The following is a 461,373-nucleotide window of genomic DNA, read 5'->3' on the forward strand; positions in this document are numbered from 1 at the left end:
ACTGTCGCTTTGCTCGCAACGCTGCTGACCGGGGCCCTGCTGTTGTACGGTACCAAGGATTTTGCCCCCTGGGCGGATCCGCAGTCGCCGGCCAGCACCCACCTGTCGGCTTATTACGTTGAGAATGCAGTACAGGAAACCCATGTGCCCAACCTGGTGACCGCCGTTCTCGGCGACTACCGGGGTTACGACACCATGTTCGAGACGGTGGTTATTTACTGTGCCGGACTGGCGGTCGTCAGCGTGCTCCGGAGGCGCAAATCATGAAGACGCTGAAGCAGCGCTATGAGGCGCGGGGGTTGGGGCAGGATCTCATTATCCAGACCTCGGTGCGCTTGATGGTTCCCTTCATCCAGCTGTTCGGCCTTTACGTTATCGTTCATGGCCATTACAGCCCCGGCGGCGGCTTTCAGGGCGGCGTTCTGCTGGGAGCATCCTTTATTCTGCTGGCTCTGGCATTTGATATCAAAATGTCCATGCGGCATTTTTCCGAAAAAATCAACTTGGTTCTCGGCAATACCGGGGCTCTGATCTTCGTGGGTACGGGCGTGCTCTGTGCGCTGGTCGGCGGTTTGTTTCTGGATTACAGCGCTCTGGCGGCCCTCATTCCCATGGATCCCATCGAGTGGCGCTCCTTCGGCATTTTCATTGTCGAGGTCGGGGTCGGGCTGGCTGTCGCAAGTATCATGCTGTCGCTCTATTGGGATCTCAGTTCCAACGGCGACCTGGAAGAGGGGCTCTAGCATGGAAGCGTTTATGGCGGAAGTGGTGGCCAAGTACAACTATTGGCTCTATGTGGTGCTGATGATGATCGGTTTCTACGCCATGATCGGCAAGCGCAATCTGGTCAAGAAACTGCTCGGCATGAATATCTTCCAGACGGCGATCATCCTGTTCTTCGTCTCTACCGGGGTCAAGCGCGGCGCCGCCATCCCCATCGTCGACAAATATGCCGCCCTCAAGCAGGGGGTCGACGCCACCACCATCGTGAACCCTCTGCCCCACGTGCTCATGCTGACGGCCATCGTCGTCTCCGTGAGTGTGACCGGGGTGGCCCTGGCGGTGCTGCTGCGGATCTATCGTGAATACGGCACCCTGGAAGAGGATGAAATTCTGGAGAAGATCGGCCAATGACGAGCACCAACCTTCACCTCTATGTGCTGGCCGCCCCCCTGTTGACCGCTTTTGCCGTCAATCTGCTGGGGCGTGCTTCTCGCCGCTGGATTGCTCCCCTGGCTCTGGGGGCGCTGAGCTTTTCAGCCATTGGCGCCGTGCTGCTGCTGTTGCGGGTTCTGCGTGATGGCGGCTTTTCCTACACGGTGGGTAACTGGCGAGCGCCTTTCGGCATCGAATTACTCATTGATCCCCTCAGTGCGCTGATGCTGGTGCTGATCGCCGCGGTGGCCCTGCCGGCGACGGTGTCGGCGCTTAAAAGCGTGGAGCAGGAACTGCCCGGGCAGGAATATCTCTTCTTTACTCAATATCTCATCCTGATCGCCGGCCTCATGGGTTTGGTGGTCACGGCCGACGCCTTCAACCTGTACGTGCTGCTCGAGATCACCTCCATCACCACCTACGGTCTTATCGCCATGGGGAAGGGGCGGGCGCCGCTGGCCAGCTTCAACTACATCATCATGGGGAGCATCGGCGCCTGTTTTTATCTGCTGGGGGTGGGTTATCTCTACATTCTCACCGGCTCGCTGAACATGGCCGACATCGCCGGTATCCTTGGCTCCATGCAGGAGAGCCCGGCCCTGGCCACCGCCTTTGCCTTCATGCTGGTCGGTCTGTGGGTGAAGATGGCTTTCTTCCCGCTGCATGGCTGGCTGCCGCAAGCTTATTCCCTGGCGCCGACGGGGGCCGGTCTGCTCATTGCCCCCCTGATGACCAAGGTGACGGTTTACCTGATGATCCGGGTCATTCTTTCGGTATTTACCCCGGGATACGCCTTTTTCCAGCATGCGGTGGTGCAGTCGGGCATCGTCTGGGTGGCGGCCGCTGCTATCCTCTGTGCTTCGGCCCTGGCCCTGGCCCAGCGGGATATGCGCCGGATGCTGACCTATATCATCATTGCCGAGGTCGGCTATATGGTGGGGGGCGTCTGGCTGGCCAACGCCAATGGTCTGACGGGAGCGATTCTGCATATCGTTAACGATGCGCTGATGACGCTCTGTCTCTTTCTCGCCGCTGCCGCCATCATCTACCGCACCGGCAGTCTTGACTTTTCCAAGTTGCAGGGGCTCTATCGCAAGATGCCCATCACCATGGCGGCGTTTACGGTGGGTGCTTTCTCCATGATCGGTGTGCCGCCGACCTGCGGGTTTTTCAGCAAGTGGTATCTGATCCTCGGCGGCATCGATGCCGGCCAATGGGGGTTTGTGGCGGCCCTGGTCATCAGCAGTCTGGTCAACGCCATTCTCTTTTTCCGCATCATTGAAAAGGGCTTTTTCTTCGCGCCCGGCGAGGAGCATGGCCATGGCCACGTGGGACATGGCGAGGCGGTGGCGGAGGCGCCCAGTCAGATGCTGCAGCCCCTGGTTCTGGTCGCGGTCGCTCTTATCGTGGTGGGACTGAGTTCGGGAACCCTGGTTGAAAAGGTGATCCGGTTGGCCATCCCAGCCTCGTTCTGAGCCGGATTTTAATGTCTCCATGTCGCATGACGGAATGAAATAGGAGCCCATGGCATACTCATCTTCGATATGGCCGCTGCTGGCCGTCGGCATCTCCCTGGTGGGGACGATTCCCATCATGCTGTCGGGGCGCAAGCCCAACCTGCGTGAGAGCTGGACCCTGCTCATCGCCATCGGCAAATTTCTGCTGGTGTTGTCCATGCTGCCGACGGTGCTGGACGGCGGCACCTTCAGCCTGACGATCGCCGAGGTCTTTCCGGGGGTGCCCATCGCCCTGCGCGTCGACGCCATGGGGATGTTTTTCGCCCTGGTCGCCTCCTTCCTGTGGATCTGTACGTCGGTCTATTCCATCGGCTACATGCGGGCCCTCGAAGAACACGGCCAGACACGCTATTTCGCCTCCTTTGCCCTGGCCATCTCCGCCACCATCGGCGTCGCTTTTGCGGCCAACCTGTTTACCCTCTATCTCTTTTACGAGGTGCTCAGTCTTTCCACCTACCCCCTGGTCACCCATGAACAAAATGACGAGGCCCGTTTTTCCGGGCGCAAATACCTGACCTATATTCTCGGCACCTCCATTGGGCTGGCTCTGCCGGCCATGCTCATCACCTATGCACTGGCCGGGACGCTCGATTTCCGTCACGGCGGCATTCTGGCCGGCAGCGGCGCCTCGCCTTATCTGCTGGCCCTTATCCTGGTCTTTTTCCTCTTTGGTTTCGCCAAGGCTGGCCTCATGCCTTTCCACGGCTGGCTGCCGGCGGCCATGGTGGCGCCGACGCCGGTAAGCTCCTTTCTGCACGGCGTGGCCGTGGTCAAGGTCGGGGTCTTCTCCATCCTGCGGGTGGTGTTTCACATTGTCGGCCCCGATTTTCTGCAGGAGATCAACCTCGGCTTCATAATCACCACGGTCGCTTCAGTGACGCTGCTGGTGGCCTCCCTGGTGGCCCTGACCCAGGATAATCTCAAGCGCCGGCTGGCCTATTCCACCATCGGCCAGCTCTCCTACATGGTGCTGGGGGCCGGTATGCTCAGCGCCGCCGGCATGACGGGCGGCACCCTGCATATCGCCATGCACGCTTTTGGCAAGATCACCCTCTTCTTCTGTGCCGGCGCCATTTACGTGGCCGCGGGAAAAAAATACATCAGCCAGATGGATGGCCTCGGTCGGCGCATGCCGGTGACCTATATGGCCTTTCTGCTGGGTTCCTTGAGTATCATCGGTATGCCGCCGTTGGGGGGCTTCATCAGCAAGTGGTACCTGGTCATCGGCGCCGTAAACAGCGACCAGCTGATTCTGCTGCTGGTGCTGCTGGTCAGCTCCCTGCTTAATGCGGCTTATTTCCTGCCCATCGTGTACCGGGGCTTTTTTGCCAAAGCGCCCGAAGGGGAGGAAGAGGGAGGAATCCGGGAAGCGCCCATTTTCTGCCTGATTCCTCTGTCGGTCACCGCCTTGGCCTCCCTTGGCCTGTTTTTCTACCCGGACCTGTTCCTGCGGCTGGCCCGCATGGCTCTGTTTCCCTGAGGTACTGCATGAAAGCAGATCAAAAAGCAAAGAAGGAGTTCGATTGGTTCGATCACCCGCAGAATATCCGCAAGTTGCGGATCGGCTTCTACGCCGTGCTGGTTTTGCTGGTGGTCCCCGACTTGTTTCTGCACAAGCACACCCTCTTTTCCTCTGTGGAGGCCTGGCCCGGATTTTACGCCCTGTTCGGGTTCATTGCCTGTGTAGCGATCATCCTGATTTCCAAAGTGCTGGGCTTTGTGCTGAAGCGCCCCGAGGACTACTATGACCGCTAGCGTGCATCCTTCCCTCTTCTTCCTGGCCGCCGCGGTGCTACTCTGGGTGCTGCCACTGGCGGGACGTCGTCTGCTCATTCTGTTGGCACCGGCAGCAGCCTTCTTCGTGATCACCCAGCTCGAGCCGGGCCTCGCCTACGGCTACCAGCTCTTCGGCTTCGACCTGAATCTGCTGCGGGTGGACAAGCTGAGCAAGGCCTTCGGTTATGTCTTTACCATCAACGCCTTTGCCTGTTTCCTTTTCGCCTTTCATCTCAAAACCCGCTATGAACATGCCGCGGCGCTGGCCTATATCGGGGCCAGCGTCGGGGCGGTATTTGCCGGAGACCTGATCTCTCTCTACCTCTTCTGGGAGGTCATGGCCGTCACCTCGACCTTTCTGGTGCTGGCCCGCCAGACGGAGCGCGCCTACGGCGCCGCTTTCCGGTACGTCATGGTTCACATCTTCGGGGGACTCTGCCTGCTGGCCGGCATCCTGCTGCAGGCCAATGCTACCGGCTCCGTCGCTTTCGACGGCTTCAGCCTGCAGGGCCTGCCCACCTATCTGATCCTCATCGGTTTCCTGGTCAACGCCGCCGCCCCGCCCCTGAGTTCCTGGCTGTCCGATGCCTATCCTGAGGCCACGGTGACCGGCGGCGTCATCATGACGGCCTACACGACCAAAACGGCGGTCTATACCCTTATTCGCGGTTTCGCCGGCTGGGAAATCCTCATGGTGGTCGGCTGCTTCATGGCCCTGTACGGGATCATCTACGCCATTCTTGAAAACGATATGCGCCGCATTCTGGCTTATTCCATTATCAACCAGGTCGGCTTCATGATCTGCGGTATCGGCATCGGCACCGCCATGGCCCTCAGCGGCGCCGTGGCCCATGCTTTCGGCCACATTATCTACAAGGCGCTGCTGTGGATGAGCGCCGGGGCTGTCCTGTACATGACCGGCAAGAGCCGTTGCACCGACCTGGGCGGCCTCTACAAGACCATGCCCCTGACCATGATATTCGGGACGATCGGTGCCCTGGCCATCTCCAGCTTTCCTCTCTTCTCGGGCTATACGACCAAGCCGATGATTATCGAGGCCGGCGTGCACGAAGGATTCTTCTGGGTCTGGCTCATTCTGGAAATTGCCTCGGCCGGCGTCTTTCTCCATGCGGGCATCAAGTTTCCCTATTTCGTCTTTTTTGCCAAGGACAATGGACTGCGCCCCGGCGAGCCCCCCAAGCACATGCTGGCGGCCATGGCCTTTCTCTCCTTTATCTGCATCTTCCTGGGCGTCTATCCGCAGCCCCTTTACGATATTCTCCCCTTCCCGGTGGAATATCATGCCTACACGCTGGAGCACACCCTTAACCAGCTGCAGCTGCTCATGTTCTCGGCGCTGGCTTTTTTCCTGCTGCTGCCTCTGCTCAAGCGAACGAAGACGATCTCTCTCGATACGGATTGGTTCTACCGCAAGGGGGGGGAGTTCTTCTATGCGCTGGCCGCCCATGTCTTCAACGGCCTCAACGCCTGGGCGGACAGGATCTTTGTGCAGCGCCTGCCAGCGCGTCTGGCCAGCTTTTTTGCCGAACCGGGGGCGAATGTACAGAAATACGCCCTGCGATTGCTCACCGAGGCAGCCGGCGATGACGGGGAGTATGCCGAAGGGGCCCGGCAGATCGACAAGCGCAGTCGCGCCGGTGCCTACCCCGTGGGATTATGGGTTCTGCTGGCCGTTGTCTTTCTGGCCATCATGTCTGTGCTCTTTTTCGCGGTGTAGCTGAGGAACGGACCGGTCAGGCAGGCCGGCCCATCAGGGAGGTAACATGGTGAATCGATTCTTGCTGGCTCTTGATCCCTCACCCCATTCTCGTCAGGCCGCTGAATACCTCGCCGCCATTGCCGGTCAACTCAAGGGCAGCCAGGTTGTGCTGTTGAGTGTTCTGCCCACTTGGCCATCCGGCGTGAACAGTCCGGTCACCGATGAGCCCGTTATACTGACCGGGGAAGTTCATGGCGGGGAGGACGCCGGGGAACAGCTCGGCCAGGCCCAGGCCTTCCTGGCGGAGATCGTCGCGCTGTTTAAGCGTCGCGGCCTCGAGGCGGACCGGATTCAGCGTCTCATCGTTCCCCAGGACAAGGGCGTCGCCGAAGACATCGTCGCCGCGGCCGAGAAGCACGAATGCGACACGGTGGTGGTGGGGCGGCGGGATCTTTCGGCTGTGCAGTCCATCTTTCTCGGTAGTGTCTCGTCCGAACTCGTTAAAAACCTGGAGGGACGCACGGTCTGGGTGGTTGAATAGCAACTCGCCAAGCGTCCTCTCCGCACAGTTATGAAAGCCCTCTATCTCCACATCCCCTTCTGTCTGCGCAAGTGCCCTTACTGCGATTTTTTTTCGGTTACCCGAACATCCCCTCTCTTTCAGGAATTCCCCCGACTCCTGATTGCCCATCTGCGTCTGCAGGCTGAACGGGCGACGGCCGGTCCTTTTTCCACCGTCTTTTTCGGCGGCGGCACGCCCTCGCTGCTAAGCCCGTCATCCGTGGAGGCGATCCTGGCTGAGGTGGATCATCTGTTCGGGCTGGAGGGTGAGGCGGAGGTGACCCTCGAGGCCAACCCTGGCACCCTGAGTTTGGAAATCCTTTCCGGTTTCAGGGCGGCCGGAATCAATCGGCTCTCCCTGGGGCTGCAATCCCTCCAGGATGACAAACTCAAGACCCTGGGGCGTCTGCATACGGCGGCGGAAGGCCGGCAGGCCGTAGGGTGGGCCAGACGGGCGGGGTTTGACAACCTGTCCTGCGACCTCATGTTTGGCCTGCCAGCGCAGTCGCTGCCCCAGCTGATGGCTGATGTGGAAGCCGTCCTCTCCCTGCAGCCCGAACATCTCTCCTGTTATGGCCTGACCGTGGAAGAGGGCACTCCTTTTGAAGAACTGCAGCGCCAGGCGTTGCTGCACCCGGCCGCCGAAGACCTCGCCACCGAAATGTATGTGGCGCTGCATGAGCGCCTGGGCGACGCCGGCTACGGCCACTACGAGATTTCCAACTACGCCCGGCCGGGGCGCGCCTGCCGGCACAACCAGGTTTACTGGCGGCGCCAGGGTTATCTCGGTCTGGGGCCTGGCGCCGCCAGTTTCAGCGATCAGGGCTGGGGGGCGCGGTGGGAGATCCCCCCGGATATCGACCGATATGCCCGGGCCCTTAGGGAGGGGCGGGATCCGCGGACCCACCTCGAGACCTTTGACCGGCGCGGGGCCATGGCCGAAACCCTTTACCTCGGCCTGCGCGAGGCGGCGGGAGTCGACGAGGCGCGTTTCAGGGCGCGCTTTGGTCAGGGCGTAGCCGAGGCCTATCCCGCCGCGGTACACAAGGCGGCACCCCATCTGGTTTACGAAAACGGGCGTTGGTATTTCGCCCTGTCAGGCTGGCTTCTCTACGATCATCTCATTCAAAATTTCCTGTAAAAAGACGCGATTTTCTCCCGGGTTTTGCCCTTGACAAAGCCAGGGGCCGTTGTTATGTTGTTCTCCGTTAGCACTCATAGGGTTCGAGTGCTAACAGGAAATGGCAGGGCCGGGTCAGCCGGCTCCTGTTTTTTGTGGGACGGTGCGATATGGCAGAAGACCTGAACGAACGTGGTCGCCTGATACTGGAAGCCATCATCGAGGATTATATCGAGTCGGCTGAGCCGGTCGGTTCGCGTAGTGTGACCCGCCGCCATCAGATGGGGCTGTCGCCGGCGACGGTGCGCAACGTCATGGCCGACCTCGAAGATATGGGTTATCTCGTTTCGCCCCATACGTCAGCCGGACGGATTCCGACCGAAAAGGGCTATCGCTTTTACATCGATTCCCTTCTGCAGGTTCGGCAACTCAGCCTGCGGGAACGCCAGGATCTGGAGCGCCGCTACCATTTCAGGGGGCTGCGGGTTGAAGAGCTTTTGCAGGAGGCGGGCAAGGCGCTGTCGGCCATCTCCAACTACACGGGGATCGTCATGGCTCCCCGTCTGGGCTCCACCGTTTTTCGCCATATCGAATTCCTGCGGCTGTCGCAGGGCAAGATTCTGGTGGTCTTTGTCTCCCAGAGCGGTCTGGTGCAGAACAAAATCATCGAGGTGGAGGAGCCCATCCGCCAGGATGAACTGGAAAAGATCACCAACATGCTTAACCATACCCTGACCGGGAAGACCATCCAGGAGATCAAGGAAAAGATCCTGGATGAAATGTCCCGGGAGAAGGCCCTTTACAACCAGCTCCTGCAAAGAGCGCTGCTGCTTTCGGGCGAGGCTCTCAAGGACGAACTCGGCGGCCAGGTCTTTATCGAAGGGGCGTCCAACATCATGGAGCAGCCCGAATTCTCGGATCTGGAGCGGATGAAACGTTTGTTCCGGACCTTTGAGCAGAAGAGTATGCTGGTCGACCTGCTCGATAAGAGTCAGAAGGCGCAGGGTGTGCAGATTTTTATCGGAAGCGCGACGGAATACAGTGAGATCGAAGGGTGCAGCCTGGTGACTTCCTCGTATTCCGATCGCCAGGGAACCATCGGAACCCTTGGGGTTATCGGCCCGAGCCGCATGCCCTATTCCATGGTCATCCCCATAGTCGACTATACCGCCAAACTGGTAAGCCAGATTCTGGCTATCGAATCGGAGTAGGAGAGCAAGACAGTGTCAGAGACCAAAAAGGAAAATCAGGAGATGCCCGCTGTGGGTGAAAAAGAAGAGATGCCGGCCGCTGAGGAGATTCCCGTCGGGGAACCCGGTGCCGAGTCGACTTCGGAAGCGGCCCTGGCTGCCGCCAAGGAAGAGGCTGCCCGCCATTATGATCAATACGTGCGGGCCTGCGCCGACCTGGAAAACTATCGCAAGAGAGCGCAGCGGGAAAAAGAGGATCTGGCCCGCTTTGCCAATGAAAATCTCATTCGCGAAGTTCTGCCGGTCCTGGACAATTTGGAGCGCGCCGTCGAGCATGCCTCGACGGAAGAAGCGACCGCCAAGGGTCTGCTTGAAGGGGTGCGCATGACCATGGACCAGTTCCGGAAGGCCTTGGCTAAATTCGGCGTCGTTCCCATCGAAGCGCTGGGCAAGCCCTTTGATTCTGCTGTTCATGAGGCCATGGGGCAGATCGAAAGTGCCGACCAGCCCCCCAATACGGTAGCGCAGGAGCTGCAAAAGGGCTATCTGCTGAACGACCGGTTGTTACGTCCGGCTCTCGTCATGGTGACGCGCGCGGCGGCAAAGACATCCGAGACAGAGAATCCCTGAAAAATTCGACCAAGAGAACAAACAGCTTAACGTCTAAAGGAGGATATATATTATGGCTAAAGTAATCGGTATCGATCTGGGAACGACCAATTCCTGCGTGGCGATCATGGAAGGTGGCGAGCCCATTGTCATAGCGAATTCGGAAGGATCCCGCACAACCCCGTCCATGGTGGCTTTCACCGAAAGCGGCGAGCGGGTGGTTGGCCAGCAGGCCAAGCGCCAGGCGGTGACCAATCCGGAAAACACCCTGTTTGCCATCAAGCGGCTCATCGGGCGCAAGTTCGACACGGAAGCGGTGGCCAAGGATATCAAGATCAGCCCGTTCAAGATCACCAAGGCGGAAAACGGCGATGCCTGGGTGGAAGCCCGCGGCAAACAGTACAGCCCGCCGGAAATCTCCGCCATGGTTCTGCAGAAGATGAAGCAGACGGCGGAGGATTATCTGGGCGAAACGGTCACCGAGGCCGTCATCACCGTGCCCGCTTATTTTGACGATTCCCAGCGACAGGCCACCAAGGATGCCGGCAAGATCGCCGGTCTGAACGTGCTGCGCATCATCAACGAGCCGACGGCGGCGGCCCTGGCCTACGGCCTGGACAAGAAAAAAGAAGAGAAAATCGCCGTTTTCGACCTGGGTGGCGGCACCTTTGACATCTCCATCCTGGAGCTCGGCGACGGCGTCTTCGAGGTCAAGTCGACCAATGGCGACACTTTTCTCGGCGGTGAGGATTTCGACCAGCGCATCATCGACTACATCGCCGATGAGTTCAAAAAAGATCAGGGCATCGATCTGCGCGGAGACAAGATGGCTCTGCAGCGTCTGAAGGAAGCGGCAGAAAAAGCCAAGATCGAGCTGTCGTCCTCCATGGAGACCGATATTAATCTGCCCTTTATCACTGCGGACCAGAGTGGCCCCAAGCATCTTAACCTCAAGCTGACCCGGGCCAAGCTCGAGAGCATCTGTGCCGATCTGCTCGATAAACTGGTCAACCCCTGCAAGATCGCCCTTAAGGATGCCGGCCTGTCGGCTTCGGAGATCGACGAAGTCATCCTGGTCGGTGGCATGACCCGCATGCCGGCCGTGCAGAAGAAAGTACAGGACATCTTCGGCAAGACGCCCAGCAAAGGGGTGAATCCGGACGAGGTCGTGGCGATCGGGGCAGCTATTCAAGGCGGTGTCCTCAAAGGCGACGTCAAGGATGTGTTGCTGCTCGACGTTACCCCGCTCTCCCTGGGTATTGAAACCCTGGGTGGGGTCATGACCAAGCTGATCGAGAAGAACACCACCATCCCCTGCAAGAAGAGCCAGATCTTCTCCACGGCTGCCGACAATCAGCCCGCTGTCTCGGTGCATGTCCTGCAGGGTGAGCGCGAGATGGCCTCCGACAACAAGACCATCGGCCGTTTCGAGCTCGTCGGCATCCCGGCGGCTCCCCGTGGCGTTCCCCAGATCGAGGTGACCTTCGATCTGGATGCCAACGGCATTCTGCACGTATCGGCCAAGGATCTCGGCACCGGCAAGGAACAGTCCATCCGCATCACCGCCTCTTCCGGTCTGTCCGAGGAAGAAATCGAGAAGATGGTCAAGGATGCCGAGAGCCACGCTTCCGAGGACAAGAAGAAACGTGAGCTGATCGAGGCCCGCAATCAGGCGGACAGTCTGGTCTACACCACCGAGAAGTCCCTCAAGGAGCACGGCGACCAGGTGGACGCCGACACCCGCAAGAAGATCGAGGAAGGCCTCGAAGCGTTGAAAAAAGCCATGGAGGGCAGTGACGCCGACGAGATCAAGAAGAAGTCGGAAGAACTGGCTCAGGCCAGCCACAAGCTCGCCGAGGCCATGTATGCCAAGGCCCAGGCGGCGGAAGGGGCTGCTCCGGAAGAGGACGCCACCGGCCACAAGGACTCAGGTCCTGATGACGTGGTCGACGCCGAGTTCGAAGAAGTCGACGACTCCAAGAAATAACAGCATTCCACAGTTTATCTGCAGCCCGGTAGGGGCACGGCGCGCCGTGCCCCTACCACCATTTTGACCCCAGGAAAAAGGATCGACCCTTGGCCAACGGCAAACGTGATTATTACGAAGTACTGGAAGTCAACCGCAATGCCAGCGAAACGGAGATAAAAAAAGCTTATCGCCGCCTGGCCATCAAGTTTCATCCGGACAAAAACCCCGGTGACAAGGAAGCCGAAGACCGTTTCAAGGAACTCTCCGAGTCCTACGCGGTGCTTTCCGATCCCCAGAAACGCGCCACCTATGACCAGTACGGCCACGCCGGTCTCGGCGGCGGCGGTTTTTCCTCTGAAGGGTTCGGTTTCGGGGGGAGTCCCTTTGAAGATATTTTTGGCGACATTTTCGGCGATATCTTCGGTGGCGGCACACGACGCGGCCGGGGCAGACGGGGCGACGATCTGCGCTATAACCTGACCATCTCCTTCGAGGAAGCTGCTTTCGGGGTCGAAACCAAGATTCAGATCCCCAAGTATCAGAGCTGCGAGGCCTGCGACGGCTCCGGAGCCAAGAAAGGGACCAGCGCCAAAACCTGTCCCACCTGCCGTGGGGCCGGACAGGTACGATACCAGCAGGGTTTTTTCTCCCTGACGCGACCTTGTCCGGACTGTGCCGGTGAGGGAAAGATCATCGACAACCCCTGCCCGGAGTGCAAAGGGAGCGGACGCATCAAGGGGAAGAAAACGGTTTCCCTGAAAATTCCGGCCGGGGTGGAAACGGGCAACCGTCTCAAACTCAACGGCGAAGGGGAAGCCGGTTCCCAGGGCGGTCCCCCTGGCGATCTTTTCGTGGTGATCACCGTGAAGGACCATCCTCTCTTCCAGCGCGAGGGGCAGGATATCCTTTGTGAAACACCCATCTCCTTCGTGCAGGCCGCCTTGGGCTGTGAGTTTGAGGTGCCGACCCTGGAAAAGAAGGTCAAGATCAAGGTTCCCCCCGGTACGCAATCGGGAAAGGTTCTCCGGCTGCAGGGCCTGGGCTTCCCATCCCTGCAAGGGTATTCCAGAGGCGATCAGCTGGTGGTGCTGCGGGTGGAGACGCCCACCAAGCTGACGGCGCGGCAGCGGGAGCTGCTCGAAGAATTCGCCCGGGAAGAGGGTGAGGAATGCCATCCCATGGGAAAGAGTTTCTTCACCAAGGTCAAGGAACTGTTCGGCTAGTCAGAACGACCATGAAAAGAGCTTGACGTGGCCGTTTTGGAAGGGGGAGCGATGAAAGGCATGGTAATCGGGGTCCTGGCCCTGTGGTTCGGTCTGGCCGGCGTGCCATTGGCACTGGCCGTGGAACAAGAGGTGCAGGTGTTGCCGGTAGCGGCAGCGGCCGCACCGGACCAGCAGGCCTTCGAGACGGGCAAAACCTTGCTGTCTTTGGGTCAGCAGGAAGCCGCCCTGGTGGCACTGCGGACTTTTCTGGAGGATTATCCCGCTTCCGATTATGCGCCTCAGGCCCACCTGCTGTTGGCCAGGATCTTTCAGACCCGTGGAGAGACGGACCTGGTTTTTCTTCACCTGAACCGTGTCCCGGAAAGTGCCAAGGGACCGGAAGGCCGGATCGTTGAAGGAGCCGCCCTGGTTTCGGCCGGCCACCTTGAACGCGGCCTGGCTTTGTTGACGGGGGTCCAGTCGGTCACGCTGCCAGTTGAAATCCGGATGCTGCGCCTGAATGCGCTGGCTGAGGCATATGCCCTGCAGGACAGGCATCTTGAAGCGTTGGTGTTGATGCACCGGATGGGGGAGCTGAATGCGGCGGTGCTCGTTCGCGCCCAGCGCGCCATGCGTGAAGAATTACGTGATGATGAGTTGGCCGAGGCCGCCTTCATGTTTGCCGGCGGCCCCTTAGGCCTTGAAGCCGATTACGTGCTGGCCACTCGCGCTTTTGAGCGGGGAGACAGGCAAAGAGCCGGGCGTCTGCTGGAGCGCCTTGCCCAGGCGAAAAAAGATTTTCCCTCCCGGGCGGAAGCCCTGAATCTTCTGGACCGGATAACCGGTCGGCCCTGGCTGCAGCGAACCATTGGGGCGGTGTTGCCTTTGACTGGAAAGTTTGCCCCTTTTGGCGAACTGGTGCGTAAAGGCATGGCGCTGGCCGCTAACATCGAAGAGGAAGGCGGTTCGGAGGTTAACCTAGTTTTTCGTGATGGCGGAGGCGAAGCCGAGACCGCGGCCGCTGCCGTCAGAACGTTGGCCAGGGAAGACCGCGTCATGGCGGTAGCCGGTCCCCTGTCCGGCGTGGCCGCCGAAGCCGCTGCTGTGACCGCGCAGTCAGAGGCGGTGCCGCTCATGGCTCTCTCTCCGCGAGACGGTCTAGCTACGATCGGCTCCTACGTGTTCCGAAATTCCCTGACCAGCCGCTTGCAGGTGGAAGCATTGGCCCACTACGCCGTGGTTGAAAAAGGACTGCTCGGTTTCGCCGTTCTTTACCCGGAAAATCGACTGGGTCGGGAGATGGCGGAACTCTTCACCGCCGCCGTGGAGGCACGCGGCGGGGTCGTAGTGAAGACTCAAGGCTTTCCGACGGAAGGTACGGATTTTCGCCGCTCCATCAAATTGCTGCTGAACCAGGATCCTGATGCGCCGGAAGAAGAAGCGCCGGCGGAAGAAGAGGAGTCGGGCGAAGAAGCGGAGTCGGTCGAAGAAGAGACGTCTGTCTGCGCCACGCTGGATTTTGAGGCGCTCTTTATTCCGGATTACGCCGACCGCGTCGGCTTGCTGGTGCCCCAGCTGGCCTATTACGAGGTTGAGAATGTGCAGCTTCTCGGCATCAACGGCTGGAATTCACCGGAGTTGATTCGCGTGGCCGGTAATTATGTGGAAAAAGCTGTTTTTGTCGACGGATTCTTCCCTTACAGCCCTTATCCCTTCGTCCAGGATTTTGTCGCTCGCTATTTCGAGGTCTACGGAGAAGAGCCGTCTATCCTGGAGGCTCAGGGCTATGACGTCGCCACCATCCTGTTGTCGATTCTGTCGCGTCCGGAGATAAGGACGAGAGAAGACTTTCGGCAGGCGCTCATGCAGGTCGTCAACTATCCCGGTGTCACCGGGGCCACCTCTTTCAACACGGATGGCGAGGCGGAAAAGGTTCTTTTTCTGCTGCAGGTTCAGAACGGAAATATCGTGCAGATCAATTGATTATCACGAGGTCTCCCGCGGCATGGCCCTTTGGCGCCTCAGCTCTCTTCGCCAAGTTGCAGCAGGGCAAAGAGCAGGCGGGTTTTTGCCATATCGACATGCCTGGCTGACGCCAGGGACAGGGCTCTGCCGTAGATGGCGTCCAGCTCAAGGGGGCGCCCTTCCTGCCGATCGATCATCATGCTGGGGCGATAATCGCCCATCGTTTCGGTTACCTCCAAAAGACGGGGAACAACCTCGGCCGCCTCAATGGGGGAGCTGAGCCCCTGCGCGTTGGCGCCGGCGATGACTTCTCGCATGATGGCTTCCACCTCTTGTTGAATGGCGGTTGAGGCGAGCAGGTCTCCGGTGGGGCGCTGGGTCAGGGCGCAGAGTCCGTTGAACGGGATATTCCAGACCAGTTTTTCCCAGCGGGCTCTGGCGAGATCAGCGACCGCCTCGCAGGGGACGCCGGCCTGCCGGAAGAGTGCCGCGGTCTCTTCCGCCCGTGCCGAGGCGCCACCCCTGAATTCTCCCAGCCGTATGGCCCCCTGCCCCAGATGGTGGACAGTGCCGGGTTCCCCGCGATTGGAGCACAAAAACGCCACACCCCCCATGACACGATCCTCGCCAAAGGTAGCAGCCAGCCGTTCTTCGTTCCCCAGACCGTTTTGCAGGGTCAGAAGAACGGTATTTTCGCCCACCGCCGGTCGGCAGAGTTCGGGCAGCTGATCATTGTGAAAAGTTTTCAGGCCGACAATGACCAAGTCGGCATGATCCAGATCGGCGGCCGCCTTGACACCGCGGACCACGGGGAGGTGAAAGTCGCCAGTTACCGAGGTGACGGTCAGCCCCTTCTCGCGGATCGCCGTATAGTCCCGCCTCAACAGAAACTGAACGTCATGGCCGCTTCGCTGCAGCATGGCCCCGTAGTAAAGACCGAGAGCCCCAGCTCCGATAATGGCTATTTTCATGGTCCGAGCGTCCTTTCGTGAGCAGTGAATACCGGGTTGGCGCAGGGAGACAAAATAACACGAACAACCAGAAATAACAGGTCAAAATGCGATGGATCAGGGGAGGCACCGGAGCTCAAACCGTCTGCACCTGTTGACCAAAGTGGTTGACTGTGGTATATTTTCAAGGTTTCCGAAAGGGGAAAAAGCATGTTTAAAGTCGGTGATAAGGCAGTATACCCCGCACAAGGGGTAGGGGTGATCGAGGCGATTGAAGCCAAGGAGTTTGCCGGACAAAAGCATGAGTTTTATGTCCTTCGGATCGTTGACAGCGATATGCTTATCATGGTTCCGGTATCCAATGCAGGCAATGTGGGTTTGCGGGGTCTGATCGGCAAGGACCAGATTCCCTCTCTTTACGATGTGCTCGGCGACAAGCAGGCAGATGCCAGCGGCGGCGTCTCCTGGAGCAGAAGGCAGCGGGAATACAACGAAAAGATCAAGTCCGGCGATCTCTTTGAGGTGGCGGAAGTTCTTCGCGAGCTCTATCTCATCAAGGAAGGCAAGGAGCTTTCCTACGGGGAGAAAAAGGTTCTCGAGCTGGCCCGTAAGCTGCTGGTCAAAGAAATTGCGTTGGCGGAAGGCGCCGAGGAGAACCTAGTCGTCGAGCGCCTGGAAAACTGCTTCCTGAACTAGGAGTGCGCCAACCATTTCCATGAAACCGGACGCCTTGGCGTCTGGTTTTTCTTTTTCGACTTCATAGGGTCAACCGTTGTAGAGACGGGATTCACGACAGCCTTCAATCCCTGCTCCGCACGGTTGCGGGGATGCGGCTCGTCTTTTTCGGAGCAGCATGAGTGTCATCGTTCTGATCCCCGCCGCCGGCCTGGGGCGCCGTATGGGAGCCGCTGTCAACAAGCAGTACCTCCGTCTGGCGGGACGACCCATTCTGGCTCATACCCTCGCCTGTTTCGACCATCATCCCCTCGTTGATGCGATTTATGTCATCTCTCCCCCAGCGGAGATCTCCTTCTGCCAGAAGGAGGTGGTGCGCCGGTACGGTTTCGCCAAGGTGCGGGAGATCGTGGCAGGCGGCGCCGAGCGCCAGGATTCCGTGCGTCATGGCTTGCTGGCCTGCGGTGCGAACCCCGACGACATCATTCTGATTCATGACGGGGTGCGTCCCTTCTTCCCTGCCCATCGTCTGGCGGATCTCGTCGAGAGCGCCAAGCGTACTGGCGCCTGCCTGGCGGGGGTGCCAGTCAAAGATACCATTAAGGAAGTACGGCAAGGGATGGTGTCTGGCACCCCGGATCGCAGTTGCCTCTGGCAGGCGCAGACCCCCCAGGCCTTCCGTTTCGAGATTATCGCCAAGGCCCACCAGCAGGCGCTGGCGGATGGTTTTCTCGGCACGGATGACGCCAGTCTGGTGGAGCGACTGGGACTGCCCGTAGCCATGGTCGAGGGCGACTACCGCAACATCAAGATCACAACGCCGGAAGATCTGGTGGCCGCCGAGGCCATCTGGCGGGCCGGCCAGGAGGATTCCCCATGCTGAGAGTCGGTCATGGCTACGATGTCCACGGTCTGGTACCGGATCGGAAACTCATTCTTGGTGGCGTTGAGATTCCCTATGAACTCGGCCTGCTGGGCCACTCCGATGCGGACGTCCTCCTGCACGCCATCTGTGACGCGATCCTGGGGGCCTTGGCTCTCGGGGATATCGGCCGGCACTTTCCCGATACCGATCCGGCTTATCGGGGCATCTCCAGCCTGGTCCTGCTCAGACATGTCATGACACTGGCAGAAGAGAAGGGCTACGCCATCGGCAATATCGATGCGACCGTCATCGCTCAACGCCCCAAACTGGCCCCTTATATCGGGGAGATGGTCCGCCATATTGCCGAAGCCTGCACCACGGAGAGCACCAGAGTCAATGTGAAGGCGACCACGACGGAAAAACTGGGATTCGAGGGGCGGGGTGAGGGCATTTCGACCCACGCCGTTGTCCTCCTGCAGAAGATCAGGGACTAAAAGCACGGCTATTTGATGGCCTGAAGGGCCTTTTTTACAGAACACAGGGAAGGATTCCTTATGAGCACGCCAGACGCTGCACCGGTATCTCACTTTATCCGTAACATCATCAGTGCCGACCTCAAGGAACAGAGAGTGGTGGGGCCGGTGGTGACGCGATTTCCGCCGGAGCCCAATGGTTACCTGCACATCGGCCATGCCAAGTCCATCTGTCTGAATTTCGGCCTGGCGGCCGATTTCGGCGGGCGCTGCCATCTGCGTCTGGACGACACCAATCCGGAAAAGGAGAGCGTCGAGTATGTCGAGGCCATTAAGGATGCCGTGCGCTGGCTGGGTTTCGACTGGGGAGAGCACCTCTACTACGCCTCGGATTATTACGAGCAGCTCTACGATTTTGCCTGCCAGCTCATTGCGGCTGGCAAGGCCTATGTCGACAGCCTCAAGCCGGACGAGGTACGCGCCATGCGCGGCACCCTGACCGAGCCGGGGCAGGAGAGCCCCTACCGCAGCCGTACCGTCGAGGAGAATCTGGACCTCTTTCGCCGCATGCGGGCCGGCGAGTTCCCGGACGGCGCCCATACGCTGCGTGCCAAGATCGATATGACCTCGCCCAACATGAATCTGCGCGATCCGGTCATGTACCGCATCCAGCGGGCGAGCCATTACCGTACGGGCAATCAGTGGTGCATCTACCCGATGTACGACTTCGCCCACCCCTTGTCGGACGCCATTGAAGGGGTGACCCATTCCATCTGCACGCTGGAGTTCGAAGATCATCGACCCCTCTACGACTGGTTTATCGATAATCTGAGCCTGCCCAGCCGCCCCCGTCAGTATGAGTTTGCCCGTCTCAACCTTGAATACACCGTGATGAGCAAACGCAAGCTGCTGGAGCTGGTGCAGAAGAAGGACGTAGCGGGTTGGGATGACCCCCGCATGCCGACCATTGCCGGCCTGCGCCGACGCGGCTTCACCCCCACGGCTATCCGCACCTTCTGTGACCGGATCGGCGTCGGCAAGAGCGACAGCTGGATCGACATGAGCGTCCTCGAGGATTGCCTGCGCGAAGACCTCAATGAAACGGCGCCCCGGGTTATGGGCGTACTTCGCCCCCTCAAGCTGGTCATCGAGAATTACCCGGAAGACCAGGTGGAGGAATTCGAAGCAGCCAATCATCCCCAGCGCCCCGAAATGGGCAGCCGCCTCGTGCCCTTCTGCCGGGAAGTCTATATCGACCGCGAGGACTTCATGGAAGATCCGCCCAAAAAGTTTTTCCGGCTGGCGCCGGGGCAGGAGGTCCGCCTGCGCTATGGCTACATCATCAAATGCGAGCGCGTCATCAAGGACGAGCAGACGGGCGAGGTAGTTGAAGTGCGCTGCAGCTACGATCCCCAGACTCGGGGGGCGGCCCCGGCCGACGGCCGCAAGGTCAAGGGAACGATCCACTGGGTGTCGGCCCGGCATGCGGTCGAGGCCGAGGTGCGGCTTTACGACCGTCTCTTCAGCCAGGCCAACCCGTCCGGGGACAAGGACGGCACCGACTACCGGAGCCACCTCAATTCCGACTCCCTGGAAGTTCTGGTGAAATGCCCGGTCGAGCCTTCGCTGGCCCAGGCTGCGACCGGGCAGGTCTTCCAGTTTGAGCGCCAGGGCTATTTCTGTGTCGATGCACGGGATTCAGCGGCCGGAGCCCTGGTTTTCAATCGGGCGGCCACCCTCAGGGATTCCTGGGCCAAGGCGGGCAACTGACCCTCCCCAAGGGTCCGTTGATCCGAAACCCTTGGTCAAATGGGGTTTCCATGACGGGTATCCTGTGCTATTAAGGTGAGACCGTCGGCCCCGCGCTGGCGGCTCTCAATTCAAGGCCAGACAAGGAGAATCTTTTTTCATGACCTTGCGCGTTTTCAATACCCTCAGCGGCAACAAGGAAGAATTCGTACCGCTGCAGCCCGGTAAGGTGGGCATGTACGTCTGTGGCGTCACGGTCTACGACTACTGCCACATCGGCCATGCCCGGGCCAATATCGTCTTTGACATCGTCTACCGTTATCTGCGTTTTGCCGGTTACGACGTCACCTACGTGCGCAATTACACCGACGTCGACGACAAGATTATCAAGCGGGCCAATGAGCGGGGGATTTCCAGCAAGGAGCTCTCCGAAGAATTCATCCGGGCTTTTGACGAGGATATGGCCGCTCTGGGCCTGGAACAGCCGACCCACCAGCCCAAGGCGACCGAGTTCATTCCCCAGATCCAGGCCATTGTGCAGAGACTGATCGATAAAGGGATGGCCTACGAAGCGGAGGGGGACGTCTATTACGCCGTCGATAAATTTCCCGACTATCTCAAACTGAGCAAGCGCAACATGGACGAGATGCGGGCCGGCGCCCGTATCGCGCCCGGGGAACGCAAGCGCAACCCCATGGATTTTGCCCTGTGGAAGGCCGCCAAGCCGGGGGAGCCCGCCTGGGAGTCGCCCTGGGGACCGGGACGGCCGGGCTGGCACATCGAGTGCTCGGCCATGTCGGTGGAATTTCTCGGGGAGTCCTTCGATATTCATGGCGGCGGCAAAGATCTGGTCTTTCCCCACCATGAAAACGAAATAGCCCAGAGTGAAGGTGCTTTTGAGCAGCCCTTTGTCAAATACTGGCTGCACAACGGCTTCGTCAACGTGAACCAGGAGAAGATGAGCAAGTCCCTGGGCAATTTCTTTACCATCCGCGACATCCTGAAAAAATACGATCCCGAAGTGGTGCGCTTCTTCATCCTGTCGGCCCACTACCGTTCTCCCATCGATTTCTCTGACCAGAACCTGGAGGACGCCAAGGCCGGGCTGACCCGCTTTTACGAATCCCTCAAAGCGGCCCACGATATCCTCGAGAAGACGCCGATTCCCAGCCAGGTTCCCTGTGAAGTGGTCAAGGACGAGGAACGGGAGGTCTATGACCGCATCGAAGCCCTGGAAGACCGCTTCTGCGAGGCCATGGACGATGACTTCAACACCGCTCTGGCCATTGGCCATCTCTTCGAAGCGGTTCGCGGCATGAATCGCATCATGGGCGAAAAGCGTTTCGACGAATGCCCGCTGTCCCTGCTGGTTCTTAAAGACGGTCTGACCAAGGTCGAGAAGCTGGGGGGTGTCCTGGGACTCTTCCGTTCCGCACCGGCCGTCTGGCTGGCTAAAACCCAGGAAGAAGGTCTCGCCGACAGTGGCCTGAGTCCGGCCGTGATCGAAAACCTGATCGAGGAACGCAAGCAGGCCCGAAAAAACCGGGATTTCGCCCGGGCCGACGCCATCCGCGACGAGCTGGCCGCCAAGGGTGTTCTTTTGCTGGACTCGCCCGAGGGGACGACCTGGAAACTCAAGTAGTGGACGATGGATAAACAGCGGCAAAAAGGCAAGACTGGGGGCGAATGAGCCCCCTTTTGCGTTTGGGACGCCCGCCGGCGAAAGGGTGCAGCCATGGCACGGTTCGAACTGAAATCCGACTATCAGCCCCGCGGCGATCAGCCGCGCGCCATCAAGGAACTGGTGGAAGGAGTCCAACGCCAGGATCCCCATCAGGTCCTGCTGGGCGTGACGGGTTCCGGCAAGACCTTCACCATGGCCAACGTGGTCGCCGAAGTGCAGCGGCCCACACTGGTGCTGGCCCACAACAAGACGCTGGCCGCCCAGCTTTACGGGGAGTTCAAGGAGCTTTTCCCCAACAACGCCGTGGAGTATTTCGTCTCCTACTACGATTACTACCAGCCCGAAGCCTACGTTCCCTCCACCGACACCTTCATCGAGAAGGATTCCTCCATCAACGAAGAGATCGACAAGCTGCGCCACAGTGCCACGCGCAGCCTGCTCAGCCGGCGGGACGTCCTCATCGTGGCCTCCGTTTCCTGCATCTACGGTCTCGGTTCGCCAGAGGCCTATTACGGCATGCTGGTCGGGCTGGAAGAAGGGATGGAACTTCCCCGCGACGAATTGCTGCGCAAGCTGGTGGAGATCCAGTACAGCCGCAACGATGTCGACTTTCATCGCGGCACCTTCCGGGTGCGGGGGGACACCGTCGAGATCTTTCCGGCCTACGAAGAAGACCGGGCCCTGCGCGTCACCTATTTCGGCGATGAGATCGAATCGATCAGCGAGGTCGATCCCCTGCGTGGCCGGATCATCGACCGCCTGCCGAAGACGGCCATCTTCCCCGCCAGTCACTACGTGGCCACCAAACCGACCCTCGACCGCGCCATCGTCGAAATTCAGGACGAGCTTCGGGAACGCATCCAGTATTTCCGCGCCAACAACATGCTGCTGGAAGCGCAGCGCATCGAACAGCGCACCCTCTTCGATATCGAGATGATGGAAGAGATGGGCTACTGTCAGGGAATCGAAAACTATTCCCGCTTTCTCGATGGTCGCCAGCCCGGTAAGCCGCCGGCCACCCTCTTCGACTACTTCCCCGAAGATGCCCTGCTCTTCATCGACGAGAGCCATGCCACCGTGTCCCAGATCGGGGCCATGTACCGCGGCGACCGCTCGCGCAAGGAAACCCTCGTCAACTTCGGTTTCCGCCTGCCCTCGGCGCTTGACAACCGGCCGCTGACCTTCGAGGAGTTTGAGGCCAAGGGGATACAGACGGTGTACGTTTCGGCCACTCCCGCCGACTATGAACTCCAGAAGGCGCAAGGCGTGGTGGTGGAACAGATCGTGCGCCCGACGGGACTCGTCGATCCCCCCATCGAGGTGCGTCCGGCCGGTGAGCAGGTCGACGACCTCATTCACGAAATCCGGGCGACGGCAGCGGCCGGTGAGCGGGTGCTGGTGACGACCCTGACCAAGCGCATGGCCGAAGATCTCACCGCCTATCTTGAAGAGCTCCAGATCAAGGTGCGCTACCTCCATTCGGACATCCACACGGTGGAGCGCATGGAGATCATCCGTGATCTGCGCCAGGGGGTTTTCGATGTCCTTATCGGCATCAACCTGCTGCGGGAGGGGCTCGATATTCCGGAGGTCTCCCTGGTGGCCATTCTCGACGCCGACAAGGAGGGTTTCCTGCGCAGCGAGCGCTCGCTGATTCAGACCTGCGGGCGGGCGGCCCGCAACGTCAACGGCCACGTCATCATGTATGGCGACCGCATCACCCGCTCCATGCAGGCCTGCATCGACGAGACCCAACGCCGCCGCACCGCCCAGCTGGCCTACAACGAGGCCCATGGCATTACCCCGGAGACGGTCAAGAAGTCGCTGCGCACCATTCTGGAGGATATTGCCGAAAAGGATTATGTCGAGGTACCCCTGGCCGCGGAGGCGCCGGACAAATATCGCAGCGCCAAAGAGATCGAAAAGGAAATCAAGGAGCTGCGTCAGCAGATGCTGCAGGCGGCCGCCGAACTTGAATTTGAAAAGGCGGCCGAATACCGGGATCGCCTGCTGGCCTTGGAAAAGTATGATCTGGGGTTGAAGTAGAAAGCGTGCCGCCGAGCGCAATGGCCTCGAAGCAAGCCGGGGAAAACCTGTTAAGCTGTTAGGACGAATGGACAAACCCGCATGTGATGGAGGTTAACGATGAGCAAGCCGGGCATGGAAGAAAAACGCTCCCTGGAGGTGGCCGAAGCGGCCCGGGAGACGGAATGGCAGTTGCCAAGCTTTGTCGGCGAGATGTTCATGGGGCGGTTTCGTCCCGACCTGATTCATCCCTATCCGGAACAGGATCCGGAAGACCGGCGGGCCGGCGACCGCATACTGGAGAAGTTGAAACTGTTTCTGGCGGCGGAAGTTGACGCCGATCGCATCGACCGGGAGAAGGAGATCCCGCCGGAGGTGATTGACGGGCTGCGGGATATGGGCTTGTTCGGCATCAAACTGCCGACCGAATACGGCGGGCTCGGTCTGTCCCAGGTCAACTACAACCGTATCGTGCAGCTGGTGGCCAGCCACTGCGCCTCGACGGCGGTGCTGCTGTCGGCGCACCAGAGCATCGGGGTACCGCAACCGCTGAAGATGTTCGGCACCGATGAGCAGAAAGAAAAATATTTGCCACGCCTGGCCAAGGGGGAGATCAGCGCTTTTGCCCTGACCGAGCCCGGAGTCGGTTCCGATCCCTCCAAAATGACCACCACCGCGGTTCCCACCGCCGATGGCGAAGCCTACCTCATCAACGGGCATAAGCTGTGGATCAGTAATGGGCCGGTAGCGGACCTGCTCATCGTCATGGCCCGCACCAACGATCCGGCGGACGAGCGGCCGGAGATTACGGCTTTCGTGGTCGAAGGACAGTCGGACGGGCTGACCACCGAACACCGCTGCGATTTCATGGGTCTGAAGGGGATTCAGAACGGTCTGCTGCGTTTTGAGAATGTGCGGGTGCCGAAGGAAAATATCGTTCTTGGCCTCGGCAAGGGTCTGAAGCTGGCGCTGCAGACGCTGAACACCGGCCGGCTCACCCTGCCGGCGGCCTGCGGCGGGGCCATGAAACAGGCCCTGGCCATGGCCACGGAATGGGCTAACGAACGCAGGCAGTGGGGGGCTCCCGTGGGGCACCATGAGGCGGTGGCCGCCAAGCTGGCGACCATGGCGGGCGAGATCTTTGCCGTGGAAAGCCTGGCCTGGCTGACCTCGGCCATGGCCGACCGGGGGGAGATGGATATCCGCCTCGAAGCGGCCCTGGCCAAGCTCTATTGCAGCGAGGCCCTGTGGCGTACGGTGGATGCGGGGGTACAGATCCGCGGCGGCCGGGGGTACGAGACCGCTGAATCGCTGCAGGGAAGGGGCGAGGCGCCCATGCCCATGGAGCGCTTGCTGCGCGATGCCCGCATCAACCTCATCATCGAGGGGACGAGTGAAATCATGCGTCTGTTCATTGCCCGCGAGGCCCTGGATCCGCACATGCGCGTCGCGGGTGCCTCGGCAACCTCGTCCAAAATCGACGTGATGGGGGCCGGCAAGTTCTATGCACGCTGGTATCCCATGCTTTGGCTGCCGCGCTTCAAGGGCCCTGAGGGCTTTGAATTGCGGGGTTCCCTGGCCTCGCATCTGCGTTTTGCCGAGAGAGCCAGCCGCCGTCTGGCCAGGGATCTTTTCCACATGATGATGGTTCATCGGCAGGGTTTGCAGAAAAAGCAGATGATCCTCGGCCGCCTGGTCGATACGGGAGCCGAGCTGTTCGCCATGAGCGCGGTGCTGTCCCGCTGTGCCTCCCCGGGCTGTCCCGCCGGGGCCGAGGAGCTGGCCGATCTCTTCTGTCGCCAGGCCAGAAGGCGGATCAAGAGATTCCATCAGGAGGTCTATTGCAACGACGACACCCGTACCTACCGGGTGGCCCGCCAGGTGCTCAAAGGCTCTTTTCCCTGGCTGGAGGGCAACATCGTCAGCACCTGGAAGCAAAAGGCACCTAAGGACGAATGACTCGGGACGGGTCGGAGGGAGCCGGGCACGAAGTGCGTTCCCTCCCGACCTGTCGCCACAGAGCTGGATCAGGTGGGGAGGGGGCGTCTTTCCGCCAGGAAGACCCAGCCCTTGGCGATGCGGTAGATGAGCCAGATGGCGGCCCCCGTCAGAATGAAGTAGCCGATAACGACGATGAAGGTCAGTGCCCCCAGAAAAAGCCAGAGCAGGGTGAACCAGAAGGTGCGTATCTGCCAGCGGAAGTGGCTTTCCAGCCAGGTGCCGGCGACGTCCTCCTTTTTGATGTAGTTGACGATGACTGCGGCAAACAGAGAAATACCGAGGAAGAAGCTGGCGGCCTGCAGGGCGTAGACGGCATGGGTCATCTTCACCAGTGGGTCCAGGTTCCGGCCGGTTTCCGGTTCGATCTCCAACACGGGCGCTTCCGTCTGTTCGTTCATGCTTTCCTCCCTTTGATACCGTTTTATCTGCCGAGATTAAACCGCGGCCCGGCAAGATGCAAGGCCGCTGGAATCTCCTGTTGAAATCTCCCTGGCGGTTCGGTAAGATGCGCTATTTCAGCTTGTGTGAAAGGGCGTTACAAATCAATGGGTTATAAAAACCTTCGAGAGTGTGTCCGCGACCTGGAAGCCCGGGGAGAACTTGTTCGCATCGAATGCGAGATCGATCCGAACCTGGAGGCGGCCGCCATCCAGAGAAGGGTCTATCAGGCGGGGGGACCGGCCCTTTATTTTGCCCGCGTCAAGGGCAGCCGCTTTCCCATGGTCGGCAATCTCTTCGGCACCCTGGAGCGGACCCGCACGATCTTTCGGGATACTCTCGACACCCTGGCTTGCCTGGCCGCTCTCAAGATCAACCCGGCCTCCTTTCTGAAAAACCCCCTCAAATATGCCGGTGTGCCCCGCGGGGCTCTGCATTTGCTGCCCAAGCGGGTGAAGTCTGGCCCCATCCTGGCCGGGCGCACCAGCCTGAGTCAGCTCCCCCAGCTCAAGTCCTGGCCCGATGACGGCGGCGCTTTCATCACCCTGCCGCAGGTCTATTCGGAGAGCATCCGCAACCCCGGTTGGCGCCAGAGCAATCTGGGGATGTACCGGGTGCAGATATCCGGCGGGCATTACCGTCCCGAGGCGGAGGTGGGTCTTCACTACCAGATCCACCGGGGCATCGGGGTGCATCATGCCGAAGCCCTGGAACAGGGGGTGCCCTTTCGCGTCAATATCTTTGTGGGCGGGCCGCCGAGTCTTACGGTGGCGGCAGTCATGCCCCTGCCGGAGGGAATGCCCGAGCTCTCTTTTGCCGGAGTCCTGGGTGGGCACCGAATTTCGCTGGTGACACCACCGGGACAACTGCCCATGCCGGCCGAGGCGGATTTCGTCATCACCGGCACCGTCGATCCGCAGCGTACCCTGCCGGAAGGGCCCTTTGGCGACCACCTGGGCTATTACAGCCTTGCCCATGATTTTCCCGTGGTGCAGGTGGACCAGGTCTACCATCGTCACGGCGCCATCTGGCCCTTTACCAGCGTCGGGCGACCGCCGCAGGAAGATACGAGTTTTGGCGCTTTTATCCACGAACTGACAGGCGACCTCATCCCCACCGTGCTGCCGGGGGTGCATGCGGTGCACGCCGTCGACGCGGCCGGGGTACACCCGCTGCTGCTGGCTATCGGCAGCGAGCGTTATGTCCCCTATGCTCGGCAGCGGCGCCCCCAGGAACTGCTGACCATCGCCAATGCCATTCTCGGTCAGGGCCAGCTGTCTTTGGCCAAATATCTTCTGCTGACCGCCCGGGAGGATCAGCCCGATCTGGATGTGCACGATGTCCCCGGGTTTTTCCGTCACATTCTTGAGCGGGTCGACTGGCGCTGCGATCTGCACTTTCAGACCTGCACGACGGTGGATACCCTCGATTACTCCGGCAGCGCCCTCAACGCCGGCTCCAAAGTAGTGATCGCCGCCGCCGGGGAGGCGCGCCGCCGTCTGACCACCGACCTTCCCGCGGAACTGAGTCTGCCGGCCGGCTTCTCAAATCCCCGGGTGGCCATGCCCGGGGTGCTGCTGGTACAGGGGCCGTCCTGTTCGCGCCCAAGGCACACCACCGACCCGAGGATGGAGGCGTTCTGCCTTTCCTACGCACCGGAGAGCGCCATCAATCGCTTCCCGCTGATCGTGGTGGTCGATGACAGTACTTTTGTCGCTTCCAGCCTGAACAACTTTCTGTGGACCGCCTTTACCCGCTCCGATCCGGCCCTGGATCTTTACGGCATCGGCGCCTCAATTACCGGTAAGCATTGGGGGTGTGCGGGGGCGCTGGTCATGGACGCCCGCAGCAAACCCCATCATGCCCCCCCTCTCATGGATGACCCCGCCGTGGAAAAGCGGGTGGATGCCCTCGGCACTCCGGGCGGCCCTCTGCACGGGATCATCTGATTTTCGCCCTCTTCGGAAAGGACAACCATGTCCCTCAAATTTCTCGGACGTTACAAGGATTTCGGCTTGCTGCTGCTGCGCGTCGGCATCGGCGTCATGTTTCTCTTGCATGGGGCGCCCAAGCTCCTGGGCGGTCCGGATAAGTGGACCAGTCTGGGCAGCGCCATGCAGTATCTCGGGATCCACGCTTTTCCCATGTTCTGGGGTTTTTCAGCCGCCGTTACCGAATTTTTCGGCGGCGTTTTCCTCATTCTGGGGCTCTTTTTCCGGCCGGCCTGTTTTTTTCTGGCCGTGACCATGGCCGTGGCGGCCAGCATGCACGTCGGGCGGGGCGAGGGACTTATGGCGGCTTCCCATGCCATTGAAAACGGAATCTTTTTTCTTGGGCTGATCTTTATCGGACCGGGACGCTACAGTGTGGACAGGGGCTGAAGGGCCTCGGGGAAAGGACATATGAAGAAGCACGGTTTTGGTCTGATCCAGGCCATCGGGGAAACGCCCCTGGTGGAATTGACCCAGCTACAGCAGAATCCTCGGGTGCGACTTTTCGCCAAACTGGAGGGCAACAATCCTGGCGGCTCGGTGAAAGACCGCCCCGCTGCCTATATGATCCGCAAGGCCGAGGAAGCCGGGGCTCTTGACGCCGGCAAGGTGATTCTGGAGCCGACCTCCGGCAACACTGGCATCGCTCTGGCCATGATCGGCGCCTCCAAAGGATATCGGGTAAAGCTGGTGATGCCCGCCTGCGTGAGCCTGGAGCGACGGGCCATTCTGGAAGCTTACGGCGCCGAAGTCGTTCTCTCGCCGGCTGACGAGGCCACCGATGGGGCCATCCGGCTCGCCCACCGGATTCTGGAAGAAGAACCGGACCTCTATTATATGCCCAACCAGTATGGCAATCCGAACAACCCCCTGGCGCACTACGAGACGACGGGGCCGGAGATCTGGCGGCAGACGGGAGGGCGTCTTGACGCCTTCGTTGCCGGCATGGGTACCTCGGGCACCCTCATGGGGGTCGGCCGCTACCTGAAGGAGCAGAATACTAACATTCAGATTGTCGGGGTCGAGCCGCGTCTGGGGCACAAGGTGCAGGGCCTCAAAAACATGCAGGAAGCAATCGTCCCGGCCATCTACCATCGGGAGCAACTGGATGTGAAGTTGACCGTGGAGGACGAGGATGCCTTCGCTACGGCCCGGCACCTGGCCATGGACGAGGGAATTTTCGCCGGCATGTCGAGTGGGGCCGCCGTGGCGGGGGCCCTGCGCTTCGCCGAGACCCTGCAGGAGGGCATTGTCGTCACTCTCTTGCCTGACCGGGGCGACCGCTACCTGAGCACCACCCTCTTTCGTTCCGTCTGTGCCAACTGCCCGCCCTGATTTTTCCTCGCCTTACATCGTCGGCCAGAGCTTTTCAAGCTGGCTGGAAAAGCGGCTCACCGAGATCTTTCGGGAGCCGTTTTTATTTTTACGGCGGGGCAAAGGCCGAGTTGACAGGCACCAAACATCCGTTAGATTGAAAGGGTATGCCAACTCAACAGGAGGTGACGTCATGAAGCGAACCATAGCCATGGTGGTGGCCGGGGGAATCTGGCTGCTCCTAGCGGGCCTGCCGGTTCTGGCGGCTGAATTGCCCCTGGGCTTGCCGCCCGTGCCGATTCCTGAGGACAACCCCCGGACCTCGGAAAAAATTGCCTTGGGCCAGCAACTCTACGAGGACAAACGGTTCAGTGCCGACGGCACCGTGGCCTGTGCCAACTGCCATCTGCTGGAAAAAGCTTTCGTCGATGGTCTCCCGGTTTCTGAAGGGATTGGTCAGCAGAAAGGTACCCGAAACGCCCCCACGGTGATCAATGCGGTGTATTACAACGAACAGTTCTGGGACGGCCGTCGGCCCACCTTGGAGGAGCAGGCCAAAGATCCCTTCGTCAACCCGGTGGAACATGGTCTGGAAACCCACGACCCCATAGTGGAGATTGTACAGACCGATCCCGACTATGTGGCGCAATTCGAAAAGGTGTTCGGGCTGAAGGCGGCTGAGATCACCATCGATCACGTAGTCAAGGCCATCGCGAGCTTTGAGCGCACCATCATTTCGGGAAATTCGCCGTTTGATCGTTACCAGTACGGGGGAGACCAAACGGCCATGTCCGAGGCAGCCATTCGAGGGCTGAATATCTATCTCGACAAAGGGCGCTGCCAGAGTTGCCATACCATCGGTGAACAAGATGCCCTGTTCACCAACAACGATTACCATAATCTGGGCGTGGGGCTCGCCAAGATTGAACCACGCCTGAGGGAGATCGTCACCGCCTTTCGAAAAGCTCAGGCTGCCGGCGAAAATGTCGATGAAAAAGTGCTTACGGACGCCGACGTCTCGGAGCTGGGTCGCTTTGCCATCACCTTGCGTCCTGCGGATATCGGCAAGTTCAAGACGCCGGGGTTGCGCAATATCGCGGTGACCGCACCCTATATGCACGACGGCAGCCTCAACACTCTCGAAGAAGTGATCGACCTATACGACCGGGGCGGCGAGGCCAATCCCATGCTTGATGGCGGCATCCGGGTTCTTAACCTGACCGACCAGGAAAAGTCCGACCTTGTCGAGTTTCTGAAGCATCTGACCAGTCCGGAGTATGCTCATCTGGCAAACCAAAAGTGATCAAGGAGGCATCATGAGCACGAAGGTCAATCGAAGAATTTTTCTGAAGCAGTTGGGGGTGGCCGCGGCCATGACGGCAGTGCCCTTGAATCTGGTCGAAGTCGCCTGGGGCAAGGAGGAGGGAGAGAATTTCACCTTCGCCTACATTTCTGATCCTCATATTACCCACATCGGTGGCAGCAAGTTTGTGAACAATTTCGACAAGGGCCTTGAAAAAGCCATCGCCGAAGTCAACTTCATGTGGCCGCAGCCCGATTTCGTCGTCTTTGGCGGCGACCTGGCCCAGTTGGGCAAAAAGGAAGAGCTCGACCATGGCCTGGAAATGATGTCCAAGCTCTCAGTTCCGGTCAAATACGTCATCGGCGAACATGACTATTATCTCGACCTGGGACAGTACTGGGAAGAAAAGATCAGCAAGCTTTACTACAGCTTCGATCACAAGGGCGTGCACTTTGTCGTGCTTAACAGCATCCTCACCGATGATGACTGGACCCACAAGCGCTGGCCGACGGCCATGGAACGCATGCTGCAGATGGCCCGACTCGATAATCCCAACGGGTCGCCCTTCATGGTCAAGGAAGCGCAGCGCCAATGGCTTAAACAGGATCTCGCCAACGTGAATAAAAACACCCCCGTCGTGGTGATGTCCCATTCCCCGCTCTACAAGGTGTACAAGGGGTGGAACTTCTGGACGGAGGATGCCGAAGAGGTGCAGGCCCTTTTGAAGCCTTTCAAAAAGGTGACCGTTCTGCATGGGCATGTCCATCAGATCATGTACAACCAGATCGGCAATATTTCTTTCCACGCCATGATGTCCACCGGTTGGCCCTGGCCCTATCCCGTCAGTTACAGCCAGGCGGCAAACATGGTGCCCAAGATGACCGTATTCATGAACCGAGCCGATCCCTTCCATGAGCGGGATGCTACCGGCTGGTCGGCTATCAACCTCGAAAACGGACGGGTTGTCAACAACCTGGAACTCTGGCAGAACACCCCCCGTTCGGTTCGCTTTGACGACAAGGCCAAGCATCCGGTCGACAGCCAGTATCAGGATCCGTCGAACCGAATCCCGCCTCAGATTCATTATTGATTTAAAGACAAAGGAGGATCACCCATGGGAAAATCTCTGCTCCGTGGTGCTCTGGTCTTGGCGATGGTCTTCATGATGATGCCGGCAGCCATGGCTGATGAGTTCACTAAAGAAGATCTGGCCAAATGGGAAAAAGATTTTATGGCCGTTGTCGAGGAAGGGGACAAGCTTTTTCATAGCGCTTTGGGGAGTAATGCCGTTTCCTGTGACATGTGCCATCCCAACGCGACCAATACCCACCCCGAAACCTATCCAAAAGTTCAAAAGCAGCTGGGCAAGGTAGCCTCGCTAAGGGACATGATCAACTGGTGTATCAAAAATCCCCTCGAAGGTGAGGGGATGGAGCTGGCAGCCGATGACCCCAAAATGATCGCCCTGGAGGCGTATATTCATTACGAGCGCCGGGGTGTTCCCCTGGCTCCCGGTAAGCACTGATTCCTCCTGGAGAGGGGCAACTCGCTGGAGCTGCCCCTCTCTGAGAAACCGGCTTCACTCTCTTGCTGAGCGACCCGCCCATTCTGCTCTTTTCTTTTGCTGGTTCACGCCAAACCCCATAGTTCCTCTGAATTTTTCCAAAAATATCTGTTATTCTGAAAAAACCTGTTGAAAAATTTGCGATGAAGTGCGGAGACACCATGCTAAAAAAGCTCCTGTCTATTCTAATGCTGCTTATTTGTGTTCTACCGTCACAGGCGGAAGATTCCCCTCCTAAAGAGGATTCCACTGTCGTTTACCCCGGAGTGGCCGAGGTTGTTCCCTCTTTAGCCAGACTTCAGACACAGACAGCCAGTGCCCTTACGAAAACGCGTGAACTTGAAAATCTGACCGACACGAAGACTCAGATTGAGCAGCTTCGCGTCAGGCAGGAGGACCTCAGCCGTTGGATCAAAGAACAGGGCGATCCCACCGGTTGGAATTACGATCGACTGGCCGAGACAGTGTCCAAATTGACGGCACAGGAAGCCGAACTGGACAGGATAATGTCCGCCCTCATCGATAAAGTAGTGGAATTGGAGAAATTAAAAGAAGCATGGAAGGATCGTCAACTTTATTGGCGTAATTGGCAGGATTCACTGACTCCTTCGGAAACCAAAGTGGCGACGGAATCATTCAATAACGCCTCGGATCTCACGGTGGAAGTTCTTCAGGCCATTGAAAAGGCTATGCCAAGCCTGGTCGATCTGCAAAAACAGGTGACCGCCCTGCAAACGGCCAGCCTGGAAATGAGAACAGAAATCGAGTCCTACATGAAGGATTTTCGGCGGCAAATCTTCAGCAAAACAGGGCCCCCTTTTTATTCCCGCCAGTTTTATGAGGCCTTTAATGCCGACCTGTTTGATGCTGTGGTTGCTGGTGTGCACTCCGTAAAGGGGCAAGCCTCTGGTTTTTGGCAGCGGCAAGGCTGGGTTGCCCTCTTTCAGGCCATGCTGGCGCTGGGGTTGGCTGGCTTTATCAAGAGGTATAGGCGCTTGGCCGAGGTTACCCAGGAGTGGCACTTTATTCTTGACCACCCCTGGGCGACAGGAGTGTTCGTCGCTATCGTTTCCCTCGGATTTCTTTACACTGAGGTTCCGGGGCCTTACCGCCTGGGACTTTGGGCCTTGGCCGCCTTTTCCGCGGCGGTTCTAACGGCAGGCCTGCTTAAAAACCCCCGAAAAATTGCCATGGTTTACGCCGTGGCGATCCTTTCTGTCCTCTCAGTTGCCTTGCAGTTGATCGCCTTGCCCTCGCCGCTCTACCGGCTTTACCTGGCCACGATCGCCATGGTTGGCATTCCCTTCCTGCTGTTTATGGCCAAAGGCAATCAGAAGGTTCACAGCGGCCGGGTCAATGGCTTTACCTTGCTGCTTCGTCTGGGGGCGGGTGTCCTGCTGGTTTCTCTCGTCGCCCAGATTGGCGGGTTTAGTAATCTGGCTTCCCGTTTGATAGAGTCCAGCGTTGAGACTATTTTTCTCTATATTTTTACGACCATGAGCATTCGGCTGGGTCATGGTGGAGTCGATTTTCTCTTCAGTCGGCCCGCCTTCAGGACAAAACTTTTTTTCATCCAATTTGGCGTCGAGCTTCAAAACCGCCTCAAAGGGCTGGTAAGGGTCGCCTTCCTGGTCTTTGCCATCCTCTATTTGAGTCAGATTTGGGGCCTCTATGCGTCTGCCGGGCAGGCCGTGAATCAGATTCTGGGCTACAGTTTTACCCTCGGCGAAATCACGATTTCCGTCGAGATGATTTTGCTGGTGGCTTTCACTGTTTATGTCTCTATCGTAGTTTCCTGGTTTTTAAAAGCTGTACTTGAGGCGGAAATTTTCCCCAGAAAGCACTACGATCGAGGGGTACGGGATGCAATCAAAAAGTTGCTCCACTATTCCCTGGTTCTGCTTGGCTTTCTGTTGGCCCTTAGCATTGCGGGCATTGAACTGAAGAACCTGGCCGTTGTTCTTGGCGCCTTTGGTATCGGCATCGGTTTCGGATTACAGAATATTGTCAATAATTTCGTCAGTGGCCTGATCCTGCTTTTTGAGCGACCGGTCAAGGTGGGTGACACTCTTGTTGTCGATGACGAGTGGGGGCTGGTCAAAAAGATCGGGTTACGCTCGACCATTGTGGAGACCTATAACCGGGCCGAAATCATCGTTCCGAACTCGGACCTGATCTCCCAGAAGGTAACCAACTGGAGTCTCTCGACGCGGGTGGCGCGGGTGGTTCTCCCCGTGGGGGTAGCGTATGGAAGCCATGTTGAGAAAGTACTGAGCATTCTTGGGGAGGCGGCCAAGGCAAACCCGGATGTCCTGAGTGATCCTGAACCATCCCCCATTTTTACAGGATTCGGTGACAGCTCGCTTGACTTCGAACTCAGGGTCTGGGTCGAAGATGTCGGCCAGATGTTGGCGGTGAAAAGCTGGCTGGGCCAATATGTGGACAAACGTTTTCGAGAGGAAGGGGTGGAGATCCCCTTTCCGCAGAGAGATCTTCATGTACGATCCATCGACTCGCTGGTGCTGTCCAGCTTGAGAGAGAATACACCGAGCCGTCAGGACGAAAAAAAACCGCAAGAAACTCCTGCCTCCGGGCAGGAGTCCTTGCGGGAGTGAGTTCAAAAACCTTTCTGGCGGATAAAGGTTGTCAGTCCCAGTTTTTGGAAAGTTTCTTTTTTTGTTTTTCCAGGGACTTCTGGCCACTTTCGATGGCATCGACGAATTGACGGCGCCATTCCTCGGCGACCTCTTCTCCCTGGCTCAACATTTCGCTCGTTCGATCGTTGAGGTCTTCGACAAAATCCGCCAGCGAGTGGACCGTGTCCTGAATCCGGGCTTCCGCCTCGTTCCGAACTTTTTTGGAGTAGCGGACGATCTGTTTTCGCGTTTTTTTGCCCGACTGCGGGGCAAAGAGCAAGGCCAGGCCTGCTCCAATGACTCCTCCGGCGACCAACATCATGGCCCCCACGGTAGCGTTGTTTTCCCTCTCGCTCATGGCATCCTCCTTATTTTTTGGTGGCATTTTCATTTAATCATAAAATAGACCTCCCGCAAGAAGCTTCGCGGATAACAAATAATGGGCATCGACCTAACCAGGTGTTGAGGGGGGGAGAGAAACGTGCTAATTTGTCGCAGCCAATGGCAGGAAGGGGGTTGCGAATGAATAAGCGTCCTTGCATGGAAGTTCTCGGTACGGGAAGGGCGGTGCCCGAAAAAATTCTGACCAACCAGGATCTGGAGAAGATGGTAGACACTTCAGATGAATGGATTTTGGCGCGAACGGGCATTCGGCAACGGCATATCGCCGAACCGGGGGTGCCTCTCTCCTTCTTTGCCGCCCGGGCTGCCCGGGAAGCTCTTGCGGATGCCGGAGTCGCCGCGGAGGAAATAGATCTGATTATTCTCGGCACGGTGACTGGGGACAGCAAGTTCCCCGCCACCGCCTGTGTAGTTCAAGACCTGATCGGAGCCAGCAAGGCGGCCGCTTTTGATATTTCGGCGGCCTGTTCCGGCTTTCTCTACGGGTTGCAGTTGGCTGAAAGCATGATGGCCATTCAGGGGTATCGACGGATATTGTTGATCGGGGGCGAAATTCTTTCCTCTATGGTGAATTGGCAAGATCGCGATACTTGTGTCCTGTTCGGAGATGGCGTGGGCGCCGTCGTGCTCGGCCCGGGACAGGGGGCATGTGGAATTCTTAGTACCACGATCCATAGTGATGGCGCTTTTCGGGACCTTCTCTATAGCCCCGGTTGCGGCAGTCTGAATCCCCCCAGCCATGAAAACGTCGACAAGATGCTGCATACCATTCGTATGGAAGGTCGCGAAGTGTTCCGCCACGCGGTGACATCCATGGCCGATGCGCTCAATCAGGCTCTTGATATGGCCGGCGTTGTCGTGGAAGACCTGGACCTGCTGATCCCTCACCAAGCTAACCTTCGCATAATCGAGGCCGTCGGCAAACGCTTCCGGCTTTCTCCTGACAAAATATACGTCAACGTGGATCGTTTCGGCAACACCTCGGCTGCCTCCATTCCCATCGCGCTAGATGAGGCACGCAAAACCGGGCGCATTGCTTCAGGTTCCCTCGTCGGCATGGTGACGTTCGGTGCCGGATTTACCTGGGCGGCCGCCGTGGTCCGTTTCTGACTTTCTCTTTTTGCTTCTCCTGCTTGCCTTGACGCATTTTTGCGTTAAACTGAAAGCAAAAGGAAAGGAGGACTAAGGGAATCGAGACATCACAAACGGACATAGAAAAGTCGTCCCCGATGGGGGATATTCATCGTTCTGCCCCGCAGGACGAAGATGCCGGCAGAAAAAACCCGGCGGAAAAGTAAAAGGCCTCTCAACAGCATATTGAGAGGCCTTTTGACGTCAAAAGAGTTACTCACCCCGCAGTTTTCGAAGAACCTCCGGATTTTCTTCATTTTCAGCCAGAATGACATGACAGGTCATGCAGTCGCCGGAGATCGTCTGGCCATCCTCGCTTTCGTGCATGTCATCATGGCAGCGAAAGCAGCCGATATCGAAGCTTTCCCCATGCCCAATATGATTAATGTAGGTGTTCCAGGCAATATTCATGCTGGGCCAGACGTTTTGTCGGTAGGCTTCCTGGGTCCCGCGTATGGCTGTCTGCAGCCATTGGGGTTTAGAGGCCAGCAGGTCAGGATATCGTTCTTCGTACCATGCCGTCAGGCGCTCGGCGATGGCGGCCTCCGCTTCTTCCTGGCTGGTATAGCTGTCTGTGATGGCGATAAGAGCCTGTTCTTTGACGAAAGGCAATTGCCTGGGAATTTTCCCGGATAGGAGTTTTTCATCCAGGGCTGCCTCCGGACTGCGATAAATGTGCGTGGGACGATTGTGGCAATCGATACAATCCATTTCCCTTGTTTCCAGATGTTCAATTTCTTCTTGAGTGCTCGAGCGAAAAACGGTCTGGGTGCCGTCGGCCCGGGTCAGGGTGACGACGGGTATGGTCAGGCGTTTTTCGTCGGATTGATAGGTGATGGTGTTTTCAGGCGCGACATGCCAGTGGATGCCGTGGGCATTTTCCGCCAGATTTCCAGCCGATCCGATTTTCATCAGCATTACCGTCTGAACGTGGGTGTTTTTGTCGTCTGCCAAAAACTTGTCGTTGACGATGAGCTTTTCGCCGTGGAACTTTTCAGGCTGATGACATTCTTCACAGGTCTCACGGGCGGGGCGCAAGCCATGAACAGGCGTTTCAATGGGACGCGGATAGGTGTCGAGGGCGACGGCGAACAACTGCCTGGCCCCGGATATTTTTGATTTCACGAACCAGGTGGCACCTGAGCCGATGTGGCACTCGACACAGTTGACCCGCGAGTGGGGTGAATTTTGGTAGGCAGTATATTCCGGTTCCATGACCGTGTGGCAGAATTTGCCGCAAAAGGCATTGGATTCGAGGTAATGGTAGCCGCTGTATCCGAGCAGGGAAAAGATGAAAAGGTTGGCGCCGGTCAGAAAGATGCCGAGAAAAATAAGTTTGCGTACGCGGGCAAACCGCGTTTCGTCGGTAAAATGCTCTTTCAGATAATCGAGGGTAAAAAGACGGACTTCCTCTTTTCCCTTCAGGAAAAAAAGGCCCACAAAGACCATCGCCAGTCCACCCATGAAGGCGGGGCCGAGAATCATGTAAATGATGGCCCCCATGTAGGGATTGTCAATGTGCCACAGGGAATCGATTATCACCAATCCAAGCAGAAAGGGGAATACTGCCGTGGTGATAATGGCTCCGATCAGAGAAACTCTGCTGCGAGCTATGCCTTTAAAAAAGGCATCCAGAATGTTTTTCAGGTTTCCCATACCATTGCCTCCTGTTGTGGGGGTGGAAAGGTGTCAGGGCTCTGTGTTCCTGCGTCAGGTTAAAGTATAGCGGGTTTCAGTCAGGATAGCGCCCTGTCAGATCTTGGCAGACCTCATTGTAAAAAAAGGCTACAACCCTATACCGAGTTGCAGCCTTTAATGTCGACACCCTGAATGCATAGCTGGATAACGAATTTGACCAAAGAGAAAAAGGTCTCAAGGTGTTTTTGAACGCCTACAGGTTAAAATCCTGAAATGGCACTGAACCAGCCTTGGGCGAGGCCGACGGGACCTCCAGCGGCAATTGCCCCGCCAACAAGACAGGCGATTCCCCAGATGCCGATCAGGGCGGCGAAGGCCAGGGTCAGGATAAAGGAGACCCTGAAGGTAATTCTCATCAAAACCAGGCCCAGTTGCGAATGAACCTTTTCATGGACTTGAACAGCAGCCTGAACGTTGCTCATAGGGTTCTCCTTTCTGTAAAAAAATGCGGTTGATATGCCCACTTTTGTCTGTCGTTTGAAAAAAGAATAACAGCACACCGGCGAAGTGTCAACAAAAAAAGACAATAAAAACAAATGCTTAGCTGCCAATTCGAACTTTAATGAAAAGGCGAAAGACGCCCTGTCTCTTTTTGCCGAAATCGTAAATTGCAATATATTGGAAATTCTAGTTGTAAAGAGATTCACCTTGCCTGCCGTAGGACAAGCTTGGGCTGAATGGCTGGCGATTTTCCCCTCGCTCCAAGGCATCTACTGGTATATCCCGGTCGTTGCAGAGGTGTTGGGTGCCAGAGAATGCCGGAAATGATGGAATAAGGTGAAATTAAAATTTCCGCTTAAGCGGTAAAACCGCTTGCACACAAAACCTCCCTATGGTAATTAGTTAAAAAAAGGTTGGTCGGATTTGAAAACATTCCTCGAATGCTGGATTTCTGAGCGGGCATTTGAAAGCCTTTGGACAGAAAAGCTTTAGGAGAAGGCCATGAAGACAGCCTATCAGGTCAGGGCAGGCAAAGCGGTAACCAATTATCTTGCATCCGCTAGCATTATCGGACTTTCTATTGCAGTCGGACTGGCAGTTTCAAGTGCCTTGGTCGCGGCCCTTTGGGCTCCGATGACCGTAGTACTGAGTGGTTTATTCTAGTTTTTAAACAAAGCGACGACAACGATATTGATGCCTCACCGGGAGACCCTGGTGAGGTTTTTTTTTGGATAGTTGCTCTTTTCGGAGTCCTGGGTCTGAAAGTCCTGTGTCAACTCTGGCCCACAGGCGAAACCTGTACCTTTAAATCCTCAGGATTTGGGTAGTTTATTATTGCAATAATTCAAACACTGTGATAAAAACCGCTGCATCTGCAACACTCCTCACCGCCCATTAAAAGCTCTGCAAATTATATATGTCAATAAAAACAAATTATTAGGTGCGTTGCGCGGTGTCGTGCAACATGTTGGCGGTGCGCAACGTATGGCGAGTTAAAAACGCGCGGGGACCGAAAATTGGCTTAGGCAAGGAGTGGGGCTGTACGCCGGGTTTCCGTAAAGAATTTTCAGGTTGGTCAACAAATAGGTGGAAAGGGAAGGATGTTATGGATCAGACGCCAAAAACCCAGAGAATGACCTTGAATGAGATTGAAAGCATTGTCTCCGGACGACTGCTTTCCGGTGGTGCCGGATATTATTTCGGTGTCATCATTTCCGCGCTGCTGGTCGTGGCTGCGGTCGTTGCCGGTGTTCACTCCTTTATCGTCGGACATGAGCACACTTACGGGGTAACCAGAGAGGTGCCCTGGGGGATTCTCATTGCGACCTATGTCTTCTTTGTCGTCACCTCCACTGGACTCTGTCTCGTGTCTTCTATCGGGCACGTTTTTGGAGTCGAGTCGTACATGCCAATAGCCAAACGATCGGTCTTTCTCTCCATTGCGACTATCTTGGCTGGATTTTTTGTTATTGCCTTCGAAATTAAACTCCCTTGGCGGATGGCAATTTACAATGTCATTTCTCCCAACATCACCTCCAATATCTGGTGGATGGGTACTCTCTACGGGGTTTACCTTGTCTTGATGATATTTGAATTTCTCTTCCTCAATCTGAACAAGCACAAGTTGGCGGTGGCAATGGGTTTCGGTGGCGCTGTTGCTGGTATCGCCGCCCACAGTAACCTCGGCGCTGTTTTTGGCCTCCTTATGGGCCGGGAATTTTGGCACGGGCCCTACATGTCCATTTACTTTATCGCCTCGGCCATGATGACTGGTACCGCCGTTATTTTCCTTTTTCATTATCTCGCCTACAAGGTCAACGGCGAAGATCTGAGCCTTGATGGCCCGATGGTGGCTTCCCTTGACGTAGTTCGTCGTCTCGGGATCCTGCTCATCTGCGTCATCATCTTCTTTACTACCTGGAAAATGGTTGCTGGTGTTGCTGGCATGCCCGGCGGTAAGTACGAAGCGGTCATGGCTCTGGTTAAAGGGCCTTACGCCATTAACTTCTGGCTGTTCGAGGCCGGTTTCGGCCTGATATTCCCGCTGCTCCTTTTTATTATCTCCAAGGGTAAAAACCTGATGATGATGTTCGTTGGGTCCGCCATGATGATCATCGGTATTTTTGTCATGCGCTATGATCTGGTGATCGTCGGCCAGATTGTCCCGGTTTATCATGAACTCGGCGTCAATGAGTTCAGTCACCTCCTGTCCTATACCCCCTCCTTCCACGAGATCATTATCACTCTCGGTGGTTTTGGGGTGGCATTCTTTCTTTTCCTGGTGGGAGAGAAGCTTTTTGCCGGACACAAAGTCGAACATCATTGATGCGTTTCAGGTCTACTAGCGCTAAGCAATTGAAGGAGAATATAGCATGAAGAAAAATAAGGTCGAATTCGACGGCTTGCAGAATGAAGGAGTAGAGAATGCTCCCGTAGAGGATCGACGTCGTTTTCTAAAAATGGGCCTGGCCCTCACCGGCGTCTTTGCTGGCGGTACTCTTTACTCCGCCACCTCGGCAGTAAACAAGGTTTATGCTTCGGCCGGCGAATATGCCAAGAAATATCCGTACAAGCCCCATTACAGCATGATCATGCATCAGGATCGCTGTATTGACTGCGAGCGCTGCATGGTGGCTTGCGTTAAGACCAACGATGTGCCCGAATACGGTTACAGAACGACCATCCTCGAAAGGGAAGTCAAGGACGCCGTTGGCCAAAAACGAGAATTTATACCCGTCCTTTGCAATCACTGCAACCTTCCCCAGTGCACCAGGGTTTGCCCGACTCGCGCCACGTATAAAGATAAGACTACCGGCATCGTCATGATGAACGCTACTAAATGTATCGGGTGTTTGACCTGCCAGCAAGGGTGCCCCTACAATGCTCGCTATTTCAGCGAGGAAAAACATGCGGTTGACAAATGCAATTTCTGCATCGATACGCGCCTGTCCAAAGGCGAGACCCTGACGGCCTGCTCTGAAGCATGCCCGGCCGATGTCAGGGTGTTTGGTGATCTTTCGGATCCCAATAGCCGTATTTACCGCGAGGTTCATCAGATCGAGAAAACCGTCTGGGTTCTTCGGCCTGAGGCCGGTACACGCCCCAATGTTTTCTATACTCGCGGATAAAAACATGAGCCTGATTCGTAAAGGCTCTGACCCCATTTGTGAATAGCGGAGGTTTAATCATGAAGAAGTTCATGTTGCGCGCATCTGGCGCCATATTGTTGACGTTGTTGGCGACGGCGCCGGCCCTTTGGGCCGAGGAAGACGACTTTGGCGGTCCGGAGATCGCCTATGAGCAGCCGGTCAAAGGGGTATTTTTCAGTCATAAAACGCATGTGGGTGACTATGGCTTTTCTTGCGACAGTTGCCATGACGGGATCTTTGACATGATGGTCGGCGCCGCCTATGAAAATGGCGACTTTACGATGGACAGCCTGTATCAGGGCAAATACTGTGGTGCCTGCCACGACGGGTCTATGGCTTTTGCCGCCAATACCCAGTGTGCCACCTGTCATGTGCAGGATGGCGGCGATGTGATCTACACCGAGCCGGTCACGGGGGTTCTCTTCAGCCACGATGCCCACGGCCAAGCCGGTCTGGATTGTGCCAGTTGCCACGACGGGCTCTTCGAGATGCGTTCTCTCGCCGCCCAGGAAAATGCCAACTTCGTCATGGAGGCTCTTTACCAGGGCGAGTATTGCGGTGCCTGCCATGACGGCTCCATGGCTTTCGCTTCCGATACTCAATGCGCGACCTGCCATATCGGTGTCAAGGGGTATAGGCGGGCCACCGGTTCTGCAGCAAAAGAGCAATCCGGTCATTAAGTTAACAGGAAAGATAGGGGAGGGGCAGTCCACCTGCTCCTCCACCTTTTAAGGCCATGGCAGAGCCCAAAAAACTGGCACTAAAACTCATCCGGTTTGTGGGTATCATGATCGTCGTCTCTGTCATGACGGCGGCTGTGCTGATTCTTGCTGTGCCTGATCTGGGAAAGTGGCCCACGGTTATAAGCGCAGTGGGAATAGCCCTTCTCGTCGCCATGTATGATATGGGTCTCTTCAAGGGCGACTTTGAAATCTGATCTGCCACTTCAGTCTTGTCTGCCAAAATGCCCGGCTTTCGTTCCGAGATGTCGTGACCCTATTCCACCCTCAGCCCTGCTTCCTCTGTATTGATTATGCCCAAAGTAGACCACTGCAAACAGTTGACCGTCATATTGAACAGCGTCGCCGACGGTGTCTTCACTGTTGACGATCGTATGCGGATCACTCTTTTCAATAAGGCCGCAGAGGAAATTACGGGGTTTACCGAAGAAGAGGCCATGGGGCGCCATTGCCATGATATTTTCCGCACGGATGTCTGCTTTACGTCCTGCCCTGTCAAGGAAGCTCTGGAGTCTGGGCAACCGGTTATAAACCGCGAGGTTGATATTATCACCAAGGAGGGAAAGAAAGTCCCCATCTCGATCAGTGCATCGGTGCTGAAGGATGAAAATGGTAAGCCTTTGGGTGGTGTGGAGACCTTTCGGGACCAATCTCTGATTTACGCTCTCAAAAAAGAGATAGAAGAAAAATACACATTTCATGATCTGGTCAGTCGCAATCCCGCTATGCGACGCCTTTTTGATGTTTTGCCCGATATTGCCTCCAGCGAAGCGACCGTGTTGTTAAAAGGAGAAAGTGGGACGGGAAAAGAGCTTTTTGCGCAGGCCATTCATGACTTAAGTCCCAGACGGAAGGGGCCCTTAGTTATTGTCAACTGTGGTGCCCTGCCCGAGCCTCTTCTAGAGGCCGAAATATTCGGGGCCCGACGAGGTGCCTATACTGGGTCCATCGAGAATCGGCCCGGGCGCCTTGAAATGGCCGAGGGAGGCACGCTTTTTCTCGATGAAATTGGAGACTTGCCTCTCCCTTTGCAGGTAAAGCTGCTCCGCGTTCTGGAAAATCATGAATATCAGCCCTTAGGAGCGAGAAGCCCACAAAAGGCTGATGTCCGCTTTCTTACGGCCACAAACTGTGATCTCGAAGATATGGTCGAAAAAGGCACTTTCCGTCGGGACCTGTTTTTTCGAATCAATGTGGTGGCGTTGCAAATTCCTCCTCTGCGAGAGCGCCCGGAGGATGTTCCTTTGTTGATCGATGTTTTTCTGGACCGCTTTAATCGGACCTACGGTAAGAAGATCAGGGGCTTTTCCGGAGAGGCGCTTCAACTTCTCCTCAGTCATTCATATCCCGGCAATGTAAGAGAACTTCTGAACCTGGTCGAACAGACCGTTATCCTTTGTCGAAGCGGGGAGATAGGGGTCGAGCATCTTCCCGCCGGATTCCTCGAGGCCAGCGACCGCGATGAAGACGTCAGTTTCGGCCGACGAAGTCGCATTAATAAGGCCATTCTTCAAGATTTGCTTGCCCGTTACGAAGGAAACCGGACCAAGGTCGCCAAGGAATTGGGGGTGGATCGGACCACCTTGTGGCGTTGGATGAAAAAATTTGATTTAAGCAACTAACATTTAAGAGCGAATAGTATAACCCTAAGCGCGCCTTCCTATCCGGAAGGCGCGCTTTTTTTATTTTTAAAAGCAGAAAGACTCTTGTTGCAATAAGACGATGTTGCATATGGCAACATGTTGCAAATATGTTGCAACAATGGGACAGCCCGCCAAATCAGGCATTAGGACGTATTAAGCCTATTGCATTGTGCATCAGTGTTGCAGGCGCAACGTCTGGGCTGCGGCTTGTTTTTCTGAAAACCATGGGCGATCAGCCGTAACTAATTGAAATACTCCAGAAAAAACGGAAAAAATTAAAAAAATAGTTTTTGGCACAACTCTTGGAATATTAGAGATCAAACAACAACGGGCGTGGAGATAAGCCATGGGTAGTCAACATCTTAGAATGAAGTCGGGTCAAAAAATCGCGGTTCCCTACTATGGGGCCCTGGTGAGACCAAAATCGGGGTTTGAGAGTCTCTATCTTGTTGCAGATGTTGCAGGTGGAACTGCGGGTGCGTTGCAATTTGAGGTGTGTGTCTGGGATAAAAATAGAAGGCCCAAAATTGCTGACTGGTTGCAGGAAATTGGAGTGAAAGGTGTAATTTGCAGTGATGAGAAAGTAGAAATGGAAGAATTATTGGCCTGCGAAGGAATCTGGCTGGAAAAAGGGAGAATTGGAGATGCTTCGGACCTGGTAGCCATGTATGTCAACAGCATGAATGGCAACGGAAACATTAACTAACAGCAAAGGAAGGTGTCTTATGAGAGTTGAAAACAGCAAAAGTAAGCCGGTAAGTGACAAATATCTTCGCAATACCCTGATGGCCATGGGAGTGGTTGCACTGTCAGCCAGTCTTTATGTCGCATGGCCAGCCCTGGTGCATCTGGGCAGTAAAATGATTTAAGCGGTAACGCCAAAAAACCTTTAAAAAACGGAGGAATTTATGAGAACAGAAAATATTATCACCGATCCGATCAAGACCACCTATAAGTATGGCGTTTATAGTGCTATGGGATTTGTTGGCCTCTCTCTTGCGGCTTTTATCGCCTGGTCCTTTACCTGTGCAGGTGGTGCATTGGTCGAAGTGATTGGCAAAATGGTGTAGCAGATCGAATAAACTTACAGGATTGGAGGCAGCTATGAAAACCGAAAACATTATAACGGAACCCATCAAAACAACTTACAAGGTTGGTGTTTACAGTGCGGTGGCATTTGTTGGGATTTTCCTGGCAGCCTTCATATCCTGGTCTTTCTGCTGTGCAGGTGGCGCTATCATCGAAGGGTTGAGCAAACTGGTTTAAAAAGCAGGCAATAGGGCTAGAAGCAGGACAGAAAGGGGGTCGGTGATGATGTTGAGCGCAAGTAATAAGCCGATTGGTTTGGGTGCTGGTTTGGGCATGGTTGCCGCACTTGTCCTCATAGGTTTTATCACCTCCCTCTTTCTGTTGTGGTCCGTGTCCTGTCTGGGCGGGAGCGCTATCTTTGTCGTCGGAGGATTTTGCTAAAAATATGGGATGGCATTAGAGGGTAGTCACCAGGCGTTGCAAAGAGAATTCAGTGCATCAGGTGTTGCAATTAAATGAAACACTTAAGTGGTCAATATGGGGAAAGAATCGGCATGATGAGGGGTGAAAATGAAAAACAGCGTTGCAAGTGCAACGCTAGTGTTTTCGACTTTCCAGTGTAGTTTTCGAGCATATAGGTTAACTGCTTGAAATAATGGTTAAATAATAAATATTGCAAAGTCGTAATTATAGGCATGACTTTTGGATTAAATACAAGAGGTTTGGAAAGAGGGGGTCTATGAGAGCCGAAAATAGTGTAACCAAGCCCCTTTCAGGCGTATATCGGCACTTGTTGGAAAAAGACGAGTGCAATCGAATAGCTATTCCCTACTACGGCGCCATCATGAGGCCGGGAGTTGGTGTCGAAAAGCTTTATTTTATTGCAGATGTAGATAAGAAAAATTTTTCTCTAAAGAGAGTATTTCTGGAGGTCTGGAATTCGAAGATTTCACCAGAACTGCCAGGATGGCTACGTGACAAGGGTGTGAGTGGACTGGTCTGCCGTGATGGATGTCGGAGTTACCTTCAACCGATGGAGACAGCAGGAATTAAGGTTCTGTTGGATAAGACCCTTGATCTGGCCTGGATTGAAGGAATGGCGGCGACGTCGAGAAGATAAGTTTCCGTCTAGCTTGTAATGAAGCTTATTTCGTAAGAGGTGGAACGTGAGGATCGCCATTACAGCCAGAGGGTCCCACCCTTCCAGTGAGGTTGATGAATGTTTTGGGCGAGCGTATTGGTTTCTGATTTTTGAAACAAAAAACGGAGACTATATCGCCGTCGATAATTCTGAAATTAGAAATTCGCAGGAAAATGCTGGAGTCAAAGCAGCAGACCTGCTTGAGGATAAAAAAGTTGATGTGCTGTTGACGGGAGAGACCGGTCCGAAAGCTTTCAGGTCACTACTGGAAAAGGGGATAAAGGTGTGTCATGGAGCCTCTGGGGCAGTCGAAGATGCTCTAAACGCTTGGTTAAGAGGAGAGATGACTGAGGCTGAGCACGCCAATAGCCCAGGTAGTCCCTATTGCCTGGTCGTTCAATCAAAAACTACACAGGTCGATGCACCTAAGGTCCTACTCGATCTGCTGAAAACATAGATCGGTTTTCTGCTGTAATTCGAAAAGGCGGAGACCATGGAGGTTTGTATGAAAAAACATTATAAATTCTTTAAAGTTTTAAATTCATTTTACAGGATCGGTTTATACAACATTGTCGCTGCCATGGTTGTATGGTGTTCGATATTTGTTATCTGGTCCATTGTGAACTTTGTCGTGACGTCGAAGGTAGGATCGGGTGTTTTTATATAGTTCCGTGGATTAAAAAGGACTTTTTAAATGAAACCACCGTTCCCTCTTAGTATTGAAATTAGACACTTTTTTAAAATAAGCCTGTTCATTGTTATAACGATGATCGGTCTTGCCGTGTCTGCTTTCATTCTTTGGGCCGTATTTTGTATGGGGTCTGCCTGTGTTCAGGTTTTGTCCGCCGCACATTAACAGGCCGGGTATTTGGGGAAGAGAAAAAGGTCGAAAGCATTAATTTGGGCAATAATCAATAAAGAGACCTGGCTTCTCAATTCGACAAGTTGATCTCTAAATTTTTTGTGCTAAATGATGAAATGAACCACTTATCCGGACCTATGGATTTTTGGAAAACGGATTTATGGCCGACCAGTAAGCCAACGGAGAGGGTTCAAGGAAACAAATGCCCCTCTTGCGGAGCCACCAAAACCTATAAGCTGGGAGATGGCCGAAAAAAGTGCGGAATTTGCGCCAAAAAGTTCAGTCAGGGCCCCAGGAAAAGACGAATTTCAAAAATCCTGTTAAGGCAGGTAGTGCAACAGTTCATCGCCATGGTGCCGGCAAAGCAGGCCGCTGGAGTCGTCGGCATTAATCATAAAACGGCCCTTAAAGTTTACACGGACATACGGCTGGCTCTACTTCGAGAGAATCAGCAACTGGCCCTTCAATATATGAAGGAGTGCAATCCAGCGACAGATATTTCTACAGGTATCCCTGAAGAGAAGACGCTTCCGTTGTTCGCAGTGGTGACTCTGCACCGGAAAATTGTGTTGTTGCCCACTTTGTACAAAGGCCTGCGGGTTAAAGTCAATTTCCCTGCATCCGTAATTTATGCAGATCGAATCACTGCCATGACGCTTGATTATGAAAAGTTTGAGCAAAAAACCCTTGGGAGCCACGCTGCATCATGCTCGGCAAAACCGTGGTTTTTTTGGCCTTATGCCAAGGAGCAATTAAAGATGTATCACGGCGGAATGAAGGTCAATTTTTGGCTTTTCCTGCATGAAATGGCCTTCCGATTCAACATTTCCCTTTCTGGCGATCAAGAGGAGGACCTCATCGATAACCTTGTCGCCTGTTTATAGAATGATCGTTTGAAGCGGTCATGTGTTTTCACTTTTATTGGAGGAGCGATGAAATGAAGTTCTGCCGAATTTTCACTGTAGTCCTTGGTGTGTGGCTGCTGGGCACTGCTGCCCCTGCCCTGGCCAAAATGGCCCCCGATCCGAATGCCTGTCTTCAGTGTCATGAAGATGTGGTATCAGCCGCCGAATTTATGGATTCGGTCCACGGAAAAAATGCCTGTACAAGCTGCCATGTAGAAGTTACCGATCTGGATGAGCACTTAGCAGGGAATATTGAAATAAGCCCGGTAAATTGCGCCACCTGTCATTCCACTGAGGATAAAGCTCACGCTGACAGCGTGCATGCCGAAAGCGGTATTGGCTGCGTTGAGTGCCACTCGGACATTCATGGCCAGCAAAAAATGGATAATTCCAAAGTGGCCTTGGTGGAAAAATGCAGTGAGTGCCACGATGTCGAAAGCTATGTCCAGTCAAGCCATGGGATGGCAATTGCGGCCGGCAAAAATGATTCCGCTGCCTGTAACGATTGCCATGGTGTTCACAACATAGCCAGGGTTCCGGACCCGGATACGGCAGAAGGTGGCGCCTTCAAATCAGCACCCTGTATTGAATGTCACGCCGACGAAGAAAAAATGAAGCATGCCGGCGTCAATGCCCATGCGGTAGAAACCTACCTCGAAAGCTATCATGGTAAGAACTACCGCCTTGGCTTTCCTCAGCAGTCCGCTGGCTGTGCCGATTGCCACAGTGGTCATGGCGTTCTGCCGCCCAGTCATGCCGAGTCGACTATCGGCGAGGCGAAGATTGTCGAAACCTGTGCCACCTGCCATCCTAAAGCTACAGCTCAATTTACTAAATTTTATGCTCATGGCGATCATGGGGATCGGGAAAATTACCCGATCATGTATTACACCTTTATCAGTATGACGGGTCTTCTGGTCGGAACGTTTGCCGTATTCTGGATTCACACTCTCCTGTGGATGTTCCGCGGTTTTGTAGAAAACAGACAGAAGGCTGCCGCTCTGGCTGCAGGACACGAAGAACATCATATCTCAGAAGCACACAAACAATATCGACGGTTTGAAAAACGTCATATATTCCTGCATCTTACCGTAATAATCAGTTTCCTTGGGCTGTCCCTCACCGGTTTGCCTTTAAAGTTTGCTGATCAGCCTTGGGCTCAAACAATGATGTCGTTCTTTGGTGGCGTCCATTATGCAGGCCTTATTCACCGAGGGTGCGCGATCCTGACGTTCTACTATTTTGTCGGCGCCATCCTGATGAGCATCGACTTCCTGTTTATCCGCAAGGACATCAAGGCCCACCCGTTTGTGAGGCTGTTCGGCCCCGACTCTTTGATGCCTAACTTCCGGGATGTCCGCGATGTAACCGCGATGGTGCGCTGGTTCTTTTTCAAAGGGCCCAAGCCGACTTTTGAGCGGTGGACTTACTGGGAAAAATTTGATTTCCTCGCTGTCTTTTGGGGTATGTTTGCTATCGGCGGTTCCGGGCTGTTGCTGTGGTTCCCAGAAATCTTCGGAACCTTCCTGCCTGGCTGGATGTTCAATGTGGCGACGATTGTCCATTCCGACGAGGCGTTGCTGGCCACAGGGTTCATTTTTACCGTCCACTTTTTCAACACCCATGGACGTCCGGAAAAATTCCCTATGGATTTTGTTATCTTCAATGGCCAAATGTCCAAAGAAGAGTTTATTGAAGAGCGCGGCGATCAATGGAAGCGTTACGAAGAAGAGGGCACGACGGAGAATTACGTCGTCACTAAACCCAGTGGAGTGCTGTATGATTTCTTCTTCAAAGGGTTTGGTTTCCTTGCTTTCTTTACAGGAATCACCCTGGCTATCCTGATGTTGTACGCTTTCATCAGCGGATAGTCCTTATCCTCCGCACCACATAAAAAGGCCCCCGGTCATCCCGGGGGCCTCTAAGGAGCAGTGAATGATGGCGAAAAAACAGGGAATCGGTTTGGCCGTGGTTGCATTTGCCCTTTATATCATCGGTGGAGTCAGTACTTTCGGCGGACTCATCCTTATGGGTACGATGCGGGGCGAAAATGTGATGGGGTGGGGCGATGGTACCGGTATTGGCAGTCTTTTTCTCGCGGCAGGACTGTGCCTTTCCATTGTCGGCGTTCTGCTTATGCGACTTTTCCGCAACAGGGGCTTTGCCTGAAAACCTAGTATCCTTTGTGAAAAAGCCTTTTAAGGGCCGGTGTGACAACTTTTCTGAACCACAGCAGTAACCAGCCCAGTGGTGTACCCTTAAGACGCATTTCATCGAGCAGTATCTGTTTTTCCGATAGGGCATGCTGGTCATGGGGGTTGATGGCCAGCGCTTTATCGAGGCAGGATAGGGCCTCCTCCTCCCGGCGCAGACGGGACAGAGATACCCCCTTGTTCCGGATGGCATGGGTGTTTTCCGGCTCGATCTCTAAAACACGATCAAAACACTGAAGAGCCAAATCGTCCATCATCAACTTGGATAGGCAGACGCCCTTCTGACCTAAGGCCGTCACGTTTTTATCGTTCAGTTGCAGGGCCCTGTCCAGCATGGCCACGGATTCCCTGACGCGTCCCAGAATAGAGAGAACGACACCGTAATTGGCATACAGAAAATCCGCAGCCGGGGCTTTTTCAATGGCTTCCGCCAACAGTTTCTCTCCCTGCTTCAGGTCCCCCTCCAGGCAAAAGGCCTCTCCCTCGAAAAACAAGGCAAATCCCACATCGCCATTGCCCCGGGCTTCGCTGGCTATCTGCCGAGACAGCGCGATGGCGTCATCAGAACTGGTTTCTTCTAGGTCGGCAATCTTTTGAAATGCTTCAAAATATTTCTGAATGCCCTGAGCCATGGTATAGCCTTCCTTTCGGTGAGTTCGTTAGCAGCCTCGATTTTAGCAAATCAGATCCTGGGCTCATACCAAAAAAGGGTGCATCCCGAGGAATGCACCCTTTCTGTCGACCAAGTGAAACGAACTTTACTTCGCGAGAAGCTGCAGGACGTTTTCGGTGAAGGGGTTGGCGAAGAGGATGATCATTGCTACAACGAAAACGTAGATAGCAAGAGACTCGATCATCGCCAGACCGATCATCATGGTGGTCAGGATTTTTCCGCTAGCGCCGGGATTGCGAGCAACACCTTCAACAGCGCTCTTAATAGCGAGACCCTGGCCAAGGCCGGTTCCGAAAGAACCGATAGCCATACCGAAACCTGCAGCGATCATGCACCAAGCAAAAAATTCCATGTTACTTCTCCTTCTTTTCTGGGTTTATTGTTCCTATATAATATAGGACCTGGTGTGCAACAAATATTAAGAATTTAGTGAGCTTCCTCAAGCGCGCCGGCAATGTAGATCATTGCCAGTAGCGTGAAAACAAAGGCCTGGATAAAGGCGACCAGAACGCCCATCAGCATCATTGGTACGGGGAGGAGGAATGGCACCAGAGCAAGGAAGATCATAAGGACGATTTCATGCCCGTACATGTTTCCGAACAAACGCAAAGAGAGCGACAGCGGTCGAGCCAGATGGCCGATTATTTCAATGATGAAAATAAGAGGAGCCAGCACAAGAATGGGCCCCATGAAATGCTTCAAATAGCTGATTCCATGTTCTTTAAGACCAATGATATGGGTCATGGCGAAGACAGTTAAAGCCAGGGCGCCGTTGGTGTTGAGGTTGGCCGTAGGCGGATAGAAGCCGGGAATGAGGGCGATCAAATTGGAAACCAAAATGAACAGAGCAAAAGTCGCGATCAAGGGAAAGTAGGCTTTTCCCTTGGGTCCCATTGTCTCTTCAATAAGGTTTTCTACCCCGGAAACGACTACTTCCATGAAGTTCTGCATTCCTTTGGGCACTATTTGTACGCTGCGCGAAGCGAGAAAGGCGACCAGAATAAGCAGGATCATGACGAACCAGGTGTAGGTCACGTGTTCGCCGATGTGAACATGAAATTGCTGTTCAAGCCATTGCAAAAAGAGAAACGGATGAGTCATGACAGTTTATGCCTCCTCGCTCAGAAAGAACGTTTCAGGGTCGTCCACATAATGTTGATAACCACAACCGACAATCCCAGCGCCAGGCCGACAGGATGTACCTTCAATACGACAATCAGGACAACCAGAGATGCGGCCAAGGCTCCCAGCCGAATAAAATAGCTGAGTTTGAAGCCTCTGGCGGATTGTTGTTGTGGATCTCCTATAAGCTTTTTCAGTGAGAAGTGCAGCCAGTGATAACCCGTTATGGCTACAAGTCCTCCGGTTAGCACACCTAGAACAAACGGAAGTGATGTACTGAAACTGCTCAGGGCCACCAGGATTCCGAGAATGAGCCAGTTGCGGCGGGACAGGTCACGCAGCAACTGGGTATCGTCATTCATTTCCGCTGGAGTCCTGATTTTCCTTCTCCTGCCGTTTAAGCTCGCGATCGGTCAGTATGTAGATATTCCGAAAGCCTGAGATGATCCCCAGAAGAAGAAATATTAGGGTAAGCCAGGGTGAGGTATCAAGCCACCGGTCCAGGTAGTAGCCCATGGCCAGTCCGATAAAGGTGCTGGCAACCATGGATATCCCCACACTCGACAGGAATCCAACGGTCTTGATCAGTTGACGTCTATCTTCAGCCATGAACCCCTTTTGGGCCTACCACTCAGAGCACCCCATAAAAACCAGCCCTTATTAGCACAGGGACTATTTCATGTCAACCACGTTTATGGTGGTTAATCAGTTGGATCCCCGTTTTCGGCCCCTCCAGTCGCGAAGGCTCCAGGAGAGTTGGCTGCAGATACCCCTCAACAAAGCATGGTCGTCTTCGCTGAGTCCGGCTCGGTGGGCGAGTTGCCGGATTCGGTGCATAACCGCTTCAGGGCGAGATGGGTTGAGGAAGGCCGTACGGGTCAGAATTGTTTCAATTTGGCCAAACAGTTCCTCTAGATCTCCCTGGCTGAGATGAGGGGACGTGGCGGTCGAAGAGGTGGGTTTAGGGGTGCGGGCCATCTCGTATAGAAAGAGTATAACGGCTTGCGCGAGGTTGAGCGAGCCAAGTGTGGCGGAGGTCTCGATGGTGGCGGCATGGGAACAGAGGGAGACTTCTTCGCTGGTCAGACCCGAGTCTTCGCGGCCAAAGACCAGACCGAATCGACCCTGCGGGGGTAGATTTTCCTGCAATGCCGGAACTTCCGTGATGTCAAGGAGTTCCCCCCTGAGTCTGCCCGAGCGTCGTGTGGTGGCCACCGAAAGAGTCAGATCACTTACGGCGGCGGCGAGATTGGGGAAGAGGCGGGCCTCGCCGAGCAGGTGGTTGGCGGCCACCGCGAATTTTCTGGCCTCGGCGTGGAGGTGCTGGCAAGGGTTGACCAGGCGAAGATCCTCGCAGCCGAAATTGGCCATGGCGCGGCACACCATGCCGATGTTGCCAGGACTTTGCGGTTCTACCAAGATGATGCTGATATGGGCCAATGAAGGGATCATAACCGCTGTCGATCGAGCAAAATAAAAGGGCCACCTCTGGGGATTGTAATTACAGAGGTGGCGGGAGAGAAAATTTAAAGGTCGCGGAGAAACAGCGGGTTAAGCCTTAGTTTTAAGTTCTTTAAAGGAGGCGTGGGCCGCTTCAATAGTCTGGTCAAGGTCCTCCGTGGTGTGAGCCACGCTCATGAACCCAGCCTCGAACTGGCTAGGCGCCAGGTTGATACCTCTGTCGAGCATCGACCGAAAGAATCTGCCAAAGGATGCTGTGTCGCTCTTGGACGCATCGGCGAAAGAGTAAACGGGACCTTCGGTGAAGTAGGTGCAGAACATGCCACCGACGCGCTGCCAGCAGGTGGCAAAGGGTGCCGACTTGGCTGCTTCGACGAGGCCTTTTTCAAGATAAGCGCTTTTTTCCTCGATGCGCTGATAGAATCCTTCCTCTTTCAGGAGATTCAGGGTGGCGATGCCGGCGCTCATGGCCAAGGGGTTGCCCGAGAGCGTACCGGCCTGATAGACGCCTCCTTCAGGGGACAACTGTTCCATGATTTCCCGTTTGCCGCCAAAGGCGCCTACAGGAAGGCCGCCACCAATGATTTTGCCCAGGCAGACGAGGTCACCCCGGACACCGAAGCGTTCCTGGGCGCCGCCATAGGCCACGCGGAAGCCGGTCATGACTTCATCGACAACAAGGAGTATGCCCTCCCGATCACAGAGAGAGCGCAAGCCGGCTAGAAAATCTTCCCGGGGAGGTACGCACCCCATGTTGCCAGCGATCGGTTCGAGAATAATACAGGCCACCTCGCCCTTGTTGGCCTCGGCGAGGCGCGTGACGTCATCGAGGTCGTTATAGGTGGCGGTCAGGGTGTGTTTGGCAAAATCCGCCGGCACACCGGGGGATGTCGGAACGCCAAAGGTGGCCGCCCCGGAACCGGCTTTCACGAGCAGGGAGTCGGCATGACCATGGTAGCAGCCATCAAACTTGATGATCTTGTCCCGGCCGGTGAAGCCACGAGCCAGGCGGATGGCGCTCATGGTCGCTTCGGTTCCAGACGAAACCATGCGCACTTTTTCGATGTTGGGATAGGCTTCACAGACCATTTCGGCCAGGGTGATCTCTTTCTCGGTGGGGGCTCCGAACGAGGCGCCACTGTCGGCGGCCGACTTGATGGCTTCCACCACCTTGGGATGGCAGTGCCCCAGAATCATCGGTCCCCAGGAGCCGACGTAATCAATGTAGCTGTTGCCATCGACGTCGTAAAGCCGGGATCCCTGGGCGCGACTGATGAAAACAGGGTCACATCCAACCGACTTGAAGGCTCTGACGGGACTGTTGACCCCGCCAGGTATGCTTTTCTTCGCCTGGGTAAAGAGTGTGGTGGACTTCTCGTGGTTCATGGGGCCCCCTTTTTCGCCCGGAAGGCGTCTTGAGAATGATGAATGTGACTGTTTGTGTGAGTAAAGGACTTGCTTAACACAGGGGCCAAAACATGTCAAGAAGGTGAAAAATAACAGGAAGTTGTCGGCAGGTGCCGGAAGCCTTGATGAGGTGTGAAATTCGTGAAAGGCGACGCGGCGGCAGAGGACTCCAGTTTTTAATCTGGCTGTCCGGGCGCATAACAAGTTGACAATGTTACGGTCTTATCTTATAAAAACCGCTCAGACCAATCGGTATTTTTTGGGCTGTGTCCGCAGCCGCGCAGGGAGTATGCATGGCCGAGCTTTTACTGATTCTGGTCGGTGCCATTTTCGTCAATAACTTCGTTCTTGCACGATTTCTTGGCATCTGTCCTTTCCTCGGAGTTTCCAAAAAAGTCGAAACAGCCCTCGGCATGGGGATGGCGGTCACTTTCGTCATGACCATCGCCGCCGTGGTTACCTGGTTCATTCAATATTTCGTTCTCAATCCCTTTGGTCTCGAATACCTGCAGACCATTGCCTTTATTCTGGTCATTGCCTCTCTCGTCCAGTTGGTTGAGATGGTCATTCAGAAAGCCAGTCCCGTTCTCTATCAGTCGCTGGGCATTTTTCTTCCCCTTATAACGACCAACTGCGCGGTGCTGGGGCTGGCGGTGCTGAATATCCAAAAAGAGTACTCTTTTCTGGAGAGCGTTATTTTCGCCATCGGGGCGGCGCTGGGCTTCACGCTCGCCATGGTTCTTTTTGCTGGCTTGCGCGAGCGAGTCGATATGTGTCCTGTGCCACGGAGTTTTCAGGGGACGGCCATCGCTCTGGTGACCGCCGGATTATTGTCGCTGGCATTTATGGGTTTTGCCGGGCTGGTCAAAGGATAGCCCTCAGGCTGGAGGAAGACGAGTCGCATGTTGGAAGCTGTAATCAGCCTGGGTGGAATCGGATTTTTGGCTGCTGTGGCCCTGGGGGCTGCCGCCAAAAAGTTTGCCGTCGAGGTGGATCCCCGTGAAGCGGCCATTCTCGAGGTTTTGTCGGGCGCCAACTGTGGTGCCTGCGGATACCCTGGTTGCGGTGCCTACGCCAAGGCCGTGGCTGCCGGTGAGGCTGCTCCCACGCTCTGCCCCGCTGGCGGGACAGAGACCGTTCGAGAGATTTCCCATATTATGGGGGTTGAGGCGGTTGCTGCAGAACCCGAAACAGCTGTTGTACTGTGCCAGGGAGATAATGAGTCAGCGCAACTGAAATATCGTTATCTCGGTCTGGAGGATTGCCAGGCCGCTCAAAAGATTGCCAATGGTCCCAAGAGTTGCCCTGGCGGCTGTCTGGGGCTGGGAACCTGTGTCCGAGCCTGTCCCTTCGATGCCATAGAGATGACGGCTAAGGGCCTTGCCGTCATCGATCGGGAGAGATGCACGGGGTGCCGAAAATGTGTTTCCGTCTGTCCCCGCGCCGTTATCCGCATGACTCCGAGAGTCGCGATGACCCATGTATTGTGCAACAGTCAGGACAAAGGCGCCCTTGTACGGAAATATTGCCAGATCGGTTGCATCGGTTGTCAGATCTGCAAAAAAACAGCGCCGGAAGCCTATGCCATCGAAAACAACCTGGCCCGAGTCGAGTATGCGCATCATGAGGCCGCGGCGCTGGCTGTAGCCAAATGTCCGACCAAGTGCATCCTGGATTTTTCGCAGGCATATCCGCCGGGGAGCCACTGCACACCATCATCCCCGCAATCCAAAGAGGGCGTCCTTTAGCGGTTCTGTTTTTCTGGTAAGAGAAAGCGATCGGTGAATGAAGTTGACAGCTTTTTCGGGAGGAGTTCATCCTCCCGACAACAAAAAAGGGTCTGCCCACAAGCCTATCGAGGATTGTCCGCTGCCCGAGGAGCTGGTTATTCCTCTGTCGCAACACATCGGCGCTCCGGCCAAGTGTTGTGTGGCGCCGGGGGAGCATGTCCTTAAAGGCCAGATCGTGGGCGAGGCGCATGGATTTGTCTCCGTCCCCGTCCACGCCTCCACCTCCGGTGAAGTCATCGCGGTAGAATCCAGGCCTCACCCCTCGGGGAGCCTTCTCCCCGCCGTCGTTATTCGTCCTGACGGTGAGGACATTTGGGCTCCAGGCCTTTCCACCGCAGACCCTGACACTCTTTCCTGCCGTGAGATTGTCGACCGTATTCGTTCGGCCGGTATCGTCGGCATGGGCGGAGCGGCCTTTCCCACGCATGTCAAACTCAGTCCTCCGGATGAAAAGCCGATCAGCACTCTGGTTATCAATGGCGTCGAATGTGAGCCCTATCTGACGGCGGATCACCGCCTGATGCTTGAGGAGACAGTCAGGATTATCGACGGCATGCGGATTGTCCAGAAGGCCCTCGGGGCCGATCGGGTCATCGTTGGCATCGAGGCGAACAAGCCGGATGCGATACAGGTAATGATGGAAGCCTGTCGTCCTCATGGCATCGAGGTGGCGTGTCTGCCCGTGATGTACCCGCAGGGAGCTGAAAAACAGCTGATTGTGGCGCTGGTCGGTAAAGAAGTTCCCTCCGGCGGTCTACCCATGGATATCGGTGTTGTCGTCCAAAACGTGGGAACCTGTGCCGCCGTATCCGATGCGGTTCGTCTGGGTCGGCCGCTGATCGAAAGGGTGGCCACGGTTACCGGTGATGCGGTTGCCGAACCCAAGAACCTCCGCGTCCGCGTCGGAACTTCCCTGGCGCACATGGTGGCGTTTTCTGGCGGGAGTCAGGGGGAGGTCGGAAAAATTATCATGGGGGGCCCGATGATGGGGGCTGCCCAGTTGTCCCTGGATGTACCGGCAACGCGGGGGACATCCGGCGTTCTCCTCTTTAGTGAGGGGCTCGTCGATCCTCAGCCGGAAGGCCCCTGTATTCGTTGCGGACGCTGTGTTCAGGCCTGCCCATCCCGTATTCTGCCCACATCGATTGCCGCTTACGCTCGGGTTAATCTTATCGATGAGGCCGCCGGTCTCGGTGCCATGGACTGCATTGAATGCGGTTGTTGTGCCTATTCGTGCCCGGCCCGGATCCCTCTAGTGCAGGCGATCCGCTCTGCCAAAGGCGCCATCCTCGCCAAACGAAGGAAGCTTTAACGTGGAAAAACAGCTGTACCTTTCATCGTCTCCCCATATCCATGCCGGGGAAACCACCGAAAAGATCATGCGGGCTGTTATCTACAGCCTCCTGCCCGCCTGTGGCGTGGCGATCTATTTTTTCGGTTTCAGGGCCCTGCTGATTTTGCTCCTTTGCGTTGTTGGCTGCATGATTACCGAAGCGGTCTGTCAGAGGTTGATGCATAGGCCGGTCACCATCGCCGATGGCAGCGCCGCCCTCACGGGGATTCTGCTGGCGTTGAATCTGCCTCCGGCCAGTCCCTGGTGGCTGGCCCTTCTGGGCGCGGTCATCGCCATCGTGATTGGCAAGCAGGTCTATGGCGGGCTCGGCTACAATCCCTTCAATCCGGCTCTGGTGGCCCGTGTCGTCCTGCTGATTTCCTTTCCTGTGCAGATGACCGCCTGGACAAGTCCCGCGCCGCTGGGTTCAAACGTTGATGTTGTTACCGCCGCGACACCATTGGGGGAAATGAAAACCGCGGTGATGCTTACCGGCGAGTTGCCCCTTGCGGCTCAACAGGGGTTCTCGGATTATTTTATCGGCCACATGGCCGGATCTTTGGGTGAAATTTCCGCCTTGGCATTGCTTCTTGGCGGCCTGTATCTGTTGTGGCGACGCATTATTACCTGGCATGTGCCCGTATCCTTTATCGGCTCAGTCTTGGTTTTTTCCGGTATTTTCTGGCTCGTCGATTCCAGTCGCTATCCCAGCCCTCTTTTTCACTTGCTCACCGGCGGCCTGATGCTGGGGGCGCTTTATATGGCGACGGATATGGTGACCGGCCCCGTAACGTCGAAAGGCCTCATTGTTTTCGGGCTGGGTTGTGGAATCATCACGGTGTTGATACGGCTTTTCGGCGGCTACCCGGAGGGCGTCTCCTTTGCTATTTTGCTCATGAATGCTGCCACCCCTTTGATTGACCGCCTGACCCGCCCAAGAAAATTCGGCCTGGTTGAGACGAGGCGTTGAGGGGAGAATGTGATTATGAAAGAAATCGGACGCCTTGCTCTTGTATTGACCCTTATTGCCGCTGGTGCCGCCTTGATTCTCTCGCTGGTGGAGGCGGTGACCAGGGCACCCATCGCCGAAACCCGTCGTCAGGAAACCCTCAAGGCTATTCGGGCCGTCTTGCCCGCTGATATCAATAATTCTCCTGATGAAGATACGGTGACGCTGATTTCCGGCCAGGATAAAAAAGGGCGCGATGTGGTTCACACTTTTTATCGTGGGCGAACAGGGGGGCAGGTGGCTGGGGTGGCCTTTAAGGTGGTGGCGCCTGACGGCTACAGCGGCAACATCACCATTATGGTGGGCGTTCTGCCCGATGGTCGTGTCCATGGCGTGGAAATTCTGTCTCATGCCGAAACCCCCGGTCTGGGTGATGGTATAGAGTTGCCCTGGTTTAAGCAGCAGTTCAGCGGGAAAAGTCTTGAGAATTCTGATTGGCGGGTGAAAAAGGATGGTGGGCAGTTTGATCAGATCACCGGCGCCACCATTTCTCCCCGAGCCGTTGTGGGTGCCGTCAAGAAGGGGCTGGAGTTTTTTTCTTCCAACCGGACAGAGATACTGACTTCCGGGGAGGGCGTAAAATGAGGCTTGTCGCGGAGTTTTCCAAGGGGATATGGAAAGAGAATCCCGTATTTAAGCTCGTCCTTGGCATGTGCCCGGCCCTGGCCGTGACCACCAGCGCCGAAAATGGTTTGGGTATGGGTTTAGCCACCACCTTTGTCCTCGTGTGCTCCAATATCGTCGTTTCGCTCATGCGTCGCCTCATCCCCTCCAAGGTGCGTATTCCCTCCTTTATTGTCGTCGTGGCTTCCTTTGTTACCGTTGTGCAACTATGCATGGAGGCTTATTTATACGATTTGTATAAAGCGCTTGGCCTCTTTATTCCCCTCATCGTTGTTAACTGCCTAATTCTTGGGAGAGCGGAAGCTTTTGCCTCGAAAAATCCGTTGTCTGCATCGGTGATGGACGGGATCGGCATGGGGCTGGGCTTCACTCTGTCCTTGTTTCTTCTGGGGGCTGTGCGTGAAATCTTGGGTGCGGGGGCCTTGCTTGGCTACAGCGTTTTTGGGGCGACCTATAAACCTTTCCTCCTTATGATCCTGCCTCCGGGGGCCTTCATTGCTCTTGGCTTTCTCCTGGCTTTGATGAACCGTCTTGAATCCAGAAGATCCTAGGACCTGAAGTCCATCTGCTGCCGTCAGGTATTCTGTACCTGGCCAGTGGGGGAAACGACCAGAGGGTGCAAGCAAAATAATTGACTTAACCTGCTGTTAATACGCCGAAATGATAGAGATAATTGCATACAGTATACTGTATTTTTTCCTTGACAAAGGATTCCAATTATCCTAACTTGCAGTCGGCCAAGCCCGGCAGTGTGCCGGGGTTTTTCTTGGATTGAATGCTATAAAACACCGTTGGGAGGAGCCGTTTCATGTTAGACATTTATCTTCCGATACTTGTCCTCATCGCTGTTGCGCTGGCTTTTGCGTTGGGGTCGGTCCTGTTTTCCTGGTTGATCGGCCAGAAAAAGCCGAGTGCCATCAAGTTGGCCCCCTATGAATGTGGTATGCCCTTGATTGGGACTGCTCACGAGCGGTTTTCGATCAAGTTTTATCTGGTTGCAGTGGCCTTTATCGTTTTTGATATCGAGGTGGTATTCATGTATCCCTGGGCCGTTGTTTTTAAGCAGCTTGGTTGGTATGGCGCGGCGGTTATGGGGGTCTTTCTTTTTGTCCTCGTTATCGGTTTTGTTTATGACTGGAAAAAAGGAGCACTGGAATGGGAGTAGAGCAGACTCTTGGAAATAATGTCATAACCACAACGCTGGATAAGGTGGTCAACTGGTCCAGGGCCAAGTCCCTGTGGCCGATGACTTTTGGTCTTGCCTGTTGTGCGATCGAGATGATGGCTGCTGGTGCTGCTCGCTTTGACCTTGATCGCATGGGTATTCTCTTTCGCGCCTCCCCTCGTCAGGCGGATCTGATTATCATTGCCGGGACGGTTACCAAGAAAATGTTGCCCGTCATCAAGGTAGTTTACGAGCAGATGCCGGAGCCCAAGTATGTTATTGCGATGGGGGCCTGTGCCTGTTCCGGTGGTGTTTTTGATACCTATAGTGTCGTGCAGGGCATCGATGAGGCTCTGCCGGTCGATGTGTATGTTCCCGGGTGTCCTCCCCGCCCCGAGGGTTTGATGTTTGGACTGCAGAAGCTGCAGGAAAAGATCATGAAGGAGCAGAATTCCTTCGGTGCCGCTATTGGTGTGGGTGATAGGGTTCTTGAAGCATAGGCTGAACCGTGCAACTGGATCATTAAACTAGGGATAGAGATATGAGTGAAAATGCCGCCGTTGGCAAATTGAAGGCCAAGTACGCCAGCTCAGTTCTGGATGTTGCGGAGTTCAGGGGTGAGACAACTGTGACGGTAAAGAAAGAAGATATCGTCGCAATATGTACCTTTCTGAAAAAGGAAGTCGGTTATAACTTTCTGACAGACCTCTGTGGCGTTGACTATCTTGGAAAAACGCCCCGTTTCATGGTGGTTTATCACCTTTACAACATCGGCACCAAGGAGCGTCTGCGTTTAAAGGTGCCGGTCGAGGAGAGTGACGCCACGGTGGATACGGTGTCCGGAGTCTGGTCGACTGCCAACTGGCACGAGAGGGAGTGTTGGGATCTCATGGGGATCTCCTTCAATAACCACCCGGATCTGCGCCGGATCCTCATGGCGGAAGATTGGGAAGGGCATCCGTTGCGCAAGGACTATCCCGTGCAGGGGCCCGGCCGTCGTCCCTACCAGGGGCGGGTTTCCTGATCAATCTGTGAGAATTTCACTTATTTCCTATAGATGAGGCATGTGATGGCAATGACCGAAACAATGACCGTGAATATGGGTCCCCAGCACCCCTCGACCCACGGCGTACTGCAATTGATCCTCGAGCTGGACGGGGAAGTGGTTAAAAAAGCAACCCCGCATATCGGTTTTCTGCATCGTGGGGTGGAGAAGCTGTCCGAGTATCGCACCTATCACCAGACTTTACCCTTGACCGACCGTCTCGACTACCTGGCTCCCATGAGCAACAATCTCGCCTATGTTCTGGCCGTGGAGAAGCTGCTCGGCATTTCCGATGAGATTCCCGAGCGAGCCAAGGTTGTCCGGGTTCTGTTGGCCGAATTGACTCGTATCAAGAGCCATTTGGTGTGGTTGGCCACGCACGCGCTCGATATTGGGGCCATGACGGTCTTTCTCTATTGCTTCCGTGAGCGTGAGCGCATCATGGATATTTACGAGAAGATCTCTGGCGCTCGTATGACGACCAATTATTTCCGCGTGGGCGGACTTTCTGCCGATCTCCCGGATGGCATTGTGGAAGAGATCAGCCAGTTCGTGGATGAGATGCCGGGGCATGTTGACACCTATGAAGGGCTCATCACCGGGAATAAGATCTGGCAGAAGCGAATCATGGGGGTTGGCGTTATTTCTGCTGAAGATGCTATTGACGTTGGTCTGAGCGGGCCGGCTTTGCGCGCTTCTGGGGTTGACTGGGATCTCCGCCGCGATGATGCCTACAGCGGTTACGAAGACTACGACTTCAAGGTCTATACCAGCCAGGATTGCGACACCTGGGGGCGTTACCAGGTCCGTCTGCTTGAAATCCGTGAGTCCTGCAAGTTGGTGAAGCAGGCCATTGCCAAGCTCAAGCCCGGTCCCGTTATCGCCGATCTGCCTAAGGTCTGTCTGCCTCCCAAGCAGGATGTCGTCAATACGATTGAAGCTCTTATCCATCAGTTCAAGCTCATTTCGGAAGGGTTCAAGCCCGAGGTTGGCGAAGTTTACCAGGGGTGTGAAAACCCGAAGGGAGAGCTTGGCTTTTATTTGGTTTCCGATGGCTCGTCTCACCCCTATCGTATGAAAATACGCTCTCCTTCCTTCGTCAATCTGCAGGCGCTGCCGCAGATGGTCGTGGGCCGCATGATACCTGACGTTGTAGCCATTATTGGTACTCTCGATATCGTACTTGGCGAGATCGACCGTTAACTGATTGCTGGACAAAGGGGTTTAGGTTATGAGCAATGCCGCGGAAACTGTTCAGGAGCAGGAGATCGATCTGACCGCAGCCAATCAGGTCATCGACAAATATATTGATATGCATGGGGCTCTTATGCCCGTTCTGCAGGAGGTGCAAGAGGCCTACGGGTATATCCCTGAACCTTGTGTGCATCTGATCGCCGAGCGTCTCAATGTCTATACCAGCCAGATCTACGGTGTGTTGACCTTTTATGCGCAGTTCCATCTGGAGCCGCGAGGCAAATACATCGTCAGGGTATGCATGGGAACCGCCTGTCACGTAAAGGGGGCTGGTCGCATCGCCGATACACTCAAGGAGAGGCTGGGTATTGGCCATGCTGAAACGACGGAAGACCTCAAATTCACTGCTGAATACGTGGCCTGTATCGGCGCTTGTGGTATGGCGCCCGTTATCATGGTCAACGATGGCACCTACGGCAGTATGACGGTTCAGAAGATGGACGAGGTTATTGCCAAATATAAGGCAATGGACTGAAGATTTCTTTTACAAACCCAATCCTAAGGCGGGGATGAATCCATATGGCCGCAAATGCTGAAAACATAAAAGTCCTTATCTGTCAGGGCACCGGGGGTTTGGCTTCCGGAGCTAAGGCAGTAGCAGAGGCTTTTGAAGAGGAATTTGCCAAGAAGGGTGTAGAAGCCAAAATTGGCAAACGTTGTGAAGTTATCGGAACTGGCTGTCGAGGACTCTGTGCCAACGACGTTCTGGTCGATATTGTTATGCCTGGGCAGGATGGGGTCACCTACGATTTTGTAACCCCTGAAATCGTGCCCCAGATTGTCGAAGAACATGTTCTGGCCAACCAGCCTGTCGATAAAAAGAAGGCAGGTCCCTATTACGAAAAATTCCTCGAAAAGCAGCATCGCGTTGTTTTTTCGCGTTGCGGTACGGTTAATGCTGAAAGTATTGATGACTTCATGGCCCACCGGGGCTTTGAGGGCATTAAGAAGGCAGTTACCATGGCGCCGGCCGAGGTCATTGACGAAGTTAAGCGTGCTGGACTCAGAGGTCGTGGGGGCGGTGGTTTTCCTACCGGCGTTAAATGGTCCTTCTGCGCAGCCTCTCCTGGCAATGAAAAATATTTGATCTGCAATGCCGACGAAGGTGACCCCGGGGCCTTTATGGACCGGTCTATTCTTGAAGGCGATCCCTATGGCTTGATCGAAGGCATGATGATCGGTGCCTATGCTATCGGCTGCACCTTCGGGTATGTCTATTGCCGGGCTGAATATCCCCTTGCTATTAAGCGGTTACAGAAAGCCATCGATACCTGCTACGAAAAAGGTATTCTCGGCAAAAACTGCATGGGTCTCGGTTTTGACTTCGATATGCGCATCAAGGCTGGCGCCGGTGCGTTCGTCTGCGGTGAGGAAACCGCTCTGATGGCCTCCATCGAGGGGCAGCGCGGCATGTCCCGACCCCGTCCGCCCTTTCCCGCCGTGCGCGGTCTCTGGGGCAAGCCGACCAATATCAATAACGTTGAGACTTTCGCCAATGTCTCGTACATTTTTTATAATGGGGCCGACTGGTATTCCAGTATTGGCACCGAAGGCACCAAGGGAACCAAGATTTTCGCTCTCACCGGGAAGGTCAAGCACACCGGTCTTGTCGAGGTTCCTGCCGGCACCACCATGCGCGAAGTTATCTTTGATGTTTGCGGCGGAATTTTGAAAAACCGCAAGTTCAAGGCTGTGCAGGCCGGTGGCCCTTCGGGTGGTTGTCTGCCTGGCGACGCCCTGGATGCACAGGTTGATTATGACTCCCTTATCAAGGCTGGCGCCATGATGGGTTCCGGCGGGTTGGTCGTCATGGACGAAACGACCTGCATGGTTGATATTGCCCGCTTCTTTCTGAATTTTACCAGGGTGGAGTCCTGCGGGAAATGTATCCCCTGTCGCATTGGTCTCAAGATCATGCTGGAAATCCTTGAGCGCATCACCTCCGGCGAAGGTCGCGAAGGTGACATCGAGATGCTCGAGGATATGGCCTACGACATTAAGAAAAGCTCCCTGTGTGGCTTGGGACAGACGGCACCTAATCCGGTTCTGTCCACTATTCGTTATTTCCGTAATGAATACGAAACCCACATCAATAATAAATACTGTCCTTCCCATTCCTGTAAGCCGCTTCTCAAATTTGAAGTCATCAAAGAGGCCTGCAAAATGTGCGGCATGTGTTACAAGGTATGCCCTGTCGATGCCATCATTTGGGAAAAGAAGCAGGTTGCGGTCATCGATAAGGAAAAGTGCACCAAGTGTACCTCCTGTTATGATGCCTGCCCCTTTATGGCCATTGAATAGCCAGGTCCCTAGCTGATTTGATACGAGGTTAAGATGGTAAATCTTACTATTGACGGCAAGCAGATCACTGTAAAGAAGTCGGCTACAATTTATGAAGCCGCAAAAGAGGCCGGGATCGACATCCCGGTGCTCTGCTATGCTAAGAAGCTTCTGCCTTACGGGGCTTGCAGGGTTTGTCTCGTTGAAGTGGAACAGATGAAGGGGCGCCTGATCCCTTCTTGTACGACCCCCGTCACCGAGGGGATGGTCGTAACGACGACTTCACCTGAAATAACCAAGGTCCGAAAGACCGTACTGGAATTCTTGCTTGTCAACCATGTTGTCGAGTGTCCAGTCTGTGACAAGGCGGGCGAGTGTGATCTGCAGGATCTCACTTTTGAATACGAGGTCGTTAAGAACCGTTTTAGCGGTGAGAAATTTGATCTGCCGACGGACGAAGTCAATCCCCTTATCGAACGCAACATGAATCGTTGTGTCCTTTGTGGGAAGTGCGTCCGTGTTTGTGACGAAATCGTCGGGTACGGTTCTTACTCGTTCATTAACCGCGGTTTTGAAACCAAAATTGCCACGGCCTTCGATCGCGGACTCAACTGTGAATTTTGCGGGCAATGTGTTTCCATGTGTCCGGTCGGAGCCATACTGCCTCGTCCGTTTAAGTTCAAGGCGAGACCCTGGCAGCTTAATGAAGTAGATACGGTTTGCGGGTACTGCGGCAATGGCTGCACAGTTACCCTCGGTGTTCTGAATGATAAGGTCGAAACTATTCGCTTTAATGACAAAACTGGTGTCAATGATGGCAACCTGTGCATTCGTGGGCGCTTTGGGTACGGCTATATCCATCATGAAGACCGGATTCGCAAGCCCTTGATCCGCAAGGACGGACAACTCGTCGAAGCGGAATGGGAAGAAGCCATCGAGGCGGTCGTTCAAGGCTTCGATCGGGCCCGCAATGAAAAGGGGATCGGTGTATTGGCAGGAGCGCGGTTAACCAACGAGGAGTTCTTCCTGTTGAAAAACCTCGCTAAGACCCTTGGCACCGGCAATCTCGATCACTCCGGCGGCGAATGCTACAAAGGGGTCACTGAGGGTTTATTCGAAACTCTTGGGGTGAAGGCGTCTACCGGCACTTTTCCGCAGGTCGAGTCCTGCGACACGGTTTTGGCTATCCGCTCCGACTTCTATGAAACGCACCCGGTATTTGGGATGGTCGTCAACCAAGCGGTGAAACGGCACGATGCACAACTCTTCATCGTCTCTGACAAAAAGGGCAAGTTCTCCAAGCTGCCCCACGCCAAAACCCTTCTTGGCAAGCCTGGCACCGAAATTCAGATTCTCAACGCCATCGCCCGCGTTCTTCTTGATGAGGGCTTGGCCGTAACTGAAGGTGTAGAAGGGATCGAGGAACTCAAGATCGGTCTCGCCAAATTTGCGCCGAACGAAGTAGCCGACAGAACCGGTGTAAGCGCTGAGGCAATTGAAACCGCGGCCCGGGCTCTTTCCAGCGCCAAGAAAAGTGCGATTCTGTTGGCCTACGGTTTACCTTACACGGCCCAGAGCAAAGAACTCGCCATTGCTGCCGCGAACCTGGCTATCCTTACCGGCAACGCCGGTCGTGAAGGTTCTGGCCTTTATCTTTGTGGTGAAAAATCCAACAGTCAGGGCGCTATTGATCTCGGCATCCTGCCCGAGCAGGGGGCTCTGGGCGCCAAGGCTATGCTTGAGGCTGCCCAAAGCAGCAACCTTTCCGCTCTCTATGTGGTGGGTGAGGATTTGCTTACCTCCTATCCGGACCGCAGCCAGTTGGAAGCAGCGCTTAAAGCAGTTCCCTTTCTCGTCGTACAGGACATCTTTCTGTCGCCGACCGCCCAGCAGGCCAATGTGGTTCTCCCTGCCACCTCATTCGCCGAAAAAGACGGTACCTTCACCAACGCTGAGCGTCGTATCCAGCGTGTACGCCCTGGTGTGAGCAGCCCGGGTGAAGCGAAGACAGATTTTGAAATTTTCGAAATACTCTCTGCACGTTTTGGTCGCAACGTCTCTTACACGAGTGCTGCAGCTGTCTTTGCAGACATCGCGGCCAACATTCAGGAATACGCCGGCCTCCAGATGGAAGCCATAGGGGCTCAAGGTGTCGTGTGGGGCGGGGACATCCTTGCACCCAAGAAAAAGCGTGTCGTGGCCGTCGCTGCTGAGGACGTGGCAAACAGCGAATTCCTGCTCGTCACCGGCAGCTCGCTCTATCATAGCGGAACGATGTCTACGCGAGCCAAGGGGCCTCTCTCCGTAGTATCAGAGCCTTACCTTGAGTTTGGTCAGGAAGATGCTAAAAAGCTCAACGTTGTCGATGGGGACATGATTACCGTCAAGGCTGAAGGAGGCCAAATCAAACTGAAAGCCAAAGTTGATCGGCGTCTGCCCCAGGGTGTGGTGTTTGCGCCCTACCATTTTGCCTCGGCTGAAATCAATCGACTCTACAAAGGTGAGGCGGTTGTCCCGGTGCAGCTGAGCAAGTAAGGCTCTCAATCCAGCCGGAGGAGCTATGGAGTGCCCACAGTGTAAAACCAGTGTCTCCGCCAAGGCGAGGTACTGTGAACAGTGCGGCGTTAATCTGGAGCAAAATGCCGAATTTCTGCATGAGAAAGCACTTGAGCTCTACCACCGTGGACTGATCGATGAAGCCTTGCATCTTTGGGACCGCGCTGTAGGTCTCAAGGAAGATTTCGCCAAGGGTTACTATTATAAGGGTCTGGCGCTTTATGACCGCGGTGACTTGCAGGATGCGGTAGACGGTTTCAACAAGGCACTGAAAGGTAGTGAAAAGAGTTTTCGCGTCTACTTCAAACTCGGAATGGCCCAATACGGCCTGGGAGATCTCGACGCAAGCATTCAAAGCTATAACGAGGCGTTGAAGCTCAACCCCGGGAGCGCTGAAACCCATTATCGGCTCGGGTTGTCCTATCTGAGGAATTCGGACCTCGAAAAAGCCGAAAAAGCGCTGACTGAAGCCATAAAGATCAACCCCAAATATACTCGAGCCCTTTATATACTCGGTATCGTATTTTCACAAAAAGGGGACAACCAACAGGCCATTGAGCAATTTAAAACGGTCGTAGATATCAGCCCGTCCTATACTGCCGCTCGCTTCGATCTGGGGATGGCTTTCTACCGGGCGGGGCAATGGGATGAGGCGGCCGACCAGTTTCAGAAAACGACTGAAGCCAATGAACGTTTTGCCCCAGCTCACTATATGCTGGGTGAAGTTTACAGAAAAACAGGACAATTCGACTCGGCCATCAGCGCCTACAATCAAGCAGTAAGACTCAACGCCAAGGATGTTGAGACCTATATTCGTCTCGCTGAGTGCAATCTGCAGCTCGATCTGATGGATGCGGCCAGGGTCGCTATCAGCAAAGCTTTGGAGTACAATCCGCAACATCGCGAAGCATTGTATCTGCAAAAACACTTGAAAGAAATGACCACGCCTCATAAGCCTGGTTTCTAAGTTAGCAGTTTTATTGTAATAAAGAGCACATCTTAATCGATCAAGGAAGAGGATTGTCATTATGCCTGAATTGTTGAGCCTCTCAAACAATGTGCCGCTGTTTCTTGCAGCTATGCTTGTCAAGATCCTAGCAGTGTTCGTGGTGCTGATTCTTATCGTCGCCTATGCAACCTGGGTAGAGCGCAAGGTGATTGGTCACATGCAGACCCGACTCGGTCCCATGCAGACAGGTTGGCATGGTTTGCTGCAACCGATTGCAGACGGGCTGAAGTTGTTCTTTAAAGAAGATATTATTCCTGCGGAAGCATCCAAGGTTCCTTTTGTCCTGGCGCCAATGATGATCCTGGTGCCTGCCTTCATTACTGTCGCAGTTGTGCCCTTTGGTCCGGACATGGAGGTCTTTGGCTATCTGGTGCCCCTGCAGATTACCGACCTCAATGTGGGCATCCTGTATGTCCTGGCCATGGCTGGTCTGGGTGTTTATGGTATCGTCCTGGCGGGTTGGGCTTCCAATAGCAAATACTCGCTGCTTGGAGGAATTCGCTCTTCCGCCCAAATGGTATCCTACGAACTGGCCGCTGGGCTTTCTATTGTTGCTGTCTTTATGCTGGCTGAGACCCTGAGTCTGCGTGGTATCGTTGAGGCCCAGTCTGGCGCCCATCCCCTCTTCTCCTTCCTGCCGAACTGGTACATTCTGTCCCAGCCACTCGCTTTTGCCCTCTTTGTAGTAGGGTCTTTGGCTGAAATCAACCGGACGCCTTTCGACCTGCCAGAGGCCGAAACAGAGCTGGTCTCGGGTTTCTGCACGGAATATTCCTCCATGAAATACGCCCTGTTTTTCATGGCTGAATATGCCAACATGGTGGTGATCTCCGCTATTGCAGCTACCCTGTTTCTCGGTGGTTGGGCCGGTCCCTTCCCTGGGCCAATCAATCTGCTGCTCAAGGTTTTTGCCTTCATGTTTTTCTTCATTTGGCTGCGTGCCACTATGCCCCGGGTACGTTATGACCAATTGATGTTTATCGGCTGGAAGGTGTTCATCCCTCTGGCATTGGCAAACGTCGTCGTTACCGGCATCGTCGTTCTCATGATGCAGTAATTTAAAACCTGACACGAGGATAGGCCCATGTTTAAAGAGTTTATTAAAGGTCTCAGCATCACCTTCAAGCATATGCTGCCGGGAAATTCGACTACGGTTCAATATCCGAAGGAGAAGTTGCCCACTTCGGATCGTTTTCGCGGACTACATCGTCTGGTCCCGACGCATGAGCGGGAAAAGTGCGTGGCATGCTATCTCTGCCCGACTGTTTGCCCTGCAAAATGTATTACCGTCGAATCGGCTGAAAACGAAAAGGGAGAAAAATATCCCAAAGTTTACCAGATCGATCTTCTGCGCTGCATTTTCTGCGGCTACTGCGTAGAGGCTTGCCCCGTTGAGGCGCTGGAGATGACCGGTGAATATGAACTTGCCAACTACAAGCGCGAAAACTTCACCTTCACCAAAGAGCGACTTCTCAAGTAACTGGTATAGGAGCTGAATCCATGGAACTTCTCTTTTTCTCTCTGGTCGCCTTTGTCGCGGTCCTTTCCGGAGTGATGGTGGTGACTTGCAAGAGCCCTATCAATAGCGCTCTTTCGCTCGTCATGACCTTCGTGTGCCTTGCTACCTTCTACATCATGCTCAATGCTCCCTTTATGGCCGCGATTCAGATCATGGTCTATGCTGGCGCCATTATTGTGCTGATTATCTTTGTCATCATGCTTCTTAACCTTGGCACTGCTACCATGAAAAAGACCTCTCATAGTCTGGCCTGGTCAGGCCTGGTGGCCCTGCTTCTTTTTATTCAGGCTGCTGTCTTTCTCAATCGCAGCAATGTCACTGGGCAAGTCGGCGAGGTGACGGGAGAGCTCGTAAACCAGGTTGGACATACCGAACTTCTTGGTCTAAGCCTTTTCACCGAGTTTCTTCTTCCCTTTGAAATTGCATCGATCCTGCTCCTCGTTGCCATTGTCGGTGCGTTGGTGCTGGCCAAAAAAGAAGTATAGTCACCAAAAGGACAGGAGATAGATCATGATTACCGTTCACCATTATCTTGTTATAAGTGCAATCCTGTTTTCACTGGGCACTTTCGGAGTATTGACAAGGAAAAATGCCATTGTCGTCTTTATGTGCATCGAACTGATGCTCAATGGGGTAAATCTTTCCTTTATTGCCCTTTCTCATTTTCTTGGAAATATGGATGGCCAGGTCTTTGTCTTCTTTGTCATGGCTGTTGCGGCATCAGAGGCAGCAATAGGGCTCGCTCTTATGATTGCATTTTTCCGGAACAAAGAGTCCATTGAGGTAGAAGACTTTAACCTTCTTAAATGGTAATTGCTCCCTGTACTATGGGTTAATCCGCTTAGAGGAGAGATAGATGTACGACAAACTGTGGCTTATACCATTCTTTCCCTTGCTGGGGTCCATCATTAACGGACTTTTCGGCTCGAAGATCAAGAATGAGAAGGTGATTGGGACCATCGGTACCCTGGCGATTGCCTCCTCCTTTGTGGTCTCAACCAATTACTTCCTTCAGCTTCTCAAAGACCCTGTTAAAGTTCATGAGAATGTGATCGCCTCCTGGATGTCCGTCGGCAATCTGCAGGTGGACTGGGGTTTTCTCCTCGACCCTTTGTCCGCACTGATGATCATGGTAGTCACCGGGGTTGGATCTCTTATTCATCTGTACTCCATTGGTTACATGCACGGGGAAGAAGGGTTTTTCAGATACTTTTCTTATCTGAACCTTTTTGCCTTTTCCATGCTGATGCTGGTACTTGGTAACAATGCCCTTGTCATGTTCATTGGCTGGGAGGGGGTTGGCCTCTGTTCGTACCTCCTGATTGGTTACTATTACCATAAGAAGAGCGCCGGAGACGCTGCCAAGAAGGCTTTTGTGGTCAATCGTATCGGGGACTTCGGTTTTCTGGTCGCACTCTTCATCCTGTTTTGGACGCTGGGCAACGATCATGGAGTATGGACCGTTAACTTTGTCGAGATTGCCAAGCACGGCCATCTTCTCGGAACCGGCAGTGTAGTTGTTACTCTCGTCACACTGTGCTTCTTCCTGGGTGCAACTGGTAAGTCGGCCCAGATTCCCCTTTACACCTGGTTGCCTGACGCGATGGAGGGTCCTACCCCCGTTTCGGCACTGATCCACGCCGCAACGATGGTTACCGCAGGTGTCTATATGATCGGCCGGATGAATGGTCTGTTCGCCATGGCTCCCGACACCATGATGGTTATCGCCATTGTCGGTGCGGCAACCGCAATTTTCGCCGCGAGCATAGGCCTGGCCCAGAACGATATCAAACGCGTCCTGGCCTATTCTACCGTCTCTCAGTTGGGCTACATGTTCCTGGCCATGGGTGTTGGCGCCTTCACCGCTGGTGTTTTTCACCTCATGACCCACGCATTTTTCAAAGCCTGTCTCTTCCTTGGCTCCGGTTCCGTTATCCATGCGATGCATCATGCCTATCATCATGCTCATTTGCATGACGATGCGCAGGATATGCGCAATATGGGTGGACTGGCCAAAAAGATGCCTATCACCTATCTGACTTTTCTGGTCTCTACCATTGCTATTGCCGGTATTCCTGGCTTCTCAGGCTTCTTTTCGAAGGATGAGATTCTCTGGTGGGCTTTCGGCTCCACTCGCGGGCACTGGCTCCTTTGGCTGGTTGGCGCCATTGCGGCCGGTATGACGGCCTTCTACATGTTCCGCCTCGTTTTCATGACCTTTCACGGGAAACAGCGTACTCATGTCAAGGCCAAAGACCATATTCATGAATCGCCCTTGGTTATCACCATCCCCCTGATGGTTCTGGGTGTTCTCGCTGTTTTTGGCGGCTATGTGGGTGTACCCGCCGTCATTGGGGAGCTGTTTGGTCACATCCCCAACAAGCTTGAGCATTTTCTGGCCCCTGTCTTCGCAGCCACTCAGGAGGCCCACCATATTTCTGCTCACGGATCTCACGCTCTTGAGTTCGGGCTAATGGGGGTTTCCGTTGGTATTGCCCTCGTAGGTATTGTCGGGGCCTGGTTCTTCTATCTGGCCAAACCCGAACTGCCCGGCAAGTTCGTGGCCGCCTTCCAGGGGCTCCATCGTGCCGTATTCAACAAATGGTATGTTGACGAACTTTATGACGCTCTTTTTGTCAACGCAACCAAGAAGGCCGGTACCTTCTTCTGGAAGGGTTTCGACGTCATCGTTGTCGATGGCATTGTTAATGGTCTTGGCCGGATTGTTAACCTCTGCTCCAGAGGGCTGCGTCTTACTCAGACCGGCTTTGTTCACAATTATGCCCTGAGCATGGTTGTTGGTGTCGTCATCATTGTTGGCTATTACGTCTTCAAATAAGTGGCGCTTAGATCTGCGATAGAAGTGAAATAAGGAGCGAATTCCAATGACCGAACATCTTCTCAGCCTGATGACCTTCTTCCCACTCGTTGGGATGCTGGCTCTGCTGTTCATTCCTAAGGAAAACAGCGGTTTGCTTAAAGGTTTTACGCTGGTGGTGACACTAATCACCTTTTTCATCAGTTTGCCGCTTGCTTTTGACGACGTTTTCAAAACCTCGGCTGCCATGCACTACACTGAATTTGCGCGCTGGATTAGCGTCGGCGACTTTTTTCAGATGAACTACAATGTCGGTGTTGACGGAATTAGCCTGTGGCTGGTTCTTCTCACTACCTTCATTATGCCCATCGCGATTCTTTCAACCTGGCAGGCTGTTGAAAAGAATGTCAAAGGCTATATGGCGGTCATGCTTCTGCTTGAAACAGCCATGCTGGGTGCCTTTATCTCCCTGGACCTCTTCCTCTTCTACATTTTCTGGGAATTGATGCTCATCCCCATGTACTTTATGATCGGTATCTGGGGTGGAAAAAATCGCATTTATGCCGCTGTAAAGTTTTTCATATTCACTGCCGTTGGCTCGCTGCTCATGCTGGTGGCTATCATTTTCGTTTATTATCAGGCTACCACGGCCGGTTTGGCTGACAACGGCTTCGCTATTGCCGACTTCTACAAGCTCTCCCTTGATCCCGCATTGCAGAAATGGCTTTTCCTGGCTTTTGCCTTCAGTTTCGCCATCAAGGTTCCCATGTTTCCGGTCCACACCTGGTTGCCTGACGCCCACACCGAAGCGCCCACTGCCGGTTCGGTAATCCTGGCCGCAATCCTGCTTAAAATGGGAACGTATGGATACGTGCGCTTCGCCATGCCTCTCTTTCCTGAGGCAACTCACCAGTTTATTCCCTTTCTGTCGCTGCTGGCGGTCATTGGCATCATTTACGGCGCTTTGGTAGCGATGATGCAGGATGACGTTAAAAAGCTGGTCGCCTACTCTTCCGTATCCCACCTTGGCTTCGTCATGCTTGGCATCTTTGCTCTTAATATGCAGGGTGTGGCTGGCGGTATGCTGCAGATGATCAATCATGGCATCTCGACTGGTGCACTGTTCCTCATCGTCGGCTTTATTTATGAACGCCGACACACTCGGGCTATTGCCGAGTTTGGGGGCATTGCCAAGGTCATGCCGATTTTCGCCACAATTTTCATGATTGTGACGTTCTCTTCTGTCGGCCTGCCCGGAACTAATGGATTCGTCGGTGAATTCCTGATTCTTATGGGCTCCTTTGAAAGCAAGTTGAGATGGTACGGAGTATTTGCCACTACCGGCGTTATTTTCGCCGCGGTTTATATGCTCTGGATGTTTCAGCGGGTTATGTTCGGCGAAGTCAAGAATCCTGAAAACGCCAAGCTTAAAGACCTGTCCATGCGTGAAGTTGTTCTTATGCTTCCGCTCCTGCTCTTTGTCTTCTGGATCGGTGTATATCCCAACACATTTCTTGAGAAGATGAACCCTGCCATCGAGCAGTTTATTGATCAGGTCAATGGTAAGCAGCAGGTCGCTATTGTGGAGCAAATTCAGCCTCAATATTTCGGCGAGCAAAACTAGGTCTCATAGCATACTTCCGTATAAAAACGCTTCCGAAGGAGCATTTCCATGGAAAATCTGGTGCAACAAGCCATTCAGTCCGTTAATTTCGGGGCGATCATGCCATCACTGGTCTTGACCTGTTTTGGTATGGTGACCCTGCTTGTAAGTGTTTTTTCCCGTCGGGGGCAAACAACGCACGTCGCCTGGATATCTGTTCTGGGTATCATTGTCACCGGCTTCTATTCCCTGGCCGCATGGAATAATCCCCAGACCGGCTTTTACGACAGCGTTGTTCTGGATAATTTTGCCACTTTTTTTAACATTACCTTTCTGGTCGCGGCCGGATTGACCATCCTGATGTCGGATGACTATCTCAAGCGTGAAGGGTATCCTATTGGTGAATATTATCCTCTGATTCTGTTTACCACCGCCGGTGCCATGTGGATGGCTTCTGGAAACGATCTGATGACCGTCTTCCTCGGGCTTGAGGTTCTGTCCATTTCCCTTTACGCTCTGGCTGGTTTGTTCCGTGGCCAAATCCAATCCAACGAAGCCGGTCTTAAATACTTTCTTCTTGGAGCGTTTTCCACCGGCTTTCTCCTTTATGGTATTGCCCTTACCTACGGTGTAACCGGTTCGACCAAAATTCAAACCATTGCCGATTATTTTGCAGCCAATCCGCAGACCCTGACTAGCCCGATGGCCATTGCCGGCATGCTTCTCATCAGTGTTGGATTTCTTTTCAAGGTGGCAGCTGCTCCTTTTCATATGTGGACTCCTGATGTTTATCAGGGTGCCCCCACTCCCGTCACCGCCTTTATGAGCGCCGGCCCCAAGGCCGCTGCCTTTGCCGCTTTTATTCGGGTGCTCACTATCGGGATGGAAGGGATGGAGGCGGATTGGACCGCGCTTCTTTGGATTCTGGCCGTATTGACCATGATTGTGGGCAACTTTATCGCCATCTACCAGACCAACCTTAAACGCATGCTGGCCTATTCATCCATTGCCCATGCAGGCTACGCTCTGGTTGGTCTGGTGGCAGCCAATGAAATAGGTCTCTCTGGCATCCTTTTCTACATGCTGGCCTACACCTTTATGAATATTGGGGCCTTTGCTATCCTTGTTCTTGCTGGTAAAACGGGTGAGGAAAACCTTACTCTTCAAGGTTTTTCCGGACTCGGTTTTAAGCGGCCGATGCTGGGTGTAGCAATGACCATTTTCTTGATCTCCCTGATGGGCATTCCTCCTACAGCTGGATTCGCTGGCAAATTCTATATCTTTGCCGGTGCCGTCAAGGCTGGGTACGTCTGGCTTGCCGTTCTGGGTGTACTGAATTCAGCTGTTTCGCTTTATTACTACCTCCGGGTGATTGTTTATATGTACTTCAAGAATCCCGAAGAGGATTTCAGTTGGGTCAAGATTCATGCTGGAGCTGCTGTTTCAATCGTGATCGCCATCGTCGGCGTTCTTTACCTCGGTATTTTGCCCGGGTCAGTTATGGAACTTGCGAAGCTGGCAACTTTTTAGTAACCATCTTTTTGAAATCTCGAGCCCCGGCTAACGCCGGGGTTTTTTTTTGGGGCATGCATCGTCCTGGTTAACTCGTTAATCAGGTTTTGTTATTGTTATCGGATCGATCCGCAAACCTGATGACAACCCAATCCGAGGACCGCCATGGCTATAGATGATATCCGGTCGTTTTTGCAGATATTGGATCATGAAGGAGAGCTTCACCATATAACCGCTGAGGTCGATTGGGATCAGGAAATTGCCGCCATTACCGACCGTATCAGTAAACGCGATGACGGCGGTCCTGGTTTAGTCTTTCATCAGGTCAAAGGTTATCCCATTCCCGTAGGCACTAATTTGTTTGGTTCTTTTCGACGAATGCAGCTGGCGATGGGGGGTCACGATGCTGATATGCTCGGCAAACAGCTTGCTGCAGCGATTCGTTCTGAACTGGGGTCTACCAGTTTTCAGAAATTAAAAGTTTTTTTGGAACGGGAGGATTTCAGGCCCCTCTTGGTTGAAAAACCTCCTTGCCAGGCGCACATATTTGACAAAAGTCCGACGGTTGAAAAATACGTACCAGCGCTCAAAACCTGGCCAAAGGACGGCGGCCGTTATCTGACTCTTCCCTTGGTCATTACCAGAGATCCGGAGTCGGGTCAGCACAACTACGGCCTGTATCGTGTTCAATTAACAAGAAACAACCAGCTCGCCATTCATTGGGCTCCTTCCTCGGATGGCGCCAGGCATCATGAGCTTTACCGCCAGCGCATGCAAAAAACCCCGGTCGCTATTACCCTGGGTGGAGCGCCGGCTCTCATGTATGCCGCCTGCGCCCCCGTGCCGAAAGGGTGCGATGAAGCCGCCTTTGCGGCCTTCCTGAGGGGGGAGCCGGTACCCATGGCGACCAGTCTGATTCACGGGCTTCGTGTTCCCGCGGGGGCCGATTTCGTGCTGGAGGGCTATGTCGACAGGGATGAGACGGTGACTGAAGGTCCTTTCGGGAATCACACCGGCTTTTACGATATCCCGCAAAGGGCCGCTTTGTTTCGGGTGCATACGCTTACCGGCAGAGAGGACCCGGTATATACCTGCACCGTGGTGGGGCCGCCTCCCATGGAAGATTGCTATATGGCCAAATTTACCGAACGCCTTTTCCTGCCCCTAATACAAATGGATTATCCATGGATCGAGGATATCTATCAGCCAATGGAGGGAATTTTTCATCAGTGCACCTTTTTGTCCATCAAGAAAAATGGTCCGGGTGAGGGTGCAGAGAGAATCAGGCAATTATGGTCGGGATCCTGGTGGCCGAGAGCCCGTCTGCTGGCTGTCTTCGACGAGGGGACCAATCTGAGCGAAGGAAGTGGATTGTTGTGGCGCCTCATGAACTCGGTAAATCCTGGCACAGATATCCTGGTGAATGGGGATCAGGTCGGCATCGATGCTACGAGCAAAGTGGCAGGCGAGCCGGGTTTTGAGAGCGATCGAAACCCGATTAAGGAAAGCGCCGCCATCCAACAGTTGCTGGCCAGAAGGTGGGGTGATTATGGTTTATAAAAGTTACGCGTCCAAGGAGAACCGAGAAGCCTAAGGGTCAGGTCAGGAAATCCCTTGTCTGCCGGTTACGGGCAGGTGTAGAATTCGCTTTTTGTCCACAAGCCAAAAGAATATAAGGTGACAATAATTATGACGGAAGTGAGTTTTTGGGAGAGAGGGAAAACTCTCCTTGAGATGATCAAGTTTTCCCACACCGTATTCGCCTTCCCCTTCGCCCTGATGGGGGTTATTCTCGCCTCCCTGGCCAGTGCCGCGTTGCCCACCTTGATGCAGATTGTCTGGATTTGCCTGGCCATGGTCGGTGCCCGCTCCGGGGCCATGGGACTCAACCGCATTATTGATGCACGCATCGATGCCCAAAACCCACGCACGGCCCAGCGTCATATCCCGGCGGGTAAAGTTTCCCGGCGCGAGGCCTGGATTTTCGTGCTGGCATCTTTTGCTCTTCTGCTCTTTTCGGCCTGGATGCTCAACCCCCTTTGTCTCAAATTGTCCCCTCTGGCCTTGTTTTTTCTGGCCCTTTATTCCTTCTGTAAACGCTTTACCGCACTCGCCCACATTGTGCTGGGAATCTGTCTGGCCGCTGCGCCCATTGGTGCTTGGATCGCTTTGCGGGGGGATGTGAGCTGGCAGGTACTGGTCCTGGGCCTGGCGGTGCTTTTCTGGGTAGCCGGGTTCGACATCCTCTATGCCCTGCAGGACCTCGATTTTGATCGCGAGCAAAACCTGCACTCCATCCCGGCCCGTTTGGGTGTAGAAAGATCTCTTCTTCTTGCCCGGTCCTTTCACGCTGTGATGGTCTTTCTGCTGGCTCTCCTTCTGTCGATGCCGGGACTGGGGTGGATATACCTGCTTGGCGTCCTGGTGGTCACCGGACTTCTGTTCTATGAGCATCTGCTGGTCAAGGCAGACGACCTGTCGAGGCTAGATGCGGCCTTCTTCAATATGAACGGGTATATCAGTGTGACTATTTTTGTCTTTACGCTGGTGGACAGCCTGGTTTGAGCGCAGAAAAGGGGACCGTTTCATGAAGCATATAGCCGTGGCGATGACGGGAGCCTCCGGGGCCGTTTACGGGGTGCGCCTGGTCGAAGAACTGCTCAGGGCGAATTGCCGGGTATCTCTGGTGCTGACCCGGTCTGGTTTGGACGTGCTGCATCACGAAACTGGCCTGAACTGGTCTGGCAGTAAGGTCCAGAGGCAGGAAAAGATAGCCGCGCACTTTGGCGGCAACCAGAACCTCTGGGTTTACGAGGAGCAGGATATGTTTGCTCCCCTGGCCAGCGGTTCTGCCGTACCTCAGGCCATGGTGGTCATCCCCTGTTCCATGGGGACGGCGGCCCGCCTGGCCGCTGGAATCAGTGGGAACCTGGTGGAGCGAGCGGCGGATGTGGTGCTGAAGGAGCGCAAGGAGCTGATTCTGGTGCCTAGGGAAACGCCGCTAAATCAAATTCATCTGGAAAATCTACTCAAACTCAGTCGTGCCGGAGCTCACATCCTGCCCGCCATGCCGGGATTTTACCACCACCCCCAAACCATGGACGATCTGGTAAACCACGTTATTGGCAAAGTTTTGGATAGCCTAGATATAGAACACACCCTGTTCCCGCGTTGGGGGCAGCTGCAGGAGTAGCACAATGGAAGCACTCTATGAACAAATCAGAGATCGAATAGTGGGGGGGGGACGAATAACCGAGGCTGAAGCTCTGACCCTCTTCGAAGCCAAAGATCTGCTGGAAATCGGTGAGCTGGCCGCCCTGGCCAACGAGCAAAAAAACGGCAAGCGAGTCTATTTCAACGTCAATCGCCATATCAATTACTCAAACGTCTGCGTCAACCAGTGTACTTTCTGCGCCTTCTGCAAAACCGCCGAAGAGAAGGGCGGTTATACCCTGGCTCTGGAGGAGATTCTGGATAAAGCGAAAGAGGCCAGCAATGCCGGCGCCACGGAAATCCATGTCGTCGGCGGACTCCATCCAGAACTGCCCTATGGATTCTATCTTGAGATGCTCGCAAGCATCAAAAAGGCGTGCCCGCAGGTTCATCTCAAGGCCTTTACCGCCGTGGAAATCGATTATTTCAGCAAGCTCTCCGGTCGTTCCGTGGAGCAGGTTATTGAGGACCTGAAGGGCGCCGGCTTAGGCTCGATGCCGGGCGGCGGGGCCGAAATCTTCGCGCCGGCGGTACGTGAAAAGATCTGTCCCGAAAAGATCACGGGCGCCCGTTGGCTCGAAGTGGTCGAAAAGGTCCACCGGGCGGGACTTAAAACCAATGCCACCATGCTGTTCGGCCATCTGGAGTCCTACGCAGACCGGGTGGACCACCTGGCCAAGCTGCGCGCCCTGCAGGATCGCACCGGCGGTTTTCAGGCCTTCATTCCCCTGGCCTTTCAGCCCGACAACACGCGGGTACCCGGCGCCAAAGGCGTCGGCGGGGTTGATGCCCTCAAAACCCTGGCCATCAGCCGCATCTTTCTCGACAATTTCCAGCACATCAAGGCCTACTGGGTCATGCTCGGCCTGAAGATCGCCCAGGTCGCCCTGGCCTTTGGCGTGAACGATCTGGATGGCACCGTGGTGGAAGAAAAGATCGGGCATGACGCCGGAGCCGAGTCGCCTCAGATCCTGGCCAAGGAACACCTGGTGGACATGATCCGTAAGGCAGGCAAGATACCGGTGGAGCGCGATACCCTCTACCGGGAACTGGGAGAGGCGACATGAGCACAGAACTGTCCCAGGTAGTGGAAAAGGTGTGCCAGGGTAAAAACCTCGACCGGACCGAGGCCCTGACCCTGCTGGAGCAGGCGGATCTGCTGACGCTGGGGAAGCTGGCCGATGCATTGCGACGCCAGAAACATCCCCACGGCAGGGTGACTTTCGTGGTCGACCGCAACGTCAATTACACCAACGTCTGCCAGTCCCGCTGTCGCTTCTGCGCCTTTTATCGGGAGGCCGAAGCCAAGGATGCCTATCTGCTTTCCCAGGACGAGATTCTCGCCAAGGTGCAGGAGTTGGCCGACCATGGCGGCACCCAGCTTCTCATGCAGGGAGGGCTGCATCCCGATCTCAAGATATCCTGGTTTGAGACTCTCTTCCGCCGAATCAAGGCCGCTTTCCCGTCCATGCAGGTGCATTCTCTCTCTCCTGCCGAGGTTATCCATGTGGCCCGTCTTTCCGGCCTCAGTATGACGGCGTGCCTCTTGCGTCTGCAGGCCGCCGGTCTCGATTCGGTGCCGGGGGGCGGCGCCGAGGTGCTCGTCGACGAGGTGCGCCAGCAGATCTCCCCCAACAAAATCGGCTGGCAGCAGTGGGCAGAGGTCATGAAGGCTGCTCACGGCCTCGGGATGCGCACGACGGCAACCATGATGTTCGGCTCCAAGGAGGGGACGAGGGACATCGTCGAGCATCTCTTCCGCATTCGGGAAATCCAGCAGAAAACGGGTGGTTTTACCGCCTTCATTCCCTGGACCTTTCAGCCGGACAATACCGAACTGGGCGGTCAGGTGGCGACGGGGATCGAATACCTGAAGGTGCTGGCGCTGTCGCGCCTGGTGCTTGACAACATCGACAACATCCAGGCCAGCTGGGTGACCCAGGGGGACAAGATGGCCCAGGTGGCCCTCTTTTTCGGAGCCAACGACCTGGGGGGAACCATGCTCGAAGAAAATGTCGTGGCCGCCGCCGGGGTGACCTTCCGCCTGTCGCAGGACGAAATCATTACGCTGGCGCGCGAGGCCGGCTTCATTCCAGCCAAACGCAACACCCTCTATCAGATACTGCAGGAATATTGAACGGACAGAAAAGGACGACACCATGAGTTGCCTGCGACCCAATATCGCCCAGATGGCCGGCTATGTGCCGGGGTATCAGCCTCCGGACAGCGAGGCCTGGATCAAGCTCAACACCAATGAAAACCCCTATCCCCCCTCGCCGCAGGTGGTGGAAGCCATCCACCGGGAGCTGGGGGAAAAGGGCGACTCCCTGCGCATGTATCCGGATGCGGGCAGCCTTCGGGTGCGCCAGGAGGCAGCGGCGCTCTATGGTTTTGAGCCCAGCTGGGTGATTACCGCCAACGGTTCCGACGAGCTGCTCAACAACCTCATCCGCGCCTTTGTCGGAGAGGGCGAAGAGGTGGCCTATATCCATCCTTCCTACTCCTATTACGCGACCCTGGCCCAAATCCAGGGGGCGAAAATCACCACCTTCGGTCTGACGGCAGATTACCGCCTCGCCGACTTTCCGGCGCGCTATGAAGGCAAACTCTTTTTTCTCACCAGCCCCAACGCGCCCCTGGGCTTTGCCTTTCCCCTGGACTATATCGCCGAGATCGCTCGCCGCTGCGCCGGCATGCTGGTCATCGACGAGGCCTACGTCGACTTCGCCGAGATCAATGCGCTGGAGCTGGTCAAGCAGCACGACAATGTGGTGGTCACCCGGACCTTTTCCAAGAGCTATTCACTGGCGGGTATGCGCCTCGGACTCGCCCTGGCCCGGCCGGAGGTGATCCAGGCGCTGGACAAGATACGGGATCATTATCACCTCGATCGTCTCGCCCTCGCCGCCGCCGCCGCTGCCCTCAGCGATCAGGCCTATCTGGCCGAAACCGTGGGCAGGATACGTGACACCAGGGAGTGGTTTTCGGCCCAACTGCGCGATCTCGGTTACACGCTGGTCGCTTCACAAACGAACTTCATTTTTGCTTCTCCTCCGGACCGCAACGGCAAGAGGATTTACGAGGGGCTCTATTCCCGCAAGATCCTGGTGCGCTATTTTACCGACCCGCTGCTGACCCACGGGTTGCGCATGACCATAGGGAACCGGTCGGACATGGAGCAGACCCTGGCGGTTCTCAAGGAACTGGGGTGAGAGGAAAACCTTCGCCGGTCAGGGATGCCAGGGTGGAGGCCGACGTCTTCGCCCAGGCTCTGCTGGCCTGGTACGGCGATCAGGGCCGGGAACTTCCGTGGCGGCAGACCCGCGATCCCTACCGTATCTGGCTCTCCGAGGTTATGCTGCAACAGACGGGGGTTGCCGCCGTCATCCCCTATTATCAGCGTTTTCTCGAACGCTATCCTGCCGTCGAGGCGTTGGCCGCGGCGCCGATTGAAGAGGTGGTCGACCTTTGGGCCGGCCTCGGGTACTATTCCAGGGCCAGAAACCTGCATGCCGCCGCCCGCCAGATCGTGGCGTGTTTCCACGGGCACTTTCCCGCCACCGTGGCGGAACTTCAGTCCCTGCCCGGCGTGGGACGCTCCACGGCCGGGGCCATTGCCGCCCTCGCTTTTGAAAAACCCGCTCCCATTCTTGACGGCAACGTCCGCCGCATTCTGTGCCGACTCTTTGCCTGGCAGGAAGTCCCTACCACCGCCGGAGCCCAGCGGCAGCTGTGGGAATGGGCCGAGGCACTCACACCGGTGGTGAGAGTGCATGACTACACCCAGGCCATCATGGACCTGGGCGCTACCGTCTGCCTGCCCCGCAATCCCCGCTGTCCCGACTGCCCCGTCGCCGGCTTTTGCCTGGGGCATGCCCTGGGGTTGGAAAAGAGCCTGCCGCAGCGGCAACCCTCCAAAGTCGTGCCCACCGAAGTTCAGGTCGTTCTCGTCCTGGCCTGGGGAGGGCGCCTCCTCGTCCGCCGTCGGCCCCTCCAGGGTCTGCTGGGAGGGTTGTGGGAGTTTCCCGGTCGTCAGCCTGTAAGCGGACAAGCTCCGGAGCAGGCTGCCGCGGAGGAGCTGCGGGAGAGGGGGCTGTCGGGGCGATTGGAGGTCGTCGGCACAATCCGGCATGCCTACAGTCATTTTCGCGTACAGGTCGAGGTCTTTAAAGTCCAGATCCAAAAAATCGACGGTGTGGCCGAAGGGGGAGAGGGCGAACAGTGGCTGCCGGAAGAGGCGCTGTTGGAACTGCCCCTGCACGGCGCCCATAAAAAAGTCCTGGCCCTGCTTCATGAGAAGCTGAGCCGTTGATCAGGCAAGGAGAACACCATTGATAGTTGCAACCGACAGGATTGAGATCATAACGACCGCTCCGGCCCTGGCCGCCTTCGCGCAAAAACTAGCCGGGCAAAGCAGCATCGCTGTTGATCTCGAAGCGGATTCCATGCACTCCTACCGGGAAAAGGTCTGCCTGCTGCAATTCACCACGGAAGACGAGACGGTCCTTGTCGATCCCCTGGCCGTAACCGACTTGGCACCCTTGGGGCCGGTGCTGGCAAACCCGAAAATCCGCAAGATCTTTCACGCGGCCGACTATGACATCCGCTGTCTCTACCGCGATTTTTCCCTGGAGATCAACGGGCTCTTCGACACCATGATCGCTTGCCAATTTCTGGGGGAAGAGAAGGTCGGCCTGGCCGATGTCCTGCTCAAATATTTCGGTATCGAGCTGGACAAGCAGTACCAGCGGGCCGACTGGTCCAAAAGGCCCCTTTCACCGGAGATGATTCGCTATGCCGCCGAGGACACGGCCCATCTGCACCGGCTGGTGGTTATTCTGGAAGAGGCGTTGCAGGAAAAAGGTCGCCTGACCTGGGTGCAGGAAGAATGGAGGCTGTTGGAAAAGGTGCGCCACAGCGAGCCAGGGGGAGCCCTTTTTCTACGACTCAAGGGAGCCGGCGCGCTGCCGCGCCGGTCACTGGCCGTGCTGGAGGCCCTTCTGCAGTGGCGGGACCGTGAGGCGCAGCGCCGGGATTGCCCCCATTTCAAAGTGCTGGGCAACAAATCGCTCTTGCAGCTGGCGCGAACCATGCCCCATTCTCTGCAGGGGCTGGTAGGCATCGAGGGGATTTCGCCCCGGGTGGTGGATCGCTACGGCAAAAGTCTGCTGGCGGCGGTAGAGGTCGGCAAGGCCGTCCCCGAGGGGGAGCTGCCTTCTTTTCCCCGCACGGAGCGCCGTGTGCGCGACGAAAAGGTCGATCAGCGGCTGACCCACCTGAAGGCTTGGCGTGCCGAAAAAGCCGCCGAGTTGCAGATGGATCCGGGCATTGTCATCAACAACGCACTCCTGGAGGAGATCGCCTGGCGCGAGCCACACAACGAAGAGGCCCTGCGCCAGATCCCCGGCCTCAAAAACTGGCAGGGGGAGGTATTAGCAGAGGGCCTCTTGCGGACGCTGGCCGGGGCGTAAGTTTTTTCCCGTCAGCCCTTTTTGCCGGGAATGCCCGGGGCGGTCATCGGCTTCGGATCAAGCAGACGGTTTAATTCCGCCTCGTCGAGAACCTGCTCCTCCTGGGCCACTTCCCGTACGGTCCGGCCACTATCGTGGGCTTTTTTGGCGATCTGGGCGGCCCGATCGTAGCCGATGACGGGAGCCAGCGCCGTGACCATGGCCAGACTCTTTTCCACCATGGCTTCACAATGAGCCCGGTCAGCCTGCAGATCCTGCACGCAGCGCTGGCTGAACTGGGTAACGCCACTGGCCAGCAGAACAATGGATTCCAGCAGATTGTGGGCGAGGAGGGGCATCATCACGTTGAGCTCGAAGTTGCCCGATAATCCCCCCAGGGTGATGGCCGCATCGTTGCCGACCACCTGGGCACAGACCTGCATGAGGCTTTCGGCCATGACGGGGTTGACCTTGCCCGGCATGATCGAGCTGCCCGGCTGCACCGGCGGCAGGATCAGCTCTCCCAGACCGCAGCGTGGCCCGCTGCCGAGGAAGCGGATGTCATTGCTGATCTTGAACAGGGCGCTGGCGCAGGTCTTGAGGGCACCGCTGGCGTAGACCACCGCGTCCTTGCCGCCCTGGGCCTCGAAATGATTGGACGCTTCGCGCAAGGGGAGACCAGTCACCTCAGCCAGCCCGGCGATGACCCTGCCGGCGAATTGCGGGTGGGTGTTGATGCCCGTCCCCACGGCCGTACCGCCGAGGGGGAGTTCCATGAGTCCTTCCAGGGCCGTTTCCAAGCGACGGTTGGCCAGCGCCACCTGCCGGGCGTAGCCGGAAAATACCTGGCCCAGCCGGATCGGGGTGGCGTCCTGCAGGTGCGTGCGGCCGATCTTGATGATATCGGCAAAGGCTTCGGCTTTTTCCCCCAACGCCTCCTGCAGGGCGAAGAGGGCGGGAATGAGGCTGTGGCGGATCTCCACGGCGGCGGCTATGTGGATGGCAGAGGGAATGACGTCGTTGCTCGACTGCCCCAGATTGACGTGATCATTAGGGTGGATCGTTCGGTCCCCCTTCCAGTCTTCCAGTTGGGCGGCCCGATTGGCAATGACCTCATTGGCGTTCATGTTGGTGCTGGTGCCCGAGCCGGTCTGGAAGATATCAAGGACGAAATGGCGGTCGAGTTCGCCGCGGACGACCTCTTCGGCTGCCTCCATGATAGCCATGGCCCGTTCGCTGTCCAGCAGGCCCAGTTCCATGTTCACCCGTGCGGCTCTTTCCTTGATCATGCCTAAAGCGCGCAGGAAGGGGCGTGGAAAGCGGTATCCTGAAATGGGAAAGTTCTCCTGGGCTCTCGCCGTCTGGGCTCCGTAAAGGGCGTCGGCGGGTACGACCATTTCTCCCATGGAGTCTCTTTCGAGGCGTGTTTCGGACATGGTGTCTCTCCTTGTAAGTCGCGATAGGCTCTGAAAATTCTGTTCCGTGCCAGGGGTCTGACTTTTGAGAATAGCAATCTCCCCTATCCTGTCAACGGGTTCTGTCGCCGGAAACCTAAATTCTCCCTTTAACGGGACCCCTTATTGGCTTTGCCTGTCGCCGAGGCTTGGCGTATGATGTGCCCATGAGCACCATGGCCCTGCTTCTCATCCTGTTTTCCGCTTTCATGCACGCCTTGTGGAACCTGCTGGTCAAGCGCAGCCGAGACAAGACGGTCTTTATCTGGTGGATGTTCGTGGCCTCGGCCGGCTGCCTGCAGGTGGTCCTGCCTTTTTGGGCTGAGCCCTTTCCTCCCCTGAACCCGGCTGTGCTTTTGCTGGGGGTGGCCGGCGCCGCCTGTTTTGTCCTCTATCACCTCTTCAACGGCCGCGCGTATCGCGATGGCGACCTGTCCCTGACCTATCCTTTGGCCCAAACGTCCATGTTGTACGTTCCTCTTTGGGGGGTGTGCCTGCTGGGGGAGCGGATATCGATTCTGGGCATGGCTGGCATCCTCTTGATCCTCTGTGGCGCCTGGGCCGTGCAGTTACAGCGCTTTTCCCTGCGCGAAATTGCCCGGCCCGTGCGCAACCTGCGGAACCCGTCGGTGCAGGCCGCTCTTGCCGCCGGGTTTATCTACTCCCTGGGGGCGGTGGTCGACAAGGCGGGGGTGAGTCTCTATCCCCCCTTTTATTTTACCTATCTGCTGGTCATGTTCATGCTGCTCTTGATGACCCTTAACCTGCTGCGCAGCCCTTATCGCGGCCGCATTCTGAGCGAGTGGCGTCAAAGCAGGAACCTGGTGCTGCTGTCCGGACCGGTTATGATGGGGTCGTTTCTCTCTTTTCGTTACGGGCTGAGCCTGGCCCCGATGAGCTATGCGGTGCCGGTGCGCCAGGTCAGTCTGCTGATCGGGGTCCTCATCGGGGTCCTCTTTCTGGGCGAGACCTGCGGGCGCATCCGGTTTTCGGCCACTTTGCTCATTCTGGCCGGCGTGGTTCTGATCCGCCTCGGTTGAGTCTTGGCGGCACTTGAAAGGACAAACACAATGAAAAATCTGGCGAATTTCTTTTTTGAGGTCGGTATGCTCAAGCGCACCCCCCGCACGGGCTTTCAGTTCCTGGGCTCCGGGGCTGAATCCGTCGCCGAACATTCCTTCCGCACGGCTATCATTGGCTTTACCCTCGCCCATCTCGATGACGGGGTCGATACGGGCAAGGTGGTGCAGATGTGCCTCTTTCACGACATCCCCGAAGCCCGCACCGGCGACCTCAATTACGTGAATAAAAAGTATGTCAAAGCCGATGAGGAAAAGGCCGTGGAGGATCTGGCCCGCACGCTGCCCTTTGGTGACGAATACCGGGCACTGCTGGAGGAGTTCGGTCACAAGGAGAGCCGCGAGGCTCAAATCGCCCATGATGCCGATCAGCTCGAGATGATATTGGCGCTTAAAGAGCACAAGGATCTCGGCAACCGCAATGCCGACGAATGGTATCCGTTTGCGGTGCGCCGACTCAGAACCGACGGGGCCCGCCGCCTCGCCGAAACCATCTGGACCACAGATTCCAGCCGCTGGTGGTTCGATGACGACGGCGACTGGTGGGTGAACGGCAAGCGCTAACACAGGGCTGAGGCAAGCGGCTTGACTGCCTGAGGCGAAGGTGCTAGAAAGAAGGGCTTTTTAAAGCCATTATGGGGGTGCGTTCATGCTTGACATCAAATATCTGCGCGACAATCTGGATGAAGCCGAACGGCGTCTGGCCTCCCGAGGCGGGGCTCTCGACCTTTCGGCCTTTCGGGGTCTCGATCAGCGGCGGCGCGAGCTTCTGGGTGAATCCGAATCGCTCAAGGCTGAAAAGAACAAAGTCTCCGCCCTTATCGGACAGACCAAAGATAAAAGTCAGGTTCAGACCGAGATCGCCCGCATGAAGGCGGTCTCCGCCCGCATCAAAACCCTCGATGACGAGCTCAAGGCCGTCGAGGAGCAGCTGCAGGGCCTGCTGATGACCGTTCCCAATATCCCTCACGAGAAATGCCCGGTCGGCGCCTCGGAGGAAGACAACCGCGAAGTGCGCGTCTGGGGCTCCCGTCCCCAATTCGACTTTGCCCCCAAGCCGCACTGGGAAATCGGTGAGCAGCTCCGCATTCTCGATTTCGAGTGTGCCGGCAAGCTGACCGGGGCCCGTTTTGCCCTCTACCGGGGAGCCGGTGCCCGCCTGGAAAGAGCCCTGATCAACTTTATGCTCGACCTGCATACAACCCGCCATAAATATATTGAAATTTTGCCGCCCTTTATGGTAAATAGGGTCTCCATGACGGGGACAGGACAGCTCCCCAAGTTTGAAGACGATCTTTTTCATTTAGAAGACCCGGATTTTTTCCTCATCCCGACGGCCGAGGTTCCTGTAACCAATATCCATCGGGACGAGATTCTGGCGGCTGGTACGCTACCGGTCCTTTACACGGCTTATACCCCCTGCTTCCGCAAGGAAGCCGGATCCCATGGCAAGGATACGCGTGGCCTTATCCGCCAGCACCAGTTCAACAAAGTTGAGCTGGTCAAGTTTGTCCGGCCGGAGCAGTCCGACGCTGAACTGGAAAGCCTGCTGGATAATGCCGAGGAGGTGCTCCGGCAATTGGGGCTTCCCTACAGAGTCGTGGATCTCTGTACGGGGGACATCGGCTTCTCCGCTGCCCGCACCTTCGACATCGAAGTATGGCTGCCCGGACAGGATGCCTACAGGGAAATCTCCTCCTGCTCCAACTTCCGCGATTTCCAGGCTCGTCGGGCCGGCATTCGCTTCCGTCGAGAAGAAGGGGAACGGCCCGAATTCGTTCATACGCTGAATGGATCGGGACTGGCGGTAGGACGCACCCTGGTGGCGATTCTCGAAAACTACCAGCAGGCCGACGGGTCGGTGCTGATCCCGGAAGTCCTCCGGCCCTACATGGGCGGCTTGGAGCGCATCGAAGCCTGATAAAGTGACTGCGGAGGAGTGGCCGAGTGGTTTAAGGCGGCGGTCTTGAAAACCGTTGTACGAAAGTACCGTGGGTTCGAATCCTACCTCCTCCGCCAAACTTAAAGTATATAGACGCGTTTCATACATATCCATAGCAGTATCCGCAACGGAGAGGTGGCCGAGTTGGCTGAAGGCGCTCGCCTGCTAAGCGAGTGTACGGGGTAAACCCGTACCGAGGGTTCGAATCCCTCCCTCTCCGCCATTTTAAATCGACTAAATTCCGGGATTCGAAGCGTAGCGAGCGCTGCCAGTGGCAGAAAAGCGGACAGGATGTCCGCGTCAGCGAGCGCAGGGGAGCCGACGCCGGAGTCGCCGTGATGGCGGCGACAGAGTGGGCGAATCCCTCGCTCTCCGCCATTTTTTAAATCGATACAATTCTCTTCTTTCCTTTCGAGCATTCTCCTTCAAGCATTGCATCAAGAGGTGTCCATGTTTTTGGTCCCCCGCTGTGCCGTACTTCTTCTCGTTCTGCTGGCGACAGGCCTTTCGGGCTGCGATTCAAGACCTACAACCAAGGAGACGATGACCAGTGAGGTTGAAAAGCCAACCGGTACCGTCAAAGTCGTCGTGCCACCCGAGGTGGAAGGTCAGTGGAGAGCCGTCACAATCGTGGTTCAAGATAAACAGAACAACACCGAGAAGACCTATACCGTCGACATCGGTTCTTCTTTCAATCTCGATGACGGCAGTATATCTGTCCACACCAAGGCATTTTTGCCGGCCTTCATCATGGATGGAGTAGTGATGACCTCTGCTTCCAACGAAACGGAAAACCCGGGCGTACAGGTCTCCATCTTTGAAGGAAGACAGGAAATCTTTCACGGATGGCTCTTCAGTCATTACCCCGGCGCCCACGCTTTCAAGCATCCGCGATTTACTTTTACCCTAGTCGATTATCTGCCGGCAGAAAAAAGGGTTGACAATCAGTAAAAAATAAGCGATAAACCTTCTTCTTGATGCGCGCCACTAGCTCAGCTGGATAGAGCGTCTGACTACGGATCAGAAGGCCGGGAGTTCGAATCTCTCGTGGCGCGCCACTAAAAATAAAGCCCCAGCATTGAAAAGTGCTGGGGCTTTTTGCATCGGGCAAAGCATGAAAAACGCAGACGAATTCTTCATGCGGCAGGCTATGGATGAAGCGTTGGCCGCCGAAGCGATCGGCGAAGTGCCCGTTGGCGCCGTCCTGGCCAAGGATGGCCATATCATCGGTCGCGGCCACAACCGGCGCGAAACCAGCAATGATCCTACCACCCATGCCGAGATGATCGCCATTCGCCAAGCGGCCGCGCATATCGGGCACTGGCGCCTCCTTGACTGTACCCTCTATGTTACCCTCGAGCCCTGCGTCATGTGCATGGGGGCCATCATCCTCGCTCGCATTCCGCGCCTCGTCTTCGGCTGCCGTGACCCGCGCGTCGGGGCCGTGGGTTCCATCTATGATTTCTCTCAAGACCCTCGCTTCAACCACCGCGTTGAGGTAACCGAAGGAATCCTCGCCGAAGAATGCAGCAACCACCTCAGCGCTTTTTTCCAGAAGCTGCGGGCTCAAAAGAAGGCCGAAAAAGGCAAAGATTCCTCATCCCAGTAAAGTGGGCAACAAAACGCACTTGGCAAAAGGTCTCGTAATAAGGTAGGATGTCGCCCAATTCGCCAACACGCTTCCGGAGGGGTGTCCGAGAGGTCGAAGGTGACAGACTCGAAATCTGTTGTGCCGCAAGGCACCGTGGGTTCGAATCCCACCCCCTCCGCCATAATAAACACAAGGGCTTAGCTGAAAACAGCTAGGCCCTTTGTCTTTTTGAATTGTCTCAAAATCTTCGTTCATGGTACAGTTTCGGTACATTTCGAAACAATTACCAGCCACAAATGGCAACATTAGGAGAAAACCAATGGCTGTCATCCAGGAACGAAAAACCTCTAGTGGTAAAATCAAATACCGGGTTCTTATCCGCCTTCGAGGGTGCCCGCCCCAGTCGGCGACCTTTGATAGGAAGACTGACGCAAAGAAATGGGCGCAGGACACCGAATCTGCAATTCGTGATGGTCGGTTCTTCAAGACCATTGAAGCCAAGAAGCACACATTTAGCGAAATGGTCAACCGTTACGTTAAGCAAGTTTTACCGCTGAAGCCGAAGATGCAATCTCAGCAGAAATCACAGCTGGAGTGGTGGGAGAATAAACTCGGTCACTATCTGCTTTCGGACGTTACTCCTGCCATGATTGGGGAGTGCCGCGACCAGTTGTTAAATGAGGAAACCTCTAGAGGTGCCAGGCGGTCACCTGCCACGACAAATAGATATCTGGCGGCGCTTTCTCATTGCTACACCATGGCACTCAATGAATGGGGCTGGGTTGAGTTAAATCCTGTTAGCAGGGTTAAGAAACCAGTGGAACCACGAGGCCGAGTTCGTTTTTTGTCTGACGATGAGCGCATAGGTTTGCTTGAGGCTTGTGAGAAAAGCTATCTGCCTTCTCTGCACCCAATCGTCGTCCTTGCTTTGTCCACTGGAATGAGACAGGGGGAAATCCTTCGGCTAAAATGGTGCGACATTGATTTTGAGCGGCGCCAATTGGTGATCCATGAAACCAAGAATGGTGAACGTCGGGTTGTGCCTGTCGTGAGTCAGGCCTATGGTCTCCTGAGGGAGTATGGAAGGGTGAGACCAATTGGTAGTGAGTATGTTTTTCCAGCCGGTGCACGGAGTGGCATTCAGGCAATCCGAAAGGCTTGGGAGGCCGCCTTGAAAAAGGCAGGAATCAAGGATTTTCGTTTTCACGACCTTCGGCATAGCGCAGCCTCTTACCTAGCTATGAATGGCGCAACGCTGGCCGAGATCGCTGAAGTGCTAGGACACAAAACCTTAAGTATGGTAAAGCGGTATTCTCATCTTTCTGAAGCTCATACGGCCGGTGTCGTAGAGCGAATGAATGAAAGGATTTTTTCAAATGTCTAGCCCGCCTTTAGCTCTAGATCTAATTGAAAAAACCTTAAATTATCGATAAGTAAACTCAGCAATACCGCAGAATCATTTCATGCCACGCTGGAGCGAGCTAAGCAAGGCGTATACCACTACATAAGCCCTGAACATCTGCCGCTGTACACGGCCGAAGTCGCTTTCCACTGGAGCCAGCGCGAACCGGAGACACGGACCATCCGGAAAGGAAAGAACCAGGGGCAGAAAAGAACCTTCATGAAACGATTACCGATTCTGGACCGGTTAAAGACCTTGCTGAAGTTGGCTCCTTACTGTCAACTGCGGCGAACTAAAACCTGTGGCATCCGAATGGTTCCGATGCCGCTACCTTTGTTTGGGTTATAGGACCGATTATTTTTTCTGGCTTTTTTTGCTGCCGGCCCATCGAAAGAAGGCTGCTTCATCGATCAGGACGCGGCGCCCTACTCGTATAACGCAGGCCGAAAATCCATTGGACTCTGCGTTGAATATCAAATACCGCAACCCGCCTAGCGGGGGCCACGGATGGTAGTCATTCCATTTAGTTGCCGGTATAAATCTCGTTTTTCCGCTCGCATCGTACATTTTTACCTCCTTTTCCCTTAGTTGGCTGTCGATTTGCTGGTGTTTAGTCGAAAAAGCTGGTTTCAAGCAAAAATTGCCGAGGAATGTCGTCAATATAGAGCAGTGCGTATGTCCGGGTACGGTTGGGTCTACACTTCTCGCGAATACGCTTATGGGCGTTAGATATCGCGGCATCATGATTCTCAAAGTAGTACACATAAGGTTTTGAAAATAGCCCACGGGGACCGCCTTGTGTGTGTAGGCAGTATTTCTCTTGCGCCCAAAATATCTGGATGCGGTACCATGCCTTTCTTGGAGAATTTTCATCCTCAAGCACGAAAGCTGCCATTCTGATCGCCGAAATAAATTTTTCCATGGGTAGACTCCTTTTTGGGAAATATTGATAACACTGCGAAATTAAACGGTTCTCCCTTTTAATGAGTGGGGTCAAGTAGGTTTCTCGGTAGCCGCCAAAATCTTCCCCCTTACTATTCAAGGAGCACCCCTGTGGAACCGTTTTGGCCATCTTTTTAAATTATTTTTTTTTAATCATACGGATGACCGGGTAGTAAGTATTTAAAATTAAAGGATTGTTTTTCGGGGTTAGAATTTCGAGGGACTGGTCAAAAGAGAAAAGCGGATAGAGAAGAGGGCAAGAAGGTCCATGGCGAACAGTTCACGACATTGTTGAAACTGGCTTTTACCTGTCAACGGCGGTCCACTAAAACCCGTAGCATCCGAATGGGCGCTATGTTTTTGCGTCTGTTTGGGTTGAGGAGCGAGTAAGAATTGGTTGTGTCGGGAGAAGGGATAAGGGGGTGTGGGGGATTTTTTCTCTGAATCTGGATGTCAGTATGTTCGCCTTGGTCCCTGTTTTGATTCTGGGTTCCAGGGTAGTTCTTGGGTCTCGCTTTGTGGGGGGGGTGGATTAATGCCTCTGTCCGGGAAGTCGGAGGCATTTCCTTGGTGACAATCAAAAAAGGTTTCATGCAAGCTGTGAGTGGCCCGGCCAGACCAGACGAATGTGACCAAAAGGCGTCTTAAACGCGCACTATAAACAGGGAAGGTTATATCAAACTCTATGTGGCGTCTTAATACAATGCTGGTTTTGGCGGGGGGTGGGAGAAGTTTTTATGATATCTGAAAGGGCCTGACCGGGCCTCAGGCAGAGACCCTTGGTGGGATTGCTATGGTCGATTTTTTTGGTTGTGCCGCAAGAAAGTAGCTCGACCCTGGTTAGGGGCTGTGTCTGTTGTTGTTTGCTGAATCTAGGCCGTATTTTGTTCGTTTTGGGGCTATTTGGGGCTATGGGTGCTGGGTCGCTGGGTCGCGCCTTTTTGGGGTGGCTTGGGTTAATGATGCCAGTTGGGATGACGTGAGTTTGATGCCATACATTACAATGGCAGCGGCGAACCGTAGGAAATAGGTGAAATTCAACGCAAAGCTTCCCCAAGTGTACCGGGTTTGCTATATTTGCTGTCCTGGAAGGCTAATCCCGCCTGAAGAACCAAAGCCTAACTATCTTATGACGGATACCCCCCCCAACGGTAAGAGCATTTCCGCAGGATAACCTTGGCGAAGTCTTGGAGTACGTCAGTCCATCATGCAACCCGCAAACAGAAAGTCAACAGGTGATTGACTCACAGTTAGTGAGGCTCTGTTTCGCAGGACTTCGGCTTGCCCAGCATGAATTAAAAGGAAATTCACGGTGGGCAGCCGGGATCTTGAAAAAGTGAAAACCGAGACAGTCATTCACGAGGAAATGAGAAAAAACAGCAGCAATTTTAAATCATTATTTGTAGCACGGGTTTGTAGGTGTTTGATTTTGCGCGCAAACAAGAGGATTGGGGATCCTCTTGATATATTTAGTCGCAATCCTCCAAGATTTTTACTAATATGGAGAAGGACGGGAGTTCAATACATAAAGCCCTTTTGCACACTCTCTGATTGAATAGCCTAATTGATATGATATCGCATCACAGCCCCACTATTTTTTGTAGGTTGGTCAAATGACTGTTGCCGAAATTGAAGCGATCCTTAGGCAGATGTCACATGATTCGTGGGGTCTCTTAGAAGAAGAGATTCCAGAACTTAAACTTTTATCTAAAACCAAACAATCTTTTAAACATCACCCTGAAGGGGATGTGGCTACGCATACACGATTAGCGATAGCCGCTTGCGAAGAAGACTGCTCTCCAGACCTTCTGTGGGCAGCATTACTGCATGACATAGGCAAGCCAGCAACCACTGAAGAACGTGACGAAAAAATAACTGCTTATAAACACGAAAAAGTTGGAGCAGAAATAGCTGAAAAGATTTTAGGTAGGTTTCAAATAGACACAAAACGAATTCACAGAATTGTGTGGGCCATTAAGAATCACCTGTTTTATCTTTCATGGCAAATTGATAATTATGACCAAATCTCAAATAAGCAACTTAGATTTGTAAAAAATAAGGATTTTAAATTCTTACTTGAACTTGTCAGGGTCGATTCATTGGCCACATTCGGAAATGATAGCAAAGATTTTGCGTACACATTTTATAAAAAGTTATTGGACAATATGGCCAATTAAGTAATTTTATTTTTATATGGAGGGTATATGCCTAACCCCGTCTACTTGGAACCCCTGTTAACTGACACGGATTCTATCAAGACTGCTATTAGGTCTAGAAAAAAAGGAGTTATAGAAAAAACTATAACTGCATCAAATCCAGATCTTTTAAAAGAAAAGCTGGCATTAGAAGAGGCAGACGGGTGGAAGTTCCTGCGAAAAAACAAGACAAGCTATAGGGTTTGTAAAGACAAAAAGCTTGATGAAAAACTTGAAGATGAGGTTTTTTGTTTCCTTGCTGAGATGCAATTTAAAGAGTTAAGTGACGGACGTTTTTTCAAAATTAAAGCAAATGAAGAGAGTGAACCAAGGCAAATTGATGTTTTTGCAAAGGATGATGACGCGGTAATTTTTGTTGAGTGCACACAATGCGATGTCCCAAAGAAAAAGCAAATGGGCAAGCTCATAGAAAAAATTGAAAGTTTTAAGGACAAAATATCTAAATCAATAATTGCACATTATGGGAAAACGCCGAAGTTGAAACAAGGGTGGGTGATAGCTACACGCAATATAGAGTGGTCGCAAGCAGACCTAACTAAGGCGAAAGAAGCAAAAATAACCATTCTACAAGATGCACAACTAGATTATTATGTGAAATTCACACGTCTTTATAAATTGGCCGCTAAATATCAATTTTTATCTCACGTCTTTGCAAATCAATCCATCTTAGGGCTTGAGCTAGTTGTCCCCGCAACAAAAGGAAGTATGGGTGGAGTCAATTTCTACAACTTCCTAATAAAACCTGCAGATCTTTTAAAAATTGCACACGTAAGCCATAAGGCTTCTCGTGAGGTCGAAGATCTTGAAACATATCAGCGGATGTTAAAGCCTAAAAGGCTCGCAGACTTAGCTAAATACATTGATAATGGTGGGCAATTTCCGACTAACATTGTCGTCAATATTAGATCAAAGAAAAAACTTGTTTTTGAAAGAATTGGCGAAAAGGGGACGTCAGAGTTTGGAAACTTAAGGCTTCCTAATTGCTATGCATCTGCTATGGTGATTGACGGACAGCACCGTTTGTACGGGTATGCTCACAGTCAACGCGTTTTAAATGGACAAGACACTAAATCAACTGTACCAGTTTTGGCATATGAAAATTTGGAGCCAACCAAGGAAGCTAAGCTGTTTGTTGATATCAACTGCGAACAAGTCCGGGTTACCAGAAACCTGTTAAATGAAATCAATGCAACCCTTTACTGGGACAGTGATGATTTCGGTTTACGGATTGACGCACTATGTTCAAGAGTCGTAATGACGCTCAATGGGAACAAAATCTCACCTTTTCATGACCGCATTAAAATGACCACCAAAGATCAAACGACATTGCGTTGTCTGACTTTAACTAACTTTATTGATGGGCTTAAGGAAAATAAGTTTTTTGGTGAAATAAAAGGTGAAAACCCAGTTCCTGGGTTGTTGTCAGATACGCATTTTAACGATCTTGAGAAAACGCACCAGAGATCCACAGCTATACTTAAAGGGTACTTCAGCGTATTTGCCGAAAAAGCCAAAAAACATTGGGATCTTGGAAATAAGAATAAAGAAAAAGAAAATGTCATAGGATATTTAGCTACAAATGAAGGGATTCGCTCACTTCTCAAGGTTCTTAAAGAAATTCTATTACATATTAAACAAAAATCATCTTTAGAGATCGATTCCTGGAATTTAGAAGAGTTGGTTGGAGAGATTGCAAAATACGGTGAACCTATTGCTAATGTTTTTGCATCTGCCACCTATTCTAATATTAAAAATTTTCGTTCAAGGGGAGGTATTAAGGGTGTAACACATAACTCCATTGTGATGCAAAGTTTCATCCATAGGCAGTTCCCTGAATTTAACCCTCCTGGCTTATCTGATTATTTAGATACCGTTGACGAGGAAGGTACTAAAGATGCAAAAAATCTTGTAAGTGAAATTCAGTTAAAACTGCACGCCTTCGTGATTTATAAATTAAAAGAAAAATATCCAAATGATGAAGATTGGTGGTATGAGGGTGTCCGTGATTCCATAAGAACCCGTTGTAGCGAGGACTTCGAAAAAGGCAAGGGCGCAAAGAAGCGTGAACAATATATGAAGACACTCGATTATCAGCAAATCGCCGCTGATAATTGGAAAGATTGCTTTGATACGCCTTTTTCATTCCAAGAAAATGGCAATAAAGATCAAAAGCTCGCATGGTTACGGGAATTGAATACGGTCAGAAATATCACGCATCATGAAGAGAAATGGCCAGCTACAAAAGAGCAGGTCAGCTTTGTGAGAGAATTGCATCAAAGGGTAATGGAGAAACTGGTGATACCTGGATAACTCCTAATGCTATATAAGCCATCCCCAACTTCTCATATCGATATTTTATGATCAATAATTTGCACTATCATGCAACATATGTTGTAGAAATCGATGATTCACTATGTAAATAAATGTCTAATGTGTTAGTGAAGTCCTTGTCCATTGACTTTGCCTGAAAATCCTCACACCAAGAGGGAGAAATTTCTCTAAATTGTTGAAGGTGGGATTGGTATTGCCCTTTGGGTTGTATTGTATTCTTGACCGCAGAAGGTGTGCCTAGCACCTTCGGAGGGGGCATCCCAGGGCTTCACCAATCTGGTTTTTTTCCTCAAAATCTTAATTTATAATAAAATTTACGCCATGCGCTATTCTCCGTTTTGCTAATCACGTTCAGCAACTACTCCCCAACGATATTCTTTAAAGAGCCGAAATTTGGTTTGAAACAAAATGATGCATTGTGACCTCAAATCAAGATGCGAATTTTAAAAAACTGCCTACCCAACACCCTCGCACCATCCCAATCTTTGGTCGCAGCTGAGCATGTTCCTTCCTGCCATACTGTTTTCGCTAAGGGTTATTGATCTTTGGAGTACATTCGGAGTAGTATCGAAAATACTTATGGCTCAATAGGCGATCAATTCCACATGGCGTGCTGCGTCAGAAAAGTATAAAGGGTTGAAAATTGAGGATTTTACTAGTTGAGCCAGATTATCGAAGAGGCTCGCAAAGTTTTAGACAAAAAGTTGCTAATGGTAGAGGAAGGAAGAGAGATGATGAGACACTTTGGTATCCACCAATTGGCCTCATGAAAATCTCTACATTTCATAAAGGCAGAGGCGACCATGTCCAGTTTGTCATTGGCACTGACGCATCTGTCATACCTAAGGCAGACCTGTTCTCAGATGTTGAATTATGGGATAGGGTATATATCACAACACTTTTCACTTTCGGGTGGAACAAGATCATTGAGACAATTGAGTTCTATAAGCAAGCTGTGGGAGGTTCTGTAAGTAAGATTTTTGTTGGTGGGATAATGGCAAGTCTAATGCCAGAGGAAATTTTCACTGCCACAAACATATACCCGATTGTAGGAACTTTGGACTCACCACAAAAGATTCGGCTGGAGGGCAATGAAAATATTGACGAATTGCCCCTCGATTACGAACTACTACCAACAGAGGTTTACGCTATTAACGACACGTACTATGGGTATGCAACTCGTGGTTGTGAGAACAAATGTAGTTGGTGTGGTGTCCCGAAAATAGAGGGCGATTTAGTTGACTATATTGATATTAAGCCATCAATTTATTACTTGAGGAGAACGTATGGCGATAAATCTCGTTTGAAACTGATGGATAATAATGTTCTCGCTTCGCCAAACCTGAGAAAAATCGTCAACGATTTATTAGAATTAGGTTATGGAAGAGGTGAAACAACTGATTCACCTTCACCCAAAGCGAAAGTGGTTGATTTCAATCAAGGGTTGGATGCGACTCATTTCACAGAAGAATGCCTAGAAATAATTTCCAAGATCAACATTAAGCCAATGCGGATTGCATTTGACCGGCTTTCAGAGGAAAACGATTACAAAAATGCCATCCGTCTCGCGAGAAAATACGGTTTTAATGATTTTTCCAATTATATGCTCTACAACTGGAAAGATACGCCCCGAGACCTATATCGGCGACTAGAAATAAATTTTGAGCTGAACGAGGAGTACACTGGAGCCGGTGGTATTTACTCCTATCCTATGCGTTTTGCCCCAATTGCTGATATTGACGGAACCGGCGCCAATAAAAACCGAGATTTTTTTGTTGATCCCAAAAAGGATTGCGACGATTATTTTGAAAATGCGCAATGGAACCGTCGGTTTGTCCGCAACGTGGAAATCATCAAGGGTGCTGCAAACGGAGCCATTTCCCCGACAACAACCTTGGCACGTCGGGCAATTGGGTATGACTTTAAGCAATTCTTAGCTAACCTCTATATGCCTGAAGAGCTTCTGCGGAACAGGAATAAGTACGAGGCAACGATTAGAGATGGCGAGCCAAAAAGAACCCTAGGTGATGGGACTATTGAGAAATTCTATGAATTTATATACCGACTTTTAGAAACTCAAGACGAAAAATTTTTGTACTTCCATGATGCTGTAAGTCAAAACTCTGTAAAAGGCATAAAAGCAGCAATTGAAAATTGTAAATATAAAGAGGTAGAAAATTGGCTGAAGTGGTATTTAAAAAAATAGAAAAACATAAAACATTTGTTGTCGGGCGTCAAGTCCTCGACATTTTGACCTCTGGCATGTATGACAATCCCCTGATGGTCTATCGTGAATATATTCAAAATTCTGCGGATAGTATTGACAAGGCAGATAGGGAAGGGGTTTTTTTACGAAAAGATGGACAAATCAGAATAACTATCGATGGCTTGAATCGCTCCATAAGTATCTTTGACAATGGCCTTGGAGTTAGCAACAACGAAGTAGAAAAAGTACTGCTGAGTATTGGATGCAGCTCCAAAGAAAGTACCTCTGGTAGAGGTTTTAGGGGCATCGGACGCCTTGGTGGGCTCGCATATTGCCGCAAATTAAGATTTGAAACACGTTCAAATTTAGCTGAGCAAATCGCTATTGTAGAATGGGACCAAGGACAATTATCTAGTCTTCTTACGGGAGACCATCTCAAAACTCTCGACGAAGCCATCGATTTGCTTACTTCTGTTTCTTTTCGGAAAGCTGGCAATGATGAACCCGAGCATTTCTTTAAAGTTACATTGGAAGGAGTTGAGCGTTTTTACACCGACCAGTTGATGGACGTAGGTGCCGTAAAAAAATATCTCTCACAAGTAGCTCCAGTGTCTTACGACCGTGCAGCTTTCTCGTTTGCACAGAGTATTGAAGCATTCTTCTCGGATGTTGAAGGTGTGGATGTTTACGATATATCGTTAAATGGTGAGAGAATTTATCGTCCTTATGCCGATGATTTTGAAATCACAAAGGAGCGCTCTGAGAAGATATCTGGTATTGAATTTTTTCATTTCAAAAGCACTTCAGGAGAACCAATTGCCAAAGGCTGGTTTGCTAAAACGAGTTTCAAGTCATCCTTCCCTCCAAGCTGTTTAGCCAGAGGAATGAGGGTTCGGCAGGGAAACATCGAGGTGGGAGATGAATACTTTCTTTCGCAGTTTTATGCTGAAAGACGCTTCGCTACATGGCAAATAGGTGAAGTGCAAATATGCGGTAACGTACTAAAAACAAATGCCAGACGTGATGGCTTTGAACATACATCAAACTATCAAGTTTTCCTTGAACGAGCAGGTCTTCTCGGTAGCCACTTAAGCAAACTCTGCCGGGAAGCATCAAGGGAAAGATGTTCAAGGCAACTGGTGGAAGTCCTAATGTCAGAAGTAAAAGACCTTGTCGATGGAAGTTCTATTTTTATAAATGAAGAGCATTTTAAGGCCGCTGTCTCTTTGGCAGGCAAAAAACTACAAAAATTAAATTCTTTTTTCGATGGACGAATTGATTGCGATGAGTTAGCTACAAAGTATCATGTACTTTTGGATAAATTTGAGGCTATGGCCGATAATGGGCAGTTACTTAGTGACAAAATCAATGGGCAAGTATTAAACGGTAAAAAAGCTAAAAAGGTCATTGAGGAAATAATTGGTTCAATCAAAAAGCACTACGGTAAAGCAGGAAACGCTGATGAGCTGATAAACCATGTTTTGGCGCGGTATCTGAAAGATTCGGATGCCAAAATGAGCATTGCTAATATAGCAATTGACGTCTAGCCACGACCCTATGAAGATTCCCGACTTCCTCATAGAAATGGAACACGCCGTTACCACCCTCATGAGTGTTATACATGGCGAAATGGCACAGTTAGAGGCACTTCGCAACGATCTAAAAAAACTAACTGCAGAGACTGATGACTGTTATCGCCGTGTAGAATTCCTAGCAAAGAACCCCGACCTAGATGACGATTTCTTGAGTACAGCCATCTATCTTTTGGGACACTTGTTTTGGCGCCGACAAGGAACGCTATTACAAGAACATCGTGACAGAGTCTGCAAATCGGCGTGTCTCAGTGCATGAATTTTCTGTTTCAGCTCTCTCCGGAGTCTTGCTTCAATATGGAAGGCAAGGCATCTCCCTCCACTTTGGAAAGAACCGAACTGGCTGCCCTGATGGAAGAATCTTGGTTGGAATGCCGCTGCACGAAATCATCTGGCAGGCCCGCAATCAGGCGCTGCATTGGGAGGAAGGTCGGTACCGTCCTCCTGTTGTGGACTGCTTTGAATCTCTCGCCAGGGAAGATTCTGTCTTCGGGCAATACAATTGCCGCAGCTTGGCCTACGAAGTCGTACTGCTGCTGAAATGGAAGTAATTCAACGATTTTCGCAATGATATGATGCTCCTAAATGCTTAAGCATTCTAAGGCGTTGGACGAGCTGTGCCAACTGCCACATGCTCTCGGTCATCATCTCTTGCTTAAGCCGATGCCCTCTGTTCCCAATAGTAATTCAATTCAGAAAAAGAGCTTCTCAAGAAATGCCAAGTGCTCTCATTTGGCTGGAATTTTAAAAATATTCCTGGGGATAATGGTGCACTGGTGGTACACTACATTGCAAAAATTCCCCACTAACAGCGATAGACTACAGAAAACAAAAGAAATAAAATACCGATATTATTGTTGTATTCTGTGGCCTGTCGTTGTGGCTTTTCGTAAGGTTGGGACTCGAAATCTGTTGTACCGCAAGGTACCGTGGGTTCGAATCCCACCCCCTCCGCCATATACAACAAAGGGCTTAGCTGGAAACGGCTAGGCCCTTTGTTGTACGGACAATGTAGAATCAAGCCCACTCCACCGTGCCATCGGGATGGCGCACGCCTTCCACACGATAGCCTTTCCTGCACCAGCCAGTCGAAATACTCCCTGTCGCGCTCGTCAAAGGGCCAGTCCCGGTCCATGTAGCGCACCAGCGCGTACCAGAAGCGCAGGGCCTCTTCGGGCGTGAGCAAAAAAAGCCGGTAAAGGATTCGAGCTCTCCCGTTTCCGGGCCGGGCAGGGCGATGTTCAGCCGTGAACTCGAAGCCAACCCGGAAGTGGTGATCCCGGTGGTGGAGAAATGGAGGTCGTAGAAATCAACGACCCGGTGCGGCTCATTGCAGCGGTAGAGATACACCTTGCCCGTCGGGCGCTCGAAGATGTGGCAGGCGTAAAGAGTAAAAAGGGTGAAAAGGATAGTCGCAGGTATCATAAAATGGAGATAGGCTTGAACCTCTAGATTCATTAGAATGAGGACTAAGGCTACAACTGCGAATCCGCCTGCCATAATCATGGTAAAGCCCCAGACCCGCGACTTGCTGATGATCGTTTTGACTTAATAGCGGTCAGGGGTTGTTATTGCACAATGATATGCTAGTTCAACCACATCCCCACCGCCCGGCGCATCTCCTCGCACCTCGAAGGGCATGGGCGGGAAATAGGTGCGCTTCCTGCCGGCTTCGGACTGCTCGAAGAGCTCCAGGGTGCGCTGGTAGCGGGTGGCAATTTCAGGGGTCATGCGGCTGCTGGTTTTTTTCGGTTCGATCATGACAATAAGGCCTCGGGAAGCTGCACCACCGTCGGTTCGGGACCGGCGAGGGCGGGGTGTTCAATTTTAACGGGAAGGACCCGGTTATCGTTGCCGTAAAACTATACCGGTTCCTCCCAAATCCCTTGCGTGGCCAGTTCGCGCCTGCGCCGCTCCTCATCGCGCTCGCAGTAAGGGTCGAAAACCTCGCCGGGCGGCAGAGGTCGGGTTTTGTCCATGTACCAGCAGAAGAATGCCCAATCCTTAGCGTTGTCGTGTAATAAGCCGAATTCAATTGGCTGACCGTCGCTCGGGCGAAAGGCGGCAAGAACATGAAACTGAACGAAAGAGCCGATATTGCGGATCTTCTTGACCTTGAGATCCTTGAAGGCGACCACCTCATGCTCGCCCCAGAAGCGCGGCGGAAGTGTCACGGTGCCGTTTTCCCGATCCCAGATCAGCAAGCGCTCCTTAGGGCGCTTGAAGGGGTAGACGAAGGACAGCAGGATGGCGGGGATGGGAAAGAAAGTAACAAAAAAAACAAAAACTAATACCTGCCAATACATCCATGATGGCATGTTGATACTTGGCCCTGCAATACCTAGCAAATTGACCAAAAACCAACCGCCAGGCAATACCCCAGCAATCAAGCCGAACAACCCAATGCCGGACCACGCGGCACCATCAACATCCCCCGTAGTTTTATTAACAACATATTTCTTGTCGTCCAATTGTGGGGTGTCAGGCCAGTGCACGCTGGTATGATTGAGAACGGTCACCTCGCCGCCCTGATATTTGACCGGCAGCCATTCCTTGGTGCTGCGGATACGGTCAAAGACATTTATGTATTTGTGGATGAAATCGATAAAGGTCATCAGGTTGTTCTCCAGAATTCAGGGCGGGTCAGCTCCTGCATTGTCCCTATGCGCCGGGTGGTTTTCCGCATCATGCCGTTGCCGTGGTGACGTATGGCGAGATAACGGGGGCTGCCGTCCTCGCCGAGGACGGGCCGACAATCCTCGCGGTCAACTTGGGGTTTAATGCGGCAAAAGATGATGGCACTCCAGTACGGGCTTTGATTCCGCAGGTGCTCCTGCGGTATGGGGAATGTCACACCGATCCGGGAAATCATCTGGGTATCTTTGTCCGTGCGGAAATCCTCGACGGTCGGATGGATGACGGTCGGCGTCGGAGAAAAACAACCGCTGGGATAGTAGTGGCAGATGATCTCCGCCTGACTCAGCATGGGCACGAACCGTTGGAGGGTGCAGTTAGCAGAGAGGGCATCCACATACACCGGCGGAAAAGATCTTCTCTGTTGTCCGCGCTCGGCGCTTTCAACCCCAAAACCGAGCAAGTATTCATCCAGAAAGAGTCGCTCGATATCCGTCCAATGCGGCCACTCGGCGCTAAAACGTGCTTCAACCAAAGGCGCTTGGGCATGGGCACGGATTTTCTCCCAAATCGTGGCGCCTTGTTGTGGGGACAGGCGTAGCGGTCCGTTTTTGGCAAACCGCTCTACGGGATCGTCCTCCAGCCAGGTACCCGCAAGAGTCCCGCCTACAGCGACTAGGGTCAAGGGGATTGCCCAGGCCCAGGTAGTGGCACCAGCAAGTCCGAAAAAAGCTCCGGCGGAAATCATTTTGGCATAACCTGCATCATGGTCTGCGACCCTAAAGTCCCTTATTCCATCAAAAACACTGAAAATCCCCATGGCCGCATTGCCGAGGAAACGACCTCTAGCGGCCGTCCGCGTCAAACCTTCGCTTAAAGGTTTCTTACCCACCCGCAACCACAAATTCCCCGTCTCCGCCATCCCCTGGGCAACGCCACTCACCGCAGAGATCAACTGCAGTCCCCGAAGTCCTCCGTCGCCCAGCCCCTTGACCTCACCTGCGGCGATCTGGTGCAGAACGGTGCGCAGATTGAGCAGGTCCAGCGCCACAAAAAAGGGAGCGATGGCGACGGCACGAGGGATCGAGTCGTGATATCGAGTCGCGAGCCGGGCAGGAAGTGGTTTGAGATCTTTGCGCACGAGTTGGCGCGTGGTCACCTCCGTCACCTCGATGGTGGCGGGGAAAATTCCGACCCGGTTCTTTTGTACCACGGACATCATGCCGTCGGTGGTGGCCGCACGGGCACCGAGGGCCAGTGCCGCCTTGTAGGTGACTGCACGGCGGGCCAGGCTGGTGGCTTCCCCCTCGACGGGGTGATAACCTTCGGGGATTTTCGGTTCTGGTAGCGAGACGTCAACCAGGGTGTATTCACCGAATCCGGGTACTTTGAGGGTGTTGATGCGCTCTGAAACCCACTCCAGGGTCTGAAGATCGGCCTTGATACTGGAAAAGGCTTCGATCAGGGCGGTGCCGATGGCACCGGCCCGGGTAACGAGATCAACGCCTTGATCCTCCAGGATGGTTTTGAGTCGCAGGCTCTGCGACGCTGCGTCGTCTTGCAACAGGGCTACGGTGCGCGGTTTGGCGGCGGGACGAGAGGTGGATTCGGTGCGGATCTCCAGGTCTCCTGCCAGCAACAGCCCTGCCGGATTGCCGGCAGTCTTGAGCCTGTCCATGTAGGCTTGGGCCGCCTTCGAGGTCTGCCGATCGGCGGTCTTATGGGTGTCCGGCGGGTCAAGCCAGGCGTCGAGGAAGGTCGCCGGTTGTTCCAGAAAGCGCGCGGCATAGAGAACCACTCCCTTGCCGTTGAGCTGACGCTCTGGGGTGTTTTCGAGATAATCGCCCAGGGCCGTTTGATAGGCATGGCTTCCCAAATAAAAGACCAAGCTTTCTCTGGTGGCCATGATGGTTTGGCGCAGCGGCCTGCGTTCCTTGGTTCCGAGCAGCATATCGAGACATTCCCTGTTGAGATGACGCCCGTATTTGCGCTGTTTGTCTTCGGAAGCAAAACCGATCTGCTGCATCAGGAGCGCAACCTGAAACTGTGCGGCGACCTTCCGGCGCATGGCCTGCTCTGCTTCGCCGAAGGTATCGCCACGCCGCATATGAAGGGCGACTCTTTCCAGAGGAAGCCCGACGCGCAGGGCCTCGATGAAGCTCTCCATCTCGGCCCAAGCCGCTTCGTGGGTGTCGGCCAGGTTCATGGCTACCCCCAACGGATCATGCAGATAAACAACCGGGACCTTGCTCTGCCGGAACGCCGCCAGATCATAGCGCCGTGGCAGCTCGAACTGGTCCGCCGGGCCGATCGCTCCTTCATCTTGGTCGAAATCGGGATAGCTGGAGAGATCGATCTTCTGCATCCGGCGGCTACGTAATTGAGAGGCCTCTTCGGAATCGTCCCCGGCCATGCCGCCCATGGCGTCGATACGGGCCCAACTCCATTGCACCTCGGAGTAGGTCATCTCCAGCGCGACCGCTTTCCCCCGAATGGTGTAGGGTACCACCACGCGGCTGTCACTGGTTTGCACGGTGGCGGGCCGCACATCCTGCCCCTTTTCGTAGGTCAGATTGACGTCGCGGAAAAAGCCTTCCCGTTCGACTTTGAACTCTCGCCAGAGTCGGCCGTTCACAAAGACATAGAGCCAGCCCAGATCCTGGCTGCAGCGTGGGTATTGGGCTTTGGTACGGTCGGCGTCGGTCGTTGTGTAACAGCGGGGCAACAGGGGAACCAGGACCGTTTGCCACCTTGGTGAGGACTCCTCGCTGGAACAGGTGGAGAAGCCCTGCACCAGGGGGATATGGTAGGCACCGTGCTTTTCATCCGGCTGGTAAAGAAAAAGGTCATACTCACCTTCGGCGAGGTTTTCAAAAATCAGTTCGCGGCGATGGTCGTCGGTGCGGGCCGTGGAACCCAGGGGAACTTCATGGGTGCTGTCTCCGCTTCTGGCAATCAAGGTGCCCTTCATGTTCAGGCTTTGGGTGCCGGCAATCTCAAGGGCGAGCTTAAAGGGTGTGCCCGGTTTGTCCAGAGCGTCGACCGAGGCGAGGGCCTTGGCGGGTGCGGGCGAGGCCCTCGGTTGCACCAAGGGCATGGGGGCGGTGTTGCGGTTGTTGGAGACCATAAGATCTCCATTGCGCACGGCCGCTATCCCTTCAATGTACACATTGGGGGAGGCGGTGATAAATTCGGCCTTGCCCATGATGGTGCCGGAGTGAAGTCCCTGGCGATTGCCGGCTTCATCGCCGGTGCTTTTGGCGAAGCATGAGTTTTTGGTGCAGACGGGATGGCCGTTGATAAAAACCGTGGCAGCGGTATTGGCGGCGTCGCTAGATTTGGCGATATTGGTGTAGGGAATATTGACGACAGCGGGACCGATCTGCGTGCGACAGACATCTACCGTGGTCAGGGTACCGCAGCTGCCGGCATGCACGGTAGTGCGGCCGTTGATAAGGACGTTGCCGGAGTGTGAAACAGAATTTTTATGCGAGCCCTTGGCAGTTTGTATCTTGGTCTGATTTTCGGACATTGGTGAAGTCTTTAGTCTGGATAAATCCTGATCTATTTTTTGAAGCTGAGCCGATGTTATTTTCTCCAATGATTTTTCATTCCCCGCAACTTGCAAAGGTTCAAGGTCCGAAATTGACGGTTCATACTCCTGTGTCCCCTGTAATTTTTGTAAATAACGCCTGTACCGTGGGATGAGAGGTATAACTGCTTGGTCAGCTATTTGCAAACCACCATATTCTTCTTCCGGCCCATCGTGATGAAATTTATAAACCCATCTGTGAAGTTCAGAATCGGAAATGCCCCTACTCCGTGCCAGTGTGATGTTTTCTGAAGTGAAATCAACCAGCGCTCTCGCTTGAGCATCCATGTTCCACCGATTGTCATCCGAAAGACCGTAGGCGGAACCGGTTCGATTGATGAACTGTCCTAAACCACTTGCGCTGGTAGGTCCTGCCGCCGCATCCGGGTTAAACCCAGATTCGTGTCGTGCGATGGCAAGGGTCATCGCAATTAGGTCATCAGACATCCCTTTTGCGCGGCCAGCCGCTACAATAGCGTCAATAGCTTGTTGTTGTACATCAAGAGAGGCATCCCCGTGTCGGCGACTGAAACCTGAAGGGCGGCCTGGAGTGGAATCGATAGGAGAATGGTAGTGTGACCATTCAGCTACTTGACTCGAGGTGTAGGCTGCACCCCGCGACGAAAATATGTCATCAGTGTTCATTGAACGGCTCCAGGTGAGTCAATGGATTCCTGAGGAAAATAAGAAAAGAAAAAGTCTAATAATCTGCGCTATTCATTGGCGGTAATTTCATCGACTAGGCATTCAATCTTTGACTTCCATGACATGGGTTCATCACGACTTATCGGATATATCTTGGCCGCCAGGAAGCAATTTTTCTCATCGGTACGGTACAGTGGAGAAGCGACTGAAGTGAACCCACGCTTGATAATTTGTGGTTCATCCAGACGGAATAGCAAAATCTCCCAACAACAACGTGCGCCACCACTAAAAACCGATAAGGCAAAATACTCAACCCCTCGATGGCTCAGTAAAAACCATGGTTTTTCCTGCTCGGGATCAAGAATATAATTGGAGGATTCCCAGAGGAGTAATTCAAGCGCCTTATCGTCTCTCCACGTGACACAAAGCCTGCTATTTTCTTCTGAGGTCTCTGAACTCAAGACAATATGTCCCCCACTTAAGGGTGTAGGAATGTGAACGGCTTGAAGGTTGTTTACTTCACAAGAAGCTCTCATTTTTTGTGAAAGAGGATTTGTCAGAGAGTTTGCGGTTGAGGCACACCCAGAGAAAACTAATAAAGCAGAAAGGAACGAGAGAACTCGGGTACAGGCAATGCGGCGATAGGACTGAGCCACGGTATGAATCATTATGATCTCCCTTGATGTAATCTGCCAAAATGTGTAAATGGATTTCGATCTCTGTAGTAGGAATGTAATTCAAAAACTTTAAAGTTTTATAACGTTGCTGCCTGATTGACCATTGAAATTTCAAATTAAATTTTATGGGAAGGGGATCCTTCCCTGTCTTCACAGCGGAATAGTCACTATTTTGGATGATTTTCTGGACGTCGCCTCTTCGGGATACGGTGGTTTATGTAGCCACATCGCCCCACGGTGCGGGGTGTCGCCTGCTTCGCAGACCAATAGGCTGGTGATCGCTGTATAGGTGAAGTCTAGACGGGCACAGCCCAAGGCCACTGACAGCGGCAGGGTCGCTGCACCGATGTCGCCGAGAATATGGCAGGGGTAAAGTTCTTCTATGGGCTGCTGGGTGCTTGGCCACAGGTTCTGGCGCACTTGATGCCATTCGAGAGTGTGACAGGCGCTGGCGTCCAAGGGGAGGATGACCGCGGCCGGTTCGGGTGTGTTTTGGTCAACCTGTGTGCTTTTTCTGATGGCCTCGGCGAGTGCCGTCAGGCTCTTTTCATCGGCTCGACCGGGATAGGGTTCCACGGTGGCGGCGAGAGTGGTGATGTGGGAAAGGCCTGATGCAGTTGTGGTTTTTTGCAGGAACAGAAAGACGGCGGCTTCGCCGGGAAAGATCCCGCTGCTGCCTGCCGTCAGCAGGGCACGACTTTGCATCACCTCCAAACAGGTGGCGGTATCGATGAGGGTGTCAGCGCCGCCGAAGAGGACTGCATCCCACATCCCTTTTTTGAGTTGCTCACAGGCCTCAAGCAGAGCGGACACGGACCCATCCGCCGGGGTCAGGAGGCGGATTTCAACCTGTTCGGCTTCTGGCAAGGTGCTCCGCAGGAAGGCCTGTATTTGCTGGTGATCGACCTGGCTGCCTCTTATGGTGTCGATGGGAGGCAAAAGCAGCATAACCAGCAGGGAGCGGCCGATAGGCAGGGAAGGCTGTTTTTCCAGAAGGTTGTACAGGGCCTCTTCCAGAAGGGCGAGAAGACGATCCTGGGGTGACGTCAAGTCGTCAAACTCCGGTAGGGCGCCAGTGTGGATGGGCTGGAGCTGGTCGGGATTGTTTTCTGTCGGCAGCAGCAGGCCGGGATGCGGTCTTGCCGTGGATATATTGGTCGCCACGCCGCCAAAAAGAGCGGCCGTTTCGCTGCCAAAACGGCAGCAAAGACCGATATCCATTATTTGGACGACGGTCTGGGGTTTGGCCACCACAGGTCGTGAAGGATAGCTGGCGAGGGACGTTTTGCTTGGGCACATCAGGTTAACGCCTCGGCGGCGACTGGATTTTTTTCTGACAAAAGATTGCGCAGAATGAGTACGCCGAATTCTCTTTCGTGCAGATCGAGGACGACCCCGCAACGAAAGATCTGATGAATTTCCTGACGGTCCGTATCGATGACAAGAGTGTCACATACCGGGTCAAGGCGGCTGAGTTGTTCACCTGCGTGGCGAAAAACGGCGGGTTTCAATTCGGGCAGCCGGATGAGAACCTCGTGGGAAGCTTCCGCGAGCAGCCCGGTAACCTTAAGGACCATCTCCCCTTCAAAAGGGGCATCGAAGCGTTGATCCTGGGGAGCGACGTTGTGCATTGTCGCCAGGAGCGGCACCGCCCAGGGGCAAAGGCCCTGGGCGACGGATTCGGCATCGATTTCCCCGACTTCCCGACAGCGGGGATCCCAGAATGGCGGCAGTGGACCGAACCCCGCGGGCTGCACGCGGCTGGCCGGGCTGCTGATAAAGTTGGGTCCAATTTCGATAGCGGGCAGACCAAGGTTCTTGGTTCGCAGGCCGCGAAAGCTGTAGCCGACGCCAGCCGGGTTGGCGAGGCAGACTTGTTCAGGATGGGCAGGGTCGCTGCCGCCAAAGGCATTTTCGTAAATCAGGGGCACAGGGGCGGTGATGGAGGCAGGTTTCCCCGGCAAAGGAGTCAACATCCTGCGCTGCCAACTGCGGTTTCCGAAGACACGCAGCTCTTTGTGCCAGTAGCGGTTATTGTCCTGACACAGGCTCAGAGCTATCTGGATGACCTGGCTGCCGTACGGGTCAGGCTGCGCGCTGCCGAACAGGTAGAGTTCGGCCCCCTGTTTGAACGGAACTACTTCACTGCTGGCCACCAGGCTTGAGCACGTTGGTTCGCCCCGGTACTGGTCGGCTTCCACGATAGGGACTTGGGGCAAAGCGGTCAGGTTACCCTGACCGTCAAATTGATAACTGGCTTTAAAGACCAGCGTCCATTGTCGGTGGCCTTGGCGACACCAGCCGAGATAAAGACCGGCCGCCCAATCCGTCTGGTTCTCAAGCTGCATTAACGTACCTCCTGTCGGACTCTTTGCTGTGCTTCTTGGGCCAGATGATACTGACGTTTCACCTGCAGGGCGTTGGCACTGATACCGACCGGGGCCCCCTGCAGATAGGCAAGCAGGTCAAGCAGGTGATGGCTGAAACGCCCGGCCCAATTTAGACACAGCTGCCTGACCCAGGGAATATCCAACGGTCGACCCATAAGGAGGCGCTGACCGACGGCAAGCTGATCGCGATGCTTGTTCCACCAGCCTGTCGGGCCGTTTTGTCGATCCGCGCCCGTCTGCTCGGTTACCAGCTGCAGATGGGGAGAGACCTGGAGGTCTGTGCCGCTTACCCAGCGCCAGATCTGAGCCGAGAGGGCGGGGTCCTGCAGTTGTGGAGTCAGGCTCAGTAGGGCATCGATGGCCTCCCGGGTGCCATGAAGAGCCAGCAGTTCAGCTGCGAGTTCGGGGTGCTTGGCGCCATAGTGATGAATGACTTCGACGAGCTTCGGCTCGGCCGCCATCGCGCCCAGGCGCAACAGTTGATAAAAGGCTTCGGCCTCGCTTTCCGTCTCAATGCAGCGCCACAGGTGTTTAGTCGCCTTATCCCCATGCAGCACGGTTCCCCAGAGGGCTGCCGCCAAGATGAGGCCCGAGGTATTGGGGGGGCGACTGCCGCCCTGCCAACCCTGGAGGTAGGGGGCAAACAGGTCAAGGCCGCTGCCCGCCTGTCGGCTGGCGTAGTGTAAAGCCGCTACCTGCAGGTGCGAATCAAGACCGCGCAGTTCGGCCGCCGAGGTCAGCGCTGCAGGAACGGCGTAGGGCTGTTCCTGCCAGAGCTGAAAAAGCAAAGCGCGAAGATGGGGGGTCTCCCGGTAGAGCTCGAGCAATTGCTGGCCCTCTGCGGGAATGGAAACCAGGGCCAGGGCCTGAAAGGCCCCCTGCTGAACCGCGCCACCTTCGGCCAGGCAGGTCACAGCCTGTTCATATCCTGCCAGCCGGCGCTGCCTGTCACTGGACAGCAGTTGGCTGGCGAGGCAGACAAAGGTTTCCCCCTCATCGGTCGGATTTGCCGACGTCTGCGGGCGGTGAGCCAGGACATGCAGATGGATGAAAAGGCGCTGCTCCAGGCCTGCCAGCATGGAGGCATCGACCAGGGGCTGCTGTTGCAGGAAGGACCTTTGAACATAGAGGGCTTGGGCCGATTCCTCATGGGAAGCCAAAAAAGGGATGGTCATGGGGTCAATTGATCTCGATGGTCGTGCCCTGCAGCCGCATGCGGCCATGGGCGATACTGGTAATCTGCCTTCCGTTCAGGCGGATTGAGCCGTCTTTGTGGATTTCCAGACAACTGTCTCCCACCTGCAGGCGGATACCGGTGGCCGCTTCCAGGTTCAATTGACCGTTGTCTGTCTGCAGACGCGGGGCCGGTTCTTCTCCCTTGGCCCTGAGGCGGCCGCAGACAATCAGGCCTGTCTCTGTTGCCATCGTCATGACGGCATCCCCTTCTTTCAGATATTCGGTCTGATGCAGATGCCCGGCAACACAAAGTTTTTCACCGCCCTGTTCCACCATCAAGGCTTCGCCTGCCCGCACGGTGAGAACCGTGGCGAGCTGGACAGGGAGGCGGCTTGTTGGGTAGAGAGCTCTCAAATTGGAGTGCATGTTTTTCCTTTCATCATTGCGTCTTCGGGAATAGCCCGGTGGATCAGTTCCCGCTGATCTGGTTGCCTTTAAGATGAATGCTTTGACCGTTGATGGTGACCTTGCCGGCGCTGATGGTCAGGTCCCCTTCCGGGGAGATCTGGATAGTGCCGCTGCCCTGCCTGATCGTAATGGGACCGCCACCCTGTCCGAGGAGACTGATGTCTTTGGCCGCCTGAATGCTCAGACCTCCCCTTGCAATGGCGAGATCCATCTTGTCGCTGCGTACCTGCATAGACAGCGCTTGGCCGACATCGAGGATCAGGTTCTCGCCAGCGCTCAAGGCGATGTCATGCTTTTCGGCCTCGAATTGAATATTCTGGTCGGCCTTGAATTGGATATCGGTGGCGGCCTGCAGGGAAATATCCTTATTGCGGGTCATCAACTGCTGGGAGTTTTCCACCGTGACGATATGGTCACCACCGCTTTCGACGAACTGACTCTCTCCCGACTCCATCAGCAGAGTCTTGCCGGCGTGGATTTCCATGTCGCCTTCGCGGGTTTCCAGCCGCACCTTGTGGGATCCGGCCTGGGCATCGAGGGTCAGGATATTTTTCCGTTCGGCGGTGAACAGGTCGATGCGTTCCTTCTGGCGGCGGTCGTCCATGCAGAGCTCGTTGCCGCTGACGGTACGGATGATGTTCTGGCTGACATTTTCGGCGGTGACCACATTGGGGGTCTGGGGATTGGACAGGGCACCGAGCATAACGGGGCGGTCGAGGTCGCCGTTGAGGCAGGCGAGTACCACCTCCGTTCCCCCCTGCAAGGGAAAGTGCATGCCATGCTGCTCACCACCATACGGCTGCATCAGCCGCACGGGATGGCTGGCCTGGGCCAGGGGGGCCTCGCCGCGGTCAAAGTCGGTACGGATACGATAGCGCCCCTGTTCGTCGAGACAGGCATATTCCGTTCCGTCGCTTTCAACCCGGGCGGTAAACAGACCGAGCACTTGCCGATGTTCCGGGACGGGCGACCGAAAAGGAATCTGTGCCTTGATGAGCTGAAGACGGTTGACATAGGTGGGGCCCTTTACCTCTTCGCCCCGGGCCAAAGCAGCTTCCTGGTGGCCGCTTTGTTCCATGCTGACCACCAGATAGTCGCCATTGAGACTTTCTTCAGGGTGGTCGCTTATTTTAAGCCGGAAGCCGGGAGCGATGCCCCGACAGTCCGTCTCCGCCTCAAAGGTCTCCCGGCGGGCATCCAGGGCCTGTCGACGGATTTGGGCCATGTGCTCGCCCTCTTCCGCCGTTTTGAAATGATCGCCGTGGATCGCCTGTTCCCCAACGGCATTATCCGAGGTTGCATTGAGCCTGACATCCAGAGGGGTATCGGGGGTGCGATAATTGTAGTCCGTCAGACGAATGCCTCCTGGCAGCCACTGCGCCTGGGGAGAAAGTGCAAAGACCGTTTCGGCCGTGCGAACCGAACCGGTCTGGGGTCTGTATTTCAGCTGCTCAATGCACGGCAGCATCGGCCGACGGGTGCTGTCGTCACAGAAAACGACGCGGCATCCCTGCGCCCGGTTGTCGAAAGTGAAGAAGATCCCGTGGCGAGCCAGTTGGCGGCGGAGAAAGTCGAAATCGGATTCAGCGTACTGAACCACGAACTCCCGTTGAGGATAGTTTCCTGTTAATTCGAGACGGAATTCGTCTTTGCCATATCCAGCCCCGATCAGTACCTCTTCGATAAGCTGACCGATGTCGCGGCCCAGAAAGACCCGATTGCTGGTGTTCAGGCTCAGGGGGAAGAGGGGGGAGCTGAGAACGGCCCGGTAGGAGACGCCGTCTGGGGTGTTGCCGGTGCGCTCAAAGCGGGAGATGACCCCGTGCAGATAGACGGGTTGAGGGCCCCAGCTCAGCTCCAGGGTGGCGCTACGTCCGATGATGGTGCGTGGCAGCAGTTCGGCGTCCGAATGCAGACAAATCTCAAAGCGAAAGTCTTCCGACAGACCCTGAGCGGAGCCGCTAAAACGGGTCAGGGTGAAGGTGTCGTCCGGTACCGTCCGAATGCGCAGGAAAAACTGGCTGCAATTGGCGGCCGGAAAATGAGCGGCGGGAAAATTCATGAACCGTTCTCCTTGCTAACTGGCTGCGGCGAGGGCAGAGGAATCCGCGGCGTCTTCGACCAAATCACTGAACAGGCAGGAAAGGTCTCCCCGCTCATCCAGCTGCAGGGTCATGATCTGCGGCATATCGTCGGCCACCATGAACTGCAGCAGGCTGCGTGCTACCCCGGTCATCACCTGCTGATCGATAAGGGTATTGAGGGAGCGGGCGCCGAATTCAGGGGACTGACACCTGGCCGTCAGGTAATCGATGATCTCCGGGGCGCAGCGCAGGGTGATGCCATGACTATCGGCCAGCCGGCAGGCTATCTTGTCCAGCTTGAGGGCAGCGATCTGCTGCAGGGCCTGTTGGTCGAGGGGGCGCATGGGAACGACCTGCATCCGCGCCAGCAGGGCGGCGGGAAAGTGCCGGGCCAGATCCGGCTGGACGGCTTCGTGCAGTTCGGAGTACCCCGGCGTTTGGTCGGAGGTTTCCTCCTGCTCCAGGGCCGACTCGTTCAGCGCGATGATGGCTTCGGTTCCCAGATTGCTGGTCATGATGAGGACCGTATTTTTGAAATCCACTTCACGCCCTTCGCCGTCGCGCATGAAGCCGCGGTCGAAAACCTGGTAGAACATGTTGAGCACATCGGGATGGGCTTTTTCCACTTCGTCGAGCAGAATGACGGAATAGGGCCGCTGACGCACGGCCTCGGTCAGGACACCTCCTTCACCGTACCCCACATAGCCGGGAGGTGAGCCCTTGAGCTGCGATACCGAGTGGGCTTCCTGATATTCGCTCATGTTGATCGTGACCATGAAGCGTTCGCCGCCGTAAAGGACGTCGGCAATAGCGCGCGCCGTTTCCGTTTTGCCCACGCCGCTGGGTCCTGTGAGCAGAAAGACGCCGATAGGCGCGTCTGCGTCGCCCAGACCAACCCGGTTGCTGCGCAGGGCTTGTCCGATGGCGTGAATGGCCTCGGTTTGCCCAACGATGCGCTGACCGAGCAGCGTTTCGAAGTCGAGCAGGCTGGCAAGGTCGCTCTTGACCATGCGGCCGACGGGAATGCCGGTCCAGTCGGCCACGACCTGAGCGATGGTTTCGGCGTTGACCTCCGGCTGCACCAGGGGCGATTCCTGCTGAATCTCCTGCAGATGCTGCTGCAGTTCTTCCACCTTGGCACTGTCGCAGGGCTGTCGGCGCATCGCCTGAATCTGACGGACCAGCTCCAGTTCCGCCTGCCAGCGTCCCTGCAGGGTTTTGACCTGTGTGGCGGTCTCCTCGCGTTGCTGGTGCAAGCGGTTCTGCAGGGCTTCATCCACCGGCAGTCCCAGATCGGTCTCCTCTTGCAGGTGGCGCAGACGACGTTCAACAAAGGCGAGCTGCTCCTGGGCACTATCAAGCTCGGCTGGCGTGGCTGCCTGGCCCATACAGACGCGTGCCGCGGCGGTGTCGAGCAGATCAATGGCTTTGTCGGGGAGAAAGCGGCCATTGATGTAGCGGCTGGAGAGGCGAACGGCCGCCTCCACAGCCTGATCCGTAATCAGCGCCTTGTGGTGTTCCTGATAGTGGGATTTGAGACCATTGAGCATGACGATGGCTGTTTCTTCTGAGGGTTCGTCAATTTTGACCATCTGGAAACGGCGCTCCAGGGCGGCGTCCCGCTCGAAGTACTTCTTGTACTCAGACCAGGTAGTGGCGGCCAGAGTGCGCAGTTCACCTCGCGCCAAGGCCGGCTTGAGCAGGTTGGCGGCATCCCCCATACCTGCATCGCCGCCGGCGCCAATCAGGGTGTGGGCCTCATCGATAAAGAGAATAATGGGGACATCACTGGCGCGGATCTCTTCGAATACGGACTTGAGGCGCTTCTCGAACTCCCCCTTGACCCCCGCGCCCGCCTGCAAGAGGCCCAGATCGAGACAGACCAGCCGCACATTTTTCAGACTATCGGGGACGCTCCCGGCGACAATGCGCAAAGCTAGTCCTTCCACCACGGCCGATTTCCCCACACCGGGCTCGCCCACGAGAATGGGGTTGTTCTTGCGGCGCCGGGTAAGAATGTCGATCATTTGACGGATTTCGTCGTTGCGGCCGAGAACCGGATCGATCTCCCCCGTTCTGGCCTTGGCGGTAAAGTCGGTGGTATAGGCGTCGAGATGCGGCGTGGGGCCCGTCACCTGACCGGGAGACGCGGTATTAGCTGAAGGGGGCGCAGTCGGGGCTGGTTCCAGGGAGGGCTGACCTTCCACGGAGATAGCCAGAATCTGGGCCGCCTCCGCCTCGATCATTTCTCGAGAAAGGCCGTCCAGCAGCAGCCAGGCCTGCCCGGGGAGCAAGGGGGCGATTTCCAGCAAGGCTTCAAGCAGAGCCCGTGAACGGATTTGAGCCTGTGGGTCGTGCAGGGAGGTTAACGTCCAGGCCCGCTCCAACCATTCCAACAAATGATGGGAAAAGGCGGGCTTGTGATGATTGCCGCAACGCCAGCGGGCCAGGTCGTCAAGTAGCTTTTGCCAGAGCTGGTCGAGGTTGATGCCGTAGTGGCACAGCAGCAAGTCAAAATCCCCCTCGCCTCGTTCCAACAATTTGATAACGACATGCTCAAGGCCAATTTCGTAGTGGCCGCGCATGGCGGCAAAACTGGCGGCTGATTCCAGAGCATTAAGACAGTGCGGGTTCAGCTTTTCAAGCAGCCTTTTGATGTGAGTCGATCTCATGATTCCCCCGAAGAGTACGGATTAAAAAATGATCAAGCTGCCAGGTGAAGGCGACCTGGCCCTGATGTTGTGGTGGTTTGACGGCAGGCGGCCAGACTGGCGGAAGACAGGAGCACGCGCTGCCCTTGAGGCGCCGCCGTGCCCAGCCAGCAGCCCCAGCCCAGGATGAGGTGAGGGTAGCCGAGGCAAGCGGTCTGACCCGCCGCTGACTGGATATTCAGCTCCAGGTCGTAGTCGAGTCCCGGTTCCAGATAGTCCCCCAGCAGGCTGCCGATGGCCAGGGCCAGAGGTTCTCCCGGACGTAAAGCCAGCGCTTTTTCAAAAGACAGCGGACCGGCAAGAATGCGGACATGGCTGTTCACCGCCAAAAGGCGGTCGCCCAACAGGGCGTTGCTTCCCAGAAGGCACTTTTCACCCAATGTGGCGGGTTCATCTATGCCGATCCAGCGGGGAACGTTCTGCCGCAGACGAACAGGGGCGTCGAGAAAGTCGGCCAGCATGCCGCACAGGGCCTGGCTGCTTCGGATGCGGGTACCGAATACACCGGCGTAGTCGATTCGCCCTGTAGCGACCGACAATCCCGAGAAGGCGGCCAGATACCGACTGTAGAGACTTTTTGTGCCGCCGTGGTGGTTCAGTTTTTTCCAGGCCATGAACAGCAGGGTATACAGGCGCTGGCTGAACAGGTTCAAAAAAGCGCTCAGCTCGTCGCTGCCGTCCTTGTCCCGGGCCGTGATGTCGTTGAAATACTGAGGCAGCGGGGAGTCGACGCCGTAGAGCCCCATGAAGTTCAGTTCGAGACGATAGCGCTGATCCCGGTCGCGAAAGCAGCGGCGTATCTCACCGGCGGGATAGGAGAGCTCCCGGGCCGGAGTCGGGACGATGAAGCGATGCAGTTCTTGGTCCCCATCCCCGCCACGACAGCTCATTTCCATCAGATGAAGCGCCTGAAAAGCGGTGTAGGCTGACGGTCGGGCAAGCAGGTCTTCGATCAGATGAGAAAGTTTTCCCCGAGCAAAGGTTCCCATATCAATTCACTTTTAGACGGGCTCAGCTGTGAGCCGGTTTGCACAAAGGCGTTGATGGTGACGTACATGGTAAAAAAATGGTGCAAAATGGTGCCAAAGAGATAGACATCCGCCGGGGACAGGTAATCCCTTTCAGCCATCTTCAGCTGAATATCCACGCCGCGCAGCAGGGCCCCCCGGTGGATGCGATGCAGAGGTTTCAGCTGGATTTCGGTGACGCCTCGAATACGTCGCCGGTTCTGAGGCTGATCGCTCCAGTTATAGAGCATGAGGAGTTGTTGAAGGTTGTCCCGACTGGCCAGGCTGTTGTAGCCGACGCTCAGATGGGTCACCAGGGCCATGCGGTAGTCGTCGCGCTGGGGCGGCAGCCGCATGGGGGTGGGGCGCGTGATGTTGCAGGCCGTGACATTGGTCGGAAAGCCCTGTCCCGGCGATCGGATGTCGCCCGTCTGCAAATGGTCCCTGGGGACGTTTCCGTTAAAGACAGTGATGTCGCAGGAGAGAGTCTCGACCTCTTCGCCCAAGGCGCCTCCGGTCACGAGGTAGGTCAGGGGACGCAGGCCTTCGCGGTGGCGATGGCCGACTTGAAAATAGGTCTCCTGGTGGTCGCCGTGATCAAACTGAGGCAGGGAAGAATAGTTTTTTCGCAGCCCCGTTCGCGGTTGGGCGCCGGTCACGCGGTTGACGCTGTAGACCTGCAAGCTGGCCGGATTGTTGTTGTTGGCGATAACCGGGTATTCCCATTGGCGGTGATGGAGCTGGATCGGTTCGCTGCTGCTTTCAAACAGATTGATGGCCGGGGCGCAATGCAGGCGAAAGTTGTCTTTGCTCAGGCGCAGATCGTCGCCGAGAGACTCCCGCAAGTGGCAAAGGATCTCGAATTCACAGCAGTCGTCCGGCCAGGCCAGGCGATCCAGGTGATGTACGGCGACGAAGAGATACTTCTCCGGAAAGCAGAAGTATTCGTGCAGGAGGTGAAAACCGGGGAAATCGCGGCCGGATGAAGGAATCATGACCTGATCGGCGTCAAGATGGCAGGGCTTTACCGTTTCCTGTCCTCCCAGCCGGAACGGCGGGTGTGGGTGGCCCGGAAAGACGATTTCGACCTGAGCGATCTGTGCGGTGAAGCTGTGGTAGAGTTCCATGGCGGTGGAATGGTCGCCATGGAGATAGATTTTCAGACTTTTCAGATCGAGTTCATCGGGGGAAACGTCGTGATCCAACTGGAAGTGCAGGCGGGCCGTCTGGCGGCCGTGCACCGGGGCGTCGAGCTGAAAGTTTGCCAGACGTAGGGGCTGCAGTTCCACCTCGCTGGTCGTCCGGAAGCGGCAGTGAACCCGTTCGTCCAGGGCTCCTGGCCCTTGTCCCGGTACGTTGATGCTGCCGCTGGAGAGTTGGGTTCCCCGGGGCAGGGTCAGAGCCTGCGGCAGCTGTCCCGGACGGGGCGTGAACTGCATGATGCAGCAGGAGGGAAAGGGCCGCAGAAAACAGGGGCGCACATGGCTGAGCAGGGCCTCGGACAGCTCGGGGATGTCATCGTCGATGCGCTGCTTGACCTCGGCCGTCAGAAAAGCCATCCCCTCCAGCAGGCGTTCCACATAAGGGTCGCGATCCTTGACATCCAGCAGATTCAGCAGGCGTGCCTTTTCGGGAAAGGCCCGGGCGAACTCCTGGGCCGTTTCCTGCAAAAGGCGCATTTCGGCATCGAAGTAACTACCCATGGTAATAATCTCCTCCGGTCGAAACGGTAATGTGGCCGCTACGAAAGAGGGTCACCAGGTAGCGGACCCGCTGGTGCCCCGGCAGAGTCCCGCAGAGTTCGAAAGCAGTCCCCTCTTGGTTGCCCTCCAGAGCCAGGGCGCGCACTTGCGGATGCTGCAGTCGGGGCTCGTAGAGGGAGACGCTTTGACGCAGGCAGGCCATGATCTGGTCCCGGGAATAGGGGAGGGCTAGGTAGAGTGCCGCGATGTCCGGCATCCCGTAATCGGGGAGGTGGACCAGAGAGCCCCTGCGCGAATTGAACAGGCGCTGCAGATGGTCTCTGACGCACTGGCAGGCGGCGTCTCGGCCGCTGGTGCGTGAGTTCAACGGCGCGGCGTCAGGGAGCGTGAGTATGTCGAGAATGGTCTGGGTCATAAAATCCGAAGGCCATCAATAAGCCGTACAGGGATTGGCTCCCTGTACGGCGTGGTGGTTTAGCGTCCTTCCGTCCAGGAGTCGGAGAAGGAGATATTGCCGTCAGTGTAGGCCCAGGTGATCTTGGCATAGCGACAAGCGACCTGCTCCAGGTGGGGATACCGCTCCTTGTCCAGATCCTTGACGTTGTGCATCGTCGGCTTGACCGAGGTGATCTTGACGTTCTCCAGGGTGTGGGAGAAATATTCCTCCTCGGTGCCGGTGTCGTTGATGCGATACCATTTCAATTCGATCTTTTTCAGGGTCTGCCCGTTGCTGCAGGCCTTGTACAGATAAGGGGTGGCGTTGTCGAAGGCTTTCATGAAAATGAAAGGTTCGTGCTTGCGGGTGCCGGTCAGGCTGCCGGTATCGCTGTCGGTCGGGATGCGCAGCTCATGGTCGAAACCGAGAATCTCGATAGTTCCTTCGCGACCGGAAACCTTGACCGGACCCTCTACCTTGGACCCCTGATCGTCAAGGATGGTCATGTAGCCTGGAATTGCCATACTTTTCCTCCTCTTGGACATTAGTGGCGGTGCTCTGTGCACCGGTTATAAGTTGGATGCCCTGTGGCCGGTAATCAGTTGTTGTCGCGGGGCATCTGCGCAACAAGCTTGAGCTGTACATCCACCCCTTCGATCTGGAAGTGGGGCTGAACAAAGAGATCGACGCTGAAATAGCCCGGGTTCTCCGGGATCTCCTTGACCATAACCTTGCCGTCGCGCAGGGGGTGGATGGCGATGAGTTCGGGTTCCGGATCTTTCATTTTGGTGACCAGGGTTTGCAGCCAGCTGTTCAATTCGTTCTCCAGGACCTGGCGGCTCTTGGAAGAACCAATATTTTCCCGCTGCAGCACTTTGAGGTAGTGGGCCAGCCTGGAGACCAGAAAGATATAGGGCAGCCGCGAATTGATCATACTGTTGGCATTGGCGTTGGCATCGGCATATTCCGCCGGTCTCTGTACCGAATTGGCCGAGAAAAAACAGGCAAAGTCGCTGTTCTTGTAGTAGCTCAGGGGGATAAAGCCGAGGTTGGCCATTTCCAGTTCGCGCGTTTCGGAGATAAGCATTTCCGTCGGCATTTTCATCTGCATGCCCTTGCCCGTGTCGTGCATGTGGACTGGCAGGTTGGCGACCTTGCCGCCCGCTTCCGGACCACGGATGTTGACGGCCCAGCCATGCTGAGCGAAGCTCTGGGCGATGTTGCCGGCAAAGGCGAAGACCGGGTTGCCGAACAGGTAATTGCGATGATCCTGGCCACTGACGTCTTCTTCGTAGTTGAAGGTTCGCACGGGTGTGCTGTCCTGGCCGTAGGGAAGGCGAAGCAGGAAACGGGGCGTCAACAGGCCGATATAACGGGCGTCTTCGGTGGCCCGAAAACTTTTCCAGCGCGTATATTCGGCTTTTTCCATGTAATTGGTGAGATCGTTGATCTTGGCGATTTCGTCGACACTTTCCTTGCCGAAGAAGCGGGCGCCCACCGAAGCCAGAAATGGGCAGTGCGCACTGGCGGACACCTTGGAAATGTCGCGCAAAAGGGCGGTGTCCTGGGCCGAATTGTCGAATTCATAGTTGCCGATGATGGACGAAAAGGGCTCGCCACCGGGGGTGTCGTATTCATTGACGTAGACGTGACGATAGAGGCCGGTCTGAATAATTTCCGGGGCTTCCTCGAAGTCCTCCCGCAGATCCTCCTTGGTGCAATCCAGAATTTCGACCTTGGTGTTGCGCCGGAAGTCGCAGCGGTCCACCAAGAACTGGAGCCCTCGCCAGGAACTCTCGATTTGCTGGAAGCGGGGATGATGCAGGATGGCGTCGAGCTGCCCGCTGATGGTTTGATCAATCTGGGCGATATAGCGATCCAGCAGCACCTTGTCGATGCGCTCGATCTGGGCGCTGTTGCGGGCGGTCAGGTCAAGAAACACCTGGATTCCGGCGGTGAGGCGCTGCTGCAGAGAGATGTCCGCCATCTGCGATGCATCGGCGAAGCGGGTCAATTGAATGGATTCCCGCAGCGGATCGATATCAACCAGTTTGCACAGGCGTTCATAGGCGTTCTCGGCGTCGAGAACACGTTCTTCCGGGCTTGCGTTTAACTTGGCGGCGGCTTGCTGTGTGCTCATAGATGTGTTCTCCCAGAGGGTTAAATGCTGCGAATGTCCACGGCGGCGGTCTGTTCGGCCTGAACGAGCCACTTTTCCAGTTCTTTTTTCAGCCCTTCCAGCTGCGGTTGATTGCCGACGATCTTTTCCAGCTCCTTGCGGAACTTGGCGTTGTCCAGCAGGTTGGATTTGAGATCTTTCAACAGATTGCGCATGGCCATAAGACTGTGCAGTTCGGGAATCTGCTGGGCGACATGGTCGGGGCGAAAATCCTTCATCGACTTGAAGGAGAGCCCCACTGAAATTTCACTGCCGTCTTTGGCCAGCAGATTGGGCACATCCATCCGGGCCGAGGGAGCCAGATCGGCCATGACGGATTCAAAGTTGTCTTTGTTAATGATGATCCTTTCCCGGTCCGCCACTTTGCCCTTGGTCTGGCCGTTACTGAAGTCGCCCATAACCAGCATTTTCAGGGGGAGTTCCATCTTTTTTTTGTGGCCGCCGGATTCCACGTCCAGGGACAGGTTGATGCGGGCCTTGGGTATCTCTTTTTGATAACTGTCACTCATTCTTTGTCTCCTTCACTGCCGGGGTGCCCGGTGGGTTGTTTAATAAGTAAAAACGGATTTCAGACAAAGCCGGCCGCCGCCTCAACATCGATGCGGCAGGCCAGTTTCTGCAGATGTTCGATCTGTTCCGTCAGCCTGCTTTTGAGCTCCTTCTCGGCGCCCTTGAGCATGCCCTGCAACAGAGCCGTGTGTTGCCGCAGTACGTCGACGGTCAGTTCAGGCTCCCAGGTCGACAGCGGCTCCTCAAGCAGGCGCGACTTCATCTCTTCGAAGAGAACCTGGGCAATGGAAGCCTTGCCGGCGGCGAGGCAGAGTTGCGCTTCGGTCATCTTCTTGTGCAGCCGCTGTTTTTCGGTCCCCATGGGAAGGGATCGCAGGCATTGAAGGGCCTCGGCAAGTTTTTTGTTGCGGGCCAGGGGCAGGGCTTCAGCCAGAAGTTCTTTCCGGAGGGCTTCTTCGGTGTCGTTTTCGGCGGATGTTCGGGGCCTGGCCGGGGCTTCCTGCCAGGTCTGTATCCACGTTAGGCAAGCGGCTCCGGTAAAGGGTGTGCCGTCGGCAAAGCTCAGACCGGTCAGCTGTGGATGGCGTTCCAGCAGATCACGCAGGCTGTTACGGATGAAGAGAGATATATCCGCGCGGCCCATCTGGTCCGCCGCGCTGGCGGCCTGCCACTGGAGGTCGAAGTAAAGGTGGAAACCCGGTTCGAAAAAGAGTTTCTCGCAGCAGCACAGGGCCTCGGCGCATGAACCGGCTGACAGCTTCTGTTGCAGCTCGGCCCAGCCGCTGGGTCTGGGCGGTGGGATACGGGTCAGGCCGTTTTCGTCAGGGGGGACGCCCAGGTTGCCCCAGCGCAGGGCCCGTGAAAAACCGAGGGCCCGCAGCCATTCCCCGCCCTCCAGCAGTCGGGTGTGCAGCTGGCGTGTCACCGTGGTCAGGTCGTGCTCCGAGGCCAAGGACAGCGTCGCTGTGGTCGGCACGGAAGCTGGCCCTCCCGAAGGCTCTTCCGAGGCGGCGGGACGCGAGCCGGGGGCCGCGGCCGGTGCTTCAGGTGGCCGCTGTTTGAGGCGTTTGTCGAGCCAGCCAGCCAGGGAGCTCAGGCGAGGAACTTCGTCGCCCAAGTGTTCCGTCAACAGGTGGTTGATCGCGGCGGTTTCCTCCTGAAGGTTCTGCAACAGAGCCGTTTCGGCCTTTTCTTCGTGCAACTCGACAAAAGAGACCAGCCGGGGATTGTTCAGCAGTCCCAGGGCCGCCACGCGGGCATTTTCATGGTGGGGAAAACAGTCCGCCCACAGATTTTCGACTAGCCCCCGGTAACAGCGCAGGGCGTCCAGAAGGCCGGCCGGACCATCGACATAAGTCGTTGACAGCAGATGGTAGCCAGCCAGGCGCAGATCCTTGCTGGTCGCGCTGAGAAGCTTGCGGCAGAGTTTGGTCACTTCCGGATAGTTGGTGCCCTGGAGTTTGTCGAGCTCTTCCTTGATGAACAGGAATTCGTCCAGATAACGGGGATCGGTGCCTGCCGGCGAGTCACTTGTCAGAGGACGGCAGATGTCGGCCACCCAGGATTCAGGTGAATAGGTCATCCTAGCATCTCCCGGCGGCCGGTACGGTAAAGCACGTCCAGCATGCTGGCGTCATCCTTGTCCAGCAGATTTCTGAGGTCGATGCGGCTGGAAAAAGCAGACAGCTTTGACCATTCCCGGCCCAGATCGAAAACCGCGTTGTCGTCCAGCTCGTGATTGAGCAGTGGCAGCAGGTAGGATGGGAGCAGCGGCCGGAAAAAGAGGGTCAGACTGGGCTCGCTCTCTGCTGTTCCTTCACTCCAGAAGTAGTGAGCCCGCCAGAAGCGATCCTCGAGGATTGATTCGACCATTTGGACCCAAAAGACAACCGAAGCTGTTTGTTCCCGCGCGGGTAAGGGCAGGCGTATGCCCCAGTGGGTCCGGCTGGCCCCGCGCTGCAGCACGGTTTTCAAGACGTTGTAGAAAGTCTGCCAGAACTGTTCGCGATTCTCCTTGGCAATAGGTTGCCGCAGCCCGTTCCAGTAGTGTCCCATGGTCAGCTTGTCAAAGCCGCGTATCTGGCTTTCGAGCAGCTCGCGCTGTGTCAGGGCAGGGTTTTCAAAGTTTTCCTGATCCAGTTCGCCTAGCAGTCTGGTCAGCGTGACATTCTCTCGCTGCAGGTGCACCGGATTGTCGCCGTAGTCGAAACAGTGGTCGAAGACAAAAGGCGCCGTAGCCCGATGGCCGTGCATTAGGGGAGCGGGGGCCATCCATAGCAGGGCAAAAGGGTAGATGCGTCCGCTCTTGTCCTGACTGGAGCGCAGCGTACCGATCAGGTTGTGATCCTGTTCGCCACCGGTCAGGACAAAATGATGCCGGGCAAATTGACGGTATGCGGACGGCCAGCCTTTTGGATGTAGGCGCGTGATGGTGCCCACCCCTTCTTGCAGCCACTTTTCGAATGCGGTGGTCTCGCGGCAGCAGAGGTTGTGGCGAATGAAATCGCCGTGAAGGGGCAATTTGCCGAAGCAGGCCGTACGCAGCCGAGACGATGGGTTGATGTTTGCCCTCGTCTTTTCAAACAGTCCAAACATGGAGGAGCCCTGTCAAAAAATAGTGGCCGGCAGCCGGAAGTCGGAGAACAGGCCGCTGACGAAGATATTTCTGTCACGATCGGGGCGAAGTTTGAGCTGAACGGTCAGGGTGTGGCCCGGAGCCGATTCCAGATCCCAGGCCAGCATGTAGCCATCGGGGTCGTTGGTGATTCGCGCCTGTTTGAGCAGATGAAAGAGGCTCCAGTCGCCGGCGAAGTCGAGCTTGCCGAGCGCGCGATTGCCACTGGTTGTCCCGCCGACGACAGCAAGGGGCATCTGCTCATCGCCGGGCCACTTGAAGTGCCGCCATTCCTGAGGCTCGTTTTGGTAAATCATCTGCTGTCCACTGGCTTCAAAGCGCACCATGCGCAAGCCGCGGCTAGGAATGGGGTAGATGGAAAAATGTACGTCGGGATGGTTTTGCCCCTGCCGGAAGAGACCGGAACTGATCTGCGATGCCTGGGTCAGCGAGCGCAGCAGAGAGGGGTTGAGTTTGACGCCGATCCCAAGCCAGGACTTTTCTGCCCACTGATGACGTTTTTTCCGCAGAAAGGGTTTGAGCTGTTCGTCGGTGAAGCTCCAGATAATGCCATTGTCCGGACGAAAGAAGTCGGAAACGTCGTTAAGTGAGGCGTCAGAGCCAGTGAGGCTGAAGGGAAACCGGTCGACAATCTTGCGTTTGTAATGCAGGAAAACCGTGCCGTTCCATTGGTTCTGCAGATAGTTCCGGGTTTGCTCAATGGTCATCAGCCAGGCCTGCTGAATCGGATTGGTAAGAACCTGCTCGGCCACCTTGCGGGTGCGGGCTTCAATGCCGTTGAGAAGACTTTTGGTGGAAAGCCAGCATTTGTACAACTCCGAATCGTTGGCGCCGCTGCCGCCCAGAATGCCGGCCGCATAGTGAAAACAGTCCTGCTGAACATCAATGGTGGCGGCCAACTGCTCAATTTCCGCTTGGGCCGAAGCCAGGGCCAGCAGGTATTGATTGATCAACAGACTGGTGTTCATTTTATCGCCGGCATCTGCGAGTTTGCGCAGGTCATGCAGGGGCGCCTCCAGTTCCGGCACCAGGTTGCTTTCCCGGGAACCTGAGAAAACCTGACTCTCGTTGCCTTCCGAAAGGTTGATATTCCTGGACACAACCTGCATGAGCTCGGCGATGGGCCCATCGTTGCGCGCAAGGAGCAGCATCTTCTTGCTGGCATCGTCCAGGGAACGGAAAGGGTCCAACCGGGTTCCTTCCAACATTTTGAACCAGTGTTCCGCGTATTCAGTGAAATAGAGGCCGCGGATTTCCTGCTCTAACTGGCGGGAAAGTTCTTCATTCACATGGTTTGAATCGGTGTTGTCATCCGTTGTCTGCAGGTAGCCGGTCACCCAGTCGCCACGGCTCGCCAGGGCGACGAGATCCTGTATTTCTGCTCGGGTGAATTCGTGCCACCCCTTGGCGGTATACATAAAGGGAACCGCATGGGCACTGCTGAGAAGGCCACGCCCAGGCCCTTTAATCATGTCCTGCAGGGCGAGATCACGGGCCTGCAGCCTGCCCTTGTTGCGGATCTGCGCATACAGCCGTTTGGGATCCGGCAGGGCTTTCAGGTGGTACTGGGCCTCAACCACCAGCTCCTGATCCACCTGACGTGGCTCCACAAAGTCCGGATGATCCTGGGGAACCTGCATGTGTGAGAGGTAGGTTCGCAGCAGGACTTCGAGATCGCGATTGTTTTTTTCTTCAACGGGTTTGTCGGCGCTGGATTCCGGCAGCCTTTTTATCAGCCGCGACAGGAGGATTCTGGTCGCTTCATCAAGGTCAAGGCGGTCAGGACGGTTGAGCATCAGGTAGGCTTTGAGTCCATCATAGTAATCGTCGCGAATGGTGTCCTGTCGTTTGGCCGATGAGGCGGGCCACTGCTTGCCGTAGGTGGCCAGTTCGATCTCGAGGTCGTCCAGGGCCGGCTGAAAGAACAGGCGTTCGAAGGACCCAAGCAAGAGGGAGCGGATTGCCGGAAGTTGCCTGTCCCCTTCATAGACGCCCATTGCCAGAGAGAGGGGGAGTTTTTCCTCATACGCCTTGAGCTTCTGATAGTGTCGCAACACCTCGGTCAGGGCAGAAAAGCGCTCCGAGGGGGCAGGCTGTTTCGCTTCGACCACATCGGCAAGACGTTCGGCGGCCTCATCCCCTTTTTTCAGCAGCAGAGTGTTGGCGGTCAGAGTGGTGCTCAGCAACATGACACTGCCGGCAATAAGGCCGAGACAGCCGACGATACTGACTGTTTTCAGGGTGCGGTGTATGATTCCCGATTTTTTGGTGCGGCTGACATCCTGGGCATTGGGAAAGACGACGGACTGAAAGAAGTTTTTGACAAAGAAGCTGGTGGGTTCTGGAAGTTCCGTGGCTTCTCTGTCTTCGATAAAGCCGAAAGCCTGGCGCATTTTTCCCAGGATTTTTTGAATGGGTGTTCCCTCCTGGGTGGCACTCGTCAGGTAGATGCCGCAGAAGTTGGGCGTATCCTGGTAGGGATTTTCCTTGGTCAGGCGGGTGATGAAATCGACCAGCCGGTTTTGGGCGGCCTCGAATTGACCGGGAAAATCGAAGAGCTCGTTTTTGGCTTGAATTTTCCGTACGAGAGACAGCTTGTACAGGCGCATTTCGGTCAAGCGGCGGTGCAATTCCCCCATTTTGGTGCGGAAGAGGTCGCCAATGTTCTGGGGTGCCTCGTGGCCCAGCCAGCAGCCCCAGACCTGGTCCCGCTCTTTGTCATCGAGATCGGCGAAATAGGAGGTGAAGCCATGCAGGAGGTCGCATTTGGTAAATACGACATAAATGGGAAAAACGCAGCCAAGGCGGGAGGTCAGTTCATCAATGCGATCCCGGATGATTTTGACATGCCGCTCGATTTCCTGGTCGTCGGCAGTGAGCAAATCGGCCAGACTGATTGCCACAATGGCGCCGTTAAGCGGTTGGCGGCGACGGTGCTTGCGCAGCAGCGCCAAAAAAGCCAGCCATTCCGGGCGATCGTCCTGCTCGGTGGTGTAGCGTCCCGCCGTATCCAGCAGGACGGCTTCGTTGGAAAACCACCAGTCGCAGTTGCGTGTGCCCCCGAAACCGCGAATATCGATATCGTTGTCGTGAGCATAAGGGAAGTGGAGCCCCGAGTTACGAAGCAGCGAGGTTTTACCAGCGGCTGCCGGGCCGATGATCATAAACCAGGGCAGAGCGTACAGCGCGGCGTTGCCCCGGTGTTGTGAACCCAGTTCTGACGATTTGAGAGAGGCGATGGCCTGGTTCATCTTGCCGCGCAGCTCTTCTATCTCGGCCTGTCGGGACTGGTCCTGTTCAATGTGCGCATCGAGGTCTTTGCGAAACAGGTTGGAGCGATTCTTCACGACCATGCGACGGATCAGCCAGACGCCGACGAAAAAGACCAGAACACCAATGATCAGGTAGGCTCGGAGGGTCGTCTCCGTCAGGCCGACATAGGGGCCGGCCCACCATATCAGTGAGAGAATCAGCATGAGACCCAGGATGCGGGAGCCGAGGCGGCCGAAAAGATACGCCTGAATGATGAGCAATATGTTTTGCATGGAATTGTCCTGAAAGGTTGATGAAGGGGCTAATAGAGGGCGGAAGAGCGTTTAAAAACGGTTTTCTGCTGTTGTTGGATATGGTCGACGCTGGCCTGGGCCATGTTGCCGGATACCAGGGAGTAGCCGATGTAAGTAAAAAAAATGACGGAAATGGTCACTACAGCGATAACCCAGTAAGGAACCTGTCTTCGCATCCTGTTGATCAGGGCATGTCCGGGAAGGCCGACCGGAGCCAGCTGGCGTGGCGGCTGACCCCGGTACCCATCGATCTGGCTGCGCAGGTCCACCTGCAGGGCCATCAGCTTCTCAAGGCCTTTGACTTTATAGGCGCCTTCGAAACCAAGCTGCAGACAGTAGTAATAAAGTTCCAGCAGATGAAGATTTTCCTCCCCGCCCTGACGCAGGTTGGTCAGGCGTGTAAAGAACCCTTCGCCTGCCGTATGTTCCCCGAAAAAATCGAGCTGAAGAGGTTTGGCCATCCACTGCAGGCGGCCCGGCCAGGTTGAACTCAGGACCATTTCATCGATGAAGGCGGCCATGGCGTAGCGGGCATCTTTCTGCTCCACCATGCCGATCTGCAGATCAAAGGTCTTTTTCTCCATGGCGGCAAACTCCGCCAGAATGCGTTCACGAAAGCTGTCATCCAGAGTGGCGGCTTTCTGGTCATTTTTCAGGGGCGCCACCAGGGAAAACAAGACCTCACAGCATTGAAGAAGAGGGTTGTGGGGGGCGGTTCGGGATTGCGTTTGCATGTCAGTTATTCCTCAACCGTTACGAGTTTGACATCTGCCGTGCTGAACAGGTGGGGCAGATAGATCGCCAGGGTGCCCTCGGTTTTAATCTGGGCCCAAAAGTCACCCCGGGCTTCGAGTCGAAAATATTCATAGCCGCTGCGGGTGGATAGCTTTGCCGGCGGTCGCTGGGTGTGAATGAGTCGTACCCCGGGCAGGGCCGTGGCCACCACGGTTTCGATGACGCTGCGAGGCGTCACCTTGACCTGGCGGGCGAAGTCGGTAATCCAATTGGGGTCATCCGACTCGTAGAGCGCCTCCAGAAAGAAGGTGTGCTGACTGAAGACCGCTTCGGGAATTTCATGGCAGCACAGAAGGCTGCTGCTTTCCCTTTCAAGGTCGAGCGACGACGGTTTGCTGGTGCTTTTGATCTCCAGCAGACTCGTGAGCATACCCTCAAGTCGTTGGAATATTAGAGTCAGTTCTTCCTGGTTGTAAGGCGGGATGAAGTCGATGGTCAGTTCGCTGTGGTGGGTGCAAAACGCCCCGAGGCTCTGGCACAGAAGCCGGTACAGCTGTTCTGGGTGCAGGTCGGGGTTTTGGTGCAGATGTCGCAGCTGCGGGATCGCCATGTTGAGGTTGCGCAGCAGATTGTCGCTGCCGGGGTCGGCTTTGGCGAATTGGGCCGAGCCGCCGTCGCAGCCCGCCCGGGTCTGCTCAATCTGTTTCCGTTTGGCGTTCAGGGAGTCAACCATGCGGCCAAGGCGCTGCAGCAGTACCGGCGAGGCGGCTATCCGGCAGACGGGAGGAATGAACCCTTCCGTCAGTCGGTAGTGATGGTCGCCGTCGTGGATGACTTCGGCGATTTTAAGGCGCAGAAAGGGCTGCGTGGCCTGTTCGCCGGATAGCAGATGCAGATTGGGTTTGGCCAGCAGGATCTCCCGCTTGCGGCTGGCATCGAAACTGTCCTCCAGGTCGCGATAGTTCGCCAGCCAGCCACTGGCCTGGTTGCGTTGTGGGTAGCCGGAGATTCCGGCGACGTGCTGGTTGGAGGGAACCGCCAGATAAATGGCCAGAGGTTCGCCGGCCGGCGCTTTCAGCTCACAGGAGAGCGGCTCATCCACCGAAGAGTGATATTCGGCCAGCCGTCCATCCTGAAAAAGTATTCTGGCCTCAAGCAGTTGAAAACGCCCCAGGCTCAATGCTTCCTGGTCGATCGCCAGGGAGATGACCCCCCAACAGAAGGGGTTCAAAAGGGACTGCAGCATATGTTGTGCCCGTTCCCGCTGGCTATCCCATGCCTGAAAGTGCTGTTGGCTCAAAAAGAGGCCTTCGGCCCAAACGACTTTATTCATACAGCGCTTCCATGGCCGGCCCGGCTTTGTCTTTTGAAATCATCTTCCGTTGCATGGGTGCCCTCAGTTCACAAGGCGAAGACTGTTGTCTTGCAGCAAGGCTTCAAGATTGGTGGAAAGATCGATCCATAGAAAAGAACGGTCGGCCCGTTTGATGACCCGCCAGTTATTGTCCGCCTGATTGTGAAAGGCGGCCATGACGCCGACGAATTGGGCTTGGTCATGGCGTTCAATTTCCAGTTTCTGTTGGGAGGCCGGATCCAGGGTCAGAATTTCTTTACGCAGCAGTTGGTTGCCCAAAACAGAAGTTTCCGATTTCCACAACTCGTCAAACGTGGCGCTTTCAAATGCTTTGTTATCGCGAAGCTGGTAGATCCGTACCACGACCGGCAACGCCTCTTTGTGCTCGTTCATGTTGAGGGTGGCCGTGGAGGACAGGCTGACTTTCACCTTGGGGGCGGAACAGCCGCCCAGCAAGCAGGCGGTCAGTACAGCGAGAAGAAAGACGATCATGGAATGATTTTTGTTCATGGCGGCTCCTTGAAGGCTGATAGCTATTGGACCGGAAGGGGGGTGGCGAGTCGATTCCGGTACGCGATGTATTCTTTAACGAAACCACTGACGATCAGTTCCTGGTGGCGAAGATAGTCGTTTTCGCGGTAGTTGCGGTGCAGGCGGCTGTAGCTCAACCAGGCGAAGGGACGCCAGCCGAAGAGGCTGAAGGTACGGGAACGGATGCTGGCGGGAGACAGCTTCTCAAGCGATTCCTTGGCTACGCCGTCGAGGGCCCCATGCAGCGCCAGTTGATGGGCAATCAGGTCGTGCAGGACCCCTGAGAGGTTCTTTTGCCCTTCCTCCTTGTCGTTCAGCCAGCCCAGCAGCACCTGCTCAAATTCAGTTTGCCCAAGAGAAGCGGCCTCATGGCTGAAGACTCGGCTGTGAGGCAACCCGAATTCGACTGAGAAGCGCCGCTGTCCTTCGATTAATCTGGCCAGTCCGCCACAGACCGCCAGAAGAGCGCTTTCAGCCGATGACTTCACCTCGACGGGCCGATTTAAGGTTTTATGGCGACCAGAAATGGCACAGTTCAACATGGCAGTTCGTCCTTAATGTTGGCCGAGTAGTTTGCCTCGGCCACTGCTGGTTTGCGGTGTTGTCTCTTGATATTAAAAAGGTTAAATTTTAGCGCTTTTTTATAGTGCCATGGGGCTTTGGCTAAAAGACATGTGATTACAGGTAATTGTTGCAGATTAAAAATTAGAGAAAGCTTAAATACATTCTTTCGAATATTGTGTCAAGCATATAAAATAAGAATTGATTAATTTAATAGAATGAATTATAAGACGCCTTTAAATTTTCTTGCCCTGCCAAGGCCCGGCTTTAGCCGCTCCAGGGAGGCAGGAAGGGGGAGTTCATGGAGGCGATGGCACACCAGTCGCGATTGCAGGTCCGGGTTGGCTCGAAGATGTTCCCGGTGGTGGCGCTGGTCGGAAAAGAGACGTTCAGCGAACCTTTCGTATTTCGCCTGACCGTTGTGTTTGCGGAAGACGAGCGTCTGGCATCCCTGTTGGGTGATTCGGCAGAGCTGATGATGAAATCGACAGACGGGCTCGAGCGCCGCGTCAATGGGGTGGTCAGCGCCGCCAAACAGACAGCGGCTTCAGAAGACGGGCAGAGTATAGGTGAATTGACGCTTGCGTCCCGATTGGCGAGTCTGCAACGGCGTACCGATTGCCGCTTGATTGTGGGCCTCACCCTGCCGGAGATTGTCGAGCAGACCCTGTGCCGACATGGAATCCCTCAAAGCAGTCTCCATACCCATTGGAGTCGAAACTATCACGTCCGTTCCGCCACCTTGCAGGCGCAAGAGAGTGATTTCGACTTTTTAAGCCGCCTTTGCAGTCAGCAGGGGATCTTTTTCTGGAGTGAGTCCGTCGAAGGCGATGAGCTGATTCACCTGGCAGACCATGACCAGGATTTTACCTTCCTTTCCCGTCCCCCCCTGCGTTACCGGCAGGCGCCGACCCCGGTGACTGATGGTCTCGCGGCGGCCAGCGATGCCATTGTCTCCTTGAGTCTCAGCGCCAGTCTGACGCCGGAGCGTTTTATCGTTCATGATGTCTGCGAGAATCAGCCGGGTGAGTCCCTGGAAGGGCAGAGCCTGGCGCAAGCGGCCGAGCGAACGGGCCAAAAAACAGTGGATGTCCGTTTCGGGGTTGGAGCCCTTCATGTGGAGGAGGCGGAGCATGCAGCGCTGGTGCGGTCTCAGCAAGCGGTTCGGCAGGCGATGGAGCTGCGATTAAGCAGTCATGCCGCCGATCTGCAAATCGGTTGTCTGGTGCATATCGAGGCCGATGAATGCGGGGCTGGTATCAGCGGCGACTACCTCATCACCGCTATCGAACATCAGGCCAGTCAGGCCGCCGGACTGGGGCTTGGCGGTGAAAACGACTGCCCCTACACCAACACCGTAACACTTATTCCGCGGGGAACCCCTTGGCGACGCACCTGGCTCAGCCACCCTCATCTCCCCATGACCTTCTCCGCCCGCATCGAAAGCAGGCAGGAAACACCCCTGATCGATGAATCCGGACGCTATCGTTATCGCCAGGTGGCCAGCGGCGAAGTAGGATCCCCTGGTGAAAACTCCGCCTTTGTGCGGCGCCTGCAGCCCTATGTCAGCGGAGGAAGAAATGAGACAGCCGGCTGGCACACGCCTCTGCATGATCAGGCTGAAGTGTTGGTGAGTTGCCTCAACAACGATCCAGACCGCCCCATGATTGTGGGTAGCTTGCCCAATCCGGACACCCCCTCCGTTGTCAACGGCGAAGAGCCATGGCTCAATCGACTGCTGACTGCCGCAGACAACGAACTCTGCTTCAGTGATCGCCGTGACGCCAGTGCCATTACCCTGCGCACCTTCGCGGGACAAAATATGCTCCATCTCGATGCCGCTCTGGCCGAACACCGCCTCCGCCTGGCCAGTGAACAAGGGTTGGTTACGTTCTATGCCAAGAAAACCCAACATATCCACAGTGGGGACACTTTCACAGAGAAGGTCGGCCAGGACCGCGTGCAGACCGCAAAAAACAGTCATGCGACCAGAACGAAAAACGGCAAGATTCATTATCAGTCGGCCCGGGATGCCCACTTGCAGGCAGCCGCTGGCATCCAGTTGCAGGCAGGCAGCCATATAGAAGCCCGCTGCCGGGAAGATCTGGGTCTCGACATTGAGCAAAGCACTCGCATAAACGTCCAGCACGGCAACGCCGTCATCCGCGTGAATAGCGGCACTCTCACCGTACAGGCCGGTCAGGCTATCGACATCAAAGGCAACGGCGGCGGCCTCATCACCATCGGCCAGAACGGCGGCGGCATTGAAATGGCCCCCAACGGCGATGTCACCCTGTTTGGCAAGGCCATCAGCTTTAAAACCGGCGGTCGGGTCAGCCTGAATGGTCAGGTGAATATGGATGTGACCAGTCCGCCAACCATGGTATTGCCTTCGGCCAGGGAGCCAGGACATGTGGGAGCAATTCAGCGATTACATGCTTTGGAGAGTGCCAAGATTTTCAACCTGGCTTGGAGTCAGGCGCGGATTTCCGTTGCAGAGGAGGTAGGGGCCTGTTTCACTGTGAGGAATTTCGAAGGCGGTGAAAAAGTCAAGGTAACTGTTTTCGAAGCAAAACCTGGGGGTGAGTGGCAGGAGGTTGACCGTCTGTTTGGGACACTACCTGATGGCTCAGGATATTGCCAGCTTCCTTGGCAACGTGAGGAAAAAGAGGTGGCGCAAGATCTTATCATGGACGAAGTGGCGGGTGACCAACGTCCCCTGATATACGCATTTAAGGTAGCTATTAACGGCGTCATGTCAGAGATGTCACCGCAATTGAATCTGTGTGCAGATATTCAGTTTTCAGTCGAGGATGAAAGTGGCCATTCTCTGGAAGACGGTGCCGAGGTTCGCCTTACGGATGCTGAAGGCCAACAGCACTTTTCACAGGTAAAAAAGGGAATAGCTCTGTTTGAACGCGTTATTATCGGTCCTTGGCAGCTTCATCTGGACACCGACAACCTGATCATTGAAAGAGGAGGACAGCCATGAACGCAAGAGCCTTTGTTCCCACCGCCAGTCCCGTCTTTCGACCTGGCTGTTTCAAGAAAAGATATCAGTTTAAAGTCAGGCATTTGTTTCCTCCGGTGATTGTCAACCTGAGAGAAGATGCCAATCCTGCCCTTGATTCTAACGCCCGCGATCACCTCAGGCCGGAGGAAATCCGCTATTTTAAAGAGAATGGCAATAATGTCGTCATTTTTATTCACGGATTCAATGTTGAATACGGACAATATTCACATCATGTCGAGCTGTCCCAGTGGGGTTTTGATACAATTCGCAATCGCCCCATGGAGCCGAAGATAATTTATTCTTCGAGGCCCGCTAACACTTACCGTGATTTAGGAGTTCTCAAAAATCAATATGCCCATTGGCAGGTTGAGAATCCAAACCTATTTAACGATATTGCCATGGCGGACCTTAATGGCACAGGCGCCCATGCCTGGTATCTTCATATGGAAGACAACCTCAATCGCGCTACTGGCCAATTTGACAGGACCAACTATCAAAAATACTCTCGCATGATCCATCTGGCTTGGTCCGGCGATGTTTTTGCTCTCGACTACATGGCTGCTGAAACCACTGCCAATAAAGCGGGATTCGGATTGGTGCGTCTGGTCGATCAGCTAGTCTCAGAGGGCATTTCTGTTAACATCATTGCACACAGCCTCGGCAATCGTGTGCTGCTAGTAGCCATGAATATACTGGGGCAGATGCCCGGACGTCATGAGAGTATTGCCCACGCTTTTATGTGGCAGCCTGCCGTGCCTGATACGGCCCTGTCCAATGATCCTGAAAAGGATACGAGTGTGCTACGCAACTGGAATTTCGTACACGCCCATCGCGCCGCCAAGAAAATCGTGGTGCTTTATTCCAGTCAAGACAACATTCTTGGGCCCTACCAAGACAAGGATTCTCGCCGTGAAGACTGGGAGGCCGGCCAACACGGTGAGGCCAGAAGTGGACAAATCGGCGGTATTTATCGTATTGCAACCAGCGCGGGGGTTCCAGGAACACAACTATTTTATGCACCTTGGAGTGTCTCAGCGCTCTATGCACGAAATCTGTTGAAGGATAATCTGCCCAAAATCGAGCAAGCTCTTTATGAAGAAATCGCCAAAGATACCAATGGGCTTTTTAACGAAAGTCATATCCCCATTTGGCCGCCTAAAGTCTTACCGGCTTTGGGGGCGTTGATTTATTTGTGCCACATGAGCCGGGAATTGGCCGATGACGCTATGAAAACCTTTCGAGCACTGGCTAGGGCGGACTATGAGGTCAAGAAACCGCGACCTGCTATGGGGTATGGGGGGCCGGCGATGGAGGATCGGTTTATGAGAAGACTTTACAGTGACGGCAAGCTGATCCCGGTGGATCAAAGTCGCTGGTTGTTCGATCATTCGGGGATGAAGATTCCGAGTGATTTGCTGTTTGAGAAGGTTTACAAGGAAGAAATTGTTGAAAGAATGAAACGTTCAACAGGTTTCGGGAGCTTTTAATGTGCAGGCGGTTATTTTTCTGGTTTTTTGTTTTATTAGCTGTCTCGGCATGCAAACCCCATTCTCAAGAGGCTACGGCGCAGAGCGGCGGGCCCGCCGTCGTCGTGAGTGTCTCCAGTGATGGTCGCTTCGCTCTGAGCTCCCACCTGGATAATCGAATTGTGCTTTGGAATCTGGAGCGCAAAGAAAAATTTCTCGTGTCAGAGAATGCCAATATCTACAGTGCTTATTTTGTCCGTGGAGCCGAGCTATTTCTTTGGCAGGGTCTCAACGATGTGGTTCATGTCCAGGGGGTGAATAAAGAGGAGTTCGACTCATTTCCTCATTTTCCGACCTATGGGCACGTGTTGAGTGCCGATTTGAAGCATTATGTGAGTTGTGATGTGGACTGGAATCTTTTTTATGATTCAGGGGATGCCATGAAACACGTGAAGCAAGATGGGGACTCCCCAAGTTTTTTAGGACAAGGAAAGTTGCTTAATCTTACTCTCGCCGATGAGGGGAATTTGCTTCTATCGGCAGGGAGAGGCTTTGATGTCCCTGATAATCTTCCGATCACTGCTGAAGGAGCCGTTCGCCCCGAGCAGACGTACTCAGATTATGCAGGTGTTGTTCTGTGGGATATTTCATCAGGAAGACCGCTGTTTAAATTTCCTGGCAATTCTGCCAAAACAAACGCTACCTTGAGCCCCAATGGGCAATATGTAGTCAGTGGATGCGAGGGAGGTTCGTCGTTTGTATGGGAAGCTAGCTCTGGTGAACTTCTACATGAAGATGCAAGTCTTTACCATGGAATCCTAAACAAGAACGATTCGGATGATTACGAGAATTGGACCTTCGACGATACGGGGCTCATTCCCCCTCCAAACGATTTAAATGCAAGTGTTGGTGGCGCCACTCTCGCCATCAAATTCATCGACCCGCAACACTACCTTCGCTTCCTCACCTATTCCCCCTACGCCGTGCTTTACCACATCGACAACCCCCTGCCTTTGAAATACCTCTACCTGGGCCGCGATCCCCTGCCCGCCGTGCGTGACTACCATCGCAACGCCGCCATGGACACGGCGCCTGACGCGGGCATTCTGGTCATGGGCCAGCAGTACGGTGGCGGTATTATTGTCTATAGGTACGATTCCGAAACACAAGAACTCAACAAAGTGTGGGAGGGGGATCGGCAGTAAAGGCAAACTTTTTTACCTGGATACAACCGGTCAATCTACTTGATGGCCTTTTTTTAACTGACTTGAAGCATGGGAAGCTGTCGAAATCTTACGGAGAGTTTATGTTTTTTGAATTTATTCCAAGAGCTTATCGCATGGTATTGATTGTTTCAGCATTGGCACTGCTCGGTTTCTCAGCCATGAGTACTATTGGCAATCTGGCCCTTTTCACAATGGTGATGTGAGAACCCTTGTCTGTTCTGTTGCATGCAACGGCCAACGCATTCGGGGTGGTCTTGCTCAGTCTTGTTTCCTGTGTCTTTTTGGCTAAAAAGGCAAAAAAGCTAAAAAGTTCCAGCAGTTTAAGTGCCATCGCTTTGATTGCGCAGGTGATGAGCATTACTGGTTTTTTCCTCGCCATTCCTTGGCTGTATCACGCCATGACAGCTTCATATTCATGGCGGCAGCATACGCGTTATGGTCTTGATGCCCCTTTTGCCTTCTGGGTATACTTGCTGGCAGCGGGGATCATTCTTCACGAAATCTCGCAAATGCAGCCTTTCAAGGGCGAAATGAAAAGGATGGCAAAATCGAATAAGCCCGAAATAATAAGTCCCAATAGCCCGCAAGTAGGCGGCGACAAAGACACCCTCTTTCCGTAACGGAACGCAAAGCGGGGACGGGCTGGTTTTTTTCAGGAAAAGGCAGCCTGTCCCCGTTTTTGTCCTTGACCGACTTTGACGATCTATTTCACCTACTTAACTTCACCTGTTGTTTCCATTGAATTAGCTATAAATTCAGCAAATTTGCTAATATCTCCATGTGAGCTTGCCGCTTCCAATGCCTCCATGTATTCCCCTCTGGTCTCCAGGCGGATAACTGTCCATGGATAGCCGCCCGAAGCGAGCATGGTGTTCATTAGGAAGCGGCCAAGTCTCCCGTTGCCATCAAAGTATGGATGGATGTAAACAAACATAAAGTGCCCCAGTACCGCACGTACTGCCGCAAGCGTTTCCTTTTCTAGAAGATTGCATAACTCGGGTATCATATCGCGAACTGCCTCAGGCGAAGGTGGGACATGCAACGCGTTCCGAATAAATACTTGACCGGAGCGGTAGCCGGCAAGGTCCTGAAGTCTGAGGAAGCCCGCATCAACGTTGGGGGCAAAAAGACTTCTATACCATGTCCCGTGGGCCACACTGAATGCTTCGCCAGGGTTCGCGCCGTTTAAGATAGTTCTTATTGTGGCTTTAACGTCATTGTGCGCGAGCCAATAACCATGAGCAGTCATTGCATCCTTTGTTTGTCTATCTGAATCGTTGTCACCAGGGCTCCAGTTGCCCGTCGCCACCTTTCTGATAATCTCATCTGTAACCCGATACCCTTCTATTGACAGGGAATGATATGCATCCGTTTGATACCTCTCTTCAATGTCGGCCATGAAGCGCTCAACATCTTGAGGTAGGCCAGGTTCTTTTGGGAACTTACTGATGACACTCTCTCTCATGTCTTTCCACATCAAGCGCATGCGCAGAACATAAGGAGACTGTCGCCTTGAAAATTCCAGTTTTGGAGGCTCGACTGTGAAGGGGTTTTTTTCATTGACAACATAACCGGCAACTCGCATCGTTGCCAAAATTTCATCGGCGATCTTACGACGACCAACTGCTCTAAAGGCTCCAGCTAGCCTACCAGCAATACTGCTGTGGCCTCCCTCAAGCAAAAGGTGGTTAATTTCGGATGCATCGGAAAGTCGATGCAGCGCTATTTGCGCGTCTCGGGCATAACTTGAAAAAAAAGCATCGGGCACGCGGGCAAGGGCCACAGGGAGGGGAAGCGCTCGTATGCCGTCAATTAATTCAATCTGTTTTCCGGTTGCTAGCTGAGCAGATTGATAGTCGAGAATTGAGCACCCCTCTGGTAGGCTCAGCAGACCATTCTTGCCCTTTGGACCATAGACAACAATCTGCTTCGGGAGAACAGTGGCTCCAGCGTGTAGTAGCAATGAATATTCAGGAGATACATGCCAATCCTCCCCAAACCTTTCAGAGCAGTAGCCTCGGATAAAATCTTTCATGGATGCATGCCAGAGGGTACTGACACCTGAATGCTCCTCAGGCCGAGAGGGCATGTACCACCCTTTAACAACCAATTGAAGGAATCCGGCCCTTACGAGAGATTCGCGTTGAATTCTAGTCAGGTCAGACGATTTTATTACTGTTTTCCCTGAATCCTGCAGGTCCTTCATTGCCGATAGGGCATCTGCTAGTTTTCGTTGAGATGGTGGTATTGACATAACTATTCCCGCTTATTTGCTCGCATTTTCTCTGGTATCTAGGTTATCGTGTCTTACGATATCTAGATTATTGTGCATTGTCAATGCTAGACTATTCTGCCTTGAGACACAAAACGGGGACTACCCCTTGATCGTCCAATCGTGCTAAAGTTTGGCTTTACCCAAGAAAAGAGAGGTTTTTATGTCCAACACTCTTGCTCTTGAAGCTGACCTGCATGTGCACACGGTGGCTTCGGGCCATGCCTTCAGTACGATTGGTGAGATTACCCTGGCTGCGGCGGCCAAGGGGCTCAAGGCCGTGGGGATGACGGATCATGGGCCGGCTTTGCCGGGAGGACCGCATCCCTATCACTTTGCCGCCTTGCGCTTTATCCCTGAATATCTCAACGATGTCCGCGTATTGCGAGGTGTCGAATCCAATATCCTCGGCAAGAACAAGCTTGACCTGCCCGACCCTCTGCTGGATCGTCTGGACCTGGTGCTGGCTGGTTTTCACGAGGGTTGCGGTTTCGACAACAAGGGGGTCAAGGCCAATACCCGCGCTGTCCTCGCGCTCATGGAGAATCCGCGCGTCAACCTCATCTGCCACCCCGGCAACCCCAACTTTCCCCTCGACTATGCCGAGGTCGTGCGGCAGGCCGCCGCTACCCGCACGGCCCTGGAGATCAACAACGCCTCCTTCATTATCAGTCGTCGCGGCAGCGTCGGCAACTGCCGAACCATCGCCCGTCTCTGTGCCGAACACGATGCGCCCATTGCCGTGGGCAGTGACTCGCACATCGCCCAGGGTGTCGGCGAGTTTACCGAAGCGCTGGCCGTTCTGCAGGAAGAGGGCGTGCGCCTGGAGCAGATCGTCAACCGCACTTTGGCCTCGACCTTGTCCTTTCTCGGGCTTGACGCTTAAAATTCCCCCTCTCTTTTCCCCAACTTCCATAAAAAAACCCGGCTGCTGGCGCAGCCGGGTGCATTTCATTGCAACATGGTGTGTGGAGGCAGATTAAAACTTGTAACCCAGGGCGAGATAGCCACGAAAGACGTCGCCATCCTCGTTTCCATACACGTACATCTGATCGCTTTCAAAGATCTCATAGGTCGCCGAAGCGGTGGTGTAAAGACGATCGGTGAAAGCGTAGGTGCCGCCCAGGGTAAATTCATACTGGGTGTATTCCAGGTCGGAATAGCTGGTGATCAGGTTGTTCAGCTCCCAGTTGTCGTAGTTGACTGAAGCGTATTGGCCAGCAGCCTCAATACCGGTCTCGGAGAGAGGGGTTGAGGGATCATTTTCACCATAAAGCTGAGCTCTTTCGGTGAAACGCCAGTCCCAGCTGTCCTTGGCGAGGTTGAAAATGGCGCTGGCATTCATGCGCAGCTTTTCCGTGGCCTGATAGTCCATGTTGAGCGCAAGGGTGTTGACTTTCGAATCGTACTCGGAGGTGTTGCAGATCGAGCCAAACTGGCCCGACGAGACGTCGTTCGCTCAGCCATGGTACCAGCCGACACACATCTTGTTCTCGGTTTCCTGCTTGTTGAAGGTGTAGGCCAGGGTCAGGTTCATCTTGCCGTTGGGGGCGTACCAGAGGCTGACACCGGGAACATAGGTGGTCTGTTCGTAGCTCACCCGGTCATTTTCCTGATAGCGAACACGGGCGAAGGCGTTGGCGGCCAGGTTGTGGCGGGCGGCCCAGGTGACATTGACCTTGGCTTCGTGTACATCCTCAGGCAGGCTGGTGGACTCCAGCTGGCGGTTGGGGTAGACATCAGTCCAGTACCAAGTTTTTTCGGCATCCGTTGCTGAGAAATCTACTGTGTTGTAATACCAGAGGCCAGAACCGAGAGGATCCGCAATGGCGCCGCCAGCGAGGTCACCCTGGGCGATGCCGACGTGGGCACCGGCAAAGGGCTCGTCGATATTCTGGTACTCATAACTGGCGCGGCCGGAGAAAGCCTTGTTGAAGCGGGTTTTAATCGCTGCCTTCACCGTATGGGTCGTGGTCTCGCCCAGCTCTTCCTCGTCGCGCTCGACTTCTTCATACTCATAGCCGAGGCGCAGGGTCGTGGCTTTGCTCAGCCGATAGACTGCATCGAGACCCAATTCGCTGACGTCGCGAGCTTCGGCGGAATGCCAGGCGTCGGTATTGGTTCCGGGCCAGGCCGTTGCCGCCGCTGCGACATCGCGGGCAGGGTAGTAGATCGCATTATCCTTGACGTCGATCTGATAGAGCTGACCACGCAGGGACAGGCGGAGGTTTTTGCCGAATTTAGTCGACAGCTTGGCCCCGAAAGATTCGTATTCGCTTTCCAGTTTGCTGCTGCCGAGCAGATCGTACTCCGTCTCGGTTTCAGCTTTGGAGCTTTCGATGTCCGACTTCACGTAGCTGGAGCTGATGACGGTGTCGCCGCTCAGGTCCACGCGGGCCTTCAAGGCGTGGCTGTCTTTTTGCGAGTCAGGTGTGCGGGCAAAAGCGTAGTCGCCGTTTTCGTACAGCAGATTGTACGCTGTGGGATTGCCTGCATCTTCATAGTATTTGGTTGGCGCCGCACTGTCTTCTGTGAAGTTGCGGGTCAGATATTCGTAGTCGACGGTGAGCAGGCCGAACTTGCCGGTAGCGCCCAGGGTGTACTCTTCGGTGCGCTCGTCGATGTTCTTGCCGACGGCGGTGACGTGGCAGGAGTCGCACTTGGTGGTGGCGATGGCCTGCTCCAGTCCTTCCCGCGTCTCCATGCGCATGCCGGCATGGAAGGTGATGTTGGGCAGCATGGGCAGGGTCAGGCTGGCCTCGTTTTTAATCTCCCGACGGGTCACGATATAGTCGTTGCTGATTTCCTGCTCGTAGGCTTGGCGCGGATCATAGTTGAGGGTGCCGCCACCGACGGCGGTAACAGGCGTCGGCAGTTCAGCCAGTTCCGCCATGATCTTGTCGGTGGTGGTGCTGGGCTGGGAGCCCCCCACATCGTCACGGGCGGTGGCGCCAAATTGGTCCAGGGTTTCATGATCCTTCCAGTGCTCGAAGGACTCATACGAGCCATCGACCCGCAGCATGCGCTTGAAGTCGATTTCGTAGCCATGGGTCTGATCGCGATGTCCCTTGGTCTCGCTGTCGATCAGAAAGCGCAGGTTATCGCTCAGGTACTCCAGTTCGAGTTTCGGGGCGACATTGACCCCGTCATCCGACCGGTATCCGGTGTATTCTTGGGCACGTGCAGGGTTGTCCTTGACATCGACCACTGTGGCGCCGATCTCCACGCTGCCGCTGAAATGGTCGGAAGATTCTTCCGCCACCGCCAGCGTGGAGGTCGCCATCAGCGTCAGGGCGGACAACAATGCAAGCAGCCAGGTACGGCTTTGCTTCATGGGTTTGCCTCCTTAAACGTCTGTTAACGGGTCAGGCCGCCACCGCTAAGCGGTTGGGACGGGTAATCACTGCCATGGACCACTTTGTGGCAGGTGGTGCACTTGGTGCCGAAAGAGGTCTGAAACCCTTCATTGCCATGGACGTTGACGATGTCAGCAATGGCCTGAGCCTCAGGCGTCGTTGCCGTCTGTCCGGTGGCAGGTACGGGGACCGTATAATTGGATTCCCTCAGCATGTGGAAGTGGCCTTCATGGCACTGCATGCACAGGAAAGGCTCGTTCTGCACCAGCAGGTTGTTGGCCACGCTGCCGTGGGGGTTGTGGCAGATGGTGCAGTCGTCCTCAACGGGGGCATGACCAAAGACGAAGGGACCCTGATAACGGGTGTGGCAGTTGAGGCACAGGTCATTGGTGCGCTCATCGGTATTGAGTTCGCCGTGGGCATTGTGGCAGCTGGAGCAGTTCATCTTGCCCTCATCGAGGGGGTGATGAGAGGGGAATTTGGACTGGGCCATCTGCTCCTGGTGACAGCCGTAGCACAGCTCGGGATCGGCCTTCTTCAGGTAGGCCTTCAGGGACTTGTCCTGGGTGTGCATGGTGTGGCAGTCGGTGCAGCCGACATCGGCCAGGGCGTGCTGGCTGTGGGTCCAGTCCATGAGCTTGCCGCTGGTGTGGCAGAGGGCGCAGAGGGCGGCGGACTCGTCGGCCGTCAGCTTGGCGGGGTTGAGAATCTTCTCGGTGTCGCCGCCGCCGTCGACATGCAGGCTGCCGGCGCCGTGGCAGGACTCGCAGCCGTTCTGGCCACCCATCAGTTCAAAATCGGCCAGGCGGCCGTGCACATTACCGGCCATCGAGGCGGCCTTGTCGTCATGGCAGCCGGCACAGGTTTCCTGGCCAACGATGGTGGCGCCATCGATCTTCGGCAGGGTCAGCATCTTTTCCCTTATGGTCCCGGTAGCGCAGGCCCCCAGGATGAGCATAAGGGGAAGAAGCCGCACCAGCCATTTGGCTTTGGTTTGAAGCAACTTCCTTGACATGTGTTCTCCTTTCGTAACTTCTCCATTCGCTGTGTTGCTTGTGAATGCTCCGATTGGCATGAGATCAGAGTTTGATGATGTGCTATCTCCCTCCTTTCCGTGATACGTTGGCGATAAGGGTTTGTCTTGCGAGGCTTCTGCCGGGCAGGAAGGCAGACGCAATAACCCCATGTTTTACCGTGGAACCGCTTGTAAGATACGTTTCTGCGGTGTTATGGTAAAGCCAATGTTTCTAATGCTGGCATAAGAGAAAATTCTATTTTAAATCGATATATCAGGCATTTAGAATGTTTGGAATTTGAATATTCATACGTATAGATTCCAACATGCATGCTCGGTAAATCGCTGTCCGAAAGGGCTGGACAATGGAAACGCGTTATCTGAAAACCCTGCTGAAGGCCTGTGAGACGGGGAGTTTTTCGCGGGCGGCGGAAGAGCTGCACATCACCCAGTCGGCGGCGTCGCAGCGAGTCAAGTTTCTGGAGGAATCCTATGGCCAACAGCTGCTGGATCGCAGCGGGCCGGTGCTGGTGCCGACGGAGGCGGGAGCCCTGGTGCTGGCGGCGGCCCGAGAAATTCTTGCAAGAGAGAACGAGCTGGCCGAGGGCCTCAAGCGACTCAAGGTGGGCAAAAGGCTGTCCATCTGCTGCACGCCGACCTTTGGCATGGCCCATCTGCCGGGGGTGCTGAACGATTTCGTCATGCAGAATGCCGACGTGGCCGACCTCAAGTTCATTTTCAAGCAGCCGGCCGAAGCCATCAAGGGGGTGCAGGACAAGGAGTACGATCTGGCGGTGATCGAGCATTGCGATGCCCCCCTGCTCAAGAGCTTCGCCTGCCATGCCCTGCCGGATGACGAGCTGGTATTTATCAGCGCGCCCGGCCTGAAGCTGCCATCAGGTGAACTGGAGATCGGCCAGCTGCTGGAGCTGCGTCTTTACGCCCGGCGGGACGGTTGCAGCTCGAAAAACCTGCTGACCCGCAATCTGGCGGCCGTGGGGGTGGGGATCGACGACTTCCGCACGGTGGTCATCTCCGATGATCTGCGACTTTCCATCGAGTCCGTGCTCGCGGGCGGCGGAGTGTCCTTCGTCTCGCGCAGCCTCGTGCAACGCCACCTTGATGAAGGACGTCTGTGCGCCCACTATGTAAAAGGATTTCAGCATCACCGCGAACGTACCCTGTTTTACGATGCAGGTCGCACGGATGAACCCCTGCTGGCCAACTTTGTCGCCTGCGTTTTTGCCCTTTTTAAGGACAGAAAAGAGAACGGTTTTGTCCCTATTCAGGTGCGGCCCTGACGATATGGACTACGCTTGGCGTCTCGATCAGATTTTTCAGCGACTTTCCCGCCACTACGGCCCTTTGCACTGGTGGCCAGCGGAAACCCCTTTCGAGGTGGCCGTCGGGGCCATCCTGACGCAGAATACGACCTGGACTCAGGTGGAAAAGGCTATCGACAACCTGCGGCAGGCCGATCTGCTTTCCCCCGCCGCCGTGCGCCGGGTGGTGCTGTCTGATCTTGAACGGATGGTGCGTCCCGCCGGATTTTACCGCCAGAAAGCGCACCGCCTTAAACTGCTGGTGGAGCATCTCTTTGTCCATCATGACGGCCGTCTGGAGACTCTGCTTGACGGGCCGACAGATCAGGTGCGTCGTGAGTTGCTCTCCCTCAAAGGGGTGGGGCCGGAAACAGCCGATTCAATTCTGCTCTACGCCGGCGACCATCCCGTCTTTGTGGTGGATGCCTATACCCACCGCCTGTGCAGTCGGCTGGGTCTTTATACCGGCCGTGTCGACTACCATGCCCTGCAAGCTCTCTTTATGGATTATCTCCCCGCTGATGCCGCGCTTTTCAACGCCTATCATGCCCTCATCGTGCAGTTATGCAAGGACGCCTGCCGCAAGCGCAGCCCGCGCTGCCCGGCCTGTCCTCTCGCCGCCGATTGTCCCAGCGCCGATTCCCTCTGATCACGTTCTCACTTCCTATTCTTGAGGCCTGATGTGTTTGTGCCAGAAGCGGCCCAGGAGTGTGCGCATTTCTGTCTCACCTGAGGCCAATTGCGTCATTTTTACCCACCTTTTCATTAGGGAGACGCCGTTGGCGCTCAGGGCGCCATAGCTGGCAAGTATCTGTAATAAAACAAAATTCCAGAAAGTTGAAGCTGATGATCCGGTCTGGCAGTCTCTTTGCAAGGCGTATACGGCGATGGCTGAAACAGTTTGGTCAAGAATACTAAAACGCAAGTGCATAAGGAGTGTCGATTATGGGTAAGTCAGTAGCGAATCCGAAGAAAAACATTGTCTCCTGCCGGGTGAACGACCGGGAGATGCAGACTCTGCAGGTCATCGCCGAGAAGTCGGGCGTGAGCATTAGCATGCTGCTGCGCCAAAGCCTCGATCTGCTGCAGCAGAATCCCCATATGGGCGGGCGGCGGGCCGGGGTTTGAATGTGCCCCGGTTTCGCTGTGCCGGCCTGGGAACAGGGTAAGGGGCTTTGGCCCCTTTCCCCCTGCTTCCCGGACTGTCCAAAGCCGCAATAATCCCGGTTTTCCCTTGACTTATCTGGCTGTTTTGCTAAGTTACCTGCTTCGATTTTTATCCCCAAGGCCAGTTCGGGAGGACCCTCATGGATTACAAAGATACCCTCAATCTGCCCGTCACCGAATTCCCCATGCGGGGCAACCTGCCCCAGCGGGAGCCGGAAATCCTCAAAACCTGGGAAGAAACAGGGCTTTACCGCAAGATCGAAGAAGCGGGCAAGAATCGCCCCAACTTCACTCTGCATGATGGTCCCCCCTACGCCAACGGCCACACCCACATCGGCCACGCGCTCAACAAAATCCTCAAGGACATTGTGATCAAGAGCCGCCGCATGCAGGGCTTTTATGCCCCCTACGTGCCGGGCTGGGACTGCCACGGCCTGCCCATCGAGCTGATGGTGGACAAAAAGCTGGGATCCAAAAAGAAGGAGATGACCAAGGCGCAGATCCGCCGGGAATGCCGTGCCTATGCCACCGAGTGGGTCGATATTCAGAGCCGCGAGTTCCAGCGTCTCGGCGTGCTGGGGGAGTGGGAGCGCCCCTATCTGACCATGAATCCCGCCTACGAGGCGGCGACGGCTCGTGAATTGGCCCGTTTCGCCGAACGCGGCGGCCTCTATAAGGGCAAGAAACCCGTGCACTGGTGCTCTTCCTGCGTGACTGCACTGGCGGAAGCCGAGGTTGAATATGCCGACCACGATTCCCCTTCCATCTACGTCAAATTTCCCTATGTGGACGAACTGCCGGTCGAACTGGCGCCGCTGGCGGGCAAAAAACTCTCCTTCGTCATCTGGACCACCACCCCCTGGACCATTCCGGCCAACCTGGGTGTCTGCCTGAACCCCGACTATACCTATGTGGCGGTAGAGGTTGGCGACGATGTGCTGGTGCTGGCCGAAGGGCTTTACGAGAAGGTGTTGCGTGAGATCGGGGTGGAAGAATACCGGGTGCTGGCCACCTTCGCTGCCCCCATATTCGACAAGAAGAACTGCCGGCATCCTTTTTATGAGCGCGATTCCCTCATCATGCTGGGTGAGCACGTCACCCTGGAGGCGGGTACGGGTTGCGTTCACACCGCGCCGGGCCATGGCCAGGACGACTACATCATCGGCTTGCAGTACGGATTGGATGTCTACAATCCCGTTGACGACTACGGCCGTTATCGCGAGGATCTGGAGTTTTTCGGCGGTATGAAACTGGCCGACGCCAATGCTGCCGTCAACGGCAAGCTGGCCGAAGTCGGCGCCCTGCTCAAGCAGGGGAAGGTCTCGCACAGCTATCCGCACTGCTGGCGCTGCAAAAAACCCATCATCTTCCGGGCTACCGAGCAGTGGTTCATCTCCATGGAGTCGAACGACCTGCGGCAGAAGGCCCTCCAGCACATCAACGACGTCAGCTGGATCCCCCGTTGGGGGCGCGAGCGCATCTACGGCATGATTGAAAATCGTCCCGACTGGTGTGTCAGTCGGCAGCGGACCTGGGGTGTGCCCATCACCGTCTTCTACTGTGAAAAGTGCGGCGAGGCTCTGGCCGACGGCAAGACCATGCACCATGTCGCCGATCAGTTCACCGCTGAGGGCAGTGATGTCTGGTATGAGAAGGAGGCGGCCGAACTGCTGCCGGCGGGCACGACCTGCGCCGCCTGCGGTCATCAAGGCTTTACCAAGGAGATGGACATCCTCGATGTCTGGTTCGATTCGGGGGTTTCCCACGCCGCCGTGCTGGAAAACCGCGACTATCTCCAATCTCCGGCCGACCTTTACCTCGAAGGCAGCGACCAGCACCGCGGCTGGTTCCATTCGAGCCTGCTGGCCGCGGTGGGAACCCGCGGCATCGCCCCCTACAAGGCGGTGCTGACCCACGGTTTCGTGGTCGATGGGGCCGGCAAGAAGATGTCCAAAAGCCAGGGCAACGTAGTCGCGCCCGAAGAGGTCATCAAAAAGTTCGGCGCCGAGATTCTGCGCCTGTGGGTGGCGGCTCAGGACTATCGGGACGATATTCGCATCAGCCAGGAAATCCTGCAGCGCCTCTCCGACGCCTACCGGCGCATCCGCAACACGGCCCGCTACATCCTCGGCAACCTGGCCGGTTTCGATCCGACCACGGACCGGGTGGCTCCGGCCGAAATGCTCGAGCTTGACCGTTGGGCCCTGTCGCGTCTGGAGGGACTGGTCGGCCGTGTCGAACGCTCCTACGAAGACTACGAGTTTCATGTGCTCTATCATGCAGTGCACAATTTCTGTAGCGTCGACATGAGTGCCTTCTATCTGGATGTACTCAAGGATCGCCTCTACACGGCGCCGCCGAAATCCTTGCAGCGACGCAGTGCCCAGACCGCCATGTACGTCATCCTGGACGCCCTGACCCGTCTCATCGCTCCGGTCCTGTCCTTTACCGCCGAAGAGATCTGGCAGCATCTGCCGGGTGAGCGCGAAGAAAGCGTCCATCTGGCCCAGTTCCCCCGTTTCGAGACGAGTCTGCTCGACGCCGATCTCGAGGCCCGCTACGAGAAGATCCTGGCGCTGCGTTCCGATGTGTCCAAGGCTCTCGAACTGGCCCGCGCCGAAAAGCGCATCGGTCATTCCCTCGACGCCAGGGTGATCCTGGCGGTGCCAGCCGGAGAATGGCGGCAGCTGCTCGAACGCTATCAGGACGAACTGGCCACCCTCTTTATCGTCTCCCAGGCCGAACGGGTGGAAACACTTACGGACGGGATTGCCGGCGAGGAGGTGGAAGGGCTGCGTATCCGCATAGAAAAAGCCCAGGGCGACAAGTGTGAGCGCTGCTGGAACTACGCCGTCTCCGTCGGCAGCCGCCAGGATCATCCCACCATCTGCGATCGCTGCCACACGGCGCTGGGGGCATAGACGACTCATGCTGACTGCCCGTTATCGCCTGCTGCTGGCCATCACCACGGTCATCCTGCTGCTGGATCAGGCGACCAAGATTTTCATCGACAAGCGCTTCGCCCTTTACCAGTCGCTGACGGTGGTGGAGAACTTTTTCAATATCACCTACGTGCGCAATAAGGGGGCGGCCTTCGGCATCCTGGCCGACAGTGCCATCCGCATCCCCTTTTTCATCAGCGTATCGATCCTGGCCTCGGTGGGCATCCTCTGGTACCTGAGTCGGGTGCATGAAGAGCAGCGCCTGCTGCAGACCGCCCTCTCCCTTGTCTTTGCCGGTGCCGTTGGCAACCTGATCGACCGCATCCGCCTGGGGGAGGTTATCGATTTTCTCGATGTCCACTGGTATCAGTATCACTGGCCGGCTTTCAACGTGGCCGACTCGGCCATCACCGTCGGTGTCGGGCTGCTGCTTTGGGACCTGTGGAAAGAGGAGCGGGCGCGGAAACGCTGAAGCCCGTATTAGACTGGATGTTAAAAACCGGCCCTTCGAGGCCGGTTTTTTTATTTAGAGCCCGAGGTTGGCGTAGTCAGGTGGGTTCAAGCCGGCGCCGGACAGCAGCAGGCTGAAATCGGCGGGCAAAGGGGCCTGTAGGGTGAGGGGACGACCGGTGCGGGGATGGGTGATGACCAGCACCGCCGCATGCAGCATGTGGCGGGGGCAGGCGACGGGACCCTCCAGGGTTTCCAGGTGGGCCGGTCCCCCGTAGAGCGTGTCGCCCAGCAGGGGATGGCCGCAGCCGGCCAGGTGGGCGCGAATCTGATGCGTGCGCCCGGTGTGGGGACGGGCTGCAACCAGGGCGACGCCGTTATGGCAGGAGAGCGGGTTGACGGAGGTCCAGGCCGGCTGCCCGCCGCTGAGGACCTTCACCGTTTTGCCCCGAACGTTGGGACGAAGGTGGTCACGCACCTCAAAAGGTTTGGCCGGACAGCCCTGGACGAGGGCCAGATAGGTCTTCTCGACGCGGCGTTCGGAAAACTGTCGGCAGAGCGAACGGTTGCTGGCCCGATTGAGGGCGAAGAGAAGGACGCCGGTGGTGTCGGCGTCGAGGCGATGCAGCAGGATGGGGTCAAGGTCGCTGCCGATCAGCTGTCGTACCAGATCGAGAGCGTTGACGGCCCCGGCGACATTGGCATGGACGGGCAGGCCAGGGGGCTTGGCCACGGCCAGCACATCGTCGTCCCGATAAATAATGGGCAGGGAGAATTCCCTGGGGACGGGCGGGGCGATCTCCACGGTCAGGTCAATGCGTTCACCCCCCTGCAAGGGGCGGCCAGCCCGCTTTTCCACACAATCATTGAGGAAGACCGCCCCGCGGTCGAGGGCCCGCTTGATCTGTTTGCGGGATACCCCCGGCAGGGCATCGGTCAAAAACCGGTCCAAACGCTGTCCCTGGCAGGAACTGGCCACGGCCAGGCGGTGCCGGTGCTTGGTGGATTCTCGATTTTTCATAAACGGAGTAAAGAGTCCTTGGGACTTACTGTGCCGGTGCCTGCAGTGAAATTTCACCTTTTTCCTGCACCTGAAGCCGCGGGCGGAAGCGACCGATGTCGAGGGTGGCTTCAAGCTCATAGGAGAAAGTGTCCTGCGGCTGCTGCATCAGGGACGCGAACAGATTGATACTGCTGAGCAGGTCGGCCGAGGCGTTCAAGGTGACATCCCCCTCGCCGTAGGACCCGATCTCCGGCAGGTCGTTGGCTACCCCCATGAGGACCCGCTGTCCCTCCAGCTTTATCGTATAAACGATGCCCTCCAGCTTCAGGGACGTGCGATTGGGGTTGACGATATGCAGGCCGATTTCAAACTGGGGAGCCAGGCTGGGTGAGGGGATTACGCGGAAGGAGCGGATTCCCACCGTGGGTGATTCAAAGCCGGGATCCAGTACGGTGGCGCAGCCGCCCAGGTAAAAGACGGCGCCGAGGCAAAGCATTATTTTAACCAGCTTGTTCATGGTAGGAAGTCTCCTTTTCAAGCAGGGGGAGGAAAAAGGACACGGTGGTGCCCTGGCCGAGGGTGCTCTGTACCTCCATGCGGCCGCCATGCGCTTCCACGATCCCCTTGGCAATGCCCATTCCCAGGCCCATGCCAGGCACGGCGGTGTCCGAGCTGTCGGCCCGATAGAACTTATCGAAGATACGCGGAAGGTCTTTCGGCTCGATACCGATGCCCTCATCCTTTACGCTAATGGTGACCCCCTGCTCGGAGAAGCGGCCGCTGACCCGGATGGGGCTGTCGGGAGGTGAGAATTTCACCGCGTTGCTCAGCAGGTTTTCCATGACCTGGTCGATTTTGTAGGGATCAAACAGAACTTTTCCCGGCCCCTCGTCAGGCCAATCCAGCTCGATACGCCGCTGGCGGAATTCACTCTGATAGGCATGGACCGAGGAGGCTATCTGGTTCCGAATATCGCCAGGCTGTTTTTCGATGTGGATCATGCGTCCTGATTCGACCCGGCTGATATCGAGCAGGTCGTCGATAATGTGCTCCAAAACCTCAGATTTATCCACAATAATAGCCAGGTACTCGTCGCGCTGAGCCTCATCAAAACCCTTTTCTTCCAAGAGCAGCTCCGCAAAACCTTTGACGGAAGCCAGCGGCGTGCGCAGTTCATGGGCGGCGGTCGCAATGAACTCGCTCTTCATACGGTCGATCTCCCGCTCGCGGGTGATATCGTTGAAGACGACGATCTCTTTGTCTTCGATGGCGGCATAGTGTGCCAATACGTCGCGTACAGAGCCGTCTCTGCAGGTGATGGAAAGAGGCTGGGGGTCAATGGACTTGCCAGTCTGCCGGGCCAGGATCACGGCTTCATCAAATCGTTTTTGCACTTGCGTGCGGTAGGCGACATCGGGAAAGACCCTGAGGCGCCACTCGGCCAGCGTGGGAATTTCGTCAAGAGTGTAGCCGAAAAGATCGGTGACGGCGCGGTTGGCATAGGTGATCTCCTGGTGCTGTTCCAGGATGACAAGAGGAATGGGAGCCAATTCGAGGAGCAGCTGCAGGTATTGTTCTTTGGATTGGAGAATCGCTTCGGCCCGCCGCAGTTCGGTGACGTCGTGGCCAATGCAGTGCATCCCGATAAATTCATAGGAGGCGTCGTAGAGGGGCGTGTTCTTCCACTGGATGCGCACCCGTCTGCCGTCCTTGCACTGGTTTTCGTTCTCGTTCTCCAGGTAGGGATCAGGTGTCAGCAGAGAATTTTTCACCATCTCCTTCAGATTGCGGCCGGCCTGGTCAAACTCGGGAACAATAGTTCCCACCAGGGGGCGCCCCACCAGCTCCTCATAGGGGTAGCCGAAAAATTCCTGGCCATACTCGTTGATGAAGGTGACCTTCCCTTCCCGATCTATCTGCAGAATAATGACCCTGGACTGTTGGACCAGCTCCCGATATTGACGTTCACTGACGTCCAGAGCCAGTTTGCGGCGAATGTGCGCCTCCTGGGAGGCCAGGAGTTTGGCCAGCAGGACAGTGACCACGGGATAGAGAATCAGGGTCGGCACCGTGATGTTCCTGAGTACGGGAAGGGCCAGAGCGGCTGGCATGGTGAACATGAGCAGCAGCACGACCGTCTGCACGCCGAAACCGAAGGCATACCAGGCGATGGTGGACATCCGGTAAACGTGTTTGCGCCGATAATTTTTCAATGCCAAGCCAAGAAGCCCGGATACCAGAATGGTCAGAATTCCGGGAATCGTGCCGGGGCCGGACAGGTAGAGGCGGTACAGGGCGGAGATGCTGGTGGCGACGACGGTCGGGATGAAGCCGAAGAAAGCGGCGCCGACGCTGAGCAGGATGGAACGGCTGTCGAAGATCACCCCGGGAGCCAGCTGCCAGGGGTTGGCTATCAGGCCGACGGTGATCAGGCCGATGAAGAATCCGGTGGAGAGCTTTCGGCCCAGGGTGTCGGGATACTGTTGAATGGTTCCGTAGAGGGCGCCCAGAGCCAGCAACAGGATAGTGTTGTTCAGAAAGTCAATGATAATGGCAAGGCTGGGCACGTTGACTCCCTCTGGGGGCAATGGATATCACGTTCGTGGTAAAAGGACAAACGATGGCTGAGGCAGTCGCATCCTCTAGCAAGAGGGATGCCTCAAATTTTGCCGTAGAAGCCTGTGGCTGTCAACGCGCTCATCGGAAGGAAATGGTCGCCGGTGAAGTTTTTCAGGGGACTTGGATCGTGATGCAGAGCGCTTCGGCCTCGGCGTAGACCCTGTCTCCCAGGCAGATACGGCCCTGCACCTTGACCTTGCGTCCCTGCACGGAGACGATGTCGCTTTCAACGGTGACGACCTGCTCCAGGGGCAGCATGTTGCGAAAGCTCACATTGAGATTGCCGACGACCACCGAGTAGCCGGCCGTCCAGGCGGCCAGCCCCAAGACTTCGTCAAAAACGGCGGCCATGGCGCCGCCGTGGGAATGCCCGGGCGGTCCTTCGGTTTCGGGGCCGAACCAGACTCTGGCCCGCAACCGCTGCTGACCGTCCCGATAATAGCGCACGCGATAGCGGTTGCCGTCCGGTTCTCCAGAGACAAAACGCAGGGAGGCGCCAACCAGCGAAGGGGCGTCAAAGGGGGTCCATTCGGGTTCACCGCTGAGATCGATGGCAGGACAGGGGTTTGCTTTTTCATTGCGAGGGGCGACTTGTGACAAGGGAGTTCTCCTTCCAGTTCCGAGAGGGGGGTGTTGGTGTCTGGCCCGATAGTAAAAGGATCGATCCCCAAATGCAACGATTGTGAAGTCGGGCAGGGGCGTCACCGCCAATAATCCGGCCCCTTGCGGGGCCGGCAGTCAGGTTGTTTCTCGTGGATTCAAGAAGCGGTTGATCTTCATTAATGCCTGGTCGGTTCGTCCTTCATGTCTTTTTCGCTCGGCATCGTTTTCCCTTCTTTGTGCGGATGACCGTATCTTTCATCACAGGTTTCACAGGTGAAGGGGTTTTTGGTTTCCAATTCCGAAAACGCGTCTGTGAATCTGTCTTTCATCCCTTTCATGACCCTTCTCCTTTCTCTCTCTTTAGAGTTCGTTGACTTTGTGTTTACTTTATCATATATGACCGATCTTGTCATCTATTGGGCCGGCTTTTGTCGTAAAGAGGTGTCGGCAGGCCAGCGGGATAATGGTATAGTTTGGTGATGCCGGCCTAAGGGGCGGCGCATTAACTATAGGCACCAATTCCAGCGTGAAAAAGGAAAGGATTTTTTAGTGAAACGACTCGGCCGCATCATGTTTCAGGGGCTGGCCGCCATTCTGCCGGCGGCCTTGACCATCTATATTCTATTCTGGTCTGCCACCACCGCCGAACAGCTTCTGGGTGGGGTCATCCAGACGGTTGTACCCGAGGGCCTTTATGTGCCGGGCATGGGGCTGCTGACGGGTGTTTTTGTCGTTTTTCTGCTGGGGTTGGCCCTCAATGCCTTCCTGGTACGGCGGTTGTTCGATTTCAGCGAATCGCTGATGAACCGCATCCCTCTGGTCAAGACGCTCTACGGATCGGTGAAGGATTTCGTCGGCTTCTTCTCCCAGCAGAGAAACCGGGAGTTCAATCAGGTGGTGACCCTCGAATTGAATGTGGGGGGGATGCCCATGCGCTTCCTCGGATTTGTCACCCGTACCGATTTTCACGATCTCCCCAAGGGCATTGGCCATGAGGGCGAGGTGGCTGTATATCTTCCCCTGTCCTACCAGATTGGCGGCTATACGGTCATGGTGCCGCGCTCGGCAGTGAAGCCGGTGGATATCTCCATGCAGCGAGCCATGGGCTTTGCGGTGACCGCCGGTATGTTTACTGAAAAAGGCCGTCCCGCGCCTCCCCAGAAGCCCCTGAGTTCGCTCTAGGGAACACCGGGATCACCTGCAGGTCTCTGGAAGCCGGCCGCCGGCGTGGTATTCTTTGAAAAATCAAACGGATCTATCCTCATCCAGGAGATGAAGTCTGTTCTGCATTTTTTCGCGAAGGAGAATCATGGGTCTTTTCCAAGCGTCTTCAAAGCAGAGGGCTCTCTTTGTGTTTACCCTTATGGGTTGTCTTCTGCTGTGGCTGCCTGCCGTGGTCGCGGCTGATCCCGGTCGGCCAGCTGTTGTTGCCGTCAGGGTGGCGGTTCTGAGCAACTCCCCACCGCTGCAGTTTTATGACCCCGGTCAGAACAGGGCCGCCGGCTTTGCCATCGATGTTTTCGAAGAAGTGGCAAGGCGACAGGGTTTTAAACCCACCTACGTTTTTGGCGACACCTGGTCGGAGGTCATCGCGCTGGTCAGCAAAGGCCAGGCCGATGTGGCCGCCAGCCTGGCGGTCAGCGAAGAGCGACAGCAGCAGCTTGTCTTCAGCGAAGGGATCGACAGTACCCCCGTGTCCGTTTTTGTCCGGTCCCGCGACGCAGAAGTAGTGGGTCTGGAACCAGGTACGCGGGTAGGGACCACGGAAGGCAGCTTCATTCTTGCCCATCTCCAGAAGATTCCCGGCCTCGATATCCGCTCCTATAAAAGCGTGCCAGAAGGTCTCTTCGCTTTGCTCGCCGGCCGGGAGGATGCCTTTGTCGCCGGCGAGAATCTTTTTCTCAAGGAAGCCCGTGACGCCCAGCTGGAGGACCGCATCCGCATCCTTGGAAAGCCCCTGCTCAACAGCAAGCGGGCCATGGCTGTGGCTCCGAATAATCCCCACTTAGTGGAAAAACTCAATGAAGGCATTCGCGAGTTAGTCGCCTCGCCGCAATACCGGGAAATTTATATCCGCTGGTACGGAAAGCCTGCCCCCTACTGGACGGTGAAGCGCATTCTGGTGCTGATGTCGGCTTTGCTGGCAGGCACCATTGTCGGTTTGCTTTACTGGCGCTACCGAACTGTGAATCAGTTGCATGAGGCGTTGAGTGAGAGTGAAGCGCGCTTGCGTCAGGCCATGGATGCGACCAGCGACGGGTTGTGGGCTTGGGATCTGGCGAGCGGCCAGGTCTATTTCAACCCCAATTACTACCGGATGCTCGGCTATGAGCCAGGGGAGTTTCCTGCCGATATGGCCAGCTGGCAGGAACGTCTCCATCCCGATGATCGGCAGGATACGCTGGCGAACTTCGAAGCCTGCCGCGTCCATCGGGGGGAGCGCTTCGAGCGCGAGTTCCGTCTGCGGGACAAGGGCGGTGGCTGGGTCTGGGTGCTTGGACGCGGCGAAGCCATTCAGCGAGGCGAAGACGGACAGGCGCTGAAAATGATCGGCACTCATGTCAATATTACGGCGCTTAAAGAGGCGGAAGAGACGGTGCGGGATGCTCTGCGGGACGCGGAGGCTTCCCGGGACCGGGTCAATGCCATTCTTGAGTCGGTGCCCGATGCCCTGATCGTGGCGAATCAGGATAGGCGCCTGGTGCTGATGAACCAGGAAGCGGAAAAACTCTTTGGGAAAACAGAGCAGAATCTCAGAGGCCAACCACTGGATGACATATTTCGCGACCCGGCGCTCCTTGAGGTGGTTGGCGGTGAGGGAGCCCGACAGGAAAGCATCCGGGTAGCTTATGTGGACCTGCCCCATCCTGAACTTGGTGGCATTCACCACTATCAGGCCATTTCCTCGGCGGTCCAGGGGCGGGCGGGCAAGGGATCGGGCGTTGTCACCCTGCTGCGCGACATAACAAGAGAGCGGGAAGTCGATCGCATGAAAAGCGAATTCATCTCGATTGCGGCCCATGAACTGAAAACACCCCTGACGTCCATCATCGGTTATGCTGATCTGCTGCTGCGCGAGGATGACCTGGGGCCTTTCACCCAAGAGCAGCGTCAGGAATTTCTCGCCTATATTCAACAGAAAGGGGATGTCCTGGAACATCTGGTCGATGATCTGCTCAACCTCAGCCGTATCGAGGCCGGTCGTCCCATTGTGCTCGATACGCAGCCCTGCAATCTGACGGCCCTTGTTCGCGCCCTCATTCCTCACCATCAGCGCGAGACGGACCGTCACCACATTAAAGTTGACCTGCCTGCAGAACCGGTGATTCTGAATGTGGATCGCGGTAAAATCGAACAGATTTTCGATAACCTGCTCAGCAATGCGATAAAATACTCGCCGGACGGTGGCACCATACACATCTGCGGCGAACGCCTGGAAGCTGAGTTTGAGGTGAGAATCGAAGATGAAGGCATCGGCATGACGGCCGAGCAGGCGGAGAGAGTTTTCGAGAAGTTCTATCGAGCCAACTATCAGGACACGGCGGTGGGCGGCTTGGGTTTGGGCATGAGTATCGTCCGTTCTTTGGTCGAAGCCCATAACGGCAAGATCTGGGTAGAAAGCGAGCTGGGCCGTGGAACCCGTGTCTTTGTTCGGCTGCCGCTGGGCTCAGCCTGAAAAAAGGAGGAAGTCATGAAGCGTGGTTATCAGGTTCTACCGGTATTTTCCCTTGTCGTTGCTTTGCTGGCGCTGAACGCCTGCATGCCCGAGAGCCGGGCCGGCAAAACCTATAGCCGGGACCAGGCCCAGACCAGTCAATCCGTCTATTACGGGGTGGTACTGCGAGTCGAGGATGTGACGCTCGAGGGGACGCAGACCGGGGCAGGCACCGTCGGTGGCGCTGCCATGGGTGGTGTGCTCGGTTCGGCGGTCGGTAGCGGTGCCGGGCGCTCTATTGCCACGGTGGGCGGGGCCATTGTCGGGGCTCTGGCCGGTTCCGCCGCCGAAAAAGGGGTGACGACCAAAGACGCCCAGGAGATCGAGGTCAGCCTCGACAACGGCGAAATTCTGATCGTCGTGCAGGAAAAGGACGAAACCTTTGTGGTTGGCGATCGTGTCCGGGTCATTCGCGGACCCGACGGCACCACACGGGTAAGGCAGTAATCCAGCCGCCGCATTGACTTTGGCTGTTGGAAGGAATATCTTGCGGCGCTGTTCGGGGTCTGAGTGGCCAAGGTGTAAACGGTGCTATTGTTAGACGGAAAGGATGCAGGCATTGGGTTTCATGACGTGGATCTTGTTGCTGGCCGGTTTTGCCCTGCTGGTGGCCGGGGCTGAATACCTGGTACGCGGGGCGGCCTCTCTGGCCATGGATTTCGGAATTTCTCCTCTGGTGGTCGGCCTGACCGTGGTGGCCTTCGGTACCAGTTCGCCAGAACTGGCGGTCAGTGTCTTCTCCTCCCTCAAGGGGCAGGCCGGTCTCGCCCTTGGCAACGTGGTGGGCAGCAATATCTGCAACGTATTGGTGATTCTGGGCCTGTCGGCGCTGGTTGCCCCGCTGGTGGTCTCCCGCCAGGTGGTACGCCTTGAAGTGCCCATCATGATCGGGGTTTCCTTTCTGCTGGTCGGGATGGCGCTGGACGGTTCACTGGCACGCTGGGAAGGGATGCTCCTTTTCCTTGGCGCGATCGTTTACACCGGCTGGACGGTCAGACGCAGCCTGCGGGAGAATAAGCAGAAACCGGCAGAGGACGAGGTGGATAACGCTATCGTGCCGTCGTCCCGTCCCATGCAGATCGTGCAGATTGTTGGCGGTCTGGCCCTGCTGGGCCTCGGCTCCCGCTGGCTGGTGCAGGGCGCGGTGACTATTGCCCAGCACTTCGGGGTCAGCGATCTCGTTATCGGTCTTACCGTGGTCGCTATCGGCACCTCCCTGCCCGAACTGGCCACCTCGGTGCTGGCCAGCATCCGGGGTCAGCGCGACATTGCCGTCGGCAATGTGGTCGGCAGCAACATCTTCAATATCCTTGTCGTTCTTGGCCTCACCGCCGCTGTGGTGCCTGGCGGGGTGCCAGTGCCGCGTTCGGCGCTGACCTTCGATTTGCCCGTCATGCTGGCCGTCGCCGTGGCCTGCCTCCCCATCTTTCTCACCGGGCATCGCATCGCCCGTCGCGAAGGGGCGCTTTTCTTTGCCTATTACGGCATCTATGCGGCCTTTTTGATCATGACGGCCATGGAGCATGAGGCCAAGCCGCTTTTTGTGCAGGCCGTTCTCATCTTCGTCGTCCCGCTGACCCTGGTGACCCTCGGCATCTCCCTCTGGCGACATTTTCGTGTGGTTCCCTACGGTAAGGATTAATTTTTCGCCAAAAAGCCGAAATATGCTAAGGTGACAACCTTCGAGACCACTCTAGCCAAGGAAATACGCGCGATGATCAAAGCTCGCTTCGCCCTGCTGACCTTGTTTCTTGCCCTGCTCAGTCTGCCGGCCTTCGCCCAGGACGAGGGCTTCTATATCGCCGGCAGCTACGGTGCTCTGCTGGTCAACGAATCCGAGGGTGAAAAACCATCCGGGGATTTTGCCGTGGATTTCGATGCGGGCAACGCGCTGACCTTCGCCCTGGGCTACGACTTTGGCACCAAACATCCCGATATCGGGGTGGGACGGTTGGAACTGGAACTGGCCCTGCGCGAAATACCTTTAAAAGAAACGGACTTTACCGGCGCCCTGACCACCGCCGAAGGCGATCTGGAAGTCCGCAGCCTCATGCTCAACTCCTTCGGCGAATCACGGGACAATCTCCCTTGGATTCCCTATATCGGTCTGGGAGTCGGTGTGGCCGAAATGCGTCTTGAAAACGCCACCGTCGGCGGCGCGCCTTTTGTCGACGATACCGACGTCGTCTTTGCCTTCCAGGCCGGGGCCGGCGTCGGTTTCATGGTCAGCGACCCCCTGACCCTCGATTTCGGCTACCGCTTTCAGGGAACAACCAAGCCGGAACTTACCACGGCCAGCGGTGAAAAATTCGAACTGGAGCATTACAGCCATCTCTTGCTGGTGGGCGCGCGTGTTACCTTTTGACCCGGGCAAGGCCGGAACACAGGTGTTTCCCCTCGGGAAAACCTTCTTGCTTTTCCTCGGATTTCGTGGTAATTCTTTCGCCCGGTTTATCTAGGAAAAATGTCGGGGCGTAGCGCAGCCTGGTAGCGCACCTGCTTCGGGAGCAGGGGGTCGAAGGTTCAAATCCTTTCGCCCCGACCAATAATCATAAAAGGCACCTCCATCAGGGGGTGCCTTTTTGATTATTGAGCTGACCAAATTTTAGATAAGTTTCACACGATTAAGCCAACTTTTCCGAGGTTGGCTTTTGCTTTTCCATGCTGTCGTAGCGGTTGGCCTGGGGTTGGCAGTGAGGATGAGCAGTCGGTTACCCTTACCGTTCCCAAAAGCCAGAGTCAGAAACCCCCAAACGGAGCTCCCGCATCGAAACGGCGCTTCCACTCTGGGTAGTCGATGACGTAGTTATACCCGCAGACGGTCGAAATCTGACGCCCGTCAAGAAAGCTCCGAAGTTGGTTACTGCCTCCGATGGTCCTGTCGGCTGGACCGAAGGGATTAAGCTTCATGCCGTCCCCTGTGAGAAAGAAGTAATCGCAAATAAACAACGTCTCTTCGAATATGTAGAAAGTAAAACCGGGTGTGTGTCCATTGAGGTGGAATGCTTCAATGCCACGATAGCTGAAGTTACTGTCGAAAAGGTTGTCAAAGCTGAATGGGCGGCAGATTTCATGATTCGAGTCGGCCTGATGGATACCTACCTTGGCGGCAAAATATTCCCGATAGAGGTTGACGGCTCCAAGAAAGTGGTGATGTGTGAACAGGATCGTATCGACTCGCGGCAGGGAGGTGTCAAAGGAAGAAGGGCAGTCGATCCAGATGGCGCCTTGGTCGGTTTCGAGCCGATAGGCGGCATGCTCATACCCGAGGTCCGGTTGAGAGTTGAGCCGGGTCACCTTCTTGTTGACTGGGCTGGATATGACCTTGAACCGAGCCGAGCATTCCTTTGCCGTAATAAACTTTTTCTTTGGCGCTCCGCAAAAGGGACAATTCTCCGGATGAAAATTCACCATATTGAATCCGCAGACCAGGCAGACATATTGTTCCTGTTTCATGGCTCAACCTCACGGGCGGGGAATCGGGCTCGGGAGAAGGATTTCAGTGAGATCCTGACTGAAATATCGGCTGGCTCGTCGAATGCACGAGCCAGCCGATGAGGGTCCGAAGTTCAGGATGGCTTACTTGTCTTTCTTCGGATCGTAGCCATCGGAGAGGGTTTTCATGAAGGCAACCAGAGCGGCCTCCTCTGCCTCCGTCAGGCCCAGATTGCCAAGTTCGGCGACGTTCATATTTTCCAGAACCTCGGGAACTACGGCGCCGTTAGCTATCATGATGTCCCGTTCATCATAAAAATTTACGACTTCTTCCAACGATTTAAAAGCACCGTTGTGCATATAGGTCTTTACGAAACCCGGGCCGGGGCGTTTGTCGACATTGCGCAAAGTCGGCACTTTGTGTTTACCCATGTTTTCAGCAACGGCATCCGTTTTATTCAAGCCCCAAAGGGCAAAGGAAGCTTCGGGGAGAGTGCTCAAGAATCCGCCAAGACCGGGGTCAACCCAGGTCTCGCCATCTGCATTAATGGCGGTACCGTCATCGAGGAAAACCTCATCCATGTCGTAGAAGGGGTTGTCGGGATTTCTCGGTACACCCAGATTGTCGTAACTGAAATCGGTGAACAGGGGGGCGGGGTGACACAGGGCGCACATGCCCTTGCCGTCCGCCTGGAAGAGTTCCCAGCCCAATTGCTCCTGCTCGGTAAACACCGCCTCGCCAGCCTGGACGTAGTCGAACTTCGAGGTATAGGGGTTGACTTCTGGACTGTCCTCAAAAGCCGCAATGGACAAAGCGAAATTTTTATACGCGACCAGATGGCCATCAACGTCATAATTATCGCAATCAATAGGCTCACCCCAAACCTCCTCATAGAGGCTGGCATATTTGGAGGCAGCCACGATCATGCAGGCTTCCTGTTCACTGGAGAGATTCTGTTCGACCGGATTGAGAAAAGGCCCCATCGCCTGGTCCGCCAACGGGTCTCCCGTTACCCAGCCGGTAGCCCGACCGTCCCAAAACATGCCGCCGATGAAAAGGCCTTCCCCGGCGTCATAATCAAAAACGGGGCTCGCGCCGGCATAGGCCGATGTAGGGGGCTTGCGGTTCCCGGCGCGTTTATGCACAGCGCCAGGGTATATGGCATCCAGCAGATTAATACCAGGATTGGGTCCGGTGAAGCCGGCGATATCGGCGTGGCAGTCCGCGCAGGCCATGTTGCTGGGGTTTGAAAGGGATGTGTCGAAATACAGCGCCTTGCCAAGCTCTTCTTTGGGGGTTAATTCAGCGGCAGCAACAGCCGGCAGCGTCATAAGGATGGAAACAGCAGCGATAATGCAGAATGAGCCTACGATTCGTTTCATGATCTCTACCTCCACAAAAAAAGTCTGATTGCGATGTCAAGAATCGGCAAAATTCGTTCTTTGTCCTTACGCCAACGGATGACTAAGCTTTTAGATTTTCACCTCCTTTTCGCTCAGTCCGTAAATAGACCAAGGTGTATGTGATCCATCTAGTCCGGCTACGTACCAAGAACCCCCAAAAGAAAAACCGGGCCTGCCTGGAAATTTCTCCTGGGGCAGCCCGGCTATCTTCGCCCTTTTCGAAAAGGAAAAGACCCGTAACTTTCCGTCCCCTTCTCGCGAAGGGTTTGGCCTTTCATATATTGAGACAATGTATCAGCCGAAAACAAAGTAGCAATTGGGGAGTTTGCTACTTTGTTAGGTAGGAAGTTTCTCCCAAGCAAAAGAAAGAGGTCTGTTTATTTGAAAATACATGACTTTGCTCCTCTTCCTTGGAGATTTTTTCTACCCTGAATAGTAGCAGTTGTCTCATTGCCGACATCAGGTTGGTTGGTATTGTTGCATACATATAATATTAGCCGCTTATAGACTTCCAACCAGAATTCCTGGCAGTTGTCAACTTTTGGGTCACAAGCCCTTTCAGGGAAAAGGAGGCGAACATGAGATTTAAACTGTTGGTTTGCCGTCTGCTGCTGGCCGTCGGTACGATTGGCCTGCTTACGGCCTGTGAAAAGGAAGGACCAATGGAAAAGGCCGGGAAAAAAGTCGACGAGGTCGTGGACAAGATCGACGGAGAAGGTCCGGCCGAAGAGGCTGGCGAGCGTCTGGATGAAACGGCTGAAGAGGCCAAGGAAGAGATCCGCCAGTTAAAAGAGAAAGCGGAAGAATCCATGAATCATTAATCTTCCAGAAGTCCCCGTGCCGAACCCTTGCTTTTCCGGATGCCGGTCTTCTTACTGGTGTGATCCTGAAATTTTTAATTGATTCATGGCGGTGTATCTACTCCTGGTCGGACAGCACATATTTTTCAATCTTTTAGCCTGAGGGGAGAAAGGAGCTGAAATCATGTTGAGATGGGCGCTTATTTTTTTTCTGGTCGCCTTCGTTTCTGCCTTGTTAGGCTTTACCGATATTGCCGCTGCAGCCGCCGGCATAGCCAAAATCCTGTTTTTTATTTTCCTGATACTGTTTCTGGTGGCCCTGGTTGCCGGTGTTTTTAGGCGGCCACGGGTTTAGAGGTTGACTACACCCTGGAACGAAAGGAAGAAACCCATACGTCAGCTCAGTCGTACCCGATTTGATCCCTACGCTTTTTTAAGACAAGATTTCGATTTATGACCAGCCCGCAGGAGGAAAGACATGTTTTTCGCGAAAATCAAATCGGAAGGCCTGGCCCAACTGTCCTACATCGTCGGCGACGGCCAGAAAGCTGCTGTCATCGATCCGCGACTGGATTGTGAAGTCTATCGAGAAATAGCCGACCGTGAGGGCGCCCAAATCACGCATATCTTCGAGACACACCGCAACGAGGATTTCGTAGTCGGTTCCTGTACGCTGGCCGAAATGACCGGGGCCGCTATTTACCATGGTGCTGAACTGCTCTTCGCGTATGGTCGGACTGCCGACGAAGGGGACCGGTTTGAATTCGGTAATATCGCTCTGGAAATCATCAAGACGCCCGGTCATACCGACGAGAGTATTTCGCTGGTGTTGAGCGACCGGGAGTTCAGTGATCAGCCACTCGCCGTCTTTGCCGGGGATGCCCTTTTTATCGGCGATGTCGGCCGCACCGATTTCTTTCCCGAGCGGGCCGAGGAGGTTGCCGGCCTGCTTTACGACAGCATCTTCGACAAACTCCTGCCCCTTGGCGACCATGTTCTTCTCTACCCGGCCCATGGGGCCGGATCGGTCTGCGGCTCGGGCATGGCATCGCGGGAGTTTTCTTCCCTGGGCTATGAGCGGCAATTCAATCCCGCCCTTCAGATCGCCAACCGTGCAGAGTTCATCGATATGAAAGTGGCGGAGCAGCACTATTATCCGAACTATTTTCGACAGATGGAAAAGTTGAATCTGGGTGGACCGCCCCTGCCGGCCACTTTGCCACGTCCGCTGCCGACCAGTGCGAATGAGTTTGCCAAAAGCATGGACGGCGGTCTTCTAGCCCTCGATACCCGAAGCCCCGAAGCTTTTTCCGGCGCTTATATCCCCGGCAGCCTGGCTATTCCCCTGGACATGATCCCGGCGTATGCCGGCTGGTTCATAGCTTACGACTGCGACATCGGTCTGATCGTCCAGAATTATGCCGATGTGGAACCTGCTGTCCGCTACCTGGCCAGACTCGGTTATCGCAACATCGTCAGCTATCTTGATGAGGGTCTGCATGGCTGGGAAATCAGCGGTCGCGCTTACGATCAAATCCCGACAATTTATGCCGGCGACCTGAAACGCCGGATGGGTCAAGATGAGGATTTCGTCCTTCTGGATGTGCGCAAGGCGGAAGAGATCAAGACAGCCAGGCTACCGGGAACCACCGAAATCTTTCTCGGCGATGTTCCCGAGCGTCTTGACGAGATCCCCAGAGATAAGCCGATTATTACTTTCTGCGGCAGTGGCCGCCGGGCGATCATCGCCGCCTCAATTCTCAAGCGGAACGGTTTTGAACGCGTTGAGAACTGTCTGGGGTCAATGGCGGCCTGTCAGGCAGTCGGCTGCAGTATCGAATCCTGATCAAAAGTGCTTTTCTGCCGAAGGGATCTACCATCGTGCGACTTCCTGTTGTCTGCATTCCTTTTCTAGAAGAGGTAAAAAAGTTCGCTCATTGTGGTGTTAAAAATGCACGAGTTTCTTCTTGGTTACAACCAAGACAATAGGATCAAACTTTTTGTAGAGAAGCTTGGGGCAGGATGACAGCGGCAGGAGATTGGTAAGTATTTTTTTGATGAATTTTGGAATGCCAAGCGGAAAAGTCTATTGGGGGAAGTCATTCTGGTAACTGAGCGCACTGGGGAGTAAGGCGAAGCTGAGCGTACTCGTCCTGCTTCGGGAGCAGGGGGGAGAAGGCTCAAATCCTTTCGCCCCGACCATTTATACAAAGCAAAACGGCCACTCCAATGAAGTGGCCGTTTTGCTTTTGAACTTCAACACAATGTGGCGTGTTCGGCTTATCGGTCTTCTACGGAAGATAGGTGGCGAATTGTTTTTCGACCCCTTTGGAGTCCTTGGCCAGCATGGCGCTGACTTCTTTGGACATGGGATCGGGGAAAATGTACTCATCACCGGCTTCAACGCCGTTGCAGATGGCGAAGGCGACTTCCAGGGATGAGGCTTTGGGCATGTCCTGGCCGGCTGTCATGGCGGTATCGACCGGGCCCGGATAAATACCGATGACCTGGATATTCTGGGGGCGGAGTTCGGCCCGAATTCCCTGAATCATCGAATGCACGGCGGCTTTCGAGGCGCAGTAGGTGCCGTTGGCCGGCAGATTGACCAGCCCGATAATGGAGCAGACGTTGGCGATCAGGCCCCCTCCCCGCGCTCTGAGCAGGGGCGCGAAGGCTTGGCACATGGCCAGGGTGCCGAAGTAGTTGATGTCCATCTCCAGGCGGGCAGCCTGCAGAGCCGTCGGACTCATCAAGCTGGTGACCTGATTGCAGCCGGCATTGTTGAACAGCAGGTCGATATCGCGGCAGTGAGCGGCAGCTGCGGTAATACTGGCCTCGTCGGTAATATCGAGTTGAACCGGCACGATCTTGTTGATATCAAGCTGGGTCAGCGCCTTGGCCGATTCCAATTTACGGACAGCGGCATATATCCTGGCCGCGCCTCTTTTCAGAAGCTCTCTCACCAAGGCTTCCCCGATGCCGCCGTTGGCACCGCTGACCAAAGCCGTTTTTCCTTGAATTTGCATGATGGATTTCCTTTCTGTCGAAGAATAAGACTCACCATAGATTTATTCGAGCGGGGGGTCAACCCATGGCAGCCTGCTGTGCCTGGATCGGCGTCTGGTATATTTAGGGGAGTGACCAGCTGCTTTGAAAGGAGGCAGGGATGACCATTCTAAAGTTTCGCGTTGCTTTGATCCTTGGCATGTTTTTGTCGGTGGTATGCCTCTGCCCGGCTTCGGCAGAAACCGTTTCCAGCCAGAAACATCGCTTCCGGGTGGTGACGGTGGTAGAAGGGCTGGAACATCCCTGGGGCCTGGCATTTCTTCCGGATGGCGGCATGCTGGTCACCGAACGTCCGGGCCGGCTCCGTCTGGTCCGTCAGGGACGTCTGGATCCGCAGCCAGTGGAGGGTTTGCCAGCCATCGCGGCTAAAGGGCAGGGGGGATTGCTGGACGTGGCCTTGCACCCGGATTTCGCTCAAAACAGGCTGGTTTATATTTCCTTTGCAGCCGCCGGCGAAGGGGGAATCGGTACGGAGGTCGCCCGCGGTCGCCTGAATGGCCATCGGCTGGAGGGGGTGCAAACGATTTTCCGCCTGCAGCCCAAGTCCGACCGGGGTATCCATTTCGGTTCCCGCCTGGTGTTTGACCGGGCCGGCTATCTTTTCATTACGCTGGGTGATCGGGGTGAGATGGCGCGGGCTCAAAAATGGGATGACCATGCCGGTTCGGTGATCCGTCTGCATGATGATGGCCGGGTGCCCGCCGACAATCCCTATAAAAGCCATTCCGGCTGGAAACCGGAGATTTACTCCATCGGACATCGCAACGTGCAGGGGGCGGCTCTGCACCCGCAAACCGGCGAGTTATGGGCCCATGAACACGGGCCCCAGGGTGGGGACGAGATCAACATCATCCGGGCGGGAAACAACTACGGCTGGCCGGTTATCACCTATGGGGTCAATTATGGTCTGGGGACCCGCATCGGCATGGGAACGCACCGGCAGGGCATGATCCAGCCTCTGCACTATTGGGTGCCCACCTCCATCGCGCCGTCGGGGATGGCATTCTATGAGGGAGATCGCTTTGTGCACTGGCAGGGGGATCTCTTTGTCGGGGCGCTGCGCGAAGAGATGCTGGTGCGTCTGCGTTTTGAGGGTACCCGCGTGGTCGAAGAAGAGCATCTGCTTAAAGATGCCCTGGGCCGTATTCGTGATGTACGGTCGGGACCGGACGGCTATCTTTACCTGCTGACGGATCACCGTAAGGGGAAGCTGGTACGCCTGGAGCCGCTTGGGGAGAAAGAGAGATAATCCCTTGGCGCTTTGGTTTAAGGCTGGAGCTCTTTTTGCAATAAATTCGCAAGGCAGGCTTCACGCTGTTGAATTTGCCTTGTTTACCGAAAGGTCGTTACACAATTCTGGCTCAGATGTGTGCCGGCAGGCACGTTTTGCTCGGATCTGTGCGAGCGAGCTCCAGAGAGATGCTTTGATTTGACTTTTGCTATGTTGCCGGGGTGTGCGTGAACCCTAAAATTTTTGTATCTATGCTGCTCGTGGGCGCCGCCTATTATGTCGGGGCCTGGACCGGGGTTCATCAGACGATTACGCCAGAAGGTATTGCCGTATTGTGGCCGCCGAACGCCATTCTTTTGTCGGCGTTTCTTGTCCTGCCATATCGTCGCTGGCCTTTGATCGCTCTGGCGGCCATGGCCGCCGAAATTTTGGCTGATGTCCCCGTTTTTCCTCTGTGGGCGGCCGGCGCCTTTGGGATGGTCAATATTTTTGAGGCTTCGCTGGCAGCTGTCCTCATCCGTCGCTTCGTTCCTACCCCCTTCAACTTTGATCGTCTGCGCAGTGGTTGGTTCTTTCTGTTGTTCGGCCCGCTGCTCGTTTCGGGTTTTGCCGCTCTGCTCGGCGCGGGAGTCTACATTCTGCTGGGCCGGGCTGATACCCCTTATCCGGCACTGTGGCAAATCTGGTGGTTTGGCGATGCTCTGGGCCTGCTGCTGTTAACACCCCCCATTGTCGTGGTCTGGCGCTGGCTGGAAGCCGGGTGTCCTGGTTTACGCTGGCGGGCAGCAGTCGAGGCCGGTTTGCTGTGGCTGGTTATTGGCGCCTTGGGACTCAAAGCGTTCACAGCCAGTCCTCCCGCAACGACGGAGCTTTATTTCACACAATTCTGGTTTGTTCCGCTGGGGATTCTGGCGGCGCTGCGCCTGGGCGTACTCGGCGCGGCGGCCACCGTCACCCTTATCGCGGCCCTGGCCGTGGGAAACCTGGTGCGGGGTACGCATCCCTATATCTCAGTCGGTCCCCAGTATGCCGTCTGGCTGACCCAGGAATACCTCACCATCGTCGCCGTCGTCTCGGTTGGTTTGGCGTTGCTGCTCAAAGAAATTTCCGATCAACGGGAGGCCCTGAGCAAAAACAAGCGTGCCCTGCAGATATACAACGAGATTCTAGAGGCACGTGTGAATGAGCGCACCCTGGCGCTGGAAAAGTCGAATCAGGCCCTACAGGAAGCCAATCAACGCCTGGCGGCAATAGCCGCCATCGACGAATTGACGGGAATCCCGAATCGACGGCACTTCCGCGAAGAAGCTCAGCGCGAAATGAGTCGCCTGGGGAAGGATGGGGCCGAGGCAACCGTGATTATGGTCGACCTGGATCATTTCAAGAAGATCAATGACGAATACGGGCATGAAGCGGGCGACGTGGTGCTTCGCGCCATTACCGGTCCCTTGCGTCAATCCATCCGTCCTCGGGATCTCATGGGGCGCATGGGAGGCGAAGAGTTTGTCGTTCTGCTCTCAGGCCTGGAAAAAAAGGCGTCGGCGCGGGTAGCCGAACGCATTCGCGCGGCCATCGAAGCCCTGACCGTCGATTATCGCGATGCGCAGATTCGCCTGACGGCCAGCTTCGGAGTGGCCCAGTGGGATGGTCAGGGCACCCTGGACGACCTCGTCCGCCAGGCGGACGACGCCCTCTATCGGGCCAAGGCGAACGGCCGCAACCGGGTGGAGATTGTCGATCCTTCCACGCAGAGTGCTTGAGTTTCACGAGATTTAAAAGACGGTTCGCTGTGCGCACCGCTTCCTGCTTTGGTTAGTGCCGATGAGATAAAAGTGGCAACGGGGTGTGTCAATCCGGCCAATGGTCGGAGAAGTTAAAGGATACCTGGCGGTGATGGCGGATAGCGAGAAGAAAAAGCTCCCCCTTGCGGCAGGCGTAAAGCAGCAGGTAGTCCCCGCGGATCAATTCAAGCAGAAGAGTCCCTGGCCCCAGACGTTGGCGAAGGTTGTTTGCTCTTATCCGGGTTTCCCGGCATGTCGTCGGATGGCGAAAAAAATTGGCACCCATGTTGGGAAAGACTTCGAGGGCGGGCAAGACCTCGTCGAAAAGATCGTCGAGGAGTCCGCTAAAGGCCTCAGGCGCCTCGACCTCGCGCAGATACGCCTCGATTTCGTCGAGATTGCGGGAAAAGTTGCGGGTTATTCGCAAGGTGACGGCGCTCATTTGCCCCGGCTGTAACGGCTCTTGAGCTCGGCCACCGTCAGCAGGTTGCCCTCTTCCACGTCGTCCCATCCCCGCGCCGCCTCGTCCAGCAGCCCCAGGTGAATATTTTCCCGCTCCAGCCGGTGATAGTAATCGAGTCGACGGGCGTCAATCAAGGCCACATAGGCCTTGCCGTTGCGGGTAATGATTTTTTCTCGCCCCGCACAGGCCTCATCGGCCAGTTCCGTCAGCCGCGCCCGCATTTCCTTCAGGGGCACAATATCCTTGCTTGTAATGGGCATCTATTCCTTCTCTTCCAAAAGTTGACAATAAATATTAATCAATTCATGTAACTTTGACAAGGGGGCGGTCTTATTTCCCCACCTGACGCCGGGAAGTGACCGTTTCACCGGCGATCCCCCAGTTATCCGTGTCCACCTCGTCGATGACGACGACGGTCGTGGCCGGATTCTTTCCCAAGACATCTACCAGCAGTTGGGTGGCACCGGCGATCAGCTGAGCCTTCTGTTCGGCGGTAGCGCCTTCACGGGTGATTTTGATGTTGACGTAGGGCATGGTGTTCCTCCTTGGTGAGTGATCAGGGTTTCTGAAAAGAGCGGTCGATGGCAATGAAAAGGGCCCCGACCAGTACGGTGCCCGCCGCGAGCAGCAGGGGGAGGGCGAAACCGTGGCGCAGGTCGGCCAGCACGCCGGCAATGGGCGGCCCCAGGATCTGGCCGATGCCGAAGCAGGCGGTGAGGACGGCGGCAATACGCTGCTGGCTGCCGGGGGCGCGGCGCCCGCCTTCGGCCATGACCAGGGCAACGATGCCCAGGAAGGTGCCGCCGAAGGAGACGGCGGCAAAGAGCACGGTCGGCACGCTTTCGGCCCAGATGCAGACGAGGATGCCGGCGGCCTGCAGGCCGTAGGCCAGCAGCAGGGCGAGACGGGCGCCGAAACGGCGGGCCAGCCAGGGCCAGAAAAGGGTCGATGGGATGGCCGCCAGCCCGACCGCCACCCAGCTGTAGGGGGCGAAGAAGGCGAGACCGTCGGTTTCGGCAATGATGGAAACCAGGAAAGTGGCCGAGACAATGTAGCCCAGTCCTTCACAGAAGTAAGCGGCCGCCAGGGGCCAGAGGGTGCGATTGAGCCGACCGGCCGGGGGTGCCACCGCGTTGGCCCCTTCCGGCGGCGCGGTTTCGCGCCCGATGGCCATGCCGATCAGCGCCAGCAAGGCCGCTATCAGGCCGCTTCCTATCCAGGCCCCCTGCCAGCCCCAGCCCCAGTCAAACAGCGGGACAAGGCTGCCGCTCAGGGCGATGCCGAAACCGATGCCGCCATAGAGGGCGCCGATCCAGGGTAGGTGTCCCCGGCGGCCCAGGGCCTCGGCCACTTCGACGGAAATGATGATGAAGAGCAGGGCGCTGGCAATGCCGGCCGCCAGACGCAGCAGACCCCAGACCAGGCCTGTCTGCGTCATGGCCATCAGTGCTGTGCCGATGATGGTCACCAACAGGGCGCTGAGGCCGACGAGGCGGTTGCGCGCCAGCTGTGGCATGAAGGAGCAAAGCAGGGCGCCGATGAGATAGCCGAGATAGTTCAGGCCGGCCAGCCAGCCGGCCAGACCATGGGTCAGGCCGAGATCGCGCTGCATGAGGGGGATGATGGGGGTGAAGACAAAGCGCCCCAATCCCATGGCCACGGCCATGCCGAGCATGCCGCCCAGGAGCACTCTGAGGGAGGCCCTGGCCGGGTGCGGAACTGATTCTTGTTTTGCCGGTGTGGTCGCCATGTGTGACAGCTTAATGGAAGGCGACGGGACGTTGCAAACGATTCTTGCAGCTGATCCGGCGAGGTCATTCTTTTTGCCAGCCGGATTCTCTGGCCGCTGCCGATGGGTGGACCGGGTGAAATCCTGCGATACAATGAACGGGTCCTTTCGGCGCACCAGCCTTAAGGGGAAGGGGAGGAATGGTGCCCATGCTTATCTTTCTAAGGCGACCATCTCAGGGTGAATGATGATGAAATCTCACTGGCACAACCTTTCACGGGAACAGGTGGCGGAAAAGCTCGAAACGGACCTGCGTCAGGGCCTCAGTGAAACCGAGGCGGCGGCTCGCTTGGAGCGCCATGGGCTGAATCAGCTGGAAGAAGGCGGCCGGCGTCCGCTGTGGCGGATGTTTCTGGAGCAGTTCCGCGACTTCATGATTCTGGTCCTGCTGGGGGCGGCGGTGATATCGGGGCTGATCGGCGAGGCGGTGGATACCATCGCCATTCTGGTCATCGTCGGCCTCAACGCGGTCATCGGCGCCGTACAGGAATATCGGGCCGAAAAGGCCATGGCCGCTTTAAAGGCGATGGCAGCGCCGGCAGCGAGGGTGCGACGCGGTGGCCAGGTGATGGAGCTGCCGGCTGCGAAGCTGGTGCCCGGCGATGTGGTGTTGCTGCAGGCCGGGGCCGTGGTGCCGGCTGATCTGCGTCTGGTGGAGAGTGCCGACCTCGAAGCCAACGAGTCTATGTTGACGGGAGAATCGACAGGGGTTGCCAAACAGGTGGAATCCCTTGCCGAGCCGAAACTGGCCGTGGCCGAGCGTGTCAACATGGTTTTCAAGGGGAGTCAGGTCAACCGGGGCAGGGCAGTCGGCCTGGTAGTGGCCACGGGCATGGCCACTGAATTGGGCCAGATCGCCCGGCTGCTGCAGAAGACTGTCGACAGCAAGACGCCCCTGCAGAAACGTCTGGCGCTCTTCAGCAAAAAGCTGGCCCTGGTGGTGCTGGCGATCTGTGCGGTGATCTTCGTCGTCGGCCTGCTGCGGGGCGAGCCGGTCATGCTCATGCTCCTTACCGCCATCAGCCTGGCCGTGGCCGCCATCCCCGAAGCCCTGCCGGCGGTCATCAGCGTCGCTCTCGCCCTGGGAGCCGCGCGCATGAGCAAACGTCACGCCCTGCTGCGCAACCTGCCGGCGGTGGAGACCCTGGGCTCGGTCACCTATATCTGTACGGACAAAACGGGCACTCTGACCCAGAACCGCATGCACGCCGAAGGCTTTTACCTCGACGGTCAGATGCATGAGGCGATTCCCGGGGAGAGCCGGTTGTTCGGGGAGGCTTTGGCCCTGAACAACGATGTCGAAGGCACAGAGGGTAATCTCAAGGGCGATCCGACGGAAGTTGCCCTCTACGAGGCGGCGCAGAAGTACGGGTACCGCCGGCAGGAACTGGAGGAGCGCTTGCCGCGGGTGGCCGAATTCCCCTTCGATGCCGAGCGCAAACGCATGTCGACCCTGCATCGGCATGAGGACGGGATTGTCCTTTTCTGCAAGGGTGCTCCGGAGCGGCTGCTCCCCCTGTGCACGGGGGGAGAGGTGGATGGGCTGCTGGCGCAGGCGGAATCCCTGGCCGGAGAAGGGTACCGGGTGCTGGCGGTGGCCAGCCGGCAACTGCCGGAGTTGCCTGAAAAGCTGGAGATGGAAGAAGCTGAGCGCGACCTGACTTTTCTCGGTCTGGTGGCCCTGATCGACCCGCCGCGGGAGGAGGCACCGCAGGCGGTGCAGGACTGTCTCAGCGCCGGCATTGTCCCCGTCATGATCACCGGCGATCATCCGGCGACGGCGCTCGCCATTGCCAAACGCCTCGGCATGGCCGAGTCGGAGGAACAGCTGATCACGGGCCAGGAGCTGGCTGAGCTGGAGCCGGAAGAATTGAGACAGCGGGCGCGACAGCTTCGGGTCTATGCCCGCACCAGCCCGGAGCAGAAGATCCGCATCGTCGAGGCCCTGCAGGACTTGGGGGAATTCTGCGCCATGACCGGGGACGGCGTCAACGACGCGCCCGCCCTCAAAAAGGCCGACATCGGGGTGGCCATGGGCGACAACGGCACGGATGTGGCCCGGGAAGCTTCCGACATGGTGCTGCTGGACGACAACTTTGCCTCCATTACCGCTGCCGTACGGGAGGGGCGCCGCATCTTCGACAACATCCGCAAGTTCATCCGCTACACCATGACCAGCAATTCGGGGGAGATCTGGGTGCTCTTTCTGGCGCCTTTCATGGGGTTGCCCATTCCGCTCTTGCCCATCCATATTCTGTGGATCAATCTGGTGACCGACGGTCTGCCGGGGCTGGCCCTGACCGCTGAAAAAGCCGAGCCGGGGGTCATGCAGCGGCCGCCCCGCGCTCCCGACGAAAGCATTTTCGCCCACGGCATGTGGCAGCATATGGTCTGGGTCGGTCTGCTTATCGGTGGTCTTTCTCTGGCTGCCATGGGCTGGGCCTACGGAACCGGCCATGAAAACTGGCAGACTATCGTCTTTACGGTGCTTACTTTCTGTCAGCTCGCCCACGTTCTGGTTATCCGCTCGGAGACGGAATCCCTGTGGCGGCTTGGCCTGTTCAGCAACCGACCGCTGCTGGGGGCGGTTGCCCTGACCGTGCTGCTTCAGCTGGGGGTTATCTATCTACCGGCCATGAACGGCATTTTCAAGACCGCTCCCCTGACTTTGCCGGAACTGATGCTGTGCGGCGGTTTGCCGCTGCTGGTGCTGGTGGGTGTAGAGCTCGAAAAGTGGTGGCGCCGGCGACAGCTGTCGCGCCAGCAATAAGCCATAGCCGATGGGGCTGCTACGGTGACTGCTTGCCAAGAAGGTCGATTTCTGGGAAAATGGCGCGATTTTGATCCCCGGGGTATGGTCCGAAAGGTAAGTATGTCGAACGAAACACTGATATCCCTCCCTGCTGACAGGGTCCAGCGGCTGAAAACCGGCGCGGCCGACAGTCTTTTTCTGCTGCGTTCCCCGAGGGCCCTCCTTAGGGGCCTGCAAAGAAAGTGGCTGGTTCCCGTCCTGCTGCTCGCTTCGCTGGTCCTGGTGCCGCTGATGCTGCTGCCGGCCACCCATTTTCTGCTCGAAAAGATCTATCCCCCCGTCGAAAAAAAGCAACTCTTCGGCCTGCTGAAAACCTCCAAGGAAGATGAGCGTCTGGCCCGCCGCAAAGCTCAGTCCACCTTGGTGATCTGGAGTCTGGCCGGCCTGGGCGTGGCCACCGGACTGGTTCTCTACGCGCCGATTATCCGGCGCGCCGCTGAACAGGAAATCCTCCTTCAGCCGCCAAAACAGCTGACCAACGCCGGCCGGTCGCACCTGGAAGAGCGTTACCGCATCGACGCGGAGATTGGCTCCGGTACCATGGGCGTGGTTTACTCGGCCTTCGACCAAACGCTGGAGCGGCAGGTCGCCCTGAAGGAATTGCCCGCCGTCTTTGTGCGTGATCCTGAGCGAAGAGAGCGTTTCCGCCGCGAAGCGCTCACCCTGGCCCAGTTGACCCATCCCGGCATCGTGCAGATTTACGATCTCTTCGATGACGGCTCCCGCCTGATCCTGGTGATGGAACTGATTCGCGGCGGCACCCTGGAAGACCATATGGCCGGCCGGGCGCCCTTTGCCGAGGCCGAGGCGTTGGGCATGGTCGCGCAGATCGGCGATACCCTGTGCCATGTGCATGAGAAGGGGATCGTGCATCGTGATCTGAAGCCAGCCAACATCCTTCTCGACGAACAGCAGCGCCTGAAAGTGACCGACTTCGGCCTGGCTCGCCTGGTGCGGGAAAGCGGCCTGACCCTCGATGGCAGCCTCATGGGTACCCCCTATTACATGAGTCCCGAGCAGGCGTCAGGCAAACCCACCGATTTTCGGGCCGACATCTATTCCCTCGGCGTGATCTTTTACGAACTGCTGGCCGGCTCGCCCCCCTTTTCCGGCGAACCGGCAGCGGTGCTGCTGCAGCAGATAACCGACGAGCCGCCGCCCTTGCAGGAGCGGGTGGAAGGGCTACGCCAGGAGGTCGCGGATCTGGTCATGGCCATGCTGCGCAAAGACCCCGACGAACGCCTCTGCGACCATCGGGAAATTTCGCGGCGACTGCAGGAACTGCGGTCCTGATCCGTGCCAAGGAGGAAAGATGGCAAAAATCGTGGTGATGTTCAAGGGACAGGTTGTGAAAGAAGTGGCGATCGGTAGCGAAGGAATCCGCATCGGCCGTGACGCCGACAACGACATCCAGATCGACAACCTGGCCGTATCCCGCCATCATGCCGAAATCTACCGGCAGGGCATCCCTTTTTATCTGGAAGATCTCAAGAGCACCAACGGCACCTTTCTCAACGGCGCCCTGCTTAACTGGAAAAGGGGATTAAACCACCAGGACAAGATCACCATCGGCAAGCATACCCTCGTCTTTATGGAAGAGGCCAAGGATCAGCCGGGCAAATCCAGGCCTTCCGCCGCCAATGAGACCCTCTGCCTGACCCCCGAAGATCTGGAGCGCATGCGCCGCAACAGCTGAGCGGTCCTGCACGCCAGCCACCCCGCCTTGACGCCCCTCCACCCTCTTCTATACTTGTAGGTCTGAAGGGGATATGCCCCTTCCTTTGTGCGGCGGGACGAGGAGGACAGGGTGGCTGCGTGGTTTCGGGAACTGACGCTCCGTTTTCTGCTTTTGACCCTGGTGTGGTGGATTCTGACGGAAGGGGATTCCGCCGCCCTGGGTTTCGGCCTCCCCGTGATTCTGCTGGCGCTGGGGGCCGGTCACCTGCTGGCGGTCGACCGTCAGAAGACCTGGACGCTGGCCGGCCTGCTTTCCTTTCTGCCTTTCTTCTTTTATGCCTCCCTACGTGGCGGTCTCGACGTCGCCCGCCGCGTCTACGATCCCCGTCTGCCTATTTCCCCTGCCATCTGTGAATTCTCCCTTCATCTGCCACCCGGCCCGGCCCGGGTCTTTCTGGCCAACACCATCAGCCTGCTGCCCGGCACCTGCAGTGTTTCCCTGCAGGCGGAAGGCCGTTTGCTGGTGCATGCCCTCGACGACAGTCGGGCCCTGGAAGAGTCTCTTCGCCGGGTGGAGCGACGGGTGGCGGCCCTTTTCGGACTGACGCTGGCTAGCAAGGGCCGGGAGGAAGCGAATGCCTGACTTTTTTCTGGTCACGGCGATCTTTCTTCTTCTGACCATCGTGGTTGGCCTGGTGCGCGTCCTTAAAGGACCTACGCCAGCGGACCGCATGCTGGCCGCCCAGCTCTTCGGCACCACGGGAGTGGCGATCCTGCTGTTGCTGGCCGAAGCCATGGGCCTGCCGGCACTACGGGACGTGGCCCTGATCTTCATTCTGCTCGGAGCCCTGGCGACGGTGGCTTTTGTCAAAAGATTCTGGGTGATCCAGAAAAGGACCGGAAAGGATGACGATGATTGACTTTTTGTCCGTGCTGCTGACGCTGGCCGGAGCGGTCTTCTTTCTGGCGGGGACGCTGGGGATGCTGCGGCTGCCGGATGTCTATACCCGCCTTCACGCTTTGACCAAGGCTGACAACCTCGGTCTGGGGCTGACGGTGTCGGGTTTGCTGCTGCAGGCGGGATCGGTGCCGGTGGCGCTGAAGATGCTGCTCATCTGGCTGCTGGCCCTGGTGGCCAGCTCGGCCGCCTGTTATCTGGTGGCGAACAGCGCCTTTCGTGGCGGCCTGCAGCCACGCCAGGGGCGCTTCTGCGCGAAGGAGCGGTCATAATGTCTCTCGCTTTCGCCTTTGATCTGCTGCTGCTCGCTGCGCTGCTGGCCTTGGCCTGGCAGATTCTGTCAGCCCGCGATCTCTTCAAGGCGGTGGTGCTGTTCATGGCCTTCGGACTGCTCATGGCGCTGGCCTGGGTGCGGCTGCGGGCCCCCGATATCGCCCTGGCGGAAGCGGCCATCGGCGCCGGACTCACCGGAGCCCTTTTGCTGGACGCGGTCGGGCACCTGGATGTGGCACGGAATGGGGCCACGACCAGGGAACCTTCCTCCTCGTTAGCGGAGGAAGAATGAAGTTGGCGGAGAGGATTCCCAACGGGCTGGTCTCGCTGGTCCTGGCAGTCTTTGCAGCCGTCCTGGTCTGGACCGTGCTGTCCTTGCCGGCCGCGTCGGTCCGTCTGCAGCCGCTGGTAAACGCCCGCCTGGTGGACTCGGGAGTTCACTCGCCGGTGACCGCCGTTCTCCTCAATTTTCGGGGCTACGATACCTTGCTGGAGATCGGGGTCCTGCTGCTGGCGGCGATGGCCTGCATGGCGCTGCGGCAGGGGCAACCGCCTGGACCGCTGCTCATGATCGCCCCGCCCGGCCCGGTGCTGGCGGCCATGACGCGATTGGTCGTTCCCCTGATGGTGCTGACCTCAGGCTATCTTCTTTGGGCCGGCGAACATGCGCCGGGTGGGGCTTTTCAGGCCGGCGCCGTGTTGGCTGCTGCCGGGGTCCTGCTGCTTCTGGGAGGAAAGCTGAATGTCCGTCTGGGGGCTCCCTGGCGGGTGCGGGTGGCGCTGGCTTCCGGCTTCGCCTTTTTCCTGGGATTGGCGCTGGCCACCTTGGGGATGGGGGGGAAACTGCTCGAATATCCCCAGAACGGGGCGGGTCCCCTGATCGTCGCCCTGGAGTCTCTGCTGACCTTGTCCATTGCGGTAACMCTGGTGGCCCTGTTTGCCTCAAACCCGCCGGCCGGATCACCGATGGTGCCCCCGGAAGAGGAGGACGTGTGACCCAGGCCAATCTTTATATGGTGGGCGCCGTTTTGCTCTTCTGCCTGGGCCTGCGCGGACTGCTTTTTGATCGCCATCTGCTGCGCAAGATCCTGGCCCTGAATATCATGAGCAGCGGCGTTTTTCTGCTGCTGGTGGGCATAGCTTCCCGCGACCCGCAGCAGAACCCTGACCCGGTTCCCCTCGCCATGGTGCTGACAGGGATCGTCGTGGCGGTGAGTGCGACGGCCTTTGCTCTGGCGCTGGCGCGCCGGTACTATCAGCAGACCGGAAAGACCCGGCTGCCGGAGGGGGAATGAGAGCGCCGTGCTGGAAGGATGACCCGCCATGACGACTCTGCCCTGGGAAGTCTGCATCATCCTGGCGCCCTTTATCGGGGGGCTGCTGGCTTTTGTGGGCGGCCGGCGATCGGGCCGCTGGTTCTTCGGTGCCACCGTGCTGGTTGTTGGGGGCGGCTTGTTCGCCCTGACGCGGGAGCTGTGGCGGCAGGGTCCGCGGGCCTATGCGCTAGGCGACTGGGGCGCGCCCCTGGGCATCGAGCTGTATGCTGATGGACTGAGCCTGCTCATGCTGCTACTGACCGCCCTTGTGTTCATTCTGGTCAGCATATTCTCCCTGGGGCTGATCAAAGCCACGCCTGTGGAGGCGGAAGGCTGCGAAAACGCCCTGTTCTGGCCCCTCGTGCTCTTTTTCTGGGGTGCGTTGAATGCACTCTTTCTCTCGCGCGATGTCTTCAATCTCTATGTTACCCTCGAACTGCTGACCCTCTCCGCCGTGCCGCTCATCACCTTGTCCGGCACGGCTTCCTCCCTGGCGGCAGGGCTGCGCTACCTCTTGGTCGCTCTGCTCGGCTCTTTGGCTTACCTACTGGGGACGGCTCTTTTCTATGCGGTCAGCGGTTCCCTCACTCTTCACACCCTGGCGGAATCGCTTGACGGGGTCGGCAGTCTGTCGGTGGCTGCCGGCCTTATGATTGTGGGTCTTTTGCTGAAAACCGCCCTTTTTCCCCTTCACTTCTGGCTTCCCGCCGCCTATGCCGAGGCGCCGACTCCCGTCAGCGCCCTGCTGGCGGCCCTGGCCACCAAGGCTTCCTTTTATCTTCTGCTGCGCCTCTGGTTTGAGCTCTTCTCCTTCGGGCAGGAATTGGCCGCGGCACAGATTCTCGGGGGGCTCGGGATGCTGGCCATCCTCTGGGGTTCTCTATTGGCCTGGCGGCAGGGACGGGTGAAGAGATTGCTGGCCTATTCTAGCATCGCCCAAATCGGTTATCTCTTTCTGGTTTTTCCCCTCATGGCGGCCTGGATCCCTGCCGGGGACGGAGTGTCGCTGGAAGTGCCGGGAGCCTGGGGCGGGCTGGTTTTTCTGCTCCTCTCCCATGGTTTGGCCAAGTCGGCCATGTTCATGTCGGCGGGGTGTCTGGCTCAGGCCGCCGGCTCTGACCAGATCGCCGATCTGACCGGCATCGGCCGTCAATTTCCTGTCCCCCTCTTCGCCTTTGCTCTGGGGGGGATGACCCTGATGGGGTTGCCGCCCAGCGGGGGTTTTTCTTCAAAGTGGCTTTTTCTCAAGGCCTCGGTAGAAAGTCTGCAGTGGTGGTGGGTGCCGGGCATGCTCCTCGGCGGCGTGCTGGCGGCGGGCTATGTCTTTCGTGTGCTGCGTCAGGCCCTGGTGTGGGATGAGAATGTCGGGCCGTACCGTGCAGTCCCGCGCCGCATGCAGTGGGCGGCCATGGCCATGGCCCTGCTCTCCCTGGCGCTGGGCCTGTGCGGGTCCTGGCCCCTTGATCTGCTGGCCATCGGCTATCCGGGGGGACCATGAACTGGAGCAGTATTCTGCCCATCGCGACCTTGCTAAGTTCCCTGATCACCGGGCTGGTGATCTTCGGTCTGCAGGAGCGCCGGCACTGGCTGCGCACGACCCTGAACCTGCTGGGTGCCACCATTAAGCTGCTCTTCGTGGGGGTGATGCTCTGGGGGGTATTCCGTGGGGTGGAGTATGCCTTGTCGCTGCCGCTGCTGCCAGGGGTCGATTTTGTCCTGCGCGCCGACCCCCTGGCCATGCTCTTTGTTACCCTCTCTGCCGGACTCTGGTTTCTCACCACCATCTATGCCGTCGGCTACCTGGAGGGTTCGCCTCATCGCAGCCGTTTCTTCGGCTTTTTCAGTGTCTGCGTGACGGCGACGACGGGGATCGCCCTCGCCGGGAATCTGCTCACCTTCTTCATCTTCTATGAACTGCTGACTCTTTCCACCTACCCGCTGGTGGTGCATCGCGGCACCTCCGAGTCGCTCTATGCCGGCGACACCTACCTCGTCTATACCCTACTGGGCGGCGCCGCTCTGCTGACTGGAGCCGTATGGTTGCAGGCGCTGGTCGGCCCCGTCGAGTTTGTCGCCGGCGGGGTGTTTTCGGCTGTTGACCCGGACCATCGCGTGCAGCTGGTCGCCATCTTCTGCCTGATGGTGGGCGGGGTGGGGGTCAAAGCGGCCCTGGTCCCTCTGCATGGCTGGCTGCCTATTGCCATGGTGGCGCCGGCCCCGGTCTCGGCTCTGCTGCACGCGGTGGCCGTGGTCAAGGCGGGCGCTTTCGGCATCATCCGTATTGTCTACGATATCTACGGCGTGGAGCTGGCGGCGTCGCTCCACCTGCTGGGGCCCCTGGCCGCCGTGGCGGCCTTTACCATTCTTTATGGCTCTGTACGGGCCCTTTTTCAGGATGACCTCAAGCGGCGGCTGGCCTATTCCACCGTCAGTCAGGTCTCCTATATCGTTCTCGGCGTGACCATCGTCGGCCCACTGGCCACCATCGGCGGCGTCGTGCATCTGGTGCATCAGGGGATCATGAAAATCACGCTCTTCTTCTGCGCCGGCAACCTCGCCGAAACTCTCAACGTTCGCCGGGTGAGCGAAATGGCCGGAGTCGGTCGCCGGATGCCCTGGACCATGGCCGCTTTTACCCTGGCCGCTTTCGGTATGATTGGTATTCCCCCCCTGGCTGGCTTCGTCAGCAAGTGGTACCTGGGATTGGGCGGGATCGCCGCCGGAAACTCCTGGGTGGTTGGAGTCATGGTGCTGAGCAGTTTGCTCAATGCCGCGTACTTTCTGCCCATCGTCTATGCCGCCTGGTTCAAAGAGCCGGCCGCAGCCTGGTCTGAGCGCAAACCGGGTTCGCGCCTGGAGACGGACGGACTGCTGCTGGGGCCGACCCTGATCACCGCCGGCCTCTCCCTGTCGGCGGGTCTGCTGGCCGGCCTCTCCTTCAGCCCACGGGGGTGGGTGGCCATGATCGCCCGGGAGGCGTACCGCTTATGGATTCCCTAATGGGAGCACTCTATTCACAGGTCGTCTGGCTAGCCGTCCTGGCTTTCCCCCTGCTGCTGGCGGGGGGGTGCCTGAGCCGCTGGGGACGGTCTTGGGCGGTGGCGGCTGCCCCCTGGTCGGCCTTGCCGCCTATCGCTCTGGCCCTGTGGCCGCCGGAGGCCGGGAACTACCCCTGGCTGCTCCTTGGCAGCACCTTCGGCCTGGACCTGACGGGCCGCATCTTTCTGCTTTTTACCGCCCTGGCCTGGGGTGCCGCGGCCTTGTATGCCCGCGGCTACCTGGTCAACCAGGCACGTCTCCAGTCCTTTTTCTTCTTTTTTCTGCTGGCCATGACCGGCAATCTGGGTTTGATCATGGCTGCTGATATGGCCGGTTTCTACCTGTTTTTCGCCCTCATGACCTTCGCAGCCTACGGGCTGGTCGTTCATGAGCGTGATTCCGAGGCGCGACAGGCCGGCAAAGTCTATCTGGTCATGGCGGTACTGGGAGAGGTGCTTTTGATTGCCGGTCTCATGCTGATCGCCGCCGAAGGCACCATGCGTCTGTCCGAACTCGCGCCGCGGATTGCCGTTTCGCCCCATCGTCACCTGATTCTCGGCCTTATCCTGGTTGGTTTCGGCGTCAAGGCCGGTTGCTTCCCTCTGCACCTCTGGCTGCCCCTGGCCCACCCGGCCGCGCCCACCCCGGCCAGCGCCGTGCTGTCGGGGGCCATGATCAAAGCGGGTCTGCTGGCCTGGCTGCGTTTCCTCCCTCTGGGGGAGGGGGCATTCCCCGCCTGGGGGATGGTCTGCTTGGTCGCCGGACTTATCGCGGCTTTCGGCGGGGTGGCCCTGGGGCTGGCCCAGTCTCAGGCCAAAACGGTGCTGGCCTACTCGAGTATTAGCCAGATGGGTTTGATGACAGGGGCTGTGGGGCTGGGACTGCTCTTCCCCGCAGCCTGGCCCATGGTGTTGGCGGCTCTCTGCCTTTACGCCCTGCATCATGGCCTAGCCAAGACGGCCCTTTTTCTGGGGGTGGGCATGGCAGGCGCCGAAGGCGTGTGGGCCAGAGCGGCCTTTCTGGCGGGCTTGCTGTTGCCGGCGCTGTCTCTGGCCGGAGCGCCCCTGACCAGCGGTCTCGTGGCCAAAAAGCTTCTGGGGGATCTGGCGGCCTTCATTCCGGCCCCTTGGGCGGAAATCTTTGCCGGTCTGCTGGCCGGGTCGGCGGTGGCCACGACCATACTCATGGCGCACCTGCTGCTGTTGCCCTGGACGCAGAAGACCGGGAAGGGCAGCCCGCCGACCGGCCGACAGTGGCTGGCCTGGATTGTGGTGCAGTTGGGTGGGCTCATCATGGTGTGGATGATCGTGCCGGGCTGGTTGGCCCCCTGGGGAGTGAAGGCTCCTGGCTGGAGCGGAGAGGCGGCTGTTACCGTGCTGGTGGGGGGCGCTCTGGGGGGGCTGCTCTGGCGCGGGGCCAAAAAAAGCAGGAGCAGCCTGCTGCCGCCGTTGCCGGCGGGCGATGTGCTGCTCCTGCTCTATGCTTTAGGAAGAGGTGCCCGTCAAGCATGGGACCGCTATGGCGACCCCGTGGTGACGCATCTGGTCCGGGCCTACCTGACCTTTGTCTGGCAGGGTCCGATCGAGTTGTTCGGCCTGCACGCCCTGTTGGCCACCAGCGAAAAGGGGTTATTGCGCTGGCGTGTATCCGGGGGTCTCTTCCTGCTCCTTATATTAATCTTTACCGCCATTCTACTGTGCTGAGCGGCAAGGCCCGGTCAGTTGCGGCCGCTGGCCATGGCTTCCAGTTTGGCGACGCGGTCATCCATGGGCGGATGGGTGGAGAAGAGATTGGCCAGAGAGCGACCGGTCAGCGGGTTGACGATAAACAGGTGCGACGTCGCCGGTGTGGCCTCCTGCATGGGTACGGCCTGAGCGCCCATTTGCAGTTTGCGCAAGGCGCTGGCCAAGGCCTGGGGCTTGCCGCAGATGCGGGCGCCGGAGGCGTCAGCCAGATACTCCCGCGAGCGGGAGACCGCCATCTGGATCAGCATGGCCGCCATGGGGGCGATAATGGCCACGGCCAAGCTGCCGAGCATGCCGCCGCCTTCCTCGTCTTCGCCGCGGCCGGCACCGAAAATGGCGGCCCACTGCAGCATGTTGCCGAGCATGGCGATGGCGCCGGCGAAGGTGGCGGCTAGTGTGGAAATGAGCGTATCGCGGTTCTGAACATGGGCCAGCTCATGGGCCATGACCCCTTCAAGCTCGTCTTCCGTGAGCAGCCGCATGATGCCTTCGGTGGCGGCGACGGCGGCATTCTGCGGATTGCGCCCGGTGGCAAAGGCATTGGGGGCCTCCGAGGGGATGATGTAGACCTTGGGCATGGGCAGGCCGGCCTGCTGGCTGAGGCGGCGCACCATGCCGTAGAAGCCCGGATTGTCAGCTTCGGTGACTTCCCTGGCCTTGTACATCTTGAGCACGATCTTGTCCGAGTACCAGTAGGAGAAGAAGTTCATGCCCCCGGCGATGAGAAAGGCGATGATCATGCCCGACTGGCCGCCGATGGCGCTGCCCATAAAAACCAGGAGCAGGGTGAGACTGGTCAGCAGAAGCGTGGTTTTAATACGGTTCATGGTTTGTCCTCCGTACGCGCTGTTTGTGCGGCGGGTAATAAAAAAGACCTTTACCCGCGGCATGGTGAAATGCTGTGGATAAAGGTCTTGCAGATTGCGACGAAGCGTCGTAACCCCGCGTCCGGGAGGCGTGGCCTCCGTAATGACGAAACGCGGGTCGGTCATGTCTCCGACCGATTGCTACTCCCCTTTAACACAGTGATGTTATCTAAAGGCCCCCAGGTTTGTCAACAGGAATCAGTCCTGTCTGCCTCAGGCGCCGCCGTAGGAATGCAGGCCGGACAGCACGAGATTGACTCCCAAATAGCAGAAAATGGTGGCGGCAAAGCCGACGATGGACAGCCAGGCTGCCCTTTTTCCTACCCAGCCCCGAGTGAAACGGGCGTGCAGAAACGCGGCGTAGACAAACCAGACGATCAGGCTCCAGGTCTCTTTCGGATCCCAGCTCCAGTAGGTGCCCCAGGCATAGTTGGCCCAGGCCGCCCCCGTGATGATGCCCAGGGTCAGCATGGGGAAGCCGAACATGATCGCTTTGTAGTTGATGTCGTCCAGCACCCGAATGTCGGGAAAGAGGGCAAGGATGCCGTGTTTGTTGTCCTTGTCCTTTTGCGTATCAAGGATCAGGTACATGATGGAGGCGCCGCAGGCGATGGCGAAGCCGGCGTAGCCGAGAAAACAGGTGATGACGTGATAGGTCAGCCAGTTGCTCTGCAGTGCGGGCACCAGCGGAGCGATGGCGTCATCAAGGCCGAGCTGGGCCCAGGTCATGCCGATGAAGGCGAAGGGGATGACAAAGGCCCCGACGGCCCGTTGTTTGTACTTCAGATCCATCAGCAGGTAGACCAGCAGAATCGACCAGGCAAAGAAGACCACCGATTCATACAGGTTGGAGAGGGGAGCCTGGTTGTAACCCATGTCCACCGCTTCAAAGTAGCGCAGGGCAATACCGGCCGTGTTGGCGGCAAAACCGGCCCAGGCCACGGCCGTGGCGGCCAGGGCGAGCTTGGGGGAGCGGGCGATAAGATAGACGAGAAAAAGCACCATCGAGGCAAAATAGCCGATAGTGGTCAGGTTAAAGAGTTGCACGCTGTTCATAAAAAGATCTCCTTGGATGACAAGCGGGATCAACCCGCCAGATCCTTGCTCAGGTTTTTTTTCAGTTCATCAAAATAGAGCGCAAAGGCGGCCTGGTTGCGGTGGGCGGAGGCGCCCAGGTGAACGACACTGCCCTCGCCCTTGGGTTCGATGGTGATCCAAAGGCGGCGATGGGAAATCATGAAAGCGGCCATGGTGCCAAAAATCATCAGCAGGCAGCCGATCCATACCACCCAGACGCCGGGGTCCTTGTTGACCTGCAGGCCGGTATACTGGGGCTGCTTGTAGTCCAACAGGGCAAAGGCGAATTCCCCGCCGCGGCGGCTGTCGAAGTCAGGATAATTTTGCAGCACGATGAAGGGATTGCCGTGTCGCCCGTCCGGTGTGTTGACGTGCATCTGTACAGCCGGGCCCATGCCCTGGTAGGACTGAGCATAGCCGGTGACCGCAAAGGAATATCCGTTTGGCAGGGGCGTGTGGTCGCCTTCCCGGTTTGTGGCGACAAAGGGGGTTCCTCCTTTGGGCGTCACCCGCATGCGGATGGTGGCCGGGCCGGCAGGGCCGTAGCTTGACTGGTAAAAAGTGATCCCTTTGTAGTTTAGCGGCGTGTTGACGATGATCTTTCGATCGGAAATGACCTCCTGATCATCCTCGATGACATCCAGAACGCTGGCGTACTCTTTGGGGCGCATGCTGTTATCGTAGTAGGTGACGCTGAAGGAGTCGCAGCGCACCGTAAAGCCCAGGTCGATGGGGTCACCGCCGCCGCGGGGCCAGACCTGGTTGACCTGGTCACCCTCGACAATATTGACGAACGCCTTGTATCCCCAGATGTTGCCAATGATGGCGCCGATGAAGATGATGAGGATAGAGAGGTGGGTCACGTAGACGCCGAACCGGGCCCAGGCGGCTTTCTGGGCGAAGAGGTGCAGGCCGCCCTCGGTTCGGGTCAGCACCGGCCGCGCAAAACGGCTGCTCAGGCTTTCAGACAGAGCCTGGGCGGTTTCTTCGGCATTGTGCCTGCTGTCGAACTGGGTGTGGTTGGCCAGGGTTCGCAGGGTACCGAGTGCCATAATCAGGGATGGCTCCCGAACGGTCTTCCAGACGCCCGGCAGCCTCTTGATGGAGCAGGCGATGAGGTTCAGGCAGAAGAGGACCAGCAGGGCGAGAAACCACCAGGCACGGTACATGTCAAAGAATTGCAGGCGCTCAAAGAGGGTGTAGAGTCCCTCGCCGTATTGGCGGAGATACTCTTCGGGGGTGCGATTCTGCTGGATCACCGTGCCAATGATGGAGGTGAGGGCCAGCATGATTAGGGTGAAAATAGTCAGCTTAAGCGAACAGAAAAAGTTCCACACCGAGTGGAGCAGGTTGTATTTGGGCGTAGTCAAGGTTATTCCCCTTCAAATCAGGTCGACATCGGCACAGGCATGCGGCTCCGCTTCTTCAGTGAAGGGCAGCACGCCAGGCGACAACAGGCCGCGGATTGAAGCGGGGGAATCCTAACGTAGCAGAACGATGGTGCGAAGTTGGGCAAGAACCAGAGAAGGTGGCGGCTCGACCAGGCTGGCGGCGAGTGGATTCTGGCTGGTCGGATGCATAAAGAGCGGCGACAGCTGTGGTGGTGCCAGGGGCGGGGGAGCCAGGTTGCGCAGTGAGCGAGTCCGTGACTTCACTGCCGTTTCGGCGCGGAGGAGCTCCGTGCAAGAATCACAGGACTCCTGTGTCAGGACGCAGGGGCGCGGCTCCTGGCATGAAGCGGTGCAACAGGAGACGCTCTTTGCCCCATCCTTCAGGCATTCTTTTCCGTCGGCAAGGCACAGCACGGCGCCAACAGCACTGCCGAATCCGACCAGAAGGTAGAAGAGCAGGCTGAGACAGACCAGGGTGCGATGTAGTGTCCGTTTGATGGGCAAAGGCTCCTCCAGGGTTGCAACAACAGAGGGCATTTTAAAGCAGTCCCGGATTTTTTCGCAACAGGAATCGGGTGGACAGGCGTTAGACGAGGGAAACATCGGGCGGGAGATGGGCCGGCACGGGGAGTTTCCGTGCCGGCCCGGTCAGGTTCATTAGAAGGAAATATTCAGTTCAGTTGGGGCCTCGGTGGTGATGTTGACATCAAAAGTCTGATCGGCAGCAACCGGCTGGGATTCTGCGTCAAAAAGCGAGGCGACCAGCTGGTAAGTGCCGACGGGCAGATCGATAGAATAGGGACCATCTTCAATCTGCACGGTCGCTAGTTCCACCATGTCGCTGCAAGGGGCCGGCGCTATCTGCTGGACACTGAGTACGACATACTGTCCCTCTACCGGGGCGGCGACCGTCACCGTGCCGGACAGGGTGTTGTAGGCCGTAGCTGCCAGTTGAAAGTTGACCCCTGCGCGCTTCTCGTCGGCAGCAAGGCTGATGGTTTCGCAGGCCGGGGCATAGCCCTCTTTGTAAGCTAGGATTCGGTAGTCACTGGGTGTCAGGAAGAGGGCATAGTGTCCCGCTTCTTCTTCAATGGTATCCTCATTTTCGTCACAGCTCAGGGTTGCGGCCAGCGTCACAGCCGAATCAATGGCATGAGCGCTGACTCGGGTGCCGGGCAGGGGCACTTCCGTGTCTATCTCGACGACTCGCCCCTGCACCATGGCAGCACTGGCAACGACCTTGATGGTCGGTTTGAGCAGGTACTTGTAATTGTCCTTGCTGGGATTGCCAGCCAGAACGACGGAGCGGGCCGCGTCGAAATCGAGGATCAGTTGGGTTTCCTCATTGGAAGCGATGGTGAAGGTGTTCACCAGTTTGATGCCGCTCTGCAAACCGCTGGGGACTTTCAGCTCGTGAATCTCGTCACCCTGGGTAATGACATAGTTGCCCAACTCGCCGTGGGTTTGGCCCAGCAGATTTAGCCCGTCATCGGGCGTAGCCGCCAGAATCAGGCGCAGCTGAGTGTAGTTGCCAGGGGCCAGCTCCTCTTCTCCCAGCGTTTCCTGCACGCCGTTGATCAGCTCGAGCAGATTGTAGGTCTTCTGGGGGGTGGCCACGGTGGTCCAGTCGCCACCTTCAGGATGGACGTCGACCCGGTCAATGGTGACATAGATGGCCTTGAAGTCCGGGGTGGTGGCATCGACCATCTGCAGCGACAGGGTGCCAGGCGCCGCCGTGCCGCTCGAACTGGAGCCGCCGCAGGCGGCCAGCGCCAGTAAACCGATGGACAGGAAAATAGCGAGAAACAGCTTCACATTGTTCATTTTCATGTTCTCCTCCTTTGGGGTTGAAGTTGACGTGTCTTTGGGGGAAATTTAGCACTCTCTAATGTTAAGTCAAGTCCGCTTAACGATTATTTGCTACGAGATGCAGTCTTGTTTAAAATTGAAAAAAGGTCATTCCAGAGAGGAGGAAGCCATGGACGCTTTTCAACGCTTGACTCAGGTGGTGCGCAAGCAGCATGAAGAGGGCGAGTTGCCCGATTTTATTGTTCCGCTGCTCATGAAGGTGGCGCAGCATCCGGAAGATTTCGCCGGCCGTGAGGAGTTGGTGGCCAAACTGGCGGAACGGGTGGATCAATATGAGACCTACTCGGAGATGTGCTGTGAAAAGATAGGTTTCGGCCTGGAGGATATCCACCGGACGCTCGATGAGCTGCGGGTGCGTTATTGATATCCCCCGGGCGGCCGATTTGACCCTCGCGCCTGATTATGTTACCTTATGGGTTCTGTGGCGGCGCCGTTCCCCGGCGTTCCGACCCTAGACCCGCTCATGAGGTGGACCGTGCAGGCCCGTTCTGTACGGAACGAACCCTCTCTCTCTGGGGCAGCACTGGCTTGAAACGTTCCGTTTCAAGACCGGGTGCGGGTGGCCCCATCCTTCGCCAGAAATAATCTTCTTTACGCGTGTTGCGCGCGACCTGTCCTATTGCTGATCACTCTGTGAAGATGGTCGGTTCCTCCTGTCTGAAGCCTCCTGTTGATGCGGGTGGTTTTTCGGATTCTCCCTTTCCCTTGTGGTCGCAGTCGCGCCGGCACGAGTTATTCATCTGCCGGATGGCCCCTGCAGGCCTGATTTTGCCTGAGACCTTGGCCATCCCGACAACAGGAAAGGACGCTATGAAGAACCAGGCCATGAAACAGCAAGAGGACGAAGTGATCAACTGGCAGGACCAGATGAAGAATTTCGTCAATACCATCGACCGGGTGAAAGAATATGTGAACCTCACCCCGGAAGAAGAAGAGGTGCTGCGCAACAACAAAACAGTGTGGGGGGCGACGCCCCATTATGCTTCATTGATGGACCCGGACGATCCCGCCTGCCCCATCCGCCGCCAGATCATCCCCTCCCGACAGGAGCAGGAAAACCGCTTCGGCATGGATGATTACCTGATGTGGAAGGAGAATCGCGCCACTGACGAGGTGCGTCCCGACAGTATCGCCCGCCAGTACCAGAACCGTGTCGCCTTTACCGTCACCCAGACCTGCGGCATCTATTGCCGGCACTGCTTCCGTAAGGAACTGGTGGTGGACGGCTCCCTCTCCCTGGACTTCAATGTCGACGAGGGGCTGCAATGGATCGCCGAGCATCCCGAGGTGCGCGACGTGCTCATCACCGGCGGTGACCCCTTCCTGCTCTCCGACGAGCAGATCGACTATCTCATCCGCAAGCTGCGCGAGCTGCCCCACATCGAGATGATCCGTTTCGGTACGCGCACCCCCATTGTGCTGCCGCAGCGCATCACCCCCTCGCTCATGAAGGTGCTTGGCGGCTTTCACAAGGTACCCATCTGGATCAACACCCAGTGCAACCACCCCCGGGAACTCACCGAGGAGACGGCGCGGGCTGTCTACAACCTGCTGAGCTGCGGCGTCAATGTGGGTAACCAAGCCGTGCTGCTCAAAGGAATCAATGACGATGTGGAGACCTTCCGCGAGCTGCATGAGAAGCTGCTGGCCACCCGTATCCGCCCCTACTACGTCTTCTACTGCGAGGCGGCGCCGGGCATCGATCATTTCCGCACCCCGGTGGAGAAGGGCTCGCAGCTGATCCGGGACGCTCTGCGTGGCCACACCACCGGCCTGGCCCAGCCCATGCACGTCATCGCCACCAATATCGGCAAGATTCCCCTGATGCCTGATTATTACATCCAGGGGAAAAACGACAAGGAATACACCCTGCGAAACCATCGGGGCGATACGACGACGATTCCCAATGTGCCCGAATAAGGGAGGGTCTGTTTAATTATAGGTGAAAGGAGAGTTGCTTTTGGAAATCAAGGTCATTGACGGCAATCTGGTCAAAGCCATGAAAGTCATGAAGCGTAAACTTCAGCAGGAAGGCTTGTTCCGCGACATGAAGGCGCGGCGCTTTTATGAGAAACCCAGTGTCAAGCGCAAGCGCAAGCAGAAGGAAGCCCTGCGGCGCGAGCGCAAGCGCCTGAGCAAGTTGAAGCGTTTTTATTAAATCCGCACTTCCAAGGGAGCGCCGCTAGCCGCGGCGTTCCCTTTTTTTGTGGTCGGATTGTTGGCGGCCTGTCTGCTTTGGGTTAGAATGGGAGCAGTTTTGTACAGTCGCTTGCTCCCCTTTCCCCCGGCAGGAGATTTCCATGGGTTATGTCTACCTCAATGGCCGTTTTGTCGAGAGCGAACAGGCCACGGTTTCTGTCTTCGACCAGGGTTTCCTTTATGGTGACGGCATCTTCGAGAGCTTCCGTTCCGTCGGCGACCGGCTCTACCAGTTCGCCCAGCACTACCAGCGCCTGCTGCAGTCGGCTGAAGCCCTCTGCTATCCCCTGACGTTTTCTCAGACAGAACTGGAGGATATCCTGCTGGAGCTGCGGCGGAAGAATGGCTTGAACGATGCCTATTACCGTATCACCATCACCCGCGGCAAGGGGCAGATTGGCTTTCAGCGCGACATGAACAACGACCTGACCTGCCTGGTAGTGGGGACGGAATTCAAGGGCTTCGACCCCATCCACTACCGGCAGGGCATCCCCCTGCGGGTGGCCCATACCCGTCGCAACGCCCCCGAGGCGATCAGTCCCAAAATCAAATCGATCAGCAACCTCAACAGCCTGCTCGGCAAACTGGAAGCCCGGGCCGCCGGGGCCTTTGAGGTCATCATGCTCAACAACCGCGGCCATATCTGCGAAGGTGCTTCGTCGAACATCTTCTGGGCCAAAGATGACTGGATCTTCACCCCCGACGTCTCCACCGGTCTGCTGGAGGGAGTGACCCGCTCCACCATCATGCGTCTGTGCGAAGAGGTGCTCAACCTGCGGGTGATTACCGGCGAATTTCGCCTGCAGGACCTGAAGTTCTCCGACGAAGTCTTCATCACCTCCACTTCCCTGGAGGTCATGCCGGTGGTGCGGGTTGACGACTTCACCATCAAGCAGGGCCTTGCCGGCCCCATCGCCCACCGCCTGCGGCAGGAGCTGCACCGGGATATGGGCAAGGAGAGCTGACCTTCTTTTCCCTTTTCAACCAGCGGGCGATTTTTTCTGTCGATGCGATTGCGTCCGAGGGTAAAGTCTGCCATATTACCGGGTTAAATCCGTCAACGATGATGAAATGATTTCAGGAGATTCCGATGCCCCAACGCAACGATGTGAAGAAAGTTCTGATTATCGGTTCCGGCCCGATCGTGATCGGTCAGGCCTGTGAATTCGATTATTCCGGCACCCAGGCCTGCAAGGCTCTGCGCAAGCTCGGTTACCGGATCGTACTGGTCAATTCCAATCCGGCCACCATCATGACCGACCCGGGCATGGCCGATGCCACCTATATCGAACCGCTCAACGTCGAGCGCCTCACCGAGATCATCGAAAAAGAGCGCCCCGACGCCCTGCTCCCCAACCTCGGCGGCCAGACCGCTCTCAACCTTTCCAGCGAGCTGGCCCGGCGCGGCATTCTCGACCGGTGCGGGGTGCGGGTCATTGGCGTCAATTTGGATGCCATCAAGCGCGGCGAAGACCGGGAGACTTTCAAGGAAACCATGGCCGGCCTAGGTATTGAAACACCGCGCAGCGAGATTGCCACCACCCTGGAGCAGGCCCAGGAGATCATCGGCCGCATCGGTCTGCCGGTGGTCATCCGTCCCGCCTACACCATGGGCGGCACCGGCGGCGGCTTCGCCTACAACCTGGAAGAGTTCGAGACCATCGTCAGCCGCGGGCTGGCGGCCAGTCCGGTGAGCCAAGTGCTCATCGAAGAATCGATTCTCGGTTGGGAGGAGCTGGAGCTCGAGGTGGTGCGCGACGCCAAGAACCAGAAAATCACCGTCTGCTTCATCGAGAACGTCGATGCCGTCGGCGTGCACACCGGCGACTCCTTCTGCACCGCGCCGATGCTGACCATCGACGCCGACCTGCAGGCCCGTCTGCAGGACTACGCCTACCGCATCGTCGATGCCATCGAGGTCATCGGCGGGACCAACGTGCAGTTCGCCTACGATCCCAAGAGCGGGCGCGTGGTGGTCATCGAGATCAATCCCCGCACCTCGCGCTCGTCGGCCCTGGCCTCCAAGGCGACGGGCTTTCCCATCGCCCTGGTTTCGGCCCAGCTGGCCGCCGGCCTGACCCTCGACGAGATCCCCTACTGGCGCGACGGCACCCTGGAAAAATACACGCCTTCCGGCGACTACGTGGTGGTCAAGTTCGCCCGCTGGGCCTTCGAGAAGTTCAAGGGCGTGCACGACAAGCTCGGCACCCAGATGCGCGCCGTCGGCGAGGTCATGAGCATCGGCAAAAACTACAAGGAGGCCCTGCACAAGGCCATCCGTTCTCTGGAGAACGGCCGCTACGGCCTCGGCTTCGCCAAGAATTTCTATCAGAAATCCCTCGACGAGCTGCTGGAACTGTTGGCCGAACCTTCCAGCGAACGCCAGTTCATCCTCTACGAAGCCCTGCGCAAGGGCGCCGACATCGACCTGCTCTATGGCAAGACCTTCATCAAACCCTGGTTTCTGCAGCAGATGAAGGAACTGGTGGAGTTGGAGGAGGAAATCCTGCAGCACAAGGGGAGCCTGCCGCCCGACGCTCTGCTGATTCAGGCCAAGAAAGACGGCTTTGCCGACCGCTACCTGGCGCAGATCCTCGGGGTGCGCGAACAGGCGATCCGCGAGAAGCGCATCGCTCTTGGCATGGTCGAAGCCTGGGAGGCCGTACCCGTCAGCGGCGTCGAAAACGCCGCCTACTATTATTCCACCTACAATGCCCCCGACTCTGTGGCCGTCTCCGACCGCAAGAAGATCATGGTGCTGGGCGGCGGCCCCAACCGCATCGGCCAGGGGATCGAGTTCGACTACTGCTGCGTGCATACGGCCCTGGCCCTGCGCGAGGCGGGGTACGAGACCATCATGGTCAACTGCAATCCCGAGACGGTCTCCACCGACTACGACACCTCGGACAAACTCTACTTCGAACCGTTGACCGTCGAGGACGTGCTCTCCATCTACGAGAAAGAGAAGCCCGAAGGGGTGGTGGTGCAGTTTGGCGGTCAGACCCCGCTGAATATCGCCCGCGAGCTGGAAGCGGCGGGAGTGCCCATTCTCGGCACCAGCCCCGAGACCATCGACCAGGCCGAGGACCGCGACCTCTTCAACCAGACCATGATCAAGCTCGGCATTCCCCAACCCGAATCGGGCATGGCTGCTACCGAAGAGCAGGCGGTGCAGATTGCCGTCCGCATCGGCTATCCGCTCATCGTTCGTCCCTCCTTTGTCCTTGGGGGCCGGGCCATGGAGGTGGTGCATGACGAGGGGATGCTGCGCGAGTATCTGCAAAAAGCGGTGGAGATATCCCCCGAGCGCCCCATTCTCATCGACCGCTTTCTGCAGAACGCCATCGAGGCCGAAGCCGACGCCATCGCCGACGGCAAAGACGCCTTCGTGCCGGCAGTCATGGAGCACATCGAGCTGGCCGGCGTCCATTCCGGCGATTCGGCCTGTGTCATTCCGCCGGTCTCCATCCCGGCCAAACACATCGCCACCATCGAGGAATACACCCGGCGTATCGCCGTGGAGATGGGGGTGGTCGGGCTGATGAACATCCAGTACGCCATCGCCGACGACAAGGTGTACATCCTGGAAGCCAATCCCCGTGCCAGCCGCACCGTGCCGCTGGTCTCCAAGGTCTGCAACATCCCCATGCCGCGCCTCGCCGTGGCCGCCATGCTGGGACGAAAGCTCGCCGAGCAGGGGCTCGATCGGCGGCAGTTCGCTCATTTCGGGGTCAAGGAAGCGGTCTTCCCCTTTGGCATGTTCCCGGAAGTCGATCCTGTGCTGGGGCCGGAGATGCGTTCCACCGGTGAAGTGCTGGGTCTGGCTGGCAACTACGGCCTCGCCTATTTCAAGGCCCAGGAAGGAGCCAATGCGCCGCTGCCCCTGCAGGGGACGGTACTCATTACCGTGGCCGAGCATGACAAGGCCGAAGCCCTCAAGGCGGCGCGGCTCTTTGCCGAGCTGGGCTTTGCCATCCGCGCCACCGCCGGTACCCAGGCGTTTCTTTCCGCGCAGGGAATTGCGGCTGAGCGGATCAACAAGATGCACGAAGGGCGCCCCAATATTGCCGATGCCATCAAAAACGGCGAGATCCAGCTGGTGATCAATACTCCTGTCGGCAAACTCAGCGCCCATGACGACTCCTATATCCGCAAGGCTGCCATCCGCTACAAGGTGCCTTACATCACCACCACGGCCGCCGCCCTGGCCGCCGCCAAGGGGATTGCCGCCTGTCGGCAGGGCCAGGAGACGGTCCGCAGCCTGCAGGAGTACCACGCCGCCTTTCACTAAAAAGCGGTCTACACCCATTTGCGGAATGAAATGAAAGCGGGCAGGACTGACGAAGGTTCTGCCTGCTTTCGTTTTTACGGAGTCGTTCGACTTTTACCGAGGGCCATGCTAAAATTCGCCCGTTTATAACGACTATGATCCTGCTCCGGCGTGTGGCCCGGTTTGACGGATCCATCGAGGTTACCATGTTTCTCCTTCTCGTTTTTCTGCTAGTGGCCTACCTGATTGGCGCCATTCCCGGCGGCATCGTCCTGACCCGGTTGGTCGGCTCCGAGGATATCCGCCAGGCGGGCAGCGGCAATATCGGCGCTACCAACGTCTACCGGGTGGCCGGGCGCAAGCTGGGGGTGGCCACCCTGGTTCTCGACGCTCTTAAAGGGGTGCTGCCGGTAGGGGCTGCCTTGGCTGTTTTCCCCGAATCATTGGGGTCGGTCGCTCTGGTGGCGGCGGCGACCTTTCTGGGTCACCTCTATCCCATCTATATCGGCTTTAAAGGGGGCAAGGGAGTGGCTACCGCGTTGGGAATTTTTCTGGTGCTGTCGCCCAAAAGCGTCCTGGTGGCTCTCCTCCTCTTTGTGCTTCTGGTCTGGAAATGGCGCTACATCTCTCTCGGCTCCGTCTGCGCCGCCGCGGTCGCCCCCCTGCTGGTTTTCTATTTTGAGCGTTCAACGCCGCTCTTTCTGGTCACCCTCTTTATCGGCGGCATGGTGATCCTGCGCCATCGGGCCAATATCGAGCGCCTGATCGCCGGCACCGAAAATCGCTTTCGGGCCTGATTGAGGTATAGTTCACCATGTCGCGAAAAACGTCGCTGGCCCCGTTGGTCCTTATCCTGCTGCTGTTGCCTGCCGTCTATGGAGTCGTCGATTTTGCCCGCTTTATGCTACGGCCGGTGACGCCGGTGGCGCCGCAGGTAATTGCCGTCCGTCCCGGCAGTTCTTTCGCCCAGGTGGCCCTGATGCTGGAGGAAGGGGGCGTGGTGGACAGTGCCCTGCGCCTGCGCCTGCTGGCCCGCTGGCGGGGAGAGGCGGGCCGGGTCAAGGCTGGTGAATACCGCTTTGCGGAAGCGGCTTCGCCCGGTGAGGTTTTAAAACGCCTGGTGGCGGGGGACGTCATCCAGTATCGTTTCACGGTGCCGGAAGGGCTGACTTTGGAGGAAATCGCGCGAAAGCTGGCGGCAGAGGGCCGGGGCGATGGCGGTCACTTCCTGCAGCTGGCGCGGGATGCCGATTTTATCCATTCCGTCGGGGTGGAGGCGAAAACGCTGGAAGGATATCTCTATCCGGAGACCTATACCCTGGTGGCGACAACGGGGGAGAAGCCGCTGCTGCAGGCGATGGTGCGGCAGATGCAAGCCCGCCTGACGGAAGAGCTCCTGGCGGGGGCCAGGGCCAGGGGGCTGTCCGTCCACGAGCTGCTGACCCTGGCCTCCATCATCCAGAAGGAAGCGGGGAACGAGGCCGAAATGCCCATTATCGCCGGGGTCTTCCACAACCGGTTGCAGCGGGGCATGCGATTACAGTCGGACCCGACGGTGATTTACGGTGTGCAGGACTTTGACGGCAACCTCACCCGCCGGCACCTGGAGGAATGGACCCCTTACAATACCTACCGCATAGCCGGCCTGCCCCCCGGTCCTATTGCCAGCCCGGGTGAGCCGGCCCTGCGCGCGGCGGCCTTTCCGGCCGAAGTAAACTATCTCTACTTTGTGGGGAAGGGCGATGGCACCCACGTCTTTTCCAATACGCTGCGCGAACACAATGACGCGGTGCGGCGCTATCAGTTGAAGCGCTGAAGCAGGCCTGAAAAATATCGTCTGAATCGGGGAAGCCTATGGCCCAAAGAATCCTGATCGCCGAGGACAATGACCGCGTTGCCGCTTTTCTGGAGGCCTTGCTGCGGCATGAAGGCTATGCCACCGAGCGGACAGCCGATGGCATCGAGACGCTACAGCACATCGGCCGAGGTGCCCCCGATCTCCTCCTCCTCGACCTGCGTCTGCCCCGCCTGCACGGGGTCGATCTGCTCAAAAAATTGCGGAAAAGCACCGTAGGTCGCGATCTGCCGGTCATTGTTGCCACGGGGGTCTATCGCGGAGAGCGTTATGCCAGGGCCGCCCAGGGCCTGGGGGTGCGCCATTACCTGGAAAAACCCTTCTCCGCCGAAGCCCTTCTGCTGGCGGTCAAGGACATGCTTTCCTCCCGCCAGCAAGAGGCGGCGGCAGAAGAGAGTGAACCCTTCGACCACCACCTCTACCAGGCCTTCAGCACGGCATTCTCCGGAACCTGTCACTTTGAGGGAACGCGGGGGGCCATCCTCAGCTTTTTGGCGGGTACGCCCGTTTCTCTGCGGCCGGGTTTTGTTCATCGGGATTTCGGCGACTACCTCTTTCAGAACGGACGTATTTCCGCTGACGAATATGACTACTATCAGGCGGCAGGACGATTCCGCAGTGATGTTCTGGTGCAACTCGGCTGCCTGCGTTATCCCGAACTGCTGCAGGAAAAACTGGCCTATCTGAACGGCGAACTGATCGAAGCTTTCAGCGGGCCACCATTGAAGGTGGAGCAGCGACCCTTTCCTTTGTCGCCGGGCCTGCAGCTTTTCACCCTGAATATGCCTTCCCTCTTCTACCGTGGTTATTGGCGCAGCAGCGCTCCCGACACCGCCAATCCTTTCCCCGAAGATGTGTATGGGCAATTCGTTGCTCCTGCCGCGGCGTTTTACCGACACGTCAACTTTCTCGATCTCAATGAAGAGGAGCGCCGTTTTGTCGGCCAGCTCGACGGCAGCAGAACTATGGCAGAATGCCTGGAGGGCGCGAGCGGCCTCATGCCCCTGCTGCGTCTGCTCAAGACCTTCGGGATGCTGACCTTTGCCCGTGAACCGCTGTCTCCGGAACTCCCTGCCGGCATGCCATTGCGTACTCTGTTCAATATTCTGGAGGATGAGACCGGGGCGAGCAGCGACGATCCCCTCGAAAGTTTTTCCGATCTGGTAGCGGACGAGAGTCGTGATGACGAACCGCTCGTGCCTTCCCAGCCAGCCCCGCCGGTGCTGCCCGAGACCGTCGACCTGTCGCTGCGGGTGCGGCAGGTATTTGACGGCCTGCAGGGCAAGAATTACTATCAGGTTTTCGCTATGGAGCAGGGGAAATTTTCCTTTGATCAGCTCAAATCCCACTATTTCAGACTGACCCGCGAATTCGGCCCCGAGGCGATGATGCAGCTGGCCGGCGAGGAGGCCGGCATGGTGGAGGAGATCCTGGCCACGGTCACCACGGCCTACAATACCCTGTCTGATGTCATCAAGAAGGAGCGCTACGACGAGTTGCTCGGTTCGGATAAGGTGGGGCTGGGGCAGAAGGGGGACGATATCTTCCAGTCGCAGGTTCAGTTCCAGTCCGGTAAGGTGTTTCTGGACATGGAAGAGTGGGACAACGCCGAAAAAGCCCTGCAGGATGCCTGCAATATCGCCCCGAAAAACGGTGACTACCTGGCGCACCTGGCCTGGTCCATCTACCGAAACCCGCGAAACGGCAGCAGCCCCGCCATGCGGGAGAAGGTGCGCCAGATGCTGAATCGCGCCCTCAGTCTCGATCGCGTCCCTTCCGCCTATGCTTTCAAAGGTTGGATGCTATTGGACGGGGGGCAGGACTTGCTGGCCGAGGCCGAGTTCAGCAAAGCCCTCAAGCTCGATGCCCGCCATGCCCTGGCTCGCAAAGGGCTGCGGGAGATCACCGAAAAACGCGAGCAGGAAAAGAAGGGGCTCTTCCGGCGCATGTTCAGTTAGCCTTCGGAACGAGCCTGGCGGTCAAGGGCTTCGGCCAGCAACTCGATGGTGTGGACGGCCCGCACGGCATGTCCGCCCTTTTCCAGGCCGCCGCGAATCTGCAGCAGACAGCCGGGACAATCCATGGCGACGCTGGCGGCCCCGGATGCCAGAATATCCCGCACTTTGTCGGCCAAGATGCTTCGGGCGATGGCCGGGTGGCTGGTGAAGGAATAGGAGCCGCCGAAGCCGCAGCAGCGGTCGGCATGATTCATTTCCCGCAGTTCGGAGCCGCTGGCCTGCAGCAGGGCCCGCGGCTCCTGCCAGACGCCGGCCCCTCGCTTGAGGTGGCAGGAGTCGTGGTAGGTGACCGTTTCCCCGGCCGTTCCTGCCTGTTTTTCCACCCCCCCCAGCACTTTGACGATAAAACCCGACACATCCATCGTTATGGCTGCCAGCTTCTCCGCCTTCTGGGCCCAGGCCGGGTTGTCCCGCAGGTGTTCGACAAAGTCGCGGCACAGGGCCAGCGTGCAGGTGGGGCAGGTGGTCACCACGTAATCGGGGTCTCCGTCGAGCATGGCCTCCACGTTTTGGCGGGCCAGCTCCACCGCTGTTTCCCGATCCCCCGAATAGAGCGCTGGGATGCCGCAGCAGTTCTGCCTGGCGGGATAGCTGACCTGTACGTCGAAGTGGTTGAGGACCCGCACCAGATCTTGGCCCAGCCCCGGATAGAGGAAATCGTTGGCGCAGCCACCGAAGAAGGCCACCTGGTAGCGGGGGCTGTCGACCCGTTGCGGGAGGTCGGGCCACTGGTCGCGCAGGGGGGTGGCGGCGATGGCGGGAAGAGTGCGCCAGGCGGTGAGACCCGAAAAAAACAGAGGCAGATGGCGGATGGTATCCTCCCCGCGCGTGACGGGTTTCTGCAGCAGGCTGGCGGCCCGGATCAGAGTATGGAAGAGCTGACGGTTGCGCATGACCCGGCGGAAGACCAGGGCCTTGCCGGTGCCGATGCCTTCCTCTTCGCCAAGGGCCTGGCGCAGCTGCAGGATGATGTTCTCCAGGTCGATATGGCTGGGGCAGACGGCGACGCAGGACCGGCAGCCGATGCAGGCCCGCACCAGCTCGGCGGCCTGGTCGAGGCCGTGGAAGAAGGCGGTGAGAATGATGCCGATGGCGCTGATGTAGATGTGGCCGAAGACATGGCCGCCGACGGTCTGGTAGACGGGACAGACGTTGGCGCAGGCGCCGCATTTGATACAGCGCAGCGCGTCGCGGCAGTGGGGGGATGCGGCCAGGGCGCTGCGGCCGTTGTCGAGCAGGACGATGTGCAGCTCTTTGTCCATTTCCCCGCAGGGGACGGCGCCGCGGATCCAGGTTACGTAGCTGGTGAGGAGCTGCCCCGTGGCGTTCTTGGGCAGCACACGGATGATTTTGGCCGCATCCTCCAGCGTTGACACCAGTTTCTCCACCCCCACCAGGGCCACGTGGATGGGCGGCAGGGTGGTGGCCAGGCGGGCATTGCCCTCGTTGGTCACCAGGGCGATGCCTCCCGTTTCCGCCACGGCGATATTGGCGCCGCTGATCCCCATCCCGGCCTCGAAATAGCGCTGCCGCAGCTGCTGACGGGCGACCCCGACCAGATGCTCGATCTCGGCCGGCTCTTTCTCGCCGGTGACCTGGCTGAACAGCGCCGCCACTTCCTCCTTGAACATGTGGATGGCAGGCATGACCATGTGGCTCGGTCGCTGGCCAGCCAGTTGGATGATCCATTCGCCCAGGTCCGATTCGACGGCGGTGACGCCAGCCTGCTCCAGGGCCCGGTTGAGATGGATCTCTTCGCTGGCCATGCTCTTGCTCTTGATGGCCAGCTTGACTTGGCGCTCGCGGGCGAGTCGGGCGATGTAGTCGTTGGCTTCGGCCGCTGTGCGGGCGTAAAAGACGGTGGCGCCGGCGGCTTCGGCGTTGCGGGTGAATTCCTGCCGCAGAGCGTCGCGTTGCAGCAGGGCCTGATCCTTGATCGCGGCGATATCACGGCGCAGTTCCTCGAAGTCGTGGCCGGTAAAGGCGTTCTGACGGGAGAGCAGGTAGGCATCGGCAAATTTGTGCAGGGCCTCCTGCAGCTGGGGCGTGGCCAGGGCCTGATCGATGCGCTGTCGGTACTGCCGGTTCCGTTCTCGGTTCATCGTCCTCCCCCTCCTACATCTCCAGAAAATCGTCGGAAAGCCCGGCCAGCAGCAGGATGTGCAGGCGCCGCGGGCCGTGCACGCCGATGGTCAGTACCCGCTCGATATCGGCGGTGCGGCTGGGGCCGGTGATGTAGGCCAGATAGTTGCGCGACTGACGCTGATGCAACTGGCGCAGCCAGGGGACGGCCGCCAGTCCGTCGGCGACGATCTTGCGGCTATCGGCCAGCACGACATGACGCTCAGGCAGAGTGGAGGCCAGGCGGATGTCCTCGGCGGTACTCTCCAGCACCAGCGTGCCGGTATCGGCAATGGCGAAGTTGGCGCCGGTCAGGCCCAGGGCCGCGCCGGCCGCCGCCCCACGATCCCGGCCGTCAAGGACCTGGCAGCCGGCCGCCTTGAGCTGAGCGGCCAGGCCGAGACGCCGGGCACTGGCGAAGTCGGCGACATAGATGCCGCCGTCAGCCAGACGGCAAACCGTATCGCCGATTTCAGAGACCGAATCAAGATGGATGATCTCGGCGCCCACCTTGCCGGCGGCGGCCTCGAAAGTGGCAAGTAAAACGTCTTCTGACATGGCCTTTCCTCCCATGGGCTCACACACAGACAGATTCATCGTAGAAGCGCCACGGAAACGCTGTCAAGCAGCAAATGAGAAGAAGAGGCCGGAAGGTGGTTAAGTCCTTGAAGGCCGTTTAGCGCGCCAGGGCCTGGTCCACATCATCGGTTTTGCCGATCATAATAAGGACGTCGCTGTCTTTGATGCGGTGATCAGGCGGCGGTGCGGCGATGAACTGGTCGGTAAGGACATCCTTGATGGCGATGACCGTGACGTGGTGCTTCTTGCGCAGGTCAAGCTCGACCAGGGTCTTGCCGATGAAGTGCTTGGGCGGCTCGGTTTCAGAGAGGGCGTAATCCTCGGCCAGGGGAATGAACTCGAGGACATTGGGGCTCGACAGGCTGTGCGCCACCTTGCGGGCCATGTCCTTCTCGGGAAAGATCACCTCGGTGGCGCCGACCCGCTCAAGAATGCGGCCGTGATCTTCGCTGACCGCCTTGACGATGATGCGAGGAACCTTCAGCTCCCGTAAGTAGAGGGTGATCAGAGTCGCCAGATGGGAGCGGTCGCCGGTGGAGACCACGGCCGCGTTCATTTCAGCCACTCCCTGCGCTTCCAGAAAAGCCTTGTTGGCCGCATCCCCTAAAATGGCGTAGGAACAGAGATCCTTGACGGCCTGCACCTTGTCCTTGTCCGCGTCGATGGCGATCACTTCGTGGTTGTCGTCACTGAGGGTGGCGACGACGTGATACCCGAAGTTGCCCAGCCCGATTACACAAAATTTACTCTTCTTCATACCGAAAAACTCCTTGGATTCAGCCGATCATGATGTTTTCTTCCGCGTAGCGCGGCGCATGACGCCGGGTTCGACCGGCAATGGCGAAGGCGACGGTCAGCAGGCCGACGCGGCCGACAAACATGAGCAGGATGACAATCCCCTTCCCCCAGCCTCCCAGGCTGGCCGTCGCGCCGGTGGAAAGACCCACGGTGCCGAAGGCGGAGACAGCCTCGAAAGCGAAGTTGAGAAACTCCCGCGCGTCATCCCCGGGGGCGTTCGGGACATGCACGATCAACAGGCCGAAGAGCGCCAGACCGATGAGGATGACGGCGAGGATGACCAGCGACAGGGCTTTGGCGATGACATCATCGGGAATGGTGCGCCGGAAGATGCTGATGTGGGGCGACCCTTTGAGCCGACTGTAGAGCACGGCAAAGAAGAGGGCCAGGCTGGTGGTTTTGACCCCCCCTCCCGCCGAGCCGGGGGAGGCGCCGATGAACATCAGAAACATCATGAGAAAAAGGGTGGGAACCCGAAAGTGGGTGAGGTCTATGGTGTTGAAACCGGCGGTGCGGGTGGTCACCGATTGAAATAGGGACGTCCAGAAGCTCTCAAGATGCGACATGCCGGCCAAAGAGTGCCCGCTCTCCAGAAAAAAGATGCAGACCGTGCCGTAGCCAACGAGAAAGGCGGTGGTGCTGAGCACGATACGGCTGTGCAGGGAGAGCCGCGGCTTTTTCTGTGCTTTCGGGGTGGAGAGAATTTGCCGTAGTTCGCGGATGACCAGAAAACCGATACCCCCCAGGATGATGAGGGCCATAATGGTCAGGTTAACCAGGGGATCGTCGCGAAAGGCGACCAGGCTGTCGGGGTAAAGAGAAAAACCCGCATTGCAGAAAGCGGAGATGGCGTGAAAAAAGGCGCTGTAGACCCCTTCGACCAGGCCCAGTCGGGGCACGAAAGCCAAGGACAGCAGCACTGTCCCGATGGTCTCGATCACCAGGGTCATCAGAAAGATGCCCTTGATCAGCTCCCGCCAGGAACTGATGGGGGTGTGCATCAGGGTTTCATGGATGATCCAGCGTCCGCGGGCGCTGATGCCGACCCGCAGGTAGATGAAGAGGTAGACGGAGAAGGTCATGATGCCCAGGCCACCCACCTGGATGAGGAGCAGGATCACTCCCTGGCCGAAGAGACTGAAGCGGGTACCCGTATCGACCACGGCCAGACCGGTGACACACTGGGCCGAGGTGGCGGTGAAGAGGGCGTCGAGAAAAGAGAGGGGCTCACCGTTGACCGCCAGAGGCGTCCGCAGGAGCAGGGCGCCGATAAGAATGGCCAAGGCATAATAGCTAACGAGAGCCTGGGCTGGGGAGAGAGACTTGAGTCGGCCCAGCAGGGTGGATTTCATGAAGGAGGCCCATCCTTTCCGTCGTTTTAATCGGGCGAACGACGAAAAGGAATTCTAGCATCGAATAGTGCAGGGTGGCAGAAAAAAATTCCCGGGGCCAAAAAAGGAGGGAAGGGACTAAACCCGTTTGCTGCTGCGAAACTTTTTCAGCCAGCCCTGCAGCTCTTCTTCCTCGTGTTCCAGCTCAAAGGCGTTGATCAGCCCCCGGCGCAGGGCGACGGATACGGCCCGGTTCCGCAGGTTGAAGGCATCGCCGAACTTTTCACTGTGAAATTGCTCCTGATCGAGCCCCAGCTTGGTGTAGAGGGTGTTGAGGCGGCTCTGCACGCCTCGGCGGGACAGGTAGCGGCGCTGGGCGATGAGGTTATCGGTCAGACCGAGAGAAATGTCCACCAGGGCCTCGTATTCGATATCGGACAGAGCGGTTTGGCGGTGGCCGGCCCGGCCCTGTACTTTGCGCACCTCGGGGTCGATCCAGCACTGCTCGTCGATGAGTACGGTCTGCACCGCCGAGGCGATGCGCTCACGGGTATTGGATTTGAGCACGTAACCGTACACCGTTTCCGGCGGTACGATGCTGGTCAGGGCCCGCACGTACATTTCATCTTTGTACTGGCTCCAGAAGATGATGCGGGCCATGGGTTTCTGCTCCCAGAGGGCGCGGGCGAATTCAATGCCGTTGAGTTCGGGCATCTGGATGTCGCTGATCACCAGGGGCGTGTCCAGTCGCTGCGCCTTTTCCAGGGCGATTTTACCGTTGTGAGCCCGCTCGATCTGGCAGGGGACTTCCAGGCCCTGTACGAGCTGTTCGAGAAATTCAAAGTCCTTGGGATTGTCGTCAGCGATAAGAATGGTCAGGGGATCCATGGAGATCAGTCCTCCTGCGGATGGGATTTAAGGGGCATTATCAGTTCGAAGCGGGTGCCGGTGGAGAAGCGGGACGGTCCCCATTGAACGGTGGAGCCGATGACCTTGGCCCGTTCGCGGATATTATGCAGTCCACGCCCGGATCGCCCGTTCTGTGGCGGGGCGGTAAAGCCGACGCCGTTGTCTTCGACGGAGAGCACCAGTTCGCCGTTGCGGACATCGAGATTGACCTCATAGCGGCTGGCCTGGGCGTGGCGGATCACGTTGTGAATGGCCTCGATGGCGATGCGGTAAAGGTTAAGACGGTCCAGACGGGCCAGGGGCGCGCGGTCGGCCTCGGGGGATATGTACAGATGGTATTCGGGCAGATTTCCTTTGGAAAGGTGCCTTTCGAGATGGGATTCCAGCGCCGCCCCCAGACCGAGGATGTCGAGGGTCTGCGGGTGGAGATTATCCATAATCTCCCGCAGGTTGGCCATGGCCCGCTGCAGATCTTCCTCCAGCCGGAGCCCTTCGCCTCCTTCGGGATTCTTCGCCCGCATGTCCTGAATGCCGCGCAGCACCGAGGAGAGATCGGAGAGGGTCTGATCGTGTATATCCATGGCGATGCGACGCCGTTCCTCCTCCGCGCCCTCCAGCAGTTTTTCGGTGCCGATGACGCGGATCAACTGATCGGTCATGCGGTTGATGGACAGGGCCAGCTCGTCCAGCTCGTCGTCCACGCGCGTGGGCGGCGTCAGCGGGGTCAGATCCCCGCTGGCAATGCGACCGGCGCTGTCGGAGATGGACTGGATGCGTTTGAGAATCCGGCGTCCGAAAAACCGGGAGAGCAGAATGCCGAGCAGCAGCGCCGCTCCCAATACCACCAGGGAGACCAGGGCCGTGTGTTCCACCAGTTCGTCGATATCCTTGGTCTGGGTGTTGCGCAGCCGTTCGCGCCGATCCTGGGCCATCTCCACCAGAGAGACCAGTTGCGGACGCAACAGGGAGAGGGCGTCCAGGAGTTTTTTCGAGTTCAGTCCGTCTTCGGGATTGAGATCATCGACGGCCTGGGAGAGCAGGGCCCGGGTGCTTTCCGGCAGAATCAGCAGGTCTTTGACGCGGATGATGGCTTCGGCCAGATGCCGGTGCAACTGAATCATCTCTTCGAGCACCCGGATATCGACGAAATGCTCCCGGGCCAGCTGCAGAGAGATGCCCTGCATGCGCTGTGAGGCCAGATCCGCTTCCGCCAGGGCGATGAAGACCAGCCCCAGCCGTCGGGCTTCCTGCCGTTTGACGGACAGATCCCAGTAGGTGTACTGGAGAAAAGCCAGGGCCAGAGACATCAGCAGCAGGACGGTGGCCGGGGCGAGAATGMTTTGGTGTTTAAGGGCAAGGCGCATGGCGGAACGATAGCACAGCCCAGTGAGAAATACACTGTGCTTTTGCACAGATAGGATAGCCGATAAAGACGCCTGCCTGGCGGCTTATGGCCTTTGCGCCACGCCGTTTTGAACCTGTTGTGCGATAAACGCGTCCAATGCTTCGACAGGCAGGGGTGGCGCGCAGAGGTAACCCTGCATATCGGTACAGCCCTTTTCCAGAAGGTATTCAAGCTGTTCCGCTGTTTCCACGCCCTCGGCCAAAACCTGGAGGCCCAGGCTGCGGGCCAGAGCGATAACCGAGGCCGTGATGGCGGCATCGTCGCGATTTTCTGGAACCCCGCAGATGAAGGACTGGTCGATTTTGAGGCGGTCGATGGGAAAGTGTTTGAGATAGTTAAGGGACGAGTAGCCGGTACCGAAATCGTCGATGGACAGGCGAATGCCGAGGGAGCGCAGATCCCGGAGGGTCTCTATGGTGTCTTCAGCGTTATCCATCAGCATGCTTTCCGTCAGTTCCAATTCCAGCCGGCGGGGGTTCAGTCCGGTCTCCGCCAAGGTCTGCTTGACGGTCTGGACCAGATTCGGTTCCTTGAATTGCTTTGGCGACAGATTGATGGCCACGGTGATCGGACCGAACTTTTTCTCCCAGGCCAGGCTCTGTTCACAGGCGGTCTTGAGAACCCAGCGGCCGATGGGAAGTATCAGCCCCGTTTCTTCGGCCAGAGGAATAAAGCTGCCAGGGGGAATCTTCCCGTTTTCCGGGTGATCCCAGCGCAGCAGGGCTTCAAAGCCGAGCAGTCGGTTCTGCGCCATATCCATCTGGGGCTGGTATTCCAGAAACAATTCCCCGCGGTCCAGCGCCAGGCGCAGGTCATTGGTCAGCAGCAGTCGCTGCAGCGCCCTGGCATTCATCTCATCAGAGAAGAACTGGTAGGTATTTCGTCCTTTGTTCTTCGCCTGGTACATGGCGGCATCCGCATTTTTGAGCAGCGTGTCGGCGTCACGGCCACTTCTGGGAAAGGTCGCCAGTCCAAGACTCGGAGTGATGGTGATGTCCATATTGCTCAGCCGGAAGGGGGCGACAAATTGTTTCAGCACCTTGTCGGCGATGGTAGCGGCATCACTTTCAGTTCTCATGTCAGGGAGAAGAAAGGCGAATTCATCGCCGCCAAAGCGCGATACGGTATCACTTTCCCGCATCGCCGCGGCCAGCCGCTGGGCTACCTCTTTGAGGAGGAGGTCGCCCTGGACGTGGCCCAGTGAGTCGTTGATGGCCTTAAAGTGGTCCAGATCGAGGAAAGCTACAGCCACCATATGCTTGTAACGTCGGGCCCGGGCCAGTTCCTGTTCGAGGCGATCGTGAAAGAGGTCACGGTTGGGGAGGTTGGTGAGTGTATCGTAATAGGCCAGCCGTTCGATGCGGGCCTCCGCTTTTTTGCGTTCGGTAATGTCGCGGAAGATGCCGCGTGTGGCGACAGGCTGTCCATTTTCGAAACGGCAGTTCACGCTCCCCTCGATGAGCAGCTTTTCTCCCTGTTTGGTAACAAAGGTGGCTTCCAGCCGGGCCACCTTTTTGCCGGCCAGGAGTTCGCGCAGAGTCGTAAGACAATGATCGGCGCTGTCGGAATGAATAAACTGGGAGATATAAAGGTTCTGGGATTCTTCCAGAGAATAGCCCAAGGCTTCGCGCCAGGCGCGGTTGACATAGAGAATTTTTCCTTCGGGCGAGGTACTCTGTATCAAATCGTTGGCATTTTCCAGCAGATCGAGATAGCGGGCCTCGCTTTCCCGCAGGGCCTGTTCCATGCGGCGGCGTTCGGTGATATTGCGGATGCTGCCGCGAATGGCGATGCGCCCTTTGGCATTTTTGATGGGCCGACAGGTGTGTTCGATCCATTGCAGCTTGCCGTCGCGGGTGATGATCCGCAGTTCCCGGCAGGACTCGGCCAGCGCGCTGCTGGCATCCTCCAGCTGCTCCCGCCAGATGGGCAGGTCTTCGGGGTGGATGATTTTTTCCACCAGGCCGGGTTCTTCGTGGAACTCCTGGGGCGCATATCCGGAGACCATAAGACAGGCCGGGGAGAGATAGGAGAAGGTGCCATCGGGCCTTTTCAGATAGACACAGTCGGAAGCGAAGTCGGAAATCAGGCGAAAGCGAGTGGTGGCCCGCTGCAGGCGAATATGCCAGAGGCCCAGAAAAAGCCCGAAAAGGCCGCCGATCAACACGGGGACGACATAGGCTCGCGGATTGAGGGCAAGTGCCGCTCCGCCCAGGGACCATTTTTGCCCAGCCGACAAAAAAGCCATAAGGGCCATGCCGAGCAGGATGGCTCTGCTGAGGAAAAAAAAGAAAGCTTTTTGGGTCATGTTGTCTCGGTAGTCAAGTTTTTCCTGGGTTCTTCACGTTAGAAAAAGCGGCCATCGCCTCGTTCAGAAGCAGCTTCTCGTCGTGCAGATAGCGGGGTGAATGGTGAAAAACGCGAAGTTTTCCCACCTCTGCCTCTCTGGCGATCTCGCCAGCCAGTCGGGCGGTCAGGTGATTTCTTTTTATGGCCCGCTCGAGGTCGGCATGGGCAAAGACCGCTTCGATGACCAAAAGATGCGCCTGTGCGGCCAGGGCGGTGATGGCCCGGATGTTTGCCTCCGAAGGCGAGGCATCGGTAACATAGACGACCTTCATCCCTCGCTCGGTATGAGCGACAGTATGATGAAGCTGGGCTAAGGATACGTGCAAAACCCCGCCCTTGGCAAGAGGAACCTCCAGCCGGGTCTGCCGGTCGACCCCCTGCCGCAAGAGATCCTTGAAGCGGGTCAGCCAGGGGCCAGGTAAAAACCCCTCCCTTTCAAGGGCGTCCTTGTGAATGGCGATGTGCAGGGACTCTTCCAGGCTGAAGGCCAGCGAGGTGATGTCCCCATGCGCCAGTGGCAGGGCGCGCACCCGGTAGTGGGGGCTGCGGTGCAGGATCCCGCCCGAGCAGTCAAATTCTCCGAGGGGCTCTGGGGCAAAGGCCCTGGCGGCCTCGAACCGGACCTCCTGACAGGACCTTTCGCCCCATTCGCGCACGACCAGGGTGAAGGCCAGGTCGTCGAAGAGATTCCAGGTGTAGCCGGCCAACCGGTGGGTTATGCGGCTGATGATGCCGGGCGGGCCGTAGAGATAAAGGGTGTGGTCGCTGTAGAGAAAGCCGCGCAGCAGGCTGTCGAAGCCGATCAGGTGATCGATATGGGCATGGGAGATGAAAACCGCGCTGATGCGGCTGCGGCATCCCGGTGACAGTCGGTGAAGGTCACCGCAGTCGAAAAGCAGCGCCTCCCGGTGGTGCGCGTGGCGCACGTAAAGGGCCGGATCGCCGAAGGGGCCGTTGATCAGTTTCGGGTAGAAAACGGAACGCATGCCGCAGGCTCTCTCCCCCATGGGGTAAGGTGAAAATGACCGGCTCTTTCGCCGGTCCCCGGCATTCACTAAAATTTTACCGGGGGAATCTATTGACAGTTTTCGGCTTCAGGTTAATTTTACTTTAACATGAAAGGCCCCTGATCCGCCGGGGAATAGGCCGGCGCCCTAAAAGGAGAGATGCTGATGAAACAAGGTGTAAAAAAATGGCTGCTGGCGACCCTGGGAGTGCTCATTCTCCTGGGTGGCGGCACGGCCTCAGCCCAGACCGAGGTTTTCAACGTTGACAGGGAACTCTACCCCTATTATCCCTCACTCATCAAATGGAACAAGTCGGGCGCCGAATTCACCGAGCCCGAAACCTGCGGGGGCTGCCATCCCCGGCAGTATGAAGAGTGGACGGGGTCGGTGCATGCCCTGGCCTTTCAGGACCCGGTCTATCAGGGCGAGCTGGTCCTGGCGGTCAAGGCGGTGGGGCACAATATCTCGCGGCAGTGTGAAGGCTGCCACTCCCCCGCCGGCGTCGTCACCGGCGAAATCAAAGGACCGGGCCTCAAAGGTCTCAGCCCCATGGCGATGGCCGGGGTCTCCTGTGACATCTGCCACTCCGTCAGCGGCGTGACCCATTGGCAGACGCCTTCCCACGAACCGGAAAACGGCTCGATGATTTTAACCCCCGGCGTCGAAACGCTCGATGGCACCGTCTTGATCAAGAGAGGTCCGTCGGCGCCGGAAGATGGCTGCGGCGGCGGTTTCCATGAATGTGAACAGTCCGATCTGCATCAGCGGGCCGACCTGTGCGCCTCCTGCCACCAGGTCTATCACTACGCGGCGCATTACCCCCTGGAAGCGACCTATGTGGAATGGAAGCATGGCCCCTACGCTCAGAAGGGCATTCTCTGTCAAGACTGTCACATGGTGGATACGCCGACCTTCCTGCGCACCGCCGACACCTTTGAAAAGCCCTCACGGGGCGAGTATCATCACTATTTCAACGGCGCCAACTATCTTCTCTATCACCTGGCCCGAGCCGCGGCCGAGAAGAGCGCGGACGCGGAGCTTGTGAAGAATCTGGACCATAAATTCCAGATGTCCGTTGATCGGCTCAAGGCCGCAGCCGAGCTCGAAATCGCTCCCATCTATGGTGAAAACACCCTGCAGGAAGTGAGGGTGCGGGTCAAAAATGTGCGGGCCGGTCACAATCTGCCGACTTCTTTGACGAATATCCGGGAGATGTGGCTGGAGGTGACGGTGAAGGACGGCCAGGGCAAGATCCTTTACGCCAGCGGCGGTTTGGACGAGCAGGGCCGTCTGCAGGAAAATACCCGTGTTTTCAATTCGGAAGGGGCGGACGAAAATTTCCACTTCGTCGTCAATCCCTGGGAAATCACCTCGTTCTCCAAGCATGACACCATCCCCCCACGGGGATACAAGGATGTGCACTACGGGGTTGCTGGTCTGCCGAAAGAAGGGCGCCTCGAATTCGAGGCACGCCTGCGCTACCGTCAGGCGGATCAAAAGATTGCCGAAAAGTTATTGAGTTCGGTTCCTGCCGATATCAATCTCGAAGAAATCTACGGACTCAAGGCCGTGCCGCAGCTTCCTGTCGTCGACATGGCCACAGCCAAGGCCAGCATCGGGGCGCGGCCCTAGGGTGATGCGCTGATGTGCGGGTAAAAAAGGGGTCCCCGCTTTCCCGCGAGGACCCCTTTTGACTGGGGCGCTGGCCGATAAAAGCCTAGCGGACTTTGACCGGCGCGTAGAAAAAGCCTTCACCCCGCTGGACCAAAAGACGGATGACGTCGTCCTTTTTGGTCTTGGCCAGGATCTGCTTGAAGACGCTCACCTTGGGGGTGCTGGTCCCGTTCGCTTCGAGGATGAGATCCCCGGGCCGCAGGTTGGCTTCCGCCGCCGGGCCGTCGGGCGCCACGGCGGTGATGAGAACACCTTCGGTCTGCCCCAGCCCGAAGCGACGCGCATTATCGGCGGTAAGGTCAGCGAGCGAAAGGCCGATCTGGCCGGATTCGCCGCCGGATGCCACCTGCACGACACCTTCCTCCTCCAGCAGTCCGACGACGACCGCGAGTTTTTTCGTTTTGCCGTTGCGGAACACCTCTACGGGAACGCTCTTGTCCACGGGGGTCGAAGCGACCAGGCGAGGCAGGTCGCTGATGTTTTCGACCTGGTGGCCATCAAAGGAAAGAATGATATCCCCTCTGGCGATTCCGGCTTTTTCAGCCGGAGAATCTGCGGTGACGCTGGTCACCAGGGCCCCCTGGGCTTTATCCAGGTCAAAGGACGCCGCCAGTTCTTCGGAGACCGCCTGTACGGAGACGCCGAGCCAGCCGCGGGTGACGTGACCTTTTTCTTTGAGCTGGGGGATGATTCCTTTGGCCAGGTCAATGGGAATAGCGAAGCCGATACCTTGGCCGCCCGCGACGATGGCCGTGTTGATCCCGACCACCTCCCCTTGGGCATTAAACAGCGGCCCGCCCGAGTTGCCCGGGTTGATGGAGGCGTCCGTCTGGATGAAATCGTCATAGGGGCCCGCTCCGATCACCCGTCCTTTGGCGGAGACAATACCGGCGGTGACGGTCTGTTCGAGGCCGAAGGGATTGCCGATGGCCATGACCCATTCACCGACTTGCAGGCTGTCGCTGCTGCCCAGGGTGACGACCGGCAGGTCGACTCCGGCGTCGATTTTCAGCAGGGCCAGGTCGATCTTGGGGTCAAGGCCTTTGATCGTCGCGGAGAAGGTGCGGCCGTCACTGAGTTGTACCTTGATTTCGTCGGCTCCGTCCACGACATGGTCATTGGTGAGGATGTAGCCGTCATGCGAGATGATGAAGCCCGAACCGAGGGAGCGCTGCTTCTGGGGCATATTGGGGTGCCCCTGGAAAAAACGGTTGAAAAAATCGTTGAAAAAATCATCCTGGGGGGTGCCGGGGCCGGGCATGATCGGCATGCGTGGTTTAGTCGTCTTGGAGGTGTTGATGTTGACGACGGCGGGCTTGAGCTCTTGGGAGAGGGTAACGAAATCAGGGGGAGTAGCCGCGGCCGGCAAAGCGTAAAGCACAATGGCGGCTAGGGCCGGCCACAGGAAACGAAAGGCCATTTTTTTCATGAGTTCCTCCTCGGTGCGGAAAATGAGCCGCCGGGCCGGCGGTGAAAAAGCAGGATAGGTCCGGATGAAGGGCTGAATGGAGGTTATGTAATCACTGCCCCGGTGCTTGTCAATGGGGTGGTCTACCGCGGCATCCGTAGGAAGGGCTCAGAAAGGCTCACTTTTTGACGGCCTCCGGGCCAGCCAAGGGCAGAATGACGGTAAAGGTACTGCCTTTGCCGGGGGTAGAGCGGACCTCGATACGGCCGTGATGGACGTCGACGATCCACTTGACGATAGAGAGTCCCAGGCCGGTGCCGCCATCTTCCCGGTTGCGGGCTTCGTCAATGCGATAGAAGCGGTCAAAGATGTGGGGCAGGTGTTCGGCCGGGATGCCGACCCCGGTGTCGGTGATGGACAGGATGGCAAAACCGCGGTCCATGGTGACGGCAATGTCGATCCTGCCTCCCGACGGCGTGTATTTGATGGCATTGCCCAGCAGGTTGAGGAACATCTGCCGCAGTCGCAGTTCATCCCCCCGCAGCATGATTTCCTCCGCGACCTGCAGCTGGAGGTTCACGCCGATCTGCTTTGGCTCCGCCAGCGCTCGTCCTTGGAGATAGAGTTCCTGAATAAGGTCGCTAAAGCTGAATTCGGTGGGAATCAGCGGAAGATCCCCCGATTCGCTTTTGGCCAGGGTGAGCAGGTCCTCGATGATGCGCCCCATGCGGCTGATCTCTTCCATATTGGAGGCCAGCGCCTTGCGGAATTCCTCCGGCTCCTTGGCCCAGCGCAGGGCGACCTCGGTTTCCCCTCGCAGAATGGTCAGGGGGGTGCGCAGCTCGTGGGAAGCGTCGCCGGAAAACTGTTTGATGCGGCGAAAGGCATTTTCCAGATCATCGAGCATCTGGTTGAAGGTGGCGGTCAGCTCGGAAATTTCGTCCTGGTTGTTCGCAACCGGCAGGCGCTCGCTCAGATTCTCCGCATTGATCCGCCTAACGGCCCGGGTGACGCGGGCGACGGGTTTCAGGGCTTTGCCGGCCAACAGCCAGGCTCCCAATGAGGTGATGAGTAAAACAGCCGGCCCCAGCAGAAAGAAGGTGAGGCGCAGGTCGGCGATTTCGTGGTCGATGGAGGCCAGGCTGTAGCCGATCTGAACCATGGTGGAATTTCGGTTCCCCGGCTCGATAGGGTAGGTCAGCAGGCGAATGGGGTGGTGGTCCAGCTTTTCGAGAGTCTCGAAATGGGGGATGCCCCTCTCGGCGTGCTGCAGGGCCGTCTTGCTCAGGGGGAGGCTGAAGTCCAGCAGGTTGCTGGAAGAACAGGCGATGCTGCCCCGTTCATTGAGAATCTGCACGTACTCGCCCCAGTTGCGTTGACGCAGGTAGGCTTCAAGTCGTTCGCAGGGGGTGCTGGCCGTCAGGTTCTCGTGCAGGATGCTGCTGAAAGTGCTGACGTCGGCGGCAATGAGCAGCAGCCGTTCATCCACATGGCCGAGCTGGTTTCTCGACAGGTAGGCGTTCAGACCATAACCGCTGGCCGTCAGAATGACGGCCAGGGTCAGGGCATAAAGGCAGGTCAGGCGAAATCGGATGGAGCGGAGGAGCAACTATTCCTCCTTCAAAACGTATCCCACGCCGCGAACGGTATGGATCAGTTTGTTGTCGTAATCGCGATCCACCTTTTTGCGCAGATAATTGACATAGACATCGATGATGTTGGTGAAAGAATCAAAGGTGTAGTCCCAGACATGTTCGGCGATCATCGTCCTTGTCAGAATCTGGTTGGGGTTGCGCATGAAGTATTCGAGCAGCGCGTATTCCTTGGCGGTCAAATCGATCTCCTTGTTGCTGCGCCAGACCTTGTGAGCGACGGGGTCGAGACGCAGATCAGCAAAGAGAAGTTCGGCCCCGCGGTCCTTCTTGCCCCGACGCAGCAGGGCTTTGACCCGGGCCAGGAGTTCGGCGAAAGCGAAGGGCTTGGTGAGATAGTCGTCACTGCCGGAATCGAGGCCCGACACGATGTCCTGCACGGTGTCCTTGGCGGTCAGGCAGAGGACGGGATGGTTGACCTGCCTCTTGCGCAGCTCCTTGATGACGGTAAGGCCGTCCATCTTCGGCAGCATGATATCCATGATGACGAGGTCGTAGGGGTTGCTCTCGCCCATATAGAGGCCCTCTTCCCCATCATAGGCAATATCCACCTCGTAGTTTTCCTCTTCCAGACCCCGCTTGATGAAGCTGGCGACTTTTTTTTCGTCTTCTACGACAAGAATGCGCATCCTGTTCTCCTTTGGTTCCGCAGGGGAACGTTGACAAAGATGAATAAGCGATCCCGGCCACTTTTCATTGCCGGACAGCGGAAATAAAGCCCCTTACTTCAATTTTAACTTGACGAGAACTTCGTTGGCCGTTTCTTCCACGGCTTTTCCCGACACATCGATCACGACCCATCCCTGCCGCCGGAAAAAAGCCTTGGCGAAGGCCAATTCCTCTTCGATCTTTTCATAGTCGGCGTAGGCCGTGCGGGAGTCCTGACCGAGATTGCGCAGCCGGGCGGCCCGTAATTCCATCAGACGCTCGGGATCAATGACCAGGCCGGCAACTTTCTGGGGGTCGACATGGAAGATTTCTTCCGGCAGGTCAATCCCCTGCACCATCGGCACGTTGGCCACCTTCCAGCCCCGATGAGCCAGGTAGATGGACAGCGGGGTCTTGCTGGTGCGCGAGATGCCGACCAGGACGATATCCGCCTTGGTGAGGTGGCGGGTTTCCTGGCCGTCATCATGACGCACGGTGAACTCCACCGCGTCGATGCGACGAAAATAGTCCTCGTCGATGCGGTGCAGCAGCCCCGGCGTTTCCCCGGGTGAGCGGCCGAAGAATTCCGCCAGCTTCATCAGCAGGGGCGTGATAAGGTCCAGGCAGGAAAGGCCGAGGGCATCGCATTCGTCATGAACGAGCTGGGCCAGGTCGCGATTGACGATAGTGTAGACGACGATGGCGTTCTGCTTGAGCGCCTGATCCAGGGCCTCGTATACCTGGCTCTTGCTCCTGACGTTGGAGATCCGGTTGATTTTGACCTCTTTGTCGCGGAACTGGGTCAGGCCCGCCATGACGATCTTCTCGGCGGTTTCCCCGGTGGCGTCAGAGAGCAGATATACGAGCTGGGGAGCCCCCATAAAATTTCCTCATGAACTTTTCATTAGCAGTTTAGCATGGATGTCACCGCGGGCAATGGCGAGACAGTCCTGATTTTCTTCTCCACAGCCTTCTGCCGACGGCTGCTCTGAACCCCTATCACTTAGGGTAGGAGGCTCATTAAAACACCTCCTAATTAAATTTCATGCACGGCCAATTTGTCAAGGTTTTTATTGCATTTAGAGGGTGTCTTTGCTAAACAGGGCCGATGAAAAAGACGTGGCTTGAAATACGAATTCCAGTCCCCGCTGCCGGTATCGATCTGGTCTGCGGTGAACTGATGGAACTGGGTTGTGAGGGCATCACCGTGGAAGAGCGGCCCCTCGACACCTTCGTGCCACCCGATCCGGACGAAATTCTCGCCGAAGAGCAGGTCATCAAGGCCTATTTTCCTGCGGGCGAAGATACCTCGTCCCTTTGCCGCGCCATTCAGGAACGGCTCGAAGAGCTGCGGCCCTTTGTCCCTGGTCTTGTCGCTGCCCTGCCCGCAGCGTTTCCGGTTCGTACGGAAGATTGGGCGCAGAACTGGAAGCAGCACTTCCAGGCTGTTCGTATCGGCCGCCGCCTGGTTATCAAGCCGACCTGGGAAGACTTCAACCCCGAGCCCGATGATGTCATCGTGCAACTCGATCCGGGCATGGCCTTCGGGACCGGCACCCACGGCACCACGCGGCTGTGTCTGGAAGCGCTGGCGGCTCTTTTCGAAGGCGAGCATCCTCCTCGCCGGGTGCTTGATGTCGGCACCGGGTCGGGCATCCTCGCCATCGCCGCCGCCGCTCTCGGCGCCGATCGCGTTCTTGCCTGCGATATCGAAGAGGAGGCTTGCCGCACGGCACGCGCCAATGCCGAACTCAATGGCGTGGAGGAGCGAATCGAGGTGACGGGCGAGCCTCTCGAAGGTCTCGAAGGGGGATTTGACCTGGTTCTGGCCAATATCCTCGCTGAAGAGAATATCCGTCTGGCTTCCGAACTGATCTCCCGGCTCAACTCCGGCGGCGCTCTCATCCTTTCGGGCATTCTGCAGGAGAAGGAGCCCGCGGTCGTGGAGGCTTTCGCGGCCTATCCCCTGTCTTCGCCCCACATCACCCACCTGGAAGAATGGTCCTGCCTGCTGTACCACAAAGGGGTCTGAATGCTGCGCTTCTTTGTCTCCCCGGATCGACTTCAGGACGACGAGGTTAACCTGCCGGAGGAGGTTTTTCACCATCTTCACGTGGTGATGAGACGTTCAGCGGGAGAGGAGATCCTGCTGCTCGACGGACACGGCAGTGTGTGCCGGTGCCGGGTTGATGTCCTTAGCAAAAGAGGGGGAACCGCCAGAGTGCTGGAGCGCTGGCAGGAGGGGGAGACCGCCTTTCCTGTTCACCTGCTGCAGGGGCTACCCAAAGGCGACAAATTCGACCTGGTGCTGCAGAAGGGGACCGAATTGGGGATCGGGGTGTTTACGCCGGTGATTTCCGAACGCAGCGTACCCGTTCGCGGCGCCGAGCGCGAAGACAGGCGGCTGCAGCGCTGGCAGAGGATCATGCAGGAGGCCGCCAGGCAGTGCCGCCGTTCCCGCCTGCCCCGACTGGAGAGTGTGCAGTCACTGGAAGCCGCCCTGAGTTCCTGTCAGGCCGAGCTCAAGCTGATGCTTTGGGAGGAGGAGAGTCGACCGCTGGTCGAGGTTCTTTCCGGGCGAACTCCCCGTGAAGTGGCCGTTCTGGTGGGGCCGGAAGGTGGTTTTACCGCTGAAGAGGCTGCCTTGGCCCGCCACTTCGGCTTCATCCCGGTGCGCTGCGGACCTCGCATTCTGCGCAGCGAAACCGCCGGGTTTGCCATCGCTGCCGTTCTGCAGTATCTCTATGGCGATCTCGGCAGCGGGGGCGATCTGTAGATCGTCCTCGCCCCTGTCACATCATCAGGATCTTTTCCCGCAAAATCAGTATTTCAAAGGCCATGGCCGCTTTGGCCAGCAACCGCTGGATTTCGCCGATGTGGCTCGACAGGTTGCTGTCCCCTTCCTCTACGTACAGGATACACACCACCCGCCCACCGATCATCAGGGGCATCAGCAGCACTCTGTCCGAAACCTCTCCGCCTACGCCGCGAACCCAGCGTTCATCCAAGGGAGTGCGAGGAGTGGTGCCGAGGAAGAAGCTGCGACCTTCGGTGACGGTCTTCAGGGCCGAGGGACGGGTCAAGGGAATGCTGACGGTATTGAAGTGTTCCCTGGCAACGCCGTGGATGAGAGCCTTCCACCCGGAAACCGAGTTCCCGCGCACGACGAAGAGGGCGGCCTTACCGAATTTCCGTCCTAAAAAAGACACCAGGGCATTGGCGATATCTTCGCGATCCATGGCCCTGGCCAGCTCTGTGAGCACCTGGGGAGTGGTCGCTTGCTCTGCCGAAGCCGGCGGGGGTGCGACTGGGGCAGGCGTCTCCGGCGGGTGCACCGGTGCCAACACCTTTTTCTGCTGCAGCGCCGCAAGTTTTTCCCCAAGGGTCGCCGGCGGTCGGGCGGGGCGGCTTTTTTCGGGAACCCGGCTCTGAGATGTGTGGTCGGATCTTTCGGAATGACCGGAAGAAGCGGGTGCAGCCGGGTAGGGCTTGCCGGGAACCGCACGCAACTCACTCGGCGGCGAAGACGCCGTTTTTTCCTTCGTTGAGTCTTCGGTTTGGACCGTTTTGACCTGGTGCTGGGACATCCGATCGATGATCTGCTGATAGCGGTGATCGATCGGCTTGTTGTAATACTGGTTGAGCGCCTGCATCAGCCGTAGTTCAGGGCTGACCATCGGGTTGATGATGTAGCCGGTGATGAAGGCGATTTCGTCGATGGCCTTGAGGTCATTAGGGTCGGCCATGACCAGGTTCAGTCGTTTTTTGTCCAGGGATAGAGGAATGGCGGCATATTTAAGCGCCAGTTCCTGTGGGAGCAGCTGGATGGTTTCGGCGGGGATGTGCAGCAACTGCTGGGAAGCTACATAGGGCACGGACATTTGCCGGCTTAGAAAGCGGGCCAGTTCGTTTTCATCAATCAGACCCATCTCCAGCAGGCTGGTGCCGATTTTACCCCCAAAGAGAACCCGATTTTTGAGGGCTTCATCAAATTGTTCCCGGGTGATTTGACCGGCTTCTTCCAAGAGATCGAGCAGAGTCTGAGCCATCTTCATTTCACTCCCTGGTGTTGTTTAGACAGTTATCCGCCTTCGTCTGGATGGCTGCCGCCTGCTCGGACTAGGAATCGCCCAGACGAAGGCGGATGAAACTGGCCAGGTCCGGACACTGGAGATATGGATTGTGCTCCCGTTCATATTCCAGGGTGGACACCGGGATGGGGCCATAATCGTGGCCGGGAAAAATCCGGGTGTCGGGGGGGTAGCCGGCAAGGCGCCGCAGGCTGTGATAGAGCGCTTTGACATCGCTGCCGGCCAGGTCGGCGCGGCCGACCCGCGTCACGAACAGGGTATCGCCAGTCAGGAGAGCGTTGCCCGTATGGAGGCAGATCGAGCCCGGCGAGTGCCCCGGAGTGTGCAGCACAGTCAGGGTGCCGTCGCCCAACGAAAACATCTGGTTGTCGAATACGGGGATGTCCGCCTTCTCCACGTCAAGTGGGTGGGCGGCCAGCCGGGCCCCAGTCTCGGCCAGAATCACCCCATTGCCCGCCACGTGGTCCCGATGGCCGTGGGTGTTGAACAGGGTTTCAATAGTGACCCCTCTCTTCTTCGCTTCCGCCAGCAGGCGTTCCGGCTGAAAAGAGGGGTCCACCGCAGCCCCGACCTTGCGCCTCGGGCAGTAGAGCAGGTAGGAGAAGTTGGCCATGTCGCTGGCACTCACCTGCACGATGTCGAGGCTGGCGTTCGTCACCATAACGGTTTTTCTGGTTCCACGCGCCCCATGTGACAAATTTCGCCGTCAATAATCTTGAACTGGTCCCCGGTGGATTTTACCGTCCAGGCATCCCCTTCTTCGGGGGGAAGGGGAAATTCCCGGCTGCCGAGGTAGACGTCATCGCCGCCGATCATGCCCCACCAATCCAGGGAACCGGTTTGCCATATTTTCGTTTTCAGATTGAACGCCATCGCGGCATGTCCTCCTTGTGTGTGTTGAAGTGCGCCATGATACTGTGATGGCGCGGCACGGTCAACATGCCAGAGCTGTCAGCTCAACAATAGAATGGATCGCCTCAGGAGGTTCCCTTGTCCAAAACCGGCGGATTGAGCATCTCATCGTGCTCCTGCATCTGCCAAGGCAGGCTGCCGGGCGAGATGTGGAGAAAATGCAGATACTTTTCGAACTGGTCGAGAATGTCGTTGATGATCTGCTGCTGGTCATAGCCGTAGATGTCGTAGGATTGCCCGCCGCGGCGCAGAAAGACCTCCGCCCGATAGTAATGGGGCACATGTTCGTCGTCCCGATCCATTTCAGGGTAGGCGAAGTCGGGTCGGGCATATTCGCACAGGCGGATTTCGTAGATAAAATCAAGCTGGTCGGGCCGAATGACTTCCAGGTAGGCCCGATCATGGTCCTCATCGTAGATGACCTCGGCCGGCCAACCCTGCTCCGCCAGTTCCTTCTGTACATGCGTCATACTGCCTAAGACCTGCTTGCCGATAAAAGCGGACACTTCTTCACGTTCAGGAAAATCCACCAGGTCGGCCAGACGCTTTTTCCAGCGACCGGGGCCGGTGATGCCGGGCGCATGACGCACCCGCCGCATGTGACTCTGCAGGCTGGCTTCCGTGTGGCTTTCAATGATGAGCGCCCGCCACATGCCGAGGGCCGCGATCAGCATGATGACGGCGAAAGGCAGGGCGCTGGCGATGGTCATGGTCTGCAGGGCGTTGAGACCCCCGGCAATGAGCAGGGTCGAGGCGACGACACCTTCGGTAATGGCCCAGAAAGCCCGTTGCCAGGCCGGGGTGTGGGCGACGCCCCCCGAAGCCAGGGAGTCGATGACCAGGGAACCCGAGTCGGAGGAAGTGACAAAGAAGGTAATGATGAGGATCACCGTCACAAAGGAGACGATACTGGTAAAGGGCAGACGCTCATACAGTTTGAACAGGGCCAGGGCATGGTCGGCCTGCACTTCGCCGATAAGGGCCGTATAGCCATCGACCATAATGAGGTGCAGGGCCGTGTCGCCGAAGATGGAGAACCACAGGAAGGTAAAGAGCGAGGGGACCAGCATGACGCCGAAGACGAACTGGCGAATCGTGCGCCCGCGGCTGATCTTGGCGATAAAGAGGCCGACAAAGGGGGCCCAGGCGATGGTCCAGCCGAAGATGAACAGGGTCCAGTTGCCGATCCAGTCGCTGCGGGTATATGCCTGCAGGTTGAAGGTGCGCTCGATGATGTTGTTGAGATAGCTGCCCGTATTCTGCAGAAAAGTTTCCAGAATGAAGATGGTCGGGCCGGCGAAGAAGACGAACAGCATGAGCAGCACGGCTAGCCCCATGTTGAGGATGGAGAGGTTTTTAACCCCCTTGTCCAGGCCGGCGAGGACAGAAAAAAGGGCCAGGCCGGTGATGACGGAGATAGCGATGACCTGTACCGTCGTGCCCACGGGGATGGCCGGCCACAGGTAATTGATGCCGGCATTGATCTGGGCGACGGAGAGTCCGAGGGTGGTGGCGATGCCGAACATGGTGCCGAGAATGGCGAAGAGGTCTACCGTATGACCGATCGGTCCGTGAATGCGTTCGCCGATGATGGGAAAAAGAGCCGAACGCATGGACAGGGGCAGTCCGTGGCGGAAGGAAAAATAAGCCAGCACCAGCCCGACCAGGCCGTAAATGGCCCAGATATGAAAACCCCAGTGGAAAAAGGCGATCTGCATGGCCTGCTTGGCCGCATCCACCGTGGCCGGCGCCCCTGCCGGGGGCGAGGCATAATGCAGTACCGGCTCGGCCACCCCAAAGAAGAGCAGGGCGATGCCGTAGCCGGCGGAGAAGAGCATGGCGAACCAGGCGGGGAAACTGTACTGGGGGCCGGCGTGGTCCGGGCCGAGCTTGATCCTGCCCCAGCGAGAGAAAGCTACGCCGACGATGAAAACAAGGAAAATGGCCACGGCCAGCATGTAGAACCAGCCGAAGGTACGGGTGATAAAGGCCAGGGTGGCCGAGAAAACGGTCCCGGCCCGTTCGGGATTGCTGATAGTGCCGATGACCAGCAGCAGGGTGACCACAACCGCTGGCACGAAGACGGGGATCAGTATCGTGGAGCTTCTTTTGGACTCGGCCATGTGATTATGCCTCCCGCATGGAAAAAGTAGTGGAGTGCGGCTTGGTGAGGTGAAAATGGGAGCCAGGGCCCCAGTAAGGTCAGAGGGTAATAGGAAAAGGATAAAGGAAAAGGAGATAATTTCAAGAAACCCGATGATTTAGAGAAAATGCGGGTTGGTCGACGGCCTTTTTGGGCTTGGCGGAGAAATTCCCGTGTGCGGCTCCCTCAGATTCATCCTTGTGGGGGCGGACGGCATGGCCTATAATCACTTGGTCTATCAGTTTTGCCTGGAAAGGACGCGCCCATGAAATTTGCCAAGATGCACGGTGCCGGCAACGACTATGTCTATATTGACTGCTTCAGCCAGGTGGTGCCTGATCCGGAAAGGCTGGCTGTGGAGGTGAGTGACCGACATTTCGGCATCGGCTCTGACGGTTTGATTCTGATTGAGCCCTCCGCGGTCGCCGACGTCCGCATGCGCATGTTCAACGCCGATGGCAGCGAGGCCGAGATGTGCGGCAACGGGGTGCGCTGCGTGGCCAAGTACGCCTACGATCACGGGCTGGTCGATTCCCTCCGGATCAGTGTCGAAACGGGGGCCGGGGTGCTGCCTCTGCAGCTCTTTACCAATAGCCGCAATAAGGTCGACAGGGTGCGGGTGAACATGGGCAAGCCGCGGCTCAGCCGGGGGGAGATTCCCATGACCGGTTCTCCCGACGAACAGGCTGTCAACGTTGAAGTGACGGGGCTCGATCGCACCTTTCATGTCACCTGCGTCTCCATGGGTAATCCCCATGCCGTCATTTTCGTCGACAACGTCCACGAATTTCCGGTGGCCAAATACGGCCCCGCGCTGGAGACGCACCCCCTCTTCCCCAACCGCATCAACGTGGAATTCGTGGAGGTCGTTTCTCGCACCGAACTCAAGCAGCGCACCTGGGAGCGGGGCGCCGGCGAGACTCTGGCCTGCGGCACCGGCTCCAGTGCGGTCACTGTGGCGGCGGTGCTCAACGGGCACTGTGACCGGGTGCTGGTCAATCATCTGCTCGGCGGCGATCTGGAGATGGAGTGGACGGAAGACGGCCACATCTATATGACCGGCCCGGCCGTGCAGGTCTTTGAAGGAGACTACCAGCCCCAATGAACTGCCCCATGTGTACACGCTGGCAGGACGAGGCGTCGCTGCGTATCGCCGAAATGAAACACTGCCTGGTCATGCTCAACCGCGACCAGTTTTTTCCCGGCTATACCCTGGTCTTCACCCGGGAGCATGTGACCGAACTCTTTCATCTGGACAAGGCGGTCCGCCAGGAGGTCATGGAGGAGGTCAGCACCGTGGCGGCGGCGCTGCACCGGGTCTTTCAGCCGACCAAGATGAACTACGAGCTGCTGGGCAATATGGTGCCCCACATGCACTGGCATCTGGTGCCCCGCTTCAACGACGATCCCCTGTGGCCACGACCGATCTGGAGCGACCCGCACCAGGACAAGACCCTGAGCCCCCAGGAATACGTCGAGCGTATTTTGCTGATTAAAAACGCCCTGTAAGGAGGGGCGCCGTTCTCTATGGATGCCATTCTTTTTGATTTGGACAACACCCTTTATTCGCCTCAGCGGCAACTCTTTGCCCTCATCGACATCCGTATCAACCGTTACATGCGCGAGAGGGTGGGGATCCCCGACGCCGAGGTGGACGGTTTGCGCCGCCGCTACTGGGCCGATTACGGGGTCACCCTGCAGGGGCTGATCCGCCATCATGGGGTCGATCCCGAAGATTACCTCGAATACGTCCACGACGTGGATGTCAATTCGCGGCTGATTCCCGACGCGCCGCTGCGTGCGGCCCTGCAGAGCATTCCCCTGCGCCGCCTGGTCTTCACCAACGGCTCCCGGGGGCATGCCGAGCGCGTGTTGTCGTCGCTGGGGCTCACGGATCTCTTTGAAGAGATTTTCGATATCCGTGTTGCCTCCTATCTGCCCAAGCCTTTTCCCGAGCCCTACCGTGAGGTGCTGGGGCACATCGGTGTCGAGGCGCCACGCTGTCTCATGGTGGAGGATTCCGTCGAAAATTTGCGTACGGCCAAGGAACTGGGCATGGGGACTATCCTCGTCGGCGATGGCGAGAAGCCGGCCTGCGTCGACGTACAGATAGCGGCGGCGGTGCAGGTGCCTGCGGCCCTGGCCCACTGGTTCGCGACCGTCTGAGGGAAACCCTTATGTTGTGGCTCGGCGCCCATATGTCTATAGCTGGCGGGGTGGAAAAAGCTTTCGCCCGCGGGGAAGAGGCCGGCTGCACCGCCATGCAGATTTTCACCAAGAACGCCAGCCAGTGGCGAGCCAAGCCCCTGTCCCCTAAAGAGATCGAGGCCTTCGCCGCCGCCTGGAAGCAGAGTCCCATCGGGCCGGTGGTGGCCCACGACAGCTACCTGATCAATCTGGCCGCGCCGGCGGAGGACGCCTGGGAAAAGGCCATCGCCGCTTTTCTGGACGAGATGGCACGCTGCGCTGCCCTCGGCATTCCCGAAATGGTCATGCACCCGGGCGCCCACACGGGCTCCGGCGAAGAGGCCGGCCTGCGACGGATCGGTGAGGCCTTCCGGCGGATTTTCAGCGAAGGTCCGGTGAGCGTGCGGGTGCTGCTGGAGAATACGGCGGGGCAGGGAACCTATCTGGGCGGGAGTTTTGAGCATCTGGCCCAGATCATGGACGCGGTGCCGCAGGGGCGTTTCGGCCTCTGTTTCGACACCTGTCACGCCTTCGCCGCCGGCTATGATCTGTCCGGGGCCGAAGGCTACGGCCAGGTCATGGCGGAGGTGGAGCGCCTGCTCGGTCTGGACAGCATCCGCCTCTTTCATCTCAACGACGCCAAGAAGGGCCTGGGCAGCCGGGTGGATCGCCACGAACACATCGGGCAGGGGCAGATCGGCGAGGAAGGCTTCCGGCTGCTGATGCAAGATGGCCGCTTTGCCGCCGTTCCCAAGATTCTGGAAACCCCCAAGGGGGACGATGGCAGCGGGGATCGCCAGAACCTGGCACTGCTGCGCCGCCTCGCCGGGGAGGGCTAGAGGATGCGGGCCGTGTTACAGCGGGTTTCCGCCGCCCATGTCGAGGTGGATGGCCGCCGCGTCGGCGCCATCGACCGCGGCTTGCTGGTGTTGCTCGGTGTGGCCGCCGGGGACACGGAGGCCGATGCGACCGCTCTGGCGGACAAGATCTGCGGTCTGCGCATCTTCGAGGACGCAGAGGGCAAGATGAACCTCTCGGTGGCCGATATCGACGGAGAGATCCTGGCCGTCTCCCAGTTCACCCTGCTGGCCGACTGCCGCAAGGGACGACGCCCCGGTTTTTCCGGCGCGGCCCCGCCGGAGCGGGCCCGCGAACTCTACGACTATTTCGTCCGCCTGCTGCGCCAGCGGGGCTTTGCCGTGCCCACAGGCGTATTTCAGGCGGACATGGCGGTGCACCTGGTCAATGACGGCCCGGTCACCCTGCTGCTCGACAGCCGCAAGGAATTCTGATGCACGACGACGAACAGGACTATGCCGGGCCCAGTCGCTCGGCCAAGAAGAGGGCCGCCAAGGCCGTGGAAGAGCTGGCCCTGGAAATTTTGGAGCTTTCGCCGGCACAGCTGGAAAAGCTGCCGGTTCCCGATCAGATTCTCGGCGAGTTGCGCAAGGCCCGGCAGATCAAGGCCCATGGCGCCCGCAAGCGGCAGGCCAAGTTTCTGGCCGGCCTCCTGCGCCGTGACGAGGACGTGCTTGAAGCCCTGCGCCAGCATATGGAGGCGCTCAACCAGGTTCACTATCAGGATCAACAGGTGTTTCACGAGCTGGAAAGCCTGCGGGACCGCCTCTGTGATGCCGGTCAATACCGGGCCGCTTTGCAGGAAGTGAGCGACCGTTATCCGGCCCTGGATCAGGATCTGATCGCCCGCCTCGCCGTCCAGGCCCAGGCCGGCAAGGACAAGAGAGCCTACCGGGAGATCTTCAAGCGCCTGCGCCAGGCGCGGGAACAGGGAGAGTAGAAACGCAGAAGACCCGCCATCTGGCGGGTCTTCTGGTAAAAGCCGGAACTTCGTGTTTTGGTTTACAGGGCCTTTTTGATCAGGCTCTCGAGCTGGTTTTTGGGCACGGCGCCGACCACCTGATCGAGCACCTTGCCGTCCTTGAACAGGATGATGGTGGGGATGCCGCGCACCCCGTACTGGCCGGGAGTAGCCGGATTCTCGTCCACGTTGACCTTGGCGATCTTGACCTTGCCCTCATACTCGGCGGCCAGGCCGTCCACGACCGGGGCGATGGCTTTGCAGGGGGCGCACCAGGAGGCCCAGAAGTCCACGAGTACGGGGACGGAGGATTTCAGGACTTCACTTTCGAAGTTGTCATCGGTCAGTTGCAAAACCTTATCGCTTGCCATGATAAATTCTCCTTTGGATATATTTAAGAAAATCTCAGATACATCACACAATATAAAACACTGAGACTAAAAATCAAGACCGAAAGTTTCCCCCGCCGGGTCAGCCTTGACAGGCCGGGTGGCGGAGCCTATGATTCGGATTAATTTTTTTCGAGAGGCGAGGCATGCAGAGGCAGGAAAAAATTGCTCAGGCCGTGCAGGATCATGTGCGTGTCCTGGAAAACAGCTTTGAGCGGCAGAGCGATGAGATGACGGGGTTTGCCGAGCGGGTGGTGGAGACCTTCCATCAGGGCGGCCGCCTGTATGTGGCCGGCAGCGGGCCGCTGGCCGCTCTGGCCAACCTGCTGTCCAGCCTCTTTCTGAACCGTTTGAACCTGGAGCGTCCGTCACTGCCGGTGCTGTCCCTTTGCAACGACGCCACTCTGGCTCTTTCACTGGCCCGGGACGGGCAGTCCGCCCAGTTTCTGTCCCGCCAACTGCGGGCCCAGGCGGAGGAAGGCCACATCCTTCTGGTGTTGGCCGGCTTTGATCGGGATCCTCTTCTGGACGAGGTTCTCAAGACGGCCCGTCAGATGGAGTGTGTCATTGTGCTGGCCGCTCCCGAAGGCTCGGAACTGCTCAAGGATGCTGCCGACTTTTTTTTCCGCTTCGACTGTTCCTCCATCTCCCGTCTGATGGAAGCCTATCTGTTTTTTGGCGATCTGCTCTGTGAGTTGGTTGAGGGCGAGCTCTTCGGTTTCTGAGAAGCCGGCGTCGCCTTTTCCCTCGTCAAGGAGGCCTGTTGCCCGACTTCCCCGTTCTTCTCCAACTCGCCGGCCGTTATTGCGTCGTCGTCGGCGGCGGCTCGGTGGCTCTACGCAAAGGGGAGGCCCTGATCCAAGCCGGCGCCCGCGTGCGCCTGATAGCGCCTGAGATTCAAGCGGACAAGCCGCTGCCGCAGTCCGTCGAATGGCTTCGTCGCGCCTACCTCAAGGGCGATCTGGAAGGCGCGTATCTTGCAATCGCAGCTACGGACAATCGGCGGGTTAATGCTGAAATCCTAGAGGAAGCAAGAAGTTTTGGGGTTTTAATCAATGTGGCTGACGCCCCGGAAGATGGGGATTTCACGATGCCTGCCGTGGTCCGACGTGGCGATTTGACCCTCTGTGCCGCCACGTACGGCAGGAGCCCAGCGCTGGCGGCCATCGTACGGCAGCACCTGGAGGAAAGCTTTGGTCAAGAGTGGGGTTTGCTGCTGGAGATTGCGGCCGCCCTGCGGGGAAAGCGATTGACAGCCGCAGGACAAGATAAGTACAGTCAAGAGGTTTTGCGTCAACTCATCGAAGAGGGACTGCCCGCCCTGCTTGCCGCTGGCGCCACAGAGGCGGTCGACAGACGGCTGGAAGCGGTTCTCGGCAGGGGATTTTCCCTTACCGAGCTGGGCATCACGTTGCCGAAAGGAATGCCATGAGCGCCAATGTTCTGCTCTATAAAATAGCTCTGCTGTTTTACCTGGTTGCGACCATCCTGTTTTTTGTCGATGTTATTGGCCGCAAGGAAAACATCGGTAAGATCGGCCGCTGGGTTCTTTTTGGCGGCTTTGTTATCCACTGCGCGGCCCTGGTGGCCCGCTATGTGGAGGCTGGCTACACCCCCGTGGCCAATCTGCATGAATCCCTTTCCTTTTTCGTCTTGTCCATCGTCGGCATCTTTCTTCTGTTCGACCTGCGTTACCGCTTGACGGTTCTGGCGGCTTTTGTCTGCCCTCTGGCCCTGGTGTTGATGATTGTCGGCGGAGCAGTTCCCAAGGCGGTCAGGGAACTGAACCCCATGCTCGACAGCTGGTGGTTCCCGGTGCATGTCACCCTGGCCTTTCTGGGGAACGCCGTTTTTGCCGTCGCCTTCATGGCCGGCATCATGTACCTGCTGCAGGAGCGCATGCTTAAGAGCAAAAAGTTCTCCAGCCTTTATTTTCGGCTGCCCTCACTGGGTACGCTCGACGCCATCAACTACAAATGTCTAACCTTCGGCTTTCCCCTGATGACCATGGGGATCATATCCGGCGCCATGTGGGCCAATTCGGCCTGGGGAACCTACTGGAGCTGGGACCCCAAGGAAACCTGGGCCCTCATCACCTGGTTCCTGTACGCCGCGCTGCTGCATGGGCGACTGACCGTGGGCTGGCGAGGGCGCCGGGCGGCCATTTTCGCCATCATCGGCTTTTTGTGTCTGCTGTTCATGTTCCTCGGCGTCAATCTCTTTTTGTCGGACCTGCACAGTTTCCGTGCCTTGGAGGGCCGGTAGCCCTGGGGCGAACCGGAATGCATCATGAATATCCTAGTTGTCGGACTCAGTCACAAAACAGCCCCGGTTGAAATCCGTGAGAAGGTCGCTTTTGCGCCCACCGCCATGGAAACGCCTCTGCATGCCCTGCTGGCCCTGCCGGGTATCAACGAAGGGATTATCGTCTCTACCTGCAACCGGGTCGAGCTTTACGCTACCAGTCGGGATGCCGATGCCGGCATGGCGCAACTCAAGCGCTTTCTGGCCGAATTTCATCGCCTTTCCCTGGAAGAACTGGAGCCTCATCTCTACGATTATCGAGGGGAAGAGGCCATCCGCCACGTCTTTCGCGTCGCCGCCAGCCTCGACTCCATGGTGATCGGTGAACCGCAGATTCTCGGTCAGATCAAGACGGCCTACGGCTATGCCTCCGAATTCAAGACCGCCGGTCTCATCCTTAACCGCTTTCTGCACAAGGCCTTCTCCGTGGCCAAGCGGGTGCGCACCGAGACCAATATTGCCAGCAATGCCGTCTCCGTCTCTTTCGCCGCCGTGGAGCTGGCCCGGAAGATTTTCAGCTCCCTCAACGACAAAACGGTGCTGATTATCGGGGCCGGCGAAATGTGCGAGCTGGCCGCCCGTCACTTCGTCAATAACGGGGTGACGTCCGTCATGGTGACCAACCGCACCCTGGAGCGCGCCGAAAAGCTGGCGCAGGAATTCAACGGACGCGCCGTCGCCTTCAGCGAATTCCCCCACCACCTGCACCAGGTCGACATCATTCTCACCTCCACGGGCGCGCCCGACTTCATTCTCAGCCACAAGCAGGTGGAAGAGGTCATCCGCCTGCGCAAGAACAAGCCGATGTTCCTCATCGATATCGCCGTGCCACGGGACATCGATCCGCGTGTCAACGATATCGACAACATCTATCTTTACGATGTGGACGACCTGCAGGGGGTGGTGCAGGCCAATCTGAAGGAGCGCCAGAAGGAGGCCAAAAAAGCCGAAGCCATTATTCAGGAAGAAATCGGCCAGTTTTTCCAGTGGCTCTCCTGTCTCGATGTGGTACCGACCATTGTCTCCCTGCGACGGAAGATGGAAGAAATCCGCCAGAAAGAGATGGAGAAGACCTTTGCCAACCTTAAACACCTGGGTGCGGAGGAGCGTAAGGCCATCGAAGCCCTTACCGGCGCCATCATCAACAAGATCCTGCATCAGCCGACGGCCGTGCTGAAAAATGCCCAGAACGGCGAAGGCGACAGTTATGTCGATGCCGTCAGAACCCTTTTCGGGCTGGAGTGTCCCAACCCCGAAGGAGAGATGCTGCGGCTCGACAGCCAATCGAAAGAAGATTAGATTTAACCCTTTTCCGGCAGCGGTCTTCCGGCTGCCCCGGGTGGATGAACTCCCCCGGCCAAGGAGACTTTAGCGTATGGCCAAAAAAGTACTGCGTATCGGAACCCGCTCCAGCCAGCTGGCCTTGTGGCAGGCCAACTGGGTCAAATCGGAACTGGAAAATCGCTATCCGGGCCTTGAGGTCACCCTGACCAAGATCAAGACCCAGGGCGACAAGATTCTCGACGTTCCTCTGGCCATGGTGGGCGGTAAGGGCCTGTTCGTCAAAGAGATCGAAGAAGCCATGCTGCGCGGCGAAATCGATATCGCCGTTCATTCGATGAAGGACGTGCCGACGATCTTTCCCGAGGGACTGGCCCTGCGCTGCATTACCAAGCGGGAAGACCCCCGCGATATCTGCGTCATTCAGTCGGGCTGCTGTTCTTTCCGCGACCTGCCCCAGGGGGCTCGCATCGGGACCTCGTCGCTGCGACGCAAGGCGCAGCTGCTCCACCTGCGCCCCGACTTTCAGATGGTCGACATTCGCGGCAACGTGGAGACGCGTATCCGCAAATTGACCGATGATGACCTGCACGCGGTCATTTTGGCGGCGGCTGGCATGCACCGCCTCGGTTTTTCGGCCCAGATCAGCGAATATCTGCCCACGTCCGTGTCCGTGCCGGCCATCGGGCAGGGGGCGCTGGGTCTGGAAAGCCGCATGGACGATGCCGAGACCAATGAGATGATCGACTTCTTCAATCATCCGGACACGGCCGCCGCGGTCATCGCCGAGCGCGCCCTGCTGCGCCGCCTCGAAGGGGGCTGTCAGGTGCCTATCGCCGGCTATGGCGAGGTGCACGGCGACACCCTCACCTTCACCGGCCTGGTCTCCAGCGTCGACGGCTGCAAGTTTCTCAAAAAGACCGTCACCTGTGCCGTGGACGATGCCGAGAAAATTGGCATCTCCGTTGCCGATGACCTGCTGCTGCAGGGTGCCGACAAGATTCTCAACGAGGTCTACAATCACGAGACGTTCAATGTCGATCGGGAAGATGTCTGAATCCGGTTCTCCGCTGAATCTTCCAGGGGCGCAGCATGCTGCGCCCCTGCCTGTTTGCGAAGGGCTGTTCCGTTGAAGCCGGGCATCGTCTACCTCATCGGGGCCGGGCCCGGCGACCGCGGGCTGATTACCGTGCGCGGCCTCGAATGCCTGCGCCGGGCCGATGTGGTGGTCTACGACTATCTGGCCAATCCCGCCTTTCTCGACGAGGCGCCGGCCACGGCAGAGCACCATTACGTTGGCAAAACCCGCGGCCGGCATCAGGCGCCGCAGGAAGAGATCAACGCCCTGCTGGAGGCCAAGGCCCGCGAAGGCAAGACGGTGGCCCGGCTCAAGGGGGGGGACCCTTATGTGTTCGGCCGCGGTGGCGAAGAGGCGCTGCACCTGCACCGATGTGGCATCCCCTTTGAGATTGTCCCCGGCGTGACCGCCGGCTTTGCCGCCGCCGCCTACGCCGGCATCCCCCTGACCCACCGGGATTTCACCACCAGCCTGGCCCTGGTCACCGGTCATGAGGATCCGGACAAGAAGATGTCCAGCCTCGACTGGTCGAAACTGGCCACCGGGGTCGGCACCCTGGTCTTTTACATGGGGATGGCCAACCTTCCCCTGATTGTGCGGGAATTGATGGCCCATGGACGTCCCGCCTCGACCCCCGTCGCCGTTGTGCGCTGGGCCACCACTCCCCGCCAGCAGACGCTTACGGGCACCCTGGCCGATATCGTGGTGCAGGTGCGGGAGACGGGACTCAAGCCGCCGGCGGTGATCATTGTCGGCGAAGTGATCCGCCTGCGCGAAGAACTGCAGTGGTTTGAAAACAGGCCCCTCTTCGGCCGGCGCATTGTCGTCACCCGCACGGCCGAGCAGGCCGGCGATTTCAACCGTCTGCTCGAAGAGCAGGGCGCCCTGCCCATCGGCTGCCCCGTCATCGAGATCGTTCCCCCGCAGAACTGGCAGGAGGTGGATGCCGCCATCGCCGGTCTTTCGTCCACCGACTATCTGGTGCTGACCTCGGCCAACGGCGTCGACATTTTTTTCGGTCGACTGCGCCAGCTTGGGCTCGACCTGCGTGCCCTGGCCGGCGTCAAAGTCGTTGCCGTCGGGCCCAAGACGGCAGCCGCCATGGAAGTCTTTGGCCTTCTTCCCGACCTGGTGCCGGCCGAATACCGGGCCGAAGCGGTGGTTGAACTGCTGCAGCAGGAAGGTGTGGCGGGAAAGCGTATCTTTTACCCTCGTGCCGAAAAGGCCCGGGACGTGTTGCCCCGCGAGCTGGCCGCGGCGGGTGCCGAGGTGGTGGCGCCCGTGGCCTATCGTACCCTGGCGCCGGCTGGCGCCGGCGAGACCGTGCGTCACCTCCTGCAGGCGAAAGAGGTCGATGCCGTGACCTTCACCTCGTCGTCGACGGTGGAGAACTTTCTGGCCCTGCTGGGACCCGACGCGGTCGAACTGTTGCAGGACGTCACCATCGTCTCCATCGGCCCGCTGACCTCGGCCACCGCCCGTCGCCACGGACTGAACGTACAGGTCGAGCCGCCGGATTACACCCTGGAGGGGATGGTGGCGGCCCTGATTACCTATTATCACCCATCGTGAACCCCGCCGGGCGGGATTTGCATCCACTATTTAACCGGAACCACAGCAAGGGAGGTTTTCATGTTTTTTCCCGAATATCGTGCCCGCCGCCTGCGCCGCAACGCCAACCTGCGCCGGATGGTGCGGGAGACGCATCTGCGCGTCGACGACCTGATCTATCCCATGTTCAGCGCTTTCGGTAAAGGGATCAAAAAAGAGATCCCCTCCATGCCGGGCATCTATCAGCAGTCCATCGAACACATCGTTGCCGAGGCCAAGGAGGTTCATGAGCTCGGTATTCCGGCCGTCATCCTCTTCGGCATCCCCGAACACAAGGATCCCCTGGGGCAGGACGCCTATGCCGAGAAGGGCATCATTCAAGAGACCATCCGCGCCATCAAGAGCGCCGTTCCGGAACTCACCGTCATCACCGACGTGTGCCTGTGCGAATACACCGACCACGGCCACTGCGGGGTTATCAAGGACGGCGACGTGGACAACGACGAGACCCTGGAGCTGCTCGCCGCCGAGGCCCTCTCCCATGCCCGCGCCGGCGCCGACATCGTCGCCCCTTCCGATATGATGGACGGTCGCATCGCCGCGATCCGCGCCATCCTCGACGCCAACGGTTTCTCTCACATCCCGGTGATGAGTTACGCCGTCAAGTATGCCAGCGCCTACTACGGCCCCTTTCGCGACGCAGCCGAATCGACCCCCCAGTTCGGCGATCGCCGCAGCTATCAGATGGATCCGGCCAACCGACTGGAGGCCTTCCGTGAGGCGACCCTCGATGTCCAGGAATGCGCCGATTTTCTCATGGTCAAGCCGGCGCTGGCCTATCTCGACATCCTGCGTGATCTCAAAGAACGCTTCGATCTGCCTCTGGTGGCCTACAACGTTTCTGGAGAGTACTCCATGATCAAAGCTGCGGCCAAAATGGGCTGGGTCGACGAGGAGCGCCTCATTCTCGAAACCCTGCTCGGCATGAAACGGGCCGGTGCCGATCTCATCATCACCTACCATGCCAAGGAGGCTGCCCGTCTCCTGTAGGGGGTGGCCTGAGGACGCGACCAACGGTTAGCAGGCAGCCCCGCCCGGGGCTGCCTTTTTTCCTGGCTCATCGGCACGGGAGGATAAAAAGACTTGCTTCGTAACGGAAGGATTGCAGAGTAACTCATGGTGAATGTGAAGAACCAGACCGCCAGCGCCGAATATCACCTCAGCACCCTGGCCAATGGCCTGCGGGTCGTGACGGTGGAGATGCCCCATCTGCACAGCGCCGAAATGATGTGCTACGTCGGTGTCGGTAGTCGCAATGAAGAGGATCAGCTCGCGGGCATCTCCCACTTTCTGGAGCACATGATTTTCCGGGGGACGGCGGAATACCCTTCCAGCCTCCAGCTGGAGCAAGCCTTTGAGACCATCGGCGGCGCCGTCAATGCCTCCACCGACACCGAGGGGACCTGCTACCATTCCCGACTGCATCCCGATTGTATTGCCGAAGGAGCCAGACTCTTTGCCTCCATGCTGCTGCGGCCCAGCCTTAGCGACGTGGAGGTAGAGCGGCGCATCATTCTGGAAGAGGCTCTGGAAGATCTCAACGAGCGCGGGGAGATGATCGCTCCGGACAACCTGACGGCGCAGCTGCTCTGGCCCGGTCATCCCCTCAGCCGTCCGACCATCGGCTGCCGGGAGACCATCAGCGCCATTACCCCCGAAGATCTCCGCGCCTACCATCGCCGCTATTACCATCCCGCCAATACGGTTATCGCCGTGGCCGGGCGGGTGCGGCCCGGCGAGGTGCTGAGGGCGGTGGAGGAAGCCTTTGCCGCCTGGCCGAGCGCCGACCTCCATGCCTGCCTGCCAGCCCCGGCAGGAGGCGGGGAGACGCAGCCCGAGTCGATCTGGATCAAGGATTCCGACTCGCAGATCAACCTGCAGCTGGCCTTTCGCCTGCCCGGCCGCCATGCCCGTGAAGTGGCGGCCCTGCGGCTACTGCGGGCGGTACTCTCCTGGGGGGGCGCCTCCCGCCTGATGCTGCGCCTGCGGGAGATGAAGGGGCTAACCTACAACGTCGAGGCCAATCTGGCTCTGCTCGACGATTGCGGCTGCCTGACCGTCGACCTGGCCGTAGCTCCCGACAACCTGACGGCCGCCGTGGCGGAGCTTTTACTGATTTTCGAGGAGCTGTGTCAGGTGCCGGTGGGCGAAGAGGAGTTGCGGCGCGTGGTGCAGAGCTATCTCTTCGCCCTCGATTTCAGCCGCGACCACACGGACGATCTGGCCACGCGCTACGGCTGGGGGGAGCTGGTCGGCTGTGTACGCACCCTGGCGGAGGATCGCCGCGAGATGCAGTCTGTGGAGGCGTGCGAGCTCAGGCAGACGGCCGCCGCCTTCTTCACTCCCGGCGCTCTCAAGCTGGCCGTGGTCGGCCCCTTTCGCGCCCGCGACCGCCGGGAAGTGGAGAAGATGCTCAAGCGCTACCGTCAGGGGTGAAGCCGCCTCAGGCGATGCGAATGGTTTTGTACAGGAAGTTCTTGAATTTGTAGAAAACTTTCTGGTCCTCGTCCGTGCCGTTCTTGACGTCGCAGGCCTTGAGCAGGACGGCCAGCTTCGGCATGGTGGTGCCGCCCTGGGCGCGGGCGAGGTCGACCACTGCGGCCACCACATCCCGGGAAATGCGATTCTCCGAAAAGGGGGTGTGCACCGCGCTCCAGAAATCCCGCTCCCCGCGGGTGATCCCTTCCAGAATCTCCTGCGCCATCTGCTCCGTCAGCTTTTCGGCGACATCCTCCCTCTCCTGGGCCTCCATCGAGCTGAGCACCCGGCGAATATCCTCCTCGTTGATCACATGGCCCTTGCGGAAGAAAAGAGCCCGTAGCAGGATGCTGCGCAGCTCGCGGATGTTGCCGGTGTAGTGGTGCTGCACCAGTAGGTTCTGGGCGCTGCGGGTCAGGGTAGGGGCGTCGTCCTCCGTCTCCTCGGGTTTCTTGTAGACGCGAAAGAGCTTGCCGAGGAAGTGGGTGGCCAGGTCGGGGATATCCTCGTGGCGCTGGTTGAGGGATGGCACCTCGATGGTCAGCTCGGAGAGGCGGTGGTAGAGATCCTCGCGGAAATGGCCTTCGCGGATGAGCTGTCGCAGGTTTTTGTTGGTGGCGGCGATGAGCAGCACGCGGGCATAACGGGTGGTGTTCTCGCCCAGACGGACGAAACCGCCGTTGTCGAGAAAGCGCAGCAGCTGCACCTGGGTCTTGGGGTCGGCATCGCCGATTTCGTCAAGAAAGACCACGCCGCCGTGGGCCTCTTCCAGAATTCCCTTGCGGTCGGCGTGGGCGCCGGTGAAGGCGCCGCGTTTGTGGCCGAAGAGTTCCGAGTAGGTCAGCTCGCCGCTGTAGGCGGCGATGTTGGTCTTCTTCACCGGCAGCTCCCCCTGAGGCGCCAGCTTTTCCCGGTACATCTCGTTGAGGCGGGAGAAGATGTTGTTAAAGAGGAACTCCTTGCCGCTGCCGGTGCATCCAGTGATAAGGATGGAAGGGAGCCCCAGGGTGGCCTCCTGGATGTCGCGCTGGTGCCAGTAGGCGATGCGGTTGAAGATGGGCGGGGTGATGCGCTGGATGAAGTCGACCACCTCGTTGGCCTTGGTCGAGTTGCCGATGATGTTCCCCAGCTTGTAGGAAGAGATCTTGGGGTCCTTGTAGCCGACGTCCGTGCGCAGGCGGTTGACCTCGGTGGTAAGCTTCTCGATGCGCTGCAGGTCGGACAGGTAGCGACTGATCATGCGCTCGATGATGAGCAGCAGGCGCTTGTGTTCCTCGGTGAAGTAGTAGGGGCGCAGGCTGTCGAGACAGATGACGGCGATGACCTCGCCGTCGCTGATGACGGGGACGGCCAGCTCGCTCTTGATGGCCTCGGTGATCTCCCGGTAGAAGCCGCCCGCCAGTTTTTCCTCGGCCGTGTCCGAAACCAGGTAGGGGCGGCCCGTGTAGGCCACATGGCCGGTCAGGCTGCGTTCCCCCGGCGGCAGATTGGTGCTGCCGACGCGAATGGGGGGAATGTTCTTCTTGAGCCACTCCTTGCTCTTGGCGCCGATGAGGCGGCCGTCGGGTTCTTCCACTACCAGCCAGCGTTCGCCGTTCTCCTCCCGCACCAGGGCGATGCTGCCGGTGGAGGCGCCGATGAGCTCCGTCGCCATGGACAGGATGCGGTTGAGAAAGGGCTGCAGACCCTCGAACTTCTCCTTGAGCAGGTCGTTGATCTCCGAGAGGACCTTGACCTCCATGTGCTCGTCGCCGATCTCCTGGATGACCCGCTCGGCCATCTCGGCGTGGGCTTCGAGCAGGCCCGTCTCGAACTCGGAAAAACGGTAGTCCTCCTTTGTATAGTAGTTGACCAGGCAGATGACGCGGCGGGTGTAGGGGTCGTAGCGGGGGACGACGTAAAGGGATTTCAGCCCCAGTTCCTCGGTGAGGTAGCGCTTCTGCAGGGATTCGGTGGGCAGGCTGGGCAGAAAGAGAGGCTTGAGCAGGGTATCGTCGATGATAATGCCGGCGCTGTTGATATACTGGGAGAGCAGCGACTTGCCCGGTGCCAGGCTGATGAGCTTGTCATCCTCGTAAATGCGCTTGACGTCCTTTTCCTTGGAGAAGGTGGCCAGCACCTGCAGGCCCTCTTCGCCGGCATCGGGAGCCAGGGGAGAAGGAACGAGGACCGAGGCGAGGGCGAGGCGATCGAGCAGCTCGACCGCCGATTTCACCATGGCGAAGGCTGCCTCCTTTTTTTTGGCCTCGTCCACCCGCCGGGCCAGCACGATCTGCTGGTGGTACTTGCGGGCCTGGTCGATGCCGGGGACGACCTGCTGCAGAAAGGTCGCCAGGCTCTCCTGCTGGTCGTCCGAGGGGAGCTGCCCCTTGCGGCTGCTGTCGATGCAGAGGACGCCCACGGCCCGTCCCTGGTGGACAAGGGGGAGGTGGTAGGAGGACTGCACGGCGAAACGCTCCGCCAATTCGAGGGCGAAAGGGTTATCCAGAGTCGCCACGTCACTGACCCAGGCCGCTTCCTGGGTGGTGTAGACCCGGCTGACCAGGAATTCCTCAGAGTTGATGGGGAAGCCCTGCCGCCGGATGCTGCGGGCGTGGATGCCGTTGGCGGCGGCGCATTTGAGGCTGCCGCTGGTCAGGTCTTCCAGGTAGATGCGGCAACGATGGTGTGGCGCGACGAGACCAATGGCCTCCATCATGACGTGCAGGATGTCTTCGAGGTTTTCCTTGCCGTAACCGCCGATCTTGGCCGTCAGCTCGCGGACCTGCGGCGAGAGGTTGGGTGCCGTATTCATGGGTATCGTGTTCCTTCGTATGTAGGTAATGTACTCAGGCACTATACGCGCTGGCCGGGGTCTTTGTCAAAAGGTGGATTTCTCAGGGTTTTCGGCAGATGAGTCTTGCCCCGGCGGCTGATAGACATTAGACTGATAGTCCTTTTCACGAATCCCCCTGCGCCACTGGCCCGACGGGGATGACGATTCCAGGCATCCACGAGGATAGGCGATATGGCGTCCGGCAAAACCATCATCATCGGTCTAGGCAGCGTGGGCTTTCAGCTCCTGCGTCTGCTTTCGAAGGACTTTCAGCTGACCTGCATTGATACCCGCCCCGATATTCTGGAGGCGGCCCGGCAACTTAAGGGCAACAGTCTGGTCACCTTGGTTGGGGACGCCACCAGCCGCCTGGTGCTTGAAGACGCTGGCGCCGCCGAAGCGGATATGGTGGTGATCACCACCACCTCGGAGACGATCAATATTGAGGTGGCCCGTGTTCTCTACGAGCACTTCGACGTTCCCCGGGTGGTGGCCATCGGCATCACCCAGAAGGGGATCGAGCAGCTGGAAGCCTATGACGTGGAGGTCGAAGGGCTCTTTGCCGTCAGCGCCATCGGTCTGCGCAATCGCCTCGAGGCCAAGACCAAGACGGTGACGGGCATCGGCCTTGGCAAGAACGAGATCCTCGAAGTCGAGGTGCATCCCTACTCCCGTCTGGCCAACAAGCCCCTCTCGTCGCTCAATCCCAAAAGCTGGCGCATCGGCATTATCTATCGCGAGGGGAATATCGTCATTCCCCGCGGTGAGACCATTTTGCGCCCCAAGGACCGCATCATTCTGCTCGGCGACCCCAAGGTGCTCAAGACCGTGGCCGACATGCTCACCTTTCGTTTCACCCTCTTTCCCCTCGAATACGGCGATACCCTTGTCGCCTACATCGGTCCCGGCGATTCGACGGACTACCTGGAGGAAATCGCCTATCTCGCCAGCGTCTACCCTTTGGAACGGGCCCTGTTTCTCTGCTCCAACCGCAGCGAACAGCTGGACCAGAGCCTGCGGACCATTGCCGAAAAACACCGGCTGACCGAGATGGTCATTGAAGAGGTGCCCGGCCCCGTGCAGGAGAAGACCGTCACGGAACTTCTGCAGAAGCACGGGCGGCGCGCCGGCATCGTGGTGCTGTCGCACCAGGCGGCGATTGGCTCCTTCTTCCGGCGCTTCAGTCACGGGCGCAAGCAGTTTTTGCGTGAGCTCTCCACCCTGGTCGGCTGTCCCGTGCTCATCGCCGGCGGCAGCTTTCCCTATGCCGATGTGGCGGTGCCCTGCTACGAACCCAGCGGTCTGCAGTCGGCTCTCGAGACGACCCTGGAGATGACTTCGGCTATCGATTACCGCATCAACGCGCTCTTCGTGACCCTCTCGCCCTATATTTCCTCCGAGCAGGAGACCGACGTTTTCGATGAAATGACCAAGACCGTGGCCGACCTGGGCCTGGTGTACAAGGCGAGCATCAAGAACGTCATCCTTGACGGCAACCCCATCCGCTCCGTCGAGGAGGCGCTTGGCCGCTACAACCTGATGGTCAGCAGCATCGGCAGCTGGCGCGAAAACACTCTGCTGGGCGAACTCTTCCGTCCCGATGTGCCCTGGCGGATCGTGCTGACCTCCCCGGTGAGCGTCCTGCTCATCCCCCCCGTCGAGGCGCTGGCCTAGGAGAGACGATGCACGATCACCTTTTCTCCATGTTCCTGGTATTGGTCGGTGTCGCCATCATCCCCTTTCTGGCCCGGCGTTTCCGCGTGCCGTCGGCGGCTCTGGAAATCGTCTACGGGGCCCTGCTCTTCAACCTGCTGCTAGCCGGGCGGCCGGAGTGGTTCGCCCTGCTCGAGGAGCTGGGCTTTATTTTTCTCATGTTCATCGCCGGCATGGAGCTCGATCTGCACCGCATCCGCAAGAGCGGCAAGACCGGCTGGTATCTGCTCATTTCCTTTCTCTCTTTTACCATTACCCCCCTGTTGTTCTGGAGTGTGGGGCAGCCCTTTTTCCTCGGCGTCGCCGTCGCCATGATTTCCGCCGGCATCGCCATACCCGTGCTCAAGGAGCTCGGCCTTATCAAGAGCACCCTGGGGCAGGACATCATCGGCGTCGCCCTGACAGGAGAGCTGCTCTCCATCCTCGTGCTGACCCTTATCGACGCTTTTCACAACCACGGCGCCACCTGGGGAGCGGTCATGGAGATCGGCAAGCTCTCTCTTCTCTTCGCCCTCGCCCTACTGGCCCTCAAAGGGTTGTACCTGGTGGCCTGGTGGCATCCGGACCGGGTCGAAAAGGTGATGGAGAGCGAAGACCCCGTCGAGGAGGGCATCCGGGTGCTGGTGACCTTCGCTTTTGCCGGGGGCCTGCTGGCCTTGGCGGCGGGGGCCGAGCCGATCCTGGGCTCCTTCCTGCTCGGGGTGGTGTTCAGCTATGTCTTCAAGAGCCGTGGGCGCTTTGAAGAAAAGATCAATGCCCTCGGCTTCGGTTTTCTCATCCCCTTCTTCTTTATCGGCGTCGGCTCCCGCCTGTCTTTCTCTCATCTCGCCTCCCTGGAAACCGTGGGGATCGCCCTTGGGCTGACCCTCATGGTCCTGGTCAGCAACCTCTATCCCCTGCTCTTGGCCAGGCCGCTGCGGATCAGTCTGCGCGAGGCTTTCAGTATGTGCATCCTCCTCTCGGCCCCCCTCTCCATGATCGTCGTCGCCGGCACCCTGGGCGAGCGCATGGGCCTGGTCTCCCCCAAAGTACAGGGGGCGCTTATCCTCACGGCTCTGCTGGCCAGCGTCGTCTATCCTTCCCTTTTCCGCTTGCTGGCACGGCGGCAGGAATCTTCAGCCGATTGACCAAAAAAACTTCCCTTACAAACATCTAGGACATTCTTAACACCGACCTAACCTCCTGGCGCTGTAGTGTTCGTGACACGCAGAACTTACAGGGGGGGCACTATGTGCGGATGGTCTTTTCTACTGCTGGCGCCGATTCTGGCTTTTTACGGCTGGCTTTACGGACGGTTTACCTGTCTCGCCGCCGATCGCCTTGTCAAGGAGATCCTGACCGGGGCAGGGCCTAAAAAGGAAAGGTGAAGAGAAATGACGACGATGCTTGCTGAGAGTACGGGAGTAAGAACGGCCGCTGTTTCCGAGGAGACGAGGCCATCGAAAGGCCGTATTCTGGTGGTCGAGGATGAGCGGGAGCTGGCCGAAATTCTCGAATACAATCTGGACCGGCGGGGTTTTGATATTGTCACCGCCTACGACGGGCTCAGCGCCTGTAGGCTGGTGGGCAGTCACCAGCCCGACCTGGTTCTGCTCGATATCCTGTTGCCCGACCTCGACGGCTGGGAGATCTGTCGGCTCATTCGCGGCCACCAGAACGCTTTCGTCGCCCAGACCCCGATTCTGATGATGACGGCGCTCGGCACGCAAAATGACAAACTCAAGGGACTTCAGCTCGGAGCTGATGACTATGTGGCCAAACCATACAGCGTCCGAGAGATCTGCGCCAAGGCCGAAAGCATGATCGCTCGCCGCCGGCGGCATCTGCAGGTCAGTGAAGAGCTGCAGAAAGCCCGTCGTCGCGAGCTTCTCCAGGCCGACATCCAGTACCTGCTCCTGCACGAAATGCGCAATCAGTTGGTGATTATCGGTGGATTTTCCCAGATTCTGGAGCAAAGGGCGGAAGGGGAATCTCTGGGGCGTTATGCGCGTACCATCGATCGCAGTGCCCGTTATCTGCGTGACCTGTCCAACGACTTTCTGTTTATGCGCCAGGTAGAGGATCAGGGACTTCAGCTTCCCCAGGAGATCTGCCGTCTGGAAGAACTGTTTGCCGAAATGGTGATCCTCTTTGCCGAATCGGCCCAGGCCAGGGGGATCACCTTCAGCGGCAACTGGCCACAGGCCGAGGCTCTCTGCCTGGCCCATGCGCCGGCCTTGCGGGTGGTGCTGTCGAGTCTGCTGGACAACGCCATCAAGTACAGTGATCCCGATACCGTCGTGACCTTGAATTTGCGGGAGAGCGACGATGCGGTCTATATCGAAATAGACGATCAGGGACGGGGTATTGCCGACGAGGAGATGGAGCGGATCTTCGACCGGTTCTTCCGTGGAGACGGAACCGCCGATAAGGTCCCGGGCAGCGGCCTTGGCCTTTACATGGCCCGGGTGCTGGTGGAGGCCATGGGGGGATCAATCCGGGCCCGGCGAGGAAAAAGCGGCGGAACCTGCATGGAAATCCAACTGCTGGCCCCCGTTGGAGACAGGCCATGAGCCAAGCCTTGCGCCTCTCCCTCGTCACCGAGACCTACGTTCCCCAGATCAACGGGGTCTCACGTACGCTTGACCGTCTGGTGCGTTATCTCCATGAGGTCGGCGACCAGGTGCAGCTGCTGACACCCGCCTATGATGAGGCGAGCGAGGTACCGCCGGGCGTGGCGGTGGAAACCTTTGTCGGTCGGCGTTTTCCCCTGTACCCGGAGATCCTCCTGCCCTTCACCCGCACCGCCACCGTCGAGCAAAAATGGCGCGACTTCCGGCCCGATCTGGTCCATATCGCCACCGAAGGTCCCCTCGGGCTGGCGGCCCTGCGGGCGGCTCGGCGACTGGGGATTCCGGTGGTCAGTTCCTATCACACAAACTTTTCCTTCTACCTGGGCAAGTATCATCTTTCTTTGCTTGGCCCCCTGTGCTGGCGTTATCTCCGGTGGTTTCACAACGCCAGCGCCGCCACCTTCTGCCCCACCCCCTCCATCGGCCACATCCTGCAGGAACGAGGTTTTCGCTCGGTGCACATCTGGAGCCGGGGGGTCGATGCCCACCGCTTTCATCCCGGGCTGCGTGACGGCGACCTGCGCCGGCAGTTAGGCCTGGGCGAAGCCGAGAGGGTTTTGCTCTATGTTGGGCGCCTGGCGCCAGAAAAAAATCTGGAGACCCTGATGAGCGCCTGGCGCCACCTGCCGTCAGGGCATGACGCCCGCCTGGTCCTGGTGGGCGATGGCCCCTTGCGGGAGAGTCTGCAGCGGCAGAGTGATGACCGTGTCATTTTTTCCGGTTACCGGCAGGGAGAGGAGCTGGCTCGCCTGTATGCTCTGGCCGATCTGTTCGTCTTTCCCTCTCTGAGCGAGACCTTCGGTAATGTAATGCTTGAAGCCATGGCCAGCGGTGTGCCGACCCTGGGTTTTCGCGTCCCCGGCCCCCAGGATGTGGTGGAGCATGGCCGCACGGGAATTCTGGTCGATGAAGTTAGCCCGGCCGCCTTTGGTACCGCCCTGAGCGACCTGTTGCATCAGAAAGAAAATCTCCGCCGCCTCGGACGCGAGGCCAGAGACTATGCCTGCCAGCAGGACTGGCGGCAGATCAATGCCGGGGTCCGCCGGATTTACGGAGATATCCTGCAACAGGCCAGCCAGCGGCCATCCCCATGTCACCTGAACGAGGGCCGTCGGGCCCGAAAGGAGAAGTTATGGATCGACCCGTTGCTTTAAGCGGTGTCTCTGCTTTCTGTGCCACCCAGATTACCGCCAGGGAGGTGGCGCTCATGCAGCGCCTCTTCATCCTGCGCCGGCAGCCTCTGCTAACCTGGCTTTCCATTGCGGCGACCCGCTTGGGTGATGGCCCGCTGTGGGGGGTGGCAGGAGCAATATTTCTGGTCGGCGGCGATCAGCAGAGCCGTCTGGCGGTGGCTATCGCCGCCCTGGCCATCAGTCTGTCCATCCTGATTTTTACTCTGGTCAAGCACAGCCTGCAGCGTCCCCGTCCCTTCGAGAGTTGGCCGCAGCTCTCCTGTCTGTTGGCGGCGCCAGACAAGTTTTCCTTCCCTTCTGGTCACACGATGACCGCCTTTGCCGCCAGTACTGTTTTTGCCCTGCTTATCCCCGGCAGCGGGCTGTTTTTTTACCCGCTGGCGGGTCTCATCGGGTTTTCCCGGGTCTTTCTGGGGCTGCATTATCCCACGGATGTCCTGGTCGGTGCGCTGGTGGGTAGCGGAATTGCTGTCGGCCTGGTGCGGTTGGCGACTGTACTGGCGCTGCTTTAGTATTGTTTTTCAAACGAGATCCGCTTGTTGGCCCTGCCTGGAATGAGGTGGGGTATTTTTTTGTTCTTTTTTTGGCAAAAGGCGGCTGAGGGTGAAAACCTTTTAAACCTTAAACCGTCGGGTTCCGGCCCGACAGCCGGGTTCCTTTTCTTTGGGCGCAAAGAAAAGGAACCAAAAGAAACGCTTTTATTTCTTGTGCCTGGTGGCGGTGCTGCGTGGAGGCGGCGGCTCATTTGACACGTTGGGTACTCCGTGGCACCTGAAAGCGAAAGGCCCCATTGAGAAACTAGTTTCTCAAATGGGTTAACTTGGAGGCGCGGTTTGTTATAGGCAGGACATTGCGGGGATCAGGCTTTTTAAAACCGGATGTGATTGGACGCTCAGAGCCGTCATCGCAGGACCGGAACAATTTAACCCGTGTGAACGCAGTGAGCCGGGGCCTTTCGCTCTTCATCGAAACGGAGTTGAGTACGGTTTGGTTGGTAAAGCGCTTAAAAAGAGCGCCTGCCCTCGGCAAAAGCAATAAAAAAGCCGCTTTTTGCCTCCTTTTTGTCGGCAAACATAAAGGAGGTCGCCTGCCGGGGCGAGTCCCGGCGGTCTTAACCCAACAACAAAAAAAGCCGAACCCTTTACAGAGTCCGGCCCAATCCCCTCGAAAGATCGAAAGAGCAGAATGGATTAGAAAATCACCTGGGCCTGCAGACGAAACAGATTCTCATCGCTGTTCGCACTGCGGTCATCTTCGATCAGGCTGTAATCAGCCTGTACCTTGAGGTTGTGCTTGTCGAAGTAGTAGTTGACTCCCAGGGTGGTTTCGTTCTTGTCGAACGTGGTGTAAGCCGCCGAATCGGTCGACTCGATGGCCGAGTAGCGGGCGGCCACCTCAAGCTGTTTGGGCAAAATCTGGTAGCCGGCTTGAATGTAGTAGCCATCCGCATCCCAATCCGCCCCGACCTTGGGATCGGCGTTGAGGGTAAAGTACTCGCTGCCGAAGGTCAGGCCGCTGTACTTGGCGTGGAGGTTCAGGGTGTAGAGGGTCCAGTCGAGTTCCTCGCCGAAGGCGGTGGTGAAGGCGGTGTCGTCAATGCTGTCGATGTTCAGGGCCTTGTCGAGAGTGTCGTTGCTGCCGTCGATCTCGCCCATGTCGTTGCCGCTCATGGTTTCGGTGGCGAAAGAGGCGCCGAGGTTGACGAGCAGCTTCTTCTCGTTAAAGGAGGGCTCGTCCATCTTGAAGGCGCCGAAGGGGTTGATGTCGAGGCGGCCGACCAGCATATGATTGTCGTCGGGGTTGCTCTGATTGGGGCCGTTGCCGTTGAAGACGCCGAGGCGGTACTCAAGGCGTTTGTCCATGAACTGGCCGGAAGCCTGCAGCCCGAGGTCATAGCCGAGGTTGAAGGTTTCGTTGGCCAGAGAGCGGTCGACGAAGAGCTGGCTGCCGGAAGAGGTCAGCTCCTGACGGCCCTGGGCCGGCTTGAACTGGCCGACGGTGAGGCTGAAGGGATCGGCGACCTTGTAGGTGAAGTAAGCGTCTTCGAGAACGGAGTCGCCACCGCCGAAATTCTGCTGCCACTTGTAGGTGAGGTTTTTGGTAAAGACGTTGCCCTGCAGCCAGAACTTCATACGGCGGATGCGGAAGTTGCTCTCGGTGTCCTCGGCGCCGTCGTCGTCCAGGTTCTCGTAGCGGGCCTGCAGACGTCCCCCAACCTGGGCTTTGTAGCGGCCGTCCTCGGTCTGCACCGTGATACCCTTGCCGGGTTGGTAGGTGGTCAGGTCGCTGTGTTTGGTCGCCTCTTTGTAATCTTCCTCGGTGATGACACCTTTGTCCTTGAGGATCTCTTCAAGGGTTTTGGCCTGGACGTTACTGCAAAGGCCGAACATGGCCGTAGCCATAAGGGCGGTGGTCAGAAAGCGCTTCATTTTTTTCCTCCTGATGCTGTTTCATAGAGATGATGATCGTCGCCCCGGCGGGGCATGACAAATAGACATGGAAAAACGTTGAGAAGTTCCCCTCCTTTCTTCATGACAAATAGTGTGTCGAAGTTGCTTTGCCGCCAGATATCAGCGTGAACTGACGTCGACAGCAGGCGTATAGCAGAGAGCGCGGCTCTGTCGCAGCATCCGGGCCAAAAAGATGCCGCAGAGATCGTAGTCCTCGGTTTCACAGAGACGGCGGCGATCGCCATTGATGGGCAAGCCGTTAAAGGCAGCCAGGCAGCGGGCAGGTGCCGTGCCGAGGTGCGGGCAGGTGGATTCAAAAAAGGGCTGGGTTTTGTTTGGCATTGTGACAGGCTCCTGTGTCGTTGAACGATGTGAGGGAACCTTAAAGGGAGGATGTTGGCGTTTCGTTGGCAATCGATTAGAATTCTGTGAGACCGCCAGTTGTGAACGGAAGGATTGGCTCCGAGATTTTTCCTTGCCGCTCGCGGTTAAAAAGTGTACCCCTAGGGTCCTGAACGTCAACAGGAAGACCTAAACATCAAGGAGACCCCATGGGAATTTTGTCCAATACCGTCAGCGTCTGCCAATATCAGGTTCTTGGCGAGGTGCCGGCGGATAATTTTTTTGCCTGGTCCGGCGAATGTCTGGCCGCCAATGCCTTTCATCCCATCGAACAGACGAGCGAAGAGCTCTCCGTCGGCTGGGTGCATCTTGCTGACCCCAAGGAGCAGGATTTCTCCTCTGACCAGGTCTTTCGTCGCGACCATTATCTGATCTTCAGTTTGCGCCGCGATCAGCGTCGGGTGCCTGCCGCGCTCATGCGGGCTCACCTGGAGCAGGCCCAGAACGATTTTCTCGCGGCCCATCCTGGCCTGCAGCGGGTGGGCAAACAGAAGAAGGAAGAGCTGCGTGAAGCGGTGCGTGGAGCGCTCCTGGCCCGCACCCTGCCCATCCCCGCAGTCTACGATGCCGTCTGGGATACCCGCAGCAACCTGCTCACCTTCACCAGTCTCAGTCCCAAGGTGACGGAGCTTTTTGAAGGTTTGTTCAAGCAGACCTTCAAGGGTCTGCGCCTGGTTGCCCTGCATCCCATGGCGCGGGCGGCCCAGGTTATCCCCGAAGCTTTGCGGCCCGCCCTGCAGCAGGCCAATCGGGCCACCACCGAGGCCGTGCTGGAGCAGATCCAGCAGAACGCCTGGCTGGGGAGCGACTTTCTGCGCTGGCTGCTCTATCAGACCCTGGAAAGCCCTTCAACCTATCAGGTCAATCAGCCCGGGCCGGCCGCCGGGGGTGAACCCTTCGTCGCCACCCTCAACGACCGCCTGGTGCTTCTCGGCGGTGCGGAAGGCGGTCTGCAGAAGATTACCGTGGCCGGACCCCAGGATCATTTCGGCGAAGTGCGTGCCGCCCTGCAGCATGACAAGCAGATCATCGAAGCCAACCTCACCATGGAGAAACAGGAACACGCCTGGAAGATGACCTTCAAGGCTGGGCTCTTTCACTTTGCCGGTTACAAGGCGCCGGCGGTCAAGCTGGAAAAAGATGCCATTACCAATGCCGACAGCGAAAAAGAGGCGCTTTTCTATGAGCGCATGTTTGTGTTGGAAGAGGGCCTGCAACTCTTCGACAGCCTGCTGGCCACCTTTCTGGAACGGCGGCTGGGGGATTGGGCCGTAATTGAAAAAGATATCAGCGAGTGGCTGGAGCAAGCCTAGAAGGGCTGAACTGAGGTGAGTTGCTGGTCGAAGGGGGAGCTATGGGAGAGTACGAACCGGGAGGGAAGCTGGAAAGGCGCCGCAAACGAGACTTTGTCTGGCGAGCGGCCCGTTGGCTGGCCGTGGCGGGGTGGGCTGCCATGGTGGCGGCGGTGCTGTTGCTGGCGCAGGCCAAGCCGCCGACCGAGACTTTTTTCGACCGTTACTTCGGGGTTCCCCTGCGTTCCTGGTGGGATACCTCGTTGACCCCCTATATTTTGTACTTCATGATTCTTGGTCTGGCGGTCAGCCTGGCCGGACTGCTTTTCAATTTCCTGCGCAGCCGCCGTCGGGATGACGAATTCCTGGTGTCACTGGTCCTGCTGGCCGGTTTTTCGGTGCTGGGACTTATTCTCTATCTGCGTTATTTTTAAGCACTTACTGTCCGCCGAGCCCGAAGCGCTGCTGAACCTCGGGGGGGGCCTCCTCGAAGCGGGAGAACTCCATGGTGAAGGTGCCCCGGCCTTTGGTGGCGCTGCGCAGTTCCGTCATGTAGCCGAACATCTCGGCCAGGGGTACCTGGGCGTCCACCACTTCGACGTCGCCGCGGGAGCTCATGCCTTCGATGCGGCCCCGCTTCTGCTGCAGGGTACCGAAAACCTTGCCCGCATATTCGGAAGGGACGGTCAGTTCCAGGCCCATAAGGGGTTCCAGTAGCATGACGCCCGCCTCGCGACCGGCCAGCGCCAGCCCTTTCTGGGCGGCGGCCTGCAGACCCAGCGGCGTGGTCAGGTTAGGGATGTAGGGGGTTTCCACGACGACAATTTCCAGGTCGGTGAGGGGATAGCCCGTACGGAGACCGGCGGCACAGCTCTGTTTCAGGCTGTCCTGTAGCAGGTGGCGCAGTTCCCCCGGTAGAGGCCAGCTTTCCTCCGCCGGCAGCGTAAAGCGCAGCCCGGCGCCGCGTTCCAGCGGCTGTAGCCGCAGGTGAATCTCCCCCCGTTGCAGCTTGCCGTCCACTTCCCGTTCGAAGATTTCCCGCCGTTCTATGCCTTTCTTCAGCGTCTCCCGGTAGACCACCTGGGGGCGTCCGGTCTTGACCTGTACCCCGAAATCGCGCTTGAGCCGTTCCGTCAGCACCTCCAGGTGGAGTTCCCCCATGCCGGTGAGGATGGTTTGCCCGGTTTCGGCGTCCTCGCGCACACGGAAGGTGGGGTCTTCCCATTGCAGTTTGGCCAGGCTGGGGAAGAGCTTCTCCCGGTCCTCCAGCCCATGGGGTTCCACCGCCAGGGAGACGACCGGTTCGGGGATGGTCAGGCCGGCCAGCAACAGGGGATGGGCCGGGTCGCACAGGGTGTCGCCGGTGAGGGCGTCCTTCAGACCGGTGGCCGCGACGATATCTCCGGCCTGGGCGATGTCCAGGCGTTCGCGTTTGTGGGCGTGCATACGAAAGAGGCGGGCGATCTTCTCGGTGCTGTGACGACTGCTGTTGAACAGGGTGTCGCCCGGTTTCAGCGTGCCGGCGTAGAGTCGCAGATAGGTGAGTTTGCGTCCTTCATCGGCGAGAACCTTGAAAGCCAGCGCGCAGAGTGGGGCCTGGGGATCGCAGGCGACCATGCTGGAATCCTCGGGGTTTTCAGGATGATGCGCCAATGCCGGAGGGGCTTCGAGGGGGGAGGGGAGGAACTGCCCCACGGCGTCGAGCAGCGGCTGGATGCCTTTGTTGCGCAGGGCGCTGCCGAGAAAGACCGGAAAAAGGCGGCCGCTCAGGGTGCCCTGGCGCAGGGCGCTCGTGAGGCGCTCGGCCGTGATGGGCTGACCATCGAGAAAATCGGCCAGGATGGCATCGTCGAAATCGGCGGCAGCCTCGACGATCTTTTCCCGCGCCGCCGCCACCTCGGTGGTCAGCTCGGCGGGGACGGGCGCCTCCTCGACGGTGCGCCCCTGATCCTCCTCCGGGAAGGTCAAAAGCCGGTCGCTCAGAATATCGATGACCCCGTGAAATTTCGTTTCAAAACCAAGGGGGAGTTGCATCAGCACGGTCCTGGCGGCCAGCTGTTTCTCCATCTGCGCCAGCACCTGCCGGTAGTCGGCGCCGATGCGGTCCATCTTGTTGATAAGACAGATACGAGGGACGTTATAGCGGTTGGCCTGTCGCCACACCGATTCACTTTGGGGCTGCACCCCCTCGACGGCGCTGAAAATGGTCAGGGCGCCATCCAGCGCCCGCAGGGAACGCTCGACTTCGATGGTGAAGTCGATATGGCCGGGCGTGTCGATGAGGTTGATCCAGAGGTCTTTCCAGTGGCAGGTGGTGCTGGTGGCGGTGATGGTGATGCCGCGCTCCTGCTCCTGATCCATCCAGTCCATGCTGGCGGCGCCCTCATGGACTTCGCCCATCTTGTGGATTTCACCGGTGTAGAAGAGAATGCGTTCCGACACCGTGGTCTTGCCGGCGTCGATATGGGAGATGATGCCGAGGTTGCGTATTGAGGATAATTTCGGTGTGTTCATGATCCCCTCCCGTCGGCAGGCTCACCTCGATCAGCCGTTCAGGCCCTTGCGGATCTGATAGAGGTCCTCCATGTCCAGATTGTTCAGGTCGAAGTATTCCCGCTCCAATTCTTCCACATAGAAGCGGTCCAAGCCGCTGTTGTCGAGAAAATCCTCCCGCAGGGCCGCATCCCGGGTAGAGATGATGCCTGGCAGCAGGTTGTGCAGGTAGATAGCTTCTTTCTTGATGTTGACCACGACGTCCTGAAAAAGATCCCCCGGGATATCGTCCGTGATCAGTCCCTTGGCCTGCAGATCTTCGGCGATCTCGCCGCGCAGCGTTTCCTGCTCGGCCCGGGTGTTGTAGCGCGAGTAGAAGTTGCGGATGCGCTCCTTGACATGCGCCAGCAGGATGCCGTAAAGCCGCTCCTGGTCGGCGATGTCGGTCAGGCGTTGCTGCAGGGCTTTCACCGTCAGGCGCCCTTCCTCGATGGACGCCAGCCCTTCCTGCAGGCAGAGAATCTTTTTGCGCCCGAACTGCCCGAGATATTTGTTCTCCAGAATGCCCTTGAAGAAAAGCTCGGCGAACAGAGTCGAGTCCAACTCGGCGAAGGCCTTTTTGTCCCCCAGCAGGCTGCGGATGGCCGCTTCAGACAGGGTGACGTTCTCCATGAAGGAGAGTTCGTTGATGTTCGCCGAAGCGTTGTCGTAGCGGTCGAAGTAGGTGACGATATAGGAAAAGCTTTCGAGCAATGAGGTGTCCGCCCCGTCGCGGGTCTTTTCGTCGCAGGTCTTGCCCGTTTCCAGCAGAATCTGCTCGAAAGTGTGGTCGCGGTTTTCGCTGGCCTTTCTTTTGGCGTGCAGCAGGTTGATCATGTCCAGGGTGTCGATACTGGCGTCGATCTGCTGTTCCTGGAAAAAGATGCCCTCGAGAATCTGGCGGGTGGCGGAGATGTAGTCCTGTTCGTTGAGATCAACCAGCTTGTCGTGCTTGAGCATGCCGTCGAGGGTGTAGAAAAGGGCCTCGGGGATCTTGTTGCGGACCGACAGGGTTTTCAGCCGGGTCAGACGGGCATTCTCCAGGGTGCTGATGGTCCCCTTGCGATTGCAGTCGATGAGGATGTTGCGGTATTCGTCGACAATGCGCCGGTTGCCGGGGCTCTTGTACATGACGTCGATGCGGATGCGCTCCTGCTGGTAGCGGTCGATGCCCAGTTCGGCTGCCATCGCTTGCAGACGGTTGAATTCGGCATCGGGGATGGCACGATAGCGCTCATAGAGCGCCCGGAAGGCGTCATGGTAGATGCGGTGTTTCTTGTGAATCAGTTTGAGGAGGTAGAGGGTGCTGCGATGGCCGAGCAGGCCGAAAATTTCGTCGACGAGAAAGGCGTCATCCCCGGTGCCGACATGGTCGCTGCGTTTGAGCAGCTTGCCGAGCAGGCGCACGATGCCTTCCTGTTGCTCGCGCAGAGAACCGGAAACAGAGCCGCTGAGAAAAAAGAAATAATTGAGAACGGCATTGCCTTCAAAAAAGACGCGTTCGTAGCTCTGACTGCCTTCGGTGTGGCTGGTGAACTGGAGCAAACCATTCGCTTCGTTGGTGGCGCCGTAAAGGACCAGACGGTTGCGGATGTCGCCTTTGACCAGGTCGGCCATGGGCTGGTCGACGCCGAACATGTATTCGCAGAAAGAACCGCCGTTGCCCCGATGGGTGATGCGGGTGTCATCCAGTACAATCTCGTTCCCCGGCGAGAAAATGCGTAGAGCATCCGAGGTGTTCTCAAAGAAATAGGAGCGATAGGCCTGCCGGGAGGCGACCGTGGCAAAATATTCGATGCTGTCGTTGATGTGCCCGTGCAGCCGGATTTCCTGATGCATACCTGCCCCGATCCGAAAAGAATTCACATCATTAAAGCGCAATCAACGGGACGATGCAAGCCTGCTTCAGGGTAAAACGAGGTTGAGGCGCAGGCCGTCATAGGCGAATTCGGTTCCCGCCGGCAGTTGGACGCTGTCGCGGACGTGTTCGACATCGTGACTCAGGTGGGTGAGGAAGGTTCGCCTGGCGCCGAGATGTGCAGCAGCTTCAAGCGCCTGGGGAATATTGAAATGCGTGCCATGGGGACGAAAGCGAAGGGCGTCGATGACAAGGACTTCAATATCGGCCAGCAGTTCTTCCGTGGCCGCCGGTATGGCGTGGCAGTCGGTGAGGTAGGCCAGCGGGCCGAGGCGATAGCCCAGCGACTCACCTGAACCGTGGTGCAGCGGCAGTGGAGTGACGAGCTGGCCAAAGAGTTCAAAGGGGCCGTGTATTTCGCGGGGCAGCAACCGGGGCCGGTAGCCGGGCTCCGGATTGTCGTCAAAGATATAGCTGAAGGAGCGGTGCAGTCTTCCCAGGCAGGAAGGCGAACCATAGATGGGGATGGGTTCGCCGGACAGACTGTTAAAGGGACGCAGGTCGTCGATGCCGTTGACATGGTCAGCGTGCGTGTGGGTGAAGAGGACCGCATCGATCCGGCCGAGCCCTTCGCGCAGAACCTGCTGACGCAGGTCGGTGGCGGTGTCGATGAGGACATTCTTGTTGCCGTAGGAAAGCAGGGCGCTGCAGCGGGTACGCCTGTTGCGGGGGTCGTGGGACTGGCACACCTCACACCGACAGCCGGGAACGGGAACGCCGGAACTGGTTCCCGACCCGAGAATGGTGAAGGTGAGGTTGACCTGGCTCATGCCTTGAACTCACCCGTTTCGCTCTTAAGGTAGGCCATCTGCTCGGAGAGGGTTTCGACGACGGCATCCATTTCAGCCGTGCGGTCGGCGTTCTTTTCGGCAATGCGTCGGATATCGGCCACGGCTTCCACCACCTGCCGGCTGCGGCTGGTCTGCTCCCGCGTGGCCGCATCGATACGTTCGATCATGTCGCGGATGGTCTCCATGCCCGTGTTGATCTGCCGACTGCCCTTGGCCTGCTCCGAGGTGGCGTATTTGCCCTGCAGGGCGATTTCCTTCATGGCTTCGGAGGCCTTGACCAGCTGTTTGCTGCCGGTGGATTGCTGGTCGACGGCGGTGGCGATCTGGTGCAGCATGGACGAAATCTGATTGATCGAGTTGGTGATCTGATGGCTCCCTTTGGACTGCTCCTGGGTGGCCCGCACAATACCCCTGACCTGCTCCATGGCCTTGGAGGTACTGAGGCGGATTTTTTCCAGCGCTTCGCCGGTGGTACGGGAACGGCTCACTTCTTCGTGAACGCGCCGGCTGCCGGCCTGGATGGCTTGCACGGCCTCGGCTGTCCCCTGCTGCAGGCTGCTGATAATGCCGGCGATCTCCCGGGTGGAGACGGCGGTACGGTCGGCGAGTTCGCGGATCTCGTCCGCGACCACGGCAAAGCCTTTGCCATGCTCTCCAGCCTGGGCGGCGATGATGGCCGCGTTGAGGGCCAGCAGGCTGGTCTGGTCGGCAATCTCGTCGATGACCGTGAGAATGCGGCCGATAGCCTTGGACTGGCTTCCCAACTCTTCGATGGCTTCCCCGGCCCGGTCGACGGTCTGCCGTATGGCACCGATGCCATCGATGGTCGCGTCGACGGCTTCCTTGCCCCGCTGGGCGTCGAGGGTAGCCTCTTCGGCGAAGCGGCTGGTCTGCTCGGCGTTTTCGTCAATCTCCTTGATGGAGGCATCCAGCTGGGTGATGGACGATGCCGTTACTTCGGTGGAAGAAGACAGCATGTCGAGACTTTCGTTGATCTGCTGGTTGGAGACGGACATCTCATGGATGGACGAGGAGACCTCTTCCACGGTGGCAAAGAGGGTTTCCATCTGCGTGGCAATCTGCTCGATGGTCGCGCTCAGCTCCAGGGTAGCGGAAGAGCTGCCTTCGACGCCGTCCACCAGGCTGCCGGTACTTTCGGCGATGCCGGCGATGGAATCGTCGAAAGACTGGATGGCCCGGTGTGATTCGTCCAGGGCCTGTGCCTGGTTAGTGGCATCTTCGCGGACTTGCCGGCTGGACTGCTGGATCTTGAGCGTAGCGTCGGCCAGGCCGTTGGCCACCTCGCGGGTGCGGCGAACCATTTGGGCCAGCCGATCGACGAAATGGTTGAAGGATGTCGCCAGTTCGCCGACTTCGTCCTGACTGGTCACTTTCAGGTGGCGGGTGAGATCCCCTTCGCCTTCGGAAATCTCGCGCAGGCTCTTCACCAGGCGTCGCAAGGGACGGACGATATTGTTGGAAAGGCTTCTGCCGATGAGGGCGGCCAACAGGGCCGCTATGGCCAGAATGGAGAACAGAATGAAGTTGGTGCGAGACTTGGCCTCGAACATGGAAGAGCTGTCCAGCGCCATGATGACGCCCCGCTTGGCGCCGCCGAAGGTGTTGATGAAAAGGGCATGGGGGGTGCCGTCGATGGTGCGGTACCTGACCCTTTTAGGGATCACCTCCTGCTCGTCGAAGCGCTGCAGCTCCATTTCCGTCGGGGCAAAAATACGGGGATCGATCTCCTTGAGCCCGGTCAGGGTGGCGGAAAAAACGCCCCCTTCATCGAAAAAGGCCACTTCGGCGTCACTCAGGGAACTGATTTTGCGGGCGTAGTGGTCATCGAGAAAAACGACCCCGACCAGATGGCCGAGGGGCGCTCCCGCCAGCTGCACCGGGCCGGCTGCCACAATGGCCAGACGGTCGTCAAAGAGCTGAATGCCCGCCAGAGTCTCCCCTTCGAAGCTCCCCTTGATGACGGGGTGATCCTTGCGGTCGGCTGGCGCCTGGTCGACTTCGTTCCCCTGACGCAGGAGCAGCTGCCCCTCGGCGTCGAGCACTTCAACCAGGTCGAAGTCGAACCGCTCCAGGGACCCTTCCAGGGCAGTGACGAGCTGCTCCGTATTGCCGGAAAAACCGGCCGAATAGACGGCATTGACCATCAACGGGTTTTGCGCCAGCAGCCGGATGTAATTGGCTTTTTCTGCCTGGGAATAGGTCGTGCTGCGTTCCACGAAGCCAGAGACCACCTTGGCGCGGGATTGCATGTTCCTCTCAAGTTGCTGATTGTTGAGGCGGGCCGTAAAGGCCAGCGCCACCGCGACGGGAACAATGGCAAAAGCCAGCAGCGCCAGCAGAATTTTCCAGCGGAGATTCAGCGAAGAGAACATAGAGGCACCCCGGGCGAGGATTGGCAAGGCGGAAAAAACGACACCGGCAGTCGGTCAGACTGCCGGGTCATCTGAGGGTAGAAATTTAGCACTTTCGGGCTTGGCTGGCAACAATTAATCCAGCTAAGCTGTTGATTTGGCGCTGTAGTTGCGACCTGCAGGAGGTCGGGGCGACGACGGCCGAGTACCCCTTCCGATTTGTTGCATCGTTCAATTGGTGATAAGGACCTGCAGGACGACGGCATCGCCGCTGGGCAGAGCCATGGGGAAGCGCAGGCCGTAAGGTTCGGTCGGCGGCTCCTGCAGCTGACTGCCGGTCAGGATTTCGGGCGGATGGATATCCAGTGGCTGGCCCAACTGGGCCGCCTTGGCAGCGATATTGCCACAGACGATGTTGATGAATTCCATCACCGAATCGAGCAGAACCTCTGCGGGTTCGTTGTCGATCTCTTCTTCTTTGAGAATGGCCCGGGCCAGAATTTTCTGGACCTCTGTCGATACCGATAGGATATAGCGGCCGCTGGCGGCGCCGGAAAAGGCCATGGAAGCGACCACGTCGGCCTGGGGTATCTCGGTGTTTTCCAGACAGGCATCGGGACGCAGGGGGATATTGCCGACCCGCGAAAGCATCTTCAAGGAGAGGTCTGCCATGACCTCCAGCAGGGAGCGATGAGGCAGTGCGGCCGGGATGTCGACCGCATCGGCGGCGTAGGGCGCCTGATCTGCTTTGAAGGCCTCCAGATAGCCTTCCAGGTCTGTTTCTTTGAGGCCGCCGACACGGACCAGCGCCTCGCCCAGGTACAGATGGCCATTTTTCTGGCGGGTCAGGATCTGCTGCATCTGCTCGGGCGAAATCAGACCGAGTTTGAGCGCCATGTCGCCGAAACGCAGATCCTCCGCACGCTGGGCGTCATGAATCTTTTCCACCTGGGTTTCCGTGAGAAAACCCATGACCATGGCGATTTCACCGAATTTCAGATTGGTGGCTTCCTGCAGCTCGATGGCTTTAAGCAGGTTTTCGCGTGTAATGGCCCCTTTTTCCATGAGGAACTGGCCGAAAAATTTTACCGCCATTGTGAACTCCTTGGCTTGAGATGGCTATGTGGTGATGATCGACGTAGAGGATCAGAGGGCTTGCAGCACGCGCAGGACGCTCTCTTCGTCGAAAGGCTTGGATATGACCTCGCGTGCCCCCAGTTTAAGGGCCTCCTGGTATTTGTCGCCCACGCCACCCAGGGAGGTGACCATGACGACCTTATAGCCGCGGTTCATGGCCACCAGGGTTCGCAAAGCGGTGAGCCCATCCATGACGGGCATGTTCATATCCATGCAGATGATCTCGGGATTTTCGGTTTGACTCATGCGGATGGCTTCAGCACCGTTTTTGGCATGGCCGACCACCTGGAACGCACCCGAGCCGGTGATTATCTTTTCCAGCTGGCGGGCAACGGAAATGCTGTCATCCACAATCAAGACACGTTTCATTAGAAATACCTCCGTTGGCAGAGTATAGAAGAGGGATTGAAGAATAGTGGCAGAACCCTGAAAGCGCTAGATGCACAAATCGTGTAAATTTCCACCTTGAAAAACATAAAAAGAGATTAAGTAAAGAAGCAGTTGAAATCAAGCCCATTAAGCGGAAGGGCAGGTTTTCGTGTGAAAGATCGCGAAGGGAGCGTTGCCATGCGGGTGTGTCATGTTAAAAGTATAAGATACGTTCCTGTTTAATGGAGTGGCCCGCTAATGAATGAACATCTCCGTCGGGTACTTCTGGTCTACGGTCTGGCACTGCTGCTGGTACTCATTTATGTGCCCTGGTGCGGACCGTCACCTGTCGACGGTGAGGGAAAAGTCTGGCTGCAGTACCGTTTTCTGTGGGATCCTCCCCAGAGATCTGGCTGGCCGCTGAGGCTGGACGTCGGGCGAATGTTTCTGGAGTTTGTTTCCCTGACCGCCGTTATGGCCATCGGTGTGGTCTGGTTATGGGGGGATGAATAAAAAAAGGCAGGTCGATTCGACCTGCCTTTCCATATGGGCCGCGCCAAAAATCAACAGCAGCCGCTGCCGTTTTCGGGGAGTATGGTGAATCCTTCTCCCATGGCGTTTTTGACGTAGTCAACGGTGTGGCGCCGAGAAAGACTGCTGACTGATTCATCCATCAACACGTCGAGACCGTTGATCTTGCTGACTTCTTCATTGTCTTTAAGCTCATCCAGAGCCAGGCCCAGGCTGGGCCCGCCTCAGCCAAAGCCTTGAATGACGACCCGCAGCATCTTGCCGGGGTTCTCCTGGAGCACCTTCTCCAGAACTTCCTTAGCCGAATCGGTGATGTTAATCATCTCTTGCTCCTTGATGTTGGGGTTGCTACCGCCCCATGACTAATATGTCGCTCCTCTAATGTCAAATATGAATTATTTAATATTGGCCAGCTATCAGGCGCAGGGCTCTGTTCCGTAAAGTGCTCTGACCACGAAACCCTTGCCGGTGCGGTTGTTGATATAGTCGATGACCTGGGTCTCGGCAAAAGGTCTGGCCTCTTCATCCATCAACACATCCAGTCCGCCAACCTGGCTGACTTCTTCATTGTCTTTAAGCTCGTCCAGAGCCAAACCCAGGCGGGCTCCGCCTCAGCCAAAACCTTCGAAGGTCACGCGAAGATACTTGCCCGGATTGTTGTGCAGAATATCCACCAGCTGGGTTTGCGCCTTCTCGGTAATGGTCATGGATAACCTCCGCGAAGAGTTGTAAAGAAATATATATGGAAAAATATATAAAGAAAAAGGTGTTTGTCAAGAAAAAATATCGATAAAGCGGGAAGTTAGCTCGAAATATCCAGACGAATGAGCAAAGGGCTGCCGATAGAATTTCTCTGTGATTCAGCGGATGGCCGGAAGGTCAGGTCAGGAGGTCTGTTCCACTCGCAGTCCGGCTTCGATCTCCCGAGGGCCGGTGGTGTAGAGCGCATCGACGAAGGCGGTAAAGAAGCTGCCCGGTCCGCTGGTCGTGCGGGCGGCCAGGTCGCCGCAGAGACCGTAAAAAGCCGTGGCGGCGGCACTGGCCAGGAGCCGGTCGTCCTCTTCCACGGCACAGAAGGCGGCGGTGACCGCCGACAGACCACAGCCCAGGCCGGTGACCCGGGTCATGATAGGCTGGCCGTTGCTGACGCGAAAGGTGCGTTCGCCGTCGGTGATCAAATCCTTTTCGCCAGAGATGGAGAGGAGGCAGCCGGTTTGTCGGGCCAGGGTGCGGGCGGCTTCGGCCACTTCCGGTGAGAGGGCGAGGGAGGAATCGACCCCTTTGGTGCGCACCTCGGCGTCGGCGAGGGCAAAGATCTCGGAGGCGTTGCCGCGCAGGACGCTGACGGTGGCGTGATTGAGAATCCTTTTGACCGTATCGCTGCGCAGGGTGGTGGCGCCGGCGCCCACCGGGTCGAGGATGATCGGCAGGTGATGACGGTTGGCGGTTTCGGCGGCCAGCAGCATGGACTCGACCCAGGCATCATCCAGAGTGCCGATGTTGAGCACCAGGGCGCCGGCCAGGGCGGTCATCTCCTTGATCTCCTGGGGGCAATGGGCCATGACGGGCGAGGCCCCGAGAGCCAGCAGGATATTCGCCGACGAATTCATCACCACGAAGTTGGTGATGTTGTGAATAAGGGGGGCGTTTTTTTTCACCCGGTCGAGCCGGTCGATGGTGTATGCTTTCAGGTCCATGGTCTCGGGACTCCCTGCTGTTGTTCCCAATCGTAATGACGTGCCGACAGAAATTTACCATAAAACCACCGGAAAGATGAGGATGAATTGTACCCCCCTTGACACACTGCGCAACGTCTTCGGCTACAGCGCCTTTCGCCCTTACCAGCAGCCCATCATCGACGCCCTGATTGCCGGGGAGGATGCCTTCGTGCTCATGCCCACCGGCGGCGGCAAGTCCCTGTGTTATCAGATTCCAGCCCTGCATCGACCCGGCGTGGCCATCGTGGTGTCGCCACTGATTTCCCTGATGAAGGATCAGGTCGACGCCCTGCGGGCCAACGGGGTCAGGACGGCCTTCTACAACTCCTCTCTCGGCGCGCCCGAAGCCAGGCAGGTGCTGGCTCAGCTCCATGCCGGCGACCTCGATCTCCTCTATGTCGCCCCGGAACGCCTGATGAGCGATGGCTTCATCGAACGCCTGCAGGGGGTTGAACTGGCCCTCTTCGCCATCGACGAGGCCCACTGTGTGTCCCAATGGGGGCACGATTTTCGCCCTGAGTATGTGCAGCTCGGCCGTCTGCGCCAGCTTTTTCCCCAGGTCCCTCTCATTGCCCTGACCGCCACTGCCGACCCCCAGACCCGCACGGATATCCTGGCGCGCCTCGGGCTGCAGCGGGCGACCTGCTATGCCGCCGGCTTCGACCGGCCCAATATCCGCTATACCGTGGTGGAAAAATCCCGTCCCGCCCAGCAACTGCTGGCCTTCCTGCAGGGGCATGAGGGGGAATCAGGCATCGTCTACGCCCTCTCCCGCAAGCGGGTGGAAGAGGTGGCGGCCCGCCTGTGCGAAGCCGGCTTTCGGGCCGGGGCCTACCACGCCGGTCTGCCCGACGGCGAACGCCAGCGGGTGCAGGAGGCTTTTTTGCGCGATGACCTGCAGATTGTGGTCGCTACCGTCGCTTTCGGTATGGGCATCGACAAACCGAACGTGCGCTTCGTCGTCCACTACGACCTGCCCAAAAATATCGAGAGTTACTACCAGGAGACCGGCCGCGCCGGTCGCGATGGCCTGCCGGCCGAAGCCCTGCTGCTGTTCGGCTACGGCGATATCGCCATTTCCCGCGGTCTTATTGAAAAGGGCGGCAACGAGGAGCAGAACCGCATCGAGTTGCACAAGCTTAACGCCATGGTCGGTTTCGCCGAACCCCTGACCTGCCGACGGCGGGTGCTGCTCGGCTACTTTGGCGAAAAGCTGGAAGAGGATTGCGGCAACTGCGACATCTGCCTCAATCCCCCCCAGCGTTACGACGCTACCGTCGACGCCCAGAAAGTCCTCTCCTGCGTCTACCGGGTGGGGCAGCGCTTCGGCATGGGTCATGTGGTCGACGTGCTGCGCGGCTCCGGCAACCAGCGCATCCAGACCCTCGGCCATGACCGCCTTTCCACTTACGGTATCGGCAGCGACAAAAGCCAGGAGTCCTGGGGGAGTCTCATCCGCCAGCTCGTTCACCTGGGCTATCTGAAGCAGGACGTGGGCAACTATTCGGTACTCAAGCTGACCGAAGCCGCCCGCCCCCTGCTGCGTGGGGACGAGACGCTGATTCTGCCGCTGCCCCGCGTGAAGGCCAAGGCGGCGAAGAAGCGCCTCTCCCGCCAGGTGACGGACCTCGATTACGATGAGGGGCTGTTCGAAGCTCTGCGGGCGCTGCGCAAACGCCTGGCCGATGAGGAGGGGGTGCCGCCCTTCGTGGTCTTCGGTGACCAGAGTCTGGCCGAGATGGCGGCCTTCCGGCCAAAGGACGAGGAGGCGCTGCTGGCCATCAACGGGGTCGGCCGTCACAAGCTGCAGCGCTACGGCGGTGCTTTTCTGGCCGTTATCGCCGGGGAAGCGGTTGAGGATGCCGTCCCAAGACTGCGTTAGTCCTCCCGGATGAAATCGTAGGGACCGATTCCCTGCACGAGCAGATATTCGGCCTCGCCGTCGCCGCTGTTGCAGACGCGGTGGACCAGGCCGACCGGGGTCCGGGTCGTTTCACCGGGCCCCAGAGTCACCGCCGTTTTACCGCGCATCTCCACGCGGATCTTGCCCTTGAGTCCCACGAAGAAGTCGTCGACCACGCTGTGGTGGTGCCAATCCGTCGCGCTCCCCGGTTCCAGTCGCATGACCCGCACCGAAACATCGGCTGTTTTGACGATGATGTTTGTGTCCACATGTCCTCCCGGTATCGATTTCCGCCGATCGATTCAGTTTAATGGTCTTGCCGGGCCCTTTCAAGGCCCGGCTGAAAACTCCGCCGGCGCCCTGGCGAAGATCGTACAGGACCGCTGAATTTGTCTTGCCAAAGACGCCGACCGGTTCTACATTGCTGACCGCCTTCGCCGTCTGTGGGGGCGCCATGAATGATTTCTTCGCGCCGGCGGCCGCCGGCTGGGATAGCCTCCTTGAAAAAGTTTAAAAAGATCTACATCGAGATCACCAACCACTGCAATCTCGCCTGCAGTTTCTGCCATCGCAGCCAGCGTCCCCAGGCCTTCATGTCGCCATCGACCTTCGCAGCGGTCATCCGGCAGCTGGAGGGGTTCACCGAGCATCTCTATCTGCATGTGCTGGGCGAACCCCTGCTCCATCCCGACCTCGCAGCTCTTCTGGACCTCTGCCACCATCAGGGGCTGCGGGTCAATCTGACCACCAACGGCACCCTGCTGGAGCGCTGCCAAGCAGTACTTCTGGGCAGCGCCGCCTTGCGGCAGGTCAATATCTCCCTGCATAGTTTCGAAGAGATGGCCGGGGAGGGGCTGAATTCCTACCTGGATGAGATTCTGAATTTTGTCCATCTGGCTCGGGCTTCTACACCCCTGCTCATCAACCTGCGCCTCTGGAAGCTGCCGCCGCACCCAGGCAGCGCAGAGGTGGAGGCGCATTATCGCATCATCCTCCGCCTGGAGACGTGCTTCCCTCAGGCGGCCCCGATTCGGGTCGAACGCGCGGCAGGGCAGGGGATTACCCTGGCGCCCGGCGTCTTTCTCAGCCAGGCCCCGCAATTTACCTGGCCGCATGCCTCACGGCAGGATTTCGGCGAGCGCGGCGCCTGCCGTGGTCTCAAGGATCATCTCGCCATTCTCGTGGACGGCACCGTGGTCCCCTGCTGCCTCGATGCCGAGGCCGATATCCCGCTGGGAAATATCCTGCAGACGCCTTTGGCTCACATCCTCTCCTCGCCCCGCGCCACGGCCTTGTCTCAAGGGTTTTCCCAGCGTCGGCTGGTTGAGTCCCTCTGCCGCCGCTGTTCTTTTCGGCAGCGATTCTGAGCGCAAAACCGTCGCTGCCTTTTGTCCGGGCAAAGTGATGCTAGAATGAATCGGTAGATTCTTTATCAGCATGAAAGCGAGAAAGGACACCCCATGACAGAAGATAAAATCCGGCTGGGCATCAGTTCCTGTCTGCTCGGCGAGAAGGTGCGTTTTGACGGGGGGCACAAGCGGGACCCCTTTCTGACCGATTCTCTCGGTGCCTATGTCGAGTATGTGCCGGTCTGTCCCGAGGTTGAGGTGGGATTGCCGATCCCGCGGGAGACCCTGCGCCTGGTGGGGGAGGTCGACGCGCCGCGGCTGGTCTTTTCGAAAAGCGGCGAGGATATTACCGAGCGCATGCAGACCTGGGCGGCCAAAAAAGTGCGGGCGCTGGAGGCGGAGGGGCTGTGCGGTTTTATCTTCAAATCCAAGTCGCCGAGCAGCGGCATGGAGCGGGTCAAGGTCTATGATGGCAACGGCGTGCCCAGCTTGAAAGGGGTGGGGATTTTCGCCCGCGCCTTCATGGATCATTTTCCGCTGCTGCCGGTGGAAGAGGAAGGTCGGCTGCACGATCCGGTGCTGAGGGAGAATTTTATCGAGGCGATCTTTACGTTCAAACGCTGGCGGCAGCTGCTCGCCGCCGGTGGCAGCGCCGGGCGGCTGGTGGCTTTCCACACCGCCCACAAGCTGCAGATCATGAGCCACAGCGTTGAAATCTATCGGGAGATCGGCAAGCTGGTGGCGACGGCAGGCCGCCTGAGTGAGCAGGAGCTTTTCGATGGCTATCTGCTGCTGCTGGCCAAGGCCATGCGCCAGAAGCCGACGCTGGCCAAGCATACCAACGTGCTGCAGCACATCCTCGGCTATTTCAAGAAGCAGCTCAGTGCCGACGAGAAGCAGGAGGTGCTGGAGATCATCAATCGCTACCGGCGGGGAGAAATCCCCCTGATCGTACCTGTCACCCTGCTCAACCATTTCGTGCGCAAATACGATCAGCCCTACCTGCGGGACCAGGTCTATCTCAACCCCCACCCGCTGGAGCTGCGGCTGCGCAACCACGCCTGAAGAAGGGAGGACTCCTTCAGGTCAGGCTGGCCAGCTGCCCCTGATGGCGGTAGACGATGCGGTTGCGGCCCTGCTCCTTGGCCTGGTAGAGCAGACGGTCAGCTTCGCCCACCAGGTCGCTGGCAGCCCTCTCCCGGTCGGGGGTGACGGTCGCCAAACCGACGCTGATCGTCAGGGTCGGTTGCGTAGGCGCCTTCTCATTGGGGATTCCCAGGGCGCGGACCGCGTCCATAGCCTTGGCGACCAGGGGCAGAGCCTGCTTCTGGTCGGTGTTGCCGAACACCAGGACGAACTCTTCCCCGCCGTAGCGGGCGCACAGATCTTCGGGACGCTGGCTGAACTGGTTTAGCACCCTGGCGACCTGGATCAGACAGTCGTCGCCGGCCTGGTGGCCATAGGTGTCGTTGAACATTTTGAAGTGGTCGATATCGAACATGGCCAGAGTGACAGGCTGTTCATGGCGGACCGCCCGCCGCCATTCCCCCTGCAGAAATTCATCCAAGTGACGACGGTTGGCGATCCCCGTCAGACCGTCGAGGCGGGTCCTTTTGCGCACTTCCTCCTCGGCCAGCTTTCGTTCCGTGATGTTCTGATGAGAGATGACGTACAGGGACGTTTCGCGGAGGTGCAGGGGGGTGACGCGCATCATGAACCAGCGCAGCTGGCTGGGGCTGTGGCAAGGATACTCCAGGTAAAACAGCTCCTTTTTTCCGTCGATGACCTTCTTGATCCCCTCCAGCGCCTGCAGACCAAAATCCTCGCCCGCCTCCGTCGCCTGCCGGCAGACGTCCAGGTAGTTGACCTCCGCCCAAGAAGTCAGCTCGGGGCCCTCGTTCTGGCAGCAGAAATCCACCCAGGGTCGGTTGACAAAGACAATACCGCCGTCGTTGCGGATAACCACGATGTGTTCGGTGAGGGAATCGATCACCTGTTTAAGGAAGGCGGGGCTGTCGACCGGGGAGCAATCCGTTGTCATGAGGCCTATCCTTGGAGGAATAGATGGATGGAAAAAGTTTCCCTTTAGTCCGGAAGCGTCGAGAGGCGTAAAAAACGCACCTCCTCGGTGCTGTCAACCGCTACGGGGATGAGGAGAAAGGCCAGCCCCGCTACCGAGGTCTGCTGGCGCGCCTTGCCCTGGCCAGCGGTGTCAAGGCCCAGCTCGATCACTTGCCGGTAAGCGCCGAGCAGAGGCTCGCCCGGTTTCAGACCAGCCATGCCCGCCTGCGTTCCGAGCAGCAGGAGGCCGTCCTCAATCTCGAAGTCTTTTCCTTCGATATAACGACCGGACTTGATCATCTGGCGCCCCTGGTGGGCCGTCACTTCCACCACATCAGCCGCTGTCTGAATCACCGTGATGGTGTCGATCTCCGCATGATTCAAGGACGCGTCGTCCGGCCAGAGCAGGGCGGAGAGGTAGACCGGCCGATACCGTTCATCCCCTTCGCCCCTGTTTTGGTAGACCCCGCCGATTTCCCGCAGGCTGCTGACGGACGCAAAGGGGCGATTGTCCGCAGGTGTTGCGGTAGTGGAGGCGCAGGCTCCGAGGAAAAGGAGGGCGCTCAGAAGGATAGCGATGGGCGGTTTCATGCAGAAAGCATACACGATTCCAAGTCGCTGGTCTTCGCAGCGCCATTTTTTCTGTCAGCTAAGCTTTCTTGACAAATTCGGATTTGAGCTGCATGGCGCCGAAACCGTCGATCCGGCAGTCGATATTGTGATCCCCGTCGATGAGGCGGATGCTCTTCACGCGGGTGCCGACCTTGAGCGCCGATGAGGCTCCCTTGACTTTGAGGTCTTTGATGATGGTGACGGCGTCGCCGTCCTGGAGTTCGTTGCCGAAGGCGTCGCGGACGACGGGCTTCTCTTCCGTCGTCTCGGACCCCGCGTCCTGCGGCCATTCGTGGGCGCATTCGGGACAGACGTAGAGGGGGCCGTCTTCATAGGTGTAGGTGCCGTGGCATTGGGGGCATTCGGGGAGTGTGCTCATGGAAAACTCTTTCGGTTGGTTGACTATAAGATCGATGGATGAACGGAGCATACCCTGTTTGCCCGCTGAACGGAACCCGCAAAGTGTCGTGGGGAATTCTGTCGGGCTCCACCCCCTTTTCTCAGCATTGCTCGAACAGCTTGTTTTTGCGTGGAAAACGGGACTATAATTCGGCCTGAATTGGACTCTTGAATCCCTTGGAGGGAGTTAGGCATGAAAAGACGTTTCGGGGTGTGGCGGACCCTTTTATTGATGGGCTTGCTGGCGGCGGGATCCTTGGCGGATGGAGCCTGGCAGGAGGTTTCCGCCGAGGCCATAAGCCCCGCTGCGCTGGCGCAACTGGATGAACTGAGCCGCGAGGGGCAGTGGCTGGCACTCTTGGCCGCGGCCGACGAAGATATGCGGCGGTCGCCGGGCGCGGTTGAACCCGTGGTCTACAAGATGCGGGCTCTGCGCATGCTGGGGCACCTGGAGCCGGCTCGAAGCCTGGCCCGAGAAAAGCTGAAGTTGTTTGGTGAGCGGGCGGAGTTCTGGCTGGAAAAAGCCTGGGTCGAGGTGCTGGCGGGAGATTACCAGACAGGTCTCGCCGACGCCGACCGGGCTGCAGCCCGCAGGCCGGATCTGGCCGACGCGGTCTTGCTGCAAGGCGTCATCCACCGGGAACAGGAGAATTGGCGCGCCGCCGATACGGCTTTTGCCCGGGCCGAAGCGCTACGCCCCAACGATTCTCTCGTTCTACTCAACCGAGGACGTATCGCCGTCGAACAGGGCCGCTGGGAGGCGGCCATCGACCTGTTGAGCCGCAGCCTGGCTCTCCGGGCGGCCAGCGCCGAGACGTCCTTTCATCGCGGCCGGGCCTATGCGGCCAAAGGGGATCTGGCGGCGGCCAGTCACGACCTCACCCAGGCCATCCTGCAGCGTCCCGAGGTCGCGGCGCCCTATGTCGCCCGCGCGGAAGTTCTGGCCCGGGCGGGGATGTGGGCGCGGGCTGCGGACGATGCCGACACGGCCCTTGCCCTCGGTGCTCAAAGTCTGAGCGCCCATCTGGTCACCTGCCGCGCGGCCGAGGCCCTGGAGGCCTGGCCCGGCCTGGAACCGCGGGCCCAGGCCATGATCGCCGCATTTCCGGCTGAGGCTCAGGGCTATCGCTTTTACTCCCAGGCGTTGAATAATCTGGGAAGAACGGCCGCAGCGCTGCAGGCCTGCGATGAGGCGGTGCGCCTGGCGCCCGATGACGATCTGTTGCGGCTTGAACGGGCCACCCTGCAGATCGCCATGCAGCAGTATGCGGCGGCCGTAGACGATTGCACCGCCGTGCTGCGCCGGGAGCCGCTGGCCCTCGGCTATGCCCTGCGCGGTCTGGCCTGGCTGCGCCAGCACGATCTGGACCGGGCCGAAGAAAACGCTGCCAATGCTCTGACCCTCGATTCCGCTGTCGCTACGGCCCATCTGGTGCTGGCCGAGGTGCAACTGGCCCGCAGTCAGAGCACCCAGGCCCTGGCCTCGGCCCGACGTGCCCTGTACCTGGCGCCGCAGCTTTCCTGGGCCCAGGTGGTTCATGGCCAGGCCCTGCTGGCGATGGGACAGACGGCTGAGGCGCTGGAGGCGGCGAGTCAGACTATTGCCCAATCACCGGAGAGCGCCCAGGCCTATGCTCTGCGGGTGCGCTGCTATGTTGCCCTGGGCCAGAAACAGGCTGCCCGTAAAGACCTGGCCGAACTGGTTCGCCTCGATCCCGCCCTTGGCCAGCAGGTGCGGGACGAATTCCTTCCCTAACGAGAGGCCGTTGCCATGAAATGTAAAACCATCGCGATCGCACTGGCGGGTATCCTCGGCTGTGGGGGATTTTTCAGCAGTTCGGGGTGGGCCGGGGCCATTCCCGAAGCGACCTATCAGATTGACTGCCGCGGCACCATCGACTCCTGGATCATGAGCGGCGTGGTCAAAAGGGGGGATTGTTATTGTCCGTCTTCGACCTCGGAACCGGTCTGCAGCTTCAGCTCCAGCAGCAGTTCTTCATCCAGTTCCCGACCCGCCTCTCGTCCGCCGTCCCGACCGAAGAACAATCCCAACGCGGAGCTGTCGGCCTATGTCACCGGCATGGTCATGCAGCAACTGATTTCCCTGGTCTTCGCGCCGCCGTCCACTTCGACGGCGGAAGCCGAGAAGGCGCGGGCCCAGGCCGAATGGGAACAACAGCAGCAGATCCTGCAGGCCCGCCAAGAGCGGGCTCAGCGAGCGAGCCGCCTGCGTACGGCCTGGGATCAGCGGGATAAGGAGTCGTCCGAGGCTTTGAGCGATTTTTTCAGTGTGCCCGGAAGTGCCTATAACGGGGGGGATGCCGTGGCCCTCGACGGCAGCGGCATCGGTGGCGTGGTTCCGATCCTCGGGACGGGGGCGCCCGATGCTCCCCTGCCGTCCATGGCCAGCCGGATGCCGGCTTTGACCACCACCACCTCCGCCCTGCAGGAAGACATCCTCAAGGGGGCCGAGTCCGCCCACGAGGCCGCCTGGTCCTCTGTCAAGGACGCCATTTTTGAGGCGCTGCCCGACCGCTGGGAAAACGCTCGCCAGGCCGTGGAGCATATCGGTGAGGTGCGGGACTGGACTGGGGAACTCCTTGCCGCCATGGAGCCGGAAACCCTGACAGCCGCCGCCGCTTCCGCCCGGTCGGAGAAGTCCTGGCGCGTGCTTGATTCTCTCGACAGTGTCAGTCGCAAAGCGCCGGAAGCCAAGCTGGCGGAGGAAATGGAGGTCGGCGTCCGGCTTCTGCGTGGGGAAGAGCTGGCCGCCGACCAGGCCAAGACCTATGCCTTCGGCTTTTTAAAAGGTTTTCTGGTCGAAAAAGGTACCGACAGTATGCTGTCCGGTGGATTCTAGGCCTTTTAGCGCCTGAGGGCGATCTCCTGCTGCAGGGCGCCAAGGATCGGCCGCAGCACATCGAGGCGCTGACGGCAGAGGATGGCCAGCTCGCGATCCGGTGCCGGATCGCCTTCCCCCTTTTCCACCATGGCCTGGGCGCGGTCTTTGGCGCGCTCGGACTGCTCGTTGAGCTCCAGCGCCGCCCGCTCGATGCGGGTTACCAGTTCGAGCAGATCGTCCCGGTTACCCTCTCGCAGCGTTTTCGGCAGGGAGCGGTTCTTCGCCTCCAACAGCATGTTGTTGCTCCAGCGCAACAGCTCGGCGGCGCCCTTCCCCGACAACTCTGGCGTGTCGATGAAATCCTCCACCGGCGGTTCGCTGACGGGACTCAGGATGACCCGGGCCGGCTCGCCATTCTCCAGCAGCACTTTGGCCGAGGTCAGTGACCTGGCACTGCGCAGGTAGCCGGTCACCGGCTTCCAGCCGCCGTCCCCCTCACGTTTGGCCACCACAATACTTTCCTGGGGCGTCGATTTCCACGTCGGCCGGGTCGGAAAGATGAACAGCTTGGCGACCTGGGCCGAGTCACCGGCCGTGGCCGGGTTCGCTGTAGTTGCGGCCGCAGGTTGGCGTCGGGCTGTTTTCAGATCCTGTTCTGTCGGGGTGATCGGCACCTCAAAACCGAGAAAGGTCCACACCGGGCTGCCATCGAGGGTGTTCTGCTGGAGGCGCGCCGCTCGGTCCCGCACGGCCTGCTGTAACTGGGTCTGATCGGCCTGCCGGAGGGTCTGCACGATCGCCTCGACAGTCGCCTTCTGCTGTAGCTCCGAGGAGGATTCATATAATGTCGCAGCCCCTATGCCTGTAGAGCGCACATCAGCGGGGCCCGGTACCGGCAAAAGGGCGATAGGGGTGATCAGGGTGGCCCATTCGGCCTTTTTGGTGCGGAAGGTTACCGGGTCCAATGGCTGTTCCCCTTCTTTGGTGACCAGTGAAGGCGATACGTCGGTGTCGGTTGTGGTGGTAAAATATCCCGGCACGGCGAAGAGGGTGAAGGCAAGAAGATAGTTGAGAGGATTGTCAGGGCTGTGGCTTTTGCTGCTGATTCCAGGCTGCACCGGGATAGCTGTCATGTCATCGGAAAAAATGAGTGGATAGATTTTTTGCGCCTGGGCCTGCCAGGTTGCATCCACCAGGTGAATCTTGACGCCATCCAGACTGGCGCTGGTCGTGTTTTCCCCTGGTTTGAGGCTGGTGACGGTTCTAACGGACATGCAGCCGGAAACCAGGCAGACGGTGGCCAAAAGGGCCGGTATTCTGTGATGTAAAAGCCGCATAAGACAACCTCCTGAAACAAATGGAATGTTAACGACCACGCCGGACGATTTCCTGCTGCAGGGCGGCAAGAATCGGCCGCAGCACATCGAGGCGCTGGCGGCAGAGGATGGCCAGCTCGCGATCCGGCGCCGGATCGCCTTCTCCTTTTTCCACCATGGCCTGAGCCCGGTCCTTGGCGCGCTCGGCCTGCTCGTTGAGCTCCAGGGCCGCCTTTTCGATGCGGGTCACCAGGGCCAGCAGGTCTTCCCGGGGTTTCTCCTGCAGCATCCTCGGCAGCGACCGGTTCTTGGCCTCGAGGAGAATCCCGTTGCTCCAGCGCAGGTGCGCGGCGTTCATCTCTGCCGGCTCGATGAAGTCCTCCAGGGGCGGTTCGCTCACCGGGCGCACCAGGATGCGGCCCGGCCGGCCATCCTCCAGCAGGGCGCTGACAGCGGTCAACTCCCGGGCGCTGTGCAGGTAGCCCGAGTCGGGCTGCCACCCCCCCCTCTCGTTACGTCGGGCCACGATGATCTCCTGCAGCGGAGCGCTTTTTTCCCGTGCTTTTTCATCATAAACGCGCACGCTGTAGGCGGAGGCCGCCCACTGGGTCGTCATCCCCTCGGGAACGTAAGGGGCGAGTACCAGCCAGTGCGGTTTGCCTTCGATGTAGATCTCCTGCTGGGTCGAGGCGTCGCGATCCCGGTAGGCCCCTCGCAGGCGGGCGGGATCGGCCTGGCGCAGCGCCTGAACCGTCGCTTCAATGAGCGAGTCCCGGCTGAACTCGACGGGCTTGCTGGTATTGTAGGCGTCCTTGGACAGGGGGATGAAAAGGAAGATGCCATCTCGCGGCAGGTCCGACGGCCCCCCGATGGGAATGGCGCCGAGCGGTCCAATGAGGCTCATCCAGTAAACATCCTCGCGTTGCACGGGAATCGCGGTCGGGTGGAGGGCTTTATCGCCATCCCCCTGCACGGTCACGGCAAAATCCATCCTATCGTGGTTGGGAAAGGGGATGAGCCCCAGGGTAAGGGCGGTGAGCACGGAACCCTTGACGCCGATTTCGGGATCGGCGTTGACGGTCACCTTGATGGGCAGCGCCGAGGTGTCGTTGGAGAAGATGGCGGGGTAAAGTTGTATGGCCCGTTCGGCAAAAGGACCGGTCTCGGCCAAGGGCTTCAAGCGGTATGACACCCCGGCATCGCTGGTGTCGTAGGGCATGGACAAGGCCACGATTCGGAAGCGGCTGTCTTCTATCGTCTGTGCCGGATCACCTGAATACTTAAGTGATGAGGTGTAGCGTACCGACCCGCAACCGCTGAGCAGCAACGCCGCACCGATTAGAAAAATCCACCGCGTTTGAAATCCCATCATTGGTTTTCCCTCCCCCAGGAAAAAATGGCAGAAAATGCAGACCTCCTCAATAGGCCAGGACCAGACAAACGCCCATCTTTAAACGCTTTTGCCCGTCACAAGCCAACAGGTTGAGAATAATTTCTTTTTTGGAAAAATGCCACGAATCTCTTTGCTGGAGACTGAAACAGGGAAGCTCTAGCGGTCAACGGGAGAGAAAGGCGTCAGCCCTTGGCAGCGGCCGCCCGAGCCAGGCGGGTGAGGGTACGATCGAGGGTGGCGGCAAAGCGTTTGCGATCGTTGGGACCGAAGGGGGCCGGGCCCCCGGAGACGACACCGTCGTTGCGCAGGTCGGCGAGCAGGTCGCGCAGGGAGAGGCGTTCGCCGACGTTGTTTTGGTCGAGCAGATCGCCGCGCGGATCGATGACCTCGCCGCCGGCGGCGACGACACGGGCGGCCAGGGGGATGTCGGCGCTGATCACCAGGTCACCGGGGGCGACGGACTCGGCGATGTGGTCGTCGGCGGCGTCAAACCCGTCGTGCACATGCACCGAGGTGATGAGCGGCGAGTGATGCCGGCTCATCGGCTGGTTGGCGACCAGACAGACGGGGATCTGCAGGCGCTGCGCCGCCTTGAAGACGAGTTCGCGGGCCTGACGCGGACAGGCATCGGCATCGATCCAAATGGTCATCATCGCTCCCCCTGAATGAGGTGCAGCGGGGCCTCCAGGGTTTCACCGCCGCGGGTCAGGTAAAGCGTCCCCTCGGTGACAGTGAGGGACCAGTTGATGGCTCGCTCCAGGCTGGCGGCCAGGCGGCCGATAAATTCGGCGTCGAGGGCGAGAATGGTCAGGTTGGGCACGGAGGCCAGTTTGGCCTGATGCTGCTCCAGCCAGCGCCGCAGGCCGCTGCCGCTGGCGACCAGCACCACCCGCCCGGCGTGGCGACTCGCCTTGCGCAGGCGGTCAGCGTCGGGCAGGCCGACCTCGATCCACTCCAGCACCCGGCCGTCCGCCTCCCGGCTCCACAGATCCGGCTCGTCCCCGGCGCATATCCCCTTGGTGAAGCCCAGTTCCTCATGATAGCAGAGGGCGTAGGCCAGCAGGCGGGTCACCAGCCGCTCCGCCGTTTCGGAGGGGTGACGGGCTGCCGTCGTTTCAAGGCGGGCGTAACAGCCGCGGTCAAGATCGGCAAGATCGATGACGACGCGATAGATCGTGGCCGGCAGGGCCATGGGCGGATCCTTTGATGAGGGGGGATGAACGAAGGGCGAGTATGAGCAATGTCGCCGCCACTGTCAACTGGCCTGGCGGGGCGTGGCACTTTCGGAAGGTGGATGACACATTCCTGTGCACTCGCACACCGCTATTCTTTATGCAGGATGTAGTGTGCGGCCAGATCTCCGGTAATACGTCGTCCCCGGCGATCGAGCAGAAAGAGCCGGTTTTCACCGACCTGATAGTGCGTGGTGCCGTCATTTAGCTGAATGATGTTACCGCCTTCCAGCCAGGTGAAGGTCCCCTGTTCTACAAATATATGGTCTTCTTGGCCGAGATGGCGGGTTTCGAGGAGGTAGCTTGAATCCTCTCTGATGGTGAGGGTCGTTTTCAGCCCGGCGCAATCGGCGCAGGGCAACACGCCGGCGTAGGTGCCGGCCCAGTCGAGGGCGTTGCGGCTGTTATGTTCGTCTATGACCGGATAGTCTGCCGAAATTGAGGCACGATATGTGCAATTTGTCGACATCAGGGCCAACGCCACCAGGAGCACTCTGATCAGCTTTCTTGTCATGGACGTCCCTCCCCGCAGCCCGAAAAGAGCCGGCGGATCACCTCCTGCCGGTAGCTGAAAATATGCTCGAGCTGCCGGCGCACCCAAAGACGGTGCACCATGTCGCCCAAAAGGGAATAACCGATAGCGTAGTGAACCGTATCGACAATTTCAACGCCGTCCTTGACGGGGATGAACTGGTGCTGGTGGTACCAGAGCTTGTAGGGGCCAAGTCGCTGCTCATCGACAAAAGAGGACAGGAGCACCACATGCTTGATTTCGGTCAGCCACCGGACCCGGATGAAGGGCAGGATACGGATGCTGTAGCGGATGATCTGCCCCGCGTAGGTGGACGGCTCCTCGTCGCTCAGAATGCGAAAATGCATCGACGGCGGGGTGATGCGGTTGAGGTTGCCCGGCCGCGAAAAAAAGTCCCAGACTTCTTCGAGGCTGGCTGGCACGGTCTGGCGCGTGGTCAGAGTGTGAATCATGGTGTGGCGGAACCCTTTTGTGGAAAATTTTTAAGGTCATGGTGTTGCTGGCCCATGGAACCAGACGGCCAGGTACTCCCTTTGCCAGGTCAGCCACCACAGAGTTTTATAAGCATACCAGATTGCCATGGCGATGGCGCCGGTGGCGTCCGAGCATGGTCAATAAGAAGTTTTCACCGGCCACGGGTCGCCCTGGCGCAAAGGTTCACGGATGCCGATTAATTCGTTACGATACCGTTTTGCCCTGATTATATCCCTGGTGGCCGGTCTGCTGCTGACCCTGGTAATCTGGCTGAGCATCAGCATGTCCCACCGGGTGTCCCATAGCCAGCTGGAAACCAAGGAAGAAGTCTTCAGTGCCTTTCTGTTGGATATGACCCGCGGCGCTCTGCTGCAGGGTGAGTACGAGGTACTGCAGCTCTATCTGGAAAAGCTGAAGGCGGACCCGGAAATCATTGAGATTCGAGTGGCCGATTCCCGAGGGGTCATTGTCTCCAGCACCGTTCCCGCCGAATTGGGATCACGCCTGCCTTCACAGGTTAACGATGAGTTCAATCAGGTAACCCGGCGAGCCATTCGCAATGAGACCGGTCTGATCGGTACGGTCGAAACCACTTTTTCCCATGCGGAGATTGAAACTCAGCATCGACGGGTGTTAAAGGCCAGCGTGCTTATCGCCCTGGCGGGTATCGGTCTGGTCGTCGGCATCAGCCTGGCTCTCGGCTTTCTGTTGACCCGGCGCCTGGTACACCTGACGGAAGCCGCCACCCAACTGGCCCAGGGCGATCTGTCGGTGCAGGTTGACCTGGGGGGCAGTTCCGGTGATGAAATCGGGATATTGGGGGATGCCTTCAACACCATGGCCCGCCGGATGGAGACGATGGTCAAGGAGCTGCGTAACGTCAATGCCACCCTGGAAGAGCGGGTGCAGGAGCGCACCAACCTGCTGGAATCGGCCAACCATGAACTGGAAAAAGCGCGGGATGCGGCACAGATCGCCAACGTGGCCAAGGGGAGTTTTCTGGCCAACATGTCGCACGAAATCCGCACGCCGATGAATGCCATTCTCGGCATGACCCACCTGGCGCTCAAGACCGAGCTTTCCCCCCGCCAGCGCGAATACCTGCGCAAGGTCAACTCTTCCGCCGAGTCACTGCTGGGAATCATCAACGACATACTTGATTTTTCCAAAATCGAGGCCGGCCGCCTCGAGATGGAAAACCAGGAGTTTCTGCTGGAAGAGATGCTGGACAAGGTCGCCATGCTGGTGTCCGGCAAGATGCTCGAGAAGAGACTCGAATTTCTGGTGGAACTCGATCCGGACATTCCTTTCTCCCTCAAGGGGGACTCCCTGCGGTTGGGGCAGGTGCTGGTCAATCTGTGCAATAACGCGGCAAAGTTCACCGAACAGGGTGAAATTGTGCTGCGGGCCCGGATGCTGCGACAAAGTGGCGACCAGGTGCGCCTGCGCTTTTCCGTGCGCGATACGGGCATCGGCATGAGCCAGGATATGCTGGCACGGCTCTTCAGACCCTTCACGCAGGCCGACGCCTCCACCACGCGCAAATACGGCGGTACCGGCTTGGGGCTGGCGATCTGCAAGCAACTGGTGGAGATGATGGATGGGGAGTTTTCTGTCAGCAGTGTGCCCGGTCAGGGGAGTGAATTCAGTTTTACCGCCTGCCTTGGCCTTGGCCGTCTGGCGCCGCGTCCATTGGCGGCCTCGGCCTCCGGTCTGCGGGGGCGACGTATCCTGGTGGTGGATGACAACCCCACCGCCCGCGATATCTTCGAAAGTCAGCTTGTCGCCCTCGATTTTATAGTGGCCAGTGTGGACAGCGCCGACGCGGCCATGGCGGCCCTGCAGGAGGCCGAGCTGTGCGGCCAACCCTACCACCTGGTCATCATGGACTGGCTTATGCCGGCGATGGATGGTTTCGAAGCCGCCCGTCGCATCCGCCGCAGTCACACTCTCCGTCAGCGACCCCGTATCATCATGGCCACGGCCTATGGCTGCGAAGACACCATTCGCCGGGCGGCCGCCGAAGGGCTCGATGGCTACATCACCAAGCCGACCAGCCCGTCGGTTCTGCTCGACAGCATCATGGCCGCCTTGAGCCGGGAGAATGGCGAGCATGCCGCTCTGTCTGTCGCCACCAGCCAGGCCGGAGAAAAGGAAGCGCCCGCCCTGGCCGCTCTGCACGGGGGGCGGGTCCTGCTGGTTGAAGACAACGACTTCAACCGACAGGTGGCCATGGAGCTGCTGGCCTCTTTCGGCCTGCAGGTAACGACCGCCGAGAACGGCGCCGAGGCTGTCAGTCTTCTGGGTGGGCTCAAGCCTGACCTCGTCTTCATGGATATCCAGATGCCGGTCATGGATGGTTTTGAAGCGACCCGGCGGCTTCGACTTCTGCCGGAAGGAAGCCATGTCCCCATCGTCGCCATGACGGCCCACGCCATGGCCTCCGATCGGGAGAGCTGTCTGCAGGCCGGTATGGACGACTATCTGTCCAAGCCCATTGATCCCGAACAACTGAAGGCGGTGTTGCTCAAATGGATTCAGCCCGCCGCGCCACCCCTTGACACGGGTGCCGAGCCTGTTTCCGTGGCGGCCGTCCGCCTGCCGGAGAGCCTGACCGGAATCGATCTGGCCAAGGGCTTGCGCTACAGCAACAACAAGCCCGACTTTTATCTCGAACTGCTGCGTAACTTTGCCCGCGCCCGGCGACAGGCTGACGAAGAGATTCGGCAGGCTCTTGACAAGGGCGAGCACGAGGTCGCTCGCCGCTATGCCCATAGTCTCAAGTCAATCTGCGGCATCATCGGCGCCGAAGGTTTGGCTCAGGCTGCCGGGCGCCTGGAAACTGCCTTAAAAGATTCGCAGAACGATCCCGCCGGCGCCCTAGACGAGTTTTCCGGACAATTATCCGTGCTGATACAGGCGCTGGACAGTTGCCCGGAACTTACTCCCGGTCGGGTTACGGACGACGGGGAATCGGCGGATGCAGGTCTGTGTCTGCTGGCCGCCCGCGAAATCGACATGTTGCTGGACAGCGATCTGCCCGGGGCCATGAGGCACATCGACGCTCTGGAAAAATGGCTGGCGGGTGGGAGCCTCCGCCAAGAATTGACGGAACTGAAAGACTGTCTGGATGTCTTTGATATCGACCAGGCCCATGATATTCTGGCGCGGCTGATCGATGGACTGCGGCAGGAAGGAATCGAGTTGCGACATGCGCGATAATTTACGGCGACACAAGGTGCTGATTGTCGACGATACGCCCGAGTACATTCAGGTGCTCCTGAATCTGCTGCAGGATGTATATGCCATCGTCGTAGCCAACAACGGGGAACGCGCCTTGAAGCTGGCCTCGACGGAGCCCCTTCCCGACATCATTCTGCTCGATGTGCTGATGCCCGGCCTCGACGGGTACGAAGTCTGTCGTCGTCTCAAGGCCGATCCCCGCACCGCCGCCATTCCCGTCATCTTTCTGACCGGGCTGTCCGATCATCTCGATGAGCAGCGGGGTCTCGATCTCGGTGCCGTCGACTACATCCACAAGCCCTTCGCTCCTTCCCTGGTCAAGGCACGCCTGCGCAATCACCTCGAGCTCAAGACTCACCGCGACCACCTGGAAGAAATGGTGTCCGATCGCACCCGCGAACTGCTGTTGACCCAGGATGCCGCCATCTTCGGCTTGGGGATTTTGGCGGAGTATCGCGATATCGAGACGGGCGAGCACATTCGCCGCACCCAGGAGTATGTCCGGCTTATTGCCGAGGGCCTGAAGGATCACCCGCGCTTCAAGGGGTATTTTGACCGCAACACCCTGCGCCTGCTGCTCAACTCGGCGCCGCTGCACGATATCGGCAAGGTGGGGGTGGCGGATATCGTTCTGCAGAAACCCGGGCCTTTGACTCCGGCCGAAATGGATAGCATGAAACAGCACACCCTCTTCGGGCGGGAGATCATCAGCCGCATCGAAGCGGGGATGCACAACCAGCCGGCCTCTTCTTTCCTGCGTATTGCCGGGGAGATCGCCTACACCCATCATGAAAACTGGGACGGTAGCGGCTATCACGGTCTGAAGGGCGAAGAAATCCCTATTTCCGGCCGCCTGATGGCCCTGGCCGACGTTTACGACGCCCTGACCAGCGAAAGGGTCTACAAGCAGGCTTATAGCCACGAAGAAGCGGTTCGGCTGATAAGTGAGGGAGACGGCCGCACCTGCCCGGAACACTTTGACCCCTATGTCCTGCAGGCGTTTCTGGATCGGGCTGAAGAAGTCCGCATGGTTTGCCTGTTCTGTCGGGAGGATTCCCTCGATGCGGCTGTGGCGCCCTAGAGCCTACGGCGCTTGGCTTGAAATAAAAGCAGGTGAGGAGATACGCATGTCCTTAAATCGCTGGTACCGTCTGCCGGTTGCCCTGTTTGTTGTGCTTTTACTACAGGTTCCCGCCCAGGCTCTGGAGACTCCGGAGCAGCCACAGGAGTATGTTCTGGGTGTTTTTCCCTTTTTGCCTGTCGCCAACCTGGAAAGAATCTTCGCGCCCATCGCCGCTGACCTTTCCAAACAGTTGGGCCGGCCGATCAAGCTTCGCCTGAGCAGCTCCTACGAGAAGTTCATCGCCGAGCTCAAGAGAGAAAGCTTTGATATCGTCCATATTCACCCCTTCGATTATGTCCGGTTCGGGAAAAAACAGGGATATGAACCACTGGTCGCCCGATCGGAAAATCTGTTCGCGCTCTTCTCGGTCAAAATCGATTCGCCGATCAACGCCATTGGCGAGCTGCAGGGAAGAGTGGTCGGCACTCCACCTGTTACTGGCTCGGTGACCTATCTGGCCCTGGCTGAACTGCGGAATAACGGTCTGGTGCCCGACCAGGATGTCACGATTGAGAACTTCTCCAACCACCTGGCCTGTCTGCAACAGCTGCAAATCGGCAATATCGACGCCTGCGCCACCAGCTCCTCCACGTTGAAAACCTTTGAGTCCCAATTCGGGCTGTCCCTCAAACGTATCGGGCAATCGGGAGAAATTTCCCACACCCTGTTTGCAGCCCACGGGCGTTTGCCGGCCGCTGAACGGGCCGTCATTAAAAAATTCCTGCTCTCCTGTCAGCTCTCCTATATTGACGAGAATCTTCGGGAACTCTTCATTGAATCGTCCGATGCGAAAAGCGGCCGCTATTTCAAGGCGGTAAGCGATGCGGACTACGATCAGGCCCGCCAGATTCTAGAACGATTGTCTGCCCCTTGAGGGGGTTTCTGCAGGATGGGTCGGGTAAAAACTTTGCCGCCTTCGTCAAGAAATGACGGACAGGATATGAGGGATTGTGGGCCTTGAAAAACGAACGAACGATTCTCACAAGGCCGAAAGGGGGCACCTGTTGTCGGTGCGATCGGGTTTTCTGAAAAAGACGGTATGGGGGTTTTGGCTGGCGATGCTGGTGTCCCTCTGTCTGGGCGCCGCGGCCCAGGCCACAGAGACCCTGACCCTGGGCGTCTTCGCCTATCGCCCCAAACCCCTTCTCCAGCAGGCCTACCAGCCCCTGGCCGATTATCTGACTTCCCAGCTCAAAGACGCCACGGTCGAGCTGCGTGTGCTCGCCATGGAAGAGTTCGAGCCGGCCCTGGACGCCGGCGAGATCGATCTGCTCTTCACCAACCCCAGTCATTATACGGTATTGCGCAACCGCAATTCTCTCACCGGTGCTCTGGCCACCCTGATCAGCATTCAGGACGGCGTGCCCACCAGCAATCTGGGTGGTGTGATCATTACCCGTTGGGAGCGGTCCGATGTGGTCTCGCTGACCGATCTGCGTCGGCACCGCCTCGCGGTTCCCGGCACCAAGTTTCTGGGCGGATATCAGACTCAGGCTTTCGAGGTGCTCCAGGCCGGTCTCAAGCTTCCAGAAGAGGCTACGGTCCTTGTGGCCCAAAGTCATGACGCCGTTGTGCAAAAAGTGTTGTCCGGCGAGGTTGACGCTGGTTTTATCCGCACCGGCATCATTGAGCAATTGACCGCTGAGGGCACGCTCGACCCAAGCCGTCTGCGCGTACTTCATCCGCAGAAACATCCCGGCTTCCCCTACCGGATCTCTACCCGACTCTATCCCGAATGGCCGTTTGTCGCTCTGCCTCATGTGGACAGCGCGCAGGTGAGAAAAGTCGCTGCCGCCCTGCTGGCTCTCGAGGCCTCGCATCCTGTCGCCATCGCCGCCGGCATTGGCGGGTTCGCGCCGCCGGCCGATTATACGCCGGTTGACGAGTTGGCCCGCGCCCTGCGCCTGCCGCCCTACGACCAGGCGCCAGCCTTCACCTGGGCCGACATCTGGGCGAAATACGAGATACTCATTGTGATTGTCGTGACCTTCCTGGGGGTGACGACGCTGCTGCTGATCTTGATCATACGCAGCAACCGGGCTCTCGAACTGGCCTGTCGCGAGCAGCAGCTTGAGCGCCAAACGGCACAGAACTATCTGGACACGGTGCAGACCCTGATGCTGGCCCTGGACAAACAGGGGCGCATCACCATGATCAACCGCTTCGGCTGTGCCCTGCTGGGCTATGAGGAAAAGGATCTCCTCGGCCGCAACTGGTTTGCAGCCTGTCTGCCCCAACCCGAGGGGATGGAGAAAATTTATCCTTTTTTCCAAAGGGTGGTTGACGGCGCCATCGAACCGGACCGGGCACAAGGCTATGAAAATCCGGTGCAGTGCCGCGATGGCAGTCGGCGTCTGCTGACCTGGCAGGTGGCTCTGCTGCGGGATGAAGACGGACGTGTTCTCGGCTCTCTGAACTCGGGGCAGGACATTACCGAAAAGCGGACAGCCCAGGAGGCGCTGCAGGAGGAAAGGCAGCGTCTGGCCAATATTCTGTGGGGGACCGGCACCGGCACCTGGGAGTGGAACGTGCAAACGGGCGAGACCCGCTTCAATGAACGCTGGGCCCAGATGATCGGCTACTCTCTGGAAGAAATCGGTCCTATAAGCATCGCCACCTGGGAAAGATTCACCCATCCCGACGACCTGGCCCGCTCCGAGCAGGCTCTGCAGCGCCATTTCACTGGCGAAGTCGAGAACTACGAATGCGAGGCGCGTATGAGGCACCGGGACGGTCACTGGATCTGGGTTCTCGACCGGGGCCGCATTATCTCCCGGGACGCCGAGGGCCGACCCCTGTGGATGGCAGGTACCCATTTGGAGATCACCGCGCGCAAAAGGGCCGAAATGGCCTTGCGGCAGAGCGAGGAATATCACCGTTCAGTTGTCGAGGTGTTGGCGGAAGGGATCGTTGTCCAGGATATCGAAGGCCGCATCGTCGAGTGCAATCCCTCGGCGATACGCCTTTTGGGGCTACCGCGCGAAAAGATCTGCGGCCGCATGCTGCTGGAACTGGGCACCAGGATCCTGCGATCCGACGGCAGTCCCTATCCCCCCGACGAGTCTCCTGTCGTACGCTGCTTGCGGGATGAACAGCCGATTTACAACGAAGTGGTAGGTATCGGCAGGTCCTCCGGCGACATCCTCTGGCTCAGCCTCAACACCCAGCCGGTCTACGACACCAAGGAGAGCAGCGCCGCTGTTCCCGCCATTGTCTCCTCCTTCGTGGACATTACCACGCACCGGCAGCAGCAAAAGCAGCTTGAATACCTGGCGCACTATGACGCCCTGACCCACCTGCCCAACCGCGTCCTGCTGGTCGACCGTTTAAAGCAGGCCATGGCGCAGGTCAAGCGCCGCAGCCAGCATTTGGCCGTCGTGTACATCGATCTCGATGGTTTCAAAGAGGTGAATGATCACTACGGCCATGACGAGGGGGATGAGCTGCTTAAAGCCCTGGCGGGCCGCATGCAAGAGGTGCTGCGTGAGGTGGATACCGTGTCCCGCATAGGCGGTGACGAATTCATTGCCGTTCTGAGCGACCTGCCGGAGAGGGATGCCGTGCTGCCGCTCGTCGAACGTCTGCTCGACTGCTGCTCGCGCCCCTTTGACATCCAGGGCAGCCAGGTTCAGGTATCCGGCTCTCTCGGCGTCACCTTCTATCCGCAGCCCGGCCCCGTCGAAGCCACCCAGTTGATGGCTCAGGCCGATCAAGCCATGTACCAGGCCAAGCAGGCCGGCAAGAACCGCTATCGTCTGTTTGCTGGTGCGGAAGGATAAGCCTGGCGGCAAAGTTGGCGGGGCATTTAGGGATGATTCACAAAGATCAGGTTCTCGACGTCAAAACCTCGCGCGGCCGCTGAGGCGATAAACCGCTTCTGCACTTCCTCGTCGACCTGAGGGGTTCGGGCCAGCAGCCACAGATACGAGGTGTCGGGGCCGCAGACGAAGGCGTACTGGTAATTTTCGCGGTCAAGCTCAAAAATCACGTACGAGCCGTAAAAGGGGCCGAAAAACGATACCTTCAGATAACCCTCGCTCGGCTCGCGCACGAAATAAGCCTTGCCTTCCGCCTCCTTCCAGCGATTTTCCGTTGGCGAAAACCCCCGGTTTATGACCCGGACCCCGCCATCCCCGCGCCGGCTGTATTCGGCCGATACCCGTTCCAGTCCCCGCTCGAAGGAGTGATCCAGTCGGGCGATTTCGTACCAGGTTCCCAGATAGCGGTCAAGGTCAAACCCCTGTACAGGGCGAACCTGTTCCGGCATACCCAGGCAGCCGCCGAAACAGAGGGCGACGAAGGCGACAAGCCAGGTTCTCAGCCTCCTTTTCGGGGACAACGGATGGCCGTCTCGGTGCATGCTCCTGTCTCCCTTCCGGCTAGCGGTCAAAAGCCTGCCCCTTTTTCATCAGAAAATAGCCGGAGGTCAGGGCCAGAATAATGGCGGCGATGCCCAGCATGACCCAGCTGTCTGCCTCTTGAAGGTCCAGAATGATGACTTTGCGGGCGATGGCGATGATGGCGACGGAGAGCACGACCTCATAATGGGGCTGCCCCTGGGTCTGGAAGGTTTTGATGATGGTTTCGAGCAGTTCGATGCCGATGAGGACCAGCAGAAAGAGACCGAATATTTCCAGGAGTTGTTCGATGCTCAGCAGAAAGAGGGGAGGTTCAAGGATGTCCTTGATAATGAGCCAGCCCAGGTCAAGCGTGGCAAGACCCAGCACAATGGCCATCATGATCATGAGAGCCTTGATCATGAGCCGCTCGTATTGCTTCAGGATGGTAAACATGGTGGCCTCTTAGCGACTCTATTGCAGGGACCGCTCCATATAGCGCGCTGTCGGGTCCGGGTTGAAGCAGTAAGGTTCAATATCCGCAAAACCGAGACTTTTGTAAAGACTTATCGCCGGGGTCATGCGGGCCAGGGTATCCAGCCGCATGTGCTGAAAGCCCAGGACTCTGGCCTCGTCGAGAAGTTTTTCGCACAGGCGTCGTCCTATGCCCAGGCCTTTGAAGCGCTCGTGGACAAAGAGCCGCTTCATCTCGCAGATTTCCGTCGACAGCCGCCGCAGCCCCACACCGCCGGCCAGTTCTCCAGCCTGCCAGGCCAGCAGGAAGACCCCGGCGGGCGGGCCGTACATGGCCGAAAAGCGCGACAGCTCGAGCTCTTCTTCGACGTTCTGAAAGGACAGATCCATATCCAACCACTGCAAATAGGCCCTGGTCAGTCCGATGGCGGCGCTGAAATCCTCCCCTGTCAGACACCGGGCGAGGCGTATCCCGTCGCCCTGAGGCCGGCATGTGTAGGTCTGCTTGTGGCCTTTTTCTTCATAGCCTGCGACCACCCTTTGCGCCCCCTGGCGTGAAAGCCCCGCGGCCACGGTAAAGGTGTTGCCGTTGTCGTCCAGCCGGACAACGCACCAGTCGTCGTCCCTGGCAGCTTCCTGTTGTTTGCTCTGCCCTTTGTCCATTGCCATTACCATTAACCTGACAGCTGTCATCAAAAAAACCGAGCCCTTCGGCTGAAGGGCTCGGGGCGTTGCGTCGGTTGTAATCAGGATATCAGAGAAAAGCGCTCTTTGGGCACGTTGCAGACCTCGCAGCGGTCGGGCGCCTCGTCGTAGACCGTGTTGCCACAGATCTCACAGACATAGACCGCCCGCTCGGGCAGGTCGCCGCCACCTTTCACGGCTGCCAGGGCTGCCGAGTACAGATCGTAATGCACCTCTTCCACGGCCAGGGCGTTGCGGAAGCTGACTTCGGCTGCCTTGTCCCCTGCGCGCTTGGCTTCTTCCAAGTAAGGAGGGTACATTTTCTGAAACTCGAAGCCTTCGCCGTCGATGGCTTCCTGCAGATTCTCAAGGGTCTTCTTGATGCCGCCCATGGCGCGCAGATGGGCATGGGCATGGATCGTCTCCGCGTGGGCCGCTGCCCGGAAGAGCTTGGCGACCTGGGGGTAGCCATCGGCCTCGGCCTGTTTGGCGAAGGCCAGATATTTGCGGTTGGCTTGACTTTCTCCGGCAAAAGCTTCAGCAAGATTCTCTTTGGTAGACATTCTGTTCTCTCTCCTTTTTGTGGTGATAGGGCGACCGCAAGGTCACCGTCGAAAATGATCAGTTGTTGTGGCAATCGGGACAGAGCCCGAAAAAATCGAGCCGGAACCCGGCGATATGGAAGCCGGTGGCGCTGGCGGCTTCCTGTTGCAGGAAATCCAGCGGCGGTGCGTCAAAATCCATGACCTTCAGGCAGCGATTGCAGATGACATGAGGGTGTGGCGCCGGATTGCGGCCGTCATAACGCGTTGTTCCATCCTTCATGGGCAGTTCGGTCAGCTCTCCCATGTCCCGTAGCAGGGCCGCCGTTTTGTAGACCGTCGCCAGGCTGAGGGTCGGAAACTGTTGGCGCAGCTGTTCGTAGACCTCCCCTGGCCCTGGGTGCGCCTTGCTGGTGCAAAGAAGCTTCAGCACCGCATAACGTTGTGGCGTGACACGAAAATCCCGTTGACGCAAGGAATCGATGATGAGGTTAAGACGCGTGTCCATACAGGGGGTTGCCTTTGTTTGGGATAAGCTTTAGTTGTGGATAATAATTATCCATAAAGGGGAAATTGTCAAGACTAAAAGAAGCTGGCGCTTTGGGGAGCGGTTAGAAGGTGGTAAACAAAGATGTCGTTCACGGGGGGCAGGGTGTTTTACTGGCCTGAAAAATACAGAACAGCCATGCCGAGGCCGGTGATGCCGATGGCCAAAACAATGGCCAGCACGAACTGTTTAAGGCGGCTTTCGTGCTGTTTCTTGGCATCAGCAACAAAAGGGTCGTTCAGGGTGAGGCAGCCGTCATAGGCGTTCCAGAAGCAGGTGAGGTTCTTGCCCATGCCGGTGATGTTCCGGTTGAAAAAATCCGGGTGATTCTTTTTGAGATAGAACCACAGCTGAAAATGGACCGTGATGAACCGGAAAAAACTGCCAAGCAGCAAAACGGCCACAATCCAGAAAATGGCGAAGACGCTAACCAAGGATCAATCCTTTCGACCGGGCTAAGGAAATAACGGGTTGTGGATGGGTGGGGGCACAGAAGGGGGATACCTTCTGTGCCCCCGATAAGAACATGGGACTGACCTGACAATATCCTCAGGCCAGGTCGAAGCGATCCAGGTTCATGACTTTGTTCCAGGCCGCAACAAAGTCGTTGACGAACTTTTCCCGGGCGTCGGCGCAGGCGTAGACTTCGGCGAGGGCCCGCAGTTCCGAGTTGGAGCCGAAGATAAGGTCGATGCGGGTGCCGGTCCATTTAAGGTCGCCGCTCTGGCGATCGCGCCCCTCGAACACCTCCTGATCCTCTGCCGTGGGTTTCCAGACCGTGCCCATGTCGAGCAGGTTCACAAAGAAGTCGTTGGTCAGTGTCTCGGGCTGTTGGGTGAAAACGCCACGGGGGGATTGCCCATAATTGGCGTTAAGCACCCGCAGGCCGCCGATGAGCACCGCCATTTCGGGGGCGGTCAGGGTCAGCAGCTGGGCGCGATCCACCAGCAGTTCCTCGGCGTTGACGCTGTACTTCCTCTTCTGGTAGTTGCGGAAGCCGTCCGCCTTTGGTTCGAGGACGGCAAAAGCCTCGATGTCGGTCTGCTCCTGGGAGGCATCGGTGCGGCCTGGCGCGAAGGGCACGCTTACCTCGACCCCGGCCTTTTTGGCGGCCTGCTCGACGGCCGCACAGCCGCCCAGAACGATGAGGTCGGCCAGGGAGACCTTCTTGCCGCCGGCCTGGGCGCCGTTGAACTCCCGCTGAACGCCTTCAAGGGCTTTGAGCACTTTGGCCAGTTGCGCCGGCTGGTTGACTTCCCAATCCTTCTGCGGGGCGAGGCGGATGCGCGCCCCGTTGGCGCCGCCACGCTTGTCAGAGCCGCGGAAGGTCGAGGCCGAGGCCCAGGCGGTGGTTACCAGCTCCGCCACCGAAAGTCCCGTCGCCAGAATTTTGCTCTTGAGGGCGGTGATGTCCGCTGCCTCGATCAGCTTGTGGTCGACGGCAGGTACCGGGTCCTGCCAGAGGAGATCTTCCTGCGGCACTTCCGGGCCGAGATACCGTGCCTTGGGGCCCATGTCGCGATGGGTCAGCTTGAACCAGGCGCGGGCGAAGGCGTCGGCGAATTCTTCGGGGTTGGCCAGATAGCGCCGCGCAATGGGTTCGTAAATGGGATCATAGCGCAGGGAAAGATCCGCCGTGGTCATCATGGGCCGCAGCTTTTTGGTGGGGTCGAAGGCGTCCACCACCATGTCCTCTTCCGCCACGTCCTTGGCCAGCCATTGCCAGGCTCCCGCCGGGCTTTTGACTTTTTCCCACTCGTACTTGAACAGCACCTTGAGGTAGCCCATGTCCCAGGTGGTCGGCTTGGGTTTCCAGGCGCCCTCGATGCCGCTGCCGATGGTGTCGGGCCCCTTGCCGCTCTTAAAGCTGCTCTTCCAGCCAAGGCCCATCTCTTCAATGGGGGCGGCTTCGGGTTCGGGCCCTACATGGGTGGCCGGTCCGGCCCCGTGGCACTTGCCGAAGGTGTGCCCGCCGGCGACGAGGGCGACCGTCTCTTCGTCGTTCATGGCCATGCGCGCGAAGGTTTCCCGCACGTCTTTCCCCGAGGCGACCGGGTCGGGATTGCCGTCCGGTCCCTCCGGGTTGACGTAGATCAGCCCCATCTGCACGGCGGCCAGGGGGTTTTCGAGATCCCGCTCGCCACTGTAGCGGCTCTTGGGTTTGTCGCTGGTGGCCAGCCACTCCTCTTCGGCGCCCCAGTAGATATCCTCTTCCGGCTCCCACACATCTTCGCGGCCGCCGGCAAAGCCGAAGGTTTTAAAGCCCATGGATTCCAGCGCGCAGTTGCCGGCCAGAATCATCAGGTCGGCCCAGGAGATCTTCCGGCCGTATTTCTGCTTGATGGGCCACAGCAACCGACGTGCCTTGTCAAGATTGACATTGTCCGGCCAGCTGTTGAGGGGGGCCAGGCGCTGCGAGCCACTGCCGGCCCCGCCGCGGCCGTCTCCCAGGCGGTAGGTGCCGGCGCTGTGCCAGGCCATGCGGATCATGAGCCCGCCGTAGTGGCCGTAATCGGCCGGCCACCAGTCCTGGGAGTCGGTCATCAGGGCACAGAGATCCTTTTTGACGGCCTTGAGGTCAAGGCTCTTGAAGGCTTCGGCGTAATTGAAATCCTCACCCATGGGGTTGGAGAGGTTGGAATGCTGGCGCAGGATGTTCAGGTTCAGCCGGTTCGGCCACCAGTCCCGGTTCGAGGTGCCACCACCGGCAACCTGCTGACTCGATTTGCCCGTCACCGGGCACTTGCTTTCTCCGCTCATGAAGATCCTCCTTCTGCTGATAAGTTTTTCGTCGCCGGATCATCAGACCCGTTAGAATCAATTTATTTCTAACAGGCCTTATGGGTTTGTCAATATCTGTAGAGAATGATTTTCGATAAGAGGTGCTGCGGACGGCTACTTTTTCTGACAGGCGGGGCAGAGGCCGAAAAGTTCAACCTGATGGGAAGTGATCTGGTAGCCAGTGGCTTTGGCCACCTCGGACGTCAGCTGGTCCAGCAGGCTGATGTCGGGATCGATGATGCGGTGACAGCGGGTGCAGATCAGGTGCGGGTGGGGATAGGGTTTGTTGCCGTCGTAATGGCTGCGGCCGTCGGCAAAACCGATCTCAAGGATCTCGCCAATTTCTTTAAGCAGCGTGACGGTTTTGTAGACCGTAGCCAGGCTGGTGGTCGGAAATTGCGTTCTGACCTGATTGTAGACCTGCTCGACGCTCGGGTGCTGGTCGGTATGGAGAAAAACCTGCAAAATGGCGAGACGCTGCGGGGTAATCCGACAGTCCCGCTTCCGGAGTTTTTCGAGAATGTCGTCCAGTCGTTGTTGCGACTTATCCACGGAGGCACCAGGGGGACAGGGGAAAAAGAAGATCAGCTAAAGACTGATACTGAATCATCGCGAATGTGTCGGGATTTGTCAATCGGGGGATGGTTCCGGTCGGCCGCCCCAGGATTAAGCCTCAGAAGAAAACAGATAAAAAGGGGGAGGAGGGACCTAGGCCTCTCCTCCCGTTCTCATCAGCACTTCAGATAAAGGCAGAACAGGGTGAGAATATTTGTCTGGGTAGTAAGACTGGCATCCACGATCATCTGCAGATTGTCGCTCTGAATAATCTGCGTCGCCAGAATGCGGTCGGCCATGGTGCCGATGTTGTCCGCCATCAGCAGAATCTTGTCCGCCATTTCAAGAATACGGTTCGCCATGGTGCCAATATCATCGGAAAGGCGCAGCATGGTCATCAACGACGATTCCAATACCGACAGCGAGGTGACAGGCGCCACCAGGGCGATCGCCTCCGAAAGGGCGAGCAGCTGTGTCGTCAGCGAGGCGCTGAGGGTGGCCAAATTCTGCAGGGCTATCAGCGATTCGCTGGCCAGGGTTATGGTGGTCGTGTTGTTGGCCATGGTGTCATACAGAGTCATGACACTGTCCTGATAGCTGTTGACCGAGGTCTCCAGGGCGGTGAGCTGGCTGAGCATGGTAAAAGGAGTCAGGGTGATCTGCGACATGCTGGTCAGCAGGGTATTGCCGGACAAAACTAGATTGTTAAGGGACGAGGTGTAGAGGTCAGACGCCTGCACCTGGGCGGGCTGGACCGCCGCAATGCTGAGAAAAAAAAGGGCGGATAAAGCGACTCGAAAAAAAACTTTGCACATGGGAGGCCTCCTGCCGGAAAAAGAGATTGAAAGATGCAACCTTGGTAAATCTTAATGCCCCAAGGGAACCTGTCAATGCCATTGCCGGGGAAGCTTGCGTGAAGAGTGTCTTGCCGCTGCTTAATCAGGGCGCACCTTACAGATGCCCCTGATTAAGCGACGACAAGCAGCGATGATTTTATTTGAATCGCGAAGAAGCTGATTTCAGTGCTTCACCAAGGGAGTCCCAGGCACTTTCAATGCCCGTCTTGAGATCTTCCCAAGCATCGTCCCCAGCATTCTTGAGTTCGGTAAGCTTGGCATTAGCCGATTTCCGCATAGACTCTAGTTTCTCGATTTGTTGGTGATATTCGATTTGGGCATCCGCTCCCGCCTTGTCAGCCTTGGCCTTGAGCTTTTTGATTTCAGCATCCCACTCGTCCAGTTGGGCCTGGAGTTTTTTTTCATAGGCTTCTTTTTTGCTCATAGCTTTCTCCTGTAAACATAGAAGGCTAAAAGATGTTTTGCTTGGCGAAAGTGGCAATTTTTCAGGGTAAAGCAATTCGTTAGGAGTTCTGGTTTTAATTCTTTTTTAGTCTTTCTATTTCTTCTTCAACTTCTTCTGCACCCTCTGCATAGAATGTTTCTTCATCGGGGGCTAATTCTTTCAATAAGCGTAAGAACTCTCCCGCATGAACCCTTTCTTCATCGGCAATGTCCTTTAACACTTCAATTGCCAATTTATGATCGATCGATTCCGCCAACTGCATATACAATTGAACAGCCTCATATTCAGCGGCGATCATAAACCGAATTGCGCGGATTAATTCTTCTTGAGTAAGTTTTTGCCCTTTGGCAAGTCCCGAAAAGGGGGTTCCAAACTCCGGCATACTCAATACCTCCTTTTTTGACGATATTTCGTTACTCCTAACGAAAAAGACCAGCAGTGAACCCTAGGGAAGTCGCTGTACACATCTAATTATACCAGACTGGGCAACGATGAGCGGATTGCCCGCTCAGCTGTTTTAAATGGCGAAACAGCAACCGCCGCCTAAACAAGGCAATGTGCAGTAAGGGCTCGTGGATGTCTAAACGAACATTTGTATACTAACGCCTTTCCTGCCAGGGCCATTTACCAGACATCTCGACTTCCAGGGTTAAACTCAGGAACGTGCGTATGAGTACAACTATGGCGAGAACGCCTATGGTCTGAAAGGTCAACTCGACTGCGACTGTATAAATGATGTCCGAAGCGATGAGAAACTCAAGACCAAGCAAAATACCACGGCCTAGTAATTGACGGAGCTCATGGAAAATAGAATCACCATCTGCCTTTTTGAGTAGCTTGGTTGCGGCATTGAGAAGAGAATATAGTGCAAACAGCGTAATAGTGCCGATGCCGATCGCTTCAATAATGGCGGCGCACCAAGCTGCTACTGGTGCAATGAAATTACTCATATTACTCCCCTATGTGCCGGCAAATGGGGTTTCCTTAACGGTTTTTCCCCTCAAATGCCCTGGGCCTAGGCTCAATCCCGATTCTTTTCTTCTTACCTGAACCATAACAATCCTACTGCAAATAATATTAAAGAAAAGCCAGGAACTTTTTGAGGGCCACCTTCATTTTCTCTTTTCTGCAGATCCAGGGGAACAAAAAGGCCGGAGCGAAAACGCTCCGGCCTCCTTATATTCAGGACACCCTCTGTGGGGAATTAATAGCGGTATCCCAGATTGAGATAGGCGAAAAGCCCTGTTTCCGGCACCTTGACGCCACTGCCGAAAGGGTCCCGCTGATAGGAGAGGTGGCTGTAATAATAGCGGTCAAAGATGTTGTTCACACCGCCGAACACCGACCAGCGATCCCAGGTGACCCCAGCCTTGATGTCGGTCACGGCCCAGCCGGCAGTCTCCTCCTCGCTGAGTGACGGATCGGTGCGGTGTTGTCGGTCGGCGAAGCGCTCGGTGATCTCGGCAAACCACTCCCCGTTGTCATAGCGTATGGACGCATTGCCGGTCAGGGGGGGGATCTCGCTGAGAGGCTGGTTGGTGTCGTCATTCTCCCCACGCACGTAGGAGAGGGTTCCTTTGAGGAAAAGGTCGGCGGGAAGAGAGACCTGGCTGCCGAACTCGGCTCCGACCATGGTGGCATCGACGTTGGTGTAGGTTCGCGCCTGAATCAACGGGCCGGCGCCATCCGGGTCGACGGCGTCAGCGACATGGATGAAGTCACTGAGATCGCTGTAAAAAACAGAAGCGCTGAGGAAGACCCGCTCGTTCGTCCATTTGGCGCCGAGGTCCAACTGGTTGTTGCGGGTCGCGTCGAGCGCGGGATTCCCCAGCCAGTTCTTGCCGGCCATGCGCTGCAGGCCGATGTAGAGTTCCTGCTGGTCGGGGGGGCGGCTGGCCGAAGCGGCGCCGGCGAAAATCTCCAGCTGGTCGGTGGCGTTCCAGGTGAGCTGAATGTTGGCGCTCGGTTCGGTGAAGTCGGTGGTGGTGTCGAGCGTTTCCATGAAATAGGGCTGATAGAGACTGGCCAGCCGCGCATCGTTAAGCGAGTTGGCGGTGACTTCGGTGTAGTCGAGGCGAGCGCCTCCCTTAAGAGTCCATTTCTCGGCCAAGGGCCAGGTGTACTCGGCAAAGGCGCCGAAATTGTCCATATCCACATCAGGGATCATCGGCTGAGGCGTGTAGCTCGCCCACATGGCGGAGACGTTCTCGGCATCCCAATTGCGGCGGTAGAAATCGGTACCCAGGGCGAGGGTGCCAGGTCCGGCCGGCAGGTCGGCATTGAGTTTGGCTCCGTAGGTCGTGGTCTCGGCATCGGTTTTCATCATGTACGGACGAGTGACCATCATGCTGGGCAGGGAGCTGGCCCTCAGCGTATCGTCCATCACATGATCGACCCGGTTGACCCAGAGCTGCACCAGCACCTTGGAAACCGCCGGCGTAAGGTCCTCCAGGGTCGTGGTCCAGTCAAGGCGGTTGGTGCGATCGTAATCGGCGTCCATCAGCAGGTAGGGATAGAGCACGTGGTCGGCGTCCTGGTAGGTGTAAGCGAGTTCGCTGCGTCCCTTGGCGAGCTTATATCCGCCCTTGAGCCACAGGGTATTGGTCTCGTAGGCCTTGGAATCGATGGCTTCGGGGCGATAGCGGTTGGGGCTGGTAATCGGATAGATTTCCGTCAGGCGCTTGCCGTCGCCGGATTCGGGGACGTCGGAACTCTTGTAGGCATATCCCAGCAGCCCGTCAAAGTGTTTGCCGCCGTAAGAGCCGGTGATGGAGGCATCGAGGTAGTCGTAGCTGCCGTAGCTGATATTGGCGGTGGCGCCCGGCCCCTTTTTAGGAGCTTTTGAGATGGCATTGATCATTCCGGCCAGGCTCCCGGGATTGCGCAGGTCGTAGGGGCCCTTGATGATCTCGATGGATTCCACCTCGGCGAAATCGAAATGGAAGGAAGGAGGGTCCATGCGGGACGGGCAGCCTCCGTGCAGGCGAACGCCGTCGAGAAACATGTTGATATCGTCGCCCTGAAAGCCGCGAAGCACGATGTCGTTGGCGATGGCGCCCTTACGCACGATGTTCAGTCCCGGTACGCTCTGAAGAGCTTCACCGATGTCGCGTGCAGGGCTTTCCCGGACCTCGCGAATGCTGAGGGTCTCTTCGTTGGGTTGCTGCTGCTCGCCGCGCACGGTGATCTCGTCAAGCATCAGAGATTCAGCGACTGCCCCGGGGATAGGACAAGACAGGGCGATGCCGGCAAGGACGAGGACATACAGGATACGTCTGAACATGGTACCTCCTTGAAGGGTGATCCGAGTCACCTGCTCGCGGCGTGCAACCGCCGAAAGAAAAAGTAAAAATAGGTGCAGAGTGCGGTTTGCCAAGACCTCCCGATTTAATTGAGAACGAAATTGACCGGCAGGGTAATGGTCGCCGCCCCTTTGGGGGGGGGGGAAGGGTTCAGCAGCCCGAACGGCCTTCAACGCCTGCTTGTCGAGAATAGGGTAACCCGAGCTTCTGGCAATCTTGAGATTTTCGATTTTGCCGGTTTTCAGAATGGTAAACTCCACCCGAACCTGCCCGCTCCAACCCTGGCGTCTGGCGATGGACGGATACCTCAGAGAGGCCATGACCCGGTCGCGGATGTAGGTGAAATTCGATTGCACATACTGTGCGGAGGAACTCCCCTCGCCGGTCTCTTGCTCGTCTTCCAGGTTGGCCATCTTGGCGGGTACTGTCGACTGCCCGGTGGCTGCAGCCTCTTCAGCTGAGGGCGTTGCCGGCACCGAAGGCTCTGCGGGAGGGGACTGGACGGCTGCCTGAGAGGGGAGCGGGTCTGTCCTGACCAGGGGTTTTTCACGCTCAGCGACAGGAGGGGGCGTGGGCGCTGGCTGGGCCAGGGGAACGGGTTTCGGTGCTGGCTTGACTACGGGCTTCGGCTTGGGGGTCGGCGCCGTTTGGAGACTCTTTCGCGGAGGGGGCGGCGCGGCATTGGCAGTAGGTTTGTCCAACGCAGGGGACGCAAACTGCACGAGGCTCAGATCGAAGAGGTCTATACGCTGGGGCTGACGCAGGCTGCTGCCGGCTGAAAACACGGCTCCGGCTACCAGCAGGTGAAGCAGCAGGCTGGCCATCCAGGGAGTGAGAGACCGGCTCATGGCGACGCCTCGGTCTGTAGACTGATCCGGTTATAGCCGAGCTGTTTCATCCGGTCCATGACGTCGACAAAGCCCTGCAGAGCCAACTGGCGATCGGCACGGATAAGGACGGCGGTCTCCCGGTTGTGTCCGGCCAGCAGGCCTTCCATTTCGGCCAGTTCCACCGGGTTGCCCTCCAGGTAGATTTGACCGCTGCGGTCGATCTCCAGGCGCAGGCTTTTTTCCATTGGCACGCTACTGGGAGAAGCCTGGGGCGGGCGGACCCCGATGGCACCCGTGGCGATAAAGGTCGAGGTAGTCAGCACGATGGTGAGCAGCACCAGCATGATGTCGATGAAGGGGATGACGTTGATGCTTTCGAAACCCCGGCTATCCACGTTCGGCTTCCCAGAGCAGCATTAACTCCTTGGCCTTGCGAAGCAGCAGGTTGTAGAAAGTGACTGCCGGGATGGCCACGAGCAGCCCCACGGCCGTCGCCTTGAGCGCCAGGGCGAGCCCGGTCATGATGGCGCCGGTGTCGATAAAGCCTTCCTGACCCATGCGGTAAAAGGTCAGCATGATGCCGAATACGGTGCCCAGCAGCCCGATGTAGGGAGCGTTGCTGCCGACAGTGGCGATGATATGCAGCCTGCGGGTCAGGGCGATCTCGGCAAGCTGCCGATTGGCATAGTCGCCAGGGGTGAATTGACGGTAGAAAAGGATGCGCTCAATAGCTACAGCCACAGCGACCATGCTTAGGGCAAGCAGAAGTCCGATGATGCCGTAGTCGATCAACTCGTTGAACCATTCCATGGGAGCCCTTGCGTGTGGGTGGAAGATTGAGATGCCTCGAACTGTTCGGACAGACCGGGCGGAGCCAGGGAAGACGTGCCTTAAAAAGTTATTTTAGTAACAAAAGATAGAAGTTTTGTTAAGATATTAACGTTTATAACAAATTAAGTCAGATTTACAAGGAGGATTAAAAATTATCTGCTAATATTCTGTTACAAAAATAACAACGAGGTGGGCATGAGAAATTCTGAAAGGCGTCGTGAATTGCTGGAGTGGTTGGAGCAGGCAGGCAACCTCACGCTCTCCGAAATGGTCGAGCGGTTCGGTGTCTCGAAAATGACGGTTCATCGCGACCTGGAGATGCTCGAACAGCGTAAGGCCCTTAAGCGTATCCACGGCGGTGCGGTGGCGATCGGCGCAAGAAGCGCATCGGGGGCTGACCCGGCTGCTGATGGGGTTTCCGAAGACTGTCTGATCTGCTCCCGGCCTTCCACCTCTCACCTGCAGTTCAGTCTGACACTGGAAAGTGGGACTCAGAAGATGGCCTGCTGCCCTCACTGCGGAGTCTATGCCTGCCTGGTTCTGGGAGAGCAGGTCGAAGAAGCCCATACTTCAGACTATCTCACGGGTCGTTCTCATCCTGTTTCCGAGAGCTTTTTCGTTCTGGGCAGTGCCGCCATCCCCTGTTGTCAGCCCTCGATGTTGACCTTCGACAGCGAGGAGATGGCGCAGCGGTTTCAGGCGGGTTTCGGAGGGGTTTTGGGCGGGTTCGAGTTTGCGGTGAACTTTCTCAAAAACTCCATGGCACCCCATAGTCATCAGGCCCAGGACTGTCCTCATTGCACCGGCCGGACTCTCGAAGGAAAGAAACAAGAGTGAGACAGCTACCAGAGGGACGGCGGGTTTTTTAATCCCCGCCAGAGGCTGTTTCCAGCATCCTCCGCAGTTTCTCGACCCGCTTGCGGTTGACGCCGAAATCGAAATATCCCAGTCGCGAGGCGGATCGCACATGTAAGATGCCTTCACCCGGCGCTAACCGGAACTCCACATCGTCCCTGAAGCGAAATATCTTCGAGGTGAAGGTGGCCCGCAGATAATCGGTCCGCTCCTCTTCAATATGTCCTCCCGCTTCTCTGACAACCCCCTTAAGCCGTTGCCACGCCAGTTCTGGCGGTCCCTGATAGAGCAAGGGAGCGATCCAGGAAGAAGAATCCTCGTCGCCTTCGCTGCAGACGCAGTTGGGGGTTGGTGGGCAGGGCCGCAGGCGTCCGTTTATGGGCCCGATGTTCTGTGGGGCCGATGTGCAGGATGCCATCAGGAAAACCAGTCCGAAAAGCAGAAGGTCAACTGCTGGTCGCCGCAAGAATTTTGGGGCTGAAGTCTTCATGCCATTGTCCTTTCGCCTAATCCTGGGGAGGTTTCCTTTTGCCTCGAACAGGTGGTGGTGTGGAGCCGGTTACTAAAAGGTATAGGCGATTCCGAGAGCAGTGAAATATTGATTCTCGTTCTTGACCAGGGGGCTGTCGGCGGCGTCGCCGAGTAGCCGGTCATAGTTCGCAAGCATCGTCAGGGCCCAGGCACCCCTGAGAGGATGGACAATCATGAGCCTGGCCCCTGCGCTCTTGAAGCCCGCCTCGGCGCTATAGGTCGGCAGGCCGGAGTTCGCCGCCTGTGCCGGGCTGATACCGAAATAGTCCTGCATGTAGGAGTCGCTGGCCCAAGTGGTGGTCAGGGCCGGGCGCAGCATGGTCGGTCCGAGACGATGGCCGTAGCCGAGAGTGGTATGAATTTGGGCTCCCGTGTCTGCCCCCGTGATCTGCTGTTCGTAGCGGGCGTCGAGAGTGACCTTTCCAAGCTTCCAGCGGGCGAGCAGGTTGGCGCTGGCGCCATCGTCGATATCGCCGAGGCCCTTCAGGTTGGCCGAGTCGTTCTCGTCGCGACCGAAACTGTAGCCCACCGAGGCGCCCAGGCGCAGGTCATTGCCGCGATAGAAATAGACGCCGAGCCCCTGGCGGACGTTGAGAAAAACCCGGTCGCGCCAGGTGATGTCGAGGGAAGGGAAGGCCTTGAATTCATACGCGTCGGCGCCTTCATACTCCGGCAGATAGAGGCCAATCGCGCCGAGGCTGACCCGCCAGGCTCCCGCCGGCGGTCGCTCCTGGGCGGTCGCGTCCGCTGGCGGCAGCAGAAGCAGGGCGAAGAGGGCCAGGGGCAGAAGGCGGTAGCTCATGAAAATCCTCAAGGAGAGAAAAGGGGGTACTGCGTGATTGTCCCCTTTCCCCCAGTCGATGTCGTCCGCATTTATTATCGAGATAACAGGTTACTCGACCAAGGCCATAGAACTGATATGAAATTTATAAACCTGAAAAGTATTTCCCAGGTCGAGCAAGGTCATGGTGATTTCAGCGTCCCCTTTTTCATAGGTTGCATCAATCGTATAGGTAACAATGGTTTGACTGCCGCCCTCAAGGGTTGAACCTGTATAGATATTTGAGAAGCTCGGTTCTTCCATGGACAGCAAGGCGCCAAGCTTGGAGAGGTAGCGGATTATTTTTACAAAATTTTCATCAGAGACGTCTTTGATGCCTTCGGGCGCCATATAGCCCTTAATCACTTCAGGATCCCACTTTGAGAGCTCCGGAACGGTTGCCTTAATGTACGGCACCGCCGTGTCCTTGTATTGAGACGATTTATACCAGGTAAAAATCCCGATTCCTGCCATAGCGAGGACAACGACAAGGGATACAACCCCCAAAACCATAAACACTTTTTTCATGAATCTCTCTCTTTGCCTTCCCGTGGTTCATGTTAACCGGCAGCGACGCGAACCTGCGTTACCCACCGCAATGTGACTTGTTTTTTTAATTGTGCCTGGATGGTTATGCCATTCTGTGATTAGGTTTTCAGGAGGCGAGGTCTTTTTCCATTGTGAAATTAGTGAGTTTTACCCCGTCTCGTGCAACTGTATTTTTTTTTACCAATTTGAAGTTTTCCTTTTCAAAAAATGACTTTGCAAGATACGAAGCCTCTACGTAAAGCCGCTTTATGCCTTGTTTTTTTGCTTCTTTTTCCAAATAAAGATAAAGGCTTCGTGCCACACCGCAGCGCTGAAAGTCTTTATGGGTATATAGGCAGTCAATGTGACCGTCACTTTCCAGTTCAATGAAACCGACAACTTTTGAGTTCAGCACGGCAAGATAGGGCTTTTTTTCGTTGAGCCTTACTGCCCATTTTTTATAGTCAGGTGGTGTCGGCGCCCATGCCTCAATTTCTTCTTGGGTGTATTGGGGAAAAGCAATCGCATGGACCGAATCATGGAATAAATCAGCAATTTCATGCGCATATTGTGGCAGGTAGTGGATTATTTCCATTTTTTTTGCCAGGTATCCCGTTAACGTTCTGTTTCACTCTTCGCTATGAACCCGTCCTCAAATTTCCGGACACAGTTTCGGCCGGCCGTCTTCGCACGGTAGAGGGCTTTGTCCGCCCGGTCGATTACCGCTGCGACGCTGAGTTCCGGTAAGAAGCCGGCGACGCCGATACTGGCTGTCAGATGAAGATCCCGCGACGAATACGAGGTCTGCTCGATTCTGGATCGGAGTTTTTCGGCCATTTCCATGGCGGTATCAATGGAGATATGGGGAAAAGTGATGAGAAACTCCTCGCCGCCGTAGCGCGCCACGAGATCGGTGCTGCGGGTGGATTCCCGCAGTGTCAAGGCCAATTCCTCAATCACCTCATCGCCGATGAGGTGTCCGTGGGTGTCGTTGATCGGTTTGAACAGGTCGATATCGATCATCAGCAACGTATAGGTGTGCCCGTAACGGCGGGCTTCCCTGTGAAGAAGATCCAACCGTTCCAAGATGGTCCGGTGATTAAGAAGGCCGGTCATCGAGTCGGTCTGGGACATTTCGCTCAATCGGGTATTGCTCTGGTTCAGGGCGACCAGGTTGTCGCGAAAGCGTACCAGGGCCGACTCGATATCACCGATTTCGTCATGGCGAACCGCTCCTGAAATGGTCACTTCCATGTTGTTTTGCGAAAGCTCCTGGATGATATCCGATGACAGGATGATGCGCCGGTATATTACCTTGTAGATATGTATGAGGCTGGCAATGATGGCCAAAAGGACCAGGGCAGATAACGTGATGGCGGCGGCGATGCGGATTTCCCCTTGGCGAATCCTCTCGGAGCCCCCCTCGTCCATCAAAACCATAATCTCCTGGGTCAGGGACTGCAACTGCTCCAAGGCGGCGACCCCGTTTTTCAGGTAGGAGCGAAAATCGACCGGCGTTACAAAGTGCACTTCTTCGTTTTCCGAAATGTATTCCGCCACCAGCAGCACCTGCGAGAAATAAAACCGATCAAAGGTAGCGATGGCCTCCTGGGTATGGGGTGGCAAAAAGTGATATCCGTCGGCCTGCAGACGATCAAGCAGATCGCGGACATAATTTTCCCGGCGCTTGAGTTCTTCGATGCGGGTTTGGGTCAGGCTGCTGCGGTTAAAGGTTGTCGCTTTAAGGTACGAGACGGCGGGTCCGGCGTGATCTCGCAGCATGGCCAACAGGTAGATCATGTCGAAATAGTGTCTCAGCTCGGGGTCGATCCGGTTGAGGTTTTTAATGGAATAAATAAGCAGGTTCAAAGCCTCGATCTGCGAGGACATGTGAGAAAACCACCTATCGTCGAGTTTCAGGTCTCTCTCGGCAAAGGACAGCGGGAATTGTTCCTGATAGCGCTCACGCAGGGTTTGGGTCGTCAAGTTCAACTCCTGAATTTTTCGAAAAGCTTCCGGATCGAACAGAATTCCCTCCTGCACAATCCGGTTCAGGGTTTGCTTGAGCAGGGCTTCGCCTTGCTGCCTGTTTCTGTCTATAAATTCGATGGAATCCCGCATCTCCTGGGGGTTGCCCTGAAAGTTCAGCACCACATTGACGCGTCCGCGTTCGTACCCATTGCAGGAGATGACTTCGAAGAGACTTTTACAGAGATTGAGAATCTGCTGACTGGCGACGACGGTCCGATAATCGCGGATCAACCCCTGGATGACAATGGAGTTGAATGCCAGAACGACAACGGAAAGAAGGACCGTCGTGGCGACAAAGAACACGAGAATGCTTTTTCGGCGGGGAGCCTTGGCAGGCGTGGTCATCTGGCCTCAGAAAGGGTGATCGCCATTCAATTTCAGGCCTAACGAGGGCCAGTTTAAACAGTATATCGTGACCAGACAAGTCATTTTTTGGGAGGAGTAATGCGTCAGACTCCCTCCGGAAGCTTCGACCGCATCATCTCTCGGCGATTTATCCTGCGCCCATCCACCACGAAGGTGCCATCGCCCACGGCGTGCAAGGTGCGCTTTTCCTGGCGGCTGCTGTCGAAATAAGCCGCGATGCCTTCGAGGACCACGATATGGTGCTTCTCGACGATATCGATCACCCGGCAGGCGATCTGGGCCAGACATTCCTTGATCAGGGGCGCCTTCACGAACTCGTTCTGCACAGGGGTCAGCCCAAATTTCGCGAATTTATCGGTGTCGACGCCCGAGCAGGTGCCGATGCCGACAACCTGGTCAAGAAGGTCCACCGTCGGAATGGCCAGGACGCATTCCCGCGATTGCTCTAGTGCGGCATAGGAATGGTTCCATGGCCCCGTGGTCAGGGCAAACTGCGGCGTGAAGTCCACCACCATGGTCCAGGAGATGGTCATGATATTGTTCTTCACGCCGTTGTTGGTCGTCACCAGCACCACGGGTCCTGGTTCCAGCAGCGTGAAAGCCTGCTCAAGGGGCATCATGTGCATCGCCATACCCATCTCCTGCGGTCGGACCGTCTGTTTACGTTATGCGGCGGTATGTCTTTAAGGCTTTTGCTGTCGCTTTGACTTCCCAGGTTTTGGGCAGGGACGGTCGGCCAGGCGCGTGTCGCAGACCTCGACGGCACGGAAATACTGCATCCATTGAACAATCTGTTCCCTGGAAGGATGAAACCTGAACGCCTTCTGCACCAGATAAAAACTGTCATTGCCTTTGATAGCCTTGAACCAGGTGTTCTCCGGCTGGCCCGTGAGCGGGTTCTCAGGGCAGCTTTGGACCCAGATCGAAAAAGCATACCCGTTTTCTTCCCCCTGTGTAACCGGCGCCACTTCACCATCCTTGCAGACGTCCAGCCAGGCTTTGGTCGAGAGGGCCTGAAACTGCGCAGGCGTTGCCTCCTTCAGGCCCAGAAAGATTTGGGTGGTCACCATCTCCGTCCAGTTGTCGACGGTTTCCGCCTCGGGAACCATTTCGGTCATGACCATGTTCCCCTTTTGGGTTTGAAAGGCGATTTTGTAGCCCTGCGGCAAACCCTGCAACAGGTTCTCGTCGCTGAGCTGGGCAAGGCAGACGCTGGGGACAAGCAGTCCAACCAACAACAGGCGAAGCAGTTTCATGGATGTCCCTATTTTCCTTTCGTCCGCTTGATGACATGGTTAGAATTCTTACCTTGAAAGAACTTTGTATCCTTCGGTAAGGGCAATGGAAACTATTGTTGCTAAAGCACTTTTTGCAGTTTCTTTTACGCCCGATTTTATAGCAGAAGAAATTTCTTCTCCTATTGATTTTCCAGTGAGTGCCTCCGGGGTGTGCTTCATAGTTTCTAAGCCCATTGGGGTTAGCACAACACCGTAGGCTTCGTAACTTTCAATTTTGCTCGCCCAAATATAACCGGATCGCTCAAGCCAGACTGTGGTTTCTGCAAATAATTCATGTTTATCAAAATAGGTTTCAGTGTTGTCATCATCGTCGAACATTTCTATTGCTAGATCATTGAAGATGATTTCTGTTCTTTTTGGAAACGTCTCTAATAATTTTCCAAAAAGGATTCCGACACTTCTATTGAAAATTTCTATATTGGCTAAATTGTTACTGTTCATATAATTTCTTTCAAATTCTAACGGTTAAGCTCACCGGCGGCGCTGGGACGCTAGCAGAGCAGAGACCTTTTATCTGTAAGAAATTGACGCGTTGTTTACAGAATCCGATAATATCGAGCGGAGGATTTTGTAAACATGGTCATGCACAAAAACATTCGGTTAACGCCTCATGATCGGCAGAAGATCTGGCAGCTTTGGCAGACTGGCGAATACAAGGTTAGTCGCCTGGCAGAACTCTACCGGGTTTCGAGGCCAACGATCTACAAGATACTCGCACGGGCCAGGAAGCAGGAGTTTGTACCCCGCAAGAGTGTCAACGATCGTTTTCGTAGCCTCAAGTATGGGCTGAAGCGGCTGGCTAAAGTCGAGCGCGAACTCGAAGAAAAACGAAAAMGAGAAGCCAGACGYTACAAYAAATCATATCCTGGAGAGCTGGTTCACTTCGACAGYAAGCGGCTCCCGTTGATCAAGGGYGAAGATCAGACGCTGCCACGCGAGTATCTGTTCGTCGCCATTGATGATTATTCCCGGGAACTCTATGCAGGGGTATTCCCGGACAAGACACAACACAGTGCCGAACTCTTTCTGCGTCAGGTGGTCGATGAATGCCCTTACACCATCGAATACACCTACTCAGACAACGGCAAAGAATTTAAAGGCACTGGCGAACATGCTTTCGTCAAGGCTTGTAGCGAACTCGGTATCGGCCAGAAGTTTACGCGGATCAGCCGGCCCCAGACCAACGGCAAAGCCGAGCGTGTTATCCGCACAATCATGGAGATGTGGCATCAGTAGGAGACGTTCAAAGATCGTAAGAACCGCCATTTCAGCCTGCTGCGCTTCATCAACTTTTACAACACGGTCAAGCCCCACAAGGGCATTGACGATCTAACGCCATACGAAAAGTTGCTGGATCATTTCTATGGCTTAAAAGTGTAAAAAACGCGTTCAGATCTAACATTTTATCGAATATCACTCCTGTATCAACCGTCGGTGTGGAGCGAAGGGTTAGCCCTCTTCTGAGAACTTAAATTGACTAATTAAATCGATTCTTTCTACAAGGGTATTGAGAGCAACGCCACGCCCCATCCCGACGGGACGCGTTGCAACGTTTATAACAATTTCTGAGTAACTCTTTTCTTCTCTTGAGGACTCTTCACTAGCAATTATTGCCTTATGCCTCTCAAGGTCATCTGACACTTCTTGTTGGTGTCGACTGTATTTTGCCGCGATAAGAAAGCCCTCGACGAGTGCACATTCAAATTCAAAATCACCTAATCTCTTTTTGCGCGGAACAATACGATATAAGTACTCAATAGTTTCTTTTTCTGACCCTGTCTCTGATACAAAATTTTGATATTGCTCTGGATGTGTATTTTTTGTCACTACCAGAAAGACTAAAAGAGCTGGATGTATGTACTCATTTTCTTTGGCTGTCCTTAAGGCAAGGTTGATGCTTGCTAGTAGCTGCTCAATTTCTCTCAGGGAAAGATTTTGGCACTCCGCAAGCATTGTGAATACATTTTCAAGATATCCTCGATCATACTGAAGTTCTTGGTATTTTTTTCTTACTTCAAAGTATTCGTCCAGTGATAGGGCTGAAAAAAGTGAATTAATGTAATTCTTTCTTTCTGGGTACTTGAGTTGATATTCAAAGTCAATAAATCGCCTTAAATAACCGTCTGAATCAATTCCGTCCCCATAGACGGCACTAATAGAGTGACCAAGTTGTTTTTTGTCTAAAGCAAGAACAAAAACCAAGCCTTCAATGTTGAACAAATGCTTTATTCTTTCAAGGAGAGAAATTGCATAGGTAGGTCTACACCTGTCTAACTCATCAACGAAAATAACCACGGGCTTATCTTTTGAGGAAATATCTATAAGCTGAGTAAGTGCTTCATGAAATGCAGTAATAGCATTTTTGGCTTTTAGATAATCATCCAGGGCATCACCTGCGAGTGATTCCATGGCCTTAGACAATTCGTCTTCAATAATTTTTTCAGCATCTATTACACCTGCAGTTGCGATCTTGATAAGGGCAGGCACACTGCGCTTAGCGATTTGTTTTCCGACTGCCTTAGCTTTCGACCACGCTTGTCTTGATTCATCAGATTTGCCAATTAGTGCTTCGAGGCCATCATTCATTTCACCTAAAAAAGATACCAAAGGATCTTCTGAAAAATCTGTCGCCCAAGCATTGAAATATAGCGGATCAAAACCTTCATGTTTTAGCTGTTGTTCCCACATTTTTATGAAGGTTGTTTTGCCCGTACCCCATCGAGAATCAATGGCTATTACGGCAGGAGAGTTCACATTTCGAATAAGGATTGAAAGGTTTTCTATTTCCCCCTGCCTATTTAATAAATCGTTCGCAAAGGGATTGGCAGGGTCGATTTGAATGGCTTGAAGCTTTAAATTCATCTTTTTCTTTCTTGGGGCTAACGGTCAGCGATAACCGGCGACGACGCGCCGGATCAATTGAGTAGAATGCATTCGAAAACTGCCCATGTATTTTTCGTCCGGTTCATGGGATGGTTAGGCAACTTCATTCCAAACGTGGTATCTCCAATTTTGCCTTTTGTTGCTCTGGATTAATTGGTTCTTCACATATGCACTTTTCATCGGAGCCAAATCTATCAGGCGGGATATGAGTGCTTTTAGAATAACCATTGTCTTCACAGAGTTGCTCACAATCCTTGACGCCAACGGTTCTAAATACCAGGAGAAATACAATTGCAAAAATAGCAAATGGGATGAATACCCATTTGACAATGGTCGCTTCGAAAGATGTGGGAAGCTTATTTATTGGCATGTTGCCTAACGGATTGAGATAAGCGTCGGCGACGCGACCTGTGAGAACCACCGAACTTTACGAGAACAACATCTGCCTATTCCTTCCGCTTGATTGGATGGTTAGGCTGTTAATATTCTTTGTTTTTTTCAGTAATAGACTTTACTTCCGTATCCGGTTCATTTTTGATATTTAAGTCATGTGGTAAAAATATGGTGTCAAAAACTATCGAGATTGGAATATCAATTACGACGAAGCATGCAAGAATAGCATTGCTCAAATAATCGACTTGCCCAGGTCTATACTCCGAGTTGGGAATATATTTTAATGCTAAAAAATCTTGCCGAGTTGCTGGATAAATACCATCTTGGACAATGCCATAATCCTGAAACTCAGCTTTTTTCTCAGGGCTACTCAATCTATGTTCAATTGTTGAACAACCATTGATAAGGAACACACTGACGAATATAAAGATAACATTAAACTTCTTCATTTTTTAGTAAGCCTAACGGATTGAAATAAGCGGCGACGACGCGACTGAACAAGTTAGTAGAAACCTTTACGCGAATCGCCAAGCTAGTTTTCCTCCGCCTTGATTGTGTGGTTAGGCTGCTCTTTTGTACCTTCCTTTTGTTGGATTGCATAGAGATCAAAAGGAAATAGCAATGTGTCAGAAACTATCGAAAAAGGTAAATCGACAATACACATAAGAGGTACGACCGTTTTTGTAAAAATATGTGCTGATAAAGGTTGTTTACTTTCAGTGTCAATGTAGTCACTACAACAAAAAACCTGAAAAGCCACATAGTCCAATTTGGTTGCAGGGTAAACACTGGTATCGACATCTAATGGTGTAGTGTTTTCGTTAGTGCCCTTCTCATGTGATTCGTTAGACTTTTCACTCAATCGTTCATTTATGGCAATAGAGCTTGCGCAACCATAAAGAGATAATATGAAAATGGTGAAAACAATTTGTTTCATAATTTCATGGAAGCCTAACGGTCAGCGATAACCGGCGACGACGTGCCGGAACAATTTTGTAGAATGCATTCGAAAACCGCCCATGTATTTTTCGGCCGGTTGATTAGGTTGATACTAGTGCAGGCCCCCTCCGTAAATACCGGACCGTCCGGTATTCTTTGAGTAACGCAAACCTTCTCAAAGAAAGGAGCCTGCACGATGAAATTCTACACCAAAGCGCACCGATTTTATTGCGGCGTCGATCTGCATGCCGACGCCATGTATGTGTGTATCCTCGATGCGAGCGGCGAGGTGGTCGTTCACAAGAACATCCCGACTCGCCCCAAGGCCTTCCTGCGACTGATCAAAGCGTATCGAAAAGGACTGGTGGTCGGCTGCGAGTGCATGTTCACCTGGTACTGGCTCGCCGATCTGTGCGCTGAAGAAGGCATCGATTTCGTCCTCGGCCATGCCCTCTACATGCGAGCCATCCATGGCGGCAAGGCCAAGAACGATAAGATCGATTCCTACAAGATCGCCGTACTGCTTCGTGGCGGCTCCTTCCCGCTGTCCTATGTCTATCCCAAAGAGATGCGTGCTACCCGCGATCTGCTTCGGCGCCGCAACCATCTGGTTCGTAAACGTGCCGAGCTCTTTGCCCATATCCAGAATACCGCCACTCAGTACAACCTGCCCGCCCCTCTGGGTCGCATCGCCAAGCCGAGCGAGCGGGGGGATCTGCTGAGCAAGTTCCCCGATCCGGTGGTGCGCAGGATGGTGGAGGTCGATCTTCTGACCATCGAGCATTATGAGCAACTGCTGGACCGATTGGAGCGGGAACTCGAAAAAGTGGCCACACGGCACGATCCGGTCAATCTCTCTTTGCTCAAGAGCATCCCCGGTGTCGGAAAGATTCTCGGCATGGTCATGCTCTACGAGATCGAGGATATCGCTCGTTTCCCCCGCGAGCAGGATTTTGCCTCCTACTGCCGATTGGTCAAACCGGCCAAGCAGTCCAACGGCAAAAGCTACGGCCACTCAGGCAAGAAGATCGGCAACGCGCATCTGCGCTGGGCCTTTGGCGAAGCGGTGGTGCTGATGCTCAAGGGCAACGCGCCGGCGCAACAGGTCAAGCAGAGACTCGCCAGCAAGCACGGCAAAGGCAAGGCCATGGCGATCCTCGCACACCGACTGGGAAGAGCCGTCTATTACATGCTCAAGAATCAGGTGCCTTTTGATCAGGAGCTTTTCCTGCGCAAGAGCACCTGAAGCGGAGGGGGCGGATCAGCCTGAGCCTCTAACTGGCGATACCCTCAAGGCAGACTGAAACCGATCGGCCGAAATGAAGCGAAAACTTCTGGGAGAAAAACCCTTAAACCAGGCCGGATAGTCAGCCACCCACGATCAGCCGGTTGTATTGATTGGAGATCCGCCTCGCTCCCATATAACTTGCGCGATGGTCCAAAGGGCCAGCGCCGGATTCTGCCCCTTCCCCGATCCCGCAACTAACTGCGGCCATCGGCAAAACCAGATGGACCCCGATGTCTTGAATGGGACGGCACAAGGGAACGCGCGTGATTCCAGGCGGCAGGGAGGCCTCAAAAGAGCCCCTGCAAAAAGAGCCTCGATAAGTGTTTGGAGCAGAATTCGTCTGCAGCCAGAWKATGAATCCCAAGYCRGAAACCGGWKGGCTCGTAAGCTGATCAGTCGCTTGTCAAAGAACGAAAGGGTAATCTTTTGCGTTAAGGGACTTTTTTACTCTTGACCCGCGGGGGCCTGATAAGGGTTAGATTTCGATTTTAAATGAGTCCCTAAACTCATCACAAAGCTCTATGATGACAGGTTCAATTTCAGTAAAAGGTGTTTTTGAATTGTTTTTTATAAAGGTGAAAAATTCTACTAAGAACCCCTTTTTTACAATGTACTGACTTACTCCAATTGATTCTGACTTTGTGAAGCCAAGACCGTAGGGAGTAAATTCGTCATAGGTAATTTCTTTAAATACAACTTGCAGGACTTTTGAGTTACTGGATTTCTTTTCAGTAATAGAGACTCTTTTATCGCCATGCATTTTTTGGAGCGGGATGTTTTTGTTTTTAACCCGCTCCAATATGCTGTCGTCTTTGGGAAGATCATCTCGGATTTTTGTGATTATGATTACGCTAGCATTGCCATTCGGATAATCTGAACGTATCTCACTTGTGATTTCTGGCTCCACCCATTTTTCGGAAATTTGAGGTGCGTCGTCATCAAGATACATCACTCCAATGCTAAAAAATCCCCTTGCCGAATCAATTTCACCGATCACCTCTGCACCACTGATACCAACGAGAGAAAAGATAAGCCAAGTTGTGGCGACGATTATTTTTGACAATTTTTTCTCCTTTTGAAATCTAACGGTTCATGATAACCGGCGGCGACGCGAAGTTTCGGCCACCACCGCAATTTTAGATTTTGCTTTTCAATTTTGCGCAGACGTATTTTCCGTCCGGTTGATTAAATGGTTAGCTGATTTTCCTATTTTGAATTCTTCAAAAGACTTTCTTCTTGGATCGGGATGGTTAAAATCAAGTGGTGCTGCTTCATGTTTTGCTCTTTCCCAGTCATGCTTGAGTAGAAGGGCTATTCGATAGGCAAACTCATTGAATAGGCTCTTGTCTTTAGGGTTTTCAATAATTCTTTGTATGCATTCGATTATTTCCTCATCATTCTTGCTGTCAGGATTAAGCCTAGTGATGAATTCGGCCTGAATGGTTTTTAGCTTTTTCAGGTCCGAAAGTCTTTGAGCACTCTGTAATTCAATCAGGAGATTACGTATTTTTTCACGCCATTTTGTTCTTTCTTGAAGGACGTTGCTGGACTTGACCTGGGTGTCATTGTTTCTCATTGAGACAACGGCAGCAATTAATCCAGCAACAACAGTTGAACTTAAAAATGTCGCAATAGAAAATTCGCTCATATTATTCTTTCAGCTAACAGGGATTAGGCGGTAACCGGTATATCGGATATACCGGTTACCGGAATATTGCTTGAAATTTCCAGTAAATCCAGTATGTTGAAAATTAGAGAAAATTCATTGTAAATTTCAACATCTGGAGGGGGTATGTCTAAACCTATGGGGGGTGGTGCGTCTGAATCTCAGTTCTGGCGGAACTATCAAAACATTTTGGTTCAGAAACAGGTCAATCCGCAGCATTTTCAGTGGTATGTCAAATGGTGTCAGCAGTTTACCAAATTTATTGGCGCATTGCCATTAATGGATTGCCAACCCGCCCATGTCTCGGTTTTTCTCGATAACCTCAAGTCAAGCAAGGCTATCGAGGAGTGGCAGTATCGTCAGGCTCGTACGGCTTTGTGGTACCTGTTCCGTGATTATCTGAAGATTTCCTGGGCTGCAGATGGCCAGAGGAATCGAGCAGTACCTCAATATCCTTCAAGACCTCCGGCTCTTTCCGAAGCCCATCAGGCAACGCTGAGGAAGCTGCGCAGCACTCTGGTCGGCCGTCAGTATGCCAAACGCACGGTCGGCGCCTACCTGGATTGGGCGACGAGGTTTCTGGGCTACTATCCCCATCGGAACATTGCCGATCTGGATGCCGCTGCCGTCAGGGCTTACCTGTCCGATCTGGCTGAGACGCACAACGTGGCAGTCAATACGCAGAAGCAGGCGCTCAATGCTCTGGTCTTTCTATTTCAGGAATCGGAAAAAATTCCCTTGGGGGATTTTTCCGACTTTGCCCGAGCCAGGAAGCCCATCAAGGTGCCGGTGGTGCTCTCACGCGATGAGGTCTCGGCTTTATTGCGAGAGCTGCCCTCCCCGTTGTCTTTGATGGGCAACTTGCTCTATGGGGGTGGAATGCGTCTCATGGAGGTGATCCGCTTGCGCATCAAGGATGTGGATTTTGCGCTGGGCCAGATTGTGGTGCGCGATGGCAAGGGGCGTAAGGATCGCATCACCATGCTGCCTGAAATCTGTCTTGATCCCCTTAAGCAGCAGATTGCCGAGGCTCGTCTGATTCATGCCCAGGATCTGGCCAAGAACTACGGGGAGGTCTGGCTGCCCTCGGCCTTGATAAAAAAATACCCCGGTGCCGCCCGTGACTGGCGCTGGCAGTACGTCTTTCCTGCCTCGCGGATGAGCGTCGACCCCGAGAGCGGCAAGGTGAGGCGTCATCACTTTGATGAGTCGGCTGTGCAGCGCGCGGTCCGCGAGGCTGCCCGCCAGATCGGTCTGAGCAAGACGGTGACGCCCCACACCCTGCGCCATTCCTTTGCCACCCATCTGCTCGAATCGGGCTACGACATCCGCACCGTACAGGAGCTTCTGGGGCATGCGGATGTCGCCACGACCATGATCTATACCCATGTGCTGAGCCGGCCGGGTATCGGGGTGCGCAGCCCTTTGGACGTTGTCTGATATCCCTTTTGGGCGACGCTTTGATGGTGCGGCCGAATCGCAGGCAAAATCCCTTTTTGCCAACGGTCGCCCCCTCTGGTATATTTTCTGCCTACCTATCTTAAATCCCAGAGGTTTTTCATGGCTGCCGACACTGACCAGCAAGACGACGACCTGCGTATCCGCGAGATCACCATCGATGATTTTCCGGTGGTCTTTCATATCGGGGAAGAGCTGTTTACTTCCGATTATTCGCCCAGCATGTATCGCACCTGGGACGAGTACGAAATTACCACGCTTTACAATTCGGACAGCGAACTGTGCCTGGTGGCGGAATACCGGGGATTGATTCTGGGCTTTGCCCTGGGCACCACGGTGGCGAAGAGCAATTCGGCCTGGAAATACGGCTATCTGGTGTGGCTGGGGGTGAAGCCGGGCATCCAGAAGGGCGGCGTGGGGTCGGCGCTGTTCAAGGAGATCAAGCGGCGCATGCGCGAGCAGGGGGTGCGCATGATTATTATCGACACCGACGCCGATAACGTGGCGGGTATCCGCTTTTTTGAGAAGCAGGGTTTTGGTAATCCTCAGCAGCACGTCTACATGACTCTCAATCTTTCGCGCAAGACCAAGCGCAAGAGGAGTAAACCGGTATGAGCGACCGTCTGGAGCGTGTCTGGCACGCCATCGACCCGGCCCGGCTGCGCACGACGCTGATGGAGATGCTGGAGATCTATTCGCCGGCGGGCAAGGAGGAGGATGTGCAGCTCTACCTGGAAGAGGTTCTGCAGCGGGCCGGCTTTGCCGTGGAGCGGCAGGAGGTGGAGGAGGACCGCTTCAACCTGCGGGTGACGATGGGGAGCGCGCCGCCGCGCCTCTACCTGGTGGGTCATGTCGATACGGTGCCGGCCTGGGATCTGGAAGAGTTTGAGCCGGTGGAAGAGTGGGGCGTGGTGCGTGGTCTCGGCAGCGCCGACATGAAGGGGGGCTGCGCCGCCATGGTGGAGACCTTTATCGCCCTGGCTTCCCTGCCGGACGCGGAGCGGCCGCCGGTGGGGCTGCTGCTGGTGGTGGGGGAGGAGGAGAACGGCGACGGCAGCGCCACCTTTTTGCAGACCGAGACGCCGCCCTGGGTGGTGATCGGCGAACCGACCTCGCTGGCGCCCTGTTTCAGTCATTACGGCTATCTGGAGGCGGGGCTGGTCACGCGCGGCCGCCGCATCCATTCGTCGCTGCCCGAGCTGGGCCACAACGCCATCGAGTCGATGCTGCGGGTGCTGCTGCACCTGGGGCGCCACCCGCTGTTCAGCCGCGAGACGCCGGAGCTGGTCTATTCCATCCGCGAGCTCAGTTCGTCGCGGGCGGGCTTCGTGGTGCCCGACCGCTGCGAGACCTGGATCGATATCCATCTGCCGCCCGAGATCGATCCGGCCGTTGTGCGACAGGAGATGGAGAAGCAGGTCGAAGAGGCCTCGGCCTTTGTGGACAGCCTGGAAATCGAGATGACCTTCACCTTCGATTCCCGCGGCTACCGACTGGACGCCGACAACTGGCTGGCCGGGGTGCTGGAGGAGGTCTATCCACGTCTGAATCTGCCCCTGCAGCATGACGCTTTCCGCTCCCACTCGGACGGCAACCTCTTTTTTGAAGCCGGCGTCAAACCGCTTATTCTCGGGCCCGGTTCGCTGGAGACGGCCCACACCCCGGATGAACAGACCACCTTGGGACAGGTGGAGGACGCCGCCCGTATCTACGCCGCTCTCTGTCTGGCGGCCGAGTAGGCAATTCTGCAGACGACGGGAGCCTGAGGGCCAGGCGGGCGAACCCCTTGCATTAGAACCATTTTTTTTTTATGCTCGTAGGGTCCGGCGATGAAGCTGGTATGGATAACGGTATCCCTAAATGAATAAGAGGTGAGTGCATGACGACAGAAACCAAAGACATGATCAAGCGGGGGATTGACGCCGCCGAGCGCGGCAATATGGTGGAGGCGATTCATCTGCTGGAGAACGCGGCCAAGGACGCCAAGACGCCCATGGTCAAGTCCTATCTGGCCTATTGCCTGGCCCGGGAGCATCGGCAGCTGAAGCAGGCGGCCAGCATGTGCCACGAGGCCATGCAGCTCGACCCGAACAATCCGGTTCACTATCTCAACCTGGGCCGCATTTATATTCTGGCCGATCAGAAGTATCGCGCCATTCAGACGTTTCGCAAAGGGCTCAAGCTGGGGCGCAATGCCCGCATCGTGGCCGAACTCAAGAACCTGGGGCTGCGCAAGCCCTCCGTATTTCCCGCTCTTTCCCGCGATAATCCGCTGAATAAATACCTCGGCATTCTGTCCTCCAAGCTGGGAGTCCGTTGACCGGCGGCCGCTCCCTGTGGACGCAGCGCTTCTTTTCTTCAACCGGTCAAGGCGCCGGTGACAGGGGGACCAGGTCATGATGGACAAAGATGGAACCGCCAGCGACCGCTGGCAGCGCGACCTGACGCGCCTGGCCGGGCGGCGTTTCGACGCCCTCATTGTCGGTGGCGGCATCAACGGGGCCGGGCTGGCGCGCGACCTGGCTCTGCGCGGTCTGCAGGTGGCGCTGGTGGAAAAGGGCGATTTTGCCTCGGGTACCTCGAGTACCTCGACCAAACTCATCCACGGCGGCCTGCGCTACCTGGAAACCTACAGCTTCCATCTGGTTTTCGAGTCCCAGCGGGAGCGCAGAACCCTGCAGCACATCGCCCCCCATCTGGTGCGTCCTCTCTCCTTTCTCATCCCCGTCTATCGGGATGACCCCCGCCCCCTGTGGATGATCCGGGCCGGACTCACCCTCTATGATCTGCTGGCTCTTTTTCGCAACACCCACCATCACAGTATTCTCTCCGCCGAGGAAGCTCTGCGGCGGGAGCCCGTGCTGCAGGACGCCGGCCTGGTCGGCGTGGCTCGTTACTGGGACTGCCGTATGGACGATGCCCGCCTCTGCCTCGAAAACGTACTGGCGGCGGTGGAGGCCGGGGCCGAGGCCGTGAACTATGCCGAAGTGGTGGAGCTGCTCAAACGGGAAGGGCGCACCTGCGGCGCCCTGGTGCGCGATCGGGAGAGCGGTGCCGAGCTGGAGGTAGAGGCCGAGGTGGTGGTCAATACGGCTGGCCCCTGGCTGGATAAAGTCTGCGCCCTGGATGGCGACACCGACCGCAAGCTGCGCCCCACCCGCGGCACGCACATCGTGGTGCCGCGCATCAGTCGGGGGGGCGAGGCCCTTTACCTGAGCTCCAAGAGCGACGCCCGCCTCTTTTTTGTTGTCCCCTGGGGCGACTATTCGTTGGTGGGCACCACCGACGTCGACTATGCCGGTGACCCCGACACGGTGACGCCGACAGAGGACGATATCGATTATCTGCTGGCCGAATCGGGTCGCCACCTGCGCGATCACCCGCTGCGGCGCCAGGATGTGCTGGCGGCCTTTGCCGGTCTGCGCCCCCTGGTGGCGGAAGAGTCGGTGAAGGCTTCCCGCGTCTCCCGCGAGCATCGCATCTTTGTCTCTTCATCCGGGCTGATTTCCGTCGGCGGCGGCAAATATACCACCTATCGTTCCATGGCGGCCGAGATGGCCGACCTGGTGGTCCGGCGCTTGGGACGCGGGCAGGCAGATTGCCGGACGGACCGCCTGCCGCTGCCGGGCGGCCAGACGGGTGATTTTGACCGCTATGTCCAGGACCGGCTGGCCGCGCTCTGCGGGCGCAGCGGGCTGTCGCCGCGGGTCATGGAACGCCTGCTGGGCCTTTACGGCAGCCGCATCGACCAGGTGCTGGCCCTGGGCCGCCGTGAGCCCGGTCTGCTGGAACCGGTCAGCTCCGGTTCCGAACTGCTGGGCGTGCAGGTGGCCTACGCCGCCGACTTTGAGCTGGCCCGTACGGTGGAAGATGTGTTGCGGCGCCGCAGCAGCCTGGCGCTGGAGGAAGGCTGCGGTCTGGCCGATGCGGAGGCGGTGGCCGACCTGCTGGGTGAGCGGCTGCAGGCGGCGACGACCCAAAGACAGGAATGGCTGCGGCATTACCGCCGCGTTACCCATGGGCAAGGAAAGGAAAGGGCATGAATCTTCACCTGAAAAAAGGCTCCCCTCTGCAGCAGAAGACCGCCTGTCTGGTGCTGGGGGTATTTGAAGGCAAGTTCAAGACGCCGCTGCTCAAGGAACTCGATCAGGCTCTCGGGGGTGCTCTGGGCCGGGCGGTGCGCGACGGCGAATTCACCGGCAAGGTGCGCGAGACCGTCCTCTTTCATCCCGGCAAGGCCCTGCCGGCGGAAAGGGTGCTGCTGGCCGGGCTCGGCAAAGAGAAGAGCGCCGGCCTCGAATATCTGCGTCAGGTGGCCGGTACGGTGAGCGGCGCTCTGCAGTCACGGCGTATCCACTCCTTTGCCTGCAATTTCCTCAGCCTCCCGGTGCGGGGCGGCGGTCTGGCGGAGCGGGCGCAGGCTATTGCCGAAGGATTGCTGCTGGGAACGTACCGTTTCGACCGTTTCCGCACGGAGAACGGCAAGGAGCTCCCTCCCCCCCTGAAGGACGGGGTGCTGCTGGTGGATAAGCAGGCGGAGGTGACTGCCGCCCGCCGCGGCCTGGACGAGGCCCGCGCCATCTGCCGGGGGGTCTGTCTGGCCCGGGACCTGGTCAATGAGCCCGGCAACGTGAAGTCTCCCGAATACCTGGCCCAGACCGCCCGAACTTTGGCTGACGAAGGGAGCTTCGCCCTGCGGGTACTCGAGCGGGACGCCCTGGAGAAAGAAGGTTTCGGGGGGCTGCTGGGCGTGGCGCAGGGGAGCGTGCGGGAGCCCCGCCTGATCGTCATGGAATACAGCGGTGGCAGCAGCGAGGCCAAGCCCATCGTGCTGGTGGGCAAAGGCGTGGTTTTTGACGCCGGCGGCATTTCGCTCAAACCGGCGGAAAAGATGGACGAGATGAAGATGGACATGGCCGGGGCGGCCGCCGTGCTGGGCACCTTTCAGGCCGTGGCGGCGCTGAAGCTGCCCATCAATCTCGTCGGCATCGTGCCGGCGGTGGAAAACATGCCGTCGGGTTCGGCCATGCGCCCGGGGGATATCCTCACCTCTCTGTCGGGCCGCACTATCGAGGTGCTCAACACCGACGCCGAGGGACGCCTGATTCTGGCCGACGCCCTGACCTGGGCCAAGCGCTATGAACCGCGCCTGGTCATCGACCTCGCTACCCTGACGGGAGCCTGCGTCATCGCCTTGGGGCACCAGGCCACGGCGGTGCTGGGCAACCACGACGGCCTCATCCGCCAGCTCATTAGGGCCGGCGAGAACAGTGGCGAGCGCCTCTGGCAGCTGCCCCTGTGGGACGAATATGCCGCCCAGCTCAAGAGCGACGTGGCCGACCTCAAGAACACGGGGGGAAGACCGGCCGGGACCATCACCGCCGCCGCCTTCTTGCAGAAGTTCGCGGAGGATACCTCCTGGGCCCACCTGGACATCGCCGGCACGGCCTGGGAAGAAAAGGGACGGCCTTATGTGCCCAAGGGGGGGACTGGGGTCGGCGTTCGTCTGCTCGTCCACTACCTCAAGACGGTGGCCGGGGCTTAGAACCCATTAATTCTGCGACAAAATCTCACGCTGAGCCATTGACAGAGCCCGTCTTGGTGCTACCTTTTAATTAAGCTTAAAAAACGAGGTGGCCGATGCTGAGGTACTGCGCTTGGTGTGGAAAATACCAGGGATACGTCGTGGGAGCCGGGCACCAGATTCGCAAGAATTTGAGTGAGATCGACACGGCGACCATCTGTGTCACCTGTATGGCCAAGGTTCTGGGGGAGATGCCGAACTCCTGGCGGCATAAAAGCTGAGCCTGGCCTGTATAGAAGGAGAAAAGGGGATACGCCTCTGCGGGGGTGCGTCCCCTTTTTTGTGTCGGCGCCTGGGGGGGGCGGCCGCCGCGAAACAACAGTTGACACCTCAAGGGCCAACCTGTAAAGATTGGGCACATTTCAAGGGGAGGTACAGGTCATACCATGAGCAACGAAGGCAATAAAGTCATCTATTCGATGATCGGCGTCAGCAAGTTCTACAACAAGAAGCCGGTCCTCAAGGATATCTATCTGTCCTACTTCTACGGCGCCAAGATCGGCGTCCTCGGCCTCAACGGCTCGGGCAAAAGCTCGCTGCTGCGCATTCTGGCCGGAGTGGACAAGGACTTCAACGGCAAGACCATCCTTTCAGACGGCTACACCGTCGGCTACCTGGAGCAGGAGCCGCTCCTTGACGATAACCGCACCGTGCGGCAGATCGTCGAGGAGGGCGTGCAGGAAACCGTTGATCTGCTCAAGGAATTCGAAGAGATCAACATGAAGTTCGCCGAGCCGATGAGCGACGATGAAATGGCGGCGCTCTGCGACCGGCAGGCCCAGGTACAGGAAAAACTCGACGCCCAGGACGCCTGGGATCTTGACTCGCGGCTGGAGATGGCTATGGACGCCCTGCGCTGCCCCCCCGGCGAGACGCAGGTCGCTGTCCTCTCCGGGGGCGAGAAGCGCCGCGTGGCGCTGTGCCGTCTGCTGCTGCAGAAGCCGGACATCCTGCTGCTGGACGAGCCGACCAACCACCTCGACGCCGAGACCGTCGGCTGGCTCGAGCAGCACCTGCAGCGCTATGCCGGCACCGTCATCGCCGTCACCCACGACCGGTACTTCCTCGACAACGTCGCCGGCTGGATTCTGGAGCTCGACCGGGGCGAAGGCATCCCCTGGAAGGGCAACTATTCTTCCTGGCTGGAGCAGAAGCAGGAGCGTCTGCGTCAGGAAGAGAAGGCCGAGTCGAACCGGCAGAAGACGCTGGAGCGCGAACTGGAGTGGATCCGCATGTCCCCCAAGGGGCGGCATGCCAAGGGGCAGGCCCGCATCAGCGCCTACGAAAAGCTGTTGGGGCAGGAGAACGAAAAACGCGCCCAGGATCTGGAGCTTTACATTCCGCCGGGGCCCCGTCTTGGCAACGTGGTCATCGAGGCCAAGGAGGTTAGCAAGGCCTACGGCGAGCGCCTGCTGGTGGAAAACATGACCTTCAACCTTCCCCCCGGCGGCCTCGTCGGGATCATCGGTCCCAACGGCGCCGGCAAGACGACCCTGTTCCGCATGATCACGGGGCAGGAGCAGCCCGATGCCGGCAGCATCCGCATTGGCGACACGGTAAAGCTGGCCTACGTCGACCAGAGCCGCACGCTCGACCCCGAAAAGACCATCTGGCAGGAGATTTCCGGCGGGCAGGAGCAGATTCAGCTCGGCAAGCAGCTGATCAGCTCCCGCGGCTACGTCTCTCGCTTCAACTTCTCCGGGGCCGACCAGCAGAAGAAGGTCGGCAGTCTCTCCGGTGGCGAGCGCAACCGTGTGCACCTGGCCAAGATGCTGCGCGAGGAGGCCAACGTGCTGCTGCTGGACGAGCCGACCAACGACCTGGACGTCAACACCATGCGGGCGCTGGAGGAGGCCCTCGAGAACTACGCCGGCTGCGCCGTGGTTATCAGCCACGACCGCTGGTTTCTCGACCGCATCGCCACCCATATCCTTGCCTTCGAGGGGGACAGTCGCGTCGTCTGGTTCGAGGGGAACTATTCGGAATACGAGGCCGACCGCAAAGCCCGTCTCGGTGCCGCCGCCGACCAGCCCCACCGCATCAAGTACCGGCAGCTCACCCGCTGAAGCTCCTTTATCCGTCAAACAAAAACGCCCATCCCGTCGCTGCCGGGGTGGGCGTTTTGCGTTACAGAAGATCGTGTGCCTTGGTGGTGAAAAAGGTTGAAGTCAGGCGCCAGACGTCAGACGGTCGAGAAACTCCACTACCAGGGGGGTGAACTTTTCCGGCTCCACCAAAAAGGAGTCGTGGCCGTAGTCCGAATCGATGAGGTGATAGGCGACCGGTTTGCCCAGACGGGTGAGAACGTCGACCACCTCTTCGGTTTGGGAGGGCGGGTAGAGCCAGTCGGAGGTAAAGGCGAACCAGAGCGAGGGACACTGCAGGTTGGTCAGGGCTTCTTCGAGCCCGTCGAAGTTCCAGGCCACGTCGTAAAGATCGAGGGCTTTGGCCAGGTAGAGGAAAGAATTGGTGTCGAAGCGGTCGACGAAGCTGCTGCCGTTGTATTCGAGGTAGCGTTCGACCTCGAAGCGGCCGAAAAAGTCGAAGAGACCGTCACGGGCGGAAAAGCGGCGACCGAACTTCAGGTGCATGGAGGCGTCGGACAGAAAGGAGACATGACCGACGGCCCGGGCCAGGGTCATTCCGTCTGCCGGCGGGTGTTCGGGCTTGTAGTTCCCCTTTTTCCACATGGGATCGTTGAAGATGGCCTGTCGGGCCAGGGAGTTGAGGGCGATGGCCATGGGCGAGGTGCGGCCGGTGCCAGCGATGGGGATGATGGAGCGGGGGACTTCCGGATAGAGGATGCCCCATTCCAGGGCTTGCATGGCGCCCATGCTGCCGCCGATGACAGTGACCAGGGAAGAGATGTTCAGGTGGTCGAGCAGCAGCTTCTGCGCCCGGACCATGTCCCGGACCATGAGGACCGGAAAGCTGAGATTGTAGGGGCGGTCGGTGCGGGGATTGAGGCTGGTCGGGCCGGTGGAGCCCTTGCAGGAGCCGATGACGTTGGAACAGAGGATGAAGTAGCGGTTGGTGTCGAGGACCTTGCCGGGGCCGATCATGTCGTCCCACCAGCCGGGCTTGCGGTCCTCTTCCGAGTGGCGGCCGGCGGCGTGGGCGTCGCCGGTCCAGGCGTGGGTGACCAGAATGGCGTTAGAGCGGTCGCGGTTGAGGGTGCCGTAGGTCTCGTAGGCCAAGGTGATGGGCCCGAGGACGCGGCCGCTTTCAAGCTTCAGCTCGACGTCGAAAGTGACCGATTCGGTTTTGACCAGGCCGATGGATTGGTTCAACGCGCGACACCCTTTGACGTAAAAAGGCCCCTTCCCAGGGTGACAGGAGGGGCCTTGACGATACGGGAAAAGATAAGCGCGTATCTTTCGGGCTCCGTCCTCATCTGTCCCTGTTACAGGGCAGGAATTAGCACCTGGCATCCGCATCTGCGGATCGGTTGCTGTGGCTTCACAGGGCCTTTCCCTCCACCACTCGCGATAAAGACGATGCAATTGTGCTTGGGACTCTAACGAATCACGGCGGGTTTGTCAAATGCATTCGTTGCCGTACCAATGAAGAGACGCCGGCCGTTTGACGAGGTCGAATGGTGGAGGGTATAATGAAAACAGATAGAAGGTTAGGAGGCCGGCAAGGTCTCCTTGTTCGCCCTGGATGACTCGCCCTCCTGGTCTCCAGGGTATTTTTTGTCCCGATTCAGCGCGACTCGTCGCGAAGGTGTTGTAAATTGTTTTTCTCCTGCTGGGCCAGGTCGGCGAAGGTATAGCTTTTGAGGACGGCCATCATCTTTTCCTGAACTTCATGCCAGGCGCCATGAACGGGGCAGAAGACGTCGCGGGAACAGGCCCCGTTCTTTTCGAGACAGAGATTCAGGTGCAAGGGACCCTCTTCGGCTTCAACGATGTCCAGCAGGCTGACCTGGGTGGGGTCCTTGGCCAAAAAGAAACCGCCGCCGACTCCCCGCTGCGAGCCGACGATGCCCGCCTTGATGAGAGGCTGCAGAACTTTGGTGAGAAAGGCCGGCGTGATGTCCTGCGTCTGGCAGATATCCTTTTTGTAGACGATCTCTCCCTCGGGCTGTTTGGCCAGAAAAAGCAGGGCTCTGATAGCGTACTCGGTGGCGCGGGTGATAACCAAAATGGAACCTCCTATTGATAACCGTATGGGTTATGGATACCTGCCGGCTAGTCTTTTGTCAATGGCAAAGGCAGGTCGTATCGCAAATGGCGATCTCTTGACAGGGCGCCGGCGCGCGGGCATCATCTAGTCCTGATGCGTGGTGATGTGATCAAGAACCCTGAAAAAAGCCTGCAGACCGTTGGGCGTTTTGCCCCCAGTCCCACTGGCCCTCTGCATTTCGGCTCCCTGGTAGCGGCTGTCGGCAGCTACTGTCTGGCCCGTCGGGACCAGGGCAAATGGCTGGTGCGGATCGAGGACCTGGACCGGCCCCGGGTGGTGGCAGGGGCCGCCGACCTCATTCTGTCGACCCTGGAGGAACTCGGCTTCGAATGGGACGAAGCGCCTGTTTACCAGAGCCGACGTATGGCCCGCTACGAAGAGGTGCTGAGCCGCCTCAATGAGGGCGGCCATATCTTCCCCTGTGCCTGTTCGCGGCGGGAGGTTCTGGCCAGCGCGCCCCATCCGGGCGAAGAAGGGCCGGTCTATGGGGGGACTTGTCGTCAGGGAATTCCTCCCGGGCGGTCGCCCCGTTCCCTGCGCCTGCGAGTACCTGCGGGGTCCCGGCTGTTTGTCGATGGTATCTTCGGCCCGGTGGAGCAATGTCTGGCCAGTGCCGTCGGTGATTTTGTCCTGCGCCGGGCCGACGGGCTTTTTGCCTATCAGCTGGCGGTGGTGGTCGACGACGCCGACAGCGGCGTGAACCAGGTGGTGCGCGGCGCGGACCTGCTTCACTCCACTCCGCGGCAGATTTATCTCTATGCCTGTCTGGGCTGGCCGGTGCCCCGCTACCTCCATTTGCCCCTGGCGCTGGATGCCGCCGGCGAAAAAATCAGCAAGCGCCAGGGTGAGGTGTCCCGCCGCCGTCATGGCGAAAACGGCCGGTTGCTCGCCCAGGCTCTGTGCTTTCTGGGGCAGGCGGTGCCGCCGGAGCTGGTACGGGCGCCGCCCGGGGAGATTCTGCGCTGGGGCGTGGAGCATTTTCGCCTGGAGGCTGTCCCCCGCGAGAATCGTATAGCCGGTGACTGACGGTTGGCCCGGGTTGAAAGCAAAAATAAATGGAGAAGGGAGGAAGATCATGCGTAGGATATCCCTGTTGTTGATCTTTGTGCTGCTGGCTGGCTGCGGCGGCGGTTATTTCAAGGTGCCCAAGGAGGAATATCAGGTCCGAATCCGTACGCTCGGCGTCCTGCCGCTGCTGGTGGACGAAAAGGTTTCGCTGGGTCATCCCGACGAGAGCCTTATCTTCGAACTGCTGCAGCGGGAGAATGCCGGCAAGGAAGAGCTCCTCGTCGAGGCGCTGCGTGCCCAGAAGGGTTATTTTGATGTGCGGCGCCTTGGCGGTCATCCGCAGGATCTCGTTTATGGTCTGGTGCAAGGCAGAGCCCTGGGCGGCGAGGGCAAAACGCTCTATCGGCGTTACGCCTTCAATGCCGAGGCCGTCAGGAATATTACGGACGGACATGTGGTGGATGGACTGCTGGTGGTTATTCTCAACGGTCTGCAGAGACCGGAAAAACGCTGGGATCGCACCCGGCTGAAGTATCTGGAAGCGGACTACAGCGCTATTCAGGTCACCGCCGCCGTCGTCACCCCGACGGGTGAGGTGGTCTGGGAATATCCAAGTCCGCCGGGGAGCGAATTTCTGCTTCTGCAGTATCCGGATTTCGATGAGGCCTATTACAACCGGGCCGAGGCGGTCGCCATCAAAGACATTTCGATACAAGGTTTGCGACGTGCCCTGCAGGAGCGGACGAGAGGCTTGCTGGGCCAAGAGAAGGAGCCCGAGGTCTACCGGAAACTCTTCGGCGAGCTGGCCGCTCAGCTGCAGCCAGCCACCTTCCAGCTGCCGGGCAAGGCCCCGGCTGCTGCCGCCGCCACGGAGGGGACCTCTCCGCGCCCCTAGCCGACTATACCCGGGAGCCTGGCCAGGCTCCCGGGAAAGACGCGGAAAAGTGACGAATGAGTATTGACATCATCAGGTAAAGATAGTAGATAGTTTGAGCAAGTTTATCCATCTAGTCTCCCCAGGTTCGCCTTTATTTCGATTTTTCACTCCGTCGGGACAGCCAGGTCAGCGGCATTTTCATATAAAAAGAGGTCTGCTTCGTCCAAATTCTGAGTGTGGACACCCAGCATTATGGAATCCTTGACGGGAGGTCCTGTCGCTCCATCCTTTTTTCCATACCATTCCTTTATAAAAAAGCTAATCCATAGATTGAAAATCACATATTTCAAACATGCTTATGCCAGTGGTGCGTTGCGGGGCCTTTCCTTTTGAAGGTGCTGCTTTCTGCCGTGCGCGGTAGTGTCAAGGAGAAAAAATGAATCTCAAGGAACTTAAGGACAAGAAGATTGCCGATCTGGCGGCGATCGGCAAGGAGCTGAAAATCGAAGGGGCGGCGGGGATGCGCAAGCAGGACCTGATCTTTGCCATCCTCAACTCCACGGCAGAAAAGAACGGGGCCATCTTCGGCGAAGGCGTTCTGGAGATTCTGCCCGACGGGTTCGGTTTTCTGCGGGCGCCGGACGCCAACTATCTGCCCGGCCCGGATGATATCTATGTCTCCCCTTCCCAGATCCGTCGCTTCAATCTGCGCACCGGCGACACCGTTTCCGGGCAGATTCGCCCCCCCAAAGAAGGGGAGCGCTATTTCGCCCTGCTGAAAGTCTCCGAAGTCAACTTTGAACATCCCGCCGTCGCCCGCGACAAGACCCTTTTCGACAACCTGACCCCGCTCTATCCTGAAGAACGGATTCTTCTGGAGACCACCAGTGACAACCTGCCGATGCGGGTCATGGATCTGGCGGCTCCCATCGGCAAGGGGCAGCGCGGCCTGATCGTGGCGCCGCCGCGCACAGGCAAGACCATGCTGCTGCAGAACATCGCCAACTCTATCACCACCAACCACCCCGAGGTCTACCTGATCGTGCTGCTCATCGACGAGCGACCCGAGGAGGTCACCGACATGCAGCGATCGGTCAAGGGCGAGGTCATTTCCTCGACCTTTGACGAGCCCGCCACCCGCCACGTCCAGGTGGCCGAAATGGTCATCGAGAAAGCTCGCCGCCTGGTGGAACACAAGCGGGACGTGGTTATTCTGCTCGATTCCATCACCCGTCTGGCCCGGGCCTATAATACAGTGGTGCCGCCTTCCGGCAAGATTCTTTCCGGCGGGGTCGATTCCAACGCCCTGCACAAGCCGAAGCGCTTTTTCGGTGCCGCCCGCAATATCGAAGAGGGGGGCAGCCTGACTATCATCGCCACCGCCCTTATAGACACCGGCAGCAAGATGGACGAGGTCATTTTCGAGGAGTTCAAGGGGACGGGCAATATGGAACTGCAGCTTGATCGCCGTCTGGTGGACAAGCGCACCTTCCCGGCCATCGACATCAACAAGTCGGGGACCCGCCGCGAGGAGCTCCTGCTCGACTCGACCTCTCTGCAGCGCATCTGGCTGCTGCGCAAAGTGCTTTCCAGTATGAACGTGGTCGACAGTATGGAGTTTCTGCTGGAGAAGCTGGCCGAGACCAAGTGCAATCAGGAGTTTCTCGACTCGATGAATCGCTAGCCGGTTCGACAAGAAAGCACTTGCATGGGCGGGGGTAAAAATGGTATGTACTCTCTTTGCCTGAAAAGCACGAAAAATATCGGCCTGTACAAAGCCAGGCTCCAAGGAGAAAAGACATGAAAGACGGAATCCACCCCAAGTACGAAGCCGTGACGGTCAAGTGTCACTGCGGTAACACCTTCGAAACCCGCTCCACCCGCAAGGACGAGATCACCACCGAGATCTGCTCGGCCTGCCACCCCTTCTACACCGGCAAGCAGAAGCTGATCGATACCGCTGGCCGCATCGATCGTTTCCGCAAGAAGTACGGCACCAAGTAGTCTGCAGGAGACGGCCCTGGAGGGCCGTTTCTTTTTTTCGGACCGGGTGGAAATCCATCCGGTCTGTTGTCGTTTTTTCGCCACCATTCTGTGCGCTTGGAACTCCCCGTCCCTGGCTGTCACTGGCATCGGGCGCGGCGGGGATGTTGAGGGATTATGCTCGTCCAGCTGTTAACCCACACGCCTGAACCGGAACAGGTGGTCGCCGCGGCGGCCCGCCTGTGCTATTCGGCCTCCTCCGTGGCCGAGCTGATGGAGAAGAGCCGCCACGACCGCGACGGTCTGCTGCGAAAAATCCTCTCCCTCGGTCACTTCTCGGTCCTTGAGCACGTGTCCTTCACCTTTGGCGTGGAGGGCATCAGTCGTGCCTGCTCCCACCAGCTCGTCCGCCACCGCCTGGCCTCCTACTCCCAGCAGAGTCAGCGCTACGTGTCCCAAGAAAAGCGCTTCGACGCCGTCACGCCGGCGACCATTGCCGCCAACCCCGAACTGTGCCAGCGTTACGAGGCCCTGCTGGCAGAGACGCATCAGGTCTATTGCGAGCTGCTGGCCGCGGGTATCCCGGCCGAGGACGCGCGTTTCGTGTTGCCCAACGCGGCGGAAACCAAGATCGTGCTGACCATGAACGCTCGCGAGCTGCTGCACTTTTTCGAGCTGCGCTGCTGCCGTCGAGCCCAGTGGGAGATTCGGCTTATGGCTATCGACATGCTGCGGCTCGCCCGCCGGGCCGCCCCGCTGCTCTTTGCCAAGGCCGGGCCGGGCTGCCTGCAGGGTCCCTGTCCCGAAGGGAGCATGACCTGCGGCGAGATCACAGCCGTTCGCCAGGAATTCGAAGCCCTGTAACCCCCGCGGCCCGGGGCCTGTCATCACGCAAGGGCTGTCAGGATACGATGTTTACCAAACTCGAAGAAGTGGTCGATCGATTTCAGGAAGTGGAGGGGCTGCTCTCCGATCCTTCCGTCATGGCCAATCAGGAGAAATTTCGCCAGCTCACCAAGGAGCACGCCGATCTTTCCGAGCTGGTCGAAGTCTATCGCGAATACAAGAAGGTGACCGAGGAGATCGAGGGGAACCGCGAGCTCTTGCGGGACGCCGATACCGACCTGCGGGAGATGGCCCAGGCCGAACTGCCTGAACTGGAAGAACGGCGCGAGGCTCTGGACCAGCAGCTGATGGTTCTGCTGTTGCCCAAGGACCCCCGGGATGACAAGAACGTCATCCTGGAGATTCGCGCCGGTACGGGCGGCGACGAGGCGGCGCTTTTTGCCGGCGACCTTTTCCGCATGTACTGCCGCTATGCCGACGAAAAAGGCTGGCGGGTGGAAATCATGAGCGACAGCGAGTCGGAAGCCGGTGGCTTCAAGGAAGTTATCGCCATGATCAGCGGCCAGCGCGTCTATTCGCGCCTCAAGTATGAGAGCGGGACCCACCGCGTACAGCGGGTGCCCGAAACGGAGGCCCAGGGGCGCATTCATACCTCCGCCTGTACGGTGGCAGTGCTGCCGGAAGCCGAGGATGTCGATCTCGACATCGATCCCAGCGATCTGCGCATCGACGTTTATCGCGCCTCCGGGGCGGGCGGGCAGCACGTCAACAAGACGGAATCGGCCGTGCGTATCACCCACATTCCCACGGGGGTGGTGGTTGCCTGTCAGGACGAGAAGTCCCAGCACAAGAACAAGGCCAAGGCCATGAAAGTGCTCAAATCGCGGATTCTTGACGCCATGCAGGCCGAGCAGGATGCCAAAATGGCGGCGGATCGCAAGAGTCAGGTCGGCAGCGGCGACCGCAGTGAGCGCATCCGTACCTACAATTTTCCGCAAGGGCGCTGCACCGATCACCGCATCGGTCTCACCCTCTATCGCCTGGACGCCATCATGCAGGGCGATCTCGACGAGATTGTTGATGCCCTCAGCGCCCACTACCAGGCGGCAGGCATGGCCAACCAGGAGGGCTGATCTTGTCCGAGACCTGGACGGTGCTCAAGGTGCTGCAGTGGACGGCGAACTATCTGCAGCAGGCGGGTGTGGATAACGGACGTCTTGACGGCGAACTGCTTCTGGCCGCCACACTGGGGCTGGACCGGGTTGGTTTGTATCTCAATTACGATCGGCCTATGGAGCCGGCAGAGCTGGAAGGTTTCCGTGAGTTCGTCAAGCGGCGGGCCCGGCGCGAACCCCTGCAGTACATTCTGGGCACAACCGAGTTCTGGTCGCTGCCTTTCAAGGTGACGCCGGCGGTGCTTATCCCCCGGCCCGATACTGAGATCCTGGTGGAAGAGGCCCTGAAAAGGGCCGACGACGCCCCTTCGATTCTCGATGTGGGTACCGGCAGCGGCGCCATCGCCGTGGCCCTGGCCCATGAGTTGCCGGCCGCCCAGGTGGTGGCGGTGGACTGCAGCCCCGAGGCGCTGGCTGTCGCCCGGGGCAATGCCACCCTCAACGGAGTGGACGGTCGCATATCCTTTCAGGAGGGCGACCTTTTTGCCCTGGAGTCCGCTGAGTACGATTTGGTGCTCTCCAATCCGCCCTATATTCCGGTGGCGGATATCCCAACCCTGATGCCGGAGGTGCGGGATCATGAGCCCCGGGGCGCCCTCGTCGGCGGGGAGGACGGTCTCGAGGCCTATCGGGCTCTGGCCCGGCAGGCGCCGACCTTGCTCAGGGCACAGGGCTGGTTGCTGGTGGAAGTCGGTATCGGTCAGGCCGAGGCGGTCGCCGAGCTGCTGGAGACCGCAGGTCTGGGCCATATTGCGGTGCGCGCCGACTACGCCGGCATCCCCAGGGTGGTCGCCGGCCAAAAACCTTAAGCATTTTCACCGTGCGCCGCCTGTCGGCTGGCGGGATATCAACAGGGACGGAAACGGACGTTGCAGAAAATTATTATTGAAGGAGGCCAGCGCCTCAAAGGGGAAGTTCAGGTCAGCGGCGCCAAAAATGCGGCGCTCCCCCTGCTGTTTGCTACCCTGCTGACAGGTGGAACACACCGGGTCGGCAATGTGCCCGATCTGCGGGACATCGATACGGTGGAAAAACTGCTGTCGATTCTCGGCGCCAGAGTCAGTCGCCAGAACGGTACTTTCGTCGTCGATTCTTCAGCAATCCAGAGCGAGGAGGCCCCCTATGACCTGGTGCGCACCATGCGTGCCTCGGTGCTGGTGCTGGGCCCTCTGCTGGCCCGCTTCGGCCACGCCCGGGTCAGCCTCCCCGGCGGCTGCGCCATCGGCGCCCGCCCGATCAACCTGCATCTCAAGGGCTTTGAGGCCATGGGGGCCCAGATCACCCTCGATCACGGCTATGTCGAGGCGCGGGCCAAAAAGCTCAAAGGGGCGCGCATCTATCTCGACAGCCCCACCGTAGGCGGCACCGAAAACCTGATTATGGCGGCTGCGCTGGCCAAGGGCACCACGGTCATCGAAAATGCGGCCCGTGAGCCGGAAATCGTCGATCTGGCCCAAGCCCTCATCGCCATGGGTGCCCGCATTGACGGGGCCGGCAGTGACACGGTGACCATCGAGGGGGTCGATGAGCTGCGGCCCATGGATTACCAGGTCATGCCCGACCGCATTGAAGCAGGCACCTTTTTGGTGGCGGCTGCCATGACGCGGGGGGACGTCCGTGTGATCGGGGCGCAGGCCGACCATCTCGAAGGGGTGCTCAGCAAACTGCGCGAGGCGGGGGTCGAGATTATGGAAGAGGAGGGCGCCTTGCGGGCGCGGGGGCCGCGCCGGCTGCAGCCCATCCAGATCAAAACCCGGCCCTATCCGGGTTTCCCCACGGATATGCAGGCCCAGTTCATGGCCATGATGGCTATCTCCGAGGGTACCAGCGTCGTGGTGGAGAATGTCTTTGAGAACCGCTTCATGCACGTCTGCGAATTGCAGCGCATGGGCGCGGATATCGCCATCGAGGGGCACACGGCCACGATTCGCGGCTGCCGAACCCTCAAGGGCGCACCGGTTATGGCCACCGATCTGCGGGCCAGCGCCTCTCTCGTGCTGGCCGGCCTGGCGGCGGAAAACACCACGGAAGTCTCCCGCATCTATCATCTGGATCGCGGTTACGAGGGGATCGAGGCCAAGCTGCGATTGCTGGGGGCCCGCATCGATCGGGTGCCGGCTTAGCGGACGGCCTTGCTGGCCATACTTTTTCAAGACAGGGTTGATTATGAGCGACACCATCACCTTTGCCCTGCCCAAAGGGCGCATCATGAAAGACTCCATGGCCCTTTTCTCCCAGATCGGCATTACTTGCCCGGAGATGGAGGAGGGGAGCCGCAAGCTGATTTTCGAGAACCGGGAGAGTCGTTTCCGGTTCATGGCCGTGCGGGCGACAGACGTTCCCACCTACGTGGAATATGGCTGCGCTGATGTCGGTGTGGTCGGCAAGGACACCCTGCTGGAGCAGGGTAAAGACCTTTACGAGCCCCTTGATCTCAAATTTGGCTACTGCCGTATGGTGGTGGCAGAACCGAAGGAGCTGCAGCGGGAGGACGATCCGGCCAACTGGTCCAATATCCGGGTGGCCACCAAGTATCCCAATATCACCGAGCGCTATTTCGCTTCCAAGGGGGTGCAGGTCGAACTGATCAAGCTCTACGGCTCCATCGAACTGGCGCCCCTGGTGGGATTGTCCGAACGCATTGTCGACCTGGTCTCTACCGGCGCGACGCTGCGCGAGAACGGTATGGTCGAGGTGGAGACCATCACCGAGGTCACCACCCGCCTCATCGTCAACCGCGCCAGCCTCAAGACCAAGCACCAGCGCATTACGCAGATTATCGAAGGACTGGAGAAAATCATCGGCGACGAAGCCCGCATTTCGCTGTAAACCTTGAAGGCCTGGCAGGAGAGTTAAGCATGCAGATGTTGCGATTCAGCGATGCCGATTTCAAGGCATCCTTCCAAGCCATTCTTGACCGGGGCGAGTCGACCCAGGCGGATGTCGAAAAGGTCGTGGCCGACATCATTGCCGATGTCCGTCAGCGTGGGGATAAGGCGCTGTTCGACTACACGTCCCGCTTTGACCGTCTGGAGTTGAGCGCGGCCACCCTGGAGGTGAGCCCGGAAGAGATCGAGGCGGCCATGGCGTCCGTCAGCGCCGAGTCCCTGCGGGCGCTGCAGCTGGCGACGGAGCGCATCGCCGCTTTCCACCGCAAGCAGAAGACGGAGACCTGGCTCTCCACCGAAGAGGAGGACGTCCTCCTCGGACAGATGGTGCGGCCTCTGGACCGGGTGGGGATTTACGTTCCCGGCGGCAAGGCGGCGTATCCATCCTCGGTGCTGATGAATGCCGTGCCCGCCAAGGTGGCCGGCGTGGCTGAGGTCATCATGGTCGTGCCTATGCCGGGCGGGGAGGTAAACCCCCATGTGCTGGCGGCGGCCAAGCTGGCCGGCGTCGATCGCATCTTCAAGGTCGGCGGCGCCCAGGCCGTGGCGGCCCTGGCCTACGGGACCGAAACGGTTCCCCGCGTCGACAAGATCACCGGGCCGGGCAACATCTATGTGGCCACGGCCAAGCGTCAGGTTTTCGGACGAGTCGATATCGACATGATCGCCGGGCCCAGCGAGATTCTGGTCATCAACGACGGTTCGGGCGACCCGGCCCATATCGCCGCCGATCTCCTCTCCCAGGCTGAACACGACGAACTGGCCTCCTCCATCCTCATCACCACGGATGACGCTTTTGCCGGCCGTGTGCGCGATGAGGTGGAAGCCCAATTGCGCCAGCTCTCCCGCGAGTCCATCGCCCGCCGGTCCATCGACGACTTCGGGGCCATCATCCTGGCGGAGACCCTGCAGGAAGCCATCGATTTCAGCAACCGCATCGCCCCGGAGCATCTGGAGTTGGCCGTCGACAATCCCTTCGAGATTCTCCCTCGCATCCGTCATGCCGGGGCGATCTTTCTCGGCCATCACACCCCCGAGGCCGCCGGCGATTACCTGGCCGGTCCCAACCACACCCTGCCCACCGGCGGGACCGCCCGCTTCTTTTCTCCCCTGGGGGTGGACGATTTCGTCAAGAAGTCGAGCCTGGTGGCCTTCTCCCGGCAGGGGTTGCAGCGCCTGGGTCAGGAAATCGTTCATATCGCCGAACTTGAAGGGCTGCAGGCCCACGCCCGTTCGGTCTCCATCCGTCTGAAGTCATAGGGAGTTACCCATGTCTCGACCAGCCAGTATCGACCGCCAGACCAAGGAAACGCAGATTCAGCTGAGCCTGGAAATCGATGGGAAGGGGCAGAGTCAGATCGCCACCCCCGTCCCCTTTCTCGACCACATGCTGACCCTGTTTGCCCGCCACGGCTTTTTTGACCTGCGCGTGGCGGCCCAAGGGGATATCGAGATCGATGCCCACCACACGGTGGAGGATCTCGGCATCTGCCTGGGTGAGGCTTTTAAAAAGGCCCTTGGCGACAAGGCGGGCGTCCGCCGCTTCGGGCGCGGCACCATGCCCATGCATGAGGCCCTCGCTTCGGTCATCATTGATTTCTCCGGACGCCCTTTCCTTGTGTTCAATGTGGACATGCCCAAGGCCCAGATCGGCAACTTCGAGACCGAACTGGTGGAGGAATTTTTCGTCGCCTTCTGCAATCACGCCGGTGCCAACGTCCATATCAACCTGGCCTATGGCGACAATCTGCATCACATCATCGAGGCGATCTTCAAGGCCTTTGGCCGGGCTGTCGATGAAGCCACCCAACTGGACCCCCGCATCGAAGGGGTCCTCTCGACCAAGGGGAAGCTCGAGTAACATGAGCCAGCTCGTCATTATCGATTACGGCATGGGCAATCTGCGTTCGGCCCAGAAGGGGTTCGAAAAGGTTGGGTTCGCCGCTAAGGTGAGCGCCGACCCCGCCGACATCGCCCGCGCCGACAAGGTGGTGCTGCCGGGAGTGGGTGCCTTTCGCGATTGCATGACCAACCTGCAGGAAGGAGGCTTTGTCGAGCCGCTGCTGGCGCATGTCGCCGCCGGCAAGCCGATGCTCGGCATCTGCGTTGGCCTGCAGCTCCTCTTCAGCGAAAGCGAGGAATTCGGTCGTCATCAGGGGCTCGGAATCATCCCGGGGAAGGTGGTGCGCTTTCCCGCCGGCATGCGGGAAGGGGGAGAAGAACTCAAGGTGCCCCACATGGGCTGGAACAGCCTGTCCTTCACCCGCGAAGCACCTCTGTTCAAGGGGATCGAAGCGGGGAGTTACGTCTACTTCGTCCACTCCTACTATGGCGTCCCCGACGACACCGCCGTGGTGACGGCAGAGTCGACCTACGGGGACGTGACCTTCTGTGCCGCCCTCAGGAAGGACAACGTCATGGCCACCCAGTTCCACCCGGAGAAGAGCCAGCAGGTGGGGCTGCAGATTCTGCAGAATTTCGGGGAGATGTAAGATCGGCCTCGCGCCCGCTCCTCGCAGTCGCTAGAGCTCGCGGAGGACACAGAGAAAGACCAGGACTTTTCTTTTCTCATTCCTTTGGGCGCTTTTAACAGATTGTAAAAGGATATTTGCATGCTCGTCATACCCGCTATCGATTTGAAGGAAGGCCGCTGTGTTCGTCTCGAACAGGGCCTCATGGACAAGGATACCGTCTACAGCGACGATCCGGCCGCTCAGGCTCTCATCTGGCAGGAGCAGGGGGGAGAGTTGCTGCATCTCGTCGATCTCGACGGCGCTTTTGCCGGCGTGCCTCGCAACCGCGACGCCATTCGGGCCATTGTCGAGGCGGTAAGCATTCCCACCGAGCTGGGGGGTGGCATTCGGGACATGGCCACTATTGAAGCCTACATCGACCTCGGTATCGACCGCGTGATTCTGGGGACGGTGGCCAAGGAAAATCCGGCCCTGGTCGGCGAAGCCTGCCGCTCTTTTCCCGGCAAAATCGTGGTGGGGATCGACGCCAAAGACGGCCTCGTGGCCGTTCGGGGCTGGGCCGATATCACCGAAAAGCGGGCCAGCGATCTCGCCCGCGAGATGGAGGATTTCGGGGTGGCAGCCATCATCTACACCGACATCGCTCGCGACGGCATGATGCAGGGGCCCAACATCGAGGCCACCCGGCAGCTGGCTGAATCGATCTCCATCCCGGTGATCGCCTCCGGCGGGGTGTCCCGGCTGCAGGATATCGAGAACCTCATGGCGATCGAAGCCTCGGGGGTGACGGGCGTCATCACCGGCAAGGCCATCTATACCGGCGCTCTCGACCTGCGGCAGGCCGTGGCGCTGACCCGCGGTCGCGCTTAAAAAGAACGCCGCTGCCCTTGTAAAGGGCCGGAATCGTACTTATCTTGGATGAAATGGATCCGCTATGCTGAGCAAACGCATCATTCCCTGCCTGGACGTCAAGGACGGCCGCGTCGTCAAAGGGGTGCAATTTCTGGAGCTGCGCGATGCCGGTGACCCGGTGGAGGCGGCCGAAGCCTACGATGCGCAGGGGGCCGACGAGCTGACCTTTCTCGATATCACCGCCTCCAGCGACAAGCGCAATATCATCCTCGACGTGGTGGCCCGCACCGCCGAGCGGGTTTTCATGCCCTTGACCGTGGGCGGCGGCGTGCGCGAGATCGCCGATATCCGCAACCTGCTCAACGCCGGCGCCGACAAGGTGTCCATCAACACGGCGGCGGTGCACCGGCCCGAATTTGTACGGGAAGCCGCCGAACGGTTTGGCTCCCAGTGTATCGTGGTGGCCATCGATGCCCGCCGTGTCGACAGCGCCGAGGGCATGAAATGGGAAGTCTTTACCCACGGCGGCCGTCACGGCACGGGGATCGACGCCGTGGAGTGGGCGGCCCGCATGCAAGCCTATGGCGCCGGGGAGATTCTGCTGACCTCCATGGACAAGGATGGTACCAAGGACGGCTATGATATCCCCCTGACCCGGACCATCAGCGACCGCGTGAGCATCCCGGTCATCGCCTCCGGCGGCGTCGGCACTCTCGAACATATCCGCGAGGGGCTCGTCGAAGGGGGCGCCAGCGCCGCTCTGGCGGCGAGCATCTTCCACTTTCGCGAGTACACCATCGCCGAATGCAAGGAGTATCTGCGCGAACACGGGGTGCCCGTGCGTTTGTAACCCAAATCATCTCTCGCCCGCTCCTTGCCGTCGCTAGAGCTCGCAGGGCACACAGAGCGGGAATGCTTTTCTCCGTGGCCTCTGCGTGCTCAAGGGAGCGCAGCGAACGGGCGCGAGGCCGATTTTAAGGATTGGAAACATGTCCCTTTCATCTCAGCTGAAATTTGACGCCCACGGCCTGCTCCCCGCCATCACCCGCGACGCGGCGACCGGCGAGGTGCTCATGCTGGCTTACATGAATGCCGAAGCGGTGGACCTTACTGTCAAGACCAGCAAGGTTCACTACTATTCCCGTTCGCGGCAGAAGTTGTGGATGAAAGGCGAGAGCTCCGGGCATGTGCAGACGGTGCGGGAGATCCGCTTCGACTGTGACGCCGACTGCCTGCTGATCACCGTCGAACAGGAAGGGGCGGCCTGTCATACCGGCCATCACTCCTGCTTCCACCGTATCTTCGCGGAGGGCGAGGTGCGCACCGACGGGGAGAAAGAGGTGGATGCCACCGCCCTCTATGCCAGGCAGGACATTCTCGACGCGGTTTATCACGTGATTCAGGAGCGTCGACAGAATCCATCGGAGAAGTCCTACGTCGCCTCGCTCTTTGCCAAGGGGCTCGATAAGATTCTCGGCAAGATCGGCGAAGAAGCCACCGAAACCGCCGTGGCCGGCAAGGGCGGCGACCGGGACGAAGTCGTTTACGAAGTGGCCGATCTCTTTTTTCACACCCTGATTCTGCTGGGCTACTACGACCTGCCGCCGGAGAGGATCTATCAGGAACTGCGGCGTCGCTTCGGGCTGAGCGGCATCGAAGAGAAGGAAAGCCGGGACAAATAAGCTGAAAGCATCTCGCGCCCGTTCGCTTCGCTCCCTTGAGCTCGCGGAGAACACAGAGTTTAGTCCCATATTAATACCAATTCTTTTCGATGGTCTTTCTTCCGCGTCCTTTGCGCTCTCTCGCGACGGCAAGGAGCGGGCGCGGGGCCGATTCGAACTTAAAAAGGAACTGATGCCATGAGTCTGCAGGAACAATTGAACACCGCCATGAAGGACGCCATGAGGGCCAAGGACAGTCTGCGCCTCAATACCATCCGCATGATCCGCACCGCCATCAAAAACCGCGAGATCGACGAGCGCAAGGAACTCGACGATCAGGGGGTGATCACCGTGCTGTCGACGGTGGTAAAGCAGCGGCGCGAATCGGCCCAGGTCTACCGCGAGAACGGCCGACCCGAACTGGCCGAGAAGGAAGAGCAGGAACTCGCCGTGGTCATGGAGTTTCTCCCTTCCCAGCTTAGCGACGACGAGCTCAAGGCGCTGATCGAGGAAGCGGTGACCGAGGTGGGCGCGGCCTCCATGAAGGACATGGGCAAGGTCATGAAAGTGGTGGCGGCGAAAACGACCGGGCGCGCCGACGGCAAGGTTGTCAGCGAGCTGGTCAAGGCGCGCCTTTCGGCCTGAGCCGGAGTCGACGGGCCGGCGGAGTCATAGAATGAACATTGTCGACATCGCCATTCTGGTTATCCTGGCCGGGTTTACCCTCAAGGGCCTGCTGCGCGGACTGTTGAAGGAACTGTGCTCCCTGCTCGGCCTGGTCGCCGGTGCCCTGTTCGCCCTCTATTTCCATGCGCCCCTGGCCGAGCTGCTGGTGGAGTCCTTCCGGTTTCCGCTCAAGCTGGCTGTCGGCATCGCTTACGTCGTCCTGTTTGTGGTCTGCCTGCTCTTTTTCGCGTTGCTGGGTTACCTGCTCTCCCGCTTCGTCAAGCTCGTCTTCCTGGGCGGGGTGAACCGGGTCGCCGGCGGTTTTTTCGGTCTCATGCAAGGAGGAGTCTTGCTGGCCATCGGTCTGTTCGCCCTGAGTATCGGGCCGCTGCCCGCCACCCTCGGCCCCATGCTCAAGGACTCCCAGCTGGCACCTCCCTTCGTCCGGCTGGGGCAGGTTGTTTTTGAGGAGAGTCGGGATTTTTATTCGTCCCGCTCCTGAAAGTCTACCCCTGAAGTAAAGGTGGTACGCGGTGACGAAGAAGATTGGTGATGACTGAAGAAACCCTGCGGGTGCTGGAATATGACAAAGTCAGGCAGCTGCTGGCCGCGCAGTCCCTCACCGTACCGGGCCGGCGACTGCTCGAAGCGCTGCAGCCTCTCGATGAGGCCGGCGTGGTTCGCACGGCCCTGGAGGAAGTCAGTGAGATGGTCGGGCTGCTCGATGAGCGGGGGCGCCCTCCTCTGGGCGGTTGTCGCGACCTGCAGCCCTGTCTGAACCAGCTGCGCACCGAAGGGACCTGGCTGCTGCCGGAAGTCCTGCTGGATATTCGCTCCACCCTCGAGGCCACCGTCGCCTGCCGGGGATATTTCGCCGACGGGGAAAAAGGGCTGCGGCTTGCGGTTCTGGCCGCGGATCTGCAAGGCTGCCGGGACCTCTATGAGGAGTTGCGTCGCAGCATCGGCCTGCGGGGCGAGATCCTCGGCAGCGCCTCCTTCGAGCTGGGCACCCTGCGTCAGGATATGCTGCAGGTGCGGACCCGCATCAAGCGGGCGCTGGAGGGTCTGCTCACCTCGGACCGGCTCGCTGGCGTCTTTCAGGACCAGCTCATCACCGAGCGTCATGGGCGCTATGTGCTGCCGGTCAAGGCGGATCATCGCGGGCGGGTCAAGGGCTTCGTTCACGACGAATCGGCCAGCGGACAGACCCTGTTCATCGAACCGACCTCGGTGCTGGAGGCGAACAACGAACTGCAGACCCTGCAACGGGAAGAAAAACGCGAGGAAGAGCGGATTCTGCGTCGTCTGGCCGATGCCGTGCGGCGGCACGCCGATGTTCTGCGGGAAAATCAGCGGATACTCGCGCATCTCGATGGCAGGACGGCAGCGGCCCGGTTGTCGCTGCTCATGGAAGGCGTTGCCCCCGAACTGGCGGAAACGCCCGTGCTGGAGCTGCGGCAGGCGCGGCATCCTCTCCTGCTATTTCATGCCGATGGCAGTCGGCGGGAAAAGGGGGCCGTCCCTGTCGATGTGCGGCTGGGTCGCCAGCGTAGCGCCCTGATTATCAGTGGACCGAATACCGGCGGCAAGACGGTGGCTCTTAAGACCGCCGGACTGCTGCTGCTGATGGTGAAGTCGGGCCTGCATGTGCCCTGTCACCCTGACAGCCAGGTTTACCTGTTCCGCCATGTCTTTGCCGACATTGGTGATGAACAGAGCATAGAGTCAGACCTCTCCACCTTCTCCGGGCACTTGCAGCGGGTCCGGCGCCTGCTGGAGCAGGCCGATGACGATTCGCTGGTGCTCCTTGACGAGGCCGGCACGGGGACGGACCCGGCGGAAGGTGGCGCCCTGGCGCTGGCCGTGCTGGACACCCTGCGCCAGCGGGGAACCCGGGTTCTGGTGACCACGCATCTCAATGTCGTCAAGCACTACGCCTGGCAGCGGCCCGATGTGGAAAACGCCTCGGTGGAGTTCGACCGCCAGACCCTGCGGCCAACCTACCGGCTGCACTACGGCATGCCGGGGGCGAGCAGCGCTTTTACCATCGCGCGCTGTCTTGGCCTGCCCGAGGACGTACTGCAGCGCGCCGAATCCTATCTCGGCGCCAAAGAGCGCGAAGGGGAGCAGCAGCTGGAAGCTCTCAATCGGCTCAGCCATAACCTGGAGCAGGAGCGGGCGGAGCTCGGGTCCCTGCGGGCCGCCGCCGAGCAGGACCGGGAGAAACGCCGCCGCCTGCTGGCCGAACTGGAAGCGCAAAAGCGGGGTATCATCGAAAAGACCACGCGGCGGGCGGAGCAGAAAGCCAAAGAGGCCGAGCGCCAGCTCAGGGCGATTCTGAAAGAGGCCCGTGGCGCCGGGGTGGATGCCCGCGCCCAGGCCGAGTTGAACCGCCAGCTGCGCGAGGTTAAAGAGGACCTGGGCCAGGCGGCTCCGCCACCGGCTGCCGGCGCTGCCCCTAAACAGGTGGAGGTCGGCGAAATGCTGCGTATCCCGGCGCTGGCGACCGAAGGTTTGGTGGTCCGAGCCCTGGAGGGGGAGGCGGAACTGAGCGTGCAGGGGAAGAAGCTCCGCCTGCCTCTGGCACAGCTGGAAGCGTTCAGTCCGCGCCGTTTTGAGGAAAAGCAGGCCAAAAAGAGCAAGATTCAAAGCCGGGTGGAGCGCGATCGCTTTTCTGCCCGGCTGCTGCTGGTGGGTCAGCGGGCCGAGGAAGCCCTTATTGCCCTGGATCGCTTTGTCGATGACGCCTTGCTGCAGGGCGTACGCGAGGTGGAGATCGTCCATGGCAGCGGCACTGGCATCTTGCGCCGGGTCGTGCGGGATTTTCTCGCCGGGCATCGCGGCGTGCAGGCCTTTCGCGGCGGCGACTTGGCCCAGGGCGGCGATAATGTGACCCTTGTCGAGTTGAGACGCTGATGCACGGTCGCATACCGGAAGACAAGATTCAGGAGATCCGCGACCGCAATGACATTGTGGAGGTCGTCTCCTCCTATCTGCCGCTGAAAGCGGCGGGACCCAACAACTTTGGCCTCTGCCCCTTTCACAGCGAGAAGTCGCCGTCCTTCAACGTCAATGCGGCGCGGCAGACTTTTCACTGCTTCGGGTGCGGCGTATCCGGCAACGTCTTCTCTTTCCTCATGCGCATGGAGGGGCTCTCCTTTGTCGAGGCCGTGCGGCGCCTGGGTGAGCGGGTGGGGGTCCAGCTCGAACGGGAGAACCTGTCGCCGGAAGAAAAGCAGCGCCGGCGGCAGCAGATCCTCTACTACCGCATTAACGAGGCCGCCTGCGACTTCTTTCACGCCAACCTCATGCGGTCCGAGGAGGCCAGGGCGGCCCGGGAGTATCTCAAGAAGAGAGGATACGGGCACGAGATCGCGCGTGAGTTTCGTCTCGGCTACGCGCTGGACCGCTGGGACGGGTTGACCCGCGCCCTGGCGGAAAAGGGTTTTGACCCCAAGGATATTCAGACCCTTGGCCTGACGCGGCCCGGTCAGCAGGGGCGGGGGGATTATGACCTCTTCCGCGGGCGGCTCATCTTTCCCATTCTCGACCTGCATGGGCAGGTGCAGGCCTTCGGGGGGAGGGTGCTCGGGGATGAACTGCCCAAGTATCTGAATTCGCCCGAATCGCCGATCTACCATAAGGCGCGTATTCTCTATGGTCTCTACCAGGGCCGGGAAGAGATGCGGCGCAGCGGCGAAGCGATCGTGGTCGAGGGCTACTTCGATCAGTTGGCCCTGCACCGCGCCGGTTTTCCGCAGGCGGTGGCGACCTGCGGCACTGCCCTGACAGAAGAGCATGCCCGGCTGCTCAAGCGTTACGCCAAAAAGGCCCTGCTCCTTTTCGATCAGGATGAGGCCGGCCGGCGGGCCACCTTCAAGGCCATGGATGTGCTGCAGGCGGCCGGACTGCCCGCCGCCGTTATTGCCCTGGATGAGGGGGATGACCCCGACTCCTTTCTGGCGGGAAAAGGGGCAGAGTCCTTTCGGAGCCGATTGCAGGCCGCCCGTCCGGTCCTGGAAGTCTTCATCGATGACGCCCTGGCCCGGCACGGGGGCAGCGTCGAAGGGCAGGCGAAGGCGGTGGAGGAAATCGCCGCCAAGCTGCGGGCCCTGACGGATGACATCGAGCGCAGTCTCTATATCCGGATGGTGGCGCAAAAGGTTGGCTTGGACGAGAGCCTGTTGCAGACGAAGGTGTCGGGACGCCGGCCGGCAGCGCCGTCGCCTCGGCAGGAAACACGGCCCAAACGGACGACTGCCTCGCCGCCTTCGGCGCCGGCCGCCGGTCTGCGGGCCCAGATGATGCTTCTCTACCTGTTGGTGCGTGAACCGCGGGCCCAGGAACGTGTAAAAGAGGAGGGAGTTGAAAATCTCTTTTTAGATGCGAATATAAAGGAACTTGCCGAAAAAATTCTGACCCTGCCCTCCCAGGAAACCGCGTCGGCCGAAAGTCTGTTATCCCTGGCTGTCGATGGCGTTCAGCAAGATATTGTGCAGGGGGTTTTACGCGAAGATGCCGCCGCTTTTGCCGAGGAGGCGGAAGCTATTTTTGTCGATTGTCGCCAGGCCGTGGCCAAGGAGAGGCTCCGGCGGCGCAAACAGGAGCTTCATCAGCTCATCCAGAGAGCTGAAAGTAGCGGAGATCTGCTGGAGATGGCCAGGCTGCAGGCAGAGCTCATGCAGGTGAACCGTCAACTGAAATAAAAAATGTTTCGATAATAGAAATAAATCCACCAGGCCCCGTCAGGCAGGGGCAAGAGGAGAAGAGGTTCAATGGCGAAAAAAACCGCAATGGAAGAAGTTCAGAATCTGATCGATCTGGGCAAGGAAAAGGGCTTTCTCACCTATGACGAGGTGAACGATTCCCTTCCAGCCGATCTCATTTCGTCCGATCAGCTTGAAGATGTCATGAGCATGTTCGGGGAGATGGATATCGCCGTGGTCGATTCCGACAAAAAGGTATCCCTTTCCGACGAGCGGGGCATGGACGAGGAGGGCGGCGATGACGAGGAGGAAGAGGAGTCCGAGTTCGAGGCCGGCGTCCTTGGCCGTACCAGCGACCCTGTCCGCATGTACCTGCGTGAAATGGGGCAGGTCTCGCTGTTGACCCGCGAAGGGGAGGTCGAGATCGCCAAGCGCATCGAAGAAGGGGAAGCCCTGGTGACCAGTGTCATCATGAAGACTCCCATCGCCTTCAAGGAGATCATCGGCTTGGGCGACCGCCTGGCCAAGGGGCAGATCAGCGTCGCCGAGATCACCAAGGACTACGAGGAAGAAGAGGGGAGCGAAGAGGAAGAAAAGCATCGCCTGCGCATCCTCGCCCTGGTCGACCAGATCCGCGAGCTTGACACCCAGTTCATGGAGGCCCGCGAACGTCTCGCCGGGGAAGTCACCAAGGAAGAGAAAAAGGCGCTGGAGAAACAGACCAAGGAACTCAAGACCCAGATTTCCGAGCTGATGCGTCAGATCCGCCTCAAAGATTTCCAGGTGGCCAAGATTGTCGACACCCTCAAGGACCTGGCGGAGCAGGTTAAAAAGGGAATGATCGAGGTCAGGGCCTGCGAAGAGGAGCTGAAGCTCCCCCACAAGGATATCAAGCGGCTGCTGCGCCGCATGCGCAAGAGCGACGAAGATGCTCTCAAGGTCTCCGAAGAACTCAAAACCCCCATCGACAGCCTGCTGGTGGTGGAAAAGCGCCTCAAGAGCGCCCAGCGCAAGTTCAAACGGGTGCAGGAAGAGTCCGGCTTTGCGCCGGAAGAGCTGCTGGAGTCCCTGAAAGAGCTGCAGAAGGGGGAATGGCGGGCCAAGGCCGCCAAGACGGAGCTGGTGGAAGCCAACCTGCGTCTGGTCGTCTCTATCGCCAAGAAGTACACCAACCGCGGCCTGCAGTTCCTCGACCTCATCCAGGAGGGAAATATCGGCCTCATGAAGGCGGTGGACAAGTTCGAATACCAGCGCGGCTATAAATTCTCCACGTACGCCACCTGGTGGATCCGGCAGGCCATCACCCGGGCCATTGCTGATCAGGCGCGCACCATCCGCATTCCGGTGCATATGATCGAGACCATCAACAAGCTGATCCGTACCAGCCGTCAGCTTGTCCAGGAGATGGGACGCGAGCCGACGCCGGAAGAGATCGCCGAGCGTATGGACCTGCCCCTGGAAAAAGTTCGCCGCGTCCTGAAGATCGCCAAGGAGCCCATCTCCCTGGAGACTCCCATCGGCGAGGAGGAAGACTCCTCCCTGGGGGATTTCATCGAGGACAAGGGGGTTGTCTCCCCTCTCGAAGCGGTCATCAAGGGGAACCTTTCCGACCAGACCTCCCGGGTTCTTTCCACCCTGACTCCGCGTGAAGAGAAAGTCCTGCGCATGCGCTTCGGCATCGGCGAAAAATCGGACCATACCCTGGAGGAAGTCGGCCAGGATTTCGCCGTGACCCGCGAGCGTATCCGGCAGATCGAAGCCAAGGCTCTGCGCAAGCTCCGTCATCCCAGCCGCTCCAAGCGCCTGAAGAGTTTTGTGGAGTTCTAGGTGAAAAAAAGGAAAATGGCCTTGACACACATGAGTCCAGGCCATAAACTAGGCGCTTGTTCAATGCAACGGGCCTATAGCTCAGTTGGTAGAGCCACCGGCTCATAACCGGTTGGTCCCAGGTTCGAATCCTGGTGGGCCCACCAACAAGGAAGCGCATGAGACGAACGCTCATATTGCATATACAACAGACAGAAAAAGCAAAACCATAAGTTCCCAGGAGTGCAACCAGACCCAGAGTTGCACTCTTTTTTTTGGTATTCAAACGTAACAAGCGGAGCATGAAGAAAGAACAGATCGTTCGCATACAGGATCTCGTCGGCCTGATCCATGCCCTCTACCCTGCGGCCTTGGCCGAGGACTGGGATAACGTCGGGCTGCAGGTCGGGGATCCGGCGGCCGCGGTGAAGACCGCCCTGATCTGCCTGGATCCCACGGAAAGGGCCCTGACCGCCGCCCGCTCGGCGGGAGCCCAGGCCATCATCTCCCACCATCCGCTCATCTTTCGCCCCCTTAAAAATATCCAGCCCACCGACGAAACGGGCCGCATCCTCTATCAGGCCATCCGTGACGGCATCTCCGTCTTCAGTGCGCATACCAACCTCGACCGGGGGCGTGACGGCCTCAACGACTGGCTTGCCCAGGCCCTGCAGTTGACGCAGGTGGTTCCCCTGGCTTTGGGCGGCAACCTGGTCAAGCTGGTGGTTTTTGTGCCCCGTGGCCACGAAGAGGTGGTCGCGGAGGCTCTCTTTGCGGCCGGGGCCGGGCAGGTCGGTCGTTATGACCGCGTCTCTTTCCGCAGTGCCGGGCAGGGGAGTTTTCGTCCGGGGCCCGACGCCCAGCCTTTCATCGGCGCCATCGGCGAGACCGAGCGGGTCGACGAGCTGCGGCTGGAAGTCATTCTGCCACGGGAGGCGGTGGACAAAGCGGTCAGCAAGATGATCAAAGCTCATCCCTACGAAGAGGTGGCCTATGATCTTATCCCGCTGCTCAACAGCCCGTCGGATATCGGCCTGGGCCGCCTTGGGCGCCTGTCTGAACCGACCCCCCTCGCGGACTTCGCCGCGCGCGTCAAACAGGCTCTCCGACTCTCGTCCCTGCGCATCGTCGGTGGCGCGGATCACCGTGTTGCCAAGGTCGCGGTGTGTGGTGGCAGCGGGGCTTCCCTGCTTAACGAGGCCAAGCGCCAGGGGGCAGATGTGCTGGTAACGGGTGATGTGAAGTATCATGAGGCGCGCCAGGCCGAAAGTCAGAATTTAGCCCTCATTGACGCCGGCCACTTCGCCACCGAACGGCTTATGGTGCCGAACCTGGCGAGGGTGCTCAAAGAGGAAGCGACCAAGAGAAAACTGCAAATCGAATTCATAGAAATGGAAGGGGAGGGGGATCCGTTTACCGCGGTCTGACTCCCCTTTCCTGTTTCAACCGTTTCGCCGTCAAGCAACAACCTGAAAGTTTCAACCGGGAGGTAAGGAAGGTGCAAGAAAAGATGGAAAAGCTCAGAGATCTGCAGGGACTGGATCAGGAACTCATCGGTATTCGCCATAAGCGTCAGACGCTCGAAAACGAGCAGCAGGCTCTTGGCGAGGACCTGGCCCGCATCCAGGCCATGGTGGACAAACTCGACGGCGATATCGACGCCCTCAAGGGGGAGCGGGCTGCCCTGCAGCAGGCCCTCGCCCAGGAACAGGACAACGTGCAGAAGGCGGAGAGTCGCCTGCCGGCCATCAAGACCCAGAAGGAGTATGTGGCTGTCCTCAAGGAGGTCGATACCGCCAAGAAGATGAACAAGGAACTTCTCGACAGCATTCAGCGCAAGGACGCCGAGATTGACGTGCTCGCCAAGGATCGCGAGGAAAAGGCCGACGAACTGGGTGCCTTGCAGGAGAAAGCCAGCGCCCGCAACGCCGAAATCGATGCCGCCATGGCCGAGTTCGACAGTACCCTCGAAGAAAAAGGAGGGCAGCGGGAGGCCTTGCTCAAGGAACTCTCCACCACTGTGCGCAAGCGCTATCAGATGCTGCTTGAGCGGCGGGGCGGTATCGCCGTCGTCGAGGCCCGCAACGAGACCTGCCTTGGCTGCAACATGCATCTGCCGCCGCAGCTTTTCAACAACCTGTTCACGGCCAACGAGATCCAGAGCTGTCCCCACTGCAATCGCCTCCTGTACGTCATGCCCCGCTGACCTCTTGTCTTTTCGGGCAAAGACATCGATAATGGCACACGGCTGGAGAAGGACAGATGATCGCTGGCCCCTTCGGGGGCGGGAGGAAAGTCCGGGCTCCGCAGGGCAGGATGGTCCCTAACGGGGACCGGGGGCGACCCCAGGGAAAGTGCCACAGAGAGGAGACCGCCCGTTCGCGTTTCGGCGCAGACGGGTAAGGGTGAAAGGGTGAGGTAAGAGCTCACCAGTTCCGGCGGTGACGTCGGAAGCTCGGTAAACCCCATCCGGAGCAAGACCAAATAGGGGAGCGTTTGAGGGCGGCCCGTCCGAAGCTCCCGGGTTCGGTTGCTTGAGGCTGTCGGCAACGGCAGCCCTAGAGGAATGATCATCACCCCGTCGCGGGGAACCGCGGCGAGGAACAGAACCCGGCTTACGGCCTTCTCCAGCCAACTTTTTTGCGCAAACGGCACGCCCTTTTTCCGGCCGTGCCGTTTGCCGTTTTCAGGATGCCGATGACCTCTTGCCCCGAGATTTTTTACCGCTGGTCCCGCATTGTCGACACCGTGGGGGTAGAATTTCTGCAGTTGTCCCCCCAGGAACGGGACTGGATGGATCACCGTCTGCGAAGCATCGGGCTTCTGCAGGAGCAGCTCCAGACTCTTTTTCTCAAAGCCGGCGGGGATAACTGCTGCGCTGATTGCCTGGGGGCCTGCTGTGACTGTGGCAAAAATCACCTGACCCTGGTCAACCTGCTGGGGCTTCTGCAGGCAGGAGTGCCGATCCCCCGGCCTGATTTTACAGCGCCCTGCCCCTTTTTGGGCCTGTCCGGCTGCCTGCTGCCGGCGAGCTTTCGCCCCTTCAATTGTGTCACCTTCAATTGCGAACGGGTCGAGAACCGCATGACGCCCGCGGAGCGGGAAGAGTTTTACGACATTGAAAGGCGCCTGCGCCAGCTCTATACTGAATTCGACGCGCGCTACGCCGGCGCCGGGTTAAGCGGCCTGTTCATCCGGCAGGAGCGTTTGGCCGGCCAGGCTTTTCTGGCCCGCAAGTCCGCCTAGCCGGTTCGGGCGATTATTTTTCAGGCCTTATCGGGCCGAGGAGGGATACCTATGGATTTGCATTTCAGCCGCTCCAACGGCGAGGTGGACGAGATGATCGACGATTTGCTCCGCCGGGTCGACGTGCATCACCCGGGGCTGGTTCGCGAGATGATTCTCAGCTCTCTAATGGCCGGTCAGGAGACCGATTACCTGGCCGACCTCAAACTCATGCGCACCACCATGAAGGAGATGCGCTATACCAACAAGGTCTTTGGGCCCTATCGCCAGCGCAAGAAGGTGACCATCTTCGGCTCGGCCCGCACCGAGCCCAGCGAGCCCATCTATCAGAAGTGCGTCGAATTCTCCCGGCGTCTGGCCGAGCTCGGCTACATGGTCATCACCGGCGGCGGGGGCGGCATCATGCAGGCCGGCAATGAAGGCGCCGGAGCGGATAACTCCTTCGCCGTCAATATTCGCCTTCCTTTCGAGCAGGACACCAACCCGGTGATGGAGAACAGCAAAAATGTCATCACCTACAAATATTTTTTCAACCGCAAGGTGGCTTTCCTGAAGGAAGCGCAGGCGGTGGCCCTCTTCCCCGGCGGTTTTGGCACCCTCGACGAGGCCATGGAGACCCTGACCCTGGTGCAGACGGGCAAGAACCCTCCCATTCCCCTGGTGCTCATCGATGACGATAATGGGGATTACTGGGAGCACTGGTTTCAGTTCATAAAAAAAATTCTGCTCAAACGCGGCCTGATTTCCGGCGAAGATTTCAGTCTGTTCACTATCACCCGGGACGTCGAAGAAGCGGTGCAGGTCATTGACGAATTCTACCGGGTCTACCATTCCAGTCGCTTCGTCAAGGAGACCCTGATTATTCGCCTGAACAAGGCCCTCAGCGAAGAGCAGGTCGCCACGCTGCAGAGCGAGTTCAGCGAGATCATCGAACCCGGCAGCTCTCTGCGCTTGACCGAGGCTTTTCCGGAGGAAAAGGACGAGCCGGATCTCCTCGGTCTGCCGCGTCTGGCCTTCGAATTCAACCGGCGTAGCTTCGGTCTGCTCAAAGCCTTCATCCGCCGTATCAATTCCTTCTGATCCTTCCGTTCCCCGGCCCCAGAGGCGTTCCTATCGCCTTTGGGGCTCTTCTTTTGCCAAAATCCGTTCATCCGTTATACTGAAAAAGTTTTCCGACGCGTTGAGGTCGCCCGTCACGAGGAATGGAGGCGATCGGCGCGAGGCCCTTCTTTGTCCTGACGCATGTCTAAAACCCATCAAGGAGGAAAATCGGTATGAAAAAGCTGTCCGTGTGGATTCTTGCCCTGGCGCTGCTGGTCTTCGCCGGGGGCGATGCCCTGGCCATCCAGTATGTCACCATCGGCACCGGTGGAGTCACCGGAGTCTACTACCCTACGGGGGGCGCCATCAGCAAGTTGATCAACAAGAAACGCAAAGAATACAATCTGCGCATGACCGTCGAATCTACCGGCGGTTCGGTTTTCAACGTCAACGCCCTGATGAACGGTGATATCGAGATGGGAGTCGTCCAGTCGGACCTGCAGTGGCAGGCCTACAATGGCAAGGGGGAGTGGGAAGGCAAGCCCCAGGAAAAATTGCGGGCCATGTTCGCCATCCATCCCGAGGCGGTGACCATTCTGGCTGCGGATGACAAGAACATCCGCTCTGTGGCCGACCTCAAAGGCAAAATCGTCAATATCGGCGCGCCGGGCACCGGCCAGCGTGTCAATGCCATGGACTTCTTCCAGGCGGCCGGCATCGATGTGGACAAGGATCTCAAGGCCGAAGGGATCAAGCCGTCCGAAGCGGCCAGCATGCTGCAGGATGGCCGCATCGACGCCTTCTTCTACACGGTCGGCCACCCCAACGGCTCGATCAAGGAGGCCGTCGCCGGCGCCCGCAAGGTCAACTTCGTGCCCGTTGATGAGGCCCTGGTGGCCAAGCTCACCGCCGACCAGCCCTACTATGCCCCGGCGATGATTCCGGTGGCGCCCTATCCCGGCGTCGTCAACAAGGAGGACGTGCCCACCTTCGGCGTCAAAGCCACCATCTGCACCTCCGCCGATGTGCCGGCAGACATCATCTACACCATCACCAAGGAAGTCTTCGAGAATATCGACGAACTGCGCGACCTGCATCCGGCTTTGAGCGTACTGACCCGGGAGAATATGCTGCAGGGGCTGTCGGCGCCTCTTCATCCGGGGGCCGAAAAGTATTTCAAGGAAGTCGGTCTGGTGAAGTAACCGTTGCGGCCGGAGCCTGGCGAACCCAGGTTCCGGCCGGCTTATACCCGCAGAGAGGATGATGGATATCTCTAATCATGAGCGAGTGAATCTATGACGGAAACTCCCCAGGACGTTCGTGACGAAGGCCTGGCCGCGGCCCAGCGCATGAAGGAGGAGGAAGAGCTTGGCCTGCGCCGTCTGCAGGGGTGGACCCGCTATCTGGTGCCGGCCATCGCCTTGGCCTGGTCCCTTTTTCAGCTCTCCCTGTCGAGCTGGCTGCTGCTCGATTCCACCTATATCCGTGCCATTCACCTGGCTTTCGCCATGGCCATCGTTTTTCTGTCCTATCCGACCTTTCGCCGCGACATCCACCTGCCCGGGTTGCGTTGGCTGGGAGAAAAGCACAAGATTCCCATCGCCGATTTTATTATCGCCCTGCTGGCCACCCTGGCGGCGCTCTACATCGCTCTCGATTACGAGGGTATCGCCAATCGGGTAGGACGTCCCAGCCAGCGGGACATGGTAGTCGGCATCTTCCTGGTCATCATTCTGCTGGAGGCGGCGCGCCGCGTGATCGGGCCGGCCCTGCCGGTGATCGCCTCGGTCTTTACCGCCTATGTCTTTTTCGGGCAGTACATGCCCGACTTCCTCGCGTTCAAAGGGGTCAGCGTTTCCCGCTATGTCAGCCAGATTTCCCTCACCACCGAAGGGATCTACGGTATCCCGCTGAGCGTGTCAGCCCGCATCGTCTTTCTTTTTGTGCTCTTCGGCGCCATGCTGGAAAAAGCGGGAGCCGGCAAGTTCTTCATCGATCTCGCCATGAGCCTGCTCGGCCGCTACAAAGGGGGGCCGGCCAAGGCGGCTGTTTTGGCCAGCGGCCTCACGGGCATCGTCTCCGGTTCCAGTATCGCCAACGTCGTCACGACCGGCACCTTCACCATTCCCCTAATGAAGAAAGTCGGCTACCCGGCCAAAAAGGCGGCGGCCATCGAGGTGGCCGTATCGACCAATGGCCAGCTGATGCCGCCCATTATGGGAGCAGCCGCTTTCATTATTGCCGAGTACGTCAACATCTCCTATCTCGAAGTCTGCAAGGCCGCGGCGGTACCTGCCTTTGCCTCCTACGCCGCCCTGTTCTGGCTGACCCATCTGGAGGCCGGCAAGTTGGGCATGCGCGGGCTGAGTAAAGAGGAACTACCGGTCTTCTTTCAGATTCTGCGTCAGGGATTGCACTACCTCATCCCCATCTTCATGCTCCTCTATGAGCTCATCATCCCGAGGCATTCCCCCGATCTGGCTGCCTTTCGAGCTATCCTGGTGCTGATGGTTATCATGCTCTTCCAGCGTGCTATCGGCCGTCGTAAGTATGGCATCAGCTTCGGGCAGGGGGTCAAGCTCGGCGTTCTGGAAATTCTGGGGGGGATGGTCTCCGGCGCCCGCAACATGGTCAGCGTGGCCGTCGCCACCGCCGCTGCCGGCATCATTGTCGGCGTCGTGACCATGGGACTTGGCGGTCTGATTACCGACATCATTGACACCCTGAGTATGGGCAATCTCATCCTGATGCTGCTGATCACCGCTGTGGCTAGCCTCATCCTGGGCATGGGCTTGCCGACCACGGCCAACTACATCGTCATGGCCTCCTTGACGGCCCCCGCCCTGGTGACAATCGCCGAATGGCAGGGTTTCGAAGTACCTTTGATCGCCGCCCATCTTTTTGTCTTCTATTTCGGCATTCTGGCCGACGACACGCCGCCTGTCGGGCTGGCTGCCTATGCCGCCAGTGCTATTGCCAAATCCGATCCCATCCCGACGGGACTGCAGGGGTTCATGTACGACATCCGTACAGCGATCCTCCCCTTTATGTTCATCTTCAACACCGACATGCTGCTGATCGGGGTGGATGGCATCGGTCTTTCCCTCTACATTTTCGGTATGACCTGCGTCGGCATGTTTGCCTTCGCCTCGGCCACCCAGGGTTGGTTTCTGGTCCGGACCCGCTGGTATGAGATCATCCTGCTGCTCGGCGTGGCTCTCATCATGTTCCGTCCCGGCTTCTTCGCCGGCTTTGTCGGCATCAGCAACCATTACCTCAGTTATCTCGTGGGCCTGGCCCTGTGGGGAGGAATTTTTGCTCTGCAGAAGATGCGCGTCAATAATGACCGGCCAGCGGGTAAGGAGGCGTTATGATTCCCCAGTACAAAACCATCCTTTATGCGACAGACCTGACCTCCAATGCGACGACGGCGTTTCGCCACGCGGTCGGTATTGCCCGCTGTCACAATGCCCGCATTCACCTGCTGCACGTGATGCCCGAGATGGAACCGGCGGTGCTCAACTATGTTTCCACCGTCATGGGAGAGGATAAACTGGCTGATTTCGAACTGGAACACAAGCAGGAGGTTAGCGAGACGATCCGCCAGCAGCTGCAGGCCTTTGCCGAAGAGGAACTGGCCGACCACCCGGAAGACCTGGCGCGGATCGCCGCTATCGAAATTCATCACGGCCATGCCGTGGGGCTAATCCTCGAAATATCGGACCGCATTGAGGCCGATCTGGTGGTACTGGGGAGCCATGGCAAGGGGGCGCTCAAGTACACTTTTTTGGGGAGCGTGGCCGAGAAGGTGCTGCGCAAGTCACGGCGACCCGTGCTGGTGGTACCGCTTGACCACCCGCATGATTAGAAATGCCGCCGTACCTTGCCAAGAGGGAATTTGGCGCTAGTATGTAATTCTGCCGGCAAAAAATACAGGTTCCTTAAATGAAAACGAGGGTAGAGCGATGATCCGTTCAGAAGCACTGGTCGATTATGAAAAGTTTCGCAGCGCCAAAGTGGCCATCTTCGTCGATATCGGCGATACGGGCCGCTCTTACGAAACCATGGCCCGCCATCGCGAGGCCATTGAACGTCTGGCAGGGATGTTTGGCGCCCGCATCCTGCTGGTAGAGCAGAAGAAGCTCCTGTGCGATGCCATTGTGGAGAGTGACTATGCCGATGCCTGGATTCTGCTGGTGTCCGATGGTCCCAACCGTTCCATGACGACTAAAAAGAATCCCCAGCGGATCAATGTCGATGCCAAAGCCCCCTGGGAAGGGTGCGCCTTCAAGGAACTGGTCCGCCAGGTCAAGGAGTCGACCCGCATTCTGGAAGACATGACGGATTACTACAGCCGTTTTACCGCCGCCTCTTCCCGTCTGGGCCTAACCTCCGTGCAGACCAGCCCGAACTAGCTTTACCACCCTCCGAGCTTCCCGCCCATCAAGCATGGATGGCCGCCCCGTTAGCGGCCAGCGCCGCCTCTTTGACCGCCTCCGACAGGGTGGGATGGGCGTGGATCATCAGGGCGATATCCCGGCTGCTGCCGCCAAAAGCCATGACCGCCGTCGCTTCCGCAATCAGGTCCGATGCCCGCGGACCGACGATGTGGATGCCCAGGACCTTGCCGCTGTCGGGCTTGGCCAGCACCTTGACAAAGCCGTCCGTTTCGTCGAGGCAGCGGGCGCGGCCGTTGGCTGAAAAAGGAAACTTCCCTACTGCATAGTCAAGGCCGGCCTCCTTCAGTTCTTCCTCTGTTTTGCCCACCGAGGCCATCTCCGGCCAGGTATAGATGATCCCCGGTATTTCATTGTAATCGACGCGGGATTGCTGTCCGGCCAGGCGCTCGGCGAAGACCACGCCTTCTTCCGAAGCCTTGTGGGCCAGCATGGGGCCGGGCACCAGATCGCCGATGGCATAGACGCCCGGTACGCTGGTCTGGTAGTCGTCATCGACCTTGATGCGGCCCCGCTCGTCCAGCTCCACACCGACCTCTTCGACTCCCAGGCCTTCCGTGAGTGGCCGGCGTCCCACGGCCACGAGGATGCGGTCGCAAAGAACCTCTTTTGACCCCTTCTTGCTCTCGATGGTGGCAGTAGCCCGCCCATGCTTCTCTGTAATCTCGACGATTTTGCTCTCCAGCAGAAACTCCATACCCTGCTTTTTGAGGGATCTCAGAAGCTGGTCGGCCGATTTGCGGTCTGAATTGGGCAGGATGTGGGGGAGCATCTCCACCACGGTGACCTTGGCGCCCAGGCGAAGCCAGACGGAACCCAGTTCAAGGCCGATGAAGCCGGCGCCCACCACCAGCAGATGTTCGGGAATCAGGCCGAAGGACAGAGCTTCACGGGCGCTGACAACGAGATCGTCGTCGTAGGGAAGGTCGGGGAGTTCTGTGGCGGTGCTGCCGGTAGCGAGCAACACTTTCTGGCCGCGTATCTGCTGAGCCTCGTCTTTCCCTTCACCCTGAACGCGAACCTGGTGTCCGGCAGCGCCATCCTCGGCTTCCAGCAGTCGGCCTCTGCCCCGGAAACGCTTGATCTTGTTCTTCTTGAACAGAAAGGCGACGCCGTCGGTGAGTTTTTGCACCACCTCATCTTTGCGGGCCATCATTTTTTCCATATCGAGCTTGGGCGGTTGAATCTCGATGCCATGGTCGCCAAAGCGGTCCCGAGCCAGGGCAAAGAGTTCGCTGGATTCAAGCAGGGCCTTGCTGGGGATGCAGCCTTCGTTCAGACAGACGCCGCCAAGGGTGTCGCGACTTTCCACCACAGCGACCTTAAGGCCGAGCTGGCTGGCGCGGATAGCGGCCACGTAGCCGCCGGGGCCGGCGCCGATAACGATCAGGTCAAACATATCTTCACTCATGGGGTATTTCCTTATGTGGCTGTCGGGTTAGGGCGCGAAATCACGGCTCAGAGCGCGAAGAGCAGCTCTTCCGGCGCTTCGAGCACTTCCTTGATCTTGCGCAGGAACTGGACCGCCTGCCGCCCGTCGATGATGCGGTGGTCATAGCTTAAGGCCAGGTACATGATGGGCCGGATGACAATTTCGCCCTCGCGCACCACCGCCCGTTCTTCGATGGCGTGCATGCCAAGGACGCCGCTTTGCGGGGGGTTGAGTATGGGGGTGCTGAGCATGGAACCGTAGATACCGCCGTTGCTGATGGTGAAGGTGCCCCCTTCCAATTCGTCGAGGGTGATGCGGTTGTTCTGGATGCGGTCGACCAGCTCTTGAATGCCCTCCTCGATGCCGGCGAAGCTGAGCTGATCGGCGTCGCGCAGCACCGGTACGATAAGGCCCCGCTCGGAGCCGACGGCGATGCCGATATCGTAGAAGTTCTGATAGACAATATCCTCACCGTCGATGCGGGCGTTGACGTCGGGGAAGGCCTTGAGCGCCTCGACGCAGGCTTTGACGAAAAAGGACATCAGCCCCAAAGAGACGCCGTGTTTTTCACGGAAGGCTTCCTTGTGCTGCTGGCGCAGAGCGGCAATGCGGCTCATGTCCGCTTCGTTGAAGGTGGTCAGCATGGCCGTCTGCTGCCGCACAGCGACGAGCCGTTCGGCGATCTTCTTGCGGATCGGGCTCATGCGCTGGCGGGTGGTGCGTCCGCTCTCGTCCGGTTCGGCGGCGGGTTTCTTAAGGGGAGCAGCGGCCGTTTTCTTTGCCGGGGGCGCGGGTGTCTGCTCCTTTTCTCCCTCGTCGCTGGTCCGCAGGACGTCGTCAACGGTAATGCGGCCATCCCGACCACTACCGGAGACGCTGTCGAGGTCGATCCCTTTCTCTCGCGCCATCTTGGCGGCAGCCGGATTGACGGCTGGCGTTTTGCCTTCAGTCTTCGTGGGTTTTTCGTCCTCTTCTTCGTCGTCCTCGGACGATTCCTGGTCGGCATCTGCTGGCGACGACGCCTTTTCGTCGATGCTGCCCAGGGTGCCGCCGACCTTCACCGTCTCCCCTTCCTGGGCGCTGATGGCCAGGGAACCTTCCGCTTCCGCCTGTATTTCCAGATTGATCTTGTCGGTCTCCAGTTCGAGCAGAACTTCGTCTTTGCGGACGAAGTCCCCGTCTTTTTTGTGCCATTTGCCGACGACCGCTTCAAAAACGGATTCGCCGATTTCAGGAACTGTAATCTTCATGGGGATCTCCGGGAAAAAACGGGGTTAAAATCTCAACAGCCTGACCTGAGGTGCGTGCCGCTCAGGTGGAGAAGGCCGCTTCAAGAATCTCCTCCTGTTCTTTTTTGTGCAGGCGATGGGAACCCACGGCGGGGGCCGCCGCCGGTTCGCGGCCGATATAGTCCGGCTCCAGGCCAGTAGCCTTCGCCAGGCGCGGCCGCACGAACTCCCAGGCGCCGGCGTTGCGGGGCTCTTCCTGAACCCAGACCACCCGCTCCAGCTGGACGAAGGGGGCTAAAAGCTCCTGCAGGCGCTCGCCGTGCCAGGGGTAGAGCTGCTCGACGCGCACCAGGGCGATGGCGTCATGACCCTCGTCCTTCGCCTTTTCCTGCAGTTCGTAGAAAATTTTGCCGCTGCAGAAAAGAAGCGTCTTGACGGTCTCGGGTTTTTCGGCCGTCAAAAGGAACTCCTCGAAGCGCCCATCGGTGAATGCCTCCAGCCTGGAGCGGCAGGCGGGATGCCTCAGCAGGCTCTTGGGGGTGAAGACAATCAAGGGGCGCCGAAAGGGCTGGAGCACCTGACGGCGCAGCAGATGAAAAAACTGGGCCGGCGTAGTGGGGTTGGCCGCCTGCAGGTTGTTGTCGGCGCACAGCTGCAGAAAGCGCTCGATACGGGCGCTGGAATGTTCAGCGCCCTGCCCCTCGAACCCGTGGGGGAGGAACAGGGTCAGGCCGCTGTGCCGGTCCCACTTGGAGGAGCCGCTGGCGATGAATTGGTCGATGATGACCTGAGCGCCGTTAGCGAAGTCGCCGAACTGGGCCTCCCAGATAGTCAGCGTATAGGGCGTTTCCAGGGAATAGCCGTAGTCAAAGCCGAGCACTGCCGCTTCGGAAAGCATGCTGTTGTAGATGCGGCAGGCCGCCTTGTCTGCGGCGAGAGTCGCGAGGGGCATGAAGGTTGCGCCGTTTTTGGCATCGACCAGCACGGCGTGGCGGTGGTTGAAGGTTCCCCGGCGTACGTCCTGGCCGGAGAGTCGCACGCTTTTGCCTTCCTGGAGCAGAGTGGCCAGGGCCAGATGCTCGGCGTTGCCCCAGTCGATCTCTTCCCCGGTGTCGATGGCTTCCAGCCGCTTCTGCAGCAGGGTGGCGATTTTGGGGTGCGGCGTAAAGTCGTCGGGGATCTGGGCCAGCCGGCGGGCGATATCCTGCAGGGTGTCAGCGGAAACCGCAGTGGTAACCGGTGCCGGTGTGGTGTCGCGGTCGATATCTTGCCATTTGCCCCGAAAACCGGCATCGGCTTGCTTCCCCGGTTTTTCCAGGGCCTCCTCCAGCTTCTGGGAGAAGCTTTCCGCCATGGCTTCTATTTCCTCGGGGGGAACACCCTCTTCCTGCAGACGCGTGCCATAGATTTCATAGGCTGGCGGCCGCTCTTTGATCTTTTCATACATCAGGGGTTGTGTGAAATAGGGCTCATCGCCTTCGTTATGTCCGTGCCGGCGATAGCAGATGACTTCGAGGATGACATCGCGGCCGTAGCGCTGGCGGTAATCGAGGGCCAGGTCGGCTACATAGGCCGCCGCCTCGGGGTCCTCCCCGTGGATATGGAAGATGGGGACCATGAGCATCTTGGCCATGTCCGTGGCATAGTGGGTGGAGCGGGCGTCAGCCGGGGCGGTGGTAAAGCCGATCTGGTTGTTGAGGACGATGTGCACCGTGCCGCCGGTACTGTAGCCTTCCAGTTGGGAGAGATTGAGGGTTTCGGCGACCATCCCCTGTCCGGCGAAGGCGGCATCGCCATGGAGGAGCACCGGCAGGACGAGCTTGGTCCCGCTCTCCCCGAGGGCCTCCTGCCGCGCCCGGGCCTTGCCTTCGACGACAGGGTTCACCGCCTCCAGGTGACTCGGGTTCGAGGCCATGGTCAGGTGCAGGCTCTCCTGGTCGGGGAAATCGTGGTCGATGGAGAAGCCCTTGTGATATTTGACATCGCCCTCACCGACGAATTCGTACTCCAGGTTGTCTTTGAACTCGGCGAAGATGTTTTCCAGCGGTTTATGGAAGTTGTTGGCCAACACGTTGAGACGTCCCCGGTGGGCCATGCCCAGGACCAGGGTTTTCAGGGAGAGAGTAGCGGCCCGGTGAATAAAGCGGTCGACGAGCGGGATGATGATCTCCCCCCCCTCCAGGCTGAAGCGTTTCTGCCCGAGAAACTTACGGTGCAGAAAATTTTCGAACAGGGTCGCCTGCTGCAGCTTCTGCAGGATGGACTTTTTTTCGGCCAGCGAGAAGGAGGGCCGGTTGCGGCAGCTCTCCATGCGGTCGATGAGCCACTGGCGCTCGGCCGGATCCTGAATATGCATGAATTCCACGCCGATGGACCGGCAGTAGGTCTCCTGCATGGTCGTCAGGATTTCTTCCAGAGTGGCGCTCTCTTTTAGAAAGCGTTTGGTATGAAACTCCCGCGGCCGATCGGTCTCTTCCAGACCGAAGGCCTCAAGGTCGAGCAACGGGTGGGAGAGGGGGCAGGGATTAAGCGGATCGGTGCAGGCCAGCAGGTGACCAAGGGAGCGGTAGCGGTACAAGAGCGACTGAACGGCGGACTGCTTGAGTTCCAGAGCATGGCATGCATCGGCCGGCGCCGCCTCGGTCGATTCGGTACGGCCCAAGGTAAAGCCTTCGAAGAAGAGCTGCCATTGGCGGGGTACCTGCTGCGGATCCTTCTTCCAGAGGGCATATTGAGCGTCAAAGTAGTCGGGGCTGGCGTTGTCGAGAAAGGTCATAGGGTATCCGCGGCATGAAAAGGATGGCGTTATTGAAAGGTGAAGGCAAGCCACGGCTGGCATGGCGAACCCGTCAATTATAACAGGGGGACAATGGCATGCAATGGCTGCAAAGTCTGGGTTGGAACGTCGCTCCGGCCAGGCGGAGAAAAGGCTTTTACGGAGTCAGGGTCTGGCCAAGGTACTGGCTGACGCCTCCCATGATCATCTGCACGGCAATGGTCGTCAAGATCATGCCCATCAGGCGCTCAATGGCAATAATCCCCCTTTTGCCCAGCCAGCGGTTGAGGTTGGTAGCCAGGGAAAGGATGGTGCCGGTGATGAGCCAGGCTATGAAAATGGCCAGCAGCCATTCGGGCCAGCGGTTGCTGTCCCGGTTCATGATGAAGAGCACGGAGGCCAGGGCGGAAGGGCCGGCAATAAAAGGAATGGCCAGGGGAACGATAAAGGGTTCGCCATCGAGGGCGATAGGAACCTCGTAGAGCCCGCCGGGGGAGGGAAAAACCATGCGGATGGCGATCATGAAGAGAATGATGCCGCCAGCCACCGTCAGTGTCGGATCCGAGATATTCAGTACGCGCAGCAGAAATTTGCCGAGAAAGAGAAAGAGCACCAGAACCAGCAGAGCAATGAGCAGCTCCCGGATGATGACCTTCTTCTGCCGTTCGGCCGGGACATCCTTGAGTGCCGTCAGGAAGAGAGGGATATTGCCGATGGGGTCCATGACAAAGAGGAGCAGCAGAGTGGCCGACAGAATCGTCACGGCGGATACCTCGTCCAAAGGGGCAGTGGATTTCTGATTGGAGACCGAAGGTGTGGCAGGTGGTCACGCTAGCATGAAAAAAAGCCGGCGTCCAGCCTGTTAACTGGCGGCGCCTCCCCCTTTAATCAGAAAATAGTAAAGAGCAAAAAACATGAACAAAATAAAAAAATGAACACCGTGGGTCCGGTGGCGAGGTTCCGACCGGTCAGGAGGATGCTTGGACCAGCGTCGGTGGTGGCCAGGGCAGCAGCAGGGCCTCGCCTATGGGGATGCGGTCGGGCGGTGCCGTTGATCCCAGGTTGCGGGCGACAAAGTCGTGGTTGATGGCGGCCAGCAGCTGGTTCAGGCGGTCGAGGTCGATGAGCGAATTGCCGGAGAGGCTGTCACAGCCGACAAAGTTGAGAGGGCAGAAATCGACGCGGTTCCCCTCGGGTTCGCGCAGGAGGATGGGCAGACCATGAGTGCGGCAGATGATGGGGCGGTCATCATAGAGAAGGCAGCGCCCCCCTTCCAGCAGGGGGCAGAATCCCGTTTTGGCGGCTTCGCCTGCCCGTGCGCGCAGTCTCTGCCGTATCGGCTCCGGCTGGGCGGCGACGGCCCTGGCCAGGGCATAGGCCTCCACGGGGAAGAGGGTCAACGCCTGGCAGCAGCTGTCGCAGCCGGCCTGGCAGGAGATAACCTCGGGGTGGGCACTTTCGATCTGGCGGCAGAGGGCGTCGACCTTGCCGCGCAATTGCAGATAGGAGTCAAGTGGAGCCATGGCAGCGATCCTTGAAGGGGGTAAGGCTGGTGGTCAGGTGTGAGAGGCTGGGAAAGCGTCAGTGTTCTGGCCCAGGTCCGGATGGTGGTCGAGCAGGCGTTTGAGCAGCTGTTTGACCATGCGAAAGGTGAGGCCCCAGAGCACGGGCCGGCCTTCCCCCAGCAGGTCGATGGAGGGTACGGCCCGGCTGCGCTCGTTCCAGCGGATGCTGGTCTGCAGGTGACGCTGTGGGTTGACGAGTTCGGTGACGGGGAACCAGAAGACTTCCCTGACCTCGTGGTTGAGGGTGAAAGGACCGGCGTGGGGGAGGTGGTATACGAAGCAGGCGACCTGTACGGGGAGTACGGCACCGGTGACATCGTCCAGGCGGCCGAGAAATTCCGCCTCGGACAGGTCGAGGCCGATCTCTTCCCGCGTCTCCCGCTCGGCGGCGTGGCGCAGGTCGGGGTCACCGGGATCAAGGCGGCCGCCGGGAAAGGCGATATTTCCCGACCAGGGGTCGCGTTCATGCCGGGCCCGTTCGATGAAAAGAATTTTGAGGCCTTCCCGGCTCTGCCAGAGAATGAGGGCGACGGCGGCCTGGGTTTTTTGCCCGGCGGCGCAGAGTTTCGGCTCATAGGGAGCCAGCGCGTCGCGAATGTGATCGATGGAAATCATGACGAAAGGAACCTTTGCGATTTTCCCCTAGTTTAACGGCAGAGGGGGGCCGCGGTCCAGCCTTCTGTGCATCCGGCTGGAAAAGGATCAGGACTGGACGCACTGGCGCGCGCACAGTTTCTGCCGGTCGTTGAGTTCTTCGAGGTAGCGCTGGGCCTGCAGGGCGGCCATGGCTCCGGTGCCGGCGGCAGTGATAGCCTGCCGGAAGTGGGGATCCTGCACATCGCCGGCCGCGAAGACGCCGGGGATGTTGGTCTCGGTGAAGTTGCGCGTAACGAGAAAGCCCTCCTTGTCCATGTCGAGTTGACCTTTGAAGAGCTCGGTGTTGGGGTGGTGGCCGATAGCGATAAAGAGGCCGTCACAGGCCAGGTCGTCTTCACGGGCGTTTTCAAGGTTGCGGATGCGCACACCGGTCACGCCTCCGGTTTTATCTCCCAGGATGGCGGCAATTTCCGAGTTCCAGCGGAAGGTGATCTTCTCGTTGTCCCGGGCGCGCCGTTGCAGAGGCGGCGAAGCGCGCAGACTGTCGCGGCGGTGCACTACGGTGACCTGGCGGGCGAAGCGGGTGAGAAAGGAGGCTTCCTCCATGGCGGTATCGCCGCCGCCAACGATGACGACTTCCTTGTCGCGGTAGAAAAAACCGTCGCAGGTGGCGCAGACGGAGACGCCGCGCCCGTAGAGGTCCCATTCGTTGGGCAGGCCCAGCATCCTGGGGGAGGCCCCCGTGGCGATGATGAGGGAGCGGCAGCTGAGCTGGTCCTCGCCGAGCCACAGACGGAAAGGGCAGCAGCCCACCTCCACCCGGGTCACCTGCCCCTGGAGAAACGCGGCGCCGAACCGCTGCGCCTGCGCTTCAAACCGCTGCATCAGCTCATTGCCGTCGATTCCCTCCGGAAAGCCAGGGAAGTTCTCAATGGTGGTCGTGGTGGTGAGCTGGCCCCCGGGCTGCTGTCCGTAAATCAGCAGGGGTTTGAGATTGGCGCGGGCGGCATAGGTGGCGGCGGTCAGACCGGCCGGGCCGGAACCCAGGATGATGACGTCGCGAATATCAGGGGATGCGGTCATGCAGCGACTCCTCGAACTGTTCTTCAGCGTGATAGGACGAGCGCACCAACGGGCCGGCTTCGACATGGGTGAAGCCGAGCGAGCCGGCGGTCTCCTTCCAGGCGGCGAATTCGGCCGGCGGCACATAACGCCGCACGGGGTGATGGTCTCGACTCGGCGCCAGGTATTGGCCGATGGTCAGCAGGCTGACGCCGCAGTCACGCAGATCGCGCAGCACGGCGACGACTTCCGCCTCCTCTTCACCCAAACCGAGCATGATACCCGTTTTGCTGGGGATGTGAGGGGCCTGCTGGGAGACTGCGCGCAAAAGGTGCAGGGAGCGGCTATAGGAGGCGCCCTGTCGGACTTCGGGATAGAAGCGTGGCACCGTTTCGACGTTGTGGCCAAGGATGTCCGGGCCGGCGGCCAGAATGGTGTGCAGCGCGTCCAGGTTGCCGCCCAAATCCGGAATCAGCAGTTCGACGCGGCAGCCGGGCGCCAAAGAACGAAAGGCTGCAACCAGGGCGGCAAAGTGAGCGGCGCCGCCATCGGCCAGGTCGTCCCGGGTGACGGAGGTGACCACGGCATGTTTCAGGCCGAGTTCGGCGGCGGCCGCAGCTACCTTGGCCGGCTCTTCGGCATCGACGGGCAGGGGGCGGCCGCCGGCGACATTGCAGAAGGTGCAGCTTCGCGTGCAGCGATCGCCCAGAATCATGAAGGTGGCGACGCCGCGACTCCAGCACTCGCCCTGGTTGGGGCAGGCGGCGCTGCGGCAGACGGAGTGAAGCCCCTGCTGCCGGTGGTAGCGGTCGATGCGGGCGTACTGCGGCCCGGCGGGGAAACGGACCTTGAGCCAGTCCGGTTTGCGTTCAGGTCGTTGCTTCATAGGCTCCTGCGTGCGTGCTGGCAAAGACGTTGGCATAGGACGAAATGAGCTGCTCTTCGACCTCGGTCAAGGCGATTCGGCGGCCAAGCAGTTCCTCCAGCGAGGTCATGGCCACTCCCGTGAGCCCGCAGGGGACGATGTGGGCGAACCCGGCGGTCTGGTCGCTGACATTGAGGGCGAAGCCGTGCCAGGTCACCCACTGGCGTACGCCGACGCCGATGGAGGCGATTTTCTCTTCGCCGACCCAGACCCCCGTCTTCCCTTCAATTCGCCGGCCAGCGATGCGGAAGGCAGCCAGGGTGCTGATCAGCACCTCTTCGAGCCTTCGCAGATAGAGGTGCAGATCCCGGTTGAGGCACTGCAGATCGACGATGGGATAGCCGATGAGCTGCCCCGGGCCGTGGTAGGTGACGTCGCCGCCGCGTGCGGTGTGAATCACCTCGAGACCCAGGCGTTCCAGTTCGGCGCTGGCGGTCAGCAGGTGGGCGTCCTGGCCGCGCCGACCCAGGGTAATGACCGGCGGATGTTCGAGCAGCAGCAGGATATCCTCCCGCCCCTTTCGACGGGCGAGCAGGAGCTGCTCCTGAAAAGCGAGGCCCTGGCGGTAGCTGACCCGCCCGGGCCTCAGGGTACAGAATCGTCTCATCAAGAAAGACGCGGAGCGATAAGGGTTTCAGGCTTTCTCAAAACTGGCTTTGCCGGCCCCGCAATCGGGACAGACCCAGTCGTCGGGCAGATCGGCGAAAGAAGTGCCGGCGCTTATTCCCGCCTCCGGGTCGCCCAGGGCGGGATCATAGACATAGCCGCAGATGGTGCAGACGTATTTATCCATAGAAAAGATTCTCCGTTGGCTGGATCACATTTTTTCAAATTCGGACTTGTCAGCGCCGCACAGGGGACAGACCCAATCCTCCGGCAGTTCTTCAAAAGGGGTGCCCGGCTCGACGCCGTTTTCCGGATCGCCGGCAGCGGGATCATAGATGTAATCACAGATGAGGCAACGGTATTTGTCCATAAGGCAGTCCTCCGAAACAAAGGCTTTGGTTGACAATCCGGGCGAAAGAAACTCGTTTCATTCTAGACGAAATCCCTGTCTTGACAAGGGGGTTATTCCGTCATGGTCGCCGGGCGCACCGGCGTGCCCTCCGGCACGATCTTGACGAAGCGGGTGCGGCAGTGGGAAACAACGCGGCTCACCCAGTCGGCCTCCTCCAGCTGGTCCGAGTGGAGCAGTTCGCGGTGATACTGCATGAGCAGTTCGTTGATGTTGTTGACGTCCTCTTCTTCGAGGCTGCGAATTTCCACGCCGGAGCCTTGGGCCAGCCGCCGTCGCAGCGCCTCGCGGGTCATGCCCTTTTCGGCGTCGAGATGGCAGTAGACGACGCCGCCAGTCATGCCCGAACAGATCCAGGGGCCGGGGTCGCCGAGCACGACGACGCGGCCAGCTGTCATGTATTCGAAGGCGAATCCCTTGAGGTTGGCCCGACCGGCGATATTGCCGGCACTGTCCTCGAGGGGGCGGCGAATGCGGCCGCCGAGGACCACATCGGCCCCCGACAGGCGGATGCAGGCCCGGCTGTCGGCGTCCCCCTGGATGAGGAAGGTGCCGCCGAGGGCGCCGTAGGCCAAACCTTTGCCGACGGAGCCGCCGACGCGGAGGCCGTTGCGGTTCTCCCCTTTCAGAATGACGATCTTGCCGCCGCGAGCCGATTTGCCCAGACCGTCCTGGGCGCCTCCCTCGACCCGGTAGTTGATGCGCGGAATGTTGAAAGCGGCCAGCCCGTTGCCGGGGATGGAGTCGCGGCGAAAGTGGAGAAGGACTTCCTTCTCTGGGCCGTAGCGGTCATCGGCTGTCCCCCGGGCCATGGCGCCAGCCAGATAGGTGCCCAGGGCCCGGTCCGAGCTGCTAGCGCTGTCGTCATTGTAGCGGACCCGGTTTTCGCCCTCGTCGAACGCCTTGGTGACCAGGGAGGCGATGAGGGAGGTCAGGTAGTTGAGGGGCTTGCGGATGATGCGCACCTTGTTGAGCACAGCCGGGGTGGGATCGCTGGGGTTCGGCGCCAGCAGCGCCTCGAGGTCGAGCCGGTCCTGCCCCCGGTTCTGTGCCAACAGCTCCGCCCGGCCGACCAGATCCTGGGTGCGGCGGAAACCGAGCTTGGCGGTAATGGTCTTGATCTCCTGGCCGAGGGCGCGGAAGAACGTGGTTTCGTAGATGATGCCGTTTTCCAGCACACGGGGAACAAAACGTTTGAGACCTCGCTGTTCGGCTTCCGCGGCGGTCTCGATCTGGGTGGCGATGCCGACATGGCAGGTGTCGAGATGGCAGCCCCTGCAGGTGGTGCAGCCGATGACCACCATGGCCAGGGTGCCGAAGCCCACCCGGTTGGCTCCCAGGAGCATGAGCTTGACCACGTCGCGTCCGGTGCGGGCGCCGCCGTCTACCCAGATCTCCAGGCGGTCTCGCATGCCGGCGCTCACCAGGGCCCGATGGGCTTCGCGGACACCGATCTCCGCCGGTAGGCCGACGAACTTGATGGCGTGCTTGCGGGCCGCACCGGTGCCGCCGCTGTAGCCGCTGACGGTGAGGATATCGGCACCGGCTTTGGCGACGCCCATGGCGATGGTGCCGATACCGGCCACGGCGGGGACCTTGACCGAAATGCGGGCCCGCGGATTGGCGGTACGCAGTTCTTCGATGATCTGGGCCAGATCTTCAATGGAATAGATATCGTGATTGTTGGAGGGCGAGATCAGGGCCACTCCCGGGGTGGCATTGCGGGCGGCGGCGATTTTGGCCGTGACCTTGAAACCGGGTAAATGGCCCCCTTCGCCGGGTTTGGCTCCCTGTCCCACCTTGATTTCGAGGAAGTCGGCGGAATTGAGCAGATCCATGTGGACGCCGAAACGGCCCGAGGCGATCTGCTGGCCGCGATTAGCGCGGTAGCGCCCCAGCATGTCGGCGATTTCGCCGCCTTCGCCATTCATGCAGATGATGTTGAGACGTTTGGCGGCTTCAGCGTAGATGCGGAAGGGGGTCTCCCCTTGAGAACCGAAACTCATGGCGGAGATGAGGATAGGCAGGTCATGGTTGCCGACAGTCGCGTCAACCTCTTCGGGGTCGACGGTCAGTTCCGGCGTAAAGCGAAAATCGACGAGATGGCGGATGGCCAGCGGATTTTCCGTTTCCAGTTGCCGGATGAGTCGGGAGAGGTCGGCATAGCTCTCTTCCATCTTGGCGACGGCGCCGACCATCTTCCAGATGCGCGGATAGATACGGAACTGGGCGGGCACGGGCTGTTTTTTCCGGCTGCGGGCGACCGTGCCGCGCTGCCGGTTGTCCTCTTCGAGCCTGGCCAGGGTCAGGCCGCCTCGAGCGGTACCACAAAAATCGGGGGTCTCGAAAATGGCGGCAATCTCGGGTGACAGGCCGATAGAGGCGAAATATTTGCCGTACCCGCCAATTTCGTGGGTCCCCATGGTAGAAATGACTTTTTCCAACCCTTTGCTCAAAACGTCCAGCAGGTGACCGAGGCCTTTTTCCTCCTGGGCGGCGATTTCCCACATGAGGTAGGGGCAGAGGGCGTCGGCTCCCATCCCTAGAGCCAGGATCAGGTCGTGCAGGTTGCGCAGGGCCCCGGAGCGCAGCACCAATGAGACCTGGCTGCGCAGGGAGACTCCGCCGCGGCTGCGGGTTTCCTTCAGGGCCTTGTGCAGGCTGGCAATAACGAGGTAGGGATCGAGGAAACTCCGGGTGGGGGAAAAAACCAGAGAATCGTCAATGAGCAGCAGCGTTTTGCCGCGGCTGGCGGCGGTCAGGGCTTCCTGCGCCAGGCGTGCCAGGGCTTGCTCAACCGTTTCCTCGCGCTGTAGACTGCAGGAGATGACCCGATAGCGGGGACGCTGACCGCCGAAGTGATGTAGTAGGGCCTCCAGGGTGCAGGTGCCATGGGCTTTGGCCGCGTCTTCGTCGGCAGCGGTTGGCGCCTGCCGGCCCCCGCCCGTCAATAGAGGCGAGTCCAGTTCAACCACCGGCTGTTTGCGGCCGCCCAGGCGCGGACGCGGGCCGAGGTAGACCCGGGTGGAGAAGTGCTCGGACTCCCGCTCCCGGTCAATGGCTGGATTGGTGACCACGGCCACCTGCTCCTTGAAATAGTCCGAAAGATTCTGGCGCCCGCTGGCCAGAGCCGCCAGGGGGCCGTCATAACCGAGGGAGGCGATGGGATCCTGACCGCTGCGGGCCATGTCCTCCAGGTTGCGCAGGTCGCTCTTCTTCCAGGCGAGCGCGGTAAGCAGGTTCTCCTGCACGAAGGAGCGACTGCGGGCGAAGGAGGCGGCCTCTTTCACCGGTGCGGGCTTAAGATCCCGGGCGCGGGTCAGCAGCTGCCCATGCTCCTGCAGCCGGGTTCTGCGGCTGAAGAGCCGGTGGACCTCCTGCCGCAGGGCATCGTGTTCCAGCAGTTCGACCTGTTGCCCGACCTTGACCCGGAGGGCGACTTTTTCGCCGGGAGCGAGCACTTTGGGGTCGGAGAGGATCTCCTCCTGCGGCACCACGCCCACCTCGGAAGAGACAAAGTATTCCTTCTCGGTCTCCCCCACCCACAGGGGGCGCAGGCCCATGGCGTCGACGCTGAAGACGCAGCTGTCCTGATGACGGGCGATGATGGCGGCGGGTCCCTGGGCGCTGGCGGTGAGCAGGCGCCGAAAGACCCGATACATGTCCTGCAGGGGCGCAGGCAGCGTCTCCATGATGCTGAAGATCGGCGGAAAGACCATCTCCATGGCCTCGGCCAGGGTCAGGCCGACCTGGTGAATAAGGCCCTCGAGGAGGCGGTTGAGGTCCTGGGAGTCGCTGCCTCCCGGCGGCAGGGGAATGCCGAGGATAGCAGCCTCTTCGCGCAGGCGGGCGATGGTGTTGATCTCGCCGTTGTGGCCGAGCAGGCTGAACGGCTGGGCCCGCAGTACCGTCGGCAGGGTGTTGGTGGAAAAACGGCTGTGCCCGATGGTGACCGCCGACAGAAAATCGCGGCGTTTGAGTTCCGGGTAGTAGCGCGACAGGATTTCCGGGGCGCCGTGCACCTTGTAGGAAGCAACCTGGGTGGAGAGGGAGGCGACATGCACCGGAAAGCGCGCCTCGATGTCGGCGTGCAGCCGGTAGAGGGTCGCTGGCGCTTTGTTGGGCTGAGGCAGCAGCAGCGCCACCTGCCAGAAACGGGGTTCGGTGCGCCGTGCCATGGCCGAGAGCAGCTCGTTGCGCACCGGCCCGGGCCGCTCGACCAGGACCTGGGCCCCGGCCTCGCGAAAGAGCGTCAGAATTTTTTCCTGCAGCTCGGGATCGTCGGCGAGGGCCTCTTTGGGCAGGAGGAAGTGGCCGATGGCGAACCCTTTCGCGTCGACGAGGTCGCCGTTGTGGCCGGCCCCCTCCAGAATATCGCGCCAGAGACGTCGCGGCAGGTCGGTCAGGATGCCGCAGCCGTCCCCTTCGCCGCTGATCTCGCCGGCCCGGTGTCCCATCTTGATAAGCGCTTCGATGGTTCGTTGCACGTTGCCATGGGTCGGATGCCCGGCCTTGTTGATGTAGGAAATGATGGCGCAGGCGTCCCTTTCGGGGGGCATCAGGCCGGAAGGGTCATGGCTGGCGTTTATCATGGGGACTCCCTTCAACTCGGGTGCCGGGTCAACAGGCAGCCGAAAAAAAGCGGGCACCGCCGGTGCCCGCCCGGAACGGATCGGGGGGAAAGGTCAAGGCGGCCGGCTCAGATCATGTCGATAAGGGTCTTGATCGTTTTTTCAATCCCGTCTGCCGCTTCACTGATGCGCTCTGCCAGCATGTAGGCCGGCGTGGTGATGATTTTGTTTTTCTGGTCAATAACGATTTCCCGTACGGGACAGGTCACATGCTTGCCCCCCATGGTCTCAAGCGCCTGGGCGGTTCCCTGGTCGCTGCCGATGGTGATTTCGGGGGCAAGACGGTCTTCGCCGAGAACCTTGGCGATAAGGGCCGGGGCAATGCAGATGGCCGCCAGAGGTTTTTTCGCCTGGACGATTTCTCGCATCAGCCGCGCTACGTCGGGGTTGACAGTGCAGTCGGGGCCCTTGACGGCAAAATCACACAGGTTCTTCGCTGCGCCGAAACCGCCGGGGAGGACGAGGGCGTCGATGTCCGCGGCCTTCACATCCTTCAGGTTCTTGATTTTGCCCCGGGCGATGCGGGCGGCCTCCTGCAGGACATTGCGCTGCTCGCCAGCGACGGGTTCGCCGGTAAGGTGATTGATGACATGCATCTGAGGGATGTCGGGGGCCATGCACACCGCTTCGGCTCCGGACCGGTCGATGGCCAGCAGGGTGAGGACGGTTTCATAAATCTCGCTGCCGTCATAGACACCGCAGCCGGAAAGAATGACGCCAATTTTAGCCATGGGACACCTCCTTGGTATGAACAGGTTCACTGATAAGCAGTAAATGCGGGGCAGGCCGCTGACTCTGGATTTTTAATCGGGCCTGACTTGAAAGCGTAGAAAATATCCGCCGTTTGTCAAGTTGCCTGCTTGCGAAATCGGTTCGGCGGCCCGGTCAGCTTCTGGAATAGAGCACGGCCACGGCCCGGGTGGGAAGATCGGTGGTGGCGATGTAACCGTGGGGTTCGGAAGAGTCGTAGTAAACTGAGTCGCCGGGGTTAAGTTGCATGACCTGGTCGCCGTAGCGGAATTCCAGCTGTCCCTCCAGCAGGAACAAAAACTCTTCACCATCGTGGCTGACCTGCAGATCGTCTCGCCACTGCCGGGCTTCAAATTCGACCACGAAGGGCTCCAGGTGTCGATTTTTTTTTCCGTAAGCGAGGGAATGATAGCTGTAGGGAGGGAGTGAGTCGCCCTGCTTGCCCCACTGCCGCAGCTGACGGCTTTCGCCCGCCCGGACAAGGATGCACTTCTCTGAATCGCTCTCTTCCTGAAAAAAGGTATGGAGTTCCACCTTGAAGGCTTTGGAGATGCGCAGCAGCGTGGCTAGCGGCGGAATGACCTGCTCGTTTTCAATCTGGGAAAGCAGGGGCTTGGACAGCCCGGTACCCTCGGCCAGATCCTGCAGGGTCATGCGGCGTTCCTGACGCATGCGGCGGATCTTCAGCCCGATCTGAAGTTCTTTTACCTCGTCCCGGATATTTTCCATAGAGCAGTTTACCTCACTGTTTTTGCTCAGATTTTTACCCCCGGATTCCCGCTCAAGTCAAGGTATTTGTCATGCCGACACCAGCGAGGGGCACGCAGGAACATAAACTCTTACGGCCGCAGGGCCATTTATGTTACCCTTGGCGGTATGAAAATGTCTGGAACCCCCTGTACAGAAACCCTCTGCTCCGTGGCTGATCTCGCCGACGTCCGTGGGATATTCTTTGATCTGGATGGCACTCTGCTCGATGTGGAGATGTCTGCCTTCATCCCGGCCTACCTCAAGGGCCTGGCCGCGAGTTTCGCCGATGTGGCGCCGACGGATAAGCTGGTCGAGGTGCTGCTGGACACGACCTGGAGTCTGCTGCGTGCCGATGACGGCAGCCGTACCAACGAGGAAGCCTACCTTCTGGCCGTACAGCGGCAACTGGGCATTCCCCCCGAACTCTATCGTGATCGCCTGACCGGGTATTTTCGGAAGGGGCTGGCCCCCCTGGCAGCGCATGTGAAGCCGCTCCCCGTCGCCCGCGATATTCTGCAGGTCTGCTTTGACAAAGGGATGACGGTCGCTGTCGCCACCAATCCCGTCTTCCCCCGTCCCGTTGTAGAGGCCCGGCTGGCCTGGGGCGGGCTGCTCGGCTTCCCCTTCCGGCAGGTGACCAGCTACGAAAACAGCCGCTACTGCAAGCCCAATCCCCGCTATTTTACCACTCTTCTGGCCGAGTTGGGGCTGCAGCCCGGGGAAACGATCATGGTCGGCAATGATACGGAGCACGATCTGGCCGCCCGGCAGGCGGGGATACGCACCTTTCTGGTCGATACCTGGCTGGAAGACAGAACCCACAACGACTTTGTCACCGATTATCGCGGCAGTCACCAGGACCTGCTGGCTTTCGTGGAGGACCTGGGCGAAAAAACTGACAATAATTGACAGCATACCTGATTTTAGCTAATCTGCCGGAGACTCCAGCCGATGAAAGGAAAGATCATGGGGACGATCGGAAGGCTGATTTTTTTTCTGTTTTGCCTCCCCGTGCTGGCGGGGCTTCTGGTCGCCTGCGGAGAACAGAAAAAAGAGACCCGCATCGCGACGTCGGTCCGTGATCACCAGGCCAAACCGCCGGTGGAAGAACCGGCCCAGGAGCTTCTCTCCACGCAGGCCTCCTTTATTGAAGTCTCGCAGAAAGTCACCCCTTCCGTCGTCAATATCAGCACGGCCCGCACCCGTTCGGCCCAGGCCCTGCCCCCCTTCTTCGAGGATTTCTTCGGGGAGTTCTTCCGGGGGCATCCCCCGATTCCACGCAAGGAGCAGAGCCTTGGCTCGGGTGTTATCATCAGTGCCGACGGATATATTCTCACCAATGAACATGTCATTCGCGGCGCCGAAGAGATCAAGGTCAAGCTTTCCGACCAGCGCGTCTACGACGGTACGGTTATCGGTGGCGATCCCCGTACGGATGTCGCTGTGGTTAAAATTGAGCCCGAAGAGGAACTGCCGGCCGCTGTCCTCGGCAATTCGGATGGCCTGCAGGTCGGGCAATGGGCTCTGGCCATCGGCAATCCCTTCGGCCTGGACCGCACCCTGACGGTTGGCGTCATCTCGGCGACCGGCCGTACCAATGTGGGCATCGAGGATTACGAAGATTTCATTCAGACGGATGCCTCTATCAATCCCGGCAACTCGGGCGGCCCCCTGCTCAACATCTATGGCGAAGTGGTGGGAATCAACACCGCCATCGTCGCCTCCGGACAGGGGATCGGTTTTGCCATTCCGATCAACCTGGCCCGGCTGATCGCCGACCAGTTGATCGAAAAGGGAGAAGTGACCCGCGGCTGGCTGGGCGTCAGCCTGCAGCCGCTGACGCCGGAGCTGGCCCGGTCCTTTGGTCTGGACAAGGTTGGCGGTGCTCTGGTCAACCAGGTCTTTGACGATTCCCCGGCGGCTGCGGCCGGCGTGCGGCGTGGCGATATCCTGCTGACCTTTGCCGGTAAGGACATCCGCGGCGTGCGGGAGTTGCAGCTCCTGGTCGCCAGCACCCCGGCCGGCAAGACGGAAAGACTGGAAGTGCTGCGTGACGGCAAGATCCTCGAACTGGAGGTCAGGCTCGCGGTTCGCGATGAAGAGGCGGCTGCCCCTAAAGTAAGTGCTGGGCAGAGCCGGGGGCTGGGAATGGTCGTTGCCGCCAACGCCGATGGTCCGGGCGTCAAAGTGGTTCAGGTCGACGAGAATAGCCCGGCGGCCCAGGCCGGCATCCGCGAAGGGGATGTCGTCCTGACGGTGAATCACGAAGATGTCAACGATGTGGCCGCTTTTGAGCGGTCGGCCAAAAAGATGACGGAAGGCAAGAACGTGGTTCTGCTCGTACAACGCGGCAACACCACGCTCTACCTGGCTTTCCCGGCACCTTGAACTTTTATAAAAAGTCACTTTTGAGGAGATAGTCATGGCCAGGCTGGTAGAAAATCCGGATCTCGCGTTTCGATTGGCGCGAGCTATCATTTCCGACATTGCTCTTTACAATCAGGAGAAAGTCAAGGACGGCATCAAGAACGACAACCTGTTCGATGTCCTCGCGGACGAACTGGCGGAGGGGCGGGAACATTTCCACTCCCGGGTCGCCCCCGATCTCCCCAACCGGGATCACCTCTATGACCGTGCCATTGTCGATGTCATGGTCAAGCAGGCGGGAAAAATCGAAAGCTCTATCTGGTAGATGGAAGAACGTCACCAGTTTACCTTCAGTCGCGGACGGCCGCCTGAACGACTGGACCATTTTCTGGCAGAACAGCTTCCCGAGCTGACGCGGTCCCAACTGAAAAAACTGATTGACGAGGGCCGGATAACGCTCAATGGCGCCGCCGCCAAGCCGGGGGGCAAGTTGAAGGGAGGGGAGGAAATCTCCGTTACCCTGCCGCCGCCCGCCCCGTCAGAGGCTATTCCCCAGGAAATCCCCCTGAAGGTCCTTTACGAGGATTCCCATCTGATCGTGATCGACAAGCCGGCCGGATTGGTGGTCCACCCGGCTCCCGGACATCAGCAGGGGACCCTGGTCAACGCGCTGCTGCATCACTGCCGTGACCTCGCCGGGATCGGCGGCGAGCTGCGTCCCGGCATTGTCCATCGTCTTGACAAGGATACCTCCGGCGTCATGGTGGCGACCAAGGACGATGAAACGCACCAGAGTCTGGCCGCCCAGTTCAAGGCGCACTCCATCTGCCGCCGCTATGTCGCGCTGGTGCACGGCCTGCTCGAGAACGATCGCGGGACGGTGGATAGCCTCATCGGCCGTCATCCGACCCAGCGCAAGAAGATGAGCACCCAGGCGCGGTCCGGTCGTCGGGCCGTCACCCACTGGCGGGTCCTTGAGCGGTTTGAACTGGACAGGCTCACCTGGGTGGAGCTGACCCTGGAGACGGGCCGTACCCATCAGATACGTGTTCACCTCTCCGGGTTGAATTACCCCATCGTCGGTGATCCCGTTTATGGCAGCAGCAGCCGGCTCGCGTCGTTGGGTGATGACGACTTGCGCAGGCGGATACAGACACTTGGCCGGCAGGCGCTGCATGCTCGTTTGCTGGGCTTCGTCCATCCGGCCAGTGGCGAGTACATGGAGTTCGAGAGCGCCCCGCCGGAGGATATGGGCAGTGTTCTCGCCTTTTTGCGAGAAAAGCACGGGCACCAAAGCGGGCTCTGATCTGAAACACAGGACGTTAATTCAAAAAGCGTCTTATCTTTAAGAAGTTACGGAGACATTCTCATCATGAAACAGGTACGCCAGGGTAAGATCACCTATCTGCAGCCGGCATGGGCCGAGGGACTCCCCCTTGCGGCCGGTTTTACTACCCGCAACGGCGGGGTCAGCCGGCCGCCCTACAACTCCTTGAACCTGGGATTCAATACGGATGACCCGGTTTACAATGTCGAGGGGAATCGTTCCAACCTCGCCCGCGCCTTCGACTTGCAGCCGCGTCAGCTGCTGACCGTCAAGCAGGTCCATGGCACCGATGTGCTCATTATCGATGCGCCCAATCCCGATCTCTCCCATTTCCTCACCGTGGAGAGCGATGCGGTGATCACCGACCAGCCCGGCATCATGGTGGGTGTGCTGGTGGCCGACTGCTATCCCGTCCTGATTTACGACGCCAAACGCAAAGTGGCCGGCGTGGTTCATGTCGGCTGGCGCGGGGCGGCGGCGGGCATTATTGCCAAGACCATCGGCGCCATGGAAGCCAACTTCGGTTGTCAGGCTGAGAACCTGCTGGCCGCCATTGGTCCCGGCATCGGGGCCCACAAGTATGAAGTGGATCGTCCCGTGCGGGATGCTTTCCGCCAGGGTTCCGGGTTCTGGGAGGAAATCGCCACGGAGGTCAGTCTGGGCTGCTGGCGGCTCGACCTCAAAAAGAGCTGTCTGCTGCAGCTGGAAAAGGCGGGGGTGAAAACCGGCCAGATCACGGCGGCGCAGGAATGTACCTGCTGTCACCGCGAGCTCTTCTTTTCCTATCGCCGGGACAAGGGCGCAACGGGGAGGCAACTGGGCTTTATCTTGATCAAGTGACGGGGTCTTCGCCCCGCTTAGCAAAACCAACCAAAAGGGGGGAGCGCCGAACGCTCCCCCCTTTTGGTTGGCATGACTTATTGCCGGTCGCCGTGTTCTATGGTGGCCAGCTCCCCTCCTTTGAAGGTCAAAATACGCATGAAGCTGCCCGCGCCCATGTCGTAGGTCCATTGCTCGACCACGACCTTGCGGGCTGAGCCGCTGCCGAGAAAGTAATCGAAAACCGTTTCTTCTCCCACGACTTCCTTCAGCAACGGGTCGCCGCATTTCTGCAGCACTTCAACTTTGGTGGCTCCCTCGGAGATGACATAGCCGTCGCAGCGCATGCCCGCCGCCCCGGCCAAGAGGGGAGAAAGCAGAAATGACAGGACGACCAGGACAGTTATCTTTTTCATGAACGTTCTCCTTATTTGCGCCAGAAAGAGGGGAAGAGCAGCACCAACACGGTAAAGATTTCCAGACGTCCGAGCAGCATACAGGCGGTCAGGACCAGTTTGCCGAAGGGGACGATGTGGGCGTAATTGTCCACCGGCCCCACCGAGCCGATCCCCGGACCGATATTGCCCAACGTGGCCACCACGGAGGCGCCGGCCGAAACCACATCCATTCCTGTCGCCGCCATGAGAAAGGAGGCGAAGACGAAAAGCCCCATATACAGGGCGAAAAAACCGAGAATGGCCTGCATGACGTCACGGTCGACGGGGTGGCCGCTCAATTTGACCAGACGGATGGCCCGCGGGTGAATGAGGCGGTAGAGGCCGACCATGGCATGCTTGAACAGCAGCAGGATGCGGGCTACCTTCATGCCGCCGCCGGTGGAGCCGGCACAGCCGCCCACAAACATGAGAAAGAGCAGCAGATATTGGGCCAGCACGGACCAGGTCTCGTAATCGGCGGTGCCAAAGCCGGTGGTGGTGAGAATGGAGGTGGTCTGAAAAGCACTGTAGCGCAGGTTGTCGAACAAGGAGGTATAGACGCTGCCGTGATTGAGAAAGACGAGAATGGCGGTCACCCCGAGGGTAAGGGCCAGGTAAAAGAGGAATTCCTCGTTGCGGTGCAATTCACGCAGCTTCCCGCGCAGGGCTTGAAAATGCAGGGCAAAGTTCACCCCGGCCAGAAACATGAAGAAGGTGATTACCCAATCGATGTAGGCGCTGTCGTAGGCGGCCACCGAGGCGTTGCGGGTGGAGAATCCCCCCGAAGACAGGGTCGAGAAAGAGTGGGAGAGCGCTTCAAAGAAGTTCATGCCCCCCAGCATGAGCAGGCCTGTCTGCACCGAGGTCAGCAGCACGTAGACCCCCCACAGCAGCTTGGCCGTATCCTGAATGCGCGGCTTGAGGCGATCCGCCGTGGGGCCGGGAACTTCGGCCTTGAACAGCTGCATGCCGCCGACACCGAGCATGGGCAGAATAGCCAGGGACATGACGATGATCCCCATGCCGCCGAGCCACTGGGTCAGAGACCGCCAGAGGAGAACACTCTCCGGTAGACCCTCGATGGCCGTCAGAATGGTGGCGCCCGTCGTGGTGAAGCCGCTCATGGTTTCGAAGCAGGCGTCGACCGGGTTGGCGATGGCGCCGCTGAACAGATAGGGTAGGGCGCCGAACAGGGTATAAAAAATCCAGCCGAAGGTGACCACGGCGAAGCCCTCGCGCACGGAGAGCTCTTTTTCCGAGCGACAGCCGACGAACATGGCCAGTCCCGACGCCAGGGTGACCAGGGAAGACAGGCCGAAAGCGACGGCGGCTCCATCGGCGAAGTAGAGAGAAAAGGGGACGGGGACCAGGATGGCGGCTGACAAAAAGAGCAGCATGGCCCCGAGAATGCGGAAGGTCAGCAGCACGTTCATCTATTCAAAAAACCTTTCCACCTTGGCGAGGGCGCCGGGGAGAGCGAAGATGACGACGCGGTCACCCTCTTTGAGCCGGCTTTCGCCACTGGGGATTTCATAGGTGGTGCCGCGGACGATGGCGCCGATGATGGCGCCGGCCGGGAAATGCAGATCCTGCAGGGTCTTGTTCTCGATGCCGCTGCCCTGCTTGACTTCGATTTCGAGCACTTCCGAGTTGCTTCCTTCGACGGTGGCCAGGGAAATGACGCCGCCGCGGCGCACGTATTTGAGAATGGCGCCGGCCGCGGCCAGGCGGGGCGAGACGCTGGCGTCGAGGCCGAGGGTGGGAGCCAGATTGACCAGTTCCGGATTGTTGACCAGGGCCAGGGCCCGGCGGGCGCCGTGTTTTTTGCAGAGCAGCGAACAGAGGATGTTGGTCTCATCGTTGTCGGTGACGGCGATGAAGACATCGGCGTTTTCGACGCCCTCGTCGATAAGGGTGCGGATATCCGTGCCCTCGGCGTGAATGACCATGGTCCGGTTCAGTTTGGCCGAAAGTTTGTGACAGCGGTTTTCGTTGCGGTCGACCAGGCGCACATCGAATCGGCGCTTCTCCAGCATCTCGGCGATGCGCAGGCCGATATGGCCGCCCCCCAGAATAAAGATGCGCGGCTTTTTGCTGACCTGTTCCTCCTCCAGTTTAAGCATGTACTGGATCGCCGGCATGTCTTTCTGGTGGGCAAAGATGAAAATGCGATCCCCGGCCTGGATGGTGTCGTCCCCGCGGGGAATGATGGTTTTGTCCCCCCGGCTGATGGCCGTAACCACAAAGCGGTAGATGCCGCGGATCTCCCCGAGCTCCTTGAGGGTCAGGTCGCAGAGGGGACTCGATTCACCGATGCGGTAGCCGATGAACTGAATCTGACCTTCGACGAACTCCGCCACATCGAAGGCGCCGGAGCGGCAGGCGATTTTGCTGATTTCCTCGGCCACGGCGTCGTCGGGGTTGATGAGCAGGTCGATGCCGAGTTTCTCTTTGGACAGCACCGCGCCGCCGCCGCTGTACTCGATGCTCTTGACCCGGGCCACCCGGGTGGGGACGCCGTACTCGCGGGCGAGCAGGCAGGCCAGGATGTTGACCTCGTCCATGTCCGTGACGGCGATGAAAATCTCGGTATCCTTGATGCCGGCCTGTTCGAGGGACTCGGCGCTGGCGCCGTTGCCGACGATCCCCATGACGTTCAGGCGATCCTGAGTGCGCTGAAGATGATCGCTGTCGCGGTCGATGAGGGTGACCTCGTGTCCTTCAAGGCTGAGGCGTTCGCAGAGAAAATAGCCGACCTGTCCGGCTCCGATTATGAGTATCTTCATGGGGTCCGTTGCTTAGAGGTTGAAAGCCTGGCGCATTTTGCGCTAATAGATGGCATACTTTGGAAGATTGTGCAAGATGAGCCATTTTGGCGAAGGGGGTTTGATGGACTTTTTTCTGGAAGTATCCGAAGAAGATATCCGCCGGGAGCGCGCCAAGGCCCGTGAGCTGCGCCAGAGCCAGTGGTGGAAGAACCGCATCGCTGCCGGGCGCTGTTATTATTGCGGGGCCGAAGTCTCCCCCAAAGAGCTGACGCTGGATCATATCGTTCCCCTTGTTCGGGGCGGCCGAAGCACCAAGGGCAACTGCGTGCCGGCCTGCAAGGAGTGCAACAGCAAAAAGCAGAGCCTGCTGCCGCTGGAGTGGGAGGACTACCTGGCCCATCTGCAGGCCCAGAAATAGCCGCGCCCGCATCCTGCTCTACAGTTCTTCGAAAAACTCCTCATCGTCGTCCTCCGATTCGCCCTCGTCAAAATCCTCATCGAGAAAGCGTTCCAGAAAACGCTGATTTTCGCGAATGCGTCGATCCACCTCGCGCTGCAGCTCCGCCAGCTCGGGAAAGCGCTCTTCCACCGCTTCATCCGGAGTTTCCTCCGGGGCGCGTTGCTCGCCTGAAGTCTGGATTTCCTTGTCAGCCATGGCGGGTCTCCTGTGCGCGGTGATAGAGTTGCAGATAGTCTTGGGCCGACCGCGTCCATGAAAAGTCCTGCGCCATGCCGCGCTTGACCAGGCGCAACCAGCTGCGTCGGTCTCCATAAAGGGCGAGGGCGCGGTCGAGGGCGGCCAGGAGGGCGGCGGGCGTCGGCTCGTCAAAGACAAAGCCGTTGGCGCGTTGCGGGTCGTCGGCCGGGTCATGCACCGTGTCAGCCAGGCCGCCGGTGCGGCGCACCAGGGGCAGGCTGCCGTAGCGCAGGGCGATAAGCTGCCCCAGGCCGCAGGGTTCGTACAGGCTGGGCATGAGAAAGAGATCGCTGCCGGCGTAAATGCGCCGGGCCAGACCGTCATCAAAGCCCAGATGGATATAGCTGCGCCCGGGAGCGTCCTTTTGCAGGCGGGCAAAGCGATCCGTGTGGACTTTTTCACCGCTGCCGAGCAGAACGAATTGCAGGTCGCGCTGAAGCATATCCTGCCAGGCACCTTCGACAATATCCAGCCCCTTCTGCGTGTCCAGCCGGGTAACCATGGCCACCAGCGGTCCCTTCGCCTGCGTGTCCAAGCCAAGGCTTTTCTGCAGGGCTCTTTTGTTGCTTTTCTTGCCTTGCAGGTTGGCGGCGCTGTAGTTGGTGGGCAGGGCCGTGTCGATGGAGGGATCCCATTGCTTGCTGTCGAGCCCGTTGAGGATGCCGCTGACGTCCTGCTGCCTCGCACGCAGGATGCCGTCAAAACCAATACCCATGGCGGGGGTGAGAATTTCGTCCCGATAGGTGGGCGAGACGGTATTGATTTTGTCGGCGTAGACGATGCCGCCCTTGAGGAAGGAGATCTGCCCATAGTATTCCAGGGCCTCCATGGTGAAGAGCGAGGGCGGCAGGTCGAGGGATTCCAGAACGGTGGCCGGAAAGAGCCCCTGGTAGCCGAGGTTGTGGATGGTCAGCAGCGTTCCCATGGAGGCGTAGAAGGGATCATTGCGCAGCTCGGTGCGCAGCAAAACGGGGATCAGGCCGGTCTGCCAGTCGTTGAGGTGGATGACGTCGGGGCGGAAATCGAGGCGGCGCAAAAAAGCGAGAACCGCCCGACAGAAAAAGCCGAAGCGTTCGGCGTTGTCGGCGTAATCTCCCGCCGGCGTGCCGTACAGACCCTCGCGGTCAAAAAACTCCTGGTTTTCGATGAAGTAGACGGTGACCCCCTCAAGCGTGGTCTGACGCAGCAGCCCCTTGCGCTCCTGACCGGCAACGGGGATTTCCACACTTTTACGGCTTTTGCGCAGAGCAAAGCCGCCGCGCTGGATGCTCTGGAAGCAGGGAAGCATGACCCGGACATCATGGCCCAGGCGGCGGAGCGCCTGCGGCAGGGAACCGGCCACATCGGCCAATCCGCCGGTTTTGGCGTAGGGAGCGACTTCGGGGGAGACCAACAGGATTTTCATGGTGTGGCACCTTTCCAGACAAAAACCTTATGCACGCCCAGGGTTTTTACCCGATGCGCAGAAATTTATCAAGCCGGTAGCCAGCCGTCGCCGCGCCCCGCCGCCATGCTTCGGTCTGCTGAAAGCAGGCGGCCATAAAATCGGGGAAGGCCGCCTCTTCGCCCTCCCAGGTGAGGACGGCCGTAAACAAAAGCCCGGTGAGGAGATCTTCAAAACGCTCCTGGCGGAACCACTGCACGCCCTCGTGCCAGTGAAGCGCCAAAAAGCGGGCGACAGCCTCATCCTCCAGCAGGCGCGATACGTCGCGGGCGGACTCTTTCACCCAGAAATCCTGGTGTTTCACCAGTAGGTGCAGCAGGGCGAGGTCGGGGCCTTTGTCCTCGGTGTCCAGGTGACGGCGCAGGGCGTCGTCCAGTCGAAACCTCAGAAGCAGGGCGGCTGTTTCCGCGGGGCTTCCGGTCGACCCCGTGAGTTCGCTCAGGCGGTGCAGAAGCAGAAAGGGCAGAACGATCCGCTTGCGCCAATCCTGGCTCTTGGTCGGCAGCAGCTTTTCACGCAGCGCCTTGAAGGTGGTCTGGTGGATTTTTTTGCGGCCGCTGCGGGCCAGTCGGGAAGCGAGCCGCAACGTTTCTGTCTGCAGACGACTGCCGAAAGTCCGGTCCGGTGACGGCCTTCTGGCACAGGTGGCGAATTCGCTGAAAAAGGCCGCCGCTGTTTCGGCCAAGCGTTGGGATACTTGCGCGGCAGCGGTCGTCGGCTTGGCCTGCAGCAGGTCCTCCGTCAGGTCGGGGGCGAGAGCGCGCAGCAGAAGGTGGTGCAGTGAGGCGAACCGTAGCCGGTCCCGTTCCAGGTCGAGATCCTTCGCCGGCTGGCCCGCCAGCTGCCCATGGAGCTGCTGCCAGGAGCCGTCGTCATCCTGGAAGAGGGTAAAATCGAGAAAGACGCGGTAGTCGTAGGCCGGCAGCTGCAGGTAAAGACCGTTTTGCCGCAGTTCATCGCTCTTTTGCAGGTATTCGAGGCCGCTGTGATGATCGCGGAAGCGCAGGAAGCTCCTGTCTCCTTCACCGGCACCCAGAACCTCGGCCAGGGTGAGGCGTTCGCTGACCATCTCGCCGCCGTCACCGGGTACCAGGCGGGCGGCCGAATGCTGCAGCCAGCCGCCGGTCTCGGCAAAGCGGTTGTGGTAGACGACCAGCGCCCGCTCGGAGCCAGCCTGGTTGCTGTAGGCCAGCACATCCTCGTTGACCTGACCGCCGCTGGTGAAGTCGAAGAGGCGGAACTGAGCCGATTCGCTGAAAAGATAGCGTTTTTTCAGCAGCGGAAAGATCTGGTGCTCGTGGTGGCGGATGAACCCCTCGTCGGGGCTTTCGTCCCAGTAGGCGCGGCGGTATTCCATCCCGTACTTTTCGCGCAGGCCCTCGATCTGGCCGTGCCCGAACATGGGCAGTCCCGGTAGGGTGGCCAGCAGCACGGCCACACCGAAGTACTTGTCGTCCTTGCCGAACTGTTCGACGGCGGTGGCCTCGTCGGGGTTGTTCATGAAGTTGACGAAACGTTTGAGGATCTCGGGGTTGAACTCGAGAACATTCTTGATGACCGAGCGATACTTGCCGTTTTCCTCACGCTTGAGCATGTTCATGAAGGCGCTGTTGTAGACCCGGTGCATGCCGAGGGTGCGCACGAAATAGCCCTCCATAAGCCAGAAGGCCTCGGCGATCAGCAGGGTGTCGGGCACCTCGGCCGCCACCCGGTCGACCACCTCCCGCCAGAACTCCTGGGGGAAGGCCTGTTCGAAGGCGGCCCTTTCCATGGCATGTTCTGCCCGGCTGGGGACACCGGCGCCACCACCGGGCTGCGGGAACCACAGGCGCTGGAAGTGCTTCTTGGCCAGGGTCATGGCCGCGTCGAAGCGGATGACGCGGAAGCGGCGGGCGATGGAGAGGATCGTCCCGATCATGGCCTCACGGACCTGGGGGAGCAGGTAATTGAGCTGGGCGGTGTCGTTCCACGGCATGTGGGTGCCGTCGTTGCCGTGGTAGATGAAGCGCACCCGGCCGCTGCGGCGATCCTCGTAGCGGAAGACCACGGCGGCATCGCTGTGGTCGTAGTAGCCGTCTTCGATCTGCAGGCAGAGGTCGCCATCGTCGGAGAGGTCGGGTCCGCTGAAACGATAGGCCGGGTACGGGGGGTGGTCGAGCTGGACGAACCAGTCGGGATGCTCCTTGATCCAGCGTGAGTAGAGTCCGGTGTGGTTGGGGACCACGTCACTGGCGAGGCGGATTCCCCGGCGCCGGCAGCGCTCCTCCAGGTCGGCCAGGGCCGCATCGCCGCCGAGATCGGCGGCAATCTGGTAATCGTAAAGAGAATAGGCCGAGGCCGAGGCCTCGGGATTGCCGCGGATCTGCTTGATCTTGCGCGAAGCGGGCGAGCGTTCCCACAGGCCGATGAGCCACAGGGAGGTGAAGCCCCAGCGGGCCAGCCGGTCGAGTTCCTCGTCGGGGATGGCGTCGAGCCGGGTAATGGCGCGGCTATAGCGGCGGCTGAGCTGATCGAGCCATACATAGGTCGATTTGGCCATGAGCACGACGTTGGCCATCCAGTCGGCATCGGAGGAGAAAGCCTCGTATTCCTCCGGGCCCCGCGCAAAGGTGGGAACGGGCACGTCGCCGGGGCCGCCGCCGCGGCTGGCCTTCTCTTCAGCGATGACGTCAAAAGCGATGAGGATATCCGCCAGCAGATCCTCCGGCAGGAGACTGCCCCAGGTCTGCCGAATCACCGCGAGCTGTCCTTCCAGGGAATCCGGCGCCGCCGCAAGAGGCGCCTGCAGCAGGGTACGCAGGGAGCCGCCCAGGGGGCCAGGAGCGCTTTCCCTGGCCAGCCAGCGGTCGAGGCGTTCCAGCACCTCGAGATAGTCTGAACTCTGGCGCAGGTCGGCGTCATCGAACAGGGGACGCGCACAGGCGGCCGCCCGGTTGCCCATCTGGATGGACAGGATATACATCTCCAGCAGTGCCTGCCGACGCTGCTCGCCCTGCAAGGGGCTGAAAATCTCAATGCCAGCCGTCTTGGCCGGTGGATAGAAGCGCCCAAAGTCATGCAGCGTTTTTCGCAGTTCGGGGAGCGCCATGGCGCCGTGGGCGGCTTCGACCCCCGCCGGCTCGACGCGAACCTGACGTTCCCGCAGATAAGCCTGGCTGAGGGCACGGAAAGCCCGGTTGAGCAGGGCGAGTAGGTAGAGCTGGCCGGCACTTCCCTTGAAGCCGGAATCCTGGCGCTGAAGCCGGTCGGCCAGGGTGCGCAGAGGAAAGAGGGCGGTAGGGCGAACTTCTTCAAAGTTCTCCGGCAAGGCCAGCTGCTGACGGGCCTTGCCGGAAATCTGCAGGGAGAGAGGAAAGTATTCAGGGTGCTTGCGATGAGGGGTCATGGTTCTTCCAGGGGGTTGAAAAGCAATCAATAGACGACGGTCGGGTCGGCGCTGCGAAGAAAACGAGCCGCCACTTCGGGTGGGGTGGGATTCATGTAAAAGCCCGTGCCCCATTCGAAGCCGGCGATCTTGGTCAGGCGCGGCACCAGCTCGATGCGCCAGTGAAAGTCGTAGGGGAGGGATCCCCAATAAGCCGGCTTGCCCAGGCGCAGATGCATGGGGGGGGCATTGTGCAGGACGAAATTGTAGGGCGGGTCGCGCAGGACGCTGCGCAGCCGCAACAGGGTATCCTTGAGAATTTCAGCCAGAATGCCCAGTTCCTGATCGGTCAGCAGAGCGAAATCGTGACTGTGATGACGCGGAATGATATTGAGCTCAAAGGGGAAGTGGGAGGCGTAAGGGGCCAGCACGACGAATTCCTCGTTGCTGCGCACGATGCGCTCGTCGGTTTCCAGCTCCTGGCGCAGGATGTCGCAGAGCAGGCAGCGTTCCTTGCGCCCGTAATATTCCCGGCACACGGACAGCTGGGTCGTGGCCACGGGGGGCGTGATGGGAACCGCCATCAGCTGGGAATGGGAATGGGGAATGCCGGCTCCCGCTTCGACGCCATGGTTCTTGAAGATGATGATATAGCGGAAGCGGGGATCCTTGCGCAGATCCATCAGGCGGGCCCGATAGGCCCGCAGCACGTTGGTGATTTCAATCGGGGTGAGATCGGCGAGCTGGCGGTCATGGTCCGGCGTTTCGATTATGACCTCGTGGGCGCCGATGCCGTTCATGGCATCGAAGAGGCCGATCCCCCGTTTGTCGAGGTTGCCTTCGATGCGCAGGGCCGGATATTTGTTGGGGATGACCCGCACCTGCCAGCCGGACGTGTCCGGGCGGCTGCCGTCCGGACGGATGGCAAAGACCTCGTGGGTGGTTTTGTCCTCGCGGCCGTAGCAGAAGGGGCAAGCGGTCAGGCTGACTTCCTGGCGTTCGAGGATATAATCGCGAGGCCTCCGGCCCCGTTCATTAGAGATAATCACCCAGCTCATTTTCAGGGGATCCCAGCGCAGTTGCGACACGGCTCATTCCTTTCTTTCCGTTTGATCATGCAGGTCTCGGTCGATCAGACATACCATTCGTCCGCTTCGAGTTCTTCACCCCGGTAATTCAGGGTCAACGGTCCTTCAGCCGGCCAGCGGGCCGTTTCTTCCCCGTCCACCAGCAGATGAATGGAGAGGGTCAGGGTATTTCCCGCGGCCAGTTCCAGAGGAGCCAGAGGGATGGCCATTTCCACGATCTGGTCGCAGGCGCCTTGACCCTCGGCCACCACGGCCTCTTCGCCGGGACGCTGCAGGGTGAGGGTCTGTCGCAGCGGGTCCAGCCGGGCGAGCCATTCCTCCTGGCTGGCCAGCCGGATTTGCAGATAGCCGCAGGCGCCGATGAGGCTGGGCAGGTGTTCCTGCGGATCCAGGCGCAGGTAGAGGTGCTTGCGGTCGTAGCCGAACAGAAGCATCGAAAATTGGCGGTGGGACGCATGCATGGCGCCGCCGGCGGAAAGGTCGGCTGCACCGGCTGCCAGCCACTCGAAATAGTCGTTGATCCGACCATCGATAAGCGGCGTGAACAGGGCTGTGGGTTCGTGAACCAGAGCCTTGCGGTGGGGCGGCTTGATGAAACTGTGCAGATGCTGGGGAACGGCCTGCCCGTCGGCCCGATAGACCGCTTCGAGATGGCGGCGAAAGAGGCGGTCGAACAGGTCGGCCTGTTCGGTGGAATGATCGTCGCCATACCACCAGAACCAGTCGCTGCCCTCGGCCCGCAGCAGGTGCAGGGCTTTTTCCGGCAGGTTGTCCGCCTTCCAGTCGATGGCGGCCTGATCGCCCAGAGTGTCTCGCCGGGTGCGTTCCAGCCACTCCCAGGCGGTGTTTTCCTCGGCATGCCCGATCCAGATGGAGAAGTCGCCATTGATCCACGATCCCGGGGCCAGTCGGGACAGAGGGCGTCCTGGCGAGGCGGCCAGGGCCTCGGAGACGGTCGTCAGGCGCAGGGATGGTTCCTGCAGCAGGCGGCCGTAGAGGGCGGCGAGAAAGGGGTAGCCATTGTCCTGGTAGCGTTCCCAGCAGTTTTCGCCGTCAAGGATGAGGGCGACGACCCCGCCGGGGTGCTCGCGGGCTATGCTTTTCAGGTGCCCCGTCAGGTCGGCGGCGGCCCGCTCTGGCTCCCAATGGGCATAGACGAAGCCGATGCGGTCGGAGAGTTCGCGATCGCGAAAGAGCAACGGCAGTCCTTCGAAACTGCTGGGAGCATAAAGGGCCTGCCGCAATTCCTGGCCCTTGTCCAGGCTTTTGGCGAGAATTTCCTCGTCCGAGGCGGCCCAGAGCACCCCTTCCTCCTTAAGAAGGCGCAGCACTTCTTCGCTGACCGACCCTTCCGAAGGCCACAGGCCGCGGGGGCGGTCCCCCAGACGCCGGGCAATGAAGTCGAGGCCGTAGCGCACCTGCAGACGGGCGTCTTCGGGATGCCGGAAGGCGGCGCCGGGGAGCTGGATGCCGGGGGTCGCCTCACGGGCAATGGCCGTCTGGCACAGCAGCGGCAAAATGGGATGCGCGTAGGGGGTGACCGAAATCTCGATCTGGCCGGCCTCTTCCATCTCCCGGTACAGATCGATGACGCCGGCTACCTCCTCATCGTAAAGGTCAAACAGTTGCAGCTTGTCCTGTTCGCTGAAATTCTCCCCCTTTTCCAGCAGGTAGGGGATAAATGCCTGCTCCTGGCGCAGGTGGTGCCCCGACCAGGCCAGCAGAAACCAGACCTGCAGATCGCGCAGATCCTGATCGCTGAAGGCGTCCGGATTAGCGGCCAGCGCGATGCTGCCCCTCTTCTGCGCCAGTTGCCGGTAACGGGCATGAGGGAGAATGTGGCGCTCACCGTGTACGGAGAAAAACTGGGTCAGCAAAAAACGGCGCTCGTCGGCGCTCATCAGCTGCGGGTCCTTACGGGCGGCCTCCAGCCAGTGATCGTCGGCCTCGCCCGCCATGTAACGCTCCAGTTGTTCTACCAGAATCGGCACGAGGTTAAAGGTCATGCGGGCGCCCGGAAATTCCCGGGCGGTTTTCAGCATCTCGCCGTAATCCTTGACCGCATGCAGATAGGTCCAGGGCATGAGGGTTTTGCCGGAAACGGGATCCCGGTAATCGGGCTGGTGCATGTGCCAGATGAGGGCAAGGTTGAGCTGGGGCATGGCGGTCTCTTTCGTCCTGAGGGTGTGGTCCCCGTTATTTCAAGGCCTTGGCCAGGTCCAGCTTCCAGCTTTCGAATTTGTCCAGGTATCGGTCGAGCAGGTCCTGGGCTCGTGAGGCTTCATCGGCCTCGGAGATGATATGGACCAGCGGCTGATGCTGGTCCGGCAGCAGCAGCACCCAGTCCTCGCCCAGACTGATCTTGACGCCGTCGATAAAGGAGGCTTCGTGATCGACGGAATCTTCACTCATTTTACGCATGATGCCGCCTTTGAGTTCCCAGGAACAGGGTCTGGTGGCACGGCGATACTGGCGCAAGGGGATGCTCTTGCGCACCTGGCTCAGACTTTGGCCGCTGCGGGCCAGCATCTCCAGGGTTTTGGCGGCCGTGAAGAGGGCGTCGAAGTTGGACTGGAAGGCGGGAAAGGCAAAACGCCCGTCCATGCCGCCGGTCAGCAGGGTGTGGCGCTCCTGGCCGGCCTCGACCAGAGAGCGGCCATCGGCCTTGGTGCGTTTGACGGTCAGGCCACTTTCCCTGGCCAGGGCCTCCACACCTTGAGGAGCCGAGACGGGCACGGCCAGCGTTCCCCTTTTTTCGGTGCGGCACACCAGGGCCGACAGGCAGAGCAGCGCCTCCATATCCGACAGCAGGGTCCCGGTTTCATCGATCAGCGTCACCCGTTCGCCGGAGGGGCCGATCCAGAAACCCGCCGCTGCCTCCAGGGTGACGACGATGCGGGCCAGTTGCTCGAGAGAGCGCTGCTGCTGTTCGGGCGGGCTGCCGGTGCGACTTTCCATGACGTGGGAGTTGAGCTCGATGACTTCGCAGCCCAGGCTGGTCAGCAAGGTCGGCAGCAGTTCGCTGGCGGGCGAATGGTTGAGGTCGATGACCACTTTGGGTGCGGCTTTGCGCAGGGCGTCGCCTTCGAGGGCCCGCAGGAATCCCTCGCGGTAGTAGTCATAGATGCGGGGGATTTCTTCAATGCCGCCCGGCTCGGAGAAATGGACCCGGCGGAAGTTTTCCTTGAAATAGATGCGTTCAATGCCCTTGGCCGCCGACGAGGAGACTTCGATGCCGTCGGCGTCGAAGAAGATGATCTCCGTCGCCGAGGGATCCTTCGGCGACTGACGGAAGTGAACGCCCCCCACTTCACCGAAAGTGGTCAGTTTGTAGCGCAATACCGGCAGCGGGATCATCTTGGTGTCGCGCACGTTGACACCGGTGGAGAGCAGCCCCCCCACGAAGGAGCGCTTGAGCATCCGCGAAGAGCGTATGGCGTCGCGTCCGGCCAGGATAAAGGCATCCTTGGGCAGGGTCGAGCCGTAGGCCGCCCCCAGCTTGGCCGCGAACTCCGGCGTCATTTCCACGTTGGTCAGGGCGCTGACCATGGCCCCCTCGAAGAGGTTCTTGCGCCACTTTTCGCCCCAGATCAGGTTGGTGGTGACAATGGAGCCTCCCTCGATGACTTTCCGCGGCCACACCTTGACATCCTTTTTGATGTAGGCCTCGTCGCCGATGGTCGTTTCATCCCCGACGACCGCCCCTTCTTCCACGATGACGCCGTGGCCGGCCCGGACATTGTGGCAGAGGACGGCCCCGCGCACGCGGCAGTCCTTGCGCAGGTAGACGTTATCCCAGAGGATGGCGTCTTCCAGCTCGACTCCGTCTTCAATCAGGCAGTTGCGCCCCACCACGCAGTTTTTCAGCCGGGCGGTGCCCTGCACCCTGGTGTTGTCGCCGATAATCACCATGCCCTCAAAGCGGGACAGACTCGGGTCGGCGATCTGGGCTTCCTCGCCGATATGGATGTCCTGCTTGGCCGCAGCGGCCTTCTCCCGGATACCGACGGCCACCTTGTGCTGGAAGATGTCCCGGCACGATTCGATATAGGCGTCGGTATTGCCGATGTCGGCCCAGTAGCCGTCGAGGGTGCAGCCGTAGAGGGGGGCCTTTTTCTGGAGCATCAGGGGAAAGACATCTTTGGACCAGTCGCGGTTTTCCCCGTCGGGAATCAGGTTGAGGACTTCCGGCTCCAGAACATAGATGCCGGTATTGATGGTGTCGGAAAAGACTTCGCCCCAACCCGGCTTCTCCAGAAACTTGGTGATCTGGCCTTCCTTGTCCGTAATGACGACGCCGAACTGCAGCGGGTCGGTCACCGAGGTCAGGGTGATGGTGGCCAGGGCCTTCTTCTCTTCATGGAAAGCCAGCACCCGGGAGAGGTCGAAATCGGTCAGCAGGTCGCCGCTGATGATGAGAAAACGTTCGTCCAGATATTTCTCGGCGGCCTTGACGGCGCCGGCCGTGCCGAAATCTTCCAGGGGGGTGACATAGGTGATGCGTACGCCGAACTCGCTGCCGTCGCCGAAAAAATTTTTGATCACCATCGGCTGATGGTAGAGCAGCAGAACCAGCTCGTCGATGCCGTGCCTTTTGAGCAGTTCGATAATGTGCAGCATGATCGGCCGGTTGATCAGGGGGATCATGGGCTTGGGCAGGTTGATGGTCAGGGGTTGAATGCGGGTGCCGAATCCTCCGGCCATAAGAACTGCTTTCATGGCAGCTTTCTCCTTTGAGCGATGATGGGTGCGAATCTAGTGGCTCAGTGTTTTTTGGCCAGTATTTTGCTGATTTCCTCTTTGAGTTCGGTGAGGTCCGAACTCTTTACCACGTAGGCGTCGGCCAGCCAGGAGGAAAAGTCGTCCTTGTAGCAGCTGAAAGCGGTGCATAGGATCACCGGCAGGTTTCCCTTCTCCTTGACAATCTTCTGCAGCAGCTGCAGGCCACTCTCCCCTTTCATCTGGATGTCGAGAACGACCAGGTCGAAGTTTTTTTGCTGCAGCCGTTCGGCCGCCTCGCTGCCGCTGCCGGCCGATTCCACCTCGTAGCCTTCGTCTTCGAGTTCGGTCTTGTAGAGATAGCGGATGTCGCGTTCGTCATCAACAACCAGGATGCGTGCCATGGATGTCCTCCCCTCGATGCGTTTTATAGTCGGAAACGGATGCAGAAGCTGGTTCCCCGGCCTTGTTCGCTGAAAATCTCAAACGCCGCATTGTGGCCTTCCAGAATGCGGGCGCACAACGACAGGCCCAGGCCTGTGCCCTGCTCCTTGGTCGAAAAGAACGGTGTCGTCACGGTGCGAATTTCTTCCTCGCTCATCCCAGGGCCGGTGTCCTTTACCGTCAGGATCACCTCTTCATGGCCCCTGGCCGTGTGTAGGGTGAGGCCGCCGCCGTTGGGCATGGCTTCCACCGCGTTGTTCACCAGGCTGCGCAGGCAGTAGGTGATCTTTTTGTAGTCCAGTACCACCTGGGGCAGATCAGGCGCCAGTTCGAGCTGGCAGTCGATGCCGTTTTCATGCAGGTCGTCCCGCATGGCGGCGTACACCGCCGTGACCAGCTGGTTGATGTCCCACTGGTCAAAGGTCGGATGCATCGACTCGGAGTAGTTGAGCACCTCCTGCAGCACCTCTTCCAGATGTTTGGCCTCCCGCACGATGGATTCGATGTAGGCCCGTTTGGCGTCGTTCTCCGCCGTGCTGCGGATGAGCGAGCGGGCAAACCCGCCGATGATGGTCAGGGGATTGCGGATGGAATGGGCCACGTTGGCTGTGATGCGCCCCACCAGGGCCATTTTTTCCATGCGCAGGATGATTTCCTGCTGGTCCTTCAGGCGTTCGTTGGCCTCGGTGACGTTGCGCAGCTCTTTCTGCAGACGTTCGTACAGGGCGGCCCGGCTGATGGCGAAGGTCACCGGCAGCGCGAAGGTTTCCAGTGACTGCAGGTCTTCGTCCGAGATCGGCTGATTGTTGATGATGTTGTCGGCCAGCAGCAGGCCGACCCGGCGGTCGGTGCTCACCATGGGAACCATGACCAGCTCGTTGACCCCCAGCGCGTCGATCTGGGCCGGATCGATATCGGTCTCCTGGCGCAGGTCGAGTATGTGGCGTGGCCGGCGTTCGTTGAGCGTGCGAATAAAGAGATGATCCTCCCGGTTCAGGGGGACGGTCAGCAACTTGAGTAAATCGCGGAACTTGGCTTTTTCTTCCGGCAGCTTGGTTTCAAAGAGCATGCGGGCCATCTCCCGCAGCGAACGGTCGGCGTGGGCCAGTTCATTCCAGATGCGCCAGGCGTCTTCCCGCTGCCGCGGGCCGACCGCCAGATAGCCTTCGAGGTTCTGACGCTCCCTGTCCACCAGCAGCAGAATGGCGCGGTTGAGGCCAAAACCTTTGCCGGCGGTGACTGCCGTGAGGGCCATGGTGATGACTTCATCCTTGTCCATGGATGTCTGCAGAACATGGCCGACTTCATTGAGAAAACGTTTTTCCCGATCCCTGACGGCAAGCTGATGCTCCAGAAGTTTCGTCCTGGCGCGAAGCTGCAGCAGCTCGCTGCAGACGGTGGGGAAGATTTCCGCCATCTCGCCATCGGAACGGCTGAATGTTTCCGCATCTTCCAGAAAGTGCGGGCACTCAAGGCAGCGCTGCAAAATGCGCTGCTGGCGGTCGTAAAGCAGGGCGCCGTCCTCCTCGTGCAGATAGGGACACTGCCCCGGATCGATGTGTTCGAGATGCCAGCAGCACTGAGGATTCACGGTCGTCACCGATAGAATGTTTGTTCCAGGAAAAATCATGCTTTGCCCAAAGAAAGCGTTCAGAAATTATAGCAGTACCAGGTGCGAATGCAACGGGAATGACTATTGTTTTTTAATGAAAAAATGCCCTTTTTGGGGGTGTCCGGGAAAGGAGCGTTCTCGGTTAAGTATTGCTCTCGGCCGGGAGACCATGGCATAGTCGACCCCTATGAACGACAAGCGCTACCACCTCTTTTCTCAATTTCTGAAAGACCGTTTCGGCGGCAGGGTGCACAAGATCTCGGTGGACGCCGGTTTCTCCTGTCCCAACCGCGGTGACACCCGCCAGCAGCCGGGCTGCCTCTTCTGTGACCCGGGCGGTTCGGGTGCTGTCGGCATCGCCCGAAGTCAGTCCGTGGCCGAGCAGTTGGAACTGGGCAAGGAGATCATGGTTCGCAAATACAAGGCCAGACAGTTCATTGCCTACTTTCAGCCGTTCTCCAACACCTATGCGCCGCCGGAACGTTTGCGGCAACTCTACGACGAGGCTCTCAGCGTTACCGGAGTGATGGGGCTGGCCGTCGGCACCCGTCCCGACTGTCTGCCGCCGCCCGTCCTCGACCTTCTGGCCGAATACCATCGGCGCACCTTCTTCTGGCTCGAACTCGGCCTGCAGACCACCCACGATGCGACCCTGAGCTTTCTTCGCCGCGGCCACGACTATCAGCGTTTTCTGTTAGCTTATGATGAGGCCAAGGCCAGAGGCTTGAGCGTTTGTGTCCATGTGATTCTGGGGTTGCCGGGAGAGAGTCGCGCCCAGATGCTGGCCACGGCCGACGAGATGGCGCGTCTGCAGGTCGATGGCATCAAGATCCATCTGCTGCATGTGCTCAAGGGGACGCCTCTGGGGGAACTCTACCAGCAGGGGCAGGTCGAGGTGCTCTCCCAGGAGGACTACGTGCAGCTGGCCGTCGATTTTCTCGAAAGGCTGCATCCGGACACGCTTATCCACCGTCTTACCGGGGACGGACCACGGGATTTGCTGCTGGCGCCCTTGTGGTCGTTGAACAAATGGGAAGTGCTCAACGCCATCGACGACGAGCTGCGCCGGCGGGACAGCCGCCAGGGAAGTCGCTGTTCGGTAAAAATATGAGGAAAAAAGAGTAGAATACCCCGTACACGCCGTCGGGAGGTTGGCGTCAGGGGCGAAAGGCCGTCAGTTCCAGGTCAGGAACTGAGGTTTTTCAGCTGGATGGCTTGCAGTTGTTGCGGCGTGACGTCTTCGGCGCCTCCCCAGGAAATAAGCAGGAGAGAAGCCCAGACGATGCCGACAGCGAGGATGAGTAGTCTTTTCATGGCGCGTAAAATATATAATTTTTTGCCTGAAAGCAAGCCCTTATTGCAGAATGCCTCTGACGTTAATCCCGACTCGACGCGGCCTTCTTGTCTGCCCCGCCGCACTGTGATATCGTTCGTCCTCTGAATCGGGGCTGATCTGCGGCCCCTCTTCCACCTGAAGAAGTCCTTGAATCTATCCCCTGCATACTCTGGCCTGACCATGGATCTGCGAACGCTCAATAAAGAACAGCTGGCGGCGGTGCGCCATACCGAAGGGCCGCTGCTGCTACTGGCCGGCGCCGGCTCGGGCAAAACCCGGGTCATTACCTATCGTATCGCCTATCTTCTGCTGGAGAAGGGGGTGCGCCCCGAGAATGTTCTCGCCGTCACCTTCACCAACAAGGCGGCCCGTGAGATGAAGGAACGGGTGCTGGAACTGGTGGGGCGGGCCAGAAACAAAGGGCTGGTCATCGGCACCTTCCACTCCCTCTGCGTGCGTATTCTCAAGGAGGACATCGAGCGCCTCGGCTACAAGAAGAATTTTTCCATTTACGGCGCCGCCGACCAGGCCCGTCTGATCAAGGATCTGCTGCAGGGGCTCGACAGCGGCAACAAGAAGTTCGACGCCGACCGGGTGCTCTGGCTCATCTCCGACGCCAAAAACCGGCTGGTGCCCCCCCAGGACTTCGTCGGCCGCTTCCAGGACGAATATGCCTGGGTCGCGGCCGAGATCTATCCGCGTTACCAGCGCGCCCTCAAGGCCTTCAACGCCATCGACTTCGACGATATCATCATGCTCGCCGTCACCTTGTTGCAGAACTATCCCGAGGTGCTGGCCAAATACCAGGAGCGCTTCCGTTATATTCTGGTGGACGAATACCAGGACACCAACGCCGCCCAGTACCTGCTGCTGCGCCTCCTGTCGGGCAAATACCACAATCTCTGCGTGGTCGGCGATGACGATCAGTCCATTTACGGCTGGCGCGGGGCCGATCTGGGCAATATCCTCGAGTTTGAGAAGGACTTTGCCGGCACCACCCTCATCAAGCTGGAGCAGAACTACCGCTCGTCGGGAACCATCCTGTCGGCGGCCAATGCGGTCATCCGTCACAACGCCAAGCGCAAGGAGAAGGCCCTGTGGACGGCCGGCGACAGTGGCCGCCAGCTCGAGCTCATCTGTTGCGAGGACGAGGAGGACGAAGCGCGCATGGTCATGGAGCGCATCCACGCCGAGCGGTTTCGTCTCAACCTGGAGTACCGCGACTTCGCCATCCTCTACCGCACCAACGTGCAGTCGCGCGCCTTCGAGGAGCAGCTGCGCTACGAGAATATCCCCTACGTCCTGATCGGCGGGCAGCAGTTCTTCGATCGCAAGGAGGTCAAGGACGCCGTGGCCTATCTGCGGGTGCTGGTCAACCCGCGCGACGAGGTCAATCTGCTGCGTATCCTCAACTACCCTCGCCGGGGCATCGGCGAGACCAGCGCCGACCGGCTCATCCGTTTTTCCGCCGAGCACAATCGGCCGCTGTGGGACGTTCTCGAAGCGCCCGGCGCCGTGGAGGAGCTGGGGGAGAAGGTCGTCGAGGCGGTGGGCGCCTTCGTGGCCCTCATGGATGGCTATCGGCAGCGCTTTGCCCGCGGCCGGCGTCTGGCCGAGATCGCCCGGCAGTTTTTCGCCGAAATCAAGCTGGAGGACGAGATCTACCGGCAGACCGAAGATCCGGCCAAAGCCAGGCGCCGGGCCGACAACGTCGAGGAGGTGGTCAACGCCATGGCCTCCTACGAGGAGCGTGAAGAGAAGCCGAGCCTGGCCGGCTTTCTGGAGAAGGTGTCCCTTTTGGACGACGACCATCCGGGACGCAACGACAAAGAGGCCAAGCTGGCCCGCAACGCCGTGACCCTCATGAGCCTGCATTCGAGTAAGGGACTGGAATACCCGGTGGTCTTTCTGGTCGGTCTGGAGGAGGAGTATCTTCCCCACAAGAAATCAATCCACGAGACTTTCGACGTGGATGAGGAGCGTCGCCTCTGCTATGTCGGGATCACCCGGGCCCAGAAACATCTGGTTTTGCTGCATGCCAAGCAGCGGAAAAAATACGGCAAGCTGCTGCCCCGCCTGCCCAGCCGGTTTTTGCAGGAGATTCCCGCCGACCTGATGGAGCAACAGCAGAGCGAGGGCAAGCCGAATCTTCCCGAGGCTGAACAGGAGAAGCTGGCCAAGAGTTTTTTCGCCGGCATCGAGGATCTGCTCAAATAAGGAGATACGACGCAAAAAAGGGGCCCTTCCCGTCAGGAAAGGGCCCCTTTTACATGTGCAAAGGTCAACGGGCTGTCAGCGCATCAGTAGAAAAATCACCGCAAGAATTACAACCGCCACCACGGCCCCGATGATCATTTTGCCTCCGCCGCCGCCCGCTTCGGGAGCCGGTTCCTCCAACTGGCCGACCACCGGAAAACGTTCGATGACCGCCCTGACATGGGGGGCGTTTTTCAGCTCGTCGGTGAGGTCATGGCCGGCCTGGTGCAGTCCCTGATGGTTGCCGTCCGTCCAGAGCTTGCTGTCGCTGAAATCATAGATCTTGCCGTTGACGGCTCCGTAGGCCTTGCGTCCTTCGCGGCCATCGAATTTTGCCAGTTCTTCTCGGGTCATGGTGTCTCTCCTGCCGGTTCATGGGGAAACCTGCTGAACGAGCCAGGCGGAATGGGTTGTCGGTTCAGACAAGTCGACATTTTACCAGAGTTGATCGTAAGAACAAGTTTTGGGCCGGAAGGGGTCACGCACCCGCCTCTAGGAAGAGAGGAGGGGCCGCGAGCTGGCGCAGAACACTGTGCACACTTGTGTGTCAGTCCGTTACGCCGCTACGGTCGTTATTGCCTTTCCGCAGGCCGTTTTTAGCTACTTTTAAAAAAACGCCGTTCTGGATTTTGGCTGGAAAAACATGACTCCAATGGTTGTTATTCTTAAGTGGCCGAAATAAGAACGGAAATCTTTGACCTGTCGGCATAATTCGTGTATATGCATGGTGCGTAGCTTACTCAGGAGATTTTTAAACGGATTATAGCCCGGCTCTGTCATGAAAAATATGGTGAAAAAGTGGAAAAGCAAGCCGACCCGGTCCTCGGAGACGGTCGGTATCAGTCTCCGCGAAGAAGGCATCGCTTTTGCCCAGGTGCGCTGGCAGAACGGCAGGCCGCATCTGCTAAACTGCGAATTCCTGCCTGCCCCGACCGGGGAGGCCTGCGCGGTGCTGACGAGTCAGATTTCCCGCTTGCGTCTGGTCCGGCACCGCTGTGTCGGTATTTTGACAGGCGACGACTACAGCCTGCTGCAGATCGAGCCGCCGGCCGTGCCGCCGGAAGAATGGCGTGAAGCGGTACGCTGGCAGATTCGTGACTTGATCGACTATCCCCTGGACGAAGCCGTGGTCGATGTTTTTTCCGTGCCGACCGATGCCCGGCCGGGACGCCAGGCCATTGCCTACGCGGTTGCGGCTCCCCGCCAGGTGGTGCGAGAGGCCGCGAACTGCCTTGCGGCGGCCCGTTTGAAGATTGCCGCCATCGACATTCCTGAACTGGCTGTTCGCAACCTGGTCAGACTCCTTCCCGGCGAGGAGCGGGGGCAGGCCTTCCTTTACCTGGGGCGCCATGGTGGCGGCCTCGTCATCGTCCGCGACGGGCACCTCTACTTGTCGCGTCGCCTCAACATCGGCACCGATTCGTTGCGGGAGTTGGCCCCCGTCGCCACCGGCGAGGACCTGATCGACCTTTCTTCCCGCTTCAACGATTTGCTCGATTCCGTCATTCTGGAGGTTCAGCGTTCGCTGGACTTCTACGAGAGCAATTTTGCCCTGCCGCCCATCGCCAACCTGATGCTGGCCCCCATGGAAGCGGACCTGCCCCAGGTGCTGCCCTATCTGCAGCAGTATCTTGGCGTCAAGGTGGCGGCTTTGGACCTGGGGGCGCTTTTTGATCTGCCCGCCCTGACTCCGCCGGTCCAAGCCCGCTGTCTTACGGCTATTGGCGGAGCTCTTCGTGCCCAGCAGGTGACGCCATGAACCAGGAGATCAATCTCTACCAGCCGTCGGTGCTGGAGAAAAAAGAGTCGCTGTCGGCAGCTCTCATGCTGACCCTGGCCGCTCTGGGGCTGGTGTTGCTGGTTTTTTATTACGCCTACTCCGCCTGGCAGGTCCGTGAACTGGATCAGCAAGCGCGGGTGCTGGAAGCCCGGCAGTCGGCGCTGATCGCACAGATTACCTCGTTGCAGGAGGGCTCTTCCCGGCAAAAAAGTCCCCTGCTACAGCACGAGGTCGAGCGCCTGACCTCCGAGTTGGCGGCCAAGGAGCCCCTGCTGCATCTGTTCGACCAACCCAAAGGGAAGGCCGCTCCCGCTTTTTCCACCTATCTCGAAGGGCTGTCCCGGCGAACTCCGACCGGGCTGTGGCTGACCCGCATCGTTGTGGCGCCAAAGCCCGGACACTCACTCCTGGAGGGGAGCTGCCTCAAGGCGGAGACCGTGCCCGCCTTTCTGCAGGAGTTACAGAAGGAGTCGGTCTTTGCGGGACTGGCCTTTTCTTCCTTCCAGCTTTCCCGTTCTGACACGGAGGCGCCCTTTATTAACTTTGTGCTCGAAACCCGCCAGGAGGAGAGACCATGAAGACGTCTTCGGCAAAACTCTCCGCCTGGAAAGAGAACCTGGGAAAACGCTCTCTGCGCGAAAAGATCCTGCTCATTGCCGCGGTCTGGGCCATCGGCTATCTGGTGCTGGACGTGGTGGCCTTAAGTCCTTTAGCGGCCCGGCAGAAGGTGGCTCGCCAGCGCCTGGAAAGCTCGCGGTCACAGCTGCCGCAACTCGAAGCGCAGGTGGTCGCTCTGCAGCAACAGGCCGCCGGTGACCCGGACCAGGAAAACCGCCGTCGCCTGACCGAGCTGCAGGAGCAGATGGCAGAGCTCGACGCCCGGCTGCAGGATCTGACCCTGGAGCTGATCTCTCCCCGGGAGATGTCCCGCGTGTTGGAAGAAGTGCTGCTGCGTCAGCGGGGCCTGCGCCTGGTGCGGGCCGAGAACCTGCAGCCCGAACCGCTGCTGGCGGAACCTGCCGATGCGGCTGGCCCCGACGCGGCGGGGACTCTCAATGTCTACCGGCATGGGCTGCGCCTGGAATTTGTCGGCAGTTACAGCCAGATCGTCGATTGCCTGCGGGCCCTGGAGGGGATCGAACGCCAGCTCATCTGGACTTCCTTCGAACTGCAGGTGGAGGAGTATCCCCGATCGCGTGTGGTGTTGACCGTGCATACCCTGAGCCTGAAGAAGGAGTGGATCGGTGTCTAGTTCTCGTCTGCCCATCTGTTTTGGTGTGCTGCTCTGCGGGCTGTTCCTGCTGACCGCTGCAGCGGGGCTGTGCGCCGAGCCCCTGCGGGACCCGACCCGCCCTCCTCGCGTGCTGGCAGCGCCCGCCCCGGCCGAAAGGACGACAGGCTGGCAGGTCAGTTCTATCCTGATTTCCCCCGGCCGCCGTGTCGCCACGGTTAACGGCCAGGCTGTTCAGGTTGGTGACCGTATAGCGGGCGCCCGTGTTACGGCTATCGCTGCTGATTCCGTGCGGCTGCGCAAGGAGAACAAGGAATTCACTGTCCGGCTGCAGACGCAGCGGATCAAAAAGCCGGTGCAAAAGGCCGGTGCAAATGACGAGGGAAAATGATGCGAAGGTCTGCCTGTTTTATTTCGAGGATTCTGCTGCTGACTGCCTTGCTGGGCCTCTCGGCCTGCCTCCCCGCCAGGGGGCCGGCGGTCGAGGAGGGGATCGCCGACGCGCTGAGTCAACCGGTTTCCACGGCTCCTAAGCCCGCCGCGCCGGAAATCCCCCCGGCTGTCGCCTCCGCCCTGTTGCGTCCGCTGGACGCCGGCCTGGGACGGCCCGGGCTTGAAGCGGAACCTCGCTTCGACATCGTCGCCGAACAGACGCCCGCCCGCGAGTTTTTCGCCGGCCTGGTAGCGGGAACCGCCACCAACATGGTCGTCCATCCCGATGTCGAGGGCGACATCTCCCTGACCATGAAGAACGCCAGCATCCCGGAGGTGCTCGAAGTGGTGCGCAGCGTCTTCGGTTATGAATACCGTCTGCATGGCAATACCTATCAAATTCTGCCGGCGGGGCTGCAGTCCCGCATCTTTCCGGTGAATTATCTCAATCTCTCCCGCAAGGGGCTCTCCCAGACACGGGTCAGCTCAGGCCAGGTCAGCGAAGCGGAGAGCAGCGACGATGAGGAGAACGACAGCAGCAGCGACCGCCGCTCCAAGGCCGTCTCCGGCAGCCGCATCGACACCGAGTCGATGGCCGACTTCTGGAAGGAGCTCGAATACGCCCTGCGCACCCTCATCGGCGTCGAGGACGGCCGCCGCGTGGTGGTGCAGCCCCAGGCCAGCGTTGTCATCGTGCGCGCCATGCCCGAGGAGCTGCGCGAGGTCGAAAGCTATCTGACCGCCATGCAGGGTAATCTGCAGCGCCAGGTCATTCTCGAAGCTAAGATCCTCGAGGTCGAACTCAACGACGGCTTCCAGTCGGGCATTAACTGGGCAGCGTTGGGCCAGCCTTCCGACGGCAAGTCCCTGGTGATCGGCCAGACCGGGGGAGGCTCTTTTTTTAACAGCGGTGCCTCCGAGATCGTCGGCAATACGGGGGTTCTCAATCCGAACGCCCTGACGATGGTGGAAGGGACTGCGACTTCGGCCTTTGGCGGCGTCTTCTCCGCCGCTCTCGATTTCAAGGACTTCACCGCTTTTATCGAGTTGCTGGAATCCCAGGGAGAGGTGCAGGTCCTCTCCAGCCCGCGTATTTCCACCGTCAATAACCAGAAAGCCGTCATCAAGGTCGGCACCGATGAGTTCTTCGTCACTGACATCTCCAGCACCACGGTGACCGGTACCACCACCACGACCACGCCGGACATCACCCTGACGCCGTTCTTCTCCGGCATTGCCCTCGACGTGACCCCGCAGATCGACCACAACGGTCAGGTCACCCTGCATATCCATCCGACGGTGAGCGAGGTGCAGGATCAGCAGAAGACCATCACTGTGGCCAACCAGGAACAGCAACTGCCCCTGGCTTTTTCCAGCGTGCGCGAGTCGGACAGCATCGTCAGCGCCGCCAGTGGGCAGGTCGTGGTCATCGGCGGCTTGATGAAGAATCAGATGTCCAGACAGAAAGCGTCCGTGCCGCTGCTCGGGCGCATCCCCCTGCTCGGCCATCTCTTCTCTCACAACCAGATGGTCTCCAGAAAGAGCGAGCTGGTCATTCTGCTCCGCCCCCAGGTGGTCGACAACGGCCGGGTATGGGAGCGGGAGCTGGAAAACACGCGCAACCGCGTCCAGTCCCTGGGCGGGGCCATGGGTCGCACCTGGTAGGATGTGAACGCTCTGGCGGCGACCATCTGCCGCCTGAGGAGGACCATGCTTTATCTGCAACATTTCGGACTGCGTGAGCCGCCGTTTTCTCTGACGCCGGACACGGGCTTTTTCTATAACACCAGCGGACACCGCGAGGCTCTGGAGGTCCTGAGGGTCGCTCTGCGCTCCGGCGAAGGCTTTATCAAGATCATCGGCGAGGTCGGCACGGGCAAGACCCTGCTGTGTCGCAAGTTGCTCAATGCCCTGGAAGGGGATACCTGGGTGACCGCCTATCTGCCCAATCCTCTTTTGGGCGTGGCGGAACTCTACCGGGCGCTGGCCGATGAACTCGGCATTGGCCTGCCGGTCAAAGCGACGGTCAACGACAACCTCAAGGCGATCAATAGTCAGCTTATCGATCTGGCCCGCCAGGGACGCCGGGTCGTCCTCTGCATCGACGAGGTGCAGGTCATGCCTGAGAAAAGTCTGGAAGCCTTGCGGTTGCTCAGCAATCTGGAAACGGAGAAACGCAAGTTGCTGCAGATCGTTCTTTTCGCCCAGCCAGAACTCGAGGACCGTCTACAGCAGCCGGGCCTTCGCCAGCTGCGCCAGCGTCTCGCTTTCAGCTATCGCCTGCCCCCCCTGGACCACCAGGGCGTCAGCGGCTACGTAGGCCATCGGCTGCTGGTGGCCGGTCATCAGGGGGGCGCCCTCTTTGCGCCGGGCGCCCTGAAGCTGCTGGCGCGGGGAAGCCGGGGCATCCCCCGGCTCATTAACATTCTCTGCCACAAGGCGATGCTGTCCGCCTATGGTCGGGGGGAAAGCCTGATCGGGACTCGCCACATGCTGGCGGCCATTCGCGATACGGACGATGCGCAGGCAACCGTTTGGCGAGATTACCTGCCCTGGCTCTATGCCCTGGCCGCTCTGATTATTGGGTTGGAAATTTCGGCACTGGTCTATCTTGCCCGGGGTGGTGCGTCATGAGTCTGCTCAACCAGATGCTCAAAGACCTGGAAAAACGGCAGGCCACTGCCGGTGATCCAACCGGGTTGCCCGGTACCGGCGCCGGTGCGGAGAGAACGCGGCGCTTTGGGGTCTTGTTGTGGGTTTTGCTGGCGCTGGCTCTGGTGCTTGGTGGGCTTGTGCTCTGGTTGAGCGTCGGTTATTGGGCAGACAGGGACGTGCCTGTGGCCGTGGAACAGGTCGAACTGAGAAAAGTGCCGATTTCTGCTACGGCCGAAATGGCTCCCGCCGCTGAACCCGCAGGGGCTGTTTCCGAACCGCCCGCTTCACCGGCAGCGATGGAGCCAGAGGTGGCGACGGCCCTGGCCGAGACCCCTGCTCGGGAGGCCGTGCCGGCTAAAGAAACGGTATCCTCCCTGAGTGAGTCGGTTGAGCCGCCGCAACTGCCGGTGGCGGCACCGCCGTCGCCAAAAACACCCGCGGCATCTGAGCCGGCGGCACTGGTGAAGACGCCGCGCCCCCTGTCCCCGGAAGAGCAGGCCCGGGTCCGTTTCGCCGAGGGTGAAGCGGCCCTGAAGGACGGCCGGCTGCCCGAGGCCGAACAGGCCTGGCGACAGGCCTTGCGTCTGGATCCGGCTCAGCACGAGTCCCGGGAGAAACTGGCGGCGTTGCTGGCTGGCGCCGGTCGCCGCGTCGAGGCGGAGAAGGTTTACGCCGCCGGTTTAGAGAGTGACCCCGCGCACAGTCCCTTCCGCCGGGGCTATGCCCGCCTGCTGGCCGAAAGAGAAGAGCTGTCGACGGCTCGGGAGGTGCTCCGGCAGGGGCCGGTCCCAACCGTGGCCGCCGATCCCGACTTTCACGCGCTCTATGCCGCCCTGTCCCAACGGCTTGGCGACTACGCTGCTGCTGCCGCGACCTACAGCCTGTTGCTCCAGCATGACCCGGCCTCGGGCGTAAGCTGGCTGGGCTTGGGACTGGCCCTGGAGAGTGATGGCCGCGCGCCCGAGGCGGTGGAGGCTTATCGGCAGGCCATCGCCAGCGGCAGCCTGCAGACCGACCTGCTGTCTTATGTGCGCGGCCGTCTTGACATGTTGGAGCGGTAGACGGAACAGGACTTTGTCGTCCTTTCGGGGCGGCCAAATGAATTTGAGGTTAGACGATGAGCATCCGCCAAAAAATCCGCATCGGTGATCTGCTGGTGCAGAACGGCATCATCAGTGAGAAGCAGCTGGAAACGGCCCTGGCCACCCAGAAAAAGACGGGGACAAAGCTCGGCAACACCCTGATTGAGCTGGGCTACGTCAGCTCCCAGCGTTTTCTCGAGTTTCTCGGCGAGCAGCTGCGCATCCCCTATGTCGATCTCAAGCTCTATCAGTACAAGGCCGAGATCGTGCGACTGCTGCCCGAGACCTTCTCCCGGCGTTATCGGGCCATCATCCTTTCCGAGGCTCCTGATCACCTGCTGGTGGGGATGGCCGACCCTACCGATATCTTCGCTTACGACGAACTGGTTAAAATTCTCAAACGTCCCGTCAAGCTGGCCGTTGTGCGTGAGACCGATCTGCTGCGCACCATCGACAGCGTCTATCGCCGCACGGATGAGATCGTCAACATCGCCGAAGAACTGGGCGAAGAGCTCTCCCTGGGGGATGTCAACCTGGCCGATCTCCTGCCGGACAGCCAGCTGGAAGATGCCCCTGTCGTCCGCCTGCTGCGCACCCTCTTCGAGGATGCCGTGCAGGTGGGCGCGTCGGACATTCACATCGAGCCGGACGAAAAGGTGCTGCGCATCCGCCAGCGCATCGATGGGGTGCTGCAGGAGCAGGTGATGAAGGAGAAGCGCATCGCCGCTGCCCTCGTTTCCCGTCTCAAGCTCATGAGCGGCCTGGATATCTCCGAGCGACGCCTCCCCCAGGACGGCCGTTTTAACATCAAGGTGCGCGGGCGCAGTATCGATGTGCGTCTTTCCACCATGCCCCTGCAGTATGGTGAGTCGGTGGTCATGCGCCTGCTTGATCAGTCCGGTGGTATTCTCAGTCTCGACCAGGTGGGGATGCCCAACCATCTCCTGCGGCGTTTCCGCGCTCTGGTGACCCGGCCTCACGGCATGGTGCTGGTCACCGGCCCCACCGGCAGCGGCAAAACCACGACCCTGTACGCCGCCCTCAACGAGCTGAACCAGGCGGAGAAGAAGATCATTACCGTTGAAGATCCGGTGGAATATCGGCTGCCGCGCATCAACCAGGTACAGGTTCATCCCCGTATCGGCCTCAGCTTCGCCAGCGTGCTGCGGGCCGGTCTGCGCCAGGACCCCGACGTCATCATGGTCGGCGAGATGCGCGACCCGGAAACCGCTGAAATCGGCCTGCGGGCGGCCATGACCGGCCATATGGTGCTTTCCACCCTGCACACCAACGATGCGGTGAGCACGGCTCTGCGCCTGCTTGACATGGAGGCGGAAGGCTACGTCGTGGCCAGCGCCCTCAATGCTGTCCTCGCCCAGCGCCTGGTGCGGCGCCTGTGTGACAGCTGCACCGTCGAGGCCGAGCCGGATCCCCGCCAGGCCAGCTGGCTTCGGGCGACAGTGGGTTCGAAAGGGGCGGAGCTGAAATTCAAGAAAGGCACCGGCTGCCCCAACTGTCACAATACCGGCTATCAGGGCCGCATCGGTATTTTTGAATTGCTGGAGATCGACCATGCCCTGGCCGATGCGCTGCGCCGCAACGACAATGCCGCCTTTGCCAATGTGGCCCGCCAGCAGAAGGGTTTTCAGCCTTTGGCACTCTGTGCCTTGAAATACGCCGCCGAAGGTACTACCAGCCTGGACGAGGTGCTGCGCATCGCCGGGCAGGTGGATGAGTTTGAGACGGCCGATGAACAGGTCGCGGCGAATTGACGGTTAGGCAAGGTCTGCAAAGGATTCTGGATTTTTAACGGATAGACGATGGCGAACTTTCATTACAAGGCGCGCAACGCGCAGGGAAAGCTGGTTGAGGGGACGGTCGAAGCACCGTCGGCCGAGGCCGTGGCCTCCCAGTTGCTCGAAGGCGCCATGACCCCCGTCGCTATCCGGGAGGCTGCCCGGGAAATTGACCTGGGCGCCTTGGTTCGGGAAAAACTCCGGCGCAACGGCGGGGTGGAGCTCGACGACCTCATCCTCTTCTGCCGGCAGATGTACACCCTGACCAAGGCCGGTGTGCCGATCATCCGCGCTCTCAAGGGGCTGGTGGAGACAGCCAGAAAGCCGCAGATGGGGCGGACTCTTAAAGCTGTCTGCGACGATCTCGAAGCGGGACGCGATCTCTCCGGCGCCCTGGCCCGGCATCCCAAAGTCTTTCCGCTGCTGCTGACCAGCATGGTGCAGGTGGGGGAGAGCACCGGCCGTCTTGATGAGACCTTTCTGCAGGTAGCCAATTATTTGACTCTCGAAAAGGACACCATCGACCGGGTCAAGCAGGCCATGCGCTACCCCACCTTTGTGGTGGTGGCCATCAGCATCGCCATCGCCATTCTCAGCCTTTTCGTCATTCCGACTTTCGAAAAGGTGTTCAAGGGGTTCGGCGCCGAACTCCCGCTGCCGACCAAGATCATCCTCGGCCTGTCGCGCTTTTCCGTCACCTACTGGCCGTATATTCTGCTGGCGCTGGTGGCGATCTTCTTCGGTGTGCGCCAGTGGCTCAAAACCGAGCGGGGACGTTACTTGTGGGATCGGGCCAAGCTGCGGCTACCTGTGGTGGGGAGCATCATCCAGCGGGCCACCCTGACTCGCTTCGCCCGCGCCTTTTCCATGGGCTTTGCCGCCGGTGTCCCCCTGGTGCAGGCCCTGAGTTTTACGGCGCGGGCGGTGGACAACGTCTATGTCGGCGAACGGCTGGAACAGATGCGCCACAGCATCGAACGCGGCGACACCCTCACCCGTAGCGCTCGCGCCACCGAGATGTTCACCCCTCTGGTGCTGCAGATGCTCGCTGTGGGCGAGGAGACCGGCGCTGTCGACCAGATGCTGCTGGAGGTGGCCGAGTTTTACGAACGCGAAGTCGATTACGACCTCAAAAACATCACCAGCGCCATCGAGCCGATCCTCATCGTCTTTATCGGCGGCATGGTCCTGGTGCTGGCCCTCGGCGTTTTTCTGCCCATGTGGAACCTGTCACAGGTGGCGCGTTGAGATGAAGGGCGCGGAAAGGGAAGTCAAAAAACCGACACGATTGGGGCAGGGGGGCTTCACTCTGCTGGAGCTAGTCGTGGTGGTGGGAATTGTCGCCATTCTCTTTACCGTCGGCCTGAACAAATATTTCGACCTGCTGGTCGATGTTGAGCGGGCCACCATGGAGCAGAATATTGGCATCCTGCGCAGCGCTGTGGCCATGCAGGTGGCGAAAAAAATCGTCCGGGGCGAAGTTGAAGGCATTGGCGAGCTGGCCGAAACAAACCCTATGAATTTCCTGACCGAGCAGCCGCAGAACTATCTTGGCGAGTTTCAGAACGCCGACCCCGCCGCCATCGAAGGTGGGCAGTGGTACTTCGAGACGGCGGGCAATTATCTGGTCTACCGGGTGAAGAACACGGACTACTTTCAGAGCGCGCTGGCCGGGCCGAATCGGGTGCGCTTCCAGATCGACCTGGTCTACGCCGACCACAACGGTTCCGGCCGCTTCGAACCGAAAATCGATGCGCTGGAGGGCCTGCGCCTGGCCGCGCTCGAACCTTACCAATGGTTGAAAAAACGACAGGCAAAGGAGGACTGATACAAAAACAGATCGACAGGATAAACGTGGTATTGAAATTGCTAAAAAGTAAAAGACGGTTTACTACACTAACAAAGGAACAAGGAGGAGTTTGACAATGGGTAATCAAAAAGGTTTTACGCTGATCGAACTGGTGGTGGTCATTGTTATCCTGGGTATTCTGGCAGCCGTAGCGGTGCCTAAGTATCTTGATCTTAAAACCGAAGCGAATGAAGCTCAAGCTAATGGTGTATATGCGGCAGCTCAGACCGCTGTCGCGTTTAATCATGCAGCAAAGCTTGTCGGGAAGGACCCCAACCAAATGCCTTGTTATGATGCAACCCACTGTTCGACTGGTTTGCTTGTGACCACCGGTGATGCAGGTGTTTGTCTTGCAAATGGAATTGATGAATTGCCGACAGGATGGAGCGCCTCTGGTGATACACTTACAGCAACATTAAACACTGTTACATATACGATCACTGTCAATGCTGATGAAACAGCAACTACACCCGCAACACTGACAAAGAGTTGGTAAAAGATATGACCGTGGTATCCAGTTTTGTTGGATATTGGGATGATTAATCCCTGAACAGAAGCGGAGTCGGTTACGGCCCCGCTTCTGTTTTTTGAAACCCTCCGGACATCATGCCTAAAAGTGTATTTTTTAATAAAGTTTCGAGTCACATGCCTGCGGGCTTTACACTGGTTGAGCTGATTGTCATAATCGTCATCCTTGGCACTATCTCCGCCCTTGCTGCCCCTCGCTTCTTTGATCTGCGCGTTTTTCAGCAGCGCGGTTTCTTCGATGAAACCGTTTCAGCGGTGCGCTATGCCCAGAAGCTGGCGGTGGGCAGCGGCTGTGACGTGCAGGTGACCTTGGGCTCGGCGGGCTACAGTCTGCGGCAGCGCAGCAGTTGCGACACCAGCAGCGTCTTCACTCTCGCCGTTCCTCATCCCAGCAAGGCCGGGGCTTTTGCTGCCGCCCCTCCCGCCGGCGTGAGTCTGTCGGCGGCGACCATCATTTTTACACCCCTGGGGCAGGCGGCCAATGCCGCAAGGAACCCAACCAATTTCAACAGCCTGAGTGTCGGCGGCAAGACCTTCCACATCATTGGCGAAACAGGCTACGTGGACGTGCCATGAGGCTTTTTGGTCATTCATACGGTAATTGCCGCGGTGTTACCCTGGTTGAGCTGGTTATCGCCATGGTGGTGATTTCCATCGCTCTTGGCGGCGTATTGCTGGTCATGAACTACACCACGGCCCGCAGCGCCGATCCTTTGCTGCAACGGCAGGCGGTGGCCATCGCCGAGGCTTATCTGGAAGAAATTCTGCTGAAGCCCTACGCCGATCCCGATGGGGTCGATGGCGAAGGCAGCCGCGCCCTCTACGATGATGTCGATGATTACGACGGTCTGGCCGAGAACGGTGCCCGCGACCAGAGCGGCGCCGCCATCGCCGGACTCGGGAACTACACGGTGAACGTCCGTGTGCAGCCGGCGACAGTCAACGGCGTGGCCATGCTGCGGGCGCAGGTGACGGTGAGTGTGCCCGGCGGCGGCAGTCTGACCCTGGCCGGCTATCGGGCCAATTATTAACGATGGAAGAAATGAAGGCAGCCATGACAATCCGTCGGCAAGGCGAACAGGGCTTCACCCTGGTGGAACTGGTCACGGTGATTGTGCTCGTGGGGATTCTCGGCGCCATGAGCGTGGCCTTCATCACCAAGCCGATCGAGGGCTACGTGGCCCTCTCCCGGCGGGCCGAGCTGGTTGACGCCGCCGACAACGCCCTGCGCCGCATGCAGCGCGACATCCGCCAGGCCTTGCCCAACAGCGTGCGCATTGGGGCGGGCGGACTCTCCCTCGAGCTTTTGCACACCAGCGATGGCGGTCGCTACCGCGTGCAGGGTCCGGGTAATATTCTCGATTTCAGTGACGTCACCGATAGCTCTTTCGACGTGCTTGGCGGCCTGGTTGCCCCGCCGCCGGCCGGCAGCGAGCTGGTTATCTACAACCTGTCCGACAGCGCCACCACCGGCAATGCCTATCAGGCGCCGGCCGACAATCGTTTCGCCATCGACAGCGCCGCCAGCAGTGCCAGTCTGATCCAGTTTATTCCCAAAGTGCCCGCCGCCTCTTTCCCGCGCTCATCACCCTATCAACGCTTTTTTGTCGTTGATGGGCCGGTGAGTTATGTGTGCGATCCCGCCGCCGGCACCCTGACCCGCCATGCCGGCTACGCCATCGCCCCCAGCCCGACTTTGGGGAGCGGTGACCTGGTGACGCGCCAGGTGCAGAGCTGTAACTTTACCTATCGACCGGGCAGCAGCCAGCGGGCGGGCCTGGTGACCCTGACCCTGACCCTGGAGGATGCGCCCTCGGCAGAGCGAGTGACCCTGCTGCACCAGGTGCATGTCCTGAATTCGCCATGAGCATGATAACGCGCCACCGCAATCAACAAGGGTATACTCTGGTCAACGCCCTCTTCATCCTCGTGGTGCTGGCGGCTCTGGGCGCTTTCATGGTGACCATGAGCGGCGTGCAGTCGCGCACCCCGGTGCTGGCCCTGCAGGGAGCGCGGGCCTACCAGGCAGCTCAGGCCGGCATCGAATGGGGTATCGCCCAGGGTGCTGCCGGTGCCTGTGCGGCGAGCTCTGCCTTTGTCGTGGAAGCTTTTGCTGTCACCGTGACCTGCACGGCGATGCCGGTCAGCGAGGGAACGACGACCTACAACGTCTATGAGCTCAGCGCTCTGGCCGAGATGGGTAGCTACGGCTCGTCGGAGTATGTGTCGCGGCGGATCGAGGCTCGGGTGACGGGGCCGTAATGAAAGCCTGGGGGAGAGTGATGATCCTTAAGAACGTCTGTCGCCTGGGTGTTCCACTCCTGGGCATTTCAATGATGATCAGTGCTTTTTTCCTGGTATCGTCAGCGCTGGGCGCCATAACGGTAACAGCGGATGGGGCCACTCACAATCCACCGGTAGATATCACGGTGGGGATCCCGGTGGTTTTTGAAGCAACAGCCACAGGATGCGGAAATAACGATACCTGGTTCCGACATGTGTGGGATTTCGGTAATGGTACAACCCTGGCCTACATAAACCGGGATTCACCCTGCGGCGAACCCGCGTCGACCACCTATACCTATCCGACCAAACCCCCCGGTAATCCAAACCTGGACGCCACCTATTCTTTTGCTGGCATGACTGGACTGGAAGCGCTCTTCTGTGGGTGGCTGAACTGGTGCTCAGACATCGAGCAAGGTGGATTTGTCAGAGTGCGCCTGCGAGAGGGAACCCTGCCGGCCCTGGATCACTTCCGCATCGACCATCCCGGCACCGCCCTGACCTGCCAGCGGGCCGATGTGACGATACGGGCTTGTCAAACCGCGGACTGCGGCACCCTCTATCCCGACCCCGTCAGCGTCACCCTGTCGCCAACCGGCTGGGTCGGTGGCATCACGCAGACCATCGCCGGTGGCGCGCCGACCGTTTTTCAGCTACGGCACAACACTGCAGGTACGGTGACTTTGGATGTGACCGCTTCGGATGTGCCGGCCGCTGGCCCGGTGCAGTGCACTGTGGGTGGCGTGGCGGCCAGCTGCGATCTCCTTTTTGCTGACAGCGGTTTTCTCTTTGAGATGCCGGCGCAGACGTCCTGCCAGGATTCTGCCGAGGTGACCATCGCTGCTGTCAAGGCCGATCCGGCCGATCCCCAGGCCTGCGTGGGCGATGGCAGTTTCGCCGGGCAAAGCAAGGCGGTCTCTTTCTGGTCCAGCTATGTGACGCCTGCTTCCGGTAGCCGCTCTCTGCAGGTCAACGGCACCGCTATTGCCACCGCTTCGCCGGGAACTCCGCTGACGCTGAGTTTTGACGGCAACGCCCGCAGCTCCTTCCATGTTGCCTATGCTGACGCCGGTCAATTGCGGCTCGACGCCCGCTACGAAGGCAGCGGCGAAGAGGTCGGGCTGGTGATGGTGGGCAACGATACCTTCACGGTAAAACCCTACCGGTTGGATATTCAGGCCACCATCGACGGTGTGACGGCTCTGGATAACAGCGGCTCGACCGGTGAGCCAAAGCTGGCGGCCGGGCTGCCCTTTCAGGCAGAAGTGAGAGGAGTCTGTGCGGATGGCAGCCTGACGCCCAACTTCGCGGCAGCCACGACCCTGTCGGCCGTGGCACCCTTTGCGCCGGCGCCGGGGATTTTAAGCGGTGGGTCTCTGTCAGCGGCCGATTTTAGTGGCGGTGCCGCCACAGCCCCGCTCAGCTACAGTGAGGTGGGCACGTTGACTCTGCAGGCCGATGTGGCCGACTATCTGGGCGCCGGCAGCCTCACCGGCACTAGCGCCACGGTGGGACGCTTCACGCCTCACCATTTCGATGTCGTGCCCAACACGCCCCAGTTCGACTCGGGTTGTGGACTCTTCACTTATCTCGGGCAACCCTTTATCTACGCGACCGCGCCCTCGCTTCAGGTCATCGCCCGCAATGCCGGCGCCGCCGTTACGCGCAACTATACCGGCGCCTGGTGGAAGCTGTCCGACGTCAGTCTTGCCGGCAAGCGCTATCTGGCCGAAAACGGCACGCTCGATGAGTCGCTGCTTCCCGCCACCGACCCGGTCATCCTCGACCAGGGCGACGGCACCGGCACCCTCACTTTCGATGCTGGCGGCGGGCTGGGCTTTGTCCGCACGACGCCGACGGCCCCTTTTGCAGCGGAAATCCGGCTGGAGATCGATGTTGTCGACGAAGACGGCATCGCCTACGCCGGCAATCCTGCCGCTTTCGGCGAGGCCAGCGCCGGCAACGGTATCGCCTTTACCGATGGCTACCAGGAGATGCGTTTCGGGCGGCTGACGCTGCAGAACGCCTACGGCTCCGAACTTATCCCCCTGAATCTGCCCCTGCGGGCCGAATATTTTGACGGCAGTACCTTCGTCGGCAATCTGGAGGACAGTTGTACCCCCTATGATGGCACCTTGGCCACCCTGTCCAATTATTCCGCCAACCTGCAGACAGGGGAGACGACTGCCAGTGGCGCTGGCAGCCTGCTCGGCGGCACCGAAAACCCCCTGAGCCCGCTGCAACTCAGCGCGCCGGGAACGGGCAATGACGGCAGCGTCGATGTCCGCCTGCCCGTCGATTTCTGGCTTCAATACGACTGGGATGGTGACGGCTCCCATGACGATGATCCGTCAGCGCGAGCCAGTTTCGGGATTTATAAGGGGAATTCTCGGATGATTTACTGGGGGGAGCGGGTGCGTTGATTGAAATGATAAAGTACCTCGCGATTCGTTCCATGGACACCTTCTGGAGCCTTATCGACTCTCAGGTAGGAGTCCACTTTTTCCCGCCAGCCTGATTAATGGGTAAAAAAACCGGCCAGTAATTTTTCTCGTGACGCAATCGGCAGGATGTGCGCTTAACGTGGCGCCATATGTGTTTATGTAGAGATGATACATTTCAGGGTCGTTTTTCTTTAAACATTTCAAACAGATCCCGTGACTATCCCTTTCCTCGCTAGAAACCCCCTTGAGTAAGATTTGAAATATGAGACGCCATCTCCGGTGTGCCGTTTTAAAAAGCGCCTTGACGGGATCTCTGTCGAGAGAAGTGCCGCACCACGCACAATATTGATCCATAATAAACTATCTTCCTTGAGGTTTCTGTGTTGATGCCTATCCAGACCAGGATCGGTGTCCCGCCTTGCGGGCGCCCTTGCCGGGTCATGGGAGAGGGGCGGTTATTAGTGGTGAAAATAAAACGAAGGCGAAGCGAAAAGATGATTTCCCCTTGAAAACTTCAACCGCCGAGCGAAACCCGGCGGTTGAAGTTTTTTGGATGGTTCGTTAGGGGCGAGTTGTCACTCCGGTAGTCGGATTGCCATCAAGCCAATTGACAGTATCCGACCAAGCGATCGGGTCTATGGTAATGCTGCCGGTAAAGGTTCCATTTTCCAAATAATCGATCGTGTCAAAAGCGATCTGTTTAACGTAGGTGGGGTTATGTGCGTGCCCACCGAAGTCATCGTAAACGACCCACCAGTTCATGGCTGCCCGGAATTGGTCAAGAGAGAGATAAGCCGGATTAGCAGTGGCCACTAACACAGGTTTGAGGCCGCCTAAATCCGCCTCAGGATAGTTGAGGTCGATTAGAACGTTTTTGACGACTTCCATGATGTAACTGGCCGTCTGCTTCCGGCCATCGTTGGCGGCTTCGAGACTTTCTGCCGTCATCGACGAGTGACAGCTGTTGCAGACCACTGCGCTGTTGATGGTCATGCTTTCAGCATCGACCACGGCGTTGGAGTGGTTCTTGCCGGGCATATGGCAGGCAACACAGGGTCCTGCAGTGCCGGTTCCGGGAACGACTTCGTTGCCGTTAGCATCAGTGGTGCCAATGATGTCGTGCGGGGTGCTGTTATAGGCCTGGCCGGCGAACTCATAGCCGGCGTGGGTCTCCCCAGCAAAGAGGACGGCTCCGGCTGGGCCATGGTGCAGCACGCCATGAAAATCACGCGCTGCGTCATCCATCGCGACAAGGCTGTCATTGTTGCCCCAGCCACCGTGACAGGTCAGGCACACCTTAGACTCGTTAACACCCTTGAGGATGACCTCTTCACCGCCGTATGTGTAGTCCAGGATAATGTCGGTTCCGCTGACGGCCAAATCTCCCGTGGTTGCGCTAGTGTGGCAGGCGCCGCAGTAGAGCATTTCGACTTTATTGGAGAGAAGTTCTCCGGTGTTTTCGTCATAGACAGGGTCGAGATGCGAGAAGTCATTGTTTGCGGGATCATAGTTCGCCGGATCGCTCATGTAGTTTTTGGCGCCGGTGGTGGTGTGGCAACGCTGACAAGTTTCGCGACCTTCTGCAAAGGCATTATTGATTTCGGTGAAGGCCAGCACGGAATGACGCTCATGCTCGTCATCAAGAGAGATGACCGCATCGGGACCCAGCTCTTCTTTAACCAAGGCGATCTCAGCAGCGTGGCCCGATTTGGCCCACTGCTGATTAATCGTGATATCAGCGCTGTGGACATCGTGACAGGCGCTGCAAGCGTTTTCAGCTGTTTCGTCAATCACGTAGCCTTCAATATCCATGGTGGCTGGATCGTCACCATGAGTCTCGAGCATTGACCAGGCAACGTTTTTGGTGAGGTGAAAGGCCTCTTGATCATGGCAGTTGGCGCAGGTGTTGTATTCCGAGGAGGAGATGGTGGTCACCTCCAGGTAATCCAGCGTTACGCCGTCGTCCTTATAGACCGGGTGCTCTTCGTGAACCGCAGGCTCCAGCAATTTACCGGCTTCGTGTGGGTCATGGCAGGTTTTGCATTGCATGGATGTGTAAATTTTGCCGGAACCATCATCAATAGCAGCAATCGCCGCACCAGCGTCGACCTCCAGGTACTGTATGGCACCTTCATGGGTATGGCACTTGACGCATGAATGGCCAAACGGCAGATGGTCTTCCATGTGGCCATTGAGTTTCGATTCGTCGGTGGAGTATTCGGAGCGGCCGGGTCCAGCAGAACCTGCGTGAGCCGAAGCGGCGTACCTCTCATAAATGGAATCCGCGTCAGGGTGGTGAGGAAGGTGCGAGTCCGGCAGAGCATCGTTATGACACTTCCCGCAGGTATCGGAGCCGGGCAGAGGGTTGGGTATCGGGCCCACTCCATAATGCTCGCCGCCTGCCCCATGGCAGGCTTCGCAGGTAACGGCCGCCAGGCCGCCAGCCGGAATGGCGTTCGCCTCAAGCCAGGCTTCGAGCATGCGGCCATCGGCGATAGGGTCGTGACACTGAGCACATCCCTCAGCTTGAGCCGTTTCTTGGTCGATGTGGTCGCTGTGGATCACGTGTGCGCCAGCCAGATAACCTGCGACCGCTACGGCACTCCAGCTTTTTCCTTCGTGGCAGTCAATACAGGTTGCAGCGCCTGCATAACTGATCCCTACGGCATCGGTGCCAAGAGAATCGGTCGTCGTGACAGCCCCGCTTGAATCACGGTTGCTGCCGCAACCATGCAACAGCACACACATAAGAGCGGCCGCTGCAAATGGAACGAGAGACATAAATCTTCTTCGCATACTTTTTACCTCCTGAGAGTTTAAGGTCATGCCGTTAGTGGCATTTCCGACAGGTCTTGCCGTCACTGGCCCGCTTGAGGCGCCCATCGATATCGCTCCAGTCCGCAGGATGAGGATTCACCCGCAGACCGCTGGTGGCGCTGTGGCACTTGAGACAGATATCCCCTTGCGGGTGGCAGGCCTGGCAGGTGGCCAGATTTTTACGGGCCTCACGGGCGTGAGAATGGGACCATCCCGTGGTGCTGGGGATAACGGAATCACTGGTGTGGCAGGTGATGCACTGCTCTTCAGTGTAGTTGGCGTGCATGCCATCCAGAGTACCGTCGGTCCAGCCGCGACGATGGGAGTCGAGGGCGAGATCGGCCGGAGCGAACTGGTTGTGGCAGTCGGAGCAGTAGTTGGGCTCGTGGCAACTGGAGCACAGCTGTTGGTCGGTGCGAGCGGCGATGGGGTGGGTTACGTGAAAATCGCTGCGATGAACGTTGATCATGTTGTTGCCAAAATCACCCATTTCATCGGCGAAACCCGCAGTGTGGCAGTCCATGCAGTAGCTCTGCTGGTGGCAGGCGGCGCAGTCATAGGTGTTGCCCTTGGCAAAGGGGCGGTGGTTAAGGGCCCAGACGGGTCCGTGGGTTTTGAGGCCCGGCATCTTGACGGTGTCAACGAAATCCTGATCGTGACACTGCAGACAGGCCGTGGTCTCGGGAACGATGCTCTGCGCCCCCTCCACGTGGCAGGTGGCGCAATCCGTCCCTTCGATGGTGGTCAGATGCTCGGCGTGGTCGAAATCGACCGCCAATGCCGGTAGCGCCCACGCAAAGGTGACGGCCATAACGGCGATTAAACAGCGGATCATATCGTCACTCCTTTACTAAAAGAGAATGTTGAGGCGAACGCGGCCACGGTTGTAGTAGTCCCACAGATCACTCTCAACCCGCTCGATCTTGGCCTGCACGTTGATCTTCTTGGTGATGTAGCCGGTCACGTCAGCCCAATAGCGGGAGCTGGTGGTTTCGTCATCTTCGTCATCAATGCGGCGGTCCAGCACATCGACCTCCAAACCAACACCAGCCTGAACGTACGAATTGAACAGATAGGCGGCGCGGGCTTTGAAGCCCATGAGATCCTGGCCGTCGCCGTCTTCACGCACGACGCCGGTCAGATAACCGGAGAAGTTGCGGGTACGGATTTTCTCGATACCGGCTTCGAAGACGTCGGCGTCCGCAAACTCGGGGTAGATCTCCCGGGTGTAACGGGCAAATGTGTGCAGACCCACGGCGATGCGGTAGGTCAGTTCGGCCATGACTTCTTCGTACTCGTTGACGGCAAAGACGGAATAAATGGAGGTGGCGGAGAATACCGGGAGGGAGTAGAGATATTCAGCCCGCAGGCCCCATTTGTCGTTGGGACGGTATTTGGCGCCACCCAGGAAGTAGGAGACGCTGTTGGACAGGTAGTCGAACTGGACTTCACTGTAGAGGTTGAGCACGTTGCGGAAATCGTAGTCGACATCGAGCCCGAAGAGCTCTTTGGCCAGATCGCCGTTATCCCACTTCTGCACGTAGGACAGACCCAGGTCGAGGCTGTCGAAGAAGCGGCCGCTGAGCTCGCCGCCGAACATGAGGTCGTCGGCGCTGTAGCCGCTGTAATAGGCGACATCACCACCGCCGAACAGAGCCAACTTGAGGGGGCCGAGGTTGTCGTAGTCGAGATAGAGACCATCCATCATCGAGGCCCCGGCTGTGGTGGAGATGAACTGCCGACCGAACTTCAGATTCAGACCTTCGATCAGGTCCTTCTTTTCGAAATAGGCGTAATAAAGACGGCTCTCGATATCCACTTCGTCCTTGAAGTCATCGGCCAAGCGGCCGTAACCACGGAAGTCGAGTCCGTCTCCGTCAATGTCCCTGACGTTGAGCATCAGGTACTGATAGGCCGGCATGGCGGTGTCGCCTTCGGCATCATCGTACCATTCGATCTCGGTGCTTGAGCGTCCCGAGATCGAGGCTGCCAGCACGTTGCACGCCGGCCCCAGTGCCAGCAGCAGTAGTGCTGTACAGACCGTTAGTCGCTGCCAAATTTTCATGTCGCCTCCTTGGGTGTATGTGTTCCCAGTCACGTGAATGCATGTATTTACAGCACCTTCCATTACTGTTCTTTCGTGATCACTCCTTTCTCTGTGCTTGGTTGACAGAAGATCCTTTGGCATGAGAATCTTCCGGATTAAATTTGTGATTTTTAGCGTGAAACGTGCCAAACAGATAAGGGCTGTATTTACAGTAGGTTGTGCGTCTAGGATTGAGGGTGTCGCGAAATGTCGCAAAAATATTTGTGATATTTCGCGATTAATGATAATCTGCGATATCTCGCAACCCTGGGGTGTGATTGTTTGAAGTTCTAATAATTGGGGGTATTTAATGTATAGAAATGACTTTTTTAAAGAAGTAACGTTGTTGATCTGCAGCAGTCTCGATATCCGGCAATCCCTGCAGCGATGCCTGACGTACATGCAGAAATTTTTCCCCCTGGATGAGGTCCTGGTTTCCCTTGCGGATCAGGATACGCAGCGGTGGCACCTTCTGGCCCATGCCGCCACGGACTTTTCCCCCTCGGCCACGGAGGCCGTTCCCCTCCCGCCTCATATTTATTCAGGATATCTGCAGGCGGTTCGCGGAAATACCAAGCTTATCGACGACACCGAACTTGATGCCTTTGCGCGCGCGTTCGAGCCCTATGTGAAAAACAAGGGATTTTCCGAGATCATTCTGCCGCTGAGGATTGAGGAACACGACCTCGGGCTGCTCGCTTTACGATCCAGAGGCAAGAACCGGTTCACTAAAGAGCATGTTGAGCTCATCACGTCTGTCCGTGAGCCTTTCGCCATCGCTACAGCCAATGCCATGAGGCACAAGAAATTGCTTGATCTTAAAAATCAGCTCGATCTGGATAATCACTTTCTGAAAAATGAGCTGAAGACCCAGGTCCGGAGTGACATCATTGGAGAGAACACCAGTCTGGCAAGGGTCATGAGGATGGCGAAGCAGGTGGCGGGTCTCACCACCACCGTCTTGCTGCTGGGGGAAACGGGGACCGGGAAGGAAGTCATCGCTAACGCGATCCACCGCTCGTCTCCCCGCAAAGACGGTCCTTTTATCAAGGTGAACTGCGGCGCCATTCCGGAGTCGTTGATCGACAGCGAGCTTTTTGGTCACGAGAAGGGTGCCTTCAGCGGGGCCGTGAGTCAAAAGCCAGGTCGATTCGAGCGAGCCCACGGAGGAACCATCTTTTTGGATGAGATTGGTGAACTCCCTCTACAGGCTCAGGTTCGCCTTTTACGAGTCCTGCAGAACAAGGAGATTGAGCGGGTCGGAGGGACGACGGCGATCCCTGTGGATATCCGCGTTATTGCCGCCACCCACCGTGATTTGCAGAAGATGGTTTCCGAAAATCTTTTTCGGGAGGATCTCTGGTTCAGACTGAATGCGTATCCTATCGTTATCCCTCCCGTGAGACATCGCCGCGGGGATATTCCTGCTCTACTTGAATATCTTGTCGAAGTTAAATCAAAGGAGTTGGGATTTCGTATCCCGCCTGAAATAGCCCCTGGTGCTATGGATTGTTTAACGAAATACCCTTGGCCGGGGAATGTAAGAGAAATGGAAAACGTGGTGGAAAGAGCTTTGATTCAGAATAAAGGACGGATTCTTTCCCGAGATCACTTTAATTTGTCGGAGCATTCCAACTGTTCATCCGATCGGTTAGGGGAGATGGGGCGCTGCTTGTTCCCGTGTCTGGCCAAGCTTTCGCAAGAGGAGGGAAAAAAATATGACCCACTACCTGAAACCACCAATTTGGAAGAGGTCGTGGGTCAACATATTAAGCGTGTGCTAAAAATGACGGGAGGGAAAGTCCATGGCCCGAACGGTGCGGCAGAATTGTTAGGAACGAATGCCAGCACTCTTCGTAGTCGGATGAAAAAGCTCGGGATTGTGGTCGATGGGAAGGTCAAACGGAATTCGACCTCCGTAGTTTCCGGTTAGCTTTTTGCAGTGGGGGGGTGCCTCTTACAACACCCCCATCAGCCTATCTCTCATAATACGTATACCCCGCCAAACTCCCCCGAAACTCCTCCAGCAACAACTGCCGCTCTGCTACCGTCAGCCGCCCCTGCCGCACCGCGGCCTCGGCGGTGCCGCGCAGCTGCTCAAACAGGAGCTGCGGATTGTATTCCACATAACTGAGTACATCGCCGATGCTGTCGCCGGGAATCTCTTTCATCACGTCGAAACTGCCGTCCTCATTGAGTCGCACACTCACCACGTGGGTGTCCCCGAAGAGGTTGTGCAGGTCGCCGAGGGTTTCCTGATAGGCCCCCATGAGGAAGACGCCGAGGTAGTATTCCTCCTCTTTTTTCAGCGGATGGACGGGGAGAATGCGGCTTTCGCCGCCAGCGACGATGAAGGCATCGAGCTTGCCGTCGCAGTCGCAGGTGAGGTCCGAGATAATGGCCTCGCGACGGGGCGCCTCCAGATGATGGTGCAGGGGGATGATGGGGAAGAGCTGGCCGATGGCCCAGGTGTCTGGCAGGGATTGAAAGACGCTGAAGTTGCCGTAGTAGATATCGGCCAGACTTTCACGCAGCCCCTCCAGACCCAGGGGCGTTTTGCCGGCCTCGATGATATGCTGGAGAATATTCTGAGCGATGGCCAGGAAGATATTCTCGCCCAGAGAGCGATCCCGCAGGCCGATCTGGCCATCCTTGTAAAGCTCCCGGATGCGGTCGCGACAGGAGAGCGCCTCGTTGTAGCGGTTGACCGGGTCCGCTGTCCTGTTCTCGTCACGCAGGGCGAAGAGCTGGTGCAGCAAAGGGTGGGCCCCGGCCGGCAGGGCGTCAGGCAGGGCGACGGCCTCGAAATGCATGACGTCGAGGATGTTGAAAAGGAGCATGGAGGCGTAGGCCACCGTGGCCCGACCCGATTCGGTGACGATATGCGGATGGGGGATGCCTTCCGCGTCCAGGGTCGCGCCGATGGTGCCGACGAGGGTGTCGCAGTAGTCATCGAGGGTGTAGTCGCGAGAATGGACATGACCGGAGCGGACGCCACTGTAGTCGACGGCCAGGCCGCCGCCGAGGTCGAGATAGCCCATGGCCGCCCCTTCTCGAACGAGATCGCTGTAGTAGCGGCAGGCCTCCAGTACGCCGGCGCGGATGTCGGCCAGGTGCGGGATCTGCGAGCCGAGATGGCAGTGCAGCAGCTGCAGACAGTCGAGCATCTGTTCCTGGCGGAGGGTGTCGACGACGGAGAGGAGCTGGGCGGTGCTCAGTCCGAAGCTGCTGCGGTCGCCGCTGGTCTCCGTCCACAGGCCGCCGACCTTGGCGGAAACCTTCACCCGGGCGCCGATGAGGGGACGGATTCCCAAGGCCTTGCTGCGCTCGATGAGCAGGGGAAGCTCGGAGGGGGATTCGATGACGAAAATGCAGCGGTAGCCCAGCTTGTCGGCCCAGAGACCGAGGTCGATAAACTCGCGATCCTTGTAGCCGTTAAGGATCAGCAGCCCCCCCTCGCGCAGGGATGCCAGCGCCAGTACCAGCTCCGCCTTGCTCCCGGCCTCCAGGCCGTGGCCGTAGGGCGCACCGAAGCGGACGATCTCTTCGATCACCTGACACTGCTGGTTGACCTTGACGGGGAAGACCCCCCGGTACTCGCCCCGGTAGCCGGCCCGGCCAATGGCGGCGCGAAAGGTCTCGTTGAGGAAGGCGATGCGGGCGTCGAGCAGGTTTTCGATGCGCAGCAGCACGGGCATGGCGTGGCCGCGCTCTTCGATACCGGCGACAATATCCATGAGGGGGACCGCGACCTTTTTGTCCTGGAAGCGGGCGTTGACCACCACATTCCCCTGCTCGTTGAGATCGAAGTGGCCAGCTCCCCATTCGCGGATGCCATAGAGGGCGGCGGAAGCCTCAAGAGTCCAGTTCTGCGCAAGTTTTCGGTTCATCGTCGGCTGCTCCCGGAAAATGGAATCCCCTGAAATAACAATCGGTCTGCTCAGCCCAAAGGCGAAAGCCGCGGCGATGGTATCGCCGCCGCGGCCCGGCCACTATTGCTTTGACCTATGTGCCCGGTCTAAGGGGCGATGTTCTCGCGGGCGAAGGTCGGCAGCATGAAGGCGCCGAGGTGCAGGTCTTCGTTGTAGTACTTGGTATAGAAGCCGCGCTTGGCGGCGCGCTCGCGGTTGAAATCCTGCACCGGGTGGTACTTCTTGCTGGCGAAGGCGAAGCTCCAGAAGCCGCTGGGATAGGTGGGAATGAAGGCCTGGTACATCTCCACGATTGGGAAGACGTTGCGCAGGTTGGCATACATGTTCTTCTGAATCTCGGCGTGGTAGAAGGGGGACTCGCTCTGGGCCACCATGATGCCGTCCTCTTTGAGGGCGCCGAAGACCAGGCGGTAGAAGTCCTCTTCAAAGAGACCGACGGCCGGGCCGATAGGATCGGTGGAGTCGACCATGATCACGTCGAATTCATTCTGGTGGTCGCGGATATAGGCCAGGCCGTCATCCACGTGCAGCTTGACGCGGGGGTTGCTGCCGTCGATCTCGCAGGCCATGGAGGGCAGCAGTTCGATGGACTTGTCGATAACCAGACCGTCAATTTCGCACAATACCGCCTGCTCGACTCCCTGGTGTTTCATGATTTCCCGGATGGTGCCGCCGTCGCCGCCGCCGATAACCAAAACCTTTTTCGGGTTCGGGTGGGTGAAGAGGGCGGGGTGGGTGATCATGTCGTGATAGACGAATTCATCGCGCTCGGTCACCATGACCAGGCCGTCCAGGAGCATCATCTTGCCGTATTCCAGGGTTTCGATGATGTCCAGCTGCTGAAATTCGCTCTTGCCGGAGAAGAGGGTTTTGGTGGCCTTCATGGTGATGCCGACGTTTTCCGAGTGTTTTTCCGTGTACCACAGGTCCATAAGTTCCATCCTTTCAAGACGAAAGAAGCAGCCTTCCGGCCTCTTCAGGTGAGAATTGAATCAGCTATTAAATTTAACAGCCGCACAGAATATGGCAAATCTTCCCCTTTGCCTAGCCCCTTTTGTGCATGGCTCATCATTTTTTGCAGTTTTTAAGGCGGCTCAATTGACATTGCCGGGGATTTCCGATTTACTACCGTTTATTCCCAAACATCCCGAAAGGACATACAAAAATGGTCGGTTTGGAAAGGATTGGATTTGTCGGGGCCGGCAATATGGCCGAGGCGTTTATCAAGGGATTGCTGAACGGTGGTTTTCCCGCAGCCGGGATAGTTATCTCCGAGCCCGACCCCAACCGCTGCCGTCTGATCCAGGAGCGTTACCAGGTCCAGGTGGCCGAAGACAATCGCACCCTGGTGGAACAATGCGAGCTGATCGTGCTGGCTGTGAAGCCGCAGGTCGTTGGTGCGGTTCTGGACGAAATCCGTCCCGTCTTTGCGCAGGATAAACTTCTCGTCAGCATCCTGGCCGGCATCTCCACGACCTCGCTTGAACAGGGGCTCGACCACAGTCCTCGGGTGATCCGAGCCATGCCCAATACACCCGCCCTGGTCGGGTTTGGGGCTTCCGCCTTGTGTGCCGGCCGCCATGCCACGGCGCAGGATCGATCTCTGGCCGGTCGGTTGTTTGAGTCGGTGGGTATCGTGCAGTGGGTCAGTGAAGGACAGATGGATGCGGTGACGGGCCTGTCCGGTTCGGGGCCGGCCTTCGTCTTCACGTTTATCGAGGCCCTGACTGCCGGCGGTGTGCAGCAGGGCTTGAACCGCGATGTGGCCCACGCCCTGGCGGTGCAGACCGTTCAGGGCGCCGCCCAGTTGGTGCAGGAGAGTGCCGACCATCCAGCCGTGTTGCGAGACCGGGTCTGCTCCCCGGGAGGCACGACCATCGCCGGTATGGCCGCTCTTGAGAAGGGCGGGCTGCGGTCGGTCGTCATGGATGCGGTTGCGGCGGCCGCCCAGCGCTCACAGGAATTGGGCAAAAAATAGAGCGGAACGAGGAAGGGGCCGATCGAAAGATCGGCCCCTTCCTCGTCAAAGGATCCGGTGGGATAGGATTAACCGCAGGTTCCCGGCTTGGCTGAGTCGAGAGAGTATTTGTCCAGATAGTCTTTCAGGTTTTCCAGATCCTTCTTGGAGAGCTTGTTGAAAACTTCGGGCTTGGCTGCATGCTTGTCGCGGTCAAAGAAGCGGTTCCACTGTGCCTTGGTTTTGTCGCCGGGAGACACTTTCACGGAATCACTATTATTGTCATGACAGCTCATGCAGTTGTCCTTGAACAGCGCCTTGCCTTTTCTCCAGTTACCGGCATGGGCCGAGGGAGCCGCCAGAGAAAAGGCGACCAAAAGGGTGACGAGAACAGACAGTCTTTTCATAATGTTCCTCCTGGGTTGGGATATGGTTAGATAAAGTTTATGAGCAGATGTTGACTGCTTTTATGGATATGCTCAGCATTTTGCGTGCCAATAAAAATAGACATATATGGAACCCTTTTGATTGCAGGCATAGATGACCTTTGTTCGTGAAAAGACCGGCTTTGCAGTCAAATAGCCAGAGGTTGTGCGGCCCGGCAGGAAGATTTGTCCGAAAAGCTGTGCAGGTGGCCTGAAGGAGGAAACATTAGTGTGTCGACCAAACTGTGTCACAAGCAGGATGTAAGGGAGGAAAGCTCTGTCTAAATCCGCCTCCTGATAAATTCCATAAAAATATATATGACAAATCTGTCACCGACAGCCTTTAAGTCCTGCCTGGGCGCCTCAACAGGGATTCACTGTTACGGGTTGAATAACTTGGCACTCCCCTTGCTATTGTCCAGGCTAAGCAGTCCTTTGCTGTCAGTAATTTGTCAATATCCCGCCGAGGAATTGTTTTTAAACACGGCCCGCGACCGGGTGCACAGGTCATTGCGTTACGAAAAGCCTGAATGCTTTTTGCCATACTCATTTTCAGGGAGGCTCAAGAATGGCTCAGCCAGCCAAAAACGTCCGTACCATCCGGCGCAAGCTCCTGCGCGTCGCCCTTTTTTTCACCGTTGTTTCCCTGGCAACCATTGCTACCAGTTACTACTTTTTTTATCGCTCCCATACGGCCCTGTTGAGCGTGGCCAACGAGCAGGTTGAGAAGCTCAGTATTGTTGACCAGCTGAGCCAGGAGTTGGCCCTGATGCGGGGCAGTGAAAAGGATTTTCTGCTGGCGTCGGCCCGGGGCGACGAAAACGCCATGGAACAGTACAGCGATGCCCTATACGTCCGGGTAGAAGCCGTTCCGTCCCTGCTCGGGCAGCTTAAAACACTGTCCGAGGGAAATATCGAGATAAGCCGATCCGTATCCCAGCTGGAGGCGATTCAGGCCGACCTGCTCAGTAATCTCGATATTCTCGCCGATTCCTTGTTCGAGGGCGCCACCCTGGAAGAGGCTGACCCGGCCATCAAGGCGTTCGCCATGAACCTGCGCGAGTTCTCCAATGTGCTGCCCGTGATGAAAAAGGCCGTTCTCAAGGATGTGGCCCGCGGGAAAACCTCCGGTGCCTGGTCGCTTTCCATGTGGGCGATCCCTGTTGTCGGCCTGGTGCTGGTGGTGATAGGACTTTTCGCGGCTTCAGTGGTCGGCAAACGTATTACGGCATCCTTTGAAAAGTTCAAGGCCGGTGTTGCCAATCTTTCCGAAGGGAATTTTGAAGAAATTGAGGTTGACACCCACGATGAACTGGCCGAGGTGGCCACACTGTTCAATGAGTCTCTGCATAAGCTGCAGGACTCTATCATTACCGAAAGCGAGCGGGAAGAGACACAGAACAACCTTATCGGCTTTCTCGAGGTCGTCAGCGAAGCGGCTGACGGTGACCTCACCGTAAAGGCACCGGTTACCGCCGATGCCTTCGGCTCTATCGCGGACGCCTACAACCTGATGGTTGACAGCCTGGCAGAGCAGATGGCCGATACGCGCCGGAAGGCGGAAGAGGTCGGTCGCGAATCCCAGCATCTGCTGGAAATCTTCCGGACCATGGAAACCGGCGCTGAAAAGCAGGCGTCTCAGGTTCAGGAAGCCACGGACTTCGTTAACGAAACCTCTTCCACGACGCTGGAGATCTCGAATAAAGCCACCCTGGCGCAGGAAACCTCAGCTCTGGTGGATCAGGTTACCGAACAGGGTAACAGCTTGGTTATGCAGAACATTGAGGGGATGCAGCTGATCCGCGTCACCGTGCAGGTCATCAACAAAAAGATGAAATCCCTGTCCGAAAGGCTGCTGGAAATCGGCACCATCTCCCAGCTCATCTCCGAGGTTGCCACCCGGACGACCATTCTGGCCATGAACGCTTCTATCGAAGCGGCACGCGCTGGGGAACAGGGGCGTGGCTTCCTGGTTATTTCCGATGAAATCAAGCGCCTGGCCGACAAGTCGGCCGAGGCCACCAAGCAGATTACCGGCATCATCAAGGCGATTCAGACCGAGGCGGGCGAAGTCACCGCTTCGCTGGAAGAAGAAACCCGCACAGTTGAAGGGCAGACCAAGCTGGCCCAGGATACAGGCGATGCCTTCACTGAAATTCAGAAGGCCATCGGTGACTCCAAGCAGGTTGTTACCGAGATCTTTGACCTGTCCCAGAAACAGCAGCACCTGACCAACGAGGCGGTGCTTTCCATGAAGGAAGTTTCGGTGATCTCCAAGCAGGCCATGTCCATGGTGAAGGATTCCGCTCGTATCTCGGATGGCCTCCATGACATGTCCGAAACTCTGCTGAGTTCTCTTTCTCAATTCATTTTGCCGGGTGAGGAAGATGATCTGCTGCAGCAGGGCGTGTCTTTTGATCTTTCCGGGGAGGCCTCGGTCGAAGGGGAGACGATGCCAGCAGAAGAGATCGAAGAGGATCTGGTGGCTCTGGAGGATGAAATATTCGATACGGAGCTGGACATCAAAATGGCCTGATGCTCCCACCGAAGTCTTCACTGAACGCAAAAAAGCCAGGKTAACACCCTGGCTTTTTTGCGTCTGGCCTTTTGGAAGAATAGGGATTAGGTTCGGTTGCTGCGCTGTGTATTGCGGCGCACGACTTCCAGCAGGGATTCCTCTTCAAAGGGCTTGATCAGGTAGTCCGAGGCGCCGAGAGAGTAGGCCTTGTCCTGATGCTGTTTGCCGGCGCGGGAGGTGAGTACGGCGACAGGGATGGTCTCGAGCACACCGCGACGGCCCAGTTCACCAAGCAATTCGTAGCCGTGCATGATGGGCATTTCAAGGTCGGTGATAATGAAGTCGACCTGGTGTTCATCCAGGACGTTGAGGGCGTCCATGCCGTTGTTGGCGGTGAGAACCTCGATATCATGAGCTTCGAGGAGCATGGAGGCGTACTTACGCACGCTGAGGGAGTCGTCGACGATCAGCACTCGTGGCGCCCGGTTTTCGTCCGCGAAGGCAGCGGTTTCTTCCGGGAGGAAAGATTGCTCCGCAGAGGCGAGCAGACGGGTGGGGTTGATAACCAGGCGCAGCGTCCCGTCACCGGAGATGCTGCTGCCTGAAAAGAAAGGCATCTCGCGGAGCATAGAATCGAACGGCTTGATGACGGTGTCTTCCTGACTGATGATCTCTTCTACCAGCAGACTGGTTTTGACGCCTGAAGCCTGAGTGACGATGGCGAAACGCAAAGGGGCCGTGCTGCCGGTTCGCGGCAGGCCGAAAAAACCGTTCAGGTCGACCAGGGGGAGTTTGCTTCCACGCACTTCGAGATATTCGGGGATATCGTCGCCGGCGGGCAGGTCGACAATTTCGGATACGAGGGTCGATGGAATGACAAAGCGCTGCTCGCCAACCCGAAACTGGATGACGTTGACGATGACCAGCGACAGCGGCAGGGTCAGGCGCATGGTCGTGCCCTGACCTTGAATCGTGTCGATGTCGATGGTGCCGTTGAGGGAGGCCAGTCGGTCCATGACCACGTTCATACCGACCCCCCGGCCCGAAGTTGAGTCGGTCGTCTCGGTGGTGCTGAAGCCGGGCCGGAAGATCATGTCGATCAACTCCTGCTCGGACACCTCCTGGTCCGGCCTGATAAAACCCTTTTCAGCGGCCCGTTTGCGGACCTTGTCGAACTGGATGCCCCGACCATCGTCACGCACTTCTATTTCGACGGTATTGCCAAGTCTCTTGGCCGACAGCCAGATGGTTCCGACGGCGGGTTTCCCCAGTTTTCCTCGATCTTCGGGCGTTTCGAAACCGTGGGCGACGGCATTGCGCACGATATGGAGCAGCGGATCGTAAAGACCGTCGTAAACGGCGCGGTCGATGAGAGTCTCGCCGCCGGAAACAATCAGTTCCAAGGGTTTGCCGGTCTGTTTGGACAGCTCACGCACCGAGCGGGTAAAGCGCTGGAAAAGATTGGAGGCCTGGATCGTTCGGGCTTCCGAAATCCGCTCCTTCATATCGACGGTCATGCGGTCAAGCTGGTCGATTTCCGTGGTGAAGCCGCTGAAGAAATCGGCCATGGTCCGCAAGGCTTCATTGATGTCGTTGGTGATTTCCTGCAGGGTGCGGGCGAAAAGATTGAGCTCGTCGTAACGGTCGAATTCGAGTTCGTGAAACTCCGCCAGCATGGAATCGCTTGTTTTCGCCTGTTCGGGCAGGGCATAGGCGAAGCGTTCGGAAAAATTGCTGACTTCACGCAACAGGCGAGAACCGGCAAATTCGACTTCTTCCCTGATTTTTTCGATAACGCCGAGTTCGTTGATCATGTGGGTTTTGGAGACGGTGATCTCGCCGAGAATCTCCATCATGGACTCAATTTTTTCCGCCGCCACTTTGATGATACCGCCCGAAACTACGCCCGAATCATCGTCCCGGCGGGAGCCGACGCGACGCTCGGTGCCTGAATAGGCGGAACCCTGATCTGTTGTGGGCGATGTCGGTTTCGGTACGGTCTGAACCTGCACCCTTTCCGTTTGGGCCTGCTCCGCCGCCTGCTTTTCGGCAAACTCGAGCTGTTGGTCGACTTCCTCCAGGAAGCCGGTCGGTTCGGTGTTCCCCTCGCCGGCGAGACGGATGAGTTCGCGGATCTGGTCCAGAGCGAAAAGCAGGGCGTCGGCTTTCGCCCTGGTCGCGACGCTGCGGCCGTCACGGATCCCCTCAAGGGTATCCTCCAGGCGGTGGGACACAGCGGCGACGGCCTTAAGCTTCATCAGGCCAGCCGAACCCTTGATCGTATGTGCCGAGCGGAAGAGCCGGTCGATATCCTCGGAATGGACGGCCGGATTCTTCTCCATCTGCAGCAGGCCTTCCTCGAGAATGGCCAGATGCTCCTCCGCCTCTTCATAGAATAGCTGCAGAGCGCTTTCCTGAATGCTGGCCATCAGGCTGCTCCTATTTTGAATTTCTGAATGAAGGTGGAAGGCTGGATCGCCTCACCCTGTATTTCCATGGAGAGGTTCGGCATACTTTCGGCGATGAACCCCAGTTTCTCGGTTCCGGAGATGGCGATGACCAGGTGCCGGTCGGTGGACCCGGCACTCCGGCGTCCGTGGAGTCGTCCCAGGTGGATGACCGGAACAACAGACCCCCGCAGATTGGCCAACCCCTGGATATAGTCGGGGGCGAGGGGCAATCGCGTGAGGGGAGGCATGGGCGAGATCTCCAGCATGTTTTCCATCGGCAGATAATATTCGACGCCCGCCACCGAAAAATGGCAGCAGGCGAATCCTCGCAGTGCGACACGTGTGGAGTTTTCGTCGTCCAGATCAAGACCCATGTCCTCCGGGCGGACTTCAGAAGCTGGGATTTCTGGCTGCGGGTCAGAGGCAAGAACGTCCGGGAGTGGGTCAGAAGTGAGGGCGACCGGGAGATCTGTCGCTATTGGCAGCAATGGCTCCACGGGGGTGACCAGGGGTGAAGGTTCTTCGCTGGCTTGGGTCGGAACGACAGAAAAGCTCGGGCGCCTGGTGGCGACTTCGGCTTCCCGCAGGGCCTGATCGACCTCATCCGCGGCGCCGATTCTTTCCGGTTCATCGCTGCCAGTCAGGCGTACCTGCTCCTGCAGTATCCTAAAGGCGAGACCAAGGGCTTTGACCTCCGGCGCTGAGGGGATGTTGCCGGACAGGTTGAGGGCCTCCAGGGCTTCTTCCAGACGACGGGCGATGGTGGCGGTTTCCGTCAGTTTGACGAGCCCCGCCGTCCCTTTGATGGTGTGGGCTGAACGGAAGGCGGGCTCGAGCAGGTCTTGGCTGCTGTCGCCGATCTTGCCGAGCGATTGTAGGCATTTCTCTATGTTGCCGAGATTTTCCTGGGCCTCCTCCAGGAAAACGGGCAGGAGTGTACTGCGCATATCTGCCATCAGATGCCAGTCCTATGCATATTTTCTCTGCAGCAGGCCCACCTTGGTGAGCGTGTAGCAGATCCGTTTCGTTTCGAGAGGGGTAAGACCGCTCTTTTCGATGAGCTGACGCAAGGTCTTCTTGCCGTCGATGATAGAGAAGAAAGTCAATTCCTTTTCTGTCAGGTTGATCGATTCCAGTGCGTCCTCGTTGGTAATGAGGCGGACAAGGACGACACTTTCGTCCTTGAACTCCGTCTGGGCCAGCTGCTTTTCGTCGAGCAGGCGCAGCCCTTCCATCAGGACATTCATCAGGGGCAACCGGAAAGTAATGTCCTGCAGGTTGACTGGCAGCGCATCTTTTTCAAGGAAGAAATTGCCCGAAGTTACCTCCAGAATGGCGTTGAACGCTTCCTGGGCATGTCGTTTAAGGTATTCCATCAATTCATCGTTGGTGATATGGCCACGCTCGACCAGTACCCGTCCGACGGGGAGGTTCTTGGAACGCGCTTCATCAATAACGCCCTGCAGGGCCTTCTTGCTGCATTTGAGGCGCCCATCCCGGCACATGAGATCGGTGAGGAACTTGTGAGTTCCTTTACGGCTGACGGTCGAAAAGACGAATAGACCGTTCTCCAGAAATATTTCTCCGAACACATCCCGGGAAAAGATAGACAGTCTGCCCGACAGGCGCGAGTTATGGATAAAGTTGAGCACGTCAGGCAGGGAGAGGTGGGATAGATCACCGGAAAGCACGAGTGTTTCGCTTTTAACCAATCCCGTTTCCCGCAAGGTGTCGGCCATGACATTCTTCATGAGCAGAGGGAAGTCTTTCTGGAAGTATTGGCGCAGCAGCTTGTCCAGCGCGTCTTGTACTTCGACGGCGATGGACTGGCCCGTGGCCCCCGCGGGAGCTTCCGCACCGGCCTTAGCGGCTTTGGCCGCCGGAGCTGGGGGGGCAGCCTGGGGAGCGTTGGCCGCAACCTGCGATGCTGGTGCCTTTTCCTTTGCCGGCACGCTGGTCGGGGGAGCTTCTTCCGCTTGAACCTCCGGCTCTCCAGCCAGAACCTGCTCGAGTTTGGCGATAAGATCGTCAGGCTCAAAGGGTTTGGTGAAGTAATGGAGAACACCGAATGATTCCTCAAAAGCTTGGCCGACCACCTCCCCCTTCGAAGAAATCAAAATGATGGGGATATCCTTCATCTTGGGGTCGGAGCGCAGGGTCTTGCAGAACATGTGTCCGTTCATGCGGGGCATGACGAAATCGACCAGAATGGCTGACGGCGAAATTTCCCTGGCGACCTCCAGCCCTTTGTCTCCATCCTCAGCCGTATAGATCTTGTAGCCCTGCTGGGAAAGAATCAGTTCGATAAGACGTCTGACGGTGGGAGAATCATCCACGACGAGAATGCGCTTGGCTTCATTGCTCATAGTAAATCCCGGAGTTAAATAGCGGTTTAATCCGCGTTGCACCCTTATAGGGGGTGAGGACCGTATTCAGGAGGAGGACTTTCCCGGTCTCGCTAGGTCAACCCCAGCAAGACCGGGAAAGCGCAGGTCATTACTTTCTTAAAATGTCCATCGCCTTGGCGAGAGAGACCTTCATGCGCTTAAAGGCATCAGCCAGCGCCTTGATCTCGTCGTTGGACTTGACCTCGAACTCACGATCCATTTTGCCTCGACTGATGTCCTCGGCGACAGCCACGATGTTTTCGATGGGGCGCACGACGCTACTGACGATGATGCGGTCAACGGCGATCAGGGCTAGCAGGAAGAAGAGGCTGAAGCCGCCGGCAAAATAGGCCAGTTTTTTCTTGGCTTGGGCCAGGGCGACATCGGTGGGAACATAGACGATACGGGCGCCGACCACATCGCCCAGAGTGTAGCCGTAGCCGGAGCGGGTTCCGTATTGTTCAACCATTTTGGGGTGTGCTACCTCAGGGGTGTCGTGACACCAGATACAGTTCTGCCCGGCAGACATGGGGGTAGCCACGGCGTAGTATTCCTTGCCGTCGCGTTCTACAAAACCACGCCAGGACTCCATTTCGCCGGTCTCGAATTTCTTTATGGTTTGCTCTTCCCATTCGTTGGCCAAATTCTCTGGATTGAGGGGGTTGGGTGAGGCGATGCGGTAAATGTATTCGGGATACTGGTCCTGAACCGTTTTGGCGATGGTGGTGAGCATGAAAATGCCGACCGTCGCCTCAGGGAAATAGGTTTCGGGCAGGTATTCGAGCACCTTGGGGCGAATAGCGCTGCCCAGGTAGGCGGCCGAACTGCTCATGGCCGCGGAGAAGATCTCGGTTTTTTCATTGGACTCGCGAATGGTGTCCTGCCGCAGCACATAATAGCCGCCGCCGACTGCCAGGCTCAGGGAAATGACGTAGACTATGGCGAGAATGGCCATGATCCTTTTACGGATGGTCAGGTTTCTGAACATGTGAAAACCTCCTTCGATTCTGGCAGATCAGAATATCGAATGAATTTGGTGAAAGGATTCTGCTTACTTGTGGTGCCGAGACAAAAAGGCCTTTCGCTGCCCTTCGGGGATCTCGTCTTCCAGTTCGGCCAGAAAGTTGGCATACGCCTTCAGGCTCATGCCCGACCCTTTGACATATCCGACGCCCGACAGGGCATTGTCGGCCATGACCGTTCCCAGGGGGCCGACCAGATCGATGAAATCGTTAATGGTGGCCTGCACCTGCTCAGAAGTGATGGGGCCATTGTCACCGTCGCCTGCTGCTGGCTTCGGTTCGGGTCTGGCCGGTGCCGGGGCCGGAGGCGCGGTGACTGCCCCGCCCTGGGCCAAAGCGAAAAGTCGATCGTTCAAGGGTTCATCGAGTTTTTTTCGGGCAGGCACGCCCTCGATGAAGTTGGCCTGCAGAGCCTGCTTGTCCGCTATGTAGTCGAGCGTTTCGTCAGGTCCCAGCGTTCCCAGGGAGATATACACGGCGGCACCGCTATCGATGGAGATTTTGCACAGATGCTGCGCTCCGGCAAATTTCACCACCAGCTGGCCCGTATCCCGCCCCGACAGGAACTTGCTCAGTATCGCCGCTAGATTCACTTAGTCCCTCCCAGATGTTTTTTGATGGCCAGCAGAATGTCGACGGGCTCATAGGGCTTGGTGATGTATTCGTCGGCGCCTTGCTTTTTGCCCCAGAATTTATCGCTGTCCCCTGATTTCGACGTAGTGATAATGATGGGGATCTTGCTGAACTTGGGATCTTTTTTAAGATCTCGGCAGACCTGAAAGCCGTTCTTGTTCGGCATGACAACGTCCAGAATGATCAGGTCAACGGGTTGTGTGCGGGCTTTTTCCTCGGCCTCCTTGCCGTCTCTGGCAAGGATGATTTCGTGAGAGGTGCCCTTGAGGGTTTCCTGCAGAAAAGCGAGTTCGGTGGGGCTGTCGTCAGCGATCAAGATCTTTGCCATTGTGAATTTGCCTCCTGTTGAGTTTTGAAAATCCATAGGATGTTGAATCAGGCCGACGCCAAGGTGAGGCGTCGATATTCTGTCTTCTTAAAAGAAAATTTCCCCTTCCTGGCGAAGTGAATGCAAAAAATAGTCCTTTATTTCCCTGGCCAGGGTTTTTTGCGATTTTGACCTTCTTTGAGGCCACCGGCGGCTGAGCAGGGTGTGCATTTTGTTGACGGCGGACGGTCGAGGTCTGTTGCACATGAGGTCTGTTCTCCCCATAGGAGCGCAATATGGTGGACTTTTTTTGGTTTACCTGTCCGGATTGTTTCGAATTTTCGGCGAATAATAACAGGATTTGGCCAATGTGTAGGAAGGCAGGCCGCGGGGGTTTGTAAAGTCAAAAATATGACGTGTAACGCGTCGCCGGAGCGGCGATTGTGTGCCATCGAATGTGTCCGTCATGTCACGGAACATGCCGTTATTTTACTTAGATGGAACCACCCAGGATCGCAGCGGAAGTTCAGGATGGCACAATTTCAGGGTGAGGATTCGCGAGCTTTTTCGTCAGACGCGGTTTCGGAGATGACGTTCGAGCTGCCGGGCTCCCAGCGAGAGAGAGAGAGTCAGCAGGAGATACATGAGGGTAATGGTAATCCATACCTCCAGGGTAAGGTAGGTCGTGGCCATCAGTTCGCTGCCCTGAAAAGTCAGCTCCTGGATGGAGATGACGGACACGATGGCCGAGTCCTTAACCGTGGAGATGAACTGTCCGGCCAAAGGCGGCAGCATCCGCTGGAAGGCCTGAGGGAGCACGATATCCTGCAGCTGCTGGCGATAGGAGAGACCGAGAGCCCGGGCCGCATCCCATTGCCCTCTTTCAATGGACTGGATGCCGGAACGGACGATTTCGGTGATGTAAGCGCCTTCGATCAGGGCCAGCGTCAGGGTGGCGGACAGAAATTGCTCGAGAAATTCAGGCGGGGCCAACAGGATGCCGACCCAGCGGGAAATCCTGGGGTGCTCGCCGAGAAAAGCCGGGAGGCCACTGAACAGGGGGGTGACCTGGCTGCTCAGAAAGAAGTAGAAAAGAAAAATCATGACCAGCGGCGGCAGATTGCGCACCAGGCCGACATAGGTCTGCCCCACCAGACGTTTGAACAGGCTGGGGCTGGTTCGAAACAGACCCATAGTCAGGCCGAGGAGCAGGGCCAGCAGCATGGACCAGACGCTCAGTCGGAGGGTCGTGAAGAGACCTTCCAGCAGCAGGCCGGGTACCCACTGTCGGGAGGCCTCGTCAAATCGCAGCAGATACTGGGGGATGACGGCCCAGTTCCAGCGATAGTCGAGGCTGTTGTGAATCCTGAAGATCAGGGTGACGGCGAGGGCCGCCACCCCGGCCAGCAGGACGATATCCAGCCTCTTGATCTTGGGGGACGGCCCCGGCAAGTAGGTCATAAGGAATACACTTCAAGGGCCGGTTCCCGGCCGGGAAAAAGGAGTGATGCTATTGAATCAGAGCCTCCCACTGGCGGCTTTCGAACCAGTATTGCCGCTTCTGCTCCAGCCACCCCTCTGCTTCGACGACGCGAATCCAGCTGTCGAGGTAGTTGAGAAAATCCACGTCGCCTTTGCGGATGGCAAAGCCGATGGGTTCCCGGGTGAAGGTGTCGGGTAGGGGCAGAAAGAGTTTGTCGGCATGCTTCAGAGCCAGAAAAGCCGGGGTGGGCTTGGAGGTCACGAAAGCATGGGCCCGACCGTTCAGCAGCTCCTGTATGGCCTGGGATTCATCATCGAACAGGCGCAGGGTCGCCTTGGGTATGAAGGTCTTGGCGGCCGTCGCCGCAGTCGTGCCGATGCGGGCGACGATGACGACATCCTCCCGGTCGAAATCCGCGAGGGCGTCGAAGCCGGCCGCTTTTCCCCGATGCGCGACCAGCGACATCCCCGAATAGTCATAGGGGATGGAAAAATTCACCTTGATGCTGCGATCAGGCCGAATCCCCATGCCGCCGATGATGATGTCGAACTTGCCGGTAAGCAGCGCCGGAATGATGCCCGACCATTTCGTCGGTACAAATTCCGCCTTGACCCCCATGTCCTGGGCCAGCCGGGTGGCGACGTCGATTTCAAAGCCGATCAGGCTGCCGGTCTTGTCCTTCATGGCCCAGGGCACGAAGGTCGACATGCCGACGCGCAGCGTGCCTTTGCGAAGAGCCTGTTCCAGCGTGCTTTTTTCCACCAGCTCCTGGCGGAGGTCGGCGGCCCCGGAACCGCTGGCCAAAGCGATTCCCGCCAGCAGGACGGCGAGGATTGTGAACAAGGGTCTGAATCGGTACATAACGGCCTCCTGATAAAAAAGGATTGGGTTCAGAGAACCTGTTGCAGAAAGTGGCGACTTCTTTCTTCGCGGGGGGCAGAGAAAAACCGGGCCGCCGGCGCTACTTCAACCAGGCGGCCATGGTCGAGCAAGACGACCCGGTCGCCGATTTCCCGGGCAAAACCCATCTCATGGGTCACGACCACCATGGTCATCCCCTCCCTGGCCAGGGAGCGCATGACTTCAAGAACCTCGCCGATCATTTCGGGGTCCAGCGCGCTGGTGGCCTCATCGAAGAGCATCACTTTCGGGTGCAGGGCCAGGGCGCGGGCGATGGCGACCCTTTGCTGCTGACCGCCGCTGAGTTGGGAGGGATAGGCCTGCGCTTTTTCGCTCAGATTGACTTTGCCGAGAAGTTCCATGGTCAGAGTCGTGGCCTGCCGACGGTTTTTTTTGCGTACCCGCATCTGGGCCAGGTTGATGTTCTCCAGCACGGTCAGGTGCGGAAAAAGGTTGAAGGACTGAAAGACCATGCCAACCTCCTGCCGGATCTTCAGCCGATTCCGCGGATTTTCGTCCAGCGGAATGCCATCGATGACAATGGAGCCGCCGTCCCTTTCTTCCAGACCGTTGAGGCAGCGCAGCAGGGTGGATTTGCCCGAACCGGACGGCCCGACCACGACCACGACCTCCCGCTCGCGGATGGTCAGGGAAAAGCGGCTGAGGGCCTGCACCCGGTTGGGAAAGGTCTTGCTGATGTCGGTGATGACGACCATGTCCTGGCCCAGGGTTTTTGCGTTCATGCCGCTCCTTCTTTCAGGTGGTTTTCCAGTCCTTTGACCAGCGCCGCCAGGGACAGGGTGACCACCAGATAGATGGCCGCTACGGTGAACCAGATCTCGAAGGTCAGAAAGGTCTCGGCGACAATCGCCTGGCCCTGCATGGTGAGGTCGTAAATGGCGATGGTGCTGACAAGGGCCGAGTCCTTCACCAGCGAGATGGCTTGACTGGTCAGGGGGGGGAGGATGCGGCGGAAGGCCTGGGGCAGAATGACACTGCGGTAGGTGTCCAGGCGTCCCAACCCCAGGCTGTGAGCCGCCTCCCATTGCCCCCGGTGTATGGAGACGATCCCCGCCCGGATAATTTCCGAAGCGTAGGCCCCCTCGAAAGCGCTCAGAGCCAGCACGGCGGCGGTGACGCGGCCCAGATCCAAAATGGGGGAAAGGACGAAATAGACGAAAAAGAGCTGGATGAGCAGGGGCGTGTTGCGGATGGTTTCCAGATACAGCCGGGCCAGCAGACCCGCCACGGCGGAAGAGGAAATCCGGGCCAGGGCTGTCAGCAGGGCGATCACGAACGCCAGCACCAGGCTGATGCCGACGATTTCAAACGTGACGCCCAGACCCTTCAGCAGCGGTCCCCACGTAAAGACGCCATCTTCCCAGGTGAAGAGATAGCGCGGCACCCGGTACCACTGCCAGTGATAGCCGAGGTTTCGGGCGCCGTGAAGGAGGAGCCAGATAAGGCTGGCGCCGAGCAGCAGAAACTTGACCCAGGCAAAGGCGGGTGACCTCTTCAGGCGAAAGAGAATGGGCCGCATCGGAATAGAAGGTGTCTTGCGCATAAGAAATCGGGCCTGCCTGATGGCAACAGGTTAGCAGTTAAAGAGTAGCATGGCCGGGGCGATCCGCTAAGTTCCATCCTGCGCAGCCTTCTCTTGGTTGATCTTTTCGTAGAGGGCGATCTGTTCGGCCATGCTCAGTTTCTTGCGGCAGCCGCCGCTGCGCAGGCACAGGCGGCAGCGGTCGTCGGAGCACCACTGGCACATTTTGCAGTCGGGGCAGGGGTGTTTTTTGTCCATGACGCCTCCCTCGGCGGGTTCTGCTTTCAGTTTACCCGGGCAGGATGGATTCTGGCAAGCGGTCAAAATCCGGGTAGAGACGTCGTCGCTGACGCAGCAGGTACCAGGCCTCCAGGGCTTCGGCCAGCAGGAGCAAGGCGATGGCTTGGGCTACTCCCGGCCAGGGCAGGTGGACAAGCAGGCTCAGCCCCCAGCAGACGAGCAGAAATAGGGCCTTGTAGATGGTGGAGCGGCCGAGCAGCGCGGTGCGGTGGGCGCCGGCGAAAAAACCGCGCAGCAGGTTCGCGGCGCCGTACAGCAGGGGGAAGGCGGTGCAGGCAGCCATGGGCCAGCTGATGTAAGCCCGCATGCCCCCTTCGATACCCATAAGCTGTCCCAGGATCAAGTGATTGAGGGGGAAGGCCGTCAGCAGCATGACCAGCCCCATGCCGCCACCCGTCCAGAGAAAAAACCGGACGAGGCTTTGATAATCGTGACGGTCGCGCACCAGGGTCAGATAGGCCTGCTGCAGATTGCGCATGGGCCCGGCCAGCAGGAAAATAAAGCCGCGGATGACGCCGAAGGAGGCCAGAGCCAGTTCGCCATCGGGCAGTCGGCCGATAATCGCGTTGATCTGCAGGGGGATGGTCTGCTGCAGACAGGAGGAATAGGCCAGAGGGAAGGCGTAGCGCAGAATCTCGCCCGGTGTCTTTTCTTCTTCCCCGGTAGCGGGCAGCCGCCAGCGCCAGGCGAAAAAGCCCATGAACGCCGTCTCGACCACGATGCAGCCGAGCAGGGCGACGGCGCCCAGTTCCGGGCCGCTGAACCAGGGGGCACCGAGAGTCAGCAGGGCGAAGAGGGCCACCACCCTCACACCGGTGGCAAAAGAAACCAGGGCGGTGCGCCGGGCCCGGATCACCAGCCCCTGGAAGAGGCCACGAAAACCGGTGAAAAACGGGAGAAAGACGAGAATGGCCAGCACCTCGCGGGCGCCGCTGGCCACCTTGCCGCTGACGCCGAGGACGCCGCCGAGCAGGAAGTCTCCCACCGGGGTGAAGGCGAGCAGGGCCAGCAGCACCGAGACCAGGCAGGCTACCAGGGTCACGAAGAGGGTGGTGCCGATCAGCGACTTTCGGCCCCGCACCATGGCGATGGTGATGGTGTGGTTCTGGTAGGAGGGAGAGGCGACGAAGAGGTGCAGCACCATGGCCACGGAGAAGGCCGCCAGGGCGGTGACGAAGTCGTCAAGCCGGGCCAGGGCACCATTGATGATGGAGTGGGACACGCTCATCAACTGCACGTTGAGGAGCAGGGGGAAGAAAAAGAGGGCGATTTCCTTCTGCGACAGGGCTCGGGAAGGGGTCAAGGCCTGCACCCCGGAAAGAGGCGCGCCAGGTCGGCCGGCGTCCGGGCGATGAAGTCGAAGGGGTTGCCGTCGGTGATGCCGAATCCCCAGGAGCAGAAGCATGTTCTGGTGCCGGCGCTCTGGCCGGAGATAAGGTCGGTGCGGTGGTCCCCGATCATGACGGCGCTGGCCGGGGACGAGCCCAGCTCAGCCAGGGCCTGTCTTACCGGGGCCGGATGGGGTTTTTTCTGCGTACAGCTGTCGCCGCCGATGACGGTGCCGAAATAGGGGCGCAGGTTCAGGCCGCGCAGGACTTCTTCGGCCATGTCGAGGGGCTTGTTGGTGACGACCCCCATGGGGGTTCCCTGCAGGCTGTCCAGAAAGGCGGGTATGCCGGCATAGGGACGGGTGTGGTCGAGGAGATGGCGGCGGTAGCGGTCGAGAAAATTCTGCAGGAGATCGCCGGTAAAGGTGGCGGCGGGCAGTGCCCTTTGGACCAGCATGGTGGCGCCGTCGCCGACATAACTTTTGACCGTGGCGAGCGACAGAGGAGAAAGGCCAAGCTCACCTCGCAGGCCGTTGATGGCAGTCGTCAAATCCTGCAGTGAGTCGACCAGGGTGCCGTCCAGATCAAAAAGATAGGTCGTGAGCTCAGCCAAAAAGACCTGCCTTGTTCAACAGGATGACCAGCACCGCCAAGGGCGCCACGTAGCGGATCATGAAGTGCCAGAGGGGGTAGACCCAGCCGGCGCCGCCGGCAACCAGCTCTTCCTTTTCCTCGCTGCCGCTCCAGAACCAGCCGACATAGATGGAAATAAGCAGACCGCTGATGGGCAGCAGATAGTTGGAGGCGATGAGGTCGGCCGCGTCGAAGAAGGCCAGATCGCCCAGCGGGGTCCAGTCGCCAAGAGCATTGTAGGAGAGGGCCGACGGCAGGCCGACGACGAAAGCGAGGCCAGCCAGAAAAGTGGTGGCCCGCTTGCGCCCCCAGCCCTTCTCGTCAATGAGAAAGGCCACCTGGGATTCGAGCAGGGAAATGTTGCTGGTCAGGGCGGCAAAGGCCAGCAGCAGGAAGAAAAGGATAGCGAGGATAAAACCGCCGGGGATCTGGGAAAAGACCACCGGAATCGTCTTGAAGATGAGGCCGGGGCCGGCGGCCGGCGCCATGCCGACGGCAAAGACGATGGGAAAGATGGCCAGACCCGCCATGAGGGCGATGCCAGTGTCGAGCAGGGCGATGCGCAGGCTGGAGGCAAAGAGGTCCTCGTTCTTGGCCATGTAGGAGCCATAGGTGATCATGGCCGCCATCCCCAGCGAGAGGGTGAAGAAGGAGTGCCCCAGGGCTTCAAGAATGGAGGCCCCCGTCAGCTTGCTGAAATCGGGCTCAAACATGAAGGCCAGGCCTTCGCGGGCGCCGGGGCTGAACATGCCGTTCATGAAGAGCAGAAAAAGCAGAAAAAGCAGCACGGGCATGAGGATCTTGCTCCACCGCTCGATGCCTTTCTGGACGCCGCCGATGACGATGCCCAGGCACATGGCCATGAAGAGGAAATGCCAGAGGATCTGGCGCGGCCCATTGGCAAGCAGACCTCCGAACATCCCTTCAATCTCCTCCGGCGAGACCCCGGCGAAGCTCCCCATGACGGAGCGGAAGACGTAATCCAGCGTCCAGCCGGCCACCACTGAATAGTAGGAGCAGATGATAAAGGCTGCTCCCACGCTGACCCAACCGGCCACCTGCCAGAAAGAGCGGGCCCCTTCGAGCTGGCGGAAGGCGCCGACAGCGTCCTTGCGGGTATGGCGACCGATCATGAACTCGGCCATCATGATGGGCAGGCCGACCATGGCGATGCAGACCAGGTAGACGAGGACAAAGGCGCCGCCGCCGTTTTCACCGGCGATGTAGGGGAACTTCCAGATATTGCCGAGACCGACGGCGCTGCCGGCGGCGGCCAGAATGAAACCCAGACGGCTGGCCCACTGGGCCCTGGGGGCTTTGGCGTGTGACATTCTAACGGTACTCTCTTTCTCCAAAAATAGCCGTGCCGATACGCACCAGGGTAGCGCCTTCCTCCACGGCTACCTCAAAATCATGGCTCATGCCCATGGACAATTCCGTCATGCTCACGTTGGGCAGGTTCAGTGCGGCAATACGTTCCGACAGGTGGCGCAGCTGACTGAAGTACGGCCGCACATCCTGGGGATTATCACAGTAGGGGGGCAGGGTCATCAGGCCGCGCAGGCGCACGTGGGGGAGGGCGGCCAGGCGGCGGGCCAGCTCCTCGGTGGCATCGGCGGTGGCGCCGGACTTGGACGCTTCCTCGGCCAGATTGACCTGGAGGAGGATATCCACCGTCTCACCGATTTTCTGCCACTGGCGGTTGATCTCTTCGGCGAGGGACAGGCGATCGACGGAGTGGATCATGCTGACCTTGCCGCGCAGGTATTTGACTTTGTTCGACTGCAGATGCCCGATGAAATGCCAGGTGACCGGCAGTTTCACCTCTTCGCGCTTGTCCGTGAACTCCTGGACGTAGCTCTCGCCGAAGAGCTGCTGGCCGGCCCGAGCCGCCTCTTCGATCTGACCGGCCGGCTTGGTCTTGGAGACGGCCACCAGCCTGACCTGATCCGGGTCGCGGCCGCGGCGCCGGCAAGCCGCGTCAATACGGGTCAGGATATTCTGGATATTGTTCTGGATCGTCATGGTGTCCCTCGCCGTGGGAGGCAGGCTCAGCAGGGAATCAGGAGGCGGACGGTGAAGTCGCTGTTGCGGGCAGGTCGGCGAAGAGGCGAAGGGCGCCGATACGTTCGAGCGCCTCGACCACTTCACACAGGGGCAGCCCGACCACATTGGTATAGCTCCCCTCGATCCCCAGGATCATAAAGGCCCCAATCCCCTGGATGGCGTAAGCTCCCGCTTTATCAAAGGGTTCGGAAGTGGCAATGTACCCTGCAATCTCCTGCTCTGTCAACTCCTTGAACTTCACCCGGGTAGAGACCACGCCGGAGACGAATGTCCGCTGCCGGCGGTCATAAATAGCATAGGAGGAGAGGACGCGGTGGCTGCGGCCGGAGAGGGAGCGCAGCATCGTCGCCGCCTCCCCGGCGTCTACGGGCTTGCCGAGCAGGGTATCGTCTCTCAGAACGACGGTATCGCTCCCCAGAAACCAGCGCCCGCTCACGGCGGGGCGGGAGGCGACCTCCAGTGCTTTTTCGCGGGCCAGGCGCAGCACATGCTCTTCCGGCGTTTCGCCGGGGCATTCCTTCTCATCCACCGTGCTGGGTATAGCCGTAAAAGGAATGGACAGGGACGCGAGCAGTTCGCGCCGGCGCGGCGAGGCCGACGCCAGAACGATGCCTTCCGGAGCGAAAGGCGCCAGGGAAGAGTCGAGGGTGGGCATGATGATAAGTCTCCTGCCGTAAAAGGGTACAAAAAGGTCAGGCAGGATAGCAGGGAAGGCTAGAGAAAGACAACATTGTCGTGCGCTTGTTTTCGGGTGAAAGGCACCGTTCGGTTTCGGCCGTTCTCCTTGGCCTGGTAAAGGGCCGTATCCGCCGCTTTGATCAGCGCCTGGGCGAAATCGCCGTCATCGGGAAAGGTCGCCAGGCCGATGCTGGTGGTCAGCTGGCCGCCCGGCAATCGGGCTTCCTGGGGAAAGGGGTGGCTTTCAACGGCATGGCGGACGCGCTCAGCCACCAGAACCGCCTCCTTTTTACTGGTGTCCGGCAGCAGAATGATGAATTCTTCCCCGCCAAAGCGGGCGACCACGTCGATATCCCGTCCCGAGGATTTGAGCAGGGAGGCCACCTTCTTGAGGGCGCTGTCCCCGGCGATGTGACCGCAGAGGTCGTTGTAATTTTTGAAGTTGTCCAAATCGAGCAGCATGATGGAAAAGCTCAGACTGTGACGAATGCTTCGACTCAGCTCGCTGTCGAGGCGCTCATCAAAAAAGCGTCGGTTGTACAGGCCGGTGAGAGCGTCGGTGGCGGCCAGTTTTTCCAGCAGGTCGGCTCGTTCCATGGAGGCGGCGCGATCCAGCACAATGGCAATCTGCGCGGTGAAAGACGTGAGGATGTGCAGATCGTTCTCGGTGAATATCCCCTGGTCTTCCTTGTCGGAGAGGTTGAGCACTCCGACGGTGCGATCCTTGATCCTGATGGGGACACTGATGAAGGATTTGGTTTTGAAGCGGGGTCGGTTGGGGGTGGCGAGACGGCTGTCCTTTTCAATGTCGTTGACAACCAGGGGAAAGCCGTTTTTGGCGACCCGGCCGGCAATGCCGGTGCCGAGTTTGATGCTCAGGCTCCTGGCCAGGGGCTGATTCATGCCTTTGGCCGATTCGATGCGGAGAAACTCGCCTTTTTCATCCAGCATCATCAGAGAGCCGCAGGTGGCGTGGAGCAGCTCCGCCGACATTTCCACGATGTTTCGATAGACCTCTTCCTGTTGTCTCAACTGGGCCAGGGCACTGACCATGGTGACCATACGGGTGGCAAAGGCGCTGGCCTCCAGACGCTCTCTCTCAAGCTTGAGAATATGCAGGCGGCTGGCGGCTTTGACGCAGAGGAGCTCCAGCAGACTGAGATCGCCGGCCGGCAGTGTCGCCTCAGGAAGAACGACCAGGCCCAGGGGCTGTCCGCTGGCCACCAGGGGGATAGCCAGGGCCCCGTGACAGACCTTGCCGGGGAAAAACAGATTGACCTCTTCGCCGAGTGACACGGATTTGCCACAAGGATTCTGGCGGAGAAACTCGGCCACTTTTCGGGCAGATGGCGAGGCTTCGGTCTTTGGCCAACTCGATGATTGTTGGAGAATAAAGCCGGAGGCCGCAGGGTCTCCCGTCACAATCACGAGGCTGGAAAGATCAAAAAGGATGATCAGCGACTCCTTGAGGAGGTCGACGATCTCGCCCTCGGTCGCCAGCAAATCCATCTCGGCTGAGATATCCACCAGCGTGCGCAGGCGAGAGGCGGTTTTTTCCGTATTCGCAAGGCGCAGGTCCTGGCGCAGCAGCCCCGGAATCTGTTGGTGGATACAGGTGGCAATGCTTTTGGCTTTGGCCAGGTCGGGAGCGATAAACGGTGCGGGTGCGCCCCCCAGCCTATCGGCCAGATCGGCTGGCGGCAAGGCTTCAGCCAGCAGGCAGTAAGCCGAGGTCTCCGGTATGGTGAAAGGAATGGCGAGATTCAGGGTGCCACACGGGCTCAGGAAGACAAGAGGTCGGCCGGAAGCCAGAACTTTCTGAAAGGTGCTCTCTCTAACCTGGTGGCAGGATGAGCCGCAGGACGAAACATCCTGGTTTGGCTGACGGCTGCAGTTCTCGAAGGCCGTTCGGCGGGCTGGTTCCAGGTACTCGCCCTGGCGGTAAAGAGCCAGACGAAAGTTTCTCAGCAAGGGGTTCCGGCCGAGATGATCCAGCAAGTCCCGCAGGTTAATCGAACCTGGATCTGATTGCCGCTCCATAGATGCGCCCTGCCCTCTCTGGGTGATGGGATGTATTAAAATACATCGTTCAGGAGGACAAAGCAAATACTGTTCCTGTCTTTTCCTGCCTCAGACGACTTTTTCCCTGGCCGGAAAAAACAAAAAAGGGGCACCCAGGCAGAGGCCCGAGAGGAGCGGACAAACGATTGATTCTGGGATTCTTTTTTGGGGGAGGTTTTGCCGGCGTGGCGGCGGCTCGGTGGTCGGTGCCGACGGCCAGGAAGGTGAACGGAGGCTGAGCAGGAGAGGGGGGAAGAGGTTCTCCTCCACAAGAGGTGTTTATATGCCCGACAAGTGGGGCTTATCACCATGTCCGTCCGCCTGGGCCGCAGCGTTTTCCTGACCCGCGGACACGGCCCCGGTTCGCCACGCCTCCAGGTCCTGCAAAGCCCTCTCCGCCATGGCCAGGCGGCGGTCGGCCCGTTTCATTTTACGTCCCTCCAGGGGCGGAAAGAGGCCATAGTTGACATTCATCGGCTGGAAGTCTTCCGGGCTGGAGTCGGCCAGATGGGAGAGAAGGGCGCCCAGGCCCGTGGTCGACGGCGGCAGAGGCAGGGGGGCGCCCTGTGTCCAGCGCGGCGCGAAGAGGCCGGCGAGAAAACCCATGGCGGCCGATTCGACATACCCCTCCACCCCGGTGATCTGGCCGGCAAAGAAGATTCGCGGATCCTGGCGGAGCTGCAGGCTGCGGGTGAGACAGGTCGGTGCGTTGATAAAGGTATTGCGATGGACACTGCCCAGACGGGCGAAGCGGGCCTGCTGCAGGCCGGGGATGGTGCGGAAGATACGGCGCTGCTCGGGATAGGTCAGCTTGGTCTGGAAACCGACGATGTTGTAGAGGCTGGCATGGCGATCATCCTGCCGCAGCTGAATGACAGCAAAAGGCTCCCGGCCGGTGCGGGGATCGGGCAGGCCGACGGGCTTCATGGGGCCAAAGGCCAGGGTCATCTCGCCGCGCTGCGCCATCTCCTCGATGGGCATGCAGCCTTCGAAATGAATCATCTTTTCGAAGTCACGGGCCGGCACCTTGTCCGCCTCTTTGAGGGCGGCGACGAAGGTGCGGTACTGGGCCTCATCCAGGGGGCAGTTGACGTAGTCGTCTCCCCCCTTACCGTAGCGCGAGGCACGCCAGGCCTGGCTGAAATCGATGGAGTCCGCCTCGACGATGGGGGCGATGGCGTCGTAGAAATAGAGATGGGCGGCGCCGGTGCGACGGGCGATATCCTGCGACAGCGCCTCGGAGGTCAAAGGGCCGGAAGCGACGATGACGGTGCCGGTCTCGGGGAGGCTGGTGATCTCCTCCCGGCGCAGTTCGATGAGGGGGTGGGCCATGATTCGGTCGGTGATGGTGGCGGAGAAAGCCTCGCGGTCGACGGCGAGCGCGCCGCCGGCAGGCACGGCGGTGGCGTCGGCGGCCGCCATGAACAGGGTGCCGCAGCGGCGCAGCTCCTCTTTGAGGCAGCCGACCGCGTTGTTCATGCCGGTGCCGCGCAGGCTGTTGGAGCAGACCAGTTCGGCCAGATGGGGGGACTGGTGGGCCGGCGAAAAGCGCTGCGGCTTCATTTCGTGCAGGATGACCGGCGTGCCCTGCTGGGCTACCTGCCAGGCCGCTTCGCAGCCGGCCAGGCCGGCGCCGATGATATGTAGGCGATTCATGTCGTCCATGGGTTCCCTCTGGCCGGTATGCGGCCGGGCCGTGCTGGGCAAACAGGAAAGCCGGACCCGAAGGCCCGGCTCGTCAAGCTAGCGGGTTTAGCTGCCTCAGGAATCTTTGCCTGATTTTTTGGCCGGTGCCTTCTTGGCCGGGGCCTTTTTGGCGGCAGGCTTCTTGGAGGCCGCTTTTTTGGCCGGGGCGGCCTTTTCCTTCTTCTCCGGTTCGACCAGCACCAGCTTGTAATCGCAGTTTTCCGTGGGGCATTTGCGGTACGTGCCGTAGCGTTTGGTCACCTTTTCGACGATGACCGGATAGCCGCATTGGGGGCAGGGCTCGTCGATGGGCTGATCCCAGAGGGCGTATTTGCACTTGGGGTAACGGTTGCAGGAGTAGAAGATCTTGCCGTAGCGGCTCTTCTTCTCCATCAGTTCCCCTTCCTTGCAGTCGGGGCAGGTAATACCCAGGGCCTTGGGTTTGACCAGCGGCTGGATGTTCTTGCACTCGGGATAGGCGCTGCAGGCGAGAAACTTGCCGTAGCGGCCATCCTTGATGAGCATGGGGGCGCCGCACTTGTCGCACTTTTCCTCCGACATCACCGGCTCTTCGCGCTCTTCGGCCGACAGGGGTTCGGTGTGCCGGCAGTCGGGGAAGCCGGAGCAGGCGTAGAATTTGCCGGCCCGGCCGAGCTTGATGACCAGTTCCTTGCCGCACTCGGGGCAGGTGCGGTCGGTCTTTTCGGTGGTGACGTCTTCCTTGCTGACCTCCTGCTCCTTCTGGCGTAGCAGGGCGATGAAGGGTTCCCAGAAGTCCTTGAGCACCGGCCGCCATTTTTCCTCGCCGCGGGAGATGGCGTCGAGGTCCTCTTCCAGTTTGGCGGTGAAGTCGTAGTCGACATACTGGGCAAAGTGGTTGACCAGCAGATCGTTGACCACGCGGCCGACATCCTCGACAAAGAAGGTGCGCTTTTCCAGGCGCACGTACTTGCGGGTGACCAGCGTGTTCATGATGGAGGCGTAGGTGGAAGGCCGGCCGATGCCGTATTCCTCCAGGGTCTTGACCAGACTCGCCTCGGTGAAGCGGGCCGGCGGCTGGGTGAAGTGCTGCTCGGGGGTCACCTCGCGGCGCACCACGGCCTCTCCCAGCGCCAGGGCCGGCAGAGAGCCGGCTTCGGCCTCTTCGGCGTCGTCCGTGCCCTCGATATAGAGCTTCATGAAACCGGGGAAACGGATGACCTGTCCGGTGGCGCGCAGGATGAAGCGCGGGCCGGCGGCGATATCCACCGTGGTGGCGTCGAGAATGGCGGCGGCCATCTGCGAGGCCACGGTCCGGGTCCAGATCAGATGATAGAGGCGGTACTGGTCCGAAGAGAGATACCGCTTGAGCTGGTCGGGGGTGTTGGAGACCAGGGTCGGGCGGATCGCTTCGTGGGCCTCCTGGGCATTCTTGGCCTTGTTTTTGAAGGTTCGCGGGGCGGCCAAGGCGTATTCCTGGCCGAAGAGCTGGGTGATGACCTCGCGGGCCTCGGTCGTCGCCACTTCCGACAGGGCGACGGAGTCCGTACGCATGTAGGTGATCAGGCCGACGGAGCCCTCGCCGATGTCGATGCCTTCATACAGCTTCTGGGCCGTGGACATGGTCTTGCGCGCCGAAAAGCCCAGTTTGCGGCTGGCTTCCTGCTGCAGGGTGCTGGTGGTGAAAGGCGGAGCCGGATTGCGCCTTTTCTGTTTCTGCACCAGGTCGGCGACCTGGCAGTTCTCCTGAATCAGGGCGCTGACCAGCTCTTTGGCCTGCGTTTCATTGCTGATGGCGAACTTGTCCAGTTTCTCGCCGTCAACGGAGAAGAGACGCGCGGCGAAAGCCTGACCACCGGTCGATTCAAGGCGGGCTTCGATGGTCCAATATTCCCGCGCCTCGAAGGACTCGATCTCCTTTTCCCGTTCGCAGATCAGGCGCAGGGCGACGGACTGCACGCGCCCGGCCGAGAGGCCGTAGCGGATTTTCTTCCACAGGAAGGGAGAGAGATTGAAGCCGACCAGGTAGTCGAGAATCGAACGGGCCTGTTGGGCGTCGACGAGATCTTTGGCGATAGTGCGGGGTTCGGCCATGGCCTTCTGGATGGCGTCCTTGGTGATCTCGTGGAAGGTCACCCGCCTGACCTTGGGGGCGCTGGAGTCTTCATCGATGTCCAGAGCCTTCAGCAGATGCCAGGCAATGGCTTCCCCCTCGCGGTCCAAGTCAGTGGCCAGAATCAGTTCATCGCTCTTTTCCACTTCCTTCTTGAGCAGGTCGATCTGCTTACGGCTTTCCGGCAGCACCTGGTAGCGCGGTTGGAAATCGTGCTCCACATCGACGGAGCCCTGTTTGCTCGGCAGGGCGCGTACGTGTCCGTAAGAGGCCAGTACTTTGAAGCCCGGGCCGAGAAACTTCTCGATTGTTTTCGCTTTTGCGGGTGATTCGACGATCACCAGAGACCTTGACATGATACCTCGTAAAATGAAAAAGGCTGCAGGTTCCGCCCGCAGCCTCTGTCGGTTCAGTGGTAAAGTTGCGCCCAGTCGTCTTCCATGATGAAGTCGGCATCGCGCAGCCAGGCGTCCTGGGAGTGGGTAAAGAGGGTGAGGGCGGTGATGGTTTTGATCTCTTTGAGCGACACCTCGTCTTCCGCCATCTGCAGAGCCCGTTCGATAATCTCTTCCTGAGCTTCGTCGCCGATGAGTCCCAGCCCGCGCAGCTTGATGAGGTAGCCGCGGGCTTCAGAGGAGAGGGCGCGGATTTCTTCCGGGGTGAAGATGCGCTGCGTTGGCAGGGTCAGGGAAGCGGGGCCGCGGCCTTCCTGCTCGAAAGAGGTCTTGTTCATCCAGCTGAAGGCGGCATCGATTTCTTCCACCTCGAACCCCTCGGCCAGAAGCTCCTCGACGATATCGTTGTCTGAGAGCTGATCTCTCATCTCCAGGACATACTGGGCAATAATGCTGACAATGGCCAGAACACGTTCTCTCAAGCAATCTCCTGTTCTGATGGGACGATTTCAGCCCCCGACGGCGCGTATGTAACGCATCCCGGGTAGCTGCGTGACACCTCCCCGGAGTTCCAGGTGCAGTAAAATAGCGGAAAGATCCATGAGTGTCAAGCCGCATTTCCGTGATAATTCATCGATGTGCAGCGGTTCTGCCGCCAGCAGGCGGAAGACTTTTCCGGCCGTTTCATCGAGGGAGGCCGCGAAGGAATCCTCCTGCTGCCGGGCCTGACGGGTCGGTGTGTCGGGCCACAATACTTCAAGGATATCCGCTGCTTCCGTGACGACCCGGGCGCCCTCCTTGATCAGGCGATTGGTGCCGGCGCTGGTGGGAGCGTGGACAGCGCCTGGCACCGCAAAGACCTCCCGCCCCTGTTCGAGGGCGAAATCGACCGTGATGAGCGAACCGCTGCCTTCGGCGGCCTCCACGACCAGTACGCCTTTGGACAGGCCGCTGATGATGCGGTTGCGGCCGGGGAAGTGCCCGGGCAGAGGGGGTGTGCCCGGGGCATGTTCGGTAAGGACGGCGCCCTGCCCCAGGATGGCATGGAAGAGGCGGCTGTTCTCCGGTGGATAGACGCGGTCGATGCCGCAGCCCAGCACGGCGACGGTCAGTCCCTCCCCGCGCAGGGCGCCGGTGTGGGCGGCGGAGTCGATGCCCCGGGCCAGACCGCTGACGATAGGGATGTCTCGTGCGGACAGGTCGGCAGCCAGGTTCTCGGTGAAGCGCAGGGAGGCGGCGGTGGCCCGCCGCGAGCCGACCATGGCGAAGCCGTCCTGGACGGGAAGCTGGCCCCGCACATAGAGCAGGGCGGGTGGGTCGTGAATGGAGCGCAGCAGGGCGGGGTAGCGCTCGTCCGCCCACAGGCTCAGAATGCTCACGCCGAGCCGGTCCAGCTGTCGGGCCGTTTCCGCCAGCGCAGGGCTGTTGGTAGGCAGGCGGCCTTTGGCGACGTTCTCGCGAATCCGGGCGTTGGCGACCCAGGCTGTCGGCGTGGCCTCCAGGATGGCTTCAAGAGAACCGAAGGCCTCGACCAATCGAAACAGGCCGACGCGCCCCAGCCCAGGGGTAAGATGCAGACGGAGCCAGCCGAATTCTTCCGTTGTCAAAAAGGCCTCCTTCCGGGGAAAGCAAAAGGGCTGAAGAATGAACTTCAGCCCTTTTAAGCGGGTCTTATCTGCTGTCGACGCTTACGGCGGCAAATTATTCAGTGAGAGCCGTGACGCGGTCGCCCCGATACATGGGGGCCACGGATTTGAGTACCAGGGCAGAGGCCGACTCGGGTCGGGTTTCGATGACCACGGCCGCGCCCAGCAATACTTCGGGAAGGGTCAGGTTTTTACTCTGGATGGCGAGATCCGAGGCCTCCCGTTCGCGGGTGATGTTCAGCAGATTGCCGACCTGCAGCCCGCTGTTGGCCCCTTGGTCCAGAAAGACCACGTCATATTGGCTCAGGGTGATCTTTCCTTCCCCCCCATCGACGATATAGCCGCTGACCGGAGCTTCGGCCTTCTTGAGAGCCACCTCGAGGGGCTGGTCATCCACAGGCAGCAGCAGGGCACCGCGCTGAATTTCACTGGTGGAGGAGGTGATGACCGCCGTGGCGACATCTTGATCGATCTGGATGAGCTCTACGGTGCCGAGTCTGGTGATGCGATGGCCTACCTTCTGGCCGGTCACGGGATGCTTGACCTCGTCACCGAGATCGATGACGGTGAAGCGGTCGCCCGGGCGCGCATCGCCGAGATTTTTCATCTCGAGAAAGACGGTCTCGCCCGTTGCCATCAGCAGACGGTTGTCGATCGTGTCGACCAGGGTGCCGAGGGCATCGATCCCCTCGGACGAAATAAAGCCGGGAGAACCGCCCTGGGTCGAGATAGTGATGACTTCCTGCGGTTCGATGCCCGCCTCTTCAATGGCTTTTTCCAGGCTCTCCGGTTCTGCCGGCGCGGCCTGAACCATTTCGGGGATGATTTCTATGCGCCCATCGCGGATGGCGATTTTCTGGCCGGGGTAGATAAGGTGGGGATTGCCGATGAACGGATTATGGGACCAGAGGTTGGGCCAGTAGTCGGTGTCCTTGAGGAATCGTTCGGAAATACCCCACAGGGTGTCCCCTTTCTGGATGATGTAGGTCTGGGACTTGCCCTGCGCGAAGGCGCAAAGAGGCATGAGCAGCAGGCAGGTGAGCAGCAGCAGTTTCTTGATGGTCATATCGATCCCCCTGGTCATCGGATAGTGAAAACGCAAAGTGATTAACGCGCCGGCAGAGGTTTGCGGGCAGCGGTGCTGTCGGGATACAGGCGACGCAATTCCAGAAGCGCCAGGTCGGCCTGCTCCGGCAGGTTGACTTTCAGCAGGGCTTCCGCTTTCCGGAAAAGGGCGTCCGGTGCCTTGGCGGCACGGGGATAGTCGTCGACCACTTTCTGGAAGGCTTCGATGGCCCTGACATGATTATTCTGGGCGTAGTAGCATTCTCCGAGCCAATATTGGGCATTGCCGGCATAGTCGTTGGACGGATAGACCTTTAAAAACGTTTCAAAGCCGCTGATTGCCTGATTGTAGCGACCGGAAGCATAGTCTCCGAAGGCTTTGAGGTAGATTTCCGTCGGGGTCTGGGAGGCCGCGGAAGCGCCGGCAGGGGCCGTGTTCTCGCCAGTCATGGCCGCGTTTTGCCCGACCGCAGTGACTTTTTGCGCGGTCATGGCCTGGCGCATTTCATCGAGAGCGGCCTGCTGGTCAAAGACGCGGGCTTCGAGCAGCACCATGTTGTCCTGCAGTCGCTCCACTTTTTGGGCGAGTTCTTCCTGGCTGCCCGCCAGTTGGGCCAGGGACTGGTTGAGTTGCCTCCCGTCCCCGGAAGGGGTTGCGGCCACGCAGCCGAAAGTCAGGGAGGCGGCCAAAAAGGTCAGAGCCAGGGCGATGAGTCTTTGCATGAGTCGATCCTCTTGATGGCGACAGTCACCGGTAAGTTCATGAAACCTGTCTAAAACTATAAGCTTTTCAGCCCCCTGTCAAGGATCAATAGCCTTCGTGATACTTCGCCAAAGAGAAATATCCTGCGGTCTTCTCGAGCCTTTGTGCTATAGTGCGCCCCACGAAAAACAGGAGGACCTATCCCTATGACCAAGCCGGAGCTTCTGGCCCCCGCCGGCGATATGGAAAAACTCGAAACCGCCCTGGATTATGGCGCCGATGCCGTCTATGTCGGCGGCGACCAGTTCGGTCTGCGGGCCATGGCCGGCAACTTCTCCGTGGCGGAGCTGGCGCGGGCGCAGGAACGGGTGCGGGAGCGGGACAAAAAACTCTATCTTACCCTCAATGCCTATCTGCGCCCGGCCCAGATGCCGGAGCTTCGCCGCACCCTGGAAGAGCTGCGCCCCCTCGACCTTGACGCCTATATTATTTCCGATCCCGGCGTGCTGGCGGTGGTGCGCGAAGTGGATTCCGCGCGGGAACTTCACCTCTCCACCCAGGCCAACACCACCAACGCCCAGGCGGCCCGCTTCTGGCAAGAGACCGGAGTCGAACGCGTCAATCTGGCGCGAGAGCTCACACTGGAGGAGATTCGTCACATCCGCCGCGAGACGACAGTCGGGCTCGAGGTCTTTGTCCATGGTGCCATGTGCGTGGCTTACTCGGGGCGCTGCCTCCTCTCGACGGCCCTGACCGGTCGCAGCGCCAACGCCGGTGCCTGCGCCCAGCCCTGCCGCTGGAACTACGCTCTGATGGAAGAGACCCGCCCCGGCCAGTATTTCCCCATCGAAGAGGATGATCGCGGCAGCTACGTCTTCAACAGTCGCGATCTCTGTCTGCTCGAATACCTGCCCGATCTCGTCGGCGCCGGCGTCGACAGCCTCAAGATCGAGGGGCGCATGAAGACCCTCTACTATGTCGCCGCCGTCACCCGGGTCTATCGCGCCGCCCTCGACGCCTATGCGGCCGATCCCGCCGGCTATGTCATGGATCCCGCCTGGCTGGAGGAGCTGGACAAGGTCAGCCATCGCCCCTATGACCGGGGTTTCCTCTTCGGCGCCGAAGATGCGCTCGTCCATGCGGCCGATTCACGCTACCAGCGCACCCACGATTTCGTCGGCATCGTCCGTCGGGTCGACGATGGCGGCCGCCTGCTGGTGGAGTGCCGCAACCGCTTCTTTCCTGGCGAAGAGCTGGAATTGATCGGGCCCGCCATGCGTCAGGCCCAGTTTGTGGCGGGAGAGCTGACGGCTGAGGGGGGGGGCGCGCTGGAAGTCGCCCAGCCCAATGCCCTGGTGCTGCTACCGGGACCGGCGGGGACACGCCAGGGGGATCTGCTGCGACGGCAGAAAGTCGCCGGCTGAAATCAGGGCCTGCCCGCCAAAAAGCGTCGCCGGCTGGTGGTCCTTTGGCTGTCCGCCGCCATTGAGGTGGCGTGGGGACAGCGGCCGGCTGCCCGGTAGCTGCTCCGGTGGTCCCCTCTGTCTGTTGGCATTGTATTTGTATCGGCGTGAGCATTGCGTCCTGCGTTTTAATCCCACGTTAATGACAATCGCCGCCTTCCCGTCGGGGGCGGCAACCTGCGAGGAGGAATAGAATGAAACGACTTCTGTTGTCTGGTGTGATGGTGCTGCTGCTGGCTACGACGGCAATGGCGGGAAAATACGATATCCGCTTTTTGGATACCTTAGGGAACGACACGTTTGAGGACTTTGTCAAAGAGGCGGGCGTCGTGACGGCCTACCGCGGTCTGGCTCCGGCCGAACCTCAGGGGATCACCGGCTTCGATATCGGCGTCGAGGTCAGCGCCATCGATATCCAGTCCTCTGTCTGGGACGAGGTCTTCACCAGCGGCGACGCGCCCGACTATTTGCCGGTTCCCCGCCTGCACGTTCGCAAGGGACTCCCTTTCAATCTTGACGTCGGCGCCATCTATTCGGAAATCCCCGACTCCAATATCAAACTCTATGGCGGCGAAGTGCAGTGGGCGCTGCTGGAGGGGACCATGGCCACCCCCGCTCTGGCTCTTCGCGGCAGCTACACCACTCTGGAAGGGGTGGACGACCTGAGCCTGAAGACCTACGCCGCCGATGCGGTGATCAGCAAAGGCTTTGCCATGCTGACCCCCTATGCCGGTATCGGGGTGGTGCAGATCGAAGGCAAGTACGATGGCAGCGATCCCACCCTCCAGGCTGAACTCAAGGATCAGGATTTCACTGAGACCCGCTACTTCGGCGGCGTGCAGTTTGCCCTGCTGCTGGCCCGGGTGACGGTGGAGGCCGAGTACCTCGAAAATCCCGTCTATTCCATGAAGTTGAGTTTCGGCTGGTAAAGTGTGTTTCATGCACGAAAAAAAGCGGCTCCTTAAGGGGGTCGCTTTTTTCACGAGTTTGCTTGACCGCACGTGATCAGATCATGCTGTTTGTTGTTCTTCGCGACTGCTTTAACAGGAGTGGCTTTGCGGCAGGTCACGGCAGAAGCGGGAGCGTTTGGTCTTGAAATCCCCCGATGTTAATCTGAGTCAAAATTGAGCGAATAAGCGACCGGGCAGGTGTCGATGCGGAAAATGAACGAAACAGAGTCACCCCGAATCGGGTATTGGATGAAATCCGACTGGCCGCTAAGGCTGACTCCGGTGAGGCTCGTGGTTTTCCTCGCAGTGATTATCTTTGTGGCTGAATTCTCGGTCATGCTGATTCTGGCTCTTTTGCCTCCCTTGTCCTCTGGTACGGAGGCGTTGATCGATTCGACCATCCTGCTGCTACTCCTCTCCCCCACCTACTTTTCCCTCTTTTTGCCCCTCAAGCGCTATTATCAAGAACATCTGCGGGCTGATGAAGAGGTCCGCTTCCTTACACGCCGCATGCTGACCGTGGTTGAGGATGAAAAAAAACGCATCGCACGGGATCTCCATGATGCCAGTGGACAGACAATTGCCGCCCTGCAGTACAAGGTAGGGGCTCTCAGTTCAACGCTTCCTCCTGAAATAAGCCAAGAGCGCAAAGAGCTGTTTGGAAGCGTAGACCAGCTGGTCCATCAGCTCAGTGATCAGGTTCGCAGCCTGATGGGGCAATTGCGTCCTCAAATGCTTGAGCATTTCGGCATTGTGGAAACCCTGGAATGGTATCTGACGGAACTCGGGGAACAACGCCGTGATCTTTCCTTCAGTTTCCACCACAACGGAAGTTCGGAGCGGTATTCCGCTGAGACGGAGATCGCCCTGTTCCGTACCTGTCAGGAAGCCCTCAACAACGCACTCCGGCATGCCGGCGCAAATCGCATCGAGGTGCATCTGGAGAGAAACGAAGCATCTGTTCGGTTGAGAATTTGTGATGACGGCTGCGGTTTTGATCCGTTGTTGGCTCGTCAACGCAAGCGACGTCTGGACGGCATCGGTCTTCTCGGAATGCGCGAAAGGATCGAATCCCTGGATGGAAAACTGACAATCGATTCAGCACCCGGGCGGGGTACGTCAATCCTTGCCGAAATACCTGTTCTCTGAGAGGGAGTATGCCCACTGAAGCAATCAAAATTCTTCTGGTCGATGATCATGCTCTTGTCCGTGAGGGGCTCAGGCAATTGATTGAGACGCAAAGTGACCTGAAGGTTGTGGGAGAAGCGAAGGACGGCTCGGAGGCCCTCCGCCTGTGCCGGGAGCTGCGACCGGACATCGTGTTGCTGGATATCGCCATGCCGCGGATGAGTGGGCTCGTGGCGGTTTCACTTATTCGAGAGGCCGTGCCTGAAACGAAAATCATCATTCTTTCCATGTACGAAAAAGAAGCTTATGCCCACCACGTTTTGAGTGCCGGGGCTCGCGGTTATCTGCTGAAGGGGGCACCAAGCAGCGATGTTTTTGCTGCTCTCCGTGCCGTTCACCGGGGAGAGTTTTATTTCAGCCATCAAATGCACAAAACCATGATCAACAGCTATCTGGGCAAGGATCGGGAGACGCCGAATCTCGGCAACTATGAGTTGCTGACAGAGCGGGAGAAGCAGGTCTTCCTTCTTACTGTTCAGGGAAATTCAACGATAGAAATCAGCAAGATCCTTTGCGTCAGTCCCAAGACGATTGAAAAACATCGCGGCAATTTCGGTAGCAAGCTCGGGGTGAGCTCGCTTGTTGAAATGATTCGCTATGCCATGCGTATCGGGGTCATCAATCCCGACGAATGGGCCAATTGAGATTTTTCTTTACCCGTCAAGTAGGAAAATCCGCATCCTTTCTGGGGGGTCCCCCCCATAGACCCCGTCCCTTCACCTGGTCCATAGTAAAAATTAAGCTACGGGCGGAGTGTGCCCTCGCTTCGATCTCGGTCTGGTCTATTCCGTGCGTATTTTTATGGTAGCGTGGGAAGTTCCTTTCGTGAGTGGGGTTTTTCCGGAGGCTTTCAATCCCGGGCCGTGTCATACCTCTGTTGCTGTGAATCCGTAAATATGTGAGAAGGTTTTCGGCCATGAAGCACCCTGACTATGCTTGCTATATCGTTGTTTTGATGCTGCTGTTGCTGTCCGGATTTCCTGCCCGTGCCGAACTGGATGCTGTTTCAGGTTGGCCTGATCCTCTCACGCCTTCTGCTCTTACCGAAATCCGGAGCGATGGGCTGCCGGACGACGTGGCAATCAGCCTGGCCAACGGTTTCCCACTTTGGTATCAGGACAGCTCAGGTGTAAAATTGGAGTTGTGCCTGGAACAGGAGGTTGAGCGGATGGGGGGTGGTCTCTTCAGACCGTGCCTGACGGAAGAGCCGATTCTGTCCCAGCCGATTTCCTTTCCAATCAATTTCGGTTCGGAAGCCTCCTATTGGTCCGTGACCGGGGTAACTACCTTCAGCAGTACTTTCGGGGCGGGAGACGCGCTGCTGGTGATGTCGCAGCAAGCAGCTTTCCTGAACGAAATTCCCCATGAGAACGAGCAGGCTGTGTTTAGCCGCATTCGGTTGAGGATCAACGTGCCCGTCCCGGGGGACTATCAGGTTTCCCATCCCTTCGGAAGTCGAACGTACACGGTTGCAACAGTACTGGCAGAACGGGATATCTCCCAAACCCAGGATGTTGGTGGAACGTTCAGCCTTGACTTTCTCACAACGCTCGCCGATGCGACTCCCCCACCGTCTCCACTCGCCCCTCTGGTGCCTTCAATCGACGAAGCTATCGTTAACCAGGACGGCCGCAGCATCGGGCCCTTTCTCGAGGGGAATCCCTCTGTCCGGGTGCTGGATGCCTCGGGAAACCAGTACCTGGCGGATACCGGGTCAGACCTGGCACCTCTTGAGATCCCCCTTGAACCCGGTCCTGGAGGGGCTGTTTTTTCAATCACGCTCCTGACGCCCCCCGATACCGATTTTCGGCTGGATGCCGGCGGTGTCGACGGTGTCGTGGACAATACCGTGACGATCAGTCGTTTTCAGGTCATGGGCAAGATATTCAACGATGGGCCGAATCTCATGCCGCTCGCCGTCGATGACTTTGCTGCCACCTCACCGGGAGTTCCCGTTGTTATTGATGTGGCAATCAACGACATTGACCCTCCTGCTTACGATCCCAATGACGCCTACAACCCTCTTAACCCCGCCAACACCAATGTGCATGGGCTCCATCCGCAGGGGCTGGGGATCGTGGATGGGGAAAGTATCCTGCGCACAGACACATTCACGACGACCCGAGGTGCCACGGTGCGCCGGATCATCGACCTGTCCACCGGTCGTTCCCGTTTCTTGTATACGCCCCTGGATGACGTGTCGGCGCTGGGTGAGGACCGCTTTGAATATGTGATTCAGGACAAGGGTGGGCTCGTTTCGGCCCCGGCCACCGTCACCGTACAGGTTGAGGAAGTGGCAGTCGACCAGGCCGAATACCGGCCACGTATCGGCAGGTGGCAGATTGGCGGTAGCACTAATGATACCACCGACAACAGTATCACCCTGCGGGTCGGGCCGAGGGCTCTACTCGCCGGGGAAAATCTCGTCGTACCGGTTGCGTCTGAGGCGACCGGCACGGTGGCCTTGCGTATGGGGGAAGCCGGCATTGAATACCAGGTGCGCATCGACCCCCTTCCTCTCACGCCGGTGCAGAGTATCCAGCTTTATGCAGGAGCTCCCGAAAGCAGCGGCCAAGCCTTCTTTTCACTCTTTAACGCGGCGTTCGAGGGGGGATTTCCGGGTGAGGCAGAAGGCCTCCTGACCTCCAGTGACCTGCTGACCGCTCCCGATGCTGAAATCAGCAGTTTTGCCGATGCTGTCGATAAGATCCTGGCGGGAGAGGCCTACGTCAGTGTCGCGTCCTCCGCTTATCCCGATGGTGAGATCGGGGGGCAGCTGGTGAGCCCGCTTATCGGCATCGCTCCGGTACAAGACGACGGAACCTGGATCTTTAAGGGGAAGTCAACCGCAAGCCCCGGTACATTGAGGAGCGTCGATGCTTTTTCCACCAACGGCAACCGGGTCCTGGGCCAACCGTTGCTTCTGCGCTGAGTGGGGAGGAACCTTGGCCAGGACAGGTTCAGGAAATCCGGTAATGCGTGGTGAGATCACGGTTGTCGCCACCTTGCGGTACATACGGCAGAGAGGGTTCTTGATGATATTCCTATCTACGGCAAGACGTCTGCGTCAGATCCTGTTCGCACTTTTGATTGTTCAGCTGACAGCCGCTTCCATGGTAGCCGCCGCGGATCCCGTATCGCTGAAGACCGTTCCGGTTCCTGAGCCGGAAAATCTCGCCCGATTTGTTGCTGAAAGGGGGGCAGCCATCCGTCTGGGCAAGGCCCTTTTCTGGGACGTTCAGGTCGGCAGTGATGGCCTGACCGCCTGTGCCACCTGCCATTTTCACGCCGGGAGCGATCATCGGACGAAGAATACACTTTCGGCTGGACCTGATGGCCTGTTTGATATTCTCGGCCGCGCCAATATGACCACGATGGGGGGGGATTTTCCTTTCCATCAGACCGTTGACCGACACAACCGGGGGAGTGGGGGACTCCTGGCTGATGATCCGGCAGTCCTTCGCAGCTCTGACGACGTGATTTCATCACAAGGAGTCGTTCTTACGCGATTTTCAGGGGTTTCAGAGGGGCAGCCACGGGACGCCGGGCGGGATCTGCGCGATCTGCACTTTTCCAGGAACGCCCGAAATGTTCGTCAGGTCATGGAGCGGAACGCGCCGACCGTCATCAACGCGGTCTTCAATCTCGCCAATTTTTGGGATGGACGGGCCAATGCCCATTTCAACGGTCGGAATCCCTTTGGGGTGCAAGACCCGGATGCCCGGTTCTGGATCAATAATGGCGGCTCCCTGCAGACAATCAGCCTGGTCGACCCCGATGTTCCCGAATATCAGCTGAATAACGCCAGTCTTGCCTCCCAGTCTGTCTCCCCGGCCATCTCGTCTGTTGAGATGTCCTGGAAGGGACGCTCCTTTCCGGATCTGGGACGAAAGCTCCTGACTCTTACTCCCCTCGGATTGCAGGCCGTGCATGTCAACGACAGCGTCCTTGGTCTTCTTTCCCGTGGCCGACTTGATCCAGCGTTCAAGGGACTGACTACCACCTATGCCGACATGATCCAGGCGGCATTTCTGCCTGAGTTTTGGAGCGGTACCGACCGCGTCGACGGCTACAGCCAGATGGAGCTCAATTTTTCTCTCTTCTGGGGGCTCGCTCTGCAACTCTATCAATCGACCCTTGTTTCAGACGATAGCCCTTTTGACCGATTCATGGAGGGTGATCCCCTGGCTCTTTCCGAAAGCGCCCAACGGGGGTTCGGGCTTTTTCTTGCCGGCGGAACAGGCTGTGTCAACTGTCATGTCGGTAGCGAATTTACCTCAGCCTCAATCAGCAACGCCACTGACCCGGCGGAACCAGGGGTGATCGAAACCATGAATATGGGCGATGGCCTGCTGGGGACCTACGACATCGGTTTTTATAACATCGGTGTGACCCGGACCGCGGATGATCCCGGACGAGGAGGGTCCGATCCTTTCGGCAATCCGTTGTCCTTCGCCCATCAACGGGGGATTGTCAACGGCAGTCAGCCCGGGAGTCTGACCTTCGATCCGCGCTTTGTGCCCGACCAGGGCTGTGTTCCCGACCTGCGCGCCGACCCCCCGCTGATTTGCCCGCCCACCGGGACGGCCATCGATCGGGTCTCAGTCAAGGGGGCCTTCAAGACACCGACGCTGCGCAATGTCGAGCTGACCGGACCCTATATGCATAACGGTTCGATGCTGACTCTTATGCAGGTCGTCGATTTCTATGTACGCGGCGGGAATTTTCGGGAAGCGAATCTGGCGGATCTGGACCCTTTCATGCAGGATATTGAAGGACTCAAGGGGGACGATAAGGAAGAAGACAGGGTCGCTTTGGTTGATTTTCTGAAGTCGTTGACCGATGAGCGGGTGCGGTGGGAAAGGGCCCCCTTCGATCACCCTGAATTGATTCTCGCCGATGGGCATCAGGAGGTTCCCGTGGGAAACCTCAAGCATGAGCGGGCTCTGCCCAGTGACCTGAGGGTGCTTCCGGCTGTTGGTGCCTCAGGGCGCCAGCCGGAAGGTCTGCCGCCCCTGAAGCCCTACCTGGCCGATGAGCTGACCGGTGCGGCCCTGGAGTCGTTTCACTATCAACCTTGACCCACAGCGGTTTTGACAGTGCAGGGTTAAGGGGGTTGCCGAAACCTAAGCAGGTGATTCTCAATCACGACAGGAGTCATTATGGGGAAAAAAATAAAGCTGGGTATTCTGGGGCTGATGACGGGGATCGCCTTAACCCTGAGCGCTTGCGGTGGTGGGGGTGGTGGCGGGGGTGGCACTGGCGACGGCCAGGCGGTTGCCGACCTCTCTTTCGATGTGAAGATCCTGCAGAGTTTTCTAGCCGGGGCCTTTGGGGCCGGCATTGATAATAACAACAGCGGCCAGGTTGTTGGCATGTCCGACAACGGATTTTCTATTCGGGCGGCACGCTGGACAGTGGCGGACGCCAATCCCCAGCCGACGGCCCTTGAGCCTCTCGCCGGGGGCGAATACAGTGCCGCCTACGGGATTAATGACCAGGGCATTGCGATCGGGGAATCCGAATGGGATACTCGTATCGTTGCCGCCTACTGGGGGGCTGGAGAAACACAGGCCACGGCTTTAGCGACTTTGGGCAGCGCCGGCTTCAGCGCAGCGTACAGCATCAACGAGGTGGGGCAGATCGTCGGAGAGGAAGTTGTTGACGCCGAAGGAAATCCCGTCGCGATTTTCTGGGAGAATAACGGCGCCGCGCCGGTGAACCTCGGCACCCTTGGAGGGGAGTTCAGCTCGGCCTATTTTATCAGCAATGACGGGGCAATCGTCGGCGAAGCGGAGGTGGCTTCAGGAGATGAGGTCCATGCTGCGCTCTGGCTGCCGGCGGCTGCCGCCTCGACCTACCTTCCCCCTGTCGCTCTGCCTCCTCTGGGAGGGCACATTGCCAGCGTGGCGTTCGGAATTGACGGGAGCGGACGTGTTGTCGGCGAATCACAAGCCGCTGACGGGAGCAGGCACGGGGTGATCTGGACCGTGAATACCGAAGGTGTCGTCACCACCGTACAGGACCTTGGTAGGAACACCAGTCTCACCGGCGCCAACACTTTCAATCGTGTCGTGGGGCGCAGTTTCGACTCCACCAATGCCGCTTGGGGAACTATCTGGAACAGTGGAAACCCTGAAGACGTCAAAATAATCAATGCACCCTCAAGTCAGGCCTATGCCGTGAATGACACCACGCAGATCGTCGGCATGTCCGAGTCCCGGGCTTTTGTGGCGTTGCCACAGTGACTTTTCATTGACCCCTGAACGGGGAAATTGCCGGGGGCAGCTTTGTCTGCAAAGCTGCCCCTGGCATGACTCCCTTCCTCCAGGCTGAGTTGCGCAATTCAGCTCCCATCCCTTTCGGGAAGCACAGGCTTCCCGCCTTGTCACCGCAGTCCAGCGATCTGTTTTTACTTCTCGTGCCAAAGTAGGGTTTTCCTGCCCAACTATGGGGAGAGCCCCCTATAGACACCACTAACATAGGCGGTAAATAGTTAAGTAAAAGATTCGGAAAAGTTATTAATAGAAATACCGAAACTTGAATGTTTTCAGAGGCGAGATTTGTTGAGGATTTATCATTGGAATACGTTGGAATGATTTCTTCAGCCGTGTGGCAATTGGCCTGGAGAAATATAGCAAAATTACCAGAGAGGGTCTAATGAAAAGACGCGATTTCATCAAGTTCAGCACTACAGGGTTGGCCGCGGTGGCGGTGGGGAGTATGGCAGGATGGCCGCGTTTCTGGAATGCGGGTCAGGCTTTCGCCGCAACAATACCGGGCCTTGATTTTATCAACCTGGAAATGGCCGAGGTCGGTGCGGAAATGGTCGACGAGAGGGTGGTCTCCATGTGGAGTTTCCGCCTTACCTCGGGTGACCGCGACGACGATCTGGCCCATATCGCCGAGAATCCGTACGATTCGCCCTATCTGCCGAGAATTCCCGGCCTGACGCTGGTTGCCCTTGCGGGAGATCGTATTCGTCTCAGGGTTTCCAACGACATTAATCGTGGCGGTGACACCAAAGGTTTTTCCATCCCCGGGGTAGATCTTCGCGTCGGGGGAGAAACCGTGCAGGAAGTCATGGTTGAGCGGGACGAATCGGTGGAGATCGAATTTACCGCCCCGGCACCCGGGACTTATGTCTATCTTGACCCGACCAACGCCCCAGTTAATCGTATGATGGGACTGCACGGCGTTCTGGTTGTGTTGCCGCAGCTTGTGGGAAGTAACGGTACGCCATACGACAATCCGACCCAGAGCGTGCAAAGGCTTTTCGATGATCTGGGCAGAACCGTTCACTTTCCAGGGCACCCCTGGGATCAGGAACGCAACGCGGTCTGGGTGACCAATACGGTAGACCCGGACAAATGCGAATGGGTAGCCGGCAATTCGAGCCGCGTGTCTCCGGAAGCTTTTCTCGCCGGGATTCTGCCCCAGTATTTCACCCTCAACGGCAAGAGCGGGTTCTTTGCCGCTCAGCACGGGAAGAATCTTTTTCCCGACCTTGCTCCAGGTAGTTTGCGGGATGAGCGTCACGACATCGAACACCTCAACAAGCTTGCGCTCAACCGCGGCACTTTCGACACCCAGAGCAACGTCGCCATTCATGGCAACGTAGGCCAACCCTGCGTGATCCGCTGTATCAATGCTGGACTCATGTGGCATTCCCTGCACATTCATGGCAACCATCTCTATCCCTTGAGCCATGCCAACTATCTCAGCGGAAGCAGACAGATACATAGCAATCTGACCATGCTGGACTCCTGGTCACTCGAGCCCGGCGACATCAAGGATATGCTGCTGCCCTTTATACCGCCGCCCGACATCCCTGCCGCTGCCTGGCCGCCGCAGCAGGAGTTCTTTCCCCTGCTCTATCCGATGCACGATCACAACGAGATCTCCAACACGGCCGCCGGCGGCAACTACCCGCATGGTCTCACTACGCACTGGCAGATTTCCGGGCCGGTTGACCCGATGAATGTGGTGATATTCGTCGACCGCATGGATTTGCGGGTCAGAAGCGGACGTTTCGAAATTGCCGGTCGGCTCTCCAGTCACCCCGAGGCCGGGGCTACCGTGGGTATTCATGTTGGTGGGCCGGATGGGGAAATGCTTGCCGGGGGGGTGCCGATCGACAGCCAGGGACGCTGGCAATATCGCGGCAGGGCACTCCCCGTTTTAGCTAAAGGGGGGTTCGTTACCGTTGTCTATCATCGTGCGGATGATGATTCGGACCGTAGTCATAATTTTTCGTCGCGTACCGTGCCGCTTCGCCCACGCTGACCGAAAACCTTTCATGACCTCCAAGGAGATGATTTATGTCGAATTCCATTGATCTTATAGGACGTGATCTCGGCACACCTTTCGATCCCGCGGATCCTATCGAACAGCAGGATTGGGAGGAATGGACGATACCACCCAGTTCCGGTGAAATGGGTGCCGACCTGCTGGCGCAGACTCCTAACAGCCGGGCGGTTCGACTGCTCGACCCCTCTCTGGTGGCCGGCGGACTTCCCCTGGTGCCTGGTGGTGAAGGCGAATTTGATGTCCTGCTGCCAACACCAGACCGGGTTGAACCGGACCGTTTTTTCGACACCAGGGGCCTTCACCATGATCTGGACGTTCCGTTAAACGTCCCTGGCTTGGGTCTGGTGAACATCTGGAGTTTTCGGACGACTCTTCCTGACGACACGCAAGTGGCCCCCTGGCCCGCGCGAACCATCCGCTGTCGCGAGGGGGAAGTCGTCCATAGCCGCATGGCCAATCGTAATGGGCCTCATACCATTCACCACCATGGCATAGAACCAACGCCGATGAATGACGGGGTCGGTCATCTGACCATGGATATCAACGATGGCGCCCTTTATGACTATCAGTGGCGGGCAGGTGAGGCGGGAACCTACTTCTACCACTGCCATGTCAACACCGTCCTGCATTTCGAGATGGGCATGTACGGCATGCTGATCATCGACCCGGACGTTCCGGGGGCTCCCTTTGTCGATGGCGGGCCGGGGGCCGTCATGGTGGGCAATAATCCGGTCGGCTATGACGCGGAGGCCATATGGGCGGCGGACGACATCGATGTGCGCTGGCACAGCACGGTCAACCATCCTAACTACAGCCCGGAGTCCGGCATCGTCAGTGGAGGGTTCGTGTCCATCACCGATCCGGAAAATCCCCGGCTGCATGATTTTAATCCGACGGTGTTCGTGGTCTCCGGAGTTCCCGCACCCGTCGCCCCGGGCGGCGACGGCACCCTGCTCACGGGCGCCGGTGCCACCACTACTTTTGGGCAAAAACTTCTGGTGCGGGCACTAAACGCCAGCTACTGCACCACCCGCTGGCGTTTCCCCGGCACTCTGCAGGGAACAGTCGTCGGGATCGACGGGCGCACCCTCGGAAGAAGCCCGTTCGGCAGCTATTCGGCCCCTTATTCTCTGAGCAGCGTCAATCATCAGTTCCAGCTCACCACCGCCCAGCGCTGGGATATCCTGATCGATACCGGCACGGCGGCGAGCCTGGGACAGCATGTGGTGGAAGTCGATTATCACCACTGGTACACCGACGCGCGCCTGTTCACGGTTCGATTGCCGATCCAGGTCAATCCGGCCTGATCTGAAGAGGGTCGGTGGTCTTGCTGCTGAAGACAGATTAACCATGATTAGTGACGTTGCCGCGCGGCGGCGACACATGGAGGCCATATGAAAAGCCATCGAAAACATTTACTGAGCGGTCTGCTGTTAGCCGGAATACTTTCGCTCGCGGGCTGCGGCGGCAGTGGCGGCGGAGGAGGGCAAACGGATCCGAACGGACCGACTCCCGGCAGCGGAACAACCTTCACAACTGTGGACCTTCAGGGGGTTGGCGGCCAGTTCAGCGTTGCTGTGGCCATAAATGATGCTGGGTTGGCTGTCGGTTATGCCGATGGGACCAATGGCTTGAAAGGGGCCGAGTGGAATGTCGGGGACAGCGCTCCTGCCGCCACCCTCCTGCAGCCTTTGCCCGGCAACAATCATAGCGCCGCCTACGGGGTCAATGACTTTGGGATTCGCGTCGGCGAGTCGGAAGTTGGCGCCGACACAACTGACATGGCCGACGACAGAACCGTGGCCGTCTTCTGGTCATCGGGTTCGACCGAGGCGACCGCCTTGAGTACGGTCGGTCTCTTCCAGAGTGGCGCGAGTGCCGCCCTGTCGATCAGCGATGACGGCCTCATTGTCGGCGAAGCCGCTTACGACAGTATCGGCAATACCGTCGCGGTAATGTGGCCAAGCACCTCCTCCGATCCGGTCATTCTCAGCCATCTGAGTGCCGATGCCGAAGCCTTCAGTTCCGCCAGCTTCATCGGTGAGGACGCTGTTGTAGTAGGGGAATCCCGAAACGACGAGGGGGAGGTCCAGGCCGTCGTATGGTCTCCTGGCCCCAATGGTGGCTACCTGGACCCGACAGCGCTTTCAGTTCTTTCCGCCTCACAAGTTGCCAGTGCCGCTTATGGCAGGGATGAGGCGGGCCGCATAGTTGGCGAAGTAGAACTGGCCTCCGGCGAGGTCCACGGAATCATCTGGAATACCGACGGCAGCATCGCTGCGGATTTAGGGTCCAATACCACGGCGCAGGCGATTAACAATGCCGATATTCTGGTGGGCCATGCCGAAGTGCTCTCCGGAAATGATCAGACTGCCTTCTGGAACGCTGATTATCCCAGTATTGAGCCGAATCTGGGGGTTCCTTTCAGCCAGGCGTACGGCATCAATAACTACAATCAGATTGTTGGCCTCAGGGGGTGGACAGCCTTCGTCGCCCTGCCGGTTCAGCCGTGAGTGGGATGAGGCTGGCGAAAACCAGTACGTAGCCCTGAAGGATACGGTTGAGCTTTTCATTTTCAACCAGAATATCCAGGGTAAAAGAATAGCGGTCAGTTCTTTAACGGTATGACCTGAGACAAGGAGATTTATTATGAGGAAACGAGTTTTTTCAATACTGGCGGCAGGGATCTTTCTTGCCGGCCTGGTCCCGGCAGCCTGGGCTGCCCTCGCGGACTTGGGCATTCCCATTGCCCCCCACGGCTATCCCGCCTGGTACGAGGATGGAGCCGGCCTTAAATTGGAACTCTGTGTGCCGCCGCCGGCGGGCAACGCAACGCGCCCTGACCTCTGTATCGGTGACCCCTTGGAGCTGGATGGCGATGGAAATCCTATCAACCCCCTGGTGATAACCGGCGAGAGTTTCTGGTGGCTTGGTGAAACATCCATGGTCATGCCCGGTGGTGGAGATGCGGAGCTGACCCTGGCCATCGAAGGCACCTTTGGCGGAGCCGAAGCGCCCATCGACGGGCAGCAGATTTCCTTCGGGCGTACGCGTATCCGCATCGATACGCCTGTGGCCGGCACCTACACGGTAACCCAACCTTACCAGACCCAGGTGTTCGAGGTGGTCGATCCGGCGGAAGGCATCAACTACACCG

At 58.1% G+C, this 461,373-nt stretch carries 422 protein-coding genes, 7 tRNA genes, 1 other RNA gene, 1 pseudogene and 2 riboswitches (2 of these 433 only partly in view); of the genes and pseudogenes, 246 read left to right on the top strand and 185 right to left on the bottom strand.

From position 1 onward, the window contains the following. The 14 genes from mbhE to MJO47_RS03980 form a co-directional block, all read left to right on the top strand. Positions 1-267: the 3' portion of a hydrogen gas-evolving membrane-bound hydrogenase subunit E gene (mbhE, locus tag MJO47_RS03915; protein ID WP_253959811.1), read on the top strand. It extends 6 nt beyond the left edge of the window; the window shows 267 of its 273 coding nt (coding positions 7-273); its start codon lies beyond the left edge, outside the window; the stop codon is at positions 265-267. Beyond that, a complete protein-coding gene (locus tag MJO47_RS03920) occupies positions 264-743 on the top strand; it encodes a Na(+)/H(+) antiporter subunit B (protein WP_253959812.1) in 480 nt (159 codons plus the stop codon). The genes mbhE and MJO47_RS03920 overlap by 4 nt, the downstream gene beginning before the upstream one ends. A 1-nt stretch (position 744) precedes the next feature. After that, complete coding sequence (locus MJO47_RS03925; protein ID WP_155874670.1) at positions 745-1,134, top strand: cation:proton antiporter subunit C; 390 nt, start codon at positions 745-747, stop codon at positions 1,132-1,134. Next, entirely contained in the window at positions 1,131-2,630 is a 1,500-nt protein-coding gene (locus MJO47_RS03930; protein WP_253959813.1) for a complex I subunit 5 family protein, read from the top strand. Before MJO47_RS03925 ends, MJO47_RS03930 begins: the two co-directional genes overlap by 4 nt. Before the next feature lie 49 nt (positions 2,631-2,679). Continuing rightward, entirely contained in the window at positions 2,680-4,152 is a 1,473-nt protein-coding gene (locus tag MJO47_RS03935; RefSeq protein WP_253959814.1) for a monovalent cation/H+ antiporter subunit D family protein, read from the top strand. An 8-nt stretch (positions 4,153-4,160) separates the two neighbouring features. Beyond that, on the top strand, positions 4,161-4,427 hold the full coding sequence (locus tag MJO47_RS03940; RefSeq protein WP_253959815.1) for a hypothetical protein: 267 nt from the start codon (positions 4,161-4,163) through the stop codon (positions 4,425-4,427). Beyond that, a complete protein-coding gene (locus MJO47_RS03945; RefSeq protein WP_253959816.1) occupies positions 4,417-6,186 on the top strand; it encodes a Na(+)/H(+) antiporter subunit D in 1,770 nt (589 codons plus the stop codon). Before MJO47_RS03940 ends, MJO47_RS03945 begins: the two co-directional genes overlap by 11 nt. A gap of 46 nt (positions 6,187-6,232) precedes the next feature. Continuing rightward, a complete protein-coding gene (locus MJO47_RS03950; RefSeq protein WP_253959817.1) occupies positions 6,233-6,709 on the top strand; it encodes a universal stress protein in 477 nt (158 codons plus the stop codon). A gap of 30 nt (positions 6,710-6,739) precedes the next feature. Then, a complete protein-coding gene (hemW, locus tag MJO47_RS03955; RefSeq protein WP_253959818.1) occupies positions 6,740-7,870 on the top strand; it encodes a radical SAM family heme chaperone HemW in 1,131 nt (376 codons plus the stop codon). 149 nt (positions 7,871-8,019) lie between these two features. After that, positions 8,020-9,060, top strand: a complete 1,041-nt coding sequence (hrcA, locus tag MJO47_RS03960; RefSeq protein ID WP_253959819.1) for a heat-inducible transcriptional repressor HrcA — start codon at positions 8,020-8,022, stop codon at positions 9,058-9,060. A gap of 12 nt (positions 9,061-9,072) precedes the next feature. Next, entirely contained in the window at positions 9,073-9,669 is a 597-nt protein-coding gene (grpE, locus tag MJO47_RS03965; protein WP_253959820.1) for a nucleotide exchange factor GrpE, read from the top strand. A gap of 52 nt (positions 9,670-9,721) precedes the next feature. After that, positions 9,722-11,635, top strand: coding sequence for a molecular chaperone DnaK (gene dnaK, locus MJO47_RS03970; protein ID WP_253959821.1), 1,914 nt, complete (start codon positions 9,722-9,724; stop codon positions 11,633-11,635). Between the two features lie 89 nt (positions 11,636-11,724). Further along, the gene (gene dnaJ / locus MJO47_RS03975; RefSeq protein ID WP_253959822.1) at positions 11,725-12,840 is read left to right on the top strand and encodes a molecular chaperone DnaJ; all 1,116 of its coding nucleotides are present in this window, start codon (positions 11,725-11,727) and stop codon (positions 12,838-12,840) included. A 51-nt stretch (positions 12,841-12,891) separates the two neighbouring features. Beyond that, positions 12,892-14,805 carry a penicillin-binding protein activator gene (locus tag MJO47_RS03980; protein ID WP_253959823.1) on the top strand — a complete coding sequence of 638 codons (1,914 nt, stop codon included), beginning with the start codon at positions 12,892-12,894 and terminating at the stop codon, positions 14,803-14,805. A 38-nt stretch (positions 14,806-14,843) separates the two neighbouring features. Here the strand turns inward: MJO47_RS03980 and MJO47_RS03985 are convergent, their stop codons facing one another. Continuing rightward, on the bottom strand, positions 14,844-15,758 hold the full coding sequence (locus MJO47_RS03985; protein WP_253959824.1) for a putative 2-dehydropantoate 2-reductase: 915 nt from the start codon (positions 15,756-15,758) through the stop codon (positions 14,844-14,846). A 189-nt stretch (positions 15,759-15,947) separates the two neighbouring features. Between MJO47_RS03985 and MJO47_RS03990 the strand changes: the two genes are divergently transcribed. From MJO47_RS03990 to MJO47_RS04020, 7 genes are all read left to right on the top strand, one after another. Next, positions 15,948-16,433: a CarD family transcriptional regulator gene (locus tag MJO47_RS03990; protein WP_253959825.1), complete on the top strand. Its 486-nt coding sequence runs from the start codon at positions 15,948-15,950 to the stop codon at positions 16,431-16,433. Positions 16,434-16,590: 157 nt separating this feature from the next. After that, complete coding sequence (gene ispD, locus MJO47_RS03995; protein ID WP_253959826.1) at positions 16,591-17,295, top strand: 2-C-methyl-D-erythritol 4-phosphate cytidylyltransferase; 705 nt, start codon at positions 16,591-16,593, stop codon at positions 17,293-17,295. Then, a complete protein-coding gene (ispF, locus tag MJO47_RS04000) occupies positions 17,292-17,771 on the top strand; it encodes a 2-C-methyl-D-erythritol 2,4-cyclodiphosphate synthase (protein ID WP_253960537.1) in 480 nt (159 codons plus the stop codon). The genes ispD and ispF overlap by 4 nt, the downstream gene beginning before the upstream one ends. 60 nt (positions 17,772-17,831) lie before the next feature. Continuing rightward, positions 17,832-19,520, top strand: a complete 1,689-nt coding sequence (locus MJO47_RS04005) for a glutamine--tRNA ligase/YqeY domain fusion protein (RefSeq protein ID WP_253959827.1) — start codon at positions 17,832-17,834, stop codon at positions 19,518-19,520. A 139-nt stretch (positions 19,521-19,659) separates the two neighbouring features. After that, a complete protein-coding gene (gene cysS / locus MJO47_RS04010; RefSeq protein WP_253959828.1) occupies positions 19,660-21,141 on the top strand; it encodes a cysteine--tRNA ligase in 1,482 nt (493 codons plus the stop codon). 93 nt (positions 21,142-21,234) lie between these two features. Continuing rightward, entirely contained in the window at positions 21,235-23,229 is a 1,995-nt protein-coding gene (gene uvrB, locus MJO47_RS04015) for an excinuclease ABC subunit UvrB (RefSeq protein WP_253959829.1), read from the top strand. Positions 23,230-23,328: 99 nt separating this feature from the next. Further along, positions 23,329-25,167, top strand: a complete 1,839-nt coding sequence (locus tag MJO47_RS04020; protein WP_253959830.1) for an acyl-CoA dehydrogenase family protein — start codon at positions 23,329-23,331, stop codon at positions 25,165-25,167. Positions 25,168-25,235: 68 nt separating this feature from the next. On the opposite strand, the gene MJO47_RS04025 is transcribed toward MJO47_RS04020, so the two are convergent. Then, entirely contained in the window at positions 25,236-25,607 is a 372-nt protein-coding gene (locus tag MJO47_RS04025; RefSeq protein WP_253959831.1) for a hypothetical protein, read from the bottom strand. Positions 25,608-25,754: 147 nt separating this feature from the next. Between MJO47_RS04025 and MJO47_RS04030 the strand changes: the two genes are divergently transcribed. From MJO47_RS04030 to MJO47_RS04060, 7 genes are all read left to right on the top strand, one after another. Beyond that, positions 25,755-27,596: a UbiD family decarboxylase gene (locus tag MJO47_RS04030; RefSeq protein ID WP_253959832.1), complete on the top strand. Its 1,842-nt coding sequence runs from the start codon at positions 25,755-25,757 to the stop codon at positions 27,594-27,596. A gap of 27 nt (positions 27,597-27,623) precedes the next feature. Next, complete coding sequence (locus tag MJO47_RS04035; RefSeq protein ID WP_253959833.1) at positions 27,624-28,028, top strand: DoxX family protein; 405 nt, start codon at positions 27,624-27,626, stop codon at positions 28,026-28,028. 21 nt (positions 28,029-28,049) lie between these two features. Beyond that, positions 28,050-28,973: a PLP-dependent cysteine synthase family protein gene (locus MJO47_RS04040; RefSeq protein ID WP_253959834.1), complete on the top strand. Its 924-nt coding sequence runs from the start codon at positions 28,050-28,052 to the stop codon at positions 28,971-28,973. A 172-nt stretch (positions 28,974-29,145) separates the two neighbouring features. Next, entirely contained in the window at positions 29,146-30,255 is a 1,110-nt protein-coding gene (locus tag MJO47_RS04045) for a cytochrome-c peroxidase (protein WP_253959835.1), read from the top strand. 13 nt (positions 30,256-30,268) lie between these two features. Beyond that, entirely contained in the window at positions 30,269-31,345 is a 1,077-nt protein-coding gene (locus MJO47_RS04050; RefSeq protein ID WP_253959836.1) for a metallophosphoesterase, read from the top strand. A 24-nt stretch (positions 31,346-31,369) separates the two neighbouring features. Further along, on the top strand, positions 31,370-31,780 hold the full coding sequence (locus MJO47_RS04055; protein WP_253959837.1) for a hypothetical protein: 411 nt from the start codon (positions 31,370-31,372) through the stop codon (positions 31,778-31,780). Positions 31,781-31,980: 200 nt separating this feature from the next. After that, on the top strand, positions 31,981-34,434 hold the full coding sequence (locus MJO47_RS04060; RefSeq protein WP_253959838.1) for a mechanosensitive ion channel domain-containing protein: 2,454 nt from the start codon (positions 31,981-31,983) through the stop codon (positions 34,432-34,434). Between the two features lie 31 nt (positions 34,435-34,465). Here the strand turns inward: MJO47_RS04060 and MJO47_RS04065 are convergent, their stop codons facing one another. Next, positions 34,466-34,813 carry a YtxH domain-containing protein gene (locus MJO47_RS04065; RefSeq protein ID WP_253959839.1) on the bottom strand — a complete coding sequence of 116 codons (348 nt, stop codon included), beginning with the start codon at positions 34,811-34,813 and terminating at the stop codon, positions 34,466-34,468. Positions 34,814-34,977: 164 nt separating this feature from the next. On the opposite strand from MJO47_RS04065, the gene MJO47_RS04070 reads away from it, so the two are divergent. After that, the gene (locus MJO47_RS04070; protein ID WP_253959840.1) at positions 34,978-35,967 is read left to right on the top strand and encodes a beta-ketoacyl-ACP synthase III; all 990 of its coding nucleotides are present in this window, start codon (positions 34,978-34,980) and stop codon (positions 35,965-35,967) included. A gap of 234 nt (positions 35,968-36,201) precedes the next feature. Here MJO47_RS04070 and MJO47_RS04075 read toward each other — a convergent pair whose 3' ends face one another. Both MJO47_RS04075 and MJO47_RS04080 read right to left on the bottom strand, forming a co-directional pair. Beyond that, entirely contained in the window at positions 36,202-37,644 is a 1,443-nt protein-coding gene (locus tag MJO47_RS04075) for a NapC/NirT family cytochrome c (protein ID WP_253959841.1), read from the bottom strand. 242 nt (positions 37,645-37,886) lie between these two features. Then, a complete protein-coding gene (locus MJO47_RS04080) occupies positions 37,887-38,396 on the bottom strand; it encodes a hypothetical protein (protein ID WP_253959842.1) in 510 nt (169 codons plus the stop codon). A 232-nt stretch (positions 38,397-38,628) separates the two neighbouring features. Between MJO47_RS04080 and MJO47_RS04085 the strand changes: the two genes are divergently transcribed. From MJO47_RS04085 to MJO47_RS04110, 6 genes are all read left to right on the top strand, one after another. Then, entirely contained in the window at positions 38,629-38,790 is a 162-nt protein-coding gene (locus MJO47_RS04085; protein ID WP_253959843.1) for a hypothetical protein, read from the top strand. A gap of 301 nt (positions 38,791-39,091) precedes the next feature. Beyond that, a complete protein-coding gene (gene nrfD / locus MJO47_RS04090) occupies positions 39,092-40,453 on the top strand; it encodes an NrfD/PsrC family molybdoenzyme membrane anchor subunit (RefSeq protein WP_253959844.1) in 1,362 nt (453 codons plus the stop codon). A gap of 46 nt (positions 40,454-40,499) precedes the next feature. Continuing rightward, on the top strand, positions 40,500-41,255 hold the full coding sequence (locus MJO47_RS04095; protein ID WP_253959845.1) for a 4Fe-4S dicluster domain-containing protein: 756 nt from the start codon (positions 40,500-40,502) through the stop codon (positions 41,253-41,255). 59 nt (positions 41,256-41,314) lie between these two features. Continuing rightward, positions 41,315-41,956 (top strand): cytochrome c3 family protein, encoded by a 642-nt coding sequence (locus tag MJO47_RS04100; protein ID WP_253959846.1) that lies wholly within the window; start codon positions 41,315-41,317, stop codon positions 41,954-41,956. Positions 41,957-42,012: 56 nt separating this feature from the next. Beyond that, the gene (locus tag MJO47_RS04105; protein ID WP_253959847.1) at positions 42,013-42,213 is read left to right on the top strand and encodes a hypothetical protein; all 201 of its coding nucleotides are present in this window, start codon (positions 42,013-42,015) and stop codon (positions 42,211-42,213) included. 96 nt (positions 42,214-42,309) lie between these two features. Next, positions 42,310-43,638, top strand: a complete 1,329-nt coding sequence (locus MJO47_RS04110; protein ID WP_253960538.1) for a sigma-54-dependent Fis family transcriptional regulator — start codon at positions 42,310-42,312, stop codon at positions 43,636-43,638. Between the two features lie 195 nt (positions 43,639-43,833). Here MJO47_RS04110 and MJO47_RS04115 read toward each other — a convergent pair whose 3' ends face one another. After that, positions 43,834-44,007, bottom strand: a complete 174-nt coding sequence (locus MJO47_RS04115; RefSeq protein WP_253959848.1) for a hypothetical protein — start codon at positions 44,005-44,007, stop codon at positions 43,834-43,836. Here MJO47_RS04115 and MJO47_RS04120 point away from each other — a divergent pair. From MJO47_RS04120 to MJO47_RS04160, 9 genes are all read left to right on the top strand, one after another. Beyond that, on the top strand, positions 44,006-44,365 hold the full coding sequence (locus tag MJO47_RS04120) for a hypothetical protein (protein WP_253959849.1): 360 nt from the start codon (positions 44,006-44,008) through the stop codon (positions 44,363-44,365). The genes MJO47_RS04115 and MJO47_RS04120 overlap by 2 nt on opposite strands. 19 nt (positions 44,366-44,384) lie before the next feature. Then, complete coding sequence (locus tag MJO47_RS04125; RefSeq protein WP_213194683.1) at positions 44,385-44,528, top strand: hypothetical protein; 144 nt, start codon at positions 44,385-44,387, stop codon at positions 44,526-44,528. 39 nt (positions 44,529-44,567) lie between these two features. Next, positions 44,568-44,729 (top strand): hypothetical protein, encoded by a 162-nt coding sequence (locus tag MJO47_RS04130; protein WP_253959850.1) that lies wholly within the window; start codon positions 44,568-44,570, stop codon positions 44,727-44,729. A gap of 34 nt (positions 44,730-44,763) precedes the next feature. After that, positions 44,764-44,925, top strand: coding sequence for a hypothetical protein (locus MJO47_RS04135; RefSeq protein WP_253959851.1), 162 nt, complete (start codon positions 44,764-44,766; stop codon positions 44,923-44,925). Between the two features lie 502 nt (positions 44,926-45,427). After that, the gene (locus MJO47_RS04140) at positions 45,428-45,808 is read left to right on the top strand and encodes a hypothetical protein (RefSeq protein WP_253959852.1); all 381 of its coding nucleotides are present in this window, start codon (positions 45,428-45,430) and stop codon (positions 45,806-45,808) included. 46 nt (positions 45,809-45,854) lie between these two features. Then, on the top strand, positions 45,855-46,286 hold the full coding sequence (locus MJO47_RS04145; RefSeq protein WP_253959853.1) for a NifB/NifX family molybdenum-iron cluster-binding protein: 432 nt from the start codon (positions 45,855-45,857) through the stop codon (positions 46,284-46,286). A 521-nt stretch (positions 46,287-46,807) separates the two neighbouring features. Further along, positions 46,808-47,575, top strand: a complete 768-nt coding sequence (locus MJO47_RS04150; RefSeq protein ID WP_253959854.1) for a hypothetical protein — start codon at positions 46,808-46,810, stop codon at positions 47,573-47,575. Positions 47,576-47,628: 53 nt separating this feature from the next. Continuing rightward, a complete protein-coding gene (locus MJO47_RS04155) occupies positions 47,629-49,467 on the top strand; it encodes a cytochrome c3 family protein (protein WP_253959855.1) in 1,839 nt (612 codons plus the stop codon). Positions 49,468-49,531: 64 nt separating this feature from the next. Then, positions 49,532-49,765: a hypothetical protein gene (locus tag MJO47_RS04160; RefSeq protein WP_253959856.1), complete on the top strand. Its 234-nt coding sequence runs from the start codon at positions 49,532-49,534 to the stop codon at positions 49,763-49,765. Positions 49,766-49,769: 4 nt separating this feature from the next. Here the strand turns inward: MJO47_RS04160 and MJO47_RS04165 are convergent, their stop codons facing one another. The 7 genes from MJO47_RS04165 to hemL all read right to left on the bottom strand — a co-directional run bounded on the left by MJO47_RS04165 (position 49,770) and on the right by hemL (position 54,451). Next, complete coding sequence (locus MJO47_RS04165; RefSeq protein WP_253959857.1) at positions 49,770-50,441, bottom strand: hypothetical protein; 672 nt, start codon at positions 50,439-50,441, stop codon at positions 49,770-49,772. 126 nt (positions 50,442-50,567) lie between these two features. After that, positions 50,568-50,834: an ATP synthase F0 subunit C gene (gene atpE, locus MJO47_RS04170; RefSeq protein WP_253959858.1), complete on the bottom strand. Its 267-nt coding sequence runs from the start codon at positions 50,832-50,834 to the stop codon at positions 50,568-50,570. A 74-nt stretch (positions 50,835-50,908) separates the two neighbouring features. Continuing rightward, entirely contained in the window at positions 50,909-51,583 is a 675-nt protein-coding gene (gene atpB, locus MJO47_RS04175) for a F0F1 ATP synthase subunit A (RefSeq protein ID WP_253959859.1), read from the bottom strand. A 20-nt stretch (positions 51,584-51,603) separates the two neighbouring features. Then, positions 51,604-51,966 carry an ATP synthase subunit I gene (locus MJO47_RS04180; protein ID WP_253959860.1) on the bottom strand — a complete coding sequence of 121 codons (363 nt, stop codon included), beginning with the start codon at positions 51,964-51,966 and terminating at the stop codon, positions 51,604-51,606. Continuing rightward, the gene (locus MJO47_RS04185) at positions 51,959-52,213 is read right to left on the bottom strand and encodes an AtpZ/AtpI family protein (RefSeq protein ID WP_253959861.1); all 255 of its coding nucleotides are present in this window, start codon (positions 52,211-52,213) and stop codon (positions 51,959-51,961) included. The genes MJO47_RS04180 and MJO47_RS04185 overlap by 8 nt, the downstream gene beginning before the upstream one ends. A gap of 96 nt (positions 52,214-52,309) precedes the next feature. Then, complete coding sequence (locus MJO47_RS04190; RefSeq protein WP_253959862.1) at positions 52,310-53,056, bottom strand: RNA methyltransferase; 747 nt, start codon at positions 53,054-53,056, stop codon at positions 52,310-52,312. 99 nt (positions 53,057-53,155) lie between these two features. Further along, complete coding sequence (hemL, locus tag MJO47_RS04195; RefSeq protein ID WP_253959863.1) at positions 53,156-54,451, bottom strand: glutamate-1-semialdehyde 2,1-aminomutase; 1,296 nt, start codon at positions 54,449-54,451, stop codon at positions 53,156-53,158. Between the two features lie 314 nt (positions 54,452-54,765). Here hemL and rsxA point away from each other — a divergent pair, with 314 nt between their 5' ends. From rsxA to MJO47_RS04340, 29 genes are all read left to right on the top strand, one after another. Then, a complete protein-coding gene (gene rsxA, locus MJO47_RS04200) occupies positions 54,766-55,347 on the top strand; it encodes an electron transport complex subunit RsxA (protein ID WP_253959864.1) in 582 nt (193 codons plus the stop codon). A gap of 27 nt (positions 55,348-55,374) precedes the next feature. Further along, the gene (locus MJO47_RS04205) at positions 55,375-56,220 is read left to right on the top strand and encodes an RnfABCDGE type electron transport complex subunit B (RefSeq protein ID WP_253959865.1); all 846 of its coding nucleotides are present in this window, start codon (positions 55,375-55,377) and stop codon (positions 56,218-56,220) included. 37 nt (positions 56,221-56,257) lie between these two features. Next, positions 56,258-57,574 carry an electron transport complex subunit RsxC gene (gene rsxC, locus MJO47_RS04210; protein WP_253959866.1) on the top strand — a complete coding sequence of 439 codons (1,317 nt, stop codon included), beginning with the start codon at positions 56,258-56,260 and terminating at the stop codon, positions 57,572-57,574. A 1-nt stretch (position 57,575) separates the two neighbouring features. Continuing rightward, positions 57,576-58,565: an RnfABCDGE type electron transport complex subunit D gene (locus tag MJO47_RS04215; RefSeq protein ID WP_253959867.1), complete on the top strand. Its 990-nt coding sequence runs from the start codon at positions 57,576-57,578 to the stop codon at positions 58,563-58,565. A 15-nt stretch (positions 58,566-58,580) separates the two neighbouring features. Next, positions 58,581-59,189 carry an RnfABCDGE type electron transport complex subunit G gene (locus MJO47_RS04220; protein WP_253959868.1) on the top strand — a complete coding sequence of 203 codons (609 nt, stop codon included), beginning with the start codon at positions 58,581-58,583 and terminating at the stop codon, positions 59,187-59,189. Beyond that, the gene (gene rsxE / locus MJO47_RS04225) at positions 59,186-59,779 is read left to right on the top strand and encodes an electron transport complex subunit RsxE (RefSeq protein ID WP_253959869.1); all 594 of its coding nucleotides are present in this window, start codon (positions 59,186-59,188) and stop codon (positions 59,777-59,779) included. Before MJO47_RS04220 ends, rsxE begins: the two co-directional genes overlap by 4 nt. A gap of 257 nt (positions 59,780-60,036) precedes the next feature. Next, positions 60,037-60,393, top strand: coding sequence for an NADH-quinone oxidoreductase subunit A (locus tag MJO47_RS04230; RefSeq protein WP_253959870.1), 357 nt, complete (start codon positions 60,037-60,039; stop codon positions 60,391-60,393). Beyond that, entirely contained in the window at positions 60,384-60,893 is a 510-nt protein-coding gene (locus tag MJO47_RS04235) for an NADH-quinone oxidoreductase subunit B family protein (RefSeq protein WP_253959871.1), read from the top strand. The genes MJO47_RS04230 and MJO47_RS04235 overlap by 10 nt, the downstream gene beginning before the upstream one ends. 41 nt (positions 60,894-60,934) lie before the next feature. Further along, a complete protein-coding gene (locus MJO47_RS04240; RefSeq protein WP_253959872.1) occupies positions 60,935-61,417 on the top strand; it encodes an NADH-quinone oxidoreductase subunit C in 483 nt (160 codons plus the stop codon). Positions 61,418-61,462: 45 nt separating this feature from the next. Further along, a complete protein-coding gene (gene nuoD / locus MJO47_RS04245) occupies positions 61,463-62,641 on the top strand; it encodes an NADH dehydrogenase (quinone) subunit D (RefSeq protein ID WP_253959873.1) in 1,179 nt (392 codons plus the stop codon). A gap of 28 nt (positions 62,642-62,669) precedes the next feature. Beyond that, on the top strand, positions 62,670-63,167 hold the full coding sequence (gene nuoE / locus MJO47_RS04250) for an NADH-quinone oxidoreductase subunit NuoE (protein ID WP_253959874.1): 498 nt from the start codon (positions 62,670-62,672) through the stop codon (positions 63,165-63,167). Between the two features lie 44 nt (positions 63,168-63,211). Continuing rightward, positions 63,212-64,993 carry an NADH-quinone oxidoreductase subunit NuoF gene (gene nuoF, locus MJO47_RS04255; RefSeq protein ID WP_253959875.1) on the top strand — a complete coding sequence of 594 codons (1,782 nt, stop codon included), beginning with the start codon at positions 63,212-63,214 and terminating at the stop codon, positions 64,991-64,993. 33 nt (positions 64,994-65,026) lie between these two features. After that, positions 65,027-67,507, top strand: a complete 2,481-nt coding sequence (gene nuoG / locus MJO47_RS04260) for an NADH-quinone oxidoreductase subunit NuoG (RefSeq protein WP_253959876.1) — start codon at positions 65,027-65,029, stop codon at positions 67,505-67,507. A gap of 25 nt (positions 67,508-67,532) precedes the next feature. Next, positions 67,533-68,495 (top strand): tetratricopeptide repeat protein, encoded by a 963-nt coding sequence (locus tag MJO47_RS04265; protein WP_253959877.1) that lies wholly within the window; start codon positions 67,533-67,535, stop codon positions 68,493-68,495. A gap of 61 nt (positions 68,496-68,556) precedes the next feature. Further along, positions 68,557-69,594 (top strand): NADH-quinone oxidoreductase subunit NuoH, encoded by a 1,038-nt coding sequence (nuoH, locus tag MJO47_RS04270; RefSeq protein WP_253959878.1) that lies wholly within the window; start codon positions 68,557-68,559, stop codon positions 69,592-69,594. 27 nt (positions 69,595-69,621) lie between these two features. Next, a complete protein-coding gene (gene nuoI / locus MJO47_RS04275) occupies positions 69,622-70,017 on the top strand; it encodes an NADH-quinone oxidoreductase subunit NuoI (protein ID WP_256502235.1) in 396 nt (131 codons plus the stop codon). Between the two features lie 20 nt (positions 70,018-70,037). Continuing rightward, positions 70,038-70,541 (top strand): NADH-quinone oxidoreductase subunit J, encoded by a 504-nt coding sequence (locus MJO47_RS04280; RefSeq protein WP_253959879.1) that lies wholly within the window; start codon positions 70,038-70,040, stop codon positions 70,539-70,541. Between the two features lie 25 nt (positions 70,542-70,566). Further along, entirely contained in the window at positions 70,567-70,869 is a 303-nt protein-coding gene (nuoK, locus tag MJO47_RS04285) for an NADH-quinone oxidoreductase subunit NuoK (RefSeq protein WP_253959880.1), read from the top strand. Between the two features lie 43 nt (positions 70,870-70,912). Further along, positions 70,913-72,895: an NADH-quinone oxidoreductase subunit L gene (nuoL, locus tag MJO47_RS04290; RefSeq protein WP_253959881.1), complete on the top strand. Its 1,983-nt coding sequence runs from the start codon at positions 70,913-70,915 to the stop codon at positions 72,893-72,895. Between the two features lie 46 nt (positions 72,896-72,941). Beyond that, a complete protein-coding gene (locus MJO47_RS04295; protein WP_253959882.1) occupies positions 72,942-74,498 on the top strand; it encodes an NADH-quinone oxidoreductase subunit M in 1,557 nt (518 codons plus the stop codon). A gap of 48 nt (positions 74,499-74,546) precedes the next feature. Further along, entirely contained in the window at positions 74,547-76,007 is a 1,461-nt protein-coding gene (locus tag MJO47_RS04300; RefSeq protein WP_253959883.1) for an NADH-quinone oxidoreductase subunit N, read from the top strand. Between the two features lie 147 nt (positions 76,008-76,154). Then, the gene (locus tag MJO47_RS04305; RefSeq protein WP_253959884.1) at positions 76,155-77,549 is read left to right on the top strand and encodes a UbiD family decarboxylase; all 1,395 of its coding nucleotides are present in this window, start codon (positions 76,155-76,157) and stop codon (positions 77,547-77,549) included. Between the two features lie 129 nt (positions 77,550-77,678). Further along, positions 77,679-78,554 (top strand): UbiA-like polyprenyltransferase, encoded by an 876-nt coding sequence (locus tag MJO47_RS04310; RefSeq protein WP_253959885.1) that lies wholly within the window; start codon positions 77,679-77,681, stop codon positions 78,552-78,554. Positions 78,555-78,576: 22 nt separating this feature from the next. After that, positions 78,577-79,182, top strand: a complete 606-nt coding sequence (locus MJO47_RS04315) for a UbiX family flavin prenyltransferase (protein WP_253959886.1) — start codon at positions 78,577-78,579, stop codon at positions 79,180-79,182. Between the two features lie 4 nt (positions 79,183-79,186). Continuing rightward, positions 79,187-80,269 carry an aminofutalosine synthase MqnE gene (gene mqnE, locus MJO47_RS04320; protein ID WP_253959887.1) on the top strand — a complete coding sequence of 361 codons (1,083 nt, stop codon included), beginning with the start codon at positions 79,187-79,189 and terminating at the stop codon, positions 80,267-80,269. Then, entirely contained in the window at positions 80,266-81,339 is a 1,074-nt protein-coding gene (mqnC, locus tag MJO47_RS04325) for a cyclic dehypoxanthinyl futalosine synthase (RefSeq protein ID WP_253959888.1), read from the top strand. The genes mqnE and mqnC overlap by 4 nt, the downstream gene beginning before the upstream one ends. 22 nt (positions 81,340-81,361) lie before the next feature. Then, positions 81,362-82,414, top strand: a complete 1,053-nt coding sequence (gene hisC / locus MJO47_RS04330) for a histidinol-phosphate transaminase (protein WP_253959889.1) — start codon at positions 81,362-81,364, stop codon at positions 82,412-82,414. Next, positions 82,411-83,514: an A/G-specific adenine glycosylase gene (gene mutY, locus MJO47_RS04335; protein WP_253959890.1), complete on the top strand. Its 1,104-nt coding sequence runs from the start codon at positions 82,411-82,413 to the stop codon at positions 83,512-83,514. The genes hisC and mutY overlap by 4 nt, the downstream gene beginning before the upstream one ends. Before the next feature lie 19 nt (positions 83,515-83,533). Continuing rightward, positions 83,534-84,673: a ribonuclease D gene (locus MJO47_RS04340; protein ID WP_253959891.1), complete on the top strand. Its 1,140-nt coding sequence runs from the start codon at positions 83,534-83,536 to the stop codon at positions 84,671-84,673. 11 nt (positions 84,674-84,684) lie between these two features. Here the strand turns inward: MJO47_RS04340 and MJO47_RS04345 are convergent, their stop codons facing one another. After that, entirely contained in the window at positions 84,685-86,088 is a 1,404-nt protein-coding gene (locus MJO47_RS04345; protein WP_253959892.1) for an aspartate ammonia-lyase, read from the bottom strand. 185 nt (positions 86,089-86,273) lie between these two features. On the opposite strand from MJO47_RS04345, the gene MJO47_RS04350 reads away from it, so the two are divergent. The 11 genes from MJO47_RS04350 (at position 86,274) to MJO47_RS15585 (ending at position 92,468) form a co-directional block, all read left to right on the top strand. Next, complete coding sequence (locus MJO47_RS04350) at positions 86,274-87,146, top strand: EamA family transporter (protein WP_253959893.1); 873 nt, start codon at positions 86,274-86,276, stop codon at positions 87,144-87,146. Between the two features lie 30 nt (positions 87,147-87,176). Next, the gene (locus MJO47_RS04355; RefSeq protein WP_253959894.1) at positions 87,177-87,749 is read left to right on the top strand and encodes an HD domain-containing protein; all 573 of its coding nucleotides are present in this window, start codon (positions 87,177-87,179) and stop codon (positions 87,747-87,749) included. Between the two features lie 85 nt (positions 87,750-87,834). Continuing rightward, positions 87,835-89,106: a serine--tRNA ligase gene (serS, locus tag MJO47_RS04360; RefSeq protein ID WP_253959895.1), complete on the top strand. Its 1,272-nt coding sequence runs from the start codon at positions 87,835-87,837 to the stop codon at positions 89,104-89,106. Positions 89,107-89,118: 12 nt separating this feature from the next. Beyond that, a tRNA-Ser gene (locus tag MJO47_RS04365) sits at positions 89,119-89,204 on the top strand. Positions 89,205-89,256: 52 nt separating this feature from the next. Continuing rightward, positions 89,257-89,350, top strand: a tRNA-Ser gene (locus MJO47_RS04370). 227 nt (positions 89,351-89,577) lie between these two features. Then, the gene (locus tag MJO47_RS04375; protein WP_253959896.1) at positions 89,578-90,078 is read left to right on the top strand and encodes a DUF2155 domain-containing protein; all 501 of its coding nucleotides are present in this window, start codon (positions 89,578-89,580) and stop codon (positions 90,076-90,078) included. Positions 90,079-90,108: 30 nt separating this feature from the next. After that, positions 90,109-90,185, top strand: a tRNA-Arg gene (locus tag MJO47_RS04380). A gap of 56 nt (positions 90,186-90,241) precedes the next feature. Next, complete coding sequence (gene tadA / locus MJO47_RS04385; protein ID WP_253959897.1) at positions 90,242-90,736, top strand: tRNA adenosine(34) deaminase TadA; 495 nt, start codon at positions 90,242-90,244, stop codon at positions 90,734-90,736. Between the two features lie 75 nt (positions 90,737-90,811). Beyond that, positions 90,812-90,899, top strand: a tRNA-Ser gene (locus tag MJO47_RS04390). Positions 90,900-91,037: 138 nt separating this feature from the next. Further along, entirely contained in the window at positions 91,038-92,102 is a 1,065-nt protein-coding gene (locus MJO47_RS04395; protein ID WP_253959898.1) for a site-specific integrase, read from the top strand. A gap of 45 nt (positions 92,103-92,147) precedes the next feature. Then, a complete protein-coding gene (locus MJO47_RS15585; protein ID WP_371926642.1) occupies positions 92,148-92,468 on the top strand; it encodes a transposase in 321 nt (106 codons plus the stop codon). 262 nt (positions 92,469-92,730) lie between these two features. Here MJO47_RS15585 and MJO47_RS04400 read toward each other — a convergent pair whose 3' ends face one another. Further along, positions 92,731-93,042, bottom strand: coding sequence for a hypothetical protein (locus MJO47_RS04400; RefSeq protein ID WP_253959899.1), 312 nt, complete (start codon positions 93,040-93,042; stop codon positions 92,731-92,733). Between the two features lie 1,633 nt (positions 93,043-94,675). On the opposite strand from MJO47_RS04400, the gene MJO47_RS04405 reads away from it, so the two are divergent. The 5 genes from MJO47_RS04405 to MJO47_RS04425 all read left to right on the top strand — a co-directional run bounded on the left by MJO47_RS04405 (position 94,676) and on the right by MJO47_RS04425 (position 101,958). Further along, the gene (locus MJO47_RS04405) at positions 94,676-95,239 is read left to right on the top strand and encodes an HDIG domain-containing metalloprotein (protein ID WP_253959900.1); all 564 of its coding nucleotides are present in this window, start codon (positions 94,676-94,678) and stop codon (positions 95,237-95,239) included. A gap of 27 nt (positions 95,240-95,266) precedes the next feature. After that, positions 95,267-97,588 (top strand): DGQHR domain-containing protein, encoded by a 2,322-nt coding sequence (locus MJO47_RS04410; RefSeq protein WP_253959901.1) that lies wholly within the window; start codon positions 95,267-95,269, stop codon positions 97,586-97,588. Positions 97,589-98,252: 664 nt separating this feature from the next. After that, positions 98,253-99,815, top strand: a complete 1,563-nt coding sequence (locus MJO47_RS04415) for a hypothetical protein (RefSeq protein ID WP_253959902.1) — start codon at positions 98,253-98,255, stop codon at positions 99,813-99,815. Next, on the top strand, positions 99,797-101,362 hold the full coding sequence (locus tag MJO47_RS04420) for an ATP-binding protein (protein WP_253960540.1): 1,566 nt from the start codon (positions 99,797-99,799) through the stop codon (positions 101,360-101,362). The genes MJO47_RS04415 and MJO47_RS04420 overlap by 19 nt, the downstream gene beginning before the upstream one ends. 416 nt (positions 101,363-101,778) lie before the next feature. Beyond that, positions 101,779-101,958 carry a hypothetical protein gene (locus MJO47_RS04425; protein ID WP_253959903.1) on the top strand — a complete coding sequence of 60 codons (180 nt, stop codon included), beginning with the start codon at positions 101,779-101,781 and terminating at the stop codon, positions 101,956-101,958. Between the two features lie 466 nt (positions 101,959-102,424). Here the strand turns inward: MJO47_RS04425 and MJO47_RS04430 are convergent, their stop codons facing one another. The 25 genes and pseudogenes from MJO47_RS04430 to MJO47_RS04545 all read right to left on the bottom strand — a co-directional run bounded on the left by MJO47_RS04430 (position 102,425) and on the right by MJO47_RS04545 (position 132,982). Further along, positions 102,425-102,832, bottom strand: coding sequence for a hypothetical protein (locus tag MJO47_RS04430; RefSeq protein ID WP_253959904.1), 408 nt, complete (start codon positions 102,830-102,832; stop codon positions 102,425-102,427). 123 nt (positions 102,833-102,955) lie between these two features. Beyond that, positions 102,956-103,168 (bottom strand): hypothetical protein, encoded by a 213-nt coding sequence (locus MJO47_RS04435; protein WP_253959905.1) that lies wholly within the window; start codon positions 103,166-103,168, stop codon positions 102,956-102,958. Positions 103,169-103,269: 101 nt separating this feature from the next. Next, positions 103,270-104,022, bottom strand: coding sequence for a hypothetical protein (locus tag MJO47_RS04440; protein ID WP_253959906.1), 753 nt, complete (start codon positions 104,020-104,022; stop codon positions 103,270-103,272). Further along, positions 104,022-107,573: a PAAR-like domain-containing protein gene (locus tag MJO47_RS04445; RefSeq protein WP_253959907.1), complete on the bottom strand. Its 3,552-nt coding sequence runs from the start codon at positions 107,571-107,573 to the stop codon at positions 104,022-104,024. The genes MJO47_RS04440 and MJO47_RS04445 overlap by 1 nt, the downstream gene beginning before the upstream one ends. Positions 107,574-107,951: 378 nt before the next feature. Next, positions 107,952-108,278, bottom strand: a pseudogene (locus MJO47_RS15590) (transglycosylase SLT domain-containing protein); the annotation flags it as partial. 68 nt (positions 108,279-108,346) lie between these two features. Then, on the bottom strand, positions 108,347-108,946 hold the full coding sequence (locus tag MJO47_RS04450) for a hypothetical protein (RefSeq protein WP_253959908.1): 600 nt from the start codon (positions 108,944-108,946) through the stop codon (positions 108,347-108,349). 159 nt (positions 108,947-109,105) lie between these two features. After that, entirely contained in the window at positions 109,106-110,254 is a 1,149-nt protein-coding gene (locus tag MJO47_RS04455) for a hypothetical protein (protein WP_253959909.1), read from the bottom strand. Beyond that, positions 110,254-111,303, bottom strand: coding sequence for a DUF2169 domain-containing protein (locus tag MJO47_RS04460; protein WP_253959910.1), 1,050 nt, complete (start codon positions 111,301-111,303; stop codon positions 110,254-110,256). The genes MJO47_RS04455 and MJO47_RS04460 overlap by 1 nt, the downstream gene beginning before the upstream one ends. Then, the gene (locus MJO47_RS04465; protein WP_253959911.1) at positions 111,303-112,520 is read right to left on the bottom strand and encodes a hypothetical protein; all 1,218 of its coding nucleotides are present in this window, start codon (positions 112,518-112,520) and stop codon (positions 111,303-111,305) included. Before MJO47_RS04465 ends, MJO47_RS04460 begins: the two co-directional genes overlap by 1 nt. A 4-nt stretch (positions 112,521-112,524) precedes the next feature. Further along, on the bottom strand, positions 112,525-112,947 hold the full coding sequence (locus MJO47_RS04470) for a hypothetical protein (RefSeq protein ID WP_253959912.1): 423 nt from the start codon (positions 112,945-112,947) through the stop codon (positions 112,525-112,527). Positions 112,948-112,990: 43 nt separating this feature from the next. Further along, positions 112,991-115,051, bottom strand: coding sequence for a type VI secretion system Vgr family protein (locus MJO47_RS04475; protein ID WP_253959913.1), 2,061 nt, complete (start codon positions 115,049-115,051; stop codon positions 112,991-112,993). A gap of 15 nt (positions 115,052-115,066) precedes the next feature. Further along, complete coding sequence (tssH, locus tag MJO47_RS04480) at positions 115,067-117,745, bottom strand: type VI secretion system ATPase TssH (protein WP_253959914.1); 2,679 nt, start codon at positions 117,743-117,745, stop codon at positions 115,067-115,069. Between the two features lie 32 nt (positions 117,746-117,777). Beyond that, positions 117,778-118,773 carry a type VI secretion system baseplate subunit TssG gene (gene tssG, locus MJO47_RS04485; RefSeq protein ID WP_253959915.1) on the bottom strand — a complete coding sequence of 332 codons (996 nt, stop codon included), beginning with the start codon at positions 118,771-118,773 and terminating at the stop codon, positions 117,778-117,780. Next, positions 118,737-120,494 carry a type VI secretion system baseplate subunit TssF gene (tssF, locus tag MJO47_RS04490; RefSeq protein WP_253959916.1) on the bottom strand — a complete coding sequence of 586 codons (1,758 nt, stop codon included), beginning with the start codon at positions 120,492-120,494 and terminating at the stop codon, positions 118,737-118,739. The genes tssG and tssF overlap by 37 nt, the downstream gene beginning before the upstream one ends. Then, the gene (gene tssE, locus MJO47_RS04495) at positions 120,487-120,909 is read right to left on the bottom strand and encodes a type VI secretion system baseplate subunit TssE (protein WP_253959917.1); all 423 of its coding nucleotides are present in this window, start codon (positions 120,907-120,909) and stop codon (positions 120,487-120,489) included. The genes tssF and tssE overlap by 8 nt, the downstream gene beginning before the upstream one ends. A gap of 59 nt (positions 120,910-120,968) precedes the next feature. Then, a complete protein-coding gene (locus MJO47_RS04500) occupies positions 120,969-121,454 on the bottom strand; it encodes an Hcp family type VI secretion system effector (RefSeq protein ID WP_253959918.1) in 486 nt (161 codons plus the stop codon). A gap of 74 nt (positions 121,455-121,528) precedes the next feature. Beyond that, entirely contained in the window at positions 121,529-123,070 is a 1,542-nt protein-coding gene (tssC, locus tag MJO47_RS04505) for a type VI secretion system contractile sheath large subunit (RefSeq protein WP_253959919.1), read from the bottom strand. Between the two features lie 20 nt (positions 123,071-123,090). Beyond that, positions 123,091-123,618, bottom strand: coding sequence for a type VI secretion system contractile sheath small subunit (gene tssB, locus MJO47_RS04510; RefSeq protein ID WP_253959920.1), 528 nt, complete (start codon positions 123,616-123,618; stop codon positions 123,091-123,093). Between the two features lie 59 nt (positions 123,619-123,677). Next, the gene (gene tssA, locus MJO47_RS04515; RefSeq protein ID WP_253959921.1) at positions 123,678-125,201 is read right to left on the bottom strand and encodes a type VI secretion system protein TssA; all 1,524 of its coding nucleotides are present in this window, start codon (positions 125,199-125,201) and stop codon (positions 123,678-123,680) included. Continuing rightward, positions 125,198-126,214 carry a type VI secretion system-associated protein TagF gene (gene tagF, locus MJO47_RS04520; protein WP_253959922.1) on the bottom strand — a complete coding sequence of 339 codons (1,017 nt, stop codon included), beginning with the start codon at positions 126,212-126,214 and terminating at the stop codon, positions 125,198-125,200. Before tagF ends, tssA begins: the two co-directional genes overlap by 4 nt. Positions 126,215-126,226: 12 nt before the next feature. Continuing rightward, the gene (gene tssM, locus MJO47_RS04525; protein ID WP_253959923.1) at positions 126,227-129,799 is read right to left on the bottom strand and encodes a type VI secretion system membrane subunit TssM; all 3,573 of its coding nucleotides are present in this window, start codon (positions 129,797-129,799) and stop codon (positions 126,227-126,229) included. Positions 129,800-129,828: 29 nt separating this feature from the next. Continuing rightward, a complete protein-coding gene (icmH, locus tag MJO47_RS04530) occupies positions 129,829-130,554 on the bottom strand; it encodes a type IVB secretion system protein IcmH/DotU (RefSeq protein ID WP_253959924.1) in 726 nt (241 codons plus the stop codon). A 5-nt stretch (positions 130,555-130,559) separates the two neighbouring features. Next, the gene (gene tssK / locus MJO47_RS04535; RefSeq protein ID WP_253959925.1) at positions 130,560-131,888 is read right to left on the bottom strand and encodes a type VI secretion system baseplate subunit TssK; all 1,329 of its coding nucleotides are present in this window, start codon (positions 131,886-131,888) and stop codon (positions 130,560-130,562) included. Between the two features lie 63 nt (positions 131,889-131,951). Further along, complete coding sequence (tssJ, locus tag MJO47_RS04540; protein ID WP_253959926.1) at positions 131,952-132,419, bottom strand: type VI secretion system lipoprotein TssJ; 468 nt, start codon at positions 132,417-132,419, stop codon at positions 131,952-131,954. Between the two features lie 23 nt (positions 132,420-132,442). Next, positions 132,443-132,982, bottom strand: coding sequence for a type VI secretion system-associated FHA domain protein (locus tag MJO47_RS04545; RefSeq protein WP_253959927.1), 540 nt, complete (start codon positions 132,980-132,982; stop codon positions 132,443-132,445). Positions 132,983-133,302: 320 nt separating this feature from the next. Here MJO47_RS04545 and MJO47_RS04550 point away from each other — a divergent pair, with 320 nt between their 5' ends. From MJO47_RS04550 to MJO47_RS04565, 5 genes are all read left to right on the top strand, one after another. Next, positions 133,303-135,993, top strand: coding sequence for a type VI secretion system Vgr family protein (locus MJO47_RS04550; protein ID WP_253959928.1), 2,691 nt, complete (start codon positions 133,303-133,305; stop codon positions 135,991-135,993). Next, positions 135,990-137,501 (top strand): alpha/beta hydrolase, encoded by a 1,512-nt coding sequence (locus tag MJO47_RS04555; protein WP_253959929.1) that lies wholly within the window; start codon positions 135,990-135,992, stop codon positions 137,499-137,501. The genes MJO47_RS04550 and MJO47_RS04555 overlap by 4 nt, the downstream gene beginning before the upstream one ends. Further along, positions 137,501-138,685: a WD40 repeat domain-containing protein gene (locus MJO47_RS04560; protein WP_253959930.1), complete on the top strand. Its 1,185-nt coding sequence runs from the start codon at positions 137,501-137,503 to the stop codon at positions 138,683-138,685. Before MJO47_RS04555 ends, MJO47_RS04560 begins: the two co-directional genes overlap by 1 nt. A 101-nt stretch (positions 138,686-138,786) precedes the next feature. After that, positions 138,787-138,909, top strand: a complete 123-nt coding sequence (locus MJO47_RS15460) for a hypothetical protein (RefSeq protein WP_256502261.1) — start codon at positions 138,787-138,789, stop codon at positions 138,907-138,909. 6 nt (positions 138,910-138,915) lie between these two features. Then, complete coding sequence (locus MJO47_RS04565) at positions 138,916-139,326, top strand: hypothetical protein (protein ID WP_253959931.1); 411 nt, start codon at positions 138,916-138,918, stop codon at positions 139,324-139,326. A gap of 92 nt (positions 139,327-139,418) precedes the next feature. Here the strand turns inward: MJO47_RS04565 and MJO47_RS04570 are convergent, their stop codons facing one another. Beyond that, the gene (locus MJO47_RS04570; protein ID WP_371926626.1) at positions 139,419-140,960 is read right to left on the bottom strand and encodes a Fic family protein; all 1,542 of its coding nucleotides are present in this window, start codon (positions 140,958-140,960) and stop codon (positions 139,419-139,421) included. A 181-nt stretch (positions 140,961-141,141) separates the two neighbouring features. Between MJO47_RS04570 and MJO47_RS04575 the strand changes: the two genes are divergently transcribed. Then, complete coding sequence (locus MJO47_RS04575; protein WP_253959933.1) at positions 141,142-141,864, top strand: PHP domain-containing protein; 723 nt, start codon at positions 141,142-141,144, stop codon at positions 141,862-141,864. Between the two features lie 93 nt (positions 141,865-141,957). Here MJO47_RS04575 and MJO47_RS04585 read toward each other — a convergent pair whose 3' ends face one another. Together MJO47_RS04585 and MJO47_RS04590 are read right to left on the bottom strand one after the other, a co-directional pair. Further along, a complete protein-coding gene (locus MJO47_RS04585; RefSeq protein WP_263046535.1) occupies positions 141,958-144,312 on the bottom strand; it encodes a GSU2204 family CXXCH-containing (seleno)protein in 2,355 nt (784 codons plus the stop codon). A gap of 23 nt (positions 144,313-144,335) precedes the next feature. Further along, complete coding sequence (locus MJO47_RS04590) at positions 144,336-145,349, bottom strand: GSU2203 family decaheme c-type cytochrome (protein WP_253959936.1); 1,014 nt, start codon at positions 145,347-145,349, stop codon at positions 144,336-144,338. A 365-nt stretch (positions 145,350-145,714) separates the two neighbouring features. On the opposite strand from MJO47_RS04590, the gene MJO47_RS04595 reads away from it, so the two are divergent. From MJO47_RS04595 to lspA, 5 genes are all read left to right on the top strand, one after another. After that, positions 145,715-146,650: a LysR family transcriptional regulator gene (locus MJO47_RS04595; protein ID WP_253959937.1), complete on the top strand. Its 936-nt coding sequence runs from the start codon at positions 145,715-145,717 to the stop codon at positions 146,648-146,650. A gap of 4 nt (positions 146,651-146,654) precedes the next feature. Then, entirely contained in the window at positions 146,655-147,320 is a 666-nt protein-coding gene (locus MJO47_RS04600) for an endonuclease III domain-containing protein (RefSeq protein ID WP_253959938.1), read from the top strand. 296 nt (positions 147,321-147,616) lie between these two features. Next, entirely contained in the window at positions 147,617-147,799 is a 183-nt protein-coding gene (locus tag MJO47_RS04605; protein WP_253959939.1) for a hydrogen-dependent growth transcriptional repressor, read from the top strand. Positions 147,800-147,978: 179 nt separating this feature from the next. Further along, positions 147,979-150,759 carry an isoleucine--tRNA ligase gene (gene ileS, locus MJO47_RS04610; RefSeq protein ID WP_253959940.1) on the top strand — a complete coding sequence of 927 codons (2,781 nt, stop codon included), beginning with the start codon at positions 147,979-147,981 and terminating at the stop codon, positions 150,757-150,759. A gap of 10 nt (positions 150,760-150,769) precedes the next feature. Next, a complete protein-coding gene (gene lspA, locus MJO47_RS04615) occupies positions 150,770-151,252 on the top strand; it encodes a signal peptidase II (RefSeq protein WP_253960541.1) in 483 nt (160 codons plus the stop codon). Between the two features lie 54 nt (positions 151,253-151,306). On the opposite strand, the gene MJO47_RS04620 is transcribed toward lspA, so the two are convergent. The 5 genes from MJO47_RS04620 to MJO47_RS04640 form a co-directional block, all read right to left on the bottom strand. Further along, complete coding sequence (locus tag MJO47_RS04620) at positions 151,307-152,251, bottom strand: RluA family pseudouridine synthase (RefSeq protein WP_253959941.1); 945 nt, start codon at positions 152,249-152,251, stop codon at positions 151,307-151,309. 25 nt (positions 152,252-152,276) lie between these two features. Beyond that, positions 152,277-152,750, bottom strand: coding sequence for an LEA type 2 family protein (locus MJO47_RS04625; protein ID WP_253959942.1), 474 nt, complete (start codon positions 152,748-152,750; stop codon positions 152,277-152,279). Continuing rightward, positions 152,734-154,800, bottom strand: coding sequence for an ATP-binding protein (locus MJO47_RS04630; protein ID WP_253959943.1), 2,067 nt, complete (start codon positions 154,798-154,800; stop codon positions 152,734-152,736). Before MJO47_RS04630 ends, MJO47_RS04625 begins: the two co-directional genes overlap by 17 nt. Before the next feature lie 163 nt (positions 154,801-154,963). Beyond that, positions 154,964-155,452 carry a PaaI family thioesterase gene (locus MJO47_RS04635; protein ID WP_253959944.1) on the bottom strand — a complete coding sequence of 163 codons (489 nt, stop codon included), beginning with the start codon at positions 155,450-155,452 and terminating at the stop codon, positions 154,964-154,966. A gap of 179 nt (positions 155,453-155,631) precedes the next feature. Next, positions 155,632-155,793: a hypothetical protein gene (locus MJO47_RS04640; protein WP_253959945.1), complete on the bottom strand. Its 162-nt coding sequence runs from the start codon at positions 155,791-155,793 to the stop codon at positions 155,632-155,634. A 211-nt stretch (positions 155,794-156,004) separates the two neighbouring features. On the opposite strand from MJO47_RS04640, the gene MJO47_RS04645 reads away from it, so the two are divergent. The 6 genes from MJO47_RS04645 to MJO47_RS04670 all read left to right on the top strand — a co-directional run bounded on the left by MJO47_RS04645 (position 156,005) and on the right by MJO47_RS04670 (position 161,715). After that, positions 156,005-156,637 carry a DUF502 domain-containing protein gene (locus MJO47_RS04645; RefSeq protein WP_253959946.1) on the top strand — a complete coding sequence of 211 codons (633 nt, stop codon included), beginning with the start codon at positions 156,005-156,007 and terminating at the stop codon, positions 156,635-156,637. A 127-nt stretch (positions 156,638-156,764) separates the two neighbouring features. Beyond that, positions 156,765-159,131, top strand: a complete 2,367-nt coding sequence (locus MJO47_RS04650) for an ATP-binding protein (RefSeq protein ID WP_253959947.1) — start codon at positions 156,765-156,767, stop codon at positions 159,129-159,131. A 15-nt stretch (positions 159,132-159,146) separates the two neighbouring features. Next, complete coding sequence (locus MJO47_RS04655; protein WP_253959948.1) at positions 159,147-159,617, top strand: glycine zipper 2TM domain-containing protein; 471 nt, start codon at positions 159,147-159,149, stop codon at positions 159,615-159,617. A gap of 121 nt (positions 159,618-159,738) precedes the next feature. Then, positions 159,739-160,812, top strand: coding sequence for a calcium/sodium antiporter (locus MJO47_RS04660; RefSeq protein ID WP_253959949.1), 1,074 nt, complete (start codon positions 159,739-159,741; stop codon positions 160,810-160,812). Positions 160,813-160,884: 72 nt separating this feature from the next. After that, positions 160,885-161,535 carry an outer membrane protein gene (locus tag MJO47_RS04665; protein ID WP_253959950.1) on the top strand — a complete coding sequence of 217 codons (651 nt, stop codon included), beginning with the start codon at positions 160,885-160,887 and terminating at the stop codon, positions 161,533-161,535. 103 nt (positions 161,536-161,638) lie between these two features. Further along, positions 161,639-161,715 (top strand) — tRNA-Pro (locus tag MJO47_RS04670). A 194-nt stretch (positions 161,716-161,909) separates the two neighbouring features. Here the strand turns inward: MJO47_RS04670 and MJO47_RS04675 are convergent. Further along, positions 161,910-162,626, bottom strand: coding sequence for a rubredoxin-like domain-containing protein (locus MJO47_RS04675; RefSeq protein WP_253959951.1), 717 nt, complete (start codon positions 162,624-162,626; stop codon positions 161,910-161,912). 123 nt (positions 162,627-162,749) lie between these two features. Further along, on the bottom strand, positions 162,750-163,988 hold the full coding sequence (locus MJO47_RS04680) for a cytochrome-c peroxidase (protein ID WP_253959952.1): 1,239 nt from the start codon (positions 163,986-163,988) through the stop codon (positions 162,750-162,752). A gap of 211 nt (positions 163,989-164,199) precedes the next feature. After that, positions 164,200-164,290: riboswitch (cyclic di-GMP riboswitch) on the bottom strand. Between the two features lie 297 nt (positions 164,291-164,587). Here MJO47_RS04680 and MJO47_RS04685 point away from each other — a divergent pair. The 4 genes from MJO47_RS04685 to MJO47_RS04700 all read left to right on the top strand — a co-directional run bounded on the left by MJO47_RS04685 (position 164,588) and on the right by MJO47_RS04700 (position 167,011). After that, positions 164,588-164,830, top strand: a complete 243-nt coding sequence (locus MJO47_RS04685; protein ID WP_253959953.1) for a hypothetical protein — start codon at positions 164,588-164,590, stop codon at positions 164,828-164,830. Between the two features lie 163 nt (positions 164,831-164,993). Then, positions 164,994-165,164 carry a DUF1328 family protein gene (locus MJO47_RS04690; protein WP_253959954.1) on the top strand — a complete coding sequence of 57 codons (171 nt, stop codon included), beginning with the start codon at positions 164,994-164,996 and terminating at the stop codon, positions 165,162-165,164. A 123-nt stretch (positions 165,165-165,287) separates the two neighbouring features. Further along, positions 165,288-166,655: a rhodanese-like domain-containing protein gene (locus MJO47_RS04695; protein ID WP_253959955.1), complete on the top strand. Its 1,368-nt coding sequence runs from the start codon at positions 165,288-165,290 to the stop codon at positions 166,653-166,655. Positions 166,656-166,930: 275 nt separating this feature from the next. Continuing rightward, positions 166,931-167,011 (top strand) — tRNA-Pro (locus tag MJO47_RS04700). 89 nt (positions 167,012-167,100) lie between these two features. On the opposite strand, the gene MJO47_RS04705 is transcribed toward MJO47_RS04700, so the two are convergent. Next, positions 167,101-167,835 carry an SDR family oxidoreductase gene (locus MJO47_RS04705; protein WP_253959956.1) on the bottom strand — a complete coding sequence of 245 codons (735 nt, stop codon included), beginning with the start codon at positions 167,833-167,835 and terminating at the stop codon, positions 167,101-167,103. A gap of 140 nt (positions 167,836-167,975) precedes the next feature. On the opposite strand from MJO47_RS04705, the gene MJO47_RS04710 reads away from it, so the two are divergent. Both MJO47_RS04710 and MJO47_RS04715 read left to right on the top strand, forming a co-directional pair. After that, positions 167,976-169,124 carry a PQQ-dependent sugar dehydrogenase gene (locus MJO47_RS04710; protein WP_253959957.1) on the top strand — a complete coding sequence of 383 codons (1,149 nt, stop codon included), beginning with the start codon at positions 167,976-167,978 and terminating at the stop codon, positions 169,122-169,124. 209 nt (positions 169,125-169,333) lie between these two features. Next, positions 169,334-170,866 (top strand): diguanylate cyclase, encoded by a 1,533-nt coding sequence (locus tag MJO47_RS04715; RefSeq protein ID WP_253959958.1) that lies wholly within the window; start codon positions 169,334-169,336, stop codon positions 170,864-170,866. Positions 170,867-170,954: 88 nt separating this feature from the next. Here the strand turns inward: MJO47_RS04715 and MJO47_RS04720 are convergent, their stop codons facing one another. The 4 genes from MJO47_RS04720 to MJO47_RS04735 all read right to left on the bottom strand — a co-directional run bounded on the left by MJO47_RS04720 (position 170,955) and on the right by MJO47_RS04735 (position 173,100). Next, the gene (locus tag MJO47_RS04720) at positions 170,955-171,329 is read right to left on the bottom strand and encodes a type II toxin-antitoxin system RelE/ParE family toxin (RefSeq protein WP_253959959.1); all 375 of its coding nucleotides are present in this window, start codon (positions 171,327-171,329) and stop codon (positions 170,955-170,957) included. Continuing rightward, positions 171,326-171,610, bottom strand: coding sequence for a type II toxin-antitoxin system Phd/YefM family antitoxin (locus MJO47_RS04725; RefSeq protein WP_253959960.1), 285 nt, complete (start codon positions 171,608-171,610; stop codon positions 171,326-171,328). Before MJO47_RS04725 ends, MJO47_RS04720 begins: the two co-directional genes overlap by 4 nt. A gap of 70 nt (positions 171,611-171,680) precedes the next feature. Beyond that, positions 171,681-171,884 carry a 2-hydroxymuconate tautomerase family protein gene (locus MJO47_RS04730; protein WP_253959961.1) on the bottom strand — a complete coding sequence of 68 codons (204 nt, stop codon included), beginning with the start codon at positions 171,882-171,884 and terminating at the stop codon, positions 171,681-171,683. A gap of 22 nt (positions 171,885-171,906) precedes the next feature. Then, positions 171,907-173,100, bottom strand: coding sequence for a YbfB/YjiJ family MFS transporter (locus tag MJO47_RS04735; protein ID WP_253959962.1), 1,194 nt, complete (start codon positions 173,098-173,100; stop codon positions 171,907-171,909). Between the two features lie 226 nt (positions 173,101-173,326). On the opposite strand from MJO47_RS04735, the gene MJO47_RS04740 reads away from it, so the two are divergent. The 12 genes from MJO47_RS04740 to MJO47_RS04795 all read left to right on the top strand — a co-directional run bounded on the left by MJO47_RS04740 (position 173,327) and on the right by MJO47_RS04795 (position 184,917). Next, positions 173,327-175,909: a cation-translocating P-type ATPase gene (locus tag MJO47_RS04740; protein WP_371926643.1), complete on the top strand. Its 2,583-nt coding sequence runs from the start codon at positions 173,327-173,329 to the stop codon at positions 175,907-175,909. A 102-nt stretch (positions 175,910-176,011) separates the two neighbouring features. Beyond that, positions 176,012-177,244, top strand: coding sequence for a serine/threonine-protein kinase (locus tag MJO47_RS04745; RefSeq protein WP_253959964.1), 1,233 nt, complete (start codon positions 176,012-176,014; stop codon positions 177,242-177,244). A 19-nt stretch (positions 177,245-177,263) separates the two neighbouring features. Next, on the top strand, positions 177,264-177,647 hold the full coding sequence (locus MJO47_RS04750; protein ID WP_253959965.1) for an FHA domain-containing protein: 384 nt from the start codon (positions 177,264-177,266) through the stop codon (positions 177,645-177,647). Between the two features lie 111 nt (positions 177,648-177,758). Continuing rightward, on the top strand, positions 177,759-178,271 hold the full coding sequence (locus MJO47_RS04755) for a Na+/H+ antiporter subunit E (protein WP_253959966.1): 513 nt from the start codon (positions 177,759-177,761) through the stop codon (positions 178,269-178,271). Next, complete coding sequence (locus MJO47_RS04760) at positions 178,264-178,548, top strand: monovalent cation/H+ antiporter complex subunit F (protein WP_253959967.1); 285 nt, start codon at positions 178,264-178,266, stop codon at positions 178,546-178,548. Before MJO47_RS04755 ends, MJO47_RS04760 begins: the two co-directional genes overlap by 8 nt. Next, a complete protein-coding gene (locus tag MJO47_RS04765) occupies positions 178,541-178,858 on the top strand; it encodes a monovalent cation/H(+) antiporter subunit G (protein ID WP_253959968.1) in 318 nt (105 codons plus the stop codon). The genes MJO47_RS04760 and MJO47_RS04765 overlap by 8 nt, the downstream gene beginning before the upstream one ends. Further along, a complete protein-coding gene (locus MJO47_RS04770) occupies positions 178,858-179,151 on the top strand; it encodes a DUF4040 domain-containing protein (protein ID WP_253959969.1) in 294 nt (97 codons plus the stop codon). The genes MJO47_RS04765 and MJO47_RS04770 overlap by 1 nt, the downstream gene beginning before the upstream one ends. Then, positions 179,148-179,855 carry a Na(+)/H(+) antiporter subunit B gene (locus MJO47_RS04775; RefSeq protein ID WP_253959970.1) on the top strand — a complete coding sequence of 236 codons (708 nt, stop codon included), beginning with the start codon at positions 179,148-179,150 and terminating at the stop codon, positions 179,853-179,855. Before MJO47_RS04770 ends, MJO47_RS04775 begins: the two co-directional genes overlap by 4 nt. Continuing rightward, on the top strand, positions 179,852-180,154 hold the full coding sequence (locus tag MJO47_RS04780; protein ID WP_253959971.1) for an NADH-quinone oxidoreductase subunit K: 303 nt from the start codon (positions 179,852-179,854) through the stop codon (positions 180,152-180,154). The genes MJO47_RS04775 and MJO47_RS04780 overlap by 4 nt, the downstream gene beginning before the upstream one ends. Before the next feature lie 28 nt (positions 180,155-180,182). Further along, positions 180,183-181,673 carry a complex I subunit 5 family protein gene (locus MJO47_RS04785; RefSeq protein ID WP_253959972.1) on the top strand — a complete coding sequence of 497 codons (1,491 nt, stop codon included), beginning with the start codon at positions 180,183-180,185 and terminating at the stop codon, positions 181,671-181,673. Beyond that, the gene (locus MJO47_RS04790; RefSeq protein ID WP_253959973.1) at positions 181,670-183,175 is read left to right on the top strand and encodes a complex I subunit 5 family protein; all 1,506 of its coding nucleotides are present in this window, start codon (positions 181,670-181,672) and stop codon (positions 183,173-183,175) included. The genes MJO47_RS04785 and MJO47_RS04790 overlap by 4 nt, the downstream gene beginning before the upstream one ends. After that, a complete protein-coding gene (locus MJO47_RS04795; protein WP_253959974.1) occupies positions 183,163-184,917 on the top strand; it encodes a complex I subunit 5 family protein in 1,755 nt (584 codons plus the stop codon). Before MJO47_RS04790 ends, MJO47_RS04795 begins: the two co-directional genes overlap by 13 nt. Positions 184,918-184,931: 14 nt before the next feature. On the opposite strand, the gene htpX is transcribed toward MJO47_RS04795, so the two are convergent. From htpX to MJO47_RS04820, 5 genes are all read right to left on the bottom strand, one after another. Continuing rightward, a complete protein-coding gene (gene htpX, locus MJO47_RS04800) occupies positions 184,932-185,786 on the bottom strand; it encodes a zinc metalloprotease HtpX (RefSeq protein WP_253959975.1) in 855 nt (284 codons plus the stop codon). A 252-nt stretch (positions 185,787-186,038) separates the two neighbouring features. Further along, positions 186,039-186,881, bottom strand: coding sequence for a c-type cytochrome biogenesis protein CcsB (ccsB, locus tag MJO47_RS04805; RefSeq protein WP_253959976.1), 843 nt, complete (start codon positions 186,879-186,881; stop codon positions 186,039-186,041). Between the two features lie 29 nt (positions 186,882-186,910). Beyond that, entirely contained in the window at positions 186,911-188,272 is a 1,362-nt protein-coding gene (locus tag MJO47_RS04810; RefSeq protein ID WP_253959977.1) for a cytochrome c biogenesis protein ResB, read from the bottom strand. 111 nt (positions 188,273-188,383) lie between these two features. Further along, the gene (locus MJO47_RS04815) at positions 188,384-188,797 is read right to left on the bottom strand and encodes a hypothetical protein (RefSeq protein WP_253959978.1); all 414 of its coding nucleotides are present in this window, start codon (positions 188,795-188,797) and stop codon (positions 188,384-188,386) included. A 153-nt stretch (positions 188,798-188,950) separates the two neighbouring features. Further along, on the bottom strand, positions 188,951-190,123 hold the full coding sequence (locus MJO47_RS04820; RefSeq protein ID WP_253959979.1) for a DUF4382 domain-containing protein: 1,173 nt from the start codon (positions 190,121-190,123) through the stop codon (positions 188,951-188,953). 148 nt (positions 190,124-190,271) lie between these two features. On the opposite strand from MJO47_RS04820, the gene MJO47_RS04825 reads away from it, so the two are divergent. The 8 genes from MJO47_RS04825 to MJO47_RS04860 all read left to right on the top strand — a co-directional run bounded on the left by MJO47_RS04825 (position 190,272) and on the right by MJO47_RS04860 (position 200,444). Then, the gene (locus MJO47_RS04825) at positions 190,272-190,526 is read left to right on the top strand and encodes a GSU3529 family protein (RefSeq protein ID WP_253959980.1); all 255 of its coding nucleotides are present in this window, start codon (positions 190,272-190,274) and stop codon (positions 190,524-190,526) included. Between the two features lie 446 nt (positions 190,527-190,972). Continuing rightward, positions 190,973-192,082, top strand: coding sequence for a KamA family radical SAM protein (locus MJO47_RS04830; protein WP_253959981.1), 1,110 nt, complete (start codon positions 190,973-190,975; stop codon positions 192,080-192,082). Between the two features lie 40 nt (positions 192,083-192,122). Then, positions 192,123-192,320, top strand: a complete 198-nt coding sequence (gene rpsU / locus MJO47_RS04835) for a 30S ribosomal protein S21 (RefSeq protein ID WP_253959982.1) — start codon at positions 192,123-192,125, stop codon at positions 192,318-192,320. A gap of 142 nt (positions 192,321-192,462) precedes the next feature. After that, positions 192,463-193,326 (top strand): aminotransferase class IV, encoded by an 864-nt coding sequence (locus MJO47_RS04840; RefSeq protein ID WP_253959983.1) that lies wholly within the window; start codon positions 192,463-192,465, stop codon positions 193,324-193,326. A 125-nt stretch (positions 193,327-193,451) separates the two neighbouring features. Next, positions 193,452-196,652, top strand: a complete 3,201-nt coding sequence (carB, locus tag MJO47_RS04845) for a carbamoyl-phosphate synthase large subunit (protein WP_253959984.1) — start codon at positions 193,452-193,454, stop codon at positions 196,650-196,652. 185 nt (positions 196,653-196,837) lie between these two features. Beyond that, on the top strand, positions 196,838-197,428 hold the full coding sequence (plsY, locus tag MJO47_RS04850) for a glycerol-3-phosphate 1-O-acyltransferase PlsY (RefSeq protein WP_253959985.1): 591 nt from the start codon (positions 196,838-196,840) through the stop codon (positions 197,426-197,428). Positions 197,429-197,445: 17 nt separating this feature from the next. Then, entirely contained in the window at positions 197,446-198,447 is a 1,002-nt protein-coding gene (gene mltG, locus MJO47_RS04855; RefSeq protein WP_253959986.1) for an endolytic transglycosylase MltG, read from the top strand. Positions 198,448-198,485: 38 nt separating this feature from the next. Then, the gene (locus tag MJO47_RS04860) at positions 198,486-200,444 is read left to right on the top strand and encodes a response regulator (RefSeq protein ID WP_253959987.1); all 1,959 of its coding nucleotides are present in this window, start codon (positions 198,486-198,488) and stop codon (positions 200,442-200,444) included. Here the strand turns inward: MJO47_RS04860 and ldhH are convergent. The 8 genes from ldhH to MJO47_RS04900 all read right to left on the bottom strand — a co-directional run bounded on the left by ldhH (position 200,441) and on the right by MJO47_RS04900 (position 210,982). Then, positions 200,441-202,606, bottom strand: a complete 2,166-nt coding sequence (gene ldhH / locus MJO47_RS04865) for an L-lactate dehydrogenase (quinone) large subunit LdhH (RefSeq protein ID WP_253959988.1) — start codon at positions 202,604-202,606, stop codon at positions 200,441-200,443. The two genes, MJO47_RS04860 and ldhH, sit on opposite strands and share 4 nt — an antisense overlap. Before the next feature lie 13 nt (positions 202,607-202,619). After that, positions 202,620-203,183 carry a lactate utilization protein gene (locus MJO47_RS04870; protein ID WP_253959989.1) on the bottom strand — a complete coding sequence of 188 codons (564 nt, stop codon included), beginning with the start codon at positions 203,181-203,183 and terminating at the stop codon, positions 202,620-202,622. A gap of 118 nt (positions 203,184-203,301) precedes the next feature. Beyond that, on the bottom strand, positions 203,302-203,961 hold the full coding sequence (locus MJO47_RS04875) for a TrkA family potassium uptake protein (RefSeq protein WP_253959990.1): 660 nt from the start codon (positions 203,959-203,961) through the stop codon (positions 203,302-203,304). Positions 203,962-203,980: 19 nt separating this feature from the next. After that, entirely contained in the window at positions 203,981-205,354 is a 1,374-nt protein-coding gene (locus MJO47_RS04880; protein ID WP_253959991.1) for a TrkH family potassium uptake protein, read from the bottom strand. A 117-nt stretch (positions 205,355-205,471) separates the two neighbouring features. Then, the gene (locus tag MJO47_RS04885; RefSeq protein WP_253959992.1) at positions 205,472-206,221 is read right to left on the bottom strand and encodes a response regulator transcription factor; all 750 of its coding nucleotides are present in this window, start codon (positions 206,219-206,221) and stop codon (positions 205,472-205,474) included. Between the two features lie 5 nt (positions 206,222-206,226). Further along, a complete protein-coding gene (locus MJO47_RS04890; RefSeq protein ID WP_253959993.1) occupies positions 206,227-207,654 on the bottom strand; it encodes a HAMP domain-containing protein in 1,428 nt (475 codons plus the stop codon). Between the two features lie 36 nt (positions 207,655-207,690). Further along, positions 207,691-209,955 (bottom strand): bifunctional diguanylate cyclase/phosphodiesterase, encoded by a 2,265-nt coding sequence (locus tag MJO47_RS04895; RefSeq protein WP_253959994.1) that lies wholly within the window; start codon positions 209,953-209,955, stop codon positions 207,691-207,693. Between the two features lie 13 nt (positions 209,956-209,968). Next, positions 209,969-210,982, bottom strand: a complete 1,014-nt coding sequence (locus MJO47_RS04900) for an MBL fold metallo-hydrolase (RefSeq protein ID WP_253959995.1) — start codon at positions 210,980-210,982, stop codon at positions 209,969-209,971. 186 nt (positions 210,983-211,168) lie between these two features. On the opposite strand from MJO47_RS04900, the gene MJO47_RS04905 reads away from it, so the two are divergent. Beyond that, positions 211,169-212,635 carry a cytochrome c family protein gene (locus MJO47_RS04905; RefSeq protein WP_253959996.1) on the top strand — a complete coding sequence of 489 codons (1,467 nt, stop codon included), beginning with the start codon at positions 211,169-211,171 and terminating at the stop codon, positions 212,633-212,635. 85 nt (positions 212,636-212,720) lie between these two features. On the opposite strand, the gene MJO47_RS04910 is transcribed toward MJO47_RS04905, so the two are convergent. The 4 genes from MJO47_RS04910 to MJO47_RS04925 form a co-directional block, all read right to left on the bottom strand. Then, on the bottom strand, positions 212,721-214,106 hold the full coding sequence (locus MJO47_RS04910) for a DegQ family serine endoprotease (RefSeq protein ID WP_253959997.1): 1,386 nt from the start codon (positions 214,104-214,106) through the stop codon (positions 212,721-212,723). A 157-nt stretch (positions 214,107-214,263) separates the two neighbouring features. Further along, complete coding sequence (locus MJO47_RS04915; RefSeq protein WP_253959998.1) at positions 214,264-215,694, bottom strand: cell wall metabolism sensor histidine kinase WalK; 1,431 nt, start codon at positions 215,692-215,694, stop codon at positions 214,264-214,266. Then, positions 215,695-216,366: a response regulator transcription factor gene (locus tag MJO47_RS04920; RefSeq protein WP_253959999.1), complete on the bottom strand. Its 672-nt coding sequence runs from the start codon at positions 216,364-216,366 to the stop codon at positions 215,695-215,697. Positions 216,367-216,459: 93 nt separating this feature from the next. After that, complete coding sequence (locus MJO47_RS04925; RefSeq protein WP_253960000.1) at positions 216,460-217,266, bottom strand: pyruvate, water dikinase regulatory protein; 807 nt, start codon at positions 217,264-217,266, stop codon at positions 216,460-216,462. Between the two features lie 227 nt (positions 217,267-217,493). Between MJO47_RS04925 and prmA the strand changes: the two genes are divergently transcribed. Beyond that, positions 217,494-218,417, top strand: coding sequence for a 50S ribosomal protein L11 methyltransferase (gene prmA, locus MJO47_RS04930; RefSeq protein WP_253960001.1), 924 nt, complete (start codon positions 217,494-217,496; stop codon positions 218,415-218,417). Further along, on the top strand, positions 218,418-219,161 hold the full coding sequence (locus tag MJO47_RS04935; RefSeq protein ID WP_253960002.1) for a 16S rRNA (uracil(1498)-N(3))-methyltransferase: 744 nt from the start codon (positions 218,418-218,420) through the stop codon (positions 219,159-219,161). 16 nt (positions 219,162-219,177) lie between these two features. Here the strand turns inward: MJO47_RS04935 and MJO47_RS04940 are convergent, their stop codons facing one another. The 4 genes from MJO47_RS04940 to MJO47_RS04955 all read right to left on the bottom strand — a co-directional run bounded on the left by MJO47_RS04940 (position 219,178) and on the right by MJO47_RS04955 (position 223,511). Next, on the bottom strand, positions 219,178-220,434 hold the full coding sequence (locus MJO47_RS04940) for a general secretion pathway protein GspE (protein WP_253960003.1): 1,257 nt from the start codon (positions 220,432-220,434) through the stop codon (positions 219,178-219,180). A gap of 70 nt (positions 220,435-220,504) precedes the next feature. Further along, entirely contained in the window at positions 220,505-221,137 is a 633-nt protein-coding gene (locus MJO47_RS04945) for an MBL fold metallo-hydrolase (protein WP_253960004.1), read from the bottom strand. Then, on the bottom strand, positions 221,131-221,349 hold the full coding sequence (locus MJO47_RS04950; protein ID WP_253960005.1) for a hypothetical protein: 219 nt from the start codon (positions 221,347-221,349) through the stop codon (positions 221,131-221,133). Before MJO47_RS04950 ends, MJO47_RS04945 begins: the two co-directional genes overlap by 7 nt. A gap of 104 nt (positions 221,350-221,453) precedes the next feature. After that, positions 221,454-223,511, bottom strand: a complete 2,058-nt coding sequence (locus tag MJO47_RS04955; protein WP_253960006.1) for a BCCT family transporter — start codon at positions 223,509-223,511, stop codon at positions 221,454-221,456. A 285-nt stretch (positions 223,512-223,796) separates the two neighbouring features. On the opposite strand from MJO47_RS04955, the gene dapF reads away from it, so the two are divergent. From dapF to yjgA, 6 genes are read left to right on the top strand one after another with little or no spacing between them, the layout of a single operon-like run. Further along, positions 223,797-224,636 carry a diaminopimelate epimerase gene (dapF, locus tag MJO47_RS04960; RefSeq protein ID WP_253960007.1) on the top strand — a complete coding sequence of 280 codons (840 nt, stop codon included), beginning with the start codon at positions 223,797-223,799 and terminating at the stop codon, positions 224,634-224,636. Then, positions 224,633-225,040 carry an HIT family protein gene (locus MJO47_RS04965; protein ID WP_253960008.1) on the top strand — a complete coding sequence of 136 codons (408 nt, stop codon included), beginning with the start codon at positions 224,633-224,635 and terminating at the stop codon, positions 225,038-225,040. The genes dapF and MJO47_RS04965 overlap by 4 nt, the downstream gene beginning before the upstream one ends. An 18-nt stretch (positions 225,041-225,058) precedes the next feature. Then, on the top strand, positions 225,059-225,697 hold the full coding sequence (locus MJO47_RS04970) for a pyrimidine 5'-nucleotidase (protein ID WP_253960009.1): 639 nt from the start codon (positions 225,059-225,061) through the stop codon (positions 225,695-225,697). Between the two features lie 11 nt (positions 225,698-225,708). Further along, positions 225,709-226,557, top strand: a complete 849-nt coding sequence (locus MJO47_RS04975; protein WP_253960010.1) for a deoxyribonuclease IV — start codon at positions 225,709-225,711, stop codon at positions 226,555-226,557. A gap of 3 nt (positions 226,558-226,560) precedes the next feature. Then, the gene (gene dtd / locus MJO47_RS04980; protein WP_253960011.1) at positions 226,561-227,010 is read left to right on the top strand and encodes a D-aminoacyl-tRNA deacylase; all 450 of its coding nucleotides are present in this window, start codon (positions 226,561-226,563) and stop codon (positions 227,008-227,010) included. Next, complete coding sequence (yjgA, locus tag MJO47_RS04985) at positions 227,010-227,516, top strand: ribosome biogenesis factor YjgA (RefSeq protein WP_253960012.1); 507 nt, start codon at positions 227,010-227,012, stop codon at positions 227,514-227,516. Before dtd ends, yjgA begins: the two co-directional genes overlap by 1 nt. Positions 227,517-227,578: 62 nt before the next feature. On the opposite strand, the gene trxA is transcribed toward yjgA, so the two are convergent. Continuing rightward, a complete protein-coding gene (gene trxA / locus MJO47_RS04990; RefSeq protein WP_253960013.1) occupies positions 227,579-227,908 on the bottom strand; it encodes a thioredoxin in 330 nt (109 codons plus the stop codon). Between the two features lie 164 nt (positions 227,909-228,072). Between trxA and MJO47_RS04995 the strand changes: the two genes are divergently transcribed. The 8 genes from MJO47_RS04995 to MJO47_RS05030 all read left to right on the top strand — a co-directional run bounded on the left by MJO47_RS04995 (position 228,073) and on the right by MJO47_RS05030 (position 236,636). Then, positions 228,073-228,651, top strand: coding sequence for an SIS domain-containing protein (locus tag MJO47_RS04995; protein WP_253960014.1), 579 nt, complete (start codon positions 228,073-228,075; stop codon positions 228,649-228,651). Positions 228,652-228,689: 38 nt separating this feature from the next. Further along, positions 228,690-229,358 carry a bifunctional precorrin-2 dehydrogenase/sirohydrochlorin ferrochelatase gene (locus tag MJO47_RS05000; protein ID WP_253960015.1) on the top strand — a complete coding sequence of 223 codons (669 nt, stop codon included), beginning with the start codon at positions 228,690-228,692 and terminating at the stop codon, positions 229,356-229,358. Next, positions 229,355-230,191: a c-type cytochrome biogenesis protein CcsB gene (gene ccsB / locus MJO47_RS05005; RefSeq protein WP_253960016.1), complete on the top strand. Its 837-nt coding sequence runs from the start codon at positions 229,355-229,357 to the stop codon at positions 230,189-230,191. Before MJO47_RS05000 ends, ccsB (MJO47_RS05005) begins: the two co-directional genes overlap by 4 nt. 24 nt (positions 230,192-230,215) lie before the next feature. Then, positions 230,216-231,529, top strand: coding sequence for a glutamyl-tRNA reductase (gene hemA / locus MJO47_RS05010; RefSeq protein WP_253960017.1), 1,314 nt, complete (start codon positions 230,216-230,218; stop codon positions 231,527-231,529). Between the two features lie 76 nt (positions 231,530-231,605). Next, positions 231,606-232,568 carry a hydroxymethylbilane synthase gene (gene hemC / locus MJO47_RS05015; RefSeq protein WP_253960018.1) on the top strand — a complete coding sequence of 321 codons (963 nt, stop codon included), beginning with the start codon at positions 231,606-231,608 and terminating at the stop codon, positions 232,566-232,568. 72 nt (positions 232,569-232,640) lie between these two features. Then, positions 232,641-234,161 (top strand): uroporphyrinogen-III C-methyltransferase, encoded by a 1,521-nt coding sequence (gene cobA, locus MJO47_RS05020; RefSeq protein WP_253960019.1) that lies wholly within the window; start codon positions 232,641-232,643, stop codon positions 234,159-234,161. Between the two features lie 60 nt (positions 234,162-234,221). Beyond that, positions 234,222-235,190, top strand: coding sequence for a porphobilinogen synthase (gene hemB, locus MJO47_RS05025; RefSeq protein ID WP_253960020.1), 969 nt, complete (start codon positions 234,222-234,224; stop codon positions 235,188-235,190). Positions 235,191-235,316: 126 nt separating this feature from the next. Continuing rightward, positions 235,317-236,636 (top strand): pitrilysin family protein, encoded by a 1,320-nt coding sequence (locus MJO47_RS05030; RefSeq protein ID WP_253960021.1) that lies wholly within the window; start codon positions 235,317-235,319, stop codon positions 236,634-236,636. Between the two features lie 7 nt (positions 236,637-236,643). Here MJO47_RS05030 and MJO47_RS05035 read toward each other — a convergent pair whose 3' ends face one another. Beyond that, positions 236,644-239,472, bottom strand: coding sequence for a GPMC system transcriptional regulator (locus MJO47_RS05035; RefSeq protein WP_253960022.1), 2,829 nt, complete (start codon positions 239,470-239,472; stop codon positions 236,644-236,646). A 213-nt stretch (positions 239,473-239,685) separates the two neighbouring features. Here MJO47_RS05035 and MJO47_RS05040 point away from each other — a divergent pair, with 213 nt between their 5' ends. The 6 genes from MJO47_RS05040 (at position 239,686) to MJO47_RS05065 (ending at position 245,523) form a co-directional block, all read left to right on the top strand. Continuing rightward, positions 239,686-241,167, top strand: coding sequence for an NAD-binding protein (locus MJO47_RS05040; protein ID WP_253960023.1), 1,482 nt, complete (start codon positions 239,686-239,688; stop codon positions 241,165-241,167). 8 nt (positions 241,168-241,175) lie between these two features. Then, positions 241,176-242,333 (top strand): cation:proton antiporter, encoded by a 1,158-nt coding sequence (locus MJO47_RS05045; protein WP_253960024.1) that lies wholly within the window; start codon positions 241,176-241,178, stop codon positions 242,331-242,333. Positions 242,334-242,435: 102 nt separating this feature from the next. Continuing rightward, on the top strand, positions 242,436-242,573 hold the full coding sequence (locus MJO47_RS05050; RefSeq protein WP_253960025.1) for a hypothetical protein: 138 nt from the start codon (positions 242,436-242,438) through the stop codon (positions 242,571-242,573). Positions 242,574-242,579: 6 nt separating this feature from the next. Further along, positions 242,580-243,758, top strand: coding sequence for a hybrid sensor histidine kinase/response regulator (locus MJO47_RS05055; protein WP_253960026.1), 1,179 nt, complete (start codon positions 242,580-242,582; stop codon positions 243,756-243,758). Further along, positions 243,755-244,972 carry a glycosyltransferase family 1 protein gene (locus MJO47_RS05060; RefSeq protein WP_253960027.1) on the top strand — a complete coding sequence of 406 codons (1,218 nt, stop codon included), beginning with the start codon at positions 243,755-243,757 and terminating at the stop codon, positions 244,970-244,972. The genes MJO47_RS05055 and MJO47_RS05060 overlap by 4 nt, the downstream gene beginning before the upstream one ends. Beyond that, positions 244,951-245,523 carry a phosphatase PAP2 family protein gene (locus MJO47_RS05065; RefSeq protein WP_253960028.1) on the top strand — a complete coding sequence of 191 codons (573 nt, stop codon included), beginning with the start codon at positions 244,951-244,953 and terminating at the stop codon, positions 245,521-245,523. Before MJO47_RS05060 ends, MJO47_RS05065 begins: the two co-directional genes overlap by 22 nt. 678 nt (positions 245,524-246,201) lie before the next feature. On the opposite strand, the gene MJO47_RS05070 is transcribed toward MJO47_RS05065, so the two are convergent. Beyond that, positions 246,202-247,440: an OprO/OprP family phosphate-selective porin gene (locus tag MJO47_RS05070; RefSeq protein WP_253960029.1), complete on the bottom strand. Its 1,239-nt coding sequence runs from the start codon at positions 247,438-247,440 to the stop codon at positions 246,202-246,204. A 141-nt stretch (positions 247,441-247,581) separates the two neighbouring features. Then, the gene (locus MJO47_RS05075; RefSeq protein WP_253960030.1) at positions 247,582-247,803 is read right to left on the bottom strand and encodes a hypothetical protein; all 222 of its coding nucleotides are present in this window, start codon (positions 247,801-247,803) and stop codon (positions 247,582-247,584) included. A gap of 209 nt (positions 247,804-248,012) precedes the next feature. On the opposite strand from MJO47_RS05075, the gene rdgC reads away from it, so the two are divergent. Next, complete coding sequence (gene rdgC, locus MJO47_RS05080) at positions 248,013-249,176, top strand: recombination-associated protein RdgC (protein ID WP_253960031.1); 1,164 nt, start codon at positions 248,013-248,015, stop codon at positions 249,174-249,176. Between the two features lie 41 nt (positions 249,177-249,217). Next, the gene (locus tag MJO47_RS05085) at positions 249,218-249,589 is read left to right on the top strand and encodes a hypothetical protein (protein WP_253960032.1); all 372 of its coding nucleotides are present in this window, start codon (positions 249,218-249,220) and stop codon (positions 249,587-249,589) included. Positions 249,590-249,593: 4 nt separating this feature from the next. On the opposite strand, the gene fusA is transcribed toward MJO47_RS05085, so the two are convergent. From fusA to MJO47_RS05115, 6 genes are all read right to left on the bottom strand, one after another. Next, a complete protein-coding gene (gene fusA / locus MJO47_RS05090; RefSeq protein ID WP_253960033.1) occupies positions 249,594-251,669 on the bottom strand; it encodes an elongation factor G in 2,076 nt (691 codons plus the stop codon). A 30-nt stretch (positions 251,670-251,699) separates the two neighbouring features. Next, positions 251,700-253,526: a TIGR04442 family protein gene (locus tag MJO47_RS05095; protein ID WP_253960034.1), complete on the bottom strand. Its 1,827-nt coding sequence runs from the start codon at positions 253,524-253,526 to the stop codon at positions 251,700-251,702. Positions 253,527-253,592: 66 nt separating this feature from the next. Beyond that, positions 253,593-254,375 carry a GPMC system MBL fold metallohydrolase gene (locus MJO47_RS05100; RefSeq protein WP_253960035.1) on the bottom strand — a complete coding sequence of 261 codons (783 nt, stop codon included), beginning with the start codon at positions 254,373-254,375 and terminating at the stop codon, positions 253,593-253,595. Then, positions 254,372-256,789, bottom strand: coding sequence for a methyl-accepting chemotaxis protein (locus MJO47_RS05105; RefSeq protein ID WP_253960036.1), 2,418 nt, complete (start codon positions 256,787-256,789; stop codon positions 254,372-254,374). The genes MJO47_RS05100 and MJO47_RS05105 overlap by 4 nt, the downstream gene beginning before the upstream one ends. 210 nt (positions 256,790-256,999) lie before the next feature. Continuing rightward, positions 257,000-257,863, bottom strand: coding sequence for a chemotaxis protein CheX (locus tag MJO47_RS05110; RefSeq protein WP_253960037.1), 864 nt, complete (start codon positions 257,861-257,863; stop codon positions 257,000-257,002). A gap of 51 nt (positions 257,864-257,914) precedes the next feature. Then, positions 257,915-258,274, bottom strand: a complete 360-nt coding sequence (locus tag MJO47_RS05115) for a response regulator (RefSeq protein WP_253960038.1) — start codon at positions 258,272-258,274, stop codon at positions 257,915-257,917. A gap of 258 nt (positions 258,275-258,532) precedes the next feature. Here MJO47_RS05115 and MJO47_RS05120 point away from each other — a divergent pair, with 258 nt between their 5' ends. Beyond that, the gene (locus MJO47_RS05120) at positions 258,533-258,787 is read left to right on the top strand and encodes a hypothetical protein (protein ID WP_253960039.1); all 255 of its coding nucleotides are present in this window, start codon (positions 258,533-258,535) and stop codon (positions 258,785-258,787) included. Positions 258,788-258,837: 50 nt separating this feature from the next. On the opposite strand, the gene MJO47_RS15595 is transcribed toward MJO47_RS05120, so the two are convergent. The 3 genes from MJO47_RS15595 to thiM form a co-directional block, all read right to left on the bottom strand. Beyond that, on the bottom strand, positions 258,838-259,128 hold the full coding sequence (locus MJO47_RS15595) for an iron-sulfur cluster biosynthesis family protein (protein ID WP_371926627.1): 291 nt from the start codon (positions 259,126-259,128) through the stop codon (positions 258,838-258,840). Between the two features lie 93 nt (positions 259,129-259,221). Further along, positions 259,222-259,512, bottom strand: coding sequence for an iron-sulfur cluster biosynthesis family protein (locus MJO47_RS15600; protein ID WP_332925400.1), 291 nt, complete (start codon positions 259,510-259,512; stop codon positions 259,222-259,224). A 177-nt stretch (positions 259,513-259,689) separates the two neighbouring features. Further along, positions 259,690-260,502 carry a hydroxyethylthiazole kinase gene (thiM, locus tag MJO47_RS05130; protein ID WP_253960041.1) on the bottom strand — a complete coding sequence of 271 codons (813 nt, stop codon included), beginning with the start codon at positions 260,500-260,502 and terminating at the stop codon, positions 259,690-259,692. Positions 260,503-260,584: 82 nt separating this feature from the next. On the opposite strand from thiM, the gene recQ reads away from it, so the two are divergent. Next, positions 260,585-262,405 carry a DNA helicase RecQ gene (gene recQ / locus MJO47_RS05135; protein ID WP_253960042.1) on the top strand — a complete coding sequence of 607 codons (1,821 nt, stop codon included), beginning with the start codon at positions 260,585-260,587 and terminating at the stop codon, positions 262,403-262,405. Here recQ and MJO47_RS05140 read toward each other — a convergent pair. Further along, positions 262,402-262,695: a cupin domain-containing protein gene (locus MJO47_RS05140; RefSeq protein WP_253960043.1), complete on the bottom strand. Its 294-nt coding sequence runs from the start codon at positions 262,693-262,695 to the stop codon at positions 262,402-262,404. The genes recQ and MJO47_RS05140 overlap by 4 nt on opposite strands. A gap of 231 nt (positions 262,696-262,926) precedes the next feature. On the opposite strand from MJO47_RS05140, the gene MJO47_RS05145 reads away from it, so the two are divergent. Continuing rightward, positions 262,927-263,793, top strand: coding sequence for a radical SAM/SPASM domain-containing protein (locus MJO47_RS05145; RefSeq protein WP_253960044.1), 867 nt, complete (start codon positions 262,927-262,929; stop codon positions 263,791-263,793). A gap of 93 nt (positions 263,794-263,886) precedes the next feature. Then, on the top strand, positions 263,887-264,840 hold the full coding sequence (locus MJO47_RS05150; protein ID WP_253960045.1) for a DUF523 and DUF1722 domain-containing protein: 954 nt from the start codon (positions 263,887-263,889) through the stop codon (positions 264,838-264,840). Between the two features lie 16 nt (positions 264,841-264,856). Here MJO47_RS05150 and MJO47_RS05155 read toward each other — a convergent pair whose 3' ends face one another. Genes MJO47_RS05155 through MJO47_RS05165 form a run of 3 tightly spaced genes read right to left on the bottom strand, consistent with a single transcriptional unit; the run spans position 264,857 to position 266,827 of the window. Further along, complete coding sequence (locus tag MJO47_RS05155; protein WP_253960046.1) at positions 264,857-265,816, bottom strand: sensor domain-containing diguanylate cyclase; 960 nt, start codon at positions 265,814-265,816, stop codon at positions 264,857-264,859. Between the two features lie 44 nt (positions 265,817-265,860). After that, positions 265,861-266,427, bottom strand: coding sequence for a hypothetical protein (locus tag MJO47_RS05160; protein WP_253960047.1), 567 nt, complete (start codon positions 266,425-266,427; stop codon positions 265,861-265,863). Between the two features lie 58 nt (positions 266,428-266,485). After that, positions 266,486-266,827: a zinc ribbon domain-containing protein YjdM gene (locus MJO47_RS05165; protein ID WP_155874894.1), complete on the bottom strand. Its 342-nt coding sequence runs from the start codon at positions 266,825-266,827 to the stop codon at positions 266,486-266,488. A 213-nt stretch (positions 266,828-267,040) separates the two neighbouring features. Between MJO47_RS05165 and MJO47_RS05170 the strand changes: the two genes are divergently transcribed. Beyond that, the gene (locus MJO47_RS05170) at positions 267,041-268,603 is read left to right on the top strand and encodes a tetratricopeptide repeat protein (RefSeq protein ID WP_253960048.1); all 1,563 of its coding nucleotides are present in this window, start codon (positions 267,041-267,043) and stop codon (positions 268,601-268,603) included. Positions 268,604-268,618: 15 nt separating this feature from the next. Beyond that, on the top strand, positions 268,619-269,707 hold the full coding sequence (locus MJO47_RS05175; RefSeq protein ID WP_253960049.1) for a hypothetical protein: 1,089 nt from the start codon (positions 268,619-268,621) through the stop codon (positions 269,705-269,707). A 5-nt stretch (positions 269,708-269,712) separates the two neighbouring features. On the opposite strand, the gene MJO47_RS05180 is transcribed toward MJO47_RS05175, so the two are convergent. The 6 genes from MJO47_RS05180 to MJO47_RS05205 form a co-directional block, all read right to left on the bottom strand. Next, positions 269,713-271,026 (bottom strand): hypothetical protein, encoded by a 1,314-nt coding sequence (locus tag MJO47_RS05180; RefSeq protein WP_253960050.1) that lies wholly within the window; start codon positions 271,024-271,026, stop codon positions 269,713-269,715. Positions 271,027-271,054: 28 nt separating this feature from the next. After that, the gene (locus MJO47_RS05185) at positions 271,055-272,377 is read right to left on the bottom strand and encodes a hypothetical protein (RefSeq protein ID WP_253960051.1); all 1,323 of its coding nucleotides are present in this window, start codon (positions 272,375-272,377) and stop codon (positions 271,055-271,057) included. Between the two features lie 203 nt (positions 272,378-272,580). After that, positions 272,581-273,048, bottom strand: a complete 468-nt coding sequence (locus MJO47_RS05190) for a YaiI/YqxD family protein (RefSeq protein ID WP_155874899.1) — start codon at positions 273,046-273,048, stop codon at positions 272,581-272,583. Further along, entirely contained in the window at positions 273,048-273,590 is a 543-nt protein-coding gene (locus MJO47_RS05195) for a YaeQ family protein (protein WP_253960052.1), read from the bottom strand. Before MJO47_RS05195 ends, MJO47_RS05190 begins: the two co-directional genes overlap by 1 nt. Positions 273,591-273,721: 131 nt before the next feature. Then, on the bottom strand, positions 273,722-274,144 hold the full coding sequence (locus MJO47_RS05200) for a copper resistance protein NlpE (protein WP_253960053.1): 423 nt from the start codon (positions 274,142-274,144) through the stop codon (positions 273,722-273,724). Then, positions 274,141-274,614: an SRPBCC family protein gene (locus MJO47_RS05205; RefSeq protein ID WP_253960054.1), complete on the bottom strand. Its 474-nt coding sequence runs from the start codon at positions 274,612-274,614 to the stop codon at positions 274,141-274,143. Before MJO47_RS05205 ends, MJO47_RS05200 begins: the two co-directional genes overlap by 4 nt. Before the next feature lie 211 nt (positions 274,615-274,825). Between MJO47_RS05205 and MJO47_RS05210 the strand changes: the two genes are divergently transcribed. From MJO47_RS05210 to MJO47_RS05225, 4 genes are all read left to right on the top strand, one after another. Then, complete coding sequence (locus MJO47_RS05210) at positions 274,826-277,858, top strand: response regulator (protein ID WP_253960055.1); 3,033 nt, start codon at positions 274,826-274,828, stop codon at positions 277,856-277,858. Next, positions 277,848-278,960 carry a two-component system response regulator gene (locus MJO47_RS05215; RefSeq protein ID WP_253960056.1) on the top strand — a complete coding sequence of 371 codons (1,113 nt, stop codon included), beginning with the start codon at positions 277,848-277,850 and terminating at the stop codon, positions 278,958-278,960. The genes MJO47_RS05210 and MJO47_RS05215 overlap by 11 nt, the downstream gene beginning before the upstream one ends. Before the next feature lie 46 nt (positions 278,961-279,006). After that, a complete protein-coding gene (locus tag MJO47_RS05220; protein WP_253960057.1) occupies positions 279,007-279,876 on the top strand; it encodes a phosphate/phosphite/phosphonate ABC transporter substrate-binding protein in 870 nt (289 codons plus the stop codon). Positions 279,877-279,952: 76 nt separating this feature from the next. Then, positions 279,953-282,781 carry a diguanylate cyclase domain-containing protein gene (locus MJO47_RS05225; protein ID WP_253960058.1) on the top strand — a complete coding sequence of 943 codons (2,829 nt, stop codon included), beginning with the start codon at positions 279,953-279,955 and terminating at the stop codon, positions 282,779-282,781. A gap of 26 nt (positions 282,782-282,807) precedes the next feature. On the opposite strand, the gene MJO47_RS05230 is transcribed toward MJO47_RS05225, so the two are convergent. The 15 genes from MJO47_RS05230 to exbB all read right to left on the bottom strand — a co-directional run bounded on the left by MJO47_RS05230 (position 282,808) and on the right by exbB (position 295,166). Then, positions 282,808-283,323 carry a lipocalin family protein gene (locus MJO47_RS05230; protein ID WP_371926644.1) on the bottom strand — a complete coding sequence of 172 codons (516 nt, stop codon included), beginning with the start codon at positions 283,321-283,323 and terminating at the stop codon, positions 282,808-282,810. A 58-nt stretch (positions 283,324-283,381) separates the two neighbouring features. Beyond that, positions 283,382-283,795 carry a phosphate-starvation-inducible PsiE family protein gene (locus MJO47_RS05235; RefSeq protein WP_253960060.1) on the bottom strand — a complete coding sequence of 138 codons (414 nt, stop codon included), beginning with the start codon at positions 283,793-283,795 and terminating at the stop codon, positions 283,382-283,384. Between the two features lie 18 nt (positions 283,796-283,813). Next, positions 283,814-284,482 carry a GNAT family N-acetyltransferase gene (locus MJO47_RS05240; protein WP_253960061.1) on the bottom strand — a complete coding sequence of 223 codons (669 nt, stop codon included), beginning with the start codon at positions 284,480-284,482 and terminating at the stop codon, positions 283,814-283,816. 77 nt (positions 284,483-284,559) lie between these two features. Next, entirely contained in the window at positions 284,560-285,060 is a 501-nt protein-coding gene (locus tag MJO47_RS05245; RefSeq protein WP_253960062.1) for a rubrerythrin family protein, read from the bottom strand. A gap of 58 nt (positions 285,061-285,118) precedes the next feature. Continuing rightward, positions 285,119-285,547 carry a Fur family transcriptional regulator gene (locus MJO47_RS05250; RefSeq protein ID WP_253960063.1) on the bottom strand — a complete coding sequence of 143 codons (429 nt, stop codon included), beginning with the start codon at positions 285,545-285,547 and terminating at the stop codon, positions 285,119-285,121. A gap of 149 nt (positions 285,548-285,696) precedes the next feature. Next, positions 285,697-286,020, bottom strand: coding sequence for a hypothetical protein (locus MJO47_RS05255; protein ID WP_253960064.1), 324 nt, complete (start codon positions 286,018-286,020; stop codon positions 285,697-285,699). Positions 286,021-286,135: 115 nt separating this feature from the next. Then, the gene (gene katG, locus MJO47_RS05260; protein WP_253960065.1) at positions 286,136-288,346 is read right to left on the bottom strand and encodes a catalase/peroxidase HPI; all 2,211 of its coding nucleotides are present in this window, start codon (positions 288,344-288,346) and stop codon (positions 286,136-286,138) included. A 135-nt stretch (positions 288,347-288,481) separates the two neighbouring features. Then, positions 288,482-288,919: a transcriptional repressor gene (locus MJO47_RS05265; RefSeq protein WP_253960066.1), complete on the bottom strand. Its 438-nt coding sequence runs from the start codon at positions 288,917-288,919 to the stop codon at positions 288,482-288,484. Between the two features lie 179 nt (positions 288,920-289,098). Beyond that, complete coding sequence (locus MJO47_RS05270; RefSeq protein WP_253960067.1) at positions 289,099-289,737, bottom strand: hypothetical protein; 639 nt, start codon at positions 289,735-289,737, stop codon at positions 289,099-289,101. A 178-nt stretch (positions 289,738-289,915) separates the two neighbouring features. After that, positions 289,916-290,203: a coiled coil domain-containing protein gene (locus tag MJO47_RS05275; RefSeq protein WP_253960068.1), complete on the bottom strand. Its 288-nt coding sequence runs from the start codon at positions 290,201-290,203 to the stop codon at positions 289,916-289,918. A gap of 94 nt (positions 290,204-290,297) precedes the next feature. Next, positions 290,298-290,606, bottom strand: coding sequence for a ferritin family protein (locus MJO47_RS05280; RefSeq protein WP_253960069.1), 309 nt, complete (start codon positions 290,604-290,606; stop codon positions 290,298-290,300). 217 nt (positions 290,607-290,823) lie between these two features. Next, positions 290,824-291,174 carry a DUF1622 domain-containing protein gene (locus MJO47_RS05285; protein ID WP_253960070.1) on the bottom strand — a complete coding sequence of 117 codons (351 nt, stop codon included), beginning with the start codon at positions 291,172-291,174 and terminating at the stop codon, positions 290,824-290,826. Positions 291,175-291,428: 254 nt separating this feature from the next. Then, a complete protein-coding gene (locus tag MJO47_RS05290; RefSeq protein WP_253960071.1) occupies positions 291,429-294,374 on the bottom strand; it encodes a TonB-dependent receptor domain-containing protein in 2,946 nt (981 codons plus the stop codon). Next, on the bottom strand, positions 294,371-294,751 hold the full coding sequence (locus MJO47_RS05295; protein ID WP_253960072.1) for a biopolymer transporter ExbD: 381 nt from the start codon (positions 294,749-294,751) through the stop codon (positions 294,371-294,373). The genes MJO47_RS05290 and MJO47_RS05295 overlap by 4 nt, the downstream gene beginning before the upstream one ends. Beyond that, positions 294,744-295,166, bottom strand: coding sequence for a TonB-system energizer ExbB (gene exbB, locus MJO47_RS05300; protein WP_253960073.1), 423 nt, complete (start codon positions 295,164-295,166; stop codon positions 294,744-294,746). The genes MJO47_RS05295 and exbB overlap by 8 nt, the downstream gene beginning before the upstream one ends. Before the next feature lie 216 nt (positions 295,167-295,382). Here exbB and MJO47_RS05305 point away from each other — a divergent pair, with 216 nt between their 5' ends. Beyond that, positions 295,383-296,024 carry a DeoR family transcriptional regulator gene (locus MJO47_RS05305; protein ID WP_253960074.1) on the top strand — a complete coding sequence of 214 codons (642 nt, stop codon included), beginning with the start codon at positions 295,383-295,385 and terminating at the stop codon, positions 296,022-296,024. 28 nt (positions 296,025-296,052) lie between these two features. Here the strand turns inward: MJO47_RS05305 and MJO47_RS05310 are convergent, their stop codons facing one another. The 8 genes from MJO47_RS05310 to MJO47_RS05345 form a co-directional block, all read right to left on the bottom strand. Further along, positions 296,053-296,532 (bottom strand): DUF1499 domain-containing protein, encoded by a 480-nt coding sequence (locus tag MJO47_RS05310; RefSeq protein WP_253960075.1) that lies wholly within the window; start codon positions 296,530-296,532, stop codon positions 296,053-296,055. A 72-nt stretch (positions 296,533-296,604) separates the two neighbouring features. Further along, positions 296,605-297,375 carry a MipA/OmpV family protein gene (locus MJO47_RS05315; protein WP_253960076.1) on the bottom strand — a complete coding sequence of 257 codons (771 nt, stop codon included), beginning with the start codon at positions 297,373-297,375 and terminating at the stop codon, positions 296,605-296,607. 90 nt (positions 297,376-297,465) lie between these two features. After that, positions 297,466-297,921, bottom strand: a complete 456-nt coding sequence (locus MJO47_RS05320) for a hypothetical protein (RefSeq protein ID WP_253960077.1) — start codon at positions 297,919-297,921, stop codon at positions 297,466-297,468. A 127-nt stretch (positions 297,922-298,048) separates the two neighbouring features. Beyond that, a complete protein-coding gene (locus tag MJO47_RS05325) occupies positions 298,049-298,516 on the bottom strand; it encodes a GNAT family N-acetyltransferase (protein ID WP_253960078.1) in 468 nt (155 codons plus the stop codon). Positions 298,517-298,536: 20 nt separating this feature from the next. Further along, positions 298,537-300,297: a GGDEF domain-containing protein gene (locus tag MJO47_RS05330; RefSeq protein ID WP_253960079.1), complete on the bottom strand. Its 1,761-nt coding sequence runs from the start codon at positions 300,295-300,297 to the stop codon at positions 298,537-298,539. A gap of 104 nt (positions 300,298-300,401) precedes the next feature. Then, positions 300,402-300,944 (bottom strand): flavin reductase family protein, encoded by a 543-nt coding sequence (locus MJO47_RS05335; protein WP_371926646.1) that lies wholly within the window; start codon positions 300,942-300,944, stop codon positions 300,402-300,404. A 57-nt stretch (positions 300,945-301,001) separates the two neighbouring features. Beyond that, positions 301,002-301,574: a hypothetical protein gene (locus tag MJO47_RS05340; protein ID WP_253960081.1), complete on the bottom strand. Its 573-nt coding sequence runs from the start codon at positions 301,572-301,574 to the stop codon at positions 301,002-301,004. Between the two features lie 48 nt (positions 301,575-301,622). Next, positions 301,623-302,057, bottom strand: coding sequence for a hypothetical protein (locus MJO47_RS05345; protein WP_253960082.1), 435 nt, complete (start codon positions 302,055-302,057; stop codon positions 301,623-301,625). 135 nt (positions 302,058-302,192) lie between these two features. Here MJO47_RS05345 and MJO47_RS05350 point away from each other — a divergent pair, with 135 nt between their 5' ends. Continuing rightward, positions 302,193-302,852 (top strand): DDE-type integrase/transposase/recombinase, encoded by a 660-nt coding sequence (locus MJO47_RS05350; protein WP_253960083.1) that lies wholly within the window; start codon positions 302,193-302,195, stop codon positions 302,850-302,852. 213 nt (positions 302,853-303,065) lie between these two features. Here MJO47_RS05350 and MJO47_RS05355 read toward each other — a convergent pair whose 3' ends face one another. From MJO47_RS05355 to MJO47_RS05365, 3 genes are all read right to left on the bottom strand, one after another. Then, complete coding sequence (locus tag MJO47_RS05355; RefSeq protein ID WP_253960084.1) at positions 303,066-304,478, bottom strand: P-loop NTPase fold protein; 1,413 nt, start codon at positions 304,476-304,478, stop codon at positions 303,066-303,068. Positions 304,479-304,978: 500 nt separating this feature from the next. Beyond that, positions 304,979-305,341 carry a YceK/YidQ family lipoprotein gene (locus MJO47_RS05360; protein WP_253960085.1) on the bottom strand — a complete coding sequence of 121 codons (363 nt, stop codon included), beginning with the start codon at positions 305,339-305,341 and terminating at the stop codon, positions 304,979-304,981. An 83-nt stretch (positions 305,342-305,424) separates the two neighbouring features. Beyond that, positions 305,425-305,829, bottom strand: coding sequence for a YceK/YidQ family lipoprotein (locus tag MJO47_RS05365; RefSeq protein ID WP_253960086.1), 405 nt, complete (start codon positions 305,827-305,829; stop codon positions 305,425-305,427). 198 nt (positions 305,830-306,027) lie between these two features. Between MJO47_RS05365 and MJO47_RS05370 the strand changes: the two genes are divergently transcribed. Further along, positions 306,028-307,077 (top strand): IS110 family transposase, encoded by a 1,050-nt coding sequence (locus MJO47_RS05370; protein WP_253960087.1) that lies wholly within the window; start codon positions 306,028-306,030, stop codon positions 307,075-307,077. A 517-nt stretch (positions 307,078-307,594) separates the two neighbouring features. Here MJO47_RS05370 and MJO47_RS05375 read toward each other — a convergent pair. Next, entirely contained in the window at positions 307,595-308,182 is a 588-nt protein-coding gene (locus MJO47_RS05375; RefSeq protein WP_253960088.1) for a hypothetical protein, read from the bottom strand. 87 nt (positions 308,183-308,269) lie between these two features. Then, positions 308,270-308,767 (bottom strand): hypothetical protein, encoded by a 498-nt coding sequence (locus MJO47_RS05380; protein ID WP_253960089.1) that lies wholly within the window; start codon positions 308,765-308,767, stop codon positions 308,270-308,272. 144 nt (positions 308,768-308,911) lie between these two features. Here MJO47_RS05380 and MJO47_RS05385 point away from each other — a divergent pair, with 144 nt between their 5' ends. The 8 genes from MJO47_RS05385 (at position 308,912) to ettA (ending at position 317,893) form a co-directional block, all read left to right on the top strand. After that, positions 308,912-310,225: an integron integrase gene (locus tag MJO47_RS05385; RefSeq protein WP_253960090.1), complete on the top strand. Its 1,314-nt coding sequence runs from the start codon at positions 308,912-308,914 to the stop codon at positions 310,223-310,225. 120 nt (positions 310,226-310,345) lie between these two features. After that, entirely contained in the window at positions 310,346-310,858 is a 513-nt protein-coding gene (locus MJO47_RS05390; protein WP_253960091.1) for a GNAT family N-acetyltransferase, read from the top strand. After that, a complete protein-coding gene (locus MJO47_RS05395; protein WP_253960092.1) occupies positions 310,855-311,982 on the top strand; it encodes a M20 family metallopeptidase in 1,128 nt (375 codons plus the stop codon). Before MJO47_RS05390 ends, MJO47_RS05395 begins: the two co-directional genes overlap by 4 nt. Positions 311,983-312,122: 140 nt before the next feature. Further along, positions 312,123-312,563 (top strand): M48 family metallopeptidase, encoded by a 441-nt coding sequence (locus tag MJO47_RS05400; RefSeq protein ID WP_253960093.1) that lies wholly within the window; start codon positions 312,123-312,125, stop codon positions 312,561-312,563. A gap of 76 nt (positions 312,564-312,639) precedes the next feature. Further along, a complete protein-coding gene (gene glpD, locus MJO47_RS05405) occupies positions 312,640-314,286 on the top strand; it encodes a glycerol-3-phosphate dehydrogenase (protein ID WP_253960094.1) in 1,647 nt (548 codons plus the stop codon). Then, the gene (locus tag MJO47_RS05410) at positions 314,283-315,788 is read left to right on the top strand and encodes a leucyl aminopeptidase (protein WP_253960095.1); all 1,506 of its coding nucleotides are present in this window, start codon (positions 314,283-314,285) and stop codon (positions 315,786-315,788) included. The genes glpD and MJO47_RS05410 overlap by 4 nt, the downstream gene beginning before the upstream one ends. Before the next feature lie 95 nt (positions 315,789-315,883). Beyond that, the gene (locus tag MJO47_RS05415; RefSeq protein ID WP_253960096.1) at positions 315,884-316,048 is read left to right on the top strand and encodes a hypothetical protein; all 165 of its coding nucleotides are present in this window, start codon (positions 315,884-315,886) and stop codon (positions 316,046-316,048) included. A gap of 165 nt (positions 316,049-316,213) precedes the next feature. Next, the gene (gene ettA / locus MJO47_RS05420; RefSeq protein WP_253960097.1) at positions 316,214-317,893 is read left to right on the top strand and encodes an energy-dependent translational throttle protein EttA; all 1,680 of its coding nucleotides are present in this window, start codon (positions 316,214-316,216) and stop codon (positions 317,891-317,893) included. Positions 317,894-317,995: 102 nt separating this feature from the next. On the opposite strand, the gene MJO47_RS05425 is transcribed toward ettA, so the two are convergent. Both MJO47_RS05425 and MJO47_RS05430 read right to left on the bottom strand, forming a co-directional pair. Beyond that, a complete protein-coding gene (locus MJO47_RS05425) occupies positions 317,996-319,117 on the bottom strand; it encodes a homoserine O-acetyltransferase (protein WP_253960098.1) in 1,122 nt (373 codons plus the stop codon). Between the two features lie 97 nt (positions 319,118-319,214). Then, positions 319,215-319,322: riboswitch (SAM riboswitch) on the bottom strand. Positions 319,323-319,532: 210 nt separating this feature from the next. Then, positions 319,533-319,973 carry an Rrf2 family transcriptional regulator gene (locus MJO47_RS05430; RefSeq protein WP_253960099.1) on the bottom strand — a complete coding sequence of 147 codons (441 nt, stop codon included), beginning with the start codon at positions 319,971-319,973 and terminating at the stop codon, positions 319,533-319,535. Between the two features lie 135 nt (positions 319,974-320,108). On the opposite strand from MJO47_RS05430, the gene gluQRS reads away from it, so the two are divergent. From gluQRS to MJO47_RS05580, 30 genes are all read left to right on the top strand, one after another. Beyond that, the gene (gene gluQRS, locus MJO47_RS05435) at positions 320,109-321,041 is read left to right on the top strand and encodes a tRNA glutamyl-Q(34) synthetase GluQRS (RefSeq protein WP_371926629.1); all 933 of its coding nucleotides are present in this window, start codon (positions 320,109-320,111) and stop codon (positions 321,039-321,041) included. A 49-nt stretch (positions 321,042-321,090) separates the two neighbouring features. Further along, entirely contained in the window at positions 321,091-321,918 is an 828-nt protein-coding gene (locus tag MJO47_RS05440) for a hypothetical protein (RefSeq protein WP_253960101.1), read from the top strand. Between the two features lie 418 nt (positions 321,919-322,336). Beyond that, complete coding sequence (gene rho, locus MJO47_RS05445) at positions 322,337-323,584, top strand: transcription termination factor Rho (protein ID WP_253960102.1); 1,248 nt, start codon at positions 322,337-322,339, stop codon at positions 323,582-323,584. Between the two features lie 116 nt (positions 323,585-323,700). Next, a complete protein-coding gene (rpmE, locus tag MJO47_RS05450) occupies positions 323,701-323,904 on the top strand; it encodes a 50S ribosomal protein L31 (protein ID WP_155874954.1) in 204 nt (67 codons plus the stop codon). A 156-nt stretch (positions 323,905-324,060) separates the two neighbouring features. Next, the gene (gene thyX / locus MJO47_RS05455; protein ID WP_253960103.1) at positions 324,061-324,747 is read left to right on the top strand and encodes an FAD-dependent thymidylate synthase; all 687 of its coding nucleotides are present in this window, start codon (positions 324,061-324,063) and stop codon (positions 324,745-324,747) included. 47 nt (positions 324,748-324,794) lie between these two features. Further along, positions 324,795-325,862, top strand: coding sequence for a peptide chain release factor 1 (prfA, locus tag MJO47_RS05460; RefSeq protein ID WP_253960104.1), 1,068 nt, complete (start codon positions 324,795-324,797; stop codon positions 325,860-325,862). A gap of 2 nt (positions 325,863-325,864) precedes the next feature. Beyond that, entirely contained in the window at positions 325,865-326,713 is an 849-nt protein-coding gene (gene prmC / locus MJO47_RS05465) for a peptide chain release factor N(5)-glutamine methyltransferase (protein WP_253960105.1), read from the top strand. Between the two features lie 60 nt (positions 326,714-326,773). Next, the gene (gene murA, locus MJO47_RS05470; protein WP_253960106.1) at positions 326,774-328,027 is read left to right on the top strand and encodes a UDP-N-acetylglucosamine 1-carboxyvinyltransferase; all 1,254 of its coding nucleotides are present in this window, start codon (positions 326,774-326,776) and stop codon (positions 328,025-328,027) included. A gap of 43 nt (positions 328,028-328,070) precedes the next feature. Further along, complete coding sequence (hisG, locus tag MJO47_RS05475; RefSeq protein WP_155874959.1) at positions 328,071-328,733, top strand: ATP phosphoribosyltransferase; 663 nt, start codon at positions 328,071-328,073, stop codon at positions 328,731-328,733. A 29-nt stretch (positions 328,734-328,762) separates the two neighbouring features. After that, complete coding sequence (gene hisD / locus MJO47_RS05480; protein WP_253960107.1) at positions 328,763-330,052, top strand: histidinol dehydrogenase; 1,290 nt, start codon at positions 328,763-328,765, stop codon at positions 330,050-330,052. Positions 330,053-330,062: 10 nt separating this feature from the next. After that, on the top strand, positions 330,063-330,653 hold the full coding sequence (gene hisB, locus MJO47_RS05485) for an imidazoleglycerol-phosphate dehydratase HisB (protein WP_253960108.1): 591 nt from the start codon (positions 330,063-330,065) through the stop codon (positions 330,651-330,653). A gap of 1 nt (position 330,654) precedes the next feature. Beyond that, entirely contained in the window at positions 330,655-331,284 is a 630-nt protein-coding gene (gene hisH, locus MJO47_RS05490) for an imidazole glycerol phosphate synthase subunit HisH (protein WP_253960109.1), read from the top strand. Positions 331,285-331,404: 120 nt separating this feature from the next. Beyond that, complete coding sequence (hisA, locus tag MJO47_RS05495) at positions 331,405-332,136, top strand: 1-(5-phosphoribosyl)-5-[(5-phosphoribosylamino)methylideneamino]imidazole-4-carboxamide isomerase (protein ID WP_253960110.1); 732 nt, start codon at positions 331,405-331,407, stop codon at positions 332,134-332,136. Between the two features lie 64 nt (positions 332,137-332,200). Further along, the gene (gene hisF / locus MJO47_RS05500; protein WP_253960111.1) at positions 332,201-332,968 is read left to right on the top strand and encodes an imidazole glycerol phosphate synthase subunit HisF; all 768 of its coding nucleotides are present in this window, start codon (positions 332,201-332,203) and stop codon (positions 332,966-332,968) included. A 139-nt stretch (positions 332,969-333,107) separates the two neighbouring features. Beyond that, positions 333,108-333,800: a bifunctional phosphoribosyl-AMP cyclohydrolase/phosphoribosyl-ATP diphosphatase HisIE gene (gene hisIE / locus MJO47_RS05505; RefSeq protein ID WP_253960112.1), complete on the top strand. Its 693-nt coding sequence runs from the start codon at positions 333,108-333,110 to the stop codon at positions 333,798-333,800. Positions 333,801-333,977: 177 nt separating this feature from the next. Next, a complete protein-coding gene (locus MJO47_RS05510; protein WP_253960113.1) occupies positions 333,978-334,424 on the top strand; it encodes a GatB/YqeY domain-containing protein in 447 nt (148 codons plus the stop codon). A gap of 31 nt (positions 334,425-334,455) precedes the next feature. Further along, positions 334,456-334,947: a CvpA family protein gene (locus MJO47_RS05515; RefSeq protein ID WP_253960114.1), complete on the top strand. Its 492-nt coding sequence runs from the start codon at positions 334,456-334,458 to the stop codon at positions 334,945-334,947. A 50-nt stretch (positions 334,948-334,997) separates the two neighbouring features. After that, positions 334,998-337,361, top strand: a complete 2,364-nt coding sequence (locus tag MJO47_RS05520; protein ID WP_253960115.1) for an endonuclease MutS2 — start codon at positions 334,998-335,000, stop codon at positions 337,359-337,361. After that, positions 337,361-339,151 carry a DNA primase gene (dnaG, locus tag MJO47_RS05525; protein WP_253960116.1) on the top strand — a complete coding sequence of 597 codons (1,791 nt, stop codon included), beginning with the start codon at positions 337,361-337,363 and terminating at the stop codon, positions 339,149-339,151. The genes MJO47_RS05520 and dnaG overlap by 1 nt, the downstream gene beginning before the upstream one ends. A 69-nt stretch (positions 339,152-339,220) precedes the next feature. Beyond that, positions 339,221-340,978 carry an RNA polymerase sigma factor RpoD gene (gene rpoD, locus MJO47_RS05530; RefSeq protein WP_253960117.1) on the top strand — a complete coding sequence of 586 codons (1,758 nt, stop codon included), beginning with the start codon at positions 339,221-339,223 and terminating at the stop codon, positions 340,976-340,978. Positions 340,979-341,048: 70 nt separating this feature from the next. Next, positions 341,049-341,124 (top strand) — tRNA-Ile (locus MJO47_RS05535). 135 nt (positions 341,125-341,259) lie between these two features. Next, positions 341,260-342,384 (top strand): Nif3-like dinuclear metal center hexameric protein, encoded by a 1,125-nt coding sequence (locus MJO47_RS05540; RefSeq protein WP_253960118.1) that lies wholly within the window; start codon positions 341,260-341,262, stop codon positions 342,382-342,384. Positions 342,385-342,467: 83 nt separating this feature from the next. After that, on the top strand, positions 342,468-343,163 hold the full coding sequence (locus MJO47_RS05545) for a zinc ribbon domain-containing protein (protein ID WP_253960119.1): 696 nt from the start codon (positions 342,468-342,470) through the stop codon (positions 343,161-343,163). A 44-nt stretch (positions 343,164-343,207) separates the two neighbouring features. Continuing rightward, positions 343,208-343,590, top strand: an RNA gene (gene rnpB, locus MJO47_RS05550) — RNase P RNA component class A. 64 nt (positions 343,591-343,654) lie between these two features. After that, complete coding sequence (locus tag MJO47_RS05555) at positions 343,655-344,203, top strand: hypothetical protein (protein WP_253960120.1); 549 nt, start codon at positions 343,655-343,657, stop codon at positions 344,201-344,203. 51 nt (positions 344,204-344,254) lie between these two features. Beyond that, a complete protein-coding gene (locus MJO47_RS05560; RefSeq protein WP_253960121.1) occupies positions 344,255-345,283 on the top strand; it encodes a TIGR00730 family Rossman fold protein in 1,029 nt (342 codons plus the stop codon). A 194-nt stretch (positions 345,284-345,477) separates the two neighbouring features. Next, a complete protein-coding gene (locus tag MJO47_RS05565; RefSeq protein ID WP_253960122.1) occupies positions 345,478-346,446 on the top strand; it encodes a TAXI family TRAP transporter solute-binding subunit in 969 nt (322 codons plus the stop codon). A 93-nt stretch (positions 346,447-346,539) separates the two neighbouring features. Further along, positions 346,540-348,618, top strand: a complete 2,079-nt coding sequence (locus MJO47_RS05570) for a TRAP transporter permease (RefSeq protein ID WP_253960123.1) — start codon at positions 346,540-346,542, stop codon at positions 348,616-348,618. Next, entirely contained in the window at positions 348,615-349,112 is a 498-nt protein-coding gene (locus MJO47_RS05575) for a universal stress protein (protein WP_253960124.1), read from the top strand. Before MJO47_RS05570 ends, MJO47_RS05575 begins: the two co-directional genes overlap by 4 nt. Positions 349,113-349,209: 97 nt before the next feature. Beyond that, positions 349,210-349,659 carry a hypothetical protein gene (locus MJO47_RS05580; protein ID WP_253960125.1) on the top strand — a complete coding sequence of 150 codons (450 nt, stop codon included), beginning with the start codon at positions 349,210-349,212 and terminating at the stop codon, positions 349,657-349,659. A gap of 28 nt (positions 349,660-349,687) precedes the next feature. Here the strand turns inward: MJO47_RS05580 and lpdA are convergent, their stop codons facing one another. From lpdA to MJO47_RS05650, 14 genes are all read right to left on the bottom strand, one after another. Next, the gene (lpdA, locus tag MJO47_RS05585; RefSeq protein WP_253960126.1) at positions 349,688-351,112 is read right to left on the bottom strand and encodes a dihydrolipoyl dehydrogenase; all 1,425 of its coding nucleotides are present in this window, start codon (positions 351,110-351,112) and stop codon (positions 349,688-349,690) included. Positions 351,113-351,159: 47 nt separating this feature from the next. Beyond that, positions 351,160-352,383, bottom strand: a complete 1,224-nt coding sequence (gene odhB / locus MJO47_RS05590) for a 2-oxoglutarate dehydrogenase complex dihydrolipoyllysine-residue succinyltransferase (protein ID WP_253960127.1) — start codon at positions 352,381-352,383, stop codon at positions 351,160-351,162. 61 nt (positions 352,384-352,444) lie between these two features. Further along, positions 352,445-355,138, bottom strand: coding sequence for a 2-oxoglutarate dehydrogenase E1 component (locus MJO47_RS05595; RefSeq protein WP_253960128.1), 2,694 nt, complete (start codon positions 355,136-355,138; stop codon positions 352,445-352,447). A 157-nt stretch (positions 355,139-355,295) separates the two neighbouring features. Beyond that, entirely contained in the window at positions 355,296-355,901 is a 606-nt protein-coding gene (locus MJO47_RS05600; protein ID WP_253960129.1) for a MarC family protein, read from the bottom strand. A 205-nt stretch (positions 355,902-356,106) separates the two neighbouring features. Further along, the gene (locus MJO47_RS05605; protein WP_253960130.1) at positions 356,107-356,661 is read right to left on the bottom strand and encodes a YkgJ family cysteine cluster protein; all 555 of its coding nucleotides are present in this window, start codon (positions 356,659-356,661) and stop codon (positions 356,107-356,109) included. Positions 356,662-356,694: 33 nt separating this feature from the next. After that, a complete protein-coding gene (locus tag MJO47_RS05610; RefSeq protein ID WP_253960131.1) occupies positions 356,695-357,318 on the bottom strand; it encodes a CoA pyrophosphatase in 624 nt (207 codons plus the stop codon). Positions 357,319-357,405: 87 nt separating this feature from the next. After that, the gene (gene trxB / locus MJO47_RS05615; protein WP_253960132.1) at positions 357,406-358,383 is read right to left on the bottom strand and encodes a thioredoxin-disulfide reductase; all 978 of its coding nucleotides are present in this window, start codon (positions 358,381-358,383) and stop codon (positions 357,406-357,408) included. Then, positions 358,367-359,248 carry a lipoyl synthase gene (gene lipA, locus MJO47_RS05620; protein WP_253960133.1) on the bottom strand — a complete coding sequence of 294 codons (882 nt, stop codon included), beginning with the start codon at positions 359,246-359,248 and terminating at the stop codon, positions 358,367-358,369. Before lipA ends, trxB begins: the two co-directional genes overlap by 17 nt. Next, positions 359,232-359,894: a lipoyl(octanoyl) transferase LipB gene (lipB, locus tag MJO47_RS05625; RefSeq protein ID WP_253960134.1), complete on the bottom strand. Its 663-nt coding sequence runs from the start codon at positions 359,892-359,894 to the stop codon at positions 359,232-359,234. The genes lipA and lipB overlap by 17 nt, the downstream gene beginning before the upstream one ends. Positions 359,895-359,921: 27 nt before the next feature. After that, positions 359,922-360,080 carry a rubredoxin gene (gene rd, locus MJO47_RS05630; protein ID WP_253960135.1) on the bottom strand — a complete coding sequence of 53 codons (159 nt, stop codon included), beginning with the start codon at positions 360,078-360,080 and terminating at the stop codon, positions 359,922-359,924. A gap of 24 nt (positions 360,081-360,104) precedes the next feature. After that, a complete protein-coding gene (gene rd / locus MJO47_RS05635; RefSeq protein ID WP_253960136.1) occupies positions 360,105-360,263 on the bottom strand; it encodes a rubredoxin in 159 nt (52 codons plus the stop codon). 92 nt (positions 360,264-360,355) lie between these two features. Then, a complete protein-coding gene (locus MJO47_RS05640) occupies positions 360,356-364,894 on the bottom strand; it encodes a glutamate synthase-related protein (RefSeq protein ID WP_253960137.1) in 4,539 nt (1,512 codons plus the stop codon). 107 nt (positions 364,895-365,001) lie between these two features. Further along, positions 365,002-365,664, bottom strand: coding sequence for an isoprenoid biosynthesis glyoxalase ElbB (gene elbB, locus MJO47_RS05645; RefSeq protein WP_253960138.1), 663 nt, complete (start codon positions 365,662-365,664; stop codon positions 365,002-365,004). Between the two features lie 154 nt (positions 365,665-365,818). Next, on the bottom strand, positions 365,819-366,412 hold the full coding sequence (locus MJO47_RS05650; RefSeq protein ID WP_253960139.1) for a cupin domain-containing protein: 594 nt from the start codon (positions 366,410-366,412) through the stop codon (positions 365,819-365,821). Between the two features lie 153 nt (positions 366,413-366,565). Here MJO47_RS05650 and MJO47_RS05655 point away from each other — a divergent pair, with 153 nt between their 5' ends. From MJO47_RS05655 to pgeF, 5 genes are all read left to right on the top strand, one after another. Then, the gene (locus MJO47_RS05655; protein WP_253960140.1) at positions 366,566-367,342 is read left to right on the top strand and encodes an HAD family hydrolase; all 777 of its coding nucleotides are present in this window, start codon (positions 366,566-366,568) and stop codon (positions 367,340-367,342) included. Between the two features lie 42 nt (positions 367,343-367,384). After that, positions 367,385-368,821: a DegQ family serine endoprotease gene (locus tag MJO47_RS05660; protein ID WP_253960141.1), complete on the top strand. Its 1,437-nt coding sequence runs from the start codon at positions 367,385-367,387 to the stop codon at positions 368,819-368,821. Between the two features lie 34 nt (positions 368,822-368,855). After that, positions 368,856-369,125: a hypothetical protein gene (locus MJO47_RS05665; RefSeq protein ID WP_253960142.1), complete on the top strand. Its 270-nt coding sequence runs from the start codon at positions 368,856-368,858 to the stop codon at positions 369,123-369,125. Continuing rightward, the gene (locus MJO47_RS05670) at positions 369,126-370,106 is read left to right on the top strand and encodes an RluA family pseudouridine synthase (RefSeq protein WP_253960143.1); all 981 of its coding nucleotides are present in this window, start codon (positions 369,126-369,128) and stop codon (positions 370,104-370,106) included. A gap of 66 nt (positions 370,107-370,172) precedes the next feature. Beyond that, on the top strand, positions 370,173-370,967 hold the full coding sequence (gene pgeF, locus MJO47_RS05675) for a peptidoglycan editing factor PgeF (RefSeq protein ID WP_253960144.1): 795 nt from the start codon (positions 370,173-370,175) through the stop codon (positions 370,965-370,967). Positions 370,968-371,044: 77 nt separating this feature from the next. Here the strand turns inward: pgeF and MJO47_RS05680 are convergent, their stop codons facing one another. From MJO47_RS05680 to trkA, 3 genes are read right to left on the bottom strand one after another with little or no spacing between them, the layout of a single operon-like run. Continuing rightward, positions 371,045-371,362 (bottom strand): DUF2845 domain-containing protein, encoded by a 318-nt coding sequence (locus MJO47_RS05680; protein WP_253960145.1) that lies wholly within the window; start codon positions 371,360-371,362, stop codon positions 371,045-371,047. An 11-nt stretch (positions 371,363-371,373) separates the two neighbouring features. Next, complete coding sequence (locus tag MJO47_RS05685) at positions 371,374-372,816, bottom strand: TrkH family potassium uptake protein (RefSeq protein WP_253960146.1); 1,443 nt, start codon at positions 372,814-372,816, stop codon at positions 371,374-371,376. After that, positions 372,817-374,169 carry a Trk system potassium transporter TrkA gene (trkA, locus tag MJO47_RS05690; protein WP_253960147.1) on the bottom strand — a complete coding sequence of 451 codons (1,353 nt, stop codon included), beginning with the start codon at positions 374,167-374,169 and terminating at the stop codon, positions 372,817-372,819. A 103-nt stretch (positions 374,170-374,272) separates the two neighbouring features. On the opposite strand from trkA, the gene MJO47_RS05695 reads away from it, so the two are divergent. Then, positions 374,273-374,569, top strand: coding sequence for an HNH endonuclease (locus MJO47_RS05695; protein WP_253960148.1), 297 nt, complete (start codon positions 374,273-374,275; stop codon positions 374,567-374,569). A gap of 18 nt (positions 374,570-374,587) precedes the next feature. Here MJO47_RS05695 and MJO47_RS05700 read toward each other — a convergent pair whose 3' ends face one another. From MJO47_RS05700 to MJO47_RS15605, 8 genes are read right to left on the bottom strand one after another with little or no spacing between them, the layout of a single operon-like run. Beyond that, complete coding sequence (locus tag MJO47_RS05700; protein WP_253960149.1) at positions 374,588-374,806, bottom strand: hypothetical protein; 219 nt, start codon at positions 374,804-374,806, stop codon at positions 374,588-374,590. Further along, on the bottom strand, positions 374,799-376,253 hold the full coding sequence (gene glgA / locus MJO47_RS05705) for a glycogen synthase GlgA (RefSeq protein WP_253960150.1): 1,455 nt from the start codon (positions 376,251-376,253) through the stop codon (positions 374,799-374,801). The genes MJO47_RS05700 and glgA overlap by 8 nt, the downstream gene beginning before the upstream one ends. Before the next feature lie 46 nt (positions 376,254-376,299). Then, positions 376,300-379,677: an alpha-amylase family glycosyl hydrolase gene (locus tag MJO47_RS05710; protein ID WP_253960151.1), complete on the bottom strand. Its 3,378-nt coding sequence runs from the start codon at positions 379,675-379,677 to the stop codon at positions 376,300-376,302. Between the two features lie 26 nt (positions 379,678-379,703). Beyond that, positions 379,704-380,744, bottom strand: a complete 1,041-nt coding sequence (galT, locus tag MJO47_RS05715) for a galactose-1-phosphate uridylyltransferase (protein WP_253960152.1) — start codon at positions 380,742-380,744, stop codon at positions 379,704-379,706. A gap of 44 nt (positions 380,745-380,788) precedes the next feature. Then, complete coding sequence (locus tag MJO47_RS05720; protein ID WP_253960153.1) at positions 380,789-382,906, bottom strand: glycoside hydrolase family 57 protein; 2,118 nt, start codon at positions 382,904-382,906, stop codon at positions 380,789-380,791. A 34-nt stretch (positions 382,907-382,940) separates the two neighbouring features. Then, positions 382,941-385,463, bottom strand: a complete 2,523-nt coding sequence (locus MJO47_RS05725) for a mannose-1-phosphate guanyltransferase (RefSeq protein WP_253960154.1) — start codon at positions 385,461-385,463, stop codon at positions 382,941-382,943. A 44-nt stretch (positions 385,464-385,507) separates the two neighbouring features. Continuing rightward, complete coding sequence (locus tag MJO47_RS05730) at positions 385,508-385,867, bottom strand: response regulator (RefSeq protein WP_253960155.1); 360 nt, start codon at positions 385,865-385,867, stop codon at positions 385,508-385,510. A 23-nt stretch (positions 385,868-385,890) separates the two neighbouring features. Next, positions 385,891-387,498, bottom strand: coding sequence for an ATP-binding protein (locus MJO47_RS15605; RefSeq protein WP_253960156.1), 1,608 nt, complete (start codon positions 387,496-387,498; stop codon positions 385,891-385,893). Between the two features lie 208 nt (positions 387,499-387,706). Here MJO47_RS15605 and MJO47_RS05740 point away from each other — a divergent pair, with 208 nt between their 5' ends. After that, on the top strand, positions 387,707-388,630 hold the full coding sequence (locus tag MJO47_RS05740) for a TIGR01212 family radical SAM protein (protein ID WP_253960157.1): 924 nt from the start codon (positions 387,707-387,709) through the stop codon (positions 388,628-388,630). A 74-nt stretch (positions 388,631-388,704) separates the two neighbouring features. Here MJO47_RS05740 and MJO47_RS15470 read toward each other — a convergent pair whose 3' ends face one another. Next, entirely contained in the window at positions 388,705-388,833 is a 129-nt protein-coding gene (locus tag MJO47_RS15470; RefSeq protein WP_256502277.1) for a hypothetical protein, read from the bottom strand. A 202-nt stretch (positions 388,834-389,035) separates the two neighbouring features. Between MJO47_RS15470 and MJO47_RS05745 the strand changes: the two genes are divergently transcribed. Further along, positions 389,036-391,072, top strand: coding sequence for an ATP-dependent helicase (locus MJO47_RS05745; protein ID WP_253960158.1), 2,037 nt, complete (start codon positions 389,036-389,038; stop codon positions 391,070-391,072). Positions 391,073-391,147: 75 nt separating this feature from the next. On the opposite strand, the gene MJO47_RS05750 is transcribed toward MJO47_RS05745, so the two are convergent. After that, complete coding sequence (locus MJO47_RS05750) at positions 391,148-391,465, bottom strand: cytochrome b5 domain-containing protein (RefSeq protein WP_253960159.1); 318 nt, start codon at positions 391,463-391,465, stop codon at positions 391,148-391,150. Between the two features lie 436 nt (positions 391,466-391,901). On the opposite strand from MJO47_RS05750, the gene MJO47_RS05755 reads away from it, so the two are divergent. From MJO47_RS05755 to MJO47_RS05830, 16 genes are all read left to right on the top strand, one after another. Next, entirely contained in the window at positions 391,902-392,870 is a 969-nt protein-coding gene (locus MJO47_RS05755) for a hypothetical protein (RefSeq protein WP_253960160.1), read from the top strand. Next, positions 392,867-393,469, top strand: coding sequence for a PilN domain-containing protein (locus MJO47_RS05760; RefSeq protein WP_253960161.1), 603 nt, complete (start codon positions 392,867-392,869; stop codon positions 393,467-393,469). Before MJO47_RS05755 ends, MJO47_RS05760 begins: the two co-directional genes overlap by 4 nt. Further along, positions 393,466-394,143 (top strand): type 4a pilus biogenesis protein PilO, encoded by a 678-nt coding sequence (locus tag MJO47_RS05765; protein ID WP_253960162.1) that lies wholly within the window; start codon positions 393,466-393,468, stop codon positions 394,141-394,143. Before MJO47_RS05760 ends, MJO47_RS05765 begins: the two co-directional genes overlap by 4 nt. Next, complete coding sequence (locus MJO47_RS05770; RefSeq protein ID WP_253960163.1) at positions 394,136-394,513, top strand: hypothetical protein; 378 nt, start codon at positions 394,136-394,138, stop codon at positions 394,511-394,513. Before MJO47_RS05765 ends, MJO47_RS05770 begins: the two co-directional genes overlap by 8 nt. After that, positions 394,510-396,219 carry a pilus (MSHA type) biogenesis protein MshL gene (mshL, locus tag MJO47_RS05775; protein WP_253960164.1) on the top strand — a complete coding sequence of 570 codons (1,710 nt, stop codon included), beginning with the start codon at positions 394,510-394,512 and terminating at the stop codon, positions 396,217-396,219. The genes MJO47_RS05770 and mshL overlap by 4 nt, the downstream gene beginning before the upstream one ends. A gap of 45 nt (positions 396,220-396,264) precedes the next feature. Beyond that, positions 396,265-397,188 (top strand): ExeA family protein, encoded by a 924-nt coding sequence (locus tag MJO47_RS05780; protein ID WP_253960165.1) that lies wholly within the window; start codon positions 396,265-396,267, stop codon positions 397,186-397,188. Then, the gene (locus MJO47_RS05785; protein WP_253960166.1) at positions 397,185-398,270 is read left to right on the top strand and encodes a tetratricopeptide repeat protein; all 1,086 of its coding nucleotides are present in this window, start codon (positions 397,185-397,187) and stop codon (positions 398,268-398,270) included. Before MJO47_RS05780 ends, MJO47_RS05785 begins: the two co-directional genes overlap by 4 nt. Before the next feature lie 56 nt (positions 398,271-398,326). Beyond that, entirely contained in the window at positions 398,327-400,063 is a 1,737-nt protein-coding gene (locus tag MJO47_RS05790) for a GspE/PulE family protein (protein WP_253960167.1), read from the top strand. Between the two features lie 48 nt (positions 400,064-400,111). After that, complete coding sequence (locus tag MJO47_RS05795; RefSeq protein ID WP_253960168.1) at positions 400,112-401,335, top strand: type II secretion system F family protein; 1,224 nt, start codon at positions 400,112-400,114, stop codon at positions 401,333-401,335. A 1-nt stretch (position 401,336) separates the two neighbouring features. Next, the gene (locus tag MJO47_RS05800) at positions 401,337-401,915 is read left to right on the top strand and encodes a type II secretion system protein (RefSeq protein ID WP_253960169.1); all 579 of its coding nucleotides are present in this window, start codon (positions 401,337-401,339) and stop codon (positions 401,913-401,915) included. A gap of 97 nt (positions 401,916-402,012) precedes the next feature. Beyond that, positions 402,013-402,432: a prepilin-type N-terminal cleavage/methylation domain-containing protein gene (locus tag MJO47_RS15520; RefSeq protein WP_155875021.1), complete on the top strand. Its 420-nt coding sequence runs from the start codon at positions 402,013-402,015 to the stop codon at positions 402,430-402,432. A 149-nt stretch (positions 402,433-402,581) separates the two neighbouring features. Continuing rightward, positions 402,582-403,040 carry a Tfp pilus assembly protein FimT/FimU gene (locus MJO47_RS05810; RefSeq protein WP_253960170.1) on the top strand — a complete coding sequence of 153 codons (459 nt, stop codon included), beginning with the start codon at positions 402,582-402,584 and terminating at the stop codon, positions 403,038-403,040. Next, positions 403,037-403,495 (top strand): prepilin-type N-terminal cleavage/methylation domain-containing protein, encoded by a 459-nt coding sequence (locus MJO47_RS05815; RefSeq protein ID WP_253960171.1) that lies wholly within the window; start codon positions 403,037-403,039, stop codon positions 403,493-403,495. The genes MJO47_RS05810 and MJO47_RS05815 overlap by 4 nt, the downstream gene beginning before the upstream one ends. Before the next feature lie 23 nt (positions 403,496-403,518). Beyond that, positions 403,519-404,331, top strand: coding sequence for a type II secretion system protein J (locus MJO47_RS05820; RefSeq protein WP_253960172.1), 813 nt, complete (start codon positions 403,519-403,521; stop codon positions 404,329-404,331). Then, on the top strand, positions 404,328-404,726 hold the full coding sequence (locus MJO47_RS05825; RefSeq protein ID WP_253960173.1) for a pilus assembly protein MshP: 399 nt from the start codon (positions 404,328-404,330) through the stop codon (positions 404,724-404,726). The genes MJO47_RS05820 and MJO47_RS05825 overlap by 4 nt, the downstream gene beginning before the upstream one ends. 20 nt (positions 404,727-404,746) lie before the next feature. After that, positions 404,747-407,170 (top strand): DUF6701 domain-containing protein, encoded by a 2,424-nt coding sequence (locus tag MJO47_RS05830; RefSeq protein WP_253960174.1) that lies wholly within the window; start codon positions 404,747-404,749, stop codon positions 407,168-407,170. Between the two features lie 582 nt (positions 407,171-407,752). Here MJO47_RS05830 and MJO47_RS05835 read toward each other — a convergent pair. The 3 genes from MJO47_RS05835 to MJO47_RS05845 are packed head-to-tail and all read right to left on the bottom strand — an operon-like array spanning position 407,753 to position 412,073. Further along, positions 407,753-409,987, bottom strand: a complete 2,235-nt coding sequence (locus MJO47_RS05835) for a multiheme c-type cytochrome (protein WP_253960175.1) — start codon at positions 409,985-409,987, stop codon at positions 407,753-407,755. A 34-nt stretch (positions 409,988-410,021) separates the two neighbouring features. Further along, complete coding sequence (locus MJO47_RS05840) at positions 410,022-410,843, bottom strand: cytochrome c3 family protein (RefSeq protein WP_253960176.1); 822 nt, start codon at positions 410,841-410,843, stop codon at positions 410,022-410,024. 15 nt (positions 410,844-410,858) lie between these two features. Further along, positions 410,859-412,073, bottom strand: coding sequence for a hypothetical protein (locus MJO47_RS05845; protein WP_253960177.1), 1,215 nt, complete (start codon positions 412,071-412,073; stop codon positions 410,859-410,861). A gap of 331 nt (positions 412,074-412,404) precedes the next feature. On the opposite strand from MJO47_RS05845, the gene MJO47_RS05850 reads away from it, so the two are divergent. Then, entirely contained in the window at positions 412,405-414,027 is a 1,623-nt protein-coding gene (locus tag MJO47_RS05850) for a sigma 54-interacting transcriptional regulator (protein ID WP_253960178.1), read from the top strand. A 43-nt stretch (positions 414,028-414,070) separates the two neighbouring features. Here MJO47_RS05850 and speA read toward each other — a convergent pair whose 3' ends face one another. Both speA and speE read right to left on the bottom strand, forming a co-directional pair. Further along, complete coding sequence (gene speA / locus MJO47_RS05855; protein ID WP_253960179.1) at positions 414,071-415,984, bottom strand: biosynthetic arginine decarboxylase; 1,914 nt, start codon at positions 415,982-415,984, stop codon at positions 414,071-414,073. Positions 415,985-416,112: 128 nt separating this feature from the next. Beyond that, positions 416,113-416,958 (bottom strand): polyamine aminopropyltransferase, encoded by an 846-nt coding sequence (gene speE, locus MJO47_RS05860; RefSeq protein ID WP_253960180.1) that lies wholly within the window; start codon positions 416,956-416,958, stop codon positions 416,113-416,115. A 233-nt stretch (positions 416,959-417,191) separates the two neighbouring features. On the opposite strand from speE, the gene proC reads away from it, so the two are divergent. Further along, the gene (gene proC / locus MJO47_RS05865) at positions 417,192-418,004 is read left to right on the top strand and encodes a pyrroline-5-carboxylate reductase (protein WP_253960181.1); all 813 of its coding nucleotides are present in this window, start codon (positions 417,192-417,194) and stop codon (positions 418,002-418,004) included. 68 nt (positions 418,005-418,072) lie between these two features. Here the strand turns inward: proC and MJO47_RS05870 are convergent, their stop codons facing one another. After that, on the bottom strand, positions 418,073-418,390 hold the full coding sequence (locus MJO47_RS05870) for a cytochrome c (protein ID WP_253960182.1): 318 nt from the start codon (positions 418,388-418,390) through the stop codon (positions 418,073-418,075). A 586-nt stretch (positions 418,391-418,976) separates the two neighbouring features. On the opposite strand from MJO47_RS05870, the gene MJO47_RS05875 reads away from it, so the two are divergent. Further along, positions 418,977-420,944 (top strand): methyl-accepting chemotaxis protein, encoded by a 1,968-nt coding sequence (locus MJO47_RS05875; protein ID WP_253960183.1) that lies wholly within the window; start codon positions 418,977-418,979, stop codon positions 420,942-420,944. 86 nt (positions 420,945-421,030) lie between these two features. On the opposite strand, the gene MJO47_RS05880 is transcribed toward MJO47_RS05875, so the two are convergent. The 23 genes from MJO47_RS05880 to ybgF all read right to left on the bottom strand — a co-directional run bounded on the left by MJO47_RS05880 (position 421,031) and on the right by ybgF (position 446,325). Continuing rightward, on the bottom strand, positions 421,031-423,355 hold the full coding sequence (locus MJO47_RS05880) for a hybrid sensor histidine kinase/response regulator (protein WP_253960184.1): 2,325 nt from the start codon (positions 423,353-423,355) through the stop codon (positions 421,031-421,033). Then, on the bottom strand, positions 423,355-424,323 hold the full coding sequence (locus tag MJO47_RS05885) for a chemotaxis protein CheW (protein ID WP_253960185.1): 969 nt from the start codon (positions 424,321-424,323) through the stop codon (positions 423,355-423,357). The genes MJO47_RS05880 and MJO47_RS05885 overlap by 1 nt, the downstream gene beginning before the upstream one ends. A gap of 21 nt (positions 424,324-424,344) precedes the next feature. Next, the gene (locus MJO47_RS05890; protein WP_253960186.1) at positions 424,345-425,742 is read right to left on the bottom strand and encodes a DUF4388 domain-containing protein; all 1,398 of its coding nucleotides are present in this window, start codon (positions 425,740-425,742) and stop codon (positions 424,345-424,347) included. A gap of 130 nt (positions 425,743-425,872) precedes the next feature. Further along, positions 425,873-426,751, bottom strand: coding sequence for a DUF3365 domain-containing protein (locus MJO47_RS05895; protein ID WP_253960187.1), 879 nt, complete (start codon positions 426,749-426,751; stop codon positions 425,873-425,875). Positions 426,752-426,814: 63 nt separating this feature from the next. Beyond that, positions 426,815-427,378, bottom strand: a complete 564-nt coding sequence (locus tag MJO47_RS05900; protein ID WP_253960188.1) for a hypothetical protein — start codon at positions 427,376-427,378, stop codon at positions 426,815-426,817. Beyond that, entirely contained in the window at positions 427,375-427,746 is a 372-nt protein-coding gene (locus MJO47_RS05905) for a PleD family two-component system response regulator (protein WP_253960189.1), read from the bottom strand. Before MJO47_RS05905 ends, MJO47_RS05900 begins: the two co-directional genes overlap by 4 nt. Positions 427,747-428,295: 549 nt before the next feature. Next, positions 428,296-429,186 (bottom strand): amino acid ABC transporter permease, encoded by an 891-nt coding sequence (locus MJO47_RS05910; protein WP_253960190.1) that lies wholly within the window; start codon positions 429,184-429,186, stop codon positions 428,296-428,298. Positions 429,187-429,235: 49 nt separating this feature from the next. After that, positions 429,236-430,069 carry a transporter substrate-binding domain-containing protein gene (locus tag MJO47_RS05915; RefSeq protein ID WP_253960191.1) on the bottom strand — a complete coding sequence of 278 codons (834 nt, stop codon included), beginning with the start codon at positions 430,067-430,069 and terminating at the stop codon, positions 429,236-429,238. Positions 430,070-430,098: 29 nt separating this feature from the next. Next, positions 430,099-430,824 carry an amino acid ABC transporter ATP-binding protein gene (locus tag MJO47_RS05920; protein ID WP_253960542.1) on the bottom strand — a complete coding sequence of 242 codons (726 nt, stop codon included), beginning with the start codon at positions 430,822-430,824 and terminating at the stop codon, positions 430,099-430,101. 23 nt (positions 430,825-430,847) lie between these two features. After that, complete coding sequence (locus MJO47_RS05925; RefSeq protein ID WP_253960192.1) at positions 430,848-431,672, bottom strand: amino acid ABC transporter permease; 825 nt, start codon at positions 431,670-431,672, stop codon at positions 430,848-430,850. A 66-nt stretch (positions 431,673-431,738) separates the two neighbouring features. Further along, positions 431,739-431,909: a hypothetical protein gene (locus tag MJO47_RS05930; RefSeq protein WP_253960193.1), complete on the bottom strand. Its 171-nt coding sequence runs from the start codon at positions 431,907-431,909 to the stop codon at positions 431,739-431,741. A gap of 31 nt (positions 431,910-431,940) precedes the next feature. Further along, positions 431,941-433,254 carry a hypothetical protein gene (locus MJO47_RS05935; RefSeq protein ID WP_253960194.1) on the bottom strand — a complete coding sequence of 438 codons (1,314 nt, stop codon included), beginning with the start codon at positions 433,252-433,254 and terminating at the stop codon, positions 431,941-431,943. Beyond that, the gene (locus MJO47_RS05940) at positions 433,251-433,892 is read right to left on the bottom strand and encodes an HAD family hydrolase (protein ID WP_253960195.1); all 642 of its coding nucleotides are present in this window, start codon (positions 433,890-433,892) and stop codon (positions 433,251-433,253) included. The genes MJO47_RS05935 and MJO47_RS05940 overlap by 4 nt, the downstream gene beginning before the upstream one ends. Continuing rightward, positions 433,885-435,243: a sodium-dependent transporter gene (locus MJO47_RS05945; RefSeq protein ID WP_253960196.1), complete on the bottom strand. Its 1,359-nt coding sequence runs from the start codon at positions 435,241-435,243 to the stop codon at positions 433,885-433,887. The genes MJO47_RS05940 and MJO47_RS05945 overlap by 8 nt, the downstream gene beginning before the upstream one ends. Before the next feature lies 1 nt (position 435,244). After that, positions 435,245-435,937, bottom strand: a complete 693-nt coding sequence (locus MJO47_RS05950) for a YggS family pyridoxal phosphate-dependent enzyme (protein WP_253960197.1) — start codon at positions 435,935-435,937, stop codon at positions 435,245-435,247. Between the two features lie 37 nt (positions 435,938-435,974). Next, positions 435,975-436,634, bottom strand: coding sequence for a nucleoside triphosphate pyrophosphatase (locus tag MJO47_RS05955; RefSeq protein ID WP_253960198.1), 660 nt, complete (start codon positions 436,632-436,634; stop codon positions 435,975-435,977). A 59-nt stretch (positions 436,635-436,693) separates the two neighbouring features. After that, the gene (locus MJO47_RS05960) at positions 436,694-438,697 is read right to left on the bottom strand and encodes a sensor domain-containing diguanylate cyclase (protein ID WP_253960199.1); all 2,004 of its coding nucleotides are present in this window, start codon (positions 438,695-438,697) and stop codon (positions 436,694-436,696) included. Positions 438,698-438,997: 300 nt separating this feature from the next. Next, the gene (gene trmFO / locus MJO47_RS05965) at positions 438,998-440,374 is read right to left on the bottom strand and encodes a methylenetetrahydrofolate--tRNA-(uracil(54)-C(5))-methyltransferase (FADH(2)-oxidizing) TrmFO (protein ID WP_371926647.1); all 1,377 of its coding nucleotides are present in this window, start codon (positions 440,372-440,374) and stop codon (positions 438,998-439,000) included. Between the two features lie 105 nt (positions 440,375-440,479). Continuing rightward, on the bottom strand, positions 440,480-442,852 hold the full coding sequence (gene topA, locus MJO47_RS05970) for a type I DNA topoisomerase (protein WP_253960201.1): 2,373 nt from the start codon (positions 442,850-442,852) through the stop codon (positions 440,480-440,482). 53 nt (positions 442,853-442,905) lie between these two features. After that, positions 442,906-443,373 (bottom strand): DUF494 family protein, encoded by a 468-nt coding sequence (locus MJO47_RS05975; RefSeq protein WP_253960202.1) that lies wholly within the window; start codon positions 443,371-443,373, stop codon positions 442,906-442,908. A gap of 27 nt (positions 443,374-443,400) precedes the next feature. After that, complete coding sequence (dprA, locus tag MJO47_RS05980) at positions 443,401-444,498, bottom strand: DNA-processing protein DprA (RefSeq protein WP_253960203.1); 1,098 nt, start codon at positions 444,496-444,498, stop codon at positions 443,401-443,403. 94 nt (positions 444,499-444,592) lie between these two features. Beyond that, entirely contained in the window at positions 444,593-445,603 is a 1,011-nt protein-coding gene (locus tag MJO47_RS05985) for a LysM peptidoglycan-binding domain-containing protein (RefSeq protein ID WP_253960204.1), read from the bottom strand. Between the two features lie 41 nt (positions 445,604-445,644). Then, entirely contained in the window at positions 445,645-446,325 is a 681-nt protein-coding gene (gene ybgF / locus MJO47_RS05990) for a tol-pal system protein YbgF (RefSeq protein WP_253960205.1), read from the bottom strand. Between the two features lie 186 nt (positions 446,326-446,511). On the opposite strand from ybgF, the gene MJO47_RS05995 reads away from it, so the two are divergent. The 11 genes from MJO47_RS05995 to MJO47_RS06045 form a co-directional block, all read left to right on the top strand. Next, positions 446,512-447,729, top strand: coding sequence for a U32 family peptidase (locus tag MJO47_RS05995; RefSeq protein ID WP_253960206.1), 1,218 nt, complete (start codon positions 446,512-446,514; stop codon positions 447,727-447,729). Positions 447,730-447,962: 233 nt separating this feature from the next. Beyond that, positions 447,963-448,697, top strand: coding sequence for a DUF6588 family protein (locus MJO47_RS06000; protein WP_253960207.1), 735 nt, complete (start codon positions 447,963-447,965; stop codon positions 448,695-448,697). Positions 448,698-449,009: 312 nt separating this feature from the next. After that, positions 449,010-449,867: an ATP-binding protein gene (locus MJO47_RS06005; RefSeq protein WP_253960208.1), complete on the top strand. Its 858-nt coding sequence runs from the start codon at positions 449,010-449,012 to the stop codon at positions 449,865-449,867. Positions 449,868-449,875: 8 nt separating this feature from the next. Next, positions 449,876-450,550, top strand: coding sequence for a response regulator transcription factor (locus tag MJO47_RS06010; RefSeq protein WP_253960209.1), 675 nt, complete (start codon positions 449,876-449,878; stop codon positions 450,548-450,550). 272 nt (positions 450,551-450,822) lie between these two features. After that, on the top strand, positions 450,823-452,838 hold the full coding sequence (locus tag MJO47_RS06015) for a CHRD domain-containing protein (RefSeq protein ID WP_253960210.1): 2,016 nt from the start codon (positions 450,823-450,825) through the stop codon (positions 452,836-452,838). A gap of 103 nt (positions 452,839-452,941) precedes the next feature. Beyond that, on the top strand, positions 452,942-454,987 hold the full coding sequence (locus MJO47_RS06020) for a cytochrome-c peroxidase (protein ID WP_253960211.1): 2,046 nt from the start codon (positions 452,942-452,944) through the stop codon (positions 454,985-454,987). Between the two features lie 81 nt (positions 454,988-455,068). Next, the gene (locus MJO47_RS06025) at positions 455,069-456,154 is read left to right on the top strand and encodes a hypothetical protein (RefSeq protein WP_253960212.1); all 1,086 of its coding nucleotides are present in this window, start codon (positions 455,069-455,071) and stop codon (positions 456,152-456,154) included. 412 nt (positions 456,155-456,566) lie between these two features. Then, positions 456,567-458,192, top strand: coding sequence for a multicopper oxidase domain-containing protein (locus MJO47_RS06030; RefSeq protein WP_253960213.1), 1,626 nt, complete (start codon positions 456,567-456,569; stop codon positions 458,190-458,192). Between the two features lie 35 nt (positions 458,193-458,227). Next, positions 458,228-459,523 carry a multicopper oxidase domain-containing protein gene (locus tag MJO47_RS06035; protein ID WP_253960214.1) on the top strand — a complete coding sequence of 432 codons (1,296 nt, stop codon included), beginning with the start codon at positions 458,228-458,230 and terminating at the stop codon, positions 459,521-459,523. Positions 459,524-459,610: 87 nt separating this feature from the next. After that, on the top strand, positions 459,611-460,729 hold the full coding sequence (locus MJO47_RS06040; protein WP_253960215.1) for a hypothetical protein: 1,119 nt from the start codon (positions 459,611-459,613) through the stop codon (positions 460,727-460,729). 136 nt (positions 460,730-460,865) lie between these two features. Continuing rightward, positions 460,866-461,373, top strand: the 5' portion of a protein-coding gene (locus tag MJO47_RS06045) for an Ig-like domain-containing protein (RefSeq protein ID WP_253960216.1). It continues 1,751 nt past the right edge of the window; only the first 508 of its 2,259 coding nucleotides appear in the window; it begins with the start codon at positions 460,866-460,868; the stop codon falls past the right edge of the window.

The sequence above is a fragment of the Desulfuromonas sp. KJ2020 genome, from assembly GCF_024197615.1.
Lineage (GTDB): Bacteria > Desulfobacterota > Desulfuromonadia > Desulfuromonadales > SZUA-540 > SZUA-540.

Bases quoted from the DNA above. Each gene is read 5' to 3' on its own strand.
- MJO47_RS03920 (WP_253959812.1), top strand. From the start codon at position 264: ATGAAGACGCTGAAGCAGCGCTATGAGGCGCGGGGGTTGGGGCAGGAT.
- MJO47_RS03925 (WP_155874670.1), top strand. From the start codon at position 745: ATGGAAGCGTTTATGGCGGAAGTGGTGGCCAAGTACAACTATTGGCTC.
- MJO47_RS03930 (WP_253959813.1), top strand. From the start codon at position 1,131: ATGACGAGCACCAACCTTCACCTCTATGTGCTGGCCGCCCCCCTGTTG.
- MJO47_RS03935 (WP_253959814.1), top strand. From the start codon at position 2,680: ATGGCATACTCATCTTCGATATGGCCGCTGCTGGCCGTCGGCATCTCC.
- MJO47_RS03940 (WP_253959815.1), top strand. From the start codon at position 4,161: ATGAAAGCAGATCAAAAAGCAAAGAAGGAGTTCGATTGGTTCGATCAC.
- MJO47_RS03945 (WP_253959816.1), top strand. From the start codon at position 4,417: ATGACCGCTAGCGTGCATCCTTCCCTCTTCTTCCTGGCCGCCGCGGTG.
- MJO47_RS03950 (WP_253959817.1), top strand. From the start codon at position 6,233: ATGGTGAATCGATTCTTGCTGGCTCTTGATCCCTCACCCCATTCTCGT.
- hemW (WP_253959818.1), top strand. From the start codon at position 6,740: ATGAAAGCCCTCTATCTCCACATCCCCTTCTGTCTGCGCAAGTGCCCT.
- hrcA (WP_253959819.1), top strand. From the start codon at position 8,020: ATGGCAGAAGACCTGAACGAACGTGGTCGCCTGATACTGGAAGCCATC.
- dnaK (WP_253959821.1), top strand. From the start codon at position 9,722: ATGGCTAAAGTAATCGGTATCGATCTGGGAACGACCAATTCCTGCGTG.
- MJO47_RS03980 (WP_253959823.1), top strand. From the start codon at position 12,892: ATGAAAGGCATGGTAATCGGGGTCCTGGCCCTGTGGTTCGGTCTGGCC.
- MJO47_RS03985 (WP_253959824.1), bottom strand. From the start codon at position 15,758: ATGAAAATAGCCATTATCGGAGCTGGGGCTCTCGGTCTTTACTACGGG.
- MJO47_RS03990 (WP_253959825.1), top strand. From the start codon at position 15,948: ATGTTTAAAGTCGGTGATAAGGCAGTATACCCCGCACAAGGGGTAGGG.
- ispD (WP_253959826.1), top strand. From the start codon at position 16,591: ATGAGTGTCATCGTTCTGATCCCCGCCGCCGGCCTGGGGCGCCGTATG.
- MJO47_RS04005 (WP_253959827.1), top strand. From the start codon at position 17,832: ATGAGCACGCCAGACGCTGCACCGGTATCTCACTTTATCCGTAACATC.
- cysS (WP_253959828.1), top strand. From the start codon at position 19,660: ATGACCTTGCGCGTTTTCAATACCCTCAGCGGCAACAAGGAAGAATTC.
- uvrB (WP_253959829.1), top strand. From the start codon at position 21,235: ATGGCACGGTTCGAACTGAAATCCGACTATCAGCCCCGCGGCGATCAG.
- MJO47_RS04020 (WP_253959830.1), top strand. From the start codon at position 23,329: ATGAGCAAGCCGGGCATGGAAGAAAAACGCTCCCTGGAGGTGGCCGAA.
- MJO47_RS04025 (WP_253959831.1), bottom strand. From the start codon at position 25,607: ATGAACGAACAGACGGAAGCGCCCGTGTTGGAGATCGAACCGGAAACC.
- MJO47_RS04030 (WP_253959832.1), top strand. From the start codon at position 25,755: ATGGGTTATAAAAACCTTCGAGAGTGTGTCCGCGACCTGGAAGCCCGG.
- MJO47_RS04035 (WP_253959833.1), top strand. From the start codon at position 27,624: ATGTCCCTCAAATTTCTCGGACGTTACAAGGATTTCGGCTTGCTGCTG.
- MJO47_RS04040 (WP_253959834.1), top strand. From the start codon at position 28,050: ATGAAGAAGCACGGTTTTGGTCTGATCCAGGCCATCGGGGAAACGCCC.
- MJO47_RS04045 (WP_253959835.1), top strand. From the start codon at position 29,146: ATGAAGCGAACCATAGCCATGGTGGTGGCCGGGGGAATCTGGCTGCTC.
- MJO47_RS04050 (WP_253959836.1), top strand. From the start codon at position 30,269: ATGAGCACGAAGGTCAATCGAAGAATTTTTCTGAAGCAGTTGGGGGTG.
- MJO47_RS04055 (WP_253959837.1), top strand. From the start codon at position 31,370: ATGGGAAAATCTCTGCTCCGTGGTGCTCTGGTCTTGGCGATGGTCTTC.
- MJO47_RS04060 (WP_253959838.1), top strand. From the start codon at position 31,981: ATGCTAAAAAAGCTCCTGTCTATTCTAATGCTGCTTATTTGTGTTCTA.
- MJO47_RS04065 (WP_253959839.1), bottom strand. From the start codon at position 34,813: ATGAGCGAGAGGGAAAACAACGCTACCGTGGGGGCCATGATGTTGGTC.
- MJO47_RS04070 (WP_253959840.1), top strand. From the start codon at position 34,978: ATGAATAAGCGTCCTTGCATGGAAGTTCTCGGTACGGGAAGGGCGGTG.
- MJO47_RS04075 (WP_253959841.1), bottom strand. From the start codon at position 37,644: ATGGGAAACCTGAAAAACATTCTGGATGCCTTTTTTAAAGGCATAGCT.
- MJO47_RS04080 (WP_253959842.1), bottom strand. From the start codon at position 38,396: ATGCCTTGGAGCGAGGGGAAAATCGCCAGCCATTCAGCCCAAGCTTGT.
- MJO47_RS04085 (WP_253959843.1), top strand. From the start codon at position 38,629: ATGAAGACAGCCTATCAGGTCAGGGCAGGCAAAGCGGTAACCAATTAT.
- nrfD (WP_253959844.1), top strand. From the start codon at position 39,092: ATGTTGGCGGTGCGCAACGTATGGCGAGTTAAAAACGCGCGGGGACCG.
- MJO47_RS04095 (WP_253959845.1), top strand. From the start codon at position 40,500: ATGAAGAAAAATAAGGTCGAATTCGACGGCTTGCAGAATGAAGGAGTA.
- MJO47_RS04100 (WP_253959846.1), top strand. From the start codon at position 41,315: ATGAAGAAGTTCATGTTGCGCGCATCTGGCGCCATATTGTTGACGTTG.
- MJO47_RS04105 (WP_253959847.1), top strand. From the start codon at position 42,013: ATGGCAGAGCCCAAAAAACTGGCACTAAAACTCATCCGGTTTGTGGGT.
- MJO47_RS04110 (WP_253960538.1), top strand. From the start codon at position 42,310: ATGCCCAAAGTAGACCACTGCAAACAGTTGACCGTCATATTGAACAGC.
- MJO47_RS04120 (WP_253959849.1), top strand. From the start codon at position 44,006: ATGGGTAGTCAACATCTTAGAATGAAGTCGGGTCAAAAAATCGCGGTT.
- MJO47_RS04115 (WP_253959848.1), bottom strand. From the start codon at position 44,007: ATGGCTTATCTCCACGCCCGTTGTTGTTTGATCTCTAATATTCCAAGA.
- MJO47_RS04125 (WP_213194683.1), top strand. From the start codon at position 44,385: ATGAGAGTTGAAAACAGCAAAAGTAAGCCGGTAAGTGACAAATATCTT.
- MJO47_RS04130 (WP_253959850.1), top strand. From the start codon at position 44,568: ATGAGAACAGAAAATATTATCACCGATCCGATCAAGACCACCTATAAG.
- MJO47_RS04135 (WP_253959851.1), top strand. From the start codon at position 44,764: ATGAAAACCGAAAACATTATAACGGAACCCATCAAAACAACTTACAAG.
- MJO47_RS04140 (WP_253959852.1), top strand. From the start codon at position 45,428: ATGAGAGCCGAAAATAGTGTAACCAAGCCCCTTTCAGGCGTATATCGG.
- MJO47_RS04150 (WP_253959854.1), top strand. From the start codon at position 46,808: ATGAACCACTTATCCGGACCTATGGATTTTTGGAAAACGGATTTATGG.
- MJO47_RS04155 (WP_253959855.1), top strand. From the start codon at position 47,629: ATGAAGTTCTGCCGAATTTTCACTGTAGTCCTTGGTGTGTGGCTGCTG.
- MJO47_RS04160 (WP_253959856.1), top strand. From the start codon at position 49,532: ATGATGGCGAAAAAACAGGGAATCGGTTTGGCCGTGGTTGCATTTGCC.
- MJO47_RS04165 (WP_253959857.1), bottom strand. From the start codon at position 50,441: ATGGCTCAGGGCATTCAGAAATATTTTGAAGCATTTCAAAAGATTGCC.
- atpE (WP_253959858.1), bottom strand. From the start codon at position 50,834: ATGGAATTTTTTGCTTGGTGCATGATCGCTGCAGGTTTCGGTATGGCT.
- atpB (WP_253959859.1), bottom strand. From the start codon at position 51,583: ATGACTCATCCGTTTCTCTTTTTGCAATGGCTTGAACAGCAATTTCAT.
- MJO47_RS04180 (WP_253959860.1), bottom strand. From the start codon at position 51,966: ATGAATGACGATACCCAGTTGCTGCGTGACCTGTCCCGCCGCAACTGG.
- MJO47_RS04185 (WP_253959861.1), bottom strand. From the start codon at position 52,213: ATGGCTGAAGATAGACGTCAACTGATCAAGACCGTTGGATTCCTGTCG.
- MJO47_RS04190 (WP_253959862.1), bottom strand. From the start codon at position 53,056: ATGATCCCTTCATTGGCCCATATCAGCATCATCTTGGTAGAACCGCAA.
- hemL (WP_253959863.1), bottom strand. From the start codon at position 54,451: ATGAACCACGAGAAGTCCACCACACTCTTTACCCAGGCGAAGAAAAGC.
- rsxA (WP_253959864.1), top strand. From the start codon at position 54,766: ATGGCCGAGCTTTTACTGATTCTGGTCGGTGCCATTTTCGTCAATAAC.
- MJO47_RS04205 (WP_253959865.1), top strand. From the start codon at position 55,375: ATGTTGGAAGCTGTAATCAGCCTGGGTGGAATCGGATTTTTGGCTGCT.
- rsxC (WP_253959866.1), top strand. From the start codon at position 56,258: ATGAAGTTGACAGCTTTTTCGGGAGGAGTTCATCCTCCCGACAACAAA.
- MJO47_RS04220 (WP_253959868.1), top strand. From the start codon at position 58,581: ATGAAAGAAATCGGACGCCTTGCTCTTGTATTGACCCTTATTGCCGCT.
- rsxE (WP_253959869.1), top strand. From the start codon at position 59,186: ATGAGGCTTGTCGCGGAGTTTTCCAAGGGGATATGGAAAGAGAATCCC.
- MJO47_RS04230 (WP_253959870.1), top strand. From the start codon at position 60,037: ATGTTAGACATTTATCTTCCGATACTTGTCCTCATCGCTGTTGCGCTG.
- MJO47_RS04235 (WP_253959871.1), top strand. From the start codon at position 60,384: ATGGGAGTAGAGCAGACTCTTGGAAATAATGTCATAACCACAACGCTG.
- MJO47_RS04240 (WP_253959872.1), top strand. From the start codon at position 60,935: ATGAGTGAAAATGCCGCCGTTGGCAAATTGAAGGCCAAGTACGCCAGC.
- nuoD (WP_253959873.1), top strand. From the start codon at position 61,463: ATGGCAATGACCGAAACAATGACCGTGAATATGGGTCCCCAGCACCCC.
- nuoE (WP_253959874.1), top strand. From the start codon at position 62,670: ATGAGCAATGCCGCGGAAACTGTTCAGGAGCAGGAGATCGATCTGACC.
- nuoF (WP_253959875.1), top strand. From the start codon at position 63,212: ATGGCCGCAAATGCTGAAAACATAAAAGTCCTTATCTGTCAGGGCACC.
- nuoG (WP_253959876.1), top strand. From the start codon at position 65,027: ATGGTAAATCTTACTATTGACGGCAAGCAGATCACTGTAAAGAAGTCG.
- MJO47_RS04265 (WP_253959877.1), top strand. From the start codon at position 67,533: ATGGAGTGCCCACAGTGTAAAACCAGTGTCTCCGCCAAGGCGAGGTAC.
- nuoH (WP_253959878.1), top strand. From the start codon at position 68,557: ATGCCTGAATTGTTGAGCCTCTCAAACAATGTGCCGCTGTTTCTTGCA.
- nuoI (WP_256502235.1), top strand. From the start codon at position 69,622: ATGTTTAAAGAGTTTATTAAAGGTCTCAGCATCACCTTCAAGCATATG.
- MJO47_RS04280 (WP_253959879.1), top strand. From the start codon at position 70,038: ATGGAACTTCTCTTTTTCTCTCTGGTCGCCTTTGTCGCGGTCCTTTCC.
- nuoK (WP_253959880.1), top strand. From the start codon at position 70,567: ATGATTACCGTTCACCATTATCTTGTTATAAGTGCAATCCTGTTTTCA.
- nuoL (WP_253959881.1), top strand. From the start codon at position 70,913: ATGTACGACAAACTGTGGCTTATACCATTCTTTCCCTTGCTGGGGTCC.
- MJO47_RS04295 (WP_253959882.1), top strand. From the start codon at position 72,942: ATGACCGAACATCTTCTCAGCCTGATGACCTTCTTCCCACTCGTTGGG.
- MJO47_RS04300 (WP_253959883.1), top strand. From the start codon at position 74,547: ATGGAAAATCTGGTGCAACAAGCCATTCAGTCCGTTAATTTCGGGGCG.
- MJO47_RS04305 (WP_253959884.1), top strand. From the start codon at position 76,155: ATGGCTATAGATGATATCCGGTCGTTTTTGCAGATATTGGATCATGAA.
- MJO47_RS04310 (WP_253959885.1), top strand. From the start codon at position 77,679: ATGACGGAAGTGAGTTTTTGGGAGAGAGGGAAAACTCTCCTTGAGATG.
- MJO47_RS04315 (WP_253959886.1), top strand. From the start codon at position 78,577: ATGAAGCATATAGCCGTGGCGATGACGGGAGCCTCCGGGGCCGTTTAC.
- mqnE (WP_253959887.1), top strand. From the start codon at position 79,187: ATGGAAGCACTCTATGAACAAATCAGAGATCGAATAGTGGGGGGGGGA.
- mqnC (WP_253959888.1), top strand. From the start codon at position 80,266: ATGAGCACAGAACTGTCCCAGGTAGTGGAAAAGGTGTGCCAGGGTAAA.
- hisC (WP_253959889.1), top strand. From the start codon at position 81,362: ATGAGTTGCCTGCGACCCAATATCGCCCAGATGGCCGGCTATGTGCCG.
- MJO47_RS04345 (WP_253959892.1), bottom strand. From the start codon at position 86,088: ATGTCCGAAACACGCCTCGAAAGAGACTCCATGGGAGAAATGGTCGTA.
- MJO47_RS04350 (WP_253959893.1), top strand. From the start codon at position 86,274: ATGAGCACCATGGCCCTGCTTCTCATCCTGTTTTCCGCTTTCATGCAC.
- MJO47_RS04355 (WP_253959894.1), top strand. From the start codon at position 87,177: ATGAAAAATCTGGCGAATTTCTTTTTTGAGGTCGGTATGCTCAAGCGC.
- serS (WP_253959895.1), top strand. From the start codon at position 87,835: ATGCTTGACATCAAATATCTGCGCGACAATCTGGATGAAGCCGAACGG.
- MJO47_RS04375 (WP_253959896.1), top strand. From the start codon at position 89,578: ATGTTTTTGGTCCCCCGCTGTGCCGTACTTCTTCTCGTTCTGCTGGCG.
- tadA (WP_253959897.1), top strand. From the start codon at position 90,242: ATGAAAAACGCAGACGAATTCTTCATGCGGCAGGCTATGGATGAAGCG.
- MJO47_RS04395 (WP_253959898.1), top strand. From the start codon at position 91,038: ATGGCTGTCATCCAGGAACGAAAAACCTCTAGTGGTAAAATCAAATAC.
- MJO47_RS04400 (WP_253959899.1), bottom strand. From the start codon at position 93,042: ATGGAAAAATTTATTTCGGCGATCAGAATGGCAGCTTTCGTGCTTGAG.
- MJO47_RS04405 (WP_253959900.1), top strand. From the start codon at position 94,676: ATGACTGTTGCCGAAATTGAAGCGATCCTTAGGCAGATGTCACATGAT.
- MJO47_RS04410 (WP_253959901.1), top strand. From the start codon at position 95,267: ATGCCTAACCCCGTCTACTTGGAACCCCTGTTAACTGACACGGATTCT.
- MJO47_RS04425 (WP_253959903.1), top strand. From the start codon at position 101,779: ATGCCGCTGCACGAAATCATCTGGCAGGCCCGCAATCAGGCGCTGCAT.
- MJO47_RS04430 (WP_253959904.1), bottom strand. From the start codon at position 102,832: ATGATACCTGCGACTATCCTTTTCACCCTTTTTACTCTTTACGCCTGC.
- MJO47_RS04435 (WP_253959905.1), bottom strand. From the start codon at position 103,168: ATGATCGAACCGAAAAAAACCAGCAGCCGCATGACCCCTGAAATTGCC.
- MJO47_RS04440 (WP_253959906.1), bottom strand. From the start codon at position 104,022: ATGACCTTTATCGATTTCATCCACAAATACATAAATGTCTTTGACCGT.
- MJO47_RS04445 (WP_253959907.1), bottom strand. From the start codon at position 107,573: ATGTCCGAAAATCAGACCAAGATACAAACTGCCAAGGGCTCGCATAAA.
- MJO47_RS04450 (WP_253959908.1), bottom strand. From the start codon at position 108,946: ATGATTCATACCGTGGCTCAGTCCTATCGCCGCATTGCCTGTACCCGA.
- MJO47_RS04455 (WP_253959909.1), bottom strand. From the start codon at position 110,254: ATGTGCCCAAGCAAAACGTCCCTCGCCAGCTATCCTTCACGACCTGTG.
- MJO47_RS04460 (WP_253959910.1), bottom strand. From the start codon at position 111,303: ATGCAGCTTGAGAACCAGACGGATTGGGCGGCCGGTCTTTATCTCGGC.
- MJO47_RS04465 (WP_253959911.1), bottom strand. From the start codon at position 112,520: ATGACCATCCCTTTTTTGGCTTCCCATGAGGAATCGGCCCAAGCCCTC.
- MJO47_RS04470 (WP_253959912.1), bottom strand. From the start codon at position 112,947: ATGCACTCCAATTTGAGAGCTCTCTACCCAACAAGCCGCCTCCCTGTC.
- MJO47_RS04475 (WP_253959913.1), bottom strand. From the start codon at position 115,051: ATGAATTTTCCCGCCGCTCATTTTCCGGCCGCCAATTGCAGCCAGTTT.
- tssH (WP_253959914.1), bottom strand. From the start codon at position 117,745: ATGAGATCGACTCACATCAAAAGGCTGCTTGAAAAGCTGAACCCGCAC.
- tssG (WP_253959915.1), bottom strand. From the start codon at position 118,773: ATGGGAACCTTTGCTCGGGGAAAACTTTCTCATCTGATCGAAGACCTG.
- tssF (WP_253959916.1), bottom strand. From the start codon at position 120,494: ATGGGTAGTTACTTCGATGCCGAAATGCGCCTTTTGCAGGAAACGGCC.
- tssE (WP_253959917.1), bottom strand. From the start codon at position 120,909: ATGACCCAGACCATTCTCGACATACTCACGCTCCCTGACGCCGCGCCG.
- MJO47_RS04500 (WP_253959918.1), bottom strand. From the start codon at position 121,454: ATGGCAATTCCAGGCTACATGACCATCCTTGACGATCAGGGGTCCAAG.
- tssC (WP_253959919.1), bottom strand. From the start codon at position 123,070: ATGAGCACACAGCAAGCCGCCGCCAAGTTAAACGCAAGCCCGGAAGAA.
- tssB (WP_253959920.1), bottom strand. From the start codon at position 123,618: ATGAGTGACAGTTATCAAAAAGAGATACCCAAGGCCCGCATCAACCTG.
- tssA (WP_253959921.1), bottom strand. From the start codon at position 125,201: ATGACCTATTCACCTGAATCCTGGGTGGCCGACATCTGCCGTCCTCTG.
- tagF (WP_253959922.1), bottom strand. From the start codon at position 126,214: ATGTTTGGACTGTTTGAAAAGACGAGGGCAAACATCAACCCATCGTCT.
- tssM (WP_253959923.1), bottom strand. From the start codon at position 129,799: ATGCAAAACATATTGCTCATCATTCAGGCGTATCTTTTCGGCCGCCTC.
- icmH (WP_253959924.1), bottom strand. From the start codon at position 130,554: ATGCAAACGCAATCCCGAACCGCCCCCCACAACCCTCTTCTTCAATGC.
- tssK (WP_253959925.1), bottom strand. From the start codon at position 131,888: ATGAATAAAGTCGTTTGGGCCGAAGGCCTCTTTTTGAGCCAACAGCAC.
- tssJ (WP_253959926.1), bottom strand. From the start codon at position 132,419: ATGAACAAAAATCATTCCATGATCGTCTTTCTTCTCGCTGTACTGACC.
- MJO47_RS04545 (WP_253959927.1), bottom strand. From the start codon at position 132,982: ATGTTGAACTGTGCCATTTCTGGTCGCCATAAAACCTTAAATCGGCCC.
- MJO47_RS04550 (WP_253959928.1), top strand. From the start codon at position 133,303: ATGGAGGCGATGGCACACCAGTCGCGATTGCAGGTCCGGGTTGGCTCG.
- MJO47_RS04555 (WP_253959929.1), top strand. From the start codon at position 135,990: ATGAACGCAAGAGCCTTTGTTCCCACCGCCAGTCCCGTCTTTCGACCT.
- MJO47_RS04560 (WP_253959930.1), top strand. From the start codon at position 137,501: ATGTGCAGGCGGTTATTTTTCTGGTTTTTTGTTTTATTAGCTGTCTCG.
- MJO47_RS15460 (WP_256502261.1), top strand. From the start codon at position 138,787: ATGTTTTTTGAATTTATTCCAAGAGCTTATCGCATGGTATTGATTGTT.
- MJO47_RS04570 (WP_371926626.1), bottom strand. From the start codon at position 140,960: ATGTCAATACCACCATCTCAACGAAAACTAGCAGATGCCCTATCGGCA.
- MJO47_RS04575 (WP_253959933.1), top strand. From the start codon at position 141,142: ATGTCCAACACTCTTGCTCTTGAAGCTGACCTGCATGTGCACACGGTG.
- MJO47_RS04590 (WP_253959936.1), bottom strand. From the start codon at position 145,349: ATGTCAAGGAAGTTGCTTCAAACCAAAGCCAAATGGCTGGTGCGGCTT.
- MJO47_RS04595 (WP_253959937.1), top strand. From the start codon at position 145,715: ATGGAAACGCGTTATCTGAAAACCCTGCTGAAGGCCTGTGAGACGGGG.
- MJO47_RS04600 (WP_253959938.1), top strand. From the start codon at position 146,655: ATGGACTACGCTTGGCGTCTCGATCAGATTTTTCAGCGACTTTCCCGC.
- MJO47_RS04605 (WP_253959939.1), top strand. From the start codon at position 147,617: ATGGGTAAGTCAGTAGCGAATCCGAAGAAAAACATTGTCTCCTGCCGG.
- ileS (WP_253959940.1), top strand. From the start codon at position 147,979: ATGGATTACAAAGATACCCTCAATCTGCCCGTCACCGAATTCCCCATG.
- MJO47_RS04620 (WP_253959941.1), bottom strand. From the start codon at position 152,251: ATGAAAAATCGAGAATCCACCAAGCACCGGCACCGCCTGGCCGTGGCC.
- MJO47_RS04625 (WP_253959942.1), bottom strand. From the start codon at position 152,750: ATGAACAAGCTGGTTAAAATAATGCTTTGCCTCGGCGCCGTCTTTTAC.
- MJO47_RS04640 (WP_253959945.1), bottom strand. From the start codon at position 155,793: ATGAAAGGGATGAAAGACAGATTCACAGACGCGTTTTCGGAATTGGAA.
- MJO47_RS04650 (WP_253959947.1), top strand. From the start codon at position 156,765: ATGGGTCTTTTCCAAGCGTCTTCAAAGCAGAGGGCTCTCTTTGTGTTT.
- MJO47_RS04655 (WP_253959948.1), top strand. From the start codon at position 159,147: ATGAAGCGTGGTTATCAGGTTCTACCGGTATTTTCCCTTGTCGTTGCT.
- MJO47_RS04660 (WP_253959949.1), top strand. From the start codon at position 159,739: ATGACGTGGATCTTGTTGCTGGCCGGTTTTGCCCTGCTGGTGGCCGGG.
- MJO47_RS04665 (WP_253959950.1), top strand. From the start codon at position 160,885: ATGATCAAAGCTCGCTTCGCCCTGCTGACCTTGTTTCTTGCCCTGCTC.
- MJO47_RS04675 (WP_253959951.1), bottom strand. From the start codon at position 162,626: ATGAAACAGGAACAATATGTCTGCCTGGTCTGCGGATTCAATATGGTG.
- MJO47_RS04680 (WP_253959952.1), bottom strand. From the start codon at position 163,988: ATGAAACGAATCGTAGGCTCATTCTGCATTATCGCTGCTGTTTCCATC.
- MJO47_RS04685 (WP_253959953.1), top strand. From the start codon at position 164,588: ATGAGATTTAAACTGTTGGTTTGCCGTCTGCTGCTGGCCGTCGGTACG.
- MJO47_RS04690 (WP_253959954.1), top strand. From the start codon at position 164,994: ATGTTGAGATGGGCGCTTATTTTTTTTCTGGTCGCCTTCGTTTCTGCC.
- MJO47_RS04695 (WP_253959955.1), top strand. From the start codon at position 165,288: ATGTTTTTCGCGAAAATCAAATCGGAAGGCCTGGCCCAACTGTCCTAC.
- MJO47_RS04705 (WP_253959956.1), bottom strand. From the start codon at position 167,835: ATGCAAATTCAAGGAAAAACGGCTTTGGTCAGCGGTGCCAACGGCGGC.
- MJO47_RS04710 (WP_253959957.1), top strand. From the start codon at position 167,976: ATGACCATTCTAAAGTTTCGCGTTGCTTTGATCCTTGGCATGTTTTTG.
- MJO47_RS04720 (WP_253959959.1), bottom strand. From the start codon at position 171,329: ATGAGCGCCGTCACCTTGCGAATAACCCGCAACTTTTCCCGCAATCTC.
- MJO47_RS04725 (WP_253959960.1), bottom strand. From the start codon at position 171,610: ATGCCCATTACAAGCAAGGATATTGTGCCCCTGAAGGAAATGCGGGCG.
- MJO47_RS04730 (WP_253959961.1), bottom strand. From the start codon at position 171,884: ATGCCCTACGTCAACATCAAAATCACCCGTGAAGGCGCTACCGCCGAA.
- MJO47_RS04735 (WP_253959962.1), bottom strand. From the start codon at position 173,100: ATGGCGACCACACCGGCAAAACAAGAATCAGTTCCGCACCCGGCCAGG.
- MJO47_RS04740 (WP_371926643.1), top strand. From the start codon at position 173,327: ATGATGAAATCTCACTGGCACAACCTTTCACGGGAACAGGTGGCGGAA.
- MJO47_RS04745 (WP_253959964.1), top strand. From the start codon at position 176,012: ATGTCGAACGAAACACTGATATCCCTCCCTGCTGACAGGGTCCAGCGG.
- MJO47_RS04750 (WP_253959965.1), top strand. From the start codon at position 177,264: ATGGCAAAAATCGTGGTGATGTTCAAGGGACAGGTTGTGAAAGAAGTG.
- MJO47_RS04760 (WP_253959967.1), top strand. From the start codon at position 178,264: ATGCCTGACTTTTTTCTGGTCACGGCGATCTTTCTTCTTCTGACCATC.
- MJO47_RS04765 (WP_253959968.1), top strand. From the start codon at position 178,541: ATGATTGACTTTTTGTCCGTGCTGCTGACGCTGGCCGGAGCGGTCTTC.
- MJO47_RS04770 (WP_253959969.1), top strand. From the start codon at position 178,858: ATGTCTCTCGCTTTCGCCTTTGATCTGCTGCTGCTCGCTGCGCTGCTG.
- MJO47_RS04785 (WP_253959972.1), top strand. From the start codon at position 180,183: ATGACGACTCTGCCCTGGGAAGTCTGCATCATCCTGGCGCCCTTTATC.
- MJO47_RS04790 (WP_253959973.1), top strand. From the start codon at position 181,670: ATGAACTGGAGCAGTATTCTGCCCATCGCGACCTTGCTAAGTTCCCTG.
- MJO47_RS04795 (WP_253959974.1), top strand. From the start codon at position 183,163: ATGGATTCCCTAATGGGAGCACTCTATTCACAGGTCGTCTGGCTAGCC.
- htpX (WP_253959975.1), bottom strand. From the start codon at position 185,786: ATGAACCGTATTAAAACCACGCTTCTGCTGACCAGTCTCACCCTGCTC.
- ccsB (WP_253959976.1), bottom strand. From the start codon at position 186,881: ATGAACAGCGTGCAACTCTTTAACCTGACCACTATCGGCTATTTTGCC.
- MJO47_RS04820 (WP_253959979.1), bottom strand. From the start codon at position 190,123: ATGAAAATGAACAATGTGAAGCTGTTTCTCGCTATTTTCCTGTCCATC.
- MJO47_RS04825 (WP_253959980.1), top strand. From the start codon at position 190,272: ATGGACGCTTTTCAACGCTTGACTCAGGTGGTGCGCAAGCAGCATGAA.
- MJO47_RS04830 (WP_253959981.1), top strand. From the start codon at position 190,973: ATGAAGAACCAGGCCATGAAACAGCAAGAGGACGAAGTGATCAACTGG.
- MJO47_RS04840 (WP_253959983.1), top strand. From the start codon at position 192,463: ATGGGTTATGTCTACCTCAATGGCCGTTTTGTCGAGAGCGAACAGGCC.
- carB (WP_253959984.1), top strand. From the start codon at position 193,452: ATGCCCCAACGCAACGATGTGAAGAAAGTTCTGATTATCGGTTCCGGC.
- plsY (WP_253959985.1), top strand. From the start codon at position 196,838: ATGTTTCTCCTTCTCGTTTTTCTGCTAGTGGCCTACCTGATTGGCGCC.
- mltG (WP_253959986.1), top strand. From the start codon at position 197,446: ATGTCGCGAAAAACGTCGCTGGCCCCGTTGGTCCTTATCCTGCTGCTG.
- MJO47_RS04860 (WP_253959987.1), top strand. From the start codon at position 198,486: ATGGCCCAAAGAATCCTGATCGCCGAGGACAATGACCGCGTTGCCGCT.
- ldhH (WP_253959988.1), bottom strand. From the start codon at position 202,606: ATGAACCGAGAACGGAACCGGCAGTACCGACAGCGCATCGATCAGGCC.
- MJO47_RS04870 (WP_253959989.1), bottom strand. From the start codon at position 203,183: ATGTCAGAAGACGTTTTACTTGCCACTTTCGAGGCCGCCGCCGGCAAG.
- MJO47_RS04875 (WP_253959990.1), bottom strand. From the start codon at position 203,961: ATGAAGAAGAGTAAATTTTGTGTAATCGGGCTGGGCAACTTCGGGTAT.
- MJO47_RS04880 (WP_253959991.1), bottom strand. From the start codon at position 205,354: ATGAAATCCACCCTGCTGGGCCGACTCAAGTCTCTCTCCCCAGCCCAG.
- MJO47_RS04885 (WP_253959992.1), bottom strand. From the start codon at position 206,221: ATGGATCCCCTGACCATTCTTATCGCTGACGACAATCCCAAGGACTTT.
- MJO47_RS04895 (WP_253959994.1), bottom strand. From the start codon at position 209,955: ATGACCCAAAAAGCTTTCTTTTTTTTCCTCAGCAGAGCCATCCTGCTC.
- MJO47_RS04900 (WP_253959995.1), bottom strand. From the start codon at position 210,982: ATGCGTTCCGTTTTCTACCCGAAACTGATCAACGGCCCCTTCGGCGAT.
- MJO47_RS04905 (WP_253959996.1), top strand. From the start codon at position 211,169: ATGAAACAAGGTGTAAAAAAATGGCTGCTGGCGACCCTGGGAGTGCTC.
- MJO47_RS04910 (WP_253959997.1), bottom strand. From the start codon at position 214,106: ATGAAAAAAATGGCCTTTCGTTTCCTGTGGCCGGCCCTAGCCGCCATT.
- MJO47_RS04920 (WP_253959999.1), bottom strand. From the start codon at position 216,366: ATGCGCATTCTTGTCGTAGAAGACGAAAAAAAAGTCGCCAGCTTCATC.
- MJO47_RS04925 (WP_253960000.1), bottom strand. From the start codon at position 217,266: ATGGGGGCTCCCCAGCTCGTATATCTGCTCTCTGACGCCACCGGGGAA.
- prmA (WP_253960001.1), top strand. From the start codon at position 217,494: ATGAAAAAGACGTGGCTTGAAATACGAATTCCAGTCCCCGCTGCCGGT.
- MJO47_RS04935 (WP_253960002.1), top strand. From the start codon at position 218,418: ATGCTGCGCTTCTTTGTCTCCCCGGATCGACTTCAGGACGACGAGGTT.
- MJO47_RS04940 (WP_253960003.1), bottom strand. From the start codon at position 220,434: ATGGCTCAGACTCTGCTCGATCTCTTGGAAGAAGCCGGTCAAATCACC.
- MJO47_RS04945 (WP_253960004.1), bottom strand. From the start codon at position 221,137: ATGGTGACGAACGCCAGCCTCGACATCGTGCAGGTGAGTGCCAGCGAC.
- MJO47_RS04950 (WP_253960005.1), bottom strand. From the start codon at position 221,349: ATGGCGTTCAATCTGAAAACGAAAATATGGCAAACCGGTTCCCTGGAT.
- MJO47_RS04955 (WP_253960006.1), bottom strand. From the start codon at position 223,511: ATGGCCGAGTCCAAAAGAAGCTCCACGATACTGATCCCCGTCTTCGTG.
- dapF (WP_253960007.1), top strand. From the start codon at position 223,797: ATGAAATTTGCCAAGATGCACGGTGCCGGCAACGACTATGTCTATATT.
- MJO47_RS04965 (WP_253960008.1), top strand. From the start codon at position 224,633: ATGAACTGCCCCATGTGTACACGCTGGCAGGACGAGGCGTCGCTGCGT.
- MJO47_RS04970 (WP_253960009.1), top strand. From the start codon at position 225,059: ATGGATGCCATTCTTTTTGATTTGGACAACACCCTTTATTCGCCTCAG.
- MJO47_RS04975 (WP_253960010.1), top strand. From the start codon at position 225,709: ATGTTGTGGCTCGGCGCCCATATGTCTATAGCTGGCGGGGTGGAAAAA.
- dtd (WP_253960011.1), top strand. From the start codon at position 226,561: ATGCGGGCCGTGTTACAGCGGGTTTCCGCCGCCCATGTCGAGGTGGAT.
- yjgA (WP_253960012.1), top strand. From the start codon at position 227,010: ATGCACGACGACGAACAGGACTATGCCGGGCCCAGTCGCTCGGCCAAG.
- trxA (WP_253960013.1), bottom strand. From the start codon at position 227,908: ATGGCAAGCGATAAGGTTTTGCAACTGACCGATGACAACTTCGAAAGT.
- MJO47_RS04995 (WP_253960014.1), top strand. From the start codon at position 228,073: ATGCAGAGGCAGGAAAAAATTGCTCAGGCCGTGCAGGATCATGTGCGT.
- ccsB (WP_253960016.1), top strand. From the start codon at position 229,355: ATGAGCGCCAATGTTCTGCTCTATAAAATAGCTCTGCTGTTTTACCTG.
- hemA (WP_253960017.1), top strand. From the start codon at position 230,216: ATGAATATCCTAGTTGTCGGACTCAGTCACAAAACAGCCCCGGTTGAA.
- hemC (WP_253960018.1), top strand. From the start codon at position 231,606: ATGGCCAAAAAAGTACTGCGTATCGGAACCCGCTCCAGCCAGCTGGCC.
- hemB (WP_253960020.1), top strand. From the start codon at position 234,222: ATGTTTTTTCCCGAATATCGTGCCCGCCGCCTGCGCCGCAACGCCAAC.
- MJO47_RS05030 (WP_253960021.1), top strand. From the start codon at position 235,317: ATGGTGAATGTGAAGAACCAGACCGCCAGCGCCGAATATCACCTCAGC.
- MJO47_RS05035 (WP_253960022.1), bottom strand. From the start codon at position 239,472: ATGAATACGGCACCCAACCTCTCGCCGCAGGTCCGCGAGCTGACGGCC.
- MJO47_RS05040 (WP_253960023.1), top strand. From the start codon at position 239,686: ATGGCGTCCGGCAAAACCATCATCATCGGTCTAGGCAGCGTGGGCTTT.
- MJO47_RS05045 (WP_253960024.1), top strand. From the start codon at position 241,176: ATGCACGATCACCTTTTCTCCATGTTCCTGGTATTGGTCGGTGTCGCC.
- MJO47_RS05050 (WP_253960025.1), top strand. From the start codon at position 242,436: ATGTGCGGATGGTCTTTTCTACTGCTGGCGCCGATTCTGGCTTTTTAC.
- MJO47_RS05055 (WP_253960026.1), top strand. From the start codon at position 242,580: ATGACGACGATGCTTGCTGAGAGTACGGGAGTAAGAACGGCCGCTGTT.
- MJO47_RS05060 (WP_253960027.1), top strand. From the start codon at position 243,755: ATGAGCCAAGCCTTGCGCCTCTCCCTCGTCACCGAGACCTACGTTCCC.
- MJO47_RS05065 (WP_253960028.1), top strand. From the start codon at position 244,951: ATGGATCGACCCGTTGCTTTAAGCGGTGTCTCTGCTTTCTGTGCCACC.
- MJO47_RS05070 (WP_253960029.1), bottom strand. From the start codon at position 247,440: ATGAAGCGCTTTCTGACCACCGCCCTTATGGCTACGGCCATGTTCGGC.
- MJO47_RS05075 (WP_253960030.1), bottom strand. From the start codon at position 247,803: ATGCCAAACAAAACCCAGCCCTTTTTTGAATCCACCTGCCCGCACCTC.
- rdgC (WP_253960031.1), top strand. From the start codon at position 248,013: ATGGGAATTTTGTCCAATACCGTCAGCGTCTGCCAATATCAGGTTCTT.
- MJO47_RS05085 (WP_253960032.1), top strand. From the start codon at position 249,218: ATGGGAGAGTACGAACCGGGAGGGAAGCTGGAAAGGCGCCGCAAACGA.
- fusA (WP_253960033.1), bottom strand. From the start codon at position 251,669: ATGAACACACCGAAATTATCCTCAATACGCAACCTCGGCATCATCTCC.
- MJO47_RS05095 (WP_253960034.1), bottom strand. From the start codon at position 253,526: ATGCATCAGGAAATCCGGCTGCACGGGCACATCAACGACAGCATCGAA.
- MJO47_RS05100 (WP_253960035.1), bottom strand. From the start codon at position 254,375: ATGAGCCAGGTCAACCTCACCTTCACCATTCTCGGGTCGGGAACCAGT.
- MJO47_RS05105 (WP_253960036.1), bottom strand. From the start codon at position 256,789: ATGTTCTCTTCGCTGAATCTCCGCTGGAAAATTCTGCTGGCGCTGCTG.
- MJO47_RS05110 (WP_253960037.1), bottom strand. From the start codon at position 257,863: ATGGCGGTAAAATTTTTCGGCCAGTTCCTCATGGAAAAAGGGGCCATT.
- MJO47_RS05115 (WP_253960038.1), bottom strand. From the start codon at position 258,274: ATGAAACGTGTCTTGATTGTGGATGACAGCATTTCCGTTGCCCGCCAG.
- MJO47_RS05120 (WP_253960039.1), top strand. From the start codon at position 258,533: ATGAATGAACATCTCCGTCGGGTACTTCTGGTCTACGGTCTGGCACTG.
- thiM (WP_253960041.1), bottom strand. From the start codon at position 260,502: ATGGACCTGAAAGCATACACCATCGACCGGCTCGACCGGGTGAAAAAA.
- recQ (WP_253960042.1), top strand. From the start codon at position 260,585: ATGAATTGTACCCCCCTTGACACACTGCGCAACGTCTTCGGCTACAGC.
- MJO47_RS05150 (WP_253960045.1), top strand. From the start codon at position 263,887: ATGACAGAAGATAAAATCCGGCTGGGCATCAGTTCCTGTCTGCTCGGC.
- MJO47_RS05155 (WP_253960046.1), bottom strand. From the start codon at position 265,816: ATGACAACGGATTGCTCCCCGGTCGACAGCCCCGCCTTCCTTAAACAG.
- MJO47_RS05160 (WP_253960047.1), bottom strand. From the start codon at position 266,427: ATGAAACCGCCCATCGCTATCCTTCTGAGCGCCCTCCTTTTCCTCGGA.
- MJO47_RS05165 (WP_155874894.1), bottom strand. From the start codon at position 266,827: ATGAGCACACTCCCCGAATGCCCCCAATGCCACGGCACCTACACCTAT.
- MJO47_RS05170 (WP_253960048.1), top strand. From the start codon at position 267,041: ATGAAAAGACGTTTCGGGGTGTGGCGGACCCTTTTATTGATGGGCTTG.
- MJO47_RS05175 (WP_253960049.1), top strand. From the start codon at position 268,619: ATGAAATGTAAAACCATCGCGATCGCACTGGCGGGTATCCTCGGCTGT.
- MJO47_RS05180 (WP_253960050.1), bottom strand. From the start codon at position 271,026: ATGCGGCTTTTACATCACAGAATACCGGCCCTTTTGGCCACCGTCTGC.
- MJO47_RS05185 (WP_253960051.1), bottom strand. From the start codon at position 272,377: ATGATGGGATTTCAAACGCGGTGGATTTTTCTAATCGGTGCGGCGTTG.
- MJO47_RS05190 (WP_155874899.1), bottom strand. From the start codon at position 273,048: ATGACCATTTGGATCGATGCCGATGCCTGTCCGCGTCAGGCCCGCGAA.
- MJO47_RS05195 (WP_253960052.1), bottom strand. From the start codon at position 273,590: ATGGCCCTGCCGGCCACGATCTATCGCGTCGTCATCGATCTTGCCGAT.
- MJO47_RS05200 (WP_253960053.1), bottom strand. From the start codon at position 274,144: ATGACAAGAAAGCTGATCAGAGTGCTCCTGGTGGCGTTGGCCCTGATG.
- MJO47_RS05205 (WP_253960054.1), bottom strand. From the start codon at position 274,614: ATGATTCACACTCTGACCACGCGCCAGACCGTGCCAGCCAGCCTCGAA.
- MJO47_RS05210 (WP_253960055.1), top strand. From the start codon at position 274,826: ATGCCGATTAATTCGTTACGATACCGTTTTGCCCTGATTATATCCCTG.
- MJO47_RS05215 (WP_253960056.1), top strand. From the start codon at position 277,848: ATGCGCGATAATTTACGGCGACACAAGGTGCTGATTGTCGACGATACG.
- MJO47_RS05220 (WP_253960057.1), top strand. From the start codon at position 279,007: ATGTCCTTAAATCGCTGGTACCGTCTGCCGGTTGCCCTGTTTGTTGTG.
- MJO47_RS05235 (WP_253960060.1), bottom strand. From the start codon at position 283,795: ATGTTTACCATCCTGAAGCAATACGAGCGGCTCATGATCAAGGCTCTC.
- MJO47_RS05240 (WP_253960061.1), bottom strand. From the start codon at position 284,482: ATGGCAATGGACAAAGGGCAGAGCAAACAACAGGAAGCTGCCAGGGAC.
- MJO47_RS05245 (WP_253960062.1), bottom strand. From the start codon at position 285,060: ATGTCTACCAAAGAGAATCTTGCTGAAGCTTTTGCCGGAGAAAGTCAA.
- MJO47_RS05250 (WP_253960063.1), bottom strand. From the start codon at position 285,547: ATGGACACGCGTCTTAACCTCATCATCGATTCCTTGCGTCAACGGGAT.
- katG (WP_253960065.1), bottom strand. From the start codon at position 288,346: ATGAGCGGAGAAAGCAAGTGCCCGGTGACGGGCAAATCGAGTCAGCAG.
- MJO47_RS05270 (WP_253960067.1), bottom strand. From the start codon at position 289,737: ATGTGCAAAGTTTTTTTTCGAGTCGCTTTATCCGCCCTTTTTTTTCTC.
- MJO47_RS05275 (WP_253960068.1), bottom strand. From the start codon at position 290,203: ATGAGCAAAAAAGAAGCCTATGAAAAAAAACTCCAGGCCCAACTGGAC.
- MJO47_RS05280 (WP_253960069.1), bottom strand. From the start codon at position 290,606: ATGCCGGAGTTTGGAACCCCCTTTTCGGGACTTGCCAAAGGGCAAAAA.
- MJO47_RS05285 (WP_253960070.1), bottom strand. From the start codon at position 291,174: ATGAGTAATTTCATTGCACCAGTAGCAGCTTGGTGCGCCGCCATTATT.
- MJO47_RS05290 (WP_253960071.1), bottom strand. From the start codon at position 294,374: ATGAGCCGGTCTCTCACTCCCTGGATGGCCAGCCTGCTGCTTCACCTG.
- exbB (WP_253960073.1), bottom strand. From the start codon at position 295,166: ATGGAATGGTTCAACGAGTTGATCGACTACGGCATCATCGGACTTCTG.
- MJO47_RS05305 (WP_253960074.1), top strand. From the start codon at position 295,383: ATGAGAAATTCTGAAAGGCGTCGTGAATTGCTGGAGTGGTTGGAGCAG.
- MJO47_RS05310 (WP_253960075.1), bottom strand. From the start codon at position 296,532: ATGAAGACTTCAGCCCCAAAATTCTTGCGGCGACCAGCAGTTGACCTT.
- MJO47_RS05315 (WP_253960076.1), bottom strand. From the start codon at position 297,375: ATGAGCTACCGCCTTCTGCCCCTGGCCCTCTTCGCCCTGCTTCTGCTG.
- MJO47_RS05320 (WP_253960077.1), bottom strand. From the start codon at position 297,921: ATGAAAAAAGTGTTTATGGTTTTGGGGGTTGTATCCCTTGTCGTTGTC.
- MJO47_RS05325 (WP_253960078.1), bottom strand. From the start codon at position 298,516: ATGGAAATAATCCACTACCTGCCACAATATGCGCATGAAATTGCTGAT.
- MJO47_RS05330 (WP_253960079.1), bottom strand. From the start codon at position 300,297: ATGACCACGCCTGCCAAGGCTCCCCGCCGAAAAAGCATTCTCGTGTTC.
- MJO47_RS05335 (WP_371926646.1), bottom strand. From the start codon at position 300,944: ATGCACATGATGCCCCTTGAGCAGGCTTTCACGCTGCTGGAACCAGGA.
- MJO47_RS05340 (WP_253960081.1), bottom strand. From the start codon at position 301,574: ATGAAACTGCTTCGCCTGTTGTTGGTTGGACTGCTTGTCCCCAGCGTC.
- MJO47_RS05345 (WP_253960082.1), bottom strand. From the start codon at position 302,057: ATGAACAGTAACAATTTAGCCAATATAGAAATTTTCAATAGAAGTGTC.
- MJO47_RS05355 (WP_253960084.1), bottom strand. From the start codon at position 304,478: ATGAATTTAAAGCTTCAAGCCATTCAAATCGACCCTGCCAATCCCTTT.
- MJO47_RS05360 (WP_253960085.1), bottom strand. From the start codon at position 305,341: ATGAAGAAGTTTAATGTTATCTTTATATTCGTCAGTGTGTTCCTTATC.
- MJO47_RS05365 (WP_253960086.1), bottom strand. From the start codon at position 305,829: ATGAAACAAATTGTTTTCACCATTTTCATATTATCTCTTTATGGTTGC.
- MJO47_RS05370 (WP_253960087.1), top strand. From the start codon at position 306,028: ATGAAATTCTACACCAAAGCGCACCGATTTTATTGCGGCGTCGATCTG.
- MJO47_RS05380 (WP_253960089.1), bottom strand. From the start codon at position 308,767: ATGAGCGAATTTTCTATTGCGACATTTTTAAGTTCAACTGTTGTTGCT.
- MJO47_RS05385 (WP_253960090.1), top strand. From the start codon at position 308,912: ATGTCTAAACCTATGGGGGGTGGTGCGTCTGAATCTCAGTTCTGGCGG.
- MJO47_RS05390 (WP_253960091.1), top strand. From the start codon at position 310,346: ATGGCTGCCGACACTGACCAGCAAGACGACGACCTGCGTATCCGCGAG.
- MJO47_RS05395 (WP_253960092.1), top strand. From the start codon at position 310,855: ATGAGCGACCGTCTGGAGCGTGTCTGGCACGCCATCGACCCGGCCCGG.
- MJO47_RS05400 (WP_253960093.1), top strand. From the start codon at position 312,123: ATGACGACAGAAACCAAAGACATGATCAAGCGGGGGATTGACGCCGCC.
- glpD (WP_253960094.1), top strand. From the start codon at position 312,640: ATGATGGACAAAGATGGAACCGCCAGCGACCGCTGGCAGCGCGACCTG.
- MJO47_RS05410 (WP_253960095.1), top strand. From the start codon at position 314,283: ATGAATCTTCACCTGAAAAAAGGCTCCCCTCTGCAGCAGAAGACCGCC.
- MJO47_RS05415 (WP_253960096.1), top strand. From the start codon at position 315,884: ATGCTGAGGTACTGCGCTTGGTGTGGAAAATACCAGGGATACGTCGTG.
- ettA (WP_253960097.1), top strand. From the start codon at position 316,214: ATGAGCAACGAAGGCAATAAAGTCATCTATTCGATGATCGGCGTCAGC.
- gluQRS (WP_371926629.1), top strand. From the start codon at position 320,109: ATGCGTGGTGATGTGATCAAGAACCCTGAAAAAAGCCTGCAGACCGTT.
- MJO47_RS05440 (WP_253960101.1), top strand. From the start codon at position 321,091: ATGCGTAGGATATCCCTGTTGTTGATCTTTGTGCTGCTGGCTGGCTGC.
- rho (WP_253960102.1), top strand. From the start codon at position 322,337: ATGAATCTCAAGGAACTTAAGGACAAGAAGATTGCCGATCTGGCGGCG.
- rpmE (WP_155874954.1), top strand. From the start codon at position 323,701: ATGAAAGACGGAATCCACCCCAAGTACGAAGCCGTGACGGTCAAGTGT.
- thyX (WP_253960103.1), top strand. From the start codon at position 324,061: ATGCTCGTCCAGCTGTTAACCCACACGCCTGAACCGGAACAGGTGGTC.
- prfA (WP_253960104.1), top strand. From the start codon at position 324,795: ATGTTTACCAAACTCGAAGAAGTGGTCGATCGATTTCAGGAAGTGGAG.
- hisG (WP_155874959.1), top strand. From the start codon at position 328,071: ATGAGCGACACCATCACCTTTGCCCTGCCCAAAGGGCGCATCATGAAA.
- hisD (WP_253960107.1), top strand. From the start codon at position 328,763: ATGCAGATGTTGCGATTCAGCGATGCCGATTTCAAGGCATCCTTCCAA.
- hisB (WP_253960108.1), top strand. From the start codon at position 330,063: ATGTCTCGACCAGCCAGTATCGACCGCCAGACCAAGGAAACGCAGATT.
- hisH (WP_253960109.1), top strand. From the start codon at position 330,655: ATGAGCCAGCTCGTCATTATCGATTACGGCATGGGCAATCTGCGTTCG.
- hisA (WP_253960110.1), top strand. From the start codon at position 331,405: ATGCTCGTCATACCCGCTATCGATTTGAAGGAAGGCCGCTGTGTTCGT.
- hisF (WP_253960111.1), top strand. From the start codon at position 332,201: ATGCTGAGCAAACGCATCATTCCCTGCCTGGACGTCAAGGACGGCCGC.
- hisIE (WP_253960112.1), top strand. From the start codon at position 333,108: ATGTCCCTTTCATCTCAGCTGAAATTTGACGCCCACGGCCTGCTCCCC.
- MJO47_RS05510 (WP_253960113.1), top strand. From the start codon at position 333,978: ATGAGTCTGCAGGAACAATTGAACACCGCCATGAAGGACGCCATGAGG.
- MJO47_RS05515 (WP_253960114.1), top strand. From the start codon at position 334,456: ATGAACATTGTCGACATCGCCATTCTGGTTATCCTGGCCGGGTTTACC.
- MJO47_RS05520 (WP_253960115.1), top strand. From the start codon at position 334,998: ATGACTGAAGAAACCCTGCGGGTGCTGGAATATGACAAAGTCAGGCAG.
- dnaG (WP_253960116.1), top strand. From the start codon at position 337,361: ATGCACGGTCGCATACCGGAAGACAAGATTCAGGAGATCCGCGACCGC.
- rpoD (WP_253960117.1), top strand. From the start codon at position 339,221: ATGGCGAAAAAAACCGCAATGGAAGAAGTTCAGAATCTGATCGATCTG.
- MJO47_RS05540 (WP_253960118.1), top strand. From the start codon at position 341,260: ATGAAGAAAGAACAGATCGTTCGCATACAGGATCTCGTCGGCCTGATC.
- MJO47_RS05545 (WP_253960119.1), top strand. From the start codon at position 342,468: ATGGAAAAGCTCAGAGATCTGCAGGGACTGGATCAGGAACTCATCGGT.
- MJO47_RS05555 (WP_253960120.1), top strand. From the start codon at position 343,655: ATGACCTCTTGCCCCGAGATTTTTTACCGCTGGTCCCGCATTGTCGAC.
- MJO47_RS05560 (WP_253960121.1), top strand. From the start codon at position 344,255: ATGGATTTGCATTTCAGCCGCTCCAACGGCGAGGTGGACGAGATGATC.
- MJO47_RS05565 (WP_253960122.1), top strand. From the start codon at position 345,478: ATGAAAAAGCTGTCCGTGTGGATTCTTGCCCTGGCGCTGCTGGTCTTC.
- MJO47_RS05570 (WP_253960123.1), top strand. From the start codon at position 346,540: ATGACGGAAACTCCCCAGGACGTTCGTGACGAAGGCCTGGCCGCGGCC.
- MJO47_RS05575 (WP_253960124.1), top strand. From the start codon at position 348,615: ATGATTCCCCAGTACAAAACCATCCTTTATGCGACAGACCTGACCTCC.
- MJO47_RS05580 (WP_253960125.1), top strand. From the start codon at position 349,210: ATGATCCGTTCAGAAGCACTGGTCGATTATGAAAAGTTTCGCAGCGCC.
- lpdA (WP_253960126.1), bottom strand. From the start codon at position 351,112: ATGAGTGAAGATATGTTTGACCTGATCGTTATCGGCGCCGGCCCCGGC.
- odhB (WP_253960127.1), bottom strand. From the start codon at position 352,383: ATGAAGATTACAGTTCCTGAAATCGGCGAATCCGTTTTTGAAGCGGTC.
- MJO47_RS05595 (WP_253960128.1), bottom strand. From the start codon at position 355,138: ATGACCTTTCTCGACAACGCCAGCCCCGACTACTTTGACGCTCAATAT.
- MJO47_RS05605 (WP_253960130.1), bottom strand. From the start codon at position 356,661: ATGGCTCCACTTGACTCCTATCTGCAATTGCGCGGCAAGGTCGACGCC.
- MJO47_RS05610 (WP_253960131.1), bottom strand. From the start codon at position 357,318: ATGATTTCCATCGATCACATTCGCGACGCGCTGGCTCCCTATGAGCCG.
- trxB (WP_253960132.1), bottom strand. From the start codon at position 358,383: ATGACCGCATCCCCTGATATTCGCGACGTCATCATCCTGGGTTCCGGC.
- lipA (WP_253960133.1), bottom strand. From the start codon at position 359,248: ATGAAGCAACGACCTGAACGCAAACCGGACTGGCTCAAGGTCCGTTTC.
- lipB (WP_253960134.1), bottom strand. From the start codon at position 359,894: ATGAGACGATTCTGTACCCTGAGGCCCGGGCGGGTCAGCTACCGCCAG.
- rd (WP_253960135.1), bottom strand. From the start codon at position 360,080: ATGGATAAATACGTCTGCACCATCTGCGGCTATGTCTATGATCCCGCC.
- rd (WP_253960136.1), bottom strand. From the start codon at position 360,263: ATGGACAAATACCGTTGCCTCATCTGTGATTACATCTATGATCCCGCT.
- MJO47_RS05640 (WP_253960137.1), bottom strand. From the start codon at position 364,894: ATGATAAACGCCAGCCATGACCCTTCCGGCCTGATGCCCCCCGAAAGG.
- elbB (WP_253960138.1), bottom strand. From the start codon at position 365,664: ATGGCTAAAATTGGCGTCATTCTTTCCGGCTGCGGTGTCTATGACGGC.
- MJO47_RS05650 (WP_253960139.1), bottom strand. From the start codon at position 366,412: ATGGAAAATATCCGGGACGAGGTAAAAGAACTTCAGATCGGGCTGAAG.
- MJO47_RS05655 (WP_253960140.1), top strand. From the start codon at position 366,566: ATGTCTGGAACCCCCTGTACAGAAACCCTCTGCTCCGTGGCTGATCTC.
- MJO47_RS05660 (WP_253960141.1), top strand. From the start codon at position 367,385: ATGAAAGGAAAGATCATGGGGACGATCGGAAGGCTGATTTTTTTTCTG.
- MJO47_RS05665 (WP_253960142.1), top strand. From the start codon at position 368,856: ATGGCCAGGCTGGTAGAAAATCCGGATCTCGCGTTTCGATTGGCGCGA.
- MJO47_RS05670 (WP_253960143.1), top strand. From the start codon at position 369,126: ATGGAAGAACGTCACCAGTTTACCTTCAGTCGCGGACGGCCGCCTGAA.
- pgeF (WP_253960144.1), top strand. From the start codon at position 370,173: ATGAAACAGGTACGCCAGGGTAAGATCACCTATCTGCAGCCGGCATGG.
- MJO47_RS05680 (WP_253960145.1), bottom strand. From the start codon at position 371,362: ATGAAAAAGATAACTGTCCTGGTCGTCCTGTCATTTCTGCTTTCTCCC.
- MJO47_RS05685 (WP_253960146.1), bottom strand. From the start codon at position 372,816: ATGAACGTGCTGCTGACCTTCCGCATTCTCGGGGCCATGCTGCTCTTT.
- trkA (WP_253960147.1), bottom strand. From the start codon at position 374,169: ATGAAGATACTCATAATCGGAGCCGGACAGGTCGGCTATTTTCTCTGC.
- MJO47_RS05695 (WP_253960148.1), top strand. From the start codon at position 374,273: ATGGACTTTTTTCTGGAAGTATCCGAAGAAGATATCCGCCGGGAGCGC.
- MJO47_RS05700 (WP_253960149.1), bottom strand. From the start codon at position 374,806: ATGGCTGACAAGGAAATCCAGACTTCAGGCGAGCAACGCGCCCCGGAG.
- glgA (WP_253960150.1), bottom strand. From the start codon at position 376,253: ATGAAAATCCTGTTGGTCTCCCCCGAAGTCGCTCCCTACGCCAAAACC.
- MJO47_RS05710 (WP_253960151.1), bottom strand. From the start codon at position 379,677: ATGACCCCTCATCGCAAGCACCCTGAATACTTTCCTCTCTCCCTGCAG.
- MJO47_RS05720 (WP_253960153.1), bottom strand. From the start codon at position 382,906: ATGCCCCAGCTCAACCTTGCCCTCATCTGGCACATGCACCAGCCCGAT.
- MJO47_RS05725 (WP_253960154.1), bottom strand. From the start codon at position 385,463: ATGAAAGCAGTTCTTATGGCCGGAGGATTCGGCACCCGCATTCAACCC.
- MJO47_RS05730 (WP_253960155.1), bottom strand. From the start codon at position 385,867: ATGGCACGCATCCTGGTTGTTGATGACGAACGCGACATCCGCTATCTC.
- MJO47_RS05740 (WP_253960157.1), top strand. From the start codon at position 387,707: ATGAACGACAAGCGCTACCACCTCTTTTCTCAATTTCTGAAAGACCGT.
- MJO47_RS15470 (WP_256502277.1), bottom strand. From the start codon at position 388,833: ATGAAAAGACTACTCATCCTCGCTGTCGGCATCGTCTGGGCTTCTCTC.
- MJO47_RS05745 (WP_253960158.1), top strand. From the start codon at position 389,036: ATGGATCTGCGAACGCTCAATAAAGAACAGCTGGCGGCGGTGCGCCAT.
- MJO47_RS05750 (WP_253960159.1), bottom strand. From the start codon at position 391,465: ATGACCCGAGAAGAACTGGCAAAATTCGATGGCCGCGAAGGACGCAAG.
- MJO47_RS05760 (WP_253960161.1), top strand. From the start codon at position 392,867: ATGAACCAGGAGATCAATCTCTACCAGCCGTCGGTGCTGGAGAAAAAA.
- MJO47_RS05765 (WP_253960162.1), top strand. From the start codon at position 393,466: ATGAAGACGTCTTCGGCAAAACTCTCCGCCTGGAAAGAGAACCTGGGA.
- mshL (WP_253960164.1), top strand. From the start codon at position 394,510: ATGATGCGAAGGTCTGCCTGTTTTATTTCGAGGATTCTGCTGCTGACT.
- MJO47_RS05780 (WP_253960165.1), top strand. From the start codon at position 396,265: ATGCTTTATCTGCAACATTTCGGACTGCGTGAGCCGCCGTTTTCTCTG.
- MJO47_RS05785 (WP_253960166.1), top strand. From the start codon at position 397,185: ATGAGTCTGCTCAACCAGATGCTCAAAGACCTGGAAAAACGGCAGGCC.
- MJO47_RS05790 (WP_253960167.1), top strand. From the start codon at position 398,327: ATGAGCATCCGCCAAAAAATCCGCATCGGTGATCTGCTGGTGCAGAAC.
- MJO47_RS05795 (WP_253960168.1), top strand. From the start codon at position 400,112: ATGGCGAACTTTCATTACAAGGCGCGCAACGCGCAGGGAAAGCTGGTT.
- MJO47_RS05800 (WP_253960169.1), top strand. From the start codon at position 401,337: ATGAAGGGCGCGGAAAGGGAAGTCAAAAAACCGACACGATTGGGGCAG.
- MJO47_RS15520 (WP_155875021.1), top strand. From the start codon at position 402,013: ATGGGTAATCAAAAAGGTTTTACGCTGATCGAACTGGTGGTGGTCATT.
- MJO47_RS05810 (WP_253960170.1), top strand. From the start codon at position 402,582: ATGCCTGCGGGCTTTACACTGGTTGAGCTGATTGTCATAATCGTCATC.
- MJO47_RS05815 (WP_253960171.1), top strand. From the start codon at position 403,037: ATGAGGCTTTTTGGTCATTCATACGGTAATTGCCGCGGTGTTACCCTG.
- MJO47_RS05820 (WP_253960172.1), top strand. From the start codon at position 403,519: ATGACAATCCGTCGGCAAGGCGAACAGGGCTTCACCCTGGTGGAACTG.
- MJO47_RS05825 (WP_253960173.1), top strand. From the start codon at position 404,328: ATGAGCATGATAACGCGCCACCGCAATCAACAAGGGTATACTCTGGTC.
- MJO47_RS05830 (WP_253960174.1), top strand. From the start codon at position 404,747: ATGATCCTTAAGAACGTCTGTCGCCTGGGTGTTCCACTCCTGGGCATT.
- MJO47_RS05835 (WP_253960175.1), bottom strand. From the start codon at position 409,987: ATGCGAAGAAGATTTATGTCTCTCGTTCCATTTGCAGCGGCCGCTCTT.
- MJO47_RS05840 (WP_253960176.1), bottom strand. From the start codon at position 410,843: ATGATCCGCTGTTTAATCGCCGTTATGGCCGTCACCTTTGCGTGGGCG.
- MJO47_RS05845 (WP_253960177.1), bottom strand. From the start codon at position 412,073: ATGAAAATTTGGCAGCGACTAACGGTCTGTACAGCACTACTGCTGCTG.
- MJO47_RS05850 (WP_253960178.1), top strand. From the start codon at position 412,405: ATGTATAGAAATGACTTTTTTAAAGAAGTAACGTTGTTGATCTGCAGC.
- speA (WP_253960179.1), bottom strand. From the start codon at position 415,984: ATGAACCGAAAACTTGCGCAGAACTGGACTCTTGAGGCTTCCGCCGCC.
- speE (WP_253960180.1), bottom strand. From the start codon at position 416,958: ATGGACCTGTGGTACACGGAAAAACACTCGGAAAACGTCGGCATCACC.
- proC (WP_253960181.1), top strand. From the start codon at position 417,192: ATGGTCGGTTTGGAAAGGATTGGATTTGTCGGGGCCGGCAATATGGCC.
- MJO47_RS05870 (WP_253960182.1), bottom strand. From the start codon at position 418,390: ATGAAAAGACTGTCTGTTCTCGTCACCCTTTTGGTCGCCTTTTCTCTG.
- MJO47_RS05875 (WP_253960183.1), top strand. From the start codon at position 418,977: ATGGCTCAGCCAGCCAAAAACGTCCGTACCATCCGGCGCAAGCTCCTG.
- MJO47_RS05880 (WP_253960184.1), bottom strand. From the start codon at position 423,355: ATGGCCAGCATTCAGGAAAGCGCTCTGCAGCTATTCTATGAAGAGGCG.
- MJO47_RS05885 (WP_253960185.1), bottom strand. From the start codon at position 424,323: ATGCGCAGTACACTCCTGCCCGTTTTCCTGGAGGAGGCCCAGGAAAAT.
- MJO47_RS05890 (WP_253960186.1), bottom strand. From the start codon at position 425,742: ATGAGCAATGAAGCCAAGCGCATTCTCGTCGTGGATGATTCTCCCACC.
- MJO47_RS05895 (WP_253960187.1), bottom strand. From the start codon at position 426,751: ATGTTCAGAAACCTGACCATCCGTAAAAGGATCATGGCCATTCTCGCC.
- MJO47_RS05905 (WP_253960189.1), bottom strand. From the start codon at position 427,746: ATGGCAAAGATCTTGATCGCTGACGACAGCCCCACCGAACTCGCTTTT.
- MJO47_RS05910 (WP_253960190.1), bottom strand. From the start codon at position 429,186: ATGACCTACTTGCCGGGGCCGTCCCCCAAGATCAAGAGGCTGGATATC.
- MJO47_RS05915 (WP_253960191.1), bottom strand. From the start codon at position 430,069: ATGTACCGATTCAGACCCTTGTTCACAATCCTCGCCGTCCTGCTGGCG.
- MJO47_RS05920 (WP_253960542.1), bottom strand. From the start codon at position 430,824: ATGGTCGTCATCACCGACATCAGCAAGACCTTTCCCAACCGGGTGCAG.
- MJO47_RS05925 (WP_253960192.1), bottom strand. From the start codon at position 431,672: ATGCGCAAGACACCTTCTATTCCGATGCGGCCCATTCTCTTTCGCCTG.
- MJO47_RS05930 (WP_253960193.1), bottom strand. From the start codon at position 431,909: ATGGACAAAAAACACCCCTGCCCCGACTGCAAAATGTGCCAGTGGTGC.
- MJO47_RS05945 (WP_253960196.1), bottom strand. From the start codon at position 435,243: ATGTCACACGCCAAAGCCCCCAGGGCCCAGTGGGCCAGCCGTCTGGGT.
- MJO47_RS05950 (WP_253960197.1), bottom strand. From the start codon at position 435,937: ATGACGATCCAGAACAATATCCAGAATATCCTGACCCGTATTGACGCG.
- MJO47_RS05955 (WP_253960198.1), bottom strand. From the start codon at position 436,634: ATGCCCACCCTCGACTCTTCCCTGGCGCCTTTCGCTCCGGAAGGCATC.
- MJO47_RS05960 (WP_253960199.1), bottom strand. From the start codon at position 438,697: ATGGAGCGGCAATCAGATCCAGGTTCGATTAACCTGCGGGACTTGCTG.
- trmFO (WP_371926647.1), bottom strand. From the start codon at position 440,374: ATGAATCGCCTACATATCATCGGCGCCGGCCTGGCCGGCTGCGAAGCG.
- topA (WP_253960201.1), bottom strand. From the start codon at position 442,852: ATGTCAAGGTCTCTGGTGATCGTCGAATCACCCGCAAAAGCGAAAACA.
- MJO47_RS05985 (WP_253960204.1), bottom strand. From the start codon at position 445,603: ATGACCATCAAGAAACTGCTGCTGCTCACCTGCCTGCTGCTCATGCCT.
- ybgF (WP_253960205.1), bottom strand. From the start codon at position 446,325: ATGCAAAGACTCATCGCCCTGGCTCTGACCTTTTTGGCCGCCTCCCTG.
- MJO47_RS05995 (WP_253960206.1), top strand. From the start codon at position 446,512: ATGACCAAGCCGGAGCTTCTGGCCCCCGCCGGCGATATGGAAAAACTC.
- MJO47_RS06000 (WP_253960207.1), top strand. From the start codon at position 447,963: ATGAAACGACTTCTGTTGTCTGGTGTGATGGTGCTGCTGCTGGCTACG.
- MJO47_RS06010 (WP_253960209.1), top strand. From the start codon at position 449,876: ATGCCCACTGAAGCAATCAAAATTCTTCTGGTCGATGATCATGCTCTT.
- MJO47_RS06015 (WP_253960210.1), top strand. From the start codon at position 450,823: ATGAAGCACCCTGACTATGCTTGCTATATCGTTGTTTTGATGCTGCTG.
- MJO47_RS06020 (WP_253960211.1), top strand. From the start codon at position 452,942: ATGATATTCCTATCTACGGCAAGACGTCTGCGTCAGATCCTGTTCGCA.
- MJO47_RS06025 (WP_253960212.1), top strand. From the start codon at position 455,069: ATGGGGAAAAAAATAAAGCTGGGTATTCTGGGGCTGATGACGGGGATC.
- MJO47_RS06030 (WP_253960213.1), top strand. From the start codon at position 456,567: ATGAAAAGACGCGATTTCATCAAGTTCAGCACTACAGGGTTGGCCGCG.
- MJO47_RS06035 (WP_253960214.1), top strand. From the start codon at position 458,228: ATGTCGAATTCCATTGATCTTATAGGACGTGATCTCGGCACACCTTTC.
- MJO47_RS06040 (WP_253960215.1), top strand. From the start codon at position 459,611: ATGAAAAGCCATCGAAAACATTTACTGAGCGGTCTGCTGTTAGCCGGA.